Source organism: Sphingomonas endolithica (assembly GCF_025231525.1).
In the GTDB taxonomy this organism is placed as follows: domain Bacteria; phylum Pseudomonadota; class Alphaproteobacteria; order Sphingomonadales; family Sphingomonadaceae; genus Sphingomonas; species Sphingomonas endolithica.
Genome location: NZ_CP103057.1, coordinates 1454478 through 1915850, shown reverse-complemented (window position 1 = coordinate 1915850; position 461373 = coordinate 1454478). Strand labels below are relative to the sequence as shown.

The 461373-nt window shown below is 64.2% G+C and carries 422 protein-coding genes, 1 tRNA gene and 10 pseudogenes (1 of these 433 cut by a window edge); 252 read left to right on the top strand and 181 right to left on the bottom strand.

Annotated features, from left to right (window positions below; all coding sequences use genetic code 11):
• Positions 1–35: 35 nt before the first annotated feature.
• Positions 36–440: a MarR family winged helix-turn-helix transcriptional regulator gene (locus tag NV382_RS09005; protein WP_260600366.1), complete on the top strand. Its 405-nt coding sequence runs from the start codon at positions 36–38 to the stop codon at positions 438–440.
• 152 nt (positions 441–592) lie between these two features.
• Here the strand turns inward: NV382_RS09005 and NV382_RS09000 are convergent, their stop codons facing one another.
• Entirely contained in the window at positions 593–994 is a 402-nt protein-coding gene (locus tag NV382_RS09000; protein ID WP_260600154.1) for an ArsR/SmtB family transcription factor, read from the bottom strand.
• A 133-nt stretch (positions 995–1127) separates the two neighbouring features.
• Between NV382_RS09000 and NV382_RS08995 the strand changes: the two genes are divergently transcribed.
• The 6 genes from NV382_RS08995 to NV382_RS08970 all read left to right on the top strand — a co-directional run bounded on the left by NV382_RS08995 (position 1128) and on the right by NV382_RS08970 (position 6036).
• Positions 1128–2243: an NADH:flavin oxidoreductase gene (locus NV382_RS08995; protein WP_260600365.1), complete on the top strand. Its 1116-nt coding sequence runs from the start codon at positions 1128–1130 to the stop codon at positions 2241–2243.
• Complete coding sequence (locus NV382_RS08990) at positions 2243–3142, top strand: NADP-dependent oxidoreductase (protein WP_260600153.1); 900 nt, start codon at positions 2243–2245, stop codon at positions 3140–3142. The genes NV382_RS08995 and NV382_RS08990 overlap by 1 nt, the downstream gene beginning before the upstream one ends.
• Positions 3143–3208: 66 nt before the next feature.
• Positions 3209–3964, top strand: a complete 756-nt coding sequence (locus NV382_RS08985; RefSeq protein ID WP_260600152.1) for an SDR family NAD(P)-dependent oxidoreductase — start codon at positions 3209–3211, stop codon at positions 3962–3964.
• 167 nt (positions 3965–4131) lie between these two features.
• Positions 4132–4605 (top strand): DUF1993 domain-containing protein, encoded by a 474-nt coding sequence (locus NV382_RS08980; protein ID WP_260600151.1) that lies wholly within the window; start codon positions 4132–4134, stop codon positions 4603–4605.
• Between the two features lie 50 nt (positions 4606–4655).
• Positions 4656–5360, top strand: coding sequence for a glutathione binding-like protein (locus NV382_RS08975; RefSeq protein ID WP_260600150.1), 705 nt, complete (start codon positions 4656–4658; stop codon positions 5358–5360).
• Between the two features lie 211 nt (positions 5361–5571).
• The gene (locus tag NV382_RS08970; RefSeq protein ID WP_260600149.1) at positions 5572–6036 is read left to right on the top strand and encodes a nuclear transport factor 2 family protein; all 465 of its coding nucleotides are present in this window, start codon (positions 5572–5574) and stop codon (positions 6034–6036) included.
• Positions 6037–6262: 226 nt separating this feature from the next.
• Here NV382_RS08970 and NV382_RS08965 read toward each other — a convergent pair whose 3' ends face one another.
• Positions 6263–6655, bottom strand: a complete 393-nt coding sequence (locus NV382_RS08965; protein ID WP_260600148.1) for a winged helix-turn-helix transcriptional regulator — start codon at positions 6653–6655, stop codon at positions 6263–6265.
• A 96-nt stretch (positions 6656–6751) separates the two neighbouring features.
• Between NV382_RS08965 and NV382_RS08960 the strand changes: the two genes are divergently transcribed.
• Positions 6752–7477, top strand: a complete 726-nt coding sequence (locus tag NV382_RS08960) for an SDR family NAD(P)-dependent oxidoreductase (RefSeq protein WP_260600147.1) — start codon at positions 6752–6754, stop codon at positions 7475–7477.
• A 367-nt stretch (positions 7478–7844) separates the two neighbouring features.
• On the opposite strand, the gene NV382_RS08955 is transcribed toward NV382_RS08960, so the two are convergent.
• Together NV382_RS08955 and NV382_RS08950 are read right to left on the bottom strand one after the other, a co-directional pair.
• Positions 7845–8588, bottom strand: a complete 744-nt coding sequence (locus tag NV382_RS08955; RefSeq protein ID WP_260600146.1) for an SDR family NAD(P)-dependent oxidoreductase — start codon at positions 8586–8588, stop codon at positions 7845–7847.
• A gap of 82 nt (positions 8589–8670) precedes the next feature.
• Positions 8671–9786, bottom strand: a complete 1116-nt coding sequence (locus NV382_RS08950; RefSeq protein WP_260600145.1) for an NADH:flavin oxidoreductase — start codon at positions 9784–9786, stop codon at positions 8671–8673.
• Between the two features lie 772 nt (positions 9787–10558).
• Between NV382_RS08950 and NV382_RS08945 the strand changes: the two genes are divergently transcribed.
• From NV382_RS08945 to NV382_RS08925, 5 genes are all read left to right on the top strand, one after another.
• A complete protein-coding gene (locus NV382_RS08945; RefSeq protein ID WP_260600144.1) occupies positions 10559–11626 on the top strand; it encodes a VWA domain-containing protein in 1068 nt (355 codons plus the stop codon).
• Positions 11627–12084: 458 nt separating this feature from the next.
• Positions 12085–12822, top strand: a complete 738-nt coding sequence (locus NV382_RS08940; RefSeq protein WP_260600143.1) for a PAS domain-containing protein — start codon at positions 12085–12087, stop codon at positions 12820–12822.
• Between the two features lie 17 nt (positions 12823–12839).
• A complete protein-coding gene (locus NV382_RS08935) occupies positions 12840–12947 on the top strand; it encodes a hypothetical protein (RefSeq protein ID WP_260600364.1) in 108 nt (35 codons plus the stop codon).
• 48 nt (positions 12948–12995) lie between these two features.
• Positions 12996–13448: a response regulator gene (locus NV382_RS08930; RefSeq protein WP_260600142.1), complete on the top strand. Its 453-nt coding sequence runs from the start codon at positions 12996–12998 to the stop codon at positions 13446–13448.
• A 405-nt stretch (positions 13449–13853) separates the two neighbouring features.
• On the top strand, positions 13854–14285 hold the full coding sequence (locus NV382_RS08925; RefSeq protein ID WP_260600141.1) for a hypothetical protein: 432 nt from the start codon (positions 13854–13856) through the stop codon (positions 14283–14285).
• Positions 14286–14929: 644 nt separating this feature from the next.
• Here the strand turns inward: NV382_RS08925 and NV382_RS08920 are convergent.
• Positions 14930–16101 (bottom strand): IS3 family transposase gene (locus NV382_RS08920; protein WP_260596817.1). Its coding sequence is split into 2 segments (ribosomal slippage): positions 14930–15837 and positions 15837–16101, totalling 1173 coding nucleotides; the frame shifts between segments, so codons are not numbered across the junction.
• A gap of 423 nt (positions 16102–16524) precedes the next feature.
• Between NV382_RS08920 and NV382_RS08915 the strand changes: the two genes are divergently transcribed.
• The 6 genes and pseudogenes from NV382_RS08915 (at position 16525) to NV382_RS08890 (ending at position 23096) form a co-directional block, all read left to right on the top strand.
• The gene (locus tag NV382_RS08915) at positions 16525–17160 is read left to right on the top strand and encodes a hypothetical protein (RefSeq protein ID WP_260600140.1); all 636 of its coding nucleotides are present in this window, start codon (positions 16525–16527) and stop codon (positions 17158–17160) included.
• A 722-nt stretch (positions 17161–17882) separates the two neighbouring features.
• Positions 17883–18014 (top strand): hypothetical protein, encoded by a 132-nt coding sequence (locus tag NV382_RS08910; RefSeq protein WP_260600139.1) that lies wholly within the window; start codon positions 17883–17885, stop codon positions 18012–18014.
• A gap of 281 nt (positions 18015–18295) precedes the next feature.
• Entirely contained in the window at positions 18296–20725 is a 2430-nt protein-coding gene (locus NV382_RS08905; protein ID WP_260600138.1) for a PAS domain-containing protein, read from the top strand.
• A 14-nt stretch (positions 20726–20739) separates the two neighbouring features.
• Positions 20740–21099, top strand: coding sequence for a response regulator (locus NV382_RS08900; RefSeq protein WP_260600137.1), 360 nt, complete (start codon positions 20740–20742; stop codon positions 21097–21099).
• 322 nt (positions 21100–21421) lie between these two features.
• Positions 21422–22162 (top strand): annotated as a pseudogene (locus tag NV382_RS08895) (N-acetylmuramoyl-L-alanine amidase family protein); the annotation flags it as partial.
• A gap of 217 nt (positions 22163–22379) precedes the next feature.
• Positions 22380–23096, top strand: a complete 717-nt coding sequence (locus NV382_RS08890; RefSeq protein WP_260600136.1) for an IS6 family transposase — start codon at positions 22380–22382, stop codon at positions 23094–23096.
• 48 nt (positions 23097–23144) lie between these two features.
• Here NV382_RS08890 and NV382_RS08885 read toward each other — a convergent pair whose 3' ends face one another.
• Both NV382_RS08885 and NV382_RS08880 read right to left on the bottom strand, forming a co-directional pair.
• On the bottom strand, positions 23145–23444 hold the full coding sequence (locus NV382_RS08885) for a PAS domain S-box protein (protein WP_260600135.1): 300 nt from the start codon (positions 23442–23444) through the stop codon (positions 23145–23147).
• Positions 23445–23568: 124 nt separating this feature from the next.
• Positions 23569–25317 (bottom strand): putative bifunctional diguanylate cyclase/phosphodiesterase, encoded by a 1749-nt coding sequence (locus NV382_RS08880; RefSeq protein ID WP_260600134.1) that lies wholly within the window; start codon positions 25315–25317, stop codon positions 23569–23571.
• 327 nt (positions 25318–25644) lie between these two features.
• Here NV382_RS08880 and NV382_RS08875 point away from each other — a divergent pair, with 327 nt between their 5' ends.
• Positions 25645–29700: a PAS domain S-box protein gene (locus NV382_RS08875; protein ID WP_260600133.1), complete on the top strand. Its 4056-nt coding sequence runs from the start codon at positions 25645–25647 to the stop codon at positions 29698–29700.
• A 415-nt stretch (positions 29701–30115) separates the two neighbouring features.
• Here NV382_RS08875 and NV382_RS08870 read toward each other — a convergent pair whose 3' ends face one another.
• Positions 30116–30742, bottom strand: coding sequence for a DUF4142 domain-containing protein (locus NV382_RS08870; protein WP_260600132.1), 627 nt, complete (start codon positions 30740–30742; stop codon positions 30116–30118).
• Positions 30739–31824: an SMP-30/gluconolactonase/LRE family protein gene (locus tag NV382_RS08865; RefSeq protein ID WP_260600131.1), complete on the bottom strand. Its 1086-nt coding sequence runs from the start codon at positions 31822–31824 to the stop codon at positions 30739–30741. Before NV382_RS08865 ends, NV382_RS08870 begins: the two co-directional genes overlap by 4 nt.
• Before the next feature lie 95 nt (positions 31825–31919).
• Here NV382_RS08865 and NV382_RS08860 point away from each other — a divergent pair, with 95 nt between their 5' ends.
• The 4 genes from NV382_RS08860 (at position 31920) to NV382_RS08845 (ending at position 36092) form a co-directional block, all read left to right on the top strand.
• On the top strand, positions 31920–33038 hold the full coding sequence (locus NV382_RS08860; RefSeq protein WP_260600130.1) for an alpha/beta hydrolase: 1119 nt from the start codon (positions 31920–31922) through the stop codon (positions 33036–33038).
• A gap of 258 nt (positions 33039–33296) precedes the next feature.
• Positions 33297–34103 carry an ATP-grasp fold amidoligase family protein gene (locus NV382_RS08855; RefSeq protein WP_260600129.1) on the top strand — a complete coding sequence of 269 codons (807 nt, stop codon included), beginning with the start codon at positions 33297–33299 and terminating at the stop codon, positions 34101–34103.
• A gap of 405 nt (positions 34104–34508) precedes the next feature.
• The gene (locus tag NV382_RS08850; RefSeq protein WP_260600128.1) at positions 34509–35615 is read left to right on the top strand and encodes a peptidoglycan-binding domain-containing protein; all 1107 of its coding nucleotides are present in this window, start codon (positions 34509–34511) and stop codon (positions 35613–35615) included.
• A 93-nt stretch (positions 35616–35708) separates the two neighbouring features.
• Positions 35709–36092: a hypothetical protein gene (locus NV382_RS08845; protein ID WP_260600127.1), complete on the top strand. Its 384-nt coding sequence runs from the start codon at positions 35709–35711 to the stop codon at positions 36090–36092.
• A gap of 522 nt (positions 36093–36614) precedes the next feature.
• On the opposite strand, the gene NV382_RS08840 is transcribed toward NV382_RS08845, so the two are convergent.
• Positions 36615–37250 (bottom strand): hypothetical protein, encoded by a 636-nt coding sequence (locus NV382_RS08840; protein ID WP_260600126.1) that lies wholly within the window; start codon positions 37248–37250, stop codon positions 36615–36617.
• A 142-nt stretch (positions 37251–37392) separates the two neighbouring features.
• Between NV382_RS08840 and NV382_RS08835 the strand changes: the two genes are divergently transcribed.
• The 8 genes from NV382_RS08835 (at position 37393) to NV382_RS08800 (ending at position 45294) form a co-directional block, all read left to right on the top strand.
• Positions 37393–37713, top strand: a complete 321-nt coding sequence (locus NV382_RS08835) for a hypothetical protein (RefSeq protein WP_260596822.1) — start codon at positions 37393–37395, stop codon at positions 37711–37713.
• A 158-nt stretch (positions 37714–37871) separates the two neighbouring features.
• Positions 37872–38702, top strand: a complete 831-nt coding sequence (locus tag NV382_RS08830; RefSeq protein WP_260600363.1) for a 23S rRNA (adenine(2030)-N(6))-methyltransferase RlmJ — start codon at positions 37872–37874, stop codon at positions 38700–38702.
• Between the two features lie 368 nt (positions 38703–39070).
• A complete protein-coding gene (locus NV382_RS08825) occupies positions 39071–39904 on the top strand; it encodes a type 1 glutamine amidotransferase (RefSeq protein WP_260600125.1) in 834 nt (277 codons plus the stop codon).
• Positions 39905–40095: 191 nt separating this feature from the next.
• Positions 40096–40872 (top strand): TSUP family transporter, encoded by a 777-nt coding sequence (locus tag NV382_RS08820; RefSeq protein ID WP_260600124.1) that lies wholly within the window; start codon positions 40096–40098, stop codon positions 40870–40872.
• 57 nt (positions 40873–40929) lie between these two features.
• Positions 40930–41442 (top strand): DUF3617 domain-containing protein, encoded by a 513-nt coding sequence (locus tag NV382_RS08815; RefSeq protein WP_260600123.1) that lies wholly within the window; start codon positions 40930–40932, stop codon positions 41440–41442.
• Positions 41443–41463: 21 nt separating this feature from the next.
• On the top strand, positions 41464–42330 hold the full coding sequence (locus NV382_RS08810) for an ABC transporter ATP-binding protein (protein ID WP_260600122.1): 867 nt from the start codon (positions 41464–41466) through the stop codon (positions 42328–42330).
• Complete coding sequence (locus NV382_RS08805; RefSeq protein ID WP_260600121.1) at positions 42327–43943, top strand: ABC transporter permease; 1617 nt, start codon at positions 42327–42329, stop codon at positions 43941–43943. Before NV382_RS08810 ends, NV382_RS08805 begins: the two co-directional genes overlap by 4 nt.
• Positions 43944–44232: 289 nt before the next feature.
• Positions 44233–45294 (top strand): rod shape-determining protein, encoded by a 1062-nt coding sequence (locus NV382_RS08800; protein WP_260600120.1) that lies wholly within the window; start codon positions 44233–44235, stop codon positions 45292–45294.
• Here NV382_RS08800 and NV382_RS08795 read toward each other — a convergent pair.
• From NV382_RS08795 to NV382_RS08785, 3 genes are all read right to left on the bottom strand, one after another.
• Positions 45278–46552: a DUF763 domain-containing protein gene (locus NV382_RS08795; protein WP_260600119.1), complete on the bottom strand. Its 1275-nt coding sequence runs from the start codon at positions 46550–46552 to the stop codon at positions 45278–45280. The two genes, NV382_RS08800 and NV382_RS08795, sit on opposite strands and share 17 nt — an antisense overlap.
• Complete coding sequence (dinB, locus tag NV382_RS08790; RefSeq protein WP_260600118.1) at positions 46552–47667, bottom strand: DNA polymerase IV; 1116 nt, start codon at positions 47665–47667, stop codon at positions 46552–46554. The genes NV382_RS08795 and dinB overlap by 1 nt, the downstream gene beginning before the upstream one ends.
• A gap of 187 nt (positions 47668–47854) precedes the next feature.
• Entirely contained in the window at positions 47855–48406 is a 552-nt protein-coding gene (locus tag NV382_RS08785) for a putative antibiotic biosynthesis monooxygenase (RefSeq protein ID WP_260600117.1), read from the bottom strand.
• A gap of 125 nt (positions 48407–48531) precedes the next feature.
• On the opposite strand from NV382_RS08785, the gene NV382_RS08780 reads away from it, so the two are divergent.
• Entirely contained in the window at positions 48532–49398 is an 867-nt protein-coding gene (locus NV382_RS08780) for a hypothetical protein (RefSeq protein ID WP_260600116.1), read from the top strand.
• Between the two features lie 151 nt (positions 49399–49549).
• On the opposite strand, the gene NV382_RS08775 is transcribed toward NV382_RS08780, so the two are convergent.
• Positions 49550–49888 (bottom strand): hypothetical protein, encoded by a 339-nt coding sequence (locus tag NV382_RS08775; protein WP_260600115.1) that lies wholly within the window; start codon positions 49886–49888, stop codon positions 49550–49552.
• A 32-nt stretch (positions 49889–49920) separates the two neighbouring features.
• Between NV382_RS08775 and NV382_RS08770 the strand changes: the two genes are divergently transcribed.
• Positions 49921–50070: a hypothetical protein gene (locus NV382_RS08770; RefSeq protein WP_260600114.1), complete on the top strand. Its 150-nt coding sequence runs from the start codon at positions 49921–49923 to the stop codon at positions 50068–50070.
• A gap of 12 nt (positions 50071–50082) precedes the next feature.
• Here the strand turns inward: NV382_RS08770 and NV382_RS08765 are convergent, their stop codons facing one another.
• The gene (locus tag NV382_RS08765) at positions 50083–51594 is read right to left on the bottom strand and encodes a PAS domain S-box protein (protein ID WP_260600113.1); all 1512 of its coding nucleotides are present in this window, start codon (positions 51592–51594) and stop codon (positions 50083–50085) included.
• Between the two features lie 114 nt (positions 51595–51708).
• Between NV382_RS08765 and NV382_RS08760 the strand changes: the two genes are divergently transcribed.
• The 6 genes and pseudogenes from NV382_RS08760 to NV382_RS08730 all read left to right on the top strand — a co-directional run bounded on the left by NV382_RS08760 (position 51709) and on the right by NV382_RS08730 (position 56625).
• On the top strand, positions 51709–51978 hold the full coding sequence (locus NV382_RS08760; RefSeq protein ID WP_260600362.1) for a GlsB/YeaQ/YmgE family stress response membrane protein: 270 nt from the start codon (positions 51709–51711) through the stop codon (positions 51976–51978).
• Positions 51979–51995: 17 nt separating this feature from the next.
• Entirely contained in the window at positions 51996–52526 is a 531-nt protein-coding gene (locus NV382_RS08755; RefSeq protein ID WP_260600112.1) for a hypothetical protein, read from the top strand.
• Between the two features lie 475 nt (positions 52527–53001).
• Positions 53002–53717: pseudogene (locus NV382_RS19760) on the top strand (IS6 family transposase).
• Positions 53718–54173: 456 nt separating this feature from the next.
• Complete coding sequence (locus tag NV382_RS08740; RefSeq protein WP_260600111.1) at positions 54174–55103, top strand: SDR family NAD(P)-dependent oxidoreductase; 930 nt, start codon at positions 54174–54176, stop codon at positions 55101–55103.
• On the top strand, positions 55100–55885 hold the full coding sequence (locus tag NV382_RS08735; protein WP_260600110.1) for an ATP-binding protein: 786 nt from the start codon (positions 55100–55102) through the stop codon (positions 55883–55885). The genes NV382_RS08740 and NV382_RS08735 overlap by 4 nt, the downstream gene beginning before the upstream one ends.
• Before the next feature lie 134 nt (positions 55886–56019).
• Positions 56020–56625, top strand: coding sequence for a pyridoxamine 5'-phosphate oxidase family protein (locus NV382_RS08730; protein ID WP_260600109.1), 606 nt, complete (start codon positions 56020–56022; stop codon positions 56623–56625).
• Positions 56626–56706: 81 nt separating this feature from the next.
• Here the strand turns inward: NV382_RS08730 and NV382_RS08725 are convergent, their stop codons facing one another.
• From NV382_RS08725 to NV382_RS08700, 6 genes are all read right to left on the bottom strand, one after another.
• Positions 56707–57699 carry an alpha/beta fold hydrolase gene (locus tag NV382_RS08725; RefSeq protein WP_418066775.1) on the bottom strand — a complete coding sequence of 331 codons (993 nt, stop codon included), beginning with the start codon at positions 57697–57699 and terminating at the stop codon, positions 56707–56709.
• Positions 57700–57733: 34 nt separating this feature from the next.
• Entirely contained in the window at positions 57734–58219 is a 486-nt protein-coding gene (locus NV382_RS08720) for a helix-turn-helix domain-containing protein (RefSeq protein WP_260600108.1), read from the bottom strand.
• Between the two features lie 188 nt (positions 58220–58407).
• Entirely contained in the window at positions 58408–59442 is a 1035-nt protein-coding gene (locus NV382_RS08715; RefSeq protein ID WP_260600107.1) for an SLAC1 anion channel family protein, read from the bottom strand.
• A gap of 22 nt (positions 59443–59464) precedes the next feature.
• A complete protein-coding gene (locus tag NV382_RS08710) occupies positions 59465–59929 on the bottom strand; it encodes a DUF4437 domain-containing protein (RefSeq protein ID WP_260600106.1) in 465 nt (154 codons plus the stop codon).
• A gap of 147 nt (positions 59930–60076) precedes the next feature.
• A complete protein-coding gene (locus tag NV382_RS08705; RefSeq protein WP_260600105.1) occupies positions 60077–60712 on the bottom strand; it encodes a response regulator in 636 nt (211 codons plus the stop codon).
• A gap of 13 nt (positions 60713–60725) precedes the next feature.
• The gene (locus NV382_RS08700; RefSeq protein WP_260600104.1) at positions 60726–63725 is read right to left on the bottom strand and encodes a sensor histidine kinase; all 3000 of its coding nucleotides are present in this window, start codon (positions 63723–63725) and stop codon (positions 60726–60728) included.
• A 128-nt stretch (positions 63726–63853) separates the two neighbouring features.
• Here NV382_RS08700 and NV382_RS08695 point away from each other — a divergent pair, with 128 nt between their 5' ends.
• The 6 genes from NV382_RS08695 to NV382_RS08670 all read left to right on the top strand — a co-directional run bounded on the left by NV382_RS08695 (position 63854) and on the right by NV382_RS08670 (position 68513).
• Entirely contained in the window at positions 63854–64219 is a 366-nt protein-coding gene (locus NV382_RS08695) for a hypothetical protein (RefSeq protein ID WP_260600103.1), read from the top strand.
• Between the two features lie 175 nt (positions 64220–64394).
• Entirely contained in the window at positions 64395–65324 is a 930-nt protein-coding gene (locus NV382_RS08690; protein ID WP_260600102.1) for an MBL fold metallo-hydrolase, read from the top strand.
• 184 nt (positions 65325–65508) lie between these two features.
• Positions 65509–66243 (top strand): class I fructose-bisphosphate aldolase, encoded by a 735-nt coding sequence (locus NV382_RS08685; RefSeq protein ID WP_312026773.1) that lies wholly within the window; start codon positions 65509–65511, stop codon positions 66241–66243.
• A gap of 319 nt (positions 66244–66562) precedes the next feature.
• A complete protein-coding gene (locus tag NV382_RS08680; RefSeq protein ID WP_260600101.1) occupies positions 66563–66889 on the top strand; it encodes a DUF4399 domain-containing protein in 327 nt (108 codons plus the stop codon).
• Between the two features lie 25 nt (positions 66890–66914).
• Positions 66915–67736 carry an alpha/beta fold hydrolase gene (locus NV382_RS08675; protein ID WP_260600100.1) on the top strand — a complete coding sequence of 274 codons (822 nt, stop codon included), beginning with the start codon at positions 66915–66917 and terminating at the stop codon, positions 67734–67736.
• Between the two features lie 72 nt (positions 67737–67808).
• On the top strand, positions 67809–68513 hold the full coding sequence (locus tag NV382_RS08670) for a dienelactone hydrolase family protein (protein ID WP_260600099.1): 705 nt from the start codon (positions 67809–67811) through the stop codon (positions 68511–68513).
• A gap of 12 nt (positions 68514–68525) precedes the next feature.
• Here the strand turns inward: NV382_RS08670 and NV382_RS08665 are convergent, their stop codons facing one another.
• Positions 68526–69116 carry a winged helix-turn-helix domain-containing protein gene (locus NV382_RS08665; RefSeq protein ID WP_260600098.1) on the bottom strand — a complete coding sequence of 197 codons (591 nt, stop codon included), beginning with the start codon at positions 69114–69116 and terminating at the stop codon, positions 68526–68528.
• Positions 69117–69429: 313 nt separating this feature from the next.
• Here NV382_RS08665 and NV382_RS08660 point away from each other — a divergent pair, with 313 nt between their 5' ends.
• From NV382_RS08660 to NV382_RS08635, 6 genes are all read left to right on the top strand, one after another.
• A complete protein-coding gene (locus NV382_RS08660; RefSeq protein WP_260600359.1) occupies positions 69430–72429 on the top strand; it encodes a sensor histidine kinase in 3000 nt (999 codons plus the stop codon).
• A gap of 32 nt (positions 72430–72461) precedes the next feature.
• Positions 72462–73067 carry a response regulator gene (locus NV382_RS08655; RefSeq protein ID WP_260600097.1) on the top strand — a complete coding sequence of 202 codons (606 nt, stop codon included), beginning with the start codon at positions 72462–72464 and terminating at the stop codon, positions 73065–73067.
• 191 nt (positions 73068–73258) lie between these two features.
• Positions 73259–74014: an SDR family NAD(P)-dependent oxidoreductase gene (locus NV382_RS08650; RefSeq protein ID WP_260600096.1), complete on the top strand. Its 756-nt coding sequence runs from the start codon at positions 73259–73261 to the stop codon at positions 74012–74014.
• A gap of 83 nt (positions 74015–74097) precedes the next feature.
• Positions 74098–74625 (top strand): cytochrome P460 family protein, encoded by a 528-nt coding sequence (locus NV382_RS08645; protein WP_260600095.1) that lies wholly within the window; start codon positions 74098–74100, stop codon positions 74623–74625.
• A 367-nt stretch (positions 74626–74992) separates the two neighbouring features.
• On the top strand, positions 74993–75748 hold the full coding sequence (locus tag NV382_RS08640) for an alpha/beta fold hydrolase (protein WP_260600094.1): 756 nt from the start codon (positions 74993–74995) through the stop codon (positions 75746–75748).
• Positions 75749–75813: 65 nt separating this feature from the next.
• Positions 75814–76530: an IS6 family transposase gene (locus tag NV382_RS08635; RefSeq protein ID WP_260600093.1), complete on the top strand. Its 717-nt coding sequence runs from the start codon at positions 75814–75816 to the stop codon at positions 76528–76530.
• Positions 76531–76596: 66 nt separating this feature from the next.
• Here NV382_RS08635 and NV382_RS08630 read toward each other — a convergent pair.
• From NV382_RS08630 to NV382_RS08620, 3 genes and pseudogenes are all read right to left on the bottom strand, one after another.
• A pseudogene (locus NV382_RS08630) lies at positions 76597–77267 on the bottom strand (transposase); the annotation flags it as partial.
• A 60-nt stretch (positions 77268–77327) separates the two neighbouring features.
• Positions 77328–77570: a hypothetical protein gene (locus NV382_RS08625; protein WP_260600092.1), complete on the bottom strand. Its 243-nt coding sequence runs from the start codon at positions 77568–77570 to the stop codon at positions 77328–77330.
• A 173-nt stretch (positions 77571–77743) separates the two neighbouring features.
• Positions 77744–78094 carry a response regulator gene (locus tag NV382_RS08620; RefSeq protein ID WP_260600091.1) on the bottom strand — a complete coding sequence of 117 codons (351 nt, stop codon included), beginning with the start codon at positions 78092–78094 and terminating at the stop codon, positions 77744–77746.
• Between the two features lie 488 nt (positions 78095–78582).
• Here NV382_RS08620 and NV382_RS08615 point away from each other — a divergent pair, with 488 nt between their 5' ends.
• From NV382_RS08615 to NV382_RS08590, 6 genes are all read left to right on the top strand, one after another.
• Positions 78583–79305: a Crp/Fnr family transcriptional regulator gene (locus NV382_RS08615; RefSeq protein ID WP_260600090.1), complete on the top strand. Its 723-nt coding sequence runs from the start codon at positions 78583–78585 to the stop codon at positions 79303–79305.
• A 717-nt stretch (positions 79306–80022) separates the two neighbouring features.
• On the top strand, positions 80023–80262 hold the full coding sequence (locus NV382_RS08610; protein WP_260600089.1) for a hypothetical protein: 240 nt from the start codon (positions 80023–80025) through the stop codon (positions 80260–80262).
• Between the two features lie 146 nt (positions 80263–80408).
• Positions 80409–80567: a hypothetical protein gene (locus NV382_RS08605; protein WP_260600088.1), complete on the top strand. Its 159-nt coding sequence runs from the start codon at positions 80409–80411 to the stop codon at positions 80565–80567.
• A 122-nt stretch (positions 80568–80689) separates the two neighbouring features.
• A complete protein-coding gene (locus tag NV382_RS08600) occupies positions 80690–80938 on the top strand; it encodes a hypothetical protein (RefSeq protein ID WP_260600087.1) in 249 nt (82 codons plus the stop codon).
• Positions 80935–81234: a hypothetical protein gene (locus NV382_RS08595; RefSeq protein ID WP_260600086.1), complete on the top strand. Its 300-nt coding sequence runs from the start codon at positions 80935–80937 to the stop codon at positions 81232–81234. Before NV382_RS08600 ends, NV382_RS08595 begins: the two co-directional genes overlap by 4 nt.
• Positions 81231–81473, top strand: a complete 243-nt coding sequence (locus NV382_RS08590; RefSeq protein WP_260600085.1) for a hypothetical protein — start codon at positions 81231–81233, stop codon at positions 81471–81473. The genes NV382_RS08595 and NV382_RS08590 overlap by 4 nt, the downstream gene beginning before the upstream one ends.
• Before the next feature lie 2008 nt (positions 81474–83481).
• Here NV382_RS08590 and NV382_RS08585 read toward each other — a convergent pair.
• Together NV382_RS08585 and NV382_RS08580 are read right to left on the bottom strand one after the other, a co-directional pair.
• Positions 83482–84315 (bottom strand): metallophosphoesterase family protein, encoded by an 834-nt coding sequence (locus NV382_RS08585; protein ID WP_260600084.1) that lies wholly within the window; start codon positions 84313–84315, stop codon positions 83482–83484.
• Between the two features lie 32 nt (positions 84316–84347).
• Entirely contained in the window at positions 84348–85286 is a 939-nt protein-coding gene (locus NV382_RS08580) for a hypothetical protein (protein ID WP_260600083.1), read from the bottom strand.
• Between the two features lie 465 nt (positions 85287–85751).
• On the opposite strand from NV382_RS08580, the gene NV382_RS08575 reads away from it, so the two are divergent.
• From NV382_RS08575 to NV382_RS08535, 9 genes and pseudogenes are all read left to right on the top strand, one after another.
• Entirely contained in the window at positions 85752–86468 is a 717-nt protein-coding gene (locus NV382_RS08575; RefSeq protein WP_260600082.1) for an IS6 family transposase, read from the top strand.
• 762 nt (positions 86469–87230) lie between these two features.
• Positions 87231–87989, top strand: a complete 759-nt coding sequence (locus NV382_RS08570; RefSeq protein ID WP_260600081.1) for a Crp/Fnr family transcriptional regulator — start codon at positions 87231–87233, stop codon at positions 87987–87989.
• Positions 87990–88203: 214 nt separating this feature from the next.
• Positions 88204–89325: a helix-turn-helix transcriptional regulator gene (locus NV382_RS08565; protein WP_260600080.1), complete on the top strand. Its 1122-nt coding sequence runs from the start codon at positions 88204–88206 to the stop codon at positions 89323–89325.
• Positions 89326–89496: 171 nt separating this feature from the next.
• Positions 89497–91092: an ABC transporter B family protein gene (locus NV382_RS08560; protein WP_260600079.1), complete on the top strand. Its 1596-nt coding sequence runs from the start codon at positions 89497–89499 to the stop codon at positions 91090–91092.
• Between the two features lie 68 nt (positions 91093–91160).
• Complete coding sequence (locus NV382_RS08555; RefSeq protein ID WP_260600078.1) at positions 91161–91517, top strand: hypothetical protein; 357 nt, start codon at positions 91161–91163, stop codon at positions 91515–91517.
• Complete coding sequence (locus tag NV382_RS08550) at positions 91514–92218, top strand: C39 family peptidase (RefSeq protein WP_260600077.1); 705 nt, start codon at positions 91514–91516, stop codon at positions 92216–92218. Before NV382_RS08555 ends, NV382_RS08550 begins: the two co-directional genes overlap by 4 nt.
• Positions 92215–92913 carry a hypothetical protein gene (locus NV382_RS08545; RefSeq protein WP_260600076.1) on the top strand — a complete coding sequence of 233 codons (699 nt, stop codon included), beginning with the start codon at positions 92215–92217 and terminating at the stop codon, positions 92911–92913. Before NV382_RS08550 ends, NV382_RS08545 begins: the two co-directional genes overlap by 4 nt.
• A gap of 28 nt (positions 92914–92941) precedes the next feature.
• Positions 92942–94273 (top strand): transporter, encoded by a 1332-nt coding sequence (locus NV382_RS08540; protein WP_260600075.1) that lies wholly within the window; start codon positions 92942–92944, stop codon positions 94271–94273.
• Between the two features lie 100 nt (positions 94274–94373).
• Positions 94374–95097 (top strand): annotated as a pseudogene (locus tag NV382_RS08535) (IS6 family transposase).
• Here the strand turns inward: NV382_RS08535 and NV382_RS08530 are convergent.
• Positions 95094–95765 (bottom strand): PQQ-dependent sugar dehydrogenase, encoded by a 672-nt coding sequence (locus NV382_RS08530; RefSeq protein WP_260600073.1) that lies wholly within the window; start codon positions 95763–95765, stop codon positions 95094–95096. The pseudogene NV382_RS08535 and the gene NV382_RS08530 sit on opposite strands and share 4 nt — an antisense overlap.
• 26 nt (positions 95766–95791) lie before the next feature.
• Positions 95792–96148 carry a hypothetical protein gene (locus NV382_RS08525; RefSeq protein ID WP_260600072.1) on the bottom strand — a complete coding sequence of 119 codons (357 nt, stop codon included), beginning with the start codon at positions 96146–96148 and terminating at the stop codon, positions 95792–95794.
• A 539-nt stretch (positions 96149–96687) separates the two neighbouring features.
• Here NV382_RS08525 and NV382_RS08520 point away from each other — a divergent pair.
• Complete coding sequence (locus tag NV382_RS08520) at positions 96688–99222, top strand: sensor domain-containing protein (RefSeq protein ID WP_260600071.1); 2535 nt, start codon at positions 96688–96690, stop codon at positions 99220–99222.
• 314 nt (positions 99223–99536) lie between these two features.
• Here the strand turns inward: NV382_RS08520 and NV382_RS08515 are convergent, their stop codons facing one another.
• Both NV382_RS08515 and NV382_RS08510 read right to left on the bottom strand, forming a co-directional pair.
• Positions 99537–99776: a DUF6894 family protein gene (locus NV382_RS08515; protein WP_260600070.1), complete on the bottom strand. Its 240-nt coding sequence runs from the start codon at positions 99774–99776 to the stop codon at positions 99537–99539.
• Positions 99777–100103: 327 nt separating this feature from the next.
• The gene (locus NV382_RS08510) at positions 100104–101252 is read right to left on the bottom strand and encodes a sensor histidine kinase (RefSeq protein WP_260600069.1); all 1149 of its coding nucleotides are present in this window, start codon (positions 101250–101252) and stop codon (positions 100104–100106) included.
• Positions 101253–101381: 129 nt separating this feature from the next.
• On the opposite strand from NV382_RS08510, the gene NV382_RS08505 reads away from it, so the two are divergent.
• Positions 101382–101744, top strand: a complete 363-nt coding sequence (locus NV382_RS08505; RefSeq protein WP_260600068.1) for a response regulator — start codon at positions 101382–101384, stop codon at positions 101742–101744.
• Positions 101745–102097: 353 nt separating this feature from the next.
• Here NV382_RS08505 and NV382_RS08500 read toward each other — a convergent pair whose 3' ends face one another.
• From NV382_RS08500 to NV382_RS08480, 5 genes are all read right to left on the bottom strand, one after another.
• Positions 102098–103357, bottom strand: a complete 1260-nt coding sequence (locus NV382_RS08500) for a PQQ-dependent sugar dehydrogenase (protein ID WP_260600067.1) — start codon at positions 103355–103357, stop codon at positions 102098–102100.
• Positions 103358–103473: 116 nt separating this feature from the next.
• Positions 103474–105138 carry a recombinase family protein gene (locus NV382_RS08495; protein ID WP_260600066.1) on the bottom strand — a complete coding sequence of 555 codons (1665 nt, stop codon included), beginning with the start codon at positions 105136–105138 and terminating at the stop codon, positions 103474–103476.
• Positions 105135–105548, bottom strand: coding sequence for a DUF2924 domain-containing protein (locus tag NV382_RS08490; protein ID WP_260600065.1), 414 nt, complete (start codon positions 105546–105548; stop codon positions 105135–105137). The genes NV382_RS08495 and NV382_RS08490 overlap by 4 nt, the downstream gene beginning before the upstream one ends.
• A 2-nt stretch (positions 105549–105550) precedes the next feature.
• Positions 105551–106081 (bottom strand): DUF3489 domain-containing protein, encoded by a 531-nt coding sequence (locus NV382_RS08485; protein ID WP_260600064.1) that lies wholly within the window; start codon positions 106079–106081, stop codon positions 105551–105553.
• Between the two features lie 212 nt (positions 106082–106293).
• On the bottom strand, positions 106294–107976 hold the full coding sequence (locus NV382_RS08480) for an N-acyl-D-amino-acid deacylase family protein (protein ID WP_260600063.1): 1683 nt from the start codon (positions 107974–107976) through the stop codon (positions 106294–106296).
• A 380-nt stretch (positions 107977–108356) separates the two neighbouring features.
• Between NV382_RS08480 and NV382_RS08475 the strand changes: the two genes are divergently transcribed.
• Both NV382_RS08475 and NV382_RS08470 read left to right on the top strand, forming a co-directional pair.
• On the top strand, positions 108357–110174 hold the full coding sequence (locus NV382_RS08475; protein ID WP_260600062.1) for a DUF885 domain-containing protein: 1818 nt from the start codon (positions 108357–108359) through the stop codon (positions 110172–110174).
• A 530-nt stretch (positions 110175–110704) separates the two neighbouring features.
• Positions 110705–111460 (top strand): IS6 family transposase, encoded by a 756-nt coding sequence (locus NV382_RS08470; RefSeq protein ID WP_470423654.1) that lies wholly within the window; start codon positions 110705–110707, stop codon positions 111458–111460.
• A gap of 110 nt (positions 111461–111570) precedes the next feature.
• Here the strand turns inward: NV382_RS08470 and NV382_RS08465 are convergent, their stop codons facing one another.
• Positions 111571–112533, bottom strand: coding sequence for a LysR family transcriptional regulator (locus NV382_RS08465; protein ID WP_260600061.1), 963 nt, complete (start codon positions 112531–112533; stop codon positions 111571–111573).
• A 473-nt stretch (positions 112534–113006) separates the two neighbouring features.
• On the opposite strand from NV382_RS08465, the gene NV382_RS08460 reads away from it, so the two are divergent.
• From NV382_RS08460 to NV382_RS08450, 3 genes are all read left to right on the top strand, one after another.
• A complete protein-coding gene (locus NV382_RS08460; protein ID WP_260600060.1) occupies positions 113007–113864 on the top strand; it encodes an SDR family oxidoreductase in 858 nt (285 codons plus the stop codon).
• A gap of 507 nt (positions 113865–114371) precedes the next feature.
• The gene (locus NV382_RS08455) at positions 114372–114665 is read left to right on the top strand and encodes a TetR/AcrR family transcriptional regulator C-terminal ligand-binding domain-containing protein (RefSeq protein WP_260600059.1); all 294 of its coding nucleotides are present in this window, start codon (positions 114372–114374) and stop codon (positions 114663–114665) included.
• A gap of 99 nt (positions 114666–114764) precedes the next feature.
• On the top strand, positions 114765–115661 hold the full coding sequence (locus NV382_RS08450) for a LysR family transcriptional regulator (protein WP_260600058.1): 897 nt from the start codon (positions 114765–114767) through the stop codon (positions 115659–115661).
• Between the two features lie 226 nt (positions 115662–115887).
• Here NV382_RS08450 and pgl read toward each other — a convergent pair whose 3' ends face one another.
• From pgl to NV382_RS19650, 3 genes and pseudogenes are all read right to left on the bottom strand, one after another.
• Positions 115888–116592, bottom strand: a complete 705-nt coding sequence (pgl, locus tag NV382_RS08445; protein ID WP_260600057.1) for a 6-phosphogluconolactonase — start codon at positions 116590–116592, stop codon at positions 115888–115890.
• A gap of 309 nt (positions 116593–116901) precedes the next feature.
• Positions 116902–117270 (bottom strand): alpha/beta fold hydrolase, encoded by a 369-nt coding sequence (locus NV382_RS08440; RefSeq protein ID WP_260600056.1) that lies wholly within the window; start codon positions 117268–117270, stop codon positions 116902–116904.
• 11 nt (positions 117271–117281) lie between these two features.
• Positions 117282–117665: pseudogene (locus NV382_RS19650) on the bottom strand (alpha/beta fold hydrolase); the annotation flags it as partial.
• Between the two features lie 611 nt (positions 117666–118276).
• On the opposite strand from NV382_RS19650, the gene NV382_RS19575 reads away from it, so the two are divergent.
• From NV382_RS19575 to NV382_RS08410, 6 genes are all read left to right on the top strand, one after another.
• Complete coding sequence (locus tag NV382_RS19575; RefSeq protein ID WP_312026778.1) at positions 118277–118630, top strand: alpha/beta fold hydrolase; 354 nt, start codon at positions 118277–118279, stop codon at positions 118628–118630.
• A gap of 246 nt (positions 118631–118876) precedes the next feature.
• Entirely contained in the window at positions 118877–119440 is a 564-nt protein-coding gene (locus NV382_RS08430) for a hypothetical protein (RefSeq protein ID WP_260600055.1), read from the top strand.
• Between the two features lie 373 nt (positions 119441–119813).
• Positions 119814–120266 carry a nuclear transport factor 2 family protein gene (locus NV382_RS08425; RefSeq protein WP_260600054.1) on the top strand — a complete coding sequence of 151 codons (453 nt, stop codon included), beginning with the start codon at positions 119814–119816 and terminating at the stop codon, positions 120264–120266.
• 86 nt (positions 120267–120352) lie between these two features.
• Positions 120353–121459 carry an ABC transporter substrate-binding protein gene (locus tag NV382_RS08420; RefSeq protein WP_260600053.1) on the top strand — a complete coding sequence of 369 codons (1107 nt, stop codon included), beginning with the start codon at positions 120353–120355 and terminating at the stop codon, positions 121457–121459.
• Entirely contained in the window at positions 121449–121709 is a 261-nt protein-coding gene (locus NV382_RS08415; RefSeq protein WP_260600052.1) for an Atu4866 domain-containing protein, read from the top strand. The genes NV382_RS08420 and NV382_RS08415 overlap by 11 nt, the downstream gene beginning before the upstream one ends.
• Positions 121710–121779: 70 nt before the next feature.
• The gene (locus NV382_RS08410; RefSeq protein WP_260600051.1) at positions 121780–121944 is read left to right on the top strand and encodes an aldo/keto reductase; all 165 of its coding nucleotides are present in this window, start codon (positions 121780–121782) and stop codon (positions 121942–121944) included.
• 15 nt (positions 121945–121959) lie between these two features.
• Here the strand turns inward: NV382_RS08410 and NV382_RS08405 are convergent, their stop codons facing one another.
• Complete coding sequence (locus tag NV382_RS08405; protein WP_260600050.1) at positions 121960–122868, bottom strand: LysR family transcriptional regulator; 909 nt, start codon at positions 122866–122868, stop codon at positions 121960–121962.
• A gap of 259 nt (positions 122869–123127) precedes the next feature.
• Here NV382_RS08405 and NV382_RS08400 point away from each other — a divergent pair, with 259 nt between their 5' ends.
• Positions 123128–123844 carry an IS6 family transposase gene (locus NV382_RS08400; RefSeq protein WP_260600049.1) on the top strand — a complete coding sequence of 239 codons (717 nt, stop codon included), beginning with the start codon at positions 123128–123130 and terminating at the stop codon, positions 123842–123844.
• A 48-nt stretch (positions 123845–123892) separates the two neighbouring features.
• On the opposite strand, the gene NV382_RS08395 is transcribed toward NV382_RS08400, so the two are convergent.
• Together NV382_RS08395 and NV382_RS08390 are read right to left on the bottom strand one after the other, a co-directional pair.
• On the bottom strand, positions 123893–126601 hold the full coding sequence (locus NV382_RS08395; RefSeq protein WP_260600048.1) for a TonB-dependent receptor: 2709 nt from the start codon (positions 126599–126601) through the stop codon (positions 123893–123895).
• 204 nt (positions 126602–126805) lie between these two features.
• The gene (locus tag NV382_RS08390; RefSeq protein ID WP_260600356.1) at positions 126806–128242 is read right to left on the bottom strand and encodes an MFS transporter; all 1437 of its coding nucleotides are present in this window, start codon (positions 128240–128242) and stop codon (positions 126806–126808) included.
• Between the two features lie 128 nt (positions 128243–128370).
• On the opposite strand from NV382_RS08390, the gene NV382_RS08385 reads away from it, so the two are divergent.
• On the top strand, positions 128371–129384 hold the full coding sequence (locus NV382_RS08385; protein ID WP_260600047.1) for a LacI family DNA-binding transcriptional regulator: 1014 nt from the start codon (positions 128371–128373) through the stop codon (positions 129382–129384).
• 114 nt (positions 129385–129498) lie between these two features.
• A complete protein-coding gene (locus NV382_RS08380) occupies positions 129499–130215 on the top strand; it encodes an IS6 family transposase (RefSeq protein WP_260600046.1) in 717 nt (238 codons plus the stop codon).
• Positions 130216–130225: 10 nt separating this feature from the next.
• Here the strand turns inward: NV382_RS08380 and NV382_RS08375 are convergent, their stop codons facing one another.
• Together NV382_RS08375 and NV382_RS08370 are read right to left on the bottom strand one after the other, a co-directional pair.
• Positions 130226–130438, bottom strand: coding sequence for a DUF2924 domain-containing protein (locus NV382_RS08375; RefSeq protein ID WP_260600045.1), 213 nt, complete (start codon positions 130436–130438; stop codon positions 130226–130228).
• Between the two features lie 2 nt (positions 130439–130440).
• A complete protein-coding gene (locus tag NV382_RS08370) occupies positions 130441–130968 on the bottom strand; it encodes a DUF3489 domain-containing protein (RefSeq protein WP_260600044.1) in 528 nt (175 codons plus the stop codon).
• A gap of 662 nt (positions 130969–131630) precedes the next feature.
• Here NV382_RS08370 and NV382_RS08365 point away from each other — a divergent pair.
• Genes NV382_RS08365 through NV382_RS08350 form a run of 4 tightly spaced genes read left to right on the top strand, consistent with a single transcriptional unit; the run spans position 131631 to position 139728 of the window.
• A complete protein-coding gene (locus NV382_RS08365) occupies positions 131631–134864 on the top strand; it encodes a TonB-dependent receptor (RefSeq protein ID WP_260600043.1) in 3234 nt (1077 codons plus the stop codon).
• Between the two features lie 31 nt (positions 134865–134895).
• The gene (locus tag NV382_RS08360; RefSeq protein WP_260600042.1) at positions 134896–136389 is read left to right on the top strand and encodes a tryptophan halogenase family protein; all 1494 of its coding nucleotides are present in this window, start codon (positions 134896–134898) and stop codon (positions 136387–136389) included.
• Positions 136390–136415: 26 nt separating this feature from the next.
• A complete protein-coding gene (locus tag NV382_RS08355; RefSeq protein ID WP_260600041.1) occupies positions 136416–138320 on the top strand; it encodes an NPCBM/NEW2 domain-containing protein in 1905 nt (634 codons plus the stop codon).
• A gap of 22 nt (positions 138321–138342) precedes the next feature.
• Positions 138343–139728, top strand: coding sequence for a DUF4832 domain-containing protein (locus NV382_RS08350; protein WP_260600040.1), 1386 nt, complete (start codon positions 138343–138345; stop codon positions 139726–139728).
• Positions 139729–139877: 149 nt separating this feature from the next.
• Here the strand turns inward: NV382_RS08350 and NV382_RS08345 are convergent, their stop codons facing one another.
• Positions 139878–142706 (bottom strand): TonB-dependent receptor plug domain-containing protein, encoded by a 2829-nt coding sequence (locus NV382_RS08345; protein ID WP_260600039.1) that lies wholly within the window; start codon positions 142704–142706, stop codon positions 139878–139880.
• Positions 142707–142994: 288 nt separating this feature from the next.
• On the opposite strand from NV382_RS08345, the gene NV382_RS08340 reads away from it, so the two are divergent.
• The 6 genes from NV382_RS08340 to NV382_RS08315 all read left to right on the top strand — a co-directional run bounded on the left by NV382_RS08340 (position 142995) and on the right by NV382_RS08315 (position 150907).
• A complete protein-coding gene (locus tag NV382_RS08340; protein WP_418066773.1) occupies positions 142995–144128 on the top strand; it encodes a membrane dipeptidase in 1134 nt (377 codons plus the stop codon).
• Between the two features lie 8 nt (positions 144129–144136).
• Positions 144137–145171 (top strand): N-acetyltransferase DgcN family protein, encoded by a 1035-nt coding sequence (locus tag NV382_RS08335; protein ID WP_260600037.1) that lies wholly within the window; start codon positions 144137–144139, stop codon positions 145169–145171.
• 50 nt (positions 145172–145221) lie between these two features.
• The gene (locus NV382_RS08330) at positions 145222–146691 is read left to right on the top strand and encodes a serine hydrolase domain-containing protein (RefSeq protein ID WP_260600036.1); all 1470 of its coding nucleotides are present in this window, start codon (positions 145222–145224) and stop codon (positions 146689–146691) included.
• Positions 146692–146705: 14 nt separating this feature from the next.
• Positions 146706–148304, top strand: coding sequence for a serine hydrolase (locus NV382_RS08325; RefSeq protein ID WP_260600035.1), 1599 nt, complete (start codon positions 146706–146708; stop codon positions 148302–148304).
• 79 nt (positions 148305–148383) lie between these two features.
• Positions 148384–150339 carry a serine hydrolase domain-containing protein gene (locus tag NV382_RS08320; RefSeq protein ID WP_260600034.1) on the top strand — a complete coding sequence of 652 codons (1956 nt, stop codon included), beginning with the start codon at positions 148384–148386 and terminating at the stop codon, positions 150337–150339.
• 88 nt (positions 150340–150427) lie between these two features.
• Positions 150428–150907, top strand: coding sequence for a hypothetical protein (locus NV382_RS08315; protein WP_260600033.1), 480 nt, complete (start codon positions 150428–150430; stop codon positions 150905–150907).
• Positions 150908–151424: 517 nt separating this feature from the next.
• Here NV382_RS08315 and NV382_RS08310 read toward each other — a convergent pair.
• Complete coding sequence (locus NV382_RS08310; protein WP_260600032.1) at positions 151425–151685, bottom strand: hypothetical protein; 261 nt, start codon at positions 151683–151685, stop codon at positions 151425–151427.
• Positions 151679–152269: an MmgE/PrpD family protein gene (locus NV382_RS08305; protein WP_260600355.1), complete on the bottom strand. Its 591-nt coding sequence runs from the start codon at positions 152267–152269 to the stop codon at positions 151679–151681. Before NV382_RS08305 ends, NV382_RS08310 begins: the two co-directional genes overlap by 7 nt.
• A 114-nt stretch (positions 152270–152383) precedes the next feature.
• Here NV382_RS08305 and NV382_RS19755 point away from each other — a divergent pair.
• The 9 genes and pseudogenes from NV382_RS19755 to NV382_RS19750 form a co-directional block, all read left to right on the top strand.
• Positions 152384–152614, top strand: a pseudogene (locus tag NV382_RS19755) (IS6 family transposase); the annotation flags it as partial.
• Positions 152615–152705: 91 nt separating this feature from the next.
• Positions 152706–155720: a TonB-dependent receptor gene (locus NV382_RS08300; RefSeq protein ID WP_260600031.1), complete on the top strand. Its 3015-nt coding sequence runs from the start codon at positions 152706–152708 to the stop codon at positions 155718–155720.
• A 113-nt stretch (positions 155721–155833) separates the two neighbouring features.
• Complete coding sequence (locus NV382_RS08295; RefSeq protein WP_260600030.1) at positions 155834–157387, top strand: tryptophan halogenase family protein; 1554 nt, start codon at positions 155834–155836, stop codon at positions 157385–157387.
• Positions 157387–158100, top strand: coding sequence for a SapC family protein (locus NV382_RS08290; RefSeq protein ID WP_260600029.1), 714 nt, complete (start codon positions 157387–157389; stop codon positions 158098–158100). Before NV382_RS08295 ends, NV382_RS08290 begins: the two co-directional genes overlap by 1 nt.
• A complete protein-coding gene (locus tag NV382_RS08285) occupies positions 158093–159121 on the top strand; it encodes a cupin-like domain-containing protein (RefSeq protein WP_260600028.1) in 1029 nt (342 codons plus the stop codon). The genes NV382_RS08290 and NV382_RS08285 overlap by 8 nt, the downstream gene beginning before the upstream one ends.
• An 11-nt stretch (positions 159122–159132) precedes the next feature.
• Positions 159133–160623 carry a tryptophan halogenase family protein gene (locus tag NV382_RS08280; protein WP_260600354.1) on the top strand — a complete coding sequence of 497 codons (1491 nt, stop codon included), beginning with the start codon at positions 159133–159135 and terminating at the stop codon, positions 160621–160623.
• An 11-nt stretch (positions 160624–160634) separates the two neighbouring features.
• Entirely contained in the window at positions 160635–161693 is a 1059-nt protein-coding gene (locus NV382_RS08275; protein WP_260600027.1) for a LacI family DNA-binding transcriptional regulator, read from the top strand.
• Entirely contained in the window at positions 161693–162547 is an 855-nt protein-coding gene (locus tag NV382_RS08270; protein ID WP_260600026.1) for a glycoside hydrolase family 16 protein, read from the top strand. The genes NV382_RS08275 and NV382_RS08270 overlap by 1 nt, the downstream gene beginning before the upstream one ends.
• Positions 162548–162689: 142 nt before the next feature.
• A pseudogene (locus NV382_RS19750) lies at positions 162690–163403 on the top strand (IS6 family transposase).
• A 117-nt stretch (positions 163404–163520) separates the two neighbouring features.
• On the opposite strand, the gene NV382_RS08255 reads toward NV382_RS19750, so the two are convergent.
• Entirely contained in the window at positions 163521–164822 is a 1302-nt protein-coding gene (locus NV382_RS08255; protein ID WP_418066772.1) for a sugar MFS transporter, read from the bottom strand.
• A 205-nt stretch (positions 164823–165027) separates the two neighbouring features.
• Positions 165028–166392 (bottom strand): M24 family metallopeptidase, encoded by a 1365-nt coding sequence (locus NV382_RS08250; protein WP_260600023.1) that lies wholly within the window; start codon positions 166390–166392, stop codon positions 165028–165030.
• Between the two features lie 74 nt (positions 166393–166466).
• On the opposite strand from NV382_RS08250, the gene NV382_RS08245 reads away from it, so the two are divergent.
• The gene (locus tag NV382_RS08245; protein ID WP_418066771.1) at positions 166467–168689 is read left to right on the top strand and encodes a penicillin acylase family protein; all 2223 of its coding nucleotides are present in this window, start codon (positions 166467–166469) and stop codon (positions 168687–168689) included.
• 6 nt (positions 168690–168695) lie between these two features.
• Here NV382_RS08245 and NV382_RS08240 read toward each other — a convergent pair whose 3' ends face one another.
• Positions 168696–169481, bottom strand: a complete 786-nt coding sequence (locus NV382_RS08240; protein ID WP_260600021.1) for a FadR/GntR family transcriptional regulator — start codon at positions 169479–169481, stop codon at positions 168696–168698.
• A 52-nt stretch (positions 169482–169533) separates the two neighbouring features.
• Positions 169534–170334 (bottom strand): SMP-30/gluconolactonase/LRE family protein, encoded by an 801-nt coding sequence (locus tag NV382_RS08235; protein ID WP_312026772.1) that lies wholly within the window; start codon positions 170332–170334, stop codon positions 169534–169536.
• Between the two features lie 151 nt (positions 170335–170485).
• Here NV382_RS08235 and NV382_RS08230 point away from each other — a divergent pair, with 151 nt between their 5' ends.
• Genes NV382_RS08230 through NV382_RS08210 form a run of 5 tightly spaced genes read left to right on the top strand, consistent with a single transcriptional unit; the run spans position 170486 to position 175835 of the window.
• Positions 170486–171475 carry a substrate-binding domain-containing protein gene (locus tag NV382_RS08230; RefSeq protein ID WP_260600020.1) on the top strand — a complete coding sequence of 330 codons (990 nt, stop codon included), beginning with the start codon at positions 170486–170488 and terminating at the stop codon, positions 171473–171475.
• 5 nt (positions 171476–171480) lie between these two features.
• On the top strand, positions 171481–172995 hold the full coding sequence (gene araG / locus NV382_RS08225) for an L-arabinose ABC transporter ATP-binding protein AraG (protein WP_260600352.1): 1515 nt from the start codon (positions 171481–171483) through the stop codon (positions 172993–172995).
• The gene (gene araH, locus NV382_RS08220) at positions 172992–173981 is read left to right on the top strand and encodes an L-arabinose ABC transporter permease AraH (RefSeq protein WP_260600019.1); all 990 of its coding nucleotides are present in this window, start codon (positions 172992–172994) and stop codon (positions 173979–173981) included. The genes araG and araH overlap by 4 nt, the downstream gene beginning before the upstream one ends.
• Entirely contained in the window at positions 173974–175119 is a 1146-nt protein-coding gene (dgoD, locus tag NV382_RS08215) for a galactonate dehydratase (protein ID WP_260600018.1), read from the top strand. Before araH ends, dgoD begins: the two co-directional genes overlap by 8 nt.
• Before the next feature lie 17 nt (positions 175120–175136).
• On the top strand, positions 175137–175835 hold the full coding sequence (locus tag NV382_RS08210; RefSeq protein ID WP_260600017.1) for an SDR family NAD(P)-dependent oxidoreductase: 699 nt from the start codon (positions 175137–175139) through the stop codon (positions 175833–175835).
• Here NV382_RS08210 and NV382_RS08205 read toward each other — a convergent pair.
• From NV382_RS08205 to NV382_RS08195, 3 genes are all read right to left on the bottom strand, one after another.
• Positions 175832–176842 (bottom strand): aldose epimerase family protein, encoded by a 1011-nt coding sequence (locus tag NV382_RS08205; RefSeq protein ID WP_260600016.1) that lies wholly within the window; start codon positions 176840–176842, stop codon positions 175832–175834. The two genes, NV382_RS08210 and NV382_RS08205, sit on opposite strands and share 4 nt — an antisense overlap.
• Before the next feature lie 58 nt (positions 176843–176900).
• On the bottom strand, positions 176901–179696 hold the full coding sequence (locus NV382_RS08200; protein WP_260600015.1) for a TonB-dependent receptor: 2796 nt from the start codon (positions 179694–179696) through the stop codon (positions 176901–176903).
• Between the two features lie 111 nt (positions 179697–179807).
• Positions 179808–182030 carry an alpha-galactosidase gene (locus tag NV382_RS08195; protein ID WP_260600014.1) on the bottom strand — a complete coding sequence of 741 codons (2223 nt, stop codon included), beginning with the start codon at positions 182028–182030 and terminating at the stop codon, positions 179808–179810.
• A 114-nt stretch (positions 182031–182144) separates the two neighbouring features.
• Between NV382_RS08195 and NV382_RS19745 the strand changes: the two are divergent.
• Positions 182145–182806, top strand: a pseudogene (locus NV382_RS19745) (IS6 family transposase).
• A 213-nt stretch (positions 182807–183019) separates the two neighbouring features.
• Here the strand turns inward: NV382_RS19745 and NV382_RS08180 are convergent.
• Positions 183020–185344: a TonB-dependent receptor gene (locus NV382_RS08180; protein WP_260600011.1), complete on the bottom strand. Its 2325-nt coding sequence runs from the start codon at positions 185342–185344 to the stop codon at positions 183020–183022.
• Positions 185345–185774: 430 nt separating this feature from the next.
• Between NV382_RS08180 and NV382_RS08175 the strand changes: the two genes are divergently transcribed.
• From NV382_RS08175 to NV382_RS08140, 8 genes are all read left to right on the top strand, one after another.
• Positions 185775–186734, top strand: coding sequence for an aldo/keto reductase (locus tag NV382_RS08175; protein ID WP_260600010.1), 960 nt, complete (start codon positions 185775–185777; stop codon positions 186732–186734).
• A gap of 23 nt (positions 186735–186757) precedes the next feature.
• The gene (locus NV382_RS08170; protein WP_260600009.1) at positions 186758–187732 is read left to right on the top strand and encodes a TauD/TfdA dioxygenase family protein; all 975 of its coding nucleotides are present in this window, start codon (positions 186758–186760) and stop codon (positions 187730–187732) included.
• Entirely contained in the window at positions 187732–188850 is a 1119-nt protein-coding gene (locus NV382_RS08165) for an ABC transporter substrate-binding protein (RefSeq protein ID WP_260600008.1), read from the top strand. The genes NV382_RS08170 and NV382_RS08165 overlap by 1 nt, the downstream gene beginning before the upstream one ends.
• A complete protein-coding gene (locus NV382_RS08160) occupies positions 188850–189716 on the top strand; it encodes an ABC transporter permease (RefSeq protein WP_260600007.1) in 867 nt (288 codons plus the stop codon). Before NV382_RS08165 ends, NV382_RS08160 begins: the two co-directional genes overlap by 1 nt.
• Positions 189713–190453 (top strand): ABC transporter ATP-binding protein, encoded by a 741-nt coding sequence (locus NV382_RS08155; protein WP_260600006.1) that lies wholly within the window; start codon positions 189713–189715, stop codon positions 190451–190453. Before NV382_RS08160 ends, NV382_RS08155 begins: the two co-directional genes overlap by 4 nt.
• Positions 190450–191826: an LLM class flavin-dependent oxidoreductase gene (locus tag NV382_RS08150; protein ID WP_260600005.1), complete on the top strand. Its 1377-nt coding sequence runs from the start codon at positions 190450–190452 to the stop codon at positions 191824–191826. Before NV382_RS08155 ends, NV382_RS08150 begins: the two co-directional genes overlap by 4 nt.
• Positions 191823–192641 carry an NADPH-dependent oxidoreductase gene (locus tag NV382_RS08145; protein WP_260600004.1) on the top strand — a complete coding sequence of 273 codons (819 nt, stop codon included), beginning with the start codon at positions 191823–191825 and terminating at the stop codon, positions 192639–192641. Before NV382_RS08150 ends, NV382_RS08145 begins: the two co-directional genes overlap by 4 nt.
• Before the next feature lie 142 nt (positions 192642–192783).
• Positions 192784–193392 (top strand): alpha/beta hydrolase, encoded by a 609-nt coding sequence (locus NV382_RS08140; RefSeq protein ID WP_260600003.1) that lies wholly within the window; start codon positions 192784–192786, stop codon positions 193390–193392.
• 72 nt (positions 193393–193464) lie between these two features.
• On the opposite strand, the gene NV382_RS08135 is transcribed toward NV382_RS08140, so the two are convergent.
• Positions 193465–194160: an O-methyltransferase gene (locus NV382_RS08135; protein ID WP_260600002.1), complete on the bottom strand. Its 696-nt coding sequence runs from the start codon at positions 194158–194160 to the stop codon at positions 193465–193467.
• Positions 194161–194291: 131 nt separating this feature from the next.
• On the opposite strand from NV382_RS08135, the gene NV382_RS08130 reads away from it, so the two are divergent.
• Positions 194292–195104 (top strand): AraC family transcriptional regulator, encoded by an 813-nt coding sequence (locus NV382_RS08130; protein WP_260600001.1) that lies wholly within the window; start codon positions 194292–194294, stop codon positions 195102–195104.
• Positions 195105–195302: 198 nt separating this feature from the next.
• Here NV382_RS08130 and NV382_RS08125 read toward each other — a convergent pair whose 3' ends face one another.
• Positions 195303–197471 (bottom strand): TonB-dependent siderophore receptor, encoded by a 2169-nt coding sequence (locus tag NV382_RS08125; protein WP_260600000.1) that lies wholly within the window; start codon positions 197469–197471, stop codon positions 195303–195305.
• Positions 197472–197938: 467 nt separating this feature from the next.
• The gene (locus NV382_RS08120) at positions 197939–198829 is read right to left on the bottom strand and encodes a LysR substrate-binding domain-containing protein (RefSeq protein ID WP_260600351.1); all 891 of its coding nucleotides are present in this window, start codon (positions 198827–198829) and stop codon (positions 197939–197941) included.
• Between the two features lie 114 nt (positions 198830–198943).
• Between NV382_RS08120 and NV382_RS08115 the strand changes: the two genes are divergently transcribed.
• The 3 genes from NV382_RS08115 to NV382_RS08105 are packed head-to-tail and all read left to right on the top strand — an operon-like array spanning position 198944 to position 204820.
• Positions 198944–202129: an efflux RND transporter permease subunit gene (locus NV382_RS08115; RefSeq protein WP_260599999.1), complete on the top strand. Its 3186-nt coding sequence runs from the start codon at positions 198944–198946 to the stop codon at positions 202127–202129.
• Complete coding sequence (locus tag NV382_RS08110; RefSeq protein ID WP_260599998.1) at positions 202122–203276, top strand: efflux RND transporter periplasmic adaptor subunit; 1155 nt, start codon at positions 202122–202124, stop codon at positions 203274–203276. Before NV382_RS08115 ends, NV382_RS08110 begins: the two co-directional genes overlap by 8 nt.
• A complete protein-coding gene (locus tag NV382_RS08105; RefSeq protein ID WP_260599997.1) occupies positions 203276–204820 on the top strand; it encodes an efflux transporter outer membrane subunit in 1545 nt (514 codons plus the stop codon). The genes NV382_RS08110 and NV382_RS08105 overlap by 1 nt, the downstream gene beginning before the upstream one ends.
• On the opposite strand, the gene NV382_RS08100 is transcribed toward NV382_RS08105, so the two are convergent.
• The 4 genes from NV382_RS08100 to NV382_RS08085 are packed head-to-tail and all read right to left on the bottom strand — an operon-like array spanning position 204790 to position 213247.
• Positions 204790–207801, bottom strand: coding sequence for a discoidin domain-containing protein (locus tag NV382_RS08100; protein WP_260599996.1), 3012 nt, complete (start codon positions 207799–207801; stop codon positions 204790–204792). The two genes, NV382_RS08105 and NV382_RS08100, sit on opposite strands and share 31 nt — an antisense overlap.
• The gene (locus tag NV382_RS08095; protein ID WP_260599995.1) at positions 207798–209192 is read right to left on the bottom strand and encodes a glucoamylase family protein; all 1395 of its coding nucleotides are present in this window, start codon (positions 209190–209192) and stop codon (positions 207798–207800) included. The genes NV382_RS08100 and NV382_RS08095 overlap by 4 nt, the downstream gene beginning before the upstream one ends.
• Before the next feature lie 54 nt (positions 209193–209246).
• A complete protein-coding gene (locus tag NV382_RS08090) occupies positions 209247–212228 on the bottom strand; it encodes a TonB-dependent receptor (protein ID WP_260599994.1) in 2982 nt (993 codons plus the stop codon).
• Entirely contained in the window at positions 212225–213247 is a 1023-nt protein-coding gene (locus NV382_RS08085; RefSeq protein ID WP_260599993.1) for a LacI family DNA-binding transcriptional regulator, read from the bottom strand. The genes NV382_RS08090 and NV382_RS08085 overlap by 4 nt, the downstream gene beginning before the upstream one ends.
• A gap of 149 nt (positions 213248–213396) precedes the next feature.
• Between NV382_RS08085 and NV382_RS08080 the strand changes: the two genes are divergently transcribed.
• On the top strand, positions 213397–215685 hold the full coding sequence (locus NV382_RS08080; protein WP_260599992.1) for a glycoside hydrolase family 3 N-terminal domain-containing protein: 2289 nt from the start codon (positions 213397–213399) through the stop codon (positions 215683–215685).
• On the opposite strand, the gene NV382_RS08075 is transcribed toward NV382_RS08080, so the two are convergent.
• A complete protein-coding gene (locus tag NV382_RS08075; RefSeq protein WP_260599991.1) occupies positions 215672–216925 on the bottom strand; it encodes an MFS transporter in 1254 nt (417 codons plus the stop codon). The two genes, NV382_RS08080 and NV382_RS08075, sit on opposite strands and share 14 nt — an antisense overlap.
• Before the next feature lie 392 nt (positions 216926–217317).
• On the opposite strand from NV382_RS08075, the gene NV382_RS08070 reads away from it, so the two are divergent.
• Positions 217318–218874, top strand: a complete 1557-nt coding sequence (locus tag NV382_RS08070; RefSeq protein ID WP_260599990.1) for a M16 family metallopeptidase — start codon at positions 217318–217320, stop codon at positions 218872–218874.
• Positions 218875–219262: 388 nt separating this feature from the next.
• Here the strand turns inward: NV382_RS08070 and NV382_RS08065 are convergent, their stop codons facing one another.
• From NV382_RS08065 to NV382_RS08040, 6 genes are all read right to left on the bottom strand, one after another.
• Positions 219263–220309 (bottom strand): hypothetical protein, encoded by a 1047-nt coding sequence (locus NV382_RS08065; RefSeq protein WP_260599989.1) that lies wholly within the window; start codon positions 220307–220309, stop codon positions 219263–219265.
• 588 nt (positions 220310–220897) lie between these two features.
• On the bottom strand, positions 220898–221449 hold the full coding sequence (locus NV382_RS08060; RefSeq protein ID WP_260599988.1) for a 3'-5' exonuclease: 552 nt from the start codon (positions 221447–221449) through the stop codon (positions 220898–220900).
• Positions 221450–221641: 192 nt separating this feature from the next.
• Positions 221642–222865, bottom strand: a complete 1224-nt coding sequence (locus NV382_RS08055) for a PQQ-dependent sugar dehydrogenase (RefSeq protein WP_260599987.1) — start codon at positions 222863–222865, stop codon at positions 221642–221644.
• Between the two features lie 152 nt (positions 222866–223017).
• Positions 223018–224682 (bottom strand): recombinase family protein, encoded by a 1665-nt coding sequence (locus tag NV382_RS08050; protein ID WP_260599986.1) that lies wholly within the window; start codon positions 224680–224682, stop codon positions 223018–223020.
• Complete coding sequence (locus NV382_RS08045) at positions 224679–225092, bottom strand: DUF2924 domain-containing protein (protein WP_260599985.1); 414 nt, start codon at positions 225090–225092, stop codon at positions 224679–224681. Before NV382_RS08045 ends, NV382_RS08050 begins: the two co-directional genes overlap by 4 nt.
• A 2-nt stretch (positions 225093–225094) precedes the next feature.
• Positions 225095–225625 carry a DUF3489 domain-containing protein gene (locus NV382_RS08040; protein ID WP_260599984.1) on the bottom strand — a complete coding sequence of 177 codons (531 nt, stop codon included), beginning with the start codon at positions 225623–225625 and terminating at the stop codon, positions 225095–225097.
• 295 nt (positions 225626–225920) lie between these two features.
• On the opposite strand from NV382_RS08040, the gene NV382_RS08035 reads away from it, so the two are divergent.
• From NV382_RS08035 to NV382_RS08020, 4 genes are all read left to right on the top strand, one after another.
• Positions 225921–226637, top strand: coding sequence for an IS6 family transposase (locus tag NV382_RS08035; RefSeq protein ID WP_260599983.1), 717 nt, complete (start codon positions 225921–225923; stop codon positions 226635–226637).
• 92 nt (positions 226638–226729) lie between these two features.
• Complete coding sequence (locus NV382_RS08030; protein ID WP_260599982.1) at positions 226730–227134, top strand: hypothetical protein; 405 nt, start codon at positions 226730–226732, stop codon at positions 227132–227134.
• A gap of 140 nt (positions 227135–227274) precedes the next feature.
• Positions 227275–227892: a YqiJ family protein gene (locus tag NV382_RS08025; RefSeq protein ID WP_260599981.1), complete on the top strand. Its 618-nt coding sequence runs from the start codon at positions 227275–227277 to the stop codon at positions 227890–227892.
• Between the two features lie 34 nt (positions 227893–227926).
• Positions 227927–229678, top strand: a complete 1752-nt coding sequence (locus NV382_RS08020; RefSeq protein WP_260599980.1) for a flotillin family protein — start codon at positions 227927–227929, stop codon at positions 229676–229678.
• Positions 229679–229938: 260 nt separating this feature from the next.
• On the opposite strand, the gene NV382_RS08015 is transcribed toward NV382_RS08020, so the two are convergent.
• The 5 genes from NV382_RS08015 to NV382_RS07995 all read right to left on the bottom strand — a co-directional run bounded on the left by NV382_RS08015 (position 229939) and on the right by NV382_RS07995 (position 234105).
• Positions 229939–230658 carry a hypothetical protein gene (locus tag NV382_RS08015; protein WP_260599979.1) on the bottom strand — a complete coding sequence of 240 codons (720 nt, stop codon included), beginning with the start codon at positions 230656–230658 and terminating at the stop codon, positions 229939–229941.
• Between the two features lie 57 nt (positions 230659–230715).
• On the bottom strand, positions 230716–231909 hold the full coding sequence (locus NV382_RS08010; RefSeq protein ID WP_260600350.1) for a multidrug effflux MFS transporter: 1194 nt from the start codon (positions 231907–231909) through the stop codon (positions 230716–230718).
• Between the two features lie 62 nt (positions 231910–231971).
• Positions 231972–233171, bottom strand: coding sequence for an MFS transporter (locus NV382_RS08005; protein WP_260599978.1), 1200 nt, complete (start codon positions 233169–233171; stop codon positions 231972–231974).
• Positions 233172–233312: 141 nt separating this feature from the next.
• Positions 233313–233525, bottom strand: a complete 213-nt coding sequence (locus NV382_RS08000; RefSeq protein WP_260599977.1) for a hypothetical protein — start codon at positions 233523–233525, stop codon at positions 233313–233315.
• 40 nt (positions 233526–233565) lie between these two features.
• Positions 233566–234105, bottom strand: coding sequence for a DUF2628 domain-containing protein (locus tag NV382_RS07995; RefSeq protein ID WP_260599976.1), 540 nt, complete (start codon positions 234103–234105; stop codon positions 233566–233568).
• A gap of 134 nt (positions 234106–234239) precedes the next feature.
• Between NV382_RS07995 and NV382_RS07990 the strand changes: the two genes are divergently transcribed.
• From NV382_RS07990 to NV382_RS07980, 3 genes are all read left to right on the top strand, one after another.
• The gene (locus NV382_RS07990) at positions 234240–234980 is read left to right on the top strand and encodes a hypothetical protein (RefSeq protein WP_260599975.1); all 741 of its coding nucleotides are present in this window, start codon (positions 234240–234242) and stop codon (positions 234978–234980) included.
• Positions 234981–235017: 37 nt separating this feature from the next.
• The gene (locus tag NV382_RS07985) at positions 235018–235278 is read left to right on the top strand and encodes a hypothetical protein (RefSeq protein WP_260599974.1); all 261 of its coding nucleotides are present in this window, start codon (positions 235018–235020) and stop codon (positions 235276–235278) included.
• Positions 235279–235342: 64 nt separating this feature from the next.
• A complete protein-coding gene (locus NV382_RS07980; RefSeq protein ID WP_260599973.1) occupies positions 235343–236092 on the top strand; it encodes a hypothetical protein in 750 nt (249 codons plus the stop codon).
• Between the two features lie 27 nt (positions 236093–236119).
• On the opposite strand, the gene NV382_RS07975 is transcribed toward NV382_RS07980, so the two are convergent.
• The 3 genes from NV382_RS07975 to NV382_RS07965 form a co-directional block, all read right to left on the bottom strand.
• The gene (locus NV382_RS07975) at positions 236120–236539 is read right to left on the bottom strand and encodes a hypothetical protein (protein WP_260599972.1); all 420 of its coding nucleotides are present in this window, start codon (positions 236537–236539) and stop codon (positions 236120–236122) included.
• A 90-nt stretch (positions 236540–236629) separates the two neighbouring features.
• Entirely contained in the window at positions 236630–237838 is a 1209-nt protein-coding gene (locus NV382_RS07970; RefSeq protein ID WP_418066790.1) for an alginate export family protein, read from the bottom strand.
• 20 nt (positions 237839–237858) lie between these two features.
• Positions 237859–239226, bottom strand: coding sequence for a cation:proton antiporter (locus tag NV382_RS07965; RefSeq protein ID WP_418066770.1), 1368 nt, complete (start codon positions 239224–239226; stop codon positions 237859–237861).
• A gap of 217 nt (positions 239227–239443) precedes the next feature.
• Here NV382_RS07965 and NV382_RS07960 point away from each other — a divergent pair, with 217 nt between their 5' ends.
• From NV382_RS07960 to NV382_RS07945, 4 genes are all read left to right on the top strand, one after another.
• Positions 239444–239686: a type II toxin-antitoxin system Phd/YefM family antitoxin gene (locus tag NV382_RS07960; protein ID WP_260599971.1), complete on the top strand. Its 243-nt coding sequence runs from the start codon at positions 239444–239446 to the stop codon at positions 239684–239686.
• Positions 239668–240162 (top strand): PIN domain-containing protein, encoded by a 495-nt coding sequence (locus NV382_RS07955; protein ID WP_260599970.1) that lies wholly within the window; start codon positions 239668–239670, stop codon positions 240160–240162. The genes NV382_RS07960 and NV382_RS07955 overlap by 19 nt, the downstream gene beginning before the upstream one ends.
• 19 nt (positions 240163–240181) lie before the next feature.
• On the top strand, positions 240182–241714 hold the full coding sequence (locus NV382_RS07950) for a tryptophan halogenase family protein (RefSeq protein ID WP_260599969.1): 1533 nt from the start codon (positions 240182–240184) through the stop codon (positions 241712–241714).
• A gap of 191 nt (positions 241715–241905) precedes the next feature.
• Complete coding sequence (locus tag NV382_RS07945; RefSeq protein WP_260599968.1) at positions 241906–245475, top strand: PAS domain-containing hybrid sensor histidine kinase/response regulator; 3570 nt, start codon at positions 241906–241908, stop codon at positions 245473–245475.
• Between the two features lie 111 nt (positions 245476–245586).
• Here NV382_RS07945 and NV382_RS07940 read toward each other — a convergent pair whose 3' ends face one another.
• Positions 245587–247653: a M13 family metallopeptidase gene (locus NV382_RS07940; protein ID WP_260599967.1), complete on the bottom strand. Its 2067-nt coding sequence runs from the start codon at positions 247651–247653 to the stop codon at positions 245587–245589.
• Between the two features lie 157 nt (positions 247654–247810).
• On the opposite strand from NV382_RS07940, the gene NV382_RS07935 reads away from it, so the two are divergent.
• Positions 247811–248227 carry a cupin domain-containing protein gene (locus NV382_RS07935; protein ID WP_260599966.1) on the top strand — a complete coding sequence of 139 codons (417 nt, stop codon included), beginning with the start codon at positions 247811–247813 and terminating at the stop codon, positions 248225–248227.
• Positions 248228–248231: 4 nt separating this feature from the next.
• On the opposite strand, the gene NV382_RS07930 is transcribed toward NV382_RS07935, so the two are convergent.
• Positions 248232–249209 carry an MBL fold metallo-hydrolase gene (locus NV382_RS07930; protein WP_260599965.1) on the bottom strand — a complete coding sequence of 326 codons (978 nt, stop codon included), beginning with the start codon at positions 249207–249209 and terminating at the stop codon, positions 248232–248234.
• A gap of 17 nt (positions 249210–249226) precedes the next feature.
• Complete coding sequence (locus tag NV382_RS07925; protein ID WP_260599964.1) at positions 249227–249475, bottom strand: glutaredoxin domain-containing protein; 249 nt, start codon at positions 249473–249475, stop codon at positions 249227–249229.
• A gap of 146 nt (positions 249476–249621) precedes the next feature.
• Here NV382_RS07925 and NV382_RS07920 point away from each other — a divergent pair, with 146 nt between their 5' ends.
• The gene (locus tag NV382_RS07920) at positions 249622–250926 is read left to right on the top strand and encodes a family 1 glycosylhydrolase (RefSeq protein ID WP_260599963.1); all 1305 of its coding nucleotides are present in this window, start codon (positions 249622–249624) and stop codon (positions 250924–250926) included.
• A 41-nt stretch (positions 250927–250967) separates the two neighbouring features.
• Here NV382_RS07920 and NV382_RS07915 read toward each other — a convergent pair whose 3' ends face one another.
• Both NV382_RS07915 and NV382_RS07910 read right to left on the bottom strand, forming a co-directional pair.
• Positions 250968–251954: an aldo/keto reductase gene (locus NV382_RS07915; protein ID WP_260599962.1), complete on the bottom strand. Its 987-nt coding sequence runs from the start codon at positions 251952–251954 to the stop codon at positions 250968–250970.
• A 41-nt stretch (positions 251955–251995) separates the two neighbouring features.
• The gene (locus tag NV382_RS07910) at positions 251996–252739 is read right to left on the bottom strand and encodes an SDR family oxidoreductase (RefSeq protein ID WP_260599961.1); all 744 of its coding nucleotides are present in this window, start codon (positions 252737–252739) and stop codon (positions 251996–251998) included.
• Positions 252740–252864: 125 nt separating this feature from the next.
• Here NV382_RS07910 and NV382_RS07905 point away from each other — a divergent pair, with 125 nt between their 5' ends.
• The 4 genes from NV382_RS07905 to NV382_RS07890 all read left to right on the top strand — a co-directional run bounded on the left by NV382_RS07905 (position 252865) and on the right by NV382_RS07890 (position 256448).
• A complete protein-coding gene (locus tag NV382_RS07905; RefSeq protein ID WP_260599960.1) occupies positions 252865–254157 on the top strand; it encodes a S1 family peptidase in 1293 nt (430 codons plus the stop codon).
• A gap of 43 nt (positions 254158–254200) precedes the next feature.
• A complete protein-coding gene (locus tag NV382_RS07900; RefSeq protein WP_260599959.1) occupies positions 254201–254866 on the top strand; it encodes an HAD family hydrolase in 666 nt (221 codons plus the stop codon).
• A gap of 109 nt (positions 254867–254975) precedes the next feature.
• The gene (locus tag NV382_RS07895) at positions 254976–255830 is read left to right on the top strand and encodes a manganese catalase family protein (protein ID WP_260599958.1); all 855 of its coding nucleotides are present in this window, start codon (positions 254976–254978) and stop codon (positions 255828–255830) included.
• 96 nt (positions 255831–255926) lie between these two features.
• A complete protein-coding gene (locus NV382_RS07890) occupies positions 255927–256448 on the top strand; it encodes a ferritin-like domain-containing protein (RefSeq protein WP_260599957.1) in 522 nt (173 codons plus the stop codon).
• A 213-nt stretch (positions 256449–256661) separates the two neighbouring features.
• Here NV382_RS07890 and NV382_RS19570 read toward each other — a convergent pair whose 3' ends face one another.
• From NV382_RS19570 to NV382_RS07855, 6 genes are read right to left on the bottom strand one after another with little or no spacing between them, the layout of a single operon-like run.
• A complete protein-coding gene (locus NV382_RS19570; protein WP_312026771.1) occupies positions 256662–258719 on the bottom strand; it encodes a bifunctional glycosyltransferase/UDP-glucuronate decarboxylase in 2058 nt (685 codons plus the stop codon).
• A complete protein-coding gene (locus NV382_RS07875) occupies positions 258716–259804 on the bottom strand; it encodes a CgeB family protein (RefSeq protein ID WP_260599956.1) in 1089 nt (362 codons plus the stop codon). Before NV382_RS07875 ends, NV382_RS19570 begins: the two co-directional genes overlap by 4 nt.
• Positions 259801–260907 carry a CgeB family protein gene (locus NV382_RS07870; protein ID WP_260599955.1) on the bottom strand — a complete coding sequence of 369 codons (1107 nt, stop codon included), beginning with the start codon at positions 260905–260907 and terminating at the stop codon, positions 259801–259803. The genes NV382_RS07875 and NV382_RS07870 overlap by 4 nt, the downstream gene beginning before the upstream one ends.
• The gene (locus NV382_RS07865; protein ID WP_260599954.1) at positions 260904–262004 is read right to left on the bottom strand and encodes a glycosyltransferase family 4 protein; all 1101 of its coding nucleotides are present in this window, start codon (positions 262002–262004) and stop codon (positions 260904–260906) included. The genes NV382_RS07870 and NV382_RS07865 overlap by 4 nt, the downstream gene beginning before the upstream one ends.
• Positions 262001–263083, bottom strand: coding sequence for an SDR family NAD(P)-dependent oxidoreductase (locus tag NV382_RS07860; protein ID WP_260599953.1), 1083 nt, complete (start codon positions 263081–263083; stop codon positions 262001–262003). The genes NV382_RS07865 and NV382_RS07860 overlap by 4 nt, the downstream gene beginning before the upstream one ends.
• Positions 263080–264195: an NAD-dependent epimerase/dehydratase family protein gene (locus NV382_RS07855; protein WP_260599952.1), complete on the bottom strand. Its 1116-nt coding sequence runs from the start codon at positions 264193–264195 to the stop codon at positions 263080–263082. The genes NV382_RS07860 and NV382_RS07855 overlap by 4 nt, the downstream gene beginning before the upstream one ends.
• Before the next feature lie 270 nt (positions 264196–264465).
• On the opposite strand from NV382_RS07855, the gene NV382_RS07850 reads away from it, so the two are divergent.
• Genes NV382_RS07850 through NV382_RS07830 form a run of 5 tightly spaced genes read left to right on the top strand, consistent with a single transcriptional unit; the run spans position 264466 to position 268724 of the window.
• Positions 264466–265062, top strand: a complete 597-nt coding sequence (locus NV382_RS07850; RefSeq protein ID WP_260599951.1) for a histidine phosphatase family protein — start codon at positions 264466–264468, stop codon at positions 265060–265062.
• A complete protein-coding gene (locus NV382_RS07845; protein ID WP_260599950.1) occupies positions 265059–265862 on the top strand; it encodes a TIGR04290 family methyltransferase in 804 nt (267 codons plus the stop codon). Before NV382_RS07850 ends, NV382_RS07845 begins: the two co-directional genes overlap by 4 nt.
• Positions 265859–266776, top strand: coding sequence for a glycosyl hydrolase (locus tag NV382_RS07840; protein WP_260599949.1), 918 nt, complete (start codon positions 265859–265861; stop codon positions 266774–266776). Before NV382_RS07845 ends, NV382_RS07840 begins: the two co-directional genes overlap by 4 nt.
• The gene (locus NV382_RS07835; protein ID WP_260599948.1) at positions 266773–267738 is read left to right on the top strand and encodes an MDR/zinc-dependent alcohol dehydrogenase-like family protein; all 966 of its coding nucleotides are present in this window, start codon (positions 266773–266775) and stop codon (positions 267736–267738) included. The genes NV382_RS07840 and NV382_RS07835 overlap by 4 nt, the downstream gene beginning before the upstream one ends.
• A complete protein-coding gene (locus NV382_RS07830; RefSeq protein WP_260599947.1) occupies positions 267735–268724 on the top strand; it encodes a Gfo/Idh/MocA family protein in 990 nt (329 codons plus the stop codon). The genes NV382_RS07835 and NV382_RS07830 overlap by 4 nt, the downstream gene beginning before the upstream one ends.
• A 180-nt stretch (positions 268725–268904) precedes the next feature.
• On the opposite strand, the gene NV382_RS07825 is transcribed toward NV382_RS07830, so the two are convergent.
• Together NV382_RS07825 and NV382_RS07820 are read right to left on the bottom strand one after the other, a co-directional pair.
• Entirely contained in the window at positions 268905–269177 is a 273-nt protein-coding gene (locus NV382_RS07825) for a hypothetical protein (protein WP_260599946.1), read from the bottom strand.
• Positions 269178–269296: 119 nt separating this feature from the next.
• Entirely contained in the window at positions 269297–269800 is a 504-nt protein-coding gene (locus tag NV382_RS07820) for a Ros/MucR family transcriptional regulator (RefSeq protein WP_260599945.1), read from the bottom strand.
• A gap of 396 nt (positions 269801–270196) precedes the next feature.
• On the opposite strand from NV382_RS07820, the gene NV382_RS07815 reads away from it, so the two are divergent.
• Entirely contained in the window at positions 270197–270397 is a 201-nt protein-coding gene (locus NV382_RS07815) for a hypothetical protein (protein ID WP_260599944.1), read from the top strand.
• A 21-nt stretch (positions 270398–270418) separates the two neighbouring features.
• Here the strand turns inward: NV382_RS07815 and NV382_RS07810 are convergent, their stop codons facing one another.
• Positions 270419–270715 carry an NAD(P)-binding protein gene (locus NV382_RS07810; protein WP_260599943.1) on the bottom strand — a complete coding sequence of 99 codons (297 nt, stop codon included), beginning with the start codon at positions 270713–270715 and terminating at the stop codon, positions 270419–270421.
• A 155-nt stretch (positions 270716–270870) separates the two neighbouring features.
• Here NV382_RS07810 and NV382_RS07805 point away from each other — a divergent pair, with 155 nt between their 5' ends.
• Positions 270871–273072: a sugar nucleotide-binding protein gene (locus NV382_RS07805; protein ID WP_260599942.1), complete on the top strand. Its 2202-nt coding sequence runs from the start codon at positions 270871–270873 to the stop codon at positions 273070–273072.
• A 210-nt stretch (positions 273073–273282) separates the two neighbouring features.
• Here NV382_RS07805 and NV382_RS07800 read toward each other — a convergent pair whose 3' ends face one another.
• The 5 genes from NV382_RS07800 to NV382_RS07780 form a co-directional block, all read right to left on the bottom strand.
• Complete coding sequence (locus tag NV382_RS07800; RefSeq protein WP_260599941.1) at positions 273283–273603, bottom strand: DoxX family protein; 321 nt, start codon at positions 273601–273603, stop codon at positions 273283–273285.
• 50 nt (positions 273604–273653) lie between these two features.
• Positions 273654–274544: an NAD-dependent epimerase/dehydratase family protein gene (locus NV382_RS07795; RefSeq protein WP_260599940.1), complete on the bottom strand. Its 891-nt coding sequence runs from the start codon at positions 274542–274544 to the stop codon at positions 273654–273656.
• A 100-nt stretch (positions 274545–274644) separates the two neighbouring features.
• Positions 274645–275553, bottom strand: coding sequence for a LysR family transcriptional regulator (locus NV382_RS07790; RefSeq protein WP_260599939.1), 909 nt, complete (start codon positions 275551–275553; stop codon positions 274645–274647).
• Between the two features lie 254 nt (positions 275554–275807).
• Complete coding sequence (locus NV382_RS07785; protein WP_260599938.1) at positions 275808–276149, bottom strand: hypothetical protein; 342 nt, start codon at positions 276147–276149, stop codon at positions 275808–275810.
• Between the two features lie 5 nt (positions 276150–276154).
• The gene (locus NV382_RS07780; RefSeq protein WP_260600346.1) at positions 276155–277639 is read right to left on the bottom strand and encodes a L,D-transpeptidase family protein; all 1485 of its coding nucleotides are present in this window, start codon (positions 277637–277639) and stop codon (positions 276155–276157) included.
• Positions 277640–277832: 193 nt separating this feature from the next.
• Here NV382_RS07780 and NV382_RS07775 point away from each other — a divergent pair, with 193 nt between their 5' ends.
• A complete protein-coding gene (locus NV382_RS07775; RefSeq protein ID WP_260599937.1) occupies positions 277833–278930 on the top strand; it encodes an extracellular catalytic domain type 1 short-chain-length polyhydroxyalkanoate depolymerase in 1098 nt (365 codons plus the stop codon).
• Positions 278931–279015: 85 nt separating this feature from the next.
• On the opposite strand, the gene NV382_RS07770 is transcribed toward NV382_RS07775, so the two are convergent.
• Complete coding sequence (locus tag NV382_RS07770) at positions 279016–279567, bottom strand: PRC-barrel domain-containing protein (protein ID WP_260599936.1); 552 nt, start codon at positions 279565–279567, stop codon at positions 279016–279018.
• A gap of 179 nt (positions 279568–279746) precedes the next feature.
• Between NV382_RS07770 and NV382_RS07765 the strand changes: the two genes are divergently transcribed.
• The 3 genes from NV382_RS07765 to NV382_RS07755 all read left to right on the top strand — a co-directional run bounded on the left by NV382_RS07765 (position 279747) and on the right by NV382_RS07755 (position 281971).
• Entirely contained in the window at positions 279747–279902 is a 156-nt protein-coding gene (locus NV382_RS07765; protein WP_260599935.1) for a hypothetical protein, read from the top strand.
• Between the two features lie 33 nt (positions 279903–279935).
• Positions 279936–280244, top strand: a complete 309-nt coding sequence (locus tag NV382_RS07760; RefSeq protein WP_260599934.1) for a hypothetical protein — start codon at positions 279936–279938, stop codon at positions 280242–280244.
• A 71-nt stretch (positions 280245–280315) separates the two neighbouring features.
• Entirely contained in the window at positions 280316–281971 is a 1656-nt protein-coding gene (locus tag NV382_RS07755) for a hypothetical protein (protein WP_260599933.1), read from the top strand.
• Positions 281972–282060: 89 nt separating this feature from the next.
• On the opposite strand, the gene NV382_RS07750 is transcribed toward NV382_RS07755, so the two are convergent.
• The gene (locus NV382_RS07750) at positions 282061–283227 is read right to left on the bottom strand and encodes an alpha-hydroxy-acid oxidizing protein (RefSeq protein WP_260599932.1); all 1167 of its coding nucleotides are present in this window, start codon (positions 283225–283227) and stop codon (positions 282061–282063) included.
• A 134-nt stretch (positions 283228–283361) separates the two neighbouring features.
• Here NV382_RS07750 and NV382_RS07745 point away from each other — a divergent pair, with 134 nt between their 5' ends.
• The gene (locus NV382_RS07745) at positions 283362–283526 is read left to right on the top strand and encodes a hypothetical protein (protein ID WP_260599931.1); all 165 of its coding nucleotides are present in this window, start codon (positions 283362–283364) and stop codon (positions 283524–283526) included.
• A gap of 156 nt (positions 283527–283682) precedes the next feature.
• On the opposite strand, the gene NV382_RS07740 is transcribed toward NV382_RS07745, so the two are convergent.
• Genes NV382_RS07740 through NV382_RS07725 form a run of 4 tightly spaced genes read right to left on the bottom strand, consistent with a single transcriptional unit; the run spans position 283683 to position 286683 of the window.
• Entirely contained in the window at positions 283683–284657 is a 975-nt protein-coding gene (locus NV382_RS07740; RefSeq protein ID WP_260599930.1) for an FAD:protein FMN transferase, read from the bottom strand.
• A 5-nt stretch (positions 284658–284662) separates the two neighbouring features.
• A complete protein-coding gene (locus NV382_RS07735) occupies positions 284663–285523 on the bottom strand; it encodes a DUF4198 domain-containing protein (protein ID WP_260599929.1) in 861 nt (286 codons plus the stop codon).
• A gap of 17 nt (positions 285524–285540) precedes the next feature.
• On the bottom strand, positions 285541–286026 hold the full coding sequence (locus NV382_RS07730; protein ID WP_260599928.1) for a DUF2271 domain-containing protein: 486 nt from the start codon (positions 286024–286026) through the stop codon (positions 285541–285543).
• Between the two features lie 12 nt (positions 286027–286038).
• Positions 286039–286683, bottom strand: coding sequence for a PepSY-associated TM helix domain-containing protein (locus NV382_RS07725; protein ID WP_260600345.1), 645 nt, complete (start codon positions 286681–286683; stop codon positions 286039–286041).
• Between the two features lie 120 nt (positions 286684–286803).
• On the opposite strand from NV382_RS07725, the gene NV382_RS07720 reads away from it, so the two are divergent.
• Positions 286804–286992, top strand: coding sequence for a hypothetical protein (locus NV382_RS07720; RefSeq protein WP_260599927.1), 189 nt, complete (start codon positions 286804–286806; stop codon positions 286990–286992).
• A gap of 79 nt (positions 286993–287071) precedes the next feature.
• Positions 287072–287350, top strand: coding sequence for a CsbD family protein (locus NV382_RS07715; protein WP_260599926.1), 279 nt, complete (start codon positions 287072–287074; stop codon positions 287348–287350).
• Between the two features lie 39 nt (positions 287351–287389).
• On the opposite strand, the gene NV382_RS07710 is transcribed toward NV382_RS07715, so the two are convergent.
• A complete protein-coding gene (locus NV382_RS07710; RefSeq protein WP_260599925.1) occupies positions 287390–287758 on the bottom strand; it encodes a ribonuclease HI in 369 nt (122 codons plus the stop codon).
• A 155-nt stretch (positions 287759–287913) separates the two neighbouring features.
• Here NV382_RS07710 and NV382_RS07705 point away from each other — a divergent pair, with 155 nt between their 5' ends.
• The 4 genes from NV382_RS07705 (at position 287914) to NV382_RS07690 (ending at position 292511) form a co-directional block, all read left to right on the top strand.
• Positions 287914–290160 (top strand): beta-glucosidase, encoded by a 2247-nt coding sequence (locus tag NV382_RS07705; protein ID WP_260599924.1) that lies wholly within the window; start codon positions 287914–287916, stop codon positions 290158–290160.
• An 84-nt stretch (positions 290161–290244) separates the two neighbouring features.
• On the top strand, positions 290245–290652 hold the full coding sequence (locus tag NV382_RS07700) for a (R)-mandelonitrile lyase (protein WP_260599923.1): 408 nt from the start codon (positions 290245–290247) through the stop codon (positions 290650–290652).
• A 91-nt stretch (positions 290653–290743) separates the two neighbouring features.
• Positions 290744–291235: an OsmC family protein gene (locus tag NV382_RS07695; RefSeq protein ID WP_260599922.1), complete on the top strand. Its 492-nt coding sequence runs from the start codon at positions 290744–290746 to the stop codon at positions 291233–291235.
• A 64-nt stretch (positions 291236–291299) separates the two neighbouring features.
• Positions 291300–292511, top strand: a complete 1212-nt coding sequence (locus tag NV382_RS07690; RefSeq protein ID WP_260599921.1) for an MFS transporter — start codon at positions 291300–291302, stop codon at positions 292509–292511.
• 57 nt (positions 292512–292568) lie between these two features.
• Here NV382_RS07690 and NV382_RS07685 read toward each other — a convergent pair whose 3' ends face one another.
• Complete coding sequence (locus NV382_RS07685) at positions 292569–292802, bottom strand: hypothetical protein (protein ID WP_260599920.1); 234 nt, start codon at positions 292800–292802, stop codon at positions 292569–292571.
• Between the two features lie 146 nt (positions 292803–292948).
• Here NV382_RS07685 and NV382_RS07680 point away from each other — a divergent pair, with 146 nt between their 5' ends.
• From NV382_RS07680 to NV382_RS07670, 3 genes are all read left to right on the top strand, one after another.
• Entirely contained in the window at positions 292949–293689 is a 741-nt protein-coding gene (locus tag NV382_RS07680) for a response regulator transcription factor (RefSeq protein ID WP_260599919.1), read from the top strand.
• Positions 293686–294999 (top strand): ATP-binding protein, encoded by a 1314-nt coding sequence (locus NV382_RS07675; RefSeq protein WP_260599918.1) that lies wholly within the window; start codon positions 293686–293688, stop codon positions 294997–294999. Before NV382_RS07680 ends, NV382_RS07675 begins: the two co-directional genes overlap by 4 nt.
• 344 nt (positions 295000–295343) lie before the next feature.
• Positions 295344–296201: a TorF family putative porin gene (locus NV382_RS07670; protein WP_260599917.1), complete on the top strand. Its 858-nt coding sequence runs from the start codon at positions 295344–295346 to the stop codon at positions 296199–296201.
• A gap of 36 nt (positions 296202–296237) precedes the next feature.
• On the opposite strand, the gene NV382_RS07665 is transcribed toward NV382_RS07670, so the two are convergent.
• Positions 296238–296870, bottom strand: a complete 633-nt coding sequence (locus NV382_RS07665) for a TetR/AcrR family transcriptional regulator (protein ID WP_260599916.1) — start codon at positions 296868–296870, stop codon at positions 296238–296240.
• 94 nt (positions 296871–296964) lie between these two features.
• Here NV382_RS07665 and NV382_RS07660 point away from each other — a divergent pair, with 94 nt between their 5' ends.
• Genes NV382_RS07660 through NV382_RS07650 form a run of 3 tightly spaced genes read left to right on the top strand, consistent with a single transcriptional unit; the run spans position 296965 to position 301098 of the window.
• Positions 296965–298398 (top strand): efflux transporter outer membrane subunit, encoded by a 1434-nt coding sequence (locus tag NV382_RS07660; protein WP_260599915.1) that lies wholly within the window; start codon positions 296965–296967, stop codon positions 298396–298398.
• Positions 298398–299552, top strand: coding sequence for an HlyD family secretion protein (locus NV382_RS07655; RefSeq protein WP_260599914.1), 1155 nt, complete (start codon positions 298398–298400; stop codon positions 299550–299552). The genes NV382_RS07660 and NV382_RS07655 overlap by 1 nt, the downstream gene beginning before the upstream one ends.
• A 1-nt stretch (position 299553) precedes the next feature.
• Entirely contained in the window at positions 299554–301098 is a 1545-nt protein-coding gene (locus NV382_RS07650) for a DHA2 family efflux MFS transporter permease subunit (RefSeq protein WP_260599913.1), read from the top strand.
• 6 nt (positions 301099–301104) lie between these two features.
• Here the strand turns inward: NV382_RS07650 and NV382_RS07645 are convergent, their stop codons facing one another.
• Positions 301105–302418 (bottom strand): dicarboxylate/amino acid:cation symporter, encoded by a 1314-nt coding sequence (locus tag NV382_RS07645; RefSeq protein WP_260599912.1) that lies wholly within the window; start codon positions 302416–302418, stop codon positions 301105–301107.
• Between the two features lie 141 nt (positions 302419–302559).
• Here NV382_RS07645 and NV382_RS07640 point away from each other — a divergent pair, with 141 nt between their 5' ends.
• Positions 302560–303435 carry an SMP-30/gluconolactonase/LRE family protein gene (locus tag NV382_RS07640; protein ID WP_260599911.1) on the top strand — a complete coding sequence of 292 codons (876 nt, stop codon included), beginning with the start codon at positions 302560–302562 and terminating at the stop codon, positions 303433–303435.
• A 134-nt stretch (positions 303436–303569) separates the two neighbouring features.
• Here NV382_RS07640 and NV382_RS07635 read toward each other — a convergent pair whose 3' ends face one another.
• Positions 303570–306341: a TonB-dependent receptor gene (locus NV382_RS07635; RefSeq protein WP_260599910.1), complete on the bottom strand. Its 2772-nt coding sequence runs from the start codon at positions 306339–306341 to the stop codon at positions 303570–303572.
• Between the two features lie 164 nt (positions 306342–306505).
• Entirely contained in the window at positions 306506–307459 is a 954-nt protein-coding gene (locus NV382_RS07630) for a Gfo/Idh/MocA family protein (protein WP_260599909.1), read from the bottom strand.
• A gap of 127 nt (positions 307460–307586) precedes the next feature.
• Here NV382_RS07630 and NV382_RS07625 point away from each other — a divergent pair, with 127 nt between their 5' ends.
• The 4 genes from NV382_RS07625 to NV382_RS07610 all read left to right on the top strand — a co-directional run bounded on the left by NV382_RS07625 (position 307587) and on the right by NV382_RS07610 (position 312810).
• Positions 307587–309392 (top strand): IlvD/Edd family dehydratase, encoded by a 1806-nt coding sequence (locus tag NV382_RS07625; RefSeq protein WP_260599908.1) that lies wholly within the window; start codon positions 307587–307589, stop codon positions 309390–309392.
• A 20-nt stretch (positions 309393–309412) separates the two neighbouring features.
• Positions 309413–310564: an aldose epimerase family protein gene (locus NV382_RS07620; protein WP_418066769.1), complete on the top strand. Its 1152-nt coding sequence runs from the start codon at positions 309413–309415 to the stop codon at positions 310562–310564.
• A gap of 24 nt (positions 310565–310588) precedes the next feature.
• Positions 310589–311731, top strand: a complete 1143-nt coding sequence (locus tag NV382_RS07615) for a cellulase family glycosylhydrolase (RefSeq protein ID WP_260599906.1) — start codon at positions 310589–310591, stop codon at positions 311729–311731.
• Positions 311732–311880: 149 nt separating this feature from the next.
• Positions 311881–312810 carry a family 43 glycosylhydrolase gene (locus NV382_RS07610; RefSeq protein ID WP_260599905.1) on the top strand — a complete coding sequence of 310 codons (930 nt, stop codon included), beginning with the start codon at positions 311881–311883 and terminating at the stop codon, positions 312808–312810.
• Here NV382_RS07610 and NV382_RS07605 read toward each other — a convergent pair.
• Positions 312794–313540, bottom strand: coding sequence for a FadR/GntR family transcriptional regulator (locus NV382_RS07605; protein ID WP_260599904.1), 747 nt, complete (start codon positions 313538–313540; stop codon positions 312794–312796). The genes NV382_RS07610 and NV382_RS07605 overlap by 17 nt on opposite strands.
• 188 nt (positions 313541–313728) lie before the next feature.
• On the opposite strand from NV382_RS07605, the gene NV382_RS07600 reads away from it, so the two are divergent.
• From NV382_RS07600 to NV382_RS07585, 4 genes are all read left to right on the top strand, one after another.
• Positions 313729–315336: a sodium/sugar symporter gene (locus tag NV382_RS07600; protein ID WP_260599903.1), complete on the top strand. Its 1608-nt coding sequence runs from the start codon at positions 313729–313731 to the stop codon at positions 315334–315336.
• Between the two features lie 13 nt (positions 315337–315349).
• Entirely contained in the window at positions 315350–316219 is an 870-nt protein-coding gene (locus NV382_RS07595; protein WP_260599902.1) for a 2-dehydro-3-deoxygalactonokinase, read from the top strand.
• Entirely contained in the window at positions 316216–316848 is a 633-nt protein-coding gene (locus NV382_RS07590) for a 2-dehydro-3-deoxy-6-phosphogalactonate aldolase (protein ID WP_260599901.1), read from the top strand. The genes NV382_RS07595 and NV382_RS07590 overlap by 4 nt, the downstream gene beginning before the upstream one ends.
• Positions 316849–317084: 236 nt before the next feature.
• The gene (locus tag NV382_RS07585) at positions 317085–318194 is read left to right on the top strand and encodes an S-(hydroxymethyl)glutathione dehydrogenase/class III alcohol dehydrogenase (RefSeq protein WP_260599900.1); all 1110 of its coding nucleotides are present in this window, start codon (positions 317085–317087) and stop codon (positions 318192–318194) included.
• Positions 318195–318409: 215 nt separating this feature from the next.
• On the opposite strand, the gene NV382_RS07580 is transcribed toward NV382_RS07585, so the two are convergent.
• Both NV382_RS07580 and NV382_RS07575 read right to left on the bottom strand, forming a co-directional pair.
• Positions 318410–319765, bottom strand: a complete 1356-nt coding sequence (locus NV382_RS07580) for an Nramp family divalent metal transporter (protein WP_260599899.1) — start codon at positions 319763–319765, stop codon at positions 318410–318412.
• A gap of 57 nt (positions 319766–319822) precedes the next feature.
• On the bottom strand, positions 319823–320446 hold the full coding sequence (locus tag NV382_RS07575; RefSeq protein WP_260599898.1) for a DNA-3-methyladenine glycosylase family protein: 624 nt from the start codon (positions 320444–320446) through the stop codon (positions 319823–319825).
• 65 nt (positions 320447–320511) lie between these two features.
• On the opposite strand from NV382_RS07575, the gene NV382_RS07570 reads away from it, so the two are divergent.
• Entirely contained in the window at positions 320512–320829 is a 318-nt protein-coding gene (locus tag NV382_RS07570; RefSeq protein ID WP_260599897.1) for a 2Fe-2S iron-sulfur cluster-binding protein, read from the top strand.
• A 9-nt stretch (positions 320830–320838) separates the two neighbouring features.
• Here the strand turns inward: NV382_RS07570 and rlmB are convergent, their stop codons facing one another.
• The gene (gene rlmB, locus NV382_RS07565) at positions 320839–321585 is read right to left on the bottom strand and encodes a 23S rRNA (guanosine(2251)-2'-O)-methyltransferase RlmB (RefSeq protein ID WP_260599896.1); all 747 of its coding nucleotides are present in this window, start codon (positions 321583–321585) and stop codon (positions 320839–320841) included.
• Between the two features lie 187 nt (positions 321586–321772).
• Here rlmB and NV382_RS07560 point away from each other — a divergent pair.
• From NV382_RS07560 to NV382_RS07515, 10 genes are all read left to right on the top strand, one after another.
• A tRNA-Tyr gene (locus tag NV382_RS07560) sits at positions 321773–321858 on the top strand.
• Positions 321859–322035: 177 nt separating this feature from the next.
• Positions 322036–322362 carry an Arm DNA-binding domain-containing protein gene (locus tag NV382_RS07555; RefSeq protein ID WP_260599895.1) on the top strand — a complete coding sequence of 109 codons (327 nt, stop codon included), beginning with the start codon at positions 322036–322038 and terminating at the stop codon, positions 322360–322362.
• Positions 322359–323306: a tyrosine-type recombinase/integrase gene (locus NV382_RS07550; RefSeq protein ID WP_260599894.1), complete on the top strand. Its 948-nt coding sequence runs from the start codon at positions 322359–322361 to the stop codon at positions 323304–323306. Before NV382_RS07555 ends, NV382_RS07550 begins: the two co-directional genes overlap by 4 nt.
• 15 nt (positions 323307–323321) lie before the next feature.
• Positions 323322–323513, top strand: a complete 192-nt coding sequence (locus NV382_RS07545; protein WP_260599893.1) for a hypothetical protein — start codon at positions 323322–323324, stop codon at positions 323511–323513.
• A gap of 237 nt (positions 323514–323750) precedes the next feature.
• Positions 323751–324452, top strand: a complete 702-nt coding sequence (locus tag NV382_RS07540; protein WP_260599892.1) for a hypothetical protein — start codon at positions 323751–323753, stop codon at positions 324450–324452.
• Between the two features lie 140 nt (positions 324453–324592).
• On the top strand, positions 324593–325087 hold the full coding sequence (locus tag NV382_RS07535; protein ID WP_260599891.1) for a type II toxin-antitoxin system VapC family toxin: 495 nt from the start codon (positions 324593–324595) through the stop codon (positions 325085–325087).
• Between the two features lie 17 nt (positions 325088–325104).
• Positions 325105–325353 carry a hypothetical protein gene (locus NV382_RS07530; protein WP_260599890.1) on the top strand — a complete coding sequence of 83 codons (249 nt, stop codon included), beginning with the start codon at positions 325105–325107 and terminating at the stop codon, positions 325351–325353.
• Between the two features lie 338 nt (positions 325354–325691).
• Entirely contained in the window at positions 325692–326471 is a 780-nt protein-coding gene (locus NV382_RS07525) for a PEPxxWA-CTERM sorting domain-containing protein (protein ID WP_260599889.1), read from the top strand.
• 408 nt (positions 326472–326879) lie between these two features.
• The gene (locus tag NV382_RS07520; RefSeq protein WP_260599888.1) at positions 326880–327668 is read left to right on the top strand and encodes a PEPxxWA-CTERM sorting domain-containing protein; all 789 of its coding nucleotides are present in this window, start codon (positions 326880–326882) and stop codon (positions 327666–327668) included.
• A gap of 127 nt (positions 327669–327795) precedes the next feature.
• Positions 327796–327954, top strand: a complete 159-nt coding sequence (locus NV382_RS07515; RefSeq protein WP_260599887.1) for a hypothetical protein — start codon at positions 327796–327798, stop codon at positions 327952–327954.
• 231 nt (positions 327955–328185) lie between these two features.
• Here NV382_RS07515 and NV382_RS07510 read toward each other — a convergent pair whose 3' ends face one another.
• Together NV382_RS07510 and NV382_RS07505 are read right to left on the bottom strand one after the other, a co-directional pair.
• A complete protein-coding gene (locus NV382_RS07510) occupies positions 328186–328386 on the bottom strand; it encodes a hypothetical protein (protein ID WP_260599886.1) in 201 nt (66 codons plus the stop codon).
• Positions 328383–328643, bottom strand: a complete 261-nt coding sequence (locus NV382_RS07505; protein WP_260599885.1) for a hypothetical protein — start codon at positions 328641–328643, stop codon at positions 328383–328385. The genes NV382_RS07510 and NV382_RS07505 overlap by 4 nt, the downstream gene beginning before the upstream one ends.
• Between NV382_RS07505 and NV382_RS07500 the strand changes: the two genes are divergently transcribed.
• Positions 328642–329670 carry a hypothetical protein gene (locus NV382_RS07500; protein ID WP_260599884.1) on the top strand — a complete coding sequence of 343 codons (1029 nt, stop codon included), beginning with the start codon at positions 328642–328644 and terminating at the stop codon, positions 329668–329670. The two genes, NV382_RS07505 and NV382_RS07500, sit on opposite strands and share 2 nt — an antisense overlap.
• 168 nt (positions 329671–329838) lie before the next feature.
• Here the strand turns inward: NV382_RS07500 and NV382_RS07495 are convergent, their stop codons facing one another.
• Positions 329839–331230: a DUF2142 domain-containing protein gene (locus NV382_RS07495; RefSeq protein ID WP_260599883.1), complete on the bottom strand. Its 1392-nt coding sequence runs from the start codon at positions 331228–331230 to the stop codon at positions 329839–329841.
• 173 nt (positions 331231–331403) lie between these two features.
• A complete protein-coding gene (locus NV382_RS07490; RefSeq protein WP_260600344.1) occupies positions 331404–332117 on the bottom strand; it encodes a class I SAM-dependent methyltransferase in 714 nt (237 codons plus the stop codon).
• A 214-nt stretch (positions 332118–332331) separates the two neighbouring features.
• Here NV382_RS07490 and NV382_RS07485 point away from each other — a divergent pair, with 214 nt between their 5' ends.
• On the top strand, positions 332332–332940 hold the full coding sequence (locus tag NV382_RS07485; RefSeq protein ID WP_260599882.1) for a hypothetical protein: 609 nt from the start codon (positions 332332–332334) through the stop codon (positions 332938–332940).
• A 102-nt stretch (positions 332941–333042) separates the two neighbouring features.
• Here the strand turns inward: NV382_RS07485 and NV382_RS07480 are convergent, their stop codons facing one another.
• From NV382_RS07480 to NV382_RS07470, 3 genes are read right to left on the bottom strand one after another with little or no spacing between them, the layout of a single operon-like run.
• Positions 333043–334299 (bottom strand): adenosylmethionine--8-amino-7-oxononanoate transaminase, encoded by a 1257-nt coding sequence (locus NV382_RS07480; protein WP_260599881.1) that lies wholly within the window; start codon positions 334297–334299, stop codon positions 333043–333045.
• Positions 334296–334919, bottom strand: a complete 624-nt coding sequence (gene bioD / locus NV382_RS07475) for a dethiobiotin synthase (protein WP_260599880.1) — start codon at positions 334917–334919, stop codon at positions 334296–334298. Before bioD ends, NV382_RS07480 begins: the two co-directional genes overlap by 4 nt.
• Positions 334916–336040, bottom strand: coding sequence for an 8-amino-7-oxononanoate synthase (locus tag NV382_RS07470; RefSeq protein ID WP_260599879.1), 1125 nt, complete (start codon positions 336038–336040; stop codon positions 334916–334918). The genes bioD and NV382_RS07470 overlap by 4 nt, the downstream gene beginning before the upstream one ends.
• Before the next feature lie 124 nt (positions 336041–336164).
• On the opposite strand from NV382_RS07470, the gene NV382_RS07465 reads away from it, so the two are divergent.
• Together NV382_RS07465 and NV382_RS07460 are read left to right on the top strand one after the other, a co-directional pair.
• Positions 336165–337322 (top strand): glycosyltransferase, encoded by a 1158-nt coding sequence (locus tag NV382_RS07465; protein WP_260599878.1) that lies wholly within the window; start codon positions 336165–336167, stop codon positions 337320–337322.
• Complete coding sequence (locus NV382_RS07460) at positions 337319–338065, top strand: polysaccharide lyase (RefSeq protein WP_260599877.1); 747 nt, start codon at positions 337319–337321, stop codon at positions 338063–338065. Before NV382_RS07465 ends, NV382_RS07460 begins: the two co-directional genes overlap by 4 nt.
• Before the next feature lie 33 nt (positions 338066–338098).
• Here NV382_RS07460 and NV382_RS07455 read toward each other — a convergent pair whose 3' ends face one another.
• From NV382_RS07455 to NV382_RS07445, 3 genes are all read right to left on the bottom strand, one after another.
• Entirely contained in the window at positions 338099–338842 is a 744-nt protein-coding gene (locus NV382_RS07455) for a sugar transferase (protein WP_260599876.1), read from the bottom strand.
• Between the two features lie 81 nt (positions 338843–338923).
• Positions 338924–340102 (bottom strand): polysaccharide deacetylase family protein, encoded by a 1179-nt coding sequence (locus NV382_RS07450; RefSeq protein ID WP_260599875.1) that lies wholly within the window; start codon positions 340100–340102, stop codon positions 338924–338926.
• The gene (locus NV382_RS07445; RefSeq protein WP_260599874.1) at positions 340099–341115 is read right to left on the bottom strand and encodes a GNAT family N-acetyltransferase; all 1017 of its coding nucleotides are present in this window, start codon (positions 341113–341115) and stop codon (positions 340099–340101) included. Before NV382_RS07445 ends, NV382_RS07450 begins: the two co-directional genes overlap by 4 nt.
• A gap of 92 nt (positions 341116–341207) precedes the next feature.
• On the opposite strand from NV382_RS07445, the gene NV382_RS07440 reads away from it, so the two are divergent.
• From NV382_RS07440 to NV382_RS07405, 8 genes are all read left to right on the top strand, one after another.
• The gene (locus NV382_RS07440; protein WP_260599873.1) at positions 341208–342299 is read left to right on the top strand and encodes a lipid II:glycine glycyltransferase FemX; all 1092 of its coding nucleotides are present in this window, start codon (positions 341208–341210) and stop codon (positions 342297–342299) included.
• On the top strand, positions 342289–342972 hold the full coding sequence (locus tag NV382_RS07435; RefSeq protein ID WP_260599872.1) for a hypothetical protein: 684 nt from the start codon (positions 342289–342291) through the stop codon (positions 342970–342972). Before NV382_RS07440 ends, NV382_RS07435 begins: the two co-directional genes overlap by 11 nt.
• Positions 342972–344582, top strand: coding sequence for a lipid II flippase MurJ (locus tag NV382_RS07430; RefSeq protein WP_260599871.1), 1611 nt, complete (start codon positions 342972–342974; stop codon positions 344580–344582). Before NV382_RS07435 ends, NV382_RS07430 begins: the two co-directional genes overlap by 1 nt.
• Positions 344579–345673: a glycosyltransferase gene (locus NV382_RS07425; protein WP_260599870.1), complete on the top strand. Its 1095-nt coding sequence runs from the start codon at positions 344579–344581 to the stop codon at positions 345671–345673. The genes NV382_RS07430 and NV382_RS07425 overlap by 4 nt, the downstream gene beginning before the upstream one ends.
• A 76-nt stretch (positions 345674–345749) precedes the next feature.
• Positions 345750–346517 (top strand): polysaccharide biosynthesis/export family protein, encoded by a 768-nt coding sequence (locus NV382_RS07420; RefSeq protein ID WP_260599869.1) that lies wholly within the window; start codon positions 345750–345752, stop codon positions 346515–346517.
• An 8-nt stretch (positions 346518–346525) separates the two neighbouring features.
• A complete protein-coding gene (locus NV382_RS07415) occupies positions 346526–348565 on the top strand; it encodes a GumC domain-containing protein (RefSeq protein WP_260599868.1) in 2040 nt (679 codons plus the stop codon).
• The gene (locus NV382_RS07410) at positions 348543–349859 is read left to right on the top strand and encodes an O-antigen ligase family protein (RefSeq protein WP_260599867.1); all 1317 of its coding nucleotides are present in this window, start codon (positions 348543–348545) and stop codon (positions 349857–349859) included. The genes NV382_RS07415 and NV382_RS07410 overlap by 23 nt, the downstream gene beginning before the upstream one ends.
• Positions 349856–351088 carry a glycosyltransferase family 4 protein gene (locus NV382_RS07405; RefSeq protein ID WP_260599866.1) on the top strand — a complete coding sequence of 411 codons (1233 nt, stop codon included), beginning with the start codon at positions 349856–349858 and terminating at the stop codon, positions 351086–351088. Before NV382_RS07410 ends, NV382_RS07405 begins: the two co-directional genes overlap by 4 nt.
• A 130-nt stretch (positions 351089–351218) precedes the next feature.
• On the opposite strand, the gene NV382_RS07400 is transcribed toward NV382_RS07405, so the two are convergent.
• The 6 genes from NV382_RS07400 to NV382_RS07375 all read right to left on the bottom strand — a co-directional run bounded on the left by NV382_RS07400 (position 351219) and on the right by NV382_RS07375 (position 355495).
• Positions 351219–352118 (bottom strand): cupin-like domain-containing protein, encoded by a 900-nt coding sequence (locus NV382_RS07400; protein ID WP_260599865.1) that lies wholly within the window; start codon positions 352116–352118, stop codon positions 351219–351221.
• A gap of 37 nt (positions 352119–352155) precedes the next feature.
• Positions 352156–353313 carry a GNAT family N-acetyltransferase gene (locus tag NV382_RS07395; RefSeq protein WP_260599864.1) on the bottom strand — a complete coding sequence of 386 codons (1158 nt, stop codon included), beginning with the start codon at positions 353311–353313 and terminating at the stop codon, positions 352156–352158.
• A gap of 214 nt (positions 353314–353527) precedes the next feature.
• The gene (locus NV382_RS07390; protein WP_260599863.1) at positions 353528–354472 is read right to left on the bottom strand and encodes an alpha/beta fold hydrolase; all 945 of its coding nucleotides are present in this window, start codon (positions 354470–354472) and stop codon (positions 353528–353530) included.
• Positions 354469–354678 carry a helix-turn-helix transcriptional regulator gene (locus tag NV382_RS07385; RefSeq protein WP_260599862.1) on the bottom strand — a complete coding sequence of 70 codons (210 nt, stop codon included), beginning with the start codon at positions 354676–354678 and terminating at the stop codon, positions 354469–354471. Before NV382_RS07385 ends, NV382_RS07390 begins: the two co-directional genes overlap by 4 nt.
• On the bottom strand, positions 354675–355097 hold the full coding sequence (locus tag NV382_RS07380) for a hypothetical protein (protein WP_260599861.1): 423 nt from the start codon (positions 355095–355097) through the stop codon (positions 354675–354677). The genes NV382_RS07385 and NV382_RS07380 overlap by 4 nt, the downstream gene beginning before the upstream one ends.
• Positions 355094–355495 carry a hypothetical protein gene (locus NV382_RS07375; protein ID WP_260599860.1) on the bottom strand — a complete coding sequence of 134 codons (402 nt, stop codon included), beginning with the start codon at positions 355493–355495 and terminating at the stop codon, positions 355094–355096. The genes NV382_RS07380 and NV382_RS07375 overlap by 4 nt, the downstream gene beginning before the upstream one ends.
• A 149-nt stretch (positions 355496–355644) precedes the next feature.
• Here NV382_RS07375 and NV382_RS07370 point away from each other — a divergent pair, with 149 nt between their 5' ends.
• From NV382_RS07370 to NV382_RS07360, 3 genes are all read left to right on the top strand, one after another.
• Complete coding sequence (locus tag NV382_RS07370) at positions 355645–356091, top strand: hypothetical protein (RefSeq protein WP_260599859.1); 447 nt, start codon at positions 355645–355647, stop codon at positions 356089–356091.
• A gap of 260 nt (positions 356092–356351) precedes the next feature.
• A complete protein-coding gene (locus NV382_RS07365; protein WP_260599858.1) occupies positions 356352–357497 on the top strand; it encodes an acyl-CoA dehydrogenase family protein in 1146 nt (381 codons plus the stop codon).
• A gap of 136 nt (positions 357498–357633) precedes the next feature.
• Positions 357634–358422 carry an SDR family oxidoreductase gene (locus tag NV382_RS07360; protein WP_260599857.1) on the top strand — a complete coding sequence of 263 codons (789 nt, stop codon included), beginning with the start codon at positions 357634–357636 and terminating at the stop codon, positions 358420–358422.
• 158 nt (positions 358423–358580) lie between these two features.
• On the opposite strand, the gene NV382_RS07355 is transcribed toward NV382_RS07360, so the two are convergent.
• Together NV382_RS07355 and NV382_RS07350 are read right to left on the bottom strand one after the other, a co-directional pair.
• Positions 358581–359201 (bottom strand): retropepsin-like aspartic protease family protein, encoded by a 621-nt coding sequence (locus NV382_RS07355; RefSeq protein ID WP_260599856.1) that lies wholly within the window; start codon positions 359199–359201, stop codon positions 358581–358583.
• Positions 359202–359351: 150 nt separating this feature from the next.
• Entirely contained in the window at positions 359352–361610 is a 2259-nt protein-coding gene (locus NV382_RS07350) for an NADP-dependent malic enzyme (RefSeq protein ID WP_260599855.1), read from the bottom strand.
• 97 nt (positions 361611–361707) lie between these two features.
• Between NV382_RS07350 and NV382_RS07345 the strand changes: the two genes are divergently transcribed.
• Genes NV382_RS07345 through mutS form a run of 3 tightly spaced genes read left to right on the top strand, consistent with a single transcriptional unit; the run spans position 361708 to position 364762 of the window.
• Positions 361708–361881, top strand: coding sequence for an antitoxin (locus NV382_RS07345; RefSeq protein WP_260599854.1), 174 nt, complete (start codon positions 361708–361710; stop codon positions 361879–361881).
• Entirely contained in the window at positions 361869–362159 is a 291-nt protein-coding gene (locus tag NV382_RS19645) for a type II toxin-antitoxin system RelE/ParE family toxin (RefSeq protein WP_418066768.1), read from the top strand. Before NV382_RS07345 ends, NV382_RS19645 begins: the two co-directional genes overlap by 13 nt.
• Before the next feature lie 17 nt (positions 362160–362176).
• Positions 362177–364762 (top strand): DNA mismatch repair protein MutS, encoded by a 2586-nt coding sequence (gene mutS / locus NV382_RS07340; protein WP_260600343.1) that lies wholly within the window; start codon positions 362177–362179, stop codon positions 364760–364762.
• A gap of 12 nt (positions 364763–364774) precedes the next feature.
• On the opposite strand, the gene NV382_RS07335 is transcribed toward mutS, so the two are convergent.
• A complete protein-coding gene (locus NV382_RS07335; protein WP_260599853.1) occupies positions 364775–365350 on the bottom strand; it encodes a glycine zipper 2TM domain-containing protein in 576 nt (191 codons plus the stop codon).
• Positions 365351–365458: 108 nt separating this feature from the next.
• Here NV382_RS07335 and NV382_RS07330 point away from each other — a divergent pair, with 108 nt between their 5' ends.
• Both NV382_RS07330 and NV382_RS07325 read left to right on the top strand, forming a co-directional pair.
• Entirely contained in the window at positions 365459–368203 is a 2745-nt protein-coding gene (locus tag NV382_RS07330) for a [protein-PII] uridylyltransferase (protein WP_260599852.1), read from the top strand.
• Between the two features lie 17 nt (positions 368204–368220).
• Entirely contained in the window at positions 368221–368604 is a 384-nt protein-coding gene (locus tag NV382_RS07325; protein ID WP_260599851.1) for a VOC family protein, read from the top strand.
• Positions 368605–368774: 170 nt separating this feature from the next.
• Here the strand turns inward: NV382_RS07325 and NV382_RS07320 are convergent, their stop codons facing one another.
• The 4 genes from NV382_RS07320 to NV382_RS07305 form a co-directional block, all read right to left on the bottom strand.
• Positions 368775–371609, bottom strand: a complete 2835-nt coding sequence (locus tag NV382_RS07320; protein ID WP_260599850.1) for a TonB-dependent receptor domain-containing protein — start codon at positions 371607–371609, stop codon at positions 368775–368777.
• A gap of 241 nt (positions 371610–371850) precedes the next feature.
• A complete protein-coding gene (gene infC, locus NV382_RS07315; RefSeq protein ID WP_260599849.1) occupies positions 371851–372375 on the bottom strand; it encodes a translation initiation factor IF-3 in 525 nt (174 codons plus the stop codon).
• A 224-nt stretch (positions 372376–372599) separates the two neighbouring features.
• Positions 372600–374591, bottom strand: a complete 1992-nt coding sequence (thrS, locus tag NV382_RS07310; protein ID WP_260599848.1) for a threonine--tRNA ligase — start codon at positions 374589–374591, stop codon at positions 372600–372602.
• Between the two features lie 258 nt (positions 374592–374849).
• On the bottom strand, positions 374850–375668 hold the full coding sequence (locus NV382_RS07305) for an LD-carboxypeptidase (RefSeq protein WP_260599847.1): 819 nt from the start codon (positions 375666–375668) through the stop codon (positions 374850–374852).
• A 63-nt stretch (positions 375669–375731) separates the two neighbouring features.
• Here NV382_RS07305 and NV382_RS07300 point away from each other — a divergent pair, with 63 nt between their 5' ends.
• The 3 genes from NV382_RS07300 (at position 375732) to NV382_RS07290 (ending at position 378258) form a co-directional block, all read left to right on the top strand.
• Positions 375732–377123: a UDP-N-acetylmuramate--L-alanine ligase gene (locus NV382_RS07300; protein ID WP_260599846.1), complete on the top strand. Its 1392-nt coding sequence runs from the start codon at positions 375732–375734 to the stop codon at positions 377121–377123.
• 187 nt (positions 377124–377310) lie between these two features.
• Positions 377311–377565: a DUF6356 family protein gene (locus NV382_RS07295; RefSeq protein ID WP_260599845.1), complete on the top strand. Its 255-nt coding sequence runs from the start codon at positions 377311–377313 to the stop codon at positions 377563–377565.
• A 138-nt stretch (positions 377566–377703) separates the two neighbouring features.
• Positions 377704–378258 carry a CHAP domain-containing protein gene (locus NV382_RS07290; protein ID WP_260599844.1) on the top strand — a complete coding sequence of 185 codons (555 nt, stop codon included), beginning with the start codon at positions 377704–377706 and terminating at the stop codon, positions 378256–378258.
• Positions 378259–378551: 293 nt separating this feature from the next.
• Here NV382_RS07290 and gmk read toward each other — a convergent pair whose 3' ends face one another.
• The 5 genes from gmk to NV382_RS07265 all read right to left on the bottom strand — a co-directional run bounded on the left by gmk (position 378552) and on the right by NV382_RS07265 (position 382014).
• Positions 378552–379214: a guanylate kinase gene (gmk, locus tag NV382_RS07285; protein WP_260600342.1), complete on the bottom strand. Its 663-nt coding sequence runs from the start codon at positions 379212–379214 to the stop codon at positions 378552–378554.
• Positions 379215–379303: 89 nt separating this feature from the next.
• Positions 379304–379510, bottom strand: a complete 207-nt coding sequence (locus NV382_RS07280) for a hypothetical protein (RefSeq protein WP_260599843.1) — start codon at positions 379508–379510, stop codon at positions 379304–379306.
• Positions 379507–379722, bottom strand: coding sequence for a hypothetical protein (locus NV382_RS07275; RefSeq protein WP_260599842.1), 216 nt, complete (start codon positions 379720–379722; stop codon positions 379507–379509). Before NV382_RS07275 ends, NV382_RS07280 begins: the two co-directional genes overlap by 4 nt.
• A 191-nt stretch (positions 379723–379913) precedes the next feature.
• Positions 379914–381299, bottom strand: coding sequence for a class II fumarate hydratase (gene fumC, locus NV382_RS07270; RefSeq protein WP_260599841.1), 1386 nt, complete (start codon positions 381297–381299; stop codon positions 379914–379916).
• Between the two features lie 232 nt (positions 381300–381531).
• Positions 381532–382014 (bottom strand): SspB family protein, encoded by a 483-nt coding sequence (locus NV382_RS07265; protein ID WP_260599840.1) that lies wholly within the window; start codon positions 382012–382014, stop codon positions 381532–381534.
• A 71-nt stretch (positions 382015–382085) separates the two neighbouring features.
• Between NV382_RS07265 and hisB the strand changes: the two genes are divergently transcribed.
• The 10 genes from hisB to NV382_RS07215 all read left to right on the top strand — a co-directional run bounded on the left by hisB (position 382086) and on the right by NV382_RS07215 (position 388288).
• Positions 382086–382673, top strand: a complete 588-nt coding sequence (gene hisB, locus NV382_RS07260) for an imidazoleglycerol-phosphate dehydratase HisB (RefSeq protein WP_260599839.1) — start codon at positions 382086–382088, stop codon at positions 382671–382673.
• A complete protein-coding gene (locus tag NV382_RS07255) occupies positions 382674–382988 on the top strand; it encodes a YciI family protein (RefSeq protein ID WP_260599838.1) in 315 nt (104 codons plus the stop codon).
• Positions 382985–383590, top strand: coding sequence for an imidazole glycerol phosphate synthase subunit HisH (gene hisH / locus NV382_RS07250; protein WP_260599837.1), 606 nt, complete (start codon positions 382985–382987; stop codon positions 383588–383590). The genes NV382_RS07255 and hisH overlap by 4 nt, the downstream gene beginning before the upstream one ends.
• Positions 383578–384315: a 1-(5-phosphoribosyl)-5-[(5-phosphoribosylamino)methylideneamino]imidazole-4-carboxamide isomerase gene (gene hisA / locus NV382_RS07245; RefSeq protein WP_260599836.1), complete on the top strand. Its 738-nt coding sequence runs from the start codon at positions 383578–383580 to the stop codon at positions 384313–384315. The genes hisH and hisA overlap by 13 nt, the downstream gene beginning before the upstream one ends.
• Entirely contained in the window at positions 384312–384551 is a 240-nt protein-coding gene (locus tag NV382_RS07240) for a hypothetical protein (protein ID WP_260599835.1), read from the top strand. The genes hisA and NV382_RS07240 overlap by 4 nt, the downstream gene beginning before the upstream one ends.
• Complete coding sequence (gene hisF, locus NV382_RS07235) at positions 384548–385315, top strand: imidazole glycerol phosphate synthase subunit HisF (protein ID WP_260599834.1); 768 nt, start codon at positions 384548–384550, stop codon at positions 385313–385315. The genes NV382_RS07240 and hisF overlap by 4 nt, the downstream gene beginning before the upstream one ends.
• Before the next feature lie 149 nt (positions 385316–385464).
• The gene (locus NV382_RS07230) at positions 385465–385665 is read left to right on the top strand and encodes a hypothetical protein (protein ID WP_260599833.1); all 201 of its coding nucleotides are present in this window, start codon (positions 385465–385467) and stop codon (positions 385663–385665) included.
• A gap of 32 nt (positions 385666–385697) precedes the next feature.
• On the top strand, positions 385698–386018 hold the full coding sequence (locus NV382_RS07225) for a phosphoribosyl-ATP diphosphatase (RefSeq protein ID WP_260599832.1): 321 nt from the start codon (positions 385698–385700) through the stop codon (positions 386016–386018).
• Between the two features lie 48 nt (positions 386019–386066).
• Positions 386067–386447, top strand: coding sequence for a histidine triad nucleotide-binding protein (locus NV382_RS07220; RefSeq protein ID WP_260599831.1), 381 nt, complete (start codon positions 386067–386069; stop codon positions 386445–386447).
• A 278-nt stretch (positions 386448–386725) separates the two neighbouring features.
• Positions 386726–388288, top strand: a complete 1563-nt coding sequence (locus tag NV382_RS07215; protein WP_260599830.1) for an amino acid permease — start codon at positions 386726–386728, stop codon at positions 388286–388288.
• 181 nt (positions 388289–388469) lie between these two features.
• On the opposite strand, the gene NV382_RS07210 is transcribed toward NV382_RS07215, so the two are convergent.
• Positions 388470–389465: an adenosine kinase gene (locus tag NV382_RS07210; RefSeq protein ID WP_260599829.1), complete on the bottom strand. Its 996-nt coding sequence runs from the start codon at positions 389463–389465 to the stop codon at positions 388470–388472.
• Positions 389466–389599: 134 nt separating this feature from the next.
• On the opposite strand from NV382_RS07210, the gene NV382_RS07205 reads away from it, so the two are divergent.
• Together NV382_RS07205 and NV382_RS07200 are read left to right on the top strand one after the other, a co-directional pair.
• Positions 389600–390277: an EI24 domain-containing protein gene (locus NV382_RS07205; RefSeq protein ID WP_260599828.1), complete on the top strand. Its 678-nt coding sequence runs from the start codon at positions 389600–389602 to the stop codon at positions 390275–390277.
• Positions 390274–390645, top strand: coding sequence for a hypothetical protein (locus NV382_RS07200; protein ID WP_260599827.1), 372 nt, complete (start codon positions 390274–390276; stop codon positions 390643–390645). The genes NV382_RS07205 and NV382_RS07200 overlap by 4 nt, the downstream gene beginning before the upstream one ends.
• A 13-nt stretch (positions 390646–390658) precedes the next feature.
• Here NV382_RS07200 and NV382_RS07195 read toward each other — a convergent pair whose 3' ends face one another.
• Positions 390659–391438: a helix-turn-helix domain-containing protein gene (locus NV382_RS07195; protein ID WP_418066767.1), complete on the bottom strand. Its 780-nt coding sequence runs from the start codon at positions 391436–391438 to the stop codon at positions 390659–390661.
• 91 nt (positions 391439–391529) lie between these two features.
• Complete coding sequence (gene queG, locus NV382_RS07190; RefSeq protein WP_260599825.1) at positions 391530–392594, bottom strand: tRNA epoxyqueuosine(34) reductase QueG; 1065 nt, start codon at positions 392592–392594, stop codon at positions 391530–391532.
• Between the two features lie 127 nt (positions 392595–392721).
• Here queG and NV382_RS07185 point away from each other — a divergent pair, with 127 nt between their 5' ends.
• The 4 genes from NV382_RS07185 to msrB all read left to right on the top strand — a co-directional run bounded on the left by NV382_RS07185 (position 392722) and on the right by msrB (position 396806).
• Positions 392722–393660, top strand: a complete 939-nt coding sequence (locus NV382_RS07185; protein WP_260599824.1) for an ABC transporter ATP-binding protein — start codon at positions 392722–392724, stop codon at positions 393658–393660.
• Positions 393657–394907: an ABC transporter permease gene (locus tag NV382_RS07180; RefSeq protein ID WP_260599823.1), complete on the top strand. Its 1251-nt coding sequence runs from the start codon at positions 393657–393659 to the stop codon at positions 394905–394907. The genes NV382_RS07185 and NV382_RS07180 overlap by 4 nt, the downstream gene beginning before the upstream one ends.
• Before the next feature lie 82 nt (positions 394908–394989).
• A complete protein-coding gene (locus NV382_RS07175) occupies positions 394990–396222 on the top strand; it encodes a cytochrome P450 (RefSeq protein WP_260599822.1) in 1233 nt (410 codons plus the stop codon).
• A 92-nt stretch (positions 396223–396314) separates the two neighbouring features.
• Positions 396315–396806 (top strand): peptide-methionine (R)-S-oxide reductase MsrB, encoded by a 492-nt coding sequence (gene msrB, locus NV382_RS07170; RefSeq protein ID WP_260599821.1) that lies wholly within the window; start codon positions 396315–396317, stop codon positions 396804–396806.
• Positions 396807–396958: 152 nt separating this feature from the next.
• Here msrB and NV382_RS07165 read toward each other — a convergent pair whose 3' ends face one another.
• The 5 genes from NV382_RS07165 to crcB all read right to left on the bottom strand — a co-directional run bounded on the left by NV382_RS07165 (position 396959) and on the right by crcB (position 400266).
• Complete coding sequence (locus NV382_RS07165) at positions 396959–397642, bottom strand: ATP12 family chaperone protein (RefSeq protein WP_260599820.1); 684 nt, start codon at positions 397640–397642, stop codon at positions 396959–396961.
• 7 nt (positions 397643–397649) lie between these two features.
• Positions 397650–397871, bottom strand: a complete 222-nt coding sequence (locus NV382_RS07160) for a hypothetical protein (protein ID WP_260599819.1) — start codon at positions 397869–397871, stop codon at positions 397650–397652.
• Positions 397868–398530, bottom strand: a complete 663-nt coding sequence (locus NV382_RS07155; protein WP_260599818.1) for an HAD-IA family hydrolase — start codon at positions 398528–398530, stop codon at positions 397868–397870. Before NV382_RS07155 ends, NV382_RS07160 begins: the two co-directional genes overlap by 4 nt.
• Positions 398531–398674: 144 nt before the next feature.
• The gene (locus NV382_RS07150) at positions 398675–399877 is read right to left on the bottom strand and encodes an RluA family pseudouridine synthase (protein WP_260599817.1); all 1203 of its coding nucleotides are present in this window, start codon (positions 399875–399877) and stop codon (positions 398675–398677) included.
• Complete coding sequence (gene crcB / locus NV382_RS07145; RefSeq protein ID WP_260599816.1) at positions 399874–400266, bottom strand: fluoride efflux transporter CrcB; 393 nt, start codon at positions 400264–400266, stop codon at positions 399874–399876. The genes NV382_RS07150 and crcB overlap by 4 nt, the downstream gene beginning before the upstream one ends.
• Before the next feature lie 429 nt (positions 400267–400695).
• Between crcB and NV382_RS07140 the strand changes: the two genes are divergently transcribed.
• Positions 400696–401187, top strand: coding sequence for a hypothetical protein (locus tag NV382_RS07140; protein WP_260599815.1), 492 nt, complete (start codon positions 400696–400698; stop codon positions 401185–401187).
• A gap of 30 nt (positions 401188–401217) precedes the next feature.
• Here the strand turns inward: NV382_RS07140 and NV382_RS07135 are convergent, their stop codons facing one another.
• Positions 401218–401982, bottom strand: coding sequence for a hypothetical protein (locus NV382_RS07135; RefSeq protein WP_260599814.1), 765 nt, complete (start codon positions 401980–401982; stop codon positions 401218–401220).
• A 111-nt stretch (positions 401983–402093) separates the two neighbouring features.
• Here NV382_RS07135 and NV382_RS07130 point away from each other — a divergent pair, with 111 nt between their 5' ends.
• Positions 402094–402315 carry a hypothetical protein gene (locus tag NV382_RS07130; protein WP_260599813.1) on the top strand — a complete coding sequence of 74 codons (222 nt, stop codon included), beginning with the start codon at positions 402094–402096 and terminating at the stop codon, positions 402313–402315.
• Between the two features lie 58 nt (positions 402316–402373).
• Here the strand turns inward: NV382_RS07130 and NV382_RS07125 are convergent, their stop codons facing one another.
• The 3 genes from NV382_RS07125 to NV382_RS07115 form a co-directional block, all read right to left on the bottom strand.
• Entirely contained in the window at positions 402374–402937 is a 564-nt protein-coding gene (locus NV382_RS07125; protein WP_260599812.1) for a glycine zipper 2TM domain-containing protein, read from the bottom strand.
• A gap of 226 nt (positions 402938–403163) precedes the next feature.
• Positions 403164–403592, bottom strand: coding sequence for an OsmC family protein (locus NV382_RS07120; RefSeq protein WP_260599811.1), 429 nt, complete (start codon positions 403590–403592; stop codon positions 403164–403166).
• 71 nt (positions 403593–403663) lie between these two features.
• Positions 403664–403978, bottom strand: a complete 315-nt coding sequence (locus NV382_RS07115) for a glycine zipper 2TM domain-containing protein (protein WP_260599810.1) — start codon at positions 403976–403978, stop codon at positions 403664–403666.
• Positions 403979–404223: 245 nt separating this feature from the next.
• On the opposite strand from NV382_RS07115, the gene NV382_RS07110 reads away from it, so the two are divergent.
• The 3 genes from NV382_RS07110 to NV382_RS07100 all read left to right on the top strand — a co-directional run bounded on the left by NV382_RS07110 (position 404224) and on the right by NV382_RS07100 (position 405710).
• Entirely contained in the window at positions 404224–404856 is a 633-nt protein-coding gene (locus NV382_RS07110; protein ID WP_260599809.1) for a trimeric intracellular cation channel family protein, read from the top strand.
• Between the two features lie 133 nt (positions 404857–404989).
• Positions 404990–405355, top strand: coding sequence for a cupin domain-containing protein (locus NV382_RS07105; RefSeq protein WP_260599808.1), 366 nt, complete (start codon positions 404990–404992; stop codon positions 405353–405355).
• A gap of 106 nt (positions 405356–405461) precedes the next feature.
• Positions 405462–405710, top strand: coding sequence for a hypothetical protein (locus tag NV382_RS07100; protein WP_260599807.1), 249 nt, complete (start codon positions 405462–405464; stop codon positions 405708–405710).
• A gap of 15 nt (positions 405711–405725) precedes the next feature.
• Here the strand turns inward: NV382_RS07100 and NV382_RS07095 are convergent, their stop codons facing one another.
• Positions 405726–406292 (bottom strand): GNAT family N-acetyltransferase, encoded by a 567-nt coding sequence (locus NV382_RS07095; RefSeq protein ID WP_260599806.1) that lies wholly within the window; start codon positions 406290–406292, stop codon positions 405726–405728.
• Entirely contained in the window at positions 406289–408169 is a 1881-nt protein-coding gene (sppA, locus tag NV382_RS07090; RefSeq protein ID WP_260599805.1) for a signal peptide peptidase SppA, read from the bottom strand. Before sppA ends, NV382_RS07095 begins: the two co-directional genes overlap by 4 nt.
• A 307-nt stretch (positions 408170–408476) precedes the next feature.
• Here sppA and NV382_RS07085 point away from each other — a divergent pair, with 307 nt between their 5' ends.
• The 4 genes from NV382_RS07085 to NV382_RS07070 all read left to right on the top strand — a co-directional run bounded on the left by NV382_RS07085 (position 408477) and on the right by NV382_RS07070 (position 412818).
• Complete coding sequence (locus tag NV382_RS07085; RefSeq protein WP_260599804.1) at positions 408477–409880, top strand: MATE family efflux transporter; 1404 nt, start codon at positions 408477–408479, stop codon at positions 409878–409880.
• A gap of 145 nt (positions 409881–410025) precedes the next feature.
• Positions 410026–410313: a co-chaperone GroES gene (groES, locus tag NV382_RS07080; protein WP_260599803.1), complete on the top strand. Its 288-nt coding sequence runs from the start codon at positions 410026–410028 to the stop codon at positions 410311–410313.
• Positions 410314–410386: 73 nt separating this feature from the next.
• The gene (gene groL / locus NV382_RS07075; protein ID WP_260599802.1) at positions 410387–412036 is read left to right on the top strand and encodes a chaperonin GroEL; all 1650 of its coding nucleotides are present in this window, start codon (positions 410387–410389) and stop codon (positions 412034–412036) included.
• A gap of 2 nt (positions 412037–412038) precedes the next feature.
• Positions 412039–412818 (top strand): Uma2 family endonuclease, encoded by a 780-nt coding sequence (locus tag NV382_RS07070; protein WP_260599801.1) that lies wholly within the window; start codon positions 412039–412041, stop codon positions 412816–412818.
• Here the strand turns inward: NV382_RS07070 and NV382_RS07065 are convergent, their stop codons facing one another.
• Positions 412819–413820 (bottom strand): mannose-1-phosphate guanylyltransferase, encoded by a 1002-nt coding sequence (locus tag NV382_RS07065; protein ID WP_260600341.1) that lies wholly within the window; start codon positions 413818–413820, stop codon positions 412819–412821. It abuts the gene before it with no gap.
• 226 nt (positions 413821–414046) lie between these two features.
• On the opposite strand from NV382_RS07065, the gene NV382_RS07060 reads away from it, so the two are divergent.
• From NV382_RS07060 to NV382_RS07040, 5 genes are read left to right on the top strand one after another with little or no spacing between them, the layout of a single operon-like run.
• A complete protein-coding gene (locus tag NV382_RS07060; RefSeq protein ID WP_260599800.1) occupies positions 414047–415435 on the top strand; it encodes a TIGR03013 family XrtA/PEP-CTERM system glycosyltransferase in 1389 nt (462 codons plus the stop codon).
• A gap of 4 nt (positions 415436–415439) precedes the next feature.
• Positions 415440–417485, top strand: coding sequence for an XrtA/PEP-CTERM system histidine kinase PrsK (prsK, locus tag NV382_RS07055; protein ID WP_312026770.1), 2046 nt, complete (start codon positions 415440–415442; stop codon positions 417483–417485).
• The gene (gene prsR, locus NV382_RS07050; protein WP_260599799.1) at positions 417482–418864 is read left to right on the top strand and encodes a PEP-CTERM-box response regulator transcription factor; all 1383 of its coding nucleotides are present in this window, start codon (positions 417482–417484) and stop codon (positions 418862–418864) included. The genes prsK and prsR overlap by 4 nt, the downstream gene beginning before the upstream one ends.
• On the top strand, positions 418857–420899 hold the full coding sequence (locus tag NV382_RS07045; RefSeq protein ID WP_260599798.1) for a tetratricopeptide repeat protein: 2043 nt from the start codon (positions 418857–418859) through the stop codon (positions 420897–420899). Before prsR ends, NV382_RS07045 begins: the two co-directional genes overlap by 8 nt.
• A gap of 52 nt (positions 420900–420951) precedes the next feature.
• Complete coding sequence (locus NV382_RS07040; RefSeq protein ID WP_260599797.1) at positions 420952–421764, top strand: ATP-binding protein; 813 nt, start codon at positions 420952–420954, stop codon at positions 421762–421764.
• A 47-nt stretch (positions 421765–421811) separates the two neighbouring features.
• Here NV382_RS07040 and NV382_RS19640 read toward each other — a convergent pair whose 3' ends face one another.
• The 3 genes and pseudogenes from NV382_RS19640 to NV382_RS19630 form a co-directional block, all read right to left on the bottom strand.
• Entirely contained in the window at positions 421812–422048 is a 237-nt protein-coding gene (locus NV382_RS19640; RefSeq protein WP_418066789.1) for an ABC transporter C-terminal domain-containing protein, read from the bottom strand.
• A 309-nt stretch (positions 422049–422357) separates the two neighbouring features.
• Positions 422358–422693: pseudogene (locus tag NV382_RS19635) on the bottom strand (ATP-binding cassette domain-containing protein); the annotation flags it as partial.
• Between the two features lie 516 nt (positions 422694–423209).
• Positions 423210–423590: pseudogene (locus tag NV382_RS19630) on the bottom strand (ATP-binding cassette domain-containing protein); the annotation flags it as partial.
• Positions 423591–423691: 101 nt separating this feature from the next.
• On the opposite strand from NV382_RS19630, the gene NV382_RS07030 reads away from it, so the two are divergent.
• The 3 genes from NV382_RS07030 to NV382_RS07020 are packed head-to-tail and all read left to right on the top strand — an operon-like array spanning position 423692 to position 426088.
• A complete protein-coding gene (locus tag NV382_RS07030) occupies positions 423692–423994 on the top strand; it encodes a PepSY domain-containing protein (protein WP_260599795.1) in 303 nt (100 codons plus the stop codon).
• Positions 423995–424026: 32 nt separating this feature from the next.
• Entirely contained in the window at positions 424027–424692 is a 666-nt protein-coding gene (locus NV382_RS07025) for a response regulator transcription factor (protein WP_260599794.1), read from the top strand.
• A complete protein-coding gene (locus NV382_RS07020; protein ID WP_418066766.1) occupies positions 424685–426088 on the top strand; it encodes a sensor histidine kinase in 1404 nt (467 codons plus the stop codon). The genes NV382_RS07025 and NV382_RS07020 overlap by 8 nt, the downstream gene beginning before the upstream one ends.
• A 134-nt stretch (positions 426089–426222) precedes the next feature.
• On the opposite strand, the gene NV382_RS07015 is transcribed toward NV382_RS07020, so the two are convergent.
• Positions 426223–427221 carry an LLM class flavin-dependent oxidoreductase gene (locus NV382_RS07015; protein WP_260599793.1) on the bottom strand — a complete coding sequence of 333 codons (999 nt, stop codon included), beginning with the start codon at positions 427219–427221 and terminating at the stop codon, positions 426223–426225.
• A gap of 214 nt (positions 427222–427435) precedes the next feature.
• On the opposite strand from NV382_RS07015, the gene NV382_RS07010 reads away from it, so the two are divergent.
• From NV382_RS07010 to glpX, 4 genes are read left to right on the top strand one after another with little or no spacing between them, the layout of a single operon-like run.
• Positions 427436–428101, top strand: coding sequence for a pyrimidine 5'-nucleotidase (locus NV382_RS07010; RefSeq protein WP_260599792.1), 666 nt, complete (start codon positions 427436–427438; stop codon positions 428099–428101).
• A complete protein-coding gene (gene dapD, locus NV382_RS07005) occupies positions 428098–428913 on the top strand; it encodes a 2,3,4,5-tetrahydropyridine-2,6-dicarboxylate N-succinyltransferase (RefSeq protein WP_260599791.1) in 816 nt (271 codons plus the stop codon). The genes NV382_RS07010 and dapD overlap by 4 nt, the downstream gene beginning before the upstream one ends.
• Positions 428913–429680 (top strand): glutaminyl-peptide cyclotransferase, encoded by a 768-nt coding sequence (locus tag NV382_RS07000; protein ID WP_260599790.1) that lies wholly within the window; start codon positions 428913–428915, stop codon positions 429678–429680. The genes dapD and NV382_RS07000 overlap by 1 nt, the downstream gene beginning before the upstream one ends.
• A 57-nt stretch (positions 429681–429737) precedes the next feature.
• On the top strand, positions 429738–430706 hold the full coding sequence (gene glpX, locus NV382_RS06995) for a class II fructose-bisphosphatase (protein WP_260599789.1): 969 nt from the start codon (positions 429738–429740) through the stop codon (positions 430704–430706).
• A 107-nt stretch (positions 430707–430813) separates the two neighbouring features.
• Here the strand turns inward: glpX and NV382_RS06990 are convergent, their stop codons facing one another.
• The 5 genes from NV382_RS06990 to NV382_RS06970 all read right to left on the bottom strand — a co-directional run bounded on the left by NV382_RS06990 (position 430814) and on the right by NV382_RS06970 (position 435555).
• The gene (locus tag NV382_RS06990; RefSeq protein WP_260599788.1) at positions 430814–431590 is read right to left on the bottom strand and encodes an ABC transporter permease; all 777 of its coding nucleotides are present in this window, start codon (positions 431588–431590) and stop codon (positions 430814–430816) included.
• Positions 431591–431693: 103 nt separating this feature from the next.
• On the bottom strand, positions 431694–432632 hold the full coding sequence (locus NV382_RS06985) for an ABC transporter ATP-binding protein (RefSeq protein ID WP_260599787.1): 939 nt from the start codon (positions 432630–432632) through the stop codon (positions 431694–431696).
• Between the two features lie 118 nt (positions 432633–432750).
• Positions 432751–433488 carry a DsbA family protein gene (locus NV382_RS06980; protein WP_312026769.1) on the bottom strand — a complete coding sequence of 246 codons (738 nt, stop codon included), beginning with the start codon at positions 433486–433488 and terminating at the stop codon, positions 432751–432753.
• Complete coding sequence (locus tag NV382_RS06975; RefSeq protein WP_260599786.1) at positions 433485–434837, bottom strand: M48 family metalloprotease; 1353 nt, start codon at positions 434835–434837, stop codon at positions 433485–433487. Before NV382_RS06975 ends, NV382_RS06980 begins: the two co-directional genes overlap by 4 nt.
• Positions 434838–434934: 97 nt before the next feature.
• Positions 434935–435555 (bottom strand): DUF4952 domain-containing protein, encoded by a 621-nt coding sequence (locus NV382_RS06970; RefSeq protein ID WP_260600337.1) that lies wholly within the window; start codon positions 435553–435555, stop codon positions 434935–434937.
• Positions 435556–435745: 190 nt separating this feature from the next.
• Here NV382_RS06970 and NV382_RS06965 point away from each other — a divergent pair, with 190 nt between their 5' ends.
• Positions 435746–436252 carry a CinA family protein gene (locus tag NV382_RS06965; protein WP_260599785.1) on the top strand — a complete coding sequence of 169 codons (507 nt, stop codon included), beginning with the start codon at positions 435746–435748 and terminating at the stop codon, positions 436250–436252.
• 215 nt (positions 436253–436467) lie between these two features.
• Here NV382_RS06965 and NV382_RS06960 read toward each other — a convergent pair whose 3' ends face one another.
• Positions 436468–439320 (bottom strand): ribonuclease E/G, encoded by a 2853-nt coding sequence (locus tag NV382_RS06960; protein ID WP_260599784.1) that lies wholly within the window; start codon positions 439318–439320, stop codon positions 436468–436470.
• Between the two features lie 525 nt (positions 439321–439845).
• Between NV382_RS06960 and NV382_RS06955 the strand changes: the two genes are divergently transcribed.
• On the top strand, positions 439846–441057 hold the full coding sequence (locus NV382_RS06955; RefSeq protein WP_260599783.1) for an N-acetylmuramoyl-L-alanine amidase family protein: 1212 nt from the start codon (positions 439846–439848) through the stop codon (positions 441055–441057).
• Between the two features lie 40 nt (positions 441058–441097).
• On the opposite strand, the gene NV382_RS06950 is transcribed toward NV382_RS06955, so the two are convergent.
• Positions 441098–441820, bottom strand: coding sequence for a hypothetical protein (locus NV382_RS06950; protein WP_260599782.1), 723 nt, complete (start codon positions 441818–441820; stop codon positions 441098–441100).
• A gap of 138 nt (positions 441821–441958) precedes the next feature.
• Between NV382_RS06950 and NV382_RS06945 the strand changes: the two genes are divergently transcribed.
• Complete coding sequence (locus NV382_RS06945) at positions 441959–442564, top strand: hypothetical protein (RefSeq protein ID WP_260599781.1); 606 nt, start codon at positions 441959–441961, stop codon at positions 442562–442564.
• A gap of 50 nt (positions 442565–442614) precedes the next feature.
• On the opposite strand, the gene NV382_RS06940 is transcribed toward NV382_RS06945, so the two are convergent.
• From NV382_RS06940 to NV382_RS06900, 9 genes are all read right to left on the bottom strand, one after another.
• Entirely contained in the window at positions 442615–443676 is a 1062-nt protein-coding gene (locus NV382_RS06940) for a cell wall hydrolase (RefSeq protein ID WP_260599780.1), read from the bottom strand.
• A 145-nt stretch (positions 443677–443821) separates the two neighbouring features.
• Positions 443822–444001: a hypothetical protein gene (locus tag NV382_RS06935; protein WP_260599779.1), complete on the bottom strand. Its 180-nt coding sequence runs from the start codon at positions 443999–444001 to the stop codon at positions 443822–443824.
• A gap of 2 nt (positions 444002–444003) precedes the next feature.
• A complete protein-coding gene (gene tgt, locus NV382_RS06930) occupies positions 444004–445149 on the bottom strand; it encodes a tRNA guanosine(34) transglycosylase Tgt (RefSeq protein ID WP_260599778.1) in 1146 nt (381 codons plus the stop codon).
• Positions 445150–445152: 3 nt separating this feature from the next.
• Entirely contained in the window at positions 445153–445623 is a 471-nt protein-coding gene (locus NV382_RS06925; RefSeq protein ID WP_260599777.1) for a CREC-EF hand family protein, read from the bottom strand.
• On the bottom strand, positions 445620–446699 hold the full coding sequence (queA, locus tag NV382_RS06920) for a tRNA preQ1(34) S-adenosylmethionine ribosyltransferase-isomerase QueA (protein WP_260599776.1): 1080 nt from the start codon (positions 446697–446699) through the stop codon (positions 445620–445622). Before queA ends, NV382_RS06925 begins: the two co-directional genes overlap by 4 nt.
• 30 nt (positions 446700–446729) lie before the next feature.
• Positions 446730–447464: a peptidylprolyl isomerase gene (locus NV382_RS06915; RefSeq protein WP_418066765.1), complete on the bottom strand. Its 735-nt coding sequence runs from the start codon at positions 447462–447464 to the stop codon at positions 446730–446732.
• Between the two features lie 71 nt (positions 447465–447535).
• Complete coding sequence (gene coaD, locus NV382_RS06910; RefSeq protein ID WP_260599774.1) at positions 447536–448042, bottom strand: pantetheine-phosphate adenylyltransferase; 507 nt, start codon at positions 448040–448042, stop codon at positions 447536–447538.
• A 115-nt stretch (positions 448043–448157) separates the two neighbouring features.
• Entirely contained in the window at positions 448158–449057 is a 900-nt protein-coding gene (locus tag NV382_RS06905) for a polyprenyl synthetase family protein (protein WP_260599773.1), read from the bottom strand.
• Position 449058: 1 nt separating this feature from the next.
• The gene (locus NV382_RS06900) at positions 449059–449313 is read right to left on the bottom strand and encodes an exodeoxyribonuclease VII small subunit (RefSeq protein ID WP_260600336.1); all 255 of its coding nucleotides are present in this window, start codon (positions 449311–449313) and stop codon (positions 449059–449061) included.
• Positions 449314–449733: 420 nt separating this feature from the next.
• Between NV382_RS06900 and NV382_RS06895 the strand changes: the two genes are divergently transcribed.
• On the top strand, positions 449734–451092 hold the full coding sequence (locus NV382_RS06895; RefSeq protein WP_260599772.1) for an NAD-dependent succinate-semialdehyde dehydrogenase: 1359 nt from the start codon (positions 449734–449736) through the stop codon (positions 451090–451092).
• A 213-nt stretch (positions 451093–451305) separates the two neighbouring features.
• On the top strand, positions 451306–451998 hold the full coding sequence (locus NV382_RS06890) for a L,D-transpeptidase family protein (RefSeq protein ID WP_260599771.1): 693 nt from the start codon (positions 451306–451308) through the stop codon (positions 451996–451998).
• Between the two features lie 119 nt (positions 451999–452117).
• Here the strand turns inward: NV382_RS06890 and NV382_RS06885 are convergent, their stop codons facing one another.
• The 5 genes from NV382_RS06885 to NV382_RS06865 form a co-directional block, all read right to left on the bottom strand.
• The gene (locus NV382_RS06885) at positions 452118–453806 is read right to left on the bottom strand and encodes a long-chain-fatty-acid--CoA ligase (protein ID WP_260599770.1); all 1689 of its coding nucleotides are present in this window, start codon (positions 453804–453806) and stop codon (positions 452118–452120) included.
• A 37-nt stretch (positions 453807–453843) separates the two neighbouring features.
• A complete protein-coding gene (locus NV382_RS06880; protein WP_260599769.1) occupies positions 453844–454038 on the bottom strand; it encodes a hypothetical protein in 195 nt (64 codons plus the stop codon).
• Positions 454039–454099: 61 nt separating this feature from the next.
• On the bottom strand, positions 454100–455794 hold the full coding sequence (locus tag NV382_RS06875) for a GGDEF domain-containing protein (protein ID WP_260599768.1): 1695 nt from the start codon (positions 455792–455794) through the stop codon (positions 454100–454102).
• Between the two features lie 577 nt (positions 455795–456371).
• A complete protein-coding gene (gene clpA, locus NV382_RS06870) occupies positions 456372–458687 on the bottom strand; it encodes an ATP-dependent Clp protease ATP-binding subunit ClpA (RefSeq protein ID WP_260599767.1) in 2316 nt (771 codons plus the stop codon).
• 124 nt (positions 458688–458811) lie between these two features.
• Entirely contained in the window at positions 458812–459009 is a 198-nt protein-coding gene (locus tag NV382_RS06865; protein WP_260599766.1) for a DUF1192 domain-containing protein, read from the bottom strand.
• Between the two features lie 86 nt (positions 459010–459095).
• Between NV382_RS06865 and NV382_RS06860 the strand changes: the two genes are divergently transcribed.
• The 3 genes from NV382_RS06860 to NV382_RS06850 form a co-directional block, all read left to right on the top strand.
• Positions 459096–460100 (top strand): NAD(P)H-quinone oxidoreductase, encoded by a 1005-nt coding sequence (locus tag NV382_RS06860; RefSeq protein ID WP_260599765.1) that lies wholly within the window; start codon positions 459096–459098, stop codon positions 460098–460100.
• Positions 460101–460338: 238 nt separating this feature from the next.
• Positions 460339–461217 (top strand): UDP-2,3-diacylglucosamine diphosphatase, encoded by an 879-nt coding sequence (locus tag NV382_RS06855; protein ID WP_260599764.1) that lies wholly within the window; start codon positions 460339–460341, stop codon positions 461215–461217.
• A gap of 4 nt (positions 461218–461221) precedes the next feature.
• Positions 461222–461373 carry the 5' portion of a glycosyltransferase family 4 protein gene (locus NV382_RS06850; protein ID WP_260599763.1) on the top strand. The gene runs 871 nt beyond the window's last position, so 152 of the gene's 1023 nt are visible here — the first part of the coding sequence; the start codon lies at positions 461222–461224; its stop codon lies off the right edge, out of view.

The window sequence follows — 461373 nt, the reverse complement described above, 5'->3', positions numbered from 1 at the left end:
ATACCCTGCCGCTCGACGATCATCTCTGCTTCGCCATGTACTCGGCGAACATCGCGATCAATCGCCTGTATCGGCCGGTGCTCGACGAGCTGGGTATCACCTACCCGCAGTATCTGGTGCTGAGCGCGCTTTGGGAGACAGATGGCCGCACGATCGGCGAGATCGCCGAGCGGCTGGCGCTCGAATCGAGCACCATCACGCCACTCGTCAAACGGCTAGAGACAGCCGGCTTCCTTGGACGTAATCGCAATCCCGATGACGAGCGACAGGTGAACGTCACTCTGACCGTCAAGGGCAAGGCTCTCCGGCAAAAATCGAAATGTCTCACCGAGACGCTTCTGGATCGTTCGGGACTTCCTGTCGCGGACATGGTCCGATTGAACAGGGAGGTAGGCGCGCTTCGTGATGCATTGACGGCGCGCGCAGACCTGCGAGCCTGAAGGCGGAGTTTCCTTTGTCACCGTCCGCAAAATCGCGGCTGATCCATGAAAGCGGGGAGCGCTGATCGAGCCCCCTGGCGCGGCTTTATCTACATCCACCAATTATCGGCGCAGGCCAGATCGTCTTCGCAGAAGGTTCGCTCGGTCGTCGGCTATATTTCTAGGACGGAGAGTGGGCCTTCAAGATGGGCGCGAGCCTGAGAAGGTGGCAAAACATCCTTCTTGTCGCCGTAGTACCATCCATAGGCCGCGAAGATCGACTTCACGAGCTCGAGGAGGTGCTGGTCCAGCTCATCGCAGCGGGGATGGTTGCGCATCTCCACGCCCTGCCGCTCGCACCTGATCAGGCCCGCCTCCCGCAGCACCTTGATATGCGCGGAGAGCGAGGACTTCGGGATCACGCGGTCCCGGGCGTGGGCATTTGCAGAACACGTCCCGCCGGAACCCTCACCACCGATGCGCGCGCAGATCGCTGCTCGCTCCGGATCGGCGAGCGCATGCAGGATCATCTCGGGTCGGATGTCCTCGACGGCAGGGTGAAAGAGCGGCCTCATGCCAAATTACATAGGTGGCCTTGACAGACAGATCAATTGTTCCGATGTTCTGAACTTCAGAATTTGTCCTCACCTCGTAGAGTTGGCTGCCATCAGCGGCTTCCGCTGGTCCTTTCCGAACGGAGCATTCCCGATGTCCTCTACCGATACCAGTGCGCTGTTCCGGCCGTTCAGCCTGAAGACGCTAGATCTCAAGAACCGCATCGTCATGGCGCCGATGACGCGCGGCATGGCGCCCGGCGGCATCCCGCGTGAGCCGAACGCCGCCTACTACCGCCGCCGTGCCGAGGGTCAGGTCGGCCTGATCCTGTCCGAGGGGACGGTCATCGACCGTCCGGCGTCCCGCAACCATCCCGACGTCCCGTCCTTCTACGGCAACGACGCGCTCGCCGGTTGGCAGGGCGTGATCGACGCCGTCCATGACGCTGGCGGTCGGATGGCGCCGCAGCTCTGGCACACCGGATCGACCCAGTTTCAGGATTGGGAGCCCGCGTCCCCGGTGGAGAGCCCGTCAGGCCTGCTGGCGCCCGGCCAGCCCCGTGGCGAGGCGATGAGCGAGGAGGCGATCGCCGATACGGTGTCGGCGTTCGCCAGGGCGGCTGCCGACGCCAGACGGCTGGGTTTCGACGCTGTCGAGGTCCATGGTGCGCACGGCTACCTGGTCGACCAGTTCTTCTGGTCGGGGACGAACCTCCGCACCGATCGCTACGGCGGCGCCTCCCTGAAGGAGCGGGTGCGGTTCGCCGGCGAGATCGTCGCCGCGATCCGTGCAGCGGTCGGCGCCGACTATCCGCTCATCCTGCGGGTCAGCCAGTGGAAGCAGCAGGACTACACCGTTCGCCTGGCAGAGACCCCTGAACTGATGGCCGAGTGGCTTCAGCCGCTCATCGACGCCGGCGTGGACATCCTGCACTGCTCGCAGCGCCGCTATTGGCAGGCGGAGTTCCCCGAGGTGGACGGCGAGAACGGCCTCAATTTCGCAGGCTGGGCGAAGAAGCTGACCGGCGCTGCGACGATCGCCGTCGGTTCGGTCGGCCTGTCGCAGGACTCGGCCAGCGCCTTCCGGGGCGAGGGTTCGACCAGCGTAAGCCTCGATCCCCTGATCGAGCGCATGGAGCGGGACGAGTTCGACCTGATCGCTGTCGGGCGGGCGCTGCTGAGCGATTCCAATTGGGTGCTGAAGACCCAGGGTCAGGACAGCGAGCCGCTCAAGGGCTTCGATGTCTCCTCGCTGGCCGAGTTGGTCTGATGAAGACGACAGCCCTGACAGCACGCCGTTACGGTCGACCCGACGTGCTCGAATACGTAACGTTCGACATGCCAGACCTTGGCCGCGACACGGCCCGGATCGAGGTGAAGGCGGCGGGCATCAACCCGGTCGATGCCCGTCGAATGACGGGTGAGCTACGGTTCGGGGAGCTGCCGCTGTTCTTCGGCACCGAATACGCCGGCACGATCGTCGCGTTGAACGCCGACGATGGTGAATGGACGGTCGGGGACGAGGCCCTCGGCGCCGGTGGCGACTTTACCCACGCCACCATCATCGACGTTCCTATCGCCAATCTGGTGCGGCGGCCGCCGTCGCTGTCGTGGGAAGTGGCCGGATCGCTCGCCGGCGCCGCCCAGACTGCGCTGACGATCCTCGAGGAGCTCGGGCCCGTCTCATCGCTTCTTGTCCATGGCGGCGCTGGCGGCGTCGGCTCTATCACCATCCAGCTCGCGCGGGAGCAGGGGATCGCCGTCGTGGCAACGGGGTCGGACGCGAACCAGAGCTACCTTCGCTCCTTGGGCGCGATTCCCGTTGTGTACGGACCTGGGCTGGTCGAGAGATTGGGGAAGGCGCACGCGGGCCTGTTCGACGCCTCGATCGACATGGCGGGCTCGCAGGAGGCGACGGAGGCCTCGCTTGCCCGCGTGAAGCCTGATGGCGTCATTGGGTCGATCACGGCAACGCGACCAACGTCGCCACGGGTGATTCCGATCATGCGACGGCGTGATCCGACGCTCGTCGAACGTGTCGCGACCGGGATCGCGAGCAGCGCGCTCAGATGGGAAATCAGCGCCACCCACGATTTTAAAGATGCCCGCGCGGCCTACGAAGCAATTCTTGGACGCCACGTCCGGGGCAAGAGCGTGCTCACGTTCTAGTCGGCGACGCCGGCGTACGGCTCACCGGATCGGTGCCCGTCATCATCCAACTTATCAGGAAGTATCATGACCAAGAAACTTGAAGGTAAGGTGACGCTCATCACCGGTGGCTCGCGCGGCCTCGGGGCGGCGACGGCCCTGGCGTTTGCCGACCAGGGATCCGACGTCGCGATCACCTACGTCGCGTCAGCGGAGAAGGCCGCGGCGGTCGTCGAGCTGGTCAAGGCCAAGGGCGTGCGCGCAGTCGCCATACAGTGCGACCAAGGCGATCCGTCGGCGGCCGATGGCCTCATTCGCGAGGTGGTGGCGCAACTCGGCAGGCTCGACATCCTCGTCAACAACGCAGGGATCGCTGTCCAGGGCAAGCGCATCGACGACGGCGACGTCGACAACGCTGCGCTGGATAGACAGTGGACGATCAACACGCTCGGCGTCGTGGCCAACATCCGCGCGGCCGCCAAGGTTCTTCCGGACGGGGGCCGCATCATCTCTATCGGCTCGGGGCTGGGCAGCCGGGCCCTATTCCCGGGAACGGCCGACTACGCCGCCAGCAAAGCGGCGATCGTCGGGTACTCGAAGGGCGCCGCCCGCGACCTCGGACCACGCAACATTACGGTCAACGTGGTGCAGGCCGGCATCATGCCCACCGACATGGCTGCGGCGTCTGCGGACCAGATCCCGGATGCGGTGCTGGACATGCATCCGATTCGCCGCATCGCCACTCTCGAGGAGGTCGCCGCGTCGGTCATCTACCTAGCCGGGCCGGACGCTGGCTACATCACCGGGTCGGTCATCGACGTGAGCGGTGGTGTGCTTTCCTGAGCAACCTCTCGTCGGGGGAGGGCAATTGCCTTTGGCGACCAGCGCCCTCTCCCGAAAAAACGACGGTTCATTTCGAACATCGGGCAGTGGAATACCGGTGGAGCAAACGGAGCAGCAACATGCCTTTCTCTCTTTATGACGCGGTGGTTCCCTCTAATATCCAGATATTGGAGGCGCTCGATCAGGTTCTGCAGAAGGCCAAGTCGTTCTGCGTCGAGCGCGGTTCGCCCGAAGCGGAGATGATCGACGCACGGCTCGCACCGGATATGCAACCGCTCGGCTATCAGGTGAAGTCCTGCGCCGTGCACTCGATCGGTGCAGTCGAGGGCGCGCAAGCCGGGAGCTTCTCGCCGGACTGGAGTGCCTGGCTCACCGACTTCGACGGGCTTCGCGAAGTCCTTCAACGCGCCGGCGCAGGCCTTCACGCACTTGATCGAGACAGGGTCGACGGTCTGACCGGGACCGACATGAACATCGTGGCCGGCGAGCGCAAGCTACCGTTCAACAGCGCGAACTTCCTGCTCTCCTTCTCGCAGCCCAACTTCTATTTTCACGCGACGACAGCTTATGCGATATTGCGAGCGCAAGGCGTAGACCTCGCCAAGCGCGACTTCCTCGGCACCATCCGCGCCAACCGCTAGCCGAACCGAGCTTCCGCGATACCACCGATGTCTCCTGAGGAGTTGCGCCCGTGAACGACCTGTCGACCTTTGCGATCACCCGGCGCTGGCCCGCCGAACATCCAGATCGGCTGCAGCTCTACTCGATACCGACGCCCAACGGCGTGAAGGTCTCGATCTTGCTCGAGGAGCTTGGCCTGCTATACGAGCCTCATCTGATCGATTTCACCAAGGACGATCAGAAAAGCGCCGAGTTCGAATCACTCAACCCGAACGGCAAGATCCCTGCAATCATCGATCCAAACGGACCGGGCGGCCACCCGCTTGCCTTGTTCGAATCCGGCGCGATCCTGCTGTATCTCGCCGAGAAGACCGGTCAGTTCCTGCCGACGGAACCGGTGGCGCGCTGGCAGACCATCCAGTGGGTGATGTTCCAGATGGGCGGCGTCGGGCCGATGTTTGGGCAGGTTGGCTTCTTTGTGAAGTTCGCCGGCGGGGACTTCGAGGACAAGCGTCCGCGCGACCGCTACGTCACCGAGGCGAAGCGACTGCTTGGTGTGATGGACCGGGTGCTTGAGGGTAAGACCTGGTTCATGGGCGATACCTACACGATCGCCGACATTTCCATGCTCGGCTGGATCAACAGCCTCACCGGGTTCTACGGTGCGGGCGAACTGGTCGGGTTCGACGATTTCCATAATGTGAAGGCATGGCTCGAGCGGGGAATGGCCCGACCTGCCGTGCAACGTGGATTGAAGATACCCGCGCGCGACTGATGCTCAACAGCACGGTCAACCTGGTGCAGGGGCGGCATCATGCCGACCGACATGGCTGAGGCCTCGCGGACGAGGTTCCGGCTGCGGTGCTGGACATCCATCTCGCTGGACCGGACGCGACGTGAGCGGTGGCGTGCTCTCCCGACGCGTTGCGCCTCCAGAAGACCTCGCCCCTCGAATGCCTGACAGACAACCTCATAGGTAGTTGCCCATGTCCCGACCTCCCTTGCCTCCATTCACCCTTGAAACAGCTGCGCAGAAGGCGCGGATGGCCGAGGACGCCTGGAACAGTCGTGACCCGGAAAGGGTGTCGATTGCCTACACGCCTGATAGCATCTGGCGAAACCGGAGTGAGTTCCTGACAGGCCGAGCCGCCATAGTGGCGTTTCTAACGCGCAAGTGGGCGAAGGAGTTGGATTACCGTCTTATCAAGGAATTGTGGGCCCATGACTGCAACAGGATTGCGGTGCGCTTTGCCTACGAATGGCGCGACGAGCGCGGCAGCTGGTTCCGGTCCTACGGCAATGAGAACTGGGAGTTCGACCACGCCGGTCTGATGGCAAGGCGTATCGCTTCTATCAATGATCTCCCGATCACGGGAAGCGAGCGCAAGTTTCACTGGCCTCTCGGCCGTCGCCCGGACGATCATCCGTCACTCAGCGATCTCGACCTCTAAGCAAAAAACGCGTCCTGACCTATCGCGCTGGTGACCTACCTGCACCGGCGGGAGCGCTCCGCGAACACGGATGAGGGCGCGAGCCTGGCGATGCTGCAGAAAGCGACTGGCTGCGGAAAAGGCAGGCTCTGCGGCTTCTTCCTCGGTGGGAAGGAAGAGATGATGGACTCAGTCCTTGTCGATCTCTCGGGAGCAGTGTGCGAGTAGGCGGAATGGCCCCCGGTTGCTAGATATCCTCCTCCAACCCTCCAGTCCTTCTCGACGCGTCATAGGCACCCTGCGCTTCTTTCATCGCTGAGCCGTTGGCGAGCGACCAATTGTAAAGGGCGGCAAAGGGTTCGCGTAGCGAGCAGCCAAGATCGGTGATCGTGTACTTGACGCCGATCGGCTGTGTCGGCAGGACCTTGCGGCCGACAAGGCCGTTGCGCTCCAGACGCTTCAAGGCCTCGGACAGAGCCTTGTGGGTGATGCCGTCGAGGCGACGCTTGAGGTCGTTGAACCGTGCCGGCTGCGCGCAGAGGACGCTCAGGATCAGCACGGTCCACTTGTTGGCGATGTGTTCGAGGATGGGGCGCGTCGCGGCGACATCAAGCGGCAGTTCGAGCACGTCTTCGGACATGAGTATATGCCTCTATATCTAAGCACCGGCAGGTGCGTTCTTGTGATCAGATATAGGATCTATATCTGCCCGTCATCACCTTTAATGTGAGGACGTATGAGCATGCTTGCAGGAAAAATCGCCGTCGTTGTCGGTGGCCATGGCGGTATCGGTGGCGCCATCGCGGAGCGGTTCGCGACGGAGGGCGCCACAGTCTACGCCACCAGTCGCCGGGCCGAAGAGGGGGATGTCGACGTTGGGGCCGGCAGGCTGCGCGCCCGCCGCGTCGATGCTGCCGATCTGAAGGCGCTTGCCGCCATGTTCGAAACCGTGAGCAGCGAGGCCGGACGGGTGGACGTCCTCGTCGTCAGCGCCGGCATCGCCGAGTTCGCGACCCTCGACGACATCAGCGAAGATCATTTCAACCGTACCTTCGACCTCAACGTGCGCGCGCTGCTGTTTGCCGCGAAGGCTGCCACGGCGATCATGCCGGAGGGCGGCTCGATCGTGTTGGTGGGCTCGATCGCCGACACGGTCGGCACCAAGGGTTACGGCGTCTACGGAGCGACCAAGGCCGCGGTGCGCTCGTTCGCCCGGACCTGGGCCAATGAGCTGGCGCCACGCAACATCCGCGTCAACGTCGTGGCGCCGGGACCAACCGACACTGCCATGATGGCGGCGGCGTCCGACCAGGTGCGCGAGACGCTCGCGAAGCTGATCCCGCTCGGCCGTATGGGTCGTGCCGACGAAGTGGCCTCGGCCGCGCTGTTCCTCGCCAGCGACCAGAGCAGCTTCATCACCGGGGCCGAGCTGCCGGTCGACGGCGGCATGGCGCAGGTCTGATCCGGACCGACAGCGCGAGCGTCGCGGCGGACGTCCTGCCCTCCTGACCAAAGCGGCCGATGGTGTCCGGCATGTGAGCACGATGATGGTGGTACATGCCAACCCCGAAGCCGTGGGGGGCGGCGTCCCGGAACGGATCGACTGCTTCGAAGCAGATCGATCCGAACGGCGTCCGCCAGCGCCGCTGCGTTGCCGTGTTCTTGCCGTATTAGCCTCCCGCACTAGCGCGCGGGAGGCATGTCAGGGTGTTTCCACCGGCCGGGGCGATAACTCATCACTTTCTTAGCCGTGCTTTCGCTGGAGCATAGGTGACGTAGTCACGCCCGGGTGGTCGGTCAGTTATGACGGGCAAAGTGTTGCGGGCAGATCAGACGGCAGCGACGCCACCATCCACGAACAGCTCGTGGCCGGCAACGAAGCTGCTGTCCGTCGATGCCAGGAACAGCACGGCGCGTGCGACCTCCTCGGTCTTGGCCAGCCGTCCGAGCGGAACACCCTGATTGAGCATTTCCTCCACGCCGGGTCGCTCGTCGAGATAGTTGCGGATCATCGGTGTTTCCGTGCCGGCAGGTGCGACGACGTTGACCCGGATGCCACGATCCTTGAGTTCGTTGGTCCAACTGCGCGCGAACGATCGAACTGCTGCCTTGCTAGCGTTATAGAGTGATTGGCTGGGGAGGCCTTTGATCGAGACAATCGACCCGCTCAGCACAATGGCCCCGCCCTCCGACATCAGGGGCAAAGCCTTCTGCACGGTAAAAATCATGCCTTTGACGTTCACACCGAGCATACGATCGATGTGAGGTTCGTCGATGTCCGCGATCCCGACAACCTCGTAAATACCTGCATTCGCGAAGACGACGTCCACCCGGCCATGATCAGCCTTGATCCGCTCGTACAGCCGATCCACATCTGCGCTGTCGGCAACATCTCCCTGCACGCCGATGGCGCCATTCCCGATCTCGGCCACCGCTTTATCAAGCGGCTCCTGCCGGCGACCCGTGATGTACACATGGGCGCCTTCGTCGGCGAAAAGCCTTGCCGTCGTCAGCCCGATTCCATCGCTACCGCCGGTAATCAATACAACCTTGTTATCGAAACGCTTCGTCATGAGCTACCTTTCTGACGGGAGTGGAATGGTGGTGAAGTTGCCTGTTTGGCGGCTCGCGAGCCGCTGAGCGTTCACGAAATGCCTACGTCAGTTCGGAGAGCACGGCTGCGTCGAAGCTCTTCAAGGCGCTGCTATCGCCGGCCCGCACCTTCTCCACCCAGGCCGGATCGCCGATCAGGGCGCGGCCCACGGCGATCAGGTCGAACTCGTCGCGCTCCATCCTCTCCACGAGCTTGTCGAGCTTGGCCGTGGAGGAGCCCTCGCCGCCGAACGCGGCCATGAAGTCTCCCTCAAGGCCGACCGAGCCGACGCTGATCGTGGCCGCGCCGGTCACCTTCTTGGCCCAGCCGGCGAAATTAAGGCCCTGCGCGCCATCGACGTCCGGGAACTCGGGCTCCCAGAACCGGCGCTGCGAGCAGTGCAGCACGTCGACGCCGGCCTCCACCATGGGCATCAGCCACTCGGCCATTTGGTCAGGCGTCTCCGCAAGACGCGCGGCAAAGTCCTGAACTTTCCATTGGCTCAGACGCATGATGATGGGGAAGTCGGGGCCGACGCTCGCCCGCACCGCCGCGACAACCTCCGCGGCGAACCGCGAGCGCTCGCCGATCGTAGCACCGCCGTAGCGATCGGTTCGCTGGTTGGTGGGCGCCCAAAAGAACTGGTCGAATAGGTAGCCGTGCGCACCGTGCAGCTCGATCGTGTCGAAGCCGAGGCGCTTGGCATCGGCAGCGCCGCGTGCGAATGCGGCGATCGTGTCGGCAATGTCGCTATCGCTCATGGCGACACCGCGCTCGACGCCCGGTGCCTCCAATCCAGACGGACTTTCGACGGGCGCGTCCGGCACCCAGTCGGTCAGGAAGCTATGGAGCGATCCGGTGTGCCAAAGCTGCGGCCCCATCTTGCCGCCGGCATCATGAACCGCGTCGATCACGCCCTTCCAGCCCGCTAGTGCCGCGTCGCCGTGAAAGAACGGGTTGCCCGGATCGTTTCGTGACGCTGGCCGATCGATCAACGTGCCTTCGGAGAGGATGAGGCCCACTCCGCCCTCAGCCCGTCGGCGGTAGTAGGCCGCATGCGCCGCCCCAGGGATCCCATCCACTGCGAAGCTGCGGGTCATGGGTGCCATGACAATGCGGTTCGCCAATTCCATGGCGCCAATACGGAACGGGCGAAACAGGACGTCGGTAGCAGTCATCAGAGCACGTGCCTCCCATGGGAACACTCCAAAGATATACAGGATACATCAGGTCACAAGGACGCACCTAGGAGTGCCTAGGTATATGTAGGTAAACCGCATGCCTGAGGGCGATCACTGCTGCTGCTGCCATAGTGCTCGATCGGCTCCGGCATGATCAGGCTTGCTACCAGTGGCGCACCAAGATCTGACGTGAAATGGCAGAAACCGGCTCAGGTCTCGCGCGCATCATGAAGCGCGAGTTCGATGATCGCATCGATAGCGCTCTTGTGGGGCAGGTATCACGCTCTGAAACATAGCGCCGGCGACCTCAGGGGAGCACAACAAGCGGCAGCTATCCGCTTCTGGGCTCCCGTTAGCTGTCGGGCAGGAAAGTCCCCAATCTCAGCCGCTCCGAGGTGCCGGTAGCCCTCGCTCGAGCGGTCGGTCCGCTCACATGAACGAGCGGCAGTTAGCGGGCAGCGCAAATTGACGCGTGAATGGCTGGGATTGGGTCATAGTCCCGCCGTGCATCCACCCGGCACAAAGCAATCCAATCGTTCATTGAGGCTCAACCACTCGAAATTGCGTGTTGCAGACCTGCGGGATCGCTCCGTACAATCAGCAAATGATGCAGCGATTGCAAGCTTGCCGCGTTTGCTAATCTAAAATTGACAGATGGAGATCAAGCGTGAGCCGATCCCGTTACTTGATCTTGCTCCCGCTGGTGTTCACGGGCTGCGGATCGCCGCACCAGAGCGAACCGTCTGCGAACGCAATCGTGCAGGAGAATATGCGCAAAGTAGCGTTGTCGCCAGCGGCGCGGAATCTGCTGGACGGCGGTGGTAAGCTGGACGACATCATCGCGGCGCGCACGTTTATTGCACCCTTCATTCGCACCGATCAGTCACAATGCTTCGGCACAGCCAATCTGCACGGGGCCAACATGATGGCCGCCGAGCGGCCGGACGGTCCGGCGCCTACTCGGGTCGCGATCACGATCGATAGCTCCGGATCGATGGCGGGGCGGGTTGGCAGCCGAACCAAGCTCGAACTCGCCCGTACCGCAACGCAGTCGTTCATCGACGGCCTGCCGCCCGCCGTTCCGGCATCGCTCGCCGTATTCGGCCAACAGGGCAACAACAGCGAGGCCGGTAAGGTGAAATCCTGCAAGGGCGTCGATCTGTTGGCACCGATGTCAGCCGACCGTGCGCAAATGCGCAGCGCAATAGCCGGGGTTCGCGCGGTTGGCTGGACCCCGCTCGCAGCCGGCCTCACCGCCGCCCGCAACCAACTTGGCCCGTCATCCATTCCGGGCGAACAGGTGGTGTATGTAGTGTCCGATGGGATCGAGACGTGCGGCGGCGATCCGGTCGCAGTCGCACGCGACATCAACCGCGGAAGCACCCGCGCAGTGGTAAACATTATCGGCTTCGGCTTGCCGAAGGGCGAGGCGTCGGCGCTGCAGGCGGTCGCGAGCGCGGGCGGCGGGCGCTTCGTCAACGTCACCGACGATGACGGTTTCGACCGCGAGTTGGCCGAACAGATGCGCCTGAGTAACAACCGCGTGCGTGCGACACTGGCGCGGGCGGGCAATTCGATCGCGACGGGGGCGACCTCTACCGACCTCGTGCAATGCACTGGCGGCATTGTTGACCGTGAGACGCAGGGTGCACTCGCCGCTTATGACGCAAGGGCCAAACGCGGTGAGAAGCTGCCGCCGCGGTACCAGGTAGTGGCGTTGCTTCGCGAACGGCAGGGTGCACTAGAGAAGGCGCGGGACGAGCACGAGACGCGTCAGGACAAGGTCAGAGATGCCGCCAACAACGCCCTCGATGCGCAGGAAAAGGCCGCGCGCTAGGCGTTCCCGAGCAGCGTCAGGAGTGACGGCGGACGGTCTTGCTCAACCACAGCAGGCCCGGCACGGCGATAACGAATGGCGTGATGATGGTCGTGTTTGCGACCCACACAGGTTGTGGTCGAGTATCGGTGAAAGGATTTGGTGTGATTTGATCAAGACAATAGTGGCCGTGGAACTATTCTCAACAAATGTCCGGTTTTGGGGAGCTCCCGAGGGGTGCTGAACGTCCGGGTGTGGGTCACCAACGACAGCAAGGCGGCAATCAGGCTACACGGCTTGCAATCGCTTGGGGCTAGCTCATGCGTCCCCGCCCATCAAAGTCGTCCATTTTGTGTTGCCGACGAAAACAGGTGCTAGCCTCGCCCGGCGACTTGCTTAAGGCTGAGCCGCGTAGCCGCAGCGAGGTCAAGTCATTGCATTTCGACGTGTTACCAGGTGGCGGATCAATGGGCGCAGCAATGCGGGCACATGACTGGTCCAGCTCGCCTTTGGGACCCCCGGACGGTTGGCCGCAACCGCTGAAGACGCTGGTAGGCGTTCTTCTCGCAGCCGATCAGCCGATGTTCGTCGGCTGGGGTGACGATCACGTGCTCCTCTACAACGATGGGTACGCACCCATGCTTGCGGATCGGCATCCTGCGGCCCTTGCCCGTCCCTTTTTCGACGTCTGGCCTGAAGTTCGTGATGAGCTGACGCCGCTGTTCGACTCGGTTCGGCGGGGCGAGCCGGTCCACATGTCCGATCTCGTGCTCGAGTTAAATCGTCCAGGCCGGCCCCCCGAAGCGCATTTTGCCTTCAGCTACACGCCTGTCCGCAGCGAGGCGGGTACGGTGGCCGGACTGTTCTGCGCCTGTATCGAGACAACGGACAGCGTCGTTGCCGAGCGAGAGTCGTCCGCGGCGCGCAATCGGCTGTTCGAGATGACACGCGATCTCTTCGGCGTAGCGACGTTCGACGGCTATCTGAAGACGATCAATCCGGCTTGGTCGGCAATTCTTGAGCGACCCCACGAAAAGTTGATCGCTCACCCGTTCAGCGACCTCATCCATCCGGACGATCTGGCGACTACTGCGGACGTGGTGGCGACGCTGATGCGTGGCGAACCGGTCCACCAATTTCACGTGCGTCTCGCCTGGACGCGCGCGCCGCGGCGAACCAGGATCTGGCCGAAGGGGAATACGTCTCGCTCTGCGTGACCGACACAGGCACCGGCATGTCGGCGGAGATTATCGAACGCGTGTTCGACCCTTTCTTCACGACCAAACCGATCGGACAGGGGACAGGTCTCGGCTTGTCCATGATCTACGGCTTCGTCCGATAATCGGGCGGGCAGGTCCGCATCTATTCCGAGGTGGGTCACGGTACGACCATGTGCCTCTATCTGCCTCGTCATTTGGGCGACGTCGTCGCCACCGACGCGACCGATGGCGAACGCCAGCCGCTGAGTGCAACGCCAGGCGAGACGATCCTGATCGTGGAGGACGAGATCGCCATCCGGCAGCTCGTGAGCGAGATTCTCGGGGAGGCTGGTCATCGGATACTCGAGGCGTCGACAGGCCCTGCCGGGGTCAAGGTCATGCAGTCGAACGAGCGGATTGATCTGTTGATCACCGACGTCGGATTGCCTGGTGGGCTTAATGGGCGGCAGGTTGCCGATGCTGGCCGCGCAATACGGCCGGCGCTTAAGGTGCTGTTCGTCACCGGCTACGCCGCAAACGCTGCCGTCGGCGCAGGCCATTTGGATGAAGGCATGGAAGTTCTGACAAAGCCATTCAACATCGGCGAACTGGAACGGCGTGTGCACGCGCTGATCAGAGGATGATCCATCGACTGCCGCTCGCGCAAGGCCAAGCGGTCAATCGGCGATAATGATCAACCGGGACATTTCAGCGCGGTGCCCTTTTGCACCCGGTAAGACCGGCACCGACCGAGATGAACGAACGACGGCTTTAGGAAGGCGTTAGTTCCTATCGAGTGACACTTTTGGGTCTCAGCCGTCACTCTGAAGGGCGAGCCGGGCTTGTACGATTTCGAGCGCCTCTGGCGGCTATGATTGCTGGAGCCATTGCAGTTCAGTGCAGCACCGCCTCGCCATCGATTAGTACCGTGGGGATGGCTGTCAGTGGTGCGAGTGCGTTCGACTAGTCCCTAGGTAGTTAAGCTTGCAACCGATGATGAAGTGTGTCTCCATCAGCTTATAAATAAACGAAGGGCTAAGGAGCTCGGCATGATGAAGGGTTTAGTGTTGGCAGGTGCGATGATTGCGGGGGCTTCGCTGTACGTGATGGCGCCGCAGGCCAAGGCGGCGGACGGAGGCGGTGGTTGCAGTGGTAAGCTGGTCGAGTATGTTCCTTTCACCGCCAACGGGCAGAAAATCGGACAGCTTCAACTGTACTACAATGCGCAGACCGGCGCCAATTGCGCCCTGATGCTGCATGGCGGCTCGACCTGGGGCGTGACGCGCGACACCGGGGTGGCGCTGTATAGAAAGCGGCGCGGCGATCAGAACTACTCTCAGCCGGCTTATCAGCGCGGTGCGTACCGTTACCAGGCTGGCCCGATCCGTACCGCTGGCGATGGCTGGTGCGTAAGGGCGGGCGGCGGGATCACGCATGCAGGCAAGCATCACTCCCTTTATACCGGCGCTCATTGCGGCTGATGTCTGAGCGCAAGGGTGGTCTAGCTGGCGACCGACTACAGATTTGGCCGTTCGCGACGGCGGCGGCCGTCGCGGTGTGGTTACTGTTGCCCGCAGAGCGAGTAGAGCGTGTGCCTGCCAAAGCTAGCATCACCGTCGTTACGGCCCGGCCCGTGCGTAGCCAGGCGCAGGCTGGGCCGCTGAGGGCAGCGGTGGTGCAATCTCCAGCTCCGATCCCGACGTCGGTAGCGCCAACGGCATCGGCTGTTGCTCCCGAGGAGCGGTTCGAGCTGCCCTTTAATCTGTCAGCTATCGAGAGCGAAGGATTAAGGGAGCCGCCTCTCGGGGAGGGCGGCGCAGCGCTCGATCAACCGTAACTTCTACCAGGTCGCGGTGTTCACGATCGCCAGAGCGGACGCGGAGAGCGGACGGAGCGGCAGCGCCCACGTTCAGCCATCGGCGGCTAGAAAGCGGTCTACAAAGAGCGACCCGCCATAGGCGGTGATCAATTCACCAGGTTAAGAAACGGTGGAGAATTACGAGCGCAGCCATGAGCCACAGAGTTAAAGCGAACCGCCTTGCTGCGCGAGCTTGCAGCACTCGGTCGTCCTGCATCCGGATAGCCTTCTTGTGACCTGCCCCCGTCGAGTGAACCGGGTTTATTGTTAGTGGATTATGTTCGTTGCCGCCATATCCGGGCGGAGGTGGAGCGAAGCGGAACCGGAGGCCGGATATGGCGGTGAAGCCGTTTCTGGGGCCGGTGGTCGGTAGCCCAGGCTGCTGTGCGGCCGGACTGTGTTGTAATGCCGCCGCCAGGCTTCGATCAGCACCGTCGCCTCGGCGAGGCTGTAGAAGATCTCGCCGTTGAGCAGTTCGTCGCGCAGCGACCCGTTGAAGCTCTCATTGTAGCCATTCTCCCATGGTGATCCCGGTGCGATGTAGAGCGTCTTCACGCCGATCTGGCCGAGCCATTTCTGCACAGCGTTGGCGATAAACTCGGCGCCATTATCCGACCGTATGTGCGCCGGCGGGCCTCGTGTGACGAACAGGTCCGCCAAAGCCGCCAGCACGTCTTCATGCTTGAGCTGACGTGCCACGATGAGCCCCAGGCACTCCCGGCTGGCTTCGTCGATGATGGTCAGGATACGGAACTTGCGACCATCATGCGTGCGGCCTTCGACGAAGTCGTACGCCCATACATGCCCCGGATACTCAGGCCGCAGCCGGATGCACGATCCGTCATTAAGCCACAGACGTCCGCGCTTTGGTTGACGTTGCGGGACCTTGAGCCCCTCACGCCGCCAGATCCGCTCGACCCGTTTATGGTTCACCGTCCACCCGGCATGGCACAGCAATGCCGTCACCCGGCGATAGCCGTAGCGACCATATTGCTTCGCCAGTGCGATGATGTCCTCGCTCAGCACCTGCTCATCATCCGCCCCACGCGGCACCTTGCGCTGCGTCGATCGATGCTGCCCCAGCACCCGGCAGACCCGTCGCTCGGATACCGGAAGCTCTCGTCGCACATGATCGATACAACGCCGTCGCCGCGCGGGGCTTAGAAGTTTCCCCGCGCCGCCTCCTGCAAGATCAGCTTATCCAACGTCAGGTCCGAGATCGCCCGGCGGAGCCGAAGATTCTCCTTTTCCAGATCCTTCATACGCCGTGCCTGGTCGGTTTTCAGACCGCCATATTCCTTGCGCCAGCGGTAATAGGTTTGTTCGCTGACAGAGATCCGCCGGCACGCTTCGGCAGTCGATGCCCCCTGCGACAGAACGATCTCAACTTCACGCAGCTTCCCGATGATCTCTTCCGGCTTGTGCTTCTTGAATGGCATCTGTCGTCCCTTTCGTGGTCCAGACTATCATAGTCTCTGGGCCACTCAGCGGGGGGCAGATCAGTAATGGATGCCAGATACCCGATTGGAATATTCGACGCCAACGATGGTAGCGTCGGGATAGCCTTGGCGAACGGATCGAACAATGCCTCCCCCCGGCTGGGGATTACCGCCAGCATAGAGCCCGCTAACATAGATTTTCATTCAATTTCCAAAAGACAAGGTCGGACAGCACCCGCGACTAGTAGTCGCGAGGTGAGCTTCCGATAAGACACGCCGATGGAGCCTTATTTAAACAATTAAAAATTCCGGCTATAACCCGGATCAAGCCGCAGAAAATAAAAGAAATTCTCGCCTGTGGTCATGGTTCGCTATCGGCGCTAGGTTCTTCGTATGAGACCGCATTATCCCAGCTACATGAACATGGATCCGTTCATCGACGTGGAGCGCCTAAGAGCGCTTGACGGCTTTATTACGGAGCGCCTGAACCGGCGGCTTGCCGCGGCAGAGGATCGGCAATTCTATACCGGCCCGTTCCTCCTCGATGCCGATGCGTCGCACTTGCCGGGATCGCGTATGATAGAGCTGGCCCGCTCTCGCGAACCGGAAAACTACTATGATCTCAATCGTGCTGAATTGTGGGAGCCAAGTCCCGAGGCTGCGGAGTTCGCGCCGCTAATGGATTTTATTGCCACGCTGCCATTCGCTGCGACGGCTCGGATGCTGATTATGTACGATGCGAGCGGACGAGCCGTTTCCGCCCACAGAGATCACGACAGCAGCGAGCTGTGCCACGAATTCGTCTGGTTCCGCACCAACCAGAGCAAGCCGTTCTACATGCTCGACCCCGATACCGGCGAACGGGCCTATGTCGCCGGGCACGCGGCCTGGTTCGATACCGTGAACCAGTTCCACGGTGCCGACGCAACGGGCAAACTGTCGTTCAGCATCCGCGTGGACGGTGTGTTTAGCGAGGGGTTCAGGCGTGCTATCCCGTTTCCCGGCCAGAACAGGGCGGCAGTGCCTAGCATATGGGCGAACGCGCAGGCGGGTGCTTAAGTCGGATCCACATTCAGCTCCCAAGCACGTTGGGCATCGGCTTGGTTCTGTTTGCATCAGCCAAGCCGTCACCAAGGACATGTTTTGGCGTCCGCCGGGCCACAAGCATTAGCTTGGATTTCAAGATCGGCTCACGAACCGTTGGTTGACCCAGAACAAGTCCGGGTTGCCGGTCGGATATGAATGCACCATCAATCGTGTGGGCAACAGGTGGTTCGACCAACGCGCCGCAGTGGGCACGAGCACCGTATTGAGGATCTCGCGCTGTTCGCCGATCTCGGCATTCGCAAGCTGCGCTATCCTGCCTTGTGGCAGCGGATCTCACCCGCTGATCCCGAGCATTGTGACTTCCGCTGGCCCTATAAGCGATTACGGAAAATACAAGCGGGTGCACTTCATGGGATTGGTGCATAGCACCGCGTAGCGTCGACACACCTATCTCGTGAGTGGTTGGCTGCCCTGCGGCAGCAAGGCCCTTCTGGCTGCGGCCCACTTGCCTAACTGATTATAGCAGGCGTTGACGGCTTCCCACCGTGCAAGATCCTTCATGTGGCCCGCTGATGCGAGCACGGTTAAGCGCGGCGATAGACGTGGAGCTCGATCGGCAAGGATCCGCTGGAATTACAGAGCCTGGGCGAAGCGTTCGCGACCCGGCGACACGCCCTTGGTACCGCTGGCCGTTGTTGCGATCGGAGCGCCAGCCGCGATTGTGATGCATGTTAATGAGCAGCGGACAGCGTTCGCTTCAGCCGGCGCGCGCCATCATCGATGGCTTTGAAGGTATTGCGATCCGCCTGCTGCGCGAGGAGACGCGCCGGCACAGCGTCCGGGTCGTGATCGCCAGGAAACGTTGAGTCGGCGCGCGCAGCGATCGCCGCAGATCGTCCACCAGTTGCCGCAGTCGCCCTGGACAAGTAGCCAACGGCCGAACTTCTCGCGCTTAGCGCAGTGGCTTTCCAAATCGTTGGTATTTGCGATGCTAGCGATCCAACTTTTTTGTAAAGCAGTTGATCTTGGTCAAAAGAAAAGTCGGCGGTGATCTGTATCATGGGTTGATACGGCGCTCGGTGATGCATCGAGCCGTTGATCAGCGAATAAATTGCTGACGATGGGGGGCTGGAGGAGCGAAGCAAGGGTGCCAGATCTTCTGTCGATGATGAAGCGCCAGCAAGCTCTCGCGGACTTTGGTGATCTTGCCATACAGTCGGAGAATCTCGACATGATCCTAACCGAGGCTTGTCGGCTGGTGGGTGAAGCGCTCGGCACCGCACGCTCCAAGATTCTGGAGATTCAGAGCAACGGTAGCGAACTACTCGTCCGGGCGGGACTCGGGTGGCAGGAAAATATCGTCGGTAAATTGCGATTGCAGATGACCGATCGGTCCTCGGAAACTTACTCGATAAAAGCTGCCGCGCCGGTGATCACTCAAGATATCACGCGCGAGGACCGCTTTGACATACCGCAATTCCTTAAAGATGCTCGAATCGTTGCTTTCGTGAACGTCCCAATCTTCGTGCCTGGCGGGCACCCATACGGTATCCTGCAGGTCGATAGCACTATGCCGCGCGAGTTCGACAATGACGACATTCAGTTCTTGCGGACCTACTCCGCCGTCTTGGGACCGGTGATCGACCGTCTCCAATTGGCAGAACAACGGAATATCGCGGAGGAGCGCCGGTCCGCAGACCTCGCGGCTATGGAAGAACTGCAACGGGTTAGTGCCGAACTGGTGGGCGAACACGATGCGCAGTCACACTATCAGCGCATCGTGGATTCCGCTGCAGCTCTAATGAGGTCCAATGCCGCCAGCACCCAGACACTGGATCACGCGACGGGCAGGCTTCAATTGATGGCATCGCGCGGATTTGATCCGCGGTCGGCCGACTTTTGGAAATGGGTTCGTGGCGATACAGCCAGCTCCTGTGGGCAAGCGCTTGAAGCCGGCGAACGCATCGTTGTTTCAGACATTGACCGGTTTGAGGCCAATCAACATGATCGCGAGGCTTACCGGTACTCGAAAATCCGCTCTGTTCAGTCGACACCGCTGCGGGCGTTCAGCGGTCGGATCGTTGGGATGCTATCCACCCACTGGCACGACCGACAAGAGCCCATAGCAGACGACTATCGCTTCTTCGACGTGTTAGCTCGACTGTCGGCGGATCTCATCGAACGCGTGCAAGCAAACGATCGATTACGCGAGAGTGAAGATACGCTTCGACAATTCGGGGAGGCGTCACAAGATGTCTTATGGCTCCGTGATGCGGAAACATTACAGTGGCAGTATCTCACCCCAGCCTTCGAGTCGATATATGGATTAAGCCGTGACGACGCTCTCGGCGGCAACAATTATCGGGGCTGGCTCGAACTGATCGTCCCGGAAGATCGTGCGATAGTTGAGGATGCTATACGGCGCATTCGTCAAGGTGAGCGGGTCACCTTCGACTATCGTATTCGGCGACCCGTCGATGGTGGTATCCGCTGGCTCCGCGACACGGACTTTCCTATTACTGATGCATCCGGCCAAATAAGGGTGTTTGGTGGGGTAGGGCATGACTTGACGGAGCTACGAGAGACCGAGCTTCGCCTCCGGACTTTGCTCGATGGCATTCCCCACCTGGTTTGGCAGGCGGTAAGTCCAGGGGAATGGAGCTGGGCAAGCCCGCAATGGACGAAGTACACCGGGCAGTCACTATCCGATAGTCTGGGCTGGGGTTGGCTGCAGGCGCTTCACCCGGATGATCATGAAACGGCAAAACATGCGTGGGCGGCGGCGATCGAAGATGACGGCTTTGAAGTGGAATACCGCATTCGGCGAGCTGAGACGCAGAGCTATCACTGGTTTCAGACGCGCGGGACCCCTGTGTGGGATGATGGCGGATCCATCAGCGGGTGGCTTGGCACATCGACCGACATCGACGAGCTTCGCAAGCTGCAGGTACGTCAGCAGGTACTCGTTTCTGAGCTACAACACCGAACTTTTAACCTTATGGGGATGGTTCGGAGCATGGCGGACGAAACAATCCGCTCAAGCCAAAGCCTCGCCGACTTCAAGCCCAAATTTCGCGAACGGGTAGATGCGCTTGCGCGGGTCCAGCGGCTGCTCTCGCGGTTGGAGGAAGGGCATCGCATATTCTTCGACGACTTGATTAAAAGCGAATTGGCTGCAGTTGGGGCGTTTGGTGAGGACAGCAACGATCGTGTCAGACTTGAAGGTCCCGGCAGTGTAGCACTGCGCTCAAGCAGCGTCCAAACGCTAGCGATGGCGATCCACGAGTTGACCACAAACGCAGTTAAATATGGAGCGCTCAGGCAATCGAGCGGCCGCTTATATGTAGGTTGGCGGGTAGAGCGAGCTGATAGCGACGGGAAGCCATGGCTGCACGTAGAGTGGCAGGAGACGGGGGTTGCCATGCCAGCCAGCAATGCGGAACCTCGCGGCACAGGCCAGGGGCGCAGTCTAATAGAGGAAGCGCTGCCTTATCAGCTTCAAGCACGCACGACATACATTATGGCGCCTGATGGGGTTAAGTGCTCGATAGCGCTGCTCGCGTCAGACCAAGATTAGCAAAGGTGCGTGAAATGGATAGCCTAGGTAATATTCGAATTCTTATCGTTGAGGACGAATACATGCTCGCAAAAGGGCTTATGCGAGAACTCCAGGATCTAGGAGCAGTCGTCATCGGCCCCGAGCCAACGATAGCAGGCGCCCTTACTCGGATAGCCGACGAGGCTGAAGTTGATATTGCGATACTCGACGTTAATCTTGGAGGTGAGATCTCCTTTCCCGTTGCCGAGGCGTTGATAGCGCGTGATATTCCTTTCATATTCTCTAGCGGATATGAGGACGCGATCACTCAGGAGCGCTATCCATCTGTAGTGAAGTGCGACAAACCCTACGTTATGACGAGAATGATTAAGGCGATTAAGTCCGTTATCTGAACACTGCCACTCCAGGCGTTCCCAATCTTTCAGCTATGCTGATTCTAAGGTCACGAACCATAATCCGCGACGTTTCCGTTGGCGGCGTATGCTACTGCACAGCGATCATGGGTGCCGAGACATGTTGCAATTTGGACTCCCTCATGTGGCTGCGTTGAGCATTGTTTCTTTGATCTCTGGCCTTCTAGCGCCACCGGTTCGTTCCACCGCATCCGAGCGCACTTGGCTCATAGACGCAGCTACAGCGCCCCACAGTCACTTCGCGCCTTCGGCCGATGTTCAAATCGCACCAGAGCGCAGGGAGGCAATAGCCAACGGCGGGCCCAAGCCAAGACGGTCGCGAAAACTGCCCATCATTTACGGCGACGACGCCAGCCGTCCTTTAGTGGTGCTAGATGCCGGGCATGGCGGCGCCGATCCCGGTGCGATCTCCCCGACCGACAATCGCCGCGAGAAGGACGTGACGCTGCGCATCGCCAAGTCGATCCGCGACGAACTGCTCCGCTCCGGCCGCGTTCGCGTGGCGTTAACGCGCGAGGACGATCGCTTCCTCGTCCTGCGCGTGCGCTACGGCATTGCGCGCAAGCTGAAGGCGAGCTTGTTCATCTCGATCCATTGCGACAGCGTGGGGTCGGGTACGGCCAGCGGTGCCTCGGTCTACACGCTCTCCGAGGTCGCATCGGACAAGGAGTCCGCGCGGCTGGCCGCACGCGAGAATAAGGCGGACATCATTGGTGGGATCGATCTCGGCGGCACGAGCACCGACATCTCGTCGATCCTGATCGACCTGACGCAGCGCGAGACGTTGAACTCTTCGGCCAGTTTCGCCCGGTTGCTTGGGCGCGAGGCGCAGCTTCTGATCCCAATGAAAGCCAACTTCCACCGCATGGCCTCGTTGATGGTGCTAAGGGCCCCGGACATGCCCTCGATCCTGTTCGAGACGGGCTATCTCTCCAACCCAAGCGACGCCGCATTCATTGATTCCGCGGACGGCCGCAAGCGTATCGCGCAAAGCGTGCGTCGCGCGGTCGAAGTGCATTTTGCCCGCCGACGGGCGGGGAAAGGGGCTCTGTCAGACCAATGTGGCACTCGGTGTGCCGGGATGATAGCCAAGCCGCATGAGACGCAAATCGAGAGCGAAGCCCGCTAGCTGATCTGCCCCCCGCTAAGTGGCCCAGAGACTATGATAGTCTGGACCACGAAAGGGACGACAGATGCCATTCAAGGGCTCTGTCAGAGCAAATGCACCGATCGTTAGGCGGGGCGGGGTAGGGATCGGCATGCCTCGCCCCCGCAAGCCTGCCAGTCCGTTTCGCTACTTCAATTCATCACCCGAGGTGATCCGCCTGGTGGTCATGATGTACGTGCGTTTTCCGCTGTCGCTCCGCAATGTCGAGGACCTGCTGTTCGAGCGCGGTATCGACATTTGTCACGAGACGGTACGGATGTGGTGGAACCGGTTCGGGCCGATGTTTGCCGGCGACATTCGCCGGCAGCGTATTTCGCGAATGCGCGGTTTTCGGCACTGGCGCTGGCACCTCGACGAGATGTACGTGAAGCTAAATGGCGAGATGGTCTACCTCTGGCGAGCGGTCGATCACGAAGGCGAGATCCTCGAGAGCTTCATCACCAGGACCCGCGACAAGGAGGCAGCGCTACGCTTCATGAAGAAGGCGCTGAAGCGTCACGGCAGCCCGGAGGCGATCACCACCGACGGCCTGCGCTCTTATCGTGCAGCAATGAAAGAGCTGGGTAACGAGCAGAAGCAGGAGGTCGGACGCTGGGCCAACAACCGGGTTGAGAACAGCCACCTCTCGTTCCGAAGAAGGGAGCGAGCGATGCTCAGGTTCAGGCGGATGAAGTCGCTACAGAAGTTTGCCAGCGTGCACGCCAACGTCCACAACCACTTCAATCTCGAACGCCATCTCGTCGACCGCCAGACCTACAAGGAACGCCGCTCAGCCGCACTGGCTGAGTGGGGTCAGGTGGCGAGCTAGGCGATCGCGCTCAAAGACCAAAGTGCATCGTGTGGAGAGCGGTTCGCATTAGACTGACAGCACCTTCATGGCCATTGCTAGCAGCTTTTCTTGAAGTATTTTGCGCTCGGTGATATCGCGGATGACCACGGCCCGCTCACCGAGTTCGGCGCTGTCAGCACTCCTGATCGGACGCGATGTTATCTCCGTCCAGACGATCGTTCCGTCATAACGCTTTATCCTAACGGTGACGGTGGCGCTCAATATCTCGCCTGCGTTCAACTTCGCCGTCGCGGCAGTAATTTCAGGTAGATCATCCGCCACGACAAAGTCACTGATTGGATGGCCAAGCGCAGCCTGACTGGCCAACCGAACAGACGTTCAACAGAAGGTGAGATATAACTAAACAGCATGTTTGGAGTGACAGTGGCTATCACGTCACTACAATACTCTCCTAGCAACCTTAGGTTGCGAAGTTCGATCGCATCGGTCTCTATATCCACGCGGCGGCCCCGCGCCTGAGAAACGTCGCCGAGATTTCTGCAGATGGCATAGCATGTCCGTAGCGGTATCCTTGCGCTTCTTCGCAACCTAGCTCGGCTAACGCCGCCTCCTGTTCCGCCGTCTCTACCCCTTCGGCGATAACATCTAGATCAAGGCTTGCCGCCATTCTGATGATGGCATTGACAATAGCCGCGTCGCCAACCTTTCGGTCAATCCGGGCCACGAAGCTGCGGTCGATTTTCAGACGTGTAAGGGGATATCGTTGCAACAGGCTTAGGGAGGCGAACCCCGTGCCAAAATCGTCAAACGCGATACCCACGCCCAGAGCCTTCAGCCTCCTAAGTGCCTTGGTCGATTGGTTGCTATGCCTGAGGACAGTGTTTTCAGTGATTTCAAGTTCAAGCTGACCAGGAGACAGCCTGTGCCTTTTGAGCGCTGATGATACGACTTCAAATAATCGCTCTGAACGTAGTTGCGCTGCAAAAAGATTGACCCCAATGCGCAGTGCTCCCCACCCCATATGGCTCCATTCGGCTGCCGCCGTGCACGCTTGTTCTACGATCCAATCGCCTACCTCTTCGGCAATTGCGCTTTCCTCAAGCACCTCGATAAACGCTTGTGGCGCAAGCAGCCCATGATCCGGATGGCGCCACCGGAGCAGTGCCTCAAATCCCGAGATAGCGTGATCGGCCAAGCGGACCTGAGGCTGGTACCAGAGTTCAAACTCCTTGTTACCCAGCGCATGCCGCAGTTCTGAGCTTAAGCGATGTCTCTGCTCCGAACTGTTCTGCATCGCGCGGACGAAGAAAGTTCGCACCCCTCCGCCGCTGCCCTTCGCACTATAAAGCGCCAGATCCGCGCTTGAGAGGAGCTGCTCTACATCCGACCCATCTTTGGGCGACATCGCGATTCCGATGCTCGTGCTTACGTAAATCGATTGTCCGGCAAGATCGAAAGGATGCTGCAGGGCACAAAAGACTTGCTCTGTAAGCGCATCTACCCTCAGCGGGTCTGCACAATCGGTAAGTAAGACCGCAAACTCGTCGCCGCCTAGTCGAGCCACGAACGCGCCGGCTTCCACGGCCCCCGTCAACCGGGCTGCTACGGCTGTGAGGAGTTGGTCGCCTATAGAGTGACCTAAGCTGTCGTTCACGTGCTTGAAGCCGTCCAGATCAAGCAGCAGCAACGAACACGGCACTCGTTCCACATCTGCTGCAAGCCGCTCGCTTAGTGCATTGCGGTTCGGCAGGGACGTCAGGGTATCACAGTTGGCGAGATGTTCGAGCCGTTGCGTAGCGGAGTGACGATCCGCAATGTCACGCAAAAGAGCGCCGAACATCGGCTCGCCCTCCTCAAGCCACATGGAAAGCGACAGGTCGACCGGGATCTCCGTGCCATTTGCATGCAACGCAAGGATATCAACGGAATGCCCAGCGAGGCGTGCATGCCCGCTCTGAACCGCTCGGGCGAGTCCAGCATCATGCGCGGATCTCAACCTTGGTGGAATGATGATTGAAAGCGGCTGGCCGATCGCTTGCTCGGCAGTGTAACCGAAAAGCTGCTCGGCTGCCGTGTTCCACGATACGATCAGATTGTCTGGCCCGGCACACACCGCCGCAGTCGCTGAGTTCGCCAGCATCTGCTCATAGCGGTGCTGAACTGAGTTTAACTCAGCAAGTGCGCCTTCGGCCCGAGTCGTATTCCACGTCCGGTTGTCCAAATCCGTCTCCCGGGACATCCGTAGCTCCATGAAGTTAAGACTTTGATGGCACTCGTAATCTCGCGCCAATCAGGTGCTGTTTGAGATTACGCTTTGTGGATCCACGTCTTGCCGTGCCGCGCTCAGTCCTACCGTTCTGTACCAGAAAAGCTCATGATAGCCTGCATCGTCGGGGTGGCTGCGGACGTGGAAGCTGCAGTTTGAGCCTCTTCATCACCTGTTATCGGCTTTGCATCATACTCTGGGCAAAGGAGATGGACCCTGGACCATCGGTCAGCTCGCGGGCTCAGCAGAAAACAATCCGACCTGATCCTAGTGATGCTAGGCGCAGCGATTCTATGCATCTTGTGCATTAGGATCGACGCGTTCGAGCGTCTCATTGCCTTTGTCGAAAAACATGAATCATGGCAGCTGGACGAGGCGATCATCGCCTTGCTTTTCGTTGGCGCGGCCTCCCTTTTCCTGTTCGCGCGACGGTCGCGTGAACTGCACCTGGAGGTGTTCCAGCGGCAGACGGCCAAACTCGAAACCGCGGAGCTTACCGCCGAGGCGCTTTCGGCTGGAGCGAATGAACGCCGCTTTCTGGAAGAAGCTGTGCGCGCCAACGAGCAGCGCCTCCAGAGCATCCTGGAGACCGCGCACCAGGCGATCGTCACGATCAATCAACACGGCACAATCAGCGGCTGGAACCGTCACGCAGAACTGACCTTCGGTTGGAAGGCCCACGAGGTAACAGGGCGGATCCTCTCCGAAATCATAGTACCGCCTGAACTACGCGCGGCACACGACGTCGGTTTAGCGCGCTACATGTCGAGCCGGGCCGCGCGCTTGATCGGAAGCCGAATTGAAGTCACTGCGCTGCGCCGGAACGGCGAGGTTTTTCCCATCGAGCTTGCGCTCAGCGCCACCAACATCGGCGACGAATGGCAGTTCACCTCTCTGATACAGGATATCTCTGAGCGGCGCGCTCAGACCGAGTTGTTCGAAAACGCTTTTGATCATGCACCGATCGGAATGGCGCTGGTGGCGCTGGACGGTAGTCTCTTGAAGTTGAACTCAGCCTTTTGCGACCTGATCGGCTATGAGCATGCTGAAGCTACTACGCTAGATTTTCAGACGATTACCCATCCCGACGATCTGGCAGGTGATCTACATCTGTTGGAAAAACTGATCGCCGGTGACATCCCGTCATACCAGCTGGAGAAGCGGTATATCCGCAAGAGCGGCCGGGTCGTATGGGTGCGATTGTCGGCATCTCTGGTGCTGGGAAGCGATGGCGCGCCTAAACATCTAATCGCTCAGATCCAGGATCTTTCGGCGGAACGCGAGTCCGAAGACCGCTATCGCCTGCTGGCGGACACTGCGAGCGACATGGTCGGCCTATATTCAGTACGCGGCCGTTGCTCCTACATGTCACCGTCAAGCGAGAAGATACTGGGTTATGCGCCGGAAGCGTTGACCGGCAAGACGGTGTTCGGCTTTATGCCACCCGAAGAGCGCGAGCCGATGGCGAAAGCGACCGCGACGCTGCAAGCCGCACCCGTGGGCACCACGGTGACGCACCTGACCCGGTTGCGCCACAAAGACGGCCATCTCGTCCACATCGAAATTGGTATGCGCTTGGCAGCCAGCGAGCATGGCGCGCTGCACATCGTCTCGGCATGCCGAGACGTCACGGCTCGTGTGGAGGCGACGGAAGCCCTGGAGGAACGTACACGGGAGCTCATTCGCGCAAACATCGTCGCTGAACATTCGGCGGCCGTGATCCAGGAAGCTCAGGCGCTCTTCAAGGGCATCTTCGAGAGTTCGCCCGACGTAAACATCGTCTACGACCTAGCGGGCAACACGTTTACGATGAACACGATGAACGAAGCTGCGGAACGGTCGCTGGGGTTCACCATCGCAGAGGTGCGAGGGAAGGAACTTCGGGATTTGTTCCCCCCGGCACGCGCGCAGCGCGCGAAGCATAATATGGAAGAGGCAATCGCTCTGGGAGAAGGGCGGCACACGGCCGAGGAGCGAACCGCTTCGGGGAACGACGTGATCTTCGATGTCAGGGTGTTGCCGTTGCATGACGCCGCCGGCGAGGTCCGCCGCGTCTTTGTCGGCAAGCGTGACGTCACCGAGCTGAAGCGCGCTGAGGTGGCCGCACTGCAGGCGAACGTGCTCATGCACACCGCCGAGAAGATCGCGCATATGGGCTACTGCACGCTCGACCTCATCACGCAGGAGGTGAGCTGGTCAAACGAGCTCTGGGGCATGCTCGAACTCGATCCGCAACACCACGTCCCCAGCATCGACCAGCTGATCGAGCGTCGCCATCCTGAGGATAGCGAAAAGGCAGCCGAAGCGATGGCAAATGCAATCGCCAGTGGCGCGCATGACTATGAGAGCAGCTATCGCCTACTATTGCCCAGCGGCAAGGTCCGCCACATTCTCGCGCGAGGGACGATCCGCCGCGAAGGAGGTGTCGCGCTCGGCGTTTTCGGCGTGCTGCTCGATGTGTCGGAACTCAGGCGCGCCGAGGAGAAGGCGCGTGAAAGCGACATGCGATACCGGCTGATGGCCGAGAATTCTAGTGACGTCATCGTCACCAGCGACCTCGAGGGCCGTACGACGTTCGTCTCGCCATCGTCGGTCGCGGTTACCGGATACACCAGCGTGGAGCGCATGGGCCACCAGCCCGCAAACATCACGCACCCCGACGATATTGTGGAGTTACTGGCGACCTTCCGCAGGCTGAAGGGCGGCACGACGGGAGAGCGAGTCCGCTGGCGCTTGTGGCACAAGACCGAGGCGCGCTGGGTATGGGTAGAATCAAGTCCGGCACTGCTGCGCGATCCCGGGACGCAGGCGGTAACCGGCTATCTCGACGTCATTCGCGATGTGACCGCCCAGAAGGAGCAGGAGAATGCATTGGCCGCGGCCAAGCTCGCCGCGGAAGAGGCAATGCACTCCAAGGAGCACTTCCTGGCAAATATGAGCCACGAACTCCGCACCCCGCTCAACAGCATTATCGGCTTTTCCCGCCTGCTCAACGAAAGCAATGGGCTAGATCCGGAAGTTCGGCGCAGGGTTGGGCTGGTGCACAGCGCTGGCCTGGCGCTGCATGCGGTGATCGACAACGTACTCGACTTTTCGAAGCTCGAGGCGGACAAGCTGGTGCTGGATTGCGGCGCGTTCGACGTGGACGCTTTCTTCACCAACACCGTATCGTTGCTGGAGCCACAAGCCGCTTCGCGGGATGTTCGCCTGCACGTCGATGTCGATCCATGCTTGCCCACTAAGCTGGTGGGGGACTCCGGGCGGCTTCGCCAAATACTGCTCAACCTACTGTCGAATGCGGTGAAGTTTACGCAAAACGGCTCCGTGACAACCAGGGTCAAGCTGGTCGAGCGTCAGGATCACGATGCGCGCCTGCGGATCGAAGTCATCGATACAGGCGGTGGCATAGCCGAAGACAAGCTGGCGATGCTGTTCAATAGGTTCGTCCAGGCGACAGCTTCGGTCTCGCGTCATTACGGCGGGACGGGCCTCGGCCTTGCCATATCGCGGCAACTCGTGTCGCTTATGGGGGGCGAGATCGGCGTGACGAGCAAAATCGGCACGGGATCGACCTTCTGGTTTGAGATCACGCTTCCCATCGCCGATGCACTGGAAGGAAGCGAAAATGAAGTTCCAGCGCGGGGACCATTGTCGCTGACGGGTAAGCGGATCCTGGTGGTCGACGACGTCGATCTCAACCGCGAATTAATGCTTGCTATGTTGTCCCCATACGGCTGCACCGTGCAGTTGGCGGAAGATGGACTTGAGGCGCTTACAGTACTGGAGACGCAGAGCTTCGACCTTATCCTCATGGACTGCCAAATGCCGGTGATGGACGGCTTTGCCGCGACGCGGGCGATCCGTCAGCAGACCGGCGCCACCGCAAAGATGCCGATCGTTGCGCTGACGGCTAGCGCTCAGCCACAGCATTTGGCTCGGTGCCGCGCTGCCGGCATGAACGAACATCTGACAAAGCCCCTAAGCCCGAACGCTTTAGAGGAGGTGCTGCAACGCTATCTCGGCGAAACGGCGGAGAGCGAACCGGCGCCGGAGCCTGAGGGCGCTCCCAGAGCCAACCTAACGCTGCGCGAGCGCTATGCGGTTCGGCGGACGGCCACCCTCGAGGCGCTCGACGCGCTGATCCGCGCCGGCCGGTTTACGGACACCGAGGTGAGCGAAGTCGCGAAGATGGCGCACAATCTGGCCGGAACGGCGGGTATGTTCGGGGAGGCCGAACTTGGTGACGCTGCGGCGGAGCTTGATGCTGGAATTGGTTCTTGGCCGCATGAGGATCGCGCAGAACGGATCCGCGCGTCGTCCGACATGATGCACCAGATCGTGCGCAGAAGCGCCTGAGCAGCGATGGGTGGTCATTGCGTTCAGAGACCTCTGCGGTCGCGGGTGCACACTATCGCAGGCAGAACGTCCCGCAACGAGCGAAGGCGGTCTGAACGTTTACTGCCGAGCAGGATGTCGGATCCGCTTCTGCGCTAGCTGAGCGTCTTGTGCCGCACCTCGGGCCTCGCGTTGGTCCGCACGACCGGCTCTCACCTAAAACCGCTGCCCATTTCGCTTCTGCTGCCGCCAAAATCGCTAACGCCAGCCGCAATCCATCGCGCCTGCCGCGGGTGTGAAGGCGAGACCAGGTTGGCCGAAGCCCTACTCTATGGCGACCTGCAGACCCGGCGCCGGTCTGCCGCTGGCGATTAGTCCGCGCGTCAGTGGTCGCTGCCGCCTCGAAGTGTCGGATGATGTAGGTCAGCAGTCGGCGTCAGTGCTTCGCGCCGAGCAGCTTACGCGCCTCCTCCAAATGCCCAGTAACGATAGGAACAGCGCCCTGAGCCACCGTCCGCAGCTGGGGCGTGTCGCCGCTTTGCGCATAGGCCTGGTGCAGAGCAAGCGCGGCCTCATGCGCGGGCACCTGCTGCGACAGGTATTCGCGATCGAACCCGGCTGCATCGACCGCGATCAGCCGGGTAATCTGGTCGCGCTCGTCGGGCTGGAGCACGGGCGTGGGCGGTAACATTCCGGCCGTCTTCGCAGCAGCGAGCGCTTGGTTGGTGGTGAGCGTATGATGCTGGATCAGCATCACCGCATAGCGCCGCACGTCTGGGCTCTGCGAGCGCTGTAGTGCGATCTGGCTGGAACTGATCTCGAAGATGTCGCTTTCGCCAGCAAGGAACAGGAACGGCTTGGCCGCGCTCGTGACAGGCGGCGCCGGCGGCGGCGGGGTGATCGCCTGGGTGAACTCGCGAGGCTGGGTGGCGTGGTCGGCGGTCGGTGCGTCGGGTGGAGCAGGCGTGGCGAGCTCTCCAGGTCCGGCGGGCAGGGAAGCCAGCTGAGCCGCGCATGGCGTCGCCGCCAGGGTAGCGATGGTGGTGAGGACGCGCGCGATCACGGCCGCACCCGCCACAGTTGCGTGGCGACACCCGGCTTGGCGTCAGGCTTGAACCAGTCATTGTCCTGGATGCGCGAGGTGGTCAGCAGCACTTGACCATCGGGCAGTTCGGCCATGCTGTCGGGCCAGCGCAGTCGGCGATCCTGGATGAGCGGCGTGATCGTGCCGTCGGCGGCCATGACCCGCACGGCATTGTCCTCGGGCGCGGTGATGAGCAGGCGCCCATCCCTCAGCCGCAGATAGCCGTCGGCAACGCGGTTCTCAGCCACGCGCTCGACCGAGCGTGCGATCAAGTCCGCCGTGGCATCCGGTCGGGTCAGCGCGGAAATCGGTACCCGATAGATCGTCTTGCCGGTCAGCGCTTGCCACAGCAGGTATTCACCGTCGGCAGACAGCTCGATGCTGTCGGCGTGAAACATCGGCTGGCGCCCGTCGGGGCGGCGTAGCGGGCGACCGTCCGTCATCACCTGCACGCTTGGATCGAGCATGGTGGAGGGATGCTTGTCGAGCACGCGGGTGGCGACGCCGCTGTCGAGATCGAGCACGACCAGGGCGCCGCGGCCGGAGTCGGTCATGAAAGCATGTCGCCCGTCGGGCGCGAAGCGGATGTCGTTGAGATAGGAATCAGGCGGCGCGATGGTCTCGTCGAACGGATAGATGCGAGTGACCGCGTTCGAAGCCAAGTCGATTTTTACTAGCTTCGCCGCCCCAGGCAGCACTTTTTCGGCGTTAGGAGCGCCAGGGTCGAGCACCCACAGGCTGCCTCGCTTGTCGGCGACGACGCTCTGTACGTTCACGAAGTGGGTGCGCGGGTCGATCTGTGCTGCCGCTGCATTCCGCCAGCTGTTCCACTCGGCATTGGGGTACGCCACGGTCGATCCGTTAGGCCGCACCTCCGCGACCGACACCGGCACGTCCGAGTTCCAACGTGGGAAATTCACGAAGATGCGACCGTCCTGCGCCGCAGCGACGCCGGTGACTTCCTGATCGAACGATGAGACCTGCGCGATACGCGGCCCTTGCGCCGACGCGGCAGCAGCCGTTGCCGCCGCAGCGGCGGCGAGGAGCAGGTGGAACTTCATCAGCTAACCTCATGATCGTCTCGGTTGATCGCGGAACCAAGCGCTGCCGACTTTGGTTCCGCGGCTAATAACTCATGATTTGAGGACCTTGATGCATGTTAGACGTCGCTAGCCGCACCGCCCTAATCGTTGCTGCGGCGAGTGCCGCGCTGGGCGGCTGCGCCCAACCGGCAGGTCGGGCGGTCACGCCCGGCACCGTAGCGGCGCTGCGGAACGGGCAACCCGGGCAGGAGGCGTCGGGCGTCCGTCCTACCGCCGCGAACCAGGCGGTGCTCGACGCGCTGACCGGTCCGCTGCGCCTGCGGCCATACCATACGCTTGCGCCGTCAGAGGCTCGGTTGCAGCCGAGCTTTGCCGATGGCGTGATGACGGCGGCGCAGCTCGCGAACCGTCCCGTGACGCCGCCGTCCAACATCGCTACGCGAGAAATCCAAGTTGCGGGCGCGGCCGGACCATTGCCGGCGCGGCTCTATCAGCCGCAGGCAACGTCAGTCGGGGCGCCGCTGCCGGTAATTGTCTACTTTCATGGCGGCGGCTGGGTGATCGCGGATCGCAATGTCTATGACGCGTCGGCGCGCGCGTTGGCGCGAGAGGCGAATGCGATCGTGATCTCGGTCGACTATCGCCGGGCGCCAGAGTTCAAGTTCCCCGCGCAGCACGACGACGCGCTGGCGAGCTATCGCTGGGCGATCGCCAATGCAGCGTCGGTGGGTGGAGATCCGGCAAGGATCGCGCTCGCAGGCGAAAGCGCCGGCGGTAACCTGGCCGTCGCAACCGCGATTGCGGCCCGCGATGCCGGTCTGCCGGCGCCGGTCCACGTCCTGTCGATCTACCCCATCGCGGGTAATGACCTGAACACCGCATCTTATCAGGAGAACGCCAACGCGCTTCCGTTGAGCCGCGCCGCGATGGCGTGGTTTCTGCATCATACGACTCGCACGCCTGCCGATGCCGCCGATCCCAGGATCAATCTCGTCGCCGCCAACTTCGCCGGTCTTCCGCCGGTAACGATCGTCGCCGCCCAGATCGACCCGCTCCGCAGTGAGGGCGAGATGCTTGCCGAGCGGCTCCGCGCAGCAGGCGTTCTGGTCGATCGCCGCGAGTTCGCACGCGTGACGCACGAATTCTTTGGTGGTGACTTGGTCATTCCCGAGGCACGTGCCGCTCAAACCTACGCAGGCCAGCGACTGAAAACTGCATTTGGTAGCCGATAAAGGATTGTAGGCGACCGTAAGTCCAGCTTATCCGTCGGGATCGCAGAGGATGCTTGTTCAGGTATGATCATCATGCGTTAAGCGGCGGCGCCAATTACCTGAACAAGTGTCTACAATTGGGAAGCGCGCGAGCCGCGGCGAATGTCTGGAGGTGGGTCGTCGCATCGGTCAAGCTGCCGGTCCTGCGCGGCCGTTATGTTGCTCATGGCCCACCATCCTTGCGTCCACCCGTCCGAACGCACAACGTAAGCGTCCGTGATGGTTCTTGCCCTGCTACGTGTGCATCTCACCTACCTGTGGCAGCACCGTCGTGCTCTGCATCTAAGTACGCCGCAGCGGTTCACCGAATGGGTGCAACACCGCAAGCTCTACGACCGCGATCCTCGGCTGCCGGAACTTGTCGACAAGGTTGCGGTCAAGGCCGTAGTCGCCCTCGCGCTCGGACCTGAGTGGGTGATCCCAACACTGTGGGAGGGCCGCTCGCTGCCGGACCAACCGCCGGCCCCGTTGCCGCTAGTGGTCAAGGCACGGCACGGCTGCGGGCACATTGCGTTCGTGCGGACGCTGGCCGAATGGGAGGCGGCACGTTCGCAGACGGCATCCTGGGAGAATATGCGCTATGGCCGCTGGTTGGACGAGTGGGCCTATGCAAGCGTGCCGTCGGGGCTGCTAATTGAGCCCTATCTGGGCCAAGAGGAAGTGCTGCCCATCGATTACAAGCTGTTCGTGTTCGGTGGCCGTGCGGCGTTCGTGCAGGTCCATCTCGACCGAGCGACCTCGCACCGCTGGATCGTTATGGACCGCGACTGGCTGCGAGTTTCACCACCAAGCCGCGATGCCGATCCGGCCCGCCCGCGCACCCTCGATCGGCTGATCGCTGGGGCTGAGCGGCTGGCGCGCGGTCATCAGTTCCTCCGCATCGACTGCTACGAAATAGCCGGAAAGACGCTATTCGGCGAGGTGACCGTTTATCCAGGCTCCGGACTGCTGCCGGTGGTGCCGGCTTCGCTCGACCGACACATGGGCGAGCTCTGGCGGCACGCGCGAGATCTGCGCAATGGCTGACTGCTCTACCTGAACGGACGGCGGAAGTTGGGAAGGGGCCCGAAGCAACTGAATGGCGGGAAGTGGGTCGGGTCATCCGGTAGAAGCGGCTATCTCGCGCCGGCCTTCGCCACAACGGAGCGATAGCACTTAACGAGGCGATTATACTGCGCGACGTCAAGGTCAGTTCAGCCTCCTTGGGGGAGAACACACCGCGGATGCGGCGCCGAAATCGGAACGGGGATGAACGGTAGAAAGCATAGTTGACCGGAATCCCGGACTGATGAGGAAGTCATTTAACATGCCACAGGAAGCAACCGTGCAATCCTGGCAGCGACGTCGCAATCGGCCGCGGAAGCTGCCAGTAAGGGATCGACAGCGTTTGAAGTCGAAGCCATAGTTGGCGCCTTGAACAGGAGCCCGTCGATGCCGGTTCTGCGCTCACCCTATTTAGCAAACGCCGCCGAGTTGCGCAGCATTGCCGCGGGCGGTGGCGCGTTGAGGACCGGGGCCCGTTCGCTTGGCGTCGCGCAGGTCCAGGCCGCGTTACGCGACCTCGGCTATGGACTCACCCGTTCGACTGGCAAGGGCAATGCCATGGACGGCTTCTACGGGGAGGAGACAACTGGCATGGTTCGCGCCGTCCAGCGCGACCGCGCGCTTCCGCAGACGGGGATCGTGGAGGCGGCAACGCTGGGCGCCGTCGACCAGTATCTGGCGGTCAAGCAGCCCCTCACACTTACGATCAAGCCGCGCCCGGGTCGCAACTACTCGAGCAAGTCCGCGGCAAAGGCGGCCGCCCGAGGTGCGAAACCGATCGGCCCGGCGGACCCATACCCGCTTCCGCTCTGGGATGAGAATTACGAGATCGGCACCTCGGACCCCACCGTCACACCCGACCCAGGCGCGGGAGGATGGAACACCAAGCCCAGGACCTTTTCGGCCATCGCCCAGGCGGTGGCGATCCAGCAGATGCTGGAGCTAGGCACTAGCCACGTCATCGGTCGGAATGCGACCCGCCACCTCAAGCATTATTTCGCCAACCATGGTAGCGACCTGACGATCGACCTGGAAAACATGATCCGCACTGTGCCAAGTGCCAGAACGGTAATGGTGGTTGAATTCCGCCAGGCGCTGGAATTCCTGCGAGGCCTGCCGCCCGGCCGCTATGATTTTACATCGCGGCGAGGAAGCGGCGGTTACAACCGGCAGCAGGAAAGCACCGATTGGTATTTCGCCATCGGCGGCTATTCGGTGTGGGGCAAGGGACGTGCGGAGATGACGGGCACGGGCGCGAACCGCCGCTATGACGTCGACTTCACCTACAAGTTCTTCGACCGCTACAACTGGGACGGCGGCAAAGAAGTCGAGATTGGCGGCATTCGCATCACCGACGAATTCATGGGTGAATTCCATCGCCAGGGCCTGACCAAAGAATATACTTGTTATGGGTCGCTCCGGCGACGCCTCAGCTGGGTCGGGGAAGTCAGCGCCCCCAGCGAAAACCTTATCCTACAGGCGGGGCGGCGGTAAATGCGTGCAGGTCTCGTCCGCTCGCTCGTCACTGGCTCGCTCGCGGCGCTTGCGTCGTGCGGCCAGGCTGCCCCCCAACCCGAAAGGATTGCCGTGACCCCCACGTCCATAAAGCAGGGCCAGGACGCTGCTCCCATTCTCGCCCGGATCGGCCTGAAGGCCCCGCCCTCCGCTATCGTGGAATATGTGCGGCAGGAACGCGGGATGGACGACAATGCGCGACTGATCCTGCTCATGCCGGCCGGTGAATGGGCGGCGATGCAGGCGACGCCGCCGCTCGATGCGGTTGCGCCCGATCGCTATACCGCCAACGAAGCGACGCTGCTGGGCGCCAGCGAGGGTGCCTGGCACCCGAGCGACGAGCCCGCGATCAAGGGCGCCCAATTCAACCTGCCGGCCGCGACATACTTGAACGTCGGAGTAGCGCCGGCCAACGAGGGCCGGGTACGCGTATATCTGTCCTGGTTCGAGACCTGAACGGCCGGACGGCCGAGGCGGAACGCCGGACGTTTCGAGGCCCCCAGCTTGTTGGCAGCGACGATCAGGATTGCTGCGGCCATCACAGTTCTGATCGGTTTGCAAACCTACTCGTCGGCCGTGCCTTCAAGCAACGTAATCCGCGATTGTAGCTCGGCAGTGGCAGGGATCGGTGGCGCAGTGCGAATTCGATAGTCTGGCGGAATGCAAAGCGTGACATTCCCAACACTGGGCTAGTCCTCTCATATCTACGCTTTGTGCTCGATCTGCCGTCCGGACCACGTACCTGGCCGACCTCCAACGAGACGGCCAGCCCAGTAAAATGGAGATTGAGAAAACAGCAACGCGAACCTGAACGAAAGTCCGGTTCCGGGGAGCGCGGCCGGGGCCGTGAATGTCGCCTTGTGGGTCTCTCCGGCCTCGGCCGCAAAGCCATCTATGACCGTCGTCAGCAATGCCGTATCGTAACAACAGCTTGTCCTCTGGATTGTGAGATTTGCTACCTCATACTCACCAGTCCACCTAATCCGGGGTAGATTGGATTTTGCAAGAAAGCATTGCTTTACTGCTGCCCCTGTCATCCAAGTAAGTATTGATATGAGGGTTTTTATCCACCCGCCTGCTGTAATGACGTATCTTGTATTTGGTATAGAATGCGCGATTCATTTCGAGTCGTGCTGCCTGTACGACTTGGCCCACGGTGACCCCGTCAGCAAACGTCGTTACGTATAACGCGTTTGTATCGCCGATCATCCCGTTTATCTCCAGGAACCGGACAGGCAGGCCCAAGATAGCGAGGCCCGGTGGCGCAGCGACCTTGCCGCCGACACTCTCAAGATCGCCGTCGCGCGACTCTCTCTTGAAGCCGAGTGATCTAAGCAGGGTCAGGTCGCCTGCCCGCTCGGCGCGCCCCCCCGACGTCTTATGGAACCTATTTGCCTCAGCAACAGGGTTCTCGTCAAATTCGCACATGAAGGCTTTGATGTAATTAGCCGGTAAAGTCCTGCCGCTTTTCGGGGGCCTTCCTGCTCCCTCCCGCTTCGTTTGCCGTTCGGCCATGGAAATATGGACGCTGTCTGTCCCAGGCTTGTCGCCAGAATAAGTCTCGCCGAAGTTGCACGCCGTAAGCGCAATAAAAACTGGGAGCAGCATCTTCATACTCGGCCAATCTCTTATCTCAAGAAGCCTATATCGACACCAAACTTGGCTTCACTTGCATGCCGGTTCCGCCAGCCCAAGCCGTGAGCCTATCAGCCCCAAACCTGTGCTTTGGCGGGGCGAGCATGCTAGAACCGCCTATATGTCAAAATCCCAAAGTAACGGCGGCACCGTCGATGTCGACGGCGCCATATATGATTGGCACCTCCAGCGTGAACCGCATCAGTCGGATGACGAAGGTTGGAAAGGAATGATGATTGCCCTTCTCCAGCGCGGTGCCAAACGCGAAGCATGGGTAGCATTCCCGCCGCCTAAGCGGCTCTTGAAGGGTATGCCGCGCGGTCGTCTTCAACTCGATGATGCAACGATTTCGCGGTGCGTGCGCGCCGCTCTGTCGGCCGGTTGGGAGCCGATGTCCCGGGGCAAGCCGGTGGTGTTCGCAGTCGATGCCGAAGGCAATTGAAGCGACTGATGCGTGCGAGAGCCGAAGTCCGTATGGCCGCGACGGCGCGATCTGCGTTGAAGGTTTTTGCCCGACTTTATACTAGCACCGGATTGGTGCTTGAACGCCTCGCGCTCCAAGGCACGTATAAAGGCAAATCGTCAGATTTTTTGAATTCAATGAATTATCGACATTCATTCCATGCTGGCAATAGCGCCGATGTCGTGAAGCACAGCCTACTGGTCGCGCTTGTGCGGGCCTTGCAGCAAAAACAGAGCGCGCTGACCCTAATCGACACCCACGCGGGCTGCGGGCTGTACGACCTTGGCAGCGAGGAAGCACGACGCACCGGCGAGTCCGCGCAGGGCGTGCTGCGCGCCTTTGCCGACCCAAATCCCTTGCTGAACGACTACCGCGCCGCCGTACAGGCGGTGAATGTCGGGCTCGAGCCGCACCTCTACCCCGGCTCGCCCAGGGTTCTTGCGCAGCTTCTGCGCCCACAGGATTTCCTGATCCTGAACGAGAAACACCCCGAGGACGTTCAAGCCCTGCGCCGCGTGATGCGCGACACATCCGCTGCCGTGCATGAGCGCGACGCCTACGAGCTTTGGCTGGCGATGCTGCCGCCCCGCACCGCGCGCGGCGTCGTGGTGGTCGACCCGCCGTACGAGCAGCCCGATGAACGCGCACGTCTCACAGCCACCCTCGCTGCGGCTTACCGCAAATGGGCGCACGGGGTGACGGTAATCTGGTTTCCGTTAAAGGATCGCGCCACGCATTGGCGGTGGAAGGAGCAGTTACGCAAGCTCGGCATCCCGAAATTACTGCAGGTGGAGCACTGGTTGTACGATGGCGATCAGCCCGGCATCTATAATGGCGCGGGCCTTTATATCGTCAATCCGCCCTACGCCTTGACGCAGGCGCTGCCGCCTCTGCTGGAAGCCCTGCGCGCCGTGCTAGCGCCGGAGGGGCATAGAGGCGAGATCACAGCCGATTGGTTGAGCGATTGAAGTAAGCCCTCATTGATCCCTTCTCCTAAAGAAGGAATTGCCGCGCTGCTGATCTCGAACAGTGCATCCCGCAAAGAAATCGCTGGCTTTCGGAGGTTGGCTGGTGACCGTCGCTGCTTGTGCTCCGCGTTCACCGGGAGCGCTGGCAGGGGTCTGCTTGCTCTGGAAGCAGTCGACTGCCGAAGACGCTAGAAACAGTATCTCCAGTCCCGAAGAGCGTCATCGAGCTTGAGGTCAGCAGCCCCGATAACGTCTTATCGGGAGGCTTGAACGGCTAGTTGAGGGTCGGTTGATACGACGGCGACAGGTCCGATGGGTCCGCCAGCGCGATAAGACGTTATGGGGGCTCCGTCACAGAGGAAGTCGTGTTGTCTCATTATCTTATCGCTGAAAGCGAGCTGCCTGATGAACGGGCTGCCCGCCGCGAACGGGCCGGGAAGAGCTCAGGTGAAACCTATGCTGCCACACTTTCACAGATGGTGCCGGGCGCTAAGGTGGCAATCGTTGCGCCAGCAGACGACGATGCCCGAACCTATGCGGCGGACGAGCTCGCTGTCTTCGATGCAGTGTTCCTGACGGGTTCGCCGATGCACGTATATCGCCAGACTCCGGAAGTCGATCGCGTACTCGCCTTCATGCGTACGGTGTTTGCATCGGGGGTGCCGTCTTTTGGGTCGTGCGCCGGTCTTCAGATCGCCGTCGCAGCGGCGGGGGGACGCGCGCGGAAGATGCCGCAGCGGATGGAAGCGGGTGTAGCGCGGCGGATCAACGCGACTGCGGCCGGCCGCGACCACCCCTTGCTTGCAGGACGCCCGGCGGCCTGGGATGCGGCGGCGATCCACGGCGACGAAGTCGACGAACTGCCGCCGGGCAGTAGCCTGCTTGCGAGCAACGCCGTCACGCGGGTCCAGGCAGCCGAGATCAACTTCGACGGGGGAACGTTCTGGGGTGTGCAATATCACCCGGAACTGTCGCTCGCAGAGATCGCGAGTGCGTTGCGCAGCCAAGCGACGGACCTCGTAGAGGCCGGATTGGCCAACGAAGAGGTCGACGTGCATGACCACGCTGCGTTGCTGGACGGGCTACACGCCGATCCGGAGCATCGTCCAACACGGTGGGCGCTCGGCGTGGATGACGAGCTGGCAAAAGAGATCAACCGCCGCCGGGAGATCGCCAACTTTCTTGCCCATCTGGCCAAATAGGGATCTGAATGACTGTCCGCTTTCGGGAAGCGGCGAAAGAAGCTTTCTGGTCCGTTTGTGGGTTTTTGGAGCGAAAAACGCTCGGCGGCTAACGCCCCTAGGGGGCAGCGCTTCTCAGCGAGTTACCAGATAGCGGAAGGTGGTTCGCCTGTTCGGCTGTCAACTTGAATGAGCTTCGTTAAGGGAGCCTGATGCACCTTACTGTGGACGCATTCTCCTTCCTGATCCTGGTCGCGTTCATCGCGGGCGGGATTGATGCGCTGGCTGGTGGGGGCGGACTCCTCACGATCCCGGCGCTATTGGCTGCTGGCGTTCCTCCCGTGGCAGCACTGGCAACAAACAAGTTGCAGAGCACGATCGGCACCGGGTCTGCGGTGCTGACATTCCTGCGAGCTGGACGTATCGATCTGAAGGCTTTCGCGATCCCAGCGGCCGGTGCGTTTTGCGGCTCCGTCCTGGGCGCGACCGCCGTCCAACACATAGATTCCAGTTTTCTTTCAGCGTTCGTGCCGCTGCTGCTGATCGCAATGGTGTTCTACTTCCTGCTCGCGCCAAAGATGAGCGAGGTCGACCGACATGCAAGGTTTGGGCGATGGGGTCTGGCAGCGGTCTGCTCCGGCCTTGGCTTTTATGATGGCTTCTTCGGACCCGGAACCGGTTCGTTCCTCACAACTGCACTCGTCGCGCTCGGCGGTCTTGGCCTTCTCAAGGCCATTGCGAACACGAAGTTCATCAACCTGGCGACCAACGTGGCGGGTCTGCTGGCCATGATCGCGGGCGGCAAGGTGCTTTGGGTTCTGGGCCTTAGCATGGCGGCAGCGAACGTCGCAGGCAATCAGGTGGGCGCCCGGCTTGCAATCCGCTTTGGAGGGCGCGGTGTACGTCCACTGCTGGTCGTGATGTCATTGGCGTTGACGATCAAGCTGCTAATAGACCCTAAGAATCCCTTGTGGCAGCTGCTGCTCTAAGGGTCGCGCGATGACCGCCTGCTCTGTCGCTGTCCAAAGCTGACGGGAGGCACCATCATGCCGCCGTTTGCCTGCCGCAAGCTGGCCATGGGACTGGTCGTGCAACTGCGCGCGCGTTACATGTTGGGCATGATCAGATCACTAGCTGCGGCTCTCATCGTGCTTCCTTCCAACGCCTTAGCTGCGGACCAAGCGCTTGCACCGGGCAGTTGGGACGTCACGTCAACTACCATCGACATGTCCGTGCCGGGGTTGCCAGGCTTCATAGCGCGCATGATGAAGGGTAAGTCGAAGACGGAGCGCAAACGCCTGTCGGCCGGGCAGGGAGTGGAGGCGCTTATCGCGCCCGATCCGAAGGCGCGTTGCCATGTCGATGTTCAGAACGTCGCCGATGGCAAATACAACCAGACGCTTACCTGTCCGCAGAAGAGTGGCGCCCCCGTTCATCTCACCCGAGCAGGCACTTACGACAAGACCGGCTTTGTAGGGCGCGCCACGGTGACCGGGGCGACAACCAAGGGAGCGATGCGCATCGTGCTCAGCCAGCGCGCCGCGCGCGTTGGCAACTAACCACGTAACGGGACAGACTCCTTGCTGGAGATCGAGCACGTATCGCACACCTATGCTGACGGCACCCCGGCGCTAGATGACGTAACGCTGTCGATTGACCGCGGGCTGTTTGGGCTGCTTAGGCCAAACGGGGCGGGCAAATCGTCGCTGATGCGGGTCGCAGCGACGCTGCAGTTGCCATCTGCAGGGCGGCTCCGCTTCGACGGGATCGACGTGCTTGCGGAGCCTCGCGCGCTACGGCGCCGGCTCGGCTACCTGCCGCAGGATTTCGGTGTCTATCCAGGCGTATCGGCCGAGGTGCTGTTCGAGCAGATCGCAGTACTCAAGGGAGTAACGGTGCGGGGTGACCGGCGCGACGCCGCCGAACGGCTGCTGCGGCTGGTGAACCTTTGGGACGCCCGTGGCCGAGCAGTCTCAACTTTCTCCGGCGGCATGCGCCAGCGTTGGGGCGTGGCGCAGGCGCTGATCGGAGATCCGGACCTGCTCATTCTGGATGAGCCGACAGCCGGACTCGACCCCGCTGAGCGCAACCGCTTTCAAGAACTGCTGTTCGGCCTTGGTGAGACTGCGGTTGTGATCGTATCGACGCACATCGTGGACGATGTCGCAGATTTATGTGAGCGAGTAGCTGTGCTGGCTGGCGGGCGAGTGCTGGCCAATGGTTCACCGGGTGCGCTTGGCGGCGCGCTCGATGGAAGGGTGTGGCGTGGACCGGCAGAGTCCGGTGCTGGCGCTGCGACGTTGCTCTCGCGCCGGCTCTCTGGTGGCCGACTGTCGGTGCGGGTACTTTCCGATGAACGTCCGGGTCCGGACTTCGAGCCCGTCACCGCAACGCTGGAGGACGCGTATTTCGCGGCGCTCGGGCACCGGGCGGGGTCCCGACGATGATCCCTCGTCTCGCCTGGCACGAGCTTCGTCAGCAGCTCGGTGGGCGTGTCTTCTGGATCGTCTTCGCAGTATCCACGCTGATGGTTGCGGGCGGGATGGCAATCGACGACTTGCGCGTGGGGCTTGCTGACGAGGGCGCCCGCACCGGGGCGGCAGCGATCATGCGAACACACCTCGTTTGGACACTGTTCTTCCTGTTCACTGCGGCGGCGTTTGTTGGCGAGGCGGCACTGCGCGACGAGCTAAGCGGGTTTGCCGACTTGGTCCGCGCAATGCCAATATACCGCCGGAACTACACGCTCGGACGGTTTCTGGGCGCATTTGGCGCGGTGTTGCTATGCTTCGTATCGGTGCCCGTCGCGATGGCAGCGGGCGGCGTGGTGCTGGGACTCGGATCGGGCCTGGCAGGGGCCTATCTGTTCGCGTTTGTTGCGCTGGCCTTGCCCAACTTATTTCTGGCCTCCGCCTTGTTCTTTGCGCTCGTGTCGGCGGCCCGGTCGATGACAGGCTGCTTGCTCGGCGCGGCGGGACTGCTGACGCTGTACGGGCTGGCAGGCGATAGCGGCGGGGGCGGCGCGGGGCTCAGCTTGATAGAGCCGTTCGGGTTTGCTGCAGTGGCCGACGCCACGCGAGGGTGGAGCCCTGCTCAGCGAGACGCGATGTTGCCCTCACTTGGCGGCGCGTTGCTGGCAAATCGCATGCTCTGGCTGGCGGTCGCTGCGGCGCTGGTCGGGCTTGGGACATGGCTGGCGGAACCACGCCCGCCCCGAAAACCTGTGCGGGGCTTACCGTCGCTGGCCGTGGAGGAGCGCGCTGAGCCGCCTCATGCAGCCGCTCTGCCGGCCGACCAACAGCGGGCGTTGTCTTCGCTGCACGCACGCTCCGGGTGGAGCATCGCCGCAAAGCAGATCGGCCTGCGCACCGCTTTTGAAACTCGGCGGGTAATCGTGACGCCGGCCTTTGCCGTGCTGCTGCTGATGGGCTTGGGGGCTGCCGCGGCAGCAGCGGCGCGAGTGACCGGAACGCCGGCCACGGTGGCGGCGCTGGCCACCTCGTTCCAGCTTGTGCCGTTAGTGGTCGCCTTGTTTTTCGCGGGCGAATTGTTCTGGGCTGAGCGCGAGCACAATGTAGCGCCCCTCATAGCGGCGACTCCGGCAGGCGGGACGTTGCTGGTAATCCCAAAGCTTCTCGCGCTGGCTGTTGTCCTCTTCTTACTTGCGGTGACGAGCGCGGGAGCCGGGGTTGTGACCGAGTTTGCCAAAGGTCAGCCGCCTACGCTCGCTGCGTACGTCGGATGGTACGTGTTGCCCAAAGCGTACGAATGGCTGCTGCTCGGAGTGCTGGCGCTCTTCCTGCAGTCACTCGCACCAAACAAGCTCGCCGGTTGGGGATACATGATCTTTTACCTGATCGGCTCGCTCGCCCTTAGCAAGCTCGGCTGGCAGGACCCACACTACAGGTACGGCGGTTATCCTGGGGCGCCACTGCCGCCGAGCTTAAGCGGGGCGCACAGCGTGGGGTGGTACCGGCTCGGGTGGGGAGCGGTGGCTGCGGCCATGGTAGCACTCGCATGCAAACGAGGAGCCGCAGGTGAGCGAGACCAGCGGCGTTGAGACACGCGTTATCGCTGACGTGAGCTTCCCTCTCCTTTCCCGTACGATCCGTATAAGCCGGCGTCGCGCCGCGAGCACACCTGAGCGGATGTCTGAAGTGGGTTGAGCCTACGGTAGTAGTGTGGAACGTCGCTGATCAACTTGTCGAAAGGTGCATTCGCGGCGGAAGTGCCCGCGGCCGGCCCTGCTAAACACACGTTTGGCACGATAAGGCTTGCGTAGAAGCGGGGTGAGCCGGAAGCGGACAGGCAGAGGCCTTCGTCACATCTCCTCGCCTGGATCGATTCACATGGACCTTCGCCGCTTCCTTTCGCCTAACCGCCTATTTTCACTTGCGTCGAACGACCTGGCGATCGATCTCGGCACGGTGAACACGGTCGTCTACGTTCGGGGCCGGGGCATCGTCCTGAACGAACCATCGGTGGTTGCGATCGAGACGATCGCCGGCGTGCCCCGCATCCGCGCGATTGGCGCGGAAGCCAAACTCATGCTCGGCAAGACGCCCGACAACATCCGCACGATCCGCCCGATGCGCGACGGCGTCATCGCCGATATCGAGGTCGCCGAGCAGATGATCAAGCACTTCATCGACAAGGCGCACGGCGGATCGAGCCGACTGCCACGTCGACCGGAGGTAGCCATCTGCATCCCATCTGCTGCGACCATGGTCGAACGCCGGGCGATCCAGCAGGCGGCGTCGCGTGCCGGCGCCGGAAAGGTCTACCTGATCGAGGAGTCGATGGCGGCTGCGATCGGTGCTGATCTGCCGGTGACCGAGCCGATCGGCGCGATGGTGGTGGATATTGGGGGCGGCACTACCGAGGTCGCGATCCTGTCGCTGCGCGGTCTCGCCTACAGCACATCCGTCCGCATCGGGGGAGATCGAATGGATGAAGCCATCACATCGGGCATTCGGCGTCGCCACAATATGATGATCGGCGAGGCCACGGCCGAGCGCATCAAGGTGGAGATCGGAGCAGCACGTGCGCCAATCGACGGCGACGGCGCATCCATGCGCGTCAAAGGACGCGATCTGCTCAACGGCGTTCCGGCGGAGATCGTGGTGAGCGAGGCCGAAGTTGCCGTCTTCCTCAGCGAGCTGGTTGGCCAGATCGTCGAGACCGTCTTGTCCGCGCTTGAGAAGACCGAACCCGAGCTCGCCGCTGACATCTACGATCGCGGCATCGTGATGACGGGCGGTGGCAGCCTGCTGTCGCGGCTCGACCAGGTGCTCTCGGATGCGACAGGCCTACCGGTCATCGTTGCCGAAAACGCGCTGACATGCGTCGCGACCGGTGCTGGACGAGCGTTGGAGGACCCGGTCCTCAGTGGCGTTATGACCGAGTCCTAGGAACGTTGCATAGGTCCGTTTGGGCTGAGGGCTCCCAGCCGAACACACTTCGGCCGCCATATTCGTGGGATCGCGCGCGCTCCTCGAGGATGTGGGCGGCCAGGGATGGACCGGTGGCGCTCGTCTCGAGCCGCCGCGCCTGTTCGTCGAGCCGCCGGATAGCGGCCAGCTGCTCCGTCTCGCCCAGCTTCGCCTTCATCACCGCGGATTTCATCACGCCGATCGTCTGATCGTAGACTTTCGTGGGCACCGGGAATGGGTGGCGGTCCTTGCCACCATGCGCGAGCGAAAAGCGAGCGGGATCGCTGAAGCGGCATGGCGCGCCGTGGACGACCTCGGCGACCATCGCCAACGCGCGCACGGTACGCGCGCCGATGCCCCGCACGAGCAGCAGCTCGGCGAAGTCCTTCGGTCCACGCTCCGCCGCGGCAGCCAGCGCGCCGTGCAGCCGACGCTCGACCACGTTCTCGCTGCGCACGTCGTTGTGTTCGGGCATTATCAGGTGAGGGAGAAGCGCCTGACTGTCGGGGACTGGGTCCGGGCGTTCCCGATCTGAAGCCTCCATGATCACTTTGGTGATGCCATCGGGGCCGATCGTCGCGAGCAGGTCGAGCTGGCGATCGCGAGACGCCGCAGCCCGGCGATGTGCGAGGTTGACGATAACGCCCGTGGCATGCCCTTCGATCGCGGCATGGGGCGCGTCAACGAAGCTCTCCAATCCTTCCGAATGCCAGTGGTATCGCCGTGCTTGGCGGCGGTCCGCATTCATGCCCTGCTGCACGACGACCCAGCGTCCATCATCGGCGACCACGAAGCCGTGAAGGTACAAGTCGTAGCCATCTTGCAGCGCGGCGCTGTCCACCTTGGCGACGAGCCTGCTGGTGCGGGCGAGGTCCGCGCCGTCAAGTCCGACCCGCTCGCCGACTGCGACGAGCTCCCCCGGTGTCGCGCGCGAGTGCTTCCCCCGCCCCCCGCAGACGTGAATCCCGAGTTCGGCGGACAGTGGCGCAAGGCCGCGCTTGAGCGCCCCAAGCACGCTGGTGGTGATGCCGGATGAATGCCAGTCCATGCCCATCACCGCGCCGAACGACTGGAACCAGAAGGGATGGGCCAACCGGCGCAGGAACTCGTCGCGACCGTATTCAAGGATGATCGCCTCGGTGATCACAGCCCCGAGCTTGGTCATCCGTTGGCCGAGCCACGCCGGCACACGGCCACCGTGGAGCGGCATGACGGCGCTGCCCGCACGGCGACCCATCAGGCGGCGCCCATAGCGGGCAGATCGGGATCTGGAGACCGACCGAACAACGGCAGATCGACGCCAGCCGCAGGCTGCGCGGCGAAGTTGGAAACGGTCACACCGACCAGTCTGATGCCCTTCTCGACGGGCAGCACGGAGCGGATCAGCGACAGACTGGCCTCCCGCAGGGCGGCGTGGGTGGAGACGACGAAGGGCAAGCTGCGGCTGCGCGTGATCTGCTGGAAGTCGCCATATTTGATCTTCACCGTGACGGTGCGACCGAAGGCCTGCTTCTCATCACACCAGCACCAGACGTCCTGGGCCATGCGCATCACGCCTGCCTCGATCGCCGCGGGCTCGGTGAGGTCGCGCTCGAACGTCGTTTCCGATCCCGACGACTTCCGTTCCCGATTGGGGTTGACGGGGCGGTGGTCGATGCCACGCGAAATTCGATGGTACCACTCGGCCGAGCTGCCGAAATGCTCCTGGAGGAAGGATAGCGACTTGCCGCGCAGATCCGCACCGGTCTCGATATCGAGCGCATGCATCCTTTTGGCGGTCACCGGTCCGACGCCGTGGAAGCGCGAGACTGGCAGCGTCGCGACCCAATCGGCGCCCATTTCCGGTGTGACCGCGAACTGGCCATCAGGCTTGCGGTGGTCGGAAGCGAGTTTCGCGAGGAACTTGTTGTAGGAGATGCCGGCGGACGCGGTCAGGCCGGTCTCGTCCAAGACGCGCGCGCGGATCGCCTTCGCCGTCAGCCAAGCGGTTGGCAATCCCGCGAGGTTCTCGGTGACGTCGAGATAAGCTTCGTCCAGCGATAGCGGCTGGATCAGCGCAGTGAACTCGGCGAACACCGCGTGGATCTGCTGGGAGACACTGCGGTAGACGTCGAAGCGCGGAGGCACGAAGACCAGGTCTGGACACCGACGAAGCGCGGTGACGGAGGGCAGGGCGGACCGCACCCCGAAGGTTCGCGCCTCATAGCTCGCCGCTGCGACGACGCCGCGCGCTGCGGGGTGGCCAACGGCGACCGGCCGCCCGCGCAGGGCTGAATCATCACGTTGCTCAACAGACGCGAAGAAGGCGTCCATATCGACGTGGATGATCTTCCGGACGGCGTGCGACTCCATGTTCAAAGGCTTAGCAACGGGTGAACGGAAAGGGAACGGTTTCAAGCCGCTCCGGAGCAAGCGTCTTCGACCCAAAACGGCGTCCCGCAATTTTGCTCGACACCCCGCCGATACGCAGCTTGCCCTTCTGGTCAAGTTGGCGGCTAAATTATTTAGTCGGCATTCGGCGTTCTGCGGCATTACGCACTCACGTCTTCAGCCTCCCCGAGCTGTCCTGCAGTAGCCAGAAGCGAGTATAGCGCTGTAAGCGCGGAAGAATGAGCCATTGTAGCGTCGCTGTGAGAAGCAGTGATGAGGGCAGGAGCTGGAGTGGCAACGGCGCATCCTTCAATGCAGCGCGGGCCGCTAGACTGATCACGAGCAGTACCGGAAACACCGTCAGCCATGTCGTGACAAATCGCTTCCACTTGCTCGCGCTCGCATCGCTAGGCAGTTCGAACGCGACACCATCGCCCGCTCCGGATTGGCGAAGCGCAGTGGAATAGCGGTCGGCGGCGGCAACATGAGCGCTGAGGGTATCGTCGGTGTGCCACGCTTCAGCGGCTTTCTGATCGTCAAAGCGAAACAACAGATGCTGAAAGCCGGCGGTCTGACCGAGGCGGATCGCGGCGCGATAACCCGGCGCAGCGCGAGCGAGGCGCATAAGTTCCTTAGCCCAACGTTCGAACTCCTCCTCGTGCCCGCCGTGGATGGCACGGCTGGTGACGATGGTAGCGGTTTGATCTGGATCTGCTGGCATGGGCAATGAACGTACCGCCCCGCAATGTCGTTGCTAGTCGCGCTCAGAAGTCGCTAGCGTACATCAGCAGGAATCGTTTCCTTGAAGCGCAGCTCGCCTTCTAAGCGACCATGAAGGACCGAAGAATGCGCCGTCCCCGAGACTTGTTTGCAACGCTTGCGCTGGTTCTTCCGGCATCCGCGAGCGCTGCTCCCTGGTGGTATGTGGCGCATGACGAAGGCCGCGCGGTGTTCATCGACGCAAAATCAATTCAGCACCGCAAATCCACGATCGCTTTTTCGTCCAAGGACGTCATCCGTGAGCACGACAATCCGGTCGCCATGGCGGTCAAGTTCCTGCAGGCCGATTGCGCCAAGCGGCAGATCGGCTGGGCAGGCGTGCAGCAATTCGGTTACGATGAGGCGGTGATCGACACCTCAACCCGCCGTAAAGCCGGTATGACAAACGCTATCGACCCCCTAGACGATGCCGCACTGGACTTCGTGTGCGCGGATGACGCGAGCCGTGCCGCCGGGGGCTTCTTTCCGATCAGCATCGACGATGCGGCCTTCACAGAGGCGCTGCTGAGCGATGCCAGCAATAGCCTGACGCCCCGTGCGCTTCACGACAAGATGGCGGCGGCGCCTACGACGGTGGTGGTCCGCTCGACTGCCCCGGCACCGGCCACCTTCGGGCAGACGCAAACGGTGGCGATAGGGCAGCCGATGGTCCCGCCGCGCGATTATTCGAAGGGGCCGCAGGTGCCGAATCCGGCCGATTACTCGTCTGACGAAGTGGGCCGGATTTACGATGTCGCTTACCAAGGCATCAAGGACGGGCAGCTACAATTCGAAATACGAGGCTATTCCATCGATGACCTGGTCCACCCCGGTTCCGGCCAGATGCAAGCGGCGGACCCGCGCGAACGCCCGGTCCTGATCAAGGACCTTGTCATCACGATCAAGGCGGCAACCGCCGAGCGGATCACGTACTCCATCGCCATTCAGAAGTGACTGCCACGCCAAAATACAGCGCCGCGTCTCGTGCCCTCGTCTGGCAAACGCCAATTTGAGCTTTTCCGCTTCCTGAACCATCTTTTTGATCTAGCGCGCTCTACAGACGCCCTGAACGTCCAGAATGGGGTCAACGGATCCCAGATCCATATCAGCGCTGCTTCTTCGTCGTGCCAGCGGTGAAATCGGAGTCCTTTTTCGCAACCCAGTCGACAAATCTACGCACGGCGGGCTCGGCGAGCAGCCCTTCCACATTCATGCCGTGACGTTCGAGCTCGGAATTCGTGAAGTTGGCTGTCACTGTCTGCTGACAAATAGGGTGCATCGGCACAACGTCGCGACCGCCCCTGCTCTTTGGCACGGGATGGTGCCAGACGATGGTCTTGCCGGTCGGCCGACCACAAAGCCAGCACCTCGCTACCGTCACTGTTTCCTTTTCGTCCCTATCCAGGTCTTCAAAGGCGCCGTGTTTCAAATGCTTGCGAGCCATGCGTTCATGAATCCGTACCTGCGCGGCCTGACATGACCGACGCGATCGGCACCAGTACACAAGCGTTTGATCAAGACCGACAGGAAACGCCATTTCGTACAGACATGGTCATGTCGGATACGTTCGGCATCGGCGATGGGGTCGTTGAGCGTCAATCAGCCGAAGGGGCGGACTGCGCTTAGTTGAGCACCCTCTTAGTCTCGGCGAGTACTCATCCCGCGTTCACGGCCCCAAACGACCGCGCCGCTGCGACGGTTGACACCGATCTTTGCGTACAGCCGAGCGACGTGGTTACGCACAGTATTGCGCGAGAGCTTTAGTCGCTCGGCAATCGAGCTGTCGTCCAGGTCATCACAGATCAGCTCGAGAATTTCGCGCTCTCGAGGGCTCAGGTTGGCGGCGGGCACCCGGACTTCGGGGCGACGCAAAGTGGCGAGCTTGTCGAGGATAGAATGGCTGAGCCAGTTCGTATCCTTCATCACCTCCTCGATCGCATCAGCGAGCTCACGCTCGGTCTGCTTGCGCTCGGTCACGTCCTGATAAACCCAGAGCGAGCAGGCTGCGCCGTCCACGCAGATCGTCTCCGCTGATACCAGGCAGTCGATTTCGGTGCCCGTCGTCGACAGGAGTTTACCGTCGCGATCTCGCACACGCCCTTGTTCGGCAAGATCATGTTCGAGCGCTTCGCGTTGCTCAACACGGCTCCAGAGCTTCAATTCATCTGGTGTCCGACCGACCGCTTCCGTTTCGTGACCTGTGAGCTGGCGAAAGGCCGCGTTGACCGTAGATATCCGGTGATCGGCATCACGCGTGACGATCATCGCGACAGGCGCCATCTCGAATATCGCAAGAAGATGATGCTCACTGGCTGCCAGCGCCTTTTCGGCTTGTCGCCGCGGCTCCAGGTCGGCGAAAGTGAAAAGAAGCGCGTCGTCCGCAGTGACGTCGATCGGCTGGGCGGCGAACAAGACCCGGCGCGTCGATCCATTAGCGACCCGTAGCTCAGCCTCCGTCTGCATGACGACCTCGCCCTTTTCGATGTGGCGCCTAAAGGCGCCCCGGTCGGCGATGCCGCGGAGCAGATCGAGGCCGAATAACGACTTGCCGACCAACGCTTCCGGAGTGAAGTCGGTCAACGTCTCGAAGCCTGGGTTCACCTGAATGACGCGCTGATCGAACAATCGCACCACAATGGCGGGCGCGGGATTGGCGCTGAACATCGCCTTAAACCGGGCTTCCGCGTCAAAGCGCTCAGACACATCGTTGATGACCAGCGCCAGATAGTCGGCTTCGCCACCATCGACGTTCATCACGACGTCGCGGACCTGATGCACCCATCGTACCTCGCCGTCGCCGGCGGGTGCGACTTCGACGACCAGGTCAGGAAAGGACTCGCCCGCGAGCAGGCGAAACAACGGATATTCCCGGTGCTTCATCGCGCGATGGTGGGCGGTGTATAGCGTGAAAAGCTGTGCGTAGCCTTCGGCTGTCTTACCCATTTGCTCAAGGGCTTGTACGCCGTGCATGCGCAGCGCAGCGGCGTTGGCACTCAATATGACGCCGGTGGCATCGATCAGGATCACGCCGTCGAGCAATTGTGCCATGAGTTGATCGAGGTGGCGAAGGGTCGGCTGGCTTTGGCTTTGAGCGGTGCTTGTCATGTCATCCAAGCGCCCGACGCGCCCCGCTGTTCCATCGACCTGCATCAACGCTCTTAGTGCTGGAGCACCAACCGTGCGTAGCGGTCCACGACCTTGCATATGAACATTCGTGAGCCGACCGATGTTCAGTCACCACGCAAACTCGCGAAAGGAAAAGCCATGGGCCTTATCGTTCTTCTTGTAGTCGGTGGACTGATCGGCTGGGTCGCCAGCATGATCATGCGCACAGACGGCCAACAAGGTATCATACTCAACATCGTCGTTGGCATCGTCGGCGCAATGCTGGCCGGGTTCATCGTGACCCCGCTGATCGGCGGCGCACCCATCACCAGCGGCGCTATCTCGATCCAGTCGGTGCTGGTGTCGCTGATCGGCGCGATCGTCCTGCTGGCGATCATCAACTTGTTTCGCCGCGGCTCGGTACGTTAATCTCAGGAGATCAAGACATGAACACCAATTTGGCATCTGCCATCTTCGACACACCGGCCGAAGCCGATCGCGCGGTAGCGGAACTGCGCCAGGCGGGCGTGCCCGATCGCGCACTGTCGATCGTAGCCAGAAACGACGGCGTGACCAGCACCGCTGGCGGCGACGGTGAGGTCACCGATGACGGCCATGGCAGCATCATGCGTGGCATTTTGGGCGGCGGTGCACTCGGCGCCGGGCTTGGCGTGGCGGCGCTTGCAATCCCCGGGGTTGGACCTCTGGTTGCGGCCGGCGCCATTGCCGCATCGGCATTGCCTGGCGCAATGGCGATCGGTGCCGCCGCTGGTGCCGCTGCGGGTACGGTCAACGAGACGTTGATGTCGCATGGCATCAATGAGGAGGACTCCGGCTACTATGACGACCATCTTGGTCGCGGTGGCGTCCTCGTATCAGTCGACTCGAGTTCCGATGCTGTGTCGGCTGAGACCGTAACCGACATCCTGTATCGCAACGGCGGGCACAGCTCGCGGCGGTCACGCCTCACGGCGTAACTCCAAAGTGAACCAGACCGGCAGCAGTGTCGGTCCGGTTCGCAGGGTTGCCACTTTGTTATCTAATCCACTGCAATCTCGAATTCGCAACGGAAGCGGATCCGCGGTGGCGGCCAGACCGAGCTAAGACCATCACGCGAAGGGGATCAGCTTGGAGGCTGCGAAGCGACTTTCGATCTCGGCGTGTAGTTCAATACGCGTTTCGTCGCCGCGTTGGGGCTCGAAAGCCAGGAGGCTTGTTGGCAATCCACCGCAAGTAGCGACGCACATCGTCCCGTTCCCGCAGCTGATCCATCGTTGCGTAAGATGTGGCTAAGTCGCGGTTCGCCACAAAGGCATGGATAGTGCGATGGCAGATCGGGTGCACTGGCACAGTTCGCGTGCCGCCTTCGCTCTTCGGTACAACGTGATGTCGCTCCACGGCTCTGTCAGAGCAAATGCACCGATCGTTAGGCGGGGTGGGGTAGGGATCGGCATGCCTCGCCCCCGCAAGCCTGCCGGCCCGTTTCGCTACTTCAACTCATCACCCGAGGTGATCCGCCTGGTGGTAATGATGTACGTGCGGTTTCCGCTGTCACTCAGGAACGTTGAGGATCTGCTGTTCGAGCGCGGTATCGACATCTGCCACGAGACGGTGCGGATGTGGTGGAACAGGTTCGGGCCGATGTTCGCAGGCGACATACGCCGGCAGCGTATTTCGCGAATGCGCGGTTTTGGCACTGGCGCTGGCACCTGGACGAGATGTACGTGAAGCTGAATGGCGAGATGGTCTACCTCTGGCGAGCGGTCGATCACGAAGGCGAGATCCTCGAGAGCTACATCACCAGGACCCGCGACAAGGAGGCAGCGCTACGCTTCATGAAGAAGGCGCTGAAGCGTCACGGCAGCCCTGAGGCAATCACCACCGACGGCCTGCGCTCTTATCGTGCAGCAATGAAAGAGCTGGGTAACGAGCAGAAGCAGGAGGTCGGACGCTGGGCCAACAACCGGGTTGAGAACAGCCACCTCTCGTTCCGAAGAAGGGAGCGAGCGATGCTCAGGTTCAGGCGGATGAAGTCGCTACAGAAGTTTGCCAGCGTGCACGCCAACGTCCACAACCACTTCAATCTCGAACGCCATCTCGTCGACCGCCAGACCTACAAGGAACGCCGCTCAGCCGCACTGGCTGAGTGGGGTCAGGTGGCGAGCTAGGCAATCGCGCTCAAAGACCAGAGTGCATCGTGTGGAGAGCGGTTCGCATTAGACTGACAGCACCCCCGCCGGCGTTCACGGGCACACCAATGCTCTGCTTGCAGCATAAGTCGAATGCTATCTGGCGGTGCGGTATCAAACGTCCGCTATGCGCCCAATTCAAGACATTCATGATTATCGGGAGTGATCCCCCGAGCTCCGGTTCGGCTACGGTCGGACGCGTCCGAACGAACGAACCAAATTGTGGTTAGTCCGACAGTACCGCTTGCAGCACTAGTCGAAAATTTTGTGCTGGGCCGCTGGCTTCGCGCCAGACATTGCCAGCGTGAAGGTGAAGTCCTGATTTCGCAAACGGCAGAGCTCGCAAGATCCAACAGATATTCACTACCAGTTCGCCAGGTTACTTTGTCATCAAGGTATTAGGATCAGCACCCCGTCCCAGCGCACGAGGAAGTTATGCAGCGTCTCACCACTCCATTCGGATTTCAATCGACGGCCGCAGAAGTAGCGAGGGGAATTGATCTCAGCGGCAAGCGCATCCTAATTACGGGGGGCGCGGCTGGGATCGGCCTGGAAACCGCACGGGTGCTGGCGAGAGCGGGTGCAGAAATTACGCTGGCAGTGCGGCGCCCTGAAGCCGGTAAGCCGGTTGCCGAGGAACTTCGGAGGGCGATCGGCAATTCAGCAATCGAGGTGCGGCAGCTTGATATATCGGATCTCCGCTCAGTCCGATCGTTCGTGAGTGATTGGGCAGGTCCCCTCCATGTTTTGATCAACAATGCCGGCATCATGGCTGTGCCGGAACTCGAGCGGAGCTCACAAGGATTCGAGCTTCAATTCGGCACTAATTATCTCGGTCACTTCGCGCTGACGCTGGGGCTGCACCGCTATCTTGCAGCGGCGAACGGCGCGCGCGTCGTGTCGGTAAGCTCAAGCGGACACTTCTTCTCGCCAGTCATCTTCGATGATCTTGGCTTTGATTTCGTGCCCTACACCCCGATCGGCGCCTACGGGCAGTCGAAGTCGGCGGCGGCGCTGCTGTCGGTTGGAATTACGCAACAATGGTCCAGCGACGGCATTCTTTCGAACGCGTTGAACCCCGGTGCCATCGCGACCGGGCTCCAGAAGCATACCGGCGGCCTGAAAACCCCGCCCGAACGTCGGAAGACACCTGAGCAGGGCGCCGCCACTACTATCTTGCTGGCGGCGTCGCCTCTGCTGGACGGCATCAGCGGCCGATATTTTGAAGACTGCAATGAGGCAGAAAAGGTTGCTCGTCGCCCAACAGACTTCACCGGCGGTTATGCCGCCTACGCGCTTGATCCCGACAATGCCGCGAGATTGTGGGACGTGTCACGGCGGCTGATCAAGGAGGCCAGCAAGTGATCAGCGATGATGCACAACGCGTCGGCCCCGCTGGCGTGGGTGATCAGAGCGGACCAGTGAGCGTGGCAGCCCAAAAAGATGCGGCCTTCCTGGCGCACGACCTCTGCAACCATCTGCAGGTGATAACGAGCGCCTTCGGATTGATTCAAAGGGCGGTCGGCGACGATGCGTCGGCGTCGCTGTCAGTCCTTCTCAACGGCGCCCAGACATCGTTGACGCGTGCCAGTCGGCTGAGCCGTCAGATTGCCGACGGTGGCAGAGACGAACAACCCCGTGGTGCTCCTGTCTCAATCTCTGAACGGCTGGAGCGCCTGCGCGATACCATATTGCTGTTCGCCGGATCTACCATCGTCGTCGAGTTTCTCGTGGATGAGGAGGTTCCCGATGTTCTCTGCGCCGCGGAAGCGCTCGACGATGTGCTTCTGAACATCGTTGGCAACGCTGTTCGTGCGATGCCGGACGGTGGTCGCATGGCGCTGACCGTGACCTGCGACGCGCCGTCGCTGGGAGGCGCGCCGTCGGTGGTGATGCGCATCGGCGACACCGGTTGCGGAATGACTGCTGAGATAGCAGCACGCGCCTTTGAACCCCGCTTCACCACGCGGCCGCCAGGCCAGGGATCGGGCATCGGTCTCGCGATGGTGGCGGATTTCACACGCGCCGCAGGCGGGATGGTGGAGCTCGAAACGCGTGTTGGCGTCGGAACTGTCGTGACGCTCCGGCTACCCAGCGTGCCAAGACACGCCCGCGCCACGCGTATCGAACCGACTGGTGGCAGGTGATCGGCGAGCCCAGGCTTCGGTGGGGCGCTACTGTTGGTCGAGGCGAGCTCCTAAGCCGTCCCAAGGGATCTTGCCGTGACACCGCGTAATGGTATCCAAGGGGATAGACTGTGACCCACAACTTCGCCGACCTGATGTTCACCCCGCAGGTGCAGGCTGTTCAGCAGCAACTGGGCTCGCGCGCCGCCTACGCCCGCTTTGCCGCTGCGGACACCGCCGGCGATGACCGATTGACCGATGCTGAGCGTAATTTCATTGCCGCGCGTGACAGCTTCTACATCGCCACGGTCTCGGAGACGGGTTGGCCGTATGTACAGCATCGTGGTGGGCCCGCCGGCTTCCTCAGGGCAATCAACGATCGCACGATCGGCTTCGCGGACTTTCGCGGTAACAGACAGTATGTCACTGTCGGCAACCTCGTCGGGGACGACCGAGTAGCCTTGTTCCTCGTCGACTACCCTAACCGCCGACGCCTCAAGCTGCTCGGCCGCGCTCGCGCTATCGCGGTGGACAGCGATGCGGATTTGCTAGAGCCGCTGCGCGACGGCTACCATGCGGAGGCGGAGCGCGGCCTGATTATCACGATAGAGGCGTTCGACTGGAACTGCCCGCAGCACATAACGCCGCGCTATACCGAGCGAGAACTGGAAACGGCGCTAGCCCCGTTTCGAGCGAAGCTGCGAGCGCTCGAGGCAGAGAACAGAACGCTCCGTGCCAAGATCGAGCATCCCTCGAGCTGACAGTACAACCCGCGCGTATACGATAGATACGGGAGCCCGCACCCGCAAACCTGTTTGCGGATGCGGGCTGTGAAGGGCTGATCAACGTGTTGCAACTTTCCGATCGAGAAAACCGCGGATCAGCTGCGCCATCTGGTCGAGCTTATCCTCAAGCGCAAAGTGCCCGGAATCGATCAGATGGAACTCAGCGTCGGGCAGGTCCCGCAGGTACGGCGTCGCGCCGGTCGCCGGGAAGATCTTGTCGTTCTTTCCCCAGACGATGATCGTCGGCGGCTTGTACTTGCGGAAGAACGCCTGAAACCGAGGGTAGAGCGGCACATTAGTGCCGTAATCCTTGAACAGATCGAGCTGGATGTCGAGATTGCCGGGCCGGTCGAGCAGCGGTTGATCGTGCGTCCAATTGTCGGGCGAGATGTGCGACAGGTCGCTCATCCCGTCGGTATACTGGAACTTGGTAGTCTCGAGCGTCATCAAGCCTTCGAGCGCCTTGCGATGCGCGGGCGTGTCGCTGCTCCAATAAGCTTTTATGGGATCCCAGAACGGCCCGAGGCCCTCTTCATAGGCGTTGCCGTTCTGAACGATCAGCGCGCTGACACTTTCGGGATGCTTCAGCGCGAGCCGGTATCCGACCGGCGCGCCGTAATCCATGACGTACATCGCGTAGCGCTCGATGCCCTTCTGCGCGAGCAGCTTGTCAATCAGATCGGCATAATGCGCAAAGCTATAGGCGAACGCCTTGTGGTCGGGCGCACCGCTCTGGCCAAACCCTGGATAGTCCGGCGCGATGACATGGTATTTGTCGGCGAGCAGCGGAATCAGGTTGCGGAACATGTGCGACGATGTCGGAAAGCCGTGGAGCAGCAGCACGACCGGGGCGTTGGCGGGACCCGCCTCGCGATAGAACATGTCGATCCCGTCGATCTTCTCGGTATGGTACCGGGTCATGATGACCGGCGCCATCCTCGCGGCGGCGGGCTTGGCGGACGCCGCACGCGGGGCGGCGGCAGTCGGAGCGGCCGCTAGTGCGAACAGCGCGACGCACGAGGCCAGGTCGCGATATCGTGATCTTGTCATGTCGGTCTCTCTCTCGTTGGGTTGAAGAGCTTCGTCACACCAGGTGAGCGGCGGGCCGGAGCGGGGCGGGAGATTGCGCAGTGCAATGCGGCAGACTGGCGCGGGCAGGCGCGCGCTCGACGAGCTGACGCGCCGCAATATGCTGGCGCCGCCACCGCGCCGGCGTGAGGCCGGTCAGGCGCTTGAAGACGGTGCAGAAATGCGCCTGGGTCTGAAAACCACAATCGAATGCCACCTGGGCAAGATTTTTATCGCCCTGCGCCATCAGCCGCTTGGCCTGCTCAATCCGGCGTGTCAGCACATAATCGTGCGGCCTGAGGCCGGTCGCCGCGCGGAACTGGGCCGCGAAATGCATGCGGGACAGTCCCGATGCGGCCGCCAGATTGCCGAGCCGCAGCTCACCCACGATGTTCGCTTCGACGAGAGCCTGAACCTTCTTCAGCCGCCACGACGACAACTGGCTGGGCGGCGATCTTACAGCGGCTTGGCTGCTGCGGAGGAAAGGTGCTTCGGCGCTCATCTCATCTATCCTCGACCGGATGGATCGGTGTCGGCAATCGGCGCTGCGCAAAGACAGCATCCCCGATCGTCGTAGCCTGGATAGCCGCTGATGCGCGGCACTGCCCGTGAGGATGCGGCAGCGATCGTTAGTTGGAGCGAGTCCCGCCCGCGGCCCAACGACGGTCGGAATGACGCGCAAGCCGCCAGTCAGGTGCTGAGCGTCCGCAGTTCGCCGCGGAAGATGCCGAGGAGAGTCCGCACGAACAGGCCCGCGATCACGCACGAGGCAAGCGCGAGCAACGCCAGCCCGATTGCGCTCGGCACCAGTCTCGGTGTCGCGGCGGCGAAGCGGATCGCCGCGCTCGCCGAGGCGGCGAGCGGAAAGCTCACCGCCCACCACGCGACGCGGAACGGGCAGCACTGCGCCAATTGGCGCAGCCGGCCGAGCAGGACGGCAAGCAGGAATATCGTCAAAGCGTAGAGCCCCGTCGCGAAACCATCCACTTGCCCGGTAATCGCGACGTACGCGGAAAAGCCGACCGAGAACGGCGCCACGAGAATGAGCACAGCAGGCTGCAAGGCGGGCGGCAGCGGACGTCCGAACAGCAGCCGCGAAAAGATCATGGTGAATAACGGCACGGCGAAGAACAGACCGATTGCGAGACAGCCGATCAGCAGGTCGGCAGGCGGCGCCGGGGAGAGCGATGGCGCGGCGAGCGGCACATCGAGCAGACCGACCACCGGCACGATCCATGCCGGGGTCGCGTGCGCGATCTGCTGCCGATCGCTCATCCAGCGATTGATGATCAGCCACGCGAACCCGAACATAGCGGCTGCACCGACCGTCCACAGGATCCTTGCCGGAAACGGCGCGTGCGGCGCGAGCACGATGGGCAATAGCAGCGAACTGATGATCACCGTGCTGAACAGATTCCCCGCAACCGGGTGCCGGAATTCCGCAACGACTGCGTCGAAGGCAAGGATCGCCTTGGCAAGATAGGCGATCGTCAACAGGAGGAAGGCCGCCACGGCCACGATCGCGATCGCATGCGAGATCCCCATCGGCACGCCGTAGAGATGCGTCGCCAGTCGCCAAGCCACGCTCAGCCCCGACAGGCCCATGACCGAGGCGAACAGCGCCACCGGCAGATAGTCGAAGCGCTGGCGCGCCGCTGCCACGCCCGCGGCGACACCAGCCGGATCGGCTCGCTGCGGCTCATCCTCCGCGACCGGCGCAGCCACGAGTTTGTCCGCCCCAGGCAAATCAGCGCTCCCGAGCCCTTGTCGCGACGGGAACTAGGTGGAAGTCGAACGGCCCCTTCGACGTCACGAAGATCAGGCAACCGGTGTCCGAAAGGCAGTTGGTGACGTGCGGCTCGCCACCCTTCTGGTACCAATAGGAGCCGGCGCCGAGCCGGCGCGCGGAGGCAGCGTCGCTCGGCTCGTTGGCCAGTACGCCGGTGACGACCACGCCGTAATAGCTGAAGCTGTGCGTGTGCAGGCCGCTCTTCGCGTTGGCCGGCATCTTGATGAAATTGCTGTGTGGGCCAGCGGCCGGGTCGCCCCAGCCATCGGCGACGGTCAGCCCTTGCTTGTTCTGATAGAAATGCAGCCGTTCGACCGGGATGACCGCCGATATTTCGGGCGCTCCAGGCTTGTTCGCTGCTTCGGGCAACGAGCCACCGATCAGCGCCGTCGACAGCAATAGCACACCCAGGACGCTTCGCATTGCGGCCGCCTTGTCCTACCTGGCACCCGCTTGATGCGCGCGCTCGGCGCCATGGTGGACGCGCCGGGCAAGAAGGTCTTTCCAGAAAGCACGAGCTTCGAAATGTGTGGATAACCATGGGTCGCGCTGCATGTCTGTTGCCGGCGGTTACAGTGTAATCACCCCGCGCCTAAGCGCTTCGGTAACCGCCCGTGTCCGGTCGTCGACGCAAAGCTTTCCGAAAATGCTGCGCATATGCGTCTTCACCGTGTCCTCGGAGATCGACAGCTGCCAGGCGATCGCCTTGTTGGCATTGCCTTCCGCGACGAGACTGAGAACCGCGATTTCCCGTTCGGTCAGCGTCTCCTCGCCAGAACGTAACGCCATCTCCTGCGCAACTTCCGCGGCAATGTGGCGCTTGCCCGCGTGCACCGCGCGGATCGCCGAAAGAAGCTCGGTGCGTAATGAGCTCTTCAATAGATATGCCATTGCACCGGACTTGATCGCGCGCGCGGCCTGCACATCGCCCTGATAGGTTGTGAGGACGATGATCCGTGCATCGCCCCACCGGGCGCGGATCGCATCGATCGCATCGAGGCCACCCATCTGCGGCATTTGCAGGTCCATCAGGGTGACGTGCGGCCGCAATCGCTCGAACGCCTTGATCGCTTCGCCGCCGCTCGACGCTTCGCCGACCATCAGCATGTCGCTTTCCATCTCGACGATCGCGGCGATACCCTGGCGTATGGCGGGGTGATCGTCGACCGTGAGGATGCGGATCCGACCAGCTGTCGATGTCGTCACCGCAAGTTGTCCTTCAACGCCAGAATGCAAGCGGCGATCGCCGCGGCGGTATGAGGTACGCGGCCTTGGCCGGGACCGTCACCAGCACCTCGGTGCCCTTACCCCGGCCGCTGACGATGGAGAAAAGACCGCCGATACGGCGCGCCCGTTCTCGCATGCCGACCAGACCGTAATGGCCCGATCGCTTGCCGATCGCGGCGACATCGCTCGGCAGGCCCACGCCGTTGTCGCGTATATCAAGCCGCAACTGCGTCGCGCGATAGCCGACGATAACCTCTATCAGCGACGCATCGGCGTGCTGATAGGCATTGCGCAGCGCCTCCTCCCCCAGGCGTTTCAGTTCCTCCTGCACCAAGGGGTGCAGGGCGTGCGGCTTGCCCTCGACGGTCAGTTCGAAGCGCGCGGTATGCGCCGGCCCCGGTTCGGCCGCGAGTGCAACCCACCCCTCCGTCAGGTCTCCTTCTGCATCGTCGACGCGCAACTCGCGCACCCGGTTTCGCCCTTCGACCAAGGCCACGTCTGCGCTTAGCAGCGCCCGGTCGAGTGCGTCGCGCCCGGCGCCCCCCGGTGCCAGCCGGTTAGCGGCAGCCTGAAATTGCAGGACCAGCCCCTGGAAGGTTTGCAACAACGTGTCGTGCAGTTCGCGCGCGATCCGTTCGCGCTCCGCGAGGCGCACGCCCAAGGTCGCCTGCATGCGGCTGGTCAGATGGCGAACCCTGATCGTGTACCCCCACCACAAGAGTATCACGCCGAGTAGGAGGCAAAGCGCCTTGAACCAGATGGTGTGGTAGAATGCCGGCGCCACGGTGATGAGTAAGCTCGCGCCCTTGCGATTCCAAACCCCATCATTGTTGGCGGCGATAACCATGAACCGGTACCTGCCCGGCGCGAGATTGCCGTAAACAGCCTCCCGTTGCTTGCCCGGATCGACCCAATCATCGTCATATCCCTCCAGCTTGTAGCGGAAGCGGACGCGCTCGGGCACCGAGAGGCTGAGCGCGGCATAACCGATCGTGATGTTCGTCCGCCCCGCCGGGAGGTCGACCGCGACGGGATCGAAATACTTGTTAGGGCCGCTGGTCAACGAACCGATTACCACCGGCGGCGGCAAAACATTGCGCGTAATCTCCTTCGGGTCGATCGCGATCAAACCGGAGTCGCTGAGAAAGCGGACGATCCCGTCGCCCCCTTCGAAAATCTGGCGACCCCAAAGACCGTTCTTCTGTCCACTGCTCGAAAGCCCATCGGCGGAGTCGAACAGGTCGTAACGCAGAGCAGCCGTTCGGTCTTCGAACGCGCGATCGAGGTCGGCGGTTTTGACCCGCACGATCCCGCCCCGTGCCTGCATCCAGGTGTCGCCGCTGCGCGTCTGGGTCAGGCTGCGCAGTTTGGTTAGCCATGCAAAACGGGCTCCATCGATCTTGCGAACCGCACCGCCGCGTATGCGGGCCAGACCACGCGTCCCGCTGATCAGCAGGTCGCGATCTCCCTCGCTTACGCTGTAAATTGCCCCGACGCCCAGCGTCGTCGCCTTCACCGACGTGAGCCGATGAGGATCGAGCCGCATCAAGCCTGTCGCGCCGATCCTCAGGAAGGCCACGCCCCAAGGCGACGAGATCAGTCCACCCGCTGTCAATGCCTCTGGTGGTGCCGGTCGCGTGTGCCATCCGGCGTGGTCTCGCCATTGCAGGCGATCTTCGGCGCTCCATACCCACAGTCGGCCCCACGCATCGTCGGCGCAACCGAATGGGGGATCTTTGGCGGCGGGTCCGACAACTTTCCCGCCTTCGGGGCGAAGCTGCAACAATGCGCTGGGGATCATGGTCACGACCGAGCCATCCCGGCGTCGGCACGGTGCCGAGATATTGCCGGCCTCGCGCGCGATCAGCTTTACGTCGCCTCGCGGTCCGATCGCGTGGATGCCGGCGTCGTCCTCGATATAGATCGTTCCGCCCGCGTCGCTCTCGCCGGCGTAGCCAGGTGAGATCGGACCCAACCCGGCCTGTGGCCTGACCATGGCCTTTCGCATGCGGTCTAGCCCGCGGCTGGTGCCGACCCAAATATTGCCTTCACGGTCGACGAGCGATGCGGCCGCCCCGCCCGACGTGAGGCCATCTGCCGCGGTAAAAAAGTTCGGGTGAGTCCGTGCAGCGGGATCGTCGAGCTTTGCACCTGGAATCTGGAACAGGCCACCGACCGCATCGGTTCCCCAGAGATTTCCTGCGAGGTCGAACCGAATCCGTCGCAGTTTTCCGCCGTCTGGCCCCTGCGTGAAAGTTGCCGGATCGATGGCGCCGTTGGGATAGTCAGGCAGCGGTCTTAGACCCCGACGATCATAGAGCCAGCGACGCCCGTCGGGAGCTTGCCCTACCCAGAACACGCCTGGTGCTACTCGTGCCGGCGAGGTAACGAAGCGCCGTGCGCCGGGCTTCAGGTAGAGCAGACCGCCATCTTGGGTCGCCCAAAGAATTCCGCTGCGATCTAGGAAGAGCTGGTTGACCTGTCCACGGACGCCTTCCGCTTCCCCGAAAATGGTCCATTTGCCTGCCCGGTAGTGCGACAGTGCGGCGTAGCTGCGCCCGCTGACGATCCACAGCCCGCCTTTGCCGTCATCTTGGATGCCGGTAACGAATTCCGGTGGGTTGGGCATGTGCAAGTCATACAGCCGACCCTTCCGGTACACCGCGACCGCCCCCGGGCGGTAGCCCACCCAGACGTCGCCATTCGGTGCGGCATGCACGACGGACGGCTCATACTCGCCGAGTTCGGGGCCGCTCAGGCTTGGCATCCGCTCGAACGTCACCCCGTCGAAGCGGAATAGCCCCTCACCGCTTGCGATCCAGAGGTACCCGTTCGAGGATTGTGCCAGATACCGCACCGATGCGGGTGCGCCGTCTTCAACTGTCCAAGCAGTGTGCTTGTACCCGTCGATCGGTTCGGCCCAAGATGGCGATGTAGTGATGGCGAGGCTGCAAACACCTGCCAACACCATCGCGCGCTTTGACCAACCCATTGCCCACCCTTCGCGCGCGTTCGCCGTAAAAGGTTCTCGCTAACAGCTTGCCTGATGTCTCCCCCGAATGGGTGACCTTTACCTACCACTTTGTGAGTTTACGCCACCGATGCCGGACCGCGTAGTGGATGTGCATGAAACACATTTTCTTTGCGTTCCCCGCAGGCGTCGCTGGTGCGGCGCTGATTCTCTATCGTTTATCCGCCGCAATCTGGATTGCGGGAATGGTCGGCTCGATCACCGGATACGACGTTAAGCTTAGTGCCTTGGCCTATCTGACATCGCTAGGATTGCTCGTCGGCTTCCCAACACGACTGATTGCGGCTGCATGTGCGATTGCTGCGGCGATCATCACCGCTGTCGCGCCGATCTACCCGCTTGCGTGCTCGGCAGCGTTCATCCTTAGCATGATGGCCTTGGCGCTGATCGGGCCGGGCGCCTACTCAATCGACGCTGTGCTGTTCGGCCGACGAACCGTTCAGCTGCCCGGCTGACACACGGAGCATGTACCAGATAAATGATGAGACGCATCGGTACGTCGGATGGCGCAACATGGACATGACCAACGTCTTCTTACGTTTTATCACGACGCTCCACTAGAACGAACCCCGCCGAGGACCTTAGGCTCCGTCACCAACAACTAGAGTTCGCCAGGTTCGGAGCAATTTCATGACGACAATCACCAGATCACCAGTGCTACACACCCTTGCACTAGCAGCAGGGATCGCGCTTGCCGCGGGCGGTGCTCACGGTAGCCCCTACTCCGCGATCAACGCCGCTGCAGCCGTAGACCCCGTCAAGGTGCAGAAATTGCGCGGGGGGATTGCGATGTTATCCGGGTCGGGAGGAAATATCGGAGCGTTGGCGGGAGCCGACGGTCTTTTTCTTGTCGATGCCGGCATCGCCATCTCCAAAGCCAAGATCGAGGCCGCTTTGCGAACTGTGGGTAACGGCCCTGTGCGCTACGTCGTCAACACGCATTGGCATTGGGATCATGCCGATGGCAACGGGTGGTTGCGGCGGGCCGGAGCGACGATCATTGCTGATCGACAGGCCCAGCTTCGCCTTACCGAGACGCTCCGCATAGTAGAATGGGAGCACACTTTCACGCCCATCTCGCCAGCTGATTTGCCCCAAGAAGTCTTGTCGGCCGATCGGATCATGCACTTCGGGGATCAGACGATTGCCATCGGCCAATACCGTCCAGGCCATACCGATGGCGACATGTCGGTGTACTTCAAGCAGGCTGACGTGCTGGCGACCGGCGACACGTTCTGGAACGGTATGTATCCCTTCATCGACTATGTCGGCGGCGGTGACATCGATGGCGCGATCCGCGCCGCCGATGCCAACCTGCTTTTGGCCGGGACCGGCACCCAAATCATCCCAGGACACGGCCCGGTCGGCGACCGCGCGCAACTGATCGCCTTCCGCGACATGCTGGTGACGGTCCGGTCCAAGGTCGCTGCACTCAAGAAGCAGGGGATGTCGGAGGAGCAGGTCGTTGCTTCAAGGCCGACCGCGGCACTCGATGCCACGTGGGGGCGCGCGCTGATCAACGGCGCGCTGTTCACGCGGCTTGTGTATCGCGGGGTGTAAACCGTCGGGGAAGTTAGCATGATCGAGTCCGCCATGATGGCGCAAATCAGAGCCGGCGCTGGCATGTTCGCTGCGCTCGATCAAAGCGGCGGATCGACCGCCAACGCGCTAGAGGCTTACGGGATCGCGCGGGGCAATTGGTCCGATGACGAGGAAATGTTTGCGCTCATCCACCAAATTGCGCGTGCGTATCATAACCGCGCCCAGGTTCGACGGCCGCCCTATACTAGCAGCGATCCTCTTCGAACGGACGATGGACGGGCAGGCGGAGGGGCAGTCCATTCCCGCTTATCTGCGCAACCGCGGTATCGTGCCCTTCCTCAAGATCGACCAGGGTTTGGAGCCAGAGGCAGATGGCGTGCGGCTGATGAAACCCATGGCCGGCCTTTCCGATCTGCTCGAGCGCGCGAGATCACTGGGCGTGTTCGGGACCAAGATGCGGTCGGTCGTAAATCGGGCCGATCCTGTCGGGATTAGTGCCGTGGTCGACCAGCAGTTTGAACTTGCCGAACAGGTTGCCGCAGCGGGGCTAATGCCGATCCTCGAACCCGAAGTTTCCAGCGCGGCGCCTGATCGGGCGACGGCCGAGAGCCACCTAATGGCGGAGATTACCAAACGCCTGGACGCCCTGAGCGGTGACCGGCAAGTGATGCTAAAGCTCACCATTCCCGAACAGCCCGACGGCTATGCGCCGCTTGTCGGCCACCACCGCGTGGCCCGCTTGCTCGCGCTGTCAGGCGGTCTGTCACGTGGCGTCGCTTGCGACCGGCTAGCGCAGAACCACGGCCTGATAGCCAGTTTCTCTCGCGCGCTCCTGGCAGATCTCGACTATCATATGGATGATGCGACCTTCAACCGGACGCTTGGCGGCGCGATCGAGCAAATCTATACCGCGTCTACGGTGAAGCGCTGGCGCTAGCGAACTCGCGCTCGCAGCAACTCACGGCCGCTCGTGGCAACTTCCTGTTGGCGCAGGCCGCGGCCCCATAGATCTTCATGCGACGGGCACACGCTCGATCGCGATGGAGGCTCCCTATGACAGTCGTTCCGCTCGCTTTGTCGGCAACGTCACGAAGGAGGGTTCTGGTGGGCGCAGCCGGCATTGTAGCGGTGAGCGCCCCGGGCATGTTGGCGCTTGCTCGCGAACTACTCAACGGCTCCTCGCTCGCGTTTTTGATCGCGTGACCGGCGCGTCCGTACCTTCCGCGCTGGTCGCGATCGTAGCTGAGCCGCCCCCGATGATCATTGCCGATCCGCCGCTTGCGGGTCCGCTCGCAGAAGGGCGCGTGTTCATCCAGTGTCATACCGAGCATCTGCGGCTCGTGCCCGTGTTCGGGGAAGCCGCACTCAATGTATCTCCGAGGATCGGGCATGTTCACGTGACCGTGGACAACGCCCCATGGCATTTCGTCGACGCGAGCGGCGAGACGATCGTGGCGGTCGGTCTTCCACCCGGCGAGCACCAGATTCCCGTCGAACTTGCCGATCCGACACACCGCGTCGTCGATCAAACCCTCGTCCGGCTCCGCGTGCCGGAGCGACCAACCATCACCAACGCCGGTTAATACTCGAAGAGCGAAAGGAAGAACTATGAGTACAGTTAAGACCAAGGACGGTGCCGAGATCTTCTACAAGGATTGGGGCCAAGGGCCTGTCGTCATGTTCTCGCATGGCTGGCCGCTCAATGCGGACGCATGGGAGGATCAGCTCTTCACGCTGGCATCCCATGGCTATCGCGCCATCGCGCATGATCGCCGCGGTCACGGCCGCTCGAGCCAGACCTGGGAGGGTAACGACATGGATACGTATGCCGATGACATGGCGGCGGTAGTACAGGCGCTGGATCTGCGTGACGTAACGCATGTCGGCCACTCGACCGGTGGGGGCGAAGTGACTCGTTATATCGGCCGACACGGGACGTCGCGTGTCAAAGCGGCCGTGCTGGTCTCAGCGATTCCGCCAACGATGCTCAAGACCGACCGCAATCCTGGCGGTTTGCCGATCAGCGTATTCGACGACATCCGCAAAGGTGTCGCTACCGACCGCTCGCAATATTACCACGATCTCGCTGAGTTCTTCTACAGTGCGAACCGGCCAGGATCGATCGTGACGCAGGGCATCAAGGACGCCTTCTGGCTGCAATCGATGCAAGCTGGGCTGAAGGGTTCGTACGACTGCGTCAAACAGTTCTCCGAAAGCGTGTTCTACGATGATCTGGCGAAGTTCGACGTGCCGACGCTGATCATCCATGGTGACGACGACCAAATCGTGCCGATCGACGACGCCGGCCGCATGACCGTCAACCTCGTCGGGGGGGCGGTGCTTAAGGTCTATGCCGGGGCGCCGCATGGCCTCATGGTCACACACCGCGACCGCTTCAACGCCGACCTGCTCGAATTCATCGAGAGTTAACGCCGCCGCTGCGCCGCCGGACCATTCCGGCGGCGTGGGATCGGATCACTATCAACGTACTAGGAGATCATGATGGGCGATCACATTGAAATCACGACGAAGGACGGCGCGTTCGCCGCGTACCGGGCGGTCCCCGCGGCATTACCGGCACCGGCAGTAGTTGTGTTGCACGAAGTGTTCGGTGTGAATGCGGACATACGCCAGACCTGCGATGATCTTGCAGCGCACGGCGTCATCGCGATCGCACCGGACCTGTTTTGGCGTCAGAAACCGGGCGTTGATCTTGACGTGCGATCGGAAGCCGACTGGAATACGGGATTGGCGCTGTACCAAGCTTATGATCGCGATCTCGGCGTGGATGATGTCGCAGCTACCGTCCGTGCTGCTGCCGTCATTAACGGTGCTACCGGCAAGGTGGGCGTCCTCGGCTATTGTCTGGGCGGGCTGATGACGTTCCTGGCGGCCGCCCGTAGCCATGTTGACGCTGCTGTCGCCTTCCACGGTGCCGACACGGAGAAATATCTCGGTGAAGCCCCCTCGATTACCGTGCCGATGCTGGTGCACCTTGCCGGAGAAGACGAGTTCATGCCCGAGCCAGCACGCGCCGCGATCACGGCCGCACTGGCGACGCACGCCAACGTTCAGGTGTTCACCTACGCGGGATGCCACCACGCGTTTTCAAGGCACAATGGTGCTCATAATGATGCGAAAGCTGCCGCGCTCGCCAACCAGCGTACCTGGTCGTTCCTGACCGCCATGCTCCGAACGGCACCGTAGCCGAGCGGCGCGTCAGGCAGTCAATTTGAGCGGCGCAACGGTGAATGCCGCGACCTCTTCGACCGATTTGAAACTGAGAACACTGACCTTCAAGGCGCGCAGCAGCATCGCCATAGCGTTGCGTTCTTCTGCGTCGGGTTCGACAATCATGATAAAGCTTTCCGATGCCGCGTTTGGCATCGTAGCGACCGCATGCTGGGGCTGCGCCGGCGGCGCGTTTTCTTCGTTATCGACGAAGATGTAGCCGCGGCCTGGGATGGTTTTGATGCGATCGCGTTCGGGTCCTAGCGCTTTCCGCAGGACACCCATCTGAAAGCGCAGGTTGCTCTCGTCAACGAAAGTCGATGGCCATACTTCCCGAACGATCTCGTCCTTCGTGACAAGCCTGCCGCGGGAGCGCAGGAGAACGATCAAGAGATCGAACGCGCGACTACCCAGCGGCACAGGGACGGTGCCAAGCCTCAAGACGCGAGCGCCAGGGCAGACTGAAAACTTGCCGAAACACATCGTTCGATTGTCGGTAAGGCCGCGACGCTGTTCTACGCGTCCTTCAGCCGTTGCAGCAGTGTCGAGTGGGTTCCTGCCGATCGTTATCTGATCCATGTGCCTGCTCCTGCCTGTTGAGCAAAGGATGGCTGAGGTTAAGACCGGGCGAAACTCCTAGGGGGGGACGTGGCAGCTACACTTTCGAGGACGTCCGATCGGTTCCCGGCTTGACCGGCCACCACACTCGCAGCCAATATGCTAGTTGTCAGCTGAACGCGTGCTTGAAGTATCATGGACGTGGTAGCGCTTCTTCAGCAATCAAGTGCGCGGTCGTACCGATCGAACTAAATAGGTATAATCCATTTGGGGGCCGCAAGGTTACCACTTTGGCGTAAGCGTGAATTGAAAAAGGCAGACGAGAAGGGGCGTGATGCTGGTTCGCCGCATCCTGGTCGCGATCAGCACGGTGTACGGCTCAATGAGCGCGACGCCGGCATATTCGCTCGATCCCGCTCTTTCCATCGCTCAATACAAGCACACGCGCTGGACGGTGGATGACGGTGCACCCCCCGGGATGAGCTTTATCGTGCAGGGTAAGGAAGGTTTTCTCTGGATCGGCGCCAAAGACGGCCTGTATCGCTTTGATGGACTGACCTTCGAAGCGATACCGCCGCAGCGGCAGATTGGGGATCGCCAGTCCGTCACCGCGTTGCTGGCGGCGAGGGACGGCAGCCTGTGGGTCGGCTATGCCGCTGGCGGGATCGCACGCTACGCGGCGGGTGTGCTGCGCGATGCCGGTGTGCCGAACCCGACCCAACATATACAGCAGTTGATCCAGACCAGAGACGGCGCGATCTGGGGGCTGCTCGGCCGCAGCGAGCGTCCGCTGGTTCGGTTCTCAAACGGCAAATGGGAGGATATCGGCGCCGATTGGGGGCTGCCCCGCATTCAAGGCGTGCGCCTGCTTGAAGCGCGCGACGGAACATTGTGGTTTGCCGCCTCAAGCGCACTCTATTCGTTGCGCGCGGGGTCGAAGCGATTTGATCTATCGCGCTTCACTCTAATGGGCAGTGGCGCACTAGCGCAGGGACCGGATGGAAACGTGTGGGTCGCCGATAAGACAAGCGCCCGCGCCATCGGTCCTGGCCGTGCAACCCGATTCCCGTATCTCGTGCCATATACGCCACGAGGCCGGCGCGCTATTTTTGATCGTGACGGCAATCTGTGGGGCAATTCAGACTCCGGGATCTATCGTATTCGTGCCCCAGATCCACGGGGCGAAGCCTCTGCTTCGATGGCCCATACCAAGGTCGATCGCTTCAGGGAAAGCGCCTCGCTGGCGTCCGACAACGTCAACGCAATCGTCGAGGACCGCGAGGGCAACATCTGGGTCACCACGGATCAGGGTCTTGACCGTTTTCGGGCCGTCTCCGTCGTTGCCGAACCTCTGCTCAACAAGGTTCCGCAATGGGGCAATGTGATGCTCGCGGCCACGAATGGTGAGGTATTCGTCGGGCAGGAGGATGGCGTCTTCCGTGTGCGTCCGCGAGGAAATCCTGAGCAGGTGCTGGCGGCGGAGGGCGACGCTGAAGCCATGTGCCAGGGCCCCGACGGCGACATTTGGATGGTAATGCAGCACCGCATTGTACGCTTTCGGGAGCAGCCAATCGCAAGGCTGCGCAAGCCAGTGACTCGCCAGTCGATCAACGACTGTGCAGTAGACCGGCATGGCAGGCTGTTCCTGACAGCGGGTGAGGGATTGATTGCGCGTGTCGGGAACGGCTGGCGCATCCATAAGTTGGCCGACGACGATCAGACCGGCGGGGCGATGCCGATCATCGTTCGCAGCGACGGCAAGCTCCTGACGTACGCCTCGAGCCGTTCCTTGCGTGTCTATGCCCCGCCGCGCTTTACCGACTTTGTGCTCGGCCGCCGCGCTGCCATTCGCCATCTACGAACGATCTATGACACCCCGGACGCCATCTTACTTGGTGGCCGCTTCGGATTGGCCAAGGTTCGAGGCACCAGCGTCAGGTTCTTGGCTGCGAACCGCGCACCTGCCGTATCCGGCACCGTAGGTATCGTTTCGACGCCAGAAGGCGACACATGGCTGATGAGTCGGTCCAATATCAGCCGTATTGCAACTGCCAGCCTCGACCGCGCATTCGACGATGCGGGGTGGAACCCGCCGATCAGAACTTTCGACTTCCGTGACGGTCTGATGAGCGGCGGTCATCTGTACGGCAAACGCGATGCCGTCCGCGGCGGCGATGGCCGGCTCTGGTTCGCCACAATGGCGGGCACGGTACGGATTGATCCGGCGCATCTGCCACGCAATCGATTGCCGCCACCCGTCGCAATCAGCATTTTGAGAGTCGACGGCGTAATCCGTCGCGACCCGACGAGCTTCGTTGTGCAGCCCGGCGCAAGCAAGATCGCGATCGACTTCAGCGCACTGAGCCTCGGCATTCCGGAGCGTGTGCAGGTACGCTATCAACTAGACGGCATCGACGACGGCTGGATCGATCCGGGCGCGGTCCGGCGCGCCTCCTATGCCAACCTCAGCCCCGGCCGCTACCGTTTCCGGGTGATCGCCGCAAACGAGGACGGCGTCTGGAATACAAAGGGCGCCGCCCTCGACTTGACGATACGCCCGACCTTCTTCCAGTCCACGGCTTTCCTTGCGCTCTGCATCGTCGCAGGATTGCTACTGCTATGGCTAGCCTATTCCGTGCGGATGCGCCAATTGACGGCGCGTGTGCGCGGCCGATTCGAGGCGCAGCTGGCCGAGCGTGAGCGAATCGCGCGTGAGCTCCACGACACGCTCCTGCAGGGATTCCAAGGACTGGTGCTTCGGTTCCAATCCGTAGCAAACCGGATGCCGCCCGGCAGTTCGCTGAAAGGGGCGATCGATGAAGCACTAGAGCACGCGGAGGATGTGCTCACGGAAGGGCGCAACCGGGTTAACGATCTGCGGATCGCAAGCAGCGACGAGGACCTCGCCGGTGCGATCGTAGAAGAAGTTGAGAAGCTAGGTTTGCACCCGGCCTTACCGGTTTCGGTCACCACCGAAGGGCAGGTCCGCCCGCTGGTTGTAGTGGTCCGCGAGGAGTTGCTTCGGATTGCGGGAGAGGCGATCCGCAACGCCGTCCAACATTCTGGCGCATCGCGGATCGAGGTCCTTCTGCTTTACGGCCGCCGAGTTCAGCTTAGTGTAAGGGACGATGGCCGAGGCCTTCCCAACGACGTGGCTGATGCCGGCAGCCGGCCTGGCCATTTCGGTTTGGTCGGCATGCGCGAGCGGGCGGAACGTGTGGGCGGCGAGATCACAATTGTTAGCCTTCCGGGGCAAGGGACGGAAGTATATGTTACCGTACCTGGGCGCCTCGCCTACCTTGCGGGTCGAACACGCGCCGAGCGCGCTCTATGACTTCGTCGCTTCAAACACGTCCCATTCGCGTGATGACGGTCGATGATCATCCGGCACTGCGCGACGGGGTTGCGACGATGCTCGAGCACGAGCCCGACATGACGGTCGTGGCGGAAGCCGAAAACGGCGCAGAGGCGGTCGCCACCTTCGCGGAAGTGCGCCCCGACGTCACCCTGATGGACCTTCAAATGCCCGTCATGAACGGACTGGAAGCGATCACGCGGATACGCGCTACGTGTTCTACCGCTCGCTTCATCGTTTTGACGACGTATGCCGGGGACGTGCAGGCGGTACAGGCGCTAAAGGCCGGTGCAGCAAGCTATCTGCTGAAAAGCACATTGCGGCGCGAACTACTCGACGCCATTCGTGCGGTGCATGCCGGCCGTCGATACCTAGCGCCCGGCATCGCGCAGGACATCGCGCTCCACTCTGCCGATGATGTGCTGACCCAGCGTGAGCTGAGCGTTTTGCAACTCGTCGCTGATGGCAAGCCGAACAAGGTCATTGCTTGGGAGCTGTCGATTTCCGACGATACGGTAAAGGCACATTTGCGCAGCATTTTTGCTAAACTCGACGTCAACGACAGAACTCACGCGGTGACCGTTGCCCTGCGCCGCGGCGCTATCCAGCTCCGCTAATGGAGAAGGGTCTCGCAACCCAGCCACGGTACCGCTGCTGCGATGCACCGGGATCGGCGCTATCACACGTCTTCTCACGACAGCTTGCTTCGGCGGAACACAGTTGCACACTAAGTGGAGGCTGTGTCGCTGGCCCTGGAAGAGCGTCTGGTCCGACTCTTGATGCCGCTGGCACATGGAAGGAGCGCTGCATGCACGATCGTCTGAAGAGCAAGATCGCAGTCATCACCGGTGCATCGACCGGCATCGGACTCGCGACAGCTAAGGTCTTTGCGGCCGAAGGTGCGACGGTTTACATCACTGGCCGCAGGCAGGCCGCGCTCGAGAGCGCGGTAGCCGAGATCGGCCACGGAGCGATGGGTGTCCAAACCGATTCAGCAAACCTCGATGATCTCGATCGCTTGTATGATCGGGTGAAGGCCGAGGCGGGCCGCATCGACGTGCTATTCGCCAATGCTGGCGGCGGCGGGTTACTGCCACTCGGGCAGATCACAGAAGAGCAGGTCGACGATACCTTCGGCAGGAACGTCAAGGGCGTCATCTTTACCGTGCAGAAGGCGCTGCCGCTGATGGGCAAAGGCGGCTCAATCATCCTGACAGGGTCGACCGCTGGATCGAGAGGCACGGCGGCGTTCAGTGTCTATTCGGCGTCCAAGGCCGCCGTCCGCAATCTGGCGCGCAGCTGGGCAATCGACATGAAGGGCACCGGCATCCGCGTCAACGTGCTCAGTCCCGGCCCGGTCCGCACACCGGGGCTCGTCAGCTTGGCCGGCGACGATGCTGTGCAGCAGCAGGAGCTGCTCGACTATTTCGTGACGCTGATCCCCTTGGGGCGAGTTGGCGAGGCGGAGGAGATCGCAAAAGCGGCGCTCTTCCTAGCGTCCGACGACGCAAGCTTCGTGAACGGCTCCGAGCTGTTCGCGGATGGCGGGACGGCTCAGGTCTGACCCGCGGACGCCCGGCTGTCCTCCCCCTCCCACAGCCGGGCGTCCACTAATACCAACGGGAGCGCAGAGCACGGAAACATCGTATGTTCACGTTCTATGGTCGGTTTGCAGCGGGGGCAGCCGTTGTGATGCTGTTCGGTGCGATCGCAATTGCAGACGGACTCCCGGAGAAGAATGTGTCGCCGGTCTTCGGCGTCGAATTGCCCGCCGGCTACCGCCAATGGCAAGTGATCAGCGTTGCGCACGAGGCCGGTAATCTTAATGATATCCGTATAAATCTCGGCAATGATATTGCCATAAAGGCATTCCGCAACGGCCAAAGGCCGTTCCCGGACGGTACGATGATCGCCCGCGTTGCCTGGAAGCTCGTGCCGTCCGCACGCAACAACGCGATCTTCGGCCGGCCGCAGTCGTTTGTAGCTGGCGACCCGACCAACGTGCAGATCTCTGTGAAGAACGCGCGGCGGTACGCCGCAACGGGTGGCTGGGGCTACGGCCAGTTCGAGAACGGCAAAGCGAACCAGGACGCGGCGTTGATGCAGACCTGCTTCGCGTGCCACGCTAAGCTGCTCGCGTCCGACGACTTCGTCTTTACGTCTTACTCGCGCTGACCGACACCAGCAATATAAGCACGGTGTGGAGGCGGCGGTCGCGAGATCGTTTGCCGATCTGATAGGTGGCTGTGAAACAGGTTGTACCTGTGCGTCTGATCGGAACCTGTAACAATCACCTGCTGAACCGAACGGGTTTGATCCAGGTGCTCCAAGAGCGCTGACCAATTGGAGCCGGCGAGTGCGATCCTCAGCTGGACGCTCGGCCGGCAGTCGAGATATCGGCTGATCTAATATCCCCTCACGAGCTGTCTTTGTTGATTTGAGCCATATCGAGTGGGCGTCGCCGCTTGGCTTCGCGGCATTGAAGTTCAATTTGGAGGATCGACCCATGCGCCTTTGACTTCTGACAGCATCAATCATCGCTATGTTTTCATCGCCCGCCGCCTTGGCGGGGCCGGAGGACCACGGTGACGTTGCCAAACCAACGGTCGTGCTCGTGCACGGCGCCTTCGCGGAGTCGTCCAGCTGGAACGGTGTGATCACCGACCTCCGGAAGGACGGTTATCCGGTGATCGCCGCAGCCAACCCGCTGCGCAGCGTGAAGGGAGATGCCCTCTACATTTCGGACCTCGTCGGGAGCATAAAGGGACCGGTGGTGCTCGTTGGCCACTCATATGGCGGCGCAGTCATCTCGGCCGCTGCAGCGGGTCGATCAAACGTGAAGGCACTAGTGTTCGTCGCCGGCTACGCGCCCGATGCTGGCGAGAGTGGTGCCTCGCTGGGCAAGCAATTTCCAACAGGGACGCTGAGCGAAACGTTAGCGCCCCCGGTGCCGCTAGCTGATGGGAGCAGCGACCTTTACATTCAGAATTCTCGGTTCTGGAAGCAGTTCGCAGCGGACGTACCTGAAGCAGAAGCAATGGGAATGGCGGCTACGCAGCGTCCCGTCACTCAATCGGCTCTTGCGGAACCGGCGGCTTCGCTGTCGTGGCGCACCATCCCGTCTTGGTTCATGTGGGGGTCTCTAGATAGAAATATTCCAGCCGCACTGCACGCCTTCATGGCGAAACGCGCAAAGGCCCGCGAGGCGATCGAGGTCCCAGGTGCATCGCACGTCGTCATGATCTCGCATCCGCATGACGTATCCGCGTTGATCGAGCGCGCCGCCAAAGCGCGCTGATCTGCTAAGGGGGCTCTGTCAGAGCAAATGCACCGATCGTTAGGCGGGGCCGGGTAGGGATCGGCATGCCTCGCCCCCGCAAGCCTGCCAGTCCGTTTCGCTACTTCAATTCATCACCCGAGGTGATCCGCCTCGTGGTCATGATGTACGTGCGTTTTCCGCTGTCGCTCCGCAATGTCGAGGACCTGCTGTTCGAGCGCGGTATCGACATTTGTCACGAGACGGTACGGATGTGGTGGAACAGGTTTGGGCCAATGTTCGCAGGCGACATTCGCCGCCAACGCGTCTCGCGCATGCGCGGTTTCCGTCACTGGCGCTGGCACCTGGACGAGATGTACGTGAAGCTGAATGGCGAAATGGTCTATCTCTGGCGAGCGGTCGATCACGAGGGCGAGATCCTCGAGAGCTACATCACCCGAACCCGCGACAAGGAGGCAGCGCTACGCTTCATGAAGAAGGCACTGAAGCGTCACGGCAGCCCTGAGGCGATCACGACTGACGCTCTGCGCTCCTACCGTGCAGCGATGAAAGAGCTCGGTAACGCTGAGAAGCAGGAGGTCGGACGCTGGGCCAACAACCGGGTTGAGAACAGCCATCTGTCCTTCCGACGACGCGAGCGAGCGATGCTGAGGTTCAGGCGTATGAAGTCGCTACAGAAGTTCGCCAGCGTGCACGCCAACGTCCACAATCACTTCAACCTCGAACGCCATCTCGTCGACCGACAGACCTACAAGGAACGCCGCTCAGCCGCACTGGCTGAGTGGGGTCAGGTCGCGAGCTAGGCTGTCCTACTCAAAGAGCGAAGTGCATCGTGTGGAGAGCGGTTCGCATTAGACTGACAGCACCTGCGTGCGGCCTTCGACGAAGTCGTACGCCCATACATGCCCCGGATACTCAGGCCGCAGCCGGATGCACGATCCGTCATTAAGCCACAGACGTCCGCGCTTTGGTTGACGTTGCGGGACCTTGAGCCCCTCACGCCGCCAGATCCGCTCGACCCGTTTATGGTTCACCGTCCACCCGGCATGGCACAGCAATGCCGTCACCCGGCGATAGCCGTAGCGACCATATTGCTTCGCCAGTGCGATGATGTCCTCGCTCAGCACCTGCTCATCATCCGCCCCACGCGGCACCTTGCGCTGCGTCGATCGATGCTGCCCCAGCACCCGGCAGACCCGTCGCTCGGATACCGGAAGCTCTCGTCGCACATGATCGATACAACGCCGTCGCCGCGCGGGGCTTAGAAGTTTCCCCGCGCCGCCTCCTGCAAGATCAGCTTATCCAACGTCAGGTCCGAGATCGCCCGGCGGAGCCGAAGATTCTCCTTTTCCAGATCCTTCATACGCCGTGCCTGGTCGGTTTTCAGACCGCCATATTCCTTGCGCCATCGGTAATAGGTTTGTTCGCTGACAGAGATCCGCCGGCACGCTTCGGCAGTCGATGCCCCCTGCGACAGAACGATCTCAACTTCACGCAGCTTCCCGATGATCTCTTCCGGCTTGTGCTTCTTGAATGGCATCTGTCGTCCCTTTCGTGGTCCAGACTATCATAGTCTCTGGGCCACTCAGCGGGGGGCAGATCAGGTTTCCGACGATCGCTCGCCCATCGGCAGACGGACATGACCGACAACGCCTTCCCCCCATCCCACGCCTGCTCGCACAAACAGGGTCTGTTCGGTGTTCTCGATCTCCAAGACCTTGGCCAGATCCGTGCCGAGCGCCTTCCCGACGAGGCGGCACGCCTCGGTTAGCACCTCATCGAGGTCCTCGCTCCTAAGCGCGAACTCGCCGAAGTCGGCGAGGATTCGCTGCTGGATCTTCATTTGATCTTGATTCGGCAACGTCAATTTCCCCACCGCGAAACAACGTCTTAGCTTACGTAGCCCGCGGAAGTGAGAAATCTTATGCCACCAATCAACTTAACCACGGCGCGCGCGCTGGCAATCGTGATCGCCGCCCCTGCTCGCCATGGTAGTAGCCGTGTCTGCTCGAGGCTCTAGGCAGGAGCAAGGCGCCTGAATGCGTCGATCACGCGCGCCGGATCAACCGGCTTATGTAGAACAACGCCTGGCGGCTCGCATGGCTGGCAAGCCTCCGGGGTCGCGGTAATGAAGATTACGGGAATTTCTCCCAGCGCTGAGAAGATGGTCTGCACGGCGCCAGGGCCGGTTCCGACCAACAGCTTCACGTCAGAAAAGATGATATCAGGCGTACGCTGACGCGCAGCCTCGACAGCCTCGTCTTCCGTGCAGGCCGTTGCGATCGACGTAGCGCCAGCCTGTTCGGCTAGGTAGGTCAGATACTCGGCAATCAGCCATTCGTCTTCAATAATGAGAAGATGGCACATAGCTATAGCACCAAGCGAGGCGGTGTCGGCTCAGCGTCAACGTCGGTCCGCAGTGAGGCCGCAATTGACGATAGCAGCGAATGGGAGCGCCACAGCGGCGCTCCAGCTCCGTCCGCCGCCTTGGCTTGATCGGACTGCACGTCCACCGCTCGCTCGGCGATGCTGACCGCCTCCGCAGCGCTCAGGGTCGAGGTTTCGCAAAGTCCGTGAATCAAGCTTTCAACAAGGAGTAAGGCAGCGTGGCCATGCGGATCAGATTGAGGAAGTGCCGCCCTCCGCGTTACAGGATCGTTGTCGTTTGTAGGCATTTGAGCACCTTTGATACAGGCGGGAGCACGCAGTCGCTCTCAGCCGCCGACGCCTAGTGAAGCTGGCCAACGATGTGCTGTCTGTACAGCACCGCGCTTCGCACAACCACAACACACAACAATAAGAGACAACAACATCGATCAATTATTCAGCGGGGCGAGAGGGTGTAGACCCTACCTATGGCAAATCCGTTCGTGCAAAAATTGAGCGGTCTGGCCGAACTGACGGTTGCCGATGCGTCGGCCCTCGAAAAGGCTACCTCCAACCCCCGTCGGTATGTCGCCAAGCAGGATCTGATCCGCGAAGGCGACGAGCCAGGACCAATGTTCGTAGTGTTGGACGGATGGGTCTGCCGGTACAAGGTCCTGCCGAGCGGGACGCGCCAAATCATGGCATTCCTCATGCCCGGCGATGCCTGCGACCTGCATATTAAGCTGCTAGAGCAAATGGACCACAGCATTCAGGCGATCACGACAGCAACTGTTGCCACGGTCACTCGCGATCAGATGCATGTGATGATGCGCGACCACCCGAACGTTGCTAGCGCCATGTACATGGCACAGCTTGTCGATGAAGGCATCATGCGGGCGTGGATCGTCAGTATGGGACGACGTAGCGCGGCCGAGCGCGTGGCACATCTCATCTGTGAGCTCTACCTTCGCGCGCGCAACATCGGACTTACGGGGGAAGGTGAGTTCGATCTCCCGCTCTCCCAGTCTGTCCTTGCTGACGCGCTGGGTATGACCACGGTTCATATCAACCGCGTCCTCAAAGAATTACGGCTGGCGGGGGCCATGTCGGTGAAGCGGGGTAGCGTCACTATTCTGAACCCGAACAAGCTGGTTCAGATCGCGGGGTTTGACGAGAATTACCTTCATCGCCGCTTGCGGCGGGCTGCCTGAAGTTCCTTCAGTTTGCTGGCGTCTTACCGCTTTGGCTGGGCAGCCAATGGTACTGTCAGACTGACCAGAATCTGGTTCGTTTGGACGTTGACGGCCGTAATCTCGATCAGGAGCCGTCGCCACAGCGAGAACATAGGTGGGCTTTTAGCGGACCAAGTCGACAGCAAGGCTGATCAACGTGCCGCTCTGATCAAAAAGGAAATAAGCGGTGCATTTGGTTTGACAGTCCCGGCGCAGGCGTTGGCCAAAGCGCTTGGCAGCAGCGTCAGACGCTTTCTCGATAGGCTGGACGTTAGCTTCGGCTCGGGACGACAAGCCAAGATTGGCACCAATTCGAGCAGCGCTGTGAGAATTCGAGCCTTGCCGGCGCCTTCTCAATCAGGTTGAGGCTCACCTCCGTCACCGCGCCGTTAACCGGTGTTGTCAGAGGAACCCGCACCAGTCGAGATAGGCGAGTTTACCCCCCCATTACTAGCCCTTCGGCGGGCAATCGTCAGAACACCCGGTCACAAACCGAACGACTCCGCAGCACTGACAGCCAGATTAGAATAGGACCGCCGTCTCAAGCCATCGTCAGTAACCTCACCATTCTCACCTGGTGCATTTTGTCTGACAGCGCCGTCCCGGGTGATGATTGATCTAAGTTGCGAACTGATCGTTGTGCACGGACGCAATGAGGCTGACCTCAAGGCCGAACCCGACACCAGGAGATGAGCGATGCCGATCATGGAAGGCCCTGAAGGAACCCCCGAAGATACCGCAGCGATGGTCTGGGATCTGGTGGACGGCTTCGCGCTACTGTCGGCCGCTCTCGCCGAACAGTACAAAGGTCCTCAATCCCGTCCGCTCGAAGCGGTCCTTTGCCGTCTGGCTAACCGGGTGGAGGCGATCGGCAAGAAGAACTTGGCGGCCCGGCTCAACAATGCGCGCGGACGTTTCGCCAGCAGTCTGCCCTGAAAACCGGCTTGCCGCGCTGCCACCAAGGCAGAGGTCGTGCGTTTCCTTGATACGAGGCACAGGCCGCGCCGAAGACGGCAAGACTCGCGGCCTGATTGCTGTCACCTGTGGTACGACAAGTGCGGCTGATGTGAGGAGCTGAGTAAATGTCGATGGGCGATGCAACGGCAACGGTCGTGCAGATCATCTTCGCACAACTCATCGATGACGGTGTCCTGCGGCGCCAGGCATTTGAGGAGATAGCGAGCGACTGTATTCGAAGCCGTGCCATCCTTCTTCTTTTCCAGAAGAACATCCGGAGATAGCAATAGCGACGGCCGTGATCAGTAAAAATGCGCATATTCACTTCTGGTACTTTTAGGTTAACGCGAAAACCTTGCCAATCGCGTGCGGCCGAATTTGCACAGCCCCCATAGTGAGGATTAGCATGCCAAACGCCAGCGACGCCGAAAGCTATTTCGTCGAGCGTGAGCCGTTGGGACGGTGGCTGCTCGTCCAGCGCGACCGCGGCGACTGGGTAGATGAGTTGGCGAGCGCTGCGCGTGGCGATCCTACGTTTCGCGGAGATGGCGACCCGGAGGCCGTGCGGGCGCATCTCTTCGCGCAGCAGGCGGATGGCGATACCTTCCAAGCCTTCGATGATGCCGAGACCGATTGGCAGAGCCTGAGCGGATGAGGCAGCACGAGCCCGCCGACCAGCAGTACAAGCTCGATCGGGCATTGCTCGACGAGCATAGCCCCTCCTACATCGACACCATCTGGCTATTTGCCAGCGGTATGCGCGCCAAAGGGCGCATCTCCGAAGCACAGGAAGCCATGCAACAGGGCCATCGCATGCGCGCGATCCTTATGTCAGATGGGGCGTTAGTCCTTGCCTATCATGCAACGTCAGGGGGGCCAGGCCGGCCGGCGGTCAACGCGATGCAGGCGGAGATGTACCGCCGCGGATTACACAAGGAGAAGCCGCGTTGACCGCCCCCACTCCGGACGATCTACACGACACGCTGGTAAAGATTCTGGTGAGCGCGGCCACCGCCGAGGAAACGCGTTGGCGCGAGGCCGTCGGCGAGGTGGAAAAGCTATCGCGAGCGTTCAACATCAAGTCGAACCGGGCGATCCACCCGGCGGGCGTCGCCGGCGAACTGGCGATGATGGAGCAGGCGGTGGAGATCGTCCGCGCAGAGCATCCCTATGTATGCACCGGGCAGTAACGCATTCCGCCGACGAGCGGACGTCGTTCGTATCGGTGCGGGATAATGCGTTGAACGGCCGCGACTAAGTTCCGTTGAAGGCACTCTCTTTTGGTGAACCGCAGGTTGGCAGCATCGCCAGCCCCGCTCCTTGCTGGGTCACGGGAAGGGAATCATCGCGGTGAAATGATCAAAAAAGCGCTTTTGCAGCCGTCGCTCTGGGCACTTTGGCTGCGAGCCAGGCCAACGCCGCACCGATGATTATACTACCGCCGGCACGGGCTCAGGCAGCTTGATTGGCGCAAGCTTTAACTACGCCGTCTACACCTTCACATTGACGGGGGACATGTCGAATCTCACGAACAACATCATCCGCCCGCTTACATCAGCGACTGTCTCGATTGGAGACTTTGACATAGTCACGTTGCTAATAGCGACTCAGCGCGGCGTGTTCAGCTCGAACGTCATATATTTTGGTAATTTGGGGAAGGGATGGTCATAATTTTATCTGCTTCTTCGCCGGCTCCGTCGTCAAATCGTCACAAGCCTCGGACCCGTTGCAGGAAACGGTGAATTCGCACTAATTGGCACTGTCAGACCAAGTGCACCGTTAATTTTCCAATTTGGTTAGAGCGCAAGATGATCAGGGTAACTTTGAATTTTTTCGCCAAAGGCCCGCCTATGTTCTTACTGTGGCATCGGCTCGGAATTGAGATTACAATCGGTCGCCGTCCAAACGAACCAGATTCTGGTTAGTCGGACAGTACCCGGTCGAGACATGGGCCTGGCCCAACCGGATCTCTGAACTGGCGCGCTGTTCCACGCGAAAACAGTCAGAACCCGAAGACGGCCCGCCAACAGCTTCAATGTCGAGCGGGCCGTCCAATAGGTCAGCCGGCGCAGTTCAGCGGCTACCAATTCGCCCCGGCTGTCTCGCCCTTAGCGCGGGCGGCCTGCGACTTCTCTAATCTGGAGCAACGACATGACGACGGCAACCGAGCCGGCGAGGGATCTGTCAGACCAAATGCACCGTGCTAGCAGTGGCTTAGAGGTCGGTCCTATTCTGATCTGGCTGTCAGCGCTGCGGTCCCGTCGGCTTGTCCCGGTAATGCTGACGATTGCCTGCTGAAGGGCAGGCAATCGGGGTAAAACTCGCCTAACTCTCGGCTCGTGTGGTTGCTCTGACAACACCAACCGGCGTGCACATGGATGCAACGCCCCGAGCTGACTGCCATCCGCGCCCCAACGGCCGGAGAGAAGGGGCTGTGAGTTTTTCCACACAATCACCCGATGGCGATCATGCAACCTGTCGGTACCTTCTATTGTCGACGTAGCGCTCGAATAGCGGCGACGCTGTCCCGGCGAACCCGGCTAGTATGGATTGCCGCCCACGGATCCCTAAGCGCGGCGTCATCCCTGATCGTCGCCGACTCGACCTTTGGTATGAGTGCCGCGGAGGGGGCGCCTTCAAAGTGCGGCGGTGACATGGCAAGGTGCGCGGGATCTTTCCTCGGCGCTTCGGCACGTACCAAAGTGTCCGCCGCCCTAGAGGCTGAAGCATCCATCGTGCCTGCCGACGGGGCTTGGTGTGGAAGTGACATCGTCGCGCGCACTTTAGTCGATCTGGTAGCGAGTCGAGGGAACAATGCTAACGCAGCTACAATTTGTTTAGCGTTGGCCTTGTTGTGCGGAAGCGCCCTGATGCGACCGCTGTCTGAAACCGCTTTGGCTTTCGGAGGAGCGACCAGCGCCGCCACTTCAGTTGGCTCCTTCCGGATCTCCGCCGGGCGAGGCGGCCCAACCGGCGCGTCGCCTTGGTAAAGCACCGCAGTACCGGCAAGCAGCGCTAAGCCCAACGAAACGCTAATCATAACGGAAGCTCTGCGTGATACGTGCAGGCGGTTTAGTTGAGTTGCAGCGGACCGCGGGCGGCTGACCGGTGCCCCCGGGGTGATCTCATCCCGCAAGCCGAGGATCGCCACCAGATCCGCGTCCAGTTGTTTATCGCCGAAGGCACCCGAAATGGCCATCACTTGTCTCCGGCCCGAGTGCCATAGCCCTGCCCTCCGGCGCGGGGCAGGTCTTGCCTGTGAAGCCTTCCGAACGTGGTGTCCTCGGAGAGGAAGGCTGGCGGCGTCGTGGTATCCAGCGTCCACGTCTCGTTATCTTCAATGCCCAGCGCCGTCAGTTGATTGGTGCGATAGGCGCCGGTGTCAATCCCGATTCTATTGGACCGGAATGCAGGCCCGTCCTTCGAAATAGAATGGCCGTGTACGACAATCAGGCCGTGCGACATGTCTGATTCAAGGAACTCATCCTTGATCCACAGCAGATCTTCCTGATGCTGTTTGCGGAGAGGGATCCCCGGACGGATGCCGGCATGCACAAAAAGATAGCCGGTATGGCGATGATGCAGCGGCAACTTCGCCAACCATCTGAGAACGTCTTTGCCCACGGCTTTTGCAGCAATTGAGAGGTCGTCCATGGTTGCAGATCCATCGGCCGCCTGCTGATCTACACCCCAGCTGAGCAAAGTCTCCCTGCCGCCGAACTTCAGCCAATGCCGATACACCATCAAATTGCCGCTCAGGGCCTCGACCATCATATCTTCGTGATTGCCCTTCAGCACCAGGAAGCGATCAGTGGACGCGGTCAGGTTCATGCAGCCCTGTACCATTCTGGCGGAATCGGGGCCGCGATCGACGATGTCGCCCAGCAACACTATCTGCGTGGCGACAGGCGTCCGCGAGGCTTGATCGCGCTCGATGATGTTCATCAGCCGCGCGAACAGATCATACCGCCCGTGGATGTCTCCGACCGCATAGATGCGCTTGATCGTCTTGGCTGAACCTTGGCTAACCATTACCGACCAATCTGCGCAGCCGGCGCATACAGCTATCGGTCATCACGACGCATGAGACCGAACGAAACCGCGACACCCGCCGAAGCGGCCGCGGCGCCACGGGACAGGCCGGCGGTCGTGAAGCCGGTCAGCCGCAGCGGCGATCTCCCGATCCGTGTCGTGGCGCCGGCGAATAGCTCGTGCGAGTCATCGACCAGCCGAGTCGCCGCGCGGGAATAGTGGTAGGAGACGAGCACGAAGCTCTGGGAACCCAGAGCATACGAAGCACCTGCTGACGCGGCCGGTCCGTCTCGCAGCCGATATGCTGACGTATTCCCGAGGAAACGGTAGCTGAACGATGCGAATGGCGTCACGCTGCCAAGTGGGGCCGAGACGTCGGCGCCCAACGCGTAATCATTCGCCCCGCTCGACAAACCGCTGCTCTCGACTGCCGTGTTGATCTTGGCGCGCCCGGACAGCTCCACCTCCACTGGAAGCGCTTTGTCGGCAACTGTATAGGACGCTCCAAGAGTGAGATCGCCGAACCCGTCGGTGGTCTTCTTCACCAATGAGGTGTTGGGTGCGACCAGCACCGGCGTCGCATCGATGCCAGTGAAGATCTTCGACCGACTGCGGATGCGCATCCAGGGAAGAGACGCAGACAAAGCCCAATCCCCAAGACGCAGCCGGGCACCTAACGCCGAGCTCCAGATCGTTGTTGTTGACCCCGTGCCGAACTTACCTTCGGCATAAATAGTGCCCAACGAGAAGTCGGCGGCTGCGTCGCTATCGCTCATGCGCTCCATGGCTTGTGGAACGCTGCTCGCCGATACGGTAGACGTGGCACTGGACGGGGAGATCGGACTGGCGATGTCATACCGGACGTTCTGCCGAGAGATTTCACTCTCGGGCATGCGCTCTTGGCCAAAGGCGGGATTGATCGCGAACAGCACGACCGTCGCGCTGCAAATTGCCGCAAATACGGTTGCCATACGATTCTCCCTCAAGGAGTCGTTTACCACAAAAGCATAGGATTTACATTTGTTTACTTACGGCGTGCACTCACGCAGGTCGACGCCGGCGGGGAGAGACAGTGCCCAGTAACGGCTTAGTAGGACTGCGAGGGCAGTGCTGATTGCACTAGTGACCTATCATATCCTGAACGACCATGATTTCCGAGGCACCAACTACTAGGCCTGATGACGCACGCTTGGGATCAAGTGCGGGATGTCCAGCTGTTGTGAATCAATACACGGACGCCGGGCTCAGAGGCCCGGCGATCTGCTTCACATCGCCATGAGCATCTTGATGTGCATCTGGACGACCGGCACAATCTTACCTGCGGCCGTCCTCAGCGCCGCTGCAGTACCATCCGCCGCATATGCCTGTTGCACAGCCAATGGCTCTGTCAGAGCAAATGCACCAATCGTTAGGCGGGGCGGGATAGGGCGGTTGGCATGCCTCGCTCCCGCAAGCCCGCCAGCCCGTTTCGATACTTCAACTCATCGCCCGAGGTGATCCGCCTGGTGGTGATGATGTACGTGCGGTTTCCACTATCGCTCAGGAACGTCGAGGACCTGCTGTTCGAGCGCGGTATCGACATCTGTCACGAGACGGTGCGGATGTGGTGGAACAGGTTCGGGCCGCTGTTCGCAGGCGACATCCGCCGCCAGCGTATCTCGCGCAAGCGCGGCTTCCGTCACTGGCGCTGGCACCTCGACGAGATGTACGTGAAGCTGAATGGCGAGATGGTCTATCTATGGCGCGCCGTTGATCACGAGGGCGAGATCCTCGAGAGCTACATCACCAGGACCCGTGACAAGGAGGCTGCGCTCACCTTCATGAAGAAGGCGCTGAAGCGCCACGGCAAGCCTGAGGCGATTACCACAGATGGCCTGCGTTCCTATCGTGCAGCCATGAAGGAGCTCGGTAATGCCGAGAAGCAGGAGGTAGGACGCTGGGCCAACAACCGGGTTGAGAACAGCCACCTCCCTTTCCGACGACGTGAGCGAGCGATGCTGAGGTTCAGGCGAATGATGACGCTCCAGAAGTTTGCCAGCGTGCACGCCAATGTCCACAACCACTTCAATCTCGAACGCCACCTGGTCGACCGCCAAACCTACAAGGAACGCCGCTCAGCCGCACTGGCTGAGTGGAGCATGATCGCGAGCTAGGCGGGTCGTGCTCAAAGAGCGAAATGCATCGTGTGGAGAGCGGTTCGCATTAGACTGACACCACCCTTTCGGCTATTTCTCCAAGACCGTCGCGCGGGTCCTGTCAGGCTAACCAGAATCAGGTTCGTGGGACGCCCACCTGTCGCGATACCGAGCCGATCCGGAGCCACTGTGAGCACACAGGCAAATTATTCGCTGAACAAAGTGATAGCGAAGACGGTCAACTTGCTGCTCTAACCAAATCGGTAGTCAGCGTTACGTTAGTTCTGAAAGTGCCCACCCTTTCGATGCTTGGCGCTGGTCACGGCTGAGTGCGCACTGCATGAGCAATTAGCTCAGAACCGTCCGTTCCCCACCAAACATCCATTTGGACCCGACCAATGGAACCAAACACTCGGAAATCATTGGGCGACACAAAATCCCCTGATAGCTCCAAGTCATGGTATGTGGGCAAAGCCATCGCATGGGACTGGCCCAACGTTCGGTCGGTTACAGGGTCCACGCTAAACAGGTGACGCTGGTTTGGCTCAGCCGCCGTTGAGGCTGATCCTGTGGCCAGAGAGACTAGGCCGGTCAACATGATGCAGCAGCGAAGCGAGGCCATAAAAATCCTTCCGTCATTACTCAAACTAGAACGACCGCTAGCTATGCTCGTTCCAGCGCGCGAGCTTGCACCTAAGCGGCCAACCCAAATATTATCATGAACAAAGTCTTTCCGAAGGCGTTAGTGAAGTCGCTGATGCGTATATTGAAAGGATGTAGATGCTTGAAAATACGCGTCGGGCAGATCGGGCGACGGCACGACTCTCTGCGTTTGGATCGCTGCATGAAACCGAACTAAGCGGCTTAAGCCGATTGGCGGGCGCCGAACGGCGACTTGAACGCAAGGAGACGGTTTGGCGCGAAGGTGAGCGGCTGCCCAGTTTGTTCATCCTGCTTGATGGTTGGATGGCAAGCACGACGTTGGCCTGCAACAAGCGCCAGTTCATGGTAAAAGTGCATCTGCCGGGCGACGTGATTGGCTTACCGAGCCTGGCGTTTAAAGCAGCGGCAGAAACGACCATTGCATTGACGGCAGTCACCTTACGGCCGCTTCCACTTCACTCGTTAGGGCGTCTCTTTGAGGCCCAGCCACGGATAGCGGCCATGATGTTCCTGGTATCTCAGCAGGAGAGAATGAACCTCACCGATCGACTGGTGTCAAATGCCTCTAAGTCTATCGAGGCGCGGCTTGCCGCTTTAGTTATCCAGCTTTGTGAGCGTGTGGAACGCAGTTATCCCGATACGGGTGATGGATTTCACCTGCCGCTTACCAGGCACGACCTGGCCGATATGGTCGGTATAACCGTCACGAGGCTTACAGATGCGCTGAAGCAATTGCGCGCTGCTGAAGTGCTCGGATGGTCGCATGGACTGCTCACGATCATTGACCGCGAGGCGTTGAAGGCGATCGCCAACCTGCCTTCCCGGCAGCTTGCCCAGGATGCGCTCTGGTTCCCGACCAGCGGCAATGACGAATAAACCAAGATCACAACTGGAGATCAGCTCACAGTGTTCATCAAATATTGCCCAAATTAGAGCGATTTTTGCCGTCTGTCGCCATTTTTCTTTACAGTATAGCGGTGACTTAACCCCGGTTGGTGCGGCGGTGAAAAGTTTAGGATACGGCTACGGCTAAAGACGTGAGGCTGCGTTCAAGCAGCCCGTAGGCGTCAGCATCATAGGTGGAGAGATCGTGATTTCGACAGCCGCGCCTCATGCAACTATCGATGGGATCAGCTATGGTGCACGCCGCGACCCGTCCTTAGGCGAATCCCCTCCCGCATTAATCGAGTTCGACGAAGACAGCTATGAACCGCTGGCGAGCATTTCTCGAGAGTTCAATCGCGAGTTAGAAAGTCACGGCACGCTCGTCATGTGGCACAATGACGGCAACCCGCCTCTCTTCCTATTCGCCGAAGGCGCATGCGTGCCTTACGCGGTTGTCACGCGCGACGTGGCCGACATTACTATCTCAGCGACCCAACTCCGTCACACCGGCTCGCGATCGCAGTGGCGCACCTTGAGCGATGATCCGTCGTCCGCCGTTCTGATGACCAGCATCCCAGCCGAAGGCGGCACCGTAACGATTACGAGTTTGTTCAAAAGATTCGGCCCGTCGACCCGGGTGCGGGCAAGCGAAACCGCAGCCCGACTATTACCGTTCGTTCAACCTTTTTTCCGAACGTGGACCTTGCGACTAAAAGACACGGCGGCGTTGCGCGCGCTGAAAGCCGCCGTCAACAACAGCGAGGTCGGAATCCTGCTCGTCGACCGGAATGGACTATTGGTTTTCGCAAACAATGTCGCCGAGGGATTGTTCGCGAGCATGGACGGGGTTCGCCGCAAGGGGGCGCTGATCACCGGTACCACGATGGCTAACACCATGCGACTCCATGCGGCAATCGATGATGTGGTTGCACCAAAGCTGCAAGGTAGTGAGCCAGCAAGCCGCATCGTTGCATTGCACCGCCGAAAAGGACGCGCGCTGATCGCCGCTGTGGTCGCGAACGATGATCCCAAGGCGGCAAGTGCTGACTGCGCCATCATCATCTACATCGTCGATCCCGACCAGGATTTGCAGGGCTTGGTTGAGCCTGTCTGCACGTTCTACGGTCTTTCGCCGGTGGAAACACGACTAGCTTGCCTGCTGGCCACGGGCTGCAGCCTTGCCGCTGCCGCTGAGCAGATGCACGTCCGCGAGCAGACGGCACGCACCTACTTGAAGCAAGTTTTCCTCAAAACCGATACCCATCGTCAGGTTCAGCTCGTGCGACTGCTGCTGGCCAGCGCTGTCCGTACCGCTCCGCATCGGTAAGGTCGATTACCCCCAAATGGGGGTAAAAAAAGCGACGACATGGGGGCGAGAGAAAGCTTAACGAATCGTTAATATAACGGCGTGCCGCAATTCGGCGCCGCAACGCTGCATCGCTCCGTCTTGTTGCGGAGACCAGGGGGCGAAGTGAATCCAATAATGAGGAAGCCGATTATGAAAACGCGTCTTTATCAAACCTGTTCGATCGCCGCGCTGCTGGTGGCCGCTCCGGCTGTGGCTCAGACCACACCCGATACAACGAGGACAAACACCACTGTCCAGACCGACAACACCAACAACTCGACCAATGTCGCCGATAGCGGCAACGATAGCTCGGTTCGTAATGCTGGTAACGATCAGTCGGCCACAGTCGGTATCGCTGATAGCGGCAACGACAATTCTGTCCGCAATGCTGGAAACGATCAGTCGACCACGCTCGGTGTAGCCGACAGCGGGAACGATAATTCGATGCGTGACAATTCGGACAATTCGAACCGTTCCACCAACGTTGCCGATAGCGGCAATGACAGCTCGGTCCGCAATGCCGGCAACGATCAGTCGACCACAGTGGGCATCGCTGACAGCGGTAACGACGATTCGAACAGATCGACTAATGTCGCCGACAGCGGCAACGATAACTCGGTACGCAACGCGGGTAATGACCAGTCGACTACGGTGGGCATCGCCGACAGCGGCAATGACAATTCGATGCGGGACAATTCCGACAATTCGAACCGCTCGACCAACGTTGCAGATAGCGGCAATGACAACTCGGTACGCAACGCCGGTAACGATCAGTCAACCACGGTGGATGTTGCTAACAGCGGCAACGATGCGTCGAACAGCAGCACAGCCTCGGGCCGCTCGGCCAACAACGGCAGCACCGCAACCGACAATTCGAACAATTCGACCAACGTGAACGTGGCCGATAGCGGCAACGACAACAGCAGTGCGGGCGCCGGCAACGTGGCGGCCAACAACGGCGGCACGGCATCGGATAACCGCAACAGCTCGACCAACCTGGCCGATAGCCAAAACGACAATTCGACCAATACCAACGCGTCCGCCGGCCGGGTCGCTGCGAACAATGGCGCTAGCGTCAACGACAGCAGTGATAACTCGACCACCAACGTGAGCGTTGCCGATAGCGGTAACGATAACTCGACCCACGCTGACAACAGCAGCGCGACGGGGGCTCAGGTTGCGGCCAACAACGGCGGCACCGCTTCAGACAATCGTAACAGCTCGACTAACGGCAGCTACAATGACAGCTCCGACAACAGCGACCGTTCCGATAGCTCGACGCGGGTCGCCAACAGCAACAATGATAATTCCGACAACCGTAACCAGTCGGACAACCGCAACCAGTCGGATAACTCCACCCGAGTGGCTAACAGCAACAACGACAACTCCAACCGGTCGACCAACACAGCGAACAGCAACAACACTGATGCTTCGGTACGCGTTGCTGACGATCATTCGGTGACCGACAGCTCGTCCCTGGCGAGCGGTGCAGCACGTACCGGCAACGTCTTCGGGAACGGTGCGGTTGTTGCTACGTCCACCCTTGCAAGCAACGTGACTGGTGTCACTGTGACCTTCGGTAACCCCGATACGGCTAGCTCGGCTCCGAACAACAGCCTGGCTAACAGCGGCAACGCCTTCCAGAACTTCGCTGGTATGCAGGCTTTGAACCAGAACACCGGTGCCGCTGCCTCGCAGAACGCGAGCGTCAGCGTAGCTGCCTCTACGGGCGATATCGGCCTCTAAGCCGATGATACCGACCGGCGGTGTCTGAGACACCGCCGGTTTATTTCAGATTTCTGAGAGGTTGCCCAATGTTCGGTAGTTACCTTCGCACAGCAACGGTTGTTTTCGCCATTCTGGCGACTCCGGCCGCCGCGACGGCGCAGACGACAAGTCCTGCGACGGCATTTGGTGCTAATGCGCTCGATGATACAAAGCTTGAATCTGTGACAGGCCGCGAGGATACGCAGCAGGCTGCCACGGCAAATCAGGTGGCAGGTGTATCCCAGAACACGGTTGGCAATAACGTCCAAACCGGCGACGCAAAGATCAGCGATAACGCCTTTCAGAACATGTCGGGGCTTTCGATCTTAAACGTCAACACCGGCAATAACGTAGCGATCAACGCTGCGTTGAACGTCAATATATCCCTACAGCCGGCACCTTGAAGCTCGTTCTTCCTGGTTTGTTGACGATTCTCCTCACGTCGGCGTGCGCAACAAGCGTGGCCGGCGATCAGCGCTTCATCGCCAGTGTCGGTCCCGTCGGGGATTATCAGATACCTGTGAAGAGCGTCATCGACGTGCGTTTTAGCGGCGTTGTTCGGCAGAAATACGATTTCAGCTGCGGCTCGGCTGCGCTCGCTACGCTGCTGCGCTTTCATTACAACCTAGATGTGCGTGAAGATGTGGCGTTCCGCGGTATGTGGGATCGCGGCGACCGTGCCCAAATTCGACGGGTCGGCTTCTCTCTGCTTGATATGAAGCGATGGCTGGCCAGTCGAGGTATCGTTGCCGATGGGTATAAAGTACCTCTGGCTAAGATCACTGAGACTGGTGTACCCGGAATCGCGCTAATCGCCATCAAAAATTATCGGCACTTTGTGGTGGTCAAGGGTATCGACAAGACAAGCGTTCTTCTTGGCGACCCCTCTACCGGCCTGTCCGTTATGCCAATCGACAGGTTCCAGGACGCTTGGAATGGCATTTACTTCGTGCTTGGCAATGACCAGGCCTTAGCCAAGTCGACGTTCAATCGTTCGTCTCAATGGGCGTCTTATCCCCGAGCGCCGATTGGTACCCGCTTTTCTGATCCGGTCAGCCAGCAAGCGCTCCAGCTTACTGCGCCCTTCTACGGAGATATCTCGTGAGCGTTTCGCTGTTCATGATCATGGCACAGGCTGCGGCCGTTGCGACTGCTCCAATTGCAGGCGAGATCGTTCCAGATCCAGTGCTGGCCGAGCAGCGCGGCGGCTTCCAACTCCCAAATGGGATTGAAGTGGAACTAAGTGTTCAAACTCAGACATCAGTCAATGGCGCGGTGCTTCTACGCACTGTGTTCCAAGTCGATAGAGGATCTCCAACCCTGTCCATCTACGCGCCTAAGCAAGGCGAGATTGTCGCTTCGGCTACTTCTGGAAGCGACAGGGCAGCAACGGGAACTACCGCTCCGACGATCACCTACGATCGTAACGGGGGCCTACAAGTCATCCCTGGCACGACCAGTTCGATGGTGTCCGTCTCCGGGACACCGGTTACTGCTGGCGCACTGCCGGCAGGTTTGACCCAGGTCGCGTCGGGCACGGTCACCGACGCCGGTACGATCGGAGAGACCGCGACCAATGGCACTCGTGCCGTGTCGCTGGGCGGCGCGGATCTGACGATCACGCATCTTGCTGGCAATGCTTTCGGGTCAGCGATCGCGAACTCGGGGGGTGATCGCGTGATTGATACACAGACCACGCTCTCGATAAATCTTGGCAACGCGGGCCCGGATAACATTGGTTCTTCCATGTTTCGGGTCCAGGATATTGCCCTGGACGCCGTCGCGATGCGGGCAAACTAGTACATAGAGGGGGATTATGAAGCGGTGCATGACGGCCGGCACGGCGCTGGTGGCGATCTTGGTTGTGTCGACGCAAGCTGAAGGCGCACAACGTAAACACGTGTCCAGACGGCATCCGACGGTACAGCGGCAGCTTGATGATGCCATGGCGCAGATCAAGGCACAGCAGCAGCGATTGGATGCGCAGGCTGCCGATCTTGCTGCGTTGCATAACCGGCTAGACGCAAAAGCCGCTGTTGCTGAGGTGTCGACAAACCAGACCGCACCTCAGCCTGCTGTTCTTGCGGCCCAAGGCGCGGCACCTGGAGGTGGCGATCCTGGCAGCGTCGTTCAGGCGCCCTCCGTGACGCCGTTGGAACGTGTTGGCCAAGCACCGGTAACAGAGGATCGGCCAATTGAGTTGGCGGTTCTCGAGAACCAAGCGAGCGTTGTTACCCGGCGCGGTGCGCTGACTGCGGAATTTCAGGCCGATTACGCTCGTGCGGATCGTAGTCGGGCCGTGTTTCGCGGCATTGAGCTGGTCGAGGCCGTGCTGGTGGGCGTCTTCGATATCAACGAGAGCCGACAGGATGTCCTTTCTGCATCAGCTGCACTACGCTACGGTGTCACTAATCGGTTCGAGCTCGGCGTCCGTCTACCCTTTGTGCATCGGGCTGATACCTCAATCGTTGCGCCGATCGCAGGCAGTACCAATAACGACCCGGCAGCGACGATCGACAGCTCAGTCCGTGGTACAGGTATTGGTGATCTCGAAGTCACGGCTCGATATCAGCTGCTCGACGGTCATAATGGATCGCCTTACGTCATCGGCAACCTGCAAGCCGTCATCCCGACGGGCACAAACCCTTTCGATCTGCGCCGGGACGATTTAGGCCGGCCATTTAAGGCTGCAACTGGCGCCGGTTTCTACGGTATCTCCCCCAGCATCACAGCCATCCTCCCGACCGATCCCGTCGTGTTATTCGGAACTCTGGCTTATACGTTCAACCTTGGAAAATCTGTCAACACGCGGATCCCGCCCGTCGTTATCAGCTATGTCGATCCAGGCGACGCGGTTTCGGGTAGTGCAGGTATTGGCATCTCCTTCAATCAGCAAACTACACTGAACCTTGGCTATGCCCATACCTGGGCGTTTGGCACTAAAACGCGCACATCACTGCTAACGCCGACCGTTGACTGGCCGGGAATGCGTGAGTCGCAGTCTCGTGATCTGCAAATTGGTCGCTTTTTGTTCGGTGTAACGTATCGCGTGACCCCCCGTGCTAGCCTCAACTGGTCTGTGGAGGTTGGTACAACGGAGGATGCGACCGATCTGCGAACCGTCCTTCGTATTCCCACCGTACTACTCACCGGACACTGACGGAATCAGGTAGCGGTCTCTTGGCAGCTTTGTAGAAGGGGTGGGCGGGCATTGTCAGACCAATGTGGCAGCGGTAGCGGACCGCTGCTAGCGGGCGTGGATGAGCCGAAAATCAAGGGCGCTTCCACCGAGCCCGTTCCGTCGTTTCAACTCGTCACCTGAGGTTATCCGCCTGGTGGTAATGATGTACGTGCGGATCCCGCTATCACTGCGCAACGTCGAGGATCTGCTGTTCGAACGCGGTATCGACATTTGCCACAAGACGGTTCGGATGTGGTGGAACAGGTTTGGGCCGACGTTCGCCGGCGACATACGCCGGCAGCGCGTCTCGCGCATGCGCGGCTTCCGTCACTGGCGCTGGCATCTCGATGAGATGTACGTGAAGCTGAACGGGGAGATGGTCTACCTCTGGCGTGCCGTCGATCACGAAGGCGAGATCTTCGAGAGCTACATCACCAGGACCCGCGACAAGGATGCAGCACTGCGCTTCATGAAGAAGGCACTGAAGCGTCACGGCAGCCCGGAGGCGATCACCACCGATGGTCTGCGCTCCTACCGCGCAGCGATGAAAGAGTTGGGCAACGAGCAGAAGCAGGAGGTCGGACGCTGGGCCAACAACCGGGTGGAGAACAGCCATTTGCCGTTTCGAAGACGAGAGCGGGGCGATGCTGAGGTTCAGGCGGATGAAGACGCTACAGAAGTTCGCCAGCGTACATGCCAATGTCCACAACCACTTCAATCTCGAACGCCACCTCGTCGACCGTCAGACCTACAAGGAACGCCGCTCAGCCGCACTGGCTGAGTGGAGCATGATCGCGAGTTAAACGGTCGTGCTCAAAGAGCGAAGTGCATCGTGTGGAGAGCGGTTCGTATTAGACTGACAGCACCCCGGCTTGCGGTTCCAGCTACCGCGCAGCGCGACGAAGGCGTCACCGGCTGCATCGGCGCCGAACCCGCCGCCGGGATGGAACGCCCACTGCATGCCCGCCGAATGCGCAACGTGCATCAGCACCGGGTTGGTCGAGGCAGCCGCCCATTGCGCCGCGGTGATCCCCCCGGGCGGCTCGTCCTGAGGGTTGCGTTGGCCGTTCTCGAACACGTACGGCCAGCCGTAGCGATGTCCGCGCTCGATTCGGTTCACTTCCTCACGCTGAAGGTCGTTGCCGAGCCAGTCGATGCCCTGATCCCAGCCCCACAACTCGCCGGTGCGCGGATGCCAGCCAAAGCCGATGGTGTTACGCAGGCCCGACGCCCAGACCTCGCGCTTCTTGCCGTCCAGACTGGCGCGGATCAGCGTCGCGTTTTCCTGGCTGGACTCGTCGCACGCGTTACAGGTTGATCCGGCGCTGATGTAGAGCATCTTGTCGGGCCCCACCGCGAGTGTGCGGTTGAGGTGCTGGCCAGCGTCGGGCAGATCGTCGATCAGCGTTTCCACTACGCCTATGCTGCCATCGGGGCGAAGCGGCGCGCGGAACACCTCGCGCGCGGTCATGAAGTATAGCTGGCCGTCGTGAATGGTCAGGCCGTGCAGCCCTGGACGGCCTGACCATTCACGACCGGGGCGCCGTCGGCGTGTCCATCGCCGTTTGCGTCCACCAGGCGGATGATGTCGGCTTCCGATCGCCGGCTGATGTACACCGCACCGTCAGGCGCCACCGCGATCATCCGGCTGTTCCCGAGCCCGTTCGCCCAGACGCTGGCGCGATAGCCGCGTGGTAGCTTGAGTGAGGAAGCGAAATCCGGTCCTGGCTTGAGCGGCGTCAACTCGTAGAAATGCGCCTGCACCGGACGCTTGTCGTTGTCCTCCGGACTGCTCTGGCCAAGCGCTGGCGTGGCGGCGAAGAGAAACGCGGAAGCAAGCAGTGCGGCTTTCATGCGGAGCAATCCTTCTTGTGTCTTGCTACTAATGCGCGAGACGCTCTCGCGCTCCCGAAGCGCGCGACGCTATCTGAGCCGCGGCAGGCATGAAGATCAGCGGCAGGTGCAGAAGCAGGCCCGTCTTACGGACAGTCAAGTTTACAGCTGCATAGGGGTTGGCTCGTCGCCGAGACGCCATCTGTATCGCGAAAGCTTTGGCGAACTGACCGCAATCCATTGCCCGAGGCCGCTTGGGATCGACGTGAACGAATGGCCGCTATTGGGGAGATGAAAACACGCCGCGGATGAAGACTTGTGGTCATCCTGGCAAGAATCAGGGCCTTCGCCGATGCAATCACAGTTTCGGCGCTGGCAGATCATATTGAGACCGCTGGCTTGCTGTTTGCCCTGCTCACGTGGGGCTCGACGCAGTAATACGCCTCGTTATCAGGAGTTTAACCGGAACTTAATCCCATTGGGAGAGGACTCCAGATGCGCAGATGTGTTGTAGCGGTAAGAGAGAGCTCAGAGCCATTCGGTATTTGCCTACCATAGAAATGCTCGCAAACGACTCGGCTCATGCAGTAAGGCTGCCAGCACCGGACGAAGAGGTGATTGCAACCGCCTTGAGTAGTCGTAATGCGCCGACGACTAGAGATGCGCTGGAAACGGTACTTGGCCGCGCGAAGGTTGGCATCCTGCATCGGCAGCTGGATTGCCGGGTTCTCGTGGTGAACGAGGCATACTGTGCCTTGGTCCAGCGAAGCGCGGCTGAACTTGAGGGCTTGCCTTTCGAAGAATTTACTTATGCAGATGATCGGGAGCGCTCCAGCCGCATCTATGCCGCTCATTTGGCAAACGCCCAGCCGTTCGAGATTGAAAAGCGATATGTCCGCCCCGACGGATCGGTAGTCTGGTGCGCGGTTCACGTTTCCTTTGTTCTTGACCACAACGGTCGGCCAGCCTCCACGATCGTTGTCGCATCGGACATCACCGCCCGCCGGACGGCCGAACAGCAGTTGCGCGAAAGCGAGGAGCATTTCCGTTATACAGTCGAATTGAACCCACAAATCGCGTGGACTGCTGCTCCAGGAGGATCTGTTCTGGAGGTAAGTCCGCGCTGGTTCGAGGTTACGGGTATCCCACGTGAGGACGCCCTTGGTGAAAGCTGGCTGTCCGCGCTTCACGCGGACGACGTCATTCATACTCGTGCGCAATGGGCGGTTTCGATCGCGAGCGGTCATCCGGTAGATGTTGAGTACCGGTTGATGACCGGCTCGGGATCGTACCGCTGGTTCCGATCGCGTGCGGCGGCCAGAACAGATGCGATGGGGCGGGTGGTCCGCTGGTATGGCACTCTGGAGGATGTTCACGATCGTCGATCGGCACAGGACGAGTTGCGCGAAAGCGAAGCCCGCTTCCGATTAGCCGCTCAGGCAGCAGCGCTTGGCATTTGGGATTATGACGCGGTCAGCGATCAGCGCGAATGGTCCGATGAATTCAAGGCGATGCTTGGCCTTCCGGTAGACATCGCGCCAGAAGTGGCAACGGCACTCAACCTCGTCGTTCCCGCTGACCGGCATCTCCTGACGGCACTCGTGGAGGCGGCCCAGGCTGGTGACACCAGCACGCGATTTGAAGTCACCTTGCGTATCCGACGTGGCAACGACGGAGCAGAGCGCTGGATGCGTACTGCTGGATGGAGAATGCACGCATCTTCGGGGCGACTCACGCGTGTCCTGGTGACAATACGGGACGTGACGGACGAGCGTACTGCAGAGGATCGGATCCGCTGGACCGCGACACATGATGCGCTGACGCGGATCCCCAACAGGGCGCACTTCACAGATCAGCTGGAGCAGGCAATTGCCCAAGCCGTTCCCGGTAGCCAACTCGCTCTGGTCTTGCTGGATGTCGATCGGCTGAAAGAGATAAATGACACGATAGGACACGATGCCGGCGACGTTCTGCTGAAGACCTTCGCGAGCCGGCTTGACCGTGCGTTCGGCCCTTGCGCGACTGCAGGTCGGCTCGGCGGTGACGAGTTCGCTTTGCTGTTGCAGGGCATGCAACAGTCCGATCTGGCGCAGCGCGTTGTCGAAGGGCTGGAGGTTCTACGCGAGCCGTTCGAGTATGAGGGATATACCTGCGAAACTCACGCTACGGCCGGAATGTCAGTTTATCCAGCCGATGGTGAGAATGCAGCTGACTTGCTGAAGTCGGCTGACATTGCTCTCTATGTGGGCAAGGCCACGCGCCGCGGCGAACTGTCGATTTTCGAACCTGCAATGCGGGGTGGCATCCAACGGCGTGCGTCTATGCTGAACGTGGCACGCCGCGCAGTGCGCGATGACCAGGTCCTCCCGTTCTATCAGCCCAAAGTTTCACTTGAAGACGGCCATATTGTTGGGTTCGAGGCGTTGCTGAGATGGCGACACGACACGCTTGGTGTGCAGGGGCCCGACACAATCGCCGCCGCATTCGAGGACTTGCGGCTAGCGGCAGCCCTGAGTGACCGCATGATCGACAGTGTTGCGCGCGACCTGCGTGGCTGGGTGGATCAGGGGCTTCAGCCTGGCCGAGTAGCGATCAATCTCTCTCCCGCCGACTTCCGTCATGATCGTCTGGTGGAGCGCGTGCTGGAGCCACTTGAACGTCATGATGTGCCCCCGTCCTGGATCGATCTCGAGATCACAGAGTCAGTGCTGCTCGGCCGCGACACCGATAAGGTTGCTGCCACGCTAGCGATTTTTCACGACTGCGGGATCAAGATCGCTTTGGACGACTTTGGCACCGGGTACGCCTCACTTACCCATCTTAAAATGTTCCCCGTAGACGTCATAAAGATCGACAAGAGCTTCGTTTCGAAGGCGTGCGAGCAATCAGACGATGCCGCGATAGTCGAAACGGTCATCGAATTGGCTCACCGACTGTGCATAGAGGTCGTAGCCGAAGGCGTGGAGCGCAAGGATCAGGCCGACTACCTTTCCCGACTTGGCTGTACCTATGGACAGGGTTACCTGTTCGGACGAGCAGTTCCACCGGATGCGGCTGCTATGCTACTCATCAACAAGCCGAATTGGATGCGCTGATATGTGCCTTCGCCTACCAAGCCTGGCAAGGTTGCCATAAATCAGCCAGATCCACATCGACCAACGGTGCAAGCTGCACATCTACAGCCCGGCATAGATGGATCGGACGCAAAGCCCCTCGTGCTACCCCGATGGCGGTGCGTCACCCGCCAGGCGATAACAAACTGCACTTGATCGGATTGGCGCCGCTCCACGATGCGCGCCGTAACCCTCGCTAACGCTTCAGGATCAGGGGGAGAAGATTGGCCCGTTGGCTATACCTGGCCAGTCCAGTACGTCATGGCAGCCGGCCGGCTAACACCCCCCGTCTGACGCTAAGCATTCCGCAAAACAATCGTTTCAAACATCATCCTTGTTAACAGAACTGGGCCAAGTTCGTCGCGCACCGCCACGGAAAGCTCCCTTCTGACACTTTTGGAGACCGCATCGCGCGCGATTTCGGCGAGCGTCGTTGCCGCATCAACCTTAACCAATGCAAGATCCGAATACTCAGTGCCAACGTCATCTTCCATGAAGATGTCGCCATCGTTCGTGTCGAAGAAGTACAAAGCCAACTGTCAACTCCTCGCAGCGGAACGGGAGCGCGCTGGCTCTCAGCCGCCGAGGCCCGTAACACGCCCGGCGATGGCACGAACTTTAAGAGCACCCACTTCGGATGCCTTAACGTAAGTTCGAAAATGTGCCGGCATGAAAAATATTGATCGAGGCCAACAATATAGGTTTATTCTATTACCAGAGGCTGATCATGGATTATGGATCAGTGGCGATCGGTATCGATGCTGCTGTGCTTCGTCCGAGACACCGAAGCCCAGTTGGTGAAGGTGCAGGCACCGACATGCACTTGTACGGAACGCTCGCGGAAGAGGGCCTTCGTTCTGGAATTATCTCCGCCGTGGAAATTCCAAGGAGAGTGCCGTGCCGCGATCCGATGCCCAGTCGGTCGTTGCCCTGATCTGGCGCGCCAGACCCGCGATCAGGGCCATGCCCGTTCCAAAACCAGGAGCGGCTACCTGCGTCTTTGCTGGGAGTCCTTTTCCGTTGTCCCAAATCCTGACCTGCAGCCTGCCATCGTTGCCCCTGGCCCTCACAACGATCAACGGTGCATCGGACTGCCCCTCACCTAGAAACGCATATTTTAGGCTGTTGGTCGTGAACTCGTTGAGAATAAGCCCAAGTGGGATAGCCATGTCGCTGTCGATTTCTCCATCGTCGATCTGTACATCCAGGCGGACGGCCGCTTCCTCGTGGAGCGCGAGCAGCCCTTCCAGGAGCTGGGTGACGTAAGGTCGCAGCGGCAGTCGGTCGGCGTTCCTAGCCGCATAGACCTGTTCATGGACTAGGCGGAGCGCATCGATCCGTCCCTTTATGACGGCGAGTTCGTTGCGGACTTCCTCCGAAGACGCCTTGCTCATCCTCAATTGGACGAGGCTGGTGATGGTGGCGATATTGTTCTTGATACGGTGCTGTAGCTCGCGAAGCAGTGTCTGATTTTCGTCGGTCGCCTGTTTCAGCGCATGAAGCTTGTGGAGCCGATCGATTACTGGCCCGAGAATGGTGGCATAGGTACGCAGGAACTCGGTATCGTGCTCGTCAGGGCTCCAGGGCTTGCGGCTGTCCACCTGTAGCAGGCCATACGCTTTGCGACCGAGCAGGAAAATCGGAACGTTGACGACGCCGACCACGCCGGCCTCCTTCATGAAACTGGGAAACTCGAACCGGGTCTCCGTGCTCATGTCTGGCGTGATGACCGGTACACCTTCCTTGATCGCGAAAGTTTCCGAGGAATGTTCTCCCATCGGCAAACGAACCTCGCCGACGACGCCCGGCTGCCAACCAACGCCTGCCCGGACGAGCAGCGTCTGGCTATCCGTCTCGATCTCCAGAACCTTCGCCAGGTCAGTACCGAGCGCGTCGCCGATCAGGCGACAGGCCTCCGTCAGCACCGTGTCCAAATCTTCACTTTGTTGGGCGAAGTCCCCAAAATCGGCGAGGATGCGCTGCCGCCGCTGCATTTTCTCTAAATCAGCCATATCATCCGTCCCGCTGTTTGATCCCCCCAACAGCCACTCAATACAGGCAACGCGGAAACTTGCGGGAGGCTGTTGGTTGGAAGCTGTAGGATCAGAGGCTTGGGCTGCCGATGACACGTCGGAGTTCCAATGTCGAACAAAGCATTAAGTGGTCGCAGAGTTCTAGTGGTCGAGGATGATTTTCTCCTCGGGATGGATTTGACCTTCGCCCTGGAGCAGGCCGGCGCCGAGGTTGTGGGGCCTGTAATGAGTGTGGAGGAGGCGCTTAATGCGCTCGATCCCTTGCCCGATATAGCGACACTCGACGTACGACTGGGCGATGAGACATCGTTTCCCGTCGCCGATGAACTGACGCAGCGCGGGATACCCTTCCTATTTGCCACGGGAACGGCCAGCATGATCCCCGACGTTTATCGATCCCGACCGCTGTGCCAGAAGCCTGTCTCGCACGCTGCTCTTATAAAAGCGCTTACCGACGTGCTCGACACGTAGGTATGAGCATTCTTGCGTTCCGAAAATTGGTCGGATGTTGAACGACGCAATGACGGGCAAGCGCGTCACTGATGCGTGAGCAGAAGATCGTGCGACGACCCGCCAACATCTTTATGTCCGTAAAGAACCTCAGGTGGATGGCAGCTATCTACCGCCCATGCCTGATAGCTGCCGGGCCGCTAGCCGCCACACATTGCCGTTCCTAATGATTCACGCCGTGCCTGAAAGCTGCCGCTCGGCCGACATGAACACGTGGCAGGTTTCGGACACGCACAGGGTGCCCTGAACGTCGTCATGGGTCAAAATGCGTCATCAGCCTATACCCGGACTTAGGGCGCCTGGACGCTGCTCTTTCAACTACCTCGCTTTGACGTAAGCCGCATTAAGCTGCCGTCTGACCCATCCTCAAGGATCCAGAGCGCGCCATCGGGGCCTGCCATGACGGCGCGGATGCGCGTGCCCATGTCCCACCGTTCCGCCTCGCGCGGGACCGCGTCGTCGAACTCGATGCGGATGAGTGCTGTTGACGCCAGACCGCCGATGAAGGCGGAGTTGCGCCATTGCGGGAACATGTTGCCGCTATAGAAGGCGAGACCAGCCGGGGCGATGATGGGGTTCCAGTACAGCGCCGGCTCCTGAAACCTGGCATTGCCAGCGGGCGATGCGATCGCCGTATCGTCGTAATTCTTCCCGTATGACACCACCGGCCAGCCATAGTTCTTGCCGGGTTCAATGAGGTTCAGCTCGTCGCCGCCCTGCGGCCCCATCTCAGTCTCCCATAGTCGCCCTTGAGGATCGAAGGCCAACCCGTAGGAATTGCGGTGACCGGTCGTCCACGTCTCCGCCGGGGTCAGATTCGGGGCGGGGATGGTAGCCTCGCGCACCCGTGCGGTTGCGGCCGAGCCGGTATTCTCCGGCGGGTCTATGACGCCAATGGTGGTTGCGCCGACCTTGCCTGCTCCCGGGTTGCCGGGGGCCGGTTTGCCGTCGAGCGTCAGCCGCAGGATCTTGCCCAGCGCCTGCTCGGGGTCCTGAGCCGGCGTGAAACGCTGCCGCTCGCCGGAGGTCAGAAAAATATAGCGGCCATCCGGCGAGAAGGCGATGTACCCGCCGAACTGCCCGCCTTTGCCGCGGGGGAGTTGCCGCCAGATAACTTGGAGGTCCTTGAGCGCGGGCTGTGCGCCGCTGGTGTCGAGCGTCGCGCGAGCCAGCGCCAGGCCGTCCCCGCCCTCGCCGGGTTCGGAGTAGGTAAGGTAGATTTGCCGGGTCTGCGCGAAGGTCGGCGACGTCGCGACGAAGAGCAGTCCGCCCTGATCTTCGAAATGGACGCGCGGTAGCCCGCTTATGGCCGTCTTGGCGCCAGCCGCGGTCACCAGCCACAACCGGCCGGGCTTTTCAGTCACCAGCATCCTCTGGTCCGGCAGGAAGGCAAGCGCCCACGGCATATCGAATGTCGCCACCGGTTCGGTCTTGAACGGCTTGGCGGAAGCAGGCTTCGATGCCCCGTAGTTCACCGGAGGCTTGGCCGCCTCGGACGGCTGCGCGCGCTCAGGCGCGCCGCAACCGGTCAGCAGCAAAATCGTGGTCAGGCTGATCGAAGTGTGACGAAGCACGGAGTACCTTTCGAGGAGATAAGGTCATCCTGCCCCAAGGCCGGTCGGCATACCAGCGGCTCCGTCATGATGTATCCACCATGCGCCCGCCGTGGTCAGCATCAGTCCCGGGATGATCACTGTAAAGTGACTCCCCACGTCTCCTGCTGCTCTGACCAGCGGGTCGGCAGGTCTGCCGTGAGCGCCAGCCGTTTGGCATCAAGCTCGGCACGCTGTCGCCCGGCGAGAATGTCATCGACGATCGCTGGCGACAGGAACGCCAGCCGCGTCACCCGCGTGACGTAGGATTTCACGACTCCCTCGGCTTCGGCGAGTTCCCGCACTGTAATGTCGCCCTGCCGCAGCCGCGCCCACCATCTGTGCGCCTTGACCAGCAGCTTGATGATGGAAGCGTCGGGCGGCGTGGCGGCCACGGCGCGGCCGTCATTCTGTATGAGCCGAAGCGTGCGACCAGTGCGTGTTATGCGCACCGGCAGGGTCAGCGTGAACGTCGCATCCTTCGGGCCCGCCCAGAGCGTCGCCAGCTGTTCTGCCACAGCGCTGCTGCTCATGGTGATGTCGGTGGCGTGGGCTCCGACCATCACCTTCGTCACGAGGCTGCGCATCATGGTGGTACTGCGCTGGCGCATCGTGGCAGCGGCAACACCGGCGGCCGCAAAGATGCGCTGCAGGTCGGCCGCTGCGATCGACATGCCGGCGCGCGCGATAAGATCGAGCGGGTCATCAAACGCAGCGGCGATACTCTCGACCACCGCGTTCTCGATCTCGCGCGCGCGCAAGCGGATGCTCTTGGCGGGGTCACCATCCTGACGTGCCCGGCTGACATAATAGCGATAGCGCACCTTGCCCTTGCAGGCATGCGCCGCAACCAGGGGTTCACCCGCCTCGTCGACGATCAGGCCGGCCAGCAGGCTGGTCGTCGCAATGTTGGTGGCACGACGCTCTCCAGGTACGTTGCCGTCGAGCCTCGCCTGCACGGCGTCCCATGTGGCACGATCGATGATCGGCTGATGCTGTCCCTTGTAGCGCACCTCCCGGTGCGCGATCTCACCGATATAGATCGGGCTCTTCAGGATCGAGTAGATCTGCCCGCGGCAAAACGCGACGCCGCCATAAGCCCGGCCGCCTGACGTGTGGCGGACCGGCGCCAGGATGCGCTCGGCGGCCAGCTGCTCGACCACCAGCCGGACATTGCCGCTGCCGAGGTAACGCCGGTATATCTCCCGCACGATCTCGGCATGGGGGCCGACGATCGCCAGGCTGCGTCCATCGGGCTGGTAGCCAAGCGGCGGCGTGCCGCCCATCCACATGCCCTTGGCCTTGGAGGCGGCGATCTTGTCGCGGAGGCGCTCGGCGGTCACCTCGCGCTCGAACTGCGCAAAGCTCAGCAGCATGTTGAGCGTCAGGCGTCCCATGCTGGTGGTGGTGTTGAACGATTGGGTGATCGAGACGAACGATACGCCTGCCTTGTCGAACACCTCGACCAGCTTGGCAAAGTCGAGCAGCGAGCGGGTCAGGCGATCGACCTTGTAGACGACGATGATATCGACACGGCCAGCGGCGATGTCGGCGAGCAGGCGCTGCAGGGCAGGGCGCTCCAGCGACCCGCCCGACAGGCCACCATCATCATAGATCTCCGGCAAGGCACTCCAGCCTTCGCTAGCCTGGCTTAGGACATAGGCGGCACAGGCCTCGCGTTGTGCGTCCAGCGAGTTGAAGGCCTGCTCCAGACCTTCCTCGCTCGACTTGCGGGTATAGATCGCACAGCGCACCCGGTTCATGCCGCCAGCCTCTTCTTCAGGCCGAAGAAGGCCGGACCGGACCAGCGCGTGCCGGTGATCTCGCGGGCGACCTCGCTCAGCGAGTTCCAGTTACGATCGTTCCAGCGGATCGCACCATCCTCGCCGATCGTCACGACATGTGCCGTGCCGTTCCACTCGCGGATCAGCCGCGAGCCACGTGCAGCCGGACGGGTCTCGGTCCTGGCCGCCGCCAGTTGCGCCAGCCGCTGCTGCGTGGCCCGCGACAGTCCACCCAGCGCCTTCGCTTGCATCTCGTAGCCAAGCGCCAGTCGCAGGAAGCTTGCGCTGATGCGGGGAGCCAGCGTGCCGGTGACCGCCTTCCATCGATCCTGCAGCTGCACTGACGACAGGGTCGCCAGTGCCGCGAGATCATCATCGAGCTTTGCCATGATCAGGCACCAGCCACGATGGTGTAGCAGGTCACGTCACCACACTTGCTCTTGGCAATGGCATGGCCCTTCTTGCGCAAGCCGGTCAGTGCCGCTCGTGTGGTGTGCGGCAGCCAGCCGGTCGCCTCGACCATCTCTATCAGGGTGGCGCCTTGCTCGCGCTGCAGCAGCGCGATGACCGCGGCGCTCTTCGAGCCGGCGCGCGGCGCGTCATTGCTGGCGGGGTCGGCCAGTTCGACACCAGGTGTCGCACTCTCCTCGCCAGTGTTGCTGACGCCGATGGCCGCACGGCCGGCATCGTTGATGACCAGTGCGAACCGCTCGTCGCCATCGCTGCGCCAGGCAGGACAGGTGGTCAGGCCGGTTATTTCGTCGACCAGCTTGTGCTTCAGCAGGGCAGGAAGCGCCTTGGCGATACGATCCGGCTGATCGGCGATGGTCGCCGCCACCGGAAGTACGTTGCCGTCATCCCGCTGGGTGGCGGTCGACAGCAGGATGAGGTGGATATCGTCGAGTTTGAAGGTGCGTGCCATGGGTGGCTCCTGTGATCGGAGCAGCACCGCGCTGCTTCCACCACCCACAGCCCCGCCGGTCAACATTGGTTCGGGGCAGCAGCCGAAGTCTCCCGGCGGCGATCACGGGGACACTAATGCTCCACGCGCAACGGAAGTCGAATGGTATCTGCTGGGTCGAGCAGAAGCCTCTGCTTTGCGGCCGCTAATGTTGTTTGGTTAGAGATCTAACCCTAGCTCTTGCACCTGGTATACCCTGGTCCTCGCACCACCCGGCCCGGTGTCGCTCCTGTATGCCTGCCGTTCCTCAGCACCTGCACGCCGTTGACGAACACGTCCCGGACGCCGGTGGAATAGGCGTGCGGCTTGTCAAAAGTGGCGTGGTCCTGGATCGTCGCCGGATCGAACACCACTACATCGGCCAGGTACCCGCGCTTCAGCCATCCGCGATCCTTGATGCCCAGATTGCCAGCAGGCAGCGATGTCAGCCGACGGACAGCATCGGCAATAGTTACGCGCTTCTCGTCGCGGACATATTTGGCGAATACGCGTGCAAAATTGCCATAGGCGCGCGGATGCGTGCTCGATTGCAGGAACACGCCCTCCGGCGCGATCGAGTCCGCGTCCGAGCCAAAGCTCATCCATGGCAGCGCGGCTTCCTTGGCGACATTGTCCTCGCTCATGAGGAAGTAGATCGTGCCGACCCGGCTGCCGTCTTCGATCACCAGATCCATCACGGTATCGGCGGTGCTCTTGCCGCGCATCCTGGCGACTTCGGCCAGCGTCTTGCCGGCCAGCGGTTTCAGCGCCGGATTCTTGAAGTCTGACAGGATCATCCCTTCGGGGCCTGCGCCGAGATACAGATTCTCCCATTCCTTGCCGGGCGCGGTCATTTCGGCTGCCACGCGGCGGCGCACCGCTGGCTGTTTCAGCCGTTCGATCCATGCTTCGAGCCCGCCGGCCTGCACCCAGGTCGGCATGGCGGCATCCAGCCCGGTGCCGCCTGCGGGATAGGTGTACATGTCCGCAGTGATCCGCAGGCCCGCTTTCCGCGCCGCTTCGATCCTGGCGATCGCCGTATCGTATTTGGGCCAATTGGCCTTGCCCGCCATCTTCAGGTGATAGATCTCAGCTGGCGCGCCGGACTGGCGCGATATCTCGATCAGCTCTTCAATCGCCTCAATGAGGCGGTCCCCTTCTGAGCGCATGTGGCTGATGTACATGCCGCCGCATTTCGCCGCGGCAGAGGTGATCGCAATCAGCTCAGGCGTTTTGGCATAGGTGCCCGGCGCATAGATCAGCGAGCTTCCGACGCCCATCGCGCCTTCGTTCATTGCCTGGGTGACGAGCGCCTGCATGCGGCGCAACTGCGTGGGCGTCGGATCAACATTATCCTCGCCGAGTTCATGCACCCGGACCGTCTCTGCCCCGACAAAGCTCGCGATGTTGGGCGAGACGCCCTTGCGCTGAAGCATCTCGAGATACTGGCCGAGCGTCGTCCAGCTGATCGGATAGCGGATGTCGCCTTGGCGCTTGATGTCGTTGGCCTTCATCACCGGCGAGAGCGGCCCCATCGAGCTTCCCTCGCCCATCACTTCGAGCGTGACGCCCTGGCGGATCTCGCTCTGGCTCCGCCCATCAGCAAGGAGCGACACGGTGGACCAACTGAGCATATTGATGAAACCCGGCGCCACTGCCAGACCGCGGGCGTCGACCTCGCGCTTGCCGCGACCATCGACAGTGCCGACTGCGACGATCCGATCGCCCTGGATCGCCACGTCGCCTATGCGCCCTGCATCGCCCGAGCCGTCATAGATCGTGCCGCCGCGGATGATGAGGTCGTAGGTCGTCGTTGGTGCGGGTGCCGCACCGGAAAGCAGGGCGGCGAGGGCGAGAGAGGCGATCGGGCGTTTCATGTGGCAAGACTATCGCATCGTTCCCGCACCGCAATAGCGCCGGCCGTTGATCCTCGAGGCAAGGCTGATTTTATCTTCGACCGATCGGGCTGGTGATGGATTGCGGCGCTTTGAACGTGCGAAATGAGGCGGCCGAAGTATGTCTCCTACAGCACCTTAGCTGGTTTCTAAGGTGGATTGCTGGCGGTGAGGTGATGCCCCTAAAGTATTCTCAGGCAGCCTGGGATGGCGGTGAGCGCCCGCAAGGCACGGTCCGTACGGAGCTTACGCCGATGTAGCGGCCATAAAAGGACCTGCCGATCGGCTCTGATCTGACATCTGCATTGGGCGATTGTCCTCCACCGAAGGTCGGTTACAAGCGGATGACCTAGGAGAAATTGATGCGCGCCGTTCTAGCTTTGGTATTGCTATCCACCACGCCATTCCTCCAGGCCGCGGCGCCCGCGCCCTCCCAAGCTGCCGAGCCGGGTGCGCAGGACGCCGCATTGTTGCAGTTTCTCGACCAGGCGTTCGATGAGCAGCTAGCGCTCAGCCCGGAATCACAAACACAACTGGGCGAAAAGACCAACTATGATAAGTTCGACGACTATACCGACGCGGCGGCGGTGAGGCAGCGCGACCTGGCCGAGCGGCAGTTGAAGGACATGCGTGCGCGCTTCCGGCCCGAACAACTGGGCGAGAGCGCGCGGGTCAGCTATCGTCTGTTCGAGTATGAGGCGGAGCGCGGACGTCAGTCGTTCCAGTTCAGGAAACTGCGCTTTCCCGTCTCCACCACGGGCAGCCCGGCGGGCGAGATCCCGGTCCTTCTCATCAACAATCACAAGATCGACAACGTTGCGGATGCACAGGCTTATGTCGCGCGGCTCCGCGATACGGACCGCGTGATGCGCGAAGTCGCAGCGACGATGCGGCAGCAGGCGGCCGCCGGCATCATCCCCAGCAAGGTCAACTTCGCACCGGCGCGCAACGACGCCCGCAAGGTCATCACCGGAGCGCCGTTCGATAGCGGTGCGGACTCCACGTTGATGGCCGATTTCGCGAAGAAGGTTGCCGCGCTCCCGGCGTCCGCGGATGCCAAGGCAAAGCTGCTTGCCGATGCGCGCGCCGCTCTGACCGGGCCGTTCAAACATGGCTATGATACGCTGATTGCGGCGATCGAGGAGATCGAGCCCAAGTCCAAGGGAAACTTCGGTGCCTGGAACCTGCCGAACGGGGCTGCCTATTATGCCGACCGCCTGAAGGTCTCGACCACGACGAACCTGACCGCCGATCAGATTCACGAGATCGGCCTCAAACAGGTCGCGGCGATCCGAAAGGAAATGGAGGCGATCAAGAAGGAAGTCGGGTTCAATGGCACACTGGAGCAGTTCTTCGACCACATTCGGACTGATCCAACGTTCAAGTATCCTAATACGGGCGCAGGTCGCGAGCAGTATCTGAAAGACGCGCGCGGGGTGATTGCATCGGTAATGCAGGCCTCGCCGCGCTACTTCCGCATCGTGCCTAAGGCGCCGCTAGAGGTACGCGCAGTCGAAAAATGGCGCGAGGGGACCGCATCGACCGCGTTCTACAATCCCCCCTCGGCAGACGGATCGCGGCCCGGCATCTATTACGTGAACCTTATCGACATGAACCAGACGCAGAAAGTTCAGGTCGCCGCGATCGCCAGCCACGAGGGCGCACCCGGCCATCATTTCCAGATCGCGCGCCAACAGGAACTGACCGGCATCCCCAAATTCCGCAAGTATGGCGGCTATGGTGCGTACGCGGAAGGTTGGGGCCTCTATTCGGAACGACTGGCGAACGAGATGGGTGTGTACAAGGACCCCTATGCGCGCTTCGGCATGCTGTCGCTGCAGGTATGGCGCGCAATTCGGCTCGTGCTCGACACTGGCATCCATTCCAAGCGGTGGACGCGCGATCAGGCGATCGCCTATTTCCGCGCGAACAGCTCGGTTTCCGACACGGATGTCGCACGAGAGGTGGATCGCTACTTCAACTGGCCGGGTCAGGCGACGAGCTACATGATCGGTCAGCTCAAGATCGTGGAGCTGCGCAAGCGTGCCGAAACCACGCTAGGGCCACGTTTCGACATCCGGGATTTCCATGAAGCCGTGCTTAGCCAGGGCGCGTTGCCGCTCGATGTGCTGTCGGAACAGGTAGATCGCTACATTGCCGCGAGACAAGGCGCGAAGTAGGTTCGAGCAGCCGGAAGGGCGGCAGCGCACCGTCCGAGTCGCACAGTTATGACGGAGGTAACATCACTGCGTCGGCTTCGCCTTTCCGCCCCGATCCATGTCAGCATTTCCTGCTCCACCGCGGGCAGTGGTACTGAAGGTACTGTGTACTGTACTACTAACCAGAATCTGGTTCGTTTAGATGGCGATGGGTCGAAACATCGATACCCAGCCGGAGCCACAGCGAGAACATAGGCAGGTCTTTCGCTGAACAAAGTGATAGCGAAGACGGTCAACTTAATGCCCTAACCAGATAGGAAGTCAGCGGTGCACTAGGTCTGACAGCGCCACTGCAACTCATCTTTCGGACGCTAGTGGCGTGCGGCGACGTTGCCAACGGCTACGAAGCCCTACCTTAGTCTCGGCGATTACTCACGCCGCGTTCACGACCCCAAACTACGGCGCCGCTGCGACGGTTGACGCCGATTTTGGCATATAGCCTGGCGACATGATTACGCACGGTATCGCGCGAGAGGGCTCTGTCAGACCAAATGCACCGATCGTTAGCGGGGCGGGGTAGGGCGATTGGTATACCCCGCCCCCGCAAACCCGCCAGTCCGTTTCGCTACTTCAACTCGTCACCCGAGGTGATCCGCTTGGTGGTGATGATGTACGTTCGATTTCCGCTATCGTTGCGCAACGTCGAAGACCTGCTGTTCGAGCGCGGGATCGACATCTGCCATGAGACGGTGCGGATGTGGTGGAACAGGTTTGGTCCGATGTTCGCAGGCGACATTCGCCGGCAGCGTATTTCGCGAATGCGTGGTTTTCGTCACTGGCGGTGGCACCTGGACGAGATGTACGTGAAGCTAAACGCGGAGATGGTCTACCTCTGGCGAGCGGTGGATCACGAGGGCGAGATCCTCGAGAGCTACATCACCAGGACGCGTGACAAGGAGGCAGCGCTCACCTTCATGAAGAAGGCGCTGAAGCGGCATGGCAGCCCTGAGGCGATCACCACTGACGGCCTTCGCTCCTACCGTGGAGCGATGAAGGAGCTCGGCAATGCCGAGAATCAGGAGGTCGGACGCTGGGCCAACAACCGGGTTGAGAACAGCCACCTGCCGTTCCGACGAAGGGAGCGAGCGATGCTGAGGTTGAGGCGGATGAAGTCGCTACAGAAGTTCGCCAGCGTGCACGCCAACGTCCACAATCATTTTAACCTCGAACGCCATCTCGTCGATCGCGAGACCTACAAAGAACGCCGCTCAGCTGCACTGGCTGAGTGGAGCATGATCGCGAGCTAGGCTATCCTGCTCAAAGAGCGAAGTGCATCGTGTGGAGAGCAGTTCGCATTAGACTGACAGCACCCATTAAGGCGGTGGCTCCTCGATGCGGAGATCAGCCGCGCAGCCCATCAATGCCGACGTGGCCCCGGTAAGGCGTGCTCCCAGAAAGGAGGGTCGCCTACTTCCACGGCCAACCAGTCGACAAGCGCGTCGACGACCGGGCGACGCTCCCGCCGTCGTGCGCGGAGGGCCCACATCTCAAGCGGAACGGGGTCCGCGTCCAGTTCTAACAGCAGGACACCTGTCGCATTCAAGTCCTGGGGAAGGAAGAAGCTGGGAAGCATGCAGACGCCGAGCCCTGCTCGGACGGCCTCCCACATCGCCTCGCCACTGTTGGCCAGAAAGCCGACACGGTCGGGACGAACGGATCTCGGTTCGCCGTCGGGGCCGAGAAAGAGCCATTGTCCGCTCGCCTGTACCAGGCTGTAGGCGACAGCTCGGTGACTTGCGAGATCCGCAAGCGATGACGGGCGCCCATTTGCGGCGATGTAGGCTTCGCTTGCGCAGGCGAAGCGGCGGATGCGGCAGAGCTTCCTTCCCACAAGATCGCTATCTGTCGGCTGGCCGACCCGAAGTGCGAGGTCGAAGCCACCACCGGCGATATCATCATAGCCATCGGAGAAGTCGATGCGCGCATCGAGCGCAGGGTGGGCGGCGAGAAAGCGACAGATCATCTTACCGAGATGAGCCACGCCCAGCCCCGAGGGAGCGCTGATGCGCAGTGTACCGCTCAGTTCGTTCTCGGGCGCGCTGACTGTGTGGACGAGTTGATCCACGGTCGTTAGCGCCTCCTTAACTCCGTCGTAAAACTTGCGACCTCGGTCTGTTAGGACCAGGCGAGCACCCCGGATAAAAAGGTTCGCGCCCAGCGTCCTCTCCATTGCTGCGACACGGTTGCTTATGACGGACTTGGCGAGGCCGGAGCGCCGCGCAGCAGGCGATATCCCGCCAGCCTCGACGACGTCGACGAACGTCCGCGCTGCGGCAAGGTCTAGGTTTGGCGTCGGCCTTCTCACGATGGATCTTTCCATTCGTCCATCCTTGTCGAACGCAATCTGATCACTGTCGCCGCGGTTGGGCGATCTCCACCTGCCGCACGCGCCACGTCTCGTATATCTGAGCTGCTTTCGTTCGGCTAGACCGAACGCGATGTACGGCCGGCGAGCACCTGACGTTCATGGGATGGCGCCCCTACCTTCGATTCATGAATACCCGCCAATCGAAGGAGGATCCCCCCCTGCCAAAGCCAGCGGACGGCTCTTCTGGTCGGCTCATCCGACGAGGTAGCCGAGAAGATTATCGCGGTGCACGAATTGCTCTGGAACGACCGGCTGCTTCCGCAGATCGACATTGGCTCGCTCCCCTTCGTCAAGGCCGCATGCGTGATCGAACGTCCCGCAACGCATGTGCTTCCGCAGGTCCGCCGAGCCTTCGCACGCCAGCCTAGTCGACCCGATCCCGAACTCATCGGACGCAATCCAATTCAAAGCACAAAGGAATAATCATGTACGCGATTACCGGAGCATCCGGCCAACTCGGTCGGCTCGTCGTCCAAGAACTGCTTAAAACCCACTCACCGGGTGAAATCGTGGCCGCCGTCCGGTCCCCCGAGAAAGCTGCCGATCTCGCCGCCCTTGGCGTGGTGGTACGACATGCGGACTATGACCTGCCCGAGACCCTGGATGCCGCTTTCGCCGGCGTCGACAAGGCGCTGCTGATCTCGTCGAGCGCGGTCACCGGACGCTTTGCGCAGCACGAAGCCGTCATCCGGGCGGTCAAAAATGCGGGGGTCGGCCTACTTGCCTACACCAGCATGCTGCGCGCCGACACGTCGACCGCGAAACTGGCGATCGAGCACAACCAGACGGAACAGGCGATACGCGCTTCGGGAACGCCCTGGGTGATGCTGCGCAACGCCTGGTACACTGAGAACCATCTCTTGTCGCTCGACGCCGCGCTAGCTCACGGTGCCTTCGTCGGTGCTGCGAAAAACGGCTTCTTCTCGTCGGCCGCACGCATCGACTACGCGGTCGCGGCCGCAGGGGCGCTCACTGGCGAAGATCAGGCGGGGAAGGTCTACGAACTCGCCGGGGATGACAGCTTCACGCTTGGTGAACTGGCAGCGGAAGTCGCTCGGCAATCGGGCAAGGCAGTCGTCTACAACGATATGAGCGAAGCGGACTACAAGGCGTTGCTGGTGAGCGTCGGCCTGCCGGAGCCGCTCGCCGACATGCTCGCCGATGCCGATGCTCGCGTCGCCGACGACGGCGTACTGTTTGATGGGGGGCGGGCGATGAGCACCCTCATCGGCCGTCCGACGATACCCATGAGGCACGTTGTCGAACAGGTTCTGCGCGGCTGATCCCCGTCGCCGACATCCGCATCCGTCCTCCTCGGCCAAGGAAAAACCGGTTGTGAGGCGACTTTGGCCCAACTGAAGGAAGGACGGTTTATGTTCGCATTCCCGCTTCGTGTGGCTTGGTCTGGCCGCCATCTCTACACCCGCCGCGCCCGTCCTGGCGAAGCAAACCCCGCTCGCCGGCTACCAAGCGGCGGAACCCCTCGCCAGGCAGCACCTCGAAAAGTTCGGCACGCTCGACTTCGACATGTTCTCCAACCAGCAGTGGGATCGTCTGAAGGAGGACGATGCCCCCTGGGATCAAGGTCCAGCCGTTCTGACTCCGGCGCCTGAGCGACAACATACCTCCACTTCACGAATAAAGTCGCGCTGTTCGGCGAGGTGCTCCGCACGACCATAGGCAACTTGCACGGGGGACTTCCTGTGCCTCGACCGCGGCATGACGAGGCGACAGGCGATTTCCTGCGACGCTCGGTACCACCAATCCTGCGGGAACTGCAGGCTAGCGGCATGATTACGGTGCCCGGGCTCGTCGCGGCGGAAGGGCGACGCTTCCCGGAGCTGGCGAGGACTTATCACGAGAACGCGATCGAACCGGTAATGCGGTTAGCACGGCTATACGCACGCCGCGCCGAGCGGCGCGGTGAGGTGCGCAGCGACGGCCTGTCACGTCTGCCGTTTCTAGCTGCCGCTCCGGTAGTTACCGCAACGCTGTGGAACGGACTGTTTGCTTCTGGCGAATATCTCGATGTGGCCATCGTCTTCGAGTCCTGGGTCGATCTCGTATATAGGATCCCAGACTAGAAGCGAGACCCGACAGACTATCATGCGCCCTGTTTGCTGAGCGTAGCTGAACCTTAGAATTCCGGCTTTGACTACAAGAAAGGCGAGCAGGCCAAGACGATGGACGAATTTGGGGATCTTCGCCTGTTCACGCGGATCGTGGCGGCCGGCAGCCTCTCGGAGGCGGCACGCCGGCTAAACATGTCTCTCGCAGTCGTTAGCCGGCGGCTCGCTGCGATCGAAAACAGGCTCCGAGTTCGCCTCATTGACCGCGCGTCGCGAAAGTTTGAGTTGACCGATGAAGGCCGGCTGCTTTATGCCCGGGCGCTTCAGATCGTCGATGACTTGGAAACCACCCTTGCAGAGCTGGACCGAGCGTCGGGGGTTACGAGGGGAAGGCTTCGCATCAGCGCTCCAAATGAGATCGGGCGTCGCCTCGTGGCCCCGCTGTGCGGTGAATTTGTGGCGAAGTATCCCGAGGTCGTCGCGGATCTGTCTTTCACCGACAGTCGTCCTGACGTGCTTGAAGCAAATCTCGACATCGCGGTCGTGACGAAGCGCCCCATCGATGGCGACACCATTCATCGCAAGCTGATCGAAAGCCGCCGGGTCGTCTGTGCCTCGCCAGAGTACCTTGCACGACACGGCAGCCCGGCGACGCCCGACGATTTGCTTTCGCATAATTGCATTCGCGCGCGGCGCGGTGATCGCATTTATGACGGTTGGACCTTTCTCGGGCCAGACGGCCCGCGCGAGTATTCCGTTTCGGGGACACTAGTGACCGATTCCAACGACGTCATTCACCGGTGGGTGCTTGACGGCAGCGGAATCGCGGTGAAGGCGCTGTGGGACGTTCGAGCAGATATTGAAGCGGGACGGTTAGTGGAGGTCCTTGGCGATTACGCGTGTGACGACATCTGCCTTTACGCAACGCATGTCACACGAAGACACGTTCCTCCTCGAATTCGATTGTTTATCGACCTTCTAGCCGAGCGGCTGCCGCAACTTTGTGGGTAACCCTTCTAATGATCCAATCACGTCATCGACGTCGCATAAGTCCAAGCACCTGGAAGGACGTCATTATTCGCACCGAGGCAACGCCAAGCGGTCAGAAATCTGGATCAAGTGCGTGCCGGTTGCCGATGATGTGTTCTAGTTCTTTGGAGACGGTGTTCCATTTCGCCTCATGTGCGTCCTGAGCGCAGGCGCTCGGGCAGGCGGAGGAGTTCCGCTCCCGCAGACGCTATTCGTTACACCAGTGGATAACGATCGCCTGCTCGGCTTCCGCCAGCACACGGCCGATCGGAAGGCGTGATTGCTGGCCGTCCTTGATTGCGCCTTCCAGCACTTCGCGCTTCTTCGCACCCGTCAGTACGATCATGAGCGCGCGGGCAGAGAGTATCGCGCCGCGTGTCATTGTAACGCGCGGATAAGGCTGATCCGCCGGCAGTGGATCAGGCATCACGCCGATCGCACGGCGCTTCTTGGGCGCATCCAGCGCCGTATCGAAATCCGGCCCGGGGAAGATGGATGCCGTATGACCGTCCTTGCCCATTCCGAGCAGGACCAGATCGGGCGGCCATGGCAGATCTTGCAGCCGTGCGTCGGCGGCGGCGCCGGCCTGCTGGTAATCCTCGTAATCCGCGCCGAGCGGCACAACGCGCGCGCCTTTGGACAGGAAGATCTTGGCGAGCATGCCGGCGTTGGAGGCGGGATCGTCCACCTTCACCAGCCGATCGTCGACCGGGATGATCGTGACCTTCTTCCAATCGAGCTCTTGGCTAGCGAGCTTCTCATAGGCGGCGATCGGGGTCTTGCCGCCGGAGAGCGCCAGCAGGCAACCCTTGCGAGCCTCCAATGCCTTTGCGATGATTAAGCCGATATCGCCGGCGATTGCACCGACCCACTCATCACGGGAATCATACTCCCACCATTTCACCTTAATCACGCCAACTCACTCCACCTCGTTCGATCAGGGCGAAAGCGGCCAGGCCAGCGGCCGGCCGCACAGGGTTTGGGCACTACGCCGTTGAAGGCTCTAGCCTTGCGGTTCACGTGATCCAATTCGCTGACGTTCTGAACCGCATCTTCATCGACCGATGCTCAATGAGCTGGAGCGCTAGCAGCTTGTCATTGTGAGGCTCGGACGCAGTACAAAAGCACTGATAAAATTGGCTCGATTGCAGCGGATGCTGAATCTCGCGGCTTTCCGGACATCCCCTGGAGGAGACCTGACATGGCTCCAAGGCGATCAGCCTCAACGTGACGCCGCGGGGACCTTCGACCAGAAATCGAGAATCGCGGCCATGAACTCCGTCGGGCACTCCTCAGGCACGAAATGCCCGCACTCTTTCAGGATCACGCCCTGAGCATGATCACTACGACCGACGAGTGATTTGGCGAGCCCGTCCCCGACACCGCTTTCGGCTCCGACGGTCAGAACCGGGGGCGCTATGCCGATCTTGTTGCGATCGGCGGCACGCTTTATCGCGTCATCGCTGAAGTTGACCCGGTAATATTCGAACCCCGCTCTCGCGGCACCGGGCGCGGACAAGTTACGGACGTACTCGTCAAGCGTAGCCGCATCGACGGTCCACCTCCGGACATTTTCACCGAGAAGAACCATGTCAGAAATGCCCGCTCATGCCCCTGAATGAGAACCTCGGGGAGAGTATCGAGGCGATTGAACGCGAACTGCCATGTTCGCAGTGTCTCCAGATCCGTGGGAACCGCTGCCGCCGATGCCGCTGTCATCCCTGGCACCCGCGCGTCAGATAGGACAAGCCGCCGGACATCGCCTGGGTAGAGTCGGGCATGTGTATAGGCGATCCAGGTTCCGACATCGTGGCTGACAATGTCTACGCCGCCGGGCCGCGCGAGGCCGGCCGCCGCAATGAACGCATGGATGTCGGCAGCGCTGGTTTCGAGATCATACCCGGTGGCGGGTTTGTCACTATCCCCGAATCCACGTGGGTCGATCGCATATACCTTTCGCCCCGCCTTGACGAAAAGAGGGATCATTGAGCGCCATGCCGACCAGCTTTCGGGCCAGCCCGGGATGAGGAGGACCGGATCGCCCTGTCCCGCCGTGACGTAGTGAAGCCGGATGCCATTGGCGACGATGGAGCCATGATCCAGCTTGACCTCTGCGCTCGCTGCTTCGCGCACAGGCGCGGCGGTGCTGGCCACCGCCGTAAGCGCTAATCCGAGCGCGGCTATCAAGGTACCGTATATTCTCATCGTTATGTCCTTTTTCGAAAGGTCATCGGCGTCCGGAGTGTCGTTTCCGCTCCACACCCCGACGGGCCGGCCGGACGACGCGCTTCGACACCGGCTGGACGGCCTCCACGACGCAACGGCTGCATCGTAGATAACGCCACTGCGCTTCCGCTCGACCTCCTGCGCCTCGGGCTTCCTTGACCGCGGTTCTGCCCGTTATGTTAGCAGTGAACACAAGACTCGAAACACTCCATATTCGTCCGAAAGTGGTATGGCCCCTTGCGAAATCAGCAAGCAGGGTTTTGCACCGGATCCACACGGCATTCGTTCTGAAAGGCGACATTAATAATCAGGCAACGCCATGACTCTCTACGCCACCGCTTCAGGGCGGTGTTACGGATGTTAGGCCGCGACTGCCTCGCCTTCTCCCGATTATTCACGAAGGGACCCGCCATGGCCATCCGCACCGCCGCAGACGGCATCCAAATCTTTACAAGGATCTGTGTGACGGTGCAGCCACGCCAATCGTTTTCTCGCACGGCTGGCCTCTCTCGTCGGACGAATGGGACGCGCAGCTGCTCTACTTCCTGGGCAAGGATTACCGCGTGATCGCGCACGATCGGCGCGGCCATGGACGCTCGACCCAGACGGAGGAGGGTACCGACGTGGACACCTATGTCGCCGATCTGCTTTCGCTGACCGATGCGCTGGACCTCAAGAGCGCGGTCCACGTCGGGCACTCCACCGGCGGCGAGACAGCACGCTAAGTGGCACGCGCGTCTCGGGGACGTGTGGCGAAGCTCGTGCTGATCGGCGCCGTGACGCCGCTCATGGTCAAGACGGACGCGAACCCCGACGGGGTACGCCATGTGGGTCTTCAACGAGTGCCGCGCCAATCTCGCCGCGAACCGCACGCAGTTCTACCTCGAGATTGCAAAGGGTCCTTCCTGCGGGTTCAACCGAGAGGGTAAGGATCAGCAGGTCGGTGTCACCCTGACTAGTGGTGTCAGAGCATGGCCGACGACGCAAAGCCGTTTTCCCGACCGCGTGACGCCCCAATCACCGACGCTGCCCTAGGGCATCTGCTTAACGTATGTACGGCAAGCGAGGGCGAAGATGAGTTTGAGGATATCTCCCAGGGAATGAACACTTTCTCTCCCGCGAAGCTCGGACGCGGAGGCACCGCATGCCGGTGGCTCTTCGAGCCTTCGGGCGAGGTGAGCAAGGCTGGGCGGACCTTCCTGCTTGGCCAACTGCTCGGTGCGCCGTTGGCGACGCTCATGGGGGCAATCTGTGCACTCACTGTAACGGCCGTAGCGCTTCTGCGAAGCGGGGGCGCGATCTATAGCGTATTCGTCGGTCTTGAAGTGACACTCCTGGCGTGGCGCCTCATTGATTGGGGGCAACGGAAGCACCGATCCCGCCGCGAGCCCAGGTATGTTCCCACCATTGATGGGTCGGCGCTGCTGTCTGCTTTATGGTGCACGCTGGAGGGAATGCTTGCTGTCGCGCCGTCCTCGATCCCTATGCCGTTCTCGGTCACCAGGATGGGTTTCTTCGACACGCGTGCTGCATAACGGACGGCGCCGGCGAGCCCGGCCGGGTAGTATTCCTGGTTGAGCTGCGTCAGGACCGATCCCTGCGGCGGCGCGACGGCGCCCTTAGCGTCGATCCGTTCGCGCGGGACCGGTGAGAGGATGCTCGAAAACGTACGCTAAGCATCCCGACCGATCTGATGGAGGCGTAGCGGCCTGAACCGCTCGCGTGGTTTGTCCATCTCGTTCCATAGGTAGAGGGCGAGCCATGCTAAACAACCTTACGTCCAAACAGTAGCCATCATACTGGTTAGCGATGCTTACCGACCCATACATTAGTTGAGGGATTGTCGCACGGCCGTCGCCGATCCATCTGCCTTCCAGCAGTCACGTCGACAAATGCGAAGGAGGCATGATGACCCTGCAGACCAGCAACAAGGAGCTTGTCCGTCACGCCTTCAGGACGTGGGCGGCAACCGGCACGGGTGTGTTCGACATCCTGGCCGATAACGTCCGCTGGACGATCGCGGGGTCCGGACCCTCGGCCCAGACCTTCAACGGTCGCGCGGCATTCCTCAAGGGCGCATTCAACCCGATCGCCGCGAGCTTTGCCGGGCCGATGGTGCCGACCATTCGTGATCTGATTGCAGATGGCGACACGGTGGGGGTGCGCTGGGATGGGGCCGCGCCGATGAAGGACGGCCAGACTTATCGCAACAGCTACGCGTGGTTCTTCACGCTGGGGGACGGCAAGGTTGTCGAGGCGACCGCGTTTCTCGACCTGCCGACCTACGATGCCGCGCTGGCGGGCACAGCCCTGCCGCCTTGGCCCGAGGCCGCACCGGACAACGTGGGGCCAGACGCATGAACAGACGACAGGTGATGGCCGGCGCTGCGGCGCTGGTTGCGGCGACCACTCTCCCCGGAGCGGCACAGACAAGAAGGAAACAGACAATGAGCAATCCGATCCGCATCGGCTTCTGCACCGATCTGAGCGGCCCCTATCAAAGCGTCGATGGGCCAGGCGGGGCAGAAGCGATCCGTATGGCGATCGCCGACCTTGGCGGTAGTGTCGCGGAGCGGCCGGTCGAGCTGCTGCTCGGCGACCATCGCAACGACGTGACGGAAGCCGCCTCGATCGCGCAGCGCTGGTATGGCCAGGAGGGCGTGGATGTCGTGATCAGCGGCGTCAACTCCGATACCAGCCTGGCGCTGACCAGCGTCGCGGCCGAGGTCGGCAAGCCGATCCTGATCGTTGGTGCGGGAACCTCGGTACAGACGCGCGAGCGCTCGGCGCCGGGAATCATTCAGTACGCCTATGACACGGTGGCGCTCGCGACCGTGCCGGGGCTGGTGCTGACCCGTCAGGGCGACAAGCGCTGGTTCTATATCACCGCCGATTATCCGTTCGGGCGCGAACTGGAGGCGCATGGCCGCGCGGCGGTGATGGGTGCCGGGGGTACAGTGGTCGGCTCGGTCCTGAACCCGCACGAGGCGGACGATTTCACACCATATGTGCAGGCCGCACTCGATAGCGGCGCGCAGGTGCTTGGGCTCGCCAACGGCCATGCCGAACTGATCAAGGCGATGGCCGCGATGCGACGCATGGGCGTCCGCGACCGGATGAAGCTGGTTGGTCTGCTTACGTTCGTCGGGGACATTCACGAGATGGGGCTGGAGGAAGCGCAGGGCCTGTACCTCGCCGACAGCTGGTTCTGGACTCGCGATGCCGAAAGCCGCGCTTGGGCGAAACGCTTCCATGCGTCGCAAAAGGTGATCCCGTCCTCGCTGCAGGCGGCGGATTATTCGGCGGCGACGCAATATCTGCGCGCGGTGGGGACGACGGGTACGACCGACGCCGGCGCGGTAATGGGCCACCTGCGCGGTGCGACGCTGAACGATATGTACGTGAAGAATGGCCGCATCCGCTCGGACGGTACGATGCTCCACGACATGCACCTGCTGCGCGTCAAGACGCCCGCGCAGTCGACCGGCCCTTGGGACGTCTACGACCACGTTGCGACCGTACCGGGTGCGGAGGCCTTTCCCAGTGGCAAGTGAGCCTGCCACGCACCCCTATGTCGGTCTCTGGGTCACGGCCGATAATTGCGTGCGTCACGCGCTACTGCCAAACGGCCGCTACGACGAGGCGCGGGGCGTGCGCGAAAGCGCCTATCAGGGCCGCTACGAAGTAATTGGCAGCCATATCGATTATCGGGACGACACCGGCTTTACCGCCGACGGCGAGTTCATCGACGCGGACACGCTCCATCATGGCGGGATGGTGCTGTGTCGACGCCCGCACGGTTGAGGGAGATCACGATGCAATACAAACAGCTCGGAAACACCGGCCTGATGTCTCGCGGCTATGCCTCGGCACCATGACCTTCAGCAATGGCACCGGCGTCTACCAGCATATCGGCAACGTCGATCAGGCGGGCGCGGACGCGTTGGTGAAGGCGAGCGTCGATGCCGGGATTAACTTCTTCGACACCGCCGACATCTACTCGCACGGCCATAGGGGCGTCAGTGCGTCGGGCAACTGAACATGGGCGGTCAGGTCAGGGAGCGCGCCACATTGCGGACTGTTTTCTGACGTGATCGACAAAGGCGCGCAGCTTGGGGGCATGATTGCGGCGATCGGGGTAATAGAGAAAGAACCCCGGGAACGGCGGGCAGAACGCCTCCAGCACCGCCACCAGTTCGCCCCGTGCGATATGTTGGCGGAACGTCTCCTCTAGCCCCAGCGTGAACCCGCCACCTGCAAGCGCGGTGTTGACCATCACCCGCATCTCGTTGGTAGTAACCTGCGGATTGACGACGACCTCGAACCGGCGTCCGTTCTCCTCGAAGTCCCAGCGATAAGGCGCGACCGCGGGCGAAGGTCGCCACCCGATGCAGCGATGGGTGACCAACTCGCGCGGGTGCACGGGCGTGCCGTGCCGGACCAGGTGAGCGGGGGACGCCACAACCAGCTGGCGCTGGTCGCCGGATGCGGGCACCGCGATCATATCCTGCTCGATCAACTCACCCAGCCGCACGCCGGCATCATATCCGGCCGCGACAATGTCGAACTCGTCGTCGGTTACGGTCACATCGAGCTGCACGCCGGGGTGGGCGTCGACGAAACTTGCGAACAGCGGGCCGGCCAAAAACCGCTCGGCGATCGACGACACCGCCAACCGCAATTGCCCGCTCGGTGCCGTGTCGCGATCCATCGCTCCGGCCAGCGCCGCCTCGACATCGGCAAGCGCCGGCGACACGCGCGCGTGGAGCGCCTCGCCCGCCTCGGTCATCCGCACGCTCCGCGTCGTGCGGTGGACCAGCGCGATGCCGAGCGTATCTTCCAGCTTGCGGAGCGACTGGCTGACCGCAGACCGGGTCACGCCCAGCCGCTCGGCCGCAATTCGAAAGTTGCGCGTATCAGCGACCGCCAGGAAGACGGTCAGGCTATTGAGATCGGCGGCCATTGGTTACTCGGGCTTACCGATCTGACCGGCCGTAGCAAATAGCCTTTGTCGGGCTCTGTCAGAGCAATTGCACCAATCGTTAGGCGGGGTGGGGTATGCCCGCGTCGCGCAGCAACGCCACAGCACGCTCAATTTCGGCGCTTGGCTGGACGCGGCCGATCGCCGCCTGGATGATCGGCCTCGTGGTGATGATGTACGGGCGGGGCTCTGTCAAACCAAATGCACCGATCGTTAGGAGGGGTGGGGTAGGGCGATCGGCATGTCCCGCCCCCGCAAACCCGCCAGCCCGTTTCGGTACTTTAATTCATCGCCAGAGGTGATCCGCTTGGTGGTGATGATGTACGTGCGTTTTCCGCTGTCGTTGCGCAACGTTGAGGACCTGCTGTTCGAGCGCGGGATCGACATCTGCCATGAGACAGTGCGGATGTGGTGGAACAGGTTCGGTCCGATGTTCGCAGGCGACATACGCCGGCAGCGTATCTCGCGCATGCGCGGCTTCTGTCACTGGCGCTGGCACCTGGACGAAATGTACGTGAAGCTGAATGGCGAGATGGTCTACCTCTGGCGAGCGGTCGATCACGAAGGCGAGATCCTCGAGAGCTACATCACCAGGACCCGCGACAAGGAGGCAGCACTTACCTTCATGAAGAAGGCGCTGAAGCGTCACGGCAAGCCAGAGGCGATCACCACTGACGGCCTTCGCTCCTACCGTGCAGCGATGAAAGAGCTCGGTAACACAGAGAAGCAAGAGGTCGGACGCTGGGCCAACAACCGAGTGGAGAACAGCCATCTGCCGTTCCGACGACGAGAGCGAGCGATGCTCAGGTTCAGGCGGATGAAGACGCTACAGAAGTTCGCCAGCGTGCACGCCAACGTCCACAACCACTTCAATCTTGAACGCCATCTTGTCGACCGTGAGACCTACAAGGAACGCCGCTCAGCCGCGCTGGCTGAGTGGGGCCAGATCGCGAGCTAGGCGGTTGTGCTCAAAGAGCGAAATGCATCGTGTGGAGAGCAGTTCGCATTAGACTGACAGCACCGTCACGTTCGCTGCGGTCTGCGGGGCATTGGGCGCGTTGTAGACGATATAGGGGGAGCCCGGCGTCGTGTTGATGATTGGCGCGTTGATCGCGACGGAGTTGCGCAGGAAACCAAAATCGGGACGCGAGATCGCCCGCGAATAGGCGAAACGCAGGAAGTCCTTGTCGTCGATCCCGAACCGCACGTTGAAGCTCGGCAGCCAATTGACGTGCGAGGACTTGAACGTGTCGGGCGTCACGCCGCCATTTGCGAAGGCGCGGATCTGCGGTGTCAGGTAGCAGCTGATGTTGACGATGTTGTTCCCGCTGAGCGGCGTGCCGCACGGTTGCAGGTTGTTGAAGACGGTAGCGCTGGGGAAGGCGATGCTCCCCTCGCTGTCCACCTTGGTGCGAACGGCGCGGATGCCAACATTGCCGACCACGTTGATCGTGTCAAAGATCGTCTTGTCGGTCCCGCCGAAGCGCAGCATGGCATAGGCTGCTTCGGCGCGCTCCCGTACCCTCAGCACCTCGCCCTGCGTGAAGCAATCGTCCACCGTCGCTTCGGTGCGCTCGCAGATCGCGGTGTAGCCTGGCAGGATCGGCGCGTTGCGCGCCGCGCCCAGCGCGGAGATCAAGCCGCCGAAGTCCTGCAAAGTCGGGCGATTGAGATAGACAAGCTGGCCGTTCGGGTATGTGCCGCCGCTATAGAAGCCACCCATGTCGTACGATTCCCAGATCCCGGCGCCATAGCCCTGGAAATCGGGATGCCCGGCATTGCCGCCGCAATTGCCAGTATTGGTTGGATAGGCACCGCCGGTGGTGTTGTCGGCGTTGAACCCGGGCCCGTTGCAGTTCCAGTTCGCCGCGATCGACGTCCAGTTGAACGTCGAATAGCGCACCGTCTGGCGCCGGTTAGCGTAACGCGCACCGACCTTCAGCGAATCAAGCCAGCCACCGTCCTCGAACTCGTATTCCGCGTCGCCGCGCAGGGCGAACTCCTTGCCGTCATTGTCCTCGACATGGCCCTGAATGAACGGAATCCAGTAGTTGTGCGGATTGGATAGGCCCCCTGCGGCATAGTTGACGTTAGAGCCGGGAAGCAGGGTAACCTGCGGCGTACCATCCTTGTTTACCGCATATTGCGCGTTAGCCATCGATCCGGCGGCGACCAGGATGTCGTTATTGTAGGTCGAGGCATTGATATACTGTATGTCGGCGTTGAGGTGCAGCCGCTCGGTCGGATCCCAACGGATGTTGCCGGATAGATCGCGCGTGCCCTCCCGGTGGGCGAAGTTCCGCGCCTCGTTCTGCAGATAGATGCCGTCGCGCGGATTGTCGCCGCAGACGCCCGCCCCGCAGTAATTCACGAACGGTAGGCCCGGTACTGCCGAGCCTGCGTTGATCGCCGCCTGCACACTGTCATAGGTGCCGCTGAAACTGCCATGCGCCTGGGTGATGGTCCCCGACTGGAGCATGCCGTCCGCTCCGAACACCAGAGCCGGGGTGCCGGGTGCCGGCCCGAGCACGCTGGAGGTGCGGGGATTGAACGCAGGTGTGCCGAAGTAATTGCCCTCGAAGATGACGTGGCTGGCGCGTTCCAGCCAAGCGTTCCGATAATGGGAATCGGTATATTGCACCGTGGCGCGCAGCGTCCCGGCGTTGTTCTCGAACTGCCCGGCAAAGGCCATGCCGCGACGCTTGCGGTCGTAATCGACCTGTGAAAAACGCACGCCGTCAGGGATGAAGGCGAAGCCTGTCCCGCCGAACGGGTTGGCGGTGCAGCCGATGCTGCCGTCGGTCACGTTGCCCGCGGCCGGCGTACCGAAGCCTGCCGTGCAATAGGTGTCGATCTTGTCCATGATCACGCTTTCGGTGCGCGTCACGACGTGGCTTTGAGCGTAGTCCGCCAGCAGGCCGAAGCGGCCGATGCCGGTATCGGCGGAATAGCTGATCAGTCCCGAAAACTCGGGTGTCCAACGATCCGATTTATCGCCATAATTCTCACGGAAATTGCCGGTGACCACCAGCCCCCTTTGATCGAGCGGCAGGCGCGTCCGCAGGTTGACGGTGCCGGCGATACCGCCCTCGATCATCTCGGCCGTCTGGTTCTTGTACGCATCGACCCCGGCGAGCAGCTCGGGGGATACGTCGTTGAAGTTCAACCCGCGCGCCGAATCCGCTGAGAAACTGTCGCGGCCGTTAAATTCGGTGCGGACTTGGGTGAGGCCGCGGATCAGCACGCCGGTCGGCTCGCCCGACGGATGCGTGCTGTCGTCGGCAGACTGCAACCGGTTGACCGTGATGCCGGGAACGCGCTGGAGCGCCTCTGCTGCCGATTTGTCGGGGAAAGCGCCGATGTCGGTCGCGGTGATCGAATCGACGAAGGTGTCGGCGTTCTTCTTGATGTTCTGCGATGTCGCCAGCGCAGCCTTGACGCCGACTACAACAACATCGGCGGAGGTGTCTGCACTAGCCGCATCGCCCGAGGCCGAACCGCCGGTCGAGGATTGCTGGGTCTGGGAGGCCGTGTCGGCGACATCGGAGGACTGGGGCGCCGCGGGTACGTTGGTAGTCGACGCGCTCCCGGCGGCACTTGGCGATGCGGGCGTTGATCCGGCGCCTGGAGCCGCCTGGCTCAGCGCCGGCGTGCTGCATAGCAGCCCTGCCGCGATCGCCATGGTTGATCCACCACCGCGCAGAATAAGCCGCATGCTGTTGCTGTACATCGTTGTCCCACCTCCTGTTGTACGGCGCCTAAGACGCTCTGATTCCCCATCAGCAAATGCATCCATCGCTGAAGTTGCAAGAATTTGCGTAAACGCGACAGGATTGCAAGCGGCTTTTGCCTTATTATTCGACTGATATCGCTACCAATCGCGCATCCCTAAAAATATCTATGCAAAGTTTTGCACGGATTACTCCGAGGCGTTTTTCTTCCAGCCGAGCGTAAGCGCCGCGAGCAAGAACGCAGCGGCCGCCATGGGCATCATCAACGATGCGTCTCCCGCCAGCAGTTGTTGAACGACGAAGCCCAGGATCGACGCGGCGACGAGCTGCGGCAGCACGAGGAAGATGTTGTGGATCCCCATGTACACGCCAGTCTTTTCCTGAGGCACGGCATTCGCCACGATGGCGTAGGGTGCCGATAATATCGATGCCCAGGCGGATCCTATGCCAATGGCCGGGATCCACAGCCAATCGGGCGAGGGCATGGCAACCATCCCGATCATACCTGCGGCGCCGAGTGCCAGGCTGGCGGCATAGCAGCGGTTGACCCCGAACAGGATGGAGAGGCGCGGCAGCAGCAAGGCTGCCGCGGTTGCCACCGCATCGTGCGACGCGAACAGGATGCCGACCCATTTTGCGCTTGTGGCGTAGCCGGACGACGCGGGATCGCTGGTCCCGAAATAGTGCATGGCGACCGCGGGGACCGCATAGACCCACATCGCGAACAGGCCGAACCAGGTAAAGAACTGGACGATGGCCAAGCGGCGCATCGCAGGTGGCATCACGGCGATATCATCGACGATCTCGATCAGCCCCGAGATTGGGCGACCCTGGCGGCAGCGGCGGACGAGCAACCCTTGCAGCACACCATATCCGGCTAGGATCGCCGCGATCAGATAGATTTCTTGCCGCAACCCGCTCAGTCGCGCGATGAGTGCGGTCACGCCGCCGGCGATCAGCCAGGCGGCGGCGGCACGGTATGAACGCGCCGCGCTCGGTCGATCGGCTTGCGATCTCGGTAGAGAGCATGTCGCCGCGGGCTCGTGCGTCCTCGCGATGGTCCAGCCGACGCTGACGAGCAGGCCTATGGCACCGATCCAGAACGCCAGGCGGATATTGACCGGCAGGCCGACCACGGGCAGGTGATCTGGAGCGATGGCTTCGGCGATCAGCCACGGCAGGCACGAAGCGAACACAGCGCCGACTCCGATGAAGATCACCTGCACGGTATATCCGGCGGCGCGCATCTCGGCGGGCAGGATGTCGGCGAGCAGCGCCCGCAGCGGCTGCATGGCTATGTTCGCCGATATCGTTAGCAACCAGAATGCCGTGATCGCGGCGGACAGGCTCGCCGCACTGGCCATTGCCACCATCGCGGCGGCCGCCATGAGCGCTCCGACCGCCAGATACGGACGGCGCCGCCCGAACCGGCTTCGTGTGCGGTCGCTGAGCCAGCCTACGATCGGCTGGACGACAAGACCGGTGACCGGCGCTGCGATCCACAGGATTGGCAGGTCCGTGATGCTGGCGCCGAGCGTCTGAAAGATGCGGCTTGCGCTGACGTTAATGAGGCCCCAGACGATCTGTACGCCGATCAGACCGACGCTGGCATTGGCGACGTGCATGATCGACAGGCGGGGGACCCGCGCGACTGTCTCGGGCGTGTGCGGTTCCGCTCTGATCTCGCCCCTCTGCAATCCTCGTTCCCGTAAGACTATCCGCGCTCGCTGCGACCCGTATAAGACGTGACGTCATGGGTATAGCGGGTAGCAGCAAAACCACTCTGGAGGATCTTGCCAAGCTGGCGGGCGTCTCCGTGTCGACCGTGTCGCGCGCGCTGAACGATCAGCCGCTGATCAGCGCACGGACCAAACAGCGCATTTGGGCGCTTGCCCGCGATCACGATTATCCGTTCCGCGCCTCGATGCCGAGCTCGCCGATTGGTGCGGAAGGGGCGATCGCGATCGTGACTCCTTATACGCGCGGCCGGCCGTTGCCGCTTTCGCATCCGTTCTTTCTCGAACTGCTCGCCAGCATCGGGGAGGCCGCGCGCGCGCGGGATTGCGACTTCACCGTCAGCCATATCGCCGCCGCCAGCTATGAAGACCTGATCCGTAGCACCACCACAAGCCGCGCGAGCGGCGTCATCTTCCTGGGTCAGGCGGCGCTGCACGAGGAGTTCAACCGCCTGGCCGATACCAGTGCTCGTTTCGTGGTTTGGGGCGCCCACCTGCCGGGGCAACGGTACCGATCGGTCGGTTCGGACAACGTGCTGGGCGGTCGTCGTGCGACGCAACACCTGTTGCGCAGCGGCCGCCGCCGTATCCTGTTCCTTGGCGGCAACGATCCCGAAGCCCTACAGCGACGCCGCGGTCATCTCGACGCGCTCGCTGACGCTGGCCTTATGGCCGACCCCAACCTGACAGCCCAGGTTGAATTCGAACTAGAATCCGCCGAAGCCGCCACCGCCTACGCCCTCGAACAGAAAGTTGCGTTCGATGGAATTTTTGCTGCAAGTGACTTGATGGCGCTCGGTGCGATGCGTGCGTTGCGTCGCGCGGAGCGTTCTGTACCCGGAGAAGTGGCCGTTGTTGGGTATGATGACATGTTGCTTGCCCGGCTTAGCACGCCCACGCTGACTACGGTTCGGCAGGATACCTTTGAGGCGGGTCGGCTGCTGGTATCGAGCATACTTGATCCCGGCAGGGCCAGCGGTCGAGGTGTGCTGCCTACCGAACTGATCGTAAGGGAGTCGTGTGGCTGTTAGTCTAGATCTATCGGTGATCGAGCGCGCTTTTACATGCCAATTTCTGAGCCAACATCCGGGCTCTGTCAGAGAAAATGCACCGATCGTTCGGCGGGGCCGGGTAGGGCCATTGGCATGCCCCGCCCCCGCAAGCCCACCAGCCCGTTTCGGTACTTCAACTCATCACCCGAGGTGATCCGGCTGGTAGTGATGATGTACGTGCGCTTTCCGCTGTCGCTGCGGAACGTCGAGGACCTGTTGTTCGAGCGCGGGATCGACATCTGCCATGAGACGGTGCGGCACTGGTGGAACAGGTTCGGTCCCTTGTTTGCGGGCGATATCCGCCGGCAGCGTATCTCGCGCATGCGCGGCTTTCGTCACTGGCGCTGGCACCTGGACGAGATGTACGTGAAGCTGAATGGCGAGATGGTCTACCTCTGGCGTGCAGTGGATCACGAGGGCGAGATCCTCGAGAGCTACATCACTAAGGCCCGCGACAAGGACGCAGCGCTACGCTTCATGAAGAAGGCGCTGAAGCGGCATGGCAGCCCCAAGACGATCACCACCGACGGTTTGCGCTCCTACCGTGCAGCGATGAAAGAGCTCGGAAATGCCGAGAAGCAGGAGGTCGGACGCTGGGCCAACAACCGGGTCGAGAACAGCCATCTGTCCTTCCGAAGACGAGAGCGAGCGATGCAGAGGTTCAGGCGTATGAAGACGCTACAGAAGATCGCGAGCGTGCACGCCAACGTCCACAACCACTTTAATCTCGAACGCCATCTAATCGACCGTGAGACCTACAAAGAACGCCGCTCAGCCGCACTGGCTAAGTGGAGCATGGTCGCGAGCTAGGGTGTCCTGCTCAAAGAGCGATATCCAGCGTGTGGAGGGCGGTTCGCATTAGACTGACAGCACCACCCAGCGCCTTCGCCTGCATTTCATAGCCAAGCGCCATTCGCAGGAAGCTCGCGCTGATGCGGGGCGCAAGCGTGCCGGTGACTGCCTTCCATCGGTCCTGCAGCTGCGCTGACGACAGGATCGCCAGCGCCGCCAGATCGTCGTCGAGCTTTGCCATGATCAGGCCGCAACAACGATGGTGTAGCAGGTCACGTCGCCGCGCTTGCCCCTGGCAATGGCATGGCCCTTCTTGCGCAGGCCGGTCAGTGCCGCTCGCGTCGTGTGCGGCAGCCAGCCGGTCGCCTCCACCATCTCGATCAGGGTGGCGCCCTCATCGCGCTGCAGCAGCGCGATGACTGCGGCGCTCTTCGAGCCTGCGCGGGGAGCCTCGGTGTCGGCGGGCTCGGTCAGTTCGATGCCGGGTGTCGAAGTCTCTCCGCCGTTGCTGACGCCGATGGCGGCTCGACCGGCGTCGTTGATGACCAGCGCGAACCGCTCGTCGCCCTCGGCGCGCCACACGGTACCGGTAGTCGGGCCGACTACTTCGCCGACCAGCTTGTGCTTCAGAAGGGCAGGGAGTGCCTTGGCGATGCGGTCCGGCTGATCGGCGATCGTCGCCGCCACCGGAAGGAGGTTGCCATCATCCCGCTGGGTGGCGGTCGACAGCAGGATGAGGTGGAGGTCGTCGAGTTTGAAGGTGCGTGCCATGAGTGGCTCCTGTGATCGGAGCAGCACCGCGCTGCTCCCACCACCCACAGCCCTGCCGGTCAGGACCGGTTCGGGGCAGCCGCTGGGGTCTTCCGGCGGCGTTCACGGGCACACCAATGCTCGGCTTGCAGCGGAAGTCGAATGGTATCTGCTCGGGTATGGGAGAATGTCGATCACCGCCGGGTCAGCGAACATGAGCGCGGGCATCACCAGAAACGCTCAATGCGTGCTGCGCAACACATCGAACCAAAGCTTTCGGGTGATCGTATCTGCCCCTCAATGAGCTGTCCTGAAGGCGACACTCGGTAAGAAAGGACCATTCACATCATGCGAGCCTTGCGACCTTTCCGAAGGGCGCGGGCGCCATACCTACTTGCGTTCGGTGCTTTCCTTATATGGCGATATATTGCCTATTGGTGACTTGTATCTTGCGCTCTGATTAAATGAGTGCATCATTCGACGCAGACCGCGCCATAACGAGCAGCGGCGAACTGGGGGCAGTATACATGCGGATCAAGGGTTATCGGGCTAGTCTGATCGCGGGGTCAGCACTCTGGCTGCTGGGGACTTCAACAACAGCTTCGGGTCAGGTTGCTGACGCGGATGCGCAGCCAGCGGGACCGAGCGCCGACGCCGATCAGGGGGACCAAGCTGGTAACGACGTGGTCGTCACGGGCGTTCGCAAAGCACTCGAGACCGCCGCCCGGAAGAAACGCAATGCGGACACGGTCGTCGATTCGATCACCGCCACCGATATCGGCGCCTTTCCCGACAAATCTGTCGCGGAAGCGTTGCAACGCGTGCCTGGCGTAACGGTCATCCGCTCTGCCGCCAAAGACGATGTGATGCATTATTCGGCCGAGCCGTCGGGGGTGGTGATCCGCGGCCTGCAACAGGTCCGGTCTGAGTTCAACGGCCGCGACACGTTCTCCGCTACCTCCGGCTACGGCCTGTCATGGAGCGACATATCCCCGGAACTGATGTCCGGCGTGGATACCTACAAGAACCAGACTGCCGAGATGATCGAAGGCGGCATCGCCGGCACGGTAAACCTGCGCACGCGCCTGCCCTTCGATCAGGCGGGACAGGTGGCGACGTTCAATGTGACGCAGAATTACGGCGACAAGTCGCAACGCGCGACACCCGACCTGTCGGGCATCTATTCGAACCGCTTCGACACCGGCCTCGGCGAGTTCGGCGTGCTGGCCAACGTGGCCTATTCGAAAGTTATCACCAATTCACGCGGCGTGACACTGCCGCGCATGATGCCGTTTGCCCCCGGCACCTATGTACCGGGTGAGACGTCCTACATTCCCTCCGGGATCGGCGTCTCCGATACCGACTATGACCGCAAGCGGTTCGGCATTTCGCTGGCGGGTCAGTGGAAGAGCAAAGACGGCCGCCTCAGCGCTACCGCCCAGTATAACCGGTCGCAATATGACACGAAATGGACCGAGCGGCAGCTGCTCAGCTATTGGGCGTGGGTGGATCCGGCGAGTACCAACCATTCCACCGTTTGGACCGATGCCAGCCTGCTCCAGCCGCCTGACGCGCCTGGGCTCGGTTTCAACCAAGCGGGTGGCGGCACGCCTTTCACGTTCCGCGACGATGGCCTGTTCCAGACCGGCACGATTACCGGTTCGCGCGGCGGCTGGGGTTATGGCTTGCCAAACGGCGATCCTGCGACTGGGTACCTTCCGGGATCGACCGATCAATATGGCGTCCTGCCGAACGGCCTGCCGCTGTTCCAGCCGTGCCTGAATTCCGACTATAGCCACGCCAACCAGCCGTGTCGCGCCGGCGCGCCAGTGGATGTCGCAACGCGTTACTCGCATGAGAAGCGCGTCGTGCAGGATGTGGCGTTCAACCTGTCATGGCAGCCGACCGATCGTCTGTCCTTCACGGCCGACTACCAACGCGTCCATGCCACGAACTATAATTACGATATTACCTTCAACCTGCGCACCTATGCCGACATCGCGCTGGACTTGACCGGTCAATATCCCAGCGTGTCGTTGCTATCGCCGTCGGGCTACAACCAGATCGGTGCGCAGCCCTTTGCGGATCCGCGCAACTATCAGCCGGCATCGGCGATGGATCACATCACCGACAGCAAGGGCAATCTCGATGCTTTCCGGCTGGACGGTTCCTATGCGGTGGAATCGCCCTGGCTCTCGGAAGTGCGGTTCGGCGGCCGCTATGCCAACCGGCGGCAGGAGCATAAATGGTCGCTCTACAATTGGGCGAGCATCACCTCGGACTGGGGCGTCAATCCGGCCGACTCCGCGTTCCTGACCAGCGGTCGTACGCTCAATGCCGATGGCAGCGTTCGCTTCGAAGGTTATGACCCCGGCTATTGGGAAACCCGCTCCTATGCGCAGAACCTGCTCGGCGGCGGAGTGGTCGGCACCTCGCCGCTGGTATTCATGCGGGCCGATATCCTGGCCAATCCGGCCGAGACGTTCCGCCGCTTCAGCGTGACCGGACAGACCGATGAAGGCGGCACGGCGTCCTCGTCGTGGAATCCGATCTGTTCGCGTCCCGACGAATTAGAGGACAGCTGCTTTACACAGGGCGAGATCCTGTCGGTCAGCGAACGGACCAAATCCGCTTACGCCATGGCCAAGTTCGGCGGCGACAATGCCAATCTCGCTGGCATCAACATCACCGGCAATGCCGGGCTGCGCTGGGTCAAGCTCGGCATTCGTAGCGCCGGCGCACTGAACTACGCCGACAAATTCACTGAGGGCGACCTCAACTGCCAGCCGCTGTCGCCGGAGGCGATCGCCGCATTGCAGCCGGGGCAATATGCCATCTCGCCCGCGTGCCTCGCCGTCGGATCTACCGAGGACCGTGCATTCTCAAGCGCCGGCAGCACGCTCTCCGCGGTCAAAACCAATCATGAATATTGGCTGCCGAGCTTCAACCTGCGCGCGGGCTTTGGCAATGACTGGTTCCTACGTTTTGCGGCATCCCGCGCCATCTCCAAGCCGGATATCGGCTTGCTCAAGAACTTCACGACCGTGAAGCGCTCGTTCGTGCCGCAATCCGACATCCGTGTCGGCAATCCGGCGATTATCCTGGATACGGCGGGCAACCCGACCGGCTTACGCTATGGCTATACCGCAGCGACGAGCAATCCGCGGCTCAAGCCGATCAGCGCGGATCAGTTTGATCTGTCGCTGGAAAAATATGACGGCAGCCTGGGATCGTTCAGCGCCGCGGCCTTCTACAAGAAGTTTCACGACTATATCCAGAACGGCCAGTTCTCCGTTCCGATCACCAATGCGGGCGTGACGCGCGACGTGATCGTGACGGGGCCGGTCAACGGCGATGGTGCGTCGATCTACGGCTTCGAGTTTGCGTTCCAGCGCTACTTCGATTTCCTGCCGCAGCCGCTGGATGGGTTTGGCGTGCAGGCCAATTACACGCGCATCTACAATAGTGGGGTCAAGAACGCGAACCTGATCGTGGATACGACGGGTGGGGACACCGTCGCGCGCTCGGCGCTTGCCGGCCAGATCCAGGTCGAGCGACTGGAGAACCTGTCGGACCATTCGTTCAACGCGATCCTGTTTTACGAGAAGCCCGGCTTCGGGGGGCGGCTCGCCTATAATTGGCGTTCGAAATACCTCAATTCGGTCAACGACTGCTGCCTTGGTTTTCCGGTCTGGAACAAGGCCGAGGGCTTTCTCGACGCGTCGTTGCGCTATGCAATCACGCCGAACCTGGAGTTCAGCTTGCAAGGATCGAATCTGCTCAACACCAAGATTAGGATGATGGCGGAGGTGAGTGGCCCGACCAAGGAAGATCCCGGCCGCGCGGTCAAGTATCTGCCGGGCGGCTATTTCGAACAGGACCGCCGCTTCCAGTTTGGCGTTCGCGCCAAATTCTGAGCAGGAAGGTGCCGATCGAAAAGGAATTGCGATGCGGATCGTAGTGCTGGGCGGCGGTACCGCCGGTTGGATGGCGGCGGCGTGCCTGGCACGCGTGCTCGGCACCGAACAGCACACGATCACGCTGGTCGAATCCGACCAGATCGGCACCGTCGGCGTCGGGGAAGCGACGATCCCGCTGATCGAGACTTTCCACCAGATCCTCGGGATCAGCGCGATCGACGTGATCCGGCAGACCGAGGCGACGTTCAAGCTGGGGATCGAGTTCGTCCACTGGCGACACCGGGGAGAGCGGTATTTCCATCCCTTCGGTGCGCTGGGGAGCGATCTCCAGGGCGTTGGCTTCCTGCAGCATTGGCTTCGCGCCCGGGCCGCTGGGGACGACAGTGAACTGACGACCTACAATGTCGAAGCCACCGCCGCTGCCAGCGGTCGTTTCGGCATGGTGCAGCCAGTGCAGGGCGGCGCTCCACCACTGCATTACGCCTATCATTTTGACGCATCGCTCTACGCGCAAATGTTGCGTCGCTTTTCGACCGGCCTTGGGGTGGTACGGAAGGAAGGCAGGGTGGCGGACGTGCGGCGTGACGGCGAGGGGGGCGATGTCGCTGCGCTCGTCCTGGTCGACGGCCGCGAGGTTGCGGGTGACTTCTTCCTCGATTGTTCGGGCTTTCACGGCCTCCTGATCGAGCAGACATTGGGCGCGGGTTACGACGATTGGAGCGAGTGGCTGCCGTGCAATCGCGCACTGGCGGTGCAGAGCGAGCGGTTGGACGTGCTGCCGCCTTACACTCGCTCCACAGCGCTTGAGGCGGGCTGGCAGTGGCGCATTCCCTTGCAGCACCGCACCGGCAACGGGCATGTGTTCTGCGACGCCTTCATCTCACAGGATGAAGCGGCGTCCCGGCTGCTCAGCGGGCTCGACACGCCCGCCTTGGGCACGCCGCGCCTGCTGAGCTTCGTCACCGGGCGGCGGCGGCGCACCTGGATACGCAACGTCGTCGCGCTCGGCCTGGCCGGCGGGTTCGTTGAGCCGCTCGAGAGCACGTCGATCTTCATGGTCCAGTCGGCGCTGACCCGACTGATGACGATGTTCCCGCGCAACGGCCGGGTGAGTCCGCGCGTCGTCGACGCCTATAACGATGCCATGGCCAGGGAGTGGGAGTGCGTCCGCGACTTCATCATCGCGCACTACAAGGTCACCGAGCGCGAGGACACGTCGTTCTGGCGACATTGCCGCCACATGACGATCCCGGACAGCCTGGCCGAACGACTGGCACTGTTCGAGGAGGAAGCGCTGTTCCTCGATCAGCCGCACGATCTGTTCAAGGAAGCCAATTGGAATGCCGTGCTGATCGGCCAGGGGCTGATCCCGCGTCGCCATCACCCGGTTGCGGATCTTGCCCCGATCGACGCGCTGCGGCTGCAACTCGGCCGCATGCGGGCCGAAACCGCCCGTCGCGCCGTCATTTTGCCAAGCCACAACGCCTATCTCGCGCGCTGCACCGCGCGCCCTGCCGCCTGACTGCGGCATCCACGAGGATACCGACCATGACTTTCCGCACCACCGCCGGCGCGCTCGCCGCCATCTTGCTCGCGACCACGCCTGCCATGGCAAACGGCGATCCGTTGAAGCCGGCGGGGCGCTGGACGCTGCCGGAGCGCAAACAGGCGCGAACCCCGCCTATGGGCTGGAGTTCGTGGAACGCGTTCCGCACCGAGTTGGACGAGGACAAGGTCATCGGCGCGGCGCGCACGTTGGTCGATAGCGGCCTGGCCAAACTGGGCTATGTCTATGTCAATGTCGACGATGGCTGGTGGCTGAAGCGGCGGCAAAGCGACGGTCGCCTGCTGGTCCGCACCAAGATCTTTCCGTCCGCCGCGCTGCCGAACACCGACAGCAGCTTTCGCCCGTTCACCGACCGTATCCACGCCATGGGGCTGAAGGCCGGGCTGTACAGCGATATCGGCCGCAACGCCTGCTCGCAGGCCTATGATCTGCACTCGCCCAATCTGCCCGAAGGCACGACCACCGAGCGCGAAGTTGGGCTGTACGGCCATGTCGATCAGGACATCGCCTTGTACTTCCGCGATTGGAACTTTGATTATCTGAAGGTCGATGCCTGTGGCATCAACGTCTATGCGCCGGGGAGCGCGGTGGTCACGCAGAACAATTATCGTCCCTTCGTGCCGCTCATTGACCAGACATCGATCAACCAGACCGATGTTCCGGGGGTCAAGGCACTATACGACGATGTCGCACAGGCGCTTGCCCGGTATAATCCCGATGGCGACTATATTCTCTCGCTCTGCACCTGGGGTAGCGCGGATGTGCGCCGCTGGGGCAAGCAGACCGGGCATATGTGGCGCACCAGCGGCGACATCACGCCCAGTTGGTCGCGCATGCTGCACAATTTCGACAGCGCCTCAACGCGTGCGCTCTACGCCAAGCCCGGCGCCTGGAACGATCCCGACATGCTGTTCATCGGACATGGTGATTTCGATGAAAAGCATCTGACCGAAGCGCGATCGCACTTCGCCTTGTGGGCGATCATCAACGCGCCCTTGTTCATCGGCTATGATCTTCGAAATGCGCCTGCCAGTCTGATGAACATCTGGCGCAACGCCGATATCGTTGCGGTGAACCAGGATCCGGGCGGCCATCAGGGCGTCATCGCCTATGCCAGCGACGATGCGCAGATCATCGTCAAGACGCTGGCGAACGGCAAGAAGGCGGTGGCGATCTTCAACCGCGGCATGGCCCCGGTCGAGGTGAATCTGACTGCCGCGCACCTGAAATTCGCCGTCGACGCGCCGATCCGCCTGCGCAACCTGTGGGATCACAAGACCCTGGCGCCGTTCACCGGCGAGACGAGCTTCAAGCTTGCGCCGCGTGAAACGCTGATCTTCGAAGCGAGCGGCGATCGGCGGTTGAAGGACGGCGTGTACCTGTCCGAGCTGCCCGGCGACGTGAATGTCGCCGAAGACGGTATCCTCGTCCCGGAGCCTGACCCGGTGGTGCACCGCATGATCGGCCAGTGGAGCGGCACCCGCGACACGGGCGAGCGCCCGACTTACGCCGGATGGGGCGGGGCGCAGGCCGATGCCACGCCGTACGACCAGATGCTGGCGATCGGCGGCCGGCATTTCGATACCGGTATCGGTATTCTATCCCAGTCGCGGCTGGAGGTTCGTAACAGCGGTGAGCGTGGGCGCTTCGAAGCAATAGTCGGGATCGACGACTCCACGCGCAACACGCAGGATCGCGCGCAATTCCTCGTCTATGGCGACGGGCGGCTGCTCGCCTCCAGCCCTGCATTGGCGTTCGGCGATGCCGCCCGCCCGCTGGTCGCCGACACGCGCGGCGTGAAGGTGATCGAACTGGTCGTACGGACGCGCTCGAAGAAAAGCGGAATGCCGATCGTCGCCACCTGGGGCGATGCTGCACTGCGTTGAGCATTTCTAAGGAGATCCCGCTATGAAACGTTGGTCGCTTGTTGCCTTCAGCCTGGCGGCGCTTGGAAGCGTGCCGGTGCGCGCGGCTTCGAACGACGTCGCGTTCACGCCATCGCGCGAAGACTTCCCCAATCCCGAACGTGGCTTCTATCGGGCCGGCGGCAGCGATCTTGCGCAGACGGACCGCGCGTTCTTCGACCGGGTGTTCGCCGATGGATATCGGCTGGTGTATGCCCGCGTCGATCTGTCGCGCTTCCGCACGACGCCAATTTCTGCCGCTTATCTTGCGGCAATGGACCAAGGCTTCCAGGCGGCACGTAGCGCGGGGGTGAAGCTGATCGTCCGGGCGGTGTACAATTACCCGCAGGGGGAAACAGGATATCAGGCGGCCCAAGATGCCGCGTTGCCGATCGTCCTGGGCCATCTCGCGCAATTAAAGCCATTGCTCGCCAGGAACGTAGGCGTGATCGCCTATGTGCAAGCAGGCTTCATCGGTGCCTGGGGCGAGTGGCATACCTCGTCCAACGATCTGACCACGACGGCGACGCGCGCGCGCATCCGGGACGCCATCCTCGACGCGGTACCGGCCGATCGCTTCGTACAGTTCCGCTATCCGCCCGACCTGGATCACTGGACCGCCCCCGTAATGCCTTCGCTCGGGCAAACATTGGCTGGCGGCCTGCGCACCGGTTTCCACAATGATTGCTTCCTGGCCAGTCAGACCGACGTCGGTACCTTTCCGGAGGAAGCGGAACCTCGTGAGAAGCTGCAGGCGCGCATGGCAAATCTAACCGCACTGGCCCCGTTCGGTGGCGAGACGTGCAACCCGGCCGACGACCTCGGCGCGATTTCGAGATCCGATTGCGCCGATGTCGTTCGCGAAAGCGCGCGCTACCACCTGACATATCTCAACGCGGATTATTACCGTGGGTTGTTTCACGATCGATGGAAGTCGCAGGGCTGCCTCGATGAAGTGAGCCGTCGGATGGGCTATCGGCTTGTCCTCACCGGCGCACGGGTAGCGCCGGAAGCGCGGCGGGGTAGCGCACTGCGGGTGGACGTCACGGTGTCAAACGAAGGGTGGGCCAGAATATACAACCGGCGAACGGTCGAGGTCGTGCTCGTCCGAAAGATCGACCGGAAAGCGTACAGAATTCCGGTCGACGCTGATCCTCGAAGCTGGCTGCCGGGGGTCACCGCGACGACACCGCTCCGTGTGCCGCTGCCACCGACCATGGAGCCGGGCGTTTACGACATTGCGCTCGCGCTGCCTGATCCCGCGAAGGAACTGGCACACGACCCGCGCTATGCAATTCGCTTCGCAAATGCCGATGCACCTGTCCGCAACCAGCGATGGGCCCCCATAGTGGGAGCTTACTTCGTTGGGTTGAAGGTCACCGTGCGGTAGGCCGCCCCCGGTCGCGAGCCGGTTAACTCAGAGAAGATGCTGAGGTGCATCCTTATCGCTTTAAGTCGCGAGTAGAATGCACCTCATAAGGGACTTAGGGCTGCCCATTGTTCGCCGATGGGTACATGAACGCGTGGGTGGCCATGCAATTAGAAGTTCGCCTTCACGCCCATAGTGAAATATGTGCCAATCGCATCGTAATAGATCGGACCTGTCGGGCTGATTGGCGGGTCCTTGTCGAACACGTTGTTCACGTTGAATGACAGCGTAAAGTCCTCGCTTGCCTTCAGCTGCACGCCGAGGTCGAGATAGGTAAAGGCTTTCACGTCGTTGTTGACGAGCCCTTCCAGCGTCGTGGTGGCGGGATTGTCGACCAGCAGATGATTGAACTTGCCTTTGCCGACATAGCGCGCGCGTGCATCCAAGCCGAGCCATTCATTCTGGTAGGTGAAGCTCAGCGTGCCGCGCCAATCGGGGATCGCATTACCGGTGCTGCTGCCGACATCGCCCGCGGAGTCGACCCGCGACACGCCGGTGTCGAACACGAAATCCGTGATGTGCGTGGCAAGCGCGCGAACCCGCAACGTGCCGGGAACACCGAGTGCGGACATCTGCATCAGATACGATGCCTCGATATCGAAGCCCTTGGTCTTGAACCGTGCGATGTTCTGCGAATTCGACGCCACCTCCGTCACCGTGCCCGCCGCATTCCGCGTGATCCTGCCGCAAGCTGCAGCGCTGCCGTTGGCGCAGGCCAGCGTCAGGTTGGATGCGGACAGCGTGGTGATCGCCCCGCCGATGCTGATGTCGTAATAGTCGACCGACAGGTTGAAGCCGGGCATGAACTTCGGCGATAACGTCGCGCCGAACGTTGTCGTGTAGCTTACCTCCGGCACCAAGTCCGCATTGCCGCCGCTGAAGGTCGTGACTTGCTGCGGCGCGGGGTTGTAGGCGGGGTTGGCTGCCTGTCGGCCAGCGGAGTCGAGATCGACCAGCGGCCCGATATTGATCGATCGGACGGCGAACAGTTCGGTGGCTGTCGGCGCGCGGATGTCGCGCGACCTTGTGCCGCGCAGCATCAGCGTGTCGAACAGGCCGACCGTCGCGCCACCCTTCCACGACCAGATACCGCCACTGCGGCTGTAATCCGAATAGCGTGCCGCCCCGTTCAGATCGAGTTTGACCTTGTGCTCGACGTCAAAGATGGGCGCGGCGATTTCGCCAAAGGCTTCCTTGACGTTGAACCCGCCGCTGATCGGCGAGCCATACAGGTTGAGCGCGCCATATGCGCCGGCGAGATCCGCGGCACCGCTGCGCGAGATCTGCTCCTCCCACCGGGCTTCGGCGCCGACCGCTGCCACGATCGGTCTCGCCCACAGCGAGAACAGATCGCCTTGAACCTCGACCGAGGCAGCATCGAGCTTGTTGGTCGTGTCGTTGCGCTGCGTACCGCGAATATAGGCGAGCGATTCCGCCGATGGTGCGTTCAGCCCGAACAGGTTCAGCGGACGGCAGGCGGCATCGTCGTTGGCGGTGGCGGCATCGGCGTTGATCGCGCAGACCGCTTGGCCGCCGCTCGACACGGCATCGACTGCGTTGTTGAAGCGCGAGACGATCCGGGCATTGCGAACGCGCTGGGCAAAGTCGATCTCGCCATGGCTGTAATGGGCGTTCGCTTTCCAGCTGCCACCGAGATCGACATCGATGCCGATCGCGCCTTCCTTCTGTTCGCGCTTGGCATCGTAGATCAGGCGGAATTGGTTGTCGAAGAAGCGGCCGAGCGTGAAGCTGGTCTGACCGGCGGCGCGCAGCGCATCGCGGATCGCCGGCGACAGGAACGGGTTGGTTGCCTGGATCGTGAGGCTCGCCGGAGCGCCGATATCCGGTAGGAATGGATAGGCCGTGCGGGACCGGCCGTAGGTCGCATCCGCCCACAGCTTCACGCTGCCGAAGTCATAGCTTACGCGCCCGAAGGTGCTGATCCGCTCCAATGGTGTGGTAACCGCAATCGCGTCGTAAAGCCCGACCGCGTCGCGGCCGCCGATCACCTGGCCGGGAAAGGGCGTTGCGGCCGGGTTGGCGGCGAGCGACGTGCCCCGGCCATATTGGCGCAGGCTACCGTCGTCGTTGAAGATCTGGCCGGCGAAGATGCCGCTGGTGATCAGGCCGGCGGATGCCTGGTTGCCGAAGTTCACGTCGCGCACCAGCACCTGTCGCAAGTCGGTCGTGCTCGCCGGATCGAGACGGACGATCGCGGCGCTGCCCAGATTGCGTCGCGAGTTGCGGTCGCGGACCGATCCATCCTTCACATATTCGCCGCTGAACATCAGCTGCCCGCGGCCATCGGCGAAGGACGTTCCCATGGTGATGTCGCCGCCATATCGGCGACCGTCGCCGCGCGATGAAATGCCCGAAACGCCGCCGACGGTGATCCCCTCGATCTTGTCGGCCAGGATGATGTTCACCACGCCGGCGACCGCATCCGATCCGTAAGCCGCCGAAGCGCCACCGGTCACCACCTCGACCCGACTGACGAGCCCCAGCGGCACATAATTGAGGTTGTTCTGCCCGACGAACCGACGGCCGTTGACCAAGGTCAGCGTGCGGTTGATCCCGAGCCCGCGCAGATCGACGGGTGCACTGCCGCTCGATGTGTTGCCGACCGATACCTGCGTCGAGACGGTCGGCCGGAACGCGGGCAGATCGTTCAACACCTGCTGCAGATTGGACCGCTGCCCCTGACGCAACTCTACCGCGCCAATCACCGTGGTGGGGGTCGGCTGATCGAAGCCGGCGCGTTCGATGCGCGAGCCGGTGACCACGATCTCGCCGTCGTCCGCGCCCGCTTCGCGCTCTGAACTCGTCTCGGGTGCTACAGTCTGCGCGACTGACGGCGAGGGCGCCAACGCAGCAGCAAGCGCGAAAGCACTGCAGCCAAGCGCCCCTGTAGCCCTGGCGCGGTGTGTGGATCGAACCATGATTTCCCCCTGTTTCGTCATCGCTCCCGACCGCGACTGTAACGATCATGTCAGGATGTCCTGATTAGGACAATAGCGTCTTCACTGAAAACTTGCAGATCGGGTGGCGCGAGACGGTTTCCTGCCGATCATTTCCAAAAGTAAGGGTTCAAGGGCCAAGTGCGCCAGTTATCCGTTGCAACAGAGTTATAAGACGCTTTAGCCCCCGATAATCGGCCGTGACGCGTCCCTGATTGACGTTGTCTCATTCTGCCCATAGCATCCTGATCAGAAACATAGGGGATGAGCGTGGCGCAACTGACGCGTAGAGCAATGATCGGCGTCGGGGCGGCCACCGCGGCGGCCCCGTTCATCAATCGCAACAGCTATAGTTTGAATGCCGCGACACCCGGCAAATATTCGCGCCGCGCGATCGATCTCGTCCGTGAAACGCTGATCATCGACATGTTGGCACCGATTAAGATCGCGTTCGATCCCAGCTTCTACGCGGTGCCGATGAGCGCGCAGGACGAGGCGGATTTCCGGGCCAGCGGGATAACCGGCTTCCATCACGCAATCGGTCTTGGCGGGCCCGACGCGTATGAGGGGGCACTGGAGTTTTTCGCGATCTGGGGGAATTACGTCGCACGCCATGCGCATCTCTTGTGCGGCGTCGACAAGGTGTCAGATCTCGATCGCGCGAAACGCGACGGCAAATGCGCTGTTATCATGGGGCTGCAGAATGCCGATCATTTTCGGCGCCCCGCCGACGTCAAGCATTTCTACGAGATCGGTCAACGCTGTGCGCAGCTGACCTACAATTCGCAGAACCGCATCGGCTCCGGATCGACCGACCGCGTCGATGGCGGGGTGAGCGATTTCGGCGTGTCGATCATCGAGGAGATGAACAAGGTCGGCATGTTGATCGACGTGTCGCACAGCGGCGACCGAACGACGCTGGACGCGATCGCGTTGTCGCCCAAGCCGATCGCGATCACCCACAGCAATTGCCGCGCGCTGATCGAACATCCGCGCGTCAAGACGGACGAAGCGATCCGTGCCTTGGGCAAGAAGGGCGGGGTGATGGGTATCACCGGCGTGCGCAACTTCGTGAGCAAGACCGATCCTACGACGATCGTCAACATCGCCGACCATATCGATCATGTCGTCAAGATCGCCGGCATCGATCATGTCGGGATCGGCACCGATTCCGATCTCAACGGCTATGACGACACGACGCCGGCAATGAACAAGGCGCTGCGCGGCGCCTATAAGGACAGCTATGCCTTCCGCGAGAAGATCGACGTCGATGGCTTCGATCACCCGCGCAAGATGTACGATCTGACCGACGAGCTGATCCGCCGTCGCTATTCCGATGCCAATATCAAGGCAGTCCTCGGCGGCAACTTCCAGCGCCTGCTCGCCGCGACCTGGGGCGGTTGAGCGTGGCCTTGCAGTCACAACCGGCCGATCTCTCATCGTCGCTACCGCAGCCCTATCTGCTTTTTCTGGGTGACGTCACCAAAGCCGGATACGCCAAGACCGCGTTCGGGCTACGCGACTGGGCGCCCGATCGCTGTATCGGCGAGTACGCGCTGGATGGCGCGAGCGTTTCCGCCGATCTGACAAACATGACGCCAGCGCAAGCAATGACGCAGGGCGCGCGTGCGATGGTTATCGGCGTGGCAAATCCGGGCGGCGTCATTCCGGCGCACTGGCGGGATGCCTTGATCGAGGCACTGGACGCCGGCCTGGATGTCATCAGCGGGATGCACGTCCGGCTGGCCGATGTCCCCGGCTTGCCTGAGGCGGCCGAACAGGCCGGGCGGCGGTTGATCGACGTGCGCGTGCCGCCGGCGAGCATACCGGTGGGCACGGGGCGCAAGCGAACAGGCAAGCGCCTTCTGACCGTGGGCACCGACTGTGCCCTGGGCAAGAAGTATACCGCGCTCGCGCTGACCCGCGCGTTCCAGCGGCGCGAACTGGACACCGAATTCCGCGCAACAGGGCAGACCGGCATCATGATCGCCGGCGGCGGCATGCCGATGGACGCGGTGATCGCGGATTTCGAGGCCGGTGCCGCCGAGATGCTGTCGCCCGACGCCGCGGCCGGCCATTGGGACGTCATTGAGGGGCAGGGATCGCTATTCCATCCGGCCTATGCCGGCGTGTCGCTGGGCCTGCTGCACGGCAGCCAACCCGATGTCTTCGTCGTGTGCCACGAACCTGGCCGTACCGATATGCTCGGTGCACCGGGTTACGCTCTGCCGACCATCGAGGATGTAATCGCCGCGACCCTGCTGCTCGGGCGGCGCACCAATCCCGCGATCCGTTGCGGCGGAATATCCTACGATAGTTCGAAGCTCGCACCCGACGCCGCCGAGCGGCTGATGGCGGCCGACAGCGAACGGTGGAACCTGCCGGTGGCCGACTCGATCCGCGGCGGACCCGCATTCGACCGCCTGGTCGAAAGCTGTCTCGCATGACTCGCCCGCGTAACTTCGCCCACACCATCGCCATGACAAGAGGTGCTTCCATGATCCGGCTCAACCGCTACGGCATCGTCGCGACGATGCCGCTCGCCTTGCTCGTGTCCGGCATGGCATCGCCCGTCCTGGCGCAACGTGCGCCGGCAAGCGCGATCCGTGCCAACGATCTCGCAGCACTGCCGGCCTTCATCGACGGCGTCGTCGCACAGCAGATCGCCACGCGAGAGGTGGCGGGCGCGGTCGTCACCGTGGTCCATAACGGCCGGGTCGTGCTGTCCCGTGGCTATGGGTTCGCCGATGTCGATCGCTCGATTGCGGTAAATCCGGCCGAGACTTTGTTCCGCCCAGGGTCGGTATCCAAGCTGTTCACCTGGGTTGCGCTGATGCAGCAGATCGAGCGGGGCAAGGTCCGTATGGACGCGGACGTCAACCAGTATCTGGATTTCACCATCCCGGCATTCGAGGGCAAGCCGGTAACGGTCGGCGACCTGTTCGCGCATACGCCGGGCATGAGCGATGTCGGCGGCATCTCGACCGACGATCCGGCAAAGGCGGCACCATTCACCAGTTGGATGAAGACGCACATTCCCCGGCGGATCTGGGCACCAGGGACCGAAACGTCCTATTCCAATTACGGCGCGGCGCTGGCCGGCTACATCGTCGAGCGCGTGTCGGGCGAGCCGTTCGCCGATTATGCCGAACGGCACCTGTTTCGCCCGCTGGGCATGAATTCGACCACGTTTCGCGAGGTCCTGCCCCCGGCGATGCGACAGCGCGCGGCGCTGGGGTACAAGGTCGTGGACGGTCGCTTCGTCGCGCAGCCGGTGGAATATTACGGCGTGATCATGCCGGCGGGCTCCGCCTCGGCCACCGGTGCCGACATGGCCCGCTTCATGCTCGCGATGCTGGGCGGCGGGCAACTCGGGGGCACGCGGATCCTCTCGCCGGAATCGGTCCGCCTGCTGATGTCGGACAGCTATGCCAACGTGCCCGGCCTCGAAGGCATGGCGCACGGTTTCATGGTGCACCGGCTGTCGGGGCCGCGGCTCGTCGGTCATGGCGGTAATACCCGCGATTTCCACTCCAACCTGTTCCTCGCACCCGATCTCGGCTTCGGCGTGTTCATCTCGATGACCGGGGGCGAGGGCAGCTACGGCGCGCGGACCGAGCTGACCGAGGCGATCATCGGTCGCATGTTCCCGCGTCAGCCGGCGATACGCCGGGCCGGACCGCCGCCGCAGCTCGGTAGCTACCGCGTCAATCGCCGCGATTATGACAAGCCGGCCGACCCAAAGAACGACCTGAAAGTCTCGCCGGCGGGCGCGGGCGCGTTGAAGATCGCGATGGGCGAGCGGGTATCGAGCTGGCAGCGCATCGGCCCGGACACGTACGAGCAGGTGACCGGCGCGCGCGCGGGCGGGCCGTACGAACGGCTACGCTTCTACGGCGGCACGCGTGATCCGCGACTGTCCTTCTCCTCGCAGCCACACGTCACCTATCACCTCGTGAAACCCTGATGAAAGGATCTGCCATGGCTACATCTCACCGCCTGCGGCAACGCGCCGGCGTCGCGGTTTTCGCAATGCTCCTGGCGCTTGCGCCGACGGCTGCGTTGGCGGATCCGCCGGCGGGCTTCGATGCCAAGGTGGAGGAGCTCCGCAAGGCGGTGGGCGTGCCCGGCATGGCGATCGCCATCGTCGAGAACGGCCGCACCACGCTGGCCAAGGGCTATGGCGTTCGCCGGCTTGGCGGGCATGACGCGGTGACGCCGAACACGATCTTCCCCAACGGATCGACCGGCAAGGCGTTCACTACGGCGGCGCTCGCCATCCTGGTCGACCAGGGCAAGATCGGTTGGGACGACAAGGTGATCGATCGGCTGCCGGGCTTCCAGATGTACGATCCCTGGGTCACGCGCGAGATGACGATCCGCGACCTGCTGGTCCATCGCAGCGGGCTGGGGCTGGGCGCAGGAGACCTGCTGTTCGTGCCGAGCACCAACCTGACACGTCGCGAAGCCGTGCGACGCATCCGCTTCATCAAGCCGGCAACCAGTTTCCGCAGCGGCTATGCCTATGACAACATCCTCTACATGGTCGCCGGCCAGCTGATCGAAGAGGTGAGCGGGCAGACATGGGAAGCCTTTGTCGAGCAGCATGTGCTGCGCGCCGGTGGAATGATGACCGCGACATCGGACGAGACGCGCTTTGCCAAACGCGATCGTGCCTTCCCGCATGCCCGCGTGAACGGGGCGTTTCGCGGGCTCGGTGACCTGGAGCCGCTCGACGAGCGCAAGGAACTGGGGCGCACGGCGGCGCCCGCCGGCGGCCTCGCGGTCAGTGCCAACGATATGGCACAATGGCTGTCGATCCAGCTCGCTCATGGCAAGCTGCCCAAGGGTGGTCAGCTGTTCAGCGAAGCACAGGCGGCCGAGATGTGGAAGCCGATGGTGCTGACGCCGACCGGGCAGATGCCGCCCGCGCTGAAGGCCGCGCAGCCGATACTGAGCGCCTATGCGCTCGGCTGGTCGGTCGAAGACTATAAGGGCGCGAAGATCGTCTCGCACGATGGTGCGGTGTTCGGGTTCCAGGCGACCGTGGTGATGATCCCGGAAAAGAATATCGGCTTCTCGATTCTGATCAATTCCGAGGATGGCGAGGTAATCCGCGGGCTGATGTACCAACTGCTCGATCATTATCTCGACCAGCCGGCACAGGGCTGGGCGGGCGCCTGGCGCACGTACAAGCGCGAGCGGCAGCAACGCGCGGTCGCGGCCCTCGCGACCGCTGAAGCCAAGCCCGCGGCGATCGGTCCGTTCCTGCCGCTGGCTAGTTATGTCGGCGACTATGCCGACCCCTGGTACGGGCCGATCTCGATCCGGCTGCAGGGCCAGGACCTGCGCATCGACTTCAAACAGTCGCCCGGCATGACAGGTACGCTGCAGCATTGGCAGTATGACAGCTTCAAGACGCGGTGGGACGATAAGAGCTTCGAGCCGGCCTTCGTCAATTTTGCGCTGGATCCCGCCGGCAAGATCGAGCGGGTGACGATGCGTCCCGTCTCGCCGGTGGCTGATTTCAGCTGGGACTATCAGGACCTGCTCTTCACGCCGGTCGGCCCCAAGCAGTGACGCTGCACTGCCCAGTCACGCCACGAGCGATGCCCATGTCGCAAACCAGCCGCAATGTACGCCAATCGGAGAGACCGAAATGAAACTCGCCTTCGCCCTCGCCCTGTTGGCGCTCCCGCTTCCTGCCATGGCCCAGACCGCCGCCGCGTCGGACACGCCCAGGACCACCGTTAGCGGTCTCGCCTATATCCAGCCGCGCGACTGGACGCAGACGGTCGACGGTCCGAGCACGATCTTCGCTTCGCCCGAAGGAACGCTGAAGATCGCCGTGGTCGAAGTCGGCCCCGCCGCTAACGCCGGTGCCGCCGCCGCTGCCGCCTGGTCGAAGTTCGCACCACGCGCCAACCGCGTGGTGCGGCTGGTCAGCCCTGCGGCGCCCGGTGACGGCTGGGATGAACGCGCCAACATCGCCTATGAAACGTCACCCAACGAGCGTGCGACCGTCTCGGCGTTGGCGCTGCGTAGCGGCACGGCGTGGACCGTCATCGTCACCGAGGGCTCCGAAGCGGTCGCCAACAAGCGGTCGTCCGCGATGGGGCTGATCTCGGAAAGCCTGCGCCCGGCCGGGTACCAGCGCGAGAATTTCGCCAACAAGACCGTCCATCACCTTTCGCCCGAGCGCATCAAGCTGCTCCGCGATTTCGTGGCGGAATCGGCGCGCACGCTCGATGTGCCGGGCGTCGGCCTGGCATTGATCGATAATGGCAAGGTCGTCTGGCAGGGCGGAATCGGCGTACGGGCACTCGGCTCGCCCGAGCCGGTCACCGCGCACACCAAGTTCATGATCGCCTCGAACACCAAGGGCATGGCGACGTTGTTGCTGTCGGTGCTGGCCGATGAGGGCAAGCTGCGCTGGGATCAGAAGGTCACCGAACTCTATCCCCCCTTCCGCCTCGGCAGCGACGAGGTGACGCGCTCGGTGGAGGTGCGCCATCTCGTCTGTGCGTGCACCGGCCTTCCGCGCAAGGATTATGCGTTCATCCTTGCCGACAGCGGAGCGCCCGCGTCGGACACGTTCAAGCAACTCGCCGTGACGCAGCCCACCAGCAAGTTCGGGGAATTGTTCCAGTACAACAATCTGATGGCGTCCGCCGCGGGGTATCTGGGTGGGCATCTCGCCTATCCGGACATGGAGCTCGGCGCCGGGTTCGATCGCGCCATGCAGACGCGCATCTTCACGCCGCTCAAGATGCGCGACACGACCTTCGATCTCAGGGTTGGCGAGAGCGGCGATTGGGCACGCCCGCATGGCTACAGTGTCGATGGCCGCATGACGCTGATGTCGAACAGCTTCAATCACCTCATCGTCCCGCATCGCCCCGCCGGCGGGGTCTGGTCCAGCGTCGCCGACATGGCACGCTATGCGCAACTGGAGATCACCAAGGGCGTCACGCCCGAGGGCAAGAGGCTAGTGAGCGAAGCCAACATCCTCGAGCGGCGCAAGCACAACGTGTCGCTCGGCGAGGACGCGTGGTACGGCATGGGGCTGATGGACCGCATCGAATCCGGCGTTCATGTCGTCACCCATGGCGGTACGCTGCAAGGGTACCACAGCAATTTCTACGTGCTGCCGGATACGGGGATAGGTGCGGTGATCCTGACCAACGCGGATTCGGGGCCGGCGCTGTTCCAGCCGCTGCTGCGCCGCCTGCTGGAAGTCGTCTATGACGGCAAGCCCGAGGCGGCGCAGATGATTGCGCCGGCCGCCGCACAGCAAAAGGCCAGCACTGCCGCCCGCCGCTCTCGCCTGACGATCCCGGGCGATCCGGCGGTGCTCGCCAACCTGGCGGCGCATTATCGCTCGCCCGACGGGCTGAACATGAAGATCAGCGATCGGAACGGCGGTAAATGGCTGACAGCCGGGTTCATCGAGGGACCAGTGGTTACGCGTCGCAATGCAGATGGCAGCGTATCGATCGTTTCGGCAGGACCGGGGTCGATCGGTGTCGACGCGCTCGTCGGTACGGCCGATGGCAAACGCACCTTGGCCATTCGCGATAGTCAGCACGAATATCTCTACACCGAAGCGCTCTGAAAGACCGGCTGGAAGGTCCGCGCCTAATACATGTGTCAATGTGCATGCGGGGTCGCGGAGTTCTGCATCACCATAAAGGGGAGTTGGGATGAACATGATCGTGCGAACACTTGCCGGCCTGATCCTGGCATTATTCCTGCCGGTTACGGCCAATGCAGCGGATGATCCTTTTCTGGGCACATGGCGGCTCAACAAGGCCCGATCAATCATAGCGACCGATCCGGGGGTCAAGAGCAAGGAATTCGTGTTCGCGCCAAGCGCCGACGGGGTGCTGATCACCGAAACGTTGGAATTGTTGGCGGAGCCTGGGAAGAAGCACGTCTCACAGATCCCCTACACCTACGGGAAGTCGACGCCCCAGGCGGGCCCAGGCCTCGACGCCTTGCTGGTAGTGAAGGCCGATAGTCACACCGCGTTCTGGACCGCTCAGGCCAAAGGTCAGGTCGTATCGCAACTGCAGGTCAATCTCTCGAGCGACGGCAAGCAGATGACCTTTCGATATCTATGGAGCGCTGCTGATCCTGCGGGCAAAGCTTCCAACGATCGATATGTTTATGATAAGCAGTAAAAAGCTTTTTGACGTAATTATTCAGCTAATAGCATCAGGCGATATGAACCCCTCTTTGCAATTTGACGATATCATGGACTTATTTATTCTCAGTCTTTTTAAGTTTTGGAAAAAATACATACGCGCTGCTGAAGTGTGGCCCTGTATCAAGTTGCGGCTGGCATCGTAAAATGAACTAAATTCTGACTATTTGACAACGTGCACTTCGCCATTGTGGCGCGGCGTAAGCGGGCGAGAGAGGAGGGCGGGAGTTTAAGGCTCCTGAACAACTATCCTGACATCCAGCATCGGCTTGGATTTGGGATGCGGCGGCGAGCAGTCCGCAAGCGACATTCCATGCCGGACGTAGCAGGCTCGTCGCAGATGATCGTACGCTCAGCCCAAGAACCTGCGCCGCAGCCGATCGTGAATTCGGTTTGGTAATAGAAAGCGTTGCCGGTGCCGCGCACGCGACGAACTTGTCCACCAGCGCATCATCGCTGAGCGGATTGCCGGGGTGGCCGATCGCATGCGGTACTTAATGACTCAGTCGCTCGCCGGAGCGAAGCGTCACGACCAGCGATCCGCTCGCGGCGTGTTCGCGACCCCAGGTGGGATTGCGATATTCCGTTACGTGCTGCGCCAGCTCAAGCACCGCCGTATCGTTTCGCGCGACGTGGTCGAAGGAATCAAGCGAGACGCCGCCATGAATGAAGCCGAAGGCGGTGGTGAACGGATGTTGAACTTGGCCTCGATCGCGCTCTGCGGCGCCCTTGCCGGGTTGCGGCCGGATCAGCATTCCTGGATCGGACTGATCTGCGCGGTGATGGTCTTGATCTCGCGCCAGTCGCAACGCTCGCATAGGGCGATCGCAGCTTCGATATAAGCGTGCGTCCCGCGACAGCATGGCAATGGCTTGAAGCTGACCTCGTTGCCCAAGAAGCGCGCGCCGAGATCAGCGGTCAGGCTGTCTCGGGCCGCGCCGCCGCCATAGATCGCGAAGAAGCCGGCCCGTCCCTCGAGCGGTGCGGCGAAGGCGCGCGCGCCCGCTTGTGCCAGCAACGCTGCCTCGACCGCGCCGCGTGCCGCAAATGCCTCGCGCACGCCGCGCAGCGGCGACGCGGCATCATATTTGATCTCGCCCGGGAAGCTGCCCTGCAACATCGCCAGCCCCATGGCATGACGGATGCCGTCGGCACCCAATCTGAGCAACTTGGCGCAGGCCGCGGCCGCGGCGATAAGCCCCACTGGTGCTGGTGGGTACCAGCCGCCTTCCTCATAGGCGCGCGCCGGCGCTAGCGAGGGGCGGCAGGCGAGATCGCTGCCTGCTGTCATTGCAGTGAGGAAGCGCGCGCCTTCGATCGTGGGGTCGGCATCGGCCAGTGCGAGCAGGGCAGGGACCAGAGCGGCGTTCGGATGGGTCGGGCCGGGGTCGAACGTTTCGCCGGGCTCTGTCAGCCCATATGCACCGATCGCTAGCCGGGGTGGGATAGAGCGATGGCATACCCCGCCCCTGCAAATCCTTTTCGCTACTTTTATTCGTCACCCGAAGGTGATCCGGCTGGTGGTGATGATGTACGTGCGATTTCCGCGGTCGCTGCGCAATGTTGAGGATCTGCTGGTCGAACGTGGTATCGACATCTGTCATAAGACGGTGCGGATGTGGTGGAACAGGTTCACCCGATGTTCGCCGGCGAAGTCTCGCAAAACCGTGCCAGGCCACTGCGGCGGGCCGTTGACAGGGCGGGACAAAGCGATCAAGTGAACGTTCTCAATGAAGCGTGGGTTGAACCACGTGATGATTAAAAAGGGGGGCGATATGCGCCGTTTTACAGCTCGGACGCTTTCGAAACTGGTATTATCCGCATCCACGCTGGCGATCGCCGGCCTGCCGCAAGTCGCCGCCGCGCAGGACGCCGCGGCCACGCTTGGCAATCCGGGCCCGTCCGAGATCGAACCCTCCGTCGCCGAGCAGGACCCCACCGGCGACGAGATCGTCGTTACCGGTATCCGGGCTAGTCTGCGCCAGGCGGTGGATATCAAGCGCAACGCGCAGGGCGTGGTCGATGCGATCTCGGCCGAAGACATCGGCAAGTTCCCCGACACCAACCTGGCCGAATCGCTGCAGCGCATCACCGGCGTGTCGATCGATCGCTCGAATGGCGAAGGGCAGTTCGTCACGGTCCGCGGCTTCGGCCCGCAATACAATCTCGTCACGCTGAACGGCCGCCAGATGCCGACCTCGTCGCTTGGCGATGGCGCCAGCGCGCCCGCGTCACGCTCGTTCGATTTCGCCAATCTCGCGTCCGAAGGCATCGCCGCGGTCGAAGTGTACAAGACCGGCCGCGCCGCGGTGCCGTCGGGCGGGATCGGTTCGTCGATCAACATCCGCACGCCGCGCCCGCTCGACCGGCCCGGCTTTCGCGGGTCGGTCGCGGCCAAGGGTGTCGTCGACACCTCGCAGAACGGCAAGAACCAGGTGACGCCCGAAGTGTCCGGTGTGGTCAGTGCGACGTTCGGCCCCGCCGACCAGTTCGGCATCCTGCTCTCGGGCAGCTACCAGAAGCGCAACGCCAGCGTGAACACCGGCTCGGTCGGGTTCGGCAATTCGTTCCTGGGCAACGAAAACGATTGGGGTACGCTCGGGCCGGAAGGGCCCAATGTCATCAATCGTCCTGGCCCCGACGACGTGTACGAAGTGCCGCAGAGCGCCGCGTACAATCTCACCGACATCAAGCGCGAGCGCATCAACGGCCAGTTGGTGCTCCAGGCGCGCCCGACCGACTCACTGACCGCGACGGTCGATTTCACCTATTCGCGCAACAAGGTGGAAGCCCGCGACAGCAGTGTCGGCATCTGGTTCAACTTCGGCGATACGTCGACCTCGTGGACCGATGGCCCGGTTGCCGGCCCGGTGTTCTACACCGAGCGGTTCGGCCCCGGTAAGGATCTGTCGTACAGCGGCTCGCTGACCGCGAACGTGACCGAGAACAAGTCGCTCGGCGGCAATCTGAAGTGGGACGCGCCGGGCGGCGTTACCGTCTCGCTCGACGCACATCATTCGACCGCGGAATCCAAGCCGACCAATCGGTTCGGCACCAGCACGTCGGTCGGCTCGGCGATCTTCGGCGTGGCATCGCAGACGGTGGACTTCACCAAGGACCTGCCGGTTATTTCCTACGTCATGCAGCCGGGCATCGATGCGCTCAACCCGGCGCTGATCAACGCAACGGGCAATTCGTTCCGCAACGCCTATTTCCGCGACCGGATCAACCAGATCCAGTTGAGCGGCAAATACGAGCATGACGGCGACTTCCTCGATTCGATCGACGTCGGCTTCTCGTACGTCGACAACAAGGTGCGCTCGGCCTATGGCTTTACGCAGAACGACACCTGGGGTGGCGTCGGCACGCCGGCGGACCTACCGGACGATCTGTTCGAGCTCGTCAGCCTGCCGGACAAGTTCAAGGGCGTCGACGGCGCAAATTCGGGGATCATCCCGGCTTACTACCGCTTCAATTTCGAACGGATGGTCGATCTGCTCGACAGCAAGTTCAACATCTGCGGCGGTGACGGCAACTGCCTGGCCAATTACGAAACCGACCGTCGCATCCGCGAAAAGACGATCTCGCCCTATGTCCAGGTCAACACCAAGTTCGATATGTTCGGCCGCGCGGCGCACATCATCGGCGGGGTACGCTATGATCAGACGACGATCAGCTCGGCATCGCTGACGCCGATCCCGACCGGTACCGCCTGGGTGGCCGCCGGCGAATTCAACATCACCTATGGCACGGCAAACACGTTCCTGACGAACAAGGGCAGCTATCAGAACTGGTTGCCCGCGATTGATTTCGACATGCAGCCGATCGACAACGTGAAGCTGCGCGCGTCGTACAGCCACACGATCACCCGTGCCGATTACAACAGTCTGCAGGGCGGCCTGACGCTCAATCGCCAATTCGGGATCGCCGGCGGTGGTGGTTTGCAGGGCAACCCCAACCTGGTGCCGTTCCTGTCGAAGAATATCGATGTGTCGGCGGAATGGTATTATGGCGACACGAGCTACATTTCTGTCGGTTATTTCCGCAAGAAGGTGAAGAACTTCATCAACTCGCAGGAGATCGAGCGTTCGGCCTTCGAGTTGCGCAATCCGGGCGACGGGCCACGTTTCCGTGCTGCACAGGCGGCGCTGGGCGGAACGACCGACGTGTTGCGGATTCGCGACTATATCCTGCGCAACTATCCGGGTTCGGTAGCCGTCACCCGGGATGCGGCGGGTAATCCGATTCTTTCCAACGGTTTGTATCAGGGAAGCATCTTCGGCCTGCCGGAAGACGGGCTGGTCAACTTCCGCGTCGGCACGCCGTTCAACTCGGACCAGAAGGCGACGATCGACGGCTTCGAATTCGCCATCCAGCACAATTTCTGGGATACCGGGTTCGGCACGATCCTGAACTATACGATCGTCAACGGCGACGCGAAGTTCAACAATGCGCTGAACCCCAATACCGGCCAGTTCGCGCTGGCGGGCTTGAGCGATAGTGCGAATGCGGTGCTGTACTACGACAAGAACGGGCTGCAGGCGCGTGTCGCCTATAACTGGCGCGACGAATTCTACGAGAGCGGCAATCCCAACCCGGTCTATGTCGAGAAATATGGCCAGGTCGACGCCAGCGCGAGCTACGTGTTCGTCAAGGGGCTGACCGGTTTCGTCGAGGCGATCAACCTGACCGGCGCGAGCCGTCGCGGCCATCGTCGGTCGGACAATTTCGTCACCTTCTCGCAGCCCGGCGACGCGCGCTATTCGGCCGGCGTACGCTTCAGCTTCTGATGGGCACGCGCCGCATTCGATGCTGACAGAAAGGACCATCCCCGGCGCACGGGGGTGGTCTTTTTCTTGCGCCACAGCCAGACACGCGGACGCGAGCAGTAAGGCCGAACGGCATGGAACATCCAGTGACAGGGATCGTCATCGTCGGCGGCGGCACCGCCGGCTGGCTGGCGGCGTGTCTGATCGCGGCGCAGGCCGATCAGCGGGCGGTGCGAGCAATCTCCGTCACGCTGATCGAATCCCCCGAGGTAGCCACGATCGGGGTCGGCGAAGGCACCTGGCCGACAATGCGGCGCACGCTGCAACGGATCGGCATTTCGGAAACCGAGTTTCTGCTCGCGTGCGATGGCGCGTTCAAGCAGGGCTCGCGTTTCGTCGGCTGGCGTGATGGCGGCGCGGACGACGCCTATCTCCATCCGTTCGGTCCGCCGATCGAAGGCGACCCGCGCGACGTGGTGGCGGCGTGGCGCGATTCCGCCGGCGTGGGAGCGTTCGCCGACCTCGTCACGGCGCAGGCCCAGGTCTGCGCCGGCAATCTCGCGCCGCGCCAGCGTGCCATGCCCGATTATGCCGGCGCGCTGAACTATGCCTATCATCTCGATGCCGGGAAGCTCGCCGCATTGCTGATGCGCCACGCGACCCAGCGTCTCGGCGTCCGCCATGTGCGCGATCATGTGATGGCGGTGGAAGCGGCGGACGACGGCGATATCGCGGCGGTCGCCACGCGCGACCACGGCGCGATCACCGGCGATCTGTTCCTCGATTGCACCGGGCACGCCGCGCTGCTGATCGGTGCGCATTACGGCGTGCCGGTGATCGATCGCGGCGGTGAACTGTTCAACGATTCGGCGCTCGCGGTGCAGGTGCCGGTGGCGCCGGACAGCGTGATCGCCTCGCAGACCAACGCCACCGCGCACGCTGCCGGCTGGATCTGGGATATCGGCCTGCCGACGCGCCGCGGCGTGGGCTGCGTATATTCCTCGGCGCATATGCGCGACGATGAGGCAGGGGCGACGCTCGACGCCTATCTTCGCCGCACCGCGCCCGACGCCGATCTCGCACAATTGCCCTTTCGCCAGCTCCGCTTCCGCTCCGGCCATCGCGAAGCCTTCTGGTACCGCAATTGCCTGGCGATCGGCCAAGCCGCCGGCTTTCTCGAGCCGCTCGAAGCCTCGGCGATCGTCATGATCGAATTGTCGCTCGACGCGCTGCTCGACGGCTTCCCGGCGAGCCGGGCGGCGATGCCGCTCCACGCCGCGCGGTTCAACGCGCTGTTCCGCTATCGCTGGGACCGGATCGTCGAGTTCCTCAAGCTGCATTACGTGCTGAGCAAGCGCGACGAGCCCTATTGGCGCGATCATCGCGACCCCGCGTCAATCCCGCCGCGGCTTGTCGACCTGCTGGTGCTGTGGCGGCACCAGCCGCCGTCGCGCACGGATCTGCCGATGGCGGAAGAGGTGTTCCCAGCGGCGAGTTACCTTTATGTGCTGTACGGTATGGGTTTCACTCCTCCCTCGGATGGCGCGTTCATCGGCGCGCGCGATGGCGTCGCCGCGGCGCTGCACCGGGTCGAGCAGCGCGGGCGCACGCTCGCCGCGAGCCTGCCGGGCAACCGCGCCTATCTCGACGCGCTGCGTGCGCCTGCCTCACCGGAAACCGTCTCCTGATGCCCGATCACCAGCTGCTGACCGCCGAAACCCATGCCACGGTGCGGGTGCGCACCGATTCCGCCGCCGCGCTCGGCGACGCGGTGATGTGCTGCCTGACCGTGCCCGCCGAATTTCGGCAGGTGCAGGAGCATTACCCGATCCTGTTCCGCCAGAATGCCGAGCGCATCGCCTTCACCGCGCTCGCCATGTTCGGCTTTACCGAGGACGAGAACCTGTTCCTCGGGCCGGACGGCTGGGACGCGCGCTACCGCCCGCTGGCGATCGCGATCCAGCCGTTCCTGATCGGGCGCAGCGCGGACGATGCCGCTACGAAGCAGGTGCATATCGACATGGGCAGTCCGCGCATCGGCGGCGAAGAGGGCGTGCGGCTGTTCGACGATACGAGCCGGCCGACGCCGTATCTCGACGACATGGCGGAGAAACTTGGTGCGCTGGACCAGGGATACCAAGCGTCCGCCGGCTTCTTCGATGCGCTGCGCCGCCACGATCTGCTCGAACCGCTGACGCTGGAAGTGACGCTCGACAGCGGCGCGGTCAATCGGCTGGTCGGCTTCCATGTCATCCACGAGGAACGGTTGCGCGACCTCGACGGCGATGCGCTCGGCGATCTGCACCGCGAGGGGCATCTGATGCCGATCTTCATGGCGATCGCCTCGCTTGGCCATCTCGGCGATCTCGTCGCGCGCAAGAACCGGCGCGGCGATGGCTGAGGCCGACCCCGGCGGCGCCGCGGGTACACCGGTGCCCGAGGTGACGGTCAGCGACGCCGCCGATCTCGACGCGCGGCTGCGCGCGGCGACCGCGCCGTTCGTCGTGCGCGGGCTGGTCAAGGATTGGCCGCTGGTCGTGGCCGGGCGCCGTTCGGCCCGCGAGGCGCGCGCCTATATCGCCGCGCATGCCCGCCCGGTGCCGTTCGCCGTCTCGGTCGGCACATCCGAGAGCGATGGCCGGTTGTTCTATGACGACGCCATGGGGATGAACTTCCGTATGATGCAGGCCAAGCTGCCTGCGATCTTCGCGAAGATCGACGCGTTCGAGGGGCAGGCGGGCGCGCCGCCGATCTATCTTGGATCGGTCGACCTGCACGATTTCTTCACCGGGCTGCACGAGGCCAATCACGTCGATCTCGGCCAGCGCATGGCGTTGGCCAGCATCTGGATCGGCACGCGCACGCGGATCGCCGCGCATAACGATCTGCCCGCCAATCTCGCCTGCGTCGCGGCCGGCCGGCGGCGGTTTACGCTGTTCCCGCGCGAGCAGTTCCGCAATCTGTACCTTGGACCGGTGGACAATACGCCGGCTGGCCGGGCGATCAGCATGGTCGATTTCCACGCGCCGGACTTCGCTGCGTACCCACGCTTCGCCACCGCGCTGGCGCACGCGCAGGTCGCCGAACTGGCGGCGGGCGATGCGCTCTACATCCCGCCGATGTGGTGGCACCATGTAGAGGGGCTCGACGCGTTCAACGTGCTCATCAATTACTGGTGGCGCGATGCCCCATCGTGGCTCGGCCAGCCACAAGATGCGCTGAACCACGCGCTGCTCGCGATCCGCGACCTGCCCGCCGATCAGAAGGCGCACTGGCGCGACATGTTCGACCATTACGTCTTCGGCAATGACGAGGCGGTCGTCGCGCATATCCCGGAAGCAGCGCGCAGCGTGCTCGCGCCGCTGACGCCGCAGAGCGCCGGGCGGCTGCGCGCCTTCCTGCTGCGGCAGTTGAGCAAATGACCGTGGAAGGAATGCCTGTGCGTCGTATCGTCGTTGCCGGAGGCGGAACTGCGGGCTGGATGGCCGCCGCCGCGATCGCCCGCACGATGGGCCGCGCGGCCGAAGTGACGCTGGTCGAATCCGACGCGATCGGGACGATCGGCGTGGGCGAATCGACCATCCCGCCGTTGGTCAATTACAACCGTATCCTGGGCATCAACGAAGCCGATTTCATGCGCGCGACGCAGGCGACGTTCAAGCTCGGCATCCTGTTCGACGGCTGGAAGGATGGCGGCGACCGCTATTTCCATTCCTTCGGCGTGACCGGCAAGGATCACTGGGCGGCGGGATTCCAGCATTTCTGGCTGCACGGGCTGCAGCATGGGCACCAGCAGCCATATGACGAGTATTGCCTCGAGCTGATCGCCGCATTGCAATCGAAGTTCGCGCATCTGCCCGATAACGGCATGAACTATGCCTATCAGCTCGATTCGACGCTCTACGCCAAGTTCCTGCGCGAGATGGCGGAAGCGGACGGCACGACGCGCGTCGAGGGCAAGATCTGGCGCGTCGAGCTCGACGGCGAAAGCGGCGACATTGCCGCGCTGGTATTGGAGTCCGGCGCGCGGATCGAGGGCGACCTGTTCCTGGACTGCACGGGTTTCCGCGCCTTGCTGATCGAGCAGGCGCTGCATGCCGGCTACGACGACTGGACGCATTATCTGCCGTGCGATTCGGCGATCGCGGTGCAGACCGAGAATGTCGGGCCGGCGGTGCCGTACACGCGCGCGATGGCGCACGATGCCGGCTGGCAATGGCGCATCCCGCTGCAGCATCGCACCGGCAACGGCATCGTCTATTGCAGTCGTTATCTGTCGCATGACGAGGCGGAAGCGCGGTTGCTCGGCAACCTCGCGGGCGAGACGCTGACCGCACCCAACAGATTGCGCTTCACGACCGGCGCGCGGCGCAAGCAATGGCATCGCAACTGCATCGCGATCGGTCTGGCGAGCGGCTTCATGGAGCCGCTCGAATCGACCAGCATCCATCTGATCCAGCGCGCCGTGCTGCGCTTGCTGCGGATGCTGCCGGCGGGAGAGATCAGCGTGCGCGACGTGGCCGAGTTCAACGACCAGCAACATACCGACATGCTGCAGATCCGCGATTTCCTGATCCTGCATTACAAAGCGACGGAGCGCGCTGACAGCGCGTTCTGGCGTCAGTGCCGCGACATGGAGATCCCCGACACGCTGGCGCAGAAGATCGATCTGTTCCGCGACACCGGCCGCGTGTTCCGCAAGAACGAGGAATTGTTCGCCGAGAACAGCTGGGTGCAGGTGATGATGGGGCAGGGCATCATGCCCCGATCTCATCACCCAATTGCCGCCAAATTGCGCGACGAGGAACTCGATCGGCTGCTGTCGATGCTGCGCGAGCAAGTGCAGCATACCGTCGCCGGGCTGCCCGGGCATGCCGCCTATGTCGCGCGATATTGCGGCGCGCCATCGCCTGCCGACGCTTGAGCGCGCCCCGCATGGCCAGACGCCGCCAGTCGGTCACGATCAAGCATGTCGCCGCCGATGCCGGCGTGTCGCTGCAGACGGTCAGCCGCGTGATCAACAAGGAGCCGAACGTACGGCCCGAGATGATGCTGCGCGTGCAGGAAGCGATCACGCGGCTCGGCTACGTGCCGTCGATTGCCGCGCAGCGCATGGGCGGATCGCGCTCCCACCTGATCGTGTCGCTCAACGATCGCGACCGCACGATCGCCGACTGGCGCGACCGGCAGGGCGTCGATTGGGTCGGGCAGATGCTGCTCGGTGGGATGCTGACCTGCGCCGAGCACGGCTATCGCCTGATAATCGAACTGGTCGACACGCATAGCGACCATATCGAGCGTGAACTGCTCGCCGCGATCGCGGCGCTGCAGCCCGATGGCGTGATCCTGACGCCGCCGCATTCGGAGAACCCGCTGATCACCAATCTGCTCGCCGAGCAGTGCATCAGCTTCGCGCGGATCGGTTCGCTGAAAAGCGGCCCAGGCTTCGCGATGACGATGGACGACGAGCGCGCCGCGCGGATCGCCACCGAGCATCTGCTGGCGCTCGGTCACCGGCAGATCGGCTTTATCGCTGGGCCAGCGGAGTATGAACTGAGCGGCTGGCGCGTCGATGGCTGGCGGCAGGCGATGGCCGCGGTGGGGTGCGACACCGTCGGGCTGCTCGCGCAGGGCGATTTCGGGCATGAGTCGGGGCGCGTGGGCGCGGCGGTACTGCTCGATGGCGCCGTGCCGCCGACCGCGATCATCGCGAGCAACGATCGCATGGCGCTCGCCACGCTCGATGTCGCGCGCACGCTTGGGCTCGACGTGCCGGGCGATCTGTCGCTGATCAGTTTCGACGATACGCCGATGGTGCATTTTACCCACCCGCCGCTTACCGCGATCTCGCAGCCGATCGCCGAAGTTACCGCCCGCGCGGTCGAGCTGATCATCGCGGACCAGACCGGGCAGGAGACACCGGACGCGCCGATCGTCGTGCCCGCCACGCTGATCGTGCGCAATTCCACCACCGTACCAAGGGAGAGCAAGTGATGAGCAAGCGGATCTATGCCGGCCTGTTGGCGCTGGCGACGATGGGCAATGCGCAGCAGCCCGCCAAGGCACCGACGCTCGGTGCGACCAACGTCGCGGTCAATGCGGCGATGGCGGCGCCCACGACGGCGCCGTCCTGGGCTGACGAGTTCGACGGCACGGCGGTCGACCAGAAGAAGTGGCGCTTCGATACGGCGTTCAACAAGACCGGCTGGTTCAACAACGAGAAGCAATATTACGCCAAGGACCGGCCTGAGAACACGCGGCTGGCGGACGGCCGTCTGGTGATCGAGGCACGGCGCGAGGCGCTGTCGACGATGCCGGATTGGGGCGGGCAGGGCTATAGCTCGGCCAAGCTCGTCGCGACCAAGCCGACGCGCTACGGCTTTTACGAGATCCGCGCCAAATTGCCCTGCGCGCGCGGCGCCTGGCCTGCGATCTGGATGCTGCCGCAGAGTGGCAAGTGGCCGGAAATGGGCGAGATCGACATCATGGAGATGGTCGGCCACGACGCCAACGTGATCCACGCGACGTTGCACACTGGCCTGTTCAACCACGTAAAAGGCACCCAGCGCGGTGCGCAGCGGACCATTCCGACCGCATGCACGGAATTTCATCGCTATCAGATGGACTGGACTGCGGATTCGATCACCATCGGCGTCGATGATCGTGCGTATATGCGGGTCCGCAACGATCAGGCCGGCGGGCATGGCGCCTGGCCGTTCGATAAGCCGTTCAACCTGATCCTGAATCTAGCGATCGGCGGCGATTGGGGCGGCGCGAAAGGGATCGACGACACCGCGCTGCCGCAGCGGATCGAGGTAGATTACGTGCGACTGTGGGACAGCGCCTGACCTGCCGAATTCGCCCCCGTCGCAGCCGCAAGTCGGAACGGCAATTAAACGACGGTGTCGACTCTGTCAGAGCAAATGCACCAATCGGACTCTGTCAGACCTAATGCACCGATCGTTATAATGGCCAGGATAGGAGAGGGGTATACCCCATCCGCCCAAGCCGCAGAGCGCTTTTCGCTACTTCAACTCATCGCCCGAAGCGATTCGGCTGGTGGTTATGATGTACGTTCGATTTCCGCTGTCGTTGCGCAACGTCGAAGACCTGCTGTTCGAGCGCGGCACCGATATCCGCCACAAGACGGTGCGAATGTGGTGGAACAGGTTAGGGCCGATGTTCGCCGGCGACATACGCCGGCAGCGTATCTCGCGCATGCGCGGTTTTCGTCACTGGCGCTGGCATCTGGACGAGATGTACGTAAAGGTGAGTGGCGAGATGGTCTACCTCTGACGAGTGGTCGATCACGAGGGCGAGATCCTCGAAAGCTACATCACCAGGACCCGCGACAAGGAGGCAGCGCTCGCCTTCATGAAGAAGGCGCTGAAGCGTGACGGCAGCCCGAAGGCGATCACCACCGATGGTCTGCGTTCCTACCGCGCAGCGATGAAAGAACTGGGCAACGAGCAGAAGCAGGAGGTCGGACGCTGGGCCAACAACCGGGTTGAGAACAGCCATCTGTTCTTTCGAAGACGAGAGCGGGCGATGCTCAGGTTCAGGCGGATTAAGTCGCTACAGAAGTTCGCGGGTGTGCACGCCAACGACCATCACTTCAAGCTAGAACGCCACCTGATCGACCACGAGACCTACAAGGAACGCCGCTCAGCCGCACTGGCTGAGTGGAGCATGATCGCGAGCTAGGCTGTCCTGCTCAAAGAGCGAAATGCATGGTGTGGAGAGCGGCTCGCTTTAGACTGACATCACCCCAGCGAGCAATCAGGCCGACCTGTTCAGGGGCGGGCGGCGCGCGACTCTCATTTAAACTGCCGGACGTCGCGCATACCAGCCGTAGCTCGCGATCACAGCGTAGCAGATGGCGGGTACCGTCAGCGCGAATGCAAGACTTCCACTAACGTCTGCCAAATGCCCGGTCAGCGGCGGGATGATCGCGCCGCCAACGATGGCGGTTGCGATCACGCCCGACCCTTCTGCCGCGCGGGATCCTAGGCCTTCGCTGGCGAGACTGAAGATGGTGGGAAACATAATGGAATTCATCAGGCCGATCATCAGCAGCGCATAGCCTGCCGTGGTGCCGCTGGAATTGGCCGACAGCAGGATCAGCGCGATGGCGCCGATCGCCGCGGACGCCAGCACCTTACCGGGGGAGACGTAACGCAGCACCCCGGCGCCGATAAACCGCCCGATCAGCGCGCCACCCCAATAGAGGAAGACATGCTTGCCTGCGGCCTGCTCGCCTAAGCCCAGCACGTTGCCTTGCATCAGGTAGCTGACGATCAGCGACCCGATTGCGACTTCGGCACCGACGTACAGGAAGATGCACAACGCGCCGATCCCGAAGCGCGGACGCTTCAGCAGATCAAACGCGTGAAAGATGCTGCCGCTTTGGTCCTGCTGTGTCTTGAGCCGGTTCCGTCGCGTCCACACCACGGCCGCAACGATCAACAAGGCGATGGCAAGCCCGAGATAGGTCTTCACCACGACCTGCGTCTCCGCCGCCCGATAGGCATCAAGCGATGCGCCGCTGAGAGTGCTCGCATCGACGGTTGCAAGGCTGCCGAGGATCACGATCGACCCGACATATGGGAAGATCGTCGTGCCGAGCGAGTTGAATGCCTGGGCGAAGGTCAGGCGGCTATGCGCGGTGCGCGGCGGCCCGAGGAGCGAGATCAGCGGATTGGAAACCACTTGGACCACGGTGATGCCCGAGGCCAGCACGAACAATGCGAACAGGAACACGCCGAACGTGGCCGAGGCGGACGCCGGAATAAACAGCAGGCAGCCTGCCGTCATCGTCACAAGACCAACAACTGCGCCCCGCATATAGCCGTAACGACGCACGAGCGCGGCACCGGGGATCGAGATCAGGAAATAGGCTGCAAAAAAGGCGGACTGGACAAGCATCGCTTGGAAATAGCTGAGGGTGAAGAGGTCCTTCAGCTTCGGGATGATCACGTCGTTCAAACTCGTGATACCGCCGAAGATGAAGAACAGTGCGAATACGAAGACGCGCAGATCGGGTGCATCGACATGGCCGGCATCGGCCGTTTGCGGCAGCGGATCCATGCTGCTGGCCGTGTTCGGTGCCGGTGCGAGTGCCATAATGTTCTCTCCTAACCCCAAATGATCCTGTCGGACGGGTGACACCCCGGCACCGTAGAGGCGGTGGCGTGGGTCTCGTAGATGATATTCTGCCGTGTGGCCACGGAGCTAAGCACTACGGCTACCGTCGGTGGCAGGCTATTCACCCATAAAACGTCCGTCGCGCGCGTGGCGTTTAACCGCGCGCAACACAGAAGCATGGGTATCAAGCTTGAATTAGCAGATGATCATTCCGCAGCCAGAGCGGCGCGAGGCATAGCGGTATCGAGGACAGGGGAAGCACCGCTTCGCGCATCGGAATGCCCAGCACATTTTCCGCGAAAGCGCGGCGAGCTTTCATTCGTGCCCACATTTCCGGGTAGCGGGTGGCTATATCACTGCGCAGAGCGGCATCGGCAAACACCACACTGTCCTCGCAATTCAGCGCCCAGCCGTCGCGCATCGGAGTGGGGATGATGTCTACCTGCATGTGCATCCCCGACCGGATGCGATCGGTCGATCCCGGACGGATCGGCGTGTGCGACCATTCCTCATGTCCCGTAAGATGGCCCGGATTAAGCAAGGAGCGTAGTCCGCCTTCAGCCAGTGTTTCGCTGACCCCGGCGTACAGATCACCACCCGCAATGCCGATGTCCGCGAGGGCATACCAGCGGATGAGGCCAGCAAAATACGCCGACGCGATGGCGACGAATTCTTCATTGTGGTCATCGACGAGACCCGCGCGGGCGGTCAGCCCGCCCCACAGACCTACCGCCGTTGAAGCTCCGTCACCTTTAGAGATACGTCGCCAACCAGGACTAGCGAGCCCGATGACCGGGCCGCCGGCGGCATTGCCGGTTGCGAGCATCGCATGCACATTCATCGGTTCGCCGCGGTACATCAGGCTGAGTGCGGCGTCGCGCTCCAGATCGCCAGCGCGTGTTCCGCACACGACGCTCCAGACCATCTCCGACGCACGGGCCGCCGCGGCTTCAAAAATCGCGACTTGATCGGCGTCTATGATCGAGCGCTGCCCTTTTTCGGGGTGCAACATCACCGATGTAACGTCCCTGACCTGCTCCGCCCCCGCGACGCTTCGCAAAGCTTGTAGATAGATTGCGGGCACGAAGCTCGGCGCCTCACCTCCATCCCATTCGTCATCGCCCAGATATTTCCATCCCACCACGCCGCAGCTATCGCCGGGGCGCAACCCGGCGCTGCGCAGCACGTCAGTAATTCGTGGTGCCTTGCTGCGATCCTGCCCTAACAGGCTCATCGTCTGCGATAACAGCACCTCGACGTCCGGTAATGTGGACAGGGCGGCGTAGGATTCGCACTCGTTCCCCGTGATAAGGACCCTGCGGCCGCCCGGCCCCAGCAGCAGCAACGCCTCCTCGAACCGGGGTTCGAAGCCCGTCAGGAACATGACATTGGCAAGGTGTTCGCGGTCAGAATAAACGGCCAGCCAGTCGGTACCAGCGGCGTTCAGCGCCGCATCGCAGCGTGCGGCATAGGTGCTGCCAGGAAGGATCGGTGGTGGGGCGACCGGCCCGAAATCGGGAATGGATACCTGGCTAAGGGCAATACTCATGGCCGTCGTTCTCCCTTAAGGCGATCTTGCAAGCGGCAATATATATGACTTATACCTATGTCAAAGGACGATGTATGTGGAAATTAGCTGGATTGCTTAGCTTGGCTTTGGCATTGCCGCCGTCCTCAGCGCTGGCGTCTGATCGCCGTTCAACAGCACATGTGCGGGATGTTACGATCGCCCGCGACACATTCGGCATTGCTCACATCCGCGGCCGTAGTGATGCCGATGCAGTGTTCGGCATGATGTATGCGCAGGCTGAGGATGATTTTCCCCGTATCGAGCGCAATTACTTGGCTGCAATGGGGCGGTTGGCCGAAGCGGAGGGTGAGGCGGTTGTGTGGGCGGATCTGCGCCAGCGGCTTTTTCTCGACTTGGATGGCTTGCGCCGCGACTATCGGCGCAGTCCGACATGGCTGCGCGTGTTGATGAATGCCTGGTCGGACGGGCTCAATCATTATCTTGCGACCCACCCGTCGGTGCATCCGCGCCGGATCAACCATTTCGAACCTTGGATGGCGCTGGCTTTTTCGGAGGGTAGCATCGGCGGGGATATCGAGCGTGGCGTTGATCTTGCCGCACTCGAATCCTTTTACGGCGGCGGCAAGAGCGGCGCGCCGGCGCGATTGGCAAACGCTGGGAGACTGATCGAACCCAAGGGCTCGAACGGCATCGCCATTGGCCCGTCGCGCAGCGCCAGCGGCTATCCCCTGTTGTGGATCAATCCACACACCTCGTTCTTCTTTCGTGCCGAACAGCAGGTGACCAGCGCGCAAGGGCTCGACGTCTATGGCGCTGCAACGTGGGGGCAGTTCTTCGTCTATCAGGGCTTCAACAAGCATCTCGGCTGGATGCACACGTCGAGCGGCGTGGACACGATCGACGAGTTTGCGGTGGAAGTGGCGCGGCGCGGCGGTCGGCTATCCTATCGCTACGGCCGCGCGTGGCGGCCGATCCGGCAGCGGATCGTGGCGCTTGGCGTGCGCCAGCCGGACGGCACGATCGCCACCCGCCGGTTCACCGTGCTAGCGACGCATCACGGGCCGATCATCCGGCAGGAAAATGGGCGCTGGATCGCGGTGGCTATGCTCAACCGCCCGCGCGCCGCACTCGAACAGAGCTATCTGCGTACCCGCGCCGGGTCGCTGGCGGACTATCTTGCAGTGTCCGATCGCAAGGCCAATGCGTCGAACAACACGATCCTCGCCGCGGCTGATGGCACGATCGCCTATCTGCACCCGCAATTCGTGCCGATTCGCGATGACCGGTTCGATTACACGCGTCCGGTCGATGGCAGCGATCCGGCGACAGACTGGCATGGCCTGCATGCGCTGAAGGATCTGCCGCAGGTGGTGCGTCCGGCGACCGGTTGGGTGGTCAACACCAACAACGCGCCGTGGACCGCGGCGGGCACCGACAGCCCCAAGGCGGCTAATTTCCCGCGCTATATGGACCTGCTCGGCGATAACCCCCGCGGCGACCATGCCACTGCGTTGCTGTCGCGTGGCGCGCTCTTTTCACCGCAGACGTTGATGCGCACTGCGTTCGATAGCTTCCTGCCGTTGTTCGATCAGCAGATACCGCGCTTGCAGAAGGGCTTCGACGCGCTGCCGCCTGGCGACACCCTGCGCCAGCGGCTGGCCGCACCGCTGGCGCTGTTGGCGGGCTGGGACCGCCGCTGGGGCACCGAGTCCGAAGCGACCACGCTCGCCGTGCATTGGGGCGAGGCGTTGTGGGCGAGCGAAGGGCCAAAGGCCGCGGCTGCCAATGTGCCGATCTTCGGCTATCTCACCGCCCGCACGACGGATGCCGACCGCGTCGCTGCGCTTGATGCGGCCGTCGCGCGAATGCAGCGCGATCTCGGCAGCTGGCGCGTCGCCTGGGGGCGGATCAACCGCTTTCAGCGGCTCGACGGAGCGATCGCCCCGCGCTTCGACGATCGCGCGGCGAGTCTGCCGATCGGTTTCACTTCGGGCAATTTCGGGTCGCTCGCGGCATTCGGCGTCGATCGTCAACCTGGGCAGCGCTGCCTGTACGGCACCAGCGGCAACAGCTTCGTCGCGGTGGTCGAGTTCGGGCCGAGCGTGCGTGCCTGGGCCGTGTCCGCGGGCGGCGAAAGCGGCGATCCGGCCTCGCCGCATTTCGACGATCAGGCAAGGCGCTATGCAAGCGGCGAACTGCGCCCGATCATCCTCGATCCTGCCGGGGCGGGGCGACCCTATCATCCCGGCGACGCCCGCCCGGCTCAACTCGCCCGTACCGGTCCGTCGCCCGGCACGCCCTGCGGCGTGCCGTGACGGCGTCTAGGGTCGCGGCGGATGGTTGCTGGCGGCGAGCAGCAGATCGAGCGCGCCGCGAATGAGATTGCTCATGAGCGTGCCCGCCAGCTGCGCGCGGCCGCCGACAATCGCGTCGGCGACCTTCTTGTGATCGAGCGCGCTGGCCCGCGGCACGCCCTTATATTCGTTGGTGCGCCGGATCGAGAAGCGCAATGTCGTCTCGGCCAGGCCAGTGAATTGCCGCATGAACCGGTTGTTGCTCGCCTCGAGCACGGCGATGTGGAACGCGATGTCCGCCTCCAGTGCGTCCTCCTCGCCGCGGTCGGCGGCATACATGCGGTCGATCGCATCGATGATCGCGCGCCGCTGCGGCCCGCTGGCGGAGTGTGCCGCGAGCGACGCGGCGCGCGGCTCGATCGACATGCGGATCTCGGTAAAATCGATCAGCAGGTCGATCGAAAACGCGCGTTGCAGCATCCAGCGCAGCACGTCCGGATCAAGCAGGTTCCAGCTCTCTTCCGGCTGCACCAACGTCCCCGCACGCTTCCGCGCAAGCAAAAGTCCCTTCGCCGTCAGCATCTTGACGGCTTCGCGCAGCACCGGCCGACTGGCGGCATAGCTCAGGCACAATTCGGCCTCGGTCGGGAAGGGTTCGCCCGGGCGGTAGGTCTGCGTGACGATCGCCAGACCCAGGTCGTTGACGATGCTCGATGTGAGGTTGCGGCCATCATCGGCCGGTAGGCGCGCGGTATCCTCGAACGATGCCTCGTCACCAGGATCGGCGCGTACGATCTTATCGGTCTTCAACATGCGGCACTGAATATCCGCATCTCCACCAAAGCGCCATGCGCGGTTGATCCGATCAGAACGCGCATGGCGTGGGCGGCAATCCTTTTGCGCCGGGGTCGATCTCGAACAGGGCACCGTCTTCTGGTCCGCCCGGCGACTCGAGTGCGGCCGAGGTGACGAACAACCGATCGAGACGGTCCCCGGCAAAGGCGCAACTGGTGATGTTGACCGCAGGCAGCATATGCGATCGAACCAGTTGCCCGGCGGGGTCGAAGCGGCTGATCCGACTGCCGCCCCAATGCGCGATCCACAAGCCGCCGTCGGCATCCGTCGTCATGCCATCGGGATAGCCCCATGATTCCTCGAACGTGATCAGCAGTTCGCGTGGGCCCAGCGTGCCCGCCGCATCGGCCGCAAAGCGATAGACCTCGCGGCGCCCGCTATCGGCGTGGTAGAGGTAGCGACCGTCGGGGCTGAACGCGGGGCCGTTGGTGACGGCATAGCCGTCGTCGACCTGTGTCAGGCGGCGATCGGCGTCGAGGCGGTACAGCGCCCCCGATGGTTCGCGATCTTCGTCATGCTTGGATCCGAACCACAAGCGCCCGGCGCTATCGACCTTTGCGTCGTTCAGCCGATTGCCCGGACGGTCCGGTTCGGGCGACAGGAGTGGGCGGATCGTTACCGGATCGAGCGACAGCTCGACGATCCCGCTCTTGAAGCCGGCGAGCAAATCGCCGCGATCGTAACGCTCGACCGCCCAGCCGATCCGTTCCGGCATCGGCCAGCGGCTCACGTTCAGCGTCGCCAGATCGAGCGCATTCAGCGCTTGCCCGACGATATCCACCCAATACACTCGTGCACCGAGGGACTCCAAGTCGGGCCTTCGCCGAGTTGGTCGACCCCCCTGCGCTCGATGATAATATACGCGTCCATGCGATTTCCTCTTTTCAACGAATATATATGACTTAAAGCATCTGTCGATCGGGATGATTTCAATCCCACGTATAGCGAGGGGCACTACGGCAATGCCGATTACGCGCAGATCCATGCTTGGCGGCACGGTGGCCGCAGGCGGTCTCGCTGTCGCCGGCTGCGCGCGGCCACCGCAGGATGTGCGGATCGGCTTCATCGTCAAGATGCCGCAGGAGCAATGGTTCCAGGACGAATGGCGCTTTGCGCGCGCCGCGGCACGGGACTTCGGCTTCTCATTGATCGAAATCGGCGCGGAAGATGGTGACCGGGTATTGTCGGCGCTCAACACCTTGTATGCGCGCTACGCTGGCGGGTTCGTAATCTGCGCGCCCGACCCGCGGCTTGGGCCGGCGATCGCCGATTTCGCGGGCGACAGTGGGATGAAGGCGATGTCGGTCGACGACCGCCTGACGGCCGCGGGCGGGGCGCCGATCGCGGGCATCCCGCATGTCGGCATTTCGGCGCTGGCGATCGGTGAGCTGGCGGGGACGGCGGCGGCGACCGAGGCGCAACGGCGCGACTGGGCGCCGGCCGAGACCGGCATTCTGCGGATCGCCTATGACAGTCTGGACACCGGGCGCGAGCGTACGGCGGGCGCGGTCGCTGCATTGCGCCGCAACGGTTTCACACAGGTCTTCGATGCGCCGCAGCGCACGACCGACACCGAAGGGGCGTTCACCGCGGCCGCACCGGTGCTGACCGCGCGGGCGCGGATCGATCGCTGGATCATCATCGGGCTCAACGACGAAACGGTGGTCGGTGGCGTGCGGGCGGCGGAAGGCCTGTCGTTGGCGCAGACGAGCCTGATCGGGATCGGCATCGGCGGATCCGAAGCTGCCATCGCCGAACTCGGCAAGCCGCGTGCCACCGGTTTCTTCGCCACCGTGCTGCTCAGCCCGCGGCGGCACGGCTATGACACGAGCGCGGCGATGTATCGGTGGATCGTCGGCGGGCAGCGCCCGCCAGCAGTCACGCTGACCAGTGGTACGCTGATGACGCGCAACAATTTTCGCGCCGTCCTGGCGCGAGAGGCGAAGGCTTGAGTGCGATGATCGCCTTCGACCAGGTCGGCAAGACCTTTCCCGGCGTCGTCGCACTGGATGGAGTGAGCTTCACCGTCGCCGCAGGAGAAGTCCGCGCGCTGATCGGGGAGAACGGCGCGGGCAAATCGACGCTGCTCAAGATCATGGCAGGGCAATATGCGCCAGATAGCGGCGAGTTGCGGATCGAGGGCGTGGCGCAGCGCTTCGCCTCGCCGCGCGACAGCCAGAACGCCGGCATCGCGATCATCCACCAGGAATTGCAGCTGTTCCCGCAGCTCAGCGTGGCCGAAAACCTCATGCTCGGCATGCTGCCGGCGCGGGCCGGCTTCGTTGATCGCGCGGCATTACGCGCCCGGGCGATCGCCGTGCTCGAGCGGCTCGGCGAGGCGATCGACCCCGATATGCGGCTCGGCGCGCTGTCGATCGGGCGGCGGCAGATGGTCGAGATCGGGCGCGCACTGTTGCGGGAGGCGAAAGTGATCGCGTTCGACGAACCGACCAGTTCGCTCAGCGTTCGCGAAACCGAGCAGCTCATGGCGATCATCGGCGATCTCAAGGCCAGCGGCTGCGCGATCATCTATGTCAGCCATCGCATGGACGAGGTCTATGCGCTCGCCGACAGCGCGACCGTGCTGCGCGACGGCAGGCATGTGCTCGATCTCGCGCCGGTCACGGCGGACGACGCGGATCGGCTCGTCGGCGCGATGGCGGGGCGCACGATCAGCGACGTCTATGGCTATCGTCCGCGGAAGGCGGGGCCGCCGATGGTCGAGGTGGCGGCGCTTGCCGGCCCGGGCATCGCCGCGCCCGTCAGTCTCACCGTCGCGCGTGGCGAGATATTCGGGCTATTCGGTCTGGTCGGCGCGGGGCGGTCGGAGTTGTTTCGCCTGATCTACGGCGCGACGATGCCAGATACCGGCGCGGTACGGATCGATGGCCAGGCGATCCCGCCGGGCAGCCCGCGCGCCGCGATCGCCGCGGGCCTGGCTTTGTGCCCTGAGGACCGCAAGGAGGACGGCATCGTGCCGCTGGCGCCGCTGCGGGAAAATCTGGCGCTGGCGTGGCGCAACCTGACCGGCGCGACCGCGCTGTTGCGGCGGCATGAGGAACAAGCCGGCGCGGACGAGCTGATCGGCCGGCTGCGCATCAAGACGGCCGGGCCGGAGACGGCGATCGGATCGCTGTCGGGGGGCAACCAGCAAAAGGCCGTCATCGCGCGCTGGCTGTGGGCGGGGGCGCGCGTGCTGCTGCTCGATGAGCCGACGCGCGGGATCGACGTCGGCGCGCGCAGCGAAATCTACGAGCTCATCTATCGCTTTGCCGAAGACGGCGGGACGGTGCTGTTCGCGTCGAGCGACATGGCCGAAGTACTCGGCGTCGCGGACCGGATCGCGGTGATGCGCGAAGGTGCATTGGCCGGCATCATGTCGCGTGACGAGGCGACACCCGCCGGCCTGCTCCGGCTCGCGCTGCCACAGGCCAATCAGGCCTCATCAAACCAGGATACGATCCCAGCATGACCTTGCGGACGCTTATCAAACGTATCGGGCCGCTGCTGGCATTGACGGTGCTGGTCGGCCTGTTGTCGCTGCTGGTGCCGGACTTCCTCGGCCTGCGCAATTTGCGCGGGCTGCTGCTGTCGGTCACGTTGGTCGGTACGATCGCGGCGACGATGATGCTCGTGCTGGCGATGCGCGAGGTTGATCTGTCGGTCGGCTCGATCGTCGCGCTGTCTGGCGTGCTCGCCGCCGTCGGCATTAGCGCGACGGGGAGCATCGCGCTCGGTGTGCTGGCTGGCCTGGCGGGCGGCGCGATGGTCGGCTTCGTCAACGGCGTGCTGGTAGCGGGGTTCAAGGTCAATTCGCTGATCGTCACGCTGGCAATGATGGAGGTGGTGCGCGGCCTCGCCTTCCTTGCCTCGGGCGGGGAAAGCGTCGCGATCCCGGTACAGGATTTCTACGCGCTCGGATCGGGCGGCGTGCTTGGGCTGAGCTGGCCGATCTGGTCGATGATCGGCAGTTTCGCGATCTTCGGGTTGATTCTCAAAGCCACCGTGTTCGGCCGCAACATCCTTGCGATCGGCGGCAATCCGGAAGCCGCGCGGCTGGCCGGCGTGCCGATCACCCGCGTGCGGATCATCGTGTTCACATTGCAGGGGCTGGTCGCCGGGCTGGCCGGCATCATCCTGGCGGCGCGCATCACCAGCGGCCAGCCCAATACCAGCATCGGGCTCGAGCTGGCGGTGATCTCCGCCTGCGTGCTTGGCGGCGTGTCGCTGTCCGGCGGGCTGGCCACGATCGGCGGCGTGATCATCGGCGTATTCATCATGGGCGCGGCGCAGAACGCACTCAACCTGCTCAATGTGCCGACCTTTTATCAATATGTCGTGCGCGGGGGGATCCTGCTGCTCGCTGTCGTGGCCGATCGGCTGCGACAGGACGGGCGGCTGCCGCGGATCCCCATGCGCTTCTCGAAGACCGACCGGAGCGAAACCCAGAATGTCTAAGATTGTCGCGATAGAAACCTTCCTTGTGCCGCCACGCTGGCTGTTCGTGCGGATCGAGACCAGCGATGGCGCGGTCGGCTGGGGCGAGGCCAGTCTGGAAGGCCATGCCGAAGCCGTGGTGGGCGCGTTCGAAGCGGTGCGCGACCGGCTGATCGGCGCCGATCCCGACCGCATCGAGGATGCCTGGCAATTGCTATATCGCCTTGGCTTCTACCGTGGCGGCCCGGTGTTCATGTCGGCGATATCGGGGGTCGATCAGGCTTTGTGGGATCTGCGCGGCCGCGCGCTCGGCGTGCCCGTCGCCGACCTGCTGGGCGGGCGGGTGCGCGACCGGATCCGCGTCTATGCCTGGATCGGCGGGGATCGGCCGAGCGACGTTGCCGCCGCCGCGCTCGCCCGGCGCGAGCAGGGGTTCGATGCCGTCAAGATGAATGGCACCGAGGATATCGACTGGCTGGCGGGGCCGGCCGCGGTCGATGCGGTGGTCGAGCGGCTTGGGCTAGTGCGGGATACAGGGATGGACGTCGGCGTGGATTTCCACGGCCGGGTGCACAAACCAATGGCGCGGCGCATCGTCGCCGCGCTCGAACCGCTGTCGCCGCTGTTCATCGAAGAAGTACTGCTGAGCGAACAGCCGGAGGCGATCGCACAGGTAGCGGCGCAGACCAGCGTTCCGCTTGCGCTGGGCGAGAGGCTGTTCTCGCGCTGGGACTTCAAGCCGTTCTTCGAGGCCGCGTCGGTCGATATCGCACAGCCCGATCTCAGCCATGCCGGCGGCATTTCGGAAGGGCGACGCATCGCGGCGATGGCGGAAGCGTATGACGTAGCGATCGCGCCGCATTGCCCGCTGGGGCCGCTGGCGCTGGCCAGCTGTCTACAATTGGCCGCGGCGACGCCAAATTTCGTGATCCAGGAAATGTCGCTCGGCATTCACTACAATCAGCCGGACGCTGACCTGCTCACCTATATCACCAATCCCGAGGTGCTGACGGTGACGGCGGGCAGCGTCGCCGTGCTGGAAGGGCCGGGATTGGGCGTGACGATCGACGAGGTGCGTGTGCGTGAGGCGGCGCGAACGCCCCATCGCTGGCGCAACCCGGTATGGCGCGGGTGGGACGGGTCGTTGCGGGAATGGTAAAGCCGTTCGAGGGTAAGGTGGCGCTGATCACAGGCGCCGCGGGTGGCATCGGCCATGCTGTGGCCGAAGCCTTTGCCAAGGCCGGCGCCGCGCTCGCGCTGGTCGATCGCGCAGCAGGGCAGATGTCGCTTGATGGCTTGGGCGACGCTCTGGCGATACCGTGCGACGTCGCCGATGCCGCCGCCCTAAACGCCTCGGTTGACGAGACGCTCGACCGCTTCGGGCGTTGGGATGTGCTGGTCAACGTCGCTGGCATCATGCTGTTCAAGCCGATCGAGGAGCATGACGCGGCCGACTGGCAGCATTTGCTGGCGATCAACCTGATCGCGCCGGCGCTGTTGACCGGCCATGCGCTGCGTCATCTGCCGCGTGGCGGCGCGATCGTGAACATCGCCTCGGTGCATGCGTGGCGCACCTCGGCGATGGTGTCGTCCTACGCGGCGTCAAAGGCGGCAATGGCCAGCCTGACCCGCTCGACCGCGATCGAGGGGCGCGAACGCGGCATTCGCTGCAACGCCATCCTGCCCGGCGCGATCGATACCGCGCTGTTGCGCAACAGTCCCAATATTCGCTCGGGCGTGGAAGTCATCGATCCTGCGGATATAGGCCAGCCCGAGGATATCGCCGCGTTGGCGCGGTTCCTCGCCTCCGACGAGGCGCGCTTCATTACCGGCGCGGAGATGGTCGCCGATGGCGGCCGGTTGGCGCGGCTCTAACCGACGCCGAAGCGCAGCCGGGTCTCGGCGCGATAGGTGTCGCCGGGGTTGAGCCGGGTGATCGGGAAGTCCGGCCGATTAGGGCTGTCGGGCCAATGCTGCGCCTCGAGACATACACCCGAGCGTGGTGCGAAGCGGCCGCCGAGAAAATTCCCGCTATAGAGTTGCAAGCCGGGCTGGTCGGTTGAGACGATTAGCGTCCGCCCGCTGGCCGGGTGGTGGAGCCGCGCCACCGGCCGCATCCCAGCCATGTCGAGCAGATAATTGTGATTATAACCGCCGGCGTGGCGCAATTGTTCTTCTTCTCCGTCGATCCGCGATCCGATCGGTCGCGCGACCATGAAGTCGAACGGAGAGCCGGCAATCGCCAGCCGTTCGCCGGTCGGCAGGTTGGCCGCATCGATCGCGAGGATGTGGGTCGAATCGATCGATACCTGATGGTCGAGGATCGAGTTGCGTGGATCGCCCGAGAGATTGAAATAGCCGTGCGACACGAGATTGACGTGCGTCGGTCGCGTCGTCATCGCAGTGTAGACGATGGCGAGCTCGCCATCGTCAGCCAGGGTGAAGTCGGCGACTGCGTCGAGCGCACCGGGATAGCCCTGATCGCCATCCGGACTGTGCAGCGTCATCGTAACGTGTCGATCGTCCGCCGCGACGATTGTCCACATCGCGTGATGGAAGTTGCGCGCGCCGCCATGAAGGTGGTTGGGCGCTTCATTGGCGCTGAGCGGATAGCGCACGCCATCCAGCACGAACGCCGCGCCGGCGATGCGGTTGGCGAACCGGCCGCAGGTCGCGCCGAGATAAGCGTCGGGATCGGCGCCGCCGGCCGCCGGATAATCGGACGGATCGTCATAGCCGAGCAGTATGTTGGCGAACCGCCCCGCGCGGTCGGGCGTCTCGACTGCCATCAGCGTTGCGCCGAGATTGGTCAGGCGGACGATAACCCCGTCCGGCGCGCGTAGGGTGACGACGGCTGCCGCCGGAAGGTTCGTATTGGGCATCGCGGGAGATGTAGCTCGCCCGCATCCATGCGTCAGGCGCGAATGCGGGCGGCTAGGCTTAGAAGTTGAAGCGCACGCCGGCGGTGATGCGTCGGCCCTGGTCAGACACGGTGATCAATCGCTCCTTGAAGCGCGAATAGCTGCGGAACTTCTTGTCCGTCACGTTTAGCGCTTCGGCATAGAGAGACACGTTCGGCGTGACCTTGATAGATCCGCTGAGATCGATCTGGCTGTAGCCGAAGATGTTCTCCGGCTCGCTTTGCGGCCCGAACGTCTGGCGCAGGAACGGCGCACGCCAGTTATAGGCGCCACGAAGCTGCAGCAGATTGTTTTCGAAGAACATCACGACGTTTGCGGTGTCCGACAGGCCCTCGACGTTGAAGGTCTGGTTGCTGAGCGACGGATCGAATCGGATCGAGCTTTTCACCAGCGTGTAGTTCGCCGTCACGCCCAGCCCGTTGAACGGTGCGGGCAGGAAATCGAACGTGCTCTGCGCCGAAGCCTCGAGCCCATAGACTTCGCCCTTTTGCGAATTGAACGGGCGATTGGCCAGGAACGTCAGCCCGAAATATTCTTCCGGTTGCTGGCCGGAGATGATGAAATTCTCCAGCTTCTTGTAGAAGCCAGCCAGACTGACATAGCTGGTACGGCTGAGGTAATAATCGACCGACGCATCCGCGTTCCATGCCAGGAACGGCTTCAAATACGGGTTGCCGCCGCTGATCGTATTGGAATTGGGCGGGCGGAAGGTGAAGTCCTGCGACAGGCCAAGTCGGCTCAGCGTCGGACGGGTCAGCGTGCGAGATCCCGCCAGGCGGAACGACAGCGCGTCGTTCACGTCGAGCCGGAAGTTCAGTGTCGGCAACAGATAGGTGTAGCTATTGCTGGCGTCGACGGGGACGGTCGGGCTGTACACTGGCACGGCGGACGTCGGATCCGCCGGGTTCTGAATGATATTCGTCAGCGTTACCGAATAGCCGGTGGCGTAAAGGTCGGTGTGGATCAGACGAGCGCCGGCCATTGCCGACCAGCGGCTGCTACCCATATCGCCGCCGAACGACGCCTGCAGATAGCCGGCATAGGTATTCTCGCGCACAGTGCCCGATCCGCGGTCACGATCGATCGGATCGAGGCTGTTATTGTTGCCCGCATAGACGGCGAGGAAACGGTTGCGTGCGGCGATCGCTTCCGGCGAATTGTCGCCCACTTGGTTCACGGCGGCAGCCGACCCGTAATATTGCGCAAGCGCGGCGCCATCGTAATCGAGCCACGTCAAGTTGCGCCCCTGCACGTTGGCGCTGAAATCCGTAAACAGGCTTGCAGGCGCGAGCGCCTGATAACCGCAATAGAAGCAGCCGAGCGGCTCTGGCGATTCACGCGATACCGTGATCTTCTTGCGGTTGGTGAACAGCGCGCCACCTTGCAGCTTGTTCAGCAGGCCGCCGAGATCCCAGGTCACATCGAACGTGCCCTGGTTGACCGTATCGCCATTGCGCCCGCCGCGTTCCGAGCAGCAGTGCAGCCGCGGCGCCGACTTGTCGTTGGTCGCCAGCGTGTTGGTGATCGACGGCAACCCGCCCGGGCCATCCAGCGTGAAGGTCGGCGTGACGCCCACCTGGCGCGTGCCGACGACGTAGAAGAGCTGGTCGGCGGCGTCGCGCGAGTTGGAGTGTGCGGCATCGAACACGAGCGTCAGATCCTCGCTCGGCTTCCATTCGGCGTTGAAGCCGATCTGGTAGGTGCGGGCGTCCTGCGGGGCGGTCGAGACGATATTGTCCGAGGCGAGACCGGATGTCGCGGTGGCCGGGAGGACGGCAAACTGCGTCGCTGTGCCGTTGTCATTGACCGTTGCGGTGGTGATGCGATCGGGATCGGTATAATAGCCAAGCTGGTTGGTGCGGCTCTCCACCTTCTGCTGGGTGTAGAGCGCGTCGAGCTTGAACTTCAGCGTATCCGACACGTTCCAGTCCACAGCGAACGTCCCGCCGATCCGCTCGCGCTCGCTTTCGGTGGCGGTGAAGTTGGTCGTGCGGGGCAGCGCGACCCCGCTGCGATCCTTGATCCCGTCGCCATTGGTGTCGATCGTCTGCCCGGTGATCCAGCCGTCGGTGCTGATGTTGGTGAGATTGAACTTGCGCTTGTCATAGACGAAACTGACCAGTGCGCCGAACGTGCGATCCTCGTTCGATCCGCTCAACACGCCCGAGGCGAACGGCGTGACCTTGTCTGATGTATTGTCGTGGCGGCCGGCAACATTGCCGGCGAAATGCAGGCCGGCGCGGTCGGTCGGGCGGGCGGTGCGCAGGATCACGGTCGATCCGATGCCGCCCTCCTGCAGTCGTGCTTCCGAAGATTTGTAGACTTCGGCGCCGGAGATCAGCTCCGACGACAGGATGTCGAACGAGAAGGAACGGCCACCCGCCTCGGTCGACAGCAGGCGGTTGTTGAGCAGGACGGTGTTGAATTCCGGCCCCAGCCCGCGGACCGTGATGCCGCGGCCTTCGCCGTTGACGCGGTCGATCGACACACCGCTGATGCGCTGCAGCGATTCAGCGATATTGGCATCGGGGAAGTCGCCGATGTCCTTGGCCGAGATTGCATCGACCACGCCGATTGTGTTGCGCTTGATCTCCAAAGCGTTGGCCAGACTGGCGCGGATGCCGGTGACGACGATATCGCTGCCTTCGTCGGTCGACGCCGCATTCGGATCGATCTGCGCGCCAGTATCCGGATTTGAAGCCTGCCCCTCGGGGCTCGGCGCGGTAGCGCCGGACTGGGCGAAGGCGGGCAAAGCGGGGACGGTGAGACACACCCCCGACAACAGAGCGACGATTGGACGGCGCAACCTTTTCACGATGATTCTCCCCTGAGCGTTTGTAGTTGGGAGCAGAATAAATATGACATTAAATGCTGTCTAGTGAAAAAGACACACGCTGAAATCTTTCGGCGGCGCGCCCGGCGCCGCCTATCTGGTGCGTGTCAGGATGAAGCCGACGCCTTGAAAGTCACCCTGCAGCGTGACGTCGACGCCGTGGTTCATCCAATAGGCGCCACTGGCCAGCAATGGCATCGTCACGGGCGGGGGAGCGCCATCCATCGTCTCCACCTGGTATTGCGCATCCGGATCGAGACCGCGCAGCGCGATCGTCGGCATGACATCCAGTTTCTGCGTCGATCCGATCAGCGTGAAGAGCGCGGCCTGGCTGCGATCCGCGGCGACATATAGGTTGGTCCAGCGCCGATCCGCCTCGCTCGCGCGGTTCAGCCGGTAGAGCTGGCCCCGCTGCACGGTTTGCCGAATTCGCTTGTACGACTGCACGTAGCGTCGTGCGACTAGAAAGTCCCAATCCTGCCATTTGTTGAGATTGGTACCGATGCCGAGCCCGCCCTGCATCGCTGAGAGAAAGCGGAACGAGAGCGCGGTCTGCCGCTTGTTCACCCAGTTCGGACTATCGGTGACCCACGCCATCATCGCGCCGGGGGCATAGGCCTGCGTATAGCCGTCCTGGATCGACAGCCGATCGAGCGGATCGGTATTGTCCGATGGCCATACCTGATCGGTGCGCGCCATGATGCCGAGATCGACCCGGCCGCCGCCGCCGGAGCAGCTTTCGATCTCCACCCCCGGATGCCGTTTGCGCAGCTCGTCGATGATCCAATAGAGGTTGCGGACATAGGCGACATAGATAGTCTGCTGGTCGTTGACGTCGGCATCCGGCCAGCCCGGCTCGGACCAATTGCGATTATAATCCCATTTGAGAAAGGCGATGTCGTTCTTCGTCAGCAAGGCGTCGAGCTGTTGTAGGACGTGATCGCGCACGTCGGTGCGCGCCAGATTGAGCACCAGCTGATTGCGCCCCTGCGTCTTCGGCCGCCCCTGGAACTGCATCGCCCAATCGGGATGTGCGCGGAACAGGTCGCTGTCTTCGTTGATCATTTCCGGCTCGACCCACAAGCCGAAATCCATGCCTAGCGCCTTCACCCGGCTGATCAGCGGGGTGAGTCCGTTGGGAAATTTGGTTGGATTGACGGTCCAGTCGCCGAGCCCGGCCTTATCGTTGTTGCGCGCGCCGAACCAGCCGTCATCCATCACGAAGCGCTCGACGCCCAAGGTGGCGGCGCGTTCGGCCAACGCGATCTGGCCAGCTTCGTTGACGTCGAATTCGGTCGCTTCCCAGCTATTGTACAGTACCTTGCGCAACGGCACGTGGCCATCGTGCTGCGGCAGGATACGATCGCGTTGGAAGGCGTGGAACACGCGCGATGCGCCGCCGCGCCCATGATCGGAGAAGCCGATATAGAAAGTCGGCGTGGCCAGCGTTGCGCCGGACTTCAGGCGATAGGCGAAATCAAACGGGTTGTAGCCGCCGACGATCCGGATCCGCCCAGTCACGTCCTGATCGAAGCTCAAGCGCCACGATCCGCTCCATGCCAGCGCGCCGATCCAGGCCGGCCCGTCCTCCTCGGTGGTGGTCGCGCGGGTGATCTGGAACCACGGATTGTTCTGGCTGCCGGTCGAGCCGCGGCGGCTTTCGAGTACAGTCGAGCCGGCGGTCAGCGGGCGTTCCTGCAACGTCCATTCCGCCGCCCAGCGCCCGGTCGAATAATGCAGGCGATAATCGTAGGCGACCGGCAGCGTCAGTCCAGCCGCGGCGGCCTGGTCGACGCGGACGTCGCCCGCGCCGCGATTCTCGATGACCGCCGACCTGGCGATCACCCCGGTGGCACGGTCGATCGTGTAGGTCAGCGTGACGAACAACGGCCGGTCGAGATCGCTTAGCGTCACGCGGATCGTATCGCCCGACACTTCGTGGCTGCGATAATAGAGGACCAGGTCGCGATTGCCGTCCGGATAGGTGACCTTCAATGCAGGCTCGGCGTATAATCCGCCGCCCTGGCCGGCATATTCCTGCGGTACCACGTTGGTGGTGACGTCGAAGCCGCTCAAGCCGGACAGTTCCGGCGCGGCGAGCGGCGCGCGATCCGGCAGGCGCTTGCCCCAATAGACCGATTGCAGAATGCCCGCGACGTTGACCTTGAAGGCGTAGGTGACATCGCCGCCATCCAACCGGAAAATCTTGTTCTCCTTGTCGTAGCGCGCTTGGGCGAAGGCTGTTGCCGGGGCGCCCATCGCGCCAAGTGCGCACAACGCTCGTATCCAGACATTGAACCGCTGCCGCTTATCCATCTTGTTTCCTCTCTACCAAAGGCCACCCTATAAAGTCATATTTATTTCCGCAAGGGTCATGGGTGTCAGGCCTAGTGCACCGTTCGTCAGGCGGGGCAGGGTAGGGCGACTTGCATGCCCGCCCCGCGCAAGCCCGCCAGCCCGTTTCGCTACTTCAGTTTATCGCCCGAGGTGATCCGCTTGGTTGTCATGATCCACGTGCGGTTTCCGCTATCGCTGCGCAACATCGAGGATCTGCTGTCCGAGGGCGGTATCGACATCTGTCATGAGACGGTTCGGACGCATCGGAACAGGTTCGGGACGATGTTCGCCGGGACCTGGACGAGTTGTACGTAAAGTTGAGTAGTGAGATGGTCTACCTCTGGCTAGCGGTCGATCGCAAGGGCGCGATCCTCGAGAGCTACATCACCAAGGCCCGCGACAAGGAGGCAGCGCTGCGCTTCATGAAGAAGGCGCTGAAGCGCCATGGCAGCCCTGAGGCGATAACCACCGACGGTCTACGATCCTATCGTGCAGCGATGAACGAGCTTGGTAACGCTGAGAAGCAGGAGGTCGGACGCTGGGCTAACAACCGGGTGGAGAGCCGCCATTTGCCTTTCCGACGAAGCGAGCGAGCGATGCTCAGGTTCAGGCGGATGGAGACGCTACAGAAGTTCGCCAGCCTCCACGCCAACGTTCACAACCACTTCAACCTCGAACGCCATTTCGTTGACCGCCAGAACTACAAGGAACGCCGCTCAGCCGCGCTGGCTGAGTGGGCTCAGATCGCGAGCTAGGCGGTGATGCTCAAAGAGCGAAATGCAGCGTGTGGAGAGCGGTTCGCATTAGACTGACAGCACCGCTGCGATCGACCGCCGTCCAATTTGTTCGAACAACGATCACGATGCCGAGCCTCACCGATCGGGTAAGATCGCCCTTTCTTATTCTTTACGCGACCACAGTCGAGCACTTCGCTGTGGACCGCGATTGCAACGGTCTCGATGCAGCTCTTAGAACACGACCCGCAGCGTGGCACCAGCCGTGCGCGGGGTGCCGAGCTGTCCGGCATAGGCGAATGGTGAGGTGCCGACGATCGCGGTGGTTGTCAGGTTCTGGAAATACTCCTTGTCGAAAACATTGCTGATCCAGGCCGATAGGTCGTAGCGGCCCTTAGCAAAGGCTGCGCCGACGCGGAGATTGGCCAGCACATAGCCGTCGATGCGACTGTACGGGCCGGCGTCGGCGGTGCCGAAGGTGCTCGAGCGGTAGCTGATTTGTGCCAGCGCATAGGGACGCGTGCCGTTCGGCAAATCGACATGATAGTCGATCGTGCCGTTTCCGACCCATTTCGGCGCCTGGAACAGCGGCCGACCGGTCAGATCGCATACGCCGCTCACCCCCACCGGGCATGGTGCATTGGCGTAGCGTTTGTAGGTCGCATCGTTGTACGAGCCGTTGCCGCTGATCGTCAGCGTGTCGTTCAGCCGCACCAGAGCGTCAAACTCCACCCCACGCGAGCGCACGTCGCCGACATTGGCGAGATAGGAGCGGTTGCCATTGGTCGGCACGATATTGGCCTGTAGCCCGGACAGATCGGTCGAGAACGCGCTGAGGTTCAGCGTCACGCGCCGGTCGAGCAACTGGCTCTTCAGCCCCAGCTCCCAATTCTTTACCTTCTCGGGCGCCAGCACCAGCGGCGTGCCGGCCGAAACCGCCGCGTTGAGGTTCAGCCCTGACCCCTTGTAGCCGGTCGAATAGGAGGCATAGGCCAGCACGTCGTCAGCCAGCTTGTACGAGATGCTGGCAAGGTAGGAGAGATTGTCGTCTTTCACCTTCACATCGTAGTGGAACGGGATCGACGTCGCCGCATAGGGCGTGCCAACGGTCGAGGTGTCGGATACGCCCGAGCGTTTGTCGCGCGTATAGCGCAGGCCGCCGGTCAGCGTCAGCCGGTCGGTCACCGCGTAATTGGCTTGGCCGAACGCGGCGATGCTATCAACCGTCGTCTCGACATCATCGAGATATTGCGAGCCCGGCGCGATCACGATCGCCGCCGCCGCCGGATTGGCGAGCCGCGTATAGGTGGTGTAGAAGGCGCTCGCGTCGGTGCCGAACTGGTTGAGGATGAAATGATCCGTCAGCCGCTGATGGAACAGGTACGCGCCGGCCTGCCAGCTGAACCGTCCGGCGTTCGATGCCAGCCGGAATTCCTGTGAATATTGATCGTCCTTGGTCTGCGCGACATTGACCTGGATGACGTCGAGCGGCGTGCCGTCACTGTCCTGCAGCGGGCTGAAATGCCAGTAGCGCCAGGCCGAGATCGAGGTCAGCGTGGCGAAGCCCAGATCCCAGTCGGCCTGCAGCGACACGCCTTTCTGGTCGGTCTTCATGTTCTGTAGCGAATTGTTCTGTGTGTAGTCGAGGCTGCGCTTGGGCACATAGCCGAGTGCCGCCAGAGCCTGCAGCGTGCGGCCGGTGGTCGCGCTCAGCGTGGCGGGCAGCACCAGCTTGGTCGCGCTGACGCAGCACGTATCGTCCTCCTGCGAATAATCCGCCGACAGGCGTAGCGTGAGATTGGGCGACGGCGTCGCCAACAACTGGATGCGGCCACCGCTGCGCCCGACGCTGTTGGCATCCACCCCGGTCTTGATATTGTCGAGCACGCCGTTCCGATGCGTATTGAACCCGGTTGCACGGAAGGCGAGCAACCCGTCGATCACCGGGCCGGTCACGCTGATGCGTTCCTGGTTGTAGCCGTAATTGCCCAGCGACAGCTCGGCCGTGCCGCCAAAGGTGAATTCGGGCTTGCGCGTCGTGATGTTCAGCACGCCCGCCGAATTGTTCCGCCCGAACAACGTGCCCTGCGGGCCGCGCAGCACTTCCACCCGATCGACGTCGATCAGGTCGGACAGTGCCATGCCCGGTCGTCCGAGATAGACGTTGTCGATATACACGCCGACCGATGTATCGAGGCCATCGGACGCGGTGGACACGCCGATGCCGCGAATTCCGATCGAGCTGTTGCGCGGATTGGAATTGAAGGCGGTGAGGCTGGGCGTCTGGAACTGCACGTCGGTCAGCGTGTAGCCACCCGTGCGCTCGAGCGAGGCGCCAGTCAGCACCGACAGGGCGATCGGCACGTCCTGTGCGCGCTCGGCCTGGCGCCGCGCGGTGACGACGACATCCCCACCGACATCGGCTGGCGTTGGTTCGTCAACGGCCATGTCGGGGGCCGCAGTCTCAGCCCGATCCGGCTCGGCATGAGCCGGCCGGACCGTCAGCAGCAGCAAGGCGACCGACGATAGTAACAATGCACGACGAGAACTTGACGCCATTTCTTTATCCCGAATTCCCTGAACCACGCCGTGGCCGGAGGCGCGCTGGAGGGCTTCGCCTCCCACGCCCACGACCATGGATCGACCCCATCAGGGTTCGCGCGAATTCCCACTAAGTCAATCGGATTATACAAGTAGCATGCGGCGGCGGGGCGATAGAAAATCTACTTGCGGCAGCCGCGCTGGCGAACGCATCGGCGGCACGACGATGATCTTGCCTGCTGATATCACTAGCAATTTACAGGCCAGTCGCGTTGCCGGCGTCCCCGCAGCCCAGGATCCGCCCCCCGGCAACCGGGCTTCGCTGATCTCCTACTAGAACGCTATGGATTCTGTGCCGGCTTAAAGCTTTTCTACGTTCCCCAATCGGTTCGGCGAGCGCACCCTTGCGTCGCTAGGCCCGTGAGTGGCCGCGTCTCAGGAGATGCCAATGCCCGATCTCGGAACTCTCAGCGTCAGCCGCCTAGGCTTCGGCGCAATGGGTCTCTCCAACACCTATGGCCAGGCCGACGATGCCGCGTCGATCGCCACGATCCACCGCGCGATCGACCTGGGTGTCACGCTGTTCGATACCGCGACCGGCTATGGCGAGGGACATAACGAGCGGCTGCTGGGCGAAGCGATCCGCGCCCGGCGTGACGAACTGGTCATTGCCAGCAAGTTCGTTCACCGGCCGAATGGCGGCGGTGCGGAAGTCGCGCCAGTGCAGCCGCGCGCCGCCGTCGACGCCAGCCTCAAGCGGCTCGGCGTCGAGCGGATCGATCTCTATTATCTCCACCGCGTCGATCCGCTGATCGCGATCGAGGAGTCGATCGGCGAACTCGGCCGGCTCGTGGAAGCGGGCAAGATCGGCGCGGTCGGCGTATCCGAAGCGACGGCCGACGGCATCCGCCGCGCACACGCCACCTATCCGCTGACCGCGCTGCAGAGCGAATACTCGCTATGGACGCGCGACGTGGAGGTCGAGATCCTGCCGACGGTGCGCGAGCTGGGCATCGGCTTCGTCGCCTATAGCCCGCTCGGTCGCGGCTTCCTTGCCGGCGCGGAAGTGACCGATCCGAACGACCGCCGCCTGATCCATCCGCGCTTCCTGCCCGAGGCGGTCGCTGCCAATAGCCAGCGCCGCGCGACGATCGAGCAGGTCGCCAAGCGCGTCGGCGCAAGCGTCGCGCAGGTCAGCCTGGCCTGGGTGCTGTCCAAGAATGTCGTGCCGATCCCGGGCACGCGGCACATCGAACATCTCGAAGCCAATTGGGCCGCGAACGATCTGGTGCTCGATGCGGAATCGCTCGTCGCGCTGGAAGCGGCGTTCCCACGCGGCGCCACCACCGGCGCGCGCTACCCGAGCGAGGCGCTGAAGCTGGTGCCGCCCGAACCCGTCGCCGCCTGACCCATCCGAGCAAGGAGAATCTCATGAGCACCGTCACTGCACTACGCAGCAATACTGCCGACCGCTTCAGCTACGATCACATCAAGGTCGAGCCCGTCACCCCGACGATCGGCGCCGAAATCAGCGGCGTCGACCTGCGCCAGCCGATCGGCCCGGAAGTCGCCGCGGATATCCAGAAGGCGCTGCACGACTGGCGCGTCGTGTTCTTCCGCGATCAGGATATCAGCAACGATCAGCTGAAGGCGTTCGGCCGCGCGTTCGGGCCGCTCACCCCGGCGCACCCGATCTCCGAGGGCCTCGAAGACCATCCCGAGATCTGGGAACGCAGCGTCGAGGAATATCGCGCGCGCCGCAACCGCACCGATGCCGCCCCGCCGGGCCGCGAGCCGCCACGCGATTACAAGGGCTGGCATATCGACATCACGTTCGTCGCCAACCCCAACCGCTATTCGATCCTGCACGGCGTCGAGATCCCGCCATTCGGTGGGGACACGTTGTTCGCCAATCTGATCGCCGCATACGAAGGACTGTCGGCGCCGATCCGCGGCCTAATCGACGGGCTGCAGGCGGTGCACCGGACCAGCGCCTACGACAACGCCAATACCAAGCCGCGCCGCGACGGGCGCTCGACCGGGCCGTTCGTGTCGCTCCACCCGCTGGTCCGCGTCCACCCCGAGACGGGCGAGAAGCTGCTGTTCCTCAATCCCGGCACGATCAGCCATATCGTCGGGCTGAAGGAGCCGGAGAGCAAGGCACTGCTCGACCTGCTGTTCTACGAGGCGACCCGGCCGGAATATCAGGTGCGATTCCACTGGAAGCCCAAGTCGCTGGTGGTGTGGGACAACCAGGCCGTCGCGCATGCCGGGCCGATCGATTATGCGCATTTCGATCTGCCGCGCTCCGTGCGCCGCATCACCGTCGCCGGCGATCTGACGCGCGGACCCGACGGCTTCGTCTCGCAGCCGCTGGAAGGCGACCTCTTCAACGTGCTCGGCTGATGGCGCGCGCGGCCCGGTCCCGACATCGCTCCAAACCGTGGGGCTTTATCGGCCTGGCCGCGTTCGTCGCGGTCACCATCGCCTTGCTGTTCGTGTTCGCGCCCAACCGCCGCCCGGCGCTCGCTGCCGGCGCAGGGCTGGCGGAGACCGCGCCGCTGCCCGACACCGTGCCCAAGGGCACGGTGCTGGTGGTCGGCGACCCGGTGACGCAATGGGTGTTCGAACATCTCGGCTGGGGGGCGAAGCTGCCCTTCACCCTTAAATGGGCGCAGATCACCGGCGGCCCGGACGTGACCGAGGCGTTCCACGCGCATGCGCTGGATTTGGGGCTCGGCGCCAACGTGCCGCCGCTGCACGCCACCTGGGTCGGCATTCCGGTCAAGATCATTGCTTTCCGCCAACGGCGCGATCCGCTCAACCATCCCGCCTTCGTGCTCGCCATCGCGCCCAAGGCCGGGATCCGCACGCTCGCCGACCTGCGCGGCAAGCGCATCGCGTTCAGCCCCAGCCAGGTGCAGGGCCAGATCGTATTGCAGACGCTGAAGGCGCTTGGGCTTCGTAAAAGCGACGTTACCTTGGTCGAGCTGCCGTCGAGCATCGGCGGCGACGTCTATACCAGTGCGCTGGCCAGCAATCTCGTCGATGTCGCGCCGGTCGGCGGCGGGATCGTCGCCGAACGCTATCTGCGCAAGTTCGCGCAGGACGGTGCCAAGATCCTCGCCCATCCCGATTTCCGCGACGATGCCGTGCTCGCTTACGTGCCGGTCGAGGTGCTGCGCGACCCCGCCAAGGCGGCGGCGCTCAAGCAGTTCGCTTATTGGTGGGGCCGCGCGCAGGCCTGGCAGCAGACCCACCCGGACGAACTCGCGCGCGGCTATTACGTCGAGCATCAGGGCCTGCCGCTGGCCGATGCGAAGCTGATCGTCGCCGCGGCGGGCGAGACGCAGATCAGCCGCAGCTGGGACCAGCCGATTGCGTACCAGCAGGCGGCGATCGACCTGCTCGCGCCCGAAATGGGCAAGCCGCGCTTCGACGCGGCGACGATCTTCGACCGCCGTTTCGAAACCATCGCCGCAAATGGCTTCGCCGCCCAGATCGCCGGAACACAGGAGCCGTGATGAACGCCCCTTTTGCCAATATAACGTCGCTGCAGTCGGTGCCGGTCGCGGTCGACGCGCTGCCGAGCGACCTGACCGATCGCCGCGGCACCCGCCGGCTCGGGTTGAAGACGCCGCTCGCCTGGGGTTGGCTACTCGGGCCGCTGCTGCTGCTGCTCTATTGGTCGGTCTTCTCGATCACCGGCTTCCTCGACACGCGCATCCTGCCCGCGCCATGGACCGCGATCACCGCCGGCTACGAGTTGATCAGCGACGGGCGCCTGCAGCAGAATCTCGCAGTATCGGCGTGGCGCGCGGCGCAGGGGCTGGCGTTCGGCGCCACCGCCGGGGTGCTGCTCGCCTTGATCTCGGGGCTCAGCCTGCTCGGCGGCTATGTCATCGACGGGCTGGTGCAACTGAAGCGCGGCATCCCGGTACTGGCGCTGATTCCGTTCATGATCCTGTGGTTCGGCGTCGGCGAGGCGATGAAGATCACCGTCATCGCGGTCACTGTGTTCGCGCCGATCTATATCCATACGCACAGCGCCCTGCGTGCGATCGATCTCAAGCAGGTCGAATTGGCCGAGACGTTGGGGCTCGGGCGGCTCGCCTTCATCCGCCACGTCGTGCTGCCCGGGGCGCTGCCCGGCATGTTGCTGGGCTTACGCTTCGGCGTGACCGCAGCGTGGCTCGCATTGGTGGTGGTCGAACAGCTCAATGCGACCAGCGGCATCGGTTACATGATCACGCTGGCGCGCAATTATGCGCAGACCGACGTCATGCTGGTCGGGCTCGTCGTCTATGCCCTGCTCGGGCTCGGCTCGGATGCCGTCGTGCGCGTGATCCAGCGGCGCGCGCTTACCTGGCGTCGGACGCTCGGGGCATGAGCGTCGTCCGCATCCGCGGCCTGGTGCGCCGCTTCACGCAGAAGGGCGTGCTCGACGGCGTCGATCTCGACATCGCGCGCGGCGAATTCGTCGCGTTGCTCGGGCGCAGCGGTTCGGGCAAGAGTACCTTGCTCCGCGCGCTCGCCGATCTCGATCACGAGGCGGAGGGATCGGGCGAGATCGTTGTGCCCGATCGCTTGTCGGTGGTGTTCCAGGATGCGCGGCTGCTGCCGTGGAAGCGCGTGCTGGATAACGTGATCCTGGGGCTCGAGGGCAAGGATGCGCGCAAGCGTGGCCTGGAGGCGCTGGCCGAAGTCGAACTGACCGGGCGCGAGCGTTCCTGGCCCTACGAACTTTCCGGCGGCGAGCAACAGCGCGTCGCGCTTGCCCGCTCGCTGGTGCGCCGGCCCGAATTGCTGCTCGCCGACGAACCGTTCGGCGCGCTCGATGCGCTGACCCGCATCCGGATGCACGTCCTGCTCCGCCGCCTCTCGTCCACGCACAACCCCGCGGTGCTGCTCGTCACGCACGATGTCGATGAGGCGATCGAGCTCGCCGATCGTGTCGTGGTGCTCGATGCCGGCCATATCGTCGCGGATATCAAGGTCGCGCTGCCGCTCGACGGCCCGGCCCGCCGCGACCGCTTCGCGCAGTTGCAGCACGAACTGCTCGCCCTGCTCGGCGTCGAGACGGACGGCCTCACGCAATATTCCCACCGGCAAAGGATCACCGCATGACCCAAGACCGCACGCTGCGCCTCGGCGCTTTCCTCCAGGCGACCGGGCATCACGTCTCGGCCTGGCTGCACCCGGAGACGCAGGCCGATGCCGGGCACAATCTCGATCATTACAAGCAGATCGTGCAGACCGCTGAGCGCGGCAAGTTCGATCTCGTGTTCGTCGCCGACAGCCCCGGCGGCTATGCCGACTTTACCGACGAGGCGACCTTCCGCCAGAACGCCAAGGCGGCGCATTTCGAGCCGATCACTTTGTGGTCCGCTTTGTCGCAGGTGACCTCGCGGATCGGCTTCGTCGCCACGTCGACCACCACCTACGAGGATCCGTACACGACGGCGCGCAAGTTCGCTTCGCTCGACTGGATCTCGGGCGGCCGTGCGGCGTGGAACGTCGTCACCACCGGTGCCGACGTCTCGGCCAATTTCAGCCAGCCTGCGCACCTCGAACATTCGAAACGCTACGAGCGCGCCGAGGAGTATATCGATGTCGTGAAAGGCCTGTGGGACAGTTACGAAGACGACGCCTTCGTGCGGGATCGCGATGCGGGCGTGTATCTCGACATCGATAAATTCCATCTTCTGGCTCACGAGGGCGAGCATTTCCAGGTGCGTGGCCCCCTCAACATCGCCCGCCCGCCCCAGGGCTATCCGGTGATCGTCCAGGCCGGCGCGTCGGAGCCGGGCCGCGAACTTGCCGCGCGTACCGCCGAAGTGATCTTCACCGCCAACCTGATCCTGGCCGATGCGCAAGAATTCTACGCCGACGTAAAGGCGCGGCTCACGCGCTACGGCCGGCGTCCCGAACAATTGCTCGTCATGCCCGGCATCTTCCCCGTGCTCGGCGGCAGCGAGGCCGAGGCCAACGCCAATTACGAGGAACTGCAGTCGCTGGTCCATCCCGCGATCGCCTTGGGCATCTTGCGCCGCCATTATCAGGGCTTCGACCTCACGGGCTACGATCTTGACGACATCGCCCCACCGCTGCCCAGCGACACCAACGGCAGCAAGAGCCGCCTCAAGCTCGTCTCCGATCTGGTCGAGCGCGAACGGCCCACGCTGCGCCAGCTCTACCGCCAGGTCTCGACAGCGCGCGGCCACCTGACCAGCGTCGGCACGCCCGAACAGATCGCCGACGTGATCCAGACCTGGTTTGAACAGGGCGCGGCGGACGGCTTCAACATCATGCCGCCGATCCTCCCGACCGGGCTCACCGACTTCGTCGATCAGGTGGTGCCGATCCTGCAACGCCGCGGCCTGTTCCGTGAGGAATATGAGGGGCGAACGCTGCGTGACAATCTTGGCCTGCAGCGTCCGCCGAACGGCCTCGCCCGCCGCGATGCGCCGCAGGACCATCGCGAGGTCGTGCACGCATGAGCGCCGATCAGGCGCTCCGCCAGCGTTATCGACGCCCCGACGCGCCCACGCCGGTGGGCGATAATGCGACCCTGCGTACCTTGCTCGATCACCGCTCCGTCCGCGCCTACCTGCCCGATCCGCTTGCGCCCGGCACGATCGAGACGCTGATCGCCGCTGCACAATCTGCGCCGACATCGTCCAATCTGCAGCCATGGAGCGTCGTCGCGGTGCAGGATCCGGTGCGCAAGGCCCGGCTGGCTGCGCTGGCCGGCGACCAGAAGCATATCGTCGAGGCGCCCCTGCTGTTGGTCTGGCTGATCGATTTCCACCGCTTGATCCAGATTGGCGCGGCCCGCGGCACGCCACCGGCGGCATTGGACTATCTCGAAAGCTTCGTGCTGGGCAGCGTCGATGCGTCACTCGCGGCGCAGAATGCCGTCGTCGCATTGGAGTCGCTGGGGCTCGGCGCGGTCTACATCGGCGGTATCCGCAACAGGCCGGCCGAGGTGGCGGCGGAACTCGGCCTGCCGCCACGGGTCTTCGCCCTGTTCGGCCTAGTCGTCGGCCGACCCGATCCGGCGCGCCCCGCGGCGGTTAAGCCGCGCCTGCCGCAATCGGCGGTGCTGTTCCACGAACGCTACTCCCCGGCCGAGGAGCAAGGCGCCGGGACGCCGGACTATGACGCGGCGCTGCGTGCCTTTCAGCGCGAGCAAGGCCTGCCCGAACGAGACTGGAGCGACCAGGCGCTGGAGCGCACCCGAGGCCCCGAGTCGATGGCAGGCCGTCATGTGTTGCGCGACGTGCTGCACGGCATCGGCTTCGCGCTGCGCTAACGAAACGGCGGCTCGGCTTCGCTACGGCGCACCGCGATGGCGGTCTGGCGCAACGCCGATTGCGCCGGCCGGGCTTCCGATTAGCCTCATCAAGCGCGCCTGATGATCGCGCGGAGTCGCCTGCCACGTGTGGAGGGACGTCATGAAGCCTGATGCCGAATTGACCCAAATGGGCACGGCGCTGTTGCTGTCGAGCGACGCGGATGGCGCACGCAAATCTCAACAGCTGCACTATCGTATCGAGCACGTTCGCGCGCTGTCACTGGTCTTCCATGCCGAACGGCCGAATGCCTTTTGGGCGATGCAGATCGACGATGCCGTGCGCGGCGCCACCGGGCCGATCGTCGTCGTTGCGCATGGCGCCTGCTGTCTGGCGTTCGCGCACTGGGCACAATTGTCGCCGGCTTCCTATACCGCCCCGATCGCCGGCGCGGTGTTGCACCTGCCGTCCGCGATCATCGCATCGCCACCGCCCGGCGTGCCCGCCAGCAGCCCGCGGATGCGGCTGCCCTTCCCATCGCTGCTCGTATCCGATGCCAGCCCGCAGGTGGACGCGGTGCTTGCCCAGGCGGATGTCTGGGGCAGTCGGTTCATCGACGCGGCGGCACACGACAGCGTCTATCGTAGCGATCTCCGTGGCAATGCCTCCTACGCGGAGCGCGCGTTGATGACGGTATTGCTCGGCCGCATTGATCCCTCCGAAAGCGATCGGCAACATCCTCGATGGCCGCAACGGTCGCGCGCTTCATGAACAGACCCAGCAGCGCCTTGCTGAGCCGGTCGGGTACTTTCGTGGCGCTGGGATACGATCCTACAGGAACCGTCATAGGGTTCTCACGGCGAATTCGTTGCCGCGGCCTTCGTCGATCGCGAGCGTCTGCGCGATATAGCCGTTCGCCGGATTGCGGACATACTCAAGATACTCTTCCGCAAACGCGTTCTCGGCGAGGATGACCGCGCCAGGTCGCAATCGCGGCTCGATCAGCTTGAGCACCGACAGGTAGAGGGACCATGCGCCGTCGATCAATGCCAGGTCGATCTCTCCGCTGACATCCTTGAGCGTTTCGAGTGCATCCCCCACGCGAATGTCTACCAGATCGGCAAGGCCAGCCGCTTCGAGATGCGCGCGTGCCCGCGCCGCCTTGGCTGGCTCCAGCTCGGATCCGATGAGTAGGCCACCACCGTTGTCGCGCAACGCAGCGGCGAGATAGATGGTGGAGACGCCCATCGAGGTGCCGAACTCCACGATCCGCGTCGCCTTGCAGGCGCGTGCTACCGCGTAGAGGAAGCGGCCATAGTTGGGCGTTACGGACAGGTAGTGCTCGGCATGTTCGCGATATACCTTGGGATAGTCGGCGCGCTCGTCGGCAATCAGCTGCGCCGCGGCTTGCTCGATCGTACTGCCCGATGCTTCCAGGCTGGCCATCATCTTCTGGATGAATGGGCCGTCGGCGACCTCTGCATCGCGGTGAAGTTGCGTCAGTAGCTGGGCGACGTGGCCGCTGTTCAAGGTATTCATAATGCCCTCTCTGTGAAGCCGATCATACTGGACCGGTACGATGCGAGCAGATATGGAATGCGCAACCTGCCGTCATTCCGAAGGCTGGACAGATTGTTATCCGAATCCGCCACTAAGCGCAGGACCGGTCTGTGCCGCTCCTGAACGATCTCTCGGACGAGACTGACTGGGTCGAGCCCGACGATGTGCCGCGTTCGGTCGTCACGTACGGCTTCGCGTCCGATACCTTTGGCGACTTCGAACTGGACCCGCACCATCATGCCAAGAGTCAGCTTCTGCTCGTCCAGCGCGGCGCACTGAGCTGCGAAGTAGCGGGTGGCATGTGGATCGTTCCACCCCGCAGCGCGATCTGGATACCGGGCGGCGCGGTCCATGCTATGAAGGTGACGGGCGCGCTGGAGGGCTATGGCGCCTTTGTTGACCCCGCTGCAGGCGTTAGCCTTCCAGCGACCTGTAGCACGGTATCGGTGACGCCGTTGCTGCGGGAACTCCTGATCCGCTCTGCCAATCTGCCACTCCTCTATGAGGAGGGCGGTGCGAACTCACGGCTGATGACGGTGCTGCTCGATGAACTGGCAGTTGCCAAGGCCGAGGATCTGCACCTGCCGATGCCGACGGATCCCCGTCTTCGCCGGATCATCGATCAAATGATGGCGGCGCCCGCCGACCGTGGAACGCTGGAGGTTTGGGCCGACAAGGCTGCCCTGAGCACACGGACGCTGGAGCGGCTGGTGCGGCGGGAGACCGGCATGAGCTTCGGGCGCTGGCGCCAGCAGTTTAGCGTGATCCTCTCGGTGAAGTGGCTTGCCGGAGGTGCCTCGATCCAGCAGGTCGCAGCGGACCTCGGCTATGAAAGCGTGCCGAGCTTCGTCACAATGTTCCGCAAGACCCTCGGCACCCCGCCTGGACGCTATATGGCGGAGCGCCACTCCCGCCGAACTTGAATGCCCCAGACACCTTACTTTGCATTCGTACGCTTTGGGCACGCGCATGGCGATCGGAGCCTTTAGCAGCACTTGAACCAGCGTCATCTTGGAAGCGGCCGCCCGGACCGCATTTTGAAGGTGCGGTAGAGGCGACTGCTTCCTGCCATTCCGTTGGCCTTTGTTGCAACGGGTTCGCCGAGGAATCCGGTAGCCTGATCAGAACCGGTAGTTAGCGCCGATCGTAAAGTTGCGTGGCTGGCCGTAGCGGTACTGGCCGAACGAGCCGACCTGGCTGTAGTACGTCTTGTCGAGCAGGTTCTCGACGTTGGCCTGCAGGCTGATGCGGTCGGTCACTCCCAGCCGGGCCATGAGATTGACGATGACGAAGCCGCGCTGCTCAAAGCGGAACGGCACGGACGGTGTCGTGCCGGAAATGGTGCCGTTGGAATAGGCGGAGCTGCGATAGTTCGCGCCACCACCGAAGGTCAGTCCCCCGAGAACGCCCGGCATAGTGTAGGTTGTGAACGCCTTCAGCAGCCGCCGCGGCTGATCGGTGTTGGCATCGACGTGGCTGGCATCGCGCGCCTTGAACTGGCTGTAGCCCACGTTGATGTTCCAGTTCGGCAGCGGGCTGCCCGTCGCTTCGACCTCGAAGCCCTCACTGACCACGCCATCCGCTGCCCTGTAGGGCTGGAACGGGAGCCCAGTGCCGGGGCGGGTGATCGGCGCGCCGTCGATCTGTGCCAGATTGTCCTGTTCGATCCGGAACAACGCCACAGAGGTCTGCAGCGCCTCGTTGAAGAACGCGCTCTTCAGACCGATCTCGTAGGCCTTGCCTTGGATAGGGTCGAGCTGGACGAAGTTACGGTCCTGCGCATCCTGCGGAAGGAAGATCGTCGTGTAGCTGGCATAGAGGCGGTGGTTCGGGGTTATGTCCGCCAAGGCCCCAACGTACGGGATGAAAACGTTCTTGTCGCCGTAATTGCGGGCAACCCCGTAAGCTACTCCATTCTGCCGGTAGGTAGCCAGGCGACCGCCGCCGATCACCTTCAGCCAGTCCGCGACGTTGACACGCAGGGCACCATAATAGCCAATCTGCCGGATTCGCTCCTGTTCGTTGATGGTCCCGATCTCGGAAAAGCCCGGAAACGGATAGGAGTTCTCGTTCCAGTCGTTGAAGTCACCGGCTGGGGGGAACAGGAAGTTGCCGAGCGGCTCCAGCTCGTTCAGCGCAGCATAGGTCTCGGTCTGGCGATTGATCTCGCTGTTCAGATAGCCAAGCACCAGCTCGTGGTCTCGACCGAGGACGGTGAGCTTGCCCTTGAGCTGCGCGTCATAGCTGTTCTGGATGCTCTCGCCGTAGGCGGAGTAGGGGTTGCTAGCCAGGCCGAGCCCGGTGTTCCGGTCGACATTGCCGAACAGATACAGGATCTGGGTGAACTGCGTGTTGCGCATCCGGTTGTAGTTGCCGGTCAGGCTCCAGCCGCCACCGAAGTCATGCGCCAGCGTCGCGAAGAAGTTCTGATTGACCGTGGTCCATGTCGTCCAGGGCTGCGCGGTGCTCTTGGAGCGATCCCACTTCGCAATCGTGCCGTCGCTGTAGAAGGTCGGCAGACTGCCCCAGAAGGCGCCCTTGGGCACGCTGCGCTGATGGCTGAAGCCGACGCGCAGCAGCGTGTCGTCCGTCACGTCCGCCTCAAGTGTGCCGTAGAGGACAAGCTTCTTGCTGCTGTAGAAGTCGGTGAACGCGTTGCCTTCCTCGTAGCGACCAACGCCGCGGACCCGGAGCCGTCCGTCAGCGGTAATTGCGCCGCCGACGTCACCGGATACCCGCCACGTGTCCCAACTTCCATAAGCTGCATTCAAATAGCCGCCCCAGTTCTCATGATCCGCGTGCTTGCGGACGAGGTTGATCGACGCCGAGGGATCACCCGCGCCGCTCAGTAGACCCGTTGCGCCGCGGACGATCTCGACCCGATCGTAAATCGACACGTCCGCGATGGTCTCGCCGCGATCGCCGCCCAGCGCCCACGCCGTCGGAACGCCGTCGATCTGGGTGTTCTGGATTTCGAAGCCACGGGCGAAGAAGGAGTTTCGGACGTCGTCGGTCTCGTTGACGGCAACGCCCACGGCATTCTCGATCACGTCGCGGACGCTGATCAGGTTCTGATCCAGGATGCGTTGCGAGGTCACGATGCTGACCGACTGCGGCGTTTCCCGGATGGTCAGACCCAAACCCGTGGCAGTGTCGATCCGATCGGGCAGCGTGTACGAGCCCCGTACGACGATGTCGTCGCTTCGCGCTGTCTCTTCGCGCTGCGCTTCGGTGCGCCCCTCGGGCGCATCGCTGGTCTGCGCGGCGGCTGGGAAAGCCAGCACGTTCATCGCAGACGCGAGAAGAAGCGATGTTCTGATCTTCAACGTAACCCCCATGGCCGATTGGTCCTGCGGGTCTGCGTTGCAGCTCCCGACGGTGCAGTCCTGCTAGGTTAGTTGAGAATAACTTGCAATAGCATTAGTGCATACGTTGCGCCGCTCCGTTGGGATCCAGGCTCCGTCGCCGGCCAGCTTCGTCTCATGAACTTGGGCGATTGGGCGCGGCATGACGATCGACAGGCATCAAGGAACGATCGGCCTTCGGTTTTCAAGAGCAGGGCGAGCCGATATGAAGCGCGTACAGAGCGTACGTGTCGGATCGAAGGTTGAACCGTCTTAGGACAGCCGCCAGTCGGGGGGGCACGTGCTGCAACGGCAGAAGTTCGCCAGCGTCCACGACCACGTTTACAACCACTTCATTCTCGAACGCCTACAGTCAGACCTACAAGGAAGCGCCGCTGGGCGGTGCCGTCATTCTACCTTCGAGCAAGAACCAGTTCGCTCAGGTGGAGCGCGGCGGTCGAGATGCCCTGTCGGCGGAGCATCCACAGACGGCTGAACGCTTCGGGATCGCTGAGCGGCCGGAAAACGATGTTTTCGGGGTGAAGAGAGCCCAGCGTCGGCGTTACGATCGTGATGCCCAATCCGGCGGATACCAGGCCGAGCAACGTGAAAGGTCCGGTTACTTCCTGGACAACTTTCGGCACGTAGCCGGCGCGGCTGCACAATTGTTTGAACAGGCTGTTGAACCCGGAAGCGAAGTCATTGCGGTAGAGAATGAATTCCGCGTCGCGCAGGTCGGCGGTGGTCGGGTCGGCGCTGGCATCAACCAGCGGGTGGTTCGCAGGCATGGCGACGACGAGCGGCTCGGTCATCAGCAAGCTTGCGTCGAACGCCATGGTCATCGTGAGCGGGTCGATATCGCGGACGAAGCCGAGTTCTATCGTCCCGGCATACAGTGCATCCAGCTGGGCTTTGGTGGACATTTCCGTCAGGTTGAGCTGCACCCGGGGATGGCTTTCGCGAAACGCCGCCAGTGCCTGCGCGACCATGGCGGTGAACGGCACCGAGGCGGCAAATCCGACCACGACTTCACCCAATTCGCCGAGCCCCGCGCTGCGTGCCACGCTAATTGCACGCGCGACCTGCGCCACCGCCTTTTGTGCTTCGAGCAAAAAGAGTTGCCCGGCCGGCGTCAGCGTCACGCGTCGGCTGGTCCGCTCGAGCAAGGCCACGCCCAATTCGTCCTCCAGCAGGCGGATTTGTTGGCTCAGCGGCGGCTGCGACATGCCAAGACGCGCCGCCGCGCGCCCGAAATGCAGCTCCTCCGCAACGTGGATGAAATATCGAAGATGCCGTAGTTCCATGCGATCAAGTCGTAATCGATATCGATCGGCACGCAACGCGTATTAGACGCATGGAAATGACTGCTGCATTGCACCATCGATGGATAGAGACTCAGTCGCGGCAGGCAGTACCCGATGATCGGCATCGTCAAAATCGCGCTGAAGCGCCCGCTGACCTTCATCGTCATGGCGCTGTTGATCCTGATCGTCGGGGCGATGGCGGCATTGCGCACGCCGGTCGATATCTTCCCCGAGATCAAGGTGCCGGTGATCGCGGTCGCGTGGAATTACAGCGGCTTACCGCCCGAAGACATGAGCGGGCGGATCATTACGCCATACGAGCGTATCCTGACCACGACGGTCAACGATATCGAGCATATCGAGAGCCAATCGATGCCCGGCATCGGCATCGTCAAGATCTACTTCCAGCCCGGCGCCGACATCCGCACCGCGACGGCGCAGGTCACCTCGGTATCGCAGACCGTGTTGCGCCAGATGCCGCCGGGCGTGACGCCGCCGTTGATCCTCAACTACAGCGCCTCGACCGTGCCGATCCTGCAGCTGGCCCTGTCGGGCAAGGGGCTGAGCGAGCAGCAATTCTTCGATCTCGGCGTCAATCAGATCCGCCCGGCGCTGGTGACGGTGGCCGGTGCGGCGATCCCCTATCCCTCTGGCGGACGCCAGCGCCAGGTGCAGATCGATATCGACCCGCAGGCGCTGAACGCCAATGGCCTGTCGGCCCAAGATGTGGCGAACGCGATTGCCGCGCAGAACCAGATCAATCCGGCCGGCTTCGTCAAGATCGGTAGCCTGCAATATAGCGTGAAGCTCAACAACGCGCCGTCGTCGATCGATGCGCTCAACGACATCCCGGTCAAGGTCGTGAACGGCGCGACGATCTACATGCACGATGTCGCGCATGTCCGCGACGGCAGCGGCCCGCAGACCAATGTCGTGCATGTCGATGGTGCGCGGTCGGCGCTGCTCACCGTGCTCAAGAATGGTGCGACCTCGACACTGGCGATCGTGCAGGGGATCAAGGACAAACTGCCTGCGCTGCAGGAGACGCTGCCGGCCAACCTGAAGGTGCTGCCGGTCGGCGACCAGTCGCTGTTCGTGAAGGGGGCGGTGGAGGGCGTGGTCAAGGAGGGGGCACTTGCCGCGATCCTGACCTCGTTAATGATACTGCTGTTCCTCGGCTCGTGGCGCTCGACGGTGATCATCGCGGTGTCGATCCCGCTTGCCGTGCTCTCGGCGGTCGCGGCGCTCGCCGCGTTCGGCCAGACGCTCAACACGATGACGCTGGGGGGGCTGGCGCTGGCGGTCGGCATTCTGGTCGACGATGCGACGGTGACGATCGAGAACATCAACTGGCACCTCGAACAGGGCAAGGGCGTGATCCCCTCGATCCTCGACGGTGCCGCGCAGATCGTCACCCCGGCGTTCGTCTCCCTGCTGTGCATCTGCATCGTGTTCGTGCCCATGTTCTTCCTGCCCGGCGTCGCCGGCTTCCTGTTCGTGCCGATGGCGCTGGCGGTGATCTTCGCGATGATCGCCTCGTTCATCCTGTCGCGCACACTGGTGCCGACGATGGCGATGTATCTGCTCAAGCCCCATGCCGGCGACGTGCACGAAGCCGGCAGCCCGACCTCCCGCAACCCGCTGGTCAAGTTCCAGCGCGGCTTCGAGCATCGCTTCGAGAAGATCCGCACCGGCTATGGCGGGCTGCTCGAGCGCGCGCTGAAAGCGCCCAAGCCGTACGCGATCGGCTTCATGGTCAGCGTGTTGCTCAGCTTCCTGCTGACCCCGTTCCTCGGGCGCAATTTCTTCCCCTCGGTCGATTCGGGCCAGATCGCGATGCATGTACGCGCGCCGGTCGGCTCGCGGATCGAGAATACGTCGGCCGAATTCCAACGGATCGAAGCCAAGATCAAGGCGCTGCTCCCCGAGGGAGAGATCACGTCGGTCACCGACAATATCGGCCTGCCGGTCAGCAGCATCAACACGGTGTACAACAATTCGGGCACGATCGGCCCGCAGGATGGCGATATCCTGATCACCCTCGGTAAGGAACATGCGCCGACCGCAGAGCATGTCGCTCTGTTGCGTCGCGAACTGCCGCGCGCCTTCCCGGCCGACAGCTTCGCCTTCCTGCCGGCCGACATCACCAGCCAGATCCTCAATTTCGGTGCCCCGGCGCCGATCGACATCCAGGTCGGCGGGCGCGATGCCAAGGCCAATGCCGCTTATGCTGCTCGGATCCTGCGCGAGTTGAAGGCGATCCGCGGGCTCGCCGATGCGCGCATCCAGCAATCGGCCTCGTACCCGCAGCTATCGGTCAACGTCGATCGCTCGCGCATCGGGCAATACAATCTCACTGAACGCGACGTGACCAACAGCCTCGCAACGACGCTGGCCGGCACCTCGCAGACCGCACCAGTGTTCTTCCTCAATCCCGAAAACGGCGTGTCATACCCGGTGGTCGGACAGACGCCGGAGCACCAGATCGGCTCGATCAGCGATCTTTCCAATGTGCCGATTTCGGCGGCGGCCGGCGGCCCATCGCAGGTGCTCGGTGGGCTGGCGACGATCGACCGCTCGAATGCCGCCGCGGTCGTCAGCCATTACAACATCCAGCCGGTGGTCGATATCTACGCCACGCCGCAGGGCCGGGATCTGGGCGCGGTCGCCGGCGACATCGAAGCGGTGCTCAAGAAGCTCGACAAGGACAAGCCCAAGGGCGTCACCGTCGAGCTGCGCGGCCAGTTCGCGACGATGAACACCGCCTTCTCTGGCCTCGGCTTCGGCCTGCTTGGCGCGATCGTGCTGATCTATCTGCTGATCGTGGTGAACTTCCAGAGCTGGCTCGATCCGTTCGTGATCATCACCGCGCTGCCCGCGGCAATCGCCGGGATCGTCTGGACCTTGTTCGTCACCAGCACGACCTTGTCGGTGCCGGCGCTGACCGGCGCGATCATGTGCATGGGCGTCGCCACCGCCAACTCGATCCTCGTCGTCAGTTTTGCGCGTGAACGGCTCGCCGAGCTGGGCAATTCGTACGAGGCCGCCCTGGAGGCCGGGATGGTCCGCTTCCGCCCGGTGCTGATGACCGCGCTGGCGATGATCATCGGCATGCTGCCGATGGCGCTGGGCCTCGGCGAAGGCGGCGAGCAGAACGCGCCACTCGGGCGCGCCGTGATCGGCGGCCTGCTCTGCGCGACGATCGCCACTTTGATGTTTGTCCCCGTCATCTTCAGCTTCGCGCACCGCAAGGGCGTTAAGGCACTGACGGCCAAGGAACTGGAACTCGCCCATGTCTGATCAACAACCCCGTTCGCTACGCACGATCGGCATCGGCGCCGGCGTCGTGGCGCTCGCCGTGGTCGCGGTCGGCATCGGCGCGCGCGTCAGCGCCGACCACAAGCTGGAGACGGTCGCGCGCGAGGATGCGTTGCCCACCGTCCTCGTCATCACCCCGGCGACCAGCGGCGCGGGGCAGGGGCTGACGCTGCCCGGCAATATCCAGGCCTATAACAGCGCCGCGGTCTATGCCCGCGCCAACGGCTATGTCCGCCGCTGGCTGGTCGATATCGGCGATCATGTCGCCGCCGGTCAGACGCTGGCGATCATCGATGCGCCGGAAGTCGACCAACAGCTGGCGCAGGCGCAGGCCGATTTCCAGACCGCCGCCGCCAATCAGGCGCTGGCGCGCACCACCGCGGTGCGCTGGGACGCATTGCTCGCGCGCGACGCCGTGTCGAAGCAGGAAGCGGACGAGAAGCGCGGCGCGCTTGCCGCCAATACCGCGCTGACCAACGCGCAATCGGCCAATGTCCGCCGGCTGCGCGCGCTGAAGGGCTTCACCCGCATCACCGCGCCGTTCGCCGGCGTGGTGACCAGCCGCTCGGCGCAGATCGGCGCGCTGATCGTCGCCGGCAATGCCGCGTCGCAGCCGCTGTTCACGGTGTCGGACATGCGCCGGCTGCGCATCTTCGTGCGCGTGCCGCAGGGCAGCTCTGGCCAGATCCATTCGGGCATGCAGGCCAAGCTTACGGTGCCCGAATTCCCCGGGCGCGAATTCACCGCGACTCTGACGCGCTCGGCCGGCGCGGTCGATCCGGCCTCGGGCAGTGTGCTCGTCCAACTCGATGCCGACAATCAGGATGGCGCGCTCAAGCCCGGCGGCTATGCCCAGGTCCGCTTCCCGCTCGCCGCTGCCACCGGCATCACCTTGCCCGCCAGCGCGGTGATGGTGCGCGAGAGCGGCACGGTGGTGGCGATCGTCGACGCGCAGAACCGCGTGCACATCCGCCCCGTGACGATCAGCCGCGACGAAGGCGCGGTGGTGCAGATCGGCGCCGGCCTGACTGGCCGCGAGCGCGTCGTCGACACGCCGCCCGATGCGATCGCCGAGGGCGATCGGGTCCGCGTGCAAAAGGCCGCACCACAGCCCAAGGCGGCCAGCTGATGCGCCGTGCGTTGCGGCGCCTGGCGCCGACGGTGTCGATCCTGGCCGTCTCGGCCTGCACGATGGCGCCGGACTATCACGTGCCGGTCACACCGAGCGCGCCGGCGTACAAGGAAGTCCCCGGCTGGACTGCCGCCACCCCGCTCGATGGGCAACCGCGCGGCGCGTGGTGGCAGGGGTTCGGCGATCCCGTGCTGGGCGAGCTCGAATCGCGCGCCGAAGCCGCGAGCCCGACGATCGCCGCGGCAGTCGCGCGGTACGACCAGGCGGTCGCGCTGGCCGATCGCGCCGGCGCGGAACGGCTGCCCGAAGTGTCGGTCGGGCCGTCACTGTCGCGCGAACGCCTCTCCGCCGGCCGACCGCTCGGCAGCAGCAGCGCGACCTATACCGCGCGCACGCTCGGCGGGTCGGTCGATTGGGAAGTCGATTTGTGGGGCCGGCTGCGCGACGAGGCACGCGCCGGTCGCGCCGAGGCGGCGGCGAGCGACGCCGATCTTGCCTCGGCGCGGCTCAGCCTGCACGCCAGCATCGCCGACAGCTATTTCCGCCTGCGCGGGCTTGATGCCGAAGCCGAATTGCTGCGCCAGACGATCGCCGCCTACGCCCGCGCGTTCGAGCTGACCGATATCCGCCACAGCGGCGGAATCGCCTCGGGGCTCGACACCAATCGTGCGCAGAGCCAATTGTCCGACGCCAAGGCGCAGCTCGCGACGATCGCGCTCGACCGCGCCACGACCGAGCATGAACTCGCGGTGCTGGTCGGCGAGACGCCGTCGAGCTTCACGCTCGCCCCGGCGACGCCGACGATCCAGCCGTTCGCGGTGTCGGCGGGCATCCCGTCCGAGTTGCTCCAGCGCCGCCCCGACATCGCCGCCGCCGAACGCCGCGTCGCCGCCGCCAACCAGCGCATCGGCGTCGCCAAGGCGGCGCAGTTCCCGCAGCTCACGCTCGGCCTGTCCGGCGGCTATCAGAGTACCAGCGGGAGCATCGTCTCCGCTGCCAACAGCTTCTGGGCGCTCGGGCCCTTGGCGTTGCTCGCGCCGATCTTCGACGGCGGTCGCCGCAGCGCCGATATCCGGCGTTCGCGCGCGATCTTCGAGGAGACCGCAGCGGATTATCGTCGCATCGTTCTGGAAGCATTCCGCGACGTAGAGGACGGCCTTGCCGCGGCTAACCACCTGGCCGATGCCGAACGCGAACAGGACGCCGCCGCTGCCGCTGCCGGCCGCACCGGCGATCTCGCGCTGATCCGCTACCGCGACGGCGCATCCGATTATCTCGAGGTCGTCGTTGCGCAAACAGTCGCTTTGGATGCCCAGCGCGCAGCGCTTCGCCTTCATACTCAGCGATTACAGGCATCGGTAGCGCTTGTCCGCGCGATCGGCGGGGGCGGTAACGCGCAAACCGGTGCGGTGATTACGGCTTCGCCAGACCTAATGCACCGGTCCTTAGTGGCATCGCGCAGGCACCCGCGCATCGTATACCCCTCCGAAAGCGCAGGTGGTTTCCAGGTTCATCGCCGAGGCTGCCAGTCAAGGTGGTGAACGCCGGCCGGCAGGTGCAACTGCCGAGCAGTCGGTAAGCGCCGACCGTCGATTGTGGCCGCTCCCGGCCTGCCGGGGAAGGGCCATTCGATAACGTATCCGCCGGGTGGACGCGCATCTCCCGAAAGATCGACACGCAGTGCGCCGCGTTCGTTGCGAAAAGCGACGTCCACGATGCCGTAAGGCGTGCGTAATCCGCTGATCTTTGCGCCAGCCCCTTTTAGCCATGCAGCGTCCAGCCCGCCGCCAAGCACGATCGCCTCGTCACCGACACGAACATAGGCGAACATGTCCAGCGCGGCGCGGATGAAGTCCGATGCCACCCAGGCGTGCGGCATGTCACCGATGAAGCGGATCTCGCGCGGATCGCGGCCGACCACCTCCGCCCAGCCGTTCCACGCCGCCGGGCGTCGATCCGCCATATAGGCGGCGAGCAGATCGTTGGCGCGATCACGCTGGCCGAGCCGAACCAGAGCCGAGACATTGCGCAATTCGTATGGTGTGTAGTCGGCCCAGGAGGAGCCGGCTGAACCACGTGCCATGACGCGATCATATTGCTTGGCAAAGGTCTTGGCGAGCAATCGAGGATCAAGCCTGGTGACTTCGTCCGCGGGGTCGAGCGCCATGGTCGTCGAGGTAGCGTCGAAGTCCCCCAGGCTTGCGGCACCCGGAATGAAGTCGATCTTGAAGCGCTTCGTGGCAGCGGCGATGGCCGCGTGGATGTCGGCCGCGAATTCGTCGCGTTGCGCTTCAATGATGTTGCGTTCCGGCTTGTCGAGGACGCCAGCCGCATAGGCCGCATCCTTGTAGCCGGTCAGCGCCCAGAAATCGTCCCACAGGCTGTACTGTGCTTCCGATGAATAGCCCTCATGGCTGATCGAGGGCGGCATCAAACCGTAGAGGTGGCGCCGCTCGGGAGTAAGGTTGGCGTCGGTCCGCTCCGATTGGCGTTGTCCCTCCATATAGCGCCGCGCGCCGTCCAGCCCCTGCCAGTCGCGCGCCAGCGCAGCACGGTCGCTGGTATAGCGGTAGAGCTGGGTGACGAGGTGGATATACTCGCCCTGGCTGTCATTCTCCGGCACGGGATCGGGGCCGCGCGCATCGACGCAGCATGGCACCTTGCCATTGTCGAACAGCTTGGTGGCGTACCAATCGGCAAAGGCGCGCACCGGGCCGGCCTGGCCGAGCCGGAGCAGCGTATCCCCCATCATCGCCCCATCGCGGATCCAACTGCGGTCGTACGAACGGGTGCCGGGCTTCAGCGCCGGTCCTTCACGGCTCATCAGGATATGGGCGAGCGCGGTCTTGAGCGTGTCGGCGACCGCCTGCTTGGCAGGTGGCGCGGTGATCGTCACTGTCCCCAGCATACGCCGCCAATAGGCTGCCGTATCACGCTCGGCCGTTTCGAAGGCTGGAAGCTCGAGCGATCGATCGCCGCCAATGGTGATCGGCACGTCCAGCGTTTCACCTGGGGCGAGCGTCGCTTCCCAGTCGAGCGTGGCCGAGGCAAGTTGGGCAGGATCGTCGACGATGCTCGCCCCGCTGGCGCCGGGTATGAGGGCGCCTTGATCGAACGGCCGGGCGGTGACGCTCGTCGGGGATCGCGTCGGCAACAGGATACGTGTTACCGCCGGATCGCCGGCGATCGCTGGCGGGGTCGTCACCGCAAGGCGTCCGCTTTTCCAGGCGATGCGCGAGATCGGGCTGACGCCCCCTTGCTGGCTGAGGAACTGCGCCGCCGGATTGACCTGAAATGGCCGCACCGCAAGCGCAAGCCGCAAGGTGCGCGGTCGGTCGCCCGTGTTGGTCAGTCGCCAGCGCGCGAGCAGGTGCGGCGTCCCTTGGTCGGCGGTCAGGGTGGTGTCGAGCGTCCATCCGGCGCCGTACCAGCGCACCTTTGGCATCGGCAGATAGCCGTCCTGGAGCGACTGTTTCGCGGCCACATCGGCCCAGGAGAACCGACGCCCATCGACGACGACGAACGGCTCGATCGAGAAGCCACCTTTGGCCACTTCGATCGCGCCATCCTCGCCGATCAGGCCGGAGACGCCGCCACCATCACGCCCGACCAAGGTCCAATAGGATTGCTCGGTGAAACCGCGTGGATAACTGCCGCGCGGTGCGGTCTTGGCCAGCGCGGCGATCATCGCGTTGGGGGTGGCGCCCCATTCCGGCGGCATCACCGCGATGCTGGCCAGATCGGGCCGGCCGGCGGTGGTCAGGCGGAGAAAACGTGTCTCGCTGCTAGGCAGGGCAAGTGGATCATCTCCGCCATCGCCGTGCGTGACGGAACGGATCGTGCGCCACTGTCGGGCATCGTCGGACGCCTCGATGGTATAGCGCGCGGGGAAACGCGATCCCCAACGTAGGGTCAGACCGCCGATTTCGCGGCTTCCGCCAAAGTCGATCGTCAACGGCCGGACGAGTGTTCGCCGAGCGTCCAGCGGGCGAGCGTCGCTGAGGCGGGGTGCGGGTAGCGGCCGAGTTGCGGGCAGGGCCATGAAGACCGGCTCGCTGACCTCGAGATGGCCCGCACCCCCATCCCGGCCGCGCACCACCACGATCTCCATCGCGGCGCTTTGGCGCAGCGTCTTGTCGCTGGTCGGGCCCCACGCGAAGGCGACATCACGGGGGCGGATCTCGATCGTCTGCCAGTCCGCCGAAGGCCGGAAGTTGCGGCGCTGCACCCACCACACGTTCTTGCCGGCGGCGTCGGTGAACTTTATCTGCAGGTCGTTGACGCCGCCGCTGCCGCGCACCTTTAGCCGCAGCACGAAGTTGGCCGGCCAGTCGCGGGGCAGTTCGCGCCGCGCCACGGCATAGCCGGAGACTGCAGCGAAGTCATAGTCGAGCCGGAACCCGCCAGCATTGGCCGCCACGTGCGACGTGACGCCGTCCGACGCCGAGCCGGACCATGCCGGCACTTGCGCCGGCGTCTGCGTCACCAACGCCGTTGCCAGCGCAACGACCAGCTGCATCATGCCAGCCAGCCGCCGGTGAAGCCGGCACGCTGCAACCCGCGGCGGATATGCGGGTTACGCCGCATCGTCCGCCAGATCATGCCGGAGCGATGATTCTCGATGCCCCCGACGATCGGTCCCTGATCGATGCCGAGATAATCGCCATCGACCCAGCCGATCCCAGGCACGACCTTGCCGTGCTTAAGCGGCGTAGCGGGATCGGTCAGCGTCGGGTTGAACGAGTCGAGAAAGCCGTATTTCTGGTAGATGCCGCGTCCATACCGCCGGTGCATCGCGGCCACCGTCGGCACGACGATGTCGGGTGCGAAGGCGATCGATCCCAACGCCGCGGTCGGAGCGAGCGTGCCGTCGTCGCGATCGCCGGGGCCACGCGCGGAATAGGAGAAGAACTCTCGTTGGCGGCCGCCCGTCGCCAGCGTGAAGTCACCGGGGCCGTCGCACGCGGTCAGCCCCCAGCATTCGGCGTCGTAGCCACGCCAGCCGCCGTTGTTCTCGATCGCATAGGCGCGCTGCGCATAGGTCGCGCGGCGACTATTCTCGAAATAATCGATTTGCTTGGCGGCTATATAGCTGTCGCGGATGCCGCGAAAATCGATCCACAGATGGCTGTATTGGTGCCCGAACAATGGCGCGAAATGCAGGTGCGGCTGCCCGCCTCGCGTCGTCCAGCTCGGCTCGAACCGGGCCGACCAGGCCTGCCACGTGCCCTCGGGCAAGGCGTGCGTCGGCGATCCCAGCGCCAGGATGTAGAGCAGCATGCCCTCGTTGTAGATGTCCCAGTCCGATCGAATGAAGCCGGTTTCCGGGTGCCAGCCCATCGACAAGAAAGGCGCTTTGCGAACCGCAAAGGTCCAGTCGACCGCGCGGTAGATCCGCTCCGCCAGCGCGCGGATAGCGACCTCGTGGGGGTGGTCGCTGTCATACCAGCTCTGCGCGAACAGGATGCCCGCGAGCAGCAAGGCGGTGTCGATGGTGGAGAGCTCGGTGCGGCCAAAACGCCGGCCGGTCTTCGCGTCGAGGAAATGATAGAAGAAGCCCTTGTGCCCGCTCGTGCCGCTGGCTTCGGGCCCCTGCGGCGCCTCGGCAAAGAAGCGCAGCGTTGCCAGCGTGCGCGCGCGCGCCGCTGCGCGGGTGACCCAGCCATGCTCCACGCCGATCGGATAGGCGGTCAGCGCAAAACCGACCGCCGCGATCGAGGCGAATGATGGCGTCGGCCAGCGATCCGGCGCCAGGCCGGTGTTGGGATTGGTCGTCTCCCAGAAGAAGCGGAAGCTGCGCTGCTGCGCATCATCGATCAGCCGGTCGGCGGCGGATGAATGTGCAGCAAGCGGTGCAGCAACGGCCGCGGCGGCGATGCCCGCCGTTTCAAGAAATTGGCGTCTATCCATCAAGGCACATGCAACCAGAAAATGCCGGAGCGCCGCGCGCTCCGGCAGAATGAAGGACTAGAAGCGATAACCGACGCGGAACTGCACCCGCCGTGGCAGGGTTAGAAGGTCACGCCCGATCTCGGCAGGATCCAACGTGTCTACGACCCGACCGGTCGCTGGATTGATCTGGTTGTTGAAGAAATCGTCGAAGCCCGAAAAGTTTTTGTTGTTGAACGCGTTTAGCAGATCAACCGCCACCTCAGCCTCGCCGCCTAAGACGCGGACGGTGTTTTTCAGCGTTAGGTTCACCTCGCAGAACGCGAGAATTCCGCCAATGCAGTTCTTGCCCGGATAGCGTGCGCTGAACTCATTTTGCCCCGAGGTGGCACCGTTAGTGCCGTCGGTGACACGAAATGCCTGTCCACTGCCGAACGTGCTGAGGGTGGAGAACTGGAAACCGGCCGGAAGATCGACGATGCCGGAGAGCACCAAACGGTGACGCTCGTCGCCGTTACGCGGACGCCATCCGTACTGATCTGGGGTGGGCGCATCGAGACTGAACAGGTCACCACCGTTTTGCTCACCCTTAGATAGGGTATAGGCAACATTGACTCCCCAGCCGCTGGTCCGGGTGTATGGCTTGTCGATCGTCACGAAGAGCGCCTTGTAGCGCGTGTCGAGGCCATCGAAGCCGATCAGCGCGTTGGCATAGCCGAAGGGAGCGAGAGGTGTCGTATCACAACACGGCCCTTGGCCTCCATTACGTCGAGTGGCGAACAGGTTGGTGTAGCCATTGCGGCCGCGCTGGTACGATCCGGTGATCGACAGCTGGACCGGGCCAAGCTGCTGCCGTGCACCAAGGCTGACCTGATCATTGACAGGTGGGCGTGCATCGTTCTTGACCGCGAACAGTTCCGGCTGCCCGCTGGTGGAGCTAGCGCGTAGCGCCTGCAAACCTTCGCGTGTCAGGTAGCTCGGGTCCCAAACCGTTGTGGCTAAGCCATTTCGGGGCTGGCCATCACGTGAGAAGCGGAACACGCCTATCGGGTTGATCGTGCGCGAAACCTCGTCGATCGTGTTGTTGAAGTTGTTGCGATCGTAATAGCGCCCAAATCCACCGAAGATGACGGTCTGCTCGTCATCATTGATGTCGAACGAAAAACCAACCCGCGGCGCGAAAGCACCGGCGAACGGCTTCCGGTTTTTGCCCGTGCTGATATAATCCTCGGGATCAAAATAGGCAGTGCGCGGCAGCGCGCGTAGCGCCGCAGCGGCGTTAGAGTTGGTCACGAAATCGTTATTGTTACCGTTCGTCTCGTAGTCCCAGCGCAGCCCAAGGTTTAACTGCAGCTTGTCGGTTACGTCCCAATCGTCTTGGATGTAGACGCCAAGTTGAGTGTTCGACCCGCGCACGGTCCCATTACCGAGCCCCAGCCGAGCTTCCGCCGGGAAGGTGAAGTCGGTGTCGTTGGCCGGGTTTGCTGCCTGATCTCCGCTTTCGACCGTGTCGATACGGAACGTGTAGCCCGGCTGGAGGAAGGAGAAGTTGGAGAACTCGATATCGGTGAGCTCAACCCGAGCACCAACCTTAATCGCGTGATTGTCTAATCCGGTGTAGGTAAAATCGTCGCGCAGCGTATAGCTCTGCTGCAACTCGCGCCGCGTCGAATCTCGGCCGCCGAACTGGATTACGGTATCGTAGTTGAAGCTCGGGCTGTCAGGGTTCTGCGACGTAGGGTTGAAGAGGTAATTCAGGTAGTTGATATTGACTTCATTGATGAAATTGTCGCCACGGTAGTTCCACTTGGCGAGATATGTATCAACCGTGTTCAACTTGTTCTCGGCAAACTCGAAAGCAGTGTTGCCACCAAACCCTTGTACATCGCTCTCCTCGCGGCGGCTGTAAGACAGGTCGAACGTCTGGCGCTCGTCCGGTGTGAAGGTCAGCTTACCAAAGTAGAAGTCGCCCCGGAATGGGCTTACGAAGTTGCCTTCAAACTCGCTTAAACGACGTCCAGAAGCGGCTTCGAACGCCCTGATATTGTCAGCGGTACCGCTGGAGTCGACTATGAATGCGCGATCCTGATCGTTGCCTTCATAGGTCGCAAAGAAGAACAGCTTGTCCTTGATGATTGGGCCACCCAGCGAGACGCCGTATTGCTTGCGCTCAAACGCCGGCTTGTCGCGACCGTTCCGGCGATCGAGAAAGCTGCGCTCGGTGACTTTGCGATCAGTGTACTGGCCGAACGCCTCCCCATGAAACTCATTGGTGCCGGATTTCGTGATGGCAGTGATGATGGCCGAACCCGCCTGTTCGTACTCGGCCTTGTAGTTCTGCGTCAGAACGCGGAATTCCTGCACCGCCAATTGCCCGAACGGATTGCCGCGGCTGTTCTGCTGGCCCGCGATGCCACCCTCGCGCAGCTTGTTCTTCAGGCTTACGCCATCGATGAACACGTTAACCTGGCTGGCAGTGGATGCGCCAGACTGGATCCCCTTGTCGGTTTCGCTGTCATTGTAACGCACGCCAGGCGCTAGCGCGGCGAAGCTCAGAAAGTTGCGATCGGTCTGCGGCAGGATGCGGATCTGCTGCTGCGACACGTTGGTGGCGATCTCGCTGGTCTTCGTTTCCACCAGACGATTAGCGGTCACAACGATATCATCGCCAGCACCACCACTCGTCGAAGCATCAGCGGGAGCAGCGGCAGCGTCGGCTGTTCCCAAAACCAAGTTGAGCGTCAATGCCTGGCCTATCGAGACCACCACTTCCTGGCTGGCAGTGCGGCCATCCGTCGAAGTGGCGGTGACCGTATACTGCGCGGGACGAAGCCCGTTCAGCGTGAAATTGCCCGCCGCGTCCGTCTCTGCACGCAGCGTTTGGTTGGTCCCCGCATTTACCGCGGTCACGGCGACGCCAGCGATGCCCGCGCCGCTCGCATCGCGGACCTGGCCGCGCGCGGACGCGGTGGTCGTTTGCGCGGACGCGGGCATGACGGCGATGGCGCCGGATGCCAGCATCGTAGCGCCAGCGAGCGCGAGTTTAAATTTCCTGATCATGATGATAATTCCCCTGCGTTGCGCCCCTTGTTGAGGCTTTCGGTTGTTTCTCGGATGACGAGCGTCGGCGTGATCGGCTCGATCGTGCGATCGGTGATCCCATCGACAAGGTGGGCAAGTCGGGCGACGGCGCGCGCACCAAAGGCGGCGGTATCGATCCGCATCGTCGTCAGCGACGGCGAGATGAGGCCCGCGAGCGGGATGTCGTCGAACCCTGCCACCGCGACCTGATCGGGCACGGCGACGCCGGCACGCTTCAGCGTCATCAGCGCACCCATCGCCATCATGTCGTTCGCGGCAAAGATCGCATCGACCTGTTGCAGGTCGCGGAGCAACTCGGTGGCAGCAGCAACACCCGTCTCTTGACGGAAATCGCCGGGCATGATCCTGACCTCGATTCCGGCCCGCGTGGCGGCCATTTCCACGCCGCGACGTCGCTCGCGCGCATCGAGATTGGAGTCGGGGCCGGCAATGTGCACAATGCGTCCGCGGCCGATCGATACGAGATGGTCGATCATGGCGATCGCGCCAGCCTGATTGTCGAGGCGCAGGGCGGCGTGATCGCCGTCATCCGGGCCACAATTGAGGAGCATGGTGGGCAGGCCGGCGGGAAGATGCGCAACCAGCACATCCTGCGGTATGTGCGGCGCCATCAGTACGATGCCATCGACGCGCCCGCGCATCGTCGCGAGCACATCGATACCTCGGCCCGGCCGGTCATGCATCACGGTGAGCAGCAATTGCAGCCCGCGCGACGATGCCTCCCAATCGATCCCCCGCAACAGTTCGGAAAAGAACTCACCGTGCAGATCGGGCAGAACCACGCCGATCGCGCCCGATCGCGCCAGGCTGAGATGACGCGCTCCCGCATGCGGGACATAGCCTAGCCGAGCCGCCACTCCCTGCACGCGAAGCTTCAGCGCCGGGCGGACATTCTCATGGCCGTTGAGCACGCGCGAGACCGTCGCCACCGACACCGCGGCTTCGCGGGCGACGTCTCGGATCGTGGCATGCGGCATCTTTTCTCGTCATCCTCTTTAGCGGCGCACCCTTGCGCCGTCCGCTTCCCGCAGATCATTTTTCTTGATGTAACCGGTTACAGGATCATACAACGCCATTCAATAGTTTGTTGAGCGCTGCCACGACGCTCGCCAAAGGGAGAGATTCGATGGACAACCAGCGCATATCCAGACGTGCGATCCTCATGGGCGCCGGTGCCATGGCGACCTGGGCAGCCTCGCCGGCGCGCGCCTTGCTCGCGGAGGTCGCTCAGGGCGCATTGCCCGCCGCTGTCGAGCGGCTGCTGGCGTCGATGACCCCTGAGGAGAAGGCAGGCCAACTGACGCTGATGGCGGCGGCCTGGGCCGGCGGCGCCGCGACCGCGCTCAACCCGGCCGGCGCGACCGCCAGCTTCGAAGGGCAATTGGCGGAGGTGCGCGCAGGACGGCTGACCGGCGTGTTCAACGGCAATGGCGTGGCGATGGCTCGGCAGATGCAGACGGTGGCCATGCGCCAGGCACGGCTGAAGATCCCCCTTTTGTTCGCCGCGGACGTCATTCACGGCTTTCGCACCGTCTTCCCAGTCCCGCTGGCTGAAGCCGGCAGCTTCGATCTCGATCTCGCCCGCCGCACCGCGCGAGCGGCGGGGGCAGAGGCCGCCGCCGCCGGGATCGATTGGACCTTCGCGCCGATGGTCGACATTGCGCGTGACCAGCGCTGGGGACGCGGCGTCGAAGGGGCCGGGGAGGACGTTCTATTGGGCCGCATGATGGCCGATGCGCGCGTCCGCGGGTTTCAGGGGACGAAGGGGCTGGCGGCGCCCGATGCTGTGGCCGCCTGCGCCAAGCATTTCGCCGCTTACGGCGCGGGCGAAGCGGGGCTCGACTATAACAGCGTCGACGTCTCGGAGCGCACGCTCCGCGAAGTCTATTTTCCGCCGTTCCAGGCTGCGCTGGCTGCCGGTGTGCCGACGGTGATGGCCTCGTTCAACGAGATCGCCGGTGTTCCCGCGACCGCCAACGAATGGCTGCTGCGCCAAGTGCTGCACGACGAGTGGAAGTTCGAAGGCCTGGTGGTATCCGATTATACCGGCGACGAGGAGCTGATCGCTCACGGCTTCGCCGCCGATGCGCGCGACGCGACGCGGCTCGCCTTCCTCGCCGGCGTCGACATGAGCATGCAGTCGGGCTTCTATATCAAGCATCTGCCCGATCTGGTCGCCAAGGGCGAGGTGCCGTTGGTACGGCTCGATCAGGCAGTACGGCGTGTGCTCGCGCTGAAGGTGGTGCTCGGCCTGTTCGACGATCCGTTCCGCCGCATCGATGCGCGACGCGAGAAGACGCAGGTGCGCACCAAGGCCAATCTGGCACTCGCGCGCGAGGCCGGCGCCAAGTCGATCGTGCTGCTCAAGAATGACGGCGACCTGCTGCCACTGCCGCGCTCGGGCAAGCGCATCGTGCTGATCGGCCCGTTTGCGCAGGGCAAGCATGATCTGATCGGCCCGTGGAACGTCTATGGCACCGACGCCGAAGCGGTCGATCTGCTGACCGGCGTGCGGCAGGCGGTGAAGGATGCCGCTTCGGTCACTGCAGTCGACGGATCGGGGATCGACGAGGCGCTGCCCGGTGGGATCGACGCGGCGGTGGCCGCGGCGCGCTCGGCCGACGTCGTGGTGCTGGCGATCGGCGAAAGCCAGCGCATGTCGGGCGAGGCGCAGAGCCGCAGCGATATCGTCGTGCCCGCCGCGCAACAGGCGTTGGTCGCTGCGGTCGTCGCCGCCGGCAAGCCGGTGGTCGTATTGCTGTCCACCGGGCGCGGCCTGGCGCTGTCGGGCGCGGTGCTCGATGCCCCGGCGATCCTGGTGACGTGGTTCCTCGGATCGGAGGCAGGCCGGTCGATCGCCGACGTCCTGTTCGGCATCGAAGCGCCATCAGCACGGCTGCCAGTCAGCTTCCCCCATGCCACTGGCCAGCAGCCTTATCACTATGCGCACAAGAGCACCGGCCGTCCCAACGGCGCTGGCGCACTCGCGGAATACAAGGCGCATTACCGTGAGTTCGCCAACGACGCGCTGTTTTCATTCGGCCATGGCCTGACCTATGGCCGGATCGCCTATAGCGCCCTCGACCTTGGGGGCAAAACGCTGTCCCCAGACGGTACGCTGACGGTGTCCGCGACCGTGACCAACAGCGGCGTGCATGCAGCGGACGAGGTCGTCCAGCTCTACGTGCAGGATGTCACCGCGAGCATCACCCGCCCGGTGCGCGAACTCAAGGCGTTCCGCCGCATCGCGCTGAAGCCCGGCGAAGCCAAGGTGGTGACGTTCACCTTGCGCCGCGCCGATCTGCTCTTCATCGGTCGCGATCTGCGCCCCACCGTCGAGCCGGGCCGCTTCCGGATGTGGATAGCTCCATCGGCGCAGGCGGAGGGCGTGGCCGGCGAGTTTACGCTGGCCTGATTTCGCGCGGCGTATGGCCGCGCCGCGGGTGCGCGAGCATCGCCGCAATCGAGATCGCGATCAGTGCCGCCGGGCCCCCGAGCATCAACCAGCGGATCGTCGCCGACACGGCCGGCGCTTGCGTTGCCCCGGCGACGAACCCGCTCGCGCCATAGACCGCGCCGAGCGTAAGGCCGCTGAGCGCGAGCGCGATCTTCTGCACGAAGGCGAATGCGCCGAACGCCAGCGCCTCGACACGAACGCCGCCCCGCGCTTCGCCCCAATCGACTGTGTCCGGCAACAGCGCCCAGGCGGCAAGGTTGAACCCGGCAAACGCCGTGCTGAGCACAACCAGTAAGGCAAGCGTTCCCATCGTTCCGTCGATCGGCAGCCAGGCAAAGATGCAAAGCCCGGCCAGACCCACCACCGCCGCTGCCAGCCATGCGACGCGCGCGCCGATGCGCGTCGCCAGCATCGTCCACAGCGGCAGGACGAGCGCACTTGCCACCCCCATTGCCGCCAGCGCATGCGGCCCGCCGTCAGAATAGGCCATCACGTAGCGATAATAATAAGGCACCGACTGCCCGATCAAGGCCGCCGCCGCCCCGCCCGCCGCGGCCGCTATATTCAGCGTAACGAAAGCGCGGTTACGCAGCAGCGCCGCGATCTGGCTGCCCAACGACGACGGGACAGCCCTGAGGAGCAGCCGTCGCGGTTCAGGGACCTTGATCGCGACGATCAGCATCAGCGGCACACCGAGCAGTGCCAGAATGGCCGCCGCATGTGCATAGCCGTACACCGACGCGAGCGCCGGCAGACCCAACGCTACCAGAGCGGCGGCCGCCGCGCCGAACATCATGCGCAACCCGGTAAGCGCGGTGCGGACCGCGGGCTCCGCGCTTAATCTCGTGGTCCACGCAGAATACGGAATGTTGGTAAAGGCATAGAGCGTGCGGAACAGTATCTGCGCCAGCAGGATCCACCCGGCGGCTTCCGACGGCAACGCGAACATCACGATGAAGGCCAGGCCGAGTGGCAGCGCCCCCCAGCCGATCAGTTGCCGATATGAGGCCCGTGTCCGCTCCGCCAACGCACCGGCAGCAAGGTCGGCAATGGCATCCCACAGCGTGCCGAGCATGAACACCAGGCCCGCCGTCGCCGGCGGTAGGCCCAGCACGTCGATATAGAAAAACAGCAGATACAGACTGATGCTCTGCCAATAAAGATTGAAGGCGAAGTCGCCGGATGCAAACAAGACCATAGACGCGCTCACGCTGAAGCGTGGTCGGGCGGGTTTCAACTGAGCATCTCTATTCCTGAATTAGGGTCCATCCGCTTGGCCGTCTCACGGTGAGGCCCCGCCTGCCGGGCATTAGACAACATCGCCGATAGTGACGAGTGCAACCTTGTTTCAGCACGCGGCAACGGCAAAGCTGCCTGATCGCTCGAGCAGCAGGAGGCGACTGAAGACGGCACTCCGGCGGCTGAATCGCGCCAATCGGCAACAGCTTTGGCAAAGTGAGGACGCGCTTTGGTTACCTTCGGGATCGTTGTTGGGGGTGACGGATTGCGGTCGTTAGACGTCTGTCACCTTCCTGCCTCAAACACATTGCACCACCACATGTAGGCAGTTGGTAGAGGATCATACCTTCGATGAAGAAATATGCCCGAGTGTCGGCACGTTTGATGTCCATCCCCTTGTTCGTCCTATCCCTGTCGGGACTTCCCGCCGAAAAAGTAGTCGCTTCGGACGGCATCACTTCGGACCCAGCAAAGCCGACGCTGTCCGGGAACGATTGGGGCAGACTTGTGACCGGCAGCCTTAAAAATGGCGTGCGGTTCGCAATCTTGTCGCGGCGAGGCAATGAGCCTGGCGTCGGGTTGCTCATGCGCAATGAAGGAGGCTTCATCGCCGAGCGCCGACCAGGCGAGCGCGGCCTGGCGCATCTCATCGAGCACGTCGTGTTCCACAGCCCAACGGTCGGCTCGCCGGAAGATCTCGACCATCTGAAGCGCGTCGGCATGCCACTGACCTTCCCAGCGCCAAACGCCGGTTCTACTTCGTGGCGGGAGACAAACTACTACCTTTCGACCAGAACCACGGCCTTGGGTGATCTCGACGCGCTGCTGAGCCTCTTTAGAGAGGCGGCCGCAGGAATGACCTTGCGTACCGATGCAGTCGACACCTCACGAGGCGAGGTCACGCGGGAAATGGCCGACAAAAAGTTCGGTAACGACATTTACGCCAACTACATCGGCGCAATCGCGCCAGGTTCGCCCAACGACATGATTGATGCGCAGAACTCGGATGATGTGCCGAGCGCAGGCATCGATACCGTTCGAGCTCTGTACGAACGCCTGTACCGCCCCGAAAACATGATGATCGTTGTTGTCGGCAACGTGAAAGTCGATGAGGTGAAGGCGCTGATCGAGAAGCGTTTCGGAGATTGGAAGCGTACGAGGACTACGTCTCACCGAGCACCGACGCCGATGTTTCAACGTGATCGCATCCGCCCGATCAGCTTCTCCGCACTTGCACAAGGGCGCAGAACGGCGTTGCTGACCGTTGTCATGCCAACGCGTATATCATCCTCGTCGCGTGCTCAGCAAGCGCAGGCGGAGCTTATGGACCTGCTCGTCACGCGGGTGATCAACGACCGGCTCGCTGCTCTCCAGCCCACTCCGCCCGGCAAGGTGGGAATGTTCATCGAGAATGGCGAGCAGGGTCATCGGCAGATTATGCTCTGGGATAATTTTAACGCTGATCTCTGGGCACCTGCGGTCGCGCGGTTGCGGCAAACGACTTGCGAACTTGCCAGAGCCGGCTTCACGACGGGGGAATGGGCGATGGCCAAGCGGAACCTTATCGCTGATCTGGAGCATCGCGCAGCGGAGATGCCGAGGGCTGCGAATGTAGACCTTGCGAAAGACCTGTCCCACGCGCTTGCTGATGGCCGGCACCTCATCCCGTCCGATGAGCTGCTCCGCTACGCGCGGATCAGGCTGCCTCGAATGGATACACGATCGGGAAGCAAGTGGTGGAGCCGACAATGGGGTAGTGGCGTCGAGCACCTACGGGTCGAAGGACCTGAACTAGCCAAGGTGGCAGACCCGGTGTCTGCGATCCGGCAGGCGGCAAATGGAGCATCCGGTGCTTCTCCCTGTCGGATGGCTTCGCCGGCCCTCTCAGACCAGATGCGGCGCTCATAAAATGCACCGGGTAGGGAGATCGGCATGCCCCGTCCCACATGCTGAGCAGCGTTATTCTTTAATTTAATGCATCGCTCGAGGTGGCACAGTTGACGACAAGGCGGCAGCACTGAGCAATGTCGGCAACCGCCACCAACTTTCGCGCAAGCCGCCCGGCTGCTCTCCGCCCCCACATTGCCGTTCCTGACGACTCAGCCGTGCCTAAAAGCTACCATTCAGGCGACATGAACAAGTGGCAGATTTTGGGAAGCGCAAAGGGCTGCCAGAATGTCTGCAAGTGGGTCGACCATGTCAGGACTGCCTGAGGCATGAAAGCCCGAGATACGGCTGCGCCGCAGATTTCAGGCCGGTGACGGCTTGCCCCCTACCGCAGGTGCTATGAGCTTTGTTACCCGCTCGTCAGTGGCAGGAAATATTGCGTCAGCAGGTCTGTACAGGTCATGTTGGGTAAGGCCGGTGCGATCGCCGACGTCGCTCCGAGCGGACGGGTGAGCCGTCTGAGTTCCTCGGCGATCGTCTCCTTGGCAGGACCCGGCTCTCGGTAGAGAGAGCCAATGATCTTTGTTGCTCGGGCGTCCATGTCGGGCGCGAGTAGGCGCATATTCTGGCGGTGAAAGCCGAAGCCGAGGAACACCAGGTGCTCGGCCTCCTGAACAGCCCTCCGCATCGCCGTCAGCTCGTCGCCATCAGCCAACTGCTCCGTGAAGGTGCGGAGTTGTGGAGCGATCAGTTCGAGCTGGTCGCGCGCCACCCAGCCGTAGGGTATGCCGCCATCGGCACCGAGGTCCCAGGACAAGCGGCCGACCTGCCCGTAGGGGTGAAAGATGCGCACCCGCTGGGCGATCGCCACCGCATCGGCATGGTCCAGGCCGTAGGCGGCGACTAGCAGCGTCGGCAGGAAAGCTTCGATCGAGCGATCGTAGTTGAAGTTGATGATCGTCAGCTGGTCAAAGATACCCTCGACTCGGCTCTTCCGGATATCGGTCGTGAGCATCTGGCCGAAGGGTAGAAGCCACGTGTCCCTCAAATGCTGCAAGTCGAACAGTCCCGGCTGCTCAAATACTTCCGAGAGCTTGCTTTCGGCCTCGGCGGTTAACAGCCGGTAAGCGATGGCAAGCTTGCCGGCGACTTCAACAAGCGGATCGTCGTCGTTCTGATCGATGACATTATCGATTGAGTGCGCGATGTCCGCGGCGGACCGGACCCGCGCTGCGGCGTCGTAGAAGGGGTCCAATGGTTTGAGAGCCGACTGGCTCGTTGATCTGGCGTAAGCGAGCCCGATGTCGAGCGCAGCGCTGGAGCCATTCACGCGATCGAACTGGCTGCCGAACTGGAGCAGTTCCGAGATGTCACGTAGGAGCCCCGGACCTGTCGGAAAGTTGAGCTCGGCGCTAGCGCCAGCACCGATCACAAGCGTGGTTGGAACACGGATCATCGACGCCTCCGGAGTAAGGTCGATCTCGGATCAGCGGCCTTCTTCATGACCATCCCTTCGGTCAGCTAAATTCGCTACGAAAGCGGAAGAACCCATCCGTCCGGTTCGCAAACGGCCGAACGGAAACGGCTCCCCGAACATGAACGAGTGGCTGAAAGTGGGGAAGCGCAAACAGCTCGCGAATGGCCGGTTGTGGGTCTTAATGGCCGCCCTCTACCCAAGGCACGCCTGCCTCGCGTAAGGTGTCAGCGAGGGCAGCCTCGAGTTCGAGCGACTCCCACTGCTGCATAGGGTTGAGGTGAGCAACGAGATCCGGCAGCAGGTGGATGCCAAACCTTCTGACCGCACCGCTCGCCTTGTACCCCAGCTTGTGCTGATCGAACCGCCAGTCCGGGTCGCGGGATGTCTGGCCTACATACAAGCCCCAGCGTTCCGGGAACGCCGGGTCATGTAGCAGTACCACATAGACGGAATGCTTCGCTCGGCTCGCGCCGACAGTCGTCGCGCGCAGAAAGCTGGCGGCTCGCTTTGCCGCTGCTATCCAAGTGACAGCCGTCAACTGGGTTGACGGAGGACGGGCAGGACGGCTCACGCGAGATCCAGGACCAGCGCGCGAGCAGCCTGTCTGGCGCGAAGCCAGGTCTCGTGTTCGCCGATCGCGTCAGCAAGCGCTCGGTGCGCCGGTTGTTCGTCCTTCGCGACACTGGCGTTCGCAACAATGGCATGTACCTCGATATCCAGTCGGCCGGCGGGAATAACTGGTCGGAGGATCTCGACTACGCTTTCCCTCAGCGCCTCATCGGTGTCGCGGACCCGTAGGAGGTGGCGAGGTAGCCCTGCACTTCGCAACAGGACGCTCAGCCATTTCCCGTCCCACGACGGAGCGCTGGCGAACAGGTCATGCCCTGTCAGCGCTTCCACCATCCGTCTCGCAACCTCGTCGTGTGGCTTGCCTTCGGCCTTGAGCGTGGCGCGGCTGATGCCATGGATGGCTTCTGACGCATCGTCCCAGTCGTCCCACCCTGGCGCCGGGGCGATCAGGTGGTGCTCCGAGCGCCCGTTCTGAAACACCCAGGCGACCTCGATAGGGTGGCTGCGGTTCGACAGGGACGATGCTTCGAAATCGAGGAATGCCTTCATCCCAACAGGTTGGCGCATTTCGGCCCGCTCGCCAAGGAGCCGGGCATGCCCCCAATCGCCCCCTGATACGCGGCAGCTTTAGCGTTCCGCCCATCTGGATTTAGCGCGGTCGAGACATGTCCTGAGCGTCCACAAAGGGTCAAACGCGTCATCAGCCCATACCCAGATTTAGTGCGCCTGGACGCTGCTCTTTCAACCACCCCGCTTCGACGTAAGCCGCAGCAAGCGGCCGTCAGATCCATCCTCAAGGATCCAGAGCGCGCCGTCCGGTCCAGCCATGACGGCGCGGATGCGCGTGCCCATGTCCCACCGTTCCGCCTCGCGCGGAACCGCGCCGTCGAACTCGATGCGGATGAGTGCTGTTGACGCCAGGCCCCCGACAAAGGCGGAGTTGCGCCATTGTGGGAACATGTTGCCGCTATAGAAGGCGAGACCAGCCGGAGCGATGATGGGGTTCCAGTACAGCGCCGGCTGCTGAAAGCTGGCATTGCCAGCGGGCGATGCGATCGCCGTATCGTCGTAATTCTTCCCGTATGACACGACCGGCCAGCCATAGTTCTTGCCCGGTTCAATGAGGTTCAACTCGTCGCCGCCCTGCGGCCCCATCTCAGTCTCCCAAAGCCGCCCTTGAGGATCGAAGGCCAAGCCATAGGAATTGCGGTGACCGGTCGTCCACGTCTCCGCGGGTGTGAGGTTCGGGGCGGGGATGGTAGCCTTGCGCACCACGGCGGTCGCGGCTGCGCCGGTATTCTCCGGCGGATCGATGACGCCAATGGTGGTTGCACCCACCTTGCCAGCGCCCGGATTGCCGGGAGCGGGTTTGCCGTCGAGCGTCAGCCGCAGGATCTTGCCCAGCGCCTGGTCGGGGTCCTGAGCCGGGGTGAAACGCTGCCGCTCGCCGGAGGTCAGGAAAAGATAGCGGCCATCCGGCGAGAAGGCGATGTACCCGCCGAACTGCCCGCCTTTGCCGCGGGGGAGTTGCCGCCAGATAACGTGTAGGTCCTTCAGGGCTGGCTGTGCGCCGCTGGTGTCGAGCGTCGCGCGGGCGAGCGCCAGACCGTCTCCGCCCTCGCCGGGTTCGGAGTAGGTAAGGTAGATTTGCCGGTTCTGCGCGAAGGTCGGCGACGTCGCGACGAAGAGCAGTCCGCCCTGGTCTTCGAAATGGACGCGCGGTAGCCCGCTTATGGCCGTCTTGGCGCCAGCCGCGGTCACCAGCCACAACCGGCCGGGCTTTTCAGTCACCAGCATCCTCTGGTCCGGCAGGAAGGCAAGCGCCCACGGCATATCGAATGTCGCCACCGGTTCGGTCTTGAACGGCTTGGCGGAAGCAGGCTTCGATGCCCCGTAGTTCACCGGAGGCTTGGCCGCCTCGGACGGCTGCGCGCGCTCAGGCGCGCCGCAACCGGTCAGCAGCAAAATCGTGGTCAGGCTGATCGAAGTGTGACGAAGCACGGAGTACCTTTCGAGGAGATAAGGTCATCCTGCCCCAAGGCCGGTCGGCATACCAGCGGCTCCGTCATGATGTATCCACCATGCGCCCGCCGTGGTCAGCATCAGTCCCGGGATGATCACTGTAAAGTGACTCCCCACGTCTCCTGCTGCTCTGACCAGCGGGTCGGCAGGTCTGCCGTGAGCGCCAGCCGTTTGGCATCAAGCTCGGCACGCTGTCGCCCGGCGAGAATGTCATCGACGATCGCTGGCGACAGGAACGCCAGCCGCGTCACCCGCGTGACGTAGGATTTCACGACTCCCTCGGCTTCGGCGAGTTCCCGCACTGTAATGTCGCCCTGCCGCAGCCGCGCCCACCATCTGTGCGCCTTGACCAGCAGCTTGATGATGGAAGCGTCGGGCGGCGTGGCGGCCACGGCGCGGCCGTCATTCTGTATGAGCCGAAGCGTGCGACCAGTGCGTGTTATGCGCACCGGCAGGGTCAGCGTGAACGTCGCATCCTTCGGGCCCGCCCAGAGCGTCGCCAGCTGTTCTGCCACAGCGCTGCTGCTCATGGTGATGTCGGTGGCGTGGGCTCCGACCATCACCTTCGTCACGAGGCTGCGCATCATGGTGGTACTGCGCTGGCGCATCGTGGCAGCGGCAACACCGGCGGCCGCAAAGATGCGCTGCAGGTCGGCCGCTGCGATCGACATGCCGGCGCGCGCGATAAGATCGAGCGGGTCATCAAACGCAGCGGCGATACTCTCGACCACCGCGTTCTCGATCTCGCGCGCGCGCAAGCGGATGCTCTTGGCGGGGTCACCATCCTGACGTGCCCGGCTGACATAATAGCGATAGCGCACCTTGCCCTTGCAGGCATGCGCCGCAACCAGGGGTTCACCCGCCTCGTCGACGATCAGGCCGGCCAGCAGGCTGGTCGTCGCAATGTTGGTGGCACGACGCTCTCCAGGTACGTTGCCGTCGAGCCTCGCCTGCACGGCGTCCCATGTGGCACGATCGATGATCGGCTGATGCTGTCCCTTGTAGCGCACCTCCCGGTGCGCGATCTCACCGATATAGATCGGGCTCTTCAGGATCGAGTAGATCTGCCCGCGGCAGAACGCGATGCCACCATAGGCCCGCCCGCCTGACGTGTGGCGGACTGGCGCCAGGATGCGCTCGGCCGCCAGCTGCTCGACCACCAGCCGGACATTGCCCGTATTGAGGTAACGCCGGTATATCTCCCGCACGATCTCGGCATGCGGCTCGACGATCGCCAAAGTGCGCCCGTCAGGCCGGTAGCCAAGTGGCGGGACGCCACCCATCCACATGCCCTTTGCCTTTGAGGCCGCGATCTTGTCGCGGATGCGCTCGGCAGTCACCTCGCGTTCGAACTGCGCAAACGAGAGCAGTATGTTGAGCGTCAGGCGCCCCATGCTGGTGGTCGTGTTGAACGACTGAGTGATCGAGACGAACGATACGCCAGCCTTGTCGAACACCTCGACCAGCTTGGCAAAGTCGAGCAGCGAGCGGGTCAGCCGATCGACCTTGTAGACAACGATGATGTCGACACGACCAGCGGCAATGTCGGCCAGCAGGCGCTGCAGGGCAGGGCGCTCCAGCGATCCGCCGGACAGGCCGCCATCGTCATAGATATCGGGCAGGGCACTCCAGCCTTCGCTTGCCTGGCTCAGCACGTAGGCGGCACAGGCCTCACGCTGCGCGTCGAGCGAGTTGAACGCCTGCTCCAGCCCTTCCTCGCTCGACTTGCGGGTATAGATCGCACAGCGCACCCGGTTCATGCCGCCAGCCTCTTCTTCAGCCCGAAGAAGGCTGGACCCGACCAGCGCGTCCCGGTGATCTCGCGGGCGACCTCCGATAGCGAGTTCCAGTTACGATCGTTCCAGCGGATCACGCCATCCTCGCCGATCGTCACGACATGCGCCGTGCCGTTCCACTCGCGAATCAACCGCGAGCCTTGTGCCGCTGGGCGGGTGTCGGTTCGAGCCGCTGCCAGCTGCGCCAGCCGCTGCTGCGTGGACCGCGACAGACCACCCAGCGCTGTCACCTGCATCTCATAGCCAAGCGCCAGTCGCAGAAAGCTTGCGCTGATGCGGGGTGCAAGCGTGCCGGTGACCGCCTTCCAGCGGTCCTGCAGCTGCGCTGAGGACATGGTCGCCAGCGCTGCCAGATCATCATCGAGCTTTGCCATGATCAGGCACCGACGACGATGGTGTAGCAGGTCACGTCGCCGCGCTTGCCCTTGGCAATGGCATGGCCCTTCTTGCGCAGGCCGGTCAGTGCCGCTCGGGTGGTGTGCGGGAGCCAGCCGGTCGCCTCGACCATCTCGATCAGGATGGCGCCTTGCTCGCGCTGCAGCAGCGCGATGACCGCCGCGCTCTTCGAGCCTGTGCGCGGCGCATCGGTGCTGAGGGGCTCGACTAGCTCGACAGCCGGTGTCGTACTCTCCCCGCCATTGTTGCTGACGCCGATAGCTGCACGGCCAGCATCGTTGACAACCAGCGCGAACCGCTCGTCGCCATCGGTGCGCCACACGGGACCGGTAGTCAGGCCGACCACCTCATCAACCAGCCTGTGCTTCAGGAGGGCGGGGAGTGCTTTCGCGACGCGCTCCAGCTGATCGGAGATGGTCGCCGCCACGGGAAGTACGTTGCCATCGTCCCGCTGTGCCGCCGTGGACAGCAGGATGAGGTGCAAGTCGTCGAGTTTGAAGATGCGTGCCATGAGTGGCTCCTGTGATCGGAGCAGCACCGCGCTGCTCCCACCACTCACAGCCCCGCCGGTCGGACCCGGTCGGGGCAGCGGCCGGAGTCTTCCGGCGGCGTTTACAGGCACCACCAATGCTCGCCTTGCAGCGGAAGTCGAATGGTATCTGCTCGAGCATTGGAAACGTCTGTTACGTGCCCAGACCAAACGTACAGCCTGATGTCAGCTGTTCTGGACAGCTGCCGATCATTCAGCCCGGCTCTGTCAGAGCAAATGCACCAATCGTTAGGCGGGGCGGGATAGGGCGGTTGGCATGCCTCGCTCCCGCAAGCCCGCCAGCCCGTTTCGATACTTCAACTCATCGCCCGAGGTGATCCGCCTGGTGGTGATGATGTACGTGCGGTTTCCACTATCGCTCAGGAACGTCGAGGACCTGCTGTTCGAGCGCGGTATCGACATCTGTCACGAGACGGTGCGGATGTGGTGGAACAGGTTCGGGCCGCTGTTCGCAGGCGACATCCGCCGCCAGCGCGTCTCGCGCATGCGCGGCTTCCGTCACTGGCGCTGGCACCTCGACGAGATGTACGTGGAGCTGAATGGCGAGATGGTCTATCTATGGCGCGCCGTTGATCACGAGGGCGAGATCCTCGAGAGCTACATCACCAGGACCCGTGACAAGGAGGCTGCGCTCACCTTCATGAAGAAGGCGCTGAAGCGCCACGGCAAGCCTGAGGCGATTACCACAGATGGCCTGCGTTCCTATCGTGCAGCCATGAAGGAGCTCGGTAATGCCGAGAAGCAGGAGGTAGGACGCTGGGCCAACAACCGGGTTGAGAACAGCCACCTCCCTTTCCGACGACGTGAGCGAGCGATGCTGAGGTTCAGGCGAATGATGACGCTCCAGAAGTTTGCCAGCGTGCACGCCAATGTCCACAACCACTTCAATCTCGAACGCCACCTGGTCGACCGCCAAACCTACAAGGAACGCCGCTCAGCCGCACTGGCTGAGTGGAGCATGATCGCGAGCTAGGCGGGTCGTGCTCAAAGAGCGAAATGCATCGTGTGGAGAGCGGTTCGCATTAGACTGACACCACCGTCACGCCGCTATTAGGTGCGTTCGTGATGCTGGATCTGCTGTCTTTCTGGCAGGCCGCCTGGACGGGGCGCAACGTCGTCGGGGTGTCCGGCCACTCCTTGCTGGCGATAACCGTCTTTGCCAGTGCCTATTACTTGGCGGCGCACCTTGTCTTCCCGCGTCAGGTCGACGACCAGCCGGACTTCGATGCCCATTTCTTTCGAATACGGAGGGTCGTCATCGGTGTGCTGTTCGTGCTGCTCCTTTGCCAGATTGGCTGGTTCGCAAGCGTTCCCTCGCTCGCGATACATCTCGTCCGACCGTTGTCGCTGGTACTGACGGGAACTTTGGCAGCGTTGATGATCGCCGCAATGCTTGCTCCTGGCGAGCGCTGGTGCAGGCTGGTGATGGCCGCGCTGGTGGGCCGCTATGTCATCGTTTATCTTTTGTAGCGCGGCGCCCAACCACTTCGCGCGTCTGCTTTGCGAGAACGGACAATCGCCGAGCCAGCACTATCTGTCGGTCGCATGGCGCCCGGCAGTGACGACTGATCGACCTGACATCCACGAAATTGCATGATACGCATTGCGCCATGTTCGCGCAGTTCCTGACCCCGTCCTACCTGCCGTTCGCCTGCGCCTTTGTGGTGATGATCGGCATCGGCTTGATCGAGGCGGTCGGCTTCGGACTCGGGCACCTCGATCTCGATGGTGACGTCGGCACGGAGGCACATGGCGGCATGCTCGACTGGCTCGGCCTCGGTGGCGAACTGCCGATCCTGATCTGGCTGACCTCGCTGCTCGGCTGTTTCACGCTGGCCGGCGTGGCGATCCAGCAAGCCGCGACGTCCCTGACCGGCGCGCCATTGACGTGGGGGCTGGCGTCGGGTGGCGCGTTGCTCGCGGGGGCGCTGCTGAACACGCTCGCCGCCAACGGACTTGCCCGGATCATGCCGGGTTTCGAGACGACGGTGATCTCGACCGACGAGCTGCTGCGCCAGCGCGGCACGATCTTGGAGGGCACCGCGCGCCGGGGATCGCCCGCCCGCGCGAAAATTGTCGATCGTCACGGCCAGGCGCATTTCGTGATGGTCGAGCCACATGACGATGGCGACGCGATCGGCGCCGGCGAGACGGCCTTGCTCGTACGGCGACAGGGGAAGCTGTTCTTCGCCATGCCGGACAGGGATAGGCTTCTTCGATCGATGTGATACCCTGGCGGTCGGCCAACCGGGGGAGGGTTCCATGCCTGAATCGATTCTGAACGTGCTCATCTACGCAGGTGTCGTCCTGCTCGCTCTGGTCGTGATCGGCATCATCCTTACCCGGCTGTATCGCCGCGCGACCAAGGATGTCGCCTTGATCCGCACCGGCTTCGGCGGTGAGAAGGTGGTGCTGAACGGCGGCATCATGGTCATCCCCGTTTTGCACGAACTGATGCAGGTGCGCCTGACGACAGTGAAGCTGGAAGTGTCGCGCCTCAACAAGGATGCGCTGATCACGCTCGACAAGTTGCGCGTCGATGTCGTCGGGCTGTTCCATATCAAGGTGAAGCCGGACGCCGAGTCGATCGCCGCCGCGGCGCAGACGCTGGGCGATTCGGTCAACAGCCCCGACGCGGTCAAATCGCTGCTCGACGGCAAGCTCGTTTCCGCGCTGCGCTCGGTCGCGGCGACGATGACGATGGAGCATCTCCACGCCAACCGCGCCGACTTCATCCAGAAGGTGCAGGAGGCGCTGATGACCGATCTGGACATGAACGGCTTCCAGCTGGAATCGGTCAGCATCACGCATTTCGACCAGACCGCGTTCGAGCATTTCAACGAGAACAACGCCTTCGATGCGGAGGGCCTCACCGTGCTCACGCGCACGATCGAGGAGCGCAAGAAGATCCGCAACGACATCGTCGCGACCAACCGTGTCGAGATCGAACAGCGTAACCTCGACGCCAACAACCAGTCGCTCGAGATCGCCCAGGCGGCCGAGCAGGCGCGCCTGCTGCAGGAACAGACGCTGTCTGCCCGCCGCGCCGAACAGGCGACGGCCATCGCAACGGCCGAGGCGGAGCAGACCCGTCTTGCCGAGATTGCGCGGATCACCGCCATGCAGGCGCAGACCGTGGCCCAGACGGAAGCGGACAAGGTCATCAAGACCGCGACCATCGCGCGGGACGGCGCGATCCAGACCGCGACGATCGAGCGCGACCGCACTATCGAGATCGCGCGCATCACGACGGCCGTGCAGACCGCGCAGAAGTCCGAGGAGGAATCCACCGCCACTGCCGCCGCCAATGAAGCGCGTGCGCTCGCCGTGCGGGCCGAGGAAAGCGTCGCGACCGCCAAGGCGACCGAGATCGCCAACCGCAACAAGAACGTCGCGGTGATCGCCGCCACGCAGCGCGCGCAGGAAGAGGCAGTCGGCATCACCGTCGCGGCTTCCGCCGAGAAGGAAGCGGCCGAAGCCCGCGCCAGCGCGCTACGGACCGAGGCGACGGCCGAGGCCGATGCGGAAAAGGCGCGCGCCGAGGGCCGCGAAGCCGCATTCAAGGTCGATGCCGCCGGTCAGGCGTCGCTCAACGAAGCGACGAACATCCTGAGCGATACGCAGACCGCGCTGCTTGTGCGCAGGGCGATGCTGGAAGCGCTGCCGGGGATCATCGCGGCGGCGAGCAAGCCGATGGAGAATATCGACAAGATCAGCATCCTCGACGCACGCGGGCTGCACGGCGAAACGGCCGGTTCGGATGCCGCCGGCAATGGTGGTCAGGTCAATCTCGCCGATGCGGCGGTGGCTGCCGCCATGCGCTACCGGGTCGGTGGTCCGCTGATCGACGGTTTGATGGCAGAACTCGGCATGACGGGCGGGTCGTTGAACGGCATGCTCGCCGGCAGTGGCGCGGCGCCCGAGCCCGGCACAGGCGCAGCGGACAAGTTGCCAGCCGCGAGGACCAAGGCCAGCAATGGTGCCGGCGACCATGTGGAGGAAGTGTCGATCTGATCCTCGCGTCGGCGAGGGATGCCCCCTTCTTTGGGTGCTCGGTGTGGATGAGCGTGTATTTGCATCAGCCAAGCCGTCACCCCGGACTTGTTCCGGGGTCCACTAAGCGGCTTTCGATGAGGATTGCGGCTTGAAGGCAGAACGTGCGGCACGGCGGACCCCGGAACAAGTCCGGGGTGACGAGCCGGTGGTTGAGCAATGCGATGAGCTACTGAAATCAGCCGCGGCCATCTCTTGATTACCGCCCACTGCTTGAATTCTCATGCGCGGTGAGCGGTCCCATGCTCGTCATCCGGGCTGGCACCCAGGCCGCCGCCACCGCCCATCCCCATGCCGCCGCCGCCAGCTCCTCCACCGCCACCGCCACCTCGGCCGCCTTCTTCCTTGGCACCCGCGCCTTTGCCGGCGCCGCTCGAACCCGACGGGCGGCTCGGTCCCTGCATCGGCAATTGCAGATCGGCGGGGATTGGATCCAGGTCGAGCGCCTCGCGCACAAAAGCGCGTAGCGATACCACCAGATCGTGCGTGTGGACCGGATGCCCCGCAACGAGCTCGCGCACCGCCCGTTCCGCCAGGCGCACCTGCTCCTCGGTGCCCAGCAGGATGATGTCCGACAGGGCTGCCTCCACCGCATCGCGGATGCGCCGGGTGCGATCGGATTGCGCCGCCGTCTCCGCGCTGAGATCCAGCGCGGCCATCGGCTCGGATGGAGGCGAGGCCGGTGTGCGGCGCTGCAGGTCGCGCTTGTGCGATGGGTCCACCGTCAGGTCGCCGGTGAACGATCCGCCGAGCGTCTTGTGCGCGGCGATCAGCGTGCGCAGCCGTTCGTTGATCTGGCGGTTCAGTCGTTCGCGGCGTTGCTGGAACGTCATCATCATCAGCAACCGCACCCCGACGCCGAGCAGCGTGACCAGCGTCAGCCCGAGCAAGGTCGCCAGCACGCTCTGCCAGGAACTGAAATCAAGATTGCGCAACGGCATTCCCCTTTACTGCCAAGGGCGAACCGATGGCCGTCGCACACCGTTCCGCCGCAATCCTCAACGGTTGCGCGCGTGGAACAGCTTGCCGCCTTCCACCAGGTACACCAGCGCCAGCACCGCGACCCCGATACCGAGATAGCCGAGCGCCAGCGGATAGGTGGTGCCATTGTACGACTGCCCGATCAGCGACCCCACGATCACTGCGCCCACGCTGGTGATGAAACCCTGGATCGACGATGCCGTGCCGGCAATGTGCCCGACCGGCTCCATCGCCATCGCGCCGAAGTTCGACCCGCACAGCCCGATGCAGGTCATGCTCAGCGCCTGGAACAGCATGTAGGTCCATAGCGACTCCCGGCCCCCGGCGATGACGCCCAGGTGCAACAGCGACAGCGCGATCAGGGCGAGCACGGCGGATTGCGAGATCAGGCGTGTGCCCAGCCGTTCGACCAGCCGGCTGTTGGCGAACGAGGCGCACCCCATCGAAAAGGCGCACACCGCAAACAGGATCGTGAAGCGCTGGCCGGCATGGAATTCGTCGACGAAGATCTGTTGCGCCGACGATACGAAGGCGATGATCCCGCCGAACGTCATCGATGCGGCAACCGCATAGCCGGCGGAAAAGCGATTGGTCAGCGTCAGTGCGTAGGAGTGCCGCAGCGATGCCAGCGACAACGGGATCCGCCGCTCGACCGGCAGCGATTCGCGCAGTCGCACGAACGACCAGGCGAGGACCACGGCCGCAAAGCCCGCCAGTGCGTAGAAGATGAAACGCCACGGCCCAAAGGCGAGCAGCGCCTGACCCAATGTCGGCGCCAGGATCGGCACCAGAAAGAAGATCATCTGCGCGACCGACAAGGTGCGCGCCATCTGACGCCCGGAATAGCGGTCACGCACGATCGCCACGGCCAGGACGCGCGTGGAGGCGGACATCAGCCCCTGCAGGATACGTGCGCCGAGCAAGGCGGCAAAGGTCTGCGAACCGGCGGCGAACACGCTCGCCGCGACGAACCCGATCAGCGTGACGAGCAGGACCGGCCTGCGCCCGAAGCGATCCGCCAGCGGGCCGTAGACCAGCTGCCCCGCGCCAAAGCCCAGCATATAGGCAGTGATGATCCACTGGCGATGGTTCGCCGTCGCGATGCCGAGCTGGTGGCCGATATCGGCAAGCGCCGGCAGCATCAGGTCGACGCCCAGCGCGTTGACCGCCATCAGCGCCGCGATGAAGGCGACGAACTCGTGTTGACGCATCGGGGCGTCGGCAATCCTGTCATTCATCGCGTCGGCCTAGGCCGATGCAGCGCGCGACGCCATCATTCCGCACTGGTGCGTGCGGCCACAAACCAGATCAGCAGACCGCCAATGGCCAGCATCGCCCCGATCGGCCCGGTCGAGGTCCATCCCAGCCCGGCTGCAATCGCCACCCCGCCCAGCCAGGCGCCGAGCGCATTGGCGAGATTGAATGCGCTGTGATTGAGCGAGGCGGCCAGCGCCTGCGCATCGGCCGCAATGTCCATCAGGCGCGTTTGCAGCGGCGGCCCCATCGACAAGGCGGCAAAGCCGACGAAGAACATGTTGATCGTCACCAGCACGGCATCGTGCGCCGTGAGCGCCACCAGCCCCAATGTCACGACATTCAGCACCAGCGTGATCCAGATCGCGCGCATCACGCCGCGATCCGCCAGCCAGCCGCCGAACAGACTGCCCGCCACCATGCCCATCCCGATCACCGACAAGATGATCGGCACGTGCGCCTCCGACATGCCCGACACGATGGTCAGCATCGGCGTGATGTAACTGTAGACCGCAAACACGCCGCCAAAGCCGATAGCGGCGATGCCGAGCGTCAACCACACCTGTCCGCGCTTCAGCGCACCGAGCTCGGTCAGCGGGCTGGCATCGTCCGGCGCCGGAATGGGGTGCAAGGCCAGTCGGCACAGCAGGGCAGTCGCCAGGCCGAGCACCGCGACGACGACGAACGCCGCGCGCCAGCCCGCCACCTGTCCGACCCATGTGGCAAACGGCACGCCAACGATGTTGGCGGAACTCAACCCCAGCATCATCCGCGCCACCGCCTGCGCGCGCTTGTCCGCCGGCACCAGAGATGCGGCCACCAACGATGCGATCCCGAAATAGGCACCATGCGGCAGCCCGGCGAAGAACCGCGCGGCGACGATCAGGCCATAGCTGGAGGCGACCGCACAGAGCATGTTGGCGATCGCGAAGAACATCATCAGCCGGATCAGCATCGCCCGCCGTCCGGCCCGCGCGAATACCACGGCGAGGAGCGGTGCGCCGATCACCACGCCGAGGGCATAGGCGCTGATCATGTGCCCGGCGACCGGCACGGTGACATGCACGTCGCGCGCGACGTTCGGCAGCAACCCCATCGAGGCGAACTCGCCGGTCCCGAGCGCAAAGCCGCCGAGCGCCAGCGCCACTTGGGCGAGCACTGCCCCATGCGGCGTCGCATCGCGACGATCGGTTACGATCGGAAAGGTGGCTGCAGGCATTGGGGGTCCTCGGGCAGTGGATCTGGTGATCTCTCCCGAGCCGGTGCTGTTGCACTCAGTTGGCCCATGTGGGTTGGGCATGCTGTATGTGCAACATCCGATCCGGCGATCATGGCCCGTCGGATGGTGATATCGGCGGCGCTATGCGCCCGCGTCGTTGGCAAAGGGCGCCGTCTGCCCAGGCTGTGGGCGGCTGATGCACGGCGAAAGCGCGGCGTCCGCTTCGGCTAGCCTGACGATACGCCGGAACAGGGCACGCATGGGGGCGTGCGCCTCCGCATCGTCTTCGGCAAAGGTGGTCAGATCGCCCTGCTGCTCGGCATCGATCAGCACATCGGTGACCATGAAGATCATCGCCTGTTCGGCCGTAGCGTTCGAACATCGGCTTGGGATCCTAGTGCGGCAAAGGCTCGCCCGAGCTGAACAGCAGGTACAACGACACAAGGGCGAAGACTACGAGCAGGCCATAGATCATTCCACCGATCCACGCGGCGATCCTGGATACGCCCGCCGCCCGCGCGATCATCGCGTCGTCGACGCCCCCATCGGGCGTGCGCGCTTTCTGGATCAGCGTGATCGCGTGCTGCACGTAGATGCGGTGGCCCGATAGGGCGAGCGCGACGGCGAGCGGCACACCCGCGCGCTCCGTGCCCGGTAGAAAGGGCAGGGCAACCATCACCGCAATGATGATCCCCGCGATCAGCCACATCTTGCGGTACAAGAACCATACCGGCCCGGTGAAGAAGGCCGGCCAGCAGAAGCCGCCGCCGAACAGACGGAATTTCGGCCGCCCGCCGGCCGCCAAATCGGCGTGTAGCGTGTCATACACCTTGAGGAACGGCGCGGGATTGGGCGCGAAGAACTGCTCCAGTTCCGCACGGCGGGACGCTTGATCCGGATCGTGGAGGAAGGCGAGGTAAGGACTGTCGGCCATGCCTTCTTATGCCAGCCCCGCCGACAAATCCAAGCGACGCGGCCTGCCAGATCCCCCAAGTTTTGCGGCGAGTTGGCCGGTCTCTTGCGATACGGTTCACGCCGTGCGACCGATAGCGGAACGAGGGGGTCGCGATGCGCAAAGGGATTATGGCGAAGCCGGGTGCCGCTTTGCTGCTGCTGACGCTGGCAGCACCGGCGACCGCGCAATGGAGCCCGGATCGTGCGCTCCGTACGCAGACCGTGAAGGATGCCGAGGGCGGCGAGATCAGTTGCACCTTCTACCGCGACTTCATGGTTCGCGTGCCCGGCACCGACACCCCGTCCCCCGGTGACGCGCTGCTGGTGCGGGCCGGCAAGACCCCGCCGATCTGCTCGGCCAGGCAGCCGGCGGGCGTGTCGCTCAAGACGGGCGGGTATGCTTTCCTCGGCCGCACGGGCATCTATCTGTTCTTCGAGGAGGCGGATTCGAACGGTTCGGTCGCCTTCGCCGTGCTCGATTCGCGCACCGGCCGTACGATCATCGACGACGTGACGCCGGATGGCATCGCCGATCCGTCATCGATCCACAGCATCGCCGCAACGCCCGAGACGCTGAAGCTCGCCTTTCGGCGCGCCCTCAACGCGCAATGCTCTGTTCTGGCGAGACCAGGCCCGTGCTGGCGCGAGATCACCGGCAGCAAGGACAATGATGTGCCGCCGGCAATCGCGCGCCTCGCGCCGCCGGCGCAGGCCTGCGCGCGCAGCTATCGCGCGGCTGGGATCCCCAACGACGATCCCAGCATCATCACCTATGAGGTGCAGGTAAGCTGGACGCAGGGCGGTGGGCGGCGGGTGCAGGCCGCAGGCCCGGTCGGCTGCCTGCCGATGCCATGAGCCTTTTTGCGCGCACGAGCCGGGAGGGAGCCTGACCATGCCGCTATTGACGCTGGTGCTGGTCGCCGCGGCCGGTGGCACGTTGCCGGCGGAGGTGAAGACCCTCATCGAACGCCGTGCGCAGTGCGAACATTGGGCCGGCGAGGAACCGTATGACGCTGCGCGCGCAGCGGCCATCGATGCGGCATTGCGCCGGCTCCGCTGCGCCACGTCCGAAGCGGACGAGGCGCGCCTGCGCCGCCGCTACGCCCGTCAGCGCGTCGTTCTTGCCGCGCTCGACGCTGGTCGAGAGGAATAGCTCGGTGCGCTCCGCCCCCTCCGACATCATGGGGCAATGGGCAACTGCAAGGGGAAAATAGGTAATGCCAATGTTCGGACGCACCGCAGAAGCGATCATCGCACACGTCTGGCGCGCTGCCCGCTGGCTGACCGTGCTCGCCACCATGCTGGCGTGGCCGTCGATCGCGTCGGCTGGCTGCCTGTGGACCGATCTGGTGCGCGCCGAGACGCGCGTGGCGGTGGTGAAGCCTGGAGCCCCGCGCGTGCATTTCGTGCAGGATCAAGTGCTGCGGGCCGGTTGCCCCAATGCGAGTGCCGGGTGCCAGTTGCGGTCGTTCGTCGTGCCTGGCGATGTCGTGCTCGTCGGCCCCAGGCAAAGCGCGTTCATTTGCGCGGGCTTTCAGGGGCCGCGTGGGATCGGGACGATCGACTGGCTCCCCGCCTCGGCGCTCTCGCTGCTGCCCGCGGCGGCGCAGCAACCACAGGTTTGGGCGGGCGATTGGACCGCGCCCGAGCAGGATCTGAAGATCACCGCCGCCCGCGGCGGCGTGCTCACCATCGCAGGCGAAGCGACCTGGGGGGCTGGCGATCCGCAGCGGGTCAAGATTGGCGGCGTCCATATCGGCCAGGTCAACGGCACCGCGCGGCCGGTCGGCGGTCTGCTCGCCTTCACCGACGACGGTGAAGGGCACACCTTGCCCTATGCCCAGGGTGACGAATTCAGCTGCAAGATCAAGATGCTCCGCCGCGGCCCCTATCTGCTGGTGCGCGACAACAATGGCTGCGGCGGTGCGAACGTCAGCTTCTCGGGCTTCTACGCGCGCAAGAGATGATGGCATCGGCAGGGCGGGGCTTCCCGCTCACTGACCCCAGGGAGCGCCTTCACATCCGCGGCAGTACAAGGTCATGCGCGCATGGCCGGGGCGATCCAGCCAGCCGAGCGCGTAGCGGTCGATCTGCCATTGTCCATCAGTGCCGTCGGCGAAGCGTACAGTGCCTCGCACCGCGCAATTGGACTCGGCCAATGTGTAGTGCACCGCCGCGCGGTCGGCCTGCCGCGCGTCGCGGAGATAGCGCCTGACGTGCGCTTCGTTCAGCCGGAAGCGGCGGCACGGAAAGGCGGGCTCGATCTCCTTCCACAACACGACGCCCTGCGCCGATACGCGGATCGCCGTGACGCGCGGCAGCCGAGTGGGACACAAGGGCGGCTCGAACTCGCTACCGGGCGTGCAAGCCGGCCCGGCACCGAGTAGCAGCGCAAGAAGCGGGAAGGTCGCCATGGTCGCTCCATCGTAGCGTGCTTGGATACCGTGCGCACCCGCAGAGTCGATCCGTCGACAAGGCGATGCTGCAGCCGCCGCCCGACTACCTCAGCGTAGGCTCCATTCCATCGTCAGCCACAGCTTGTCCGTGTTGGCGGCAAAACGGTCGGCGTCGTAATGGGCGTACCGTACGGACAGGCCCAGCGCCCGGTATCTGGCCGAGGCCAGCAGGTCGACCTCGTTGCCGTAATGCTGGTCTGCTCGGTCGCTGTCGAAGCGATGGTACGCGCCCAATACCGTGACACCCGATAGCGCACCCACTTGGGGCCACCCCGCCCCGAGCGAGCCGTACAAGTCGCGCAGGCCATTGGCGGGCGTCGTCGTGAACTTGTCGGCCCAGCCCTGGAACTTGAACAACGAGGCAAGTGGGGTCTGGACGCTCGTCAGTGCCTGTCCGCGGTCCGCGCCGAGCAGTTCGTAGCCGATCGTCGCCGACAGTAGCTTCCGCCCCAGCGTCGCCTCGCCGAGATAATAAGCCGCGGCATAATCGTTCGGGTTGCGATGATAGTCGCTCTGCCGTGCCACGCTGGCAACGTAACCGAGCTTCCAGTCGCCGATGATGGCGCGGCTGCCGGACAGGCGTGCGCCATAGGTCTGGCTCGACAGGCGATAGCCTTGCACCGCAGCCTCGTCCTGATCGACGAGGATCGCAAAGCCGCTCACGCTACCGATCGGTGTCGCATAGGCGATCGTGCCGAACCAATTATTGCCGCCCATCGCCTGTTGCCGCGCGCCACGTCCGTCGATGCCGTTGATCGTGCGCACGCTCCACACGTAACTCGCCTCCACCGACAGCTTGGGCAGCGGCTGCCACGTCGTGCGGACCGCATCGAACGTCTGCTGGTTCTGCCGGAAGGATGCCGAGCCGACGAAACGCTGGTCGCCGAGCTCGAGCAGCTGTCGCCCGATCGTGATGCTGGCGGCAGGCGTAGCGTAGCGCAATTGCGCGCGGTTGAGCTCGATATTCTGAGGGTCGGCAACGATGGGATAGCTCGTCCGCCCGTTAAGCGCGTCGTTATAATGCTGGACGATGCCGAGCGTCGCCTCGCTTTCCGCCAGCGCCGACCAACGGCCGCTGCTCGCCGCCACGCCGCTGTGGAGGCGCAGCGTCACGGCGTTCGCCTGGGTGCCAAGATCGTCCTGGTCGACATCCTCCCAGCGCAGCCGCGCATCCACCAGCGGCTTCAGCGTAATCTGCTGGGCGTGAGCGGCGGGGCTGGCGCACAGCCCCGCCGTGGCGAGCGCCGCGGCCCGCATCTTCCCCATTCTCATGCCGTCTACTCCGCGGGGACGGTGGCGTTCAGCGCACCCAATTCGCCGCTTTCCCGCGCCTTGCGGCCATAGAATGCCTCGAACAGCGGCCCGGCCATCATCGTGGTGACGATCGCCATCAGCACCAGCATCGAGAACAAGGTCGGCCCGATAATGCCTTTCTGCAGCCCGATATTGATGATGATCAGTTCCATCAGCCCGCGCGAATTCATCAGCGCGCCGATGCCGAGCGCGGTGCGGTTGTCTTCGCCCGCCAGCCGCGCCGCGAGATAGCAGGCACCGCCCTTGGCGACGATCGAGGCGACCAGGATGCCCAGCGCGACGAGCAGCAGCGAGCCTGAATTGACCATGTCCATCCGCGTGTTCAGCCCTGAATAGGTAAAGAACATCGGCAGCAGCAGGACGACCGCCACCGGCTCCACCTTGCGCTTGATCTCGGTCGCGAACAGCCCCCGCGGCATCATCGCGCCCAGGATGAAGCCGCCGAAGATCGCATGGATGCCGACCATGTCCATCAGGAAGGCAGAGGTGCAGAATGCAGCGAGCACAAGCGCGAGGATCGTGTAATTCATCTCGCCTTCGCGCTCGACACGTGCGGCAAGCGGCGCAAAAAGGCGCGGCGCGAACAGAACGACGATCGCCGCCCAGAGCAGCCCGCCGCCGATCGCCAGGATCGCCACGCCGGCACCGCCCCCGAACGTCGCCAGCACGATCGCCAGCACGCACCACGAACAGGCATCGTCGAACGCACCCGCGGTCAGCGACAGCGTGCCGAGCGACGAATTGGCCAGCCCGCGTTCGTTGATGATCCGCGCGAGCATCGGAAAGGCGGTGAGCGCGATGCACGCGCCCATGAACAACGTCGCGTTGGTCTGCGAGATGCCGGGCGCGAACAGGCCCGGGACGGTGAGCAGGAAGGGCGTGATCAGGATCGCCACCGCAAAGGGCGCCGCAATGCCGGCGAACGATACGCCCGCGGCACTTTTCGCCTTGGCCTTGAAATGATCGATGCGCAGCGTCGTGCCTATCAGGAACATGTACAATCCGACGCCGAGTTGCGCGCCGGCATACAGGACGTTGCGCGTGTCCTTGGGGAAGATCGCGCCTTGCAGATCGGGCCAGATCAACCCGAGCAGCGACGGCCCAAGCACTACGCCGGCGATCATCTCGCCCACCACTTGCGGCTGGGCGAGGAACTTCTGACCAAGCCAACCGACGATGCGGCACGCGATCAGGATGACCGCCAATTGCAGGAAGAAGTGGATGGAGAAATCCCCCGGCGCGTAACTTTTCGCTACGGCGGCGGCGGCGGGTCCGTGCGGCGAGAGCACGCCGCCGATCGTGGACCAAAGACTGTCGATCATATCTTGCATTCATCCCTCCCCGAGATCCTCGCAGCCTCTAACGGCGCGGTCGATTGAGTTGATCAAAGGGGCGCGCGCCGGCTGCGGCAACGATAATCTGAGCAGATGTCCTACGTTGTCGCCGATTTTTGAACTGTGCCTGCTTTCTGTTGCGGAGGCGACACATTGTAGTATCGTGCCTACATCCACACAGGCCGATCGCACTATCGTAGGAGACCGGAATGTCATGAAGGTGATGTCGAGCCGCGAGTTCAACCAGGACGTCAGCCAGGCCAAACGCGCCGCCCGACTCGCGCCCGTGTTCGTCACCGATCGCGGCAAGCCGACGCACGTGCTACTGAGCATCAATGCCTTTCGCCGCCTGTCGGGCGAGCGCGAGACGATCGTAGACCTGCTCGCGATGCGCGACGACGTGGGCGATACGGTGGGAGCGACGCAGGATGCTACGCCATGGAACGGCGTGCCCTGATGTTCCTGCTCGATACCGATGTGGTCGCCGAACTGCGCCGTGGTGCGTCGGCGGACGCGGCAGTGGCCGCCTGGGCGGGCGGCATGCCCCGCGAGCATCTGTTCTTGTCGGCCGTCTCGCTGCTCGACCTGGAGAACGCTGCCGCGCGCTCGCCACGCGACAAGGTGCAAGCGGTGCGGCTGCAGCGCTGGATCGACGAACAGGTGCTGCCGGCCTTTGACGGGCGGATCCTGCCGGTCGATGCTGCCGTGATCCGCCGGCGCCGCGGCCTAACGCTGGATGCCCGCGACGCGCTGATTGCCGCGACGGCGCTCGAGCAGGGGCTGACCGTCGCCACGCGGGCCGGCGCGGCGTTCAGGGGCGTGAAGATCAAGCTGCTCGACCCGTGGAAATATGCGCGGGAAGAAGATACCGACTGGCGTCAGGCGAGCCGCGGCGAGCCGCATTGGCTGAAGTCGCTGTTCGTGCGTGCATGAAGCGGTTAGGTTCGGGGCGATGAGCGGCACGCGCAGGATCCTGATCGTCGGGGGCGGCACCGCGGGCTGGCTGGCCGCTGCATACCTGGCCAAAGCGCTGGCGGTGTCGCCGCGCGGGGCGACCGAGATCACGCTGTTGGAATCGCCCGATATCGGTATCGTCGGGGTGGGCGAGGGCACCTTCCCGACAATCCGCGCAACGCTGAAGTTTCTCGGCATCGACGAGCGGGAGTTCCTGCGCGAGACCTCGGCCACGTTCAAGCAAGGCATCCGCTTCGCCGATTGGCTGCACGCGCCCGATGGGGACACGCGCCACGTCTACGTCCATCCCTTCGAGGCGCCGTTCCAGACCGATGTCGGCAGTCTTGCGCCATACTGGCTGGCGCAGGAACCGCGCACGCGCGCGCCATTCGCGGAGGCCGTCACCATTCAGAGCCGTGTTGCGGATGCTGGGCGCGGACCCAAATCGGCGATGGACGGCAATTTCGCCGGGCCGCTTGCCTATGCCTATCATTTCGATGCGGTAAAGCTGGCGGCGTTGCTGTCGCGCCACGCCATGGGCGCGGGCGTGACGCACATTGCCGATGTCGTTACCCGCGTCGATATCGCACCGGACGGGATGATCGCGGGCGTGGCGACCCGCGATCACGGCACGCTTCAAGCCGATCTCTACATCGATTGCACGGGCTTCCGGGCCGAACTGATCGGGCGGGCGCTAGGCGAGCCGGTGAAATCGGTGCGCAACCACCTGTTCACCGATCGTGCCATCACCGCCAAGCTGCCTTACCCCCGCGCCCGCGGGCCGCTGGCCAGCTATACGCTCGCCACGGCGCACGAGGCGGGGTGGATCTGGGACATTGGTCTGGCCGATGCGCACGGCGTGGGCTGCGTCTATTCCAGCGCGCATATCGACGAAGCGCGCGCCAGCGACATCCTGCACGCCTATCTCGGCATGCAGCCGGGCGACGTGCCGACGCGCACGCTGTCGTTCGAACCCGGCTATCGCGACCGGCAGTGGATCGGCAATTGCGTCGCCCTGGGGCTGGCCGGCGGGTTCCTGGAGCCGCTCGAAGCGACCGGCATCGTGATGATCGAGGCCGGCGTGGCGATGATCGCCGAGATGTTCACGCATGACGGCCCGGTAGCCGCCCCGGCGCGGCGCTTCAACGCGCTGATGCGCGCCCGCTACGACAATGTCGGCACTTTCCTGAAGCTGCATTACTGCCTCAGCCGCCGCCGCGAGCCATTTTGGCGCGACAATGCCGATCCGGGGACCTGGCCCGAGCCGCTCGCCGACCTGCTGGAGCAATGGCGCTATCGCCCGCCAGGCCGGTTCGACTTCACCCTCGATACCGAGACGTTCGCCTTCTTCAACTATCAGTACATCCTCTACGGTATGGATTTCGGCACTACCGCGCCGCGGCTGAACCATGTGCCCCATGGCGAGGACGCCGACCGCCAGTTCGCGCGCATCCGGGGGTTCGGTGAACGCGCCACGCTGGAACTTCCTCCGCACCGCGACCTGATCGAGCAGATCCGCGGCGGGCATTGAGCGATGACGCACGCGATCCCAGCGAAGTGATGCTGCAACTGAAAAGGGATCAAATCGGGTCATCCCGCGCTTAGACCCCGCAGCCGCGCCGCAACGCCTCCCTTAAGCTTTCAAGATGACCGATCCGCGTTCAGCCGGTAGGCTGCACCATAGGCGCGAGCGAAGGCAAGATGGAACAACACCGATTTCCCATGAACGGGGGCAGCGCCGGGGCCGCCATTCGTCAACGCGATTGGAGCGGGACGTCGCTCGGCGACACCGAGCACTGGCCGATTGCGCTGCGCAATGCCTTGATGCTGCTGCTCGAATCGGCGGAGTCGATGTACCTGGTATGGGGTGCCGACTGCACTTTTTTCCACAACGATGCCTATGCACCGATCCTGGGTAGACGGCTGGACGGCGCCATCGGCATGCCCGCGGCGGATTTGTGGCCCGACGCCTGGCCGCAAGTGCGGCCGATGGTCGATCAGGCGCTGGGCGGCACTGCCAGCAAGGTCGAGGACCTGCTGGTGGTCATGGATCGGCACGGCGATCCGGAGGACAGTTGGTGGTCCTTTTCCTATTCCCCGCTGCGTGGCGATCAGGGCGACATCGCCGGCGTGATGTGCATCACCAAGGATACCACGCGCAGGGTGCTGGCCGAGCGCGCACGATCGAGCGAAGTGCAGCGCTTCCGCGAATTGTTTGAACACTCGCCGAGCTTCGTCGCCGCGCTGCACGGCCCGGAACATGTCTTCTTCATCGCCAACCCGGCCTATCGCAAACTGGTCGGCGGGCGCGACCTGCTCGGCAAGAGCGTGCGCGACGCTCTGCCCGAGGTCGCCGGCCAGGGCTTGTTCGAAATGCTCGACCGCGTGCTGCAGACGGGTGAGGCGGTCACCGGCAACGGGATGCAGGTAAGACTGCGCCAGGCCGAAGGTTTGCCCGTGCTGCGCACGCTGGATTTCGTCTATCAGCCGATCCGCGACGCGGCCGGCGTCGTCACCGGTGTGTTCGTCGAAGGCACGGATGTCACCGAAGCGCATGCCACCGCCCAGGCGCTGCGCATCAGCCAGGACCGCAATCGTCAGGTGCTGGACAGCGCGATCGACTATGCGATCATTGCCAGCGATCTGGACGGCCGCATCACCGGCTGGAATGCCGGCGCGCAGAACGTGCTCGGCTGGTCGGAGGCGGAGATGCTAGGCCGCACCGCGCATTGCTTCTTCACGCCCGATGACGTCGCCGGTGGGCAGGTCGAGCACGAGATGCAGTCCGCGCTCGACGAAGGACGCGGCGCCGATGAACGCTGGCATCTCCACAAGTCCGGCGCGTTGTTCTGGGCGAGCGGCGAGATGACGCCGTTGCGCGATGCGCACGGCACCGTCGAGGGCTTCGTCAAGGTGCTGCGTGATCGAACCGTGGAACACCGCACCGCAGAAGCGTTGCGCGCATCCGAAGCGCGGCTGCGGCGGGCGCAGGAGGCGGGCGGCGTCGGCATCTTCTCGGTCGAGCTGGCCACCAACGTGATCTACGGCACGCCGGAATTCTGCCGCATCTTCGGCCTCGCATCGGCCGACGGGATCGATCCTGCGCTCACCGAAGCTTTGGTCCATCCCGAAGATACCGGATTGGCTTCGCATGCCGATACCCGGCTGACCGGCGTTGCGCCGCCGGAGGCGGAATATCGCATCATACACGGCGTCACCGGCGAGATACGGCGCATCTCCCGCCGCGCCGAGTTCGAGCGCGACGATGCCGGCCGTCCGGTGCGCATGGTCGGCGTCGTGCAGGACGTGACCGAACGCCGCGCGGCGCAGCAGGCGGTCGAGCTCAGCGAGGCCAGGTTCCGCGCCTTTGCGCAGGCGGTGCCCAACCATGTATGGTCGGCGTCGTCGGCCGGGCTGGTCGATTGGGCCAATGATCGTGCGTATGCCTATGGAGGGCGCGGCGAGGGCGATCTGCTGCGCGACGGCTGGGCCGCCTGGCTCCACCCCGAGGATGTCGAGGGCGCCGCTGCCGCCTGGGTGCATAGCATCGCGACGGGCGAGGAATATGCCACCGAATTCCGCATCCGGCGGTCGGACGGCGTCTATCGCTGGCATCTGGCCCGGGCCGTGCCGCTGCGCGATGCGGCTGGCGCGATTACCGGCTGGCTCGGCACCAATACCGATATTGAACAGCAAAAAGCCTCCGAACAGGCACTGCGCGAGCTGAATGACGAGCTGGAGGAACGCGTCGATGCGCGCACGCGCGAACGCGACCGGGCATGGCGCAATTCGCGCGACCTCATCGTGGTGATCGATACTGCCGGGATCTTCCACGAAGTAAGCCCAGCCGCGCGGCAGATCCTCGGCTGGCATCCGGAGGAGATGATCGGCAAGTCGGTGTTCGACTTCATCCACCCCGACGATAGCGCGCCGACCGACGGCGCCCTCGATCAGGCGGGCGGCGCGCCGCTGGCACCGTTCGAGAACCGCTATCGCCACAAGGATGGCGGCTATCGCACCCTGTCCTGGACGGCAGGGCCGGAGGGGGATCTGATCACCGCCACGGCACGCGACGTGAGCGAGGCAAAGGCGCAGGCCGAAGCGCTCGTCCAGGCACAAGAGGCGCTACGCCAGGCGCAGAAGATGGAGGCGGTCGGGCAGCTGACGGGCGGCATCGCGCACGATTTCAACAATCTGCTGACCGGCATCACCGGCAACCTCGAACTGCTGCAACTGCGTGCCGAGCAAGGGCGCTACGATGCGATCGCGCGACATGTAACGGCCGCGCAAGGCGCAGCGCAGCGTGCCGCTTCGCTAACGCAACGGCTGCTCGCCTTTTCGCGCCGCCAGACGCTCGATCCCAGGCCGACCGACGTGAACCGGCTGATCGCCGGCATGGACGATCTGATCCGGCGCTCGATCGGCCCCGACATCGCCCTTGAGACCGTCGGCGCGGGCGGATTGTGGTCGACCCTGGTCGATGCGCCGCAGCTGGAGAACGCGTTGCTCAACCTGTGCATCAATGCCCGCGATGCGATGCCGGGCGGCGGCCGGATCACGATCGAGACCGCCAACAAATGGCTGGACGCGCGCAGCGCTGGCGAGCGCGAGCTGCCGGCCGGGCAATATGTCTCGCTGTGCGTCACCGACACCGGCACCGGCATGACGCCGGAAGTGATCTCGCGCGCGTTCGATCCCTTCTTCACCACCAAGCCGCTCGGGGTCGGCACCGGCCTCGGCCTGTCGATGATCTACGGCTTTGCCCGACAATCGGGCGGGCAGGTGCGGATCTATTCGGAAGTGGGGCAGGGGACGACGATGTGCATCTATCTGCCGCGCCATTATGGCGATGACGCGATCGAGGAGGAGGACCAGGCCGACCAGGCCGATCTGCGCGCGGGCCAGGGCGAGACCGTGCTGGTAGTGGACGACGAACCGACCATCCGCATGCTGGTCGCCGAGATACTGGAGGATGCCGGTTACCGCATCCTGCAGGCAAGCGACGGCCCGGCCGGTATCCGCGTGCTGGAGAGCGCGACGCGCATCGATCTGCTGGTCACCGATGTCGGGCTGCCCGGCGGGCTGAACGGCCGGCAGGTGGCGGATGCCGCGCGGGTACTACGCCCGGGGCTGAAGGTGCTGTTCATCACCGGCTATGCCGAGAACGCGGCGGTCGGCAACGGTCATCTCGAACCCGGCATGGAATTGCTCACCAAACCGTTCGGTATGGACGAACTCGCCGCGCGCATCCGCGACATGATCCGGCCGACGGGAACGCTACCGGTGATCTGATCGGATCGCCATGTGGATGACCGTCACTCCGGAACAGGTTCGGGGTGACGGCTTCCGTAGAATCGGCGCTGCTACACCAACTCGTGCAGCCGCAACCTCGCTATACTCCGCTCACCAAATCCGCACGCGTTCGGCCGGCGGCAGATACTGTTTCTGGTCGGGCGTGATCTTCCACGCGGCATACCAGGCATCGACGTTGCGCAGCGGGTTCACCGCGCGGATCTGCCCTGGCGAATGCGGATCGCCGACGAGCTGCTGCCGCAGCGCTTCGTTGCGGAACAAGGTGCGCCACACCTGGCCCCAGCCGAGGAAGAAGCGCTGGTCGCCGGTGAAGCCATCGATCACCGCCGCCTTCTTGCCGCCAAGCGACGCATGATAGGCATCGAGCGCGATCAGCACGCCGCCCAGATCACCGATATTCTCGCCCATCGAAGCGCGGCCGTTGATGTGCACGCCCGGCAACCCATCGAAGCTGTACGCCTCGTATTGCCCGCCCAGCCGCACTGCCTGCGCCTCGAACTTGGTCGCGTCCTCGGCCGTCCACCAGTCGCGCAGGATGCCCTGGCCGTCCGACTTGCGTCCCTGATCGTCGAAGCCATGGCTGATTTCATGCCCGATCACGCCGCCGATGCCGCCGTAATTCACCGCATCGTCGGCCTTGGGATCGAAGAAGGGCGGCTGCAGGATGGCGGCGGGAAAGACGATCTCGTTCTTGACCGAATTATAGTAAGCGTTGACCGTCTGCGGCGTCATGCCCCACTCGGCCTTGTCGACCGGACCGCCCATGCGTTTGCGGCGGTAATCCCATTCGAAGCGCTGCGCGCGCTCGGCATTGCCGACCACGTCGCCGGGCACGATCTGCAGCGCGCTGTAATCGCGCCACTTGTCGGGATAGCCGATCTTGACGCTAAAGCCTTTGAGCTTCTCCTGCGCCTGCTGCTTAGTCGCCGGGCTCATCCAGGCGAGCCCGTTGATCCGACCGGCGAGCGCCACGCGCAGATTGCCCACCAGCCGGTCCATCTTGGCCTTGGATTCGGGCGGGAAGTACAGTGCGACATAATCCCGCCCGATGCCCTCGCCGACCGCATTCTCGGTGAACGCCACAGCCCGCTTCCAGCGTTCGCGCTGCTGCGGCTGACCGTTGAGGAATTTCGAGCGGAATTCGAATTGCGCATCCACGAAGCGCTTGGAGAGCAAAGGCGCGACATCGTCGGTAACGTGGAATGCCTCCCATGCCTTCAACGTGTCGAGATCGGTATCGGCGAACACCTTGGCGATGCCGGGAAAGGCGGTGTTCTGCGCGACGATCGCGCGCTCGGCCTTGGCGACGCCGGCGGCCTGCCAGAAGGCATCCCAGGGGAAGCCCGGCGCCTGCGTCTTCAACTCGGCGAGCGTGGTCAAATTGTAGGTCTTGTCACGGTCGCGGCTCTGCGCGCGCGTCCAGTGCGCCTGGGCCAGCTTGGTCTCCATCGCGACCACCGCGTCCGCCGCCTTTGCCGGATCAGCCCAGCCCGCCATGCCGAGCAGCTGCGCGACATATTGGCGATAGCGGGCGACCTGCGGCTGGAACTTGGCATCGAGATACAGCTCGCGATCCCCCAACCCCAGCCCGGACTGCCGCAAATACAGTGCGTAGATATCCGGCCGTTTGGCATCGTCATTAACGCCCGGTCCGAAGAAGCTCGCCCCGAACCCACCGACAGCGCGGCCCATCAGCGCGGCAACGTCTGTCTTCGATGCTGCGGCGCGCACCGGCTTCAGCCGCTCGGTCAGCGGCGCGGCATCGCGCTTCTCGGCGGCGGCTTCGTCCATGAAGCCCGAGTAGAGGATCGCCGCCTTCATCCGATCGGGATGTGCCGCATCGGTTGCATTATAGCCCGAAATCAGCACGCGCAGCCGCTGCTCGGACAAATCGCGCAGCACCGCGAACGCACCGTAGGAGGAGCGATCGGCCGGGATTTGCGTCTTGTCTACCCACGTGCCGTTGACGAAGCGGAACCAGTCGTCGCCGGGCTTTACGCTGCGATCCATGCCGGCAAGGTCGAAGCCCCAGCGGCCATAGCTTTCCGCACCCGTTGCCGCCGGGCTGGTGGCGGACGACGCTTGATCCTGGCTGAGGGCGGGCGCGGTGATCGCAACCAGAGCCGTGGACAAGGCAAGCAGCAACGGCTTCTTCACAGGCGGATTTCCTCTTTTGTTACAGGCGCTTTGCCGCTGCCTTCGGGCTCTTCTGGCATCGGGGGAGAGGCGACGCAACATGCGAGTGCGCCGTTTGGCGCATGCGGCGCATCCAATCGCGTGCCCGGCGGTTATGCTGCAAACACAGGAGCGAATGATGGCGATTTTCAACAAAGACATGATCGATCTGGCCGGCAAGAACGAATTCTTCCAGAAGGAGGTCTTTCGCGATGCCAAGGTGCAGATCGTGCTGATGAGCATTCCCGCCGGCGAAGATATCGGCATGGAGACGCACCCGGCTGATCAGACGACCTTCTTCGTCAGCGGCGAGGGGCAGGCGGTGGTCGACGGCGCGCGCAGCAGCGTGTCGCCCAACCACATGATCGTCATCCCCAAGGGCGCCGAGCATAACATCATCAACAAGGGCGGCGGGCCGCTGAAGCTGTTCTCGGTCTATGCCCCGCCGGCCGAGCCCGCAGGTGTCGCACACAAGACCAAGGCCGATGCCGAAGCCGCCGAGGAAGGCTTCGTCTCGCGCGCGGCCAAGAAGATCAAGGCCGCCGTCACCGGCTAACTGATCAGCAGTCGAACACATCACCCGGGCGGGCGGCGACAAACCGCCCGGCGGGTGCATCGTCGGCCGCCATCGTCGTGGCGAGCAGTTCGGCCGGTTCCTCGCAGGGTTCGTCGGTCAGGCGGAACGTGCCCCAATGGATGCCGATCGCCTGTCGCGCACCGACATCGCGCATGATCTGCACCGCCTCGACCGGATCGGTATGCTGCGCGGCCATGAACCAGCGCGGGTCATAGGCGCCGATCGGGATCAGCGCGACGTCCGGCGCACCGTGCCGTTGCTGCATGTCACGGAAGATCGCACCGTCGCCATAGCCGGTGTCGCCGGCGAACCAGATGCTGCCGACCGGCGTGTGAAGAAAATGACCCGCCCATAATGCCATGCGGCGATCGCGCGCGCCACGTGCCGACCAATGGTTGGCGCGCGTCAGGGTCGTCGTGAAGCCCTCGGCAATGGTCAGCCGCTCGTGCCAGTCGCCGACCAGCATGCGCGCACCCGGCACGGCCTTGCCGACGATCGCATCGTTGCCGAGCGGCATGATCATCAACGGATCATGCGCAAGCTTCAGCCTGCGGAGCGTCGCCACGTCCAGATGATCGTAATAGTTATGGCTGAGCAGCACCGCGTCGATTGGCGGCAGATCGGCAAAGTCGGTGCCCGGCGCGGTCACACGCTTCGGTCCGGCAAAGGCGAACGGGCTGGCACGCATCGACCATACAGGGTCCGTAAGCAGGTTCTTGCCTGCGGCCTGGATCAGCAACGTCGCATGCCCCACCATGGTGATCCGGAGGCCGGGCACGCGTTGGTCGGGCATCGTGGCCTTCACCGGCACCGATGCCGGCCAGTCTGCGGAGCGCGCCTCGCGCCGCCAGCGCAGGATGTCGGCCAGCGATCGATCGGTCGGCGGCTGCCCTGGGTTGAAGAACCGCGTACCGTCGAAATGGTCGCTGACTGGACCGCGATAGTAGCGATTGCCTGACATTGCGCGGGGCCGATGCGTCAGGCGCTGGCCAGATATTGTTCCAGTGCGTCGCTGCCGCCGATTCGTTCGCCGTGGATGAACACCTGCGGGGTGGTCGTCACGCCCTGCTCCTGCTCGAACGCATCCACTTCCTCGCGCGAGCCGAGGATGTGTTCGTCGATCTCGTAGCCGGCATCCGCCAGCATCTCCTTGGCGCGGACGCCGAACGGGCAGACATGGTCGGGCAGGACCATGCGGTAAAGCGTCGCTGTCTTGTCGTCGGCCATGCAATTACTCCCAAATCGGGCAAACGTGCCCATGGGCGCTTAAGCGATCCAGCGCGGGGAGTGTTCCACTTGGGCGTACGCCGAACATGGCGTGGGTCGATCGCGCCGCTGCGGCGTTGAGCAAGGCCTTTATGTAGGAGAATTTGATGGCGACCTTCATGTTCGCGACCGGGATCGAGAACAGCGTGCCGACGATCAACGGTGGCCGCACCCGCGTCGACGAGATGGACAGCTGTGGCCATTACAAGCACTGGCGCACCGATTTTGCACTCGTCGATGAAATGGGCATCGGCTATCTACGCTACGGCCCACCGATCCACCGTACATGGACCGGCGTCGGTAAATACGATTGGGAGTTCGCCGACCTTACCTTCGGCGACCTTAAGCGCCGCAACATCGTGCCGATCGTCGATCTGTGCCATTTCGGCGTGCCCGACTGGATCGGCGATTTCCAGAACCCCGACTTTCCGGAACTGTTCGCTCATTATGCGCGCGCCTTTGCCGTGCGTTACCCGTGGGTGCAGATCTATACGCCGGTCAACGAGATGTACATCTGCGCCACCTTCTCGGCGCGCTACGGCTGGTGGAACGAGCAGCTGAGTAGCGACCGGGCGTTCGTCACCGCGCTCAAGCACATCGTCAAGGCTAACGTCCTCGCCATGTGCGCGATCCTGGAGATCAGGCCCGACGCGATCTTCGTGCAGAGCGAATCGTCCGAGTATTTCCACGCCGAGAGCCCCGCGGCGATCCGGCCCGCCGAGGTGATGAACGCCCAGCGGTTCCTGTCGCTCGATCTCAATTATGGCCGGCGGGTCGATTCCGAAATGTACGAATACCTGCTCGATCACGGCATGACCCGCGCGGAATATCATTTCTTCCTCGACAATCGCCTGAAGCAGCACTGCATCATGGGCAACGATTACTACGTCACGAACGAGCATCGCGTGCGCGACGACGGCGCGACGCGCGCCTCCGGCGAGATCTTCGGCTATAGCGAGATCACCCGCCAGTATCACGACCGATACCGCCTGCCGGTGATGCACACCGAGACCAATCTGGTGCAGGGGCCGCTTGGTACCGAGGCGGTCGATTGGTTGTGGAAGGAGTGGGCCAACGTGCTGCGCGTCCGCAACGACGGCGTGCCGATGGTCGGTTTCACCTGGTACTCGCTGACCGATCAGGTCGACTGGGACAGTGCGCTGCGCGAGCAAAACGGCAACGTCAACGCGCTCGGGCTCTACGATCTTGATCGCAACATCCGCCCCGTCGGCACGGCCTACAAGAAGCTCATCTCGCAATGGCGCGATGTGCTGCCGACGCAGAGCATGTGCCTGACCGTGCCGATCGTCCCGCCGGACGAGACCGACAGCCGCCACGCCGTCCGTCAACGCGCCCGTGCCGAGCGGATGTTCCGGCGCCCGCCGGGAGCGCCGGCGGGGCAGGACGGATAAACCCTACAAGCCTTGTTCTTATTACGGGGTGAGGGCGAGCCTTATCTATTCAGTGCCGCCATCTGCGCCGCCGCGTAGCGCGTTCCGGTGGCCGCACCGGGCGGCAGCACCTGATCGATCCGCGCCAGATCCTCCTCGCTCAGCACCACATCGAGCGCACCAAGATTCTCCTCGAGGTACGTGCGGCGCTTGGTGCCCGGGATCGGCACGATGTCCTCGCCCTGCGCCAGCACCCAGGCGAGCGCCAGCTGCGCCGGCGTGCATCCCTTGGCCTCTGCCATCGCCCCGATCTCCGCGACCAGCTCCAGGTTCTTGGCGAAAGCCTCTCCCTGGAAACGCGGATGGTTGCGGCGCGTGTCGTCGGCCGGGAGGTCGTCCGGCGTCTTGAACTGACCGGTCAGGAAGCCGCGCCCAAGCGGCGAATAGGGCACGAAGCCGATGCCGAGTTCTCGAACCGTCGGCAGCAGTTCGTCCTCGGGGTCACGGCTCCACAACGAATATTCGGTCTGCAGCGCGCTGATCGGATGCACCTTATGCGCGCGGCGGATCGTCGATGACGCAGCTTCCGACAGGCCGAGATACTTGACCTTGCCCGCTGTCACCAGTTCGGCCATCGCACCCACCGTCTCCTCGATCGCCACCTCGGGATCGACACGGTGCTGGTAGTAGAGATCGATCACATCGAGCCCGGTCCGCTTCAGACTCGCATCGCACGCCGCGCGAACGTATTCGGGCCGTCCGTTGATGCCCTGGAAGCTGCCGTCGGGCCCTCGCACATTGCCGAACTTCGTGGCGACGACCACCCATTCGCGCCGCTCGCGCACGACCCTGCCGACCAGTTCCTCGTTCTTGCCCACCCCGTACATGTCGGCAGTGTCCAGAAAGGTCACGCCGCGATCCAGCGCAAGGTTGATCGTCGCGGCGGACTCGGTGTCGTCACGGCCGCCGTAGAAATCCGACATGCCCATGCAGCCGAGGCCCAAGGCGGAGACTTCGAGTCCTTGCGAGCCGAGCTTGCGCATCTTCATCATCGTAACTCCGGTAGATAGCGGGCGGCCTGCCCGCGCGATCAATATTCCTGCGCGGTGGGGCGGAAGAGTATCTCGTTGATATCGACATCGTCCGGCTGCGAGATCGCATAGGCGACCGCTCGCGCAAACGTGTCGGCGGGCACGGCCAGCTTGAACAACGGCGTGCCGGCCTCGCGCACATCGGCTTCGGTGATGCTGTCGGGCAGTTCAGTCGCCACCGCGCCCGGCGAGATGATCGTCGTGCGGATGCCGAACGGAGTCACTTCCTGGCGGAATCCTTCGGAAATGATCCGCACCGCATGCTTGGTCGCGGAATAGACTGCGCTGCCCGGACGCACCTTGTGACCCGCGACCGACGAGACGTTGATGACGTGCCCCGATTTCTGCGCCTGCATGATCGGCAGCACCGCGGCGATGCCGTACAGGACGCCCTTGATGTTGACGTCGATCATCCGCTCCCAATCCTCGACCTTCAATCGATCGAGCGGGGAATTGGGCATCAGCCCGGCATTGTTGATCATCACGTCGATGCGGCCGAACCGCGTGATCGCCGTATCGACCAACGCCTGCACGGCAGCGCGATCGACCACATCGACGGTGCGAACCTCGACCTCTGCACCGCCAGCGGTCAGATCCGCCGCCAGTGCGTCAAGCCGATCGCGCCGCCGGGCGCCGATCGCGAGCTTCGCGCCTTTGGCCGCCAGCAACCGCGCCGTCGCTTCGCCCAAACCACTACTCGCGCCAGTGATGACGACGACCTTGCCGGTGATGTTCTCTATCATGCGGCCCTAATGTTTCGCCCGTCAAAGAGTTGCGCACGCCCATAATATCGCGGCGACAATTCTCGCCAAGCGGCGCCGCGGCTGGTAGGGCCGCCGCCGTGCGAACCGCAATCCTCGGAGCCTTGATGCTCCTGTCACCGACCATCCTGTCAGCCCGGCCCGTCGGGCCGCAGGTGCCAGTGCAGAGCTTGCCTGCGCCTGCCGTCCGTCCGCCGGCCGCGATGCCGGTCATGGAAAGCGCGGCCGAGGCGCTGGCGCGTGACGGCGCGGAATATGCCCGTCAATTCGGCGTGGCGACCGAGGAGGCGGCGCGCCGGCTTGCCGCGCAGCAGGCGAGCGTCATGGCCACCGACCGCCTCGCCGAACGCTATCGCGATCGGTTGGCCGGTATCGTCGTTGAACATCGCCCTACGTATCGTATCGTCGTCCACTTGACCGGGCAGGTGCCGGTGCCGGCGATGCAGCTGCGGACGGGCGGCATTGCCGTGCCGATCGTGTTCGAGACGGGCGCGCGGGGCACGCGCGAGCAGGTGGTGTGGGCGATGACCTGGCACCAGGCGGCGATCCGCGCGGCTTTGCCCAAGCCTCCCGGCCTGGGGCTCGATCCGCGCACCGGCGAACTGGTGGTGATCGTCGGCAGCGCGCAGGCCGGGGCTGGCGTCGCCGCTATCCAGCAGCGGATCGAGGCGATCGCCGGCGTGCCGGTGCAGGTGCGCATTATCAACCAGGTGGAGAAGAATCTCGACGTGGCGGGCGGCGCGCGCGTCGAGGGCGTCAGCCCGGCGGACGGCAAGCGCTACGTCTGCACGACAGGCTTCACCGTCGGTGACGGGGTGCGCAGTGCGGTCGCCACCGCGGCGCATTGCCTGGACGATCTGAGCCTGCGCGATCCGATCCTCGGCAGCGTGCCGCTGGCCTTTGTCGGGCAATGGGGCTGGGGCTATCGCGACGTGCAGATCAACGCCAGCGCCGTGCCGCTCGCGCCCACCTTCTACGCCGACACCGCTAAGACGCGGCTGCGCGCGGTGACCGGCCAGCGTACGCGCGCCGCGACCCGTGCCGGGGACTTCGTCTGCCATCGCGGCGAGCGCACCGGCTATAGCTGCGCACTGGTGGAACTGACCGATTTTGCGCCCGCCGGGGATATCTGCGGCGGCGCGTGCCTGCCGACCTGGGTGACGGTGGCCGGGCCGACCTGCAATGCTGGCGATTCCGGCTCGCCGGTGTTCAGCGGTACCACGGCCTTTGGCATCCTGAAGGGCGGCAGCTACCGCCGCGATGGGTCGTGCGCCTTCTATTTCTACATGTCGGTCGATTATCTGCCGGCCGGCTGGACGTTGCTGCGTGCCGGCGCCGATCCTGCGAGCAATCTGGCGGCGGACAGGAACCTACTGGAGCGCCACTCGCTCAGGCAGTGACGCAGCATCCCGCGTCGGTCACCAGCCCCGCGCGAGAAAATCCATGAAGATCAAGGCCATCCTGTTCGATATCGACGGTACGCTCGTCGACAGCAACGACATGCACGTGATCGCGTGGGAGGAGGCGTTCGCCGGGATTGGCGCCACGTTCGACCGGCAGGTGATCCACGATCAGATCGGCAAGGGCACCGACATGCTCGTGCCCACGTTGCTGCCCGACCTCGACGACGATGCGGTGGAAGCATTGGGCGATGCGCATGGCGACATCTTCAAGGCCAAGTTCCTGGAACGCGCGCAGCCTTTCCCGGAGGCGCACGATCTGCTCGCCCGCGCTCATGCCGCCGGGCAGAAGGTCGTGCTCGCCTCGTCGGCGTCGGCGCCGGAGCTGGAGCATTATCTCGACCTGCTGGACGCGCGCGATCTGGTCAGCGAGACGACCAGCGCCGACGATGTCGCCAACACCAAGCCCGCGCCGGATATTTTCGCGACCGCCTTGAGCAAGGTGACGCCGCTAGGCCCCGACGAGGTGCTGGTGGTGGGTGATACCCCCTACGACATCGAGGCGGCGGCGAAATGTGGCATCGCGGCAGTCGGTTTGCGCTCGGGCAAGTTTCCGGATGCGGTGCTGCTGAAGGCGGGAGCGATCGCGATCTATGACGACGTGGCGGCTTTGCTCGCCGATTACGATGTCTCACCGCTAGCGCGCTAACCCGAGTTATCGAGCCTAACTAATCTAGATTATACAGTAATTTGAGAACCTTGTCGGCCATTGAGGCGTTACGTCCGAACTCTCATCCAAGTCATTTCGGAGAACGCACATGTATTATCATGACAAGCGGCTGCAATATCCAGTCCAGGTGACCGAGCCTGATCCCCAGTTCGCACGCATGCTACAGCAGGCGATCGGCGGCGTGGAAGGCGAGATTCGCGTCTGCATGCAATATTTCTTCCAGGCATGGGGCAATCGCGCGCCGACGACGAAATATCGTGACATGTTGCTGCATACGGCGACCGAAGAGATCGGCCATATCGAGATGCTCGCGACGGCGGTCGCACTCAATCTGGAAAAGGCACCGACGCATTTGCAGGAAGAAGGCGTCAAGGACAGCATCGTCGGCGCGGTGATGGGTGGCGAGAACCCGCGCCACAGCATCGAAGGCATTATCCACAAGAATTTGCTGTCGTCGGGCATGGCGGCGATGCCGATGGATTCTGATGGCGTGCCGTTCAACATGAGCCACATCTATGCCAGCGGCAATGTCGCTGCCGACATGTATTGCAACGTCGCGGCCGAAAGCACCGGACGCGTGCTCGCGGTACGCCTGTTCAATGCCGCGCATGACGAGGGCATGAAGAAGATGCTTCACTACATGATCGCGCGCGACACGATGCACCAGCAGCAGTGGCTGGCGGTCATCGAGGAATTGGGCGCCGAGGCAATGAATCTGCCGATCCCGAACAGCTTCCCGCAGGAAATGGAAGACCAGGAAAACAACTACAATTTTTATGCGACCTCGGTTGATGGCACGTATCCTGAGGGCGCCTGGACGTCGGGCGTCACGCCGGACGGCAAGGGCGAGTTCACCGTGTTCCGCAACGAGCCGCTCGGCGAAGAGCCTGTGCTGGGCGCGGCGCGTCCGGATAGCGGTGCGCAGGAACAGCAGATCGCCTGATCCGTTAGGAGGGCGGGCGGTTGCCTGCTCCCTGATCTAGAGCAAGGGGCAGGTCTCGGCCTGCCCCTTGTTTCGTCTCCATCGAAAGGTTGTACCGTGGCCACCCCATCCAAAGACGTACTGCAATCCGTGTTCATCACCGGCCTGAAGAACGTCCACGGCGTCGAACATCAGGCACTCGCCCTGATGGACCGTCAGATCGATCATCTCGCCCATTACCCCGAAGTCGAAGCCGTGCTTCGCAAGCATCGCAAGGAGACCGAGGAACAGATCGTCCGCGTCGAGGAAATCCTCGACGGCTTTGGTGAAACGCATTCGACGCTGAAGGATGCAGCTTTGGCCTTTACCGGCAACATGGCGGCGCTGGCCCACGTCTTCGCGCCGGACGAGATCCTGAAGAACAGCTTTGCCAACTTCGCGTTCGAGAATTTCGAGGCGGCAAGCTACAAGTCGCTGATCACGTTGTCCGAGGCCGGCGGTTTCAGCAACGCCACCCCGCTGCTGCAGGCATCGCTGACCGAGGAGCAGCGCATGGCGGACTGGGTCGACGCGCACAATGCCGAGATCACGCTGAAATATGTCGAGCGTCGCGCTGCGGGTGAAACCGCCGGTCATTGATCGCGGGAGCTTCTGCTGACGTGATGGGACCCGGGGCGCGATGCGCCTCGGGTTTTTTTTATCCGGAGAGGGGGCGATGCGGTTATGCCGTGACTGACCGATCCGCTCCGCGGCGGAAGTCGGGGCCCAGGTGAAGAAGTTGTCGTGATGAGCGGCACGCATACCATGGACTTGGCCGCTACTGGGCCCCGGCCTTCGCCGGGGAACAGCTAGCTACTCCGCCGCGCAGCTCAGCTCTTCGCCGCCAGTTGCGCTTCCCGACCCTACTTCCTGCGCGAACCAGGCGCAGGTCAGCGCCAGGCCATCGGCCAGCGGCACCTTTGGCGACCAGCCGAGCAATTCCTGCGCGCGGCTAATGTCCGGGCGGCGGCGCCGCGGATCGTCGATCGGCAGCGGCAGGTTGACCACGGCCGCATCGGATCCGGTCAGCGTCAGCACGTGGCCGAGCAATTCGTTAACGGTAAGCTCGTTCGGATTGCCGAGATTGACCGGCTCCGTTCCGTCGATGTCGCTTTCCATCAGCGTCATCAGCCCGGCGACCAGATCGGACACGTAGCAGAAGCTGCGCGTCTGGCTGCCGTCGCCATAGATCGTCACGTCTTGCCCGGACAGCGCCTGGCAGATCAGGTTGGAGACGACGCGCCCGTCATCCGGGTGCATGTTCGGGCCATAGGTGTTGAAGATGCGTGCGACGCGCACGTCGGCGCGGCCGGTGCGTGCGAAATCGAACGTCAGCGCCTCGGCCGCGCGCTTGCCCTCGTCGTAGCAGGCGCGCGGGCCGGTGCAGTTGACGGCACCGCGATAATCCTCGCGCTGCGGGTGGATTTCGGGGTCGCCGTACACCTCGCTGGTGGAGGTCTGCAGGAAGCGCGCGCCGCTCGCCTCGGCCAGGCGTAACAACTGGCTGCTGCCGACGACGTTGGTCAGCATCGTATGCTCGGGGTCGACCTGGTACAAAGGCGGGGACGCCGCGCAGGCGAGATTGTAGATGCGCGTGAAGTGGCGCGTGCGATCGACGATCGACGCCGGCAGCGGATCGACCACGTCGCCGCGGATGAATTCGAACCCTGGCTGCCCGATCAGGCGATCGAGGTTCGATGGGTGGCAGGTCTGCAGATTGTCCAGGCAGACGACCCGATGCCCCTGTGCCAATAGTGCCGCGCACAAATGCGATCCGATAAAGCCGGCACCGCCGGTGACCAGAATCAAACTGTCTTCCATTCTGTTGATACGTGCCTCTTCAAGATGATGTTCCAGTTCCGCCGCGCGGTGCGTGGCGGTATGTTCGGCCAGCACGCGGGTGCGGGCGGCATGGCCCATTGCCGCCGCGTCGCGATCGAGCGTGCGCAGTACGTCGTCGGCACCCCCAGCAATGACGATCTCGCGTTCGGGCACGAACAAATGATCGAGCCCGACCCAATCGTCGGAGATGATCGGCGTGCCGCAGGCGGCCGCCTCGAACAGCCGCACGGACGGCGACCAGCCCGCCGCGATCATGTCCGCCCGCGTCACGTTCAACGTGAAGCGCGAGGCCGAATAGAAAGCGGCGTGCTCGGCCGGGGGCAAATGCTCGATGCGCTCGACATTGGCGGGCCAGTCGATGTCGCCGGGATATTGCGGCCCGGCGACGACAAAGCGCAGGTGCGGCGCACGGCGCGCCGGCTCGATCAGCAGCCGTTCCAGCGTCGGCTGGCGATCGGGGCTGTACGTGCCGAGATACGACAGGTCCCAACGCTTTTCGACATCGAGCGGCTGGTATGCGGTATCGTCGACCGAGCAATACAGCGCGCGCGCTGCCGGCGATCCGAACTGCCGCTCGAGGCGCTCCAGCGTCGGCCCGCCGGTGAACGACAGATAGACATCGTAGCCCGGGATGATCTCGGGCGAGAGATACTCCATGTCGCCGCGCTCCAGCTTGGCGAGCGTCACAGGCGTGTCGATATCGTAGAAGGCGGTGACGCCGCGCGCGTGCTGCTGCGCATAACGCCCCACCGCCACGCCATCGGGCACATAGGAGCCGACGATCACCGCATCGGCACCGGCGATCTCTGCGCGCCACTGCTCCAGCCCGGCCAGGTCGGCATAATATTCCAGTCGACAGAAAGCGGGATCGGGCAGGTCGCGATGCCCGGCATACCAGGGTACGTCGCGCTCCAGGAACAAGATGTCGTGTCCGCGCGCGGCATACGCCTTCAGTATCGCGCGGAACGTGGTGGCGTGGCCGTTGCCCCAGGACGAGGAAAGGCTGAGCCCGAGAACGACGAGCTTCATGCCGCCTCCCTCGCCTTCTGCCGATGTACCTGGAACAGCGCGTCCACCGCCCCGGCGCGATGTTCGTAGGTATGTTCCGCCAGCACGCGGGCAAGCGCCGCCTCGCCGATCGCGCGCGCGCGTTCCGGCGTCAGCGCGGTCATGTGATCGACCACGTCCTGCCCGTCGCGCGCGACCAGCACTTCGGCACCCGGTGCCAGGAATTGCTCGATCCCCTCCCACGCATCGGTGATCAGGCAGGCTGCCGCGCCCCCCGCCTCGAACACGCGCGTCGCGGGCGAGAAGCCGATATGGGCCATCGAATCGCGCGCGACGTTCAGCACCGCGCGCGGGCTGCAATTGAAGGCATTGTGTTCGGCGGTATAGACATGACCACGGTGGCGCACGTTCGCCCCCATGTCCTTCGTCTCCCAGCCATTGCCGCCGATCAGGAACTCCTGGTTCGGTAGTGCGGCGGCGGGTTTCAGGAAGAACTCCTCTACGCGTGCCTCGCGATCGGGCAGGCGATTGCCGAGGAAAGCAAGATCGCAGGCGAAACGCGGATCGTGCGGCACCGGATGGTGCGTCGATGGGTCGAGCGCATTGTACACCGGCACGCATGCCTTGGCACCAAAGCCCAGATACGCGTCGATCACCGGCGGCCCACCGCCATAGGTCAGCACCAGATCGAGCTCGTCGAGTGCGCCCAGCACCGGATGGCCGGGATCACCGCGCATCTCGTCCAGCGTGGCGGCGGCATCCACGTCCCAGAAGATCTTCAGCGCATGTGCCGCGGCCTGATCGAGCACGCCTTCCAGCAGTTCGCGATCGAAGATGCCGACGCCGTTCGCCTTGACGACGATATCGGCATCCGCCGCCTCGGCCAGCACTGCGCGTGCCGCCTCGATCGTTGCCGGAAAGACAACGGAGCGCGCCCAGTCAGGCGCCTCGATGTCGCGGTGCTTCTGCCGATCGAACGCGTCGGGCTCGTAGAAGGTGATGTCGTAGCCGCGCCGCGCCAGCGCGTGCAGGATGCCGCGGTAATAGGTCGCCGCACCGTTCCAATAGGACGATACCAGGCTCGATCCGTAGAAGGCGATCTTCATGGGGCGGTCTTCTCTTGTGATTGGAGCGCGCCGGCGATCGACAGCAATTCGTCGACGCGGTGCGCGCAGGTGTGCCGGGCGAGGATCGTCTCCAGCCCATGGGTGGCGAGCGATCGGCGCAGGTCCGCATCGTCGCGGATCGCGGCCAGCTGACGCGTCATCGCCGCGCCGTCTTCGGCGAGGAGATAGTCGGTGCCGGTGCGGAACAGCTGCTCGGCATCGTCCCACGGTGCCGACACCAGCGGAATGCCGCAGGCCAGAGCCTCGAACATGCGGATCGTGGGAATGCCGGGCAGTATCGTGCTGTAATAGCGCCGCGGTACGTGCACCGTAGCGAGGTGACGCGCGAACATCGCCGGTGCTGCGGCATTGGCGAGCCAGCCATGATAGTGCGCGCCGTACCGCGCGACCGTCGCTTGCGCCTCTTGCGGATAGCGCACGCCGTAGATGTCGAGCGGCAGTTCGATATCGCGGGCGGGGGCGAGCAGGAAGCGTTCGATCTCCTCGCTGCGCTCGCCTTCGCCCCAATTCCCGACCCACACCAATCCGGTACGGGTGCCTTCGGTCAGCGGCGGGCGGAAGCGCCGCGTGTCCGCCGCTTCGTGCCAGGTCCAAACGCGACCGCTCCAGCCCCAGCCGCGATACACGTCCGACAGCGTCTCGCCGAACGCCAGCACGCCGTCATACCCGGACAGGTCATAGGCGCGCATCTCGTCGGGCGTGCTCACCGCGCGGTGGTGCGTGTCGTGGAACAGCAAGGTGAAGCTGCCGCCGCGTGCCCGCAATCGGCCGAGGTCGGCGACTAGCGCATGCTCGTTCCACTCGTGCACCAGCACCAGGTCGGCGCCATCGACCATGGCGTCGAGATCGGCATCCGCCGCGTAGCTGACCGAGGCAAGTTCGGGATAGGCGTCGCGATACGCCGCGGTTCCTCCGCCGCCGTGATCGCTGGTGAGATTGGCCAGGCTCCAATTGCCGGCGGGTTCGAACACGCGCACGTCGTGGCCGCGCGCGATCAGCTCGCTCAGCACGCCGCGCACGAAATGCGCGTTGCCGTGGTTCCAGCATGATTGCAGCGAGTGCGTGAAGTAGACGATTCTCATGCCGCAACCTGCTGCGCGGATGCCGGGACCAGTTCGGCGTATACCGCGTGCATTGCCGCTGCAGTGCGTGCCGGCGTGTAGCGGGCGGCACGCACGCGCGCCGCATCGCCCATCGACTGCCTGAGCATGGGGTCGCCCACCAGCCGCTCGATCGCCGATCGGTAGCCAGCGACATCGCCCTGCGCGACGAACGAGGCGGCGTCGTCCCACAATTCGCGGAACGTCGCGATGTCGGACAGCACCAGCGCACAACCGGCGGCGGCGGCTTCCAGCACCGCCAGCCCGAACGGCTCGAAGCTGGCGGCGGAGACGAACACCGGCCGCGCTGCCAGACGCGCCGCCAGTGCCGCGCCGCTGATCTCGCCGAGTGCCCGCAAATGTGTCAGCGTGATCGTCTCGCCATGCGGGCCGGTCACCGCTCCCGCGGCATGAAACGGTACGGCAAGACCGGCGGCCACTTGATCGAGCAAGCGTGCGTTCTTCACGCTATCCCACAGCCGCCCGACCGTCAGCACCGCGTCCTGTTGCGGCAGCAGCGGGGCAGGGGTGGGAAGGCTGCGGCCGTTATGCACCGCGTGCGGCTCGGTCGGCAGATCATAGGCCGCAGCGACGATCGCCGCATAGGCATGACTTGGCGCGACCACGCGGTCGGCGGCGGCTAGGCCGCGCGCCATCATCGCGCGGTGCCAGTTATAGGCAGGCGCCAACGGCTCGCCGCGGGCCGCTGCCCACCAAGTCGCGACGCAGCCATGCGTCACGGCGACGACCGGCATGGTGAAGCGCGCATCTGCGGCGAGCGTCGGCATGTTAAGCTGTACCAGGTCGATACCCTCGCGGGCAGCGAGGTCGGCGATCGTACCCCCAGCGGCACGCACCGGATCTGGCCCGTCGCACAGCCAGTCGAGCGGCAGGCCGGTCTCGATAAGCGTGACATTACTGAGCTCGGTCAGCGCGAGACGCTGGTCGGCCGAAGGCGGGGGCCCAAGCACCGCGAGCACCGTCTCGACATTGTGCGAAGCTAAGGCTGCTGCCAATTCCAGCGAATATTGCCAGACCCCCCCGACCGCGTCGGTGGTGAGCAGCAGCCTGAGGCTCACGACGCGGTCGCGGCTGCGCGGAGCGCGTCGGCGGCGATCGGCATGTTGATGCCGCGCTCCTGCGCCAGCCAGCGGGCGAGCGCCGCGACGCCATCGCGCCAGGCGACCTTGGGCGCGAGATCCAGTGCCTGTTGCGCCGCGCGCGTGTCGGCGACGAAATACCTTTGGTCACCGGCGCGCCAGTCGGACAGCTCGATCTCGACCTCGCGGCCGATCAGGTCGCCGATATGCCCGAGCAAGGAGCGCAGGCTCACCGCATTGGCGGCCCCGCCGCCCAGGTTGAACGCGCGGCCCCTGACCGTGTCGATCCGCTGCCAGACGCGCATATAGGCATCGACTGCGTTCGACACGTCGAGGATGTCGCGTACCTGCTGCCCATCGCCATACAAGGTGATCGGCCGGCCTTCCAACGCGCGGATCAGGAAATGGGCGACCCAGCCCTGGTCCTCCGTGCCCATCTGGCGATGGCCGTAGATGCAGCTCATCCGCAGCACCGCCGCGGGCATGCCGTAGCTGCGCGCGTAATCCAGTACATATTGGTCCGCCGCACCCTTGGAGCAGCCATAGGGCGTGTGGAAATCGAGCGGGCGATCCTCGCCGATGCCGTGCGCGGCGATGCCGGCGTCCACGGGCGCATAGCCATTGTTACCAAGCGTGAAATCGAGATCGAGCAGATCGCCGTAAACCTTGTTGGTCGAGGCAAAGATCACAGGCTTGTCGCCGCCGGCACGCCGCACTGCCTCTAGCAGCGAGAAGGTAGCGCCGATATTGATCTCGAAATCGTCGCGCGGATCGTCCAGGCTGGTCGTCACCGCGACCTGCGCGGCCATGTGGAACACCGCCTGTGCCTCGCCTACCGCGCGCGCCAGTTCGTCGCCGTCGCGGATGTCGGCGACGATCGGCTGGATGCGATCGCCATGGCGCTGCTGCAGCCAGGCGAGATTGCGCTCCACGCCGGGGCGGGACAGCGCGTCATACACCAGCACCTGATGGCCGTCGCTGGCCAGGCGGTCGGCGATATTGCTGCCGATGAAACCCGCCCCGCCGGTGACGAGTATCGGCCTGTCGCCCGCGATCACGCGACCAGCCCGCGCGCTTCGAGCTCGGCACGCGCCTTTGCGACGTTATCCTCGGCGGTCTGTTGCTGCACCCATTCCGCCAGTTCGGCGAGCCCGGCGACGAAATCCTGCCGCGCGGTGAAGCCGAGCTTCTCGGCGGCAAGCGACGTGTCGCAGAAGCAATGGCGGATATCGCCGATCCGGGTCTTGCCGACGATCTCGGGCTGCAGGTCGTTCTTGCCCATTGCCTGCGCCAGCGCTCGGGCAACTTGCGTCACCGAGCGATCCTGGCCGGAACCGATGTTGAACGTCTGCCCGGCCGCCTGCGGGAGCACGAGCGCATCGGCAAAGGCGCGCGCGACGTCAGTCACGTGCACGAAATCGCGGCGCTGCTCGCCATCCTCGAAGATCATCGGCACCTGGCCGTTCAGGAAGCGCGAGGCAAAGATCGCCAGCACGCCGGTATAGGGATTGGAGAGCGCCTGGCCTGGGCCATAGACGTTGAACAGCCGTAGGCACACGCCCTCGATCCCGTATGGCGACGACATGATGTGCGTGGTGCGTTCCTGCACGAACTTGTTGAGCGCGTAGATCGAGGCGAGGTTCGGGCGCTTCCATTCCGGCGTCGCGACCGCGGTCAGCGGGCGGCCCTGCGCGTCGAGCGGATCCCATTGCTGCTGTCCGTCGCGCACGTTCCCACGTTCGGCATTCTCGACGAACCCGCCGTCCGCGTCGCGGTACAGCCCTTCGCCATAGATGCTCATCGACGATGCGGTAACGACGCGGCGCACCGGCTGGTCGATCAGTTTCTCGAACAACACGGCGGTGCCGACATCGTTGACCGACGTGTAGCGCTCGACTTCGTACATCGACTGGCCGACGCCGACTTCCGCGGCGAGATGCACGACGCTGTCGACGCCCCGCAGCGCGCGGGCGACCGCATCGCCATCACGCACGTCGGCCTGGATCAGTTCGACATCGGCGTTCAGCGCAGCGGGGCGGCCGGCATCGCCGTGAACCTGCGGGATCAAGGCGTCGAGCACGCGCACCGTGTTGCCGCGGCTGAGCAGTTCGTCGCACACGAAGCGCCCGATGAAGCCGGCTCCGCCGGTGACCAGGACAGTCTCGCTCATGCGAAGGTCTTGCCCATTGCGCGATCTGCATTATTGTTCGGCGCCACGGCGGCGAAGCAGCATGGCGAGGATTGCCATACCGAATAATTGATCTGCATCAAGAAACACCCTTACATCCGATACTTATCCGGCCTTTAAAGCATCTTCATCTTCGAAGTTCCACCATTTTAAGCGGGTCCCCGCGATGGACAGGCACGGTTTGGTATGTAGAAGGCGTGGCGACGTCGCGATCCTGCGACCGTCGAACGTGTCACGGGATGTTGCATAGCTTTGACGGGTATCATCGTCCTGATCCGCCACGCCGCGCATGCCGATCTCGGTCAGATCCTGTCGGGTCGTACGCCGGGCATACCGCTCAGCGATGACGGTCGCAGGCAAGCGGCGGCGCTTGCCGAGCACATGGCCGGTCAGGACCTTGCCGCGGTCCATACCAGCCCGGTGCAACGCGCGCGCGAAACCGCCGACGCGATCCGTTCGGTGCGTGATGTACCCTGCGTCACCGTGGATGCGCTGCAGGAGATCGACTTTGGCGCCTGGACCGGCCGCAGCTTCGCCGAGCTTGATGGTCGGCCGGACTGGACGGACTGGAACCGCGATCGGGGGTCGGCGCGGGCCGCCGATGGCGAGACGATGGCCGAAGCACAAGCGAGGATCGTCCACCACATCGAGCAAGTCGCACGCGATCATGCCGGTGAGACGGTCGCCATGGTCAGCCACTGCGACCTGATCCGCGCCGCGATCGCGCATTATCTCGGCTTGCCGCTTGCTTGCCTGCTGAACTTCGACGTCGATCCTGCCTCCTTCAGCCGTTTGGCGGTCGGCGACTGGGGCGGGCGTGTCCTGTCAATCAACGAGACTGCATCATGAATGCTCTAGACGATCCCCGCGCGACCCTGGAGGCCGAGGTGGAGGCGCTCGCGCCATGGTTCCAGAACATCGACTTGGGTAATGGTCTGTGGACGGCGCCGGATCATTTCCTCGGCGACTATCCCGGCTTCAAATATCGCCGCTTCGCGCAAGCATTGCCGGCCGATCTCACGGGCAAGAGCGTGCTCGATATCGGCTGCAACGCCGGCTTCTATTCCGTCGAGATGAAGCGGCGTGGTGCAAGCCGCGTGCTCGGCATCGACAGCGACGATCGCTATCTGGCGCAGGCGCGCCTGGCCGCCACGGCGCTCGGCTTCGACGATATCGAATTTCGCAATCTGTCGGTCTACGATGTCGGGGCGTTGGGCGAGAAGTTCGACCTCGTGATCTTCATGGGCGTGCTCTATCACCTGCGTCATCCGTTGCTTGCGCTCGATCTGATCCGCGAACATGTCGCTGGCGACATGATGCTGTTCCAGACGATGCAGCAGGGATCGAAGGAGGTTACTTCGGTGCCCGAGGATCACCCGTTTCATGTGCCCGGCACCAACCGCCCGCCTGCCTATTTCGACGAGCCCGGCTATCCCAAGATGCATTTCATCGAGCGCAAGTTCGCGGATGACTGGACCAATTGGTGGGCGCCGAACAAGGCCGGGTCGCAGGCGATGCTGCGCGCCGCCGGATTCGTAATCGAGGCGCAACCCGAAGAAGAAGTGTATCTCTGCCGCGTCGCGCCCGTGCCTTTCGAGGGCTGGGGCGGATCGATGACGGTATACCCTGCGAAAGGACCTGCTGCATGATCGAAGCGGCGATGATCTGGAACGAGCCCAACAACAAGTCGCATTGGGACCCCGAGCACGACCCGGACTGGGCGATCTATGCCGACACGGTGATCCGCGCCGGCAACGCGATCCACGCGATGAACCCGGATGTGACGCGCGTGCTGGGCGGCATGTCGCCGATCGACCCGTCATGGCTGCAGCGGATGGAACGGCACGGTGCGCTGGAGGCGGTCGACGCCGTGGCGGTGCATGGCTTCCCGCTCGACTGGAACCTGTGGCCGATCCATGCCTGGCCGGACAAGATCGCCGAGATCGAGGCTGTGACCGACAAGCCGGTATGGGTTACCGAAGTCGGCGTCGGGTCGTTCGGCGCCGAGGAGGTGCAGGTCTTCGGGATCAACCGCACGGCCGAACTGCTGATCGGCCGCGTGCCGCGGATCTTCTGGTATTCGCTGTACGACCTGCCGATGGCCTGGGGCGCGGAAACCCGTCATCGCGAGGCGGAGGGCTCCAGCTATTATCGCCATTTCTACATGGGCCTGATCCGCGAGGACGGCACCCCCAAGCCGTCGCTCGACGATTATGCCAAGGTGGCCAGCGAGATGGGCCTGATGCAATGGTTCCATTTCGAGGATCCCCGGCTCGACGATGCGGTGGCGTGGATGAAGCGGCTCGGCACCAAGAAGCTGCGCACCGGCCTGTCCTGGGCGGACAGCTTCCGCCCCAATGCGACCGACTGGTTCGACCGGCAGATGGAGGCACTGGCCGAGTTCGATACTACCGTCACGTTCTGCTTCACCCCTGAGCATCTCGGTGTCGCGCCGCACCACACCAGCCCGGCGCGCGATCCTCAGGGCTTTGCCGATTTCTCCGCCTGGATGATCGATCGCTATGCGCCAGCAGTGGCGCCTTCCGTCTCGGTGAGCGCATGAGCGAGATGCAGGCGGCGATCCTGGCAGCCCCCGGCACGATCCGCATCGACCGGGTTGCGGTGCCGACAGCGGGGGCGGGCGAGGTGCTGGTCAAATTGGAAGGTTGCGGCGTATGCGCCTCGAGCCTGGAGCCATGGGCCGGCAACGAATGGATCCACTATCCCGGCGACGCGGGCGGGCTCGGCCATGAAGGCTGGGGCGTGATCGAAGCGCTGGGCCCCGATGTTGCCGACCTCGCGGTGGGCGACCGGGTCGCGGCGCTGTCTTACAAGAGCTTCGCCGAATACGATGTCGCGCGGGCGGATGCCGTCGTGCGGCTGCCCGCCTCTCTTGCCGGGCAGCCGTTTCCGGGCGAGCCGCTCGGTTGCGCGATGAACATCTTCCGCCGCAGCGACATCACCGCCGGCCAGACCGTGGCGATCGTCGGGATCGGCTTCCTAGGCGCGGTGCTGACCAGGCTCGCCACCGATGCCGGCGCGCGCATCATCGCCATCTCGCGGCGGGAATCGTCGCTGGCGCTCGCGCGCGAGTATGGCGCTGCCGAGACGATCGCGATGAACGATCACTACGCGATCATCGAGCAGGTCAAGGCGCTCACCGGCGGCACCTTGTGCGACCGCGTGATCGAGGCGGTGGGCAAGCAATGGCCGCTCGACCTCGCCGGTGAACTCGTGCGCGAAGGCGGCAAGCTGATCGTGGCCGGCTATCATCAGGACGGGCCGCGCCAGGTAAACATGCAGATGTGGAACTGGAAGGGCATCGATGTGATCAACGCGCACGAGCGTGATCCGGCGGTCGCGCTGCGCGGCATGCGCGAGGCGGTGGATGCGGTGGCAAGCGGGCGGATCGACCCGCGACCGCTCTACACGCATCGCTTCCCGCTCGACCAACTCGGCGCTGCCTTGGACGGGACGCGCGACAAGCCGGACGACATGGTCAAGGCATTGGTGCTGTTCCCGTGAAGCCGCGCATCGGTTTCCTTGGCACTGGCTGGATCGGGCGCCACCGCATGGCCGCGATGCTGGCGACCGGCGCGATCGAGGCAGCGGCGATCTGCGATCCCTCGCCGCAGGGCCTGGCCGATGCGGCAGCGCTGGCACCCGATGCAGTCGCCGTGGAGTCGCTGGAGGCGATGCTGGCGCTGAACCTCGACGGTATCGTCATCGCTACGCCCAGCGCGCTGCATGCCGCGCAATCCATCCAGGTGCTGGAGGCAGGGGCGGCCGTGTTCTGCCAGAAACCACTCGGCCGCAACGCTGCCGAAACCGCTGGGGTAGTGGCGGCAGCGCGCGCGGCCGACCGGTTGCTCGCAGTCGATCTGTCGTACCGGCAAACGAACGGCATGCAGCGGATCAAGGATCTCGTCCGCTCGAACGCGATCGGCAAGCTGTTCGCGATCGATCTGGTATTCCACAACGCTTACGGGCCGGACAAACCATGGTTCTACGATCGCGCGCTGTCCGGTGGCGGCTGCGTGATCGATCTCGGCGTGCACCTGATCGATCTGGCATTGTGGCTGGCGGACGAAGGCGCGGTGTCGAAGGTCTCGGCCAATCTGTTCGCGGCTGGTGACAGGCTGGCACCCGGCGCGGACAAGGTCGAGGATTATGCCAGCGCACAGTTCCTGATCGGCGATGTCGATGTCAGGCTCGCCTGTTCGTGGCGGCTGCACGCTGGCCGCGCTGCGGTGATCGCGGCCTCCTTCTACGGCAGCGAAGGTGGCGCCAGCCTCAACAATATTGACGGGTCGTTCTACGATTTTCGTGCCGAGCGCTTCACTGGCACTGGTACTGCGGAAGTGGCGAACGATCACGAGGAATGGGGCGGCCGCGCGGCGGCCGATTGGGCCATGCGCTTGGCGGCGGGGGAGCGCTTCGATCCCGCGGCCGATGATCTGGTCCGGGTCGCCGAGATCGTCGACAGTATCTATGCCGGTGGGCAAGCCTGAGGCGGCAACCACTGGGTGCGAGCGGGTTTTCGAAGTTCCTTTTACAGCCGTTCGTGTCGAGCGAAGTCGAGACACCGTCCCTGGGTCAGGTGTCTCGACTTCGCTCGACACGAACGGGAGAATTTAAGTTGCCGCTGTTCAAAGTCGATTGCGGCAGCGTCTGCGCAATCGCCGCGCGGTTTACGCCGCCGGCAGCATGTCCACCAGCACCGCAATGCCCTCGCCGACGAACGTCGCGCGGGCGGCGCCATCCAGCAGGAGCGGCCGCTCGGGTGTCAGCGTCGCGGCGGTCTGATGCTCGGGGTCGAGCGTGGCCCAGTCGCGCACGGCGCGTTCCAGGTTGGTCACCTCGGCAATGTCGCCGCCGCCGCGGGGTACGTTCTCCAGCGAAGCGCTCATCCGCCAGTCGATATCCGGCGTCTTGGCATGGTCGCCCCAAGTTGCTTCGGTCATGCTGCTATCCTCGAATGGTGAGCAAGGTAAGCGCCGAACCGTCGACGTTAGTTCCGCCGTGCAACCGCCAAGATCCCCCGACGTCCTTGCGGACGCCGGGTGCTCTTGGTCTTCTTGCTTCAGGCGGTCTTGGGCGCACGCGGTGCGCGCTTAGCCTTTTCGCCGCCGCCTTCATTGGCTTCGGCCCGGGCGGTACGACCGCGCTGGCCAAGGCCGATCTTGTGCGCCATCGCGCGGCGCTGTTCCGAATAGCTCTCGGCGACCATCGGATAGTCGGCCTTCAGATTGTAGCGCTCGCGATACTGCTCGGGGGTCAGGCCGTGCGTGGACAGATGGCGACGCAGCGTCCGGTAAGGCTTGCCGTCGATCATCGAGATGATGTGATCCTTCGACGCCAGCGACTTGCGCGCGGTCACCGCCGGCGTGAACTCTTCCGGCGCCGCTTCCTCGCTCGGCGCAGATGCTGCATCCGTACCGCTGGCAAGTTCCGTCACCGTTGCGTGCACCAGGCGCAGGAAGGCGGGAACCTCCTCGGCCGAAACGCGATTGTTATTGTTGCCCAGCCACGCGATGGTGACTTCGGTCGCCAGTTCAACGGCGTTCAATGATGTGTCTTCAGGCATTGTAGCTTCCTTGATCGTATGCTGCAGCGGCGCGCTAGCGTTGCTGGCAAGCTCCATAACGGAAGTGATGCCGCTGTCGAATGATCTATGGGGTGTCGGGCAATATTTTGCGAAGAAAATCGGCATTGCTACTGCGAGAAATGATCTAGACATGTAGCTCGACCCGCCCGGCCAAGCATCGGTCGATTTTTAACCATGTGTCTGTTCCCGAGTTGTTCGGGCAATTCAGCGCCATCCTTCGGTCTGTTTGCGCTGGCTGCTGTTCAGGCAAGGTACACGTGAGAATTGTAGCGCTATCATTGCAGCAATGCGCGTGTACGGTTGGCTGCTTGGCTACCGTGAATGCGCCGGGCGATTGACTGGACAGCAAGGCCTGTCGGTGGGTATCGGCCGCCCATGGGTATCACCGCTACAATCATGAATACGTCAACCGGGCAGCCGATCCAGAAGATGGCATTCGGGCGCATGCCCAAGCCATGGGCGTCGTTCAACCTTGCCACTGGCGAACTCGTCACGCCGGACAGGATCGATGTCGGGAAGCCCGCACCCGGCAAGTTCGCCGCACCGGTGACGATCTGGGTGACGCCCAAGGTTTAGAACTGCTGCTTCTTGAGCTTGTTAGCGGTGGATCAGGATCCCGGCGTCGTGGTGATGATCATAGGCGTTGCCGGCGATGTGAGGGCGGCGGTCGATCACCAACACCCGCTTGTTCGAGCCACGCGCCAGCCGCTCGGCCATGACTGCACCGGCAAAGCCGGCGCCTACGATCATCACATTGTCGCCTTCTGGCGAGCCCGCTGGCCAATCGTCGGGTGAGACGAACGGCTGCACAGCGGGCGACCGGGCGCTCGCGTGCGCATTGTCTTCCCGGTCCCCGGCGAAGGTGACACCAGGCGTTCGTCTTGCTTCCGCCATATCTACCTTGCTGCAAGATGAACGATGTACGATGAACCGGCGCGACGGTCGTTGAGTTCCTTGCTGTGACACCAGCGTAATCCAGATCAGGATACCCGGAGCGCTCTTGCGCTAACCGGTGCTTAGGCAACGGGCGAAGAGCCATCGGAGCAATTATGGACCAAATGCAGCTGTGGGGCGGCCCGGAATGCACGGTCAACCGCATCGGCGACGCCTTTCAGGACCAGTTCCGGCTCAGCGGCCACCATGATCGGCTCGAGGATATCGACCTGTTTGCCGATCTGGGGCTTAACGCGATCCGCTATCCCGTCTCCTGGGAGCGATTGGCGCCGGATCATCCCGGCGTCTACGACTGGCGCTGGATCGACAGCCGGCTCGATCGGTTGCGCGCACGTGGCCTCAATGTCGTGGCCGGCTTGGTCCATCACGGTAACGGCCCCCACTATACAAACCTGCTCGATCCGGATTTCCCCGCGGGGCTGGGGCGCTTCGCCGGCGACGTCGCCCGCCGTTACCCCTGGATCGAGGATTGGACGCCGGTCAACGAGCCGGTCACGACGGCGCGGTTCTCGGCATTATACGGTTTCTGGTATCCGCATCGGCGCGATGAAGGTGCGTTCTGGCAGGCATTGCTCAACCAGATCGACGGCACCCGGCTGGCCATGCGCGAGATCAGGCGGATCACGCCAGGCGCGCGGCTGGTGCAGACCGACGATCTCGGCCGGACCTACGCCACTGCGCCGCTTTCCGATCAGGCCGGCTTCGACAATCAGCGTCGCTGGGCGAGCTGGGATCTGCTGTTTGGTCGGATCGTGCCGGGCCATCCGCTCTACGATCATATCGGCGCGTTCGGCCTGACCGACCGGATGAAGGCGATCGCCGACGATCCGTGCCCGCCTGACATCGTCGGGATCAACCATTACCTCACCAGCGATCGCCTGCTCGATCACCGCTTCCACGCCTATCCTGAACATAGCCGCGGCGGCAACGATCGCTTGCCCTATGCCGATGTCGAGGCGGTCCGCGTTTTGGAGCCGGGACCGGCTGGGCTCGCTGGGGCGCTCCGCGAAACCTGGGATCGCTACGCGGCACCAATCGCGATCACCGAAGTGCATAATGGCTGCACGCGCGAAGAGCAGATGCGCTGGATGGCCGAAGCCTGGGACACGGCGCTGGCTGCACGCGCGGAAGGCATCCAAGTCGATGCGGTGACGAGTTGGGCGTTGCTCGGCAGTTATGGCTGGGACACGCTGCTGACGCGGCCGGGCCAATATGAGCCGGGCGTGTTCGATCTGCGCAGCGGCGCCCCGCGCGCGACCGCGATGACCGGACTGCTAAAGGCGCTGGCCGCCGGCGGACCCAGGCATCCGGTTTGTGCGCAACCGGGATGGTGGCGGCGCGACTTCCGCCTGGTGCACGCGCCCCTGTCACGCGCGGCGCCGATCCGGCAGCATGCGATGCAGCGGCAGGACGATAGCGGCCGGCCGCTGCTGATCACCGGTGCCACGGGAACGCTGGGGCGGGCGTTCCAGCGCGCCTGCATCGCCCGCGGTATCACGGCGGTGCTCACCGATCGCGCGGCGCTGTCGCTCGACGATCCTACGGGCATCGCCGCGACCTTGGCGGCACACGATCCCTGGGCGGTGGTCAACGCGGCCGGCTGGGTCCGCGTCGACGATGCTGAAGCCGATGAAGAGGCATGCCACGCCGCCAACGCGGTCGGCGCGATCAACCTGGCGAAGGCGTGTAGCGACCGCGGCATCAAGTGCCTCGCTTTCTCCAGCGACCTGGTGTTCGACGGTATCGCGGGCCGCGCCTATCGCGAGGAGGATGTGCCCGCACCGCTCAACGCTTATGGGCGCAGCAAGGCAGCGATGGAGCGCGGCATTCAGGCGCTGGCCGACGGCCACCTGATCATCCGCACCGCCGCCTTCTTCTCGCACGCCGACTCGCATAATTTCGCCGCCGCCGTGCATGCGCGCCTGTCGCAAGGCCTGTCCGTCGACGCGGTCCAGGATGAAGTCGTTTCGCCGACCTTCGTTCCCCACCTCGTCGATGCCTGCTTGGATCTGCTGATCGACGGACAGGATGGCATCGTCCACCTCAGCGGCGACGAGGGCCTCTCCTGGGCCGAGTTCGCGCGCAGGATCGCCGATGCCTGCGGGCTGGATGATCGCCTCGTCAAGGCGGTCGCGGGCGCCGGGTTGAACCGCCCTGCGGCCAGGCCACGCTCGGTGGCGCTGGAGAGTCGTTTGGGCCGCCTGGTTCCCCCGCTCAGCGTCGCCATTGCCGATTTTGCTCGCCACAAGCTGTTGGAACTGGAGCACAGTTCCCGTCTTGAGGTCAGAAGTGCGTAGTTACCGCCCGAACATCGACGATCAAGTGGGCCAGCTCAGCGACCGATAGCAGCCGTTAGGATCAGCAAGATTTCGCCTGTTTCTCCAACTCCGAGCGGCACTATGGGGAACGAGCAACAGATCGCGGGAAAGCGGAACCCCAAGACAGCCGCCATCGCCATCGGCGGAGAGGCTTCCCGCCATGGTCCGTCTGTAAGGTCGCTCGGTGGATCAGGACGTTGCCGCCGCAAGCACGAGCAACGCCGCAAAGATGCCGAGCGGTGCTGTATGCGAGAACTCGCGGCGACGCAGGATCGTGACGACGGCAACAGTAATGATCACGGCGCCGACCGCCATTCCGATGTTCCGGCCGGCGGGAAAAGCGATCAGCGCCGCAGCCACGATTTCGATGGCTCCGGTCACGCGACACCACCAACGCGGGTATCCCCACCGGGCGAAGTCATCCTGCGTGGCGCGCGTACCGATCGCATTGAACAGCCCTGCGCCGACAAAGGCGGCAACGAGCAACCAGACAGCGATACTGTGCAGCATTCTAACACTCCTTCAACGTTTGGCGGCGACGGGCAGGCTGCAGTTCAATGCTAGGCGGCTGCCACACCGTAGGAGCGCAGTTCGTCGACAATCGAGTGCCGGTGCGGGCGCCAGCCAAGCTCACGTTCGGCCAGTTCGCCCGAAACCCGCTGATCGCAGGCGATCGCGTCCGCGAAGCTCCCGAGCGCCTGGCGTGCCTCCTCCAGCGGCCATGCCGCCACCCGGCCCTCGGTGCCCGCGCCGTCGCTCGCGGCGCGCGCGATCTCGATCAGCGGGATAGCCGCACCGTGTGCGCCGTTGAAGATCGAGGCTGCCGGCGCCTTTTCGAGTGCCAGCAAATAAAGGTCGGCGAGATCATCGGCATGCACGCACGTCCAGCGGTTCTGCCCATTGCCGACGTACCGCGCAGCACCATGCTCCTGAGCGGAGCGGTACATCATCATCGTGGTCCAGGCGTGGCCGCCATAGACCCAGGCCGGACGGACGATGATCGCGTGAACGCCCTCGGCGGCGGCGCCTAGGATCTCCGCTTCGAGCGCCTGACGAAAGCGCACCAGTTCGAGCGGTTTCAGCGGGCTGTCCTCGGTGGCGGGCGTGTCGCCGGTGGCGCCATATAGGAAACAGCCGCTGGTATAGAGAAAGCGCTTGGACGTGCCGCGCAGCGCACCGATCATCGCGCGGGTTGCCGTTTCGTCATAAGCCGCGCTGTTCTGATCATTGGGCGACGCGGCGTGAACGACCGCGTCGACACCCCGGACCGCGTCGGCAATGCTTGCCGTATTTTCCAGGTCGCCGTGGATCGCCTGATAGCCCATGTCGGCGAGCTTGGCCGCACTCGCGTCCGAACGCGCAAGCCCCGCGACGTCATGCCCCGCCGCTGCCAGCCGGCGTGCGACCGCGCCGCCGATCAATCCCGTTGCACCAGTTACCAATACCCGCATGTCAGCACCTCATTGCTTCTGTGCAGCGACATAGAGCGGAACGGCGGCCCCACGTGAAATCGCGAGAAGTGATACGGCGTCATCGGCTTGGCCGATGCTGTCAGACCGTGGCAGCGATCCCGGCGATGCAGTCGCGCAGCCAGACCGTGGCGGGGTGATCGTCCACCCGGCGATGCCACATCATTGCCAGCGGCCAGTCGGACAGCGCGATCGGTGGCTCATGTACGACAATGCCGAGATTGGCCGCAGCGAACCGCCGCGCGACGCGGGAGGCCAGCGTTGCGATGAGGTTGGTTTCTGCGACCACAAATGGCGCGACCAGGAACTGGGGCAGGCTAAGGACGACGCGGCGCTCCAGCCCCAGTGCGGCAAGCTTGCGGTCGACCAGCCCGGCGCGATCGCCCTCGGGCGACACCAGCAGATGAGGAGCACCCGCGAATGCCTCGAGGCCGGCGCCCTCCGCAAAGGCCGAGTGACCAGGCCGCGCGATGCACGCGAAGCTTTCCCGAAGCAGGGCGCGCGTGAGGATGCGCGCCGAGCCGTCGACGGGGACGCTGATCGCCAGGTTGGCCTCGCCACTGTCGAGAAGGTTGACGACTTCATCTTTGCCGAAGATGCCGCGCACCTGCACATCGAGGCGAGGAGCCTCGACCGCGAGCCTTGCCAGCAGCGGCGGCAACAAGACGAATGCGGCATAGTCAGTCATCGCGATTGTGACGATTTGAACGGCCGTCGCAGGATCGAAGCTATCATCCTGCAGGACGCCGCGCATGAGGCGGAGCGCAGCCGAGATCGGGCCGGCCAGGTCATCAGCATGCGGCGTCGGATGCATGCCTGTCGGCGACCGTACGAACAGCTCGTCGTCGAAAATCTCTCGAAGCCGGGTCAGCGCACCGCTCATTGCCGACTGGCTCAGTCCGATGCGATGGCCTGCGCGGGTGACGTGGCGCTCGGCATAAAGCGCGTCGAATGCCTTCAACAGGTTCAGATCAAAGCCGGCTACATCCATCGGACGATGATAGAGGATCAGGGGCAGCGTCGGAACCGACTAACGTGTTCTTAAAAGCGCCATGCTCTTCGGGAAGGGAGGAGGCGCCGCGCAGTGTCCGCTTTCGCTGCCTCCCTCGCCGAAAGTGGACGGTCGCCCCCACCGATGGCGACCTTCCGAAAGCATCGGACACGGCCCAGGTTAGCGCTAGTCGCGGTCGACGCCAGCCGCCTGTGTTGACGATCCAGCCTTCGATGGCAGTTTAAGCCCTGGAGCTACTTCTGCTCGACTTCCTCGTTCGCCGGTGCGTCCGACGGTTCGTCACGCGTCGCGCGCGCGGTCATCCCGGTCGCGGAGGCGTCGTCCAGCATCTGCTCGTCCGGCGGGGTGGCGGGTTCTGGGTCGGCGTCGGCAGTGGCGTTGATGTCCGTGGGCGGAGTCACGGCCGCGGCGCTCGGCTCCGGGGTGGGTTCCGGGGCACGGGACGGCGCTTCCTCAGCCGAGGGCGCAAGGTTTTCGACCGGGGCGGCGTCCGGCTCGCTCTTCGAGCAACCGCCGAGCATGGGCAGGAGGACAGCGGTAGCGAGGAGAAGGGCGCGGGTCGGTTTCATCGTCATCCTTTTCATCGTGCAGCAAGCGCCTGGCGGGCCGAGCGGGCTTCGATCTTCTTCGCCAACGTGCCGTCCCAATGATAGGGATCGTCGCGGAAGCTCACTTGGCCCCCGGCATTGGCGAATGCCGTCCAGTAGAGCAGGTAAACCGCCACCGGATCGGCCAGCTTGGCGCGCACCGTCTTCCCCTCGGTCACGGTGGCGTCGATCGTCTCCGGCGACCATTCCGGCGTGGTCTTCATCAGCAGCTTGGCAAGGTCGGCGGGCTTTTCCAGCCGGACGCAGCCGTGGCTCGCCAGGCGATCGAAGCGCGAGAACCCCGCCTGGGCCGGCGTATCGTGCAGATACACGGCAAAGGAATTGTCGAAGTCGAATTTGAAGCGGCCAAGCGCGCTCCGCTCCGACGATTGCTGCAGCCGCTTGCCGCCACCGGTATCGATAACGCGGAAGCCATTGCGCTTGAGATAGCCGGGATTGGCGCGTTCCTTGGGCCACAATTCGCGGTCGGCGATCGAGGAGGGCACGTTCCATGGCGGGTTCAGCACGATGCTGTGGATCTGCGACACCAGCATCGGGGTCTCGTCGCCCGGCCGGCCGGTCACCGCCTTCATCGACATGACGGGCGCGTCACCCTCGAACACGGTCAGCACGGCGGCGGCGATGTTCACCTGCACCCGGTTCTTCTCGAGTTCGGTCGGCAACCAGCGCCAGCGTTCCATGTTGGCCATGATCTGGCGCACGCGCGCCTCGACCGGCACGTTGAGCGCGGCGATCGTCTGCGCCCCGACCGTACCGGTCGGGTTGAGCCCATAGCGGCGCTGCGCGCGGCGGACTGCCTCGACCAGCGGCGTATCGAAGCGCTCGCCGGAGGCAGGCAATGCTGCATCCTCCAGCGCCAGGCGCTGACGCAGCGCGACGACGCGCGGCCCGGTCGCGCCGATCTTCAGGTCCGTGCCGGACGCGGTATCGCGCCAGCCGCCTTGCGCGGCGAGTGCCCGGTAGCGGGCAAGGCCGGCCACGAGCGTGTCATACCCGGCATAAGGTGGCGGCAGCGAGGCGATCCAGGCAGCGATCCGGTCGCGCCGCACCGCGTCGGCAAAAGCGGGCAGCGGATCGTAGGTTTGCGGCCTGATCCCCCAATCCTGCTGGAAGTCGCCAGTATCGAGCCGCCCGGAATGCACCGCGCGGGCATGATCGAGTGCGGTTCGGACCAGCGAATCGTGATCAAGGTCGGCGATTGGCGTTCCGCCACGCTCGCGCAGGCCCTGGGCGAGCGCATCGCGGTCGATCAGCGCGACGAGCTGCTGCGCCTGGGCGTCGCTCAGCTGCGGAAGCGCGGGTGCGGACGGAGGGGGCAGCGGGGTCGCCTGAGCCGCGGGCACTACGGGCGTCTCCTGGGCAAGGAGCGTCGAGGTCGAGAGCGGAGCTATGAGGGCTGCTGCCGGGAGCAGATACCGGCCGCCGCAAAGGATGAGGCGGCTTGCACTATGACGCATTTTCATGCCCGATCCTCTGCTCGCAATGTCCCGGCACGTCCAGCCTCTATCACGTGATCTTGGGTGGAGCAGCAAGGCCAGGGCCCGCATTGGCTGCCGCGACAACATTCTCTCGCGTGATAACATGCTGCGATGCAGCAAAAACATGGTATCGATCGTTGTCGAGCCAGTTCGTCCCTTTCTGAAAGCAGCTATGCGCCACCTTTCTGACACGATCGCCCGCCTGTCCGCCCGGCATGCCATGCCGCATGGCAGTGCTCCGGCGGCCACGCGGCTCGCTCCCTTGCCCGACTTCGGCAGCAATCCGGGGCAGCTCAAGGCATGGCGCTTTGTGCCGGAGAAGCTGCCCGCTGGAGCACCGCTGATCGTCGTCCTGCACGGCTGCACCCAGACCGCGGCTGGCTATGATCAGGGATCAGGCTGGTCCGACCTCGCCGAGCGCGAGGGCTTCGCGTTGCTATATCCCGAGCAGCAGCGCGCGAATAATCCCAATCTGTGCTTCAACTGGTTCGTGCCTGGCGACATCGCCCGTGACGGTGGAGAGGCGGAATCGATCCGCCAGATGGTGGCGCAGATGGTCGCCGACCTGGCGATCGATCCGGCGCGTATCTTCGTCACCGGCCTATCCGCCGGCGGGGCGATGACGTCGGTCATGCTGGCCACCTATCCCGAGGTGTTCGCTGGCGGTGCCGTGATCGCCGGGCTGCCCTTCGGCTGCGCGACGACCATGCCCGAGGCATTCGATAGGATGCGCGGACACGGAATCCCGGGCGATGCAGCGCTGGCCGGCCGCGTGCGCGGCGCTGCCGCGCATCAAGGCGAGTGGCCCTTGCTGTCGGTGTGGCACGGCAATGCGGACGCGACCGTGGCGCCGGCCAACATGGATGCGCTGGTCGGCCAGTGGCGAACGTTGCAGGATCTGCCAGCCGCGCCGACGGCCACCGAGCAGGTCGATGGCCACACCCGCCGCTTATGGTGCGATCGCGCAGGCAAGCCGCGTATCGAGGCATTCACGATCGCCGGCATGGGCCATGGCACGCCGATCGCGCCGCATGTCGGCGGCGGGGGCACCGCCATGCCGTACATGCTGGATGTCGGTATTTCCTCGACGGATCATATCGCCGCTTTCTGGGGTATCGCCGAGTTGCAGACATCGTCGCATGTCGGATCTCACCCGGCAGCGGCCGAGCCGGCGGTCGAGCGTCACGCGGCAAGCCCTTTTGCCGCGGTACCCGCTGGCGTTGCAAAGACCATCGACGATGCGCTGCGGTCTGCGGGCCTCGTGCGCTAAGTCGGGCTGACCACGGGCTGGTTCATCCCGCCCGTTCGTGTCGCGCGAAGTCGAGACACCGTCCCGGGCGCGGGTGTCTCGAGCCTCAATCACCTGCGGCGCGCGGCAGGTCGGTCAGCGCGGCCGCCGGTAGATCGGTATTCAGCGCCTTGTCGCCAACGCGGATGTTGCGCCAGGGCAAGCGGCGCAGCGTCTCGCCGACACCCGCCACGCCGCCTTCGCGCACGATGAGATAGTCGATCTGTCCCCCGGCGCAGGCTGCGAAAGCGTCCACGGCGTAGGCGACCACCTCCCCATCGGGCCCCACCACCGGCATGCCGTCCAGCGCGGCAAGCGAGAAAAGGTTCTCGCCGGCCCGGCGTTCGCTGAGCTTCTCCTCCGCCCGCGCCGCATCGCTGAAGCGGGTGCGGCGGCCGAGCCAGCGCCAGATGCCGAACAGGTCGACCAGCCCGAGAAAGATGTTCGACCACAGCAATTGCGTTTGGTCCGTCGTATAGCCGACGACGATCCAGGCCAATGCGCCGACGGTAAAGACGACGAAGCCCCAGCCGGTGATCCGCGCACCAAGGTTGGCGGCGGTCATCAACGCCGCGACGCATGTCGCCGCCAGCGCGATCCAGCCTGCAATGTCTGCCATATTCTTCTCCCCAGGTACGATGGCGGCTGAACGCCGCGCCGGCAGGTTCGATGCTCCGAGGGTGAAATCATTTCGGGTCGCCGCCGCCACGTTGGCCTGACCTTCCTTTCGCGCGCATTTTACGGCTGGCGGAGCCGGATCGTGGTACCGCGCGTTCGGGACGGGCAAAGGAGACTATCATGGCCGATCACAAGCCTTCCGAACCGACGCCGAACGACTTCAAGGATATTGCGGACAAGAGCCAGCAGGCGGGCATCGCCGACGAAGGCGCCGCTTATACAAAGGCGATCGAAAAGGATGAGGCTGAGGAAGCGAGCGAAGCGCACCCGAGCTGACGCCGCACATCCGTCAGCGCCAGAGTCTAAATCATGCCGCACGCCAGCAACGTTATCTACTGCACGGGGCCGGATAGCCCGCATGCGTTCGACATCGTGCCGTTGCAGCCGCGCAATGGGGCGCTCGACGCCACCTGCCCGGTCTGCCACGGTCACGGCCAGTGGAATGTGGAAATCGATCTGGTGAGCTTCCGCTGCAAGCGCGAGATCTGCGACCGGTGCCTGGGCGCAGGATGGGTCGAGTTGGGGAGCGACCCGGTGGCCGTGCCGGATATCGTGATGACGCCCGAGGGCCATCCACAATGGACCGTCCGCTATGTCTCGGATGAGAGCCTGACCTGAACGGGCGGCTCGCGCTACGCCGCCGGCTATGCCATGCGCTGCTCCAGCAGAACGGGCGGAGGGGTTAGGGGATGCTCGTTTACGGCGATCACGAATCTGAGATCGAGCCAGGCGCCTATGTCGCCGATCTGAAGCGGCGCGTGGTGGCCGGGGGAGGGATGACCGTCCCGGATTTTATTTCGGCTGCCGGCTTGGTGCAGGGCCTGGCCGACCACGATTTTCATGCCAGCGGCCAGGATGACGTCTCGATCGAGCTGGATGCACTGATGGCGATGCTTGTCGCCACCGCACGGCAGATCGGGAAACAGGGCAGCGCCGTCGAACTGCTTGCGCCGCTTGATAACATCGCCTGGCCGCCCAGCCTGACGGTGCGCCGGTGCGAGGGCTTTGCGTATTACGCGCTCTACCCGGAACTGTATCTGCAGGCCGCACAGGGCGTTCCGGCGGGTGCGGTGGTGATCGGGCTGCGCAGCATCGGCACGGCGCTCGCCGCGCTCGTCGCCTCCGTATGCGCCGCGCGAGACGTGTTCACGGTCCGGCCGACCGGCCACGTCTTCGGCCGTGATATCGCCGCGAGCGTAGCGTTGGAGGCGCGGGTACGCGACGCCCCGGCCTCGGTGACCTTCGCGATCGTCGACGAGGGACCGGGCCTGTCGGGTAGTTCGTTCGGCGGTACCGCCGATTGGCTGGAGCGGCTGGGCGTCGCCCGCGAGCGTATCCTGTTCCTCCCGGGGCATGGCGGGGATTTGGGGGCACAGGCCAGTCCCGAACATCGCACGCGATGGAACGATGCCCGCCGCCTCGTCGGCAGCATCGACGATCTGTTCGGCGTCCAGCAGGATTCGGGGCTTAGCAGCTGGTTCAGCGATCTGACGGGTCCGGCCACTGCACCGCTGCACGACATATCGGGCGGCGCCTGGCGCGCGGGGCGCGACATCCCCGCCGATCCAGGGCGCGAAGCGCGCAAGTTCGTGCTGCACGCGACGGGCGGCACCTTCCTACTGAAGTTCGCCGGGCTGGATCGCATAACCGAGGCAAAGTTCGCCCGCGCGCAGGCGCTATATGCCGCCGGCTTCTCGCCCGAGCCGCTGGCGCTACGCCGGGGCATGCTGTGCGAGCGGTGGGTCGCGCGGGAGGAACGGACGGATATGCCGCCGCTTGGCGCTTATCTCGCCTTTCGCGCGCAAGCATTCGCCGCGCCGGCGCAAGGCGCGTCGTTGGCGTCGCTGGTCAACATGGCTCGCTACAATATCGGGCAGGTGCTGGGCGCGGCGCGCGAGGCGCTGTTTACGGGGTACGCCGAGGCGGCGGCCGAGCTCCAGCCGGCGGTCCGCCCGATCCAGTGCGACGGGCGGCTGCAGCGCTGGGAATGGGTGCCGACGGCGGAGCGCTGGCTGAAGACCGACGCCGTCGACCATGCCGAGGCGCACGATCTCGTCGGCTGTCAGGATGTCGCCTGGGACGTGGCCGGGGCGATCATCGAATGGGAGCTAGGCGAAAACGAAGCGGCGACGCTGATCGCGCAGGTGATGGCGGGGCGCCCGGCGGCGGCAGAACTGACGGCGCTGATGATGCTCTGCTATCTGGGCTTCCAGATTGGTTGGTGGAGCTATGCGAGCGATGCGGCGGGCCTTGCGCAGCGAGACCGGTATGTCGCGCGCGTGGCGGCAATGCTGGCTGGCCAAGGAGTTCCCCGTCGCAGGCCGGGGTCCAGTCGCGGAACCTGAGCGAGAGCACGCCGCACTTCGTTACGACACCCTCTCCACCTGGTTCCCGGCCTCCGCCGGGGAGCAGCATGTGTCGGCCGTCCTCAAGCCTATAGCGCGATTCGCTGCGCCCCTGCCGCGCGAACGTCCGCGAGCGTCGGCATGCCGTTGACCGCCATCATCAGATCCGCCTCCGCCAGCACGCATTTCAGCACGTGCGCGGCACCGGCCGCACCATCCAGCGCGAGACCGTAAGCGAACGGCCGCCCCACGCCGACCGCGCGTGCGCCGAGCGCCAGTGCCTTCACCACGTCGCTGCCTGAGCGGATGCCGGAATCGAACAGCACGGGTGTGTCGCCGCATGCCGCCACTACGTCCGGCAGCAGATCGATCGCGGCGATCCCGCCATTTGCCTGCCGACCACCATGGTTGGAGCAAAAAATCGCGTCGGCGCCCAGATCGACGCCGCGCCAGGCATCATCGGGGTGGCAGATGCCTTTCAGCACGATCGGCAGGCTGGTAATCGACTTTAGCCAGGCGAGATCGTCCCAGGTCATGACATGCCCGAACAACCGGCTCCACAACGCGATCGTCTCCATGGGCGCGGTGGCCGGATCCTTGCCGAGCAGGCGGCGGAACACCGGGTCGGCCGTGTAATTGACCAGCACATGGCCGCGAAGCTGCGGGAAATTGCCGGTGTTGAGATCGCGCGGGCGCCAGCCGGTGATCCAGGTGTCGAGCGTGACGACGATCGCGCGGTAGCCGGCCGTCTCGGCGCGGCGAACCAGGCTTTCGGCCAGATCGCGGTCGCGAGGCGTATAGAGCTGGAAGAAGCCGGGCGTGCTGCCCAGATGCTGCGCCACATCCTCCAGCGTGTCGTTGCCGAGCGTGGATACCATCATCGGCACGCCGGTCGCCGCCGACGCCTGCGCCGCGGCGATGTCGCCATGCCCGTCCTGCGTGCAGATGCCGGTCACGCCGATCGGGCTCATGAAGATCGGGCTGTGATAGGTATGGCCGAACAGCTCTGTCGACAGATCGCGCGTGGTGCAATCGACCATCATGCGCGGCACCATGCCCCAATGGTGGAATGCCTCGGCATTCCGGTCCTGCGTCCATTCGTCGCCGCACCCGCCCTGCACATATGGCAGGACGAAGGGGGGCATTGCCGCCTCGGCGCGTTTGACGAGCGTGGCATAATCCACCGGCACTTTGGGCACGATGCCGCGCAGGCCCGCGCCGTATATCTCGTTCTGGTAACTGCCGAAATCGGTCATCCTCGGGCTCCATCGGCCGATCTGTGGCGGCTCTGGCGCCGGTGTAGCGCGGCGATGGCAGCGGCGCCAGCGGGCGGACGGAGCGCATCGCGGGCACGATCGTTGGTGGCGGATCAGCACAGGAGCCCGCAAGCATGTCCGACCAACCCCTCAACCCCGGCGACCAGGCCGCGCCCGGCACTCCCGGCACCGGCGAGAATAGCTGCCCGATCTGCCGCGGCACCGGTCAGGTGAATGGTGGCGAGTGCCAGAATTGCGGCGGCACGGGCGTGATCGTCGAAGGTATTGGCGGGGCTTGAGCGGCTGTTACGTTAAGAACTGGCTCTCTGCCGTCATCCCCGCGCAGGCGGGGATGCATATAAATTGACGCTGCGGATCTACCATTATGCTCGCCACTATGGATCCCCGCCTGCGCGGGGATGACTGGCGGCCGGCGTTTTGCGCCCGAGCGCCTCTCAATCTGCCAGCATTGCCGTCAGCGCTGCGGAAAGATGCTCCTGCACTTCGCCGCCTGCATCACACACGATACGCGCCGCAATCCCCAGCCGGTCAGCCATCACGATCCCCGCCGCTGGACCCGACACCGTCAGCGCGGTCGCCCAGGCATCGGCTTCCATCGCATTATCGTGCAGCACGCTGACCGATACGATCGCCGCTTCGGTCGGGTATCCGGTCCGCGGATCCAGATTATGGCAGCCGCGCCGGTAGTTGCCCGATGTCGCCACGGCCAGCCCGTGCAGCGCCACGCGTAGCGGCGGCAAGTGCATGCCCGGCGGCACCTCGAGGTCGACCCACCACGGATCGCCATCTGGACGTACCCCGAACCCGACCAGTTCGCCGCCGATCTCGACCAAAGCATGGCCGATACCAGCATCTCGCAGCAGCTGCGCCAGCGCATCCACCGCATGTCCCTTGGCGATCCCCGACAGATCGAGCGCCAAGCCGCCCGGCTGGCGCAGCCGCCGCGACGCAGGGTCGAAAGAAAGCCGCCGCCAGCCCGACAGTGCAGTCGCCCCCGCGATCGCCGCACGGTCAGGCGTCGGGGCAGGGCCGGGCGGGCCGAAGCCCCACAGGTCGACCAGCCGCCCGACCGCCGGATCGAACGCGCCGTCGCTCGCCGCCGCGATGCGCAAGGCCGCGGCCATGACATGCGCGAAATCGGGCGGCAGCGTCATCCACGTGCCCGCCGGCGCGCGGTTGAAGCGCGTCAGCAGCGACGTGCCGTCCCAGTGGCTCATTTCCGCGACCAGCCCGGCTAGCCGCACGTCGACCGCGCCGCGCAACGCCGCGACATCCACCGACGCTGCCCGTGCGAACAGGATGCGCCAGGTGGTGCCCATCGTCTCGCCATCGAGCGTGACGACCGGCAGCGTGGCATCCCGCCCGGCGATCGCCTGCGCCGACAGCGCTGGCGGCAACGCGATGCGCATGCCGATCAGGGCGTCAGCACCTCGAGCGTCGTGGTGTAGGACATGCGCCGCTCGGTCGCGCGCGGTGTCGTCGTCTTGCTGTCCGTCGTGGTGGCGTTCAGCCAGTACATGCCCGCCGTCGGCCAGGTGACCGTCAGCACGCCGTCCGCCCCGGTGGTCAGCTCCATGCCGCCTTCCTCGTTGCGATAGCGCTTTCCGCCGGGGATCACGCTCACCTTGATCCCGGCGGCCGGCTTGCCGTCGATCAGGAACCGGAACCGCGCTGCCTCACCCGCAACCAGTTCGTCCGGATGCGTCACCGGCGCGAATTCCAGCCCCTTGCCCGTAGGCTTGAAGACCTTGGTGGTCGGCTCGCCTGCGGTGACGTAGATCTCGTTGCGGCTCGACGTCTCGGTCAGCTTGACGTCGGTGGCGTTCGCCGGAATGTCCGCGACGGTCAGCGGTGGCTGGCGAACCGCGCCGGGCTGCCCACCCGCACCCGGCGGCGGACCGCCGCGACCACCGACCCGCTTCTCGACCCCGTCGACCTTGAAGCTGCCCATCACGCCCGACATCTGCGATCCGATCTTCCACGTGCCGGGCTTGTCGAGCTGCACGTCGAACACCGAACGATAGCGCCCGGTCGATCCGTTCTTCAGTTCGCCGGGCGTACCGTCCGGCTGCCACACCTTGATCGTCTCCAGCCGCCCGGGTTGGTGATCGAGGAAGAATAGATCGTTCGACACCGCGGCATCGACGGTTACCCAGCTATCGGTGCCGGAAAACACCGTGCCGGAGGGCAACAGCCACATGCGGTGCGCGGAAAGCCCGGCGGGAATCGACAGCAACGCGGCGGCGGTCAGCAGGCGGCGGGCGAGGGGGCTCATGACTTGGTCTCCTGGGATCAGCGGGAAAGCGTGACGGCGCCGAGTTCACCCTTGCCGGTGGCGCGGCCGGAAGTGTTGGGCACGTTCAGCGGCACGGTGACGAGCTCGCGCCCGCCCGTTTCGCGCGCCGCTTCCACGTTCAGCACATAGGCACCGGGCTTCAGGTCGGCGGGCAGCGCGATGCTGTACTGGCCGGGCGCGCGTGTCGCGCCGCTCACCCCGTTGGCGGGCAAGTTCAGGCTGCGACCGCCCTTGCGCCACCAGGCGCGCAGGTCGGCCAGCCATTTGGTGCCGGGCTCGTTGCCGCGCTTCTTGATGTCGTACCATACGGCGACGGTGCGCGCCGCGCCGCCGCCTGCCGGCTCGACCCACACCGCGACATACGGGCGGTGATATTCGGCGACGTTCAGGCGCGGTATCGTGACCGTCACCGTGCCCGCCATGGCCGGCGCCGCGATCACGCCAGCCAGTAGCGCGGAGGAAGAGAGGACGGCGTTACGCATGAGCGGGATCCTTCAATGGAGGAAGACGATGGCGATCAGCACCGGCAGCGCCAATCCCAAGGCGACCAGCGGCCAGGTCGATGGGCGATGCCGCGCGTGCAACTGCAGCAGTAGCAGTCCGGTCAGCGTGAACAGCACGCACGCAGCAGCGAAGATGTCGATGAACCAAAACCAGGCGGTGCCGGCGTTGCGCCCCTTGTGGAGATCGTTGAGGTAGGAAATCCAGCCGCGATCGGTCGTCTCGGCGCTGATCTTGCCACTTGCGCGATCGATGCTGACCCACGCATCCCCGCCCGGCCGGGGCAGCGCGACGTAAACCTCGCTATCGGACCATTCCCCGGCATTGCGGCTCGGATCGACACCGACGGTACGCGCCACGGCAGCGGCAACCGGCGCTGGCAACGGCGCGCCCGCCGCCGGCGCCTTGGGCAAGGTCGCCAGCAAAGGTGCCGGCAGCACGGCATCCTTGTCGACGACGACCGGCGTGGCACTGATCGACGCGGCATGGTTGAGCGTGATGCCCGTGATCGCGAACAGCAGCATTGCCGACAGCGATACCGCCGCGCTCACCCAATGCCAGGTGTGCAGCTGCTTCAGCCACCACCCGCGCCACTTGCGCTTCGGCTTCAGCCGCGAAGGGGCGGTGGTTTGCGAGATGGGATGCCCCGGACGACGTGATTGCCTGGGAGCACGCTAAAGCCGCTATTGCGAGGCATTGTCAATACGCGATGCATAAGAGCTTGGTCGTTCGCGCTATGCTCTGATATAGCGCTCGTCATGACCGTCATCGACACCTACCGCGCCAACGCGGCCGCGCAGCGCGAGGCTGCTGAAAAAACCAACCTGCCGAATCGGCGTGCCATGCATGAACGCTCGGCGCTCACCTGGGAAACCATGGCGATGAGCGCCGAGGCGACCGTCGGACGGGCGCTGGTCAACCAGGCGGCCAAGGCCGAACGCGGCTGAGCGACATTCAAGGTTGCTGATCGGCGGGAAAGAAACCGGCGGCAGCGCGTTACGGCCCCACATTACAAAGGGTCTAACCATGTCGCACACTCCTCCCGTTCCCGCCGGTAACCAGTCGCCTTTCCCGTTGCAGGAAGCGCCGCACAACAACACCGCTGCACCTGCTGCGGCATCCAGCGATGCTCAGCCGGCGGTTATTGCCAGTGCGCAGCAGGGCGTCACCGCGGCCCGCGACGCCATCGCGCCGTTGGCCACCAAAGCGACGACCTTTGCGCGCGAGCGGCCTTATGCCACAGCGGCCCTGGTCGGGACGATCGCTTTGGCCGTGTTCAACAGCCTGCGCGGTCGCCGCGGCTGATCAGGCGCGCGGCGTCCGTCGCCGCGCCACCTTTCTTGTTCAACCATGCAACCTCGCGAGCGCAATGCCCGCGAGGTTTTGCGTACGTTTGATGTAGCGAACGCGGGCGCCGGCCGGCACAAGCGCCTTGAAGGCCTGGAGATGCCGTAGCGCCGCGCCGCGGCATGGTGCCACCCCCGCCGCTTGGCGTATCACCGTCGCCGCATCGCCGAGCAGCACGAACGAGGCAGGCGCAAGCGATTGCGCAACCTTCAACGCTTCGATCAACGCAAGCCATTCGGCATCGAAGCTGGTGCCGGCGCCCCGATCGCGCACGATGTGCGTGCGCCCACGCGCCACCACGGCGATCTCCATCGCGCCGGGATTTGGGCGACAACCGCCATCGAAGAACACTTTCACCATTGGCATTTTCCAGGCGGTAGGTGGCAAAAGCGCGGCCCAACATACCGCCTAGTAGGTCCTCGTCGGCCAACTGATATATTGCACATCACGTAGATGCGCGCCGCGTGATATGCGATTGAGTACGCAACACGGCCAAGAAGCCGGAAACAAGGGAGACGAGGATGTCAAAGAGCCTATACGCAGCGTTGCTCGGCGCGACGATCATTGCCGGCTTGGGCGCTGGTGCATCCACTGCCCAGACACGGTCTGCCACAACAGAGGATGCACGCGCGCGCGCCAATACGATCGTTGCGCGGATGACGATCGATGAGAAGATCGCGCTGGTGCATGGACTGTTTCCGCCAATGGCGAAGGGCAAGTCGGCCAATGAGCTGATTCCCTCGGCCGGGCATATCGAAGGCATCCCGCGCCTGGGCGTGCCGTTGGTACGCGAAAGCGATGCGTCGCTCGGCGTTGCCAACCAGGTCGAGCAGCGCAAGGGCGATGTTGCTACGGCTCTGCCCTCTAGCCTCGCCACCGCCGCCAGTTTCGATCCCGAGATTGCGCGCGCAGGTGGGGCGATGATCGGCAGCGAGGCGCGCGCCAAGCGCTTCAACGTGCTGCTGGCCGGCGGGGTCAACCTGACGCGCGATCCGTGGAACGGACGTAATTTCGAATATCTGGGCGAGGACCCGCTGCTCGCGGGGCGGCTGGCGGGCGCGCATATCGCGGGCGTGCAATCGAACCGCATCGTCTCGACCGTCAAGCATTTCGCGCTCAACGCGCAGGAGACGGGACGTACCGTGCTCGACGGCAGGATCGACGAGGCGAGCTTCAGGATGAGCGACCTGCTCGCCTTCCAGATCGCGATCGAGACGGGGCGTCCCGGATCGGTGATGTGCGCCTATAACAAGGTCGGCGGCGATTGGGCGTGCGAGAACGAGCATTTGCTGACCGAGGTGCTGAAGCGTGACTGGGGCTATAAGGGCTGGGTGATGAGCGACTGGGGTGCGGTGCACTCCACCGCCAAGGCCGCCAATGCCGGCCTCGACCAGCAATCGGGCGAGGAACTCGACAAGGCACTGTATTTCGCTGCGCCGCTCAAGGCTGCGGTACAATCGGGCGCCGTGCGGGCGTCTCGGCTCGACGACATGGTGGCGCGTTATTTGACCGGGCTGATCGAGACCGGCGCGTACGACACGCCCGTGCCGACGGTTGCGCAGACGCCCAATTATGCGCAGAATGCGCTGGTTGCACAGCGCGCTGCCGAGGCCGGGATCGTCTTGCTCAAGAATGAGGGTGACCTGTTGCCGCTCGCGCGCACGGCCCGTCGCATCGTGGTGATCGGCGGCGACGCCGATGTTGGCGTGCTGTCGGGCGGTGGATCAAGCCAGGTGCGCGGCGTGGGCGGCGCGCCGATCGAAATTCCGCTCGCAACCGGCGGATCGGCATCGTTCGCGCGCATCACCTATCATGCCTCCTCGCCCGTCAAGGCGCTGAAGGCGGCGCTGCCCGGTGCGAGCGTCAGTTTCATGGATGGGCGCAATCTCAACGCCACGCTGGATGCGGCCAGGGCGGCGGACCTGGTGATCGTCTTCGCCACGCAGTGGACGACCGAGGCCGACGATGTTCACGACCTGCGCCTGCCCAACCAGCAGGACGCACTGATCACGGCGATCGCTGCGGTGCAGCCCAAGACGGTGGCGGTGCTGGAAACCGGCGGGCCGGTGCTGATGCCGTGGATCGGCAAGGTGCCTGCGGTGCTGCAGGCCTGGTATCCCGGGCAGCGCGGCGGGGAGGCGATCGCCAACATCCTGACCGGCAAGGTCAACCCGTCGGGCCGCCTGCCGATCACCTTCCCGGCAGCCGAGGCACAAGCGCCGCGCCCGCGCCCGGTCGGTCTCGACAGGATGACCGCGGCCGAGGCGCAGGCTGCGGCCGACCCGGGCGCGCCGAGCGCCGGCGCGCTGCAGAGCTTCCCGGTCGACTATGTCGAGGGCGCCGATGTCGGCTATCGCTGGTACGAGAAGAAGGGACGGCAGCCTTTGTTCCCGTTCGGGCACGGGCTTGGCTATACCAGTTTTGCCTATCGCAACCTGGCGGTGACCGGCGGCAAGGGGCTCAGCGTGTCGTTCGAAATGGTCAATACCGGCAAGCGCACGGGCGCGGACGTGCCGCAGGTGTATGTCGCGCGGGATGGCGCGAACACGCCCATGCGGCTGGCGGCGTTCACGCGCGTGACGCTGAAGCCCGGCGAGACGCGCCGCGTGACGCTCACCGCCGAGCCGCGGATCCTGGCGGACTATGACACGAGGCTGCCGGGCTGGCGCATCGCGGCGGGCACGTACCGCGTGGCGCTGGCGCGCGATGCGGCTGATCGTTCGCTGCTCGCCACCACGACGCTGGAGGCAGCGACCATGAAGCCCTGAGGTCGCGAGATCGACTTTCGCGGAACAACGCTGGCGCAGCGGCACTTAGCTACCATCCACCGCCGACGTCATGGAGCAGCAAGCATGGAGATCACCCGCGCGGGATCGCAGCCGTCGAACAAGGGACCGGCGGCCTATTTTACCGGCACCGTCCGCATCGATGCGCCGTTCAGCGGTAGCGGTGGGTTGAGCGGCGCCACCGTGACGTTCGAGCCCGGTGCCCGCACCGCCTGGCATACGCATCCGCTGGGGCAGACGCTGCTCGTCACGGCCGGGTGCGGCCGCATCCAGCGCGCGGGTGGGCCGATCGAAACGATCCGGCCGGGCGACATCGTGTTCTTTGCGGCTGGGGAGCGGCACTGGCACGGTGCCAGCCCCGAAACGGCGATGACCCACATCGCCATTGCCGAGATGCAGGACGGCAAGGCGGTCGACTGGCTGGAGCAAGTGGCGGATGAGGATTATGCGGGAACCTCGCCTTCTTCATCGTGACGAGCACGGGAGTCGGGGAGGATCCTGATCGACGATGGCTTGGTCACCGGTTATCCACGGCGATCTCGCATCCGCTGACGGAGGTTCACGCATGCCGCTCGACAAACAGCATCGTTACGCCGTGCAGGTACGCTGGACGGGAAACACCGGCAGCGGAACGGCAAGCTATCGCGGCTATGAACGCGCCCACGACATTGCGGTGCCGGGCAAACCGGTCATTGCCGGGTCGTCCGATCCCGCCTTCCGCGGCGATGCGAGCCGGTGGAATCCCGAGGAAATGTTGGTCGCGTCGCTCGCCGCCTGCCACAAGCTCTGGTATTTGGGGCTCTGCGCTCAGCGCGGCATTGTCGTCATGACCTACGTGGACGATGCGGAGGGCTGCATGGTCGAGGAATCCGGCGGTGCCGGCCAGTTCGTATCCGTAACGCTGCGCCCGCGCGTCACGATTGCGGCCGGAGCGGACGCAGCAGTGGCTGCGGCGTTGCACGACCAGGCACACGCCATGTGCTTCATCGCCCGATCGGTGAACTTTCCTGTGACGCATGAGGCAACGATCGTGCAGGAGGCCGTCGCGCCCGCGTGAGCTGTACTGGCAGCCGGCCGATGCCGGTTGCCGCAGTCGCAGGGAGCGGGCACACCATTTGGCGATGGCCGATCCTGCTGCTTCCGCCCAAGTTCGGCCAACTCGCCGCTCGCCTTCCTTCCTGCTGATCTGTGCGCTGGCGCATGTTGGCGGGGTGATCGGCTATCTGCCGCTGCTCACGCTGCTGTTGCCGGTAAAGATCGGGGGGGTGGCGGGGGATGCGCGGATCGGCTTGTTCACGGCGACCGTCATTGCCGGCGCGCTGGCGGCAAGCGTGTCCAATATCCTGTTCGGCTGGCTCAGCGACCACATGGTGGCGCGGGGCGGGGGGCGTCGTGTGGTGCTGGCGGGGGGCGTGGGGGGCCTGGCCTTTGCCTATACCCTCGTCGCCATCGCGGCATCGCCGATCGCGATCGTGCTGGCGGTGGTCGCGTTCCAGGTTGTCGTGAACGCTGTGCTCGCGCCGTTATTCGCGATCATGGCCGACGAGATCCCCGATATGCAGAAGGGCGTGGCTGGTGGCTTGTTGCCGCTCGCCAACCCGCTGGCGTCGGCATTGTCGGCGCTGCTGGTAGGTTTGGCGTTTCTCGACGAGACATCGCGACTAGGGTTGGTCGTAGCGGCAGTGGCGGCATGCGTCGCGCCGTTGCTGCTCACCCGCGCGCGGCGGATCGCACCGGACGCCACCCTGGTGCTGCCGGGTGCCATGCTCCGCCGCGACATCGTGATTGCCTGGATCGCGCGGTTGCTGGTGCAGGTCGCCGGTAATGCGCTGTCGCTGTACCTGCTCTATTATTTCGAGAGCTTGGGGGCGGTCGCGACCGCCGACCTGCCGGCGCTGGTCGGACGGCTGCTGACCATCGCCTTTGTCCTGCCGCTGCCGATCGCACTTGCCGTCGGGCGCGTCTCCGACCTGCTCGGCCGCCGCAAGCCGTTCCTGCTGGCGGCGGCGATCGTCGCGGCGTCTGGGCTGGTCGGCATGGCGCTCGCGGCGGATTGGACTGCGGGCGCGATCGGCTTTTGCGTCTACACGACGGGATCGTCGGTGTTCGTCGCGCTACACTCGGCCTTTGCGATGCAATTCCTGCCCGATCCGCAGCATCGCGGGCGCGATCTCGGCTTCTACAATCTGACGAACACGCTGCCCGCGCTGCTTGGGCCGCTGCTCACCTGGTGGCTGGCGACACCGCGGTATTTCGATGCGGTGATGCTGGCGCTGGCCGGGCTGACGCTGTGCGGCGGGGTCGCCATGCTGGCGGTGCGCGGGCGGCGTTGAGCGTGCCGGTGCGTTGGTTCAGACGACGCCCGCAAGGGAACCGGGCGCCGCGTGATCTCAGTTGGCGGGCAGGGCGACGGCGCGTGCCGGCTTCGCCTGCTGTGCCAGTGCCGTTGCGGACGGGCAGCGTACGATTGGCGCATTGTGCACCATCTTGCCCGCCGGCGTATGCACTTGCTGGACCGTGCAGCCGCGCGCCTGCAACTGCTTGACCGTTCCGGTCGGGCGATCCGCGGCAAGAGCGGGCAGCGCGCAGGTGGCGGCAAGGGCAGTGGCGATGAAGAGACGCATGGGGTAAGCTCCTGATTATTGCCTGCGATCTAGGAGCTACCGGTTGCCCGAGCTTCGCGCCTCTGTGAGGAATTGTTGCTGCGTCGCCAGCGGGACGGGCGCGCGCGTTGACCGGCCTGGTGCGCAGACCTACCTGCCGATGCACGATGACGATTGATCCCGAACCCACGCCGCTGTCCGGCGCGCCGCTGATCGTGCTGGTCGAGGACGATCCCGCGATCCGCACGCTCACCACGCGCGCGCTGCAGCAGAACGGGTATGGCGTGCGCCCGGCTTCCTCCGCCCCGGAAATGTGGCGCGCGCTGGAGGCGGGGCCGGTCGATCTCGTGCTGCTCGACATCATGCTGCCGGGCACCAGCGGCATCGATCTGTGCCGTGCGCTGCGCCAGCAGAGCGACGTGCCGATCATCTTCGTCAGCGCCAAGGGCAGCGAGACCGACCGGGTGGTCGGGCTGGAGCTCGGCGCGGACGATTACATCGCCAAGCCGTTCGGCACGTCCGAGCTGATCGCCCGAATCCGCGCGGTGCTGCGTCGCGGTGCGCTGGATCGCCGGCATGGCCGTCCCGAGCAAGGGCTGCTCACCTTCGACGGCTGGCAGGTCAATCTGTCGCGGCGCGAGTTGAAGTCGCCTTCCGGCTCGCTCGTCGACGTGACCGGGGCGGAACTCGACCTGCTGGTCAGCCTGCTCGAACATAGCGGCCGGGTGGTCGCGCGCGAGCGGCTGATCGAGCTGTCGCGCACGCGCCTTGGCGACAGTTCGGACCGCAGCGTCGACGTGCTGGTCAGCCGGCTGCGCCGCAAATTGTCGCACGGCGAGACGCCAGCGCCGATCGTCACCGTGCGCGGTATCGGCTATATGCTCACCGCTGCCGTCACGCGCAGTTGAGACGGTTCGTCGCGCCGTCGATCGGCATTGCCGGCCGCATCGTCGCAGTCCTGTTGCTCACATTGCTGCTCGAATTCGGCGTCAGCACGTTGCTGTACGAACGCGCCAGCCGCTTTGCCGTGCGCGAGGACGAAGCGCATCGCCTGGCCGAGCATCTCGTCATCAGCCGCAAGCTGATCGCCGACGCGACACCCGCCGGGCGCGCGGCGGAAGCGGCGGAACTCACGACAGATCGCTATGCCCTACGCTGGCAGCAGGCCTTGCCGCCGCCGCCGCCGATCGCGCCGTCGCTCGACGGCATGCGCGAACAGATCGTGGCGTGGGAGCCATCGCTGTCCGCTGCCGATCTGCGCGTGCAACTCGTCTCGCCAGGACGCGGTCAGTACGTCACCGGGGGCTTGCGGCTGCGCGACGGCAGTTGGCTCTACTTTCGCACGCTGGAGCCGCTGGTCACCGTCAATCTCGCTATCGAGCGTATATTGTTGACGCTGATCCCGGCTGCGGCGCTGATGATCCTCGCCATCCTCGTCGTGCGGCGCATGCTGTTCCCGCTGCGGCGGCTGGCACAGGCCGCGGACCATTTCGGCAGCAGTGCGGCCATGGGCGCGGTGCCGGAAGCCGGGCCGGGGGACGTGCGCCGCGTCACGAGTGCGTTCAACCGGATGCAGCATCGCATCAGCCGGTTGATCGCCGATCAGGCGCAGGCGCTGGCGGCGGTCGGGCATGACATGCGCACGCCGCTCGCCCGGCTGAAGCTGCGCACCGACGCGATCCCTGACGCTGACTTGCGCCATGCGGTGGAAGGCGATGTCGCGGAAATGGAGGCGATGATCGCATCGCTGCTCGCCTTTCTGGGCGGCGACGACGATCCCGAACAGCCGGTACGCATCGATCTTGCCGTGATGTGCGAGACGATCATCGACAATCTTGGCGATGCCGGCCACGCCGCAAGCTATGAAGGGCCAGAGCATCTCGACATCGTCGTGCGGCCGATGGCGTTGAAGCGCGCGATCAACAATCTGACCGACAATGCCGCACATTATGGCGATCATGTCCGCCTGTGCGTCAGCCGCGATGCCGATACGGTCACCATCGCGGTCGAGGATGACGGCCCGGGCATTCCCGAGGAAGACCTGCCCCGTGTGCTGGAGCCGTTCGTCCGGCTGGATCACGCCCGCGGGCGCGATACGGTGGGCTTTGGTCTCGGCCTCGCAATCGTGGCACGGACGGTGGAGGCGCTCGGCGGCACGTTTCATTTGTCCAATCGCTCAGAGGGTGGGCTATGCGCGGCGATCACGCTGCCGGGGTAATTGCTGTTATCTTGCGGTGCGGCGCAGTCGGCCGAGCGCGGCATCTTTTCGCGCAAGTCCAGGTAGGTGCTGCCGAGACCGCTTACTCGGTCGGGATTACCGGTTGCCCATAGTCGGGGGCGGGCTGCTCGTCCGCGCTGTTTGGCTTCGAGGCTTGTCAACGGTTCGCCTTCGCCAACCCCTCGCAGCAACATCTCGTTACAAACCATCGCCCTTCCAGCAACATCTGTTGGCTAGCATAAGGTGTCCCTCCTGACCGTCGCCCTCTCTCCTCCCCCGAGAGAAGAGGTGGCGGCTTGGGGGATACGTAGGCAGGAACCTCGCCACATCTTCCGGGAGGTTTCATGAAATCGTCGCTCACCGCCATCGCTGCGGGCCTGCTCTGCCTCGCCGCGCCTGCCTTCGCTCAGGACGAGACGGCCCCGCCGCCCGACATCGCCGTCACCGGGTCGGTCGCCCTGGTTTCCGATTACCGCTTCCGCGGCGTGTCGCAATCGGACGAGGAGATCGCCGTGCAGGGCGGCCTGACCGTCACGCATGCCAGCGGACTGTATGCCGGAACGTGGGCATCTAATCTCGCCGGCTGGGGCACGTTTGGCGGCGCCAATCTCGAACTCGATCTGTATGCCGGGTACAAGGTGCCGGTCGGTGGCGGCAGTCTGGATGTCGGCGTGACGTGGTACATGTATCCCGGCGGCGCCGACGAGACCGATTTCTTGGAGCCCTATGCCAAGCTGAGCGGCACGATCGGGCCGCTGACGTTGCTCGCGGGCGTCGCATATGCGCCCAAGCAGCAGGCGCTCGGCAAATGGTCGTTCACCGGCACCAACGCGCAGGATGTGCTGGCCGGTGGCGCCTATGACGATTTCGGCGACAAGGAGGACAATCTGTATCTGTGGGGGGATGCGAGCGCCGGCGTGCCCACAACGCCGCTGACCGTCAAAGCGCATATCGGTTATTCGGACGGCAATGCCGGGCTTGGCCCCAACGGCACCAGCGTCGCGCCGACCGGCAAGTATTGGGACTGGATGCTGGGCGCGGACATGGCAATCAAGGGCACGCCGCTGACGGTCGGCGTCGCGTATGTCGATACCGATATCGGCCGGGGGCAATCCGCTTATCTGCTGCCCAACTTCTCGTCCGCTGAAGGCAAGTCGATTGCCGATGCGCAGGTCGTGTTCTCGGTGTCCGCAGCTTTCTGACATCCCGCGCGCACGTTGCTTCACGCAACGTGCGCGTCAGCCCCGTGGCGCGGCCGGGCCCCAAGCGCGCATGAACGTGTCGACCGCGGCATCGATATCGCGCGCCACCGACTCGGGTAGACCAAAGCCGGCAATACCGAGCAATCTTTCCTGCATGCAGCCGGACTGGATCATGCCCGAGAATTGCCGCGTGGCGATCATCGCATCGCCTGGGCGGAGCCTCCCGTCGGCCATGGCGGCGGTGATGAACGCGGCGAGCCGCGCCTTGCCACGCTTGGGGCCGCGTTCGTAGAAGATCGCGCCGAGTTCCGGAAAGCGTGCGGCCTCGCCGGTAATCAGGCGGTGCAGGGCGAGGATCTGGTCCGACAGGATCGTGGTCATCACGGCATGGCCGAAGCGTTGCAGCACGGGCGCCACCGGCTCGGACTCGTCCACCTGGATGCTGAGCGCCAGGCTGTAGCGCTCGACAATGCCGTCAATGACCGCTGCGAACAGATCCTGCTTGCTGGGGAAATAGGACCACAAGGTCGTCTTCGATCCGCCCACCTCGGCCGCGATCGAGGACATGGTCGTGTCGCCGTAGCCGCGCGTGAAGAAGGACTCGCGGGCCGCTTCGACAAAGGCCTGGCGGCGACCGGCGCGAACGTCGATCGCGATTGCACTGCCCATGGAAGCATCCTCTGTACTAACTGGTATCATTACGGTTGACACACAAAGCGAACACGATAGGGGGCGATGATACCAGATAGTATCAGGCCTGACCATGCGGCGTTTTTCACTCATTATCGCAAGCACGACGCTCGCGTTGCTCGGCGGCTGTGCGACCGTGCCCAAGCTGGGTGCAGCCCCCCAGCTGCGCACCGCTGAGTCGCTCGAGTCGACCCGCGCGCTCGCGGCGCCGGTCGGTGCGACGCGCGACTGGCCCGTAGCCGATTGGTGGTCGGGGTTCGGTGATCGCCAACTCGACACGTTGATCGCCGAGGCATTGCAGGCGTCACCCGACGTCGCCGCCGCCGCGGCGCGCATCGCACAGGCGGAGGCGCTGGCGCAGCAGACCGGCGCTGCCCTGCAGCCGAGCCTCAGTATCGATGGCCAGGCGGGCGGGAACAAGCAGAGCAAGAATCTCGGCATTCCACCGCAGTTCGTGCCCAAGGGCATTAAGGACACCGGCCGTCTGACGGCGAGTGGGTCGTTCGATCTCGATCTTTGGGGCAGGAACCGCGCCGCGTTGGCGGCGGCGACCTCGGAGGCCGAAGCAGCGCGCGTCGATGCCGATCAGGCGCGGCTGCTGCTCAGCACCGATATCGCTGCGGCCTATGCCGAGCTTGCGCAATATCATGCCGAGCGCGACGTCGCGGTGGCGGCACTCAAGTCGCGCGAAGCCACGTCGCGGCTGACGGCGCAGCGCGTCGCCATCGGCGTCGATGCGCGTGGCAGCCAGCGTCAGGCCGAGTCGCGCGTTCCGGCGGCGCGGGCCGAGATCGGCGCGATCGACGAGGCGATCGTGCTGACGCGCAACCGGCTGGCGGCACTGGCCGGGGCCGGCCCGGATCGTGGCCTGTCGATCGGCCGGCCCAGGCTTGCCATGCCGTTGGCGGGCCTGCCGGATAATGCCGGGATCGACCTGATCGGGCGCCGACCGGACATCGTCGCCGCACGGCTGCGTGCCGAAGCGGCGGCCAAGCGCATCAAGGTAGCGCGGGCGGATTTCTACCCTAACGTCAATCTCTCGGCGATCGTCGGGCTGCAGTCGCTTGGTCTCGGCAATCTGATCGAGGGTGGATCGAGCTACGGCAATGCGGGGCCGGCGTTCAGCCTGCCGATCTTCGATAGCGGGCGGCTGCGTGGCCGCTATCGGGAAGCACGGGCGGATTATGATGCCGCGGTCGCGCGCTACGACACGATATTGATCACCGCGCTGCGCGAAGTGGCGGATGCCGTCGCCAGCCAACGCGCATTGGATGCGCGGCTGGCGGACCAGCGTGCCGCATTGACGACCGCCGCCGATGCCAGCCGGATCGCGGCGTTGCGCTACGAAGGCGGGCTCTCGACGCAATTGCCCGTGCTGACCGCAGACGATTTCGAACTCACCGCCAGGCGTGCGGTCGCCGATCTCGAGTCGCGCCGTTTCGCGCTCGATATCGCGCTGATTCGCGCGTTGGGCGGTGGCTATGTCATGAAGACGGAGACCAAGTGATGGCCGACGCGCCGCAACCCCAAGCCGTTGCCGCCCCCGCGGCGGATGCGCCCGCGCCGCCGACCGCCGGCAAGCGCAAGCGATTGTTCCTGATCCTCGGCGCCGTCGTCGTGACGATCGGCATCCTGTATGCCGTGTGGTATTTTCTCACCCAGTCCGGGCGGGTCGATACCGACAACGCCTATGTCGGCGCCGATTCCGCGCAGGTAACGTCGCTCGTCTCCGGCGCGGTGACGGAAGTGCGGGTCGGCGGGACGCAGGTCGTGAAGAAGGGCGATGTGCTCGTCGTCATCGATCCCGCCGATGCGAAGATCGATCTTGCGACCGCCGAAGCGGCGTTGAAACAGGCGCAACAGAAATTCGGGCAGACATCCGCCGAGGCCAGTTCGGCGCGGGCGACGGTCTCGTCGCGCGGGGCGGAGATCGCCCAGGCCCGGGCGCGGCTGGTGGATGCCAATGCCACCGTCGCGCGGACGCGGATCGATCTCGATCGGCGGCAGCGCCTGGTCGGCAGCGGCGCCGCCTCAGCCGAGGAATTGAGCAACGCGCGTGCCGCTTATGACAGTGCGGTCGCCGCACGCGGGCTGGCGCAGGCCGGTGTCACAGCCGCCATCGCCACGCAGAATGCGGCCGGCCAAAGCGCGACCGCGAGCGAAGCGCTGGTGCGTGGCACCACCGTCTATACCGCGCCCGACGTCGCCACGGCGCGCGCGCGGCTCGACAAGGCACGGCTCGATTTCGAGCGCACCGTTATACGCGCCCCCGTCGACGGCATCGTCACCAATCGCCAGGTGCAGATCGGCCAGCGCATCGCCACCGGGGCGCCGATCATGACGATCGTTCCGATCGCCAGCGCCTATGTCGATGCCAATTTCAAGGAAAGCCAGCTGCGCCACGTGAAGGTCGGCCAGCCGGTCGAGCTGACCTCCGATTTCTACGGCGACGACGTGGTGTTCCACGGCCGCGTCACCGGCTTTGCCGGCGGCACGGGTGCGGCCTTCTCGCTCATCCCAGCGCAGAACGCGACGGGCAATTGGGTGAAGGTCGTGCAGCGCCTGCCTGTGCGGGTCACGCTCGACCCCAAGGAATTGCGCGCGCATCCGCTCCGTGTCGGGCTGACGATGGACGCCGTCATCGATACGCGCGCCAAATAACATGGCCGACGCCGCGACGCCGGGGGAGACGGGCCCCGCACCGCTGACCGGCGGCAAATTGCTGTTCGCCGGCATTGCGCTGGCGCTGGCCAATTTCGTTGTCGTGCTCGACACGACGATCGCCAACGTCTCGGTGCCGCATATCGCCGGCGGCCTTGCCATCTCCCCGACGCAAGGCACGTGGGTGATCACGTCCTATTCCGTCGCCGATGCGATCAGCGTGCCGCTGACCGGCTGGCTCGCCGCGCGCTTCGGCACGGTGCGCTGGTTCATCTATTCGCTGATCGGCTTCGGCTTCTTCTCGATGATGTGCGGGCTCTCCGGCAGCCTGTCGATGCTGGTCTTCTTCCGCATCTGCCAGGGCCTGTCGGGCGGGCCGCTGATGCCGCTGACGCAGACGTTGCTGCTGCGCATCTTCCCCAAGGAGAAAGCGGGCGCCGCGATGGGCCTGTGGGCGATGACCACGGTATGCGCGCCGATCGCCGGCCCGATCCTGGGCGGCACGATCAGCGACAATTGGACCTGGCCGTGGATCTTCTTCATCAACCTGCCGGTCGTCGGGCTGTGCATCTTCTCGGCAATGCGCTTCGTCACGCCGTTCGAGACGAAGAAGGCCAAGGTCAGCATCGACGTCGTCGGGTTGCTGCTGCTCGTCACCTGGGTCGGCGCGTTCCAGCTGATGCTCGATACCGGGCGCGAACATGACTGGTTCTCCTCGCCGTTCGTGGTCGCCATGGCGGTGATCGCCGCGATCGGCCTACCCGCATTCATCATCTGGGAATTGGGCGAGAAGAACCCGATCGTCGACATCAAGGTGTTCCGCCACCGCGGGTTCGCGGTCGGTACGGTGGCGGTGGCGCTGGGCTTCGGCGCGTTCTTCGCGTCCGTCGTGCTGACCCCGCTCTGGCTGCAATCCGTGGTGGGATATACGGCAACCGAAGCCGGCTACACCACCGCGTTCGTCGGCGTATTCGCGGTAATGATGTCGCCGATCGCGGCCCGGCTGGTGGGCAAGGTCGATCTGCGCATCACCGTGTGCGCCGGGATCAGCTGGCTGGGCGTGATGTCTCTGTTGCGCGCGGGGTGGAGCACCGATTCCGATTTCTTTCACCTTGCCTTGCCGCAATTGCTGCAGGGGTTCGGCATGCCGTTCTTCTTCATCGGGCTCACCGCGCTGGCTTTGTCATCGGTCAAGCCGACCGAGACCACGTCCGCTGCAGGCATCATGAGCTTCGTGCGCACGCTATGCGGCGCGATCGGCACGGCGATGGCGACGACTGCGTGGGACAATGCCAGCCGCGTCAGCCGATCCGACATGGTGCCGTCCCTCAACGGCGTCAGCGATACGATGGCGAAGATGGAGGCGGGGGGGCTTTCCACCGAGCAGGCGCGCGGTGCGGTCGATCGGCTGGTCGAGGCACAATCCTCCACCGTCGGCGCCACGCATGTATTCACCCTGGCTTTCGTGATCTTCGTCATCGCCGCCGCCGTCGTCTGGCTCGCACCCAAGCCCAGGGGCAAGGTGGATACCAGCGCCGCGCATTGACGGTGGTCAGCCGATGGCAGGCGCAGGCTCGGCCGGCGTCTTGCCCGCCAGCCTGGCGTTGAGGCGCGGCAGGTCGAGCTTGTTCTCCCAACGCGAGACGACGATCGCCGCCACCGCATTGCCCATGAAGTTGGTGAGGCTGCGGCATTCCGACATGAACCGGTCGATGCCGAGGATCAGCGCCATGCCGGCGACCGGCACGCTCGGCACGATCGACAGTGTCGCGGCCAAGGTGATGAAGCCCGCGCCGGTCACCCCGGCCGCGCCCTTGGACGACAGCATCGCTACGCCCAGCAGCAGCAATTCCTGCCCCAATGTCAGCTCCACATTGCATGCCTGCGCGATGAACAGCGCCGCCAGCGTCATGTAGATATTGGTGCCGTCCAGGTTGAACGAATAACCGGTCGGTACGACCAGCCCGACGACCGCCTTGTCGCACCCTGCATCCTCCAGCTTGGCGATCAGGCTGGGGAGTGCCGCCTCCGACGACGACGTGCCGAGCACCAGCAGGAGTTCGGCCTTAAGATAGGCGATCAGCCGCAGGATCGAGAAGCCATGCAGGCGCGCGACCGCGCCCAGCACCACGACCACGAAGAAGATCGAGGTGAAATAGAAGGTCGCGACCAGCGCGCCGAGATTGACGAGGCTACCTGCGCCATATCTGCCGATGGTAAAGGCGATCGCGCCGAACGCGCCAACCGGGGCCACGCGCATCAGGATGCCGACCAGCCGGAACACGACCAATGCCAGGCGTTCGATCAGGTCGAGCACCGGCTCGGCCGGTTTGCCGACCAGGCTGAGCGCGACGCCGAAGAGGATCGCGACGAACAATGTCTGCAGGATCGATCCCTCGGTCAGCGCCGAGACCATCGTCGTCGGGATGATCGCCATCACGAAGCCGACCAAGGTCGTTTCGTGCGCCTGCTTGGCGTAAGTCGCGACGGCGCCTGCATCCAAGGTCGCGGGGTCGATGTTCATGCCCGCCCCCGGCCGCACGACATTCGCGACGATCAGCCCGACGATCAGCGCCAACGTGGAAAAGAACAGGAAATAGCCGAAGGCCTTGGCCGCGACCCGCCCGACCGAGGAAAGCTCGCGCATGCCAGCGATCCCGCTCACCACGCTCAGGAAGATCACCGGTGCGATGATCATCTTGACCAGCTTGATGAAGAAATCGCCCGGCGGCTTCAGCGCCTCACCCGTGGTGGGATAGAAATGGCCGACCAGTGCCCCCGCGACGATCGCCACGACGACCTGGACATAGAGCTGCGCGTAGAGCGGCGTGCGCTCCGGGCGGTCCGGGATGGCTGTCAGCTTCATGATGTCTCTTTCTGCGCCGCGGATCGAGCAGCCTCGGCCCCTTCATCGGCGCATCGGGCCGAACTTTCCAGCCGCGCGAGACATCGCTCTCGCGCTGGCGGCGATCGCGCGATAATCGGGTGCGACGAAAGGTACTTAGACATGACGCAGACAGAAGATCACGCTCGATTGGTATGGCCGCTACAGGCGACGCTTGGTGAGGGACCCATCTGGGTGCCGGGGGAGGGCGCCTTGTGGTTCGTCGATATCAAGAGCGGCCGATTGCACCGCTTCGTGCCCGAAGGCGGCGAGTCGACATCGTTCGACATTGGCGGGCGGCCGAGTTTCGCGGTGCTGGCGCCCGGGGGTGGGTTGATCGTCGGTAACGGCAATGCGCTGCAGCGAGTCGAAGGCGGCGCGGTCGTCGCGACGATCGCAACGATCGACATGCCCGCGCACAATCGTACCAACGATGCGACGGTCGATGCCGCGGGACGGCTATGGTTCGGGACGATGGACGATGACGAGACGGCGGCGACCGGCCGCGTCTATCGCTTCGACGGCATGATGCACGAGGTGGGCGGTGCCTGCACGATCACCAATGGGCCGGCGGTCAGCCCGGATGGCCGGCATTTGTACCATGTCGATACGCTCGCCGGGCAGATCTGGCGCTTCGACCTGGCGGGCGACACCGACGCATTGGTCGCCGGCACGCCCTTCGTGACGATCGACCCCGCCGACGGGCATCCCGATGGGGTGACCGTCGATGCCGAAGGATGCGTGTGGGTCGGCCTGTGGGGCGGCTGGTGTGCCAGGCGCTACGATGCGTCGGGCACGCTGCTGACCACGATCCGCCTGCCTTGCGCGAATGTGACCAAGGTGGCGTTCGGCGGTAACGACCTGCGCACCGGCTACATCACCACGGCACGCAAGGGGTTGAGCGAAGCAGAACTTGCCGCGCAGCCGCTGGCCGGCGGCCTGTTCGCCTTCGACGCTCCGGCACCGGGGCAGCCGGCCTATCCGGTGATGATCGGCTAGTTTGTCACTTGCTGTTCCCCGGGGAATGCCGGGGTCCAGTCAAGGAACGAAGGTGGCATGCGCGGCGCTTCGTCACGACGACCTATCCGCCTGGGCCCCGGCTTGCGCCGGGGAGCTATAAGGCCGCCACTCGATCAGAAGCGGAAACGTAGGCCCGCGGTGAAGGTCCGCTCTTCGAAGCGCAGGAAGCGGTTATATTCTGCGCGTTCTGCGCCGCCGCGTGCCGAGCTTAGTTCAACGCGGTAAGGATCGGCGAGCAGGTTGGTGGCGTCGAAGAAGATCGTGGCGTTTTTCGTGAAGTTGACGCTTGTGGACAGATCGAGACGACCGGCCGGATGGCCTTCCTCGGTGTACAGATCGATGTCGCCAGGCGTGGTCGGCGTGCCGCGGACCTGCCGCGATTCGAGCGTTTTGCTGCGCTTGTTGTACGACAGACGCAGCGAGAGGGGGCCGTGTTCGTAGAAACCGGCGACGTTATAGGTGTGCTTGGACACGCCGAGGATGCGGTCCTGCGTGAACCCGCCATCGCCATCCGGGAAGCCGGTCTTGGCGTCGAGATAGGTGTAGTTCAGCTGTACGCCGAATTCGCGCAGGAAGGTCGGCACGAAGGCGAAGTCGAAGAAGGTCGACAGCTGCGCCTCGGCACCGTCGATCCGACCGTTGGTGCTGTTGACCGGCTGGGTCAGGATGATCGGCCCCAGCACCGGATCGGTAAAGCGAATCGACTGATCCTGGATGAAGCCGTCGAGATCGCGACGGAACACCGCGCCCGACAGGAAGCCGGCACGCGCGAAATAATATTCGAGCGAGGCGTCGTAATTGTTGGATTTCAGCGGCTGCAGATTGGGGTTGCCGCCGCGGCCGTTACGCGCATTGGCAAACGGATCGGTCGGATTATCCTGCGTGCCGGGTTGCCCCAGGTTGGACGATGGGTTGAGCTGCGAGAACGTAGGGCGGGTACGCGTCTGCGTGGCCGAGAGGCGCAGCTGCAACCGATCGGTGAGGTGGAACCTGACGCTTGCATTGGGCAGATAGTCGGTGAATTTCTGTTCCGCCGTTACCGGGGTCTGTACCGCTGGGCCATTGCCCACCGGGAGCGCCAGCTGCGTACCATCGATCCCTACTTCGGTGCGCACCGCACGCAGGCCGATCACGCCGTCGGCGATGTCGCCGAACGCATAATTGATCTGCGCATAAGCCGCGTAGGTCTTCTCCGTCGCGTCATAGGTCGAGTTGGGATCGGCAGCGACGGTATCAAGCGTATAATTGGCGCCGCCCTGATCGATGACGAACTGACGCAGCGCCGTCAGATTGCTGCGGACGCTGTCATAGGTGGGCGCGAGGAACGTGGTCAGATCCTGCTGGATCCCGGTGCCGCTTAGTCCCGACGGCACGCTGGCGATGTCGAGTGGCAACGCGCTTTGCGGAATTCCCTTGCCGCGGAAGCTTGCATAACGGCTGCCGAACTCACGGTGCGCCTTGCGATCGGTGTAGCGTATGCCGACCTGCAGGCTGCGCAGCAGGCCGCCATCCGTTTTGTACTCGGCATCGAGCCGCGCCTGGTAATCGCCGCCCTTGGCCTGCTGCGCTTCCTCGTACAGCCCGTCGAACAGGTAGTTGGCGGGGTTGCCGACGTTGAGCGTCGGAATGCTGAACTGCGGCGTCTCGAGATCGAAGTTCACCGTCTGGCCACCGACCAGGGTCCGGTCGATCGATTCGGTCGATCCGGTGAACGTGCTCTTGGTGCGCGCGAGATCGACCGTGATCTTGAGCGGCCCCGAATTGTAGATGCCGCCGACCGCGAACTGATAGGTATCGGTCTTGTTGTAGGTCGCACCCTGGAACGACAGCAGCGCGCCGTTGGAATTGGTCACGGTGCCGCTTTGCACCTGGTTGGTGCCGGGACGCAGCACGATGTTGCTGTAGGTGGTGTTCGCGTCGCCATACAGCGGCACTTCGAGCTGACGATCCGAAACCTCGTTGCGGAAGCCCTGGTACAGGCCCTCGGCATAGAATTCGAGGCTGCTGCTCGGCCGCCACTGCAGTGCGACATTGCCAGAGGGGCGCTTGCGGTTGCCCGAGCGGTAGAAGAGCCGCTGGATGTCGGGCAGGCGTACGCTCTGCCCGTTGATCGTCGGGCTGGCGATGAAATCGGTGTTGGTCGGTTCGGAATCGAGATAGCTGAGTTCGGTGTACGAGGCGTTGGCCAGGATGCCGATCTCGCCGATGCCGGTGTCCCACCGGTTGCTGATCAGGATGTTGCCGTTCGGCGTGACCTTGCCGGCTTCGGTGGTGTGGACGCCCCAAGCCGATCCGGCAATCTCAAAGCCGTCGAAATCGAACGGACGGCGCGAGCGCACGTTGATGAGGCCGGCAAGCCCCGCCTCGACAAGGTTCGAGGTGGTCGACTTGTACACTTCCAGCGCCTGGATGCCCGATGCCGGGAAGTCCTGCAGCGCGACCGTGCGCGCCTCAGCGGTGAAGATCTCGCGGCCGTTATACGTGGTGGTGAAATCGGGCAGGCCGCGCACCAGCACGCCCGACGCTTCGCCGCCGACCCGGTTGACCTGCACGCCGGCGATGCGCGCGGCGGTATCGGATACGGCAATGTCGGGCAGCTTGCCGATATCGGACGCGACGACCGAGTCGATCTGCTGGATCGAGTCGCGCTTTACCGCTTGCGCAGACTGCAGGCTGCGGCGGATGCCCTGCACGACGATATCGTCACCGGCGGGCGCATCCGGCACGCTGCTGGCAGGCGTGCCCTGGTCGGTCTGCACGTCGGTCGCGACGCTTGGCGAAGCGGTCGCAGGAGCAGCGTCGGTCGACGTCTGTGCGAGTGCGGGAACGGCGCCGGTCATGACCAACAACGACGTCGAACTCAGGATGAATGTCTTCAGGCGCACGCGCTACCTCTCCATGATTGCGGTAGGCCCATCACGGCGGGGCCTTGAGCGGCGGCCTATATCCCTCCTTTTTCCACAGACAATAGATTTGTATTATCAATATGACGCGCAACCACGAATGTTTCAGGTGAGTGACATGCGCGCCACAGGTCGGATGCGAAACGTTAGAACGCGAAGGGGGCGACGGTGCGCCGTTCGGCGATGAGGTATGCGTCGGCGACCAGCTGCAAAGGGGTGGCATCCACATCGCTGAGGCCGCCCGCCACCAGCTCGGCGAAGCGCGCATAGAGCGTCGGGTATTCGGCCTCTGCGTCCGCGCGGGGCTCTTCGCCGGGTAGCGTCAGCTGGCTACCGCCCATCGCCAGGTGCAGGCAGCCGGCATCCGTATCCACTTCGATGTCCCAGCTTTGCGGGCCGGTCTGTAGGAAATCGAAGTCTGCCGTTACGGGTGCGGTGCCGCTCTGCCCGGTGAGCGTCGCGGCAATCGGCGAGGCGCGGCCTTCGGGAACGTCCATTGTCGCGGCCCGCAGCAACACCGGCTGCGGTAGGATGGCGGTAACGATCGACAGCGCGTTGATGCCCGGATCGAACACGCCGAAGCCGCCCGTGCCCAGGATCCATTCCTGTCCCGGATGCCAGCGGCGAATATCCTCCTTCCAGACGATCCGCACCGCGTCGATCCGCCGCTCGGCCAGCCAGGCGCGGGCAGGGGCCACGCCCGGCGCGGCACGCGAATGCCAGGTGGTGAACAGCGTGACGCCGGCATCCTTGGCCAAGCGCGCGAGATCGGCGACCTCGGCGAGCGTGGTGGTGGGCGGCTTTTCCAGCATCACGTGCAACCCGGCGCGGATCGCCGCGGCGGCGATCGCGTGGCGCCCGGCGGCCGGCGTGCAGAGCGACACCGCATCGAGCTTCGGGCCCTGGGTAACCAAGGCATCGATATCGTAGAATGCCGGAACGCCCTCGACCGAGCCCGATCGGCTGGCAGTCGCGGTGAGATCATAGGCCGGATTGGCGCGCAGCGCGGGCACGTGCTGATCGCGCGCGATCTTGCCGATCCCGACCAAAGCCAAGCGGATCGGCGCGCGTGCCGCCGGATCGTTGCGCGTCTCGGTCATGCTCAATTCCTTTTATCAGATAAATAGGTTTCTATTGTGCGGTATGGCCTGTATCAACCCCGGGCACTCACTGCGCGGCATCGGGAAACCTCGGCCGCATGGTAACTCAAGCTGTACCGGAGGGGTAATGAACGACACGACATCCGGCGCGAGCGGCAAGCCCGCATTGCGCTCCCGTTCATGGTTCGACAATCCGCACAATCCGGATATGACCGCGCTCTACGTCGAACGCTATCTCAATTACGGGCTCAGCCTGGAGGAGCTTCAGTCGGACCGGCCGATCATCGGCATCGCGCAGACCGGGAGCGATCTCGCGCCGTGCAACCGCCACCATATCGAACTCGCCAAGCGCGTGAAGGACGGCATCCGCGAAGCCGGTGGCATTCCGCTCGAATTCCCGATCCATCCGATCCAGGAAACCGGCAAGCGGCCGACCGCGGGGCTCGATCGCAACCTCGCCTATCTCAGCCTGGTCGAGGTGCTGTACGGCTACCCGATCGATGGCGTCGTGCTGACGATCGGCTGCGACAAGACGACGCCCGCCTGCCTGATGGCGGCAGCGACGATGAACATCCCGGCGATCGCCTTGTCTGTCGGGCCGATGCTCAACGGCTGGCACAAGGGCGAGCGCACCGGTTCGGGCACGATCGTGTGGAAGGCGCGCGAGATGCTGGCGGCGGGCGAGATCGACTATAAGGGCTTCATCGAACTGGTCGCGTCCTCCGCGCCCTCGACCGGTTTCTGCAACACGATGGGCACGGCGACGACGATGAACTCGCTGACCGAGGCGCTCGGCATGTCGCTGCCCGGTTCCGCAGCGATCCCCGCGCCGTACCGCGATCGCCAGCAATGCGCCTGGGAAACCGGCCGCCAGATCGTCGAGATGGTACGCGCCGATCGCAAGCCGAGCGACGTGCTGACGCGTACCGCTTTCCTGAACGCGATCCGCGTCAATTCGGCGATCGGCGGATCGACCAATGCGCCCATTCACCTGAACGCGATCGCGCGGCACATCGGTGTCGAGCTCAGCCTCGGCGATTGGGAAGAGCATGGCGTGGACATCCCGCTGGTCGTCAACCTGCAGCCGGCAGGCAAGTATCTCGGCGAGGATTTCTATCACGCCGGCGGCGTGCCCGCGGTGATGGGGCAATTGCTGCGCGCCGGGCTGATCGACGGTAGCGCACTGACCGTCAACGGCAAGACGGTGGCCGACAATTGCGGCACGGCGCAAAGCGAGGATGCCGACGTCATCCTGCCACTGGAGGCGCCGCTCAAGCCGGTCGCCGGCCTGTCCGTCCTCAGCGGCAATCTGTTCGATTCCGCGGTGATGAAGCTCAGCGTCATCTCACCCGAATTCCGTGCGCGTTACCTCAGCAATCCCGACGATCCCGATGCGTTCGAAGGTGTTGCCGTGGTGTTCGACGGCCCGGAGGATTATCACCACCGGATCGATGATGCCGCATTGGGGCTGGACGAGAATTCGATCCTGATCATGCGCGGCGCCGGGCCGGTCGGCTATCCAGGCGGTGCCGAGGTGGTCAACATGCGGCCCTCCGCCGCGCTGATCCGCGCCGGCGTGCATGCGCTGCCGTGCATTGGCGACGGACGGCAATCGGGCACCAGCGGCAGTCCCTCGATCCTCAACGCCGCGCCCGAAGCGGCGGTCGGCGGCGGCCTGTCGATCGTGCAGACCGGCGACCGCATCCGCATCGATTTGAAGGCACGCCGCGCCGACATGCTAGTCGACGCCGCCGAACTCGATCGGCGCCGCGCGGCGCTGCACGGGGGCACGCCCTTCCCCGAATCGCAGACTCCGTGGCAGGAGATACATCGCGACCTGGTCGGCCAGTTCGATACCGGTGCGGTGATCGAAAGTGCGGTCAAATATCAGCGTATCGCGCAAACCAAGGGCCTGCCGCGCGACAGCCACTGAGTATGACAAAAACACAGGAGATGAGGATGCAAGGCAAGACGATCACGGCGGCACTGACCGCCGCCGCGCTGAGCGCGATCGCGACACCCGCCGTGGCGGCAGAGGCGAAGCGCGGCAGCTTCGGCAAGCTCGCCGACGGACGTACCGTGCCGGCGGTGACGCTGACCAACACGCACGGCGTTTCGGCAACGCTGATCGGCTATGGTGCCTCGCTGCAGGCGTTGGTTATGCCCGATCGCAACGGCCACAAGGCGGATATCGCGCTCGGCTACGACACGATCGGTGATTACGTCGCCAAGCCGCAATTCTTTGGCGCGACGGTCGGCCGGTTTGCCAATCGCATCGCGCGCGGCCGCTTCACGCTCGACGGCAAGACGTACCAGACGCCGATCAATAATGGCGTGAACTCGCTGCACGGCGGCACGATGGGCTTCGACAAGGTGTTGTGGGATGTTATGTCGGTCACCTCGGGGCCGAGCGCGTCGGTCACGTTCCGCTATGTCAGCCCGGATGGCGACCAGGGCTATCCCGGCACCGTCACCGTTGATGCGACCTATGCGCTCGACGAGCGCAATAACCTGACGATCACCTATACTGCGACGACGGACCGGACGACGATCGTCAACGTCACAAACCACACTTACTGGAACCTGTCCGGCGAGGGATCGGCGAACGGCGCGATGGGCCATGTCGTGACGATCCCGGCGGACCGCTACACGCCGACCGACGATGGTGCGATCCCGACCGGCGAGTTGAAGAGCGTCAAGGGCACGGTGTTCGATTTCCGTACCCCGACCGTCGTCGGCGACCGCGTGCGCGATGCCAGCGACCAGCAGATCGTGTGGGGCCGTGGCTATGATCACAACTGGCTGGTCGGTCGCAAGGTGACGCGCGACGAGCATATGATGGCCCGCGTCTATGATCCGGCGTCGGGCCGCGGCTTCGAGCTCTGGTCGAACCAGCCGGGGCTGCAATTCTATTCGGGCAATTTCCTCGACGGCACCAGCTTCGGCAAGGGCAAGCGCATCTACCGCGAGGGCGATGCGATCGTCATGGAGCCGCAGATCTTCCCCGACACGCCCAACCAGCCGAGCTTCGGTTCGGCCCGGCTCGAGCCTGGCCAGACCTATCGCAACACCATGACCTACCGGCTGACCACCGGCCAGCGCTGACGCGCTATCCAAGGGAGAGACAAGATGCTTCGTCGCACGTTCCTGTTCGCCACCGCGGCGCTCGCGCTATCGGCGGGCTTTGCGCCCGCCGAAGCGCGCCAGATCTGGCCCAAGCCCGCGGCTAAGACCTGGTACGACCGCCAGCCCTGGCTGGTCGGCGCCAATTATGCGCCGGCCAACGCGATCAACCAGTTCGAGATGTGGCAGCCGGAAACCTTCGATCCGGCGACGATCGACAAGGAACTCGGCTGGGCCCAGGGCATCGGCATGAACACGATGCGCGTGTATCTGCACAACATGCTGTGGGAAAAGGATCCCGAGGGGCTGAAGCGCCGCATGGACCAGTTCCTGACGATCGCCGCGCGGCACAAGATCCGCCCGGTGTTCGTGCTGTTCGACAGCTGCTGGGATCCAGATCCCGTCAATGGCCCGCAGCGCCCGCCGATCCCCGGCGTGCACAATTCGGGCTGGATGCAGGCGCCGGGTGCCGCCCGGCTCGCCGACCGCAGCCAGTATAATAAGCTCGAAGGCTATGTGAAGGACGTGGTCGGGCATTTCGCGAACGACCAGCGCATCCTCGCCTGGGATGTGTGGAACGAGCCGAACAATGGCGGTGGCGGCAATTACAAGCCGACGCCGAACAAGACGCAACTCGTCGCCGGGCTGCTCGGCCGCGTGTTCGATTGGGCGCAGTCGGTCGATCCGACTCAGCCGCTGACCAGCGGACTGTGGATCGGCGAGACGTGGGACAAGCAGGCAAGCCTGGATGCGGTCGAGAAGATCCAGGTATCGCGCAGCGACATCATGACCTTCCACGATTACAATTGGCCCGAGCAGTTCGAGCGCCGCGCGCGCCAGATGCTGAGCTATGGCCGCCCGGTGATCTGCACCGAATATATGGCGCGCGGCAACGGATCGACCTTCGACGGGTCGCTGCCGGTCGGCAAGAAGTTGAACATCGGTATGATCAACTGGGGCTTCGTCGACGGCAAGACGCAGACGCGCCTGCCGTGGGACAGCTGGGAAAAGCCCTACACCAAGGGTGAGCCGACGATCTGGTTCCACGAGGTGTTCCGCGGCGACGGCACGCCGTACCGCACCGCCGAGACCGACCTGATCCGCCGCATGAGCGCAGCGCCCAAGGGCGTGGTGCCGGTGGCCAACTAGGATTGCTGTTCCCCGGCGAAGGCCGGGGTCCAGTTGCGGCACGGACGTGGCGGGCGCTGCGATCCGTTACATCCACCTATCCGCCTGGGCCCCGGCCTCCGCCGGGGAGCGGGTCGGTGACGCTATTCTGCTCCAGGGAGAGCCCACGCATGTCATACCTAAGAGCGTCACTCGCCGCGCTGGCCCTCGTGCTGAGCACGGGCCCGGCCACCGCCGAACAGGTCAAGTCGGTCTTCGCCGGCGCCGATCCCGATGCCGAGATGATCGACGGGCGGCTGTGGATCTATCCGACGGGTCCTGGCGACCGGCTGAGCGCCTGGAGTGCGCCCGACGGCGCCAAATGGGTGAAGAGCGGCGACCTGATCCGGCAGAGCGACATTCGCTGGATCAAGGATGATCGCGAGGTGAAGCATTTCCTGTGGGCGCCGGACATGGTGCGGACCGCCACCGGCTATCATCTGTATTATTCGGTCGGCCCGCAGGATTACACGCCGAGCCGGCTCGGCGTCGCAACCTGTGCCGGCCCTGCCGGCCCGTGCACCGATAGCGGCAAGCCGCTGCTGACCGGCGGCAACGGGTTCGAGGCGATCGATCCGGCGGTGTTCGTCGATGCCAAATCCGCCAAGACCTATCTGTATGCCGGCGGCAGCGCCGGCGCGCGGCTACGCGTGTTCGAGCTTGCCCCCGACATGCTCAGCATCGCGCGCGAAGTCGCTGTCGAGCAGCCGCCGCACTTCACCGAAGGCGCCTTCATGCACGAACGCGCCGGCGTTTATTATCTGTCGTACAGCAGCGGCAAATGGAACGCGTCCAGCTATCAGGTGCATTACGCCACGGCTGCGTCGCCGGTCGGCCCCTGGACCTATCGCGGGATCATCCTGCAGAGCGACAAGCGCTTCAAGGGGCCCGGGCATCACAGCTTCATCGTCGATCCCAAGGACGGTTCCTGGTCGATCGTCTATCACCGCTGGGAGGGCAAGCATGGCGACGGGCCCTATACCGACGAGCGCCGCGTCGCCATCCAGCACATCAGCTATAATGCGGACGGAACGATCGCGCCGGTCAGGATGACGAACTGAGCGCGGCCTCGGCCGTCTCCGCCTGGTGGATCAATTCCAGCACGTCGCCGATCAGGTGTCGCATCGCGAGCCGTGCGGCATCCGGATCGCGCGCGGTGATCGCCTTTTGCACCGCCTCATGGTCGGCGATGCTGGCGGTGCGCCCCTTGATGCGGTTGGTGAAGCGGATCGAGGTCCGGAGCGCAGTGGTCACGACATCGCGGAACTGGATGTAGAACGGGTTCTTCGATGCACGCAGGATGGCGACGTGGAACGCGATGTCGGCATCCAGCGGCTCGTCCTCGCCGCGTTCCGCCGCGATCATCCGCGCCAGCCCGGCGGCGATCGCGCGCTGGTCGTCTTCCCCGCCATAGCGCGCCGCCAGCGCCGCCGCTTCGGGCTCGATCGCGACGCGCAGCTGGTTGAATTGCGTGAGCAGGTCGATCGAGAAGCGGCGTTCCAGCAACCAGCGCAGGACGTCGGTATCGAACAGGTTCCATGACGTTGCCGGCTGCACCACGGTGCCTTGCCGCGGCCGCGCGCTCAGCAGCCCCTTGGCGGTCAGCATCTTCACCGCTTCGCGCGTCACCGAACGGCTGACGCCGTGCTGCGCGGCCAATCCCGCTTCGGTCGGGAAGATCTTGCCTTCATACTGCCCGGTGACGATGGCGCGACCAAGGCTGTCGAGCATGCCGTAGGTCAGGTTGCGGCCAAGGTGCGGTCGTCCATCGTGTTCGGAATTCGCTGACATTTGGCCCCCACCTCGATTTTGTCTCGCCGCTGTCTATTAAACGGCTCTTTCTACCCATCCTAGCCGGCTAGCGGCGCTGGACAAGGTTAGTTAATCATATAAATGACGATCCGCTGCGGCAAGCGCGGCAGGATAGGGTGAAAAGACATGGCAACAGCCGTCAGCGCCCAGCAACGGGGAAGGAAGCCATGAGCCTGTCCAACATCGATCTGGCCGTCGTCATCGCCTATGCGATCGGCATTTTCGCGCTCGCCCAGTGGGTCAGCCGGGAGAAGGCCGGCCACGTCAAGGATACGTCCGACTATTTCCTTGCCTCGAAGTCGCTGCCCTGGTGGGCGATCGGCGCGTCGCTGATCGCGGCGAACATCTCGGCCGAACAGATCGTCGGCATGTCGGGATCGGGCTACGCCATCGGTCTGGCCATCGCCTCGTACGAATGGATGGCGGCGCTGACGCTGCTGATCGTCGGCAAGTTCTTCCTGCCGATCTTCCTGAAGAACGAAATCTACACGATGCCGCAGTTCCTGGAACAGCGGTACGGCCCCAGCATCCGCACGCTGATGGCGTTGTTCTGGCTCGCGCTCTACGTCTTCGTAAACCTCACCTCGATCATCTGGCTCGGTTCGATCGCGGTGAACAAGGTGGCGGGCGTCGATCAGGGCTATGCGCTGATCGGGCTCGGCCTGTTCGCGCTGCTGTATCAGTTGTGGGGCGGGCTGAAGGCGGTCGCGCTGACCGACATCGTGCAGGTCACGCTCTTGGTCTTCGGCGGTCTCGTCGTTTCCTACCTCACGCTCGACCAGATCGGCGGCGGGGCAGGGGTGCTGGCGGGCTTCGCCAAGCTCACCGCGCGCGTGCCCGACCATTTCGACATGATCCTGACGCGCGACAATCCGTTCTACAAGGATCTGCCCGGCATCTCGGTGCTGATCGGCGGCATGTGGATCGCCAATCTCAGCTATTGGGGCTTCAATCAGTATATCATCCAGCGCGCGCTCGCCGCCAAGAACCTGGCCGAAGCGCAGAAAGGCGTGATGTTCGCGGCCTATCTCAAGCTGCTGATGCCGGTGATCATCGTGTTGCCCGGCATCGCCGCGGTCGTGTTGGCACCCGATCTGGTCAAGCCGGACGAAGCGTATCCGACGATGATGCGCCTGTTGCCGACGGGCCTGCTGGGCCTGGTCTTCTCCGCGCTGGTCGCCGCGATCATCGCCTCCACCGCCTCCAAGATCAATTCCATCGCCACCATCTTCACGCTCGATCTGTACGCCAAGGCGCGCAAGATCCCGACGCGTTCGGAGGACGGCCCGCGGGATAGCGAGGGGGCCAAGGTGTCCGAGGGGCATCTCGTGCTCGTCGGCCGCGTGACCGCGGCCGTCGCGATCGTCATCGCGATCATCGCCGCCCGCCCGCTGATCGGCCAGTCCGACCAGGCCTTCCAGTTCATCCAGGAGTTCTCGGGCTTCTTCACGCCCGGCATCACGGTGATCTTCCTGCTGGGATTGTTCTGGAAGCGCGCCAACGAAGCGGGCGCGATCGCCGCGGCGGTCGCCTCGGTGCTGCTATCCTATGTCATGAAGGTCGCCTTGCCGGAGGTGCCGTTCATGGACCGGATGGGGATCGTCTTCCTCGTCTCGCTGGCGCTCGCTGTCGGCATCTCGCTGCTGGTTAATGCCCGGGCAAACGCCAACCGCATCACGATGGAGGGCGTCAAGTTCAAGACGACGACCGGGTTCAACATCGGCGCCGTCGGCGTCGCGCTGATCCTCATCGCGCTCTACGCGACGTGGTGGTGATGGGGTCCGCCGCGTGACCGCACCGTTCCTGGCGGTCGATTGGGGGACGACGAATCGCCGCGTCTTCCTGATCGAAGACGGCAAGGTCGTCCGCACCGAGCGCGACGATCATGGCGTGACAGCCGTCGCCAAGGGTGGGTTCGAGCAGGAAGTGGCAGATATTCGCGCCCGCTTCGGCGACCTGCCGATGCTGCTGGCCGGCATGGTCGGCGCGAATATCGGCTGGCGGGTGGCCCCCTATGTGCCGGCACCGGCCGGGATCGACGAACTGGTCGCCGGGCTGCTGCGTATCGACGATCGTACCGCGATCGTGCCCGGCATCTCGTCGCTCCGAGATGGGCGCGCGGATATCATGCGTGGTGAGGAAACGCAGTTCGTCGGGGCGCTTGCGTCAGGGCTGGCGCCGCGGGATGCCTTGCTTGCCCAGCCGGGGACGCACTGCAAATGGGCCGAGATACAAAATGGCCGCGTGATGCAGTTCGTGACCGCGATGACCGGCGAACTGTTCTCGCTCTTGCGCAAGCATGGCCTGCTGGCGGCGCAGCTTGGCGCCGAGGTGACGCTGGGCGATGCCTTCCGTGCGGGGCTGGTCGAGGGTCGCAAGCGCGATCTTGCCGCCTCTTTGTTCGGCATCCGCGCGAGCTTCATGCTGGGGCAGCGTGACGATGTTGACGCGGCATCCTATGCCAGCGGCCTGCTGATCGGCAGCGATGTCGCGGCGCGGATGGCGGAGACGTCGCACGAGATCGTCCATGTGCTGGCCGATCCGGTATTGGGCGGCCTGTATGTCGCCGCGATCGAAGCGAATGGCCGCACGGCCCGGCTGGTCGACAGCCACAGCGCGTTCGTCGCTGGAATCATCGCCATTGGAGAAATGATGTGAGCCACCTCAGCGATTTCGACGCTGCTTTCGCAAGCTGCCCCCTGGTCGCGATCCTGCGCGGGGTTCGTCCCGACGAGGTGGGCGCCATCGGCGATGCGCTGGTCGAGGCGGGTTTCACAATCATCGAAGTGCCGCTGAATTCACCGCAGCCGTTCGACAGCATCGCTTTGCTCTCGCAGCGGCTGGCCGGGCGCGCCGTGATCGGGGCCGGGACGGTATTGCGTCCCGAGGACGTGCACCATGTCGGTGAAGCGGGCGGCACGCTGGTCATCTCGCCCAACGCCAATCTGCGTGTGATCGAAACCAGCGCGGCGGCGGGCTATGTGTCGCTGCCCGGCATCGCCACGCCGAGCGAAGCCTTTGCTGCGCTTGGCGCTGGCGCGACCGCGCTCAAGCTGTTCCCGGCCGAGGCCGCCACGCCGGGCGTGCTGAAGGCGATGCGCGCGGTGCTCCCCAAAACGGCGCGGGTGCTGCCCGTCGGCGGGATCACGCCCGAGGGCATGGCGCCGTGGCAGGACGCTGGAGCTGATGGCTTCGGGCTCGGCTCGGCGTTGTACAAGCCGGGGATGACAGCTGAGGAAGTGGGCGCGAACGCGCGGGCGTTCGTGGCGGCATTGCAGCGGGTCTAATCTCTGCCTAAACTGCGGTAGCGCGGGTGCCTCTGCACTGTTCTCCGGCGAAGGCCGGGGCCCAGTCGCGAAACGGCTGAGAAACTTACGCTGCGCTCGCCACTTCGGACATCGTTACTGGACCTCGGCCTTCGTCGGGGAACAGGGCGGTTTTCACCGCAAGCCGCGCGCGTTGATCATCATGCTCTAGCGCGGAGCGACGGATCGGCGGTAAGGGCGCTCAAGGAGACTATCCCATGAAGACCCGCGCCGCCGTCGCATTCGAAGCCAAGAAGCCGCTCGAGATCGTCGAACTCGATCTGGAAGGTCCCAAGCCCGGCGAAGTGCTGGTCGAGATCATGGCGACCGGCATCTGCCACACCGATGCCTATACGCTGGATGGCCTCGACTCCGAGGGCATTTTCCCGAGTGTGCTGGGGCACGAAGGCGCCGGGATCGTGCGCGAGGTCGGGGCGGGCGTCATCAGCGTGAAGCCGGGCGACCATGTCATTCCGCTCTACACGCCGGAATGCCGCCAGTGTAAGTCGTGCCTCAGCGGCAAGACCAACCTGTGCACCGCGATCCGCGCGACCCAGGGCAAGGGGCTGATGCCCGATGGGACCACGCGGTTCAGCTATAATGGCCAGCCGATCTACCATTATATGGGCTGCTCGACCTTCTCGAACTTCACCGTGCTGCCCGAGATCGCCGTCGCCAAGATCCGTGAAGACGCGCCGTTCAAGACGAGCTGCTATATCGGCTGCGGCGTGACGACCGGCGTCGGCGCGGTGGTCAACACCGCCAAGGTACAGGCCGGTGAGACGGTGATCGTGTTCGGCCTGGGTGGCATCGGCCTCAACGTGCTGCAGGGCGCACGGATGGCGGGGGCAGGGATGATCGTCGGCGTCGACATCAACCCCGACCGTGAGGAATGGGGCCGGCGCTTCGGCATGACGCACTTCGTCAATCCCAAGGATATTAGCGGCGATATCGTCGCGCATCTCGTCGCGCTGACCGATGGCGGGGCGGACTATACGTTCGACTGCACCGGCAACACGACGGTCATGCGCCAGGCGCTGGAGGCGTGCCATCGCGGCTGGGGCACCAGCATCATCATCGGCGTGGCGGAAGCGGGCAAGGAGATCGCGACGCGGCCGTTCCAGCTCGTCACCGGCCGCAACTGGCGCGGCACGGCGTTCGGCGGGGCCAAGGGCCGCACCGATGTGCCCAAGATCGTCGATTGGTACATGAACGGCCGGATCGAGATCGACCCGATGATCACCCACGTGCTGGACCTGGAAGACATCAACAAGGGCTTCGATCTGATGCACGCCGGCGAGAGCATCCGCACGGTGGTGCTGTACTAGGGCGCCGGCGGCCGAGAGGTCGCGCTTCCATCACGCTTGTCCTAAGACCAACCGTTCGTCCTGAGCTTGTCGAAGGGCGTAAGCCGCCCGAACCGTTCCCCGGCGAAGGCCGGGGGCCAGGCGGACAGGTTTTCGTAACGGAGCGCTGTCGGTAGCCACTCTCGTCCCGCGACTGGGCCCGGGCCTTCGCCGGGGAACAAGGGCTAGAGCGACCTCTAACCGAGGAAGAAGCTCCACAGCAGCTTGAGGTTCAACAGAATAATAACCGCGGCGATCCCCCACGCCGCGAGCTTCAGCCAGGGCGCGTTGGCGAACACGCCCATCTGCGCCCTGTCCCCCGTGAAGCGCACCAGCGGCACGATGGCGAACGGCAGCTGCAGGCTCAGCACGACCTGGCTCAGCACGAGCAATTCGGTCGCGCCTTCGTCGCCCTTCATGCCGACCACAATCACTGCCGGCACGATCGCCAGCAGCCGCGTCACCATCCGTCGCAGCCACACCGGCAGTCGCAGGTTGAGGAACCCCTCGGCGACGATCTGACCGGCGAGCGTGCCCGTCACGGTCGAATTCTGCCCCGAGGCGAGCAACGCCACCGCGAACACCACGCTTGCCGCACCGGCGCCCAAAGTCGGCGAGAGCAGTTGATACGCCTGGCCGATATCCGCCACGTCGGTGCGCCCGTTCACATGGAAGGCGGCCGCCGCCAGGATCAGGATCGATGCGTTGATGAAGAGCGCGAGGCCCAGCGCCACCGTGCTGTCGATCGTCGCGTGGCGCACCGCATCGCGCTTGCCGGCCTCGTCCCGGTCGAAGGCGCGGGTCTGCACGATCGAGCTGTGGAGGTACAGATTGTGCGGCATCACCGTCGCCCCGAGGATGCCGATCGCAATGTACAGCATGGCCGGATTGGTAACGATTTCCGCGCGCGGGATCAGCCCGCCAGCGATCGCCGCGATGCTCGGTTGCGCGATGGCGAGTTCGAAGGCGAAACAGCCGGCGATCACCACCAGCAGCGCAACGATGAACGCCTCCAGCTTGCGGAAACCGAAGCGCTGCAGCGCGAGGATCAACATCACGTCGAACGCGGTGAGGCACACGCCGGCGACCAGCGGCAGGCCGAACAGCAATTGCAGCGCGATCGCCGTGCCCAGCACTTCGGCCAGGTCGCAGGCGATGATCGCCAGCTCGCACAGCACCCACAGGCAGAAATTGACCGTGCGCCCGTAATTGGCGCGGCATGCCTGGGCGAGATCCAGCCCGGTGACGATGCCGAGCTTGGCCGACAGCGATTGCAACACCATCGCCATGATGTTCGAGATCAGGATGACGGAGAGCAAGGTATAGCCGAACGCCGACCCGCCGGCGAGGTCGGTCGCCCAATTGCCCGGATCCATATAGCCGACGGCGACCATATAGCCGGGACCGGCAAACGCGCCGATCTTGCCCCAGAACCGCCCCTTGCCGAGCGGCACCTTCACGGTGCGATAGCTCTCCGACAGCGAGGGACGGCGATCCGAATGATCGGTGCCAAGGCCAAGGCCGGCGTCGGAAAGGGGCGGCGGGGGAGACATTGCGTCGATCCTTTCCGCAATGCCATCACCACGTCAATCATCCCAATCAATGTCGGATCAGATCACCGTCATGTCGCTATTGTAATGGTGCCAGGTGAAGATCGCCGCCGCGCCGCGGTGCGGGCGCCAGCGCTCGGCTACTTCGCGCGTCAGCTTTTCCGAAGGGCGGCCGTCATGTCCCAGGATCCGCCCGATCTCGATCTGCACCGCCAGGTCGCCCGCCGGCCAGATGTCGGGGCGTCCCTCGGCGAACAACAGGTACACCTCCGCCGACCAGCGGCCGATGCCCTTGACCGCAACCAGCTTGGCGATCGCTTCCTCGTCGTCGGCGGGCAAGGCCGCGAGATCGAGCCGGCCGCTGGTCACTTCCGCGGCCAGGCTGCGGGCATAGCCGAGCTTCTGTCGCGACAGGCCGGCGGCGCGCAGTTGCTCGTCGCTGGCGCGAACGATGTTGCCGGGATCGGTGAGCGCGCCCACCAGGCCCTCCAGCTTGTGCCACACCGCCTGTGCGCTCTGCGTGCTGACCTGCTGCCCGATGATCGTGCGCAGCAGCGTGGCATAGCCGCGCGGGTTGATGCGCGGTGCCGGATAGCCGACGCGCGCAACGGCGGCGCCGAAGGCGGGCTCGATGGCGCAGAGCGCATCGAGCGACGTGCGCAGCTGTTCGGCACTCAGGCCCATGCGGATATCCTTGATCGAGGGAGCAGGGCGCGGCATGGCGGCGCGACCACGTTCAGGAGACTATGATGCCGAAGCTTATCGTCGTGACGCGCGAAGGGGAAGAACGCGAGATCGATGCGGAGGCGGGCCTGTCGGTGATGGAAGTCATTCGTGACGCCGGCATCGACGAGATCCTGGCGCTGTGCGGCGGTTGCTGTTCGTGTGCCACCTGCCACGTGCATGTCGACCCGGAATTTGCGGCCAAACTGCCCAAGATGAGCGAAGACGAGAACGACCTGCTCGATTCGTCCAGCGAGCGCGACGCCAATTCACGCCTGTCGTGCCAGGTCGAGATGACCGAGGCACTGGACGGCCTGCGCGTGACGATCGCCGAGGAAGACTGAGGGAGCGCGCTAGCCCCGAACCGCCGCCGCGTAGAGTGCGATCGCGGCGGCATTCGACACGTTGAGGCTCTCGATCTGCGGCGAGATCGGGAGGCGGGCGAGCTCGTCGCAATGCGCCGCGGTGTTCTGCCGCATGCCTTCGCCCTCGGCGCCGAGCACGATCGCGACGCGCTGCTGCCCGATCGCCTGGGCGAAGCTCTGCGTCGCTTCGCCGTCGAGGCCGACGCGCCAGAAACCGGCTTCCGCAATCTCCTCCAGCGCGCGCGCCAGGTTCACGACGCGGATCCAGGGCACCAGTTCCAGCGCCCCCGAAGCGGCGCGCGCGATGGTGCCCGATTCGGGCGGTGCGTTGCGATCCGGCGTGATGATGCCCAGCGCGTCGAACGCCGCGGCCGAGCGCAGGATCGCGCCGACATTGTGCGGGTCGGTGACGCCGTCCAGGATCACCAGCGGTCGTTTGTCGTCCGCGCCCTGCTGCAACAGGTCGCCGAGCCAGATATCCTCCAGCGGATCGACTTCCGCCACCAGCCCCTGGTGCGGCGCATCGGACGGCACCAGCCGTGCGAGATCGGCGACATCGGCGAACACCACCGGGATCGTGGACGGGATCGACAGCGCGCCCAGCGCCTCGCGCGTCGCCCAGATCTTGCGCACGACGCGTTCGGGATTGGCAAGCGCTGCCGTCACCGCGTGGCGGCCCCAGAAGCGCGGACGGCCGGCAGGGGTCTGGGAAGGGCGGTGTCCGCGACGGGCCATCGGATGTTCTCACGCTCGGCACCCCAACATGCGGCCGGGGTCTCTATGCGAGGCCACGTACCCCGCGCCTCCCAAAGATGCCAGCCCGCGCACCGGCGCGACAACCATTGCGCTAATCGTACGCCCAAGCGTTGACACGCGCCCCCGCGCTTGGCAGGGGACCGCCTCGCTTTTTAGCGGCCCAACTGGACAGGTGGCCGAGTGGTTAAAGGCAGCAGACTGTAAATCTGCCCGTGCAAGCGTACGCTGGTTCGAATCCAGCCCTGTCCACCACCGGCCTGTCCGGTGACTTCCCCGAACATCCGAGAACGTCTATAGAACCCGCAGAAACGCGCGGATTTGATCGTCCGGTGGTGTCCGGTTCGATCCGGCCCAAGCGTGGCTCCTGTCGGGGTATCCGCGGGGGTATGGGGCCGGGGGTAGCAGTATTGTACCCCCATGCGGGGTAGCATGCTGACCGATACGCAAGCGAAGAAGGCGAGGGGCGCGGAGAAACCGTACAAGCTCACAGACGGTGGCGGGCTCTTTTTGCTCGTCTCGCCGACCGGCAATCGGTCCTGGAGGATGAAGTATCGCTTTGGCGGTAAAGAGAAGCTGCTGACCTTCGGCACCTATGCCCACGTGTCATTGATCAAGGCGCGCGAGGAGCGCGAGCGTGCCAAAGTCATCCTGCGCGAGGGCCGCGATCCATCCGTCGAGAAGAAGCAGGCCGCTGCCGCCCGAAGCCTTGGTCATCGAACACCTTCGAGGCGTGCGCCCGCGCCTGGTACGAATTGAACAAGCCCCGCTGGAGCAGCGTCCACGCCAGCAACGTGATCGACAGCCTAACGAAGGACTTGTTCCCGCAGATCGGTGCGATGCCGATCAAGGATGTAACCGAGGCGTTGTTGCTTGATGCCCTGCGGAAGGTCGAGCGCCGGGGCGCGATCGAGACGGCCCACCGCCTCCGTCAGCGTGCCAGTGACGTGTTCGCGTATGCAGTAGCGGGCGGCATGCGCAGCGAGGATCCTGCGGCCGTGGTAAAGTCGCTGCTCAAGCCCAAGCCTAAGGCGGGCAAACAGCCGGCGCTAACCGACTTGGACGAGTGCCGGCAGTTGATCGCGGACGTCGAGGCTGAGAATGCCAGCCCGATTACCAAGCTCGCGAATCGTCTTATCGCGTTGACCGCCGTTCGATCCGCAGTGCAGCGACATTGCCGCTGGACGGAACTGGAAGGGCTAGACGGTGAGAACCCCGTCTGGCGCGTGCCGCCGGGTACTATGAAACTGGCGCTGCGGCTGAAGGACGATGTTGAGTTTGAGCATCTCGTGCCCCTGTCTCGACAGGCAGTCGAGACGATCGAAGCGGTGCGACCGCTCACCGGGCACCTGCCGTTCCTGTTCCCGAACGATCGTCACGCCCATCGGCCGATGTCAGAGAACGCCGTTCGCGCGCTGATTATCCGCGCAGCTGGTGGGGTCTACAAGCACCGGCACTGCCCACATGGCTGGCGATCGTCGTTCTCGTCGTTGATGAACGAGTGGCGGCGCAGGGAAGGGCGGCCAGACGATCGCGAGGTGATCAACCTCATGCTTGCGCACGTCGCCGAAGATAAGGTCGAGGGAGCCTACAACAGGGCGGCGCACATGGAACGACGGCGCGAGCTGTCGCAGATCTGGGCGGATATCATCTTGCGTGACGCACCGCCAGCGTCCAGCCTGCTGGACGGGAAGCGGAACTAGGCGGGCGCCTGCTACATGATCGACGAGACAAGCAACCTGTGGGCTGACGGCCTCGCGTTTATCCAGGCCCATGGTGATGATTGGCCGAACGCGGCAATCGCTCATGCGAGGTGGCTAGTCGCTGAAGGCAAGCACCAGGCACTCCCTCGATGGCTGCGCGTCGTCAAAATTATGCAGGCGGTGCATCAACGTAGGATTGAACACTAAGGCCCGCTTAGGCCGCGCACCGGACGCCTGCTGGACGCCAGCCACGGGCCAACTGGACGATCGGCATGACGACGGGCGCGAACCCGCCTTCGACCGCCCTGAAGGGGATCATGGCGGCGCGGGGGGTATGCTGAGAGGGTAGGCGTACGTGATCCTCCGGCGCGCAGAATGCCTTTACTCCGCCTCAATTATATCGTCCATATAGTGCGCACGGCGACGCAGATGGGAGGGATGTCGGTGACCACCACTGTCGAACTTAGCATCTCCGGCCGGACCGCAGACGACGCACCGCTGCTCAGCGACCTTATCGATCAAATCCAAGACTTCTTCGAGATGGTGAACGGGGTTGCGGCCTCGATTTCCGGAGATGATGTGGAGCGATTTGACTGGCGCGTCGTCGGATTGACCAAAAACAGTCCGGCACGTGTCACCGTAGAGGCGATACCTGCAATCGGCTTCGCTCAAGGTGAAGATGTCGCGATGAAGGCGCGGGACGCGGTCATTGCAGGGCTGGTGCAGATGCAGGCCAATGATGTGCGGCCGCTGCATTTTACGGATAATGTCCTTGAGGTCGCAGATCGCTTCACCCGCCGTATAACTAATCGTCTAGCAGCCACTAGCGTTGGCAACGGCACTGAAGAACTGGTGCAAATGAGAACCGTCAACGCGATAGCCGCGGTTCGGAACTTGGAGGCTGTGCGCACCTCCGACTCAATACACCCCTACCTAGAATTAGGCAGTTTTGAGGGCTACATTCAGAACGTTGGGACGGATGGCTGGGGCCGACCATATATCGTTGTCAAAAATCGCGTTACCGGTGCCGATATACGATGCATGCTTAAGGGGCAGGCATTGCGCGACGTAGAGCAAGAACCAGTGGCAAAATTTCGTATGGCGAAACCGCCGGGTCACGGCTGTTGGCATCTTGCGATTTCGTAACGTTGGGCAACTTAGCCAAGCTGAAATCGAGCGCCTTGACTTTGCCGAGGACAACGCTGCCCTGCCGCAACTCAGTGACATAATCGACAAGAATTACACTCAGGGCCTAACGTCCGAGCAATATCTTGAGAAGGTACGGAATGGCGAAGCCTAGGCGGGTATCGTGGGACGCCTGCACGTGGATCGCTACCATCATCCAAGAGGTCGTGCCGATTAAGGGCGGAGGCACTGAGGACCGCAGTCGGCGATGCAATCATGATATCGAACTTGCGCGGAAAAAGCAGATAGAGATCGCCACGTCAGGCTTGTCTTTGACTGAGGTCTGCAAAGACACGGCCGTCAGAGGGGAGGATGCCGACACGTTAGCCGACTTCTTTCGCAACGATTATATCCTGGTCGTCTCGGTAGATCGCTACGTTGGGACGCTGGGTCGCGAATTGATGCAAGCGGGGCATGCAGGACTTAGACCGCCGGATGCCATCCACATCGCGACCGCAGTCGTTGCCGACGCATCAGAGTTCCACACATTCGATAAAGCACTACTGAATTTAGATCAGAAGATCCTCAAGCCCAGGGGTGGCTTGTTGAAGATCTGCAAGCCGCCCGAGCCACCACGCTCAATCTTCGACGTCTAACGTGAACTGAGATAGTCGTGCCAGACACCAACGACCCGGCAAGCTACCTCGCCAAGCGCGAGACGTTCGGCCGGTGGCTGCTCGTCCAGCGCGACCGCGGCGACTGGGTGGACGATCTGGCCGGCGCTGCTCGCGCCGATCGCACGTTCCCCAAGGATGGCGACCCTGAGGCGGTGCGTGCCCACCTGCGTAAGCAACAGGCGGACGGCGACGTGTTCCAGGCGATCGATGATGCCGAGGCGGATTGGCAGAGCCTCAACGGATGACGCGATTGGGCATGGCGTGGAGCGATGAAGACATCGCTTTGCTAAGCACCTTAGTAAAAGAGAACGCCGACGTCGCCACGATCGCGCGTCGGCTCCAGCGAACGCCGGCTGCGGTTCTCGGACGCGCCCGTGAGATGAAGATCAAGGTGAGACGCCGGTGACCCCGCCGACCCCGGACGTGCTACGCGACACGCTGATCCGAATCCTCGTAGGTACTGGCCGGTGCTGCTTTGAGCACTGCTTAATGTCCCACGACGACACACGCTAGCAATGCTGACTTGTTAACATCGCGTTAATCACATAGTCGCCCCGACAGTTTAGAAACGGGGAGGTCTTCCATGAAGAAGTTGTTGATTATCGGCCTGAGTTTGGCCTTCGGCGCTACATCGGTTCAGGCCGCCGAGATTATCGTCAAGCCGACCGACACTTCTTGGAAGCGCACGACCGGTGGAACGACTGCGGCTGCCATTACCGCGACGGAGGACCGGAACGGCAACGGGTCTCTCGAGCTGAAGGGCGATGCTAGCCGCTTCCAATTGGGCGGGACAAATTTCCTCTCGCCGAAGATCACCTCATTTGGCGGCGTCAACGCGCTCACCTTCGACTGGCGCTTGGCTGGCGATTCCGCAGGCGGTCTTAACGTCGACTATACCCCGGCGCTCCGCTTGTTCATCAAAAGCGGCCTATCAGTTGGCGAGTTGATCTGGGAAGGTGCTTATAACGGCGTCTATGGCGACCAGACGGTTCCTGACACGTGGTATTCCACTACGGCCGACAGCAAGTTCTATCTGCGTGGGCAAAATGAAAACAACGGCATGACCATTGCTGATTGGGCATCAGCAAGGTCTGGCTGGGATGTGATCGGCATCAGCGTTGGTCATGGCAGCGGCGCTGGCTCGGGCTATCACGCGTTTGCCGATAATGTGACATTGTCCACCACCAGCGGTAGCACCACCTATAACTTCGAAACCAACGCCGTAACGCCTGCTGTCCCTGAGCCTGCGACCTGGGCGATGATGATCCTCGGCATGGGCGCAATCGGTTTCGCGATGCGTCGCCGCATGAAGGTTTCCGAGGTGAACTTCACCAACAAGGTGCGCGCGATCGCCGCCGCGTAAGCACTTCGCCTCAGCGAGGCAGAAAAGAGCCGCTGGCCGAGAGGCTGGCGGCTTTTTGCTTTAGGCAAGCTGTCAGCCTGATCCCAAAGTTTGAGAAGATTAACTCTCCAGATCGCGTCCCCGACCAGCCGCTGCCCGTGGCGATCGTGTAAGTCGTCTCGACATCGATCATATCGAAACGACGAACACCTCCCGCGCGCCTGCCGTGCAGTATCCATTTCGCAGCCAACATGAGCAGCGGGTAAGATGACCCATGGTGGGACAGAACCGCGTTGTCCAAACGCTTCGCTGTCCCTAAATGTAATAAAGAAGGTTAACGAGACCTTACCGGAGTTGCTAAGATATCGACGGCCACAGTAAGTCGTTGTGAGCAGTCAAAAGCAGCAATTCTAATTAAGGGGGCCTCTCATGATCCATTCTATTGTGCGCGCCATCTCGCTGGGGGCCACCGTGGTCAGCGCGCTGTTTGTTGCCCAGTCAGCGTCGGCGGCTACGGTATTTACCTTTACCAACAAGGGCACCACGTCGATGGTCGGTGTTGGCTCTTACACCTTCGCGTCCGACGACGGATCGCTGTCCGTAAAGGCGACCGCTTGGCACGCTAACGACAGCAACACCTCTGCGATAACGACGGATTCGATCTCTCGCGCACAACTTGGCTTCTGGTCAAATGCGGGCTTGGGAGTGATCTACGGCACCGATAATGCATTCGACGGCTCGCATCAGATCGACAACAAGGGGCTCGGTGCCGGCGCTGACTTCGTGATGCTTCAGTTCAACAAGGACGTGACGATCGACAGTTTAGCGCGCAACGTCTACGGGATAAGCGGGATCGGTTGCTGCGACAGCGATGCCGCTTTTTGGGCCGACACCTCTAACATCTTCGGTGCGCCTTCCTTGCTCGCGAACATTAATCTATCTAGCGCAAGCTTCAACGAAAGTATCTTCACGGCGCTTCCAGGGACTGGTTCTTCAGGCACGACCAAGCTTGGAACTACCAGTTCAGCCTCGGTCTGGCTGGTGTCGGCTGCTCTCAACCAGAGAAATGATGGTTTCAAGATCGCAGGTTTGTCGGTGACTCCCACCGGCGCCGTTCCTGAGCCCGCGACCTGGGCCATGATGATCCTTGGCATGGGCGCGGTCGGCTTTGCCATGCGTCGTCGTAGTGCGGTCAAGACGACTGTCAGCTACGCATAAGCATCACTTCGTCACGCGATAGAGAAGCCGCTGGCCGAAAGGCTGGCGGCTTTCTGCTGTGCTCTGAGTTTGTTAGAACACCGCCGGGCACGTTGCGGACTCCGTCAATTAGGCGCATCGCGCATGTATGATCGACAAAGCAGCGCTAGATACCGCCCTGACGCGGCTGAAGGCGTTCCGGTCGGCGCAGCAACTTGCTGCCCTTATCCATGAGCCAAGCGGTCTGACCGCGACGGATCTCGATGTCGCTACTATTGCCGTCGTCATATTGATACTCCGGTGTTGATTTCAGTAAAACGCGGTGATCAGATGCTGCCTGGCAGCGCGGCAACCCCACCCGGCTGCGCTGCCGAACAGGGGCGGCCCGTTCGGTATTCAAGCTGTCGGGCGGGTCGCCTTTAGGGCTCCGGGCTATCGCTCTTCACGACGATGGCCTGCTGCAGCGCAGTTCTTCCGGCAGCGGCGAGCAAACGGAACGTGCCGAAGCCGCCCCAGCCGGCGCAAATGCCAGCCGCGATCACCGCCCACCAAGGCCAGTGCCCTTCGACCGCCGCGGCGCCACCAACCGAGCCGAAGGCAGCATCGTCAACTCGACAATGACCTGCTTGCGGCCGATCTCTATCCCGCGCTCGTACTTCTGGCCCAGCCTGCCGATCTGGCCGGACGCGACGGCGAACACCATCAGGGCAAAGGCGGGCCAGCTATCTCGGATATTCATGGCCGCACCGCCGTGACCACGCCGATACCGACGCCCATCACGGCAAACCCCAAGCTGACGAATAGGCTGATCGAGCGCCGCTTCGTCACGGCCGCGTGGATCGATGCCATGCCGGTGCACATGAACACCGCACCTACTAGATCCATGCCACGATCGAAGCCCGCCCACCGGCCGGGGAACTTGGACACCAGCTGCACCACATCACCAACGCTGCCGAACGAAAGGCCTAGACCAAGTAGGATCATGCCGGCGAACATGAGCATCACGCTCCACTTGGTCGTGATGGCGATCAGCAGTTCGGTATATTGCGCGTCCAAGCTGGCGAGCAGCCGACGACTGCAGTCCGCCCGCTTGCCGCCGTCGCATCGCAGCAAGTGCCACAAGCACCGCGCAACGGGCTTGACCGTGAGAAACTCTACTATCCTCGCGATCGGGATGATTATCACGGCATTCCTCGCGTTGGGATCACACGACCTCGCCATCGCGCACCTCGGGATCCCCTATCCTAACGACGGAGACGCCCCTCCTTGGGCTAGGTATGTCGGGCAAGTCGTACGGCTTGGCGCGATGGTGTACGTTTGCCGTCTGGCAAGCTGGTATTTCGATCGGCATAATACCTATCTTGCTGCCGCGTTCTTTGGCTTGCTGGTGGTTCTCCTGCAGGAAACGCTGCGCGTTATAGTCGTCGACAACATCGTCTCCGATGGGTGGATCGACCTGCGCTGGGTCTACCTGCTGATGACCCGCCTGCCTAACGCGCTGTTGTCGTTTTACAGCGGTGCCATCGCGGTCGTCATAGCCCGAAAGGTCGGATCGGATCGGTCTGTCCCAACACTTGCGGCGGTCGTTATTGCAAGTGCCATCGGCTATTTTGGACTGCTGCCGGTGCTGAAGTTCATTGCGGATCTAGTCAGCGCCACGTTGCACCTGTCTGAGGCGCCTGAAGTACACACGATGCCGTACGGAATTTACGTTTACAAATATATTTATGGCATGTTCATAGAGCCGACCATTTCCTCGTTCATTATCATCTACCTTTTGTGGCCGGTTCTTAAAGGGTCGAAGTTTCGTCGTATCGCGCTGTTCGTCCTGCTTATACTGCTGATGAGAGGGCGGATCGTCGCAACCGGCCTATTCAGTTTCTGGATCAAGGACAGTTGGTGGCTGGCCTTCGCCGCCGAAGGGCAATTCTTTGTAGAGACGTTCGTGCTCGCAGCGCTGACCGGCGTGACTTGGGCTTTCATCACACCGAAGGCGGCGGCCGAAGGTGACTATGCGACCTGATTCGTTGGCTGGCCCCTTCCGCTCCCCGAACTATGGCGGGAACATACCGAAGGTTTGCAGGCGTTCAACGCTTTGGCGAACGGCTGCTACTGGGCGTTACCTGCCTTTCGCAATGATCAGGTTAGGACCTAGTCTCGGGCGTTCCGGCATGCTGGGAGAGTCCAGCCGTCATCCCCAACTCCGCAGCGCGAGAAAGAGGGTTGCGGAAATAGTGGCGAGAATACCTCCTGCCGCAACAAGATGCTGCGATCGTGCGTCAGTTGGTACGATCGTGGCCAGCTTTTTCGGGATCACAAGTGCGCAGAATGGCAGAAGCGGGATCAGATACCTGCCTTGATACCCATGTATCCGAAATGCGCCTACCGGGCTGTTCTGGATATATAGAAAAGTGAACGTCGCGCACGTTCCGCTCAATATGACCGCCAGAACCACCCTTCGGAACCATGGCGCTGCAGGTGCATCAATGCCCGACCGCCACACCGCGAGGGCGAGCGTGAGCGCGGGCAGCGCGATGATGCTCCACGGCAGTAATATGCTGAGGGAGGACAATTTCCAGCCGATCATCAGCAAAACCGCGCGCGGCGCTCCAACAATCATCGACTTGAGCAGAACGAACAGGAAATATAGCGGATGCGCCTGAATGTAGGCGGTTTGCGCTACTGCATCGACATCGAGGTGGCGGGATATGGGGTAGACGTAAGGGTACGTCACCATCGACCAGGCCAGTGTCACGGCGACGGCTAGCCCGACGATCAATGCCGTGCCTGAGAGCACCCGCCACGAGCGCTTCGCGGCCAGCGCACAGATGGCAGGGATGGCAGCAAGCGGTAGGTAAGCGAGTTTGGCCACTGCAGCGAACAACACCGCAAGGATCAGCAGGGGCCAAATCCACCATCGGCCAAAGTCGCTGTCGAACAAGCGGACAGACAAGGCCGTCAGAAGCAGGCTGCAACTGATCACGCTGGAGTCGGCGCATAGCGTTGGCGCGACTGACACCACCATGGGCAACGTCGCGATTGCGAAAACAAGCAATGCCGGTGCTCGTCCTCGCAGAAGGCGCAACGCTAGCCAGGTGGCCACGACTGCCAGCAGGCCGTTTGCCAGGCGGCCAGCGTACAGCCATCCTATCGGTTTCAAGCCTAGACCGCGCGCGACCACGATCGCCGCCGCCGGCACTGCATGTGCGATCGGGAAATAGACGACGGTGTTGCTGAACGATCGAACATGCCGTGCTGCATCGGGCCCGCGTCCGGGAGCGTAGCTTACGATCTCGGAAAGAGCGGGCCTGACCTTGAGTGCGCATGACCAATTCGGAATGCCGCAATAACGATCAACCAGGCGATATGCCGATTGTTCTACTGCGCCCCCCGCACCCTGCCTGTATGTTTTCTCCGCCACCATTGGAGCGAACTCCCCGTGCGAAATCTGGATCGCTCGGTAGAAGTGCGCTGCCTCATCCGGCGCCGCAAACGGCGGTAGAATATAGGCCAAGGCGAACAGCAGGGGCGCGCATATCAGGTAGATCTTGTCCAACGGCAGGCGGAGAAGTCTTGCGCGCACCAATCGATCTTCCCGTTGCGGACATATCCACGATCCCGCTGCCGCATAGCCGTGTTTGTGTGCACCCGATAGCCGGAGAGCGTCACGTTCGATTTTCCCAGACCTGCCGCTCCTAGGCGCGGCAGCGGCGGCGCCGGCCATCCGGCGATGGCGCTCAGGTCCCCTGAGCGCCACTAGCCTCGGGTCATTATCAGGGACTTTCCCAGCCCGGCCAGTCGCTCCACGGTGAGATGCCCATCCGGAAACAGCGTCTGCATCTGCCTGCGGTCCAGAAGGCGCGACTTGTCGATCGGGTCGAAGGCATGATCCCAGTCGGGCGCGCGACCGCCTTGCGCGATGCTGAAGCGGTGGAAAAGCGAGGCGCGAGTTGGCCGGGGCAGCCAATGGAAAAATGGCAATCCGTAGTAATGTGGATCGATGGGAAACCAGAAGTTCGGCGTTTGAACATAATAGCTGGCGGCGACTCTGCGCGTCTCGGTAGCGAACTTCTTCATGGACGGCCATGTGAGCAGATGTTCTACAACCGAGTTGGAGTGCGAAAGGTCGAAACTATCGTCACGATATTGCGGCATGTCGCACGCATCGCCGACGGCCAGTGCGAATATGTCGGCCGGATATTGTTCGCCGCCAAGCTCCGAGGCGTGCAGGTTCAGAATGGTCACGTGGCAATGATGTGCGCGAAGAAAGTCGACCCCGACGCGGAGCCAGTACGGGGCCGAGCCGCCCATGTCGAGGATCCGCACGCCGGCTTTGTCTCGCGCAATCCGTTCGATCAACGACCGGAGCTGATGGTCGCGCCCGCGTCGAAAATGGGTCGATAACCGTTTGGCGAGCGAGCCTTTGCGTAATCCCACAATTCTACCTTGCTTGCGGATCCCGGTGAACATTAGCACGTGGTGGTTGCGCAATCGTGCACGTGGCCCAGGCGCCCGCGGGTGTTGGACGCGAGCCAGGGGTACGGCGTGCACCGCACGATGTGCATCCTTATTACATGGGCCCGCTGAGCGCGCGTTGATTGTCGGCTCGGCGGGCAAGGCCGGAGGTGCCGTGGGCGCGGCGAACGATGTGGTGAAGAACTGAGCCATCTTGTACTATGGCGTCATGCCCGATGCATCCGAGACCCGAGTCTATTACAGCGCGCGCAAGGCAGGCGGCGTGGTGCGGATCGATTTCGATACGCTCGAGGCACTGTTTGGCAGTGCTTACGAGCAGCTTCAATCGGACGGATATTATGATGAAGCCTTTGGCTATTCTGCCGAGGACGGTGGGGATGCCGAGGGTGCGGTGGGCGGGTCGGTGGAGACTTATGTCCTCTTCACGCTGATGAAGCCGAACCTGTGGCCGATCCTCGAAAGACTGCCAACCTATTCCGAAGCCGACCTTTTCGACATGATCGAGTTCCTTTTCGACCATGTGAGCAAGCCGCAGCACAAGCAGCCGCGTAACGGAAGTGGTCGAAAATACCATTACAGCAACTTCAACACTGTGCTGGGCCGTAGTGAATATCGGCATTGCATCAATATGCTCCTGGAACGCTATGGCCCGGGGTATGAACTGAACGAGCATGGCGAGTTGATCGAGCTCGCGCCGGCGGGATCGATGCATCTGTTTGTGGCGGAGCGACCGGCGACCGAAGTTACGGTGAAGATGAAGCCGGCACGCGCGGTCGATCGCTTTCGTCGGTGGGGCGTTGGCTTCGCCGATCGGTAGGAGATGGTCCCGCCTCGATCGAATGGATCGACATAAGCTGCGGATAGGCTTGCCACCCCGGAACCGTCATCGGCCGTTTCCGAAACCTATCTTATTCTCCGTTCAACGACTCACCACGGCCAATGCCTCGGCGATGCCCTGGTACAGCGCGGCGAGATCGTGCTCGTCGATGCAGTAAGGCGGCATGACGTAGATCGTGTTGCCGAGCGGGCGGAGCAGCAGGTTGTGCGTGCGGAACTGTTCGAGCAGGCGGGGGGCGAGATGCGAGAGATAGCCGGGCTCTGCGCGATCCTCGATGTCGATCGCGGTGATCGTGCCGATCGACCGGGCGTCGCATATGCCAGGCAGCGTGGCCAGCCCGGCCAAGTGGTGCCGCTGCCGCGTCGCCAGTGTCGCGATGCGCTCGGCGACCGGTTCTTCGCGCCAGATGGCGAGGTTGGCGTTGGCTGCGGCGCAGGCGATCGGGTTGGCGGTGTAGCTCGACGAGTGGAAGAACATGCGCGATCGATCGCTGGACAGGTGTGCCGCATAGATCGCCTCGCTCGCCATCGTCACGGCGAGCGGCACCGCGCCGCCGGTCAGCCCCTTGGACAGGCATAGTATGTCGGGCACGACGCCTGCCTGCTCGCACGCCAGCAGCGTGCCGGTACGGCCCCAAGCGGTCATCACCTCGTCGGCGATGAACAGCACGTCGTGCCGCGCGCAGATCGCGCGCATTTCTGCCAGCACCCAGGGCGGATAGATCAGCATGCCGCCGGCGCCCAGGATCAGCGGCTCGACGATGAAGGCGGCGGGTTTTGCGCGGCAGGCGGCTTCCAAGGCGTCCAGCGTCGCCTGCTCGGCGCCGGTGGCAGGGAAGGGGATCGTGCCGACATCGAACAGCAACGGCGCATAGGCCTGGTTGAACACGCCGCGCGCGCCGACCGACATCGCGCCGATCGTGTCCCCGTGGTAGCTGTGCTCCAGCACCAGGATGCGGTCGCGCGCCTCGCCACGGTTGCGCCAGAAGCCCAGCGCCATCTTCAGCGCGACCTCCACGCTGGTCGACCCCGAATCGGAGAAGAACACGCGGGTCAGCGCCGCGGGCATGATCGCGCGCAAGCCTGCCGCCAGCGTCTCGGCCGGCTCGTGCGTCCAGCCGGCAAAGATGATCTGGTCGAGCCGCTGCGCCTGATCGGCGATCGCCGCCATGATGCGCGGATGGCTGTGGCCGTGCGTCGTCACCCACCAGGAGGAGATGCCGTCGATGATGCGGCGCCCGTCCTGCGTGAACAGCGCCGCACCCGCCCCGTGCGTGACGAGCGGGATCGGCTCGCCCAGACCGTGCTGCGTGAACGGATGCCAGATCGGCGAGTTCATCGGAAAACGGCCAAGTCAAACTGAGCGGCGAAGGCGCGCGCCAGCGTTTCGCGATCGAGCGGCGCGAGCAGCGGCAGGCGGCCGAGCCGAAGCACCTGGCCGATCCGCGCGATCGTCGCTTCGCTGTCTTCCACCGCGTCGCCGACAAAGGCGATGCCGAGGATCGGCACGGCGCGAGCGCGTAGCGCCTCGATCGTCAGCAGGCTGTGGTTGATCGTGCCGAGCCCGGTGCGCGCGACGATTACCACCGGCAGGCGCCAGCGCGCGAAGAGATCGGCGAACAGCAGATCGGGCGCGACCGGCACCAGCGCGCCGCCCGCGCCCTCGATCACCAACGGCCGGTAAGCGGGCGGATCGAGCCGCGCGGGATTGATCGACACGCCGTCGATCGCCGCGGCGTGGTGCGGGGAGCAGGGGGTGGTGAGGCGGTACGCCTCGGGCAGCACGCGATCGGCGGGAACGCCGAGCGTCGTAACGCGGGCCGCATCGCTGCCGTCCTCCAGCCCTGCCTGGACCGGCTTCCAGTAATGGGCATCGAGCGCCGCGGCGAGCGCGGCGGCAAACACCGTCTTGCCGATGTCGGTATCGGTGCCCGTGACGACGATCGCGCCATGGCTCATCGTAATGTGTCCCCCAGGGCGATGCCCAACGCATCGATCTCGTCCGTGCCGACGTTCAGCGTCAGCGAGATGCGCAGCCGAGTCGTGCCGGCGGGCACCGTCGGCGGGCGGACTCCGCGAACGTCGAAGCCGGCGGCCTGCATCGCCGCGGCCACGCGCATCGTGCGCGTATCGTCGCCCAGCACCAGCGGCATGATCTGCGACCCGGTGGCAACCACGCCGTGCGGCGCGAGCACGCGCCCGGCATGGTCGATCAGCCTTTGGAGCGCATTGCGCCGTACCGGTTCGTTGGCAAGGATGTGCAGGCTCTCGCGCACCACCGCGGCGATCAGCGGCGATGGCGCGGTCGAGAAGATGAACGCGCGGCCGCGATTGACCAGCATGTCGCGGACGATGCCGGGCGCGCACAGCAAGGCGCCTTCGCAGCCCAGCGCCTTGCCGCAGGTGCGCAGCGTGATCACGTTCTCACGGCCGTCGAGCCCGGCGGCCAGGCCACGCCCCTGCGCGCCGAACACGCCGGTCGCATGCGCCTCGTCGACTAGCAGCATCGCGCCCAGCCGATCGGCGAGGGCGATGAGATCGGCAAGCGGTGCGCGGTCTCCGTCCATGCTGTACAGGCTTTCGACCGCGATCCATGCCTGCCCGGTGGCGCCGCCGCGGCGCCAGGCGGCGATGGTGTCGGCGATGGCGTCCACGTCGTTGTGGGGCGTGGAGGCGTGATCGGCGCGGGCGAGGCGCATGCCTTCATGCGCGCTGGCGTGGATCAGCGCGTCGTGCACGATCAGGTCGCCTGTTTGCGGCAGCGTCGAGAGCAAGGCCGCGTTGGCGGCATAGCCGGTGGAGAAGAACAAGGCGCTTTCACTGCCGAAAAAGCGCGCCGCTTCCTGTTCCAGCGCCTCATGTTCAGGATCGTTGCCGCGTAACAGCCGCGATCCGCCCGATCCCAGCCCCACTCCGCGCGACAAGGCGTCGACCGCGGCGGTGCGCAGGCGGGGGGCATGGGCCAGCGCGAGATAGTCGTTCGAGCTGAAATCCACGCCTGTGCGGGGCTGGAGGCGCCGCAACCGTGCTTGCGCCGCGAGCGTGCTGAGGTCGGCGTGCTGGGCCGTGAGGAACGTCATGCCGCGGCCATACCGACAAGTGTGCTGGGGAGGCCAGCACGACTTTCTGGCAGAAGCGCGCGGCGTTAGCGCTCCGGCAACGCTCTTGCGGCTAGAAGCCGGGCAATGCCAATGGGAGCCGGATGTGGAGATTGCTGCGATTGTCCTGATCCTGGTGCCGGTGATCGCCTATCTCGGCTATCCGCTGGTGCTGATCGGGGCTGCCGCGATCGCTGGTCGGCGCCGCGCCGATCATTCGACCGGAGGCCTGCCCACCATCTCGATCGTTATCTGCGCGTATAACGAGGCGCCACGCATCGGTGCCAAGCTCGAGTCGGTCATCGCCGCGCTGGAGGCATGGCCGGGCGCGGCGGAGATCGTGGTCGGTGATGACGGGTCGAACGACGATACGTGTGCGGTGGTCGAGCGCTTTGCCGGTCGCGGCGTGCGGCTGGTGCGCGGGCCACGGGGCGGCAAGGCGGCGATGCTCAATCGGATCGTGCCGTCCTGCACGGGCGCGGTGCTGGTGATGAGCGATGCCGATCCGTTGTTCGATGCCGGCACCGTGCCTGCGTTGATCGCACCGTTTGCCGACCCGGCAGTTGGGGCAGTCGCGGGGAGCGTGGAGACGATCCGCGGAGGCGGGCGGCGCGGCGGGCGCTTTGCCGGTGCCGACCGCGTGTTTCGCGCTTACGAATCGGCAATGCGCCGAGCGGAGGATGATCTGTTCGGCTGTGTATCGGCGGACGGCGGGATCTACGCGATCAGGGCGGCGCTGATGCCGCATGTCGTCGCCGATGCCACCGACGATTTCTATATCAGCACCGCAGCCGTCGCGGCGGGAAGGCGGATCGCCTTCGCCCCGGCGGCGAAGGTGTACGAGCACAGCATCGGCGGCGACCGACAGCAGTTCCGCCGCCGCGTGCGGATCACGGTACGCGGCATGACCGGATTGTGGCGGCGGCGCGCGCTGATGAACCCGATGCGCACCGGCTGGTACGGCGTGGGGCTGATCATGCACAAGCTGGCGCGCCGACTGGCGCCGCTGACGCTCCCGCCCTTGTGGTTGCTCTCGGGGCTGCTCGCCGCGCGTGGTCATATGCCGTGGAGCCTGGTCTTTGCCGCACTCTCGGCCGGCTTTGCGCTCGGCGCGATCGGGTTCCTGACGATGCTGAAGCTGCCCCGGCCGCTCGGCCTCGCTTACGGCGCGATGCTGCACCTGGCGGGGCTCGGCGTGGGCGTGATGCTGTTCCTCGCCGGCCGTCGCTACGCGCAATGGACTCCGCAAAAGGCACCCGCATGACCCGCCGCATCGTGCCCGCCATGCTTGCCATCGCGCTTGCCGGTACCGCGACCGCTGCATTGCTGCAGCGCACCCCGACGCCTAGTGGGCGCTTTGCCTTCAGCGACGATTTCGAGCGCGGGTTGTGCACCGGCCTCTGCCCGGGCGCGGTCTGGGCGATACGGCAGCAGGAGCGGGGCACGGTGGCCGCCGTGCCGGCGCCCGGGCGGCCGGGCATGGCGCTGCGTGCCTCGGCCGCCGCCAAGACCGACCAGGTGAGCAAGGCCGATCTGGTCGCCCGGACCCTACCGATGGTGGAGGGCACGCGGCTTGCCGTCGCGTTCGACCTCTACGTGGCAGGCGGCACGCCGTTGAACTCGATCCAATTGCTCGATGTCGAATGCGCGACCTGCGGTGAAGGGGGCAATCCGGGTATCCGGCTGTACCTGCGCCATGGGCGGCTGCGCATCGATCGGTCCAAGATCGGCATCGCCAGCGCCTGGACGCGCGACGATGCCACGCCGCTGATCAACGATCGCTGGTATCGCATCATGGTGTCGGTGCGGATCGGGGCGGGGGATGATGGCGGCGCGCGCGTGACGCTCGATGGGCGTGAGGTGCTCGCCGCCACCGGTGCGACGATCATGCCGCTGGCGCGGCGTTACGCCGATCGCATCCAGATCGGCGCGACGGCCAATTCGAATGCGGTGCCGGTCACGCTCTTTCTCGACAATGTCCGGGTGACGGCCACGCCGCCGCGCTGAAGCCGAACGGTGAGGGCCAGTTAGATGCCTTTGCTAGTGCGCTCCGTCGGCCTTGGTCACGGCCGACACGGTCTTGATCATCAGCGACAGATCCTGCTGCGGCGAGAGCGAGCGGATATAGGCGATGTCCATCTCGCTGCGTTCGTCGAAGCCGATATTGGCACGACCCGACACCTGCCACAGGCCGGTCAGCCCCGGGCGGGCGGCGAGCCGCGGCAGATGATGCATCTTGTAGGTCGAGGCATCGAACGAGGTCGGGCGCGGACCGACGAACGACATCTCGCCGCGCACGATGTTCCACAAATTGGGCAGTTCATCCAGGCTGGTCTTGCGCAGGAAGCGGCCGATACGAGTGACGCGCGGATCGTCGATCAGCTTGAAATCCGGCGATTCGGGGCCGTGTACGTTCTGCGCGCGCAGGGCCTCTTTCATCGCCTCGGCATTCGGCACCATCGTGCGGAACTTGAACAAGGGAAAGCGTCGTCCGAGATAGCCGGTGCGCTGCTGGACGAAGAATATCGGGCCACCGTCGGCAAGCTTGATCAGGATCGCGATCGGGATCAGCAGCGGGAGCAGCACCAGGATGGCGACGAGCGCAAGCGCGCGATCGACCCGCGGCTTCAATCGCCGGGCATAATTGTGGTTGCTGAATTCCAGGAACAGCGGGACGCCGCGCATGTCGCATTCGTAGCGCACGCGCCGCGGCATGTCCGACCGGCGCTCGGGCGGCGGGAAGCTTGCAGGCGACGGGTTCTGGTCTGGTTCGGACTCAGCCACGCTCGGCCTCCACGGATGAATGGTGAAGATCGCCTACAGCATTCGGGCGCCGGGCAAAGGCAAGAAGATGGTTATCGGCGATCACGCGGCATGCCTGAGCCGTGACACGATCCGCCGGAGGAAGTTCATCGGGCCGATCACCAGATACCAATAGTGATTGCCCTGGGCCAGGCAGACCGCAGCGCGCAGGTGCAGCGCCTCCAGCGCGCCGATGCGGATGCCGATCGCCCGGTCGCCCATATGGATGCGCGAGATGACATGGGGTGGCTCATCGGCCGTGTTGCGACCGCGGCCGCCGGTCGTCGCCAGGTAGCCGAGGTCGGCGGCGATGCGGCGTCCCTCCGGCCCCACGGCATTCTCCGGCCAGCAAAAGATTTGCGGCAGGTGGCTGATGCGGTCGCTTAAATCGGTGCGGCAGCGCGCCAGGTCGCGCGTAATACGTGCTTCCATCGCCAGCATTTCCTCACGCTGCCCGTCGCGCCATTGCGGCGCCGCCAGTGCCAGCGCGGATTCGGGCACCGGCGACCCGATCGGCACGGCGGGCGGTTCAGCGTGGCGGAACCAGTCGTGCTTCGGGCCGGGGGTCGCCGCCCATTGCAGCCAGGCGAGTTCGCGCCAATTATCCGCCGTCACGCGCCCGACGATGCGATCAGAGACCGGCACGCGGGCATGATCGACCCCGTGCGGCTCGACCTCGAGCAAGGGTATGTCTTCGATCGCGCGGAGTTCGGCCCAATTCATATAGCCGCTGTCGTCACCATCAGGCGGGCGCACCGTGTCGCCCGGTTCGACGAAATCGAGCGAGGCGAAGAAGGTGCCGGCGAAACCATGACGCCGCAGCGCCGGCACCGCATGCAGCCAATTGTCGCGGTAACCATCGTCGAAATGCAGCAGCACCGTCCTGTAAGGCAGCGTATCGCCCGCGAGCCGCGTCGCGACATAATTGCGCGTGCCGATGACGTTGCACTTCATTCGTCGCAAGGTCGCCAGGTGCCGCTCGAACGTGTCGGGGTGAACCGCAATCTCCTGCGCCCAGGGCAGCCAGGAGGGGTTGGGGCTGACCGAGTGATAGGTCAGCACCGGCACGCCGGCGGCGCCGATCATGCGGCGGTGCGCGACGGCCAACCCTATTGCGATAATGACCAATGCGGCGATTGGGCTGCCCGCAACGCGCCAGACGACGAGCGCCAGCACGGCGGAACATCCGACGATGCCCGCCCATTGCGCGACTCGGCGGCGGCGTTCCTGCTTGCGGGTCATGCCGCGATCGTCCGCGGCTTGCGCCAGCGGTCGTGCAGCAGCTTGGCGCTGTGTCGCGCGCGTTGATACAGGTGCAACAGGCGTCCCCGCCAGCTGCGGCCGAACAGGGTGATGCGGTAGAGCGTGTCGATCCGGTCGGAGAAGCGCAACTTGTAGGCCGCCGGCGTCATACCGTTGCCGAGCTTGTCGTACCAGGCGATGTCCGGGTCGGCGCAGCAATGACGGATGTTGAGCGTGGCCAGCACATGACCGATCGACAGCTGTTCGAACGCCTCGTCATAGCCAACCTTGAGCAGGAACAGGCGATCGCCACCGGTCACGCCATATTCGAACGCGACGATGCGCCCCTCATGCCGCAGTACGGCGAGGCGCAGCACGCCCGCCGCCGCGGCTTCCCGTGCCAGGCTGGTGTAGAACAAGGTGTCCGCGGCATTGTCGAGGATTGCGGTGCCCTCCCGGCCCTTCCAGCCCGATTGTTCGACGGCCAGGCATTCGTCGAGCAGGGCGTCTAGACGATCGCGCCCGTCCAGCACCTCGAACTGCATGCTCATGTCGCCGACCAGCATCCGTTCGAGCTTTGCCCAGCGCGCGCGCGCGCGCTTGCTGCGCGCGGCGAGCCAGTCGCCATAGGGACCGCGGCAGTCGGCGACAGGCGCCGCCGCCTGCGGCAAGATGGTCACGTGGCGCGGGTCCCACGTTCGGGCGGCCTCCAGCAGGCGGGAGCCTTCGGGGACATATTCCAGCGTCACCATGTCGGGGCGGTCGGCGAGCAGTCGCGCCGGCAGATCTTGGTCCAGCGGGCCGGCGCCGGCCACGTCCAGCCGGGGGCTGTGCACGTTGGTCTGGCTGCGGCGATGCCGATAGGCGATGGGGCCGAGCCGCGCGCGCTCGTCGAGCAAGGGCAGGCCGGCAATCGCCAGCGGCCGTGCCCCGCGCCCGAGATAGGCTGCCCGCCATGGATCGTACCAGCCACGCCCGAGATGAAAGTCGTCGATGCGTGCCACCCCCGGCATGTTTAATCTCTCCGCAACGGCCTTCGTCTATGGACCGCCTACCGCCCGAAGGGAAATATTCGGTGAATTCGCTGGAACGACCTGCCACCCCCATGACGATGACTTCGCTTTTGGCCACGACGCTCGATGCTGTCGGAACGGCGCAGTTCGATGCGTTCATGCGCGGCAGCCCGTTTGCCGCCTATCAGCAGGACCGGGCCTGGGCCGAGCTGGCGCCGCGCACCGGCGTGCAGGATTACCTGTACTTCACCATGCAGCGGGACGGCGCGCTGATCGGTGCCGCGGTGATCCGGCGCACGCGGCTGGCGCCGGGAACCTGGCTCGGCACCGTGCAGCGCGGGCCGGTGGTGCATGCGGCGGCGGCGATGGAGACGGTGCTGCGCGCGCTGATCGACACGGCGCGCGACGCGGGTTGCTGTTCGTTGCAATTGTCGCCGCGCGTGCGCGGGCGCGACATGCCGATCATGGCCGAGGCGATGCGCGCCACCGGCTTCGTGCCGCTGCCCGAGGCGCGCCAGCCGCTGCACAGCACGACCGGTATCGTCTGGCTGGACAAGCCGGAAGAGGCCGTGCTCGCCGGCTTCAAGCAGCGCGGGCGGCGGCAGTTGAAGGCGGCGGAAAAGGCCGGCGTCAGCGTCCGGATGGCAACGACGCCGGATGACGTCGCCAGCTACCAGCGCATCCTCGACGACTTCCGCGCGGCGAAGCGCGACTATGACATGGGCGGGCTGCTCGGTGCCCCTGCGCAGGCGGCACTGATCGCGCAATTGGGCGGGGCGATGCTGCTCGCCGAACTGGATGGCCAGGTAATCGGCGGCCATGCCTTTGTGCGGCAGGGCGACGAGGCGATTTGGCTGTCGCTTGCCACCTCCAGCGACCTGCCGGCAATCCCACGTTCTTATCCATTGCTGTGGGAGGGGATGCGCGCAGCGCGTACGCTTGGCTGTATCGGCTACGATCTGGCCGGCATGGCGCTGGGCGAGCCGCGCGATGAAGGCGAGGCGAACCGCATGCAGTTCAAGAACGCCTTCGCCCCGACCAGGCGGATCATGCCGCCGATGCAGGTCGCCGCCTTGAAGCCATTGCGGCACGCGGTGTTCTTCGGCGCGCGCCAGCTCTACCGCGATTCGGCGCTGCGCAAGCGTGTCGCGGCATGGCGCGGTGGCGACCGCCGTGCCGGCTGAGGTCGCGGCCCCCCGATCGGGCCGCATGGCGCGGATCGTGGAGCGGTTGCGCGATCGCGGCGTGGTAGCGACGCTGCGCAAGGCGTTCGCCGACAAGGTATTCCGCCACAGCACCAGCGTGATGATCGAGTTGCGCCCGGAATGGCACCAGCCGGGACGGAACGAGATCCGACCCGACTGGCTGAGCTTTGCTGTCGCCCGTCAGCCTGCCGACCTCCCGCCGTTGTGCGACTGGATGGCGTGGCGGCGGGGGGATTTCCGCGACATGCTGAACGAGGGCAAGGTCGGTATCCTCGCGCTGCGCGACGGCATGGCGGTCGGCTGCGCCTGGTTTTCGCTGAGCGATCACCGTGACACCAGATCGCGTGAATTCTACGCCGTGGGCCCGAACGAGGCCTATCATTATTGCTGGATGATCGATCCCGCGCTCAGGCGGAGCAACATCGCGCTGCCGTTCGGCCGCTTCATGTTGAAGACGCTAAGCGAGATGGGCATCGGCCGCCGCTTCGGCCTGGTGGACCGCGCCAACCGCACGTCCTACGTATTGCAGGCCCGCTTCGGCTATCGCGAATGCGGCATCAAGGTGATGCATTACGTGATCTTCGGCAGCCGCTGGACTCGCATCGCACGCTATCAGGGCGTGCTCGGCCCGCTCGCGCGCGCGGCGCGCTGATGGCGAGCAAGGCCGCGCCATCGCGCCCCGGCAAGGGGCGTTCCACCGCATCGCTCGCACGCTCGACGCTGCTGGTCGCGGGGGTGCGCGGCGCCGATTTCCTGCTCAGCTTCCTCGTCTCGGTGCTGCTCGCCAATCGCTTCGGCGCCAGTGGGCAACTCGACGCCTTCTTCCTCGCGCGCCGCACCACGGTCGGCTTTGCCGATACGATTCGTCGGATGGTGGCGCAGGTGGTGATGCCGACGATCATCGCGCGCGGCGACGCCGGGCAGCCGCTGTCGATTCACGGCCTGCCGACCAGGATCTACTGGTTCGTCGGCGCCTTCGCCGCGCTGACGCTGGCGGGCACCTTCATCCCTTCCGCACTCGTCACCGCCTTCGCGCCGGGCTTCACCGGAGAGCGCCATGCGCTGACCGCGACGATGATGGCGATTATGATGCCGTTGCTGCCGATCGCGGTGGTCGCCTCGCTGCTGGTCGCAGTGCTGCAGGCGAACCGGAAATTCCTGCTGAGCGAGGGGACCAACATCATCCAGCGTGGGCTGCTGGTGCTGGTGCTGGCCGTCGCGGTGCCGCCGCTCGGCATCATCGCCGGCGCCTGGACGATGCTGGCCAGCGGCGTGATCGGCGTGCTGATCCTGCTGGCCGGCGCGTGGAGCATCGTCCGCCGCCGCCCAGAGGCGTTGCTCGGCGACAAGGCGCCGGCCGCCGCGGCAGGGCTCGGCGGCGGGGTTGCGGCGGCGATCGTGCTCAACGTCTATTTCCAGGCATCGTCGCTGATGGATTTCGCCGTGGCCTCGATGGTGCCCGAAGGCGGCGTCGCGGCGCTGGAATATGGCGCGCGGCTGGTGTCGCTGGTGCCGGGCCTCGTCATGTCGAGCCTGTATACCGTGCTATACCCGGAACTGGTGCGGGCGATGCAGGATCCAGATCCGGCGCAGGCGTCGGCCGGGCTGGCGCGGTTCCAGCGCGTGGGCTTCTTCGCGCAATTGCCGGTATCGATCGGCATGATGCTGGGCGCGGAGCTGATGGTGCGCATCCTGTTCGGGCACGGCGCGTTCGACGAGCGCAGCATCCTGCTCGCCGCCGGCACGACCGCGGGCTATGCCGCGGCACAGATTTTCCTCGCGCCGATGAGCGCCACGACATCGGCCATCTATGCCGATCCACGCGCATCGTGCCTGCGCGATCTGTCGATCATCGCGGTCGGCGGCCTGGTGATGCGGGCGGCGATGCTGGCGATCGGTGCGCCCTTGTGGGGGGCGACGGGCATTGCCTGGGCGGCGGCGGCGGCGACGCTCGGCACGTTCGTGCTGGCGCAATGGATCGCCACGCGTCGTTTTGTTCATTTCGACATGACGGCGCAGGCACGGGATTTCGCGCGGAGCGGTTTATGTGCCGGGATCGCAGCGGCGGCGGGATATGCGCTGTTGCGCTTGGGGCCGCAGCCGGAGGGTGTCGTCGGCTGGCTGGCGATGCTGATCGCGCTGGGGGCGACCGTGATCGCGGTATTCGTCGGCGCGGCACTGGCGCTGCGCGTGCCGGAGGTGGCGAGCGCGCATGCGCTGGCGCGCGCGGCGATCGGGCGCAGGTTCGGCGCCAAAAGGTGATCCGGGTCGGCTTCCTGCTGCCGCATTTCCGCGCCGGCGGGGCCGAGCGCGTGGTGCTCCACTGGATCGGCGCGCTGGATCGTACGCGGTATCAGCCGTTACTGTTCCTGAAGAAGGTCGAGGGCGAGTTTCTCGATCACCTGCCTGCCGACGTCACGCCGATCGCGCTCGGCGCCGGACGCGCGTTGCGGCTGCCGCGGCACATCGCCAAGGCACTCCGCGTGCACGACATCGATGTGGCGTACAGCGCGACCAACGCAATGAACCTGGCGCTGCTCGCAGCGCGCGCCGGCCAGACCGCGCGGATCGTCTCCGAACATACCCCGCCGGATGCCTATCTCTCCGAAGCCAAGCTGCGTCCGCTGCGTCGCGCGGCGATGCGGTATCTCTATCCACGCGCGGATGCGGTGGCGGTGCCGACCGACCGGATCGGGATGGCACTGTCAGTGTCGATGACGCGACCGATCACCACCATCACGCTGCCGAATCCGGTCATCGACACCGTCACCACGATTTCGACGCTGCGCCAATCGCACTCCGTGCCGCAACTCGTCTCCGCCGGCCGCCTGGTCGCGGCCAAGGCGTATGACGTGCTGATCCAGGCCTGCCATCGGTTAGTGGGGCAGGGCATGTCCTTTCATCTGACCATTCACGGCGACGGCCCGTTGCGGCAGGAACTGCAATCCCTGATCGCGGCCTTGGGGTTGGCCGATCGCATCACCCTTGCCGGCCACAGCGATCGCCTCGCCGAAGCGATCGCCGCCGCCGACCTCTTCGTTCTCGCCTCGCGTCGCGAAGGGTTCGGCAATGTGGTGATCGAGGCGATGGCGGTGGGCACGCCCGTGCTGGCGACGACCGGCGGCGGGCCGGAGACGATCATCCGGCACGGCGACAACGGTTTCCTGGTGCCGCCGGAGGATGCGGACATGCTCGCCGCGGCGCTGGCCGGGCTGATCGCCGACCCGGCACGGCGCGACGCCGTGCGCCATGCGGCCGCCGATACGGCGCACGGCTTCGGCATCGCCGCATCGACGCGGCGGTTCGAGGCATTGGTGGACCGGCTCGCCAACACGCGGTCAATGACGGCTTAAGAGTAAAGTTACGCGTGCGTGTAATATAGGCGCAAAGGGGCGTCCTGACGGCGCCGTCGATCAGTTCGGGACGATCATGCTGCGGTTTCTGACGTATTCCATTACCCGCGGCTTGACGCTGACCAGTCTGGCGGTGATTACCGCCTGCGCCGGGCCGCTCAATTATGCGCCCGCGCCCGAGATCGCGCTGGAACGCCCCTCGCTGGATCTCGCGCGCGAGGTGAACCGCAAGATCGAGGATCATCTGGCGCTGGAAGGCGATTTCCACCCCAACGATCTGGTTCGACTGAGCTTCCCGTACTTCCCGCTGCTGCAGAGCGACCAGCGCGTGCAGCTGTCGGGCATGATCAGCCCGCCGCTGCTCCCGCCGATCCAGACCAAGGGACTGACGGCCACGCAATTGCAGAGCCGGCTGACCGCGCTCTACCGCGCCAAGCTGAAACAGCCGGCGGTGGCAATATCGGTGCTGGAATATAACCGGCCGCCGCCGGCGCCCGAAATCTTCGTGCTGGGCGAAGTCGCCAAGCCCGGTGCCTTTCCCTATCGCGACGGAATCAACGTGTTCGAAGGGCTGGCGCGATCGGGCGGCGGCACTCGCGATGCCGATCTCAGCCGCGTCGTCATGCTCGCCCCCGATGGCGACCGGATGCTCGCGCGGATGGTCGATCTGCGCGCGGTGTTGAAGGGTGACAGCGCGACGCTCGGCTATCTCAGCCCGTTCAGCATCCTGATCGTGCCGCCCACCACGATCGCGCGCGATGCCGATCGCTCACGGCAGATCCGCGCGATCATCGGCTTCAATGGCGTGAACCTGGGATCCGCCGTTACCTTGATCTCGCCCTGAGGCCCGTGATGCTGGGGCAACAATATCTGCGCGTCGTGGCGTCGCGCTGGCGGCTGGTGCTCGGGCTGGTGCTCGGCTGCACCTTGGCGGCTTGGCTGTTCAGCGCGCTGGTGCTGGCGCAGAAGCCGACGTTCGAAAGCGCGGCGCGGCTGAACATCGTGCCGACGGCGGAGGAGCTGGGCTACGCCAATCGCTTCGTGCGCGGATCGACCTTCGATGGCGGCGCCGTGCTGCTGCAGACCTATGCCGAGTTCGCGCACACGCAGCCGATCGTCGCGCCTATCGTCGACCGCTATATCGCCGAGCAGGCGGCACGCGGCGGGCAGAGCGTGCCGGCGTGGGTCGCGGCGCATTCCGTGCCGCCGGCCTTTTCGCCCGGCCGCATCGTCGCCGAGCTCAATTACGGCGAGGCGCCGCGCGTGCCGCTCAGGCAGGACCTGATCGACACCGTCATCAAGAACACCAAGATCGAATCGGTCGAGGGCACGTATCTGCTGCGCATCGGCGTCGAGTGGGACGATCCGCAATCCGCCGCCTGGTTCGCCAATGCGCTGGCCGATGCGATCGTCGCGCGCGCGGAAACCATGTCGCGCAGTTCGGGCGCGCAGATCGCAGGATCGCTCGAGAGCCGCCTGCTGGCCAAGCAGGCTGCGCTCGCCGACGTGCTGCGCCGCTCGCGCGAGTTGAAATCGTCGATCGGCGTGGTCGATGTCGATCGCCAGAAGCAGGCGCTGCTGGAGGCGCAGATGGCGGAGCAATCGCGGCTGACCAGCGACCGGGCCGATCTGCAATCGAGCGAGAGCCAGGTCGCCGGGCTGCGCCGCCAGGCGGATGGCAAGCTGTCCTCCGCGCAAGGCATACTGGAACAGACGCTGGCGGTCGAAGCCCCCAAGGCATCGGGGCTGAAGCAGGGCATTGCCGTGCGCGAAGGCCGGGTCGGGCAGATCGGCGCGCAGATCGCGGTGCTGGGCAAGAACGAGATCGCGATCAAGACACTCGACGATCAAGCGACCGCGCTGCAGACCGAAGTGGCGGCCCTGACCGAGCGGGTAAGCTTCAGCCAGACCGAGAATCTTGCCAATGCGCCCCGCATCCAGCTGATCGAACGCGCGACCCCGCCGCTGGTGCGCAGCTCGCCCAAGATCCTGTTCAACACCGTGCTCGGCTTCATTGCCGGCTGTGCGCTGGCGGGGTGCGCGTTGCTGCTGCTGGGGGCAGCGCCGGTGCGGCGTGGGGAAGAGTGGGGCGACGAGAGCTTCGCCGATGACGCGGGAGTGCCGATCTCGCATGGGGAAGCGGTTCGTCCGGGGGACGCCTCAACGCAGCCTTATGCGCCAGCTTCGCCGGAGCCACGGCCAGGACTGCGGCAATGGGGTACAGCGGGACGTGACATGGTGCGGCGCTCGTTCGGCGCAGTGGGCGGCCTTGCGGTCAAGGCAAACGCGTCGTCCGAGGAGCAGCCGTTCGACCAGCCTGAGCCGCAGGCGCAGCCGTTGCGTATCGTGCCGAGCGATCCGGCTGCCACCGTCCGGCAACCGGTCGAAGCGCCCGCGCCGGCAATCGTCGTCGCGCCACAGCCCGCGCGCCTGTTCCCCAACGTGCTGCCGCGTCCGGTGGATGGTGCCACCTACCGGCCGGAGGAAGTCGCCTCGCACGGCCGGCGCATCGCGCACTGGCTGGCGAATGATCTGGCGATCGACGCGCCGTTGCTCGTCGTGGCCACCGCTGCCGATCGCGACGCGCGGCAAGTCTATCAGCTGATCCACGATTATCTGAAGCAGCAGGGCCGGCGCGTCCGCACGCTCGATGCCACGCGGCAACGCGGGGCGGAACGCATGCGAGACGATCGCAAGCCGTTGTTCTACGCCGGCGGCCTGGACGATAGTGGCACGCTCACTGCGCTGCGCGACGTTGAGGCCGATGTCGCCATCGTGCTCGTCGCCGCCGCGGTGCCAGGCAGCGACGTGATCGCCACGCTTGGCAGCGAGAGCGCGCGCATCGCCGCCGTGGCAGACAGGCTGCCTTATGCGCTCGCCATCAGCGGTTAGTTCCGGCGCGGCTCCGGCACTCGCGGCGCTCGACGGGGATCGTCTTCGCATCGTCGCGGTTGCGTTCCTGATCGGCTTCGGCGTGTTCGTGCAGCTCGACGCCGTGGCGAACCGGCTCTCGGCGGGATCACCGGTCTCGCTGATCGAGTTCAGCCTGGGTGGGCTGGTCGCGGCAACGATGCTGGTATTGTCCACGCCCGACCCGCGGCCGCCCAAGGCCTTGGGGCAGGAGGGCGTCCGGCTGATCCTGTTGCTGTTGTGCTGGGTGGTGTTCGCCTGGACGCTGTCGCGTTTCCGCGCCGAGGGTCTTGGCTATCTGGTCAAGCTCGCCACCGCCGTCGTACCTGCTTTGTGTTTGATCACGATCGCAGACCGCGCCGCGCATTTGCGCGCACTGATATGGGCGATCATCCTCGCTGGCGCGTTCGCGGCAGCGGTGGTGCTGATCGAAACCCGCACGCACACGCGACTGTTCGCCACCGCGCTTGCCGCCACCACTGCCGATTTCGATGGGGTGGCGCGCTCGTCGGGTGGATCGGACCAGAACCCGACCACGGCGGCACAGATGCTGCTGGTCAGCACCACGCTGGCGATCGGCCTGCTGTTCTCGGGCGAGCGCCGCGGCCGGTGGCTGCTGTGCGGGATCGCCGCGCTTGGCAGCGCGGGGCTGGCGCTGATGTCGGCGCGCAGCGCGATCCTCGGGCTCGGTGCGGGGCTGGCGCTCGTTGTGTTCGCGTTTCGCGGCAAAAGCTACTTTCCGGCCATCCTGTTCGCCGCAGTGGTGGCCGGCGCCATCGGCATCCTGTTCGCACCGCCGACGCTGATCGCGCGCTTCACCGCGATCGGCGATTTCGGGCAGGATCAGACTCTGTACCGCCGCATCACGTATCTGCGGATCGGCGGCGACCTCCTGCGTGGCTCACCGGTCTGGGGGGTCGGGCCAGGCAATTTTCCATCTTATTACGTGCAGGACGCCTATCGCTATATGCCCGGTCGCGAACTGTATCCGCGCGAGTTGCACAACACCTATCTCGATACGGCGGTGGAATATGGCTTGGTCGGCTTCGCGATCTTTGCCGCCATCGTCGGGCATGCGCTGCTGGCGGCACGGCGGGGTTTTGCGGGTGATGCGTCGTCGCCCCTGGCGCGGACCAGTTTTGCGGTGGCGGTGGCGCTCGCGGCCTTGCTGGTCGCGTGCTTCTTCATGCCGCACAAGGACATGCGCTACCTGTGGCTGCTGATCGCGCTGGCGATCCAGTGCGGACGGTTGCGCGCTGCGGAAGGCCCAAGATGAAGCTCGCGGTCATCGTCACCGAATATCCCAAGTTCACCGAGACGTTCATCTATCGCGACCTGGTGAAGTTCGCCGAGCTGGGCGCCGAAATCCGCCTATACCATCTGGCGCCGTACCGCGTGGGTCAGACGCTGCATGGCTTTGCCGAGCCGACCGGCGCCTGGGCGCACTATATCGGCTTTGCCGGTCGGCCGGCCTGGGGCGCCGCGTTCCGCGCGCTGCGCCATCCCGTCCGGCTCGCGCGTGCCGTGGGCGAGGTGATTGCCGCCTATGCTGCGCTGCCCAAGATCGGTCTGAAATCGCTGGTCATGCTGCCCAAGGCGCTGGCCATTGCCGAGGATGCCCGCACCTGGGGGGCGACGCACGTCCATGCCGAATTCGCCGGCCATCCGGCCACCGCGGCGTGGTTCGGGCATCGGCTGGGCGGGCTGCCTTATTCGGTCAGCTGCCGCGCGCACGACATCTTCCGGACGCAACGCCTGCTTGCCGCCAAGCTCGGCGAGGCGGCGGCGGTCCGCACGGTCAGCGAATTCGGCCGCACCTTCCTGCGTGAGCGGGTCGCCGGCATGAGCGATCGGCGAATCGAGGTGATCCATTCAAGCGTGGACGTGGTCGCGATCGCGCCGGTCGAAAGCGTGCCGTCGGTCGCGCCGTTCCGTATTCTCTATGTCGGCGCGCTCGAACCCAAGAAGGGAGTCGAACATCTGCTGCAGGCGCTGGCGCTGGTCGGACCGTCGCTGGGTGATTGGCGCTGCGATCTGATCGGTCACGGTCCCAGCGCCGAATCGCTGCGCACGGCCGCCGAACGGCTGGGCCTGTCCTATCGGGTGCGGTTCTGCGGCATGCAGCCGTTCGAACGCGTCGCCGCGGCGTATGCCGAGGCAAGCGTGTGCGTTGCGCCGAGCATCATCGGCCCCAATGGCCGGCAGGAAGGCATCCCCAACGTCATGATCGAGGCGCTGGCCTATCAGCGCCCGGCGATCACCACCAATATTTCGGGGATCCCGGAGCTGATCCGGGATGGCGGCACCGGGCTGCTGGTGCCGCAAGCCGATGCGGCGGCGCTGGCGACGGCCCTCAAGCGCGTGTTCGATGATCCGGCGGCGGCCCTCGCGATGGCCAGGCGCGGGCGTGCGCATGTCGCGGCGGAGTTCGACCTGGGGATGAATGCGCGGCGCCAGCTTGGCCTGTTCGGGATGCCTAGCGCCTCAGGCGCACCATCTCGCTAGAACTACGTCACCCCAGTTCGTGCTGAGCTTGTCGAGGCACGTGAGGCTAGCGGATCGTCCGGTACACGCCCTTCGACAAGCTCAGCACGAGCGGAGGAGCGCGATACCCTCCGGTAGGAAGTGCTGCGCTTTAGTAAGCGGCTCGATCGCGGTCACGGCCGAGCAGGCGGCGCGCTAGCCCGGTGACGTTCTTGCTCATCCGGTGACCCGCCACCTTGGCCGCATCAACCATCGGATGCGCACCCGGCCGCGCCGGACTCACCCCGAAGCGCCGCAGGCCGCGGTTGACGCGGTGCAGCCGGGCATCGGCATCGCTGGTTGCCGACCGCCAGGTGATACTGAACGAGATCGACGGCACCGGCCCATTCTGCACCCAGTGCGGTGCCTTGACCGGCACGTACACCGCCATGCCGGGATCCAGGACGAACGAACGCGATACCGCATCGAACGCCGGATCGAAGCGCATGTTGCGATGCTGCCCGCCATGGTGGAACGCCTCATGCTGTTCCTGCGGCACGATGGTGGCATCGTCGCACGGATAGACCTGCATCGTCTTGCGGCCGGCGATCTGCAGCAGGATGTTGTGTTCGGGATCCATATGGAACGGCGTCACCGAATTGGGCGAGGACAGGAAGATGAACGCCTCGCGCCGTTGATAGGCGCCAGTTCGCGGGGTGACGATCGGGGCGATCTCGGCCAGGCATTGGTCGATCAGCGCGGCATAGTCGGGATCGACATCGACCTTCTTCAGCACCATCCAGCAGCCGTTGGTCGCGATCGTGCGCACGATCTCGGGCGCGGAGAGCGCCGCCTGCGGGATCGCCGCCGGATCCTGATCGACCGACAAATTGCCCAGGCTGTGTTCGACATGATCCGTCGGCAGCCGGCCGGCGAGGGCAGCCAGCGCCTCCAGTGCGAACAGCGGATGATCGTGCAGTGCGTGCGTGACGGGCGCCGCCTGGCCGGGATAGGCATCGGCGAACGGCCCAAGCCGGTCTGCGGTGATCCATTGCCCGGTACGGGCGTGCATCGGCATGTTCATAGCGGCTATTACTATCCGATCGAGCTTAACAATCCGTCGCTACGGGCCTTGCCCGCTTGTCGCGCAGCTTGCGCAGTGTGTCGATCGCGGCGCAGGCCAGCCGCGACGACCAGCGATCAAACGGCACGGCGAGCGAGACGATGGGCAGGCGATCCGCCCAGATGCGATCGATCATCGGGTGGTTGGGCCGCGCGCAACTGTCGACCCGCGCCAGCCGCCGCGTGTCGAGCGCATAGTCGAGATAGTCCATCTCGATCAGCACGCCGGGCGAGAAAGCGGCATAATCCTCGTCATAGGCGATCTTCAGCTGGAAGGCGGTGTCGCCCGCCTCGATATTCGCCAGCAGCGCGATCGTCCGGCCACCGACCGACAGCCGGCGGAAGTCCAGCCGCCTGCGTTCATGCGCCGCGCGCAGCACAGCGCGGAAGCAGCGTTCCGTCGCCACGTCCGCTGCCGCCGCGACCCCCTCGCGGCCTTTCCACCCGCTCATCTCCAGCCGGAACAACTCGTCGATCCAGGGATCGATCGCGGCAGCCGGCGCCAGTTGGTCGAACACCAGCCCGCCTTGCTCCTCCAGCCGATTGCGCAGCCGCCGCTGTTCCTTCAGCACCTTCTTGCGGATATTGGCGCCGATGTATTCCGCCGAGGATGAGCCGCCGCAGAGCAGCGCGCGCTCGAACGAGCGAGTGACGGTGGCGTGGCGTTTACGCGCGGCGAGAACGTCGTGCAGCGCGCGGGTGGATGGGCTGTCGGCGATCAATGCCGAGAGGCGGAGATAGTGCCCCATGCGCCGTCGCTGGCCGAGGAAGTCGAGTGCCGCCTGCCAGAATGCATGTTCATAGCCCGCACGAACCAGCGGTTCGCCGAGGGCGCGGGCGCGCTGATCCCAATTCTGCACCGCGACGCCGATCCGGCCGCCCCATCCCGCGCGCCGTTGCAGGACGAGCAACCCGGCAAGTCGAGGCGGCGCGGCTGGCGCATCGATCCACGCCATCAGTACCATCGGCCCACCCGCTTCCGGCAACACCGCCGCCGCCCGTGCCAGCCAGGGCTCGTAGAAGATATTGGCGCTGGACGATGCCGCGGCGAGATCGTCCCACGCGACGTCTGCTGCCGCAGGAACGGTGAGCCCGGCGGTCAATTCAATGCGCAGTGCGCCATCTGTATCATCGCCTCGTGCCATCCCGCCCGTCTCGCGCTCCCTGTCGGGAACGGCGCTACCGGCAAATGATTAAAACCCATTGCACGGGCGAGAAGTGGAAGAGGAAGAGTGCAGGTAGAGCCGAAGCGCCGCCGCTGATCTCAGGCGCGTGGTCGTGTTCGTCGCTCATTAAGAGCCCCCCGGTTTCACTACTGGACCGCAAGCCGGGGGGCTCAATGGCGTTCTGCAAATTCGCTCAGCGTTCGTCGGCGAACGCCTGCAGTGCAGCAGCGAATGCTACTGGTTGATCGAGCATGACAAAATGCGCTGCGTCGCCGATCGGCACAAAGGTAGCATTTGCTGCCTTGCCATAGGCGCTGCGATAGAGTGCCTCGGCACGTACTGCAGGGAGTGCGTCCGACCACGGATAGACGATGGTGAGCGGCGTTGTGATGTTCGCCATGTCGGGCCGAAGGTCGGTGGTCAGATCCTCGTACAATGCCTGTCCGGCGACGCGCGGATCGGCAGCGAGCACCCACGCTTTCACCTTGCCGCGCGATGTCGGCTTGAGCGCCAGGCCGTTCGCCGTCGCCTCGGCAGTTGCCGAGTCGGCCGGCTTGCCATAGCTCGCCACCATCCGGTCGCGCATCGTGGCGGCCTGCGGTGCCATCATCTCCACGGTCGCGCCGGGGACAAAGATCTCGCCGACATACGGCAGCGAATCGACGATCATCGCCCGCGCGACATGGTCCGGATGTGCCTTCGTCCACATCAAGGCGACGAGCCCGCCCATGGAATGACCTACGATCGCAGGTCTCGTAATCTTATGCTCGGTCACGAAACGGTCGAGATCGGCGACAATCCCATCGAGCATCCCGGGCTGCAGGTTCTTGCCCGGGGCATCACCGCCAAAGCCATTTACCTGTACCAGATAGACGCGGTGCGTGCGGGCGAGCACGGGCACCACATCGTCCCATACGGCGCGCGCCGAGGAAAGCCCGGGGATCAGGATCACCGGACTGCCCCTGCCGGCGGTGGCAATGGAGATGTGCTCCATCTGCGTCATCACCGGATCGATACGGAGGGCGGAATTGGCATCGGTCGGAGCGGGCGTGGTCTGGCAGTGCGCCGCTGCAGGATGGAGCACGACCAGCAAGGTGAAGGCGGTGGCGAGCAGGCGAGCTTTCAGGTGCGTGATCATTGGCTGGACTCCTTCGATGGCGAGGTGAAGATCTCTTCGATGGCGAGGTCGAACAATTCGGCGATGCGGAAGGCGAGCGGGAGCGAGGGATCGTAGCGTCCGGTCTCGATCGCGTTGACGCTCTGGCGGGAGACGTCGAGCCGCTCGGCGAGGTCGCTTTGGCTCCATTCGCGTTCGGCGCGCAGCACGCGCAGGCGGTTCTTCATGGCGCCTCCTCCCGCCGGTCGGACAGCTTGTCGGCCAAGGCCATCGCTGCTTGAGCCACGCCGAACGCGGCACACCAGAGCGGAAAGGCCAGGAAGGTCGGCGGGCTGCCGATGACGTCGGCGAGTTGCAGGAACCCCCATATTGTCGCGGTGGCGAGGAGCACGCCCAGGCCGACGAGCATCGCGGTGACGAGCCGCGCGCGCAGGAAATCGTCACGCTCCTCGGCCAGATAGAAGCCCATGATCGCGATCACCGCAACCAACGGCATTGCGGGCAGGATGGCGAGCACGACCAGAATGGTGCCGCCCGGACGCCAGCGGTCCACCATTAGGTTCGATGCGAACAGCAGCACGACATAACCGAACATCGCGGGCAGGAAACGCCGGAGGTAGCGGCGTTGAGCGGCGTTGTGCTTCATGCCGACACTCCCGTCATCTTGTTGACGCAGGCGCCCAGGCCCAGGCCTGCGAACCACAGCACCGCGATGTAGAAGGACTCGACATGGCCGACCATGCCGAAGCTTTCGAGAAAGCCCCAGATCGTCGCAACGCTGAGCGCGAAGCCGCTGGCGATCAGCGTCTGGCGCACCATCGTCATGCGGACATATTCGTCCTGTTCTTCGATCAAATAGCGGCCGATGGCGGCGAAGACGCCGACGATCGGCAGGGCCGGCAGGATCGCGACGATCCAGGCGCCGATGCCGTGGATCGCCCGGTGATTGAACAGGTAGCCGGCAGCCAGCAACAGCACGGCGTAAACCACGCTCAGCAGGAGTACGCGGCGATTGTAGCGCCGTGCGGCGGCAGTGCGCACCATTGGTCAAGCCTCCTTGGTAGACTGTGAAGGCAACTTTACAGAGTGTACTTCAATGGTGTCAAGCGACCTTTGCATTGTGACAAGGCTGCTGGTGACGAAAATGGCGGTTGTGCTCGCCAAGGCCTGCGGCGTGGCGCTATAGCGGAGCCATGAAATCACTCCTTGCCTTGTGCCTGCTCCTTGCCGCCTGTTCGCAGAGCACCGGCATGGGGAACGAGGCGGCGATCAACGACACGTACGAAGCGATGACGCCGGGCACGCGGCCGGTGCGGATCGGCGAGGGAGGAGCGTCGTTCGCGGCATGCGCCAATGTCGGACGGGTCGTGAATGTCGGAGGCAACGAGCAGCCATATCTGCCGCTACGCGCCGCGCCATTCCAGGAGGCGGATGAACTTCTGCGACTGTCGAACGATGCCCGCTTGTTGGTGTGCACGCGGTCGATCGACCAACGGTGGCAGGGGGTGGTGGTGCCGCCTGCCGATGCGCCGAACACCGACTGCGGCGTTGCGGCGCCCGTTGCGTCTACACGGGACTATGCCGGGCCATGCCGCAGCGGGTGGGTCGCGAGCGCCTTTGTCAGGCTGATCGCCAACTGAGAGTCGCCCATCACCTTGGTTCCAGCCGCCCCTGTGCACAAGATCTCAGGCACGAGTACGGGGTTTTGCACTCCGCATGCATTCAGTTTGGAAATTCGGGTTTGCAGCAGCGCGTGGATTGGGGCATCGAACCACGATCCATCGTCTTCCTGAACTCAGGTTCGGGATCCATGTGCGGACGCCCGTAACGGGCGGTGCTCCTGGGGCTTTTGGCGGGAATGGATGAAGCCCGTTTGCAGGACGGCTGACGAGAGGATGGCATGGCACTCGATCCTGAAACCTTCGACGCCCTAATCGATAGCGTGCGGCGCTTCGTTTCCGAACGGTTGCGTCCGCTGGAAGGAGCGGTCGAGGAGGCGGATGCGATCCCGGCCGATATCGTGCAGGAGATGCGCGACATGGGCCTGTTCGGCCTGTCGATCGCCGAGGACTATGGCGGGCTCGGGCTGACCATGTCGGAGGAAGCGCGGGTAGCGATCGAGCTCGGGCGGACGACGCCGGCTTTTCGATCGAGCTTCGGGACCAATGTCGGGATCGGCTCGCAGGGCCTCGTGATGGCGGGGAACGATGCGCAGAAGGCGGCGTGGCTGCCGCGCATCGCCAGCGGCGAGATCATCACCAGCTTCGCGCTGACCGAGCCCGACGTGGGCAGCGATTCCGGCGCGGTGAAGACGCGCGCAGTGTTCGACGGGCAGGCGTATCGGCTGAGCGGCACCAAGCGCTACATCACCAATGCCGACAAGGCCGATCTGTTCACGGTGATGGCGCGGACCGGCGACGATCCGGGCGCGCGAGGCGTCTCGGCGTTTCTCGTGCCGCGCGAGTCTGCAGGCGTGTCGATCGGGCACCCTGAAAAGAAGATGGGGCAGAAGGGCGCCAAGGTCGCCGATGTGATCTTCGATGACGTGGTCGTGCCGGCGGAGAACCGGCTCGGTGCGGAGGGCGAGGGGTTCAAGATCGCGATGCGCGTGCTCGATCGCGGGCGGTTGCATATCTCCGCGGTATGCGTGGGCGTGGCGGAGCGGCTGATTGCGGATTGCGTGGCGTATGCGACGACGCGGACGCAGTTCGGCAAGCCGATCGCCGAGCATCAATTGATCCAGGGGATGATCGCGGATTCGAAGACCGAGGCATTGGTCGCGCGCGCGATGGTGCTGGAGACGGCGGCGTCGAAGGATGCCGGGCGCGACGTGGTGATGGAATCGGCGGCGGCGAAGTATTTCGCTTCCGAGATGGTCGGGCGGGTGGCGGACCGGGCGGTGCAGATTTTCGGCGGCGCGGGCTATATCGCGGATTACGGGATCGAGCGGCTGTACCGCGATGTGCGGCTGTTCCGGATCTATGAGGGGACGAGCCAGATCCAGCAGATCATTATCGCGCGCGAGACGATCAAGCGGGGTGGGTGACCTTCTCCCTCTCCCCGCTGGGGAGAGGGCAAGCGAGCGAAGCGACGCGCGGGAGAGGGGCCGTGCGGCGTGCTTTCATTACGGCCCCTCTCCCCGACCTCTCCCCGACGGGGAGAGGGAGAAGAAGGAAGATACCATGGACACGAGCAACCTCTTTCGCCTCGACGGACGCACCGCGCTGATCACTGGCGGCAGCCGTGGAATTGGCAAGATGATCGCCGCAGGCTTCATCGCGCAGGGGGCAACGGTCTATATCTCCGCGCGCAAGGCTGAGGCATGCTTTGCCACCGCGGCGGAACTGGGTGAGCGCTGCATCGCGCTGCCGCAGGACGTGTCAACCGTCGCCGGATGCAAGGCGCTTGCGGCCCAGTTGGCGGAGCATACCGACAGCCTTGACATCCTCGTCAACAATGCCGGCGCCGCGTGGGGCGAGCCGTTCGAGGATTTCCCCGAAAAGGGTTGGGACAAGGTCATGGACCTCAACGTGAAGTCGCCCTTCTTCCTCTCTCAGGCGCTGCACGACGCGCTGAAAAAGGCTGCGCGGCGGGATCGGCCGTCCAAGGTGATCATGATCACGTCGATCGACGGGCAGCGGCTCAACCCGTGGGAGACGTACAGCTATCACGCGTCGAAATCGGCGCTGATCTATCTCACCAAGCGGATGGCGGCGCGGCTGGTGCGCGACGCGATCAACGTGACGTCGATTGCGCCGGGCGCGTTCGCCAGCGAGATGAACAAGGCGGCGCGCGATCATGGCGATGCGATCGCCAAGGGCATTCCGGCCGGGCGCATCGGGCTGGACGAGGACATGGCCGGCGCAGCGATCTTCCTGGCGAGCAGGGCGGGGGATTATGTCGTGGGGGATACGATCACGGTGGACGGCGGGCTGGTCAATGCCGCGCTGGGTACGTCGATTGATGCGTGACTAATTCCTCCCCCAGCTTCGCTGGGGGAGGGGGACCATTTGCTTCTTCAGCAAATGGTGGAGGGGTTCTGGCGCCGAGCGCAGCATTTGTGGCGTACCCCTCCACCATCGGGCTTCGCCCGACGGTCCCCCTCCCCGAGACAAGCTCGGGGAGGAATTTAGGTGGTCGCTTGCGGATGGTGCGGTTCGAGGATCAGCGTCTTGCCTTCGACGCGCCAGCTCTTCAGGCGCGACAGGAAGTTCATCCCCACTACGCTCATCTCGCCGAAGGCCGGCGATACCACCACCGGCAAATCCCGCGCGACGACATTGCCGATGCGCAGTTCGGCAATCACCGCGGTCTGGGCGTTGATCGAGCCGTTGGCGGTTTGCAGCACGACCGGGAACAGCGGAGTCTTGATCTTGAGCCGCATCGCCCGCGCAGCATCGCTCGACAGCGCGGTGACGGTTGCGCCGCTGTCGACCAGCATGCGCTGCTCGATGTCGGCGACCTTCACGCGGACCCAGAAATGGCCGTCGCGCGCCATCGGCACGCGCATCTCCTTGCCGACGACCTGCTGGCCCTGATCGCCGAGGTTGAACGCCTTGGCGACGGTGTCGAGCCCGGGGTCGAAACTGGCGCGCTGCGTGAACAACGCGATCGACACGGCGATCAGGCCGATCGTCATGAGCATTCCGAGGATGCGGATGCGGCGCGCAAGCACGACCAGCACGGCGACGCCGGCGACGATCAGCCAGAAGTTCGGGATGCTGGTGAAGGTGGTGACGATATCGTTCATGGGACGCACGATATGTATGCGTGATGCGCGGCGTTGCTAGGGCTTGTCTCCCCTCCCTGGAAGGGAGGGGTAGGGGGTGGGTCGGTGCCGGCGTCGCTCAAAGGACGAACCCACCCCCGGCCCCCTCCCTTCCAGGGAGGGGAGGTAGAGTCAGCGCGCGATGCCGCCCGCTGCCAACACCGCCAGCGTCACAAGCTCGCTCGCCGTGCTGGTCATCGGCGCGACCTGCACCGGCTTCTCCATACCAATCAGCATCGGGCCGATCACGGAATCGCCGCCCAGTTCGCGCAGCAATTTCGCCGAGATGTGCGCCGATTGCAGGCCCGGCATGATTAGCACGTTGGCCGGGCCAGAGAGGCGCGCGAACGGATAGTTGGCCAGCTGCTTGGGGTTGAGCGCGACGTCCGGCGCCATTTCGCCTTCATATTCGAAGCCGACCTGGCGGCCGTCGAGCACCGTCACGGCATCGCGGATATTGTCGAGCCATTCGCCCTTCGGGTTGCCGAAGTTCGAGTAGCTAAGGAACGCGACGCGCGGTTCGTGGCCCATCAGCCGCGCGACGGCGGCGGTCTGCTCAGCGAAATCGGCAAGCTGTTCCGCGGTCGGGCGTTCGTTCACCGTGGTGTCGGCGATGAACACCGTGTGGCTCTGCCCGACCAGCAAGTGGATGCCGAATGGCGTCTTGCCCGCCGCCGGATCGATCACGCGGTACACCTGGCGCATCGTTTCGCCATAGGTGCGCGTGATGCCGGTGATCATCGCATCGCCTTCGCCGAGCTGCAGCAGCAAGGCACCGAAGATGTTGCGATCCTGATTGACCATCCGCTCGCAATCGCGCCGCAGATAACCGCGCCGCTGCAGGCGCGCGTAGAGGAAATCGACCATCTTGGGCACGAGCGGGGAGACGCGGCTGTTGTGCAGCTCGAAATTCTCCGGATCCTTGACGCCCAGGGCACGCAGCCGATCGGGCACGTCGTCGCGACCGACCAGGACCGGCGTGCCGTAACCGCCTTCGCGGAACGCGATCGCCGCGCGCAGCACGACTTCCTCTTCGCCCTCGGCAAAGATCACGCGCTTGGGATGCGCGCGCGCGCCTTCATAAGCCAGCGTCAGCACCGACGTGGTCGGGTTGAGGCGGGCGCGGAGCGACTGGCGATAGGCCTCCATGTCGAGGATCGGCTTGGTGGCGACGCCCGAATCCATCGCTGCCTTGGCCACGGCGACCGGCACGATCTCCATCAGGCGGGGATCGAACGGCGTCGGGATGATATAGGTCGGGCCGAACGTGTGGTGCACGCCGTAGACTAGCGCCACTTCCTCCGGCACCCTCTCGCGCGCCAGCTCGGCAATGGCATGGGCGGCGGCGATCTTCATCTGGTCGTTGATCCCGGTCGCCCGCACGTCGAGCGCGCCGCGGAAGATGAAGGGGAAGCAGAGCACGTTGTTGACCTGGTTCGGATAGTCCGAGCGACCGGTGGCGACGATCGCATCGGGCCGTGCAGCCATGGCCAGTTCGGGGCGGATTTCCGGCTCCGGATTGGCCATCGCGAAGATGATCGGTGCGGGCTTCATATGCTCGACCATTTCCGGCTTGAGCGCGCCGGCGGCGGACAGGCCGAGGAACACGTCGGCACCGACCAAGGCCTCGGTCAGCGTGCGTGCACTGCTCGTCGTGGCATGCGCCGATTGCCACTGGTTCACGTCGTCGCGCCCCTGATAGATCACGCCGGTACGATCGCACATGATGACGTTGTCGGCGCGCACGCCCATCGCCTTCATCAACTCAGTGCAGGCGATCGCCGCCGCGCCCGCGCCGTTCACGACGAGCTTGATCTCGCTCAGATGGCGACCGGTGATCAGGCACGCATTGATCAGCCCGGCGGCACAGATGATCGCGGTGCCGTGCTGATCGTCATGGAACACCGGAATGTTCATGCGCTCGCGCAGTGTCTGCTCGATGATGAAGCATTCGGGCGCCTTGATGTCCTCGAGATTGATGCCGCCGAAGGTCGGCTCCATCAGCTCGACGGCGTCGATGAAGCGATCGACATCCTCGGTCTTCAGCTCGATATCGATCGAATCGACATCGGCGAAGCGCTTGAACAAAACGGCCTTGCCTTCCATCACCGGCTTGGAGGCGAGCGCGCCGAGATTGCCCATGCCCAGGATGGCGGTACCATTGGAGATCACCGCGACGAGATTGCCTTTGGCGGTGTAATCATAGGCCAGCGACGGATCGTCGGCGATCGCCTGTACCGGAACGGCGACGCCGGGTGAGTAAGCGAGCGCCAAGTCGCGTTGCGTCGCCATCGGCTTGGAGGCGATGATCTCGATCTTGCCGGGCCGTCCCTCCGAATGGAACAGAAGCGCTTCCCGTTCGGAGAATTGCAGGTTGGGATCTTCGGACATGGGGAGGCCTTCTTTTTACGTGGATGTCCTTACGGCCTGCGGGCGACGATGTGAACCATGCTAGGCAAGGGGTTGGGCTCGGTTTATGGCTACACGTATGAAGCACGAACCCGACATCCTTGAAGAGCGCGACCCGGAAGCAGCCGCCATCGTGCGTGCGCGCGCCGATGTGGCGGCCGGGCGGGTGGTACCGCATGAAAAGGTCGCGGCCTGGCTCAAGACCTGGGGGACGGCCGACGAACAGCCGATGCCGCGCGAATGGCTCGAATAGTTTGGTCACGGGCCGCACTGATCAGCGTCAATGACATCAGGGAATATATCCGGCAGTTTGATCCTTCCGCGGCTGAGCGCGTGGCAACGCAGCTGCTCGCAGCGGGCGAAAGCCTGCGTGATTTTCCCAATCGCGGGGCGTTGCGCGATGATGGCTGCCGCACTCTGCCGTCGGTCCAGCCATATTCGATCATTTATGACGTGGTTGGCGACACGGTAAACGTCCTGGAGGTTCGGCATGCCGCCCGCGCCCCGCGCGAATTCGGCCCACGATCATGACATCCCCTCCTACTCCGATGATGGCGCAATACCTGGCGCTGAAGGCAGAGGCTGCGGATTGCCTGCTGTTCTACCGCATGGGCGATTTCTTCGAACTGTTCTTCGACGACGCGAAAATCGCCGCGGCGTGCCTTGATATCGCGTTGACGGCGCGCGGCGAGCATGAGGGCGCGCCGATTCCGATGTGCGGCGTGCCGGTGCACAGCGCTGATGGCTATCTCGCGCGGCTGATCAAGGCCGGACACCGCGTCGCCATTGCCGAGCAGACCGAAAGTCCGGTCGAAGCGAAGAAGCGCGGCGGCAAGACTTTGGTCGGGCGGGCGATCGTCCGTGTGGTGACGGCGGGTACGCTGACCGAGGAAGCGCTGCTGGATGCGCGCACGGCAAATTGGTGCGTGGCGATCGCCGAGGCGGGCGGCGCGGGCGGCGGCGTGGCCATTGCCGCGGCGGACGTGTCGACCGGCCGCTTCGAATTGATCGAGTGCTCGGCTGCAGGTCTGGGTGCCGAGCTGGCGCGGTTGGCACCGGCCGAGACGATCGCGTCCGAGGCGAGCGGCTTTGCCGATCTCGCGACCGTGCTGCGCCCGCGTGGCGAGTTCGACAGCAACACAGCCGAGCGGCGGATGAAGGCGGTATACGGGGTCGCGACGCTCGACGGCTTCGGGCAGTTCAGCCGCGCCGGGCTGTCGGCGGCAGGCGGGCTGATCGCCTATCTAGAGCATAACGCCAAGGGATCGCTGCCCTTCCTGCGTCCTCCGCGGCTGCACCAGGCGGCCGAGCGCATGGCGATCGACGCGGCGACGCGCGAGAGCTTGGAGCTGACGCAGACGGCGAGCGGGCAGCGCAAGGGCAGCTTGCTCGACGCGGTCGATCGCACGGTGACCGGTGCGGGCGCGCGCTTGCTCGCCGCCGACATCGGTGCGCCGCTGATGGCACGCGACGATGTCGAGGCGCGGCTGGATTTGGTGCAACTGCTGGTCGATGACTCCGCGCTGCGAGAATCGCTGCGTACCACGCTTCGCGGGTTGGCCGATATCGGGCGCGCCGTCGGGCGGCTGGCGGCCGGGCGGGGTAGCCCACGCGATCTCGGGCAGTTGCGCGATGGGCTGGACGGCGCGTGGCGGTTGGGCGAGCGGCTAGACCGGATCGCGGTGGCGCCACCTTTGCTCACAGGTCTCGCGCCGCGGCTGCGCGGGCATGGCAGCCTCATCGACCTTCTGGCGCGGGCGCTGGTACCGGCACCGCCGATCGATGCGGCGCAAGGCGGCTACATCGCCGAGGGCTATGATGCCGCGCTCGACGATCTGCGTGATGCGGGCGCCGGCGGCAGGCGCGCGATCGCGGCGCTGGAGGCGGACTTCCGGGCCCGTACCGGCGTCGCGCAGCTCAAGATCCGGCACAATAACGTGCTCGGTTATCATATCGAAGTCGCGGCCAAGAATGCCGATGTGCTGATGAAGCCGGAGAGCGGCTTCACGCACCGGCAGACGATGGCAGGGGCGGTGCGATTCAATGCCCCCGAGCTGCATGAGGTCGCGGTGAAGGTGACGCAGGCGGGGGCACATGCGCTGGCGGCGGAGGCGGCGCATCTCGAGGACCTGACCGCCGCCGCCCTCGATCGGCGCGAGGAAATCGCCGCGACGGCAGATGCGTTGGCGCGGCTGGATGTCGCGGCGGGGCTGGCGGAGCGTGCGGTCGAAGGCGGCTGGGCGCGGCCGGCATTGGTTGATCATGCCTGTTTCGACATTGCCGGCGGGCGGCACCCGGTGGTCGAGGATGCGCTGGCGAAGCGCGGGGAGCGGTTCGTCGCCAACGACTGCCGGTTGTCGGAACAGTCGCGATTGTGGCTGGTGACGGGGCCGAACATGGGCGGCAAGTCCACCTTCCTGCGCCAGAACGCGCTCATCGCTGTGCTGGCGCAGGCCGGGAGCTACGTGCCCGCGACATCGGCGACCCTGGGGCTCGTCGATCGCTTGTTCAGCCGCGTCGGCGCGTCGGACAATCTCGCGCGCGGCCGATCGACCTTCATGGTCGAGATGGTCGAGACGGCGGCGATCCTGGCCCAGGCGACAGCCAAGTCGTTCGTCATCCTCGACGAGGTCGGACGTGGCACGAGCACCTATGACGGGCTGGCCATCGCCTGGGCGGTGGTCGAGGCGATTCATGAGGACAATCGCTGCCGCTGCCTGTTCGCCACGCATTACCATGAGCTGACCCGCCTGGCGGAGCGCTGCGATGCGCTGACGCTACACCATGTCCGCGCGCGGGAGTGGAAGGGCGAACTGGTGCTGCTGCACGAGGTAAGCGAAGGGCCGGCGGATCGCTCCTATGGCTTGGCGGTGGCGCGGCTGGCGGGGCTGCCGCCAGTCACGATCGCCCGGGCGAAATCAGTGCTGGCGAAGCTGGAGGCGGGGCGCGCCAAGACCGGTGGGCTGGCCGCCGGGCTGGACGATCTGCCGCTCTTCGCCGCGCTGCAGGAGGCGGCAGAAGAGGAATGCGACGCGATCCGGCGCGAAGTCGAGCAGATCGATGTCGATGCGCTGACCCCGCGCGAGGCGCTGGACGTACTCTACAAGCTGAAGGCGCTCAGCCGCGAGGGCTGAGCGCCTGTCAGATCACCGGCAGCGGATCTCGCTCTGGTTCTGCTCGACCGCGCGGCCGGCCACCGCACCCAATGCACCACCAAGCAACGTGCCGACCGTACGCGACCGACCGCCATCGATGACATTGCCGAGGATACCGCCACCTGCCGCGCCGAGGATCAGCCCGGTCGTGCCGTCGCTGCGCTTGCAGTAATAGCGGCCGTCGGTGCCGCGATACACGCGCTCGTCGGAGCTCAGCGTCCGTTCCTGGTAATTGCCGCCAGCGCGATAATAGCGCGATGGTTCATAATTCGGCTCGGCGCGGTCGTCATCGTCGTAGCGTGAATTGTCATACTGGCCGTTCAAGCGCTGATCGTCATAGCGCGGATCGTAAGCGGGTGCCTGGCGGTATCCGCCGCCGGTGCCGCCACGGCGGGAAACTGCGGCCTGATACCGATCGAACTCGCCGCGAAACGTCTGCATCTCGCTGTTGAAACGGCTCTGCGCGGCGGCGAAGCGTTGGCTTTCCTGCGCCGTCTGCGCCGTGGCGGGAGCGGTGGCGATCATGCCGGCGGCAACCACGCCAAGAAGAAGCTTTGCCCGTATCATCTCTGGTCTCCATCAAGAACTGGACGTGTAATGATCGATGCATCGCCTTCGTTGCATGAACGGAGGCTGCACGTGACGTAGGCGGCATAATCGCTTATCGGCAACGGCATGTCAGGCCGCTTCGACACGCTTCCCAACCGCCGCACGATCATCGATCGACGTGCCGTTGCCGAAACGCTGATGGCGGTGCCGGGCGAAGACCGAATGGCACTGCGCGGTGCGGCGGTGCCGATCCTCAAGGCCGCGCTGGATGCGGGGCGCGTGGAGATCGAGCGGCGTCTGATCGAGCATCCCTCGCGCGGGCTGGAATCGGCGGCGGCGCAGGCGTTCCTGACCGATCAGTTGCTGCGGCTGATCGCCGATTTCACGTGCCAGCGCCTGTACCCGGTCGGCAACGCCACGGCGGGCGAGCGGCTGACGCTGATCGCGGTCGGCGGCTATGGGCGCGGCGAGATGGCGCCTTGGTCCGATCTCGACATTGGCTTCCTCACCCCCTGGAAGCAGACCGGCTGGGCCGAGCAGGTGATCGAAACCATGCTCTACACCTTGTGGGATCTGGGGTTGAAGGTCGGGCATAGCAGCCGCTCGCTGGACGACATGGTGCGGCAGGCCAAGAGCGACATCACCATCCGCACGGCGCTGTTGGAGGCGCGCTATGTGTGGGGCGATGCCGGACTGTACGAGGAAGCGGCGCGACGCTTCAAGGCGGAGGTGCAGACCGACACGCGCGGCTTCATCGCCGACAAGCTGGCCGAGCGCGACGTGCGGCACAAGAAGATGGGCGATACGCGGTATGTCGTCGAGCCGAACGTCAAGGAAGGGAAGGGCGGCTTGCGCGATCTGCACACGCTCTTCTGGATCGGGAAATACGCCTATAACGTGCAGCGCGCGGCCGAACTGGTCGAGGCCGGGCTGCTGACGCCGCACGAATATCGCCAATTCCACCGCGCCGACAATTTCCTGTGGGCGGTGCGTTGCCACCTGCACAGCATCGCACGTCGCGGCGAGGATCGCCTGACCTTCGACCTGCAGCGCGACATCGCCGAGCGGATGCGCTTCGCCGACCGGCCGGGCAAATCGAGCGTCGAGCGCTTCATGCAATATTACTTCCTGCAGGCAAAGATGGTCGGCAACCTGACCGGCGTTTTCCTGTCGCATCTGGACGAGAAGTTCGCCGCACGCGGGCGGCGTTTCGGGCTGCCGATGCTGACGCGGTCGCCGCGCAAGCTGCACGGCTTCACCTTGGTACGCGGGCGGCTGGCGCTGCCCTCCGACGACTTCCTGGCCAAGCAGCCGGTGCGGCTGATCGAGATGTTCGCGCTGGCCGACAAATACGGGCTGGAGATCCATCCCCTGGCGATGCGCGCAGCATCACGCGATGCCAAGCTCGCCGACGATCTGCGTCGCGATCCAACGGCCAACGCCTTGTTCCTGGATGTGCTGACCTCGCCACGCGACGGGGAACTCGTACTACGATGGATGAACGAAGCGGGCGTGTTCGGCCGTTTCGTGCCGGATTTCGGCCGCGTCGTCGCGCAGATGCAGTTCGACATGTATCATCACTACACGGTCGACGAGCATACCATCCGGGCGATCGGCCTGCTCGGCAAGATCGAACATGGCACGCTGGTGGAGGATCACCCGCTGGTCACCGAGATCTTCCCGCAGATTGTGTCGCGCCGGGCATTGTACGTCGCGGTGCTGCTGCACGATATCGCCAAGGGCCGTGGCGGCGATCATTCGATCTTGGGAGCCGAAGTCGCCGAGCGGCTGTGCCCGCGTTTCGGCATGACGCCGGCCGAGACCGAGACGGTGGCGTGGCTGGTGCGGCATCACCTGCTGATGTCGGCCACCGCGTTCAAGCGCGACCTGTCGGACTTCAAGACGATCCTCGATTTCACCGACGTGGTGCAGAGTCCCGAGCGGTTGCGCCTGCTGCTCGCGCTGACCGTCGTCGATATCCGCGCGGTGGGGCCTGGCGTGTGGAACGGCTGGAAACGGCAATTGCTGTCCACGTTATACGAATCTGCCGAGGAGGTGCTGCGGCTGGGCCACAAACAGAAAGGCAGGAGCGAGCGGGTCGCGGTCAAGCAGGCGGCGTTGCGGAGCGCGCTCGATTGGGACGACACGCGCTTCGAGGCCTTGGTCCGGCGCCTGCCCGAACCCTATTGGGTGGCCGAGCCGGACGATGTGCTGGTGCGCAATGCCAGGCTGATCGAGAGCGCCGGCGATGCGCAGCTGTCGATCGGCGCGCAGGTCTATCCCGATCGTGGCGCGACATTGGTGACCGTCTATGCCGCCGATCACCCCGGGCTGTTCTATCGCATTGCAGGCGCGATCCATGTCGCGGGTGGCAACATCATCGATGCGCGCATCCACACCACGCGCGATGGCATGGCGCTGGACAATTTCCTCGTCCAGGATCCGTTCGGGCGCCCGTTCGATGATGCGGGGCAGTTGCAGCGGCTGCGCACCGGCATCGAGGATGCACTAGCCAATCGCGGACGGCTGGCCGACCGATTGAAAGCCAAGCCACTGCCACGCCCGCGTGCGGAAGCGTTCGACATCGCCCCCAATGTGCTGATCGATAACAAGGCGTCGAACCGCTTCACCGTGATCGAGGTGAATGCGCGCGACCGACCGGCGTTGCTGCACCAGCTGGCGCACGCGCTGTTCCAGTCCAAGGTGACGATCCATTCGTCACACGTCGCGACGTATGGCGAGCGCGCCGTGGATACCTTCTACCTGACCGATCTCACCGGCGACAAGATCAATGGAACGTCGCGGTTGAGGGCATTGGAGCGCCGGCTACTCGACGCCGCAGCGGGCAACGATATGGTAGAGGCGGCATAGCAACAGGGAGACGCGACATGCCGGTGCTGGGTATTGGTGGGCTGTTCTTTCGTGCGCGCGATCCGGACGGTCTGTCCGCCTGGTACCGCGAGCATCTCGGCGTTGGCGCGGGCTGCGTGGCGACCGAAGGCGCGACGCCGGACGAATGGAGCTGGCAGGCCGAAGGCGGGCCGGTGATGTTCGCGCCGTTCAAGGCGGACACGGACTACCTGCCCGAGGGCAAGCAGTTCATGCTCAACCTGCGCGTGCTCGATCTCGATTCACTGCTCGAGCAACTGAATGCAGCTGGGATCGAGGTGATCACCAAGCCGGAGTGGAACGACCCGTCGGTCGGCCAGTTCGCGCGGGTGCATGATCCGGAGGGCAATGCGGTGGAATTGTGGGAGCCGCCGGTCCGCTAGCCGCTCTGCAGTACCCCGGCGAAGGCCGGGGCCCAGTAGTGGAACGATCATCGGCTGGTGTGGCGCGCGGTTAGCTGAACCTTCGCTACTGGACCCTGCCTCCACCGGGGTACAATGATATGAAGGCCCGCCCCTCTGGCGGAGGCGGGCCTTCCTTTTCTAGGCGTGGATCAGAAGCGCGAGCGCAACGTGATGCCGTAGGTGCGCGGTTCGGCGAGGAATGCCGAATATAGCGCATTCGCCGTCCCGCCGAAGCTCGCGACATTGGCCGACGATCCTGCGCCCTGGAACGGGGTGTTGAACGCGACCTGGATGTAATCCTTGTTGAACACGTTCTGCGCCCAGAATTCGATCGCCCATAACTGATCGCGCCCGCGCAGGCCGATGCGGGCGTTGACCAGGGCGAACCCGTCCTGCTTCTTCTCCGGGGCGAGATCGGAACCGGTGTTGAAGTCGGAGCTCAGGCGGCTGTCGATGTACACTAGGCCCGACAGGCCGTTGGAGCCGATATCCGGCGTCCAGGTCGCCGCGGTCGTCACGACATGCTTCGGCGCATTCGACAATTGGCTGCCCGGCAGCAGGAACAGTGCCGGATCAAGCGCTTCACCCTGTGAATTGCCGACCAGGTTCTTGCGGAAGAACGTGTCCGAATAGGTGTAGCCCGCGGTGAAGGTGACGTCGCGCGATGGGCGCAGCGTGCCTTCCAGTTCGACACCCTGCGAGATCACGCCGCGCTTGTCGGCATCGCCGACGCATGTGCCGTTGCCCGCCACATTGTCGGTATCCGCACCGTTCAGGCTGTTCGAGCAGGCCTGGATGTTCTGCACCACGAACACCGAACCGTTGAAGGTGTTGAGCTGGAAATCCTGGAACTCGGCGCGGAACGCCGCCACGTTCAGGCTGAACATCGGGGTAGTGTATTTCGCGCCGATCTCGAAGCTGTTGACCTTCTCCGCATCGAAGCGGAGCCCTGCCGCATCGGCGTTGCTGCGCGGCGAAAACACGCCGTTCAGCCCGCCGAGATCGGAGCGATCGAGATTGTAGCCGCCGGCTTTGTAGCCCTTGGCGAAGGAGGCATAGGTCAGCAGGCGCGGCGTCGGCTTCCACGACACGACGGCGGTGCCGGTGACTTCGCTGTCCTTGAAGCTGTCCTGCAGGTCGAGCGCGTTGAGCGTCGACGACGAATTGCCGGTACAGGTCAGCGTGACAATACCGCCGGCAAGCGTGCGGATCGTGCCGTTCACGCTCGGTGCCAGCAACCCGCCGAGTGCTGCCTGCTGGGCCGGGCACACGGTGTTGTTGTTCTGGAAATCGCCGTTGAAGCTCTTCTTCTCACGCGTGTAGCGCGCGCCCAGCGTCAACGACAACGTGTCGGTGACGTGGATGATGTTGTGCGTGAACGCGGCGAAATTCTCGCTGTCCTGGCGATACAAAGCACGCTGGTCGCCAAGGTTGTTGAGCGTTGACAGCCGATCGAGCCCGTTGAGCAAGGTCGAGGTGTTCGCGGCGGCAGTCGCGGCGGGCACACCGCCGAGCAACTGGACACCGGTCAATTGCGTGTTGAGCGTCGCACGACCGGCGGCCGAGAGGCAGCCCGGTGCCGTATTGTTCTGCAACGCGGCGATCGGGCTGACGGTGGCGACGATCCGGCAGGCAGCGAAGGCGCCATAATCCGCACCGAACACGACGTTATCGACGAGCCGCAGCTTCTCCTTGGAATAGAAGCCGCCGACCAGCCAGTCGAGCTTTTCGCCAAATGCGGAGCCTTGCAGCCGCGCTTCCTGCGTGAAGGTGTGGAACTGGCGGTAAGCGTTGCCGTCATCGGCGCGGTGCGTCAGATCGATGTTGGTATAATCGACGTCACCCGCATTGCCGGATTTGTACTCGCGATACGCGGTGATCGAGGTGAGCGTCGCGCCGCCCAGATCCCAATCGGCCTGCAGCGATCCGCCATAATCCTTGGTCTTGTTGCGGAACGTCTGTCCCGGCGTCACCGCCACCTGGCGGTTGAACGGATCGGGCGTGTTGCCGGCGAGCGGATAGGCCGCACCCTGACGCCGCAGGATATCGACGATGCGATTCGAAGCGGCGGTCGCGACCGCACGGTCGCCGTTGACGTTGGCCACGGCATTGGCGGTCGGATCGAACGTCTCGGCCTGGTTGTAATAGACCGCGCCGCAGCAGCTTTCGTCGCGATGCGAATAATCGCCGATCAGGCGGAAGCTTAGGTCTTCGGTCGGCTTGAACAGCAATTGGCCGCGGACGAAGTAGCGGTCGCGGTCGTTGACGCGCGATTCGCTGCCGCCGCCTTGCGTGACGTTCTTGTAGAAGCCGTCACGCTTGACGAACACGCCATCGATCCGCGCGGCAAGCTTGTCGCCTGCGATCGGACCGGTCAGGCCGATCGCCGCACGCTTCTGGTCGTAATTGCCGTAGGTGAGCTCGGCATTGCCGCCGAATTCGAATTCCGGCGCGCGGGTGATGATGTTGATCAGGCCGGCCGAGGCATTGCGGCCGAACAGCGTGCCCTGCGGCCCGCGCAGCACTTCGACGCGATCGATCTCACCCAGTTCGTTGAGGCCCACACCGGTGCGGCTGCGATAAACGCCGTCGATGAACACTGCGACCGAGCTTTCGAGACCCGGATTGTCGCCGACCGTGCCGATGCCGCGAATACGCGCCGAGGCGTTCGATTCGTTGCCCGTCGAGGAGATGAGCAGCGACGGTGCCAGCTGGTTGAGCGAGCGGATGTCCGAACCGCCGGAATTCTGCAGCGATTCCTGGCCGACGGCGGAGACGGCGATCGGCACGTTCGACAGGCGCTCGGCACGGCGCGTCGCGGTGACGATGATGTCACCTTCGTTGATCTCTTCGGCTGATGTAGCCTGCGCATCCTGCGTGGTGGTGGGTTCGGGGGCGGCTTGCGAGGCGGGCACTTCCTGCGCGAAGGCAGGGACGGCAAGCGTCAGCGTAGCAACGGACAACAGTAGCGCGGTTTTGCGCATCTAGACCTCTCCTGGTATTTTTTATTTGGTAGCGCTTGTAGTCATAAAGCGCGCTGAACCAGGAGGTCCAACTAAAAATCCGCGGAAATCTGCCAGTTCTGGCCGATCCGGCTCTAACTACGCAGGGCAAGATTGCGCTTGGCGTGGCCAAACGCATGTCGGACGCTACGGAAAGGGGGGATCGGTCGGCGGCATGCGATCGACACGTGTCGTATCTGCACGCCGCCAATCGGCGTCGATTTTACTTCGGCGCGAGCACCATCAGCATCTGACGGCCTTCCATGCGCGGATAGGCCTCGACCTTCGCGACTTCGGTGACGTCCGCCTGCACGCGCTGCAGCAGCGCCATGCCGAGCTGGCCATGGCTGAGCTCACGGCCGCGGAAGCGCAGCGTGATCTTGACCTTGTCGCCTTCGTCGATGAACTCGTGAACCTTCTTCATCTTCGTATCATAATCATGATCGTCGATGTTCGGACGCATCTTGATCTCCTTGATCTCCTGCGTCTTCTGGCTCTTGCGGGCGAGGTTCGCCTTCTTCTGCGCCTCGTACTTGAACTTGCCGACGTCCAGGAACTTGGCGACCGGCGGATCGGCATTGGGCGACACTTCGACCAGGTCGAGACCGACCTCGCGCGCCTGCTCCATTGCCTCGCGGGTGTACATCACGCCGAGATTCTCGCCCTCTCCGTCGATCACGCGGACCTTGGGCGATACGATGAATTCGTTGAAGCGAGGGCCGTTCATCGGCGGCGCCTGCCGGGTCATTGGGGGTCGGATAGGTATAGCTCCTGAGGTTGTTGACAGATGTATATAGTCTTTTTCGGCGTGCGGTGAAAGGTGTGGGTGCAATGCCGTTGCATCATCCCCTCGCCGTCACCCCGGACTTGTCCGGGGTCCACTGTCCCGGAATCTTAGCGGCTGGTAAGCTGGGGCGCCGGGGACCCCGGAACAAGTCCGGGGTGGCCGGGAGGCCGCTTTATGCGGGGCGCTTAAAGATCCGGCGCCTTCGCATCCGCGACCAGCTTGGCGATCACCTCATCCAGGCCGAGGAATTGCTGCCGGTCGCTGCCGAGTTGACGAAGCGCCACGGTGCCTTCCTCCGCCTCGCGTTTGCCCACCACCAGCAGGTTCGGCACCTTGGCCAGCGAATGTTCGCGCACCTTGTAGTTAATCTTTTCGTTGCGCAGATCGGTCTCCACCCGCAGCCCCGCGGCGCGCAGCTTCGCCGTTACTTCGGCCGCATAATCGTCGGCATCCGACACGATCGTCGCGACCACCGCTTGCACCGGCGCCAGCCACAGCGGGAAGCGACCGGCGTGATGCTCGATCAGGATGCCGAGGAAACGTTCGAACGTGCCGAGGATCGCGCGGTGCAGCATCACCGGGCGGTGGCGCTCGCCATCCTGCCCGACATACGACGCGTCGAGTCGCTCGGGCAGCACGCGGTCCGACTGGATCGTGCCGACCTGCCACGTCCGCCCGATCGCATCGGTCAGGTGGAACTCGAGCTTTGGCGCATAGAAGGCGCCTTCGCCGGGCAGTTCCTCGAACCTGGCCTTGATCGAGTCGCTGAGGCTCGAGACCATCACCGCCTCGCGCAATTCCGCCTCGGCCTTGTCCCACATCTCATCGCTGCCGAAGCGCTGATCGGGGCGTAGCGCCAGCTTGACCGCATAATCCTCGAACCCGAGATGCTTGTAGACGCTGTCGAGCAGGTCGATGAACTGCGCGACCTCCCCAATCAGCTGATCCTCGCGCACGAACAGATGCGCATCGTCCTGCGTGAATTGGCGCACGCGCATGATGCCGTGCAACGCACCGTGCGGCTCGTTGCGATGACAGCAGCCGAATTCGGCCAGACGCAGCGGCAAGTCGCGATAGGATTTGATGCCCTGGCGGAAGATCAGCACGTGCGCCGGACAGTTCATCGGCTTGAGCGCCATCAGATCGGCGGTGCCGCTGAAGATCGCCGCCGCATCGTCCGTGTTCGGAATCTCGTCCGGCACGACGAACATGTTCTCGCGATACTTGCCCCAGTGGCCGGACTGCTCCCATTGGCGCGCGTCCATCAGCTGCGGCGTCTTCACCTCCTGATAGCCCGCGGCATCGAGCCGGCGGCGCATATAGGCCTCCAACTCGCGCCACAAGATATAGCCCTTGGGGTGCCAGAACACGCTGCCCTGCGCTTCGGACTGGAGATGGAACAGGTCCATTTCCTGGCCGATCTTGCGGTGATCGCGCTTGGCCGCTTCCTCGAGCATCAGGAGATGCGCATCGAGCTGCTTCTTGTTGAGCCAGGCGGTGCCGTAGATGCGGCTGAGCATCGCGTTGTTCTGGTCGCCGCGCCAATAGGCGCCGGACACGCGCGTCAGCTTGAACGCCTGAGGATCGAGCTTGCCGGTCGAGACCATGTGCGGACCGCGGCACATGTCGAGCCACTGGCCCTGGCGGTAGATCGTCAGTTCCTCGCCATCGGGCAATTCGGCGGCCCATTCGGCCTTGAACGTCTCGCCTTGCCGGGTCCAGGTGTCGATCAGCTGCTGGCGGCTCCACACTTCGCGGATGAAAGGCTCGTTATTGGCGATGATGCGGCGCATCTCCGCTTCGATCGCCGGCAGGTCCTCCTCGGTGAACGGGCGGTCTTTCGGCGCGAAATCGTAATAGAAGCCATCGTCCGTCGCCGGGCCAAAGGTGATCTGCGTGCCGGGGAACAGATGCTGCACGGCTTCGGCCATGACATGCGCGAAATCGTGGCGCGCGAGTTCCAGCGCGTCCTTTTCGTCGCGCGCGGTGACCAGGGCAAGCTGCGCATCCTGCTCGAACGGCCGCATGATGTCGCGCAGTTCGCCATCAACGCGCGCAGCGATCGCCGCCTTGGCCAGCCCCGGCCCGATCGCCGCGGCGATGTCCGCCGGGGTAGTGCCCGGCGCTACCTCGCGGACGGAACCGTCAGGCAGCGTTATGCGGAACATCTCGGACATCGGGGAACGGTTCTTTCGTGCAGGGCAGAGGGGCGGGCTTATGCCTGGAGGCGGTATATAGGCAAGCTTGCGGATGGAGGCGAGGGTTACGCATGGTTGCTGTGCTCCCATCGAAACGCGTCGCCACTTCTATGCTCCCCGGCGGAGGCCGGGGCCCAGTCGCGGCGCAGAAGTTGGTTGACGCTGCGCGGAGTTACCTCGGCCATCTCAACTGGGCCCCGGCCTTCGCCGGGGAACTCCATGAACTCAGGTTTACGCTCAAGCCACCCCGAACGGCACAACGCAATTCGCCGCATAATGGCCGATCTGCGCCCGCCCCAGATACGGCACGCCCATATCCGCGCACCAGCGCACGATCATCTGCTCGGGCGTGTCGTTGAAGACCACGTCATTCTCGATCACGTCCCCCACCACGCCGAGCCGTACCCCGGCCATGCCCTTCAGCTGTGTCGCATGCGCCATCGTGAACAGCATGCGATCGATGCGGTACAAAGGTTCGCTCACTTCCTCGATCATCAGCACATGGTCGGTGAGATCGGGCAGGTATTTCGATCCGATCAGCGCGCTCAGAATCGACAGGTTGAACGCGGCATGCGGCCGCGCATCGATCGAAGGCTCGAGCGAACGGCGATCGCCATTCACCAGCCACGACAAGGAACGCGAGACACATGCTCCGTGATCGTTCTTGCGGCGGATTTCGCTCGGCATCGGCCCGTGCGCCTGGCGCCCGATGCGGCTGGCATAGAGCGCGCCGAGCAGGAACCCCATGTCGGAATAACCGAGATAGGTCTTGTGCTTGGCGGCGGCGCTCAGCTGCGGGATCACCGTGTCGAGGATGCGATTGGCGCCGTAACCACCGCGCGCGAACCAGATCGCGTCGAACGCGGGATCGTTGGCATATTCCAGGAACGCGGTGGCGCGCAGTGAGTCCGCGCCGGCGAAATGCCCGTCGCTCAGGAAGCATTGCGGGTGGAACACGATGTCGACTTCGGGGAAGCTGACCGCGACCAGCGCCTGCATCATGCTGTTCACCGCCGGGTCGATCGGTCGTGCTGGGCTGACCACGCCGATGCGCATGCTGGAAGTGCCTTGTCTTGGGGCGCTTGCCCCGTTGCCGAAATGCCGCGATAGCCCGCGGTCATGGAAACGCGCAAATCCTACTTCTTCGTCGGCGTCGGCGGCTCGGGCATGATGCCGCTGGCGATGATCCTCGCCGGGCGTGGCGAAAGCGTCGCCGGCTCGGACCGCACGCTCGACAAGGGGGCTCTGCCGGCCAAGTTCGCCGACCTCGCCGCCAAGGGGGTACAGTTGTTTCCGCAGGATGGCAGCGGGATTACCTCGCCGGATCAGATCGTCGTCGCCTCCGCCGCGGTCGAGGCGACGGTGCCGGACATTGTGGCGGCGGAAACGGTCGGCGCGGCGCGGATGAGCCGCGCGGAATTGCTCAGCGAGTTGTTCAACGCCAGCGTGCTGCCGATCGGCGTGGCGGGGACGAGCGGCAAATCGACCGTCACCGGCATGATCGGATGGATCCTGCACGCCTGCGGGCGCGATCCCACGGTGATGAACGGCGCGGTGATGAAGAATTTCGCGGCGCCCAATGCCCCTTTCGCCAGCGCGCTGGTCGGGGCGGGGGAGGCGTTCGTCTCCGAGGTCGATGAGAGCGATGGCTCGATCGCGCTCTATTATCCCAAGATCGCGGTGCTCAACAATGTCAGCCTGGATCACAAGAGCCTGGAGGAATTGCGCGACCTATTCGGCACCTTCGCGGCCAAGGCGGTGACGACGGTGGTCAATGTCGGCGACGGCGAATCCGCCGCGCTGGCGATGAGCCTGCCGCGCGAACGCCTCGTTACCTTCGCGATCGACGCCTCGGCCGACCTGCGCGCGGAAAATCTCGTGCCCGAGCCGTTCGCGATTCGCTTCGATCTCGTGAAGGGTGGCGAGCGGCATGAGGTGCGGCTGGCGGTGCCGGGGCGGCACAACGTGTCCAACGCGCTGGCGGCCTTGGGCGCGGTGCGCGCGGCGGGCGTGCCGCTGGCTGAGGCGATCGCCGCGCTTGCCGGGTTCGTGGGGCTCAAGCGGCGCTTCGAGCTGGTCGGCGAGGCGGGTGGCGTCGCGGTGATCGACGATTTCGGGCACAATCCGGACAAGATCGCCGCCACGCTGGAGACGCTGCACGATTTTCCCGGGCGGCTGCTCGTGCTGTTCCAGCCGCATGGCTATGGCCCGCTGAAGGTCATGCGGCGCGACCTGGTGGCGATGTTCGCCGAGCGGCTGGCGGCGGACGACGTGCTGGTGCTGCCCGATCCGGTCTATCAGGGCGGGACCGTCAGTCGGGAGGTGACCAGTGCGGATATCGTCGCGGAGATCGCCGCGACGGGTGCGCACGCCGTCCATGTCGCCGATCGTGGCGGCGCGGCGGCGCATCTCGTGGCGCTGGCCCAGCCAGGAGACCGGATCGTCGTCATGGGGGCTCGCGACGATACGCTCAGCCAACTGGCGGCGGAAATACTGGGAATGCTGCGCTAGCATCCTCGAAGCTGTTCCCCGGCGAAGGCCGGGGCCCAGTCGGTAAGCAGAAGTTGGCGTACGCTGCGCGTCGTAACATCCACCTTTACTACTGGGGCCCCGCGTTCGCCGGGGAACAAGGGGTGGCAGGCTGACACCCCCGGCCCCGTGTGATAACCTGCAACCGCACCATCAACGAGGTAGCCCCATGATCCGTCGCCTGTTCCTCGATCACCCCGCATCGGTCGGTGAGAGTTTCACCGAACATTTCGGCGTGGCCTCCAGCTTCGGCATGACGATGATCGCTGCCGGCCTTGCCAGCCTCGTTCACGCGTTCGTGCCGGCATTGTTCAAGACGACCGGCAGCCGCACCGTCGCGCGGCTCAATCAGCGGATTGTCGACATGCGCGCGGCCAAGGCGGCCGATGAGGCACAGCGCAAGACGGTCGAATACGTCATCTGAAGGCGAGGCGAGGGGGCTTCGTCGTACGGTCAACTCACTTTGTCCTGAAAGGTTCCGCGGTCGGACGCGATGGGGTTTCCACCGCGCCGCCGACCTGCTTTGAGACCCTCACTGAACGAGCGGACCTGAGGGGGTCACATGAAATTCAAGGCTTTAGCAGCGCGTTTTGCGCTAGTGTTATCGTGCGTCCTGATGGGGACCACGCCTGCGGCGGCACAGTTTTGGCAGTGCGCTCCCTATGCCCGTTCGATCTCCGGTATCGACATTCACGGCAATGCTAACACCTGGTGGGGCCAAGCCGCCGGTCGCTATGCCCGCGGCAAGGCGCCCAAGGTCGGTGCCGTTCTGTCGTTCCAGTCGAGCGGCCGCATGCGCCTCGGCCATGTCGCGATGGTCTCGGGTGTCGTCAGCGACCGTGAGGTCAAGCTGACCCACGCCAATTGGTCGCGCCGCGGCGGCATCGAGCGCGACGTACGCGCAGTGGACGTGTCGGCAGCCGGTGACTGGAGCATGGTCAAGGTTTGGTATGCCGCCAATCACGATCTCGGCACCTCGGCCTATCCGGCCAACGGTTTCATCTACTCGGACGGCGCAGCCAAGGGCGGCGATGTCGATCCGCTGCCGCCGGTGACAATGGCGTCCAACGCCAAGAACGCCGGCATCCTCTCGCTGGTCAATCGCACCGCTTTTTGATCCGAGGTGAGGTAACCAGATCGGAGCTGGCTTGCCACGCGCGTGACATTCAGCCCCCTTTCACAAGCTGGCAGCCGCCGTCACCCCGGACTTGTTCCGGGGTCCACCGCGCCGCAAGCTGGTCCTTCAATCCACTACTCTCTGGCCAAGCCGCTTAGTGGACCCCGGAACAGGTCCGGGGTGACGGGCTTGGTTTATGCAACGCACCCATAAACTGATGTGCATCGGCCTTGAACCTGATGTCGCGCATACCCTAGTTTCGCTGCGAACGAGGGGCCCCGGCCCGGCTAGATCTACCGCAGCAGCTTGCGGATAAACCCAATGATCCCCGTCTGGCGCGAGCGCTTCAGCCGTTCCGCTGCCAGGATCGTCTTCACCCCATCGAAGCAGGTCTCGACATCGTCGTTGACCAGCACATAGTCATAGCCATCCCAATGGCTGACTTCGTTGGCGGCGCGCGCCATGCGGGCTTCGATCACGTCCATCGAATCGGTGCGCCGGCCGATCAGCCGCTGGCGCAACTCGGGCATGGACGGCGGCAGGATGAAGACGCGAACCACGTCGCCCCCGGCGAGTTGATGCAATTGCTGTGCGCCCTGCCAGTCGATGTCGAACAGGATGTCGATTCCCTGTTCCAGCGCGTTCCACACCTGCGCTTTGGGTGTGCCGTAGCGGTGATCGAAGACGTGCGCCCATTCGAGGAACTCGTGGTTCGCAACCATCGTGCGAAACGTCTCAAGATCGGTGAAATGGTAATGCACGCCGTCGACTTCGCCGGGGCGGATCGGGCGGGTGGTGTAGGAGACCGACACCTGCAGCTCGGGGTTGGACGCGAGCAGCTTTCCGGCAATGGTCGATTTGCCCGCGCCCGACGGCGAGGAGAGCACGAACATCATGCCACGGCGCTTGAAGCCGTGGGGATCTTCCGGGTTTTCTTGAGCTTCGGGTGACGGCATGCGCGCTAGTGGCGTGGCGATGACCATGGCGTCAAGTCACGAGGCGATAATCGTGTCGCCGGGGCATCATGCCCCGGCGATCCGTACAGTCAGACGGTAGTGTTGCGCCGTGTATCGCGATGCCGGTCATAGGCTTTCTTCGCGACATAGGCACCGCCTAGCGCCAGTCCGAGCGGGCCCATGCGGGTCAGCACGCGGCTGGCGACCAGGCCGATCGCCGCGCCCTTGATCCCGCCACTGCCATCACGACGATCGAGTTCGCGACCGACTAGTGCACCGATGATGCCACGAATCATGCTTTTTCTCCTTCGCCGAACACGGCGCCCTTCAATTCCGTTGCGCCACGCAACACGGCCCAGCCGACCGCGTAGGTAACGGCGATCGGCAATGCGACCTTCAGCACATTGGCGACGATCGCGCCCTTGATCGCGCCATCCGCGGCGCCGTCGTCACCACTCATCGAATCGATCGCGCCACCGATCAGCGCGCCTATGGTCGTTGCACCCACGAGTTTCTCCTTGGTTCGATGGGGAAAGCGCGCGGCGGCGAGAGGAGTTCCCGATCCTCCCCGGAACGGCGAGGTGGCAGCCGCAGACTGACGGAGGGGGTGGGCCGGCAACGGTGCGCGTGAGGAGGCCCGCTCCACCATTTGCTGAAGGAAGCAAACGGTCCCCCTCCCCGTGCCGGGGCGGAGCTAGGTCAGACCATGTCTTCGGCGCGGACGAGGCGGTCGAAGGTGGGTTCGTCAACCAGGCCGAGCGCGAGCCCGGCCTCCTTCAGCGTCAGGCCCTCGGCATGCGCGTGCTTGGCGATCTTGGCGGCGTTGTCGTAGCCGATCTCCGGCGCTAGCGCAGTGACCAGCATCAGCGAGCGGGCGACGAGGTCGTCGATCCGCGCGCGGTTGGGCTCCAGGCCATCGACGCAGCGTTCGGCAAAGCTCTCCATGCCGACGGTCAGCAGATCGATCGAGCGCAGCACGGCCGCTCCGATCAGCGGCTTGAACACGTTGAGTTCGAGGTGCCCTTGCAGCCCGCCGACGGTGACGGCCGTGTGGTTGCCGATCACTTGCGCGGCAACCATGGTCAGCATCTCGCACTGCGTCGGGTTCACCTTGCCCGGCATGATCGAACTGCCCGGCTCGTTCTCGGGCAGGTTGAGCTCGCCAATGCCCGAGCGCGGACCAGAGCCGAGGAGGCGGATGTCGTTGGCGATCTTGCTGAGCGACACGGCAAGCGTGTTCAGCCGCCCGGAAAAGTCGACCAATGTGTCGTGCGTGGCGAGCGCCTCGAACTTGTTGGGCGCGGTCTCGAACGGGAATCCGGTCAGGTCTGACACGGTGGCGGCAAATGCCTCGGCGAAGCCGTCTGGCGTGTTGAGGCCCGTGCCGACCGCGGTGCCCCCCTGCGCAAGCTTGCTTAGGCCATGCTCGATCAACGGCACGATGCGGGTCCGGGCAAGGCGGAGCTGTGCGTAATAGCCCGAGAATTCCTGCCCCAGGGTGAGCGGAGTCGCGTCCTGCAGGTGCGTGCGACCGATCTTCACGATCTCGCCCCAGGCGGTCACCTTGGTCAGCAGACTGGCCTCCAATTGCTTGATCGCCGGGATCAGCCGATCACGCGCCGTCAGCGCTGCGGCAATGTGCAGCGCGGTGGGAAAGCTGTCGTTGGACGACTGGCTCATATTGACATGATCGTTGGGGTGGACGGGGGACTTGCCGCCGCGCTTCCCCGTCAGCAGTTCATTGGCACGCCCGGCGATCACCTCATTGACGTTCATGTTGCTCTGCGTGCCGCTGCCCGTTTGCCAGATGACCAACGGGAAATGATCATCGAGCTTGCCGGCGGCAACTTCGGCGGCTGCAGTGTCGATCGCATCGGCGATGTCGGCAGGCAGGCCATGATCGCGGTTCACGCGCGCGGCCGCCTGCTTCACCAGCGCCAAGGCATGGACGATCTCGATCGGCATGCGTTCGCGCGCGCCAAACGGGAAGTTTTCGATCGAACGCTGGGTCTGCGCGCCCCAATAGGCGCTGGCGGGAACCTCGATCGGGCCGAACGAATCGGTTTCGGTACGTGTGTCGGTCATGGGCTGCTCCGTCATGCCGGGCCTGTCGCAGCATCCGCTGTGCCACTTGGTCCGTTATGCATGATGTGCGGTGCAGGGTGCGCCGGAACAAGTCCGGGGCGCCGCCAAACTTCGTGGTGAAAGGCAGTCGTGGGAGTAAACCCCATAACGTCGGCCGCGGCGGCGCCGCGCCCCCCGGCGGTTCGCGTCGCTTGCGCGACCGGCGATTAGCGCTCGCTAATCGCCTCGCTCCCTATTTCTTGCGCTTGAAATCCACGGCGACGACGTTCGAACCGTCCTCGACCGGCACCAGCGTCGGGCCGTCATTTTCGGCTTCGTCATGCGGGTCGGGGCCGTCCGGGCCTTCCTGCGCCTGGAAGCGCAGTTCGAAATTTACGCTGGGATCGTGGAAGCCGGTGATCGCTGCATAGGGGATGACCAGCTTGGACGGGATCTGGTTGAAGCTGAGCCCGATCGAGAAGCCGATATCGTCGACCAGCAGATCCCAATAGCGATTCTGCATGACTATCGTCATTTCGTCCGGGAAACGCTCGATCAGCCGCTGCGGGATATCGACCCCCGAGGCCTGTGTCTTGAAGGTGATGTAGAAGTGATGATCGCCCGGCAGGCCACCATTCTCCGCGACCGAACCCAGCACGCGGCCGACCACGGCACGCAGCGCCTCCTGGACGATCTCGTCATACGGAATCAGGCTGTCGGGCATTCCATCGGTCATGTCCCTTGGGTAGCGCGCTTTGGGGGCGGGTCAAGATTGCATGCGCGGGCACACGCGCTATTGGGGTCGCCATGCGCACCGCCACCATCAGCCGCTCGACCAGCGAGACCAGTATCGCCGTCACCGTCAATCTCGACGGGACGGGCATGTACAACGTCTCGACCGGGGTCGGCTTCTTCGATCACATGCTGGAGCAATTGTCGCGGCATTCGCTGATCGATCTCGACGTCAAGACGGTCGGCGACCTGCATATCGACCAGCATCACACGGTGGAGGATACCGGCCTGGCGATCGGCGAGTGCATCGCCCGCGCGCTCGGCGACAAGCGCGGCATCCGCCGCTACGCCGATGCGATCTCGCCGATGGACGAGACGCTCACGCGGGTGGCGATCGACATATCCGGGCGCCCCTGGCTGGTGTGGAAGACCGAGTTCAGCCAGAAGCGGCTGGGCGAAATGGATACCGAGATGTTCGAGCATTTCTTCCATTCCTTGGCGCAGACGGCCGGCATCACGCTGCACATCGAGACGCTGTACGGGCAGAACAACCATCACATCGCCGAAGCGGCGTTCAAGGGTGTCGCCCGTGCACTGCGCGAGGCGGTGGAGATCGATCCGCGCAAGGCCGACGCGATCCCCAGTACCAAGGGCGTGCTGTAAATGGCCGCGCGGCACCGCGCCGACGGGCCGCTATGCCTGATCCTGCTCGATTATGTCGCGCCGCTGGACGAGGTCGACGTGCATATGGCGAACCATGTCGCCTGGCTGAAGCGCGGGTTCGACGAGGGCGTGTTCCTGATCGCCGGGCGGCAGGACCCGCGTGGCGGCGGTGTGATCGTGACGCGTGGGCATCGGCGGGAGGCGGAGGCACTGGCGGTGAGCGATCCGTTCGTGACCAGCGGTGTCGCGACGGCGCAGGTGATTGCTTTCAACGCCAGCTTTGCCGCGCCGGAGATTGCGGCGCTGCTGAAATGAGTGTGGCGCTGATCGATTACGGTGCCGGCAACCTGCATTCGGTGCACAATGCGTTGCAGGCGGCGGGGGCGAGCGACGTGCTGGTCACGGCCGACGCCGATGCCGTGGCCAAGGCCGATCGTATCGTCCTGCCCGGTGTCGGCGCGTTTGCCGCCTGTGCCTCGGCATTGCGCGCGGTGCCGGGGATGATCGAGGCGCTCGAACGGCGCGTCCGCCACGAGGGTACGCCGTTCCTGGGCGTGTGCGTCGGCATGCAGTTGATGGCGGAAACCGGCGAGGAGCATGGCAGCCACCCGGGGCTTGGCTGGATGCAGGGCAGGGTGACGCGGCTCGCGCCGGCCGATCCGGCGGCCAAGGTGCCGCACATGGGCTGGAACGATGTCGTGGCGACTTCCCGCCATGCGCTGATCCAGCCGGGCGAGGCCTATTTCCTGCATTCCTACGCCTATAGCGGCGCCGACATCATTGCCACGACCGAGCACGACGGGCCGGTCACCGCGGCGATCGGGCGCGACAACATGTTGGGGGTGCAGTTCCACCCCGAAAAAAGCCAGCGCTACGGCCTGGCGCTCCTCGAAAGGTTTCTCGCATGGCGTCCCTGATCGTCTTTCCCGCGATCGACCTGAAGGGTGGGCAGGTAGTGCGGCTGGCCGAAGGCGACATGGATCGCGCGACCGTCTATGGCGACGATCCGGCGGCGCAGGCGATGCTGTTTGCGGGGCAAGGCGCGGAATATCTGCACGTCGTCGATCTCGACGGCGCATTCGCCGGCAAGTCGGTGAATGGCGAGGCGGTGGCCTCGATCGTGGCGCAATTTCCGGGCCATGTGCAATTGGGCGGCGGCATCCGCGACCGCGCCGGGATTGAGCGCTGGTTCGATCTTGGCGTATCGCGCGTCGTGATCGGCACTGCAGCGCTCGAAAACCCGGAACTGGTAAAGGAGGCGGCGCGCGACTTCCCCGGCGGGATCGTCGTCGCGGTGGATGCCAAAGACGGCATGGTCGCGACACGCGGCTGGGCGGATGTCTCAACGGTTGAGGTGATCGACATGGCGCGGCGCTTCGAGGATGCCGGGGTCGCATCCTTGTTGTTCACCGATGTCGGGCGCGACGGGATGCTGAAGGGCTGCAACGTTGAGGCGACGGTCGATCTGGCGCGCGCGGTGCGTATCCCGGTGATCGCCAGCGGCGGCGTGAAGGGGATCGGCGAGATCCACGTGCTGGCGCTGCACTCCAAGGACGGGGTGGAGGGCGTGATCACCGGGCGCGCGCTGTATGACGGGCGGCTGGATCTGGCGGCCGCGCTCAGTGTGGCGGCAGCGGCGTGAACAAGCTGCTCACCGCGGTGCTGACGCTGGCGGTGACCGCGTTCTATATACCGCTGCTGCGGAAGCAGGTGCGTGATGGCGTCACGGTCATCCCCCTTGGCGCGTCTCAGCCTATCTCCATCCGCTACGACGAGCATCCTTATGGATTCTGGATTTCGGTCGCAGTCCAGGGCGTGCTGATGGCGCTGCTTGTCTCGGCAAGCCTACTGCTCGCCTGGCAGGGGATCGAACCATGACGGTTCGTGCCCGTGTCATCCCCTGTCTCGATGTGGCGAACGGCCGCGTCGTCAAGGGCGTGAACTTCGTCGACTTGCAGGACGCCGGCGATCCGGTGGAGCAGGCGCGCGCCTATGATGCGGCAGGGGCGGACGAGCTTTGCTTCCTCGACATCACCGCCAGCCATGAGGCGCGCGGTACGATCCTGGACGTGGTGCGGCGGACGGCGGCAGTGTGTTTCATGCCGTTGACGGTCGGTGGCGGGGTGCGTTCGGCCGACGACGCGCGCGCGCTGCTGCTGGCCGGGGCGGACAAGGTCGCGGTCAATTCCGCCGCAGTGGCACGGCCGGAGGTGGTGGCCGAGATCGCCGACCGGTTCGGCAGCCAATGCTGCGTCGCCTCGGTCGACGCGCGGCGGACGGGGGACCGCTGGGAGGTATTCACGCATGGCGGCCGGCGGGCGACCGGGATCGACGCGGTGGAGCACGCGCTGAACCTCGTGCGGCTGGGGGCGGGGGAATTGCTCGTCACCTCGATGGACCGCGACGGGACGCGCAGTGGCTACGATCTCGACCTGATCCGCACGATCGCCGATCAGGTCGCGGTGCCGGTCGTGGCATCGGGCGGTGTCGGCGGGCTGGACGATCTGGTCGCGGGCGTGGTCGAGGGGCGGGCGAGCGCGGTGCTGGCAGCCAGCATCTTCCACTTCGGCGAAGCGAGCATCGCCGACGCGCATTCTGCCTTGGCGGCGGCAGGGGTGCCGGTGCGGCGACCAGTATCCTAACTGTTCCCCGGCGAAGGCCGAGGTCCAGTCGCGGAACAGAGGGAAACTGGCGTCGCGCATGATCATTGCCGATGTCACTACTGGACCCCGGCCTCCGCCGGGGAACCGCAGTGGCGGAATGTTAACCGCGCCCGGCTATGCCGCTGCCCATGCGCACCTTGTTCTTCCTGATCCTGTTCGTCATGCCCACCGCGATCTTCGCCGCGCATACCGGCGTGACGAAGGTGCGCACGCAGCCGGAGCTCTCCGACGTCGCCTTGTTCGTCTTGGCATGCATCGGCGTGTGGATCGTGCGCCGGGCGCTCCGCGCGCGGTTCGCGGCGCGGCGCAGTTCACCGCGTAAGGATTGACCTCGCGCAGCGGTTGCGCCAGCCATGCCGGCATGCCGCAGGATTTTCTGAACACGCTGGAAGCCACGATCAACGCCCGTCGCGGCGCCGATCCGGCGACCTCCTATACTGCCCAATTGTTCGCCCGCGGGCGCGGCAAGATCGCGCAGAAGGTGGGCGAGGAGGCGGTCGAGACGGTGATCGCCGCGTTGCAGGACGATCGCCAGGAATTGGTCGCCGAGGCGACGGACCTGATGTTCCATCTCATGGTGTTGCTGGCGGATGCCGAGCTGGGCCTGGACGACATCCGCGCCGAGATGATGCGGCGCGAGGGCGTGTCCGGGATCGACGAGAAGGCGGCGCGGGGGGCGTGACCCTCGCTTGTAGCCGGTAGCCTTGTGGGTGATGTGGGAGACAGGATGATGCCGATCGACGCGACCAAGCCGTATGACGACCAGAACATCTTTGCCAAGATCCTGCGCGACGAGATCCCGTCGAGCCGAGTCTACGAGGACGAATGGGCGATCGCCTTCCACGATATCAACGCACAGGCGCCGATCCACATCCTGGTGATCCCGCGCGGTCCTTACGTTTCATGGGACGATTTCAGCGAGAAGGGCTCCGCCGAGGAAATCGCCGGCTTCGTCCGTGCGGTCGGCCATGTGGCGCGCGATGCCGGGCTGGTGCCGCGCGGCTATCGCCTGCTCGCCAACACCGGGCGCCAGGCAGGGCAGGAAGTGCCGCATCTGCACGTCCATTTGTTCGCGGGCCAGCCGCTCGGCCCGATGCTGGTGCAACGCTAGGCTCGGGATCGCGTTCGACCCGTCCTCGTCGTCTCCGCGCAGGAGGGGATCCATAAGCTCGGACGTCAAGACTTAGCCGCGAAGTCGGGCGGTATGGATCCCCGCTTGCGCGGGGATGACGAGCTATGCTCGAATGAATAGCCGTGGGACACGTCCGGGTTGCGGGCCTGGGGAGCGGCTCGATCCCCATTAAGGGATTGCGCGTCTTTCATTTGTCATTAGGCTCCGCCGCATAACGAGCCGGGCCACGCGCCGGCCGCTTTGGGGAAAAGCACTACATGATTTTTGGGCGTATCAAGCCACTCGACGCCATCCTGGCGACGGCCGAGAAGAAATCGTTGCACCGATCGCTCGGCTGGTTCCAGCTGACCCTGTTCGGCATCGGCTGCGTGATCGGCACGGGCATTTTCGTATTGACGGCGGCTGGCGCACAGAAAGCGGGTCCCGGCCTGCTGCTCGCCTTCGCCATTGCCGGCGGCATCTGCATCATCGCTGCGCTCTGCTATGCCGAGATCGGCTCGATGATCCCGGTCGCCGGCTCCGCTTACACCTATACCTATACGACGATGGGCGAATTGCTCGCCTGGACCGTCGGCTGGGCGCTGATCCTCGAATATGCCGTCGCGGCTAGCGCGGTGTCGGTCGGCTGGTCGGGCTATTTCACCGGAACGATATTGAACCAGACATTGGGAATACATCTGCCGGCTTGGCTGGCCACCGCGCCGCTGGCGCTGGGCGGCTCGCCTGGCGGGTTCATCAACCTGCCTGCGGTGGTGATCTCCCTCCTCGTCACGTGGCTGCTGATCATCGGCACGAGCGAGAGCGCCAAGGTCAACGCCGTGCTGGTGCTGATCAAGGTGACGGCGCTCACCGCGTTCATCTTCCTCACCTTGCCGTCCGACAAGTTCAACGCCGCCAACTTCAATCCCTTCCTGCCCGCCGGCCTGTTCGGCGGCTTCGGCACCGGGGTCGGCGCAGTCGGTGCGGCGGCGACGATCTTCTTCGCCTATGTCGGCTTCGACGCGGTCTCGACCGCGGCCGAGGAGACCAAGAACCCGCAGCGCAACGTGCCGATCGGCCTGATCGGGTCGCTGCTGTTCTGCACCGTCTTCTACATGCTGGTCGCAGCCGGCGCAGTCGGCACGATCGGCGGCCAGCCGATCATGGGCCCGGGCGGCGTGCCGTTCCCGGCCGGCTCGGAAGAGCTCGCCCGCCAGTGTGCGATGCCGCAATACGCGCAGATGCTGGTCTGCTCGAACGAAGCGCTGGCGCACGTGCTGCGCCAGATCGGCTTCGGCACGGTGGGCAATTTCCTCGGCTATGCGGCGTTCATCGCGCTTCCCTCGGTGATCCTGATCCTGATGTTCGGCCAGACCCGCATCTTCTTCGTGATGAGCCGTGACGGCCTGCTGCCGGAGCGGCTGTCGGCGGTGCATCCGAAGTGGAAAACGCCGTATATCGTGACCGCCCTCACCGGTGCCGCGGTGGCGTTCGCCGCGGCGTTCCTGCCGGTCGGCAAGCTTGCCGACATCGCCAATGCCGGCACGCTATATGCCTTCATGATGGTGGCGATCGCGGTGATGATCCTGCGCCGGACCGCGCCGAACGTGAAGCGCAGCTTCCGCACGCCGATCCTGTGGCTGATGGGGCCGCTGACGATCTTCGGCTGCGTGTTCCTGTTCTTCAACCTGCCGCTGGAGGCGATGCTGGTGCTGCCGGTCTGGGGCGCGGTCGGGCTGGTGATCTATTACGCCTACAGCTACCGCGCGAGCCATGTCGGGCGCGGAATCGTCGAGACGAACGAGGATCTGCCGGCCGACCTGACCGGCATGGGGCACTAAAGCCGGGCTGCCTCTGCGACACGGATACAGAAAAGGCCGGGGAGCGATCCCCGGCCTTTCTCTCGTCTGTTCCCCGGCGAAGGCCGGGGCCCAGGCGGGAAGGTCATCGTAACGGAGCGCCGCGGCTCCTTTCTGCTGCCTCGCTACTGGGCCCCGGCCTCCGCCGGGGAACAGCAGGTTTTCAGTCCAGCTTCGCCGCCAACGCCTTCAGGTCCACCTGCGGTCGCGCGCCGACATGGCTGATGATCTCGGCGGCACATAGCGCGCCCAGCTTCAGCGACTGTTCGATGCTCTTGCCGTTCGCCTGGCCCGACAGGAAGCCGGCGGCGAACAGGTCGCCCGCCCCGGTCGTGTCCACCACGCGATCGACCGGCGCCGCCGGCACCGAAATCGTCTTGCCGCCCGACACGGCGATCGCGCCCTGTTCGCTGCGCGTCACTACCAGCATCGGCACCTGCGCCGCAGCGGCGGCAACGGCTGAGTCGAAATCCTCCTGCTCCATCAGCGCCAGGATTTCGGCTTCGTTGGCGAACATGATGTCGATCAGGCCATCCGCCATCAGCTTGCGGAAGTCGCCGCCGTGCCGCGAGATGCAGAACACGTCCGACAGCGTGAAGGCGACCTTGCGGCCGGCCTTGCGCGCAACCTCGATCGCGGCGCGCATCGCGGCGCGGGGCTCTTCCGGATCCCACAGATAGCCTTCGAGATACAGGATCGCGGCGTCGGCGATCATCGCGCGATCGATCGCCGCTTCGGGCAAGAATTGCGAGGCCCCGAGAAAGGTGTTCATCGTGCGCTGGCCATCCGGCGTGACGAAGATCAGGCAGCGTGCTGTGGTCGGCTCGCCGTCTCGGGCCGCGGTGTCGAACGCCACGTCCATCGCGCGGATGTCGTGCGCGAACACGTCGCCCAGCTGGTCGCGCGCGACCTGGCCGATAAAGCCGCACTTGCCGCCCAGCGCCGCGATGCCGGCCACGGTGTTCGCCGCCGAGCCGCCCGACGCCTCAATGCCCGGGCCCATCTTGTCGTACAGCGCATCGGCCTCTTGCGGCGAGAACATCAGCTGCATCGAGCCCTTGGCCATGCCTTCGGCCGCGAGGAAGGCGTCGTCGGAGTGCGACAGGACATCGACGATGGCGTTGCCGATGGCGACGACGTGATAGGTAGGCGTGGTCAAGATGAGGGCGCTCCTAGGCGGATCAAGTTGTGCTTGGCCGTAGTGAGAGGCGCGCAAGCGTGCAACCAACTCCCGTCCCTGCAAGCGCAGGGGGAGCGACTGGACTTAAGAGCCGTGCGGCGTACACGTCGTACATGATCCACGCCTTTTTCCTGTCCGTCGCGCAGCTTGGCGACCGGCGCTTTATCGGCGTGTTCCTCAAATCGCTGGCGTTGACCGTGCTGCTGCTCGGCGCGCTCGGCACGGCGGCCTGGTACGGCTTGACCTGGCTCGCGGTCTATTACGGCTTCGGTGCGGGGGCGCAGGGCGTGGTCGGGGTGGCGGCTGTGGTGTTGGTGCTGGTCGCCTCGGGCATATTGTTTCGCGGCGTCGCGGTGCTGGTAATCGGGGTGTTCGCCGACGAGATCGTGCTGGCCGTCGAGGCGAAACACTATCCGACCGCGCTGACCGCCTCGCGGACAGTGTCGCTCGCACGCTCGCTCATGATGGGGCTGGGATCGGCGGGCCGCTTCGTGGTCGTCAACGTGGCGTTGGCGCCGCTGTACCTCCTGCTGCTCGCCACCGGGATCGGACCGGCGATCCTGTTCTTCCTGGTCAATGGCTGGCTGCTCGGTCGCGATCTGAGCGACATGGTGGCGGTGCGGCACCTGGCGCCGGCCGAGTTGCGGGCGTTTCGCGGCTCGACCGCGCTCAGCCGTTTCGCGCTCGGGCTGATCGGCACGGGATTGTTCGTCGTGCCGGTCGTCAATCTGGTGGCGCCGGTTATAAGCGCCGCAATGGCCACGCACTGGTTTCATCGGGGACGGACATGAAGCGGCTCTTATTGGCATCGATCACTGGACTGCTGCTCGCCGGCTGCACCAGCGGCCAGACGGCGCGGCCGGCGCGCGCCGCAGCGGTGCCGATCCCGACCGGCACGTTGGGGCTGGAGGGCGTGCTCGGGCAAAATGCGCGCGGGCTCGTGGCGCGGTTCGGCACGCCGGTCGCCGACCTGACCGAGGGCGCCGCACGCAAGCTGCAATTCGCCAGCGGCACGTGCGTGCTGGATGCGTATCTGTACCCCAAGGGCAAGCCCGAGCCGGTGGTCACCTATCTCGACGCGCGGCAGAGCGACGGCAGTCCGGTCGACCGCGCGAGCTGCGTCTCGGCGATCCAGATGAAAGCGCGCGGCGGGAAGTAGCCGCGCGCCATCCTCATTCGATCGTCACGCCGACGATCCGCCAGGCGCCGCGCTCGCGCTCGAGCGACACCGTCTCGATCGCCTCTTCCTTGTTGGCGAAGCGGGTATGGAACTTGACCACCTGATAGCCGGCCGGCGGGGCGGGCAGATCCTGCTGGCTGACGAACGTCCGCGAGAGGACCGCTCCCAACGGCACGCGGACCTTTTCGGACGTCGCGGCCCAGACCTCCGCAGTGTTAAGCTTCTGGAACGCGGTGCCGGTGCCGCGATAGCTGTCGTCCCACCGTGCTTGATCCACCAGGACCAGCCATTGCCGCGCCGCATCCACTACCGCAGCGTCCGGCGCGGTCTGTAAAACGGTCAGCGCCGCTGAGGGAGGCGCGCCAGCGGGGGGCAGGACGGCGAGCGCTAATAGGCCGAGAGCGAAGGTCATGAGCAGGACTCCGATGATTAGTCGAGGCGAGCGATCTACTGGCCTCACGCCGCTGATTGGCGTTTCTGCCTGATCGACATCGACGCCAGACTCGTCTTCCCCGATTTCCACGTCCCTCAACAAATCGGGGGTCGGCGACCGCGCTCCGTCTTCGGCTTCCAGCAACAGGCGCGCGGCTTCGCGGCTGCTCGACACCGCCATTTTGCGGCGCGCGTCGCGAAGCCGTTCGTTGATCGTGTGGACCGATAGCCCAAGATTGCGGGCAACCGATTTTGCGTCATGACCACGGACGATGAGGCGAAGGGTCTGCTTCTCCTTTTCGGTCAGCGCCCAAGAACCGCTTTCAGCCTGCATGCTCATACACCCCTGGAACTAGGTCAGGCGCATTGCACCAGCTACCCCCAAAAATTTGTGCCCTCCGACATGCACCATTCTTGATCGAACATCGCAGCTATTGCGACAAGGCTGGGAGCCGCGCCAACGCCCAGCCTGCCGCATCGCGCACCACGTCCGACTCATCGGCCAGCAAGCGTGACAGCGGCGCTATCAACGCCGCCGATCCGCTATTTCCTGCCGCGATTGCCGCGTTGCGCACCATCCGGTCCCGCCCGATGCGCTTGATCGGCGAGCCCGCGAACACCTGGCGGAACCCGGCATCGTCCAGCCCCAGCAGGTCGGCGAGGGCCGGTGCGGTGAGTTCGGCGCGGGGGGCGAAGGCCAGGTTGGCGTGCGCCGACGCGGCAAACTTGTTCCACGGGCACACCGCCAGGCAATCGTCGCAGCCATAGATGCGGTTGCCGATCGCAGCGCGGAACTCCTCCGGGATCGGGCCGGCATGCTCGATCGTCAAGTACGAGATGCAACGCCGCGCATCCAGTCGGTAGGGGGCGGGGAAGGCGGCGGTGGGGCAGGCGCGCTGGCAGGCATCGCACGAGCCGCATGAATCCGGCCCGGCGCTGTCGGGCGCGAGATCGAGCGTGGTGTAGATCGCGCCCAGGAACAGCCAGCTGCCATGCGTGCGGCTGACCAGATTGGTGTGCTTGCCCTGCCAGCCGAGCCCGGCTGCCTCGGCCAGCGGCTTCTCCATCACCGGCGCGGTATCGACGAACACCTTGAGATCGTGGGGCAGGTCCGACGGCAGCTCGGCGACCAGCCAGCGTGCGAGCGCCTTCAAGTTGCGCTTGATCACGTCGTGATAGTCGCCGCCCTGCGCATAGACCGAGATGCGGCCGATCTCGCCGGCATCGGCCAGCGCCAGCGGATCGGTGGCGGGCGCATAGCTCATGCCGAGCGCGATCACGGATCGCACCTCGGGCCACAAGGCCGCAGGCGATTCGCGCTGCGCGCTGCGCTCCTCCATCCAGATCATGCCGCCGTGCATGCCGTCGCCCAGCCATTGCCGCAGCCGCTCTGCCGTGCGCGGCGCCGCATCCGCGCGCGCCACGCCGCACGCCGCAAAGCCGAATTCCGCGGCTTTCGCTTTCAGCCGGTCGGTCAATGACTTGTCTTGATCCACTTCTCCCCGCTACCACAGCCGCAAGAGTTGGCCATGCATAACACTCCGTTCGGGCTGAGCCTGTCGAAGCCCAAGCGCTACGCTTGCCCTTCGACCGGCTCAGGGCGAACGGCGACTTGGGGATATCGTGACAACAGACCTAGCGATCAGCGCGACCGGGCTGGTAAAGAATTTCGGGGGCAAGCGCGTGGTCGACGGGATCGACATCGCCGTGCCCAAGGGCATGATCTACGGCGTGCTGGGGCCGAATGGCGCGGGCAAGACGACGACGTTGCGGATGTTGCTGGGGATCATCGAACCCGATGCCGGCCATCGCACGCTGCTCGGCCATGATCGGCCGCGCGAGGCGAGCGACCGCGTCGGCTATCTGCCCGAGGAACGCGGGCTGTATCCGGCGATGAAGGCCAAAGACGCGATCGCGTTCCTGGGCGCGTTGCGCGGGCTGGATCTGAAGACCGGGCGCGCGCGGGCGGTCGAGCTGCTCGAGGCGGCGGGCCTCGGCTATGCCGTCGACCAGAAGATCCGCAAATTGTCCAAGGGCATGGCGCAGCTCGTGCAGTTGCTGGGGTCGGTCGTGCATCGCCCCGATCTGCTGGTGCTCGACGAGCCCTTTTCCGGGCTCGATCCGGTCAACCAGGAACGGCTAGAGGCGCTGATCGTCGCCGAGCGCGATCGCGGGGCGACGATCCTGTTCTCCACCCATGTCATGGCGCATGCCGAGCGACTGTGCGACCGGCTGGCGATCATCGCCGGTGGCAAGCGTCGCTTCGAGGGCACGGTTGCGGACGCGCGCGGCACGCTGCCGATGCGCGCGCATTACGTGCCGCATCATGACGCCGACGGCATCGCGGCGCTGCTGCCCGCGGATGCCGAGCGGGCGAGCGACGGCTGGCGCTTCACCGTGCCCGACGATGGCGCCGAACGCATCTTGAAGACGCTGATCGATGCCGGATACGGCATATCCGGCCTGTCGATCGACCGCCCCGGCCTGCACGATGCCTTCGTCCGCATCGTCGGCGCGAGTGCGCGCGACGATGAAGCGCTATCGCTGGAGCAAGCGGCATGAGCGACGCATCCCCGGGCAACATGCGCCGCCTGATCCGCCAGACGCTGACCATCGCAAGGCGCGACTTCATCGCCACGGTGTTCACGCCGACCTTCCTGATCTTCCTGTTCGCGCCACTGATCATGGGGTCGTTCGGCGCCATTGGCGGCCTGGGCGCGGCGAGCGTCTCCAAGGGATCGGAGGACAAGGTCCGGATGGTCGCGATCGTGCCCGCCGATCAGGGGGCGATCATGAAGGCGCTCGATACGCGCCTGCGCCGCGTGTTCCGCGGGCGTGACGAACGCCCGCCGGCGCTGACGATCGAGGCGCCAACCGCCGACCCGGCGGCGCTGGCACGCCGCGAGATGGACGCCAAGGATTATGACGTCTCCTCGGTGCTGTACGGCCCGCTCGCCAAGCCGACGATCCTGTACGGCGCGGCGGGATCACGGACCGCCGATTACCTCGCCGAACTCGCCGAAGCGACGCTGCGGGCCGAGCGCAGCGGCGGCGCTGCGCCGCTCAGCAACGCGACCAAGCAATCGGTGGTGCGTGCGCGCACCTCGATCGGCGGCAAGAACCAGGCGGCGTTCTTCACCGTCTTCGGCATCTTCTTCCTGACGCTGCTGCTCGCCGGGCAGGCGGTTGGCACGATGGCCGAGGAGCGCAGCAACAAGGTGATCGAAGTGCTCGCCGCCGCCGTACCGCTCGAATCGGTGTTTCTCGGCAAATTGCTCGGCATGTTCGGTGTGGCGGTGCTGTTCGTTGTCTTCTGGGGGACGCTGGTCAGCCAGATCGGCGCGATCATGCCGCCGGGCATGGCGCGCGCGATGGCCGATATCGGTCCGGCGATCGGCATGCCGGCCTTCGTGGTGCTGTTCTTCGCTTATTTCACCATGGCCTATCTGCTGCTCGGCGCGGTGTTCCTGAGCGTCGGCGCGCAGGCATCGACGATGCGCGAGATCCAGATGTTGTCGCTGCCGATCACCATCGTGCAGGTGGCGATGTTCGGGCTCGCTTCGGTCGCCGCGTCGCGCCCGGGCACGCCGGTGGCGCTGTTCGCGGAGTTGTTTCCCTTTTCCTCGCCGTTCGCGATGGCGGCGCGCGCGGCGAACGATCCGCGCCTGTGGCCGCATGTCCTGGCCTTGTTGTGGCAGCTGCTGTGGGTCGGCATCGTCATCACGATCGGTGCGCGCGCGTTCCGCCGCGGGGTGCTGCAATCGGGCAGCGGCAAGTTCAGCCTGAAGGCAATATTCGGGCGGCGCTGAGGCTCGGTCCGCCGCACTTGTCGGCGGCCGCTCTTGACCGGCCAGTCGGTTGGCGCTCTTCTTTGGTCAAAAGGAGAGCGCAATGGCCACGAAGCCGGAGCAGGTGCGGAGCGTCGATCCGCTCGATGTCAGCCGCGCGGCATTGTACCGCGACGACGCCTGGCACGCGCCGTTCCGCGAATTGCGCGCGACAGCACCGGTGCACAAGGTCGAGCATAGCGACTTCGGGCCTTATTGGTCGATCTCGAGCTACAAGCCGATCGTCGAGGTGGAATCGCTGCCCGATCTGTATTCGAGCCAGGCCGGCGGCATCACCATCGCCGAGTTCATCGAGCATAAGGATGCCGTGCGCATGCCGATGTTCATCGCCATGGACCGGCCCAAGCATACCGGCCAACGGCGTACGGTGGCGCCGGCCTTCACGCCCTCCGAAATGGTGCGGATGAGCGAGAACATCCGCACGCGCACGTCCGAGATCCTCGATTCGCTGCCTTGGGGTGAGGAATTCGATTGGGTAGACACCGTCTCGATCGAACTCACCACGCAGATGCTGGCAATCCTGTTCGACTTTCCGTGGGAGGACCGGCGCAAGTTGACCTTCTGGTCGGATTGGGCGGGGGACATCGAACTGGCCAAGGACGAGGCGCACCGTGCCGAACGGCTGAGCCACATGTATGCGTGCGGCGCCTATTTCCAGAAATTGTGGGACCAGAAGGTCGGGCAGCCGCCGACGCCCGATCTCATCTCGATGATGATCCATTCGGATGCGATGCGCGAGATGGATCACCTGGAATTCCTCGGCAATCTCATCCTGCTGATCGTCGGCGGCAACGATACCACGCGCAACTCGATGACCGCGGCGGCCTACGGCCTGGACAAGTTTCCCGACGCCCGCGGCAAGCTGGAGACCGATCCGTCGCTGATCCCCAATGCGGTCCAGGAGATCATCCGCTGGCAGACGCCGCTCGCGCACATGCGCCGCACCGCGACGCGTGATGCGGAGCTGATGGGCCAGCAGATCCGCCAGGGCGACAAGCTTGCCTTGTGGTACCTGTCGGCCAATCGCGACGAGAGCGTGTTCGAGGATGCCGACCGGATCATCGTCGATCGGCCCAATGCGCGCCGGCATCTGGCATTCGGTCACGGCATCCATCGCTGCGTCGGCGCGCGGCTGGCCGAATTGCAGATCGCGACGTTGCTCGAGGAAATGGCCGCGCGGCGCATGCGGGTGAATGTCTTGCGCGAACCGGAGCGCGTGGCGGCGTGCTTCGTCCATGGCTACCGGAAGCTGCCGGTGACGATCAGCTCGTACTGAGCTCGCTTCTAAAGACGGGCAATCGCTGCATCTCGAACCGGCCGGTCACCGTATCTATATACGACCCGCACCAGCCCACCGAGAGACGCCCCATGACCACCGATCGCCGTACCTTCCTGACCCTGGCCGGCACCGGCGCCGTCGCCTTCGCGCTGTTCGGCTGTCGTGGTGCCACCGCCGCACCGGAGAAGTTCGAGGTCGTGCTGACCGACGCGCAGTGGAAGGCCAAGCTGTCGCCCGCGGCATATCGCACGCTGCGCCACGAGGCGACCGAGGTGCCGTTCACAAGCCCGCTCAACAAGGAACACCGCGCCGGCATCTTCTCGTGCGCAGGGTGCGGGTTGCCGGCCTATTCCTCGGCGACCAAGTTCGAAAGTGGCACGGGCTGGCCCAGTTTCTGGCAGCCGCTCGCCAACGCAGTGCGCACCCGCAACGACGGCTCGCTCGGCTTCAGTCGGGTCGAAGTGCATTGCCGCCGCTGCGGCGGGCATCTCGGCCATGTGTTCGACGACGGGCCCAAGCCGACCGGCAAGCGCTACTGCATGAACGGCGTGGCGATGACGTTCAAGCCGGGCAAGGCTTAACTTTCAAGCGCGGCCGCTGCCTCCTTGTTCCCCGGCGAAGGCCGGGGTCCAGTCGGGAAGGTCGCTCTAACGAAGCGCCGTCCGTGCCAATCCATGTCCCGCAACCGAGCCCCGGCCTTCGCCGGGGAACAGCAAGAGCGATCCCGCTCCCCTTAGCGCAACAGCCCCAAGAACCGCGCCGCGCCATGAAAGTCGCGGCGGCGTGCCTCCAGCGCGGCAAGCGACACCTCGTCGCGGCCCCATTGCTCGGTCTGCCAATCCTCGTCCGCCTCCACCGCGCGCCACGCTTCGTCCGCGCTCGTCCCCCCCTCCAGCAGCGCCAGCGCCGCGACCAGCGACCCGCCGATCGTCACGATCGGTGCCAGTCCCGCCAGTTCCCACGGCGTCCGCGCCGCCACCGCACCGCTCAGCCGCGCGATCGTCGCGGTGGGCTGCGCCCGGTGCATGATGCCGCTCACCACCTCGAAATGCACGTCGTACCGCGTCCGCGCCCAGGCGAGCAGCGGATCCCATAATGCCGCCTGACGGGCGACCAAGGCCGGGGGATCCTCCGCGCGGTAGCAGAGAAGATCTGTCTCCCCGAAGCGCGCGAGACTTGCCGCGAACGTCGCTTGGTCGGCCGGAATGCGCTCGATCGCGGCGTTGCTGAGCCCGGTCAGCGGCATCGTGCGCGGGTCGATCTCGCCCGTCACCGCGCGCCATTCGTCCGCCACTGCCTCTGCCAGCGCAGAATAGGGGATCGCCAGCGGCAGGCGCCCGGGGGTGCGCACCGGCTTGCCGTCGAGCGTCACCACGCCCGCGGCGTCCACGCCGACCTCGCTCCAGAACCTTTTCACGTGCGCCTCAAGCCTCGGGCGGCGTGCGCCAGCGGCGCGCCAGCGCGCGCGGCACCACGGCCATCACCACCATCGCCGACAGCACCAGCGCCACGCCGATCGCCTTCTGCTCCGCCGCCACCCCGCGGCCGATCAGCACCAGCCCGAGCAAAGCGCCCGCCACGCCCGCCAGCCGGCTGGCGGTCATCAGGAAATACCGGTTGCGGGCAGTGCTATCGGGATCGGTCACTCAGTCTCGTCCATACAGGCAGGCAGATCGGCAACGGTCGCCGCGACGGCGTGCGCGCCGGCCGCGAACAGTTCATCGGCCGGATGATATCCCCAGGCGACGCCGAGCGCCCGCGCGCCGGCCGTCCGAGCCATGGCCATGTCATAGCTCGTGTTGCCGATCATCACCGTGGTGTGCGGCGCAGCGCCTGCCTCGGCCATCGCGAGCTCGATCATCGACGGGTGCGGCTTGGAAGGGTGGCGGTCGGCGGTCTGCAGCGTCACGAACCGCGCGGCGATGCCATGCGCGTCGAGCACGTGCGCCAGTCCGCGATCGGACTTGCCCGTCGCCACGCCGAACAGCCAGCCATCCGCCGCCAGCACGTCGAGCGCCGCCACCATGCCGTCGAACAGCGGTTCCTCGTCCAGCTCGCCGCTCGTCCGCATCCGGCGGAACGTCGCCTTATATTCCTCGGCCAAAGCATGATGCTGCGCGTCGTCGGCCCCGGGCAGCAGCCCGCGCATCGCCTCGACCAGGCTCAAGCCAACGATCCGCCGGATCGCGCCACGTGGCGGCGGCTGCAGCCCGTGATGCGCGAACGCCTGCTCCATCGCACGGCAAATGTTCGCCTGACTGTCGACCAACGTGCCATCGCAATCGAACAAAGCGAGCTTGTTCATAGCGCAGCCGTCATCGACAGCCGACCACCCCAGCGAACGCCGGGGTCCAGTCGCGAAGGTCGCAGTGAAGCGGCGCAACGCACGATCTCTTCTGTTCCACAACTGGATCCCGGCGTCCGCCGGGGTGGCGCGTGCTTCGGTACATTAGCCCTGCGTCCGCGGCCGTGGCTTTGGGCCGGGCTTCGCGCCCGGTGCCTTGAGCTTCGGCTTCGGCTTGGGCTTCGCTCCAACCGGCGTCTTCGCCCCCGGACGCGCCGCCGCAGCCTCGCCGCCACGATTACGGCGCTCGCCCTTGCGATCCTTGCGAACGTTCTTGGCGTGCTGCTTGGCCTGCTGCTTCTTCACCGCCTTGGAGGGCGGCGGGGGCGTGTCCAGCGGCATCATGTTGCCGAGCATCTCGTCGAACCCGAGATGCTTCAGGCTCTCAGCGAAATGCGTCGGCAGTTCGGCCTGGATGTCGATCTCCCCGCCATCGGGATGGTCGATGCGCAGCCGCCGCGCGTGCAGATGCATCTTGCGCGATATACCGCCCGTCAGGAACGCCGCCTGCCCGCCATATTTACCGTCGCCGACGATCGGATGGCCGATCGCCGCCATGTGCACGCGCAACTGGTGTGTGCGCCCGGTATGCGGGATCAGTTCGACCCAGGCGGTGTTGTTGCCCGCCATCTCGATCACGCGGTAGCGGGTGCGGGCAGGGGAGCCCTCTGCCTCGTCGACATGCATCTTCTCGCCGCCGCTGCCCGGCTGCTTGCCGATCGGCAGGTCGATCGTGCCGTCCTCGATCGAGGGCACGCCGACGACCAACGCCCAATAGATCTTCTTGGCCGAGCGCGACGAGAACGCCTTGGCGAAATAGCCCGCCGCGCGCGTCGTGCGCGCGATCAGCAATACGCCGGACGTATCCTTGTCGAGCCTGTGGACCAGCTTGGGCCGGCTTTCGCCATCGAACTGCACGCCGTCCAGCAGCGCATCGACATGCTCGAAGGTCTTGGTCCCGCCTTGCGTGGCCAGTCCCGGTGGCTTGTTGAGCACGATCGCCTGCGCATCGCGGTGGATCACCAGTTCTTGGATGAACTTGGTCTGCTCGGGCGAAAGCTCGGGGTGCTCGCGCTTCTTGGGCGCATCGGCGCGCACCGGCTCAGGCGGCGGCATACGGATCGATTGTCCGGCGGCGATGCGGTCGCCCGGCGTCGCGCGCGCGCCATCGACGCGCAACTGCCCGGTGCGCGCCCACATCGCGACCGTCGTGAAACTGGTGTCGGGCTGATGCCGCTTGAACCAGCGATCGAGCCGGATGCCGTCATCGTCGAACCCGACGTCGAACGTGCGCATGTCCTCGCTCATGCGACCGCTCCCGCGCCGATGGTGCGTGCCAGCGCCAGCCCCGCGAACAACGCCACCACCGATCCGGCGACTGAGACGAGCGTATATAGCGCCGCGGTGCCGAGATCGCCGCGTTGCATCATCGTCACCACGTCGAGCGAAAAGGCAGAGAAAGTGGTGAACCCGCCCAGTAGGCCGACCGCCAGCAACAACCGCCAATGCTCGGCCGAAGCGGGCATGCGGGCAAGCGTGCCGACCAGCAGGCCCATCAGGCATCCGCCGAGCAGATTGACGAGGAGCGTGCCCCAGGGATAGCCGGCGCCGAACGCGGCAAAAGTGGCGCGCCCGGTAAGATACCGCGCGCCCGAACCGAGCGCGCCGCCGGCCATGACGAGAAAAAGGGACTGCATGCCGCTCCGTTAGCGCGGATAGCAGTGAAATAGAACCGTCTCATTGGAAAGGCGCTCGCTGCCGCCCTTTTGCTATACGGTGAGGACGCTACGCCGCGGCCGACAAGCTGCCTATCAGAACGGATGAGATCGCCAAATTTTTGTGGCTGCGGCTCAGCGGAAGTGCTTCTCTGCGCCGGCAACGACGACAAGGTGTCTAACGTGGCAGCGAATTACGCCGACCAGCCCGCATCGCCATCCGGCCCGCTGGAGCGAAGTGCGACCGGGCAGCGTCACCCCGGACTTGTTCCGGGGTCCGCCATGCGGCTTCCCTGCAAAGATAGTGCCTTGAAGTCAGAGCGTGCGGCATGGTGGTCCCAGGAACAGGTCCGTCGTTGCGCGTGCGGCGCTGCAATCGCGCACCTCTCGGCTGTGTGCCTGATTGCTTCAATGGTGGCATTGGCGATTATGGTTCCAGCACCGGCGCGGGCACGGCCTACGTTCGAAGCGGCATCGCGAACCTGCCGCGTGCTGGAGGCCGCCTACACGGCCGCCACCAACAGCAAGGCACACGTACATCCGGTGGATGTCCGGCCTTCGTGGCGATCACTTGAACCCAGCAAGTTCGTTCCTGACTATGCCGCACGCCGCGCCCTCACCGACTTGGAGTTAGCGGACCTGGCATCCCGCGAGGACAGATACAGGTCCGACGCCTTCAAGCCGTTATGCGATTGGCTAGGCGAACCGCACCCGCATGTCGATGATGAAGGGCACAGAATGGCCGTCTCTTATACCAGCCCGATTTTCTCGTCCGACGGCGGTCTCGCCTTGGTCGAAGTCTCGTTCCGGGAAGAAGGCCATTTCGGCTACGGTTCGGTGTGCATCGTTCGCGCTGCGGGGAAGACATGGTCCGCGCGTTGCTGGCCGAGCTGGATCACCTGACAGCCGTTCGTCAGGTAAGCGGCCGCGCGTTCACGATCCGTTATTCGCCACCATGTCCACATCGGTCCCGCCATCGCTGCGGCTGGTCAGGAACAGCGCAAACGCGCCGTCGTCGCGACCGCGCGTGCCGCCCAGTACATGTTCCGCGCCGTTCGCCTGATGCTCGGCCGAGAAGCCGGCGTTGGTGGCTCGCGTATAATACCAGTCGAGCACTTTCTGCAGCGGCGCTGCACTGGAGAAGCTCACCGCGCGGATCGAACAGCCATTGGCGTCGTTGCCCGCCGCCTCGACGACACGCGCGTCGGGATAGAGCGGCAGATCGCCGGGTAGGCGCTGCGACCAGCGTGTCGAATAGCGCATGTTACCGGCGCAAGCGGCGGTGTTGCCGCCCTTCTGTCGCGCGGCAAGCGCGCCCAGCGTCAACGATTCGCGCGCGGCGGTGCATTGCGGGCAATCGGCCTTGGGCGCCGGCGTCGACTTCAGTTTCTCGGACGTTGTCGCGCTGCTGATCGCGCCGCTGCTGCCGGCGGCGATCCCGTCGGGTGGCACCGCGCCGGTCACGGGCTGGACAGGGGGGCGGACGGCATCGTTGTTGGCCTGCGCGGCGAGCGAGGGATCGACCATGATCTGGTCCTGCAGCGCGCCCATCATCGCCGGGTCGCGCGCATTGCCGATCGCATTGCCGTCGATCAGCTCGTTGTCGAGCGTATCCACGTTCCGCTCGGCTGCCTGCTTGCCGCAGCCGGTGAGCGCGAGAAAGGACAGGGCCAGGCCCAAAGCTGCAGTGCGAACCATCGATCACTCCCGTACGATGCGCCGCATTATGCCGCCCGCGGGTTAAGATCGCGTGTTCGGCCCCCGAGCGTGCTACTTGCGCAGGACGGTCAATGCCGCCATGTTGCCGCCATGCTCAATATCCTCTCGATCATCATCGGGCTCTTCGCCCTGATCTTCGCCATCCCGGGATTGATCCCGCTGCTCGGCTGGCTCAACTGGCTGGCAGTGATCATCGGCGTGGTCGGTCTGGCGATCGGCGCCATGTCGAGCAGCAATATGGGGCGCAACCTCAACATCGTCGTGCTGATCGTCGCTGCGGTCCGCCTGTCGCTGGGCGGCGGCTTCCTCTGACATGAAAAGGGCCCGGCGATCGCTCGCCAGGTCCCATTGTAGTTCAGCCGGTTGAGGCTCAGCGGCAGCGCACGTTGCCGCGATCGATTGACGATCCGAGCGCCGCGCCCGCACCCGCGCCCAGCAACGTGCCCAGCGTGTTCGACCGGCCATTGGCCAGCGAGTTGCCGAGGAGGCCGCCGGCAAGGCCACCGATGATCAGCCCGGTCGTGCCATCGTTGCGACGGCAATAATATTGGCCGTTGCCGCCGCGGTAGATGCGGTCGTTGCGCGTCAGGCGACGCGGCTGGTAATAGCGGCCGTCGCGGTAATAGTTTTCGGCATAATAGGTGCTCTGGCCGCGCTCGTAGCGGTTGTAATCATAGTTGCGATATTGCCGCCAATCGCGGTTCTGCCGCACGTTGCTCCGCCGATCGCGCCGCGCATCGCGCACGTCCTCGCGGTAATCCTGCCGTGCCTCGCGCAGGTCTCCCCGCGAATCCGCATCGCGTGCGTCGCGGCGATAGTCGCGCTGCGCATCGCGTACATCTTCGCGATATTCCTGCCGCGCATTGGATTGCGCCATGGCCGGGATCGTCGGGATCGTGACCGCGGCAATGGCGGCGAGCAGGGTGAAACGCATGAGTGCTGATCCGATTCTTTAGAGGTGTGCCAGGAGAACGGACGGCAGGCGGGGTTGTTGCGTGAATGGCGAACTACGCCGCGTTCACGCGGCGGACAGTGTGCGATGGAAACCTGTTCCCGAGGCCAGGAGTAGAGCAGGTGGCAACGGGCGCGACGCCCGATCACTGCCACCTGTCCGACTGGACCCCGGCCCCCGCCGGGGAACTAAGCAGCGACGCAAATACTCAGCCGTTCAGCGTATGCGTCAGCGACACTTCGGCGTTGAGCACCTTCGACACCGGGCAATTGGCCTTTGCATCGGCCGCGATCTGCTCGAACTGCGCAGGGTCGATGCCCGGCACCGTCGCCTTCAGGTCGAGCGCCGACTTGGTGATGGTGAACCCGTCGCCATCCTTGTCCAGCGTCACCTTGGCACTCGTCTCCAGCGTGCCGTCATTGAAGCCGGCACCCGCCAGTGCGAAGCTCAAGGCCATCGTGAAGCAGCTGGCATGGGCGGCGGCGATCAGCTCTTCCGGGTTGGTGCCGGGTTCGTCGCCGAACCGCGTATTGAAGCCGTAGGGCGTGTCGGCAAGGATGCCGGACTGTGTCGAGACATGGCCTTTGCCGTCCTTGCCGAGGCCCTGATACGTGGCCGAACCGGTGCGCGTCGTCATGTGCGTTCTCCAGAAATGAGAAGGGGCGCGGCGGTTGCCCGCCACGCCCCCTCACATGGTAGTGCCGAGGCTTAGCGGCAACGGCGCTTGTTGTTGCTGTTGCTGCGATCGATCTCGCGACCGGCAAGGGCCCCCAGTGCCGCGCCGCCCAGCGTGCCGACCGTGCGGTCGCCGCGCGTATCGACCGTGCGGCCGAGCAGTGCGCCACCGACGCCGCCGACGATCAGGCCGGTCGTGCCGTTGCTCTTCTTGCAATAGGTGCGGCCGTCACGACCACGCCATTCGCGATACTGGCTCTTGCGTGCTTCGGCCGAGCTGGTCGGAAACGCCATCGTCGCCGGAATTGCGAGCGAGACCGCGGTGAGTGCCATTACGAAATTACGCATGTTGAACGTCCCTTTGCTTGGATAATCTGAGTGGAGAACGCCACCTTGTGCGATTTGTTGCATGAACGTAACGCCAACATGCCGTTGCTTTACGTTCAGGCGCAGAAAGCGCCCGATAACCCTGCGCCTGGCTCCCCGGCGAAGGCCGGGGGTCAGTCGCGATAACCGCGATAATGATCCGCAACGCGCGCCTTCACTCTTCCCGGCCCTTCGCCCGGCCATGATCCTGCGCTAAGCCGCGCTCCATGCTGCCCGTCGCCACGCACGTCCTCCCCACCTTCGCACCCTGGCTCGACCTGGCGGGCCTCGCCGTGTTCGCCGCCTCCGGTGCGCTCGCTGCCGCCAAGCGCGGGCAGACGATCGTCACGCTCACCTTCTTCGCGCTGATCACCGGCGTCGGCGGCGGCACGATGCGCGACCTGTTGATCGACGCGCCGGTGTTCTGGATCCATGACAGCCGCCCGGCGGCGGTATGCCTGGTCGTCGCCTTCACCATCTGGCTGACGCCGGAGCGCTGGTGGCGCGGCGCCGCGCTCGACTGGTTCGACGCAGTGGGGCTCGCCGCTTATGCCGTGTATGGCGCGGCCAAGGCCCTGGGCTACGGCGTGCCGCCGGTGCCCGCCATGCTGATGGGCGTGATAACCGGCTGCGTCGGCGGCATCATCCGCGACGTGCTGGCGCAGGAACCCTCGATCCTGATGCGCCCGGAACTATATGTCACCGCCGCGGCACTCGCCTCCGCCTCGTACGTCGCGCTGGTGTTGCTCGGCCTGCCGACCTTCCTCGCCGCCGCCATCGCCGCGACGGCAGGCTTCGCGTTGCGGGCCGCGGCGATCCACTATCATCTGGCGCTCCCGGCCTATCCCGCGCGTCGGTGACCACGATCACAGCGTCAACCGCATCGGTCTTTGCTGCCATGTGGGCTACCCGATTGCTGCCATTCGGGGGTGTATGGTACTGCAGTTCATGGGCGGTTGAAGTTTCGTCGCCCGCCGCATTTGGAGGTTTTGAGTGCTGTCGCCAACGAAGCTAGCAGACGCATTTGAGCGCGTGACGGACTATTGGTCGCCCAAGGTGATCGGCCAGGTCAACGATCAGCTGCTCAAGGCTGCCAAGCTGAAGGGTGAACTCGTCTGGCATGCGCATGAGGGGCAGGACGAGCTCTTCTACATCGTCAAAGGGTCGCTGCGCATCGAGTTCGAAAACGACATTGTCGATCTCCAACAGGGCGATTTCCTCACCGTACCCAGCGGCGTCCGCCACAACCCCGTCGCGCAAGAGGAATGCTGGGTGTTGCTGATCGAGCCCGCCTCGACCAAGCATACGGGTGAGGAAAGCACGCCCCGGACTCGCAGCCTGGAGGAGCAGCTCAGCTAGCCGTTCTGCTACCGCCATCGCGACGATCCGCTATCATCTGCGCTGCGACTCGAGCTTCGCGGCGTGATAGTGTACATGGCAGCTACTATAACTGGGAGCGCCCATGATGAGTATTGCCCTGCTCGTTGCTTTGCTTGCCGCTGATGCCGTCGCCGTCACGCCACCGCCGTCGGGCAAGCCCGCCTGCCAGAACCCTGGTGTCCAACAGGTTGATGCCAAGGCAAAAGCACCGGGCATCCATCCGCTCGGCGACGAGCCCCCCGCCAAGCACGTGATGACCGTCATGCGTACGTTCGATGGCTGCGTGCGGCCGGTCGTCGTGCGCGAGAACATCGGTACGCCGCGACGCCGTTAGTCTCAGACCCAGCCCTCAAACCCGCACCAAGCCCACCTCGCTGAACGGCTTGGGCTCGGTCGGCGGCGTCGTCGAGCGGTTGAGCTGGGCCTGCCAAAAGCCGACATCGATCCAGCGGCCGTTCTTGTAGCCGACCTCGCGGTACACGCCGGCGCGGCGGAACCCGACCGATTCGTGCAGCGCGATCGAACCCTCGTTGGGGAGGGCAATCACGCCGATCGCCTGCGTGAACCCCTGCGCGCGCAAGGTATCGACCAGCGCTTCGTACAGCAGCCGCCCGACGCCCTGCCGCTCGACCGTGCCGGTGACGTAGATCGACGTTTCGACGACATATTTGTACGCCGGCCGGTCGCGGAAGCGGGTGGCATAGGCGTAGGCGAGCACGCCGCCCCCTGCCGCATCCTCGCCATTGGTCGCGACCAGCCATGGATACAGCCCGTCGGACGCCGCCATGCGGTGGCGGAGCGCGCGGGCATCGGGCGCTTCGGTCTCGAACGACACGGTGCCGGTCAGCACGAACGGCGCATAGATCGCCGCGATCGCGGCCGCATCCTCGGGGCGGGCGGGGCGGATGCCGATCACCAGGTGAACTTTGCGATGATCAGGTCGACCAAGCGGATATCGCCGGCACTGGGCGTCGCGACCGGCCCCATCCCGGCGCATTCCAGGCAGCGCGCCTGGATCGAGGAGGAGCGCGTCAGCCGCTGCATGTCGCCGATCGCACGGGCGAGGATCGCCTTGCGGTCCGCGCCGATGCGGGAGAACACGTCGCCCCCGCTATCCTCGTCATCGTCCCCGCCGCGGAACTGCGCGGCGAGCTGCGCGGCCCAGCCGGGGTCCTTCTCCAGATACACCGTCTGCACCTTGGCGGGATCGAGGCCGGCGCGCTTCGCGGCATAGGCGATCGCGTCCGACAGGTTGCCGAACTGATCGACCAGCCCCAGCTGCCGCGCCGTCCCGCCATCCCATACGCGGCCTTGTGCGATCTCGTTGACCCGCGTCGGCGTCATCTTCCGCGCGCTCGCCACGCGGGCGATGAACTGCGCATAGCCATGCTCGATCGCCGATTGCAGCACGCGGTCGGTTTCCGCATTGGTGCCGCCCAGCACGTCCGGTTGGCCGGACAGCGGCGTCGATTTCACGCCGTCGGTGGTCACGCCGATCTTCGCCAACGTGTTCTCGAACGTCGGAATCAGCCCGAAGATGCCGATCGAGCCGGTGATCGTTGTCGGTTCGGCAAAGATCCTGTCGCCTGCGGTCGCCACCCAATAACCGCCCGATGCCGCCACCGATCCCATCGAGATCACCACCGGCAGCTTCTGCGCCTTGGCCTCCAGGACCGCGCGACGGATCTTCTCGGAGGCGAGCGCCGAGCCGCCCGGCGAATCCACCCGCACCACCAGCGCCTTCAGCTTCTTCTTGGCCAGGCCATCGAGCAGCGCCTGGACGATCGTATCGCCGCCCGCGGTACCGGCGTTCGCCTTGCCATCGACGATCTCGCCGGCGACCGTCAGCACGCCGATTGCGTCGCCGCTCCTCGGCAGCGGATTGGCCTTCAGATAGGTGTCGTACTTGATCGTGTTGAAATTGCCCGCGATCTTCCGCGTGTCCGTGCCGGCGATCTCGCCCACGTGCTTGTCGAAATCGATCCGCTCGGCGAGCTTGTCGACGATCCCGGCCTGCAGATTGGCTTTGGCGATGTCGCCACCCGCGCCCATGATCAGCGTGTCTGGCGTGGTCAGGAACGCCGCCAGCTGCGCCTTGGGCCTGGCGCGAGCGATCTGGTCCTTCCACTGCGCGAAGATCACGCTCTGCAGCGCCTGCGCCGCTTCCTTGGCCTCGGGCGACTGGTCGGCGCGCGTGTACGGCTCGATGAACGACTTGTACTTGCCGACGCGGTAGACATGCGCGTTGACGCCGAGCCGGTCGATCAGGCCCTTGTAATAGAGCTGCGATCCGCCCGGGCCGGCAAACAACGTGCCGCCCATCGGGTTCATCCAGATCTCGCTGGCATTCGCCGCCAGTCGGTAGCCGCTATCGGTATAGGCGGTGGCATAGGCCAGCACCGGCTTGCGTGCGTCGCGCACGCGCCGGATCGCCTCGCCGACTTGGGTCAGCGCCGCGGGATAGCCGCCGGCAAAGCGGTCGAGATCGAGCACCACGACCTTTACGCGATCGTCGTCCTTGGCCTTGTCGAGCACGCGCACGACATCGCGCAGCTGGTATTCGCGCAGCGGGGCGCGACTGCCGGAGAGCGCGGCGAAGGGATCGGCCTCGGTTGCCTGTTCGACGATCTGGCCGTTCAGCGCCAGCACCAGCGCACCGTCCTTGATCGTCGTGGGGTTCGGCCGTGCGGCCAGCCCGGCGAACAACAGGCCGAAGAACAGCAGCATCGCGGCGAGCACGAGCGCGTCCTTGATGCCGACCAGGATCTTCCAGGCGCCCCGAACCAATCTCACGCAACGTCTCCCGCCGCCCCAACGGCCGCTTGCGTCAGGCCTTACCCCGGCGTGTATCGCCGGGGCAATACGCTTGTGGGTGGATCGGTTCGTACCAAAGCGGTCGCCTCACATGTCCGAAGATCATAGCCGTCCACGTCATCCCCGCGCAGGCGGGGATCCATAGTCCAGACATCACAGCATATCCGAAACGTCGGCCAGCATGGATACCCGCCTGCGCGGGAATGACGGCGTTACGCTCACACGATGCTGTATAAACGCTCGCAGGGTGACGGCTCCTGCATCAGCGGCTAGACCCCGCCGCTCCATGGACGTCACTCCCGCAGCCCAGGCCCTGGTCGGCCCGCCGCCCGCCACCGCGCGGGACGAACTGCGCGCGCTGGTGCTGCTCGCCGCGCCGCTGGTCGGCGCTAACCTGTTACAGATGGCGGTGGCGGCGGTCGATGTGGTGTTCGTGGCGCGGCTGGGCACGATCGATTTCGCTGCTGCGACGCTTGGCGTGTTCCTGTTCAACCTGCTGATGTTCGCGCTGATCGGGCTGACCAGCGCGGCGGCACCGATCATCGCCGCCGAACTCGGCGCCCGCGCGCATGCCGTGCGCGATGTCCGGCGTTCGTTCCGCATGGCCTTGTGGGTGGCCGGCGTCGGCGCGGTGCCGATGATCCTGATCCTGGCCCATGGCGAGACATTGCTGCTGCTCGTCGGGCAGGATCCCGAAGTGTCGCGCCGATCGGGACGCTTTCTCGACATCCTGTTGATCGCGCTCGTGCCGGGCGTCGCCGCCGGGGTGATGCGCACCGCCGCCGCCGCCCTTGGCCGGCCGAACTGGGCACTCGGCGTCAGCGCGATCGCGCTGGGCATCGGTGTCCTCGGCAATTGGCTGCTGGTGTTCGGCAATGCCGGCTTCCCGGCGCTCGGGCTGGAGGGATCGGCCTGGGCGAGCGTCGCCAGCATGACGGCGATGATGCTGGCCTATTACGTCATCCTGACGCGCGACCGCCGCTTGCGGCGCTTTCGCCTGTTCGGCCGCTGGTGGCGTACCGAATGGCCGCGTTTCCGCCAGATCGTCCGGTTGGGCATACCGATCATGCTGACCTGGGTGTTCGAAGGTGCGCTGTTTGGCGGTGCGGCGCTGCTGATGGGGCTGATCGGCGTCAACGAGGTCGCGGCGCATGCGGTCGCGCTCAACATCGCGGCCGTTGCCTTCCAGGTGCCGTTCGGCATCTCGCAGGCGGCGACGATCCGCGTCGGCATGGCGTACGGCGCGAGCGATCATGGCTGGATCGCACGGGCAGGGCGGGTGGCACTCACTGTCGGCATCGGCTTCATGGTGCTGACCGCGAGCCTGATCTGGGCCATGCCGCGATTGTTCGTCGGCGCCTATATCGACGTCGATGCGCCCGCAAACGCGATCGTCGTCGGCCTGGCAGTCCAGTACCTCGCGATCGCCGCCTTGTTCCAGCTGGTCGACGGCGCGCAGGCGGTGGCGGCAGGCGTGCTGCGCGGGCTGCAGGATACGCGCGTGCCGATGCTGATAGCGTTGTTCGGCTATTGGGTGATTGGCTTTGGCACATCGATCCTGCTTGGCTTCGGACTGCACTGGCAGGGGGTGGGCATCTGGCTCGGGCTCGCCGCCGGGCTGCTTGCGGTGTCGATCATGCTGGTCTGGCGATGGTCGTCGCGGGTGCGGCTCGGCCTGCTGCCCGCTTGATCGCCCCCGGACACTCGCCTCACCGAAAAGTTCCCTGGTCTTGGTTGACGCGGCAAGCGGCCGAACACATATGGACGGTGCTGGCACTCGACACGCTTGAGTGCTAACAAGCTTTCACACGTTCACTATATAAGGATTGGCACGCATGACCTTTCGTCCGTTGCATGACCGCGTCCTCGTCCGCCGCGTAGAGGCAGAAGAGAAGACCGCAGGCGGGATCATCATTCCCGAGACCGCCAAGGAAAAGCCGCAGGAAGGCGAAGTCGTCTCCGCTGGCACCGGTGCCCGGAACGAAGCAGGCGAGATCCACCCGCTTGAGGTCAAGGCCGGCGACAAGATCCTGTTCGGCAAATGGTCGGGCACCGAGGTCAAGATCGACGGTGAAGACCTGCTGATCATGAAGGAATCCGACATACTGGGGATCGTCGGCTAACTTCATACCTGTTTCCGTTTTCCATATGCGCGATCTTGCAGAAGTTTCGCGACCAATCTGAGGACAAGCCAACATGGCAGCAAAAGACGTAAAATTTTCGCGTGACGCACGTGAACGCATCCTGCGCGGCGTGGATATTCTCGCCGACGCGGTAAAGGTCACGCTGGGGCCAAAGGGCCGCAACGTCGTGATCGACAAGAGCTATGGTGCGCCCCGCATCACCAAGGACGGCGTCACCGTCGCCAAGGAAATCGAGCTCAAGGACAAGTTCGAGAACATGGGTGCGCAGATGCTGCGCGAAGTCGCCTCGAAGACCAACGATGTAGCCGGTGACGGCACGACCACTGCCACCGTTCTGGCGCAGGCGATCGTTCGCGAAGGCATGAAGTCGGTTTCGGCCGGCATGAACCCGATGGATCTGAAGCGCGGCATCGATCTCGCCGTCGTCAAGGTCGTCGAGGACATCAAGTCGCGCTCGAAGCCGGTTGCCGGCACCAAGGAAGTCGCCCAGGTCGGCATCATCTCGGCAAACGGCGACACCGTCGTCGGCGAGAAGATCGCTGAAGCGATGGAGCGCGTCGGCAAGGAAGGCGTGATCACCGTCGAGGAAGCCAAGGGTCTCGAATTCGAGCTCGACGTCGTCGAAGGCATGCAGTTCGACCGCGGCTACCTGTCGCCGTACTTCGTCACGAACCCCGAGAAGATGTCGGTCGAACTGAACGATCCGTACATCCTGATCCACGAGAAGAAGCTCAGCAACCTGCAGGCGATGCTCCCGATCCTGGAAGCCGTCGTCCAGTCGGGTCGCCCGCTGCTGATCATCGCCGAGGACATCGAGGGTGAGGCGCTCGCCACGCTCGTCGTCAACAAGCTGCGCGGTGGCCTGAAGGTCGCAGCGGTCAAGGCACCGGGCTTCGGTGATCGTCGCAAGGCGATGCTGGAAGACATCGCGATCCTCACCAAGGGCGAGATGATCTCGGAAGACCTGGGCATCAAGCTTGAGTCGGTTACTCTTGGCATGCTCGGCACTGCCAAGCGCGTTACGATCGACAAGGATAACACGACCATCGTCGATGGTGCCGGTGAGCATGAGTCGATCAAGGGCCGCACCGATGCGATCCGTCAGCAGATCGAGAACACGACGAGCGACTACGACAAGGAGAAGCTGCAGGAGCGCCTGGCCAAGCTGGCTGGCGGTGTTGCAGTGATCAAGGTCGGCGGGTCGACCGAAGTGGAAGTCAAGGAGCGCAAGGATCGCGTCGACGACGCACTGCACGCAACGCGCGCAGCCGTCGAAGAAGGCATCGTTCCCGGCGGCGGTACGGCTCTGCTGTACGCAACCAAGTGCCTTGAGGGCATGAAGGGCGCGAACGACGACCAGACCCGCGGTATCGATATCGTCCGCAAGGCGCTGTACGCTCCGGTTCGCCAGATCGCACAGAATGCCGGCCATGACGGCGCGGTGATCTCGGGCAAGCTGCTCGAGGGCAACGACGCCAACCAGGGCTTCAACGCACAGACCGATGTGTACGAGAACCTGGTCGAAGCCGGCGTGATCGATCCGACCAAGGTCGTTCGTACTGCGCTGCAGGACGCGGCATCGGTTGCCGGCCTGCTCATCACGACGGAAGCCGCCGTGTCTGAGCTCCCGGACGACAAGCCTGCCATGCCCATGGGCGGCGGCGGCGGCGGCATGGGCGGCATGGGCGGCATGGACTTCTGATTTTGGACCGGCGCAGCGAAAGCTGCGCCGGACACAAAAATCAGAACGGCCGGCGGGCTGGCGGCAACGCCGTCAGCTCCGTCCGACGAAAGGCGCGGGCTTTGCCCGTGCCGGCCAAGCAGTCCAAGCCCAGCCACCAAGCTGGAACCCAAAGGGCCGTGGAGCAATCCGCGGCCCTTTGTTTGTCCGTTCAAACGGTATATCTTTATCCCATGACAGGCGTCGCTCTTGATCCCGCCTATCGCCGCGTCAGCGTCGAGGAATTTCTCGAAATGGATTTCCGCGGTGCCAAGGCGGAGCTCGACGACGGGCTGATCTATATGATGACCGGCAGTTCCGAGATGCATGCCCGGGTGGCAGGCAATATCTCGGCCTTTCTTCGCCAGAAGCTGCGCGGTTCCGGTTGTCGCCCTTACGGGTCGGATTTTGCGACGCGCACCGCCGACCGAACCATCCGCTTCCCGGACGTCACAGTGTACTGCAACGATCCTTCCGCGCCGGGTAACGAGCGCAAGCAGCTCTTGGGCGATCCGCAAGTCGTGGTCGAGATACTGTCACCATCGACCTCGAGCTACGATCAGAAGATCAAGCTCCAGGAATATCGTGAGCTTGCAGGCGTGCAGGAGATCGTGCTGGTCGATCCGCAGACCGAGCGGGTGCGGTTGGTCCGGCGCACGGGTGTCGCCGGCTGGATCGACGATTGGCTCGATGCCGGCGCGGACCTCATCTTGGCATCGCTCGATCTCACCATCCCGCACGGCGAGATTTTCGCACGCGACTGATCAAGCGTCCTTCATCGCCTCGATCAGCTTCTTGACCTCCTGGCTGCGCCCCCGCGGCAGGATCAGTACGTCGTTGCCGCTGGCCACGACAATCAGGTCCTCGACCCCGACCATGGCGATGCGCACGCCGTCGCTGCGCACCAGGCAATTGACCGTTTCGAGCGCTATCACCTTTCCATCGCCATGGCTGGCATGGGCATTGCCGTCGTCATCCTGGTCACTGATCGCGTGCAGCGCGTCCCATGAGCCGACATCGCTCCAGCCCATGTCCACCGGCACCACCGCCACCCGTTCCGCCTTCTCCATCACCGCATAGTCGATCGAGTCGGCCGGCGAGCGCGCGAATGCCTCGGCATCGGGGAAGACGCGCCTTCCGTCTTGCCGGGCGCCGACCATCGCATCCTGGCATGCTGCGAGCATCTCGGGCGCATGCACCGCCAGCGCGCCCAGATAGACGTCGGCGCGGAACAGGAAGATGCCGCCATTCCAGGCATGATCGCCGTTCGCCAGCATCTCCTGCGCTTTCGCCAGCGGCGGCTTCTCCACGAAGCGCGCGACACGGTTGACACCTGCGGTGATCTCTTCGCCGACCTTGATATAGCCATAGCCCACTTCTGGCGCCTGCGGGGCGATGCCGAACGTCACCAGCCAACCTTGTTCGACGATCGGCATCGCCGCGTGGATCGCGGCATGGAACGCGGGAACATCGGCTATCACATGGTCGGATGGCATGACCAGCAACGCCTCCGCTCCGCCGCCCGCGGCGATCGCCGCCAGCGCGATCGCTGGCGCGGTGTTGCGTCCGGCGGGTTCCAGGATGATCGTCTGCGCCGCGGCTTCGATCGCGCTCAGTTGCGTATCGATCATGTCGGCGTGCCGGGCATTGGCGACAACGATCGGTGCCGCGAAGCGCTCGCCGGTCGCGCGGGACGCGGTCAGTTGCAGCATCGTCTGTTCGGCCGTCAGCGGCAGCATCTGCTTGGGCCGTTCGGGCGTCGACATCGGCCATAACCGCGTGCCCGACCCGCCAGAAAGGATGACAGGAACGATCGGTCGGGAAAGCGGCATCGAAATATTCTCCTCTTGGCCCCCATCTAGGCATTTCGGGTACGAAACGGAACCACGCGGCCGGGAGATTGCGGCGTTCATCGTTCATTTGTCATTTTCTGCGACAGCATGTGCACGTGTCGGAATGTTTTACACAGGCGCGCGCAGGACCAACGCCAAGATGATCAGGCTGTTCAAGCATTATGTGCCGCATGCCGTGCTCCTGCTCGGGCTGTTCGACATCGTGTTGCTGATTGTGGCGGCCGAATTCGGCTGGTCCTACCGCGCGCGGCAGATCGACATGCTGGTCGAGCCGATCCACACGCGCATACCGCAGTTGCTGACGTTCGCCGCGTCGCTTGAACTGTCGATGATCGCGGTGGGCGTCTATGCGGCGAATTCGCTGCAGTCGCTGCGGCATGCCGCCGCCCGCATCATGGTCGCCGTATCGCTCGGCATCATTTTCCTCAGCGTGCTGTTCTTCCTTGTGCCGCAGCTCACCTTCTGGCGGTCTAACCTGCTCTATTCCATGATCGCGGCCGCCATCTTGCTGCTCACGCTCCGGGTGCTGCTCGGCAAGCTGATCGGTGGGCAGGCGTTCAAGCGTCGCGTGGTAGTGCTCGGCGCCGGCGCGCGGGCGGCGCGGTTGAAGGCGCTGGCGGCGACCCCGGGGGCAGGCTTCGTCGTCGTCGGCTATGTGTCGATGAGCGAGTCGCAGCGCGTCATCCCGGAAGCGATCTCCCGCGACGCGATCTATAATCTCGCGGACCATGTCGTGCTGCTGAACGCCAGCGAAGTGGTGCTAGCGCTGGAGGAACGCCGCAACGCGCTGCCGTTGAAGGACCTGTTACGGATCAAGACGACGGGCGTGCACGTCAACGAGATCTCGACCTTCCTCGAACGCGAGACCGGCCGTGTCGACTTGCAGAGCGTCAACCCCAGCTGGCTGATCTTTTCCGACGGTTTCTCCTCCGGGCGCATGTTCTCCAGCGTGTTCAAGCGGCTGTTCGATATTGCTGCCAGCGCACTGCTGCTCACGCTGATGTTGCCGGTCATCCTGCTCACCGTCCTTGCCATCAAGCTTGAGAGCAAGGGCCCTGCCTTCTACCGCCAGCGCCGGGTCGGGCTGTACAATGTCGCATTCGACTGCATCAAATTGCGCTCGATGCGCACGGACGCGGAGATCGACGGCAAGGCGATGTGGGCCGAAAAGGACGATCCGCGTATCACGCGGGTGGGGCGCATCATCCGCAAGCTACGCATCGACGAACTGCCGCAGACTTGGAGCGTGCTGAAGGGCGAAATGAGCTTTGTCGGCCCGCGGCCTGAGCGCCCGCAGTTCGTCGAGGATCTGGAACAACAGCTCAATTACTATGCCGAGCGTCACATGGTGAAGCCGGGCATCACCGGCTGGGCGCAGATAAACTATCCGTATGGCGCGTCGATCGAGGACAGCCGGCAGAAGCTCGAATACGACCTGTATTACGCCAAAAACTACTCGCCGTTCCTCGACATCCTGATCCTGCTGCAGACGATCCGCGTCGTGCTCTGGCCGGAAGGGGCGCGCTGAGCCTGTGGCGCTGACCGTCATCCTCTGGGCTCACGCACTGGCCGCCTTGCTGTTCGGCATGATCGCCTTGTCGCAAGTACGCGATGCGGCAACTGCGCTACCGAGGCTGACGTTCTTGGTCGCGCTGATCGCCACCGCCTTGTGGGCGCTGGCGGTGGCCGGCATCGATGCGGGCGACGTTGCCACGCACATCACGGAAGGCCTGCGCGATTTCAGCTGGCTTGCCTTCATGTATGCGCTGGTGCGGCGCGATCGTACCGCCCCTTATGCCCGCACGGTCACTTTGTTGTACGCGACGGTAGCGGCGATCCTTGTAGCCGCCATCGGTGTTGCGATCGCCGGCAAGTTCCGTCCGCTGGACGTGGCGGCCTTCGCCAATGGCCGCATGGCGCTGCGCATGATGGTGGCGGTCAGCGCGCTGGTGCTCGTGCATCACCTCTACGCCGCCGCTGCGCCAGTCAACCGGGGTGGCATCCGGTTGCTCGTGGTGGCGCTTGCGGCGATGTGGGGCGTCGACCTGGTCGTTTATGCGATCGGCTACGTCACCCAGAGCTGGGCAGACGATCTCGTCGCGTTGCGCGGCGTCGCGGTGGCCTTGCTGGCACCACTGTTCGCGGTCGCGGTGCTGCGGAATGGCGACTGGACGTTGCGACTGTCTCGCTCGGTCGCATGGCAATCGCTCTCGCTCGCGGCGGTCATCCTTTATCTCCTGGTCACGGTGCTCGCCACCAGCCTGATCGCGCGGATCGGCGGCGATTATGTGCGTGTCGCACAGACCGCGTTCGTATTCGGCTCGACCACGGCGGTGCTGACCTTGGTATCATCGCCATGGCTGAAGGCCTGGGCCAAGGTGAAGCTTGCCAAACACTTGTTCCGCCATCGCTATGATTATCGTGCCGAGTGGATCCGGTTCACCGAGACGCTCGGGAAAATGGATGGCGTGCTCGCCCTGGAGCAACGGGTGGTAAAGGCCGTCGCCGATCTGACCGATTCTCCTGCCGGCGTATTGCTCGTGCCAGAAACCAATGGGCTGGGGGTGAGCGCCGAGTGGAATTGGGCGAGTGAGCGCTTGCCCGTCGCACCGCTCGGCGAAGGCGCTACCGGTCATCTCACCGGCAGCGTGCGGATCATCGAACTGGATGCGGTGCGTAGCGGCGACGACAAGACCGAAGACGGCAGCACGCTGCCGTCCTGGATCGTGGACGCGTCCGCCGCCTGGGTGCTGGTGCCGCTGGTGCATCTGCACCGCCTGCAAGGCGCGATCCTGCTCGCGCGGCCACCGGTAGACCGTGCGCTCGACTGGGAGGATTTCGATCTGCTCCGTATCGTCGGGCGGCAGGTCGCGAGCCACCTGGCCGAGGCGCGCGCGCAGGAGGCATTGGCCGAGGCCGAACGCTTTGACGAGTTCAACCGCCGCTTCGCCTTCATCCTGCACGATATCAAGAATTTGGTCAGCCAATTGACGCTCACCGCCCGCAACGCGGAACGTCACGCGCACAACCCTGATTTCCGCGCCGACATGATCGCCACCCTGCAGGATTCCGCCGGGCGCATGAACGCCTTGCTGGCGCGCCTTTCGCAGCATCACATCGCACAGGCGGAGGAATTGCGGCCGACCGGATTGCTGCCGCTGATCGAGCGGGTGGCTGGCCGTATGCAGCATCCGATCCTCGTTACCGGCAATGCGACCACGGCCGCCGCCGATCCGTTGCGCCTGGAACAGATGCTGGGGCACCTCGTACAGAATGCGATCGATGCCAGCTCGCCAGAAGATCCCGTGCACATCATGGTCGCAGCCGAAGGCAAGCGCGCCGTGATCCGCATCGTCGATACCGGGTGCGGCATGTCGCCCGCCTTCGTGCGCGATAAATTGTTCAAGCCGTTCGTCTCGTCCAAGCCCGGCGGGTTCGGCATCGGGGCGTTCGAGGCACGGCAATTGACCGAGGGGATGGGCGGCGCGGTGCACGTCTCCAGCCGCGAAGGGGAGGGGACCACCTTCCGCATCGAGCTCGCCCGCGCATCGGACATTCAACTGGATCAGGCCGCATGACCGTTCAATCAGATCGCGCAAAGCCTCTGACACAATCGCTGCCCAAGCTGCTGATCGTCGAGGACGATCTCGGGCTGCAGCGGCAGCTACGCTGGGCCTATGAAGGATATGACGTCGTGGTCGCTTCCGACCGCGCATCCGCACTGGACGCCATTCGCGCCGAGGAACCGGACGTCGTGACACTCGATCTCGGCCTGCCGCCTGATCCCGACGGCACGACCGAGGGCTTTATCACCCTGCGCGAGATCTTGCGGCTGAAACCCGATACCAAGGTCATCGTCGCCTCGGGCCACGGCGCGCGCGAAAGCGCGCTCCGCGCGATCGGGGAAGGGGCGTGGGATTTCTACGCCAAGCCGATCGACATCGACCAGCTCGGCCTGATCGTTTCGCGCGCATTCCACGTCCATGCGCTGGAGGCCGAGAACCGGCGGCTGGTCGCGAACGACACCGGGACGGCGCTGGGCGGCATGATCACCGCGGCGCCGGAGATGCTCAAGGTCACCCGGACGATCGAGCGCGTGGCGCCGGCGGACGTGTCGGTGATGCTGTTGGGCGCGAGCGGCACGGGCAAGGAATTGCTCGCTCGCGGCATTCATGATTGCTCGCCGCGCAGCAAGGGTGCGTTCGTCGCGATCAACTGCGCCGCAATCCCCGAGACATTGCTCGAGAGCGAGCTTTTCGGGCACGAGAAGGGTGCGTTCACCGGTGCTGTAAAGACCACCGAAGGTAAGATCGAACAGGCGCATGGCGGCACGCTGTTCCTCGACGAAGTGGGCGACATCCCGCTCCCGCTCCAAGTCAAGCTGCTGCGCTTCCTGCAGGAACGCACGATCGAGCGCATCGGTGGCCGCAAGTCGATCGCGGTGGACACCCGCATCGTATGCGCCACGCACCAGGACGTGGGCGCGATGATCGCCGCCGGCACGTTCCGCGAGGATCTCTATTATCGGTTGGCCGAGATCGTCGTGCGCATCCCCTCGCTGGCGGAGCGCCCGGGCGATGCCGGGCTGCTCGCACGGCACTTCCTGAAGAAATATGCCAAGTCGATGCAGTCGGCGGTCACCGATTTGTCGGCCGATGCCCGCGCGGCGATCGATGCCTGGAACTGGCCGGGTAACGTCCGTGAGTTGGAGAACCGCATGAAGCGGGCGGTGATCATGGCCGACGGCAAGCTCGTCACCGCCGCCGATCTCGATCTGGCGGAGGACGACGCGGGAACCCCGCTGAACCTGCGTGCCATCCGCGAGACCGCGGACCGCAAGGCGATCCGCCACGCACTGGCCCGTGCTGATGGCAACATCTCCAACACGGCCAAGCTGCTCGGCGTCAGCCGGCCGACTCTCTACGACCTCCTGAAGAGCTATGATCTCCATGCGTAAGCCATTGCTGCTCGCCGGCGTCACTGCCGCCGCCATCGCCGTGACCGCTATCGTGTCGCTCGCCGGAACGCCTGCCCGGGCGGACGCCAACAGCGCCAAGGCGTCGCTTGCCAAAAGCCTTGCCGCGCTCAAGATCGGCAACGCCAGTGCGGCGCGCAGCAACGCGATGGACGCGGTGAAGGCGGATTCGGGTTGGGGCCTGGCGCATGCCGTGCTGGCGCGCGCCTATCTCGGTCTGGGTGACGGCATCGCTGCAGAAGCGGAACTCGACCGCGCCAAGGCCGCTGGCTTCGATGCCGGCCGCGCGCACCAACTGTACGCGCATGCTTGGCTGCTGCAGGGGGATCCCGCCCGGGCGATCGTCGAGGCGGGCAAGGCGCCGCCCAAATTCGCCGGCTATGCCGTACGCGTCGGCGCGCGCGCGCTTGCCGCCCAAGGCGATTTGCCGGGGGCGCAGAAGGCGCTCGCCACTGTGCTGGCAGCGGCGCCGAACGACAGTGCTGCCTGGTCCGATCTTGGGCGCGTGCGCTACGATACGGGCGACATGGCCGGTGCGATCCAGGCCGCGAGCAAGGCAATCGCGCTCGATCCCGCCAATCTGGAGGCGCTGACGCTGCGCGGAGAATTGGTGCGCGGCCAATATGGGCTGCTCGCTGCACTGCCCTGGTTCGAAGCGGCGCTGAAGAAGGACTATTACTACCATCCAGCGCTGATCGAATATGCCGGCACGCTTGGCGATGCCGGCCGCTATGCCGACATGCTGGACGCCACCCGCCGTGCGCTCGCAACGCGGCCGGACAGCGCGCAGGCCTTCTACCTGCAGGCGGTGCTTGCCGCGCGCTCCGGCAATTACGATCTGGCGCGGACCTTGACGCAGCGCACGACGGGCAAGCTCGACGGTCTGCCGGGTGCGCTGTTGCTGGATGGAATGCTCGATTATCAGGCGGCCAGCTACGAACAGGCGATCAACAAGTGGCGCGAACTCGTCGGCCGCCAGCCGATGAACGTCACCGCGCGGCGGCTGCTCGGCGCCGCGCTGCTGCGCTCCGGCGACGCGCAGGGCGCGCTCGACGTGCTGCGGCCGGTGGCGCTGCGCGGTGACGCCGACAGCTATACGCTTGCGCTCGTCGGACGCGCCTTTGAACGGACGGGTGAGCGCAATTGGGCAAACCAGTTCCTTGATCGCGCGGCTTTCCCCGCGGGCGGATCGTCCGCACCGTTCGGTGTCGACGACGATGTCGCGGTGCTCGGTGGCCTGGCCAAGGACGATCCGGCCGATCCTGTGCGGCGCGTGGCCTATCTCCGCGGGCTGGTGGAGGCCGGCGACACCGGCCAGGCGCTCGCCCAGGCGCAGGCACTCGCGCGCCTGTCACCCGGCGCACCTGCCGCGCATCTAGCGGTCGGCGACACGTTCGCTGCATTGGGCCGCTATGCCGATGCCGCCTCCGCCTACCGACGCGCCGCCGATATCCGCTTCGACGAACCGGTCATGTTGCGGCTGATCGACGCGCTCGACCGGTCGGGGCAGCGGGCAGAAGCGGCCAACGTGCTGGCGCTGTTCCTGTCGCAGAACCCGCAGAACATCGCCGGGCAGCGGCTTGCGGCGCGCTGGCAGATCGCGGGCGGCGATTTCGATGCGGCAATCGAGACGCTGGAGGGATTGCGGATCCGGGTCGGTAACCGCGATGCCACGCTGCTTTCGGATCTCGCCTTCGCCTATATTGGTGCCGACGACGAGGATACCGGCCTGTCCTACGCCAAGGCGGCGTACCGCATCGCACCGTTGAACCCGGCGGTGACCGACGCATATGGCTGGGCGCTGTACCAGACGGGCGATGACAAGGGTGCCGCGCAATTGCTCGAAAAGGCGGTAGCGATCGCCCCGCAGCATGCGACGTTGCGCTGGCATCTGGGGCAGGTCTACGCCGATCTCGGCCGGGGCGGGGAGGCGAAGGCGCAGATCGGTGCTGCGATGAGTGACCCCGGCTTCGCCGATCGGGCGGCGGCTGCGGCGGTGCTCAAGACGCTCGGCTGATGCGTCGATCGATGCAGTATGATGCGCGGGGCGCGGCAGCTATAGGCCGCGCATGACCGATCCGCTCGACCGCATCGCCGCCGCCCTGGAACGCCTGGTTCCGGCCCCGCCATCCTCCGCCGATCCGGTTGCTCATGCCGCCTATGTGTGGCGCGGTGACGCGCTGACCGAGGCGCGTGCCTTTGCCGCACTGCCGCTCGCGCAACTGCACGGCATCGATGCCCAGAAGATCGCGCTCACCGCCAATCTCGGCCGGCTCGCGGAGGGTCATGCCGCGCACGACGTGCTGCTCTGGGGCGCGCGCGGTACGGGTAAGTCGGCGCTGGTGAAGGCGGCGGTGGCGGATCTTCAGCGGCTCGGCGCGAACCTTGCCCTGGTCGAGGTCGCCACCGCCAATCTCGCCACGCTGCCGCAGCTCTTCGCCAGCATTGCGTCCGTCTCTCGAGCGTTCGCGGTGTTCATCGATGATCTCGGCTTCGACGCGGCAGGTGATGGCCGCGCGCTACGCTCCATGCTGGAGGGCGGGGCGGAGGCTCGGCCAGCGAACGTACGCCTGCTGGTCACGTCCAACCGCCGCCACCTGATACCGCGCGACATCGCCGAGCAGGAAAGCGCGATCAACCCGCGCGATGCGGCAGACGACCAGCTTGCCCTGGCCGACCGCTTCGGGCTCAGCCTTGGCTTCCATGTCATGGACCAGGACGGCTATCTGGCCGTGGTCCGAGGCTATGCGCAGGCGCACGGCCTGCCATTCGACCCCGCCGATGCGATCGCCTGGGCAACGCGCCGCGGCAGCCGATCGGGCCGGGTGGCGTGGCATTACATCGTTGATCTCGCCGGGCGGAACAGCAAGGCCCTGGGCTGAGCGGGTATCGAACGCCTAAGGCAGGGTGAGCTTAGAGCGACCCGAGCCTAGCCTTCGGCCATCTCAGCAAGCTCCAGCCAGCGCATTTCGGCCGCTTCCTTCTCGTTGCGCGCGGCGGCGACCGCCTTGGTCAAGCGTTCGAACGCCGCAAAGTCCCGCGCATACAGGCCGTTATCCGCCAGCAGCGCCTCGTCGCGCGCAATGGCCGCCTCGATCTCCCCGATCCGCTCGGGCAACGTCTCGTAATCGCGCTGATCCTTGTAGGTCAGCTTGACTTTCGGCACCGGTGCCGGGGGAGCCGTCACCTGCACCTTGCGATTGCCGCCGCCGCGCTTGGGTGCCGCGGCCTTGCGCTTGCGCTCCCAATCCTCATAACCGCCCGCGACCACATCGACCGTGCCCGAGCCGTCGAGCCCAAGCGTGATCGTCACCGTGCGATCGAGGAAGTCGCGGTCGTGGCTGACGATCAGCACGGTACCCTCGTAATCGCCGATCACGTCCTGTAGCAGATCGAGCGTTTCCAGATCCAGATCGTTGGTCGGCTCGTCCAGCACCAGAAGGTTGCTGGGCTTGGCGAATTCGCGCGCCAGCAGCAGCCGTGATCGTTCGCCGCCCGAAAGCGTGCCGACCTTGGCATCCAGCACGTTGGGGTCGAACAGGAATTCCTTGAGGTAGCCCACGACATGCTTGCGGTTGCCCTGCACTTCGATCCAGTCGCCGCCGTCCGCCAGCACGTCGCGCACGGTCTTTTCCGGCGCCATCTTGCTGCGCTGCTGGTCGATGACGATGCGCTCCATCGTCTTCGCAAAGCGGATCTGCCCGCTATCGGGCTCTAGCTCGCCGGTCAGCAGCTTGAGCAACGTCGACTTGCCGGCACCGTTTTGACCGACGATGCCGATCCGATCCTTGCGCGTCACGCGCAGCGACAGATCGGTGATGATCGGCCGCTCGCCGAAGCTCTTCGAGATATGCTTGGCGTCGATCACCACCTTGGTCTTGGCGTCGTCGGTGCCGATCGTCAGGTTGGCCGAGCCCTGCGGCCCGATCATCGAGGCACGCTCGGCACGCATCTCGTGCAGCTTGGTCAGCCGCCCCTGGTTGCGCTTGCGCCGGCCGGTGACGCCACGCAGGAGCCAATGCTCCTCCAGCTTCAATCTCGCATCGAGCTTCTCGGCATTGCGCGCCTCGTCGGCATAGACCTGCTCGGTCCAGGCGTCGAACCCGCCAAAGCCGATCTCCGCACGGCGCACGGTGCCGCGGTCGAGCCACAAAGTCTGCTTGGTGAGGCGCGTCAGGAAGGTGCGGTCATGGCTGATCACCACGAACGCGCCGTTGAACCGCGACAGCCATTGCTCGATCCATTCGATCGCGGCGATGTCGAGATGGTTGGTCGGCTCGTCGAGCAGCAGCACGTCGGGCTCCATCGCCAGCGCGCGCACGATCGCCGCACGGCGCCGCTCGCCGCCCGAGGCCGAGGCGGCATCGCGCGACAGATCGATGCCAAGCTGATCGGCGATTGCATCCGCCTCATATTCCATCGGCGCGTCGTCGCCGGCCAGCACGTAATCGAGCAACGTCTTGTACGCGCGCAGGTCCGGCTCCTGCTCCAGCAGGATCACGCGCGTGCCGGGCTGGATCGTGCGGCGGCCCTCGTCCGCCTCGATCGATCCGGCAATCAGCTTCATCAGCGTGGTCTTGCCCGCGCCGTTGCGCCCGATCAGGGCCAGCCGGTCGCGCGGGCCGACATGGATGTCGAGGCCGCGGAACAACCACCCCGATCCTTGAATGATGCCGAGATTTTCGAATGCTAGGATTGGGGCTGCCATGGCAGCGTCCGTTAGGGCGTGTCGCCCCGGGCGGCAAGTTGCGAGAGCCTGAAGGGCCTATTCACAGGCTGTTCAACGCCTTCGCCCTATGCGACACCCCGATGAAGATGTCTTTTGCCCTCACTTTATGTCTGCTCGCCACGCCAGCGGTTGCCGATCCTGCACCCGTGCAGCGTCGCGGCGATCAGGTCGAGGCGTTCGAGGCGCGGCGCCAGGGTAAGATCCTGCCGCTGCGCGAGATTGAGTCCCGCGTCGTCCCGCAGATCCGCGGCGCACAATATCTCGGCGTCGAGCTGGACGGCTATAGCGGCATTTACACGCTCAAGTTCCTGCGCGATGGCAACGTCATCTGGGTCGACGTGGACGGCCGCTCGGGCCAGATCCTGCGCCGCACCGGCCACTGATCCGCCCTTTCGGGCAAGAGGGGATTGAATACATGCGCGTTCTGATCGTCGAAGACGAACCGAATCTCGGTCAGCAATTGAAGAACACGCTGGAAGGCGCAGGGTACGCTATCGACCTCGCTACCGACGGCGAGGAAGGCCATTTCATGGGCTCGACCGAGAATTACGATGCGATCGTGCTCGATCTCGGCCTGCCCGAGATCGACGGCCTGACCGTACTCGATCGCTGGCGCAAGGAAGGCCGCACCGCGCCGGTGCTGGTGCTCACCGCACGCGACAGCTGGTCGGACAAGGTAGCCGGGCTGGATGCCGGCGCCGACGATTATGTCGCCAAGCCGTTCCAGTCGGAGGAACTGATCGCCCGCCTGCGGGCGCTGATCCGCCGCGCCTCTGGCAATGCCTCCTCGGAACTGACTGCCGGCGATGTGCGGCTCGACACGCGATCGGGCAAGGTCACCAAGGCGGGCGAGCCGGTCAAGTTGACCGCGCAGGAATATAAATTGCTTAGCTACCTGCTGCATCACAAGGGCAAGGTGGTCAGCCGCACCGAGTTGATCGAGCATATCTACGATCAGGATTTCGATCGTGATTCGAACACGATCGAAGTGTTCGTCACGCGCATCCGCAAGAAGCTCGGCCAGGAAGTGATCACCACGATCCGCGGCCTGGGTTACAGCCTCGAAGATCCGGATGCCTGAGACAAGCGGCGCGGCGGCGGTGCCGATCGAATCGGAACCGCTGCCCAGCCGCGGCTATGTTCGCACGACCGGGAGCCTTTCGCGCCGCATGATCCTCATCGCGGCGGTGTGGATCATGCTATTGCTCACCGGGGGCGGCTACGCGCTTGACCGCGTTCTGACGCAAGCGGTGACGCGCAACTTCGACGATCAGCTCGAATATGTGCTGACCGCGCTGATCGTGTCGGCAGAAATCGGGCCTGACGGTGAGGTGGTGTTCAACCGCGAGCCTGCAGATCAGCGATTCTTGGAACCGCAATCGGGGCTATATTGGCAAGTCAGCGGTAAAGGCAGCGAGGATTTCCCATCGCGTTCGCTATGGGATCGCCGGCTGCGCTTCGGTTCGGCCCATACCGATCTCGGCATCCACATCTATGACAGCGCGCAATTTGCGGGCGAGAAGCTACGTATCCTGGAACGCGACGTCAGGCTGCCGGGATCGCCCAGGCGCTGGCGTTTCCAGGTCGCGCAGACCCGCGACGGGCTCGATCTGCAGATCAACACGCTGCGCAAGACGCTGGTGCGAAGCTTTGCATTGCTCGGCTTGGGGCTGTTGGTGATGGCGGCGTTGCAGACCTTTTACGGGCTATGGCCGCTGAGAAAGGTGCGCGAGGAAATCGCGCGCATGCGATCGGGCAAGTCGCGGCAGATCGAACGGCCGATGCCGGTCGAGGTCGCGCCGATGGTCGAGGAACTGAACGGCCTGATCGCGCACAACGAACGTCAGGCGGAGGAAGCGCGTCGCCACGCCGGCAATCTCGCGCATGCGCTAAAGACGCCGCTCACCGTGATCATGAATGCGGCGACCGCGGAGGCGGACGATCTCGGCGAGACGGTGGTGCGCGAGGCGCGGACGATGCGCCGCCAGGTTGACCATCACCTCGCCCGCGCGCGTGCCGTCGGCCGGCGCGGATCGGCGCATAGCCGCGCGGATGTGTGGCCGAGCCTCGAATCGGTCGAACGTGCGGTGGCGCGGCTATATCGCCATGTGCGGATCGACATCGATGGGCCCAAGACGCTGCAGGTCCATGTCGAGCGGCAGGATCTCGACGAGATGCTCGGCAATCTGATCGAGAATGCCGCCAAATATGGTGGCGGCAGCGTGTTCGTCACGGTCGGTCAGCATTCCGGCTTCGTCGAGTTCCTGATCGAGGACGATGGCGCGGGTATCCCGGAGGAGCAGCGCGTGCGCATCTTCGATCGCGGCGTGCGGCTGGACAGCGGCAAGCCGGGCACCGGCCTGGGGATGGCGATCGTCCGCGACGTGGCGGAGATCTACGAAGGCACGGTAAGCCTGGAAGAGAGCGAAGATCTGGGTGGGCTGCTCGTCAGACTGAGGCTACCGGCCGCAAACTGATCCTCCCCGGCACGGGGAGGTGGCAGCCGCAGGCTGACGGAGGGGGCGGGCCGGCAACGCTGGCGCTTGGGAAAGCCCCCTCCATTACTCAGCTGAAGGAGCCGAGCGGTTCCGCCACCCGTTCCGGAGAGGAGTTAAGCGGCGACCTTCAACTCGGCCATCGCCTGGGCGGTGATCTCCAGGCTGCGCTTGCGCGCTCCATGATCGTAGATCGCGCTCGCCACCATCAACTCGTCGACACCCGTCCGCGCGACGAAGGTGGCGATCTCGCGCGCCACCTTGGCCGGGCCACCGACCGCCGAGCATTGCAGCACATGATCCAGCATCGCCTGACCCTGCGCGCCGAGGCTCTCGCGATACCCGGCGAGCGGCGGCTTCATCTTGCCCGGGTTGCCAGTGCGGAGCGCGATGAACGCCTGCTGCTGCGAACTCGCCACCAGTTCCGCCTCCTCGGCGGTGTCGGCCGCGAACACGTTGAAGCCAGCCATGACGTGCGGGCGGGAGAGTGCCGCCGAGGGCTTGAAGTCGCGACGGTAGATCGCGATCGCGCTCATCAGCGCATCCGGCGCGAAATGCGATGCGAAGGCATAAGGCAGCCCGAGCGCGGCGGCGAGCTGCGCACCGAACGTGCTCGATCCCAGGATCCACAGGTCGACCTTGGCACCGGCACCCGGCGTGGCCGTGATCCCGGTCTGGCCATCGTCGGCGAAATAGCTTTGCAGCTCCAGCACGTCCTGCGGGAAGGCGTTCGCATCGGTCTCCAGCGTGCGCCGCATGGCATGCGCGACTCGCTGATCCGACCCCGGGGCCCGGCCGAGCCCGAGATCGATCCGTCCCGGAAACAGCGCATCAAGGGTACCGAACTGCTCGGCGATCGCCAGCGGCGCGTGGTTGGGCAGCATGATCCCGCCTGCGCCGATCCGGATCGTCGATGTCGCCGCGGCGATGTGCCCCAGCACCACCGATGTCGCCGCGCTGGCGATCCCGGCCATGCCGTGATGCTCCGCCGTCCAGTAGCGGCTGAAGCCGAGGCCCTCGGCATGCTGCGCGAGATCGGCGGCATTGGCCAGCGCCTGGGACACGGTACCGCCTTCTACGACGGGGACGAGATCGAGCAATGAATAGGCTGTCATGAACAAGGATGTGGGGAGGGGGACTTACTCTCGCTAGCCCCATTATGAAGGTCATCCTGAACTTGTTTCAGGATCCAGGTGCGGTCCTCCGTCTCACCGACACCGTCTATTTGGCAGGTGGCCGCGCCTGGATCCGGAAACAAGTTCAGGATGACGGGTATTGCGGGGGTCGGGGTTGCGCCACCTCACTCGGTGGCCGTAGAGCCTCACCCACATGGACCCCCGGCTCGCCCATATCGACACCTGGATCTTCGATCTCGACAATACGCTGTACCCGGCGAGCGTACGGCTGTTCGATCAGGTCGATGCCAAGATGGGCGCGTACATATCCGAACGGCTGGGCGTAGATCTGGCCGAGGCACGGCGCATCCAGAAGGGCTATTTCCATGCCCATGGCACGACGCTCGCTGGCCTGATGGCGGATCACGGCGCGGATCCGCACGAATTCCTCGCCTTCGTGCACGACATCGAGATGGACGTGCTGGAGGAGAATGCCCCGCTCGCCGCGGCGATCGCCAAGCTGCCGGGGCGCAAGATCGTCTTCACCAACGCCGATGCGCCCTATGCCACCAACGTGCTCGGGCGGCTCGGCCTGGGCAGCAGCTTCGAGGCGATCCATGACATCCACGCCATGGGTCTCGCACCCAAGCCGCAGCTATCGGCCTATGCCGGGCTGTGCGCGGCGTTCGACATCGATCCGCACACCAGCCTGTTCGCCGAGGACATGGCGCGCAATCTGGCACCGGCAAAGGCGATCGGCATGACCACCTTGTGGGTCGACAACGGCTCCGAGCAGACGCCGAACGAAACGCATGGGCACGTCGATTTCATTACCCACGACATCGGCCATTGGCTGGAAGAGATATTGGAGGCCGCATGAGCGATAATCTGCAGAAGACGATCGAGAGCGCCTGGGAAGACCGGGTGGATCTCGGCTTCACCACGGTCGGCGCTGTGCGCAGCGCGGTGGAAGAGGCGCTGGAACTGCTCGATTCGGGTGCGGCGCGCGTCGCCGAACCGGACGAGACGGGCGGCTGGCGGGTCAATCAATGGCTCAAGAAGGCAGTGCTGCTGAGCTTCCGGCTCAACGACAATGAACTGATTCAGGGGCCGGACAGCGCCACCTGGTTCGACAAGGTCCCCTCCAAGTTCGACGGCTGGGACGAGGCGCGCCACCGCGCCGCCGGGTTCCGCAGCGTGCCGGGCAGCATCGTGCGCCGCGGGGCGTTCATCGCCAAGGGCGCGATCCTGATGCCGAGCTTCGTCAATATCGGAGGCTATGTCGGCGAGAATTCGATGATCGATGCCTGGGCGACGGTTGGCAGTTGCGCGCAGATCGGCGCCAACGTGCACATATCCGGCGGCGCGGGGATCGGCGGCGTGCTCGAGCCGCTGCAGGCCGATCCGGTGATCATCGGCGACGGCGCGTTCATCGGCGCGCGCTCTGAAGTGGCGGAAGGCGTGCGCGTCGGCGAGGGCGCGGTGCTGTCGATGGGTGTCTATCTCGGCGCCTCGACCAAGATCATCGATCGGGCGACCGGCGAGGTGTTCAAGGGCGAAGTGCCGCCTTACGCCGTCGTCGTGCCGGGCAGCACGGGTGGCGATCTCGGCCTGTATTGCGCGGTGATCGTCAAGCGGGTTGATGCGCAGACCCGCTCCAAGACCAGCATCAACGATCTGCTGCGCGATTGATGCGCGCGCTGATCGCCGCGATCGCGCTGCTGGCGGCGCCCTGTGCCGCGCAGACTGCGATTCCGGTCGCGCCGGCGACGGTGGTCAAGGCGTACCCGCACGATCCCAAGGCCTATACCGAAGGTCTGTTCTACCAGGACGGTGCCTTGTACGAGAGTACGGGCGAAGTCGGCCGTTCGGGCATCCGCAAGGTCGATCTCGCCACCGGTCGCGTGTTGAAGAGCGTCGCCATGCCGCCGCCTTTGTTCGGCGAAGGCATTGCGGCGTGGCGCGGGCAGATCGTCAGCCTGACCTGGAAGGACGGGATCGGCTTCCGCTGGTCGCTCGACGGGTTCCGCAAGCTCGGCAGCTTCCGCTATCCGGGCGAGGGCTGGGCGCTGACGGCCGATGCCGATGGCCTGATCATGTCGGACGGCACGCCGACGTTGCGCTTCCTCGATCCGGGCACCTTCAAGCAGCGTCGCACCTTGCTGGTCACCGCAGACGGCGTGCCGGTCGAACGGCTGAACGAGATCGAATATGTCGAGGGCGAGATCCTCGCCAATGTCTGGCTGACCGATCGCATCGCGCGGATCGATCCGAAGACCGGGCATGTGATCGGCTGGATCGATCTTACAGCGTTGCACCAGCGCGCCGGCGTGTTCGGCACCGATCAGGTTCCCAACGGCATCGCCTGGGATGCCAAGGCACGGCGTCTGTTCGTCACGGGCAAGGAGTGGCCGTTGCTGTTCGAGATCGCGCCGCCGCGTTCTGCCGGTCGCCGCTGAGTCTCGACACGGCAACACACGCCGCCTAACGACACCGGCAACAACAAGGGATTTTTCATGACCACTACCGCCAGCAAGGTCCTCGACCGCGTTCTCGTGCTCGAAATGGTACGCGTCACCGAGGCTGCGGCCGTGGCGGCCTCCAAGCTGGTCGGGCGCGGTGACGAAAAGGCGGCCGATGCCGCCGCCGTCGAGGCGATGCGCGAGGCGCTGAACGAGCTCTACATGGACGGCACCGTGGTGATCGGCGAGGGCGAGCGAGACGAGGCGCCGATGCTGTTCATCGGCGAAAAGGTCGGCTCTGCGATCGGCAAGGGCCCGAAGATCGACATCGCGCTCGATCCGCTGGAAGGCACGACGATCTGCGCCACCGCTGGCCCCAACAGCCTGGCCGTGCTGGCGATCGCCGAACAAGGCGGGCTGCTCAACGCGCCTGACGTGTACATGGACAAGATCGCGGTCGGCCCCGGCTACCCCGAGGGCATCATCGATCTGGACCGCACGCCGACTGAGAATATCTGCGCGCTGGCGGCGGCCAAGGGCGTCGAGCCATCGGAGATCATCGCCTGCGTGCTGGATCGCCCGCGCCACGAGAAACTGATCGCCGAACTGCGTGCGCTGGGGGTCGGCATCATGCTGATCGGCGACGGCGACGTGGCGGGCGTGATCGCCACGACCAACCCGGATACGACGATCGACATCTATATGGGCTCGGGCGGGGCGCCGGAGGGCGTGCTCGCGGCCGCGGCTTTACGCTGCGTCGGCGGGCAGTTCAAGGGCCGCTTGCTGTTCCGCAACGACGACGAGCGCGGCCGTGCGGCCAAGTGGGGCGTGACCGATCTCGACAAGCAATACGACCTCACCGAACTTGCCAAGGGCGACTGCATTTTTGCCGCCACCGGCGTAACCGACGGGTCGTTGCTGGCGGGGGTGAAGCGCAAGGGCGGTACGATGACGACGGAGAGCGTGGTAATGCGCGCGTCGAGCGGCACGGTGCGCTGGGTGAAGGGAGAACATCGGCTTTGAGGCAATCCTCCCCGGCACGGGGAGGTGGCAAGCGAAGGCTGACGGAGGGGGTGGGCCGGCAGCGCATCCGTTGCGCTCGCGGAAGCCCCTTCCCGTACCGGGGAGGATTACGACTTCATCCGATAGCCCGTCTTGAAGATCCAGGCGATCACGCCCAGGCACAGCAGCAGGAACGCGAAGGTGAACGCGAGGCTGGCGCCCACCCCGACATCGCCTTGCCCGAAGAAGCTCCAGCGGAAGCCGCTGACCAAATACACGACCGGGTTGAACAGGCTGACCGTGCGCCACGCCGGCGGCAGCATGTCGATCGAGTAGAACGCACCACCAAGGAACGTAAGCGGTGTGATCAGAAGCGCCGGCACGAAGTTCAACTGCTCGAACCCCTTGGCCCAAACGCCGATGATGAACCCGAACAGGCTGAACGCCACGCTGGTCAGCACCAGAAAGGCGAGCATCATCACCGGGTGCTTGATCGGCAGATCGACGAACAGCATCGCGGTGGCCAGGATGATCAGCCCCAGGATCACCGACTTGGTCGTCGCCGCGCCGACATAGCCTAGCACCATCTCCATTGCCGACACGGGCGCCGAAAGCAGCTCGTAGATCGTGCCCGTGAATTTCGGGAAGTAGATGCCGATCGACGCATTGGCGATGCTCTGCGTCAGCAGCGAGAGCATGATCAGCCCAGGCACGATGAAGCTGCCATAGCCGACGCCGTCGACCGACTGCATGCGGCTGCCGATCGCGCCGCCGAACACGACGAAATATAGCGAGGTGGTGATCACCGGGGTCGCCACGCTCTGCCACAAGGTGCGCAGCGCGCGCGCCATCTCGAAGCGGTAGATCGCCCACACGCCATGCGCGTTGAAACCGTTCGCGCTCATTGCACTACTCCGTTCAATTCGAGCGCAGTCGAGAAACCGGTTCTTGGGACATGCTTCTCGACTGCGCTCGAAGCGAACGGGGAGGGGACAGGCACAGGGAAGCTCATGCCGCTTCCTTCCGTTCGACCAGGTCGACGAAGATGTCTTCGAGCGAACTGCGATGCGTATCGAGATCGGTATAGCCGATCCCCAATGCCGCAAGCTTGGCGAGCAGCGCCGGGATACCGTCTTTGTCGCCATCGCTCTCGGCGACGAACACGTGGCGCAGCTTGTGGCCGTCCTCGACCAGCTCGACATCCCAGCCATCAAGCGCCGCCGGGACGACAGTAAGCGGCTCGCTCAGCGACACCAGCACCTGCCGCTTGCCCAGCCGCTTCATCAGTTCGGTCTTGCGCTCGACCAGCACGAGCTTGCCCTTGTCGATCACCCCGACGCGGTCGGCCATCTCCTCGGCCTCCTCGATATAGTGCGTGGTGAGGATGATCGTCGTACCCTTCTCGCGCAGCCGGTGGATCAGCTTCCACATGTCGCGGCGCAGTGACACGTCGACCCCCGCCGTCGGCTCGTCGAGGAACAGGATGTCGGGCTCATGGCTGAGCGCCTTGGCGATCAGCACGCGGCGCTTCATGCCGCCGGACAATTCCATGATCTTGGCGTCGCGCTTGTCCCACAGCGACAGATCGCGCAGCACTTCCTCGATATAGGCGTCGTGGCCCGATCGCCCGAACAGGCGGCGGCTGAACTTGACGGTGGCCAGCACCGTCTCGAACATGTCGACCGACAATTCCTGCGGCACCAGGCCGACCAGGCGGCGCGCGGCGCGGAAATCCTTGATCGCGTCGTGCCCCACGACCGTGATCGTGCCGCTGCTGGGCGTGACGATGCCGCAGATGATGCTGATCAGCGTCGTCTTGCCCGCGCCGTTGGGCCCGAGCAGCGCGAAGATCTCGCCTTTTTCAATTTCCAGGTCGATCGGCGACAATGCCGTGGTGCCGGACTTGTACGTCTTGGAGACGCCGGCGACGGATAGGATAATTGACAAGTTGTGGGGCCCCCTTGGATGGCGTGGAGATGGGGGCAGGGGCCGGATGGCGCAACCGGGGGCGAAACGATTGATGGTTCTGTTCCCCCGCCTCGGCCGGGGAACAGGTGCGTGCCGGTTACGCGCCGCGCGCGGCCTGGACCGCTTTCTCCAGTTCCTCCAGCGGTAGTGCGGCCGAGACCACGCGGTTGCCGATCACCCAGCTTGGCGTGCCGGTCATGCCCAATTGCTGGGCCATGGCGCGGTTGGTGGCGATTTCCGTGTCGGCACGCGCGGACATGGCCGTCGCCTTCGCCATGTCGAGCCCGGCCGTCTTCGCAGCGGCCGCCATGCTGTCGGCACTCACCGGGCCACCCGCATAGAGCGCATCGTGGAACGACTTGAACTTGCCCTGCGCAGCCGCGGCTAGGCTGAGCTTGGCGGCGGTGCCGCTTTCCTCGGTCAGGATCGGCCATTCGCGAAACACGATCTTCACCTGCGGATCGCGCTCGATCAGTTGCGCGATGATCGGCAGGCTGGAGCGGCAATAGCCGCAATTATAGTCGAAATATTCGACCACGGTGACGTCGCCCTTGGCATTGCCCGCCCAGGCGCCGTCGAACGGCTCCAGGATCGCCGCGCGATTGGCGGCGATGACCTTGCCGGTCTGGCCATCCTGCAAGCGCTGCATCGCCTGCGGGATGAGTTCGGGATGCTCCAGCACGTAATCGCGCACGACATTTTCCACCCGCGCCTTGTCGACGCCCGATAGCGAGCCGGGCGCGGCGCGCTGCAGGCCCCACATGCCTGCCCCGCCGGCCACCGCGCCGAGCAGGAGGACGGCGGCCAGCAGCACTGGATTACGAAGCCCGTTCATTGCTTGCGATACTTTTTGGGGTTGTCGTCCATGTCGTTCTGCGCGGTCATCGCAATGTCCTGCGCGCGCACCCAGTCGCGGCTGTTGGGCGGCAGCCCAGCCATCGCGCCGCGTGCGCTATAGGCGGCGGTGCGCGAATCGCCATTCTGGCTGGCGCGCTCGGCGGTCGCGAGCAGGGCGCGCGGCTCGTCGCCGGTGCGCTCGTACACCGTGCCCAATTGATACCAGGCGAAGGGGTTCTCCTGGTCGCGGTTCACGGCCTGGCGCAGCACGCGCACCGCCTCGGGATAATTGGCCTTGTCCTCGGTTGCGATCAGCGCGTGGCCGAAGGTCGTGGCGATCAGCGGCGAATTGTTCGACCGCACCGTCGCCTCGCGCAGCGGCACCAGCGCGTCGACCGGCTTGCCCGCCTCGAGCAGGATCTGCCCCTGGATTTCGAGGAAATAGGGATCGTGCGGATCGGCCTTGATCAGCGCCGCCGCCTCGGCATCGGCTTTGTCGGGGTAGCCCGCCTTGTGCCAGGCATAGGCCCGCGCATAATGCGCGTACACGCTGTGATCCTCTTCCGGATAGATGTTCAGCGTCGTCTTGGGATCGGCGACATAGCCGCGCAGTTTCGCCTTCACCCGTTTGAAGCGTTCCTCCAGCGCGAGATCGGGCTTGGCGTTCCACGATGCGCCGCTCATCAGATCGTTCTTGAGGTTCTCGATACGCTGGCCGCTCAACGGGTGGCTCTGCGCGAACGGATCGATGTTCTTCAGGCCGTAGGCATATTCCTGGTTCTGCAGCTTACGGAAGAAAGACAGCATCCCGCGCCCGGACACGCCCGAGGCGTTGAGATATTTGGCGCCGGCGGCATCGGCGGTCGATTCCTGCACGCGCGTGAAGGCCAGGAACTTGCCCATCGCCGCGCTTTGCCCAAGCCCCATCAGCGCCATGCCCGCATCGCCGGCACCCGCCACCGCGGCGGCGATGCCGACCACCATGCTGAGCAGGGTGATGCCGATCGCCGGCCTGGTGCCCTGATCCTGCAGCACGACATGGCCATCGGCGATGTGGCCGAGTTCGTGCGCGATCACGCCTTGCACTTCGTTGGCATTGTCGGCCGCCTGCAGCAGCCCGGAATGGACATAGACGGTCTGGCCGCCGGCCACGAAGGCGTTGATCGAATCGTCGTTGATCATGACGACGCGGACATTGGCGGGCGACAATCCCGCGGCGATGATCATCGGCCGCGACATGTCGTTGAACATCGCCTCGGTCTCGGCATCGCGCAGGATCGACTGCGCCGCCGCCGGTTGCGCCCAGAGCAGGAGGGAGGCCGCGATCCCCGCGACGAGTTTCTTCATGCCCGACATATCGGGAAGTTTGCCGATGGTTACAATCGGCGGCAGAGCATCCGACCTTCCGCAAAGGCGTCTAAGCTGTGTCACGCCGCCGGCCACGCTAGATTTCCTCCGTCAGCATCTCGACGGTGACGTGAAAGGTCGCGATCTCGCTCCAGGCCTCGCGGCGGCTCACTGAGGTTTCTTCCGACACCATCGAGATCATGAACTGCCCGCCTTGATCGTCGTCGAAGCTGGCAGGGGCGGAATCCCACTGGCAGCAAGATCTCTTGAGCGAGTGCAGGCCGGTGGCGCGGATCAGATATGTCTCGACCGCGGCGGCATGCCCGCCATCGACATCATACGTCGCACGCATCGGCGCTGCCTGGGCATCGGGGAACGACCTGCAGCCGGTATATCGGAGCTCCGCCGGTTTGCGACTCAGTCGGGCGAGCAGATCCCCACAGCCTTTCGCCACGTTGCCTGAACGCTGCTGAGAGCTGGTGGCAGCCGGTCCGCTCGTAAAAGGTGACCCTGCCGTCGCCGGTTGCGCGCAGAGCAGGAGGAAGGTCGCGCTGCTCGCGACCCACCGCACCGCAGTGAGATTTGCCTTGGCAGGGGACGATCGATGGCAGGGCGGTGCAGCCGGGTACCGGCTGCGAATGTTGAGGATCTTGAAGCGCGAGCACGCTTTCGACAGGCGCGCGGCACCGCCGCGTCGAGCGGATCGCCCCGGTGGCATCATCGGCAAGTGCCACCCCTGCGTACGGATCAAAGGTGCGTCGATCATCTTCCCCACGTGCCACGGTTACGGGGTTGTAGGACAGGGATTTCTGCATGTTCGCTCGTCAAGGTTCGGGCTTACCCGACGGCGGTTGATGGGAACGGTCGAGCGCGTGCCGTGTTGAGATTGCCAACAAAGAGAGGAGCTTATGGTCGAAACACTGTCCCCGGTGCTGTCCGAGCGCGTCGAGCGACTGACGGAAACCCTGTTGCAGGAAGCCAATGATGCCGGGCTGATGCTGGCCACGGCGGAGAGCTGCACTGGTGGATTGCTTGCCTCGTTGTTGACCGACGTGGATGGCGGCGGGCACGTCTTCGATCGCGGCTTCGTGGTCTATAGCGAGCATGCCAAGTGCGAGCTGCTGGGGCTCGCGCAGCAGCAGATCGATTGCTGCGGGGCGGTCAGCCGTGATGTCGCGGTCGCCATGGCGGAGGGCGCGCTGGCGGCATCGGATGCGCAGGTGGCGCTGGCGATTACCGGCTTTGCCGGGCCCGGCGCGCCCGGTGACGAGCCTGGGCTGGTCCATTTCGCCTGCGCCCGCGAAGGCCGCGACATTGCGCACCGCGAGGAGCATTTCGGCGATATCGGCCGGGGCGGCGTGCGGCAGGCTTGCCTCGAGGTGGCGCTGGAGATGATGGTGGCCGCGGTGCGGTGAATTGTTCCCCGGCGTAGGCCGGGGTCCAGGCGGACCGGTTGATGTGAGCGAGCGCAGCGCCAGTCACACCGATGCCGCGACTAGGCCCGGGCTTCCGCCGGGGAGCTGGCTGGGTGTGGCTACATATCCGTTCTCGATGCAGCGCGTGTCGTGCGCCCAAACGAAAAAGGCCCCCTCCCAGGCGGGAGAGGGCCTTGTCCTAGCCGTTCAGGCGATCACGCGCCGAAGGTACGCTGCCACCAGCCGCGGCGCGGGCTGCCCGCTTCGCCCGGATCGGCATCGATCTCGCGCTCGGCCGGTGCATCGTCGCCATCGCTGTCGGCCTCGACCGGCGCTGCCTCGGCGACCAGCGGGAGCGCCGGCGCGTCGATGGCGGGCTCTGCCTCCGGCGAGGCATCCGCCTCGACCGGTGCCGCCGCCTTCTTGCGCGGTGCACGGCGCTTCGGCTTAGGGGCAGGCTCTTCCGAGACCGGCACGTCCATCATCGCCGGGCTGTCGACTGCGGCTTCTTCGGCCGGAGCGGCATCCTCAGCCGGCGCATCGACCGGCTTGGTCTTGCGACGGCTCCTTTTGGGCTTGGCCGGCGCTTCGGCTTCGGCTTCGGCAACAGGCGCGGCTTCCTCGACCGGTGCCGCTTCGACGGCCGCCTCGACAATGGCGGGCGTGGCCTCGGCGGCGCGCGCGCGAGGGCGGCGGCGACCCTTTTTGGGCGCTTCCTCCTCGATCGGCGCTGCGGGCAGTGCCAGCTCGGGCTCCGGTGCCTCGGTCACCGGTGCCTCGGCCATCGCCGCCACATCGCCCTCCGACGTGGCGTCAGCCGCGTCCGCCGGCGTGCCAGTCTCGCTGCGCTCGCCTTCGTTGCGGCGACCGCCACGACGACCGCGACGCCCGCGACGACGACGGCCTTCGCCGCCTTCGTCATTGGCCGCGACCGGCTGCTCGCCGACGAACTCGGCCTCGTCGTCCGCCACTGCTTCGCCTGTCACGTCGCCGGCAAAACCGTCGGCTTCGATCTCGTCGGCCGATTCGGTGTCGTCCGAAACACGCGGCGTGCCTTCCTCGCCCTCGGGACGATTGCGACCGCGACGCCCGCGGCGGCGGCGGCGCTTGCGGCTGCCGCCCTCGTCATTGGCATCGTCGGCGCGCTCGGGGCGATCGCCGCCCTCGCGCGGCTCGCGCGGGGCACGGGGCTCGGCCACTTCCTCGATTTCGTCCTCGACCTCGTCGAACTCTTCCTCGATCTCTTCGGGATAGTCCTCCTCGATCTCGACGATCGGTGCAGCGAAGCGCGGTGGGTGTGCCGGTGGCGGTCCGCTGACCTCGACCGACATGCGGGCGCCTTCATGATCGCCATCGGGCGTCACTTCGACCGAGATGCCGTAGCGCTCCTCGATCTCGGCCAGCTCGTCGCGCTTGCGATTGAGCAGGTAGAAGGCGGCTTCCATGCTGGCATGCAGCGTCAGGATCGAGCCGCGGCCCTGCGCCGCTTCGTCCTCGATCAGGCGCAGCGCCGACACGCCGGACGAGGATGCGGTACGCACCAGGCCGGTACCTTCGCAATGCGGGCACTGGCGCGTGGACGCTTCCAGCACGCCGGTGCGCAGCCGCTGGCGGCTCATTTCCATCAGCCCGAAGCTGGAGATGCGGCCGACCTGGATGCGCGCGCGATCGTTCTTCAGCGCGTCCTTCATCGCCTTCTCGACCTTGCGGACGTTCGAGCCGTTATCCATGTCGATAAAGTCGATTACGACCAGCCCGGCCATGTCGCGCAGCCGCAACTGGCGCGCGATTTCCTGCGCCGCTTCCAGGTTGGTGGCGGTGGCGGTCTGCTCGATCGAATGCTCGCGCGTCGAACGGCCCGAGTTGATGTCGATCGACACCAGCGCCTCGGTCGGGTTGATCACCAGGTACCCGCCCGATTTCAGCTGCACCACCGGATGGTACATCGCGGCGAGCTGTTCCTCGACATGCGCGCGCTGGAACAGCGGCACGGCATCCGAATAATGCTTCACCTTGCGCGCATGGCTCGGCATCAGCAGCTTCATGAACTCGCGCGCCTGGCGATAGCCTTCCTCGCCCTCCACGATCACCTCGTCGATATCCTTGTTGTAGATATCGCGGATTGCACGCTTCAGCAGGTCGCTGTCGCCATAGACGCAGGCCGGCGCCGACGACGTCAGCGTCGTCTCGCGGATGCCGTCCCACAGGCGGGCGAGATAATCGAAGTCGCGCTTGATCTCCTGGCGCGTGCGCTGGAGCCCGGCGGTGCGCACGATGCAGCCCATCGACGGGGGCAGCTTCATGTCCGCCATGATCGATTTCAGCCGCTTGCGATCGCCCGCATTGCTGATCTTGCGGCTGATCCCGCCGCCATGCGACGTGTTGGGCATCAGCACGCAGTACCGGCCGGCCAGCGACAGATAGCTGGTCAGCGCCGCGCCCTTGTTGCCGCGTTCTTCCTTCACGACCTGCACCAGCAGCACCTGTCGGCGGCGGATGACGTCCTGGATCTTGTAGCGGTGGCGCAGGTTGCTGCGGCGCTCGCGCAGATCCTCGACCGCCTCGTCGGTGGCGGTGCGCTTGCGGCGACCGCGGCCCCGGCCTTCGCCATTGCCCTCGGCGGCGACTTCCGCCTCTACGCCGCCATCGTCCTCGAAGCGCTCGACGCTGTCTTCGTCGATCTCGGCATCGTCATCGTCATCATGCTCGTCGCCGGCGTCGCCATGCAGTTCGTCCTCGTCATCGTCGTAATCGGCGCGCAATGCCGCTTCCTCGGCGGCATGCTCGGCCTCTTCGCGCAGCAGCGCGTCGCGATCCTCCTTGGGGATCTGGTAGTAATCGGGGTGGATTTCGCTGAACGCCAGGAATCCGTGGCGATTGCCGCCATAATCCACGAACGCCGCCTGCAGCGACGGCTCTACACGGGTAACCTTGGCGAGATAGATGTTGCCCTTGAGCTGCTTGTGCTCGGAGGATTCGAAATCAAATTCCTCGATACGGGTTCCGTTGACGACCGCCACGCGGGTCTCTTCCCGGTGGCGTGCGTCGATCAGCATACGCGTTGTCATATAATGTTCTCCGGGCGCGCGGTCCGGTGCCCGGGGCTTCCCGCCGCGCGCGATTGTGATGCGGCGTCGCGGTGGCGGGATTGCCGCCCTGATGCGTGCCGTTGTTGGACGGTATTGCCTCTGTTCGCGATGCAAGCCCCGGCATCTGGCCCTGGGCGCCTGCCACGTCCGCAATCCCGCCGGCAAATGCCGGGCGGAGCGGAGGGCAGGGGAAATGCATCATGCGAACGTCAACCTGGATCGGCCGTGTCCGAGGATCCGGTGCGGCCATGTAGACCGGCGAGGCGCGAACGCAGTGCCGGTGCAACTTCATGACTAGCACCGGACTGGGCGAACGGCAACTGGCAGCTTCTGGCCGCTGATCCGGCAACAATCTGCCGAACGTCACATTAACCAAGTCGATTCACCGAGCCGGAACACGCTTGGCGCTACTGCCAATCCTACTGCTGTATTCACTTGCACTGGGACCCCCCGCCCATGTCTTTTAGCTGGACCGCGCCCCATCGGGCACGGCAATACCCCCGCGTGTCGTTGCTTCTTGCCCTTCTCGCCTGCTGGTTCGCCGGCACTCCGGGCTGGGCCGCCCGGGTCGAGCATGTCGAGGTCAAGCGCGACCGCATCGTCGTGCGGTTCGACGAGATAGTCGCCGACGCCTCCGCCTTCGTGCTTGCCGGCCCCAACCGCATCGCGCTGGACGTGGGCGGCGCCCGACCGGGCGGTCGTACCGAAACCGGCGGTGCGGTGAGTGCGGTGCACCAGGCATCGCGCGGCGCGCAGGGTATGCGCCTGATGTTCGATCTGTCGCGCCCGACCGTGGTGACGCAAGGCCGCTTCGGCGATGGTGGGCGCGAACTAACGCTGGAACTGCGCAGCGTCGATGACGATCGCTTCGCGCAAGCGGCGGCGGTGCGTCAGCGCACGAGCTTCCTGCCGTCGCTCGGCCTTGGCGGCAAAGGCGTTCGTAAAGCGCGCTACGAAGTGTCGATGCCGATCCCGCGCGCCAGTCGCAAGCTCGCGCTGCCGCGCGTCTATGGCGATGACGATAGCCGTCCGTTGGTGGTGATCGATGCCGGGCATGGCGGCGTCGATCCCGGCGCGATCTCGCCGACCGACAATCGCCGCGAAAAGGACGTGACGCTGCGCATCGCCAAGTCGATCCGCGACGAACTGCTCCGCTCCGGCCGAGTGCGCGTAGCGCTGACGCGCGAGGATGACCGCTTCCTCGTGCTGCGCGAGCGCTACGGCATCGCGCGCAAGTTGAAGGCGAGCCTGTTCATCTCGATCCATTGCGACAGCGTGGGTTCGGGCACGGCCACCGGTGCCTCGGTTTACACCCTCTCGGAAGTCGCTTCGGACAAGGAATCCGCTCGGCTGGCGGCGCGCGAGAACAAGGCGGACATCATCTCGGGCGTCGATCTCGGCGGCACGACGACCGACATCTCCTCGATCCTGATCGATCTGACGCAGCGAGAGACGATGAATTCCTCGGCCAGCTTCGCGCGGCTGCTGGGCCGCGAGGCGCGACCATTGATGCCGCTCAAGCCCAACTTCCATCGCATGGCATCTTTGATGGTGCTGAAGGCGCCCGACATGCCCTCGATCCTGTTCGAGACGGGCTATATCTCCAATCCGCAGGACGTCGCCTTCATCGACTCCAGCGAGGGCCGCGGCCGCATCGCCGAAAGCGTGCGCCGCGCAGTCGACATCCATTTCGCTCGCCGGCTGGCGGCAAACTGAGCGCATCGCAGCCCGGCGGGCTGCGATGCGCTCGGGCCGGTCACGGCAGCAGGAAGTTGGTCGTGACCTTCTTGGCGTCCGTGGTGATCGAGGCATAGCCGCCCGATTTGATGTCGTTCGACGCCAGGCGCCCCTCGACGTCGAGGCGCAATTTGTGCGTGTTGTTGAAGCCGTCCGGCCCGGACAGCCGCACGCCAGACCAGGCATAGCGGCTGTACACGCTGCTCAGCTTGGCCTTTTGCGCGTCCATGATCGCGGTCAGCCCCGCAGCATTGACCTGCGACAGCGGGATCAGGTGATCCTCGAGGTTGAACTTGGCAGCGTTGCCCATCACCGAGATCTCGACCGGGCTCGGCGGGTCGAACTTGCCCGTTGCGATATCCAGCCTCGTGCCGACCAACTTCCGCGGATCGCTGGGGTTCTGATATTGTACCGTGCAGCTGGTCAGTTCGCCTTGGGGCTCGCGGTCCCCGCTGTCGATCGCGCTGCCGGAACTGAAGAACGAGATGATCTCCGAGACCTTCGTGTCCGGGCCGAGATGTTTGGCGATGGCGCGGAAGCAGACGTCGGGGCCATCGGCCAGGGTAGGGGCCACCGCCTTGGCTTCCTTGGGTGCGGCAGCCACGCCGGCCGGCTGGGCGTCCGTCGCGGCCGTGGCCGACGTCGCGTTATTGGCTGCAGTGTCGCCGCCACCGCAGGCGGACAGTCCGATCGTAAGAGCAAAAGCGAGGCATAAGGTGGCAGGCTGCGATCTGGATATCATGTCGTGCTCCCGGTTGAACGACAGCATCATAGTAGCCGCGATTGGGCGGTGTCGACGGCGAAGCTTGCTTTGCACGCCGTACACTGTGACGATGGCAGGCGCGTCGCAGAGCGCCGCTCGGTCTGGGAGGATAGGTTGATGCAGGGTAGGTCATTGGCGATTGCCGTGATGCTGGCGGCCTGCGGTTGCGCGCAGCCGGCGGATGCTTCGGCGGGGGCACTCGGATCAGGCTTTTATGAAGGCTTCCTGCTGGCAGTGTCGCCGGGCGGACGCGTCGTCGGTCATTTCGACATGGAACAGGGCATGGAGGTGATCAAGCGCTGCACGTTCGACTTTGTCGGGCGGGCCAGCGGCAATCAGGCGACGATCCGCACCATCCGCACGCCGAGCCTGAACGGACGCATTACCGCCGACACTGCCGGTGATGTCACCTTTAGCATGGCGCATGTGCGCGACTTGCCCGGCTGCGGCCTCGTCGTGCCGCCCGAAGCGGAAGCCGCCGGCACCCAACTCAGCCGGATCCGGCCGGGTAATTGGACCGAGCTAGCCAGGGTCACAGGCGCACGTGTCGCATTCAAGGCGACGCCCAGCGGACGGGCACGGCGGCGCTATGTCGTGAAAGGCGATGTGGTCGGCATTCTCGCGCGGCGGGGAAATCAGCTCCTGATCGTCTATCCCTCGGAACGCGATACATGGCCGCAGGGGTGGGTGTCGGCTGCCGATCTCGCGCCGCTCGCACCATAAGGGCGCGCAAGCTCGCGCCGGCCTGGATCGACCAGCCTGCCGATACCCCCTTATCGCAACGGCTTGCCCGAATCCTTCCAGCGGTCGAGGATCTGCGAGTCATTCGGAGCCGCCGCCGGCACCGCTCCCTTGCTGACACCTGCGACCGGGAGCCCGCTCTGCGCATAATCGGGCTGGATCGCCGCTGTCGTCGTCGTCGGTGCCGGCGACACCTTTGCTACCGCCGCCAGCGTCGCCAGCGGCATGTCCGGCGCCGGCCCGATCGCGGGCAGGGTCGGGCGCGGGTGCGGGCCGGGTACCGGCTCGTGGCCCATATAGACCTGGCGGAACGCGCCGGGCGTGCCCCAATAACCCTGCCAGCGGTGGAAGAAATGCGCGCCGATCGCCGCGGTCATCACCAGGCTGCGGTTCCAGGACGGCGTCACCGCATAGGTATGGTAATGCGTCGCCATGCCGACATCGGCCTCGACCGATCCGGCCAGCGCGGCGGCGGCCACGCGCATCGCGCGCAGCCAATAGGCCTTGGCCGGCACGCGCGCCATCGATCCGTCGCAGGCATAGCTGAACTGGCAACCGGTGGTGCGTTCGGATCCCTGATACACCACGCCACACACGGTGTTGGGAAAAGCGGGATGCCGCACGCGGTTGAGGATCACCTGCGCCACCGCCCGCTGTCCGGCATCGGGTTCGCTCGCCGCTTCGTAATAGATCGCCGCGGTCAGGCATTGCAGCGCGCGGCCGCGATCGACGCTGCTGGCGGCGCGTATCGAGAAAGGTGGCGCGGCGTGGATCGAGCCATCGGCTGCCAGCGTCGTCGTGCTCGCCTCGGCGGGTACCGGCAGATCGGGCAAGGCGGCGGTGCCGGTCGCACCGGTTGCAGGGGCCGCGTTCTCGTCGGCGACGTAGAGATAGGCGGCGCCCGGGAAATGATCCTCGGCCTCATAGCCCGCCGGGCGGGGGGCGGGCAGTTCCGGCACCGGCTGGTTGTCGGCAATTGCGCGCAGGGCGCCATGTGCCGAGACGCCGGCACAGACGGTCGCGACCATGCCGATCACGCCCAGCTTGGTCAGCCGGGGGATGCGCAGGCGGTGGCGGAACTCGTCGAACGTCACGCGGGGAAGGGCCTCGGCTGCTAGGGCGACTCGATCGAGCCGATGAGCCTCCCTAGCCGTTCCGGGCCTGGCAAGCTGCCGCGAATTTGCCCACGTCCCGCTACGAAACACTTGATAGTTAACGTAATTGTCAGACGCTTGGCGCTCAGTCCTTCTTGCGCCCGGCGAATAGCATCGCTGCAGCAACCGCCGCCGATCCGATGCCGACGCCAAGCCCGATCGCGCCGATCGGCCAGCTCTTGGCCTCGGCTTTGCGCGCGCGTTCGCGGGCGGCATTGGCGTGCTTGGCCGCCGCGACAATTTCGTTGGGTTCCTGATCGGACATGGTCACTCTCCTGTTTTTGTCGCTGTTGCGGTGCGATATTCCGCGCGAAAGGCATTGGCAAATGCCGACAGCCGCTGCTCGGCGATCGCGGCGCGCAGATCGGCCATCAGCGCCTGGTAGAAATACAGATTGTGCTCGGTCATCAACATCGCACCCAGGATCTCGTCCGATCGCACGAGGTGGTGCACATACGCCCGCGTCCAGGTGCCGCACACCGGGCAGGCGCAGGTCGGATCGAGCGGCCCTTGATCCTCACCGAACCTGGCATTGCGCAAATTGATCGGGCCAGCGCGGGTGAATGCCTGACCGGTACGGCCGGAGCGGGTGGGGAGAACGCAGTCGAACATGTCGATTCCACGTTCCACTGCGCCGACGATGTCGTCGGGCTTGCCCACGCCCATCAGATAGCGCGGCTTGTCGACCGGCAGCTGCCCGGGCGCGAAATCGAGGCAGCCGAACATGGCTTCCTGCCCTTCGCCGACCGCCAGCCCGCCGACCGCATAGCCATCGAAGCCGATCGCGGTCAGTTCGCCGGCGCTTTCCGCGCGCAGCCGCTCGTCGAGTGCGCCCTGCTGGATGCCGAAGATCGCCGCCCGCTCGGCATGTTCGCCGCCGCCGTCGAACGCGTTGCGGCTGCGTTTCGCCCAGCGCATCGACCTTGCCATGGCCGCGGCCTGCACCTCGCGCGTCGACGTGGTCGGCACCAGTTCGTCGAACGCCATGACGATGTCCGAGCCCAAAAGGCGCTGGATCTCGATCGAGCGTTCCGGGCTGATCGTGTGCTTCGATCCATCGATATGGCTGCGGAAAGTCACGCCATTCTCGTCGCGCTTGGTCAGGTCGCTGAGACTCATCACCTGGTAGCCGCCCGAATCCGTCAGGATCGGCCGGTCCCAGCCCATGAAACGGTGTAGGCCCCCCAGCCGCGCAACGCGCTCGGCGGTCGGGCGCAGCATCAGGTGATAGGTGTTGCCGAGGATGATGTCTGCGCCGCTTGCCCTGACGTCGCCCGACTTCATCGCCTTTACCGTGGCGGCGGTGCCGACCGGCATGAAGGCGGGGGTGCGGATCTCGCCGCGCTGCATGGTGATGGCGCCGGTACGCGCCTTGCCGTCGGTGGCGGCGATCGTGAAGTCGAACCGTGACATGGCTCAGCCCTTCTTGCCGCGCTTGCCCGGCACGCCGACCGGGCCGGTGCGGATCGTCAGCAATTCCGTGCGCGTCACCGATCCGTTCTTGTCCACGTCGTAACGATCGAAGAAGCGGTCGAACTCGGTCGTGAGCTCGGGCAGCGTGATGCGGTTGTCATTGTCGCCATCCACGCCATACGGGCCGGGAAGCGCATTGACGTCCCCCAGCCAGCGCACCGCCCAGTCGCCATAATCGATATAGCCGATATCGGGCTTGCCCGCGGCGGCCGCGGCGAAGCTGCGCTTCAGCCAGGCATGCAGTTCCGCGCGCGTGACGACGGCATCCGCATCGGCATCGCAGGCAGCGATCGCCATTGCCGCCGGCTCGGCGACGATCGAGGCGAACGGCTGCGGCCGGGTAACGGGGGCAACGGGGGTGACGGGCAGGGGCTGCTGCGTGGCCGACAGCGCGAGCGCGAGGAGGAGCATCATGGGCCTTTCTGGGCGGCAGGGCCGGGCAGCAACAGGCTGGCATCGCCATAGCTGTAGAAGCGGTAGCCGTTGGCGATGGCATGCGCATAGCTCGCCTGCATCCGCTCCGTGCCCATCAATGCCGATACCAGCATGAACAAGGTCGATCGCGGCAGGTGGAAATTGGTCATCAGCCCGTCCACCCCGCGGAAGCGGTAGCCCGGCGTGATGAAGATCGCGGTGTCGCCTTCGAACGGCTGGATCGTGCCGTCGGCGGCCGCCGCGCTTTCGATCAGCCGCAGGCTGGTCGTGCCCACCGCGATCACGCGCCCGCCGGCCGCGCGCACCGCGTTGAGGCGATCGGCGGTGGCAGCGTCGATGCGGCCCCATTCGGCATGCATCTTGTGATCGTCGGTATCCTCCGCCTTGACCGGCAGGAACGTGCCCGCGCCGACATGCAGCGTCAGCGTGGCGTGGGCGATGCCGGCGGCATCCAGCGCCGCCATCAGGTCCGGCGTGAAATGCAACGCGGCGGTCGGCGCGGCGACGGCGCCTTTTTCGGCGGCGAACATCGTCTGGTAATCGGCCAGATCGTCGGCATCGGCGGCACGGCGGGCGGCGATATAGGGCGGCAGGGGCATGCGCCCGGCCCGGTCGAGCAGCAATTCGACCGGCTCCTCGCCCGCAAAGCTCAGCGCCACGCTACCGTCCTCGGCCTTGTCGGCAACGGTGGCGGAGACGCCATGGCCGAATTCGACCACGTCACCCTCGCGCAGCCGCTTGGCGTTGCGGATGAAGGCGCGCCAGCGCCGCGGCCCCTCGCGCTTGTGCAGCGTCGCGCCGATCCGCGCTCCCGACGCGCCCGGCACGTCGCGATCGCTGGCGCTGCGCGTGCCCTCCAGCTGCGCGGGGATGACGCGCGTGTCGTTGAACACCAGCAGGTCGCCCGGGCGCAACTGGCCCGGCAGGTCGCCTATCGCAAGGTCGCGTGTTTCGGCGCCATCTAGCACCAGTAGGCGCGCGGTATCACGCGGGCTTGCCGGGCGGAGCGCGATCCGCTCCGGCGGCAATTCGAAATCGAACAGATCGACGTTCATGGCATTATCCCCGCCCCCGCGGGGCGCTGCTTACTTCTTCGTCGCCGGCTTCTTGGCGACGGGCTTTGCTGCGGGCTTCGTCGCCGTAGACGGTGCCAGCGTGGTCGCGGGCAGCGTCACGGGCGCGGCCACCGGGGCCGGCGCATAGGCCGGCGGATGATCCGCCGCGACATAGGCATGCACGATCTTGGACGGGTTCGCCGGCGGCTCGCCACGTTCGATCGCGTCGACATATTGCATACCCTCCAGCACGCGGCCGAACACGGTATACTTCTTGTCGAGGCTGAGCCGCGGCTGGAACACGATATAGAACTGGCTGTTCGCGCTGTCCGGGCTGTCGGCGCGTGCCGCTGCCACGGCGCCGCGCACGTGCGGCAGGTAATTGAACTCGGCCGGCACGTCGGGCAGCGTCGATCCGCCGGTCCCGTCGCCCTTCGGGTCGCCGCCCTGCGCCATGAAGCCTTCGATCACGCGGTGGAACATCAGCCCGTCATAGAAATGCTGGCGGGTCAGCGTCTTGACGCGTTCGACCATCTTGGGCGCGACATCGGTGCGCAGCCAGATCACCACGCGCCCGCCGGTCGACAGATCGAGATACAGCAGGTTTTCGGGGTCGGTTGCCGAAGCAGGCGCGATGCGCGGCGCGAACACCACCGGCGCCTTGGGATCCGCGATCGTCTTGGCCTCGGGCTTCTCCTTCTGCGCCGCCGCGGGAAGGGCGATCATCGCGCAGGCGACGGCAATCATTGTGGCAATCGAACGCATCATATCCCCGCGGTAATTTCGGCTTCGGTGTCGGCGTCTAGAGCAAATCCGGCCTTGCGCCAATCTGAACGTCAGCTGCCCTTGCGGCCGATCTCGGCCACGCGCCGGGCGACCTCCTGCGAGACGCGCGGCGGCACGAACTTGCCGATATCGCCGCCGTACAGCGCGATTTCCTTGACCAGCCGGCTGGCGATCGGCTGCAGTGCCACATCGGCCATCAGGAACACCGTCTCGACCCGCGGATTGATCTGCTGGTTCATGCCCGCCATCTGATATTCATATTCGAAATCGGCGACGGCGCGCAGGCCGCGCACGATCACCTTGGCGCCCTGCCGCTCGGCGAAATCCATCAGCAGCGAATCGAAGCTGACCACGTCGATATCGCCGCCAATCTCCTCGACCTCGCGGCGGACCATCGCCATGCGCTCCTCGATGCAGAACATCGGCGATTTGGAGGCATTGGTGGTCACGCCCACGACCAAGCGATCGACCAGCTTGGCGCCGCGCCGGATGATGTCGGTATGGCCGAGCGTGATCGGGTCGAACGTGCCGGGATAGACGCCGATGCGGGTGGTCATGTTTCTAGCTCCCAAACCGAGAAGCCGTCATCCCAGCGGACGCTAAGATCTTCGTGAGGCGAGCGTGACATGCGCCCCCACAGAGACCCCAGCTTTCGCTGGGGTGACGGGTAGCTCAATGATCCCGCGCCATCACGAACCGCGCGATATCGCGCAGCACGTCCGCCTCCGCGCCATAACCGTGCAGATGCGCCACTGCCTGGTCGACCAGCATGCGCAACTGCTCGCGCGCGCGGTCCAGGCCCAGCAGCGACAGGAACGTCTCCTTGCCGGCCGCCGCGTCCTTGCGCAGCGCCTTGCCCGCTAGTGCCTGGTCACCTTCGACATCCAGGATGTCGTCCGCGATCTGGAAAGCGAGGCCGAGATCGCGGGCATAACCGCGTAAGGATGTGCGCCCCTCGACCGGCAGGCGTCCCAGGATCGCGCCGGCCTCGACCGAGGCCGCGATCAGCGCGCCGGTCTTCATCGCCTGCAACCGCGTAACGGTCGGCAGGTCGAAGCTCGATTTCTCCGCCTCCAGGTCCATCATCTGGCCGCCGGCCATGCCGTTCGGGCCGGAGGCGCGGGCGAGATCGGCGATCAGCTCGGCGCGCACGAACGGGTCGGCATGCGTGTCCGGATCGGCCAGCACTTCGAATGCCAGCGCATGCAGGCAATCGCCGGCCAGGATCGCGGTCGCCTCGCCGAACACCTTGTGCGCCGCGGGCTTGCCGTGGCGCATGTCGTCATCGTCCATCGCCGGCAGGTCGTCATGGACCAGCGAATAGACATGGATGCACTCGATCGCGAGGCCGGCGCGGCCGGCGCAATCGCGATCCACCGCGAACAATCGCGCGGTCGCCTGCACCAGCATCGGCCGCAGCCTTTTGCCCCCGCCGATCGCGGCATGGCGCATCGCACGGTACAGATCGGCACGGGGATCGTCCGGCACCTCCAGCAGCGCATCGAAGCGGCGATCGATATCGGCCGCGACATCCGCCAGCGCGGCCTGCAACAAAGGGGACGCGCCGCTCATCTCAGCCGGCGGCAAAGGGCTGGGTGCCGGCGGCGCGGCCATCGGCATCGGTGCGGATCGATTCGATCCGCGCCTGCGCCGCATCCAGCCGATCCTTGCAGCGCTGGCGCAATTTGTCGCCGCGCTCGTACAATGCGATCGCGCCTTCCAGCGGCTCGTCACCGGATTCGAGCCGGCCGACGATTGCCTCCAGCTCGCGCAACGCCGCTTCGAACGACAGGTCTTCGACCGGGATCTGTGCGGGGGTAATGTCCATCGCCGCGCTATGCGACAGGCGGAGGAGGGGGGTCAAGGCTCCGACCGACCGCTAGCAGACGCGCGCCAGCCATCACCCCGGATCTCGTCCGGTGGCTATGCCGCGCCGGCATGTAATCGTCATTCCCGCGCAGGCGGAAATCCATACTGGCTTACGCGGCGGCGAAATCGCTATCGTTCAAGACTATGGATCCCCGCCTGCGCGGGGATGACGGCAGCGACATGTTTGCTGGTATGAGCATCGACTCGCTCGGAGTCCACCGAGCGCACGCTCTGCGCTCGATGCACTATCGTCGTGGCAAGCGGCACGGCGGAGCCCGGAACAGGTCAGGGGTGACGGCTTGGGCGAAACCCACCGCCCAACCGAGGGGGCAAAGCGGCACCTCGTGCGTTGAACGCCACGACCTCAGGAGCTTCCCCCATGTTTACCAGCATCAACCCCGCCACCGGCGCACCCGGCGAAAGCTTCGCCGAGCTCACCGCCGACGAACTCGACCTCCGCATCCAGCGCGCCGCGGACGCCTACAAATCCTGGCGCGCCACCGATTACGCCACGCGCACGGCACTGCTCGAGGCGATCGCCGAGCAGTTCGACGCCAATCGCCAGCGCCTGGCCGAAATCGCTGTGCGCGAAATGGGCAAGACGCTGAAGTCGGCATTGGCCGAGGTCGACAAATGCGCCGTCGGCTTCCGCCATTATGCGCAGGAAGGCCCGGCGATGCTCGCCTCGCGCGAATTCGCCACCTCCGCTGGCAAGGCGACCGCGCGCTGGTTGCCGATCGGCCCGGTGCTCGCGATCATGCCGTGGAATTTCCCCTATTGGCAGGTCGTGCGCTTCCTTGCCCCGACGATCATGGCCGGCAATGTCGCGCTGCTCAAACATGCCTCCAGCGTGCAGGGCGTGGGTGCCGCGATCGAGGAAATGGTCATCGCCGCCGGTGCGCCGGCGGGGCTCTTCCAGAACCTGGCGATCAAGTCGGACAAGGTCGATGCGCTGATCGCCGACGATCGGATCGCCGCCGTCACGCTCACCGGTAGCGAGGGCGCGGGGATGAAGGTGGCGGAGGCCGCCGGTCGCGCGCTGAAGAAGGTCGTGCTGGAACTCGGCGGCTCCGACCCGTTCATCGTCATGCCCTCGGCCGATCTCGATCTCGCCGCCAAGACTGCCGTCACCGCGCGCGTGCAAAATACCGGCCAGTCGTGCATTTGCGCCAAGCGGATGATCGTCCATGCCGATGTCTACGACGCATTCCTGGAGAAATTCTCCGCCGGGATGCATGCGGTGAGGGCCGGCGATCCGTTCGATCCAGCGACCGACATGGGGCCGCTTTCCAGCGAGGAGCAGCGCCAGACCGTGATCGACCAATTAGCGATGATCGAGAAGGAAGGCGGCAGAATGCTCTTCGGCGGCGAGGCCTTGCCGGGCAAGGGCGCGTACATGTCCGCCGGCATCCTGGTCGACGTGCCGATCGATCATGCGGTGGCCAAGGAGGAGTTGTTCGGACCGGTAGCGATGCTGTTCAAGGCGGATGATATCGACGCCGCGATCGCGCTTGCCAACGACGTGCCGTTTGGCCTCGGGTCATCGGTATGGACAGAAGATGCCGCCGAACGCGAACGCTTCGAACGCGAGATCGAGGCCGGCATGACCGCGGTCAACCAGATGCTGGCGAGCAGCCCGGAGGCGCCGTTCGGCGGGATCAAGCGCTCGGGCCATGGCCGCGAATTGGGGCCATACGGGCTGCACGAGTTCATGAACCTGAAGACGGTGGTCGGATAGTCGACTTACTTCCCCGGCGGAGGCCGGGGCCCAGTCGTGGAACGGCGATTGGCGGGCGCCACGTCCACCAAATCCACTTCCGCGACTGGGCCCCGGCCTCCGCCGGGGAGCCGCGGGGTGTGATTATGAACACCCCCCACCTTCGTCCCTCTCCGGCACGGTCCAAAAAGCGCCCTGTTCAAACCCACATCTTTGGCCGACATCCGCCCTCCGATGGCAAGCAACACCCCACCCACCGCGCCGCGCCGCAACCGAGGATCGGTGATCCTCGCCGGCACGCTGACCGCCTGCCTGTTCGGCGGCGTCGGGCTGATGGCGGTGGCGGCCAACCTGCCCAAGGCCGCGCCGATCGCCGCACCCCGCATCGCACCGCCCAGGGCGCAACCGCTCGCGCTGGCCGCCAAGCCCGCGCCCGCCGCGCCGGCGGTGGCGCCCGATCCCGGCTATGTCGTCAAGCGCGTACTCGAGATTGCAGGCCCGATGCGGCAGGGCGATCATTATTGGGACGAGAGCGGCGCGCCCGCGACCGGGCCGATCGTCATCACCGTCGATCTCGCCGCGCAGACCGTCTCGGTATTCCGTGCCGGCTATGAGATCGGCACCGCGGTGATCATCTATGGCGGCGACCAGACCCCGACCCCGCTCGGCATCTTCCCGATCACGCAGAAGGATGCCGATCACGTCTCGAACATCTATGACGCGCCAATGCCGTACATGCTGCGGCTGACCAATGACGGCATCTCGATCCACGGCAGCGAAGTCGGCGACGGCTATGTCACCCATGGCTGCATCGGGGTGCCGACCGCCTTCGCCAAGAAGGTGTTCGCCGCAGTCAAGCTCGGCGACAAGGTGATCGTGACGCGCGGCGAGATGCTCAGCGCAGGGCAGTCGATCAAGGCTGCTTGATCTTCTCCCCTCCCTGAAAGGGAGGGGGCAGGGGGTGGGTTGGTCCTTCGCGCGCCGCCGGTGGTGCCCCGAGCCGACCCACCCCCAACCCCTCCCTTCCAGGGAGGGGAGCTTAAATGTCAGCCCTCGGCCATCACTTCCGCCACCAGATCCTTGCGGCTGAGCTTGCCGATCATCGTCTTGGGCATGCTGTCCCTGACCACCACGCGGTCGACCCGCTCATGGCGCCCCAATTGCGGATTCAGCCAGTCGCGCAGTTCATCGGCAGCGACTGTCATCCCGTCGTTCAGCGTCACGTAACCGCGCGGCTGCTCGCCACGATACGGGTCGGGCAGGCCGATCACCATCGCTTCCTTCACCGCGGGATGGTGGTGCAGGATCGCCTCGATCTGGCTCGGGAAGACCTTGAAGCCGCTGACCGCGATCATGTCCTTCAGGCGGTCGACGATGCGGATGAAGCCATCCGCGTCGATCACCCCGACGTCACCGGTCCGCAGCCAGTTGATGCCGTACTCGTCGGCGACGAACACTTCGTTGTCGGTATCGGGGCGGTCCCAATAGCCTTGCATGATCTGCGGACCGGCAACGATGATCTCGCCCGGTTCGCCGTCGGGCGCGGGCTGGGTAGGATCGCCCTTGTCCACCAATCGTACGTGCGTGGCGGGGATCGGCTGTCCGATCGTGCCGGGCTTGCCCTCGCGCTCATACGGGTTGGCGGAGACCACGCCCGAGCTCTCCGACAGGCCGTAACCCTCGACCACGGTCGCGCCCGTCACGCCCTCGAACTTCGCCTTCAATTCAGCCGATAGCGGCGCGCCACCGGAGATGCAGACGCGCAAGCTGCTGAAATCCGTCTTCGCCGCGTCCGCATGATCGAGCAGCGCCTGGTACATCGTCGGCACGCCAGGCAGCGAGGTCGCCTTGGTCCGCTGCAACGCCGCCAGCACCTGGCCCGCCTCGAAGCGCGGCAGCATCACGATGCAGCCGCCGTTCAGCACGGTGCGGTTGAGCACACAGGTATTGGCGAAGACATGGAACAGCGGCAGCACGCCCAGGATGCGGTCCTCGGCGCCGGCATGCGGGTCGATCCCCATCACCTGCCGCGCATTGGCCGACAGGTTCTGGTGCGTCAGCATCGCGCCCTTGGGCACGCCCGTGGTGCCCCCGGTATATTGGATCAGCGCGACGTCGCGGTTCGGATCGATCGCCGGCGTGGCATGCCGGCCGTCATTCTTGATCAGCGCCGAGAACGCCATGACCCGCGGATCGTTCGGCCGCTCGGTCGTCTCCTTGCGCTTGAACAGCCGGTACAGCAGCGACTTGCCCGCCGGCAGCGCGCCTGCGACCGATCCCACCACCAGCCGCTCGAGCGCGCTCTTGTCGAGCACCTTCAGCGCTGTCGGCAGCACGGCCTTGGCCGACACGGTGAACAGCAATTTGGTGCCCGAATCCGCCACCTGGTGCGCCAGTTCGTCCACCGTATACAGCGGCGAGAAGTTCACCACCGTCGCGCCCAGTTTCAGGATGCCGTAATAGGCCGCCAGGTAATGCGGCACGTTGGGCAGGAACAGCCCGATCCGGTCGCCCGGCCCATAGCCCAATGCGGCAAGCCCGGCCGCGACGCGGTTGGCCGCGGCATGCGTTTGCGCATAGCTATAGTGGCGGCCGAGAAAGTCGATCAGCGGCGCCGCGCCGCCTGTGGCTGCGGCATCATCGAACAAATCCACCATCGAGAGCGGCGGAAACTCGGTAGTCCATGGGGTCGGGTGGCGATACGCGTTCAGCCACGCGCTGCTGGGATCAGTCATTTACAGGCGTGTAAGCAAGCCCGCGCGGCCCCGCAAGTTATACCAGGCGCCGGGTCCAGGTCACCAACACGGAAACCGCGACGATGCCGAGATCGACCGCCGCCTGCACGCGCGCCGGGGCACGGTCGGCCGAGTCGTGCGTCAGGATGCGGATATCGGCGCTCGGGTGCCGAACGGCGACCAGCAGCATCAGCGCGATGGCGATACAGAAACCGATCCGACGTTCGCGCATGTCCACCACTCCCGATAACTATGATTGAATATCAGGATTGCGATCGGGCGACAAGCGGCGCTCAGGCCGCAACCGGCACGGCGAAGATCGAGGGTATCGCCTGGCGGACACGGTCGCGCCCCGCCGCCTTGGCCTCGAACAATGCCCGGTCCGCGGCGCAATACATCGCCTTCCAATCGGCCTCGCGCGCCAGCGGGCCGATACAGGCGCCGACGCTGGCGGTGACGGTCAGGTCGAACGGCATGTGCGCGGTGCGCAGTTGCGCGAGCACATCCTTCGCATCCAGCGCCCCGCCGGCTGCGGAGACAATGGCGAACTCCTCACCACCGATCCGCGCCACCAGCGCGTTCGGGGCGGCCCCGCGCAGGCACCGGGCGACGACACGCAGCACATCGTCGCCGCCGTCATGGCCGATCGTGTCGTTGACTCGCTTGAAGTTATCGAGATCGACCAGCAGCAATTGCTGGTCCCCGACCCGCCCGATCGCATCGCGCAGGAACGAGCGCCGGTTCATCAGCCCCGTCAGCGGATCAGCATCGGCCAGCATCCGCGCCACCACCTCCTGTTCGCGCGCGGCATCGCGCTCGCGCGTGATCAGCAGGATGCGGTAGGCGATCGCGAGTGACGACAGCAACGCCTCCAGCGCCATCGACAGGATCGTCGAATTGTCGAGCCAGAAACTGTAGGACAGCAGACCCAGCCCATGCGCGGCGCGGGCCGTAGCCAGGATGACCGGGGTCGCCCAGGCGATCGCGAACATGCTGAGGAATTGGCTGCGTTTGCGCCAGGCACAGACGATCATCGGTACAGACATCATGATCAGCGCCATGAAGGCCAGCGAATAGGCCCGATCGAGCACCTGCATTTGCCAGGGCGCGACTGTCGCCACCAGCAAAGTCGGCACCAGCATCACGCCACAGGCGAGGAGGATGACCCGGTCGAGTGCGCGCGGGATCACGCCCTCTTCGAAGAAGTGGCGCAGGAAGAACAAGGCGGCGATACCCGTTGCCGCCAGTACGACATAGTTGATCCGCAGCCGCAAATTGTTCTCGATGCCCGGCAACAGCCAGGCCAGCGCGCCCGACGACGACAAGGTATAGAGCAGCATGCCGACCATCATCAGGCAATAATATCTGAGGAAGGCATGCTGCAGCGCCCGTGCGAGTGCGAAATTGTACAGCAGCAATGCCGCGCAAACGCCGGCGAAACCGGCATAGATCGCCGCCATCACCATGTTCGACGATGCCGCCTCGATCGCCGTCGCCACGCGCGGCGCCAGGATGATCCCCCGCACGTTGGCCGAGCCCTGCACATGCCAGAGCAACCGCTGCAGCTTGGCCGGATGCTGCGGCAAGTAAAGCTGGATGATCGCGCCCAGTTGCAGGTTGCGCGTCGCGGCGTGCTGATCGACCGGGATCCTGAGCGTCGTCCCATCGGCAAAGCGCGCGTACAGCGTCATGCGCTGCTGCCACACGCTGCAGACGCGTACCGTCCGGCGCACATCCTGCAGCTCGACGTCGAGCGCCCGGCTCACCACCCAATAATCGCCCGGCCCGAAATGACGCTGCGGCGTGCGGCAGTCGAACCCGACCGGCGCTGCCAGCATCTTGCCGGCGCTGAGCCCCGGCGCATCGCGCCGCACGCAGACCGCCAGACGCTCGCCGATCGTGCCCGCCTTGGCCTGCGCCACACCCGGCATCAAGGTGATCGCCGCGATGAAGAGGCCGATAAAGGCAAGACAGCGCGGCGAAAGCATGGCTCGCTGTAGGAGCCAACCTCGAAATTTTGCGTAAACGAAGTCATTATGGATCGAATTTGGACCCGCAACGTTATGGCGGGTCGATTTCAAGGCGCGGGGTCCGTCCACTGGCTCGCTCTGAGCGCGTGCCCATTCCCCGCGTTCCCTGTTCCCCGGCGCAGGCCGGGGCCCAGGCGGACAGGTCGTCGCAACGGGCACCAACCTTCGCAACAGCCAGTGCGCTGACCTCTCCCCCGTTCGTGTCGAGCGCAGTCGAGACACCGATCCCAAGCGCAGGTGTCTCGACTACGCTCGACACGAACGGATGGGAGTGGGTCAGGATCAATTTACAGCAACAGCCACTGGCCTTCACCCCAGAACGCGCCGTTGATCATGCCGCTCCAGCACATACCTAAGTTCTCCCGCGAAAGCGGGAGCCCAGGGCCCCAGGTGCTGTCGCTTGTGGCCCTGGACCCCCGCATTCGCGGGGGAACAAGCATATGACCCAAGGCAGATCGACTTCGTCAGCGCCCAAAAAGAAAAGGCGCCGTCCCAATCGGAACAGCGCCTCCTCTTCACCACAATCGCGTAGCGCTCACTCCACCTCGACGGCCTCCGCCTTGCCCTTCTTGCGCGGCTTCTTGGGCGGAGCGGCGGTGATCTCGAACGCCAGCCCGCCGTCCTTCATCTTCACCGTCACCTCGCCGCCATGGACCAGCTTGCCGAACAGCAGTTCCTCGGCCAGCGGCTGCTTGATCTTCTCCTGGATCAGGCGGCCCATCGGACGCGCACCGTACAGCTTGTCATAGCCCTTGGTGGTCAGCCACGCCTTGGATTCCTCGTCCAGGTTGATGTGCACGTTGCGGTCGGCCAGCTGCAGTTCGAGCTGCAGGATGAACTTCTCGACCACCCGGGCCACCACTTCCGTCGGCAGATACCCGAACGGCACGATCGCATCTAGCCGGTTGCGGAATTCCGGCGTGAACATCTTCTGCACCGCCTGCTCGTCCTCGCCCTCGCGGGTGAGCTGACCGAAGCCCAACGTCTCGCGTGCCATGTCGCTGGCACCCGCATTGGTCGTCATGATCAGGATGACGTTGCGGAAATCGACCGTCTTGCCGTGCTGGTCGGTCAGGCGCCCGTTATCCATCACCTGCAACAGGATGTTGAACAGATCGGGATGCGCCTTCTCGATCTCGTCGAGCAACAGCACCGAATGCGGCTGCTGGTCGATCGCGTCGGTGAGCAGGCCGCCCTGATCGAACCCGACATAGCCCGGGGGCGCACCGATCAGACGCGATACCGAATGACGCTCCATATATTCAGACATGTCGAAGCGCTGCAGCGGGATGCCCATGATCGTGGCAAGCTGCTTGGCGACTTCGGTCTTGCCGACTCCGGTCGGCCCGGTGAACAGATAGTTGCCGATCGGCTTTTCCGGATCGCGCAGGCCGGCCCGGCTGAGCTTGATCGCCGAGGCGAGCTTTTCGATCGCCGCATTCTGCCCGAACACGACACGCTTGAGATCCGTTTCGAGCGATTCCAGCGCCTTGGTGTCGTCGGTCGAGACCGACTTCGGCGGGATGCGCGCCATCGTAGCGATGACCTGTTCGATCTCACGCGTCGTGATCGTGCGCTTGCGCTTGTTGAGCGGCACCAGCATCTGCATCGCCCCGACCTCGTCGATCACGTCGATCGCCTTGTCCGGCAGCTTGCGGTCGTTGATGTAGCGCGACGACAGCTCGACCGCCGCCTTGATCGCGTCGGGCGTGTACTTGACCTTGTGATGGTCCTCGAACGCCGTGCGCAGGCCGGTCAGGATCTTGATCGTGTCCTCGATCGTCGGCTCGTTGACGTCGATCTTCTGGAAGCGCCGCAGCAATGCGCGGTCCTTCTCGAAGTGGTTGCGGAATTCCTTGTACGTCGTCGATCCGATGCAGCGGATCGTGCCGCCCGACAAAGCTGGCTTCAACAGGTTCGACGCATCCATCGCGCCGCCGCTGGTCGCGCCAGCGCCGATCACGGTGTGGATCTCGTCGATGAACAGGATCGCATCGGGCATCTTCTCGAGCTCGGTCACGACTGCCTTCAACCGCTCCTCGAAATCGCCGCGGTACCGCGTACCGGCGAGCAGCGCGCCCATATCAAGCGAGTAGATCACTGCCGGCAGCAGCACTTCCGGCACGTCGCCTTCGACGATCTTGCGCGCCAGACCCTCGGCGATCGCCGTCTTGCCGACGCCCGGATCACCGACATACAGCGGGTTGTTCTTCGAGCGACGGCACAGGATCTGCACCGTGCGATCGACCTCGGGGCCACGCCCGATCAGCGGGTCGACCTTGCCGTTCTTGGCCTTCTCATTGAGATCGACGCAGAATTGCTTGAGCGCGGACTCGCTCTTGCCCTTCTCGCCGGGCTTGGCCGGCTTGTCTTCTTCCGCACCCTTGGGGGTGGCGGCTTCGGTCGGTTGCCCGCCCTTGCCGACGCCGTGGCTGATGAAGCTCACCGCATCCAGCCGGCTCATGTCCTGCTGCTGCAGGAAATACACGGCATAGCTCTCGCGCTCGCTGAACAACGCGACGAGCACGTTGGCGCCGGTCACTTCGTCGCGGCCGGAGGATTGCACATGCAGGATGGCGCGCTGCACGACGCGTTGGAAACCCGAGGTGGGCGAGGGGTCGGTCGCCGCATCGACCTTCAATGCTTCGAGTTCGGTATCGAGATAATGCGCGACGGTGGCCTTCAACTCGTCCAGTTCGACGTTGCACGACAGCATCACCTTCGATGCATGCTCGTCGTCGATCAACGCGAGCAGCAGATGCTCCAGCGTGGCATATTCATGGCGCCGCGAGGATGCGGCTTCTAGCGCCTTGTGGAGAGTGGTTTCCAGCGCTGAGGCAAAAGATGGCATCAGAAAAACTCCTAGCGGGCCGCGAACACCAAGCGGCCCTGATCCTCTATGTTGGAAGGCGGGGGACCCGCATCAAGCACTTGAAAAACGCGCCGACATTTACTGCTGGTCGGCGCGGCGGCATTCATCGCCTGAATAACTCGTCGGCACTGGCGCGGTGATCGACGGCGCGTGCCCGTTTGCCGCGCGTCCGCTCGATCTCCGCCTCCAGCGCAGCGATCCGCGCGTCGAGTTCGTCTACCGACAAGGCGTCGAGATCCTGCCGCATCAGCGCGGTCAGCGGGTCGCCCGGTTTTCCGGCGAAAATCTCGTCCAGGTCCATGGGGAAGAAAGTTGACCCTGCGGGAGGCGATGTCAATAAGAAGCGCCGCGCCGACGTGAAAGCGGCGAACAGGGGCTGCCGACACGATGAGCGAGATACCAACCGTGATGCGGGCGATCGACCCGGACGCGCCCGGCGGCGCGGACGTGCTGCAAGTGGTCGAGCGGCCGGTGCCCGTGCCGCGTGCCGACGAGGTGCTGATCCGCGTCGCCGCGGCTGGCGTCAACCGCCCGGACGTGCTGCAGCGCAAGGGCGGCTACGCCCCGCCGCCCGGCGCGCCCTCCATTCCCGGTCTCGAAGTCTCGGGCGAGATCGTCGCGGTCGGTGACGATGTGCCGCGCGAGATGATCGGCCAGCCGGTCTGCGCGCTGCTCGCCGGCGGCGGCTATGCCGATTATGTCGCGGTGGCGTACGGCCAGTGCCTGCCGGTGCCCGAGACGCTCAGCATGGTCGAGGCAGCGGCGATCCCCGAGACGTTGTTCACCGTGTGGACCAACCTGTTCGAGCGCGGCTATGCCGGCGAGGGCGACACGGTGTTGGTCCATGGCGGCACCAGCGGCATCGGCACCATGGCGATCGCGCTCGCCAATCTGTTCGGCCTGACGATCATCGTCACCGCCGGCAGCGCCGACAAATGCACCGCCGCGGTCGCGCTCGGCGCCGACCACGCGATCAACTATAACGACGAGGATTTCGTCGCGCGGGTGAAGACGATCACCGAGGGTAGGGGCGTGCAGGTCGTGCTCGACATGGTCGGCGGCGATTACCTGCCGCGCAACCTGCAATGCCTGGCGGAGGATGGCCGCCACGTCTCGATCGCGGTGCAGGGCGGCATGACCGCGACGATCCCGATCTTCGACATCATGCGCCGCCGCCTGACGCTCACCGGCTCCACGCTCCGCCCGCGCGACACCGCGTTCAAGAGCCTGGTCGCCGACGAACTCGCTCGCACCGTCTGGCCGCACGTCGAGGCCGGCCGCCTCCACCCGGTCATCGACCGCACCTTCCCGCTGGACCAGGCAGCCCAAGCGCACGAGCGCATGGAAGCCGGCAGCCATGTCGGCAAGATCGTGCTGGTAATGGAGGAGTGACCACGCCCTATTCGCACACCGCCGTCATCCCCGCGAAGGCGGGGATCCATAATCTCGACACTCACCTGTAAGAACGAAGCGCCAGCCAGTATGTATTCCCGCCTGGGCGGGAATGACGGACACTAGCTGCCGGCGCCCGAAACCACTTTCACCGCTTCTTTGATGCAGCGCGACTCGTCCTGTAACAATCTTCCGTCATAGGGTGATCCCGGTAGGGCAACCGAACGGGACAATCGGCATGGACGTCGTCACCTCGCTAAGCGGCAGCAACCTGATCGACTTCAGCGATTTCGCATCATCGCAGCCGGTGATTCCGGAGCGTAACATCGCCGGGCGGCAACAGTTCCGCACGATCTGGATTTCGGACGTGCATCTTGGCACACGCGGCTGCAATGCCGAGATGCTGATCGACTTTCTCGACCATGTCGACAGCGAGACACTGTATCTGGTCGGCGACATCATCGACGGCTGGCGGCTGAAGAAGAAATTCTACTGGCCCGCCGCGCACAACGACGTCGTCTGGCGCCTGCTCAAGCGCGCCAAGCGCGGCACCCGGGTCGTCTATATCCCGGGCAATCACGACGAAGTGTTCCGCCAGTTCTGCGGGCTCGATTTCGGCGGCGTCGAGATCCGCCGCCAGGCGCTGCACGATACCGCCGACGGCCGCCGCCTGCTCGTGCTGCACGGCGACGAATTCGATGCCATCACGCTGGCGCACCGCTGGCTGGCGCATGTCGGCGATGCGGCGTACAATCTGCTGATGGCGCTCAACCGTGGCCTCAATGCGTATCGCCGCTTCTTCGACATGCCCTATTGGTCGCTGTCCAAGCACGCCAAGGCCAAGGTCAAGAAGTCGGTCGAGTTCATCTCCAATTACGAGGAAGTCGTGGCGCAGGCCGCCGGGCATCGCGGCGCCGATGGCGTCGTCTGCGGCCATATCCACACCGCCGAATTCCGCGACATTGCCGGCGTCGAATATTTCAACGACGGCGATTGGGTGGAAAGCTGCACCGCCTTGGTCGAACATGCCGATGGCCGCATGGAATTGCTGCACTGGGCCGACGAGATCGCCGCGCGTCCCGCCGTCGATCAGCCCGCGGCGATGATGGCGGCCTGAGCCGTTGCGCATCGCCATCGTCACCGATGCCTGGAGCCCGCAGGTCAACGGCGTGGTGCGCACCCTGCAGGCGGTCAGCGCCGAGTTGCGGCGGCAGGGTCACGAGGTGCTGATCATCTCGCCCGATCTGTTCCGCTCCGTGCCGTGCCCGACCTA

Excerpts from the sequence above, each read along its gene's own strand:
- NV382_RS08285 (WP_260600028.1), top strand. The coding sequence starts at position 158,093 with ATGGCTGAGGCCGACCCCGGCGGCGCCGCGGGTACACCGGTGCCCGAG.
- hisB (WP_260599839.1), top strand. The coding sequence starts at position 382,086 with ATGCGCACCGCCACCATCAGCCGCTCGACCAGCGAGACCAGTATCGCC.
- NV382_RS07610 (WP_260599905.1), top strand. The coding sequence starts at position 311,881 with ATGTCATACCTAAGAGCGTCACTCGCCGCGCTGGCCCTCGTGCTGAGC.
- NV382_RS08050 (WP_260599986.1), bottom strand. The coding sequence starts at position 224,682 with ATGAACCGGGTGCGCTGTGCGATCTATACCCGCAAGTCGAGCGAGGAA.
- NV382_RS08410 (WP_260600051.1), top strand. The coding sequence starts at position 121,780 with ATGACCTTCAGCAATGGCACCGGCGTCTACCAGCATATCGGCAACGTC.
- fumC (WP_260599841.1), bottom strand. The coding sequence starts at position 381,299 with ATGACCGACACACGTACCGAAACCGATTCGTTCGGCCCGATCGAGGTT.
- NV382_RS07040 (WP_260599797.1), top strand. The coding sequence starts at position 420,952 with ATGACCGATCCGCTCGACCGCATCGCCGCCGCCCTGGAACGCCTGGTT.
- NV382_RS08805 (WP_260600121.1), top strand. The coding sequence starts at position 42,327 with ATGATCCCTCGTCTCGCCTGGCACGAGCTTCGTCAGCAGCTCGGTGGG.
- NV382_RS08135 (WP_260600002.1), bottom strand. The coding sequence starts at position 194,160 with ATGAATACCTTGAACAGCGGCCACGTCGCCCAGCTACTGACGCAACTT.
- NV382_RS07915 (WP_260599962.1), bottom strand. The coding sequence starts at position 251,954 with ATGAAGATGCGCAAGCTCGGCTCGCAAGGACTCGAAGTCTCCGCCTTG.
- NV382_RS08775 (WP_260600115.1), bottom strand. The coding sequence starts at position 49,888 with ATGGCTCGCAAGCATTTGAAACACGGCGCCTTTGAAGACCTGGATAGG.
- NV382_RS06890 (WP_260599771.1), top strand. The coding sequence starts at position 451,306 with ATGGCAAGCAACACCCCACCCACCGCGCCGCGCCGCAACCGAGGATCG.
- NV382_RS07900 (WP_260599959.1), top strand. The coding sequence starts at position 254,201 with ATGAAGATCAAGGCCATCCTGTTCGATATCGACGGTACGCTCGTCGAC.
- NV382_RS08580 (WP_260600083.1), bottom strand. The coding sequence starts at position 85,286 with ATGGCAACCGTATTTGCGGCAATTTGCAGCGCGACGGTCGTGCTGTTC.
- NV382_RS07985 (WP_260599974.1), top strand. The coding sequence starts at position 235,018 with ATGCCGCTATTGACGCTGGTGCTGGTCGCCGCGGCCGGTGGCACGTTG.
- NV382_RS08160 (WP_260600007.1), top strand. The coding sequence starts at position 188,850 with ATGAACGCCCCTTTTGCCAATATAACGTCGCTGCAGTCGGTGCCGGTC.
- NV382_RS07580 (WP_260599899.1), bottom strand. The coding sequence starts at position 319,765 with ATGTCTCCCCCGCCGCCCCTTTCCGACGCCGGCCTTGGCCTTGGCACC.
- NV382_RS07670 (WP_260599917.1), top strand. The coding sequence starts at position 295,344 with ATGAAATCGTCGCTCACCGCCATCGCTGCGGGCCTGCTCTGCCTCGCC.
- crcB (WP_260599816.1), bottom strand. The coding sequence starts at position 400,266 with ATGCAGTCCCTTTTTCTCGTCATGGCCGGCGGCGCGCTCGGTTCGGGC.
- NV382_RS08695 (WP_260600103.1), top strand. The coding sequence starts at position 63,854 with ATGTGCATGAAACACATTTTCTTTGCGTTCCCCGCAGGCGTCGCTGGT.
- NV382_RS08255 (WP_418066772.1), bottom strand. The coding sequence starts at position 164,822 with ATGGCACTCGCACCGGCACCGAACACGGCCAGCAGCATGGATCCGCTG.
- NV382_RS07950 (WP_260599969.1), top strand. The coding sequence starts at position 240,182 with ATGAGCGGCACGCGCAGGATCCTGATCGTCGGGGGCGGCACCGCGGGC.
- NV382_RS07295 (WP_260599845.1), top strand. The coding sequence starts at position 377,311 with ATGATCCGTCGCCTGTTCCTCGATCACCCCGCATCGGTCGGTGAGAGT.
- NV382_RS07820 (WP_260599945.1), bottom strand. The coding sequence starts at position 269,800 with ATGCCTGAAGACACATCATTGAACGCCGTTGAACTGGCGACCGAAGTC.
- NV382_RS08555 (WP_260600078.1), top strand. The coding sequence starts at position 91,161 with ATGTTCGGTAGTTACCTTCGCACAGCAACGGTTGTTTTCGCCATTCTG.
- NV382_RS06855 (WP_260599764.1), top strand. The coding sequence starts at position 460,339 with ATGGACGTCGTCACCTCGCTAAGCGGCAGCAACCTGATCGACTTCAGC.
- NV382_RS06975 (WP_260599786.1), bottom strand. The coding sequence starts at position 434,837 with ATGAAGAAACTCGTCGCGGGGATCGCGGCCTCCCTCCTGCTCTGGGCG.
- NV382_RS06900 (WP_260600336.1), bottom strand. The coding sequence starts at position 449,313 with ATGGACATTACCCCCGCACAGATCCCGGTCGAAGACCTGTCGTTCGAA.
- mutS (WP_260600343.1), top strand. The coding sequence starts at position 362,177 with ATGATGGCGCAATACCTGGCGCTGAAGGCAGAGGCTGCGGATTGCCTG.
- NV382_RS07365 (WP_260599858.1), top strand. The coding sequence starts at position 356,352 with ATGGCACTCGATCCTGAAACCTTCGACGCCCTAATCGATAGCGTGCGG.
- NV382_RS07140 (WP_260599815.1), top strand. The coding sequence starts at position 400,696 with ATGGTGGCATTGGCGATTATGGTTCCAGCACCGGCGCGGGCACGGCCT.
- NV382_RS08485 (WP_260600064.1), bottom strand. The coding sequence starts at position 106,081 with ATGGCACGCACCTTCAAACTCGACGATATCCACCTCATCCTGCTGTCG.
- NV382_RS07930 (WP_260599965.1), bottom strand. The coding sequence starts at position 249,209 with ATGTCAGGCAATCGCTACTATCGCGGTCCAGTCAGCGACCATTTCGAC.
- NV382_RS07805 (WP_260599942.1), top strand. The coding sequence starts at position 270,871 with ATGGACCAAATGCAGCTGTGGGGCGGCCCGGAATGCACGGTCAACCGC.
- NV382_RS07100 (WP_260599807.1), top strand. The coding sequence starts at position 405,462 with ATGAGTATTGCCCTGCTCGTTGCTTTGCTTGCCGCTGATGCCGTCGCC.
- NV382_RS06925 (WP_260599777.1), bottom strand. The coding sequence starts at position 445,623 with ATGATGCTCCTCCTCGCGCTCGCGCTGTCGGCCACGCAGCAGCCCCTG.
- NV382_RS06895 (WP_260599772.1), top strand. The coding sequence starts at position 449,734 with ATGTTTACCAGCATCAACCCCGCCACCGGCGCACCCGGCGAAAGCTTC.
- NV382_RS08030 (WP_260599982.1), top strand. The coding sequence starts at position 226,730 with ATGCTGGATCTGCTGTCTTTCTGGCAGGCCGCCTGGACGGGGCGCAAC.
- NV382_RS07710 (WP_260599925.1), bottom strand. The coding sequence starts at position 287,758 with ATGCCAATGGTGAAAGTGTTCTTCGATGGCGGTTGTCGCCCAAATCCC.
- NV382_RS08470 (WP_470423654.1), top strand. The coding sequence starts at position 110,705 with ATGCACCGATCGTTAGCGGGGCGGGGTAGGGCGATTGGTATACCCCGC.
- NV382_RS08110 (WP_260599998.1), top strand. The coding sequence starts at position 202,122 with ATGTCTGATCAACAACCCCGTTCGCTACGCACGATCGGCATCGGCGCC.
- NV382_RS08270 (WP_260600026.1), top strand. The coding sequence starts at position 161,693 with ATGAGCAAGCGGATCTATGCCGGCCTGTTGGCGCTGGCGACGATGGGC.
- NV382_RS08740 (WP_260600111.1), top strand. The coding sequence starts at position 54,174 with ATGCAGCGTCTCACCACTCCATTCGGATTTCAATCGACGGCCGCAGAA.
- NV382_RS19645 (WP_418066768.1), top strand. The coding sequence starts at position 361,869 with ATGGCTCGAATAGTTTGGTCACGGGCCGCACTGATCAGCGTCAATGAC.
- NV382_RS07905 (WP_260599960.1), top strand. The coding sequence starts at position 252,865 with ATGCTCCTGTCACCGACCATCCTGTCAGCCCGGCCCGTCGGGCCGCAG.
- NV382_RS07195 (WP_418066767.1), bottom strand. The coding sequence starts at position 391,438 with ATGAGCATGCAGGCTGAAAGCGGTTCTTGGGCGCTGACCGAAAAGGAG.
- rlmB (WP_260599896.1), bottom strand. The coding sequence starts at position 321,585 with ATGGCCCGTCGCGGACACCGCCCTTCCCAGACCCCTGCCGGCCGTCCG.
- NV382_RS07645 (WP_260599912.1), bottom strand. The coding sequence starts at position 302,418 with ATGAAGCTGACAGCCATCCCGGACCGCCCGGAGCGCACGCCGCTCTAC.
- NV382_RS07415 (WP_260599868.1), top strand. The coding sequence starts at position 346,526 with ATGCTGGGGCAACAATATCTGCGCGTCGTGGCGTCGCGCTGGCGGCTG.
- NV382_RS08530 (WP_260600073.1), bottom strand. The coding sequence starts at position 95,765 with ATGACCGCGCGCGAGGTGTTCCGCGCGCCGCTTCGCCCCGATGGCAGC.
- NV382_RS08120 (WP_260600351.1), bottom strand. The coding sequence starts at position 198,829 with ATGGAACTACGGCATCTTCGATATTTCATCCACGTTGCGGAGGAGCTG.
- NV382_RS08300 (WP_260600031.1), top strand. The coding sequence starts at position 152,706 with ATGCGCCGTTTTACAGCTCGGACGCTTTCGAAACTGGTATTATCCGCA.
- NV382_RS07450 (WP_260599875.1), bottom strand. The coding sequence starts at position 340,102 with ATGACCCGCAAGCAGGAACGCCGCCGCCGAGTCGCGCAATGGGCGGGC.
- NV382_RS06960 (WP_260599784.1), bottom strand. The coding sequence starts at position 439,320 with ATGACAACGCGTATGCTGATCGACGCACGCCACCGGGAAGAGACCCGC.
- NV382_RS06875 (WP_260599768.1), bottom strand. The coding sequence starts at position 455,794 with ATGCTTTCGCCGCGCTGTCTTGCCTTTATCGGCCTCTTCATCGCGGCG.
- NV382_RS08490 (WP_260600065.1), bottom strand. The coding sequence starts at position 105,548 with ATGGCAAAGCTCGATGATGATCTCGCGGCACTGGCGACCCTGTCGTCA.
- NV382_RS07370 (WP_260599859.1), top strand. The coding sequence starts at position 355,645 with ATGAAATCACTCCTTGCCTTGTGCCTGCTCCTTGCCGCCTGTTCGCAG.
- NV382_RS07600 (WP_260599903.1), top strand. The coding sequence starts at position 313,729 with ATGAGCCTGTCCAACATCGATCTGGCCGTCGTCATCGCCTATGCGATC.
- NV382_RS08665 (WP_260600098.1), bottom strand. The coding sequence starts at position 69,116 with ATGGATCAGATAACGATCGGCAGGAACCCACTCGACACTGCTGCAACG.
- NV382_RS07020 (WP_418066766.1), top strand. The coding sequence starts at position 424,685 with ATGCCTGAGACAAGCGGCGCGGCGGCGGTGCCGATCGAATCGGAACCG.
- NV382_RS07640 (WP_260599911.1), top strand. The coding sequence starts at position 302,560 with ATGACGCAGACAGAAGATCACGCTCGATTGGTATGGCCGCTACAGGCG.
- NV382_RS07400 (WP_260599865.1), bottom strand. The coding sequence starts at position 352,118 with ATGCACGCCCGTACCGGGCAATGGATCACCGCAGACCGGCTTGGGCCG.
- NV382_RS07705 (WP_260599924.1), top strand. The coding sequence starts at position 287,914 with ATGTCAAAGAGCCTATACGCAGCGTTGCTCGGCGCGACGATCATTGCC.
- NV382_RS08105 (WP_260599997.1), top strand. The coding sequence starts at position 203,276 with ATGCGCCGTGCGTTGCGGCGCCTGGCGCCGACGGTGTCGATCCTGGCC.
- NV382_RS08460 (WP_260600060.1), top strand. The coding sequence starts at position 113,007 with ATGTACGCGATTACCGGAGCATCCGGCCAACTCGGTCGGCTCGTCGTC.
- NV382_RS07575 (WP_260599898.1), bottom strand. The coding sequence starts at position 320,446 with ATGGGCCTGAGTGCCGAACAGCTGCGCACGTCGCTCGATGCGCTCTGC.
- NV382_RS06945 (WP_260599781.1), top strand. The coding sequence starts at position 441,959 with ATGCAGGGTAGGTCATTGGCGATTGCCGTGATGCTGGCGGCCTGCGGT.
- NV382_RS07740 (WP_260599930.1), bottom strand. The coding sequence starts at position 284,657 with ATGCGCATCGCGTTGCCGCCAGCGCTGTCGGCGCAGGCGATCGCCGGG.
- NV382_RS07445 (WP_260599874.1), bottom strand. The coding sequence starts at position 341,115 with ATGCCGGGGGTGGCACGCATCGACGACTTTCATCTCGGGCGTGGCTGG.
- NV382_RS08525 (WP_260600072.1), bottom strand. The coding sequence starts at position 96,148 with ATGAAAGCCGCACTGCTTGCTTCCGCGTTTCTCTTCGCCGCCACGCCA.
- NV382_RS06980 (WP_312026769.1), bottom strand. The coding sequence starts at position 433,488 with ATGAACGGGCTTCGTAATCCAGTGCTGCTGGCCGCCGTCCTCCTGCTC.
- hisH (WP_260599837.1), top strand. The coding sequence starts at position 382,985 with ATGAGTGTGGCGCTGATCGATTACGGTGCCGGCAACCTGCATTCGGTG.
- NV382_RS08955 (WP_260600146.1), bottom strand. The coding sequence starts at position 8,588 with ATGACGAAGCGTTTCGATAACAAGGTTGTATTGATTACCGGCGGTAGC.
- NV382_RS08100 (WP_260599996.1), bottom strand. The coding sequence starts at position 207,801 with ATGATGCAGCTGGTCGTTGCGCTGGCAACGGCGTTGGTGACGCAGACG.
- NV382_RS07855 (WP_260599952.1), bottom strand. The coding sequence starts at position 264,195 with ATGAGCGAGACTGTCCTGGTCACCGGCGGAGCCGGCTTCATCGGGCGC.
- NV382_RS07620 (WP_418066769.1), top strand. The coding sequence starts at position 309,413 with ATGAGGATGCAAGGCAAGACGATCACGGCGGCACTGACCGCCGCCGCG.
- NV382_RS07345 (WP_260599854.1), top strand. The coding sequence starts at position 361,708 with ATGAAGCACGAACCCGACATCCTTGAAGAGCGCGACCCGGAAGCAGCC.
- NV382_RS08970 (WP_260600149.1), top strand. The coding sequence starts at position 5,572 with ATGTCCCGACCTCCCTTGCCTCCATTCACCCTTGAAACAGCTGCGCAG.
- NV382_RS08600 (WP_260600087.1), top strand. The coding sequence starts at position 80,690 with ATGCCAAACGCCAGCGACGCCGAAAGCTATTTCGTCGAGCGTGAGCCG.
- NV382_RS08330 (WP_260600036.1), top strand. The coding sequence starts at position 145,222 with ATGATCCGGCTCAACCGCTACGGCATCGTCGCGACGATGCCGCTCGCC.
- NV382_RS08960 (WP_260600147.1), top strand. The coding sequence starts at position 6,752 with ATGAGCATGCTTGCAGGAAAAATCGCCGTCGTTGTCGGTGGCCATGGC.
- NV382_RS08240 (WP_260600021.1), bottom strand. The coding sequence starts at position 169,481 with ATGTTGAAGACCGATAAGATCGTACGCGCCGATCCTGGTGACGAGGCA.
- NV382_RS07970 (WP_418066790.1), bottom strand. The coding sequence starts at position 237,838 with ATGCGGGCCGCGGCGCTCGCCACGGCGGGGCTGTGCGCCAGCCCCGCC.
- NV382_RS08250 (WP_260600023.1), bottom strand. The coding sequence starts at position 166,392 with ATGAGTATTGCCCTTAGCCAGGTATCCATTCCCGATTTCGGGCCGGTC.
- NV382_RS07110 (WP_260599809.1), top strand. The coding sequence starts at position 404,224 with ATGCTGCCCGTCGCCACGCACGTCCTCCCCACCTTCGCACCCTGGCTC.
- NV382_RS07470 (WP_260599879.1), bottom strand. The coding sequence starts at position 336,040 with ATGACGTTCCTCACGGCCCAGCACGCCGACCTCAGCACGCTCGCGGCG.
- NV382_RS07755 (WP_260599933.1), top strand. The coding sequence starts at position 280,316 with ATGCTCGTTTACGGCGATCACGAATCTGAGATCGAGCCAGGCGCCTAT.
- NV382_RS08325 (WP_260600035.1), top strand. The coding sequence starts at position 146,706 with ATGGCTACATCTCACCGCCTGCGGCAACGCGCCGGCGTCGCGGTTTTC.
- NV382_RS08730 (WP_260600109.1), top strand. The coding sequence starts at position 56,020 with ATGTTCACCCCGCAGGTGCAGGCTGTTCAGCAGCAACTGGGCTCGCGC.
- NV382_RS08315 (WP_260600033.1), top strand. The coding sequence starts at position 150,428 with ATGAACATGATCGTGCGAACACTTGCCGGCCTGATCCTGGCATTATTC.
- NV382_RS08830 (WP_260600363.1), top strand. The coding sequence starts at position 37,872 with ATGAATTATCGACATTCATTCCATGCTGGCAATAGCGCCGATGTCGTG.
- NV382_RS06935 (WP_260599779.1), bottom strand. The coding sequence starts at position 444,001 with ATGTCCGATCAGGAACCCAACGAAATTGTCGCGGCGGCCAAGCACGCC.
- NV382_RS08125 (WP_260600000.1), bottom strand. The coding sequence starts at position 197,471 with ATGAACGTGCTGGCTTTCCCAGCCGCCGCGCAGACCAGCGATGCGCCC.
- NV382_RS07760 (WP_260599934.1), top strand. The coding sequence starts at position 279,936 with ATGCCGCACGCCAGCAACGTTATCTACTGCACGGGGCCGGATAGCCCG.
- dapD (WP_260599791.1), top strand. The coding sequence starts at position 428,098 with ATGAGCGATAATCTGCAGAAGACGATCGAGAGCGCCTGGGAAGACCGG.
- NV382_RS08900 (WP_260600137.1), top strand. The coding sequence starts at position 20,740 with ATGGATAGCCTAGGTAATATTCGAATTCTTATCGTTGAGGACGAATAC.
- NV382_RS08075 (WP_260599991.1), bottom strand. The coding sequence starts at position 216,925 with ATGGTCTTGTTTGCATCCGGCGACTTCGCCTTCAATCTTTATTGGCAG.
- NV382_RS08015 (WP_260599979.1), bottom strand. The coding sequence starts at position 230,658 with ATGCCGTTGCGCAATCTTGATTTCAGTTCCTGGCAGAGCGTGCTGGCG.
- NV382_RS08640 (WP_260600094.1), top strand. The coding sequence starts at position 74,993 with ATGTTTTCATCGCCCGCCGCCTTGGCGGGGCCGGAGGACCACGGTGAC.
- NV382_RS06880 (WP_260599769.1), bottom strand. The coding sequence starts at position 454,038 with ATGCGCGAACGTCGGATCGGTTTCTGTATCGCCATCGCGCTGATGCTG.
- NV382_RS07000 (WP_260599790.1), top strand. The coding sequence starts at position 428,913 with ATGCGCGCGCTGATCGCCGCGATCGCGCTGCTGGCGGCGCCCTGTGCC.
- NV382_RS08950 (WP_260600145.1), bottom strand. The coding sequence starts at position 9,786 with ATGACTGCTACCGACGTCCTGTTTCGCCCGTTCCGTATTGGCGCCATG.
- NV382_RS08850 (WP_260600128.1), top strand. The coding sequence starts at position 34,509 with ATGCCGGTTCTGCGCTCACCCTATTTAGCAAACGCCGCCGAGTTGCGC.
- msrB (WP_260599821.1), top strand. The coding sequence starts at position 396,315 with ATGACCACCGATCGCCGTACCTTCCTGACCCTGGCCGGCACCGGCGCC.
- NV382_RS08080 (WP_260599992.1), top strand. The coding sequence starts at position 213,397 with ATGGACAACCAGCGCATATCCAGACGTGCGATCCTCATGGGCGCCGGT.
- NV382_RS06865 (WP_260599766.1), bottom strand. The coding sequence starts at position 459,009 with ATGGACCTGGACGAGATTTTCGCCGGAAAACCGGGCGACCCGCTGACC.
- NV382_RS06905 (WP_260599773.1), bottom strand. The coding sequence starts at position 449,057 with ATGAGCGGCGCGTCCCCTTTGTTGCAGGCCGCGCTGGCGGATGTCGCG.
- NV382_RS08680 (WP_260600101.1), top strand. The coding sequence starts at position 66,563 with ATGATCATTGCCGATCCGCCGCTTGCGGGTCCGCTCGCAGAAGGGCGC.
- NV382_RS08795 (WP_260600119.1), bottom strand. The coding sequence starts at position 46,552 with ATGGGTCGCCGTGCGGGCAGCGCCGTCATGCCGCTCCACGGTGGCCGT.
- NV382_RS08000 (WP_260599977.1), bottom strand. The coding sequence starts at position 233,525 with ATGATCTTCATGGTCACCGATGTGCTGATCGATGCCGAGCAGCAGGGC.
- NV382_RS08940 (WP_260600143.1), top strand. The coding sequence starts at position 12,085 with ATGCGGGCACATGACTGGTCCAGCTCGCCTTTGGGACCCCCGGACGGT.
- NV382_RS08295 (WP_260600030.1), top strand. The coding sequence starts at position 155,834 with ATGGAACATCCAGTGACAGGGATCGTCATCGTCGGCGGCGGCACCGCC.
- NV382_RS08390 (WP_260600356.1), bottom strand. The coding sequence starts at position 128,242 with ATGCACGTCGCCAATGCCAGCGTCGGTCTGATCGGCGTACAGATCGTC.
- NV382_RS07980 (WP_260599973.1), top strand. The coding sequence starts at position 235,343 with ATGCCAATGTTCGGACGCACCGCAGAAGCGATCATCGCACACGTCTGG.
- NV382_RS08935 (WP_260600364.1), top strand. The coding sequence starts at position 12,840 with ATGTCGGCGGAGATTATCGAACGCGTGTTCGACCCTTTCTTCACGACC.
- NV382_RS06950 (WP_260599782.1), bottom strand. The coding sequence starts at position 441,820 with ATGATATCCAGATCGCAGCCTGCCACCTTATGCCTCGCTTTTGCTCTT.
- NV382_RS06970 (WP_260600337.1), bottom strand. The coding sequence starts at position 435,555 with ATGCCACCGGGGCGATCCGCTCGACGCGGCGGTGCCGCGCGCCTGTCG.
- NV382_RS07690 (WP_260599921.1), top strand. The coding sequence starts at position 291,300 with ATGGCCGATCCTGCTGCTTCCGCCCAAGTTCGGCCAACTCGCCGCTCG.
- NV382_RS08355 (WP_260600041.1), top strand. The coding sequence starts at position 136,416 with ATGACTTTCCGCACCACCGCCGGCGCGCTCGCCGCCATCTTGCTCGCG.
- NV382_RS09005 (WP_260600366.1), top strand. The coding sequence starts at position 36 with ATGTACTCGGCGAACATCGCGATCAATCGCCTGTATCGGCCGGTGCTC.
- NV382_RS07835 (WP_260599948.1), top strand. The coding sequence starts at position 266,773 with ATGAGCGAGATGCAGGCGGCGATCCTGGCAGCCCCCGGCACGATCCGC.
- NV382_RS08180 (WP_260600011.1), bottom strand. The coding sequence starts at position 185,344 with ATGGCGTCAAGTTCTCGTCGTGCATTGTTACTATCGTCGGTCGCCTTG.
- NV382_RS07625 (WP_260599908.1), top strand. The coding sequence starts at position 307,587 with ATGAACGACACGACATCCGGCGCGAGCGGCAAGCCCGCATTGCGCTCC.
- NV382_RS08155 (WP_260600006.1), top strand. The coding sequence starts at position 189,713 with ATGAGCGTCGTCCGCATCCGCGGCCTGGTGCGCCGCTTCACGCAGAAG.
- NV382_RS07130 (WP_260599813.1), top strand. The coding sequence starts at position 402,094 with ATGCTCAATATCCTCTCGATCATCATCGGGCTCTTCGCCCTGATCTTC.
- NV382_RS08150 (WP_260600005.1), top strand. The coding sequence starts at position 190,450 with ATGACCCAAGACCGCACGCTGCGCCTCGGCGCTTTCCTCCAGGCGACC.
- NV382_RS08205 (WP_260600016.1), bottom strand. The coding sequence starts at position 176,842 with ATGCCCAATACGAACCTTCCGGCGGCAGCCGTCGTCACCCTACGCGCG.
- NV382_RS07060 (WP_260599800.1), top strand. The coding sequence starts at position 414,047 with ATGATCAGGCTGTTCAAGCATTATGTGCCGCATGCCGTGCTCCTGCTC.
- NV382_RS07325 (WP_260599851.1), top strand. The coding sequence starts at position 368,221 with ATGCCGGTGCTGGGTATTGGTGGGCTGTTCTTTCGTGCGCGCGATCCG.
- NV382_RS07155 (WP_260599818.1), bottom strand. The coding sequence starts at position 398,530 with ATGAACAAGCTCGCTTTGTTCGATTGCGATGGCACGTTGGTCGACAGT.
- NV382_RS08655 (WP_260600097.1), top strand. The coding sequence starts at position 72,462 with ATGACGGTCGATGATCATCCGGCACTGCGCGACGGGGTTGCGACGATG.
- NV382_RS08495 (WP_260600066.1), bottom strand. The coding sequence starts at position 105,138 with ATGAACCGGGTGCGCTGTGCGATCTATACCCGCAAGTCGAGCGAGGAA.
- NV382_RS07780 (WP_260600346.1), bottom strand. The coding sequence starts at position 277,639 with ATGCGTCATAGTGCAAGCCGCCTCATCCTTTGCGGCGGCCGGTATCTG.
- NV382_RS07685 (WP_260599920.1), bottom strand. The coding sequence starts at position 292,802 with ATGCGTCTCTTCATCGCCACTGCCCTTGCCGCCACCTGCGCGCTGCCC.
- NV382_RS08505 (WP_260600068.1), top strand. The coding sequence starts at position 101,382 with ATGTCGAACAAAGCATTAAGTGGTCGCAGAGTTCTAGTGGTCGAGGAT.
- NV382_RS08425 (WP_260600054.1), top strand. The coding sequence starts at position 119,814 with ATGACCCTGCAGACCAGCAACAAGGAGCTTGTCCGTCACGCCTTCAGG.
- NV382_RS07180 (WP_260599823.1), top strand. The coding sequence starts at position 393,657 with ATGAGCGACGCATCCCCGGGCAACATGCGCCGCCTGATCCGCCAGACG.
- NV382_RS08880 (WP_260600134.1), bottom strand. The coding sequence starts at position 25,317 with ATGTCCCGGGAGACGGATTTGGACAACCGGACGTGGAATACGACTCGG.
- NV382_RS07215 (WP_260599830.1), top strand. The coding sequence starts at position 386,726 with ATGATTTTTGGGCGTATCAAGCCACTCGACGCCATCCTGGCGACGGCC.
- NV382_RS07895 (WP_260599958.1), top strand. The coding sequence starts at position 254,976 with ATGTATTATCATGACAAGCGGCTGCAATATCCAGTCCAGGTGACCGAG.
- NV382_RS07335 (WP_260599853.1), bottom strand. The coding sequence starts at position 365,350 with ATGATACGGGCAAAGCTTCTTCTTGGCGTGGTTGCCGCCGGCATGATC.
- NV382_RS08060 (WP_260599988.1), bottom strand. The coding sequence starts at position 221,449 with ATGAAGGCATTCCTCGATTTCGAAGCATCGTCCCTGTCGAACCGCAGC.
- NV382_RS07440 (WP_260599873.1), top strand. The coding sequence starts at position 341,208 with ATGACGATGACTTCGCTTTTGGCCACGACGCTCGATGCTGTCGGAACG.
- NV382_RS07135 (WP_260599814.1), bottom strand. The coding sequence starts at position 401,982 with ATGGTTCGCACTGCAGCTTTGGGCCTGGCCCTGTCCTTTCTCGCGCTC.
- NV382_RS07775 (WP_260599937.1), top strand. The coding sequence starts at position 277,833 with ATGCGCCACCTTTCTGACACGATCGCCCGCCTGTCCGCCCGGCATGCC.
- NV382_RS07225 (WP_260599832.1), top strand. The coding sequence starts at position 385,698 with ATGCCGCAGGATTTTCTGAACACGCTGGAAGCCACGATCAACGCCCGT.
- NV382_RS07375 (WP_260599860.1), bottom strand. The coding sequence starts at position 355,495 with ATGGTGCGCACTGCCGCCGCACGGCGCTACAATCGCCGCGTACTCCTG.
- NV382_RS08430 (WP_260600055.1), top strand. The coding sequence starts at position 118,877 with ATGGCCGACGACGCAAAGCCGTTTTCCCGACCGCGTGACGCCCCAATC.
- NV382_RS06860 (WP_260599765.1), top strand. The coding sequence starts at position 459,096 with ATGAGCGAGATACCAACCGTGATGCGGGCGATCGACCCGGACGCGCCC.
- NV382_RS08660 (WP_260600359.1), top strand. The coding sequence starts at position 69,430 with ATGCTGGTTCGCCGCATCCTGGTCGCGATCAGCACGGTGTACGGCTCA.
- NV382_RS07545 (WP_260599893.1), top strand. The coding sequence starts at position 323,322 with ATGATCGACGAGACAAGCAACCTGTGGGCTGACGGCCTCGCGTTTATC.
- NV382_RS08310 (WP_260600032.1), bottom strand. The coding sequence starts at position 151,685 with ATGCTGATCCGGCCGCAACCCGGCAAGGGCGCCGCAGAGCGCGATCGA.
- NV382_RS07380 (WP_260599861.1), bottom strand. The coding sequence starts at position 355,097 with ATGAAGCACAACGCCGCTCAACGCCGCTACCTCCGGCGTTTCCTGCCC.
- NV382_RS07555 (WP_260599895.1), top strand. The coding sequence starts at position 322,036 with ATGCTGACCGATACGCAAGCGAAGAAGGCGAGGGGCGCGGAGAAACCG.
- NV382_RS08820 (WP_260600124.1), top strand. The coding sequence starts at position 40,096 with ATGCACCTTACTGTGGACGCATTCTCCTTCCTGATCCTGGTCGCGTTC.
- dinB (WP_260600118.1), bottom strand. The coding sequence starts at position 47,667 with ATGGAGTCGCACGCCGTCCGGAAGATCATCCACGTCGATATGGACGCC.
- NV382_RS07480 (WP_260599881.1), bottom strand. The coding sequence starts at position 334,299 with ATGAACTCGCCGATCTGGCATCCGTTCACGCAGCACGGTCTGGGCGAG.
- NV382_RS08785 (WP_260600117.1), bottom strand. The coding sequence starts at position 48,406 with ATGCCAGCAGATCCAGATCAAACCGCTACCATCGTCACCAGCCGTGCC.
- NV382_RS08465 (WP_260600061.1), bottom strand. The coding sequence starts at position 112,533 with ATGGAAAGATCCATCGTGAGAAGGCCGACGCCAAACCTAGACCTTGCC.
- tgt (WP_260599778.1), bottom strand. The coding sequence starts at position 445,149 with ATGTCACGGTTCGACTTCACGATCGCCGCCACCGACGGCAAGGCGCGT.
- NV382_RS07990 (WP_260599975.1), top strand. The coding sequence starts at position 234,240 with ATGCGCAAAGGGATTATGGCGAAGCCGGGTGCCGCTTTGCTGCTGCTG.
- clpA (WP_260599767.1), bottom strand. The coding sequence starts at position 458,687 with ATGCCATCTTTTGCCTCAGCGCTGGAAACCACTCTCCACAAGGCGCTA.
- NV382_RS07665 (WP_260599916.1), bottom strand. The coding sequence starts at position 296,870 with ATGGGCAGTGCAATCGCGATCGACGTTCGCGCCGGTCGCCGCCAGGCC.
- NV382_RS08670 (WP_260600099.1), top strand. The coding sequence starts at position 67,809 with ATGGGCGATCACATTGAAATCACGACGAAGGACGGCGCGTTCGCCGCG.
- NV382_RS07205 (WP_260599828.1), top strand. The coding sequence starts at position 389,600 with ATGATCCACGCCTTTTTCCTGTCCGTCGCGCAGCTTGGCGACCGGCGC.
- NV382_RS07800 (WP_260599941.1), bottom strand. The coding sequence starts at position 273,603 with ATGCTGCACAGTATCGCTGTCTGGTTGCTCGTTGCCGCCTTTGTCGGC.
- NV382_RS07420 (WP_260599869.1), top strand. The coding sequence starts at position 345,750 with ATGCTGCGGTTTCTGACGTATTCCATTACCCGCGGCTTGACGCTGACC.
- NV382_RS06990 (WP_260599788.1), bottom strand. The coding sequence starts at position 431,590 with ATGAGCGCGAACGGTTTCAACGCGCATGGCGTGTGGGCGATCTACCGC.
- thrS (WP_260599848.1), bottom strand. The coding sequence starts at position 374,591 with ATGTCCGAGATGTTCCGCATAACGCTGCCTGACGGTTCCGTCCGCGAG.
- NV382_RS08835 (WP_260596822.1), top strand. The coding sequence starts at position 37,393 with ATGTCAAAATCCCAAAGTAACGGCGGCACCGTCGATGTCGACGGCGCC.
- NV382_RS08575 (WP_260600082.1), top strand. The coding sequence starts at position 85,752 with ATGCCTCGCTCCCGCAAGCCCGCCAGCCCGTTTCGATACTTCAACTCA.
- gmk (WP_260600342.1), bottom strand. The coding sequence starts at position 379,214 with ATGCCGTCACCCGAAGCTCAAGAAAACCCGGAAGATCCCCACGGCTTC.
- NV382_RS08710 (WP_260600106.1), bottom strand. The coding sequence starts at position 59,929 with ATGCGAAGCGTCCTGGGTGTGCTATTGCTGTCGACGGCGCTGATCGGT.
- NV382_RS08070 (WP_260599990.1), top strand. The coding sequence starts at position 217,318 with ATGAAGAAATATGCCCGAGTGTCGGCACGTTTGATGTCCATCCCCTTG.
- NV382_RS07875 (WP_260599956.1), bottom strand. The coding sequence starts at position 259,804 with ATGAAGATCGCCTTCTACGGATCGAGCCTGGTATCGTCCTATTGGAAC.
- NV382_RS08045 (WP_260599985.1), bottom strand. The coding sequence starts at position 225,092 with ATGGCAAAGCTCGATGATGATCTGGCAGCGCTGGCGACCATGTCCTCA.
- NV382_RS08635 (WP_260600093.1), top strand. The coding sequence starts at position 75,814 with ATGCCTCGCCCCCGCAAGCCTGCCAGTCCGTTTCGCTACTTCAATTCA.
- NV382_RS08995 (WP_260600365.1), top strand. The coding sequence starts at position 1,128 with ATGTCCTCTACCGATACCAGTGCGCTGTTCCGGCCGTTCAGCCTGAAG.
- NV382_RS08280 (WP_260600354.1), top strand. The coding sequence starts at position 159,133 with ATGCCTGTGCGTCGTATCGTCGTTGCCGGAGGCGGAACTGCGGGCTGG.
- NV382_RS08370 (WP_260600044.1), bottom strand. The coding sequence starts at position 130,968 with ATGGCACGCACCTTCAAACTCGACGACCTCCACCTCATCCTGCTGTCG.
- NV382_RS08175 (WP_260600010.1), top strand. The coding sequence starts at position 185,775 with ATGCCCGATCTCGGAACTCTCAGCGTCAGCCGCCTAGGCTTCGGCGCA.
- NV382_RS08560 (WP_260600079.1), top strand. The coding sequence starts at position 89,497 with ATGAAAACGCGTCTTTATCAAACCTGTTCGATCGCCGCGCTGCTGGTG.
- NV382_RS08480 (WP_260600063.1), bottom strand. The coding sequence starts at position 107,976 with ATGAAACGCCCGATCGCCTCTCTCGCCCTCGCCGCCCTGCTTTCCGGT.
- NV382_RS07520 (WP_260599888.1), top strand. The coding sequence starts at position 326,880 with ATGATCCATTCTATTGTGCGCGCCATCTCGCTGGGGGCCACCGTGGTC.
- NV382_RS08585 (WP_260600084.1), bottom strand. The coding sequence starts at position 84,315 with ATGGTTAGCCAAGGTTCAGCCAAGACGATCAAGCGCATCTATGCGGTC.
- NV382_RS08965 (WP_260600148.1), bottom strand. The coding sequence starts at position 6,655 with ATGTCCGAAGACGTGCTCGAACTGCCGCTTGATGTCGCCGCGACGCGC.
- NV382_RS07115 (WP_260599810.1), bottom strand. The coding sequence starts at position 403,978 with ATGCGTAATTTCGTAATGGCACTCACCGCGGTCTCGCTCGCAATTCCG.
- NV382_RS07430 (WP_260599871.1), top strand. The coding sequence starts at position 342,972 with ATGGCGAGCAAGGCCGCGCCATCGCGCCCCGGCAAGGGGCGTTCCACC.
- NV382_RS07815 (WP_260599944.1), top strand. The coding sequence starts at position 270,197 with ATGGGTATCACCGCTACAATCATGAATACGTCAACCGGGCAGCCGATC.
- NV382_RS08510 (WP_260600069.1), bottom strand. The coding sequence starts at position 101,252 with ATGGCTGATTTAGAGAAAATGCAGCGGCGGCAGCGCATCCTCGCCGAT.
- NV382_RS07230 (WP_260599833.1), top strand. The coding sequence starts at position 385,465 with ATGCGCACCTTGTTCTTCCTGATCCTGTTCGTCATGCCCACCGCGATC.
- NV382_RS07150 (WP_260599817.1), bottom strand. The coding sequence starts at position 399,877 with ATGAGCGAGGACATGCGCACGTTCGACGTCGGGTTCGACGATGACGGC.
- NV382_RS08320 (WP_260600034.1), top strand. The coding sequence starts at position 148,384 with ATGAAACTCGCCTTCGCCCTCGCCCTGTTGGCGCTCCCGCTTCCTGCC.
- NV382_RS07945 (WP_260599968.1), top strand. The coding sequence starts at position 241,906 with ATGAACGGGGGCAGCGCCGGGGCCGCCATTCGTCAACGCGATTGGAGC.
- NV382_RS08780 (WP_260600116.1), top strand. The coding sequence starts at position 48,532 with ATGCGCCGTCCCCGAGACTTGTTTGCAACGCTTGCGCTGGTTCTTCCG.
- NV382_RS08385 (WP_260600047.1), top strand. The coding sequence starts at position 128,371 with ATGGGTATAGCGGGTAGCAGCAAAACCACTCTGGAGGATCTTGCCAAG.
- NV382_RS08380 (WP_260600046.1), top strand. The coding sequence starts at position 129,499 with ATGCCCCGCCCCCGCAAGCCCACCAGCCCGTTTCGGTACTTCAACTCA.
- NV382_RS08350 (WP_260600040.1), top strand. The coding sequence starts at position 138,343 with ATGAAACGTTGGTCGCTTGTTGCCTTCAGCCTGGCGGCGCTTGGAAGC.
- NV382_RS07570 (WP_260599897.1), top strand. The coding sequence starts at position 320,512 with ATGCCGAAGCTTATCGTCGTGACGCGCGAAGGGGAAGAACGCGAGATC.
- NV382_RS08040 (WP_260599984.1), bottom strand. The coding sequence starts at position 225,625 with ATGGCACGCATCTTCAAACTCGACGACTTGCACCTCATCCTGCTGTCC.
- NV382_RS07770 (WP_260599936.1), bottom strand. The coding sequence starts at position 279,567 with ATGGCAGACATTGCAGGCTGGATCGCGCTGGCGGCGACATGCGTCGCG.
- NV382_RS08440 (WP_260600056.1), bottom strand. The coding sequence starts at position 117,270 with ATGGTTCTTCTCGGTGAAAATGTCCGGAGGTGGACCGTCGATGCGGCT.
- NV382_RS08915 (WP_260600140.1), top strand. The coding sequence starts at position 16,525 with ATGGATCCGTTCATCGACGTGGAGCGCCTAAGAGCGCTTGACGGCTTT.
- NV382_RS07290 (WP_260599844.1), top strand. The coding sequence starts at position 377,704 with ATGAAATTCAAGGCTTTAGCAGCGCGTTTTGCGCTAGTGTTATCGTGC.
- NV382_RS08065 (WP_260599989.1), bottom strand. The coding sequence starts at position 220,309 with ATGATCCGTGTTCCAACCACGCTTGTGATCGGTGCTGGCGCTAGCGCC.
- NV382_RS07735 (WP_260599929.1), bottom strand. The coding sequence starts at position 285,523 with ATGAGCCCCCTCGCCCGCCGCCTGCTGACCGCCGCCGCGTTGCTGTCG.
- NV382_RS08645 (WP_260600095.1), top strand. The coding sequence starts at position 74,098 with ATGTTCACGTTCTATGGTCGGTTTGCAGCGGGGGCAGCCGTTGTGATG.
- NV382_RS07975 (WP_260599972.1), bottom strand. The coding sequence starts at position 236,539 with ATGGCGACCTTCCCGCTTCTTGCGCTGCTACTCGGTGCCGGGCCGGCT.
- NV382_RS08170 (WP_260600009.1), top strand. The coding sequence starts at position 186,758 with ATGAGCACCGTCACTGCACTACGCAGCAATACTGCCGACCGCTTCAGC.
- NV382_RS07615 (WP_260599906.1), top strand. The coding sequence starts at position 310,589 with ATGCTTCGTCGCACGTTCCTGTTCGCCACCGCGGCGCTCGCGCTATCG.
- NV382_RS08275 (WP_260600027.1), top strand. The coding sequence starts at position 160,635 with ATGGCCAGACGCCGCCAGTCGGTCACGATCAAGCATGTCGCCGCCGAT.
- NV382_RS07920 (WP_260599963.1), top strand. The coding sequence starts at position 249,622 with ATGGCGACCTTCATGTTCGCGACCGGGATCGAGAACAGCGTGCCGACG.
- NV382_RS07065 (WP_260600341.1), bottom strand. The coding sequence starts at position 413,820 with ATGTCGACGCCCGAACGGCCCAAGCAGATGCTGCCGCTGACGGCCGAA.
- NV382_RS08690 (WP_260600102.1), top strand. The coding sequence starts at position 64,395 with ATGACGACAATCACCAGATCACCAGTGCTACACACCCTTGCACTAGCA.
- NV382_RS07650 (WP_260599913.1), top strand. The coding sequence starts at position 299,554 with ATGGCCGACGCCGCGACGCCGGGGGAGACGGGCCCCGCACCGCTGACC.
- NV382_RS07510 (WP_260599886.1), bottom strand. The coding sequence starts at position 328,386 with ATGAATATCCGAGATAGCTGGCCCGCCTTTGCCCTGATGGTGTTCGCC.
- NV382_RS07810 (WP_260599943.1), bottom strand. The coding sequence starts at position 270,715 with ATGGCGGAAGCAAGACGAACGCCTGGTGTCACCTTCGCCGGGGACCGG.
- NV382_RS08090 (WP_260599994.1), bottom strand. The coding sequence starts at position 212,228 with ATGATCAGGAAATTTAAACTCGCGCTCGCTGGCGCTACGATGCTGGCA.
- NV382_RS07175 (WP_260599822.1), top strand. The coding sequence starts at position 394,990 with ATGGCCACGAAGCCGGAGCAGGTGCGGAGCGTCGATCCGCTCGATGTC.
- NV382_RS07320 (WP_260599850.1), bottom strand. The coding sequence starts at position 371,609 with ATGCGCAAAACCGCGCTACTGTTGTCCGTTGCTACGCTGACGCTTGCC.
- NV382_RS07965 (WP_418066770.1), bottom strand. The coding sequence starts at position 239,226 with ATGCAAGATATGATCGACAGTCTTTGGTCCACGATCGGCGGCGTGCTC.
- NV382_RS07700 (WP_260599923.1), top strand. The coding sequence starts at position 290,245 with ATGGAGATCACCCGCGCGGGATCGCAGCCGTCGAACAAGGGACCGGCG.
- NV382_RS08595 (WP_260600086.1), top strand. The coding sequence starts at position 80,935 with ATGAGGCAGCACGAGCCCGCCGACCAGCAGTACAAGCTCGATCGGGCA.
- glpX (WP_260599789.1), top strand. The coding sequence starts at position 429,738 with ATGACCACTACCGCCAGCAAGGTCCTCGACCGCGTTCTCGTGCTCGAA.
- NV382_RS08865 (WP_260600131.1), bottom strand. The coding sequence starts at position 31,824 with ATGAAGTTCCACCTGCTCCTCGCCGCCGCTGCGGCGGCAACGGCTGCT.
- NV382_RS08570 (WP_260600081.1), top strand. The coding sequence starts at position 87,231 with ATGCTTGAAAATACGCGTCGGGCAGATCGGGCGACGGCACGACTCTCT.
- coaD (WP_260599774.1), bottom strand. The coding sequence starts at position 448,042 with ATGACCACCCGCATCGGCGTCTATCCCGGCACGTTCGACCCGATCACG.
- NV382_RS08400 (WP_260600049.1), top strand. The coding sequence starts at position 123,128 with ATGTCCCGCCCCCGCAAACCCGCCAGCCCGTTTCGGTACTTTAATTCA.
- NV382_RS07935 (WP_260599966.1), top strand. The coding sequence starts at position 247,811 with ATGGCGATTTTCAACAAAGACATGATCGATCTGGCCGGCAAGAACGAA.
- NV382_RS08115 (WP_260599999.1), top strand. The coding sequence starts at position 198,944 with ATGATCGGCATCGTCAAAATCGCGCTGAAGCGCCCGCTGACCTTCATC.
- NV382_RS08245 (WP_418066771.1), top strand. The coding sequence starts at position 166,467 with ATGTGGAAATTAGCTGGATTGCTTAGCTTGGCTTTGGCATTGCCGCCG.
- NV382_RS07730 (WP_260599928.1), bottom strand. The coding sequence starts at position 286,026 with ATGCGTAACGCCGTCCTCTCTTCCTCCGCGCTACTGGCTGGCGTGATC.
- NV382_RS07715 (WP_260599926.1), top strand. The coding sequence starts at position 287,072 with ATGTCGCACACTCCTCCCGTTCCCGCCGGTAACCAGTCGCCTTTCCCG.
- NV382_RS07785 (WP_260599938.1), bottom strand. The coding sequence starts at position 276,149 with ATGACGATGAAACCGACCCGCGCCCTTCTCCTCGCTACCGCTGTCCTC.
- NV382_RS08945 (WP_260600144.1), top strand. The coding sequence starts at position 10,559 with ATGCGCAAAGTAGCGTTGTCGCCAGCGGCGCGGAATCTGCTGGACGGC.
- NV382_RS08140 (WP_260600003.1), top strand. The coding sequence starts at position 192,784 with ATGAAGCCTGATGCCGAATTGACCCAAATGGGCACGGCGCTGTTGCTG.
- NV382_RS07355 (WP_260599856.1), bottom strand. The coding sequence starts at position 359,201 with ATGAACGATATCGTCACCACCTTCACCAGCATCCCGAACTTCTGGCTG.
- NV382_RS08760 (WP_260600362.1), top strand. The coding sequence starts at position 51,709 with ATGGGCCTTATCGTTCTTCTTGTAGTCGGTGGACTGATCGGCTGGGTC.
- NV382_RS07680 (WP_260599919.1), top strand. The coding sequence starts at position 292,949 with ATGACGATTGATCCCGAACCCACGCCGCTGTCCGGCGCGCCGCTGATC.
- NV382_RS07255 (WP_260599838.1), top strand. The coding sequence starts at position 382,674 with ATGGCCGCGCGGCACCGCGCCGACGGGCCGCTATGCCTGATCCTGCTC.
- NV382_RS07845 (WP_260599950.1), top strand. The coding sequence starts at position 265,059 with ATGAATGCTCTAGACGATCCCCGCGCGACCCTGGAGGCCGAGGTGGAG.
- prsR (WP_260599799.1), top strand. The coding sequence starts at position 417,482 with ATGACCGTTCAATCAGATCGCGCAAAGCCTCTGACACAATCGCTGCCC.
- NV382_RS08800 (WP_260600120.1), top strand. The coding sequence starts at position 44,233 with ATGGACCTTCGCCGCTTCCTTTCGCCTAACCGCCTATTTTCACTTGCG.
- NV382_RS07790 (WP_260599939.1), bottom strand. The coding sequence starts at position 275,553 with ATGGATGTAGCCGGCTTTGATCTGAACCTGTTGAAGGCATTCGACGCG.
- NV382_RS06885 (WP_260599770.1), bottom strand. The coding sequence starts at position 453,806 with ATGACTGATCCCAGCAGCGCGTGGCTGAACGCGTATCGCCACCCGACC.
- NV382_RS08520 (WP_260600071.1), top strand. The coding sequence starts at position 96,688 with ATGCTCGCAAACGACTCGGCTCATGCAGTAAGGCTGCCAGCACCGGAC.
- NV382_RS08345 (WP_260600039.1), bottom strand. The coding sequence starts at position 142,706 with ATGGTTCGATCCACACACCGCGCCAGGGCTACAGGGGCGCTTGGCTGC.
- NV382_RS08675 (WP_260600100.1), top strand. The coding sequence starts at position 66,915 with ATGAGTACAGTTAAGACCAAGGACGGTGCCGAGATCTTCTACAAGGAT.
- NV382_RS07010 (WP_260599792.1), top strand. The coding sequence starts at position 427,436 with ATGGACCCCCGGCTCGCCCATATCGACACCTGGATCTTCGATCTCGAC.
- NV382_RS08290 (WP_260600029.1), top strand. The coding sequence starts at position 157,387 with ATGCCCGATCACCAGCTGCTGACCGCCGAAACCCATGCCACGGTGCGG.
- NV382_RS07280 (WP_260599843.1), bottom strand. The coding sequence starts at position 379,510 with ATGATTCGTGGCATCATCGGTGCACTAGTCGGTCGCGAACTCGATCGT.
- groL (WP_260599802.1), top strand. The coding sequence starts at position 410,387 with ATGGCAGCAAAAGACGTAAAATTTTCGCGTGACGCACGTGAACGCATC.
- NV382_RS07305 (WP_260599847.1), bottom strand. The coding sequence starts at position 375,668 with ATGCGCATCGGCGTGGTCAGCCCAGCACGACCGATCGACCCGGCGGTG.
- NV382_RS07955 (WP_260599970.1), top strand. The coding sequence starts at position 239,668 with ATGGAACGGCGTGCCCTGATGTTCCTGCTCGATACCGATGTGGTCGCC.
- NV382_RS07025 (WP_260599794.1), top strand. The coding sequence starts at position 424,027 with ATGCGCGTTCTGATCGTCGAAGACGAACCGAATCTCGGTCAGCAATTG.
- NV382_RS08455 (WP_260600059.1), top strand. The coding sequence starts at position 114,372 with ATGATTACGGTGCCCGGGCTCGTCGCGGCGGAAGGGCGACGCTTCCCG.
- NV382_RS08700 (WP_260600104.1), bottom strand. The coding sequence starts at position 63,725 with ATGGGTTGGTCAAAGCGCGCGATGGTGTTGGCAGGTGTTTGCAGCCTC.
- NV382_RS07120 (WP_260599811.1), bottom strand. The coding sequence starts at position 403,592 with ATGACGACGCGCACCGGTTCGGCCACGTATCAGGGCCTCGGCAAGGAC.
- NV382_RS08375 (WP_260600045.1), bottom strand. The coding sequence starts at position 130,438 with ATGGCAAAGCTCGACGACGATCTGGCGGCGCTGGCGATCCTGTCGTCA.
- NV382_RS07655 (WP_260599914.1), top strand. The coding sequence starts at position 298,398 with ATGGCCGACGCGCCGCAACCCCAAGCCGTTGCCGCCCCCGCGGCGGAT.
- NV382_RS07515 (WP_260599887.1), top strand. The coding sequence starts at position 327,796 with ATGATCGACAAAGCAGCGCTAGATACCGCCCTGACGCGGCTGAAGGCG.
- NV382_RS07630 (WP_260599909.1), bottom strand. The coding sequence starts at position 307,459 with ATGACCGAGACGCGCAACGATCCGGCGGCACGCGCGCCGATCCGCTTG.
- NV382_RS06965 (WP_260599785.1), top strand. The coding sequence starts at position 435,746 with ATGGTCGAAACACTGTCCCCGGTGCTGTCCGAGCGCGTCGAGCGACTG.
- NV382_RS07460 (WP_260599877.1), top strand. The coding sequence starts at position 337,319 with ATGACCCGCCGCATCGTGCCCGCCATGCTTGCCATCGCGCTTGCCGGT.
- NV382_RS07395 (WP_260599864.1), bottom strand. The coding sequence starts at position 353,313 with ATGGCACGAGGCGATGATACAGATGGCGCACTGCGCATTGAATTGACC.
- NV382_RS08890 (WP_260600136.1), top strand. The coding sequence starts at position 22,380 with ATGCCTCGCCCCCGCAAGCCTGCCAGTCCGTTTCGCTACTTCAATTCA.
- infC (WP_260599849.1), bottom strand. The coding sequence starts at position 372,375 with ATGACCCGGCAGGCGCCGCCGATGAACGGCCCTCGCTTCAACGAATTC.
- NV382_RS08615 (WP_260600090.1), top strand. The coding sequence starts at position 78,583 with ATGGCAAATCCGTTCGTGCAAAAATTGAGCGGTCTGGCCGAACTGACG.
- NV382_RS06915 (WP_418066765.1), bottom strand. The coding sequence starts at position 447,464 with ATGCGTTCGATTGCCACAATGATTGCCGTCGCCTGCGCGATGATCGCC.
- NV382_RS07660 (WP_260599915.1), top strand. The coding sequence starts at position 296,965 with ATGCGGCGTTTTTCACTCATTATCGCAAGCACGACGCTCGCGTTGCTC.
- NV382_RS07840 (WP_260599949.1), top strand. The coding sequence starts at position 265,859 with ATGATCGAAGCGGCGATGATCTGGAACGAGCCCAACAACAAGTCGCAT.
- NV382_RS08360 (WP_260600042.1), top strand. The coding sequence starts at position 134,896 with ATGCGGATCGTAGTGCTGGGCGGCGGTACCGCCGGTTGGATGGCGGCG.
- NV382_RS09000 (WP_260600154.1), bottom strand. The coding sequence starts at position 994 with ATGAGGCCGCTCTTTCACCCTGCCGTCGAGGACATCCGACCCGAGATG.
- NV382_RS08025 (WP_260599981.1), top strand. The coding sequence starts at position 227,275 with ATGTTCGCGCAGTTCCTGACCCCGTCCTACCTGCCGTTCGCCTGCGCC.
- NV382_RS07585 (WP_260599900.1), top strand. The coding sequence starts at position 317,085 with ATGAAGACCCGCGCCGCCGTCGCATTCGAAGCCAAGAAGCCGCTCGAG.
- NV382_RS07525 (WP_260599889.1), top strand. The coding sequence starts at position 325,692 with ATGAAGAAGTTGTTGATTATCGGCCTGAGTTTGGCCTTCGGCGCTACA.
- NV382_RS07330 (WP_260599852.1), top strand. The coding sequence starts at position 365,459 with ATGTCAGGCCGCTTCGACACGCTTCCCAACCGCCGCACGATCATCGAT.
- NV382_RS08985 (WP_260600152.1), top strand. The coding sequence starts at position 3,209 with ATGACCAAGAAACTTGAAGGTAAGGTGACGCTCATCACCGGTGGCTCG.
- NV382_RS08605 (WP_260600088.1), top strand. The coding sequence starts at position 80,409 with ATGTCGATGGGCGATGCAACGGCAACGGTCGTGCAGATCATCTTCGCA.
- NV382_RS08145 (WP_260600004.1), top strand. The coding sequence starts at position 191,823 with ATGAGCGCCGATCAGGCGCTCCGCCAGCGTTATCGACGCCCCGACGCG.
- NV382_RS07500 (WP_260599884.1), top strand. The coding sequence starts at position 328,642 with ATGAGCATCACGCTCCACTTGGTCGTGATGGCGATCAGCAGTTCGGTA.
- NV382_RS07695 (WP_260599922.1), top strand. The coding sequence starts at position 290,744 with ATGCCGCTCGACAAACAGCATCGTTACGCCGTGCAGGTACGCTGGACG.
- NV382_RS07765 (WP_260599935.1), top strand. The coding sequence starts at position 279,747 with ATGGCCGATCACAAGCCTTCCGAACCGACGCCGAACGACTTCAAGGAT.
- NV382_RS07385 (WP_260599862.1), bottom strand. The coding sequence starts at position 354,678 with ATGAAGAACCGCCTGCGCGTGCTGCGCGCCGAACGCGAATGGAGCCAA.
- NV382_RS08910 (WP_260600139.1), top strand. The coding sequence starts at position 17,883 with ATGAGCAGCGGACAGCGTTCGCTTCAGCCGGCGCGCGCCATCATCGAT.
- NV382_RS08195 (WP_260600014.1), bottom strand. The coding sequence starts at position 182,030 with ATGGATAAGCGGCAGCGGTTCAATGTCTGGATACGAGCGTTGTGCGCA.
- NV382_RS07030 (WP_260599795.1), top strand. The coding sequence starts at position 423,692 with ATGAAGATGTCTTTTGCCCTCACTTTATGTCTGCTCGCCACGCCAGCG.
- NV382_RS08450 (WP_260600058.1), top strand. The coding sequence starts at position 114,765 with ATGGACGAATTTGGGGATCTTCGCCTGTTCACGCGGATCGTGGCGGCC.
- NV382_RS07960 (WP_260599971.1), top strand. The coding sequence starts at position 239,444 with ATGAAGGTGATGTCGAGCCGCGAGTTCAACCAGGACGTCAGCCAGGCC.
- NV382_RS07795 (WP_260599940.1), bottom strand. The coding sequence starts at position 274,544 with ATGCGGGTATTGGTAACTGGTGCAACGGGATTGATCGGCGGCGCGGTC.
- NV382_RS07995 (WP_260599976.1), bottom strand. The coding sequence starts at position 234,105 with ATGGCCGACAGTCCTTACCTCGCCTTCCTCCACGATCCGGATCAAGCG.
- NV382_RS08755 (WP_260600112.1), top strand. The coding sequence starts at position 51,996 with ATGAACACCAATTTGGCATCTGCCATCTTCGACACACCGGCCGAAGCC.
- NV382_RS08650 (WP_260600096.1), top strand. The coding sequence starts at position 73,259 with ATGCACGATCGTCTGAAGAGCAAGATCGCAGTCATCACCGGTGCATCG.
- dgoD (WP_260600018.1), top strand. The coding sequence starts at position 173,974 with ATGTCTAAGATTGTCGCGATAGAAACCTTCCTTGTGCCGCCACGCTGG.
- NV382_RS08085 (WP_260599993.1), bottom strand. The coding sequence starts at position 213,247 with ATGCCGCATGCCACGATCCGAGACGTCGCCCGCGAAGCCGCGGTGTCG.
- NV382_RS07125 (WP_260599812.1), bottom strand. The coding sequence starts at position 402,937 with ATGCGTTTCACCCTGCTCGCCGCCATTGCCGCGGTCACGATCCCGACG.
- NV382_RS19570 (WP_312026771.1), bottom strand. The coding sequence starts at position 258,719 with ATGAAGCTCGTCGTTCTCGGGCTCAGCCTTTCCTCGTCCTGGGGCAAC.
- NV382_RS08010 (WP_260600350.1), bottom strand. The coding sequence starts at position 231,909 with ATGCGTCAACACGAGTTCGTCGCCTTCATCGCGGCGCTGATGGCGGTC.
- bioD (WP_260599880.1), bottom strand. The coding sequence starts at position 334,919 with ATGAGCCATGGCGCGATCGTCGTCACGGGCACCGATACCGACATCGGC.
- NV382_RS08420 (WP_260600053.1), top strand. The coding sequence starts at position 120,353 with ATGAGCAATCCGATCCGCATCGGCTTCTGCACCGATCTGAGCGGCCCC.
- NV382_RS08990 (WP_260600153.1), top strand. The coding sequence starts at position 2,243 with ATGAAGACGACAGCCCTGACAGCACGCCGTTACGGTCGACCCGACGTG.
- NV382_RS07200 (WP_260599827.1), top strand. The coding sequence starts at position 390,274 with ATGAAGCGGCTCTTATTGGCATCGATCACTGGACTGCTGCTCGCCGGC.
- NV382_RS08005 (WP_260599978.1), bottom strand. The coding sequence starts at position 233,171 with ATGCCTGCAGCCACCTTTCCGATCGTAACCGATCGTCGCGATGCGACG.
- NV382_RS08770 (WP_260600114.1), top strand. The coding sequence starts at position 49,921 with ATGACCGACGCGATCGGCACCAGTACACAAGCGTTTGATCAAGACCGA.
- NV382_RS07490 (WP_260600344.1), bottom strand. The coding sequence starts at position 332,117 with ATGTTCACCGGGATCCGCAAGCAAGGTAGAATTGTGGGATTACGCAAA.
- NV382_RS07825 (WP_260599946.1), bottom strand. The coding sequence starts at position 269,177 with ATGACCGAAGCAACTTGGGGCGACCATGCCAAGACGCCGGATATCGAC.
- NV382_RS07045 (WP_260599798.1), top strand. The coding sequence starts at position 418,857 with ATGCGTAAGCCATTGCTGCTCGCCGGCGTCACTGCCGCCGCCATCGCC.
- NV382_RS07750 (WP_260599932.1), bottom strand. The coding sequence starts at position 283,227 with ATGACCGATTTCGGCAGTTACCAGAACGAGATATACGGCGCGGGCCTG.
- NV382_RS07870 (WP_260599955.1), bottom strand. The coding sequence starts at position 260,907 with ATGAGAATCGTCTACTTCACGCACTCGCTGCAATCATGCTGGAACCAC.
- NV382_RS07360 (WP_260599857.1), top strand. The coding sequence starts at position 357,634 with ATGGACACGAGCAACCTCTTTCGCCTCGACGGACGCACCGCGCTGATC.
- NV382_RS08395 (WP_260600048.1), bottom strand. The coding sequence starts at position 126,601 with ATGCGGCTTATTCTGCGCGGTGGTGGATCAACCATGGCGATCGCGGCA.
- NV382_RS08930 (WP_260600142.1), top strand. The coding sequence starts at position 12,996 with ATGTGCCTCTATCTGCCTCGTCATTTGGGCGACGTCGTCGCCACCGAC.
- NV382_RS08720 (WP_260600108.1), bottom strand. The coding sequence starts at position 58,219 with ATGAGCGCCGAAGCACCTTTCCTCCGCAGCAGCCAAGCCGCTGTAAGA.
- NV382_RS07350 (WP_260599855.1), bottom strand. The coding sequence starts at position 361,610 with ATGTCCGAAGATCCCAACCTGCAATTCTCCGAACGGGAAGCGCTTCTG.
- NV382_RS07720 (WP_260599927.1), top strand. The coding sequence starts at position 286,804 with ATGACCGTCATCGACACCTACCGCGCCAACGCGGCCGCGCAGCGCGAG.
- NV382_RS08625 (WP_260600092.1), bottom strand. The coding sequence starts at position 77,570 with ATGAAGATCCAGCAGCGAATCCTCGCCGACTTCGGCGAGTTCGCGCTT.
- NV382_RS07085 (WP_260599804.1), top strand. The coding sequence starts at position 408,477 with ATGGACGTCACTCCCGCAGCCCAGGCCCTGGTCGGCCCGCCGCCCGCC.
- NV382_RS08860 (WP_260600130.1), top strand. The coding sequence starts at position 31,920 with ATGTTAGACGTCGCTAGCCGCACCGCCCTAATCGTTGCTGCGGCGAGT.
- NV382_RS07390 (WP_260599863.1), bottom strand. The coding sequence starts at position 354,472 with ATGATCACGCACCTGAAAGCTCGCCTGCTCGCCACCGCCTTCACCTTG.
- NV382_RS08925 (WP_260600141.1), top strand. The coding sequence starts at position 13,854 with ATGATGAAGGGTTTAGTGTTGGCAGGTGCGATGATTGCGGGGGCTTCG.
- NV382_RS07405 (WP_260599866.1), top strand. The coding sequence starts at position 349,856 with ATGAAGCTCGCGGTCATCGTCACCGAATATCCCAAGTTCACCGAGACG.
- NV382_RS08540 (WP_260600075.1), top strand. The coding sequence starts at position 92,942 with ATGACGGCCGGCACGGCGCTGGTGGCGATCTTGGTTGTGTCGACGCAA.
- hisF (WP_260599834.1), top strand. The coding sequence starts at position 384,548 with ATGACGGTTCGTGCCCGTGTCATCCCCTGTCTCGATGTGGCGAACGGC.
- NV382_RS07925 (WP_260599964.1), bottom strand. The coding sequence starts at position 249,475 with ATGGCCGACGACAAGACAGCGACGCTTTACCGCATGGTCCTGCCCGAC.
- NV382_RS07265 (WP_260599840.1), bottom strand. The coding sequence starts at position 382,014 with ATGACCGATGGAATGCCCGACAGCCTGATTCCGTATGACGAGATCGTC.
- NV382_RS07410 (WP_260599867.1), top strand. The coding sequence starts at position 348,543 with ATGCGCTCGCCATCAGCGGTTAGTTCCGGCGCGGCTCCGGCACTCGCG.
- queA (WP_260599776.1), bottom strand. The coding sequence starts at position 446,699 with ATGAACGTCGATCTGTTCGATTTCGAATTGCCGCCGGAGCGGATCGCG.
- NV382_RS08610 (WP_260600089.1), top strand. The coding sequence starts at position 80,023 with ATGCCGATCATGGAAGGCCCTGAAGGAACCCCCGAAGATACCGCAGCG.
- NV382_RS07910 (WP_260599961.1), bottom strand. The coding sequence starts at position 252,739 with ATGATAGAGAACATCACCGGCAAGGTCGTCGTCATCACTGGCGCGAGT.
- NV382_RS08475 (WP_260600062.1), top strand. The coding sequence starts at position 108,357 with ATGCGCGCCGTTCTAGCTTTGGTATTGCTATCCACCACGCCATTCCTC.
- NV382_RS07220 (WP_260599831.1), top strand. The coding sequence starts at position 386,067 with ATGCCGATCGACGCGACCAAGCCGTATGACGACCAGAACATCTTTGCC.
- groES (WP_260599803.1), top strand. The coding sequence starts at position 410,026 with ATGACCTTTCGTCCGTTGCATGACCGCGTCCTCGTCCGCCGCGTAGAG.
- NV382_RS08855 (WP_260600129.1), top strand. The coding sequence starts at position 33,297 with ATGGTTCTTGCCCTGCTACGTGTGCATCTCACCTACCTGTGGCAGCAC.
- araH (WP_260600019.1), top strand. The coding sequence starts at position 172,992 with ATGACCTTGCGGACGCTTATCAAACGTATCGGGCCGCTGCTGGCATTG.
- NV382_RS07745 (WP_260599931.1), top strand. The coding sequence starts at position 283,362 with ATGTCCGACCAACCCCTCAACCCCGGCGACCAGGCCGCGCCCGGCACT.
- NV382_RS08165 (WP_260600008.1), top strand. The coding sequence starts at position 187,732 with ATGGCGCGCGCGGCCCGGTCCCGACATCGCTCCAAACCGTGGGGCTTT.
- NV382_RS07485 (WP_260599882.1), top strand. The coding sequence starts at position 332,332 with ATGCCCGATGCATCCGAGACCCGAGTCTATTACAGCGCGCGCAAGGCA.
- NV382_RS07535 (WP_260599891.1), top strand. The coding sequence starts at position 324,593 with ATGGCGAAGCCTAGGCGGGTATCGTGGGACGCCTGCACGTGGATCGCT.
- NV382_RS07605 (WP_260599904.1), bottom strand. The coding sequence starts at position 313,540 with ATGTCAGCGAATTCCGAACACGATGGACGACCGCACCTTGGCCGCAAC.
- NV382_RS08815 (WP_260600123.1), top strand. The coding sequence starts at position 40,930 with ATGCCGCCGTTTGCCTGCCGCAAGCTGGCCATGGGACTGGTCGTGCAA.
- NV382_RS07015 (WP_260599793.1), bottom strand. The coding sequence starts at position 427,221 with ATGACAGCCTATTCATTGCTCGATCTCGTCCCCGTCGTAGAAGGCGGT.
- NV382_RS08725 (WP_418066775.1), bottom strand. The coding sequence starts at position 57,699 with ATGACAAGATCACGATATCGCGACCTGGCCTCGTGCGTCGCGCTGTTC.
- NV382_RS08840 (WP_260600126.1), bottom strand. The coding sequence starts at position 37,250 with ATGAAGATGCTGCTCCCAGTTTTTATTGCGCTTACGGCGTGCAACTTC.
- NV382_RS07505 (WP_260599885.1), bottom strand. The coding sequence starts at position 328,643 with ATGTTCGCCGGCATGATCCTACTTGGTCTAGGCCTTTCGTTCGGCAGC.
- NV382_RS07300 (WP_260599846.1), top strand. The coding sequence starts at position 375,732 with ATGGAAACGCGCAAATCCTACTTCTTCGTCGGCGTCGGCGGCTCGGGC.
- NV382_RS08020 (WP_260599980.1), top strand. The coding sequence starts at position 227,927 with ATGCCTGAATCGATTCTGAACGTGCTCATCTACGCAGGTGTCGTCCTG.
- NV382_RS08620 (WP_260600091.1), bottom strand. The coding sequence starts at position 78,094 with ATGTGCCATCTTCTCATTATTGAAGACGAATGGCTGATTGCCGAGTAT.
- hisA (WP_260599836.1), top strand. The coding sequence starts at position 383,578 with ATGGCGTCCCTGATCGTCTTTCCCGCGATCGACCTGAAGGGTGGGCAG.
- NV382_RS08035 (WP_260599983.1), top strand. The coding sequence starts at position 225,921 with ATGCCTCGCTCCCGCAAGCCCGCCAGCCCGTTTCGATACTTCAACTCA.
- NV382_RS08230 (WP_260600020.1), top strand. The coding sequence starts at position 170,486 with ATGCCGATTACGCGCAGATCCATGCTTGGCGGCACGGTGGCCGCAGGC.
- NV382_RS08405 (WP_260600050.1), bottom strand. The coding sequence starts at position 122,868 with ATGGCCGCCGATCTCAATAGCCTGACCGTCTTCCTGGCGGTCGCTGAT.
- NV382_RS08765 (WP_260600113.1), bottom strand. The coding sequence starts at position 51,594 with ATGCAGGTCGATGGAACAGCGGGGCGCGTCGGGCGCTTGGATGACATG.
- araG (WP_260600352.1), top strand. The coding sequence starts at position 171,481 with ATGATCGCCTTCGACCAGGTCGGCAAGACCTTTCCCGGCGTCGTCGCA.